This is a genomic window from Streptomyces sp. NPDC046915 (assembly GCF_040644935.1).
Taxonomy (GTDB): Bacteria; Actinomycetota; Actinomycetes; order Streptomycetales; family Streptomycetaceae; genus Streptomyces.
Genome location: NZ_JBEYXB010000002.1, coordinates 363,529 through 769,660, shown reverse-complemented (window position 1 = coordinate 769,660; position 406,132 = coordinate 363,529). Strand labels below are relative to the sequence as shown.

336 protein-coding genes, 7 tRNA genes and 5 pseudogenes (1 of these 348 cut by a window edge) are annotated in these 406,132 nt (G+C 71.5%); 162 read left to right on the top strand and 186 right to left on the bottom strand.

Features of this window, described 5'->3' with window-relative positions; translation table 11 throughout:
- Positions 1 to 91: 91 nt before the first annotated feature.
- Positions 92 to 1,051 (bottom strand): arabinan endo-1,5-alpha-L-arabinosidase, encoded by a 960-nt coding sequence (locus tag ABZ915_RS08145; protein ID WP_361797671.1) that lies wholly within the window; start codon positions 1,049 to 1,051, stop codon positions 92 to 94.
- A 254-nt stretch (positions 1,052 to 1,305) separates the two neighbouring features.
- Between ABZ915_RS08145 and ABZ915_RS08140 the strand changes: the two genes are divergently transcribed.
- Positions 1,306 to 2,094, top strand: coding sequence for an intradiol ring-cleavage dioxygenase (locus ABZ915_RS08140; protein WP_361797668.1), 789 nt, complete (start codon positions 1,306 to 1,308; stop codon positions 2,092 to 2,094).
- A gap of 61 nt (positions 2,095 to 2,155) precedes the next feature.
- On the opposite strand, the gene ABZ915_RS08135 is transcribed toward ABZ915_RS08140, so the two are convergent.
- Together ABZ915_RS08135 and ABZ915_RS08130 are read right to left on the bottom strand one after the other, a co-directional pair.
- Positions 2,156 to 2,800, bottom strand: a complete 645-nt coding sequence (locus ABZ915_RS08135) for a DUF4360 domain-containing protein (protein WP_361797665.1) — start codon at positions 2,798 to 2,800, stop codon at positions 2,156 to 2,158.
- 155 nt (positions 2,801 to 2,955) lie between these two features.
- Positions 2,956 to 3,414, bottom strand: a complete 459-nt coding sequence (locus ABZ915_RS08130; protein WP_361797662.1) for an Rrf2 family transcriptional regulator — start codon at positions 3,412 to 3,414, stop codon at positions 2,956 to 2,958.
- Between the two features lie 73 nt (positions 3,415 to 3,487).
- Here ABZ915_RS08130 and ABZ915_RS08125 point away from each other — a divergent pair, with 73 nt between their 5' ends.
- Positions 3,488 to 6,454 carry a beta-galactosidase gene (locus tag ABZ915_RS08125; RefSeq protein WP_361797659.1) on the top strand — a complete coding sequence of 989 codons (2,967 nt, stop codon included), beginning with the start codon at positions 3,488 to 3,490 and terminating at the stop codon, positions 6,452 to 6,454.
- A 9-nt stretch (positions 6,455 to 6,463) separates the two neighbouring features.
- On the opposite strand, the gene ABZ915_RS08120 is transcribed toward ABZ915_RS08125, so the two are convergent.
- The 4 genes from ABZ915_RS08120 to ABZ915_RS08105 form a co-directional block, all read right to left on the bottom strand.
- Entirely contained in the window at positions 6,464 to 7,984 is a 1,521-nt protein-coding gene (locus ABZ915_RS08120; RefSeq protein ID WP_361797656.1) for an alpha-N-arabinofuranosidase, read from the bottom strand.
- An 838-nt stretch (positions 7,985 to 8,822) separates the two neighbouring features.
- A complete protein-coding gene (locus ABZ915_RS08115; protein ID WP_361797653.1) occupies positions 8,823 to 9,686 on the bottom strand; it encodes a carbohydrate ABC transporter permease in 864 nt (287 codons plus the stop codon).
- Positions 9,683 to 10,621, bottom strand: coding sequence for a sugar ABC transporter permease (locus tag ABZ915_RS08110; RefSeq protein ID WP_361797650.1), 939 nt, complete (start codon positions 10,619 to 10,621; stop codon positions 9,683 to 9,685). Before ABZ915_RS08110 ends, ABZ915_RS08115 begins: the two co-directional genes overlap by 4 nt.
- Positions 10,618 to 11,973, bottom strand: a complete 1,356-nt coding sequence (locus ABZ915_RS08105) for an extracellular solute-binding protein (RefSeq protein ID WP_361797648.1) — start codon at positions 11,971 to 11,973, stop codon at positions 10,618 to 10,620. Before ABZ915_RS08105 ends, ABZ915_RS08110 begins: the two co-directional genes overlap by 4 nt.
- Positions 11,974 to 12,188: 215 nt before the next feature.
- Here ABZ915_RS08105 and ABZ915_RS08100 point away from each other — a divergent pair, with 215 nt between their 5' ends.
- Genes ABZ915_RS08100 through ABZ915_RS08090 form a run of 3 tightly spaced genes read left to right on the top strand, consistent with a single transcriptional unit; the run spans position 12,189 to position 15,371 of the window.
- Complete coding sequence (locus ABZ915_RS08100; RefSeq protein ID WP_361797645.1) at positions 12,189 to 12,764, top strand: toxin-antitoxin system, toxin component family protein; 576 nt, start codon at positions 12,189 to 12,191, stop codon at positions 12,762 to 12,764.
- Positions 12,761 to 13,990, top strand: a complete 1,230-nt coding sequence (locus tag ABZ915_RS08095; RefSeq protein ID WP_361797642.1) for an MAB_1171c family putative transporter — start codon at positions 12,761 to 12,763, stop codon at positions 13,988 to 13,990. The genes ABZ915_RS08100 and ABZ915_RS08095 overlap by 4 nt, the downstream gene beginning before the upstream one ends.
- On the top strand, positions 13,983 to 15,371 hold the full coding sequence (locus ABZ915_RS08090) for an FAD-dependent oxidoreductase (RefSeq protein ID WP_361797639.1): 1,389 nt from the start codon (positions 13,983 to 13,985) through the stop codon (positions 15,369 to 15,371). Before ABZ915_RS08095 ends, ABZ915_RS08090 begins: the two co-directional genes overlap by 8 nt.
- A gap of 42 nt (positions 15,372 to 15,413) precedes the next feature.
- Here ABZ915_RS08090 and ABZ915_RS08085 read toward each other — a convergent pair whose 3' ends face one another.
- Entirely contained in the window at positions 15,414 to 16,259 is an 846-nt protein-coding gene (locus ABZ915_RS08085; RefSeq protein WP_361797636.1) for an SMP-30/gluconolactonase/LRE family protein, read from the bottom strand.
- Positions 16,256 to 17,029 (bottom strand): IclR family transcriptional regulator, encoded by a 774-nt coding sequence (locus ABZ915_RS08080; RefSeq protein WP_361797633.1) that lies wholly within the window; start codon positions 17,027 to 17,029, stop codon positions 16,256 to 16,258. The genes ABZ915_RS08085 and ABZ915_RS08080 overlap by 4 nt, the downstream gene beginning before the upstream one ends.
- Before the next feature lie 133 nt (positions 17,030 to 17,162).
- Here ABZ915_RS08080 and ABZ915_RS08075 point away from each other — a divergent pair, with 133 nt between their 5' ends.
- A complete protein-coding gene (locus ABZ915_RS08075) occupies positions 17,163 to 17,729 on the top strand; it encodes a hypothetical protein (RefSeq protein ID WP_361797630.1) in 567 nt (188 codons plus the stop codon).
- Between the two features lie 17 nt (positions 17,730 to 17,746).
- Here ABZ915_RS08075 and ABZ915_RS08070 read toward each other — a convergent pair whose 3' ends face one another.
- Positions 17,747 to 18,577 carry an oxidoreductase gene (locus ABZ915_RS08070; RefSeq protein WP_361797627.1) on the bottom strand — a complete coding sequence of 277 codons (831 nt, stop codon included), beginning with the start codon at positions 18,575 to 18,577 and terminating at the stop codon, positions 17,747 to 17,749.
- A 121-nt stretch (positions 18,578 to 18,698) separates the two neighbouring features.
- Between ABZ915_RS08070 and ABZ915_RS08065 the strand changes: the two genes are divergently transcribed.
- The gene (locus ABZ915_RS08065; RefSeq protein ID WP_361797624.1) at positions 18,699 to 19,601 is read left to right on the top strand and encodes a LysR family transcriptional regulator; all 903 of its coding nucleotides are present in this window, start codon (positions 18,699 to 18,701) and stop codon (positions 19,599 to 19,601) included.
- On the opposite strand, the gene ABZ915_RS08060 is transcribed toward ABZ915_RS08065, so the two are convergent.
- Positions 19,598 to 20,494, bottom strand: coding sequence for a hypothetical protein (locus ABZ915_RS08060; RefSeq protein ID WP_361797621.1), 897 nt, complete (start codon positions 20,492 to 20,494; stop codon positions 19,598 to 19,600). The two genes, ABZ915_RS08065 and ABZ915_RS08060, sit on opposite strands and share 4 nt — an antisense overlap.
- Before the next feature lie 147 nt (positions 20,495 to 20,641).
- On the opposite strand from ABZ915_RS08060, the gene ABZ915_RS08055 reads away from it, so the two are divergent.
- From ABZ915_RS08055 to ABZ915_RS08020, 8 genes are all read left to right on the top strand, one after another.
- Complete coding sequence (locus ABZ915_RS08055) at positions 20,642 to 21,742, top strand: MerR family transcriptional regulator (protein WP_361797769.1); 1,101 nt, start codon at positions 20,642 to 20,644, stop codon at positions 21,740 to 21,742.
- A 70-nt stretch (positions 21,743 to 21,812) separates the two neighbouring features.
- Positions 21,813 to 23,294 carry an acyl-CoA synthetase gene (locus ABZ915_RS08050; RefSeq protein ID WP_361797618.1) on the top strand — a complete coding sequence of 494 codons (1,482 nt, stop codon included), beginning with the start codon at positions 21,813 to 21,815 and terminating at the stop codon, positions 23,292 to 23,294.
- Positions 23,287 to 24,714 (top strand): carboxyl transferase domain-containing protein, encoded by a 1,428-nt coding sequence (locus ABZ915_RS08045; protein ID WP_361797615.1) that lies wholly within the window; start codon positions 23,287 to 23,289, stop codon positions 24,712 to 24,714. Before ABZ915_RS08050 ends, ABZ915_RS08045 begins: the two co-directional genes overlap by 8 nt.
- A gap of 107 nt (positions 24,715 to 24,821) precedes the next feature.
- Positions 24,822 to 25,226, top strand: coding sequence for a CU044_2847 family protein (locus ABZ915_RS08040; RefSeq protein WP_361797612.1), 405 nt, complete (start codon positions 24,822 to 24,824; stop codon positions 25,224 to 25,226).
- Positions 25,223 to 26,890 carry a trypsin-like peptidase domain-containing protein gene (locus ABZ915_RS08035; RefSeq protein ID WP_361797609.1) on the top strand — a complete coding sequence of 556 codons (1,668 nt, stop codon included), beginning with the start codon at positions 25,223 to 25,225 and terminating at the stop codon, positions 26,888 to 26,890. The genes ABZ915_RS08040 and ABZ915_RS08035 overlap by 4 nt, the downstream gene beginning before the upstream one ends.
- 24 nt (positions 26,891 to 26,914) lie before the next feature.
- Positions 26,915 to 27,937, top strand: coding sequence for a MoxR family ATPase (locus ABZ915_RS08030; RefSeq protein WP_361797606.1), 1,023 nt, complete (start codon positions 26,915 to 26,917; stop codon positions 27,935 to 27,937).
- Positions 27,927 to 32,741, top strand: coding sequence for an SAV_2336 N-terminal domain-related protein (locus ABZ915_RS08025; RefSeq protein WP_361797603.1), 4,815 nt, complete (start codon positions 27,927 to 27,929; stop codon positions 32,739 to 32,741). Before ABZ915_RS08030 ends, ABZ915_RS08025 begins: the two co-directional genes overlap by 11 nt.
- A 105-nt stretch (positions 32,742 to 32,846) precedes the next feature.
- Positions 32,847 to 33,884: a rod shape-determining protein gene (locus tag ABZ915_RS08020; RefSeq protein WP_361797600.1), complete on the top strand. Its 1,038-nt coding sequence runs from the start codon at positions 32,847 to 32,849 to the stop codon at positions 33,882 to 33,884.
- Between the two features lie 21 nt (positions 33,885 to 33,905).
- Here ABZ915_RS08020 and ABZ915_RS08015 read toward each other — a convergent pair whose 3' ends face one another.
- On the bottom strand, positions 33,906 to 34,844 hold the full coding sequence (locus tag ABZ915_RS08015; protein WP_361797597.1) for an anti-sigma factor RsbA family regulatory protein: 939 nt from the start codon (positions 34,842 to 34,844) through the stop codon (positions 33,906 to 33,908).
- On the bottom strand, positions 34,841 to 35,152 hold the full coding sequence (locus ABZ915_RS08010) for an STAS domain-containing protein (RefSeq protein WP_361797766.1): 312 nt from the start codon (positions 35,150 to 35,152) through the stop codon (positions 34,841 to 34,843). Before ABZ915_RS08010 ends, ABZ915_RS08015 begins: the two co-directional genes overlap by 4 nt.
- A gap of 307 nt (positions 35,153 to 35,459) precedes the next feature.
- On the opposite strand from ABZ915_RS08010, the gene ABZ915_RS08005 reads away from it, so the two are divergent.
- Positions 35,460 to 36,146 carry an ANTAR domain-containing protein gene (locus ABZ915_RS08005; RefSeq protein ID WP_361797594.1) on the top strand — a complete coding sequence of 229 codons (687 nt, stop codon included), beginning with the start codon at positions 35,460 to 35,462 and terminating at the stop codon, positions 36,144 to 36,146.
- Between the two features lie 273 nt (positions 36,147 to 36,419).
- Here ABZ915_RS08005 and ABZ915_RS08000 read toward each other — a convergent pair whose 3' ends face one another.
- Together ABZ915_RS08000 and ABZ915_RS07995 are read right to left on the bottom strand one after the other, a co-directional pair.
- Entirely contained in the window at positions 36,420 to 36,911 is a 492-nt protein-coding gene (locus ABZ915_RS08000; protein WP_361797591.1) for a hypothetical protein, read from the bottom strand.
- Entirely contained in the window at positions 36,908 to 39,382 is a 2,475-nt protein-coding gene (locus tag ABZ915_RS07995) for a nitrate reductase (protein WP_361797588.1), read from the bottom strand. Before ABZ915_RS07995 ends, ABZ915_RS08000 begins: the two co-directional genes overlap by 4 nt.
- 174 nt (positions 39,383 to 39,556) lie before the next feature.
- Here ABZ915_RS07995 and ABZ915_RS07990 point away from each other — a divergent pair, with 174 nt between their 5' ends.
- Entirely contained in the window at positions 39,557 to 39,769 is a 213-nt protein-coding gene (locus tag ABZ915_RS07990) for a hypothetical protein (RefSeq protein WP_361797585.1), read from the top strand.
- 118 nt (positions 39,770 to 39,887) lie between these two features.
- Here ABZ915_RS07990 and ABZ915_RS07985 read toward each other — a convergent pair.
- From ABZ915_RS07985 to ABZ915_RS07975, 3 genes are all read right to left on the bottom strand, one after another.
- Positions 39,888 to 39,964, bottom strand: a tRNA-Ile gene (locus tag ABZ915_RS07985).
- Positions 39,965 to 40,142: 178 nt separating this feature from the next.
- Positions 40,143 to 40,215 (bottom strand) — tRNA-Asn (locus tag ABZ915_RS07980).
- 5 nt (positions 40,216 to 40,220) lie between these two features.
- Positions 40,221 to 40,293 (bottom strand) — tRNA-Asn (locus ABZ915_RS07975).
- A gap of 158 nt (positions 40,294 to 40,451) precedes the next feature.
- Here ABZ915_RS07975 and ABZ915_RS07970 point away from each other — a divergent pair.
- The 4 genes from ABZ915_RS07970 to ABZ915_RS07955 all read left to right on the top strand — a co-directional run bounded on the left by ABZ915_RS07970 (position 40,452) and on the right by ABZ915_RS07955 (position 46,189).
- Positions 40,452 to 40,760 carry a YtxH domain-containing protein gene (locus tag ABZ915_RS07970; RefSeq protein WP_361797763.1) on the top strand — a complete coding sequence of 103 codons (309 nt, stop codon included), beginning with the start codon at positions 40,452 to 40,454 and terminating at the stop codon, positions 40,758 to 40,760.
- A 173-nt stretch (positions 40,761 to 40,933) separates the two neighbouring features.
- Positions 40,934 to 42,388, top strand: coding sequence for an FGGY family carbohydrate kinase (locus ABZ915_RS07965; RefSeq protein WP_361797582.1), 1,455 nt, complete (start codon positions 40,934 to 40,936; stop codon positions 42,386 to 42,388).
- A gap of 139 nt (positions 42,389 to 42,527) precedes the next feature.
- A complete protein-coding gene (locus ABZ915_RS07960; RefSeq protein ID WP_361797579.1) occupies positions 42,528 to 44,261 on the top strand; it encodes an ABC transporter ATP-binding protein in 1,734 nt (577 codons plus the stop codon).
- Complete coding sequence (locus tag ABZ915_RS07955; RefSeq protein ID WP_361797576.1) at positions 44,261 to 46,189, top strand: ABC transporter ATP-binding protein; 1,929 nt, start codon at positions 44,261 to 44,263, stop codon at positions 46,187 to 46,189. Before ABZ915_RS07960 ends, ABZ915_RS07955 begins: the two co-directional genes overlap by 1 nt.
- 55 nt (positions 46,190 to 46,244) lie before the next feature.
- Here the strand turns inward: ABZ915_RS07955 and ABZ915_RS07950 are convergent.
- The 5 genes and pseudogenes from ABZ915_RS07950 to ABZ915_RS07930 form a co-directional block, all read right to left on the bottom strand.
- Positions 46,245 to 47,497 (bottom strand): annotated as a pseudogene (locus ABZ915_RS07950) (RNA polymerase sigma factor).
- Positions 47,498 to 47,601: 104 nt separating this feature from the next.
- A complete protein-coding gene (gene dnaG, locus ABZ915_RS07945; protein ID WP_361797573.1) occupies positions 47,602 to 49,506 on the bottom strand; it encodes a DNA primase in 1,905 nt (634 codons plus the stop codon).
- A 60-nt stretch (positions 49,507 to 49,566) separates the two neighbouring features.
- Entirely contained in the window at positions 49,567 to 50,832 is a 1,266-nt protein-coding gene (locus ABZ915_RS07940; RefSeq protein WP_361797570.1) for an FAD-dependent oxidoreductase, read from the bottom strand.
- A 104-nt stretch (positions 50,833 to 50,936) separates the two neighbouring features.
- Positions 50,937 to 52,229 (bottom strand): deoxyguanosinetriphosphate triphosphohydrolase, encoded by a 1,293-nt coding sequence (locus tag ABZ915_RS07935; RefSeq protein WP_361797567.1) that lies wholly within the window; start codon positions 52,227 to 52,229, stop codon positions 50,937 to 50,939.
- Between the two features lie 148 nt (positions 52,230 to 52,377).
- The gene (locus tag ABZ915_RS07930) at positions 52,378 to 53,214 is read right to left on the bottom strand and encodes a sirohydrochlorin chelatase (RefSeq protein ID WP_361797564.1); all 837 of its coding nucleotides are present in this window, start codon (positions 53,212 to 53,214) and stop codon (positions 52,378 to 52,380) included.
- Positions 53,215 to 53,384: 170 nt separating this feature from the next.
- Here ABZ915_RS07930 and ABZ915_RS07925 point away from each other — a divergent pair, with 170 nt between their 5' ends.
- Positions 53,385 to 54,062, top strand: coding sequence for an ElyC/SanA/YdcF family protein (locus ABZ915_RS07925; RefSeq protein WP_361797561.1), 678 nt, complete (start codon positions 53,385 to 53,387; stop codon positions 54,060 to 54,062).
- A gap of 63 nt (positions 54,063 to 54,125) precedes the next feature.
- On the opposite strand, the gene ABZ915_RS07920 is transcribed toward ABZ915_RS07925, so the two are convergent.
- From ABZ915_RS07920 to ABZ915_RS07910, 3 genes are read right to left on the bottom strand one after another with little or no spacing between them, the layout of a single operon-like run.
- A complete protein-coding gene (locus ABZ915_RS07920; protein WP_361797558.1) occupies positions 54,126 to 54,911 on the bottom strand; it encodes an enoyl-CoA hydratase-related protein in 786 nt (261 codons plus the stop codon).
- 15 nt (positions 54,912 to 54,926) lie between these two features.
- Positions 54,927 to 56,180, bottom strand: a complete 1,254-nt coding sequence (locus tag ABZ915_RS07915; protein ID WP_361797555.1) for a hypothetical protein — start codon at positions 56,178 to 56,180, stop codon at positions 54,927 to 54,929.
- Entirely contained in the window at positions 56,177 to 57,706 is a 1,530-nt protein-coding gene (locus tag ABZ915_RS07910) for an amino acid adenylation domain-containing protein (protein ID WP_361797552.1), read from the bottom strand. The genes ABZ915_RS07915 and ABZ915_RS07910 overlap by 4 nt, the downstream gene beginning before the upstream one ends.
- Before the next feature lie 348 nt (positions 57,707 to 58,054).
- Here ABZ915_RS07910 and ABZ915_RS07905 point away from each other — a divergent pair, with 348 nt between their 5' ends.
- Together ABZ915_RS07905 and ABZ915_RS07900 are read left to right on the top strand one after the other, a co-directional pair.
- The gene (locus ABZ915_RS07905) at positions 58,055 to 60,163 is read left to right on the top strand and encodes a molybdopterin oxidoreductase family protein (RefSeq protein ID WP_361797549.1); all 2,109 of its coding nucleotides are present in this window, start codon (positions 58,055 to 58,057) and stop codon (positions 60,161 to 60,163) included.
- A 23-nt stretch (positions 60,164 to 60,186) separates the two neighbouring features.
- On the top strand, positions 60,187 to 62,358 hold the full coding sequence (locus ABZ915_RS07900) for an alpha-galactosidase (RefSeq protein ID WP_361797546.1): 2,172 nt from the start codon (positions 60,187 to 60,189) through the stop codon (positions 62,356 to 62,358).
- Here the strand turns inward: ABZ915_RS07900 and ABZ915_RS07895 are convergent.
- Positions 62,248 to 62,718 carry a gamma-glutamylcyclotransferase family protein gene (locus ABZ915_RS07895; RefSeq protein ID WP_361797543.1) on the bottom strand — a complete coding sequence of 157 codons (471 nt, stop codon included), beginning with the start codon at positions 62,716 to 62,718 and terminating at the stop codon, positions 62,248 to 62,250. The genes ABZ915_RS07900 and ABZ915_RS07895 overlap by 111 nt on opposite strands.
- A 140-nt stretch (positions 62,719 to 62,858) precedes the next feature.
- Between ABZ915_RS07895 and ABZ915_RS07890 the strand changes: the two genes are divergently transcribed.
- A complete protein-coding gene (locus ABZ915_RS07890) occupies positions 62,859 to 64,502 on the top strand; it encodes a M4 family metallopeptidase (RefSeq protein ID WP_361797540.1) in 1,644 nt (547 codons plus the stop codon).
- A 135-nt stretch (positions 64,503 to 64,637) separates the two neighbouring features.
- Here ABZ915_RS07890 and ABZ915_RS07885 read toward each other — a convergent pair whose 3' ends face one another.
- The 3 genes and pseudogenes from ABZ915_RS07885 to ABZ915_RS07875 all read right to left on the bottom strand — a co-directional run.
- Complete coding sequence (locus tag ABZ915_RS07885) at positions 64,638 to 65,240, bottom strand: DUF4328 domain-containing protein (protein WP_361797537.1); 603 nt, start codon at positions 65,238 to 65,240, stop codon at positions 64,638 to 64,640.
- Between the two features lie 235 nt (positions 65,241 to 65,475).
- Positions 65,476 to 65,565, bottom strand: a pseudogene (locus ABZ915_RS07880) (NmrA family transcriptional regulator); the annotation flags it as partial.
- A gap of 52 nt (positions 65,566 to 65,617) precedes the next feature.
- Positions 65,618 to 65,728, bottom strand: a pseudogene (locus ABZ915_RS07875) (type II toxin-antitoxin system VapB family antitoxin); the annotation flags it as partial.
- A gap of 67 nt (positions 65,729 to 65,795) precedes the next feature.
- Between ABZ915_RS07875 and ABZ915_RS07870 the strand changes: the two are divergent.
- From ABZ915_RS07870 to ABZ915_RS07860, 3 genes are all read left to right on the top strand, one after another.
- Positions 65,796 to 66,992, top strand: coding sequence for a helix-turn-helix transcriptional regulator (locus ABZ915_RS07870; protein ID WP_361797534.1), 1,197 nt, complete (start codon positions 65,796 to 65,798; stop codon positions 66,990 to 66,992).
- A 138-nt stretch (positions 66,993 to 67,130) separates the two neighbouring features.
- Positions 67,131 to 67,442, top strand: coding sequence for a hypothetical protein (locus tag ABZ915_RS07865; RefSeq protein WP_361797531.1), 312 nt, complete (start codon positions 67,131 to 67,133; stop codon positions 67,440 to 67,442).
- Complete coding sequence (locus ABZ915_RS07860) at positions 67,436 to 67,795, top strand: hypothetical protein (RefSeq protein ID WP_361797528.1); 360 nt, start codon at positions 67,436 to 67,438, stop codon at positions 67,793 to 67,795. Before ABZ915_RS07865 ends, ABZ915_RS07860 begins: the two co-directional genes overlap by 7 nt.
- A gap of 107 nt (positions 67,796 to 67,902) precedes the next feature.
- Here ABZ915_RS07860 and ABZ915_RS07855 read toward each other — a convergent pair whose 3' ends face one another.
- Positions 67,903 to 68,403: a DUF4265 domain-containing protein gene (locus tag ABZ915_RS07855; protein WP_361797525.1), complete on the bottom strand. Its 501-nt coding sequence runs from the start codon at positions 68,401 to 68,403 to the stop codon at positions 67,903 to 67,905.
- Between the two features lie 67 nt (positions 68,404 to 68,470).
- Entirely contained in the window at positions 68,471 to 68,761 is a 291-nt protein-coding gene (locus ABZ915_RS07850) for an HNH endonuclease (RefSeq protein ID WP_361797522.1), read from the bottom strand.
- 270 nt (positions 68,762 to 69,031) lie between these two features.
- Between ABZ915_RS07850 and ABZ915_RS07845 the strand changes: the two genes are divergently transcribed.
- A complete protein-coding gene (locus ABZ915_RS07845) occupies positions 69,032 to 69,256 on the top strand; it encodes a hypothetical protein (RefSeq protein ID WP_361797519.1) in 225 nt (74 codons plus the stop codon).
- 40 nt (positions 69,257 to 69,296) lie between these two features.
- Here ABZ915_RS07845 and ABZ915_RS07840 read toward each other — a convergent pair whose 3' ends face one another.
- A complete protein-coding gene (locus ABZ915_RS07840; RefSeq protein ID WP_361797760.1) occupies positions 69,297 to 69,695 on the bottom strand; it encodes a hypothetical protein in 399 nt (132 codons plus the stop codon).
- 119 nt (positions 69,696 to 69,814) lie between these two features.
- Positions 69,815 to 70,228, bottom strand: a complete 414-nt coding sequence (locus tag ABZ915_RS07835; RefSeq protein WP_361797516.1) for an ATP-binding protein — start codon at positions 70,226 to 70,228, stop codon at positions 69,815 to 69,817.
- Between the two features lie 213 nt (positions 70,229 to 70,441).
- On the opposite strand from ABZ915_RS07835, the gene ABZ915_RS07830 reads away from it, so the two are divergent.
- From ABZ915_RS07830 to ABZ915_RS07770, 13 genes are all read left to right on the top strand, one after another.
- On the top strand, positions 70,442 to 70,756 hold the full coding sequence (locus tag ABZ915_RS07830) for an antibiotic biosynthesis monooxygenase (protein WP_361797513.1): 315 nt from the start codon (positions 70,442 to 70,444) through the stop codon (positions 70,754 to 70,756).
- Positions 70,737 to 71,975: a helix-turn-helix transcriptional regulator gene (locus tag ABZ915_RS07825; RefSeq protein WP_361797510.1), complete on the top strand. Its 1,239-nt coding sequence runs from the start codon at positions 70,737 to 70,739 to the stop codon at positions 71,973 to 71,975. Before ABZ915_RS07830 ends, ABZ915_RS07825 begins: the two co-directional genes overlap by 20 nt.
- Before the next feature lie 321 nt (positions 71,976 to 72,296).
- Positions 72,297 to 72,653 (top strand): hypothetical protein, encoded by a 357-nt coding sequence (locus ABZ915_RS07820; RefSeq protein ID WP_361797507.1) that lies wholly within the window; start codon positions 72,297 to 72,299, stop codon positions 72,651 to 72,653.
- Entirely contained in the window at positions 72,653 to 74,029 is a 1,377-nt protein-coding gene (locus ABZ915_RS07815) for an FtsK/SpoIIIE domain-containing protein (protein ID WP_361797504.1), read from the top strand. Before ABZ915_RS07820 ends, ABZ915_RS07815 begins: the two co-directional genes overlap by 1 nt.
- Before the next feature lie 86 nt (positions 74,030 to 74,115).
- On the top strand, positions 74,116 to 74,715 hold the full coding sequence (locus ABZ915_RS07810) for a DUF2637 domain-containing protein (RefSeq protein WP_361797501.1): 600 nt from the start codon (positions 74,116 to 74,118) through the stop codon (positions 74,713 to 74,715).
- Between the two features lie 19 nt (positions 74,716 to 74,734).
- On the top strand, positions 74,735 to 74,917 hold the full coding sequence (locus tag ABZ915_RS07805; protein WP_361797498.1) for a hypothetical protein: 183 nt from the start codon (positions 74,735 to 74,737) through the stop codon (positions 74,915 to 74,917).
- Positions 74,914 to 75,105 (top strand): mobile element transfer protein, encoded by a 192-nt coding sequence (locus tag ABZ915_RS07800; protein ID WP_361797757.1) that lies wholly within the window; start codon positions 74,914 to 74,916, stop codon positions 75,103 to 75,105. Before ABZ915_RS07805 ends, ABZ915_RS07800 begins: the two co-directional genes overlap by 4 nt.
- A 10-nt stretch (positions 75,106 to 75,115) precedes the next feature.
- Positions 75,116 to 75,310, top strand: a complete 195-nt coding sequence (locus tag ABZ915_RS07795; protein WP_361797495.1) for a hypothetical protein — start codon at positions 75,116 to 75,118, stop codon at positions 75,308 to 75,310.
- Positions 75,311 to 75,324: 14 nt separating this feature from the next.
- The gene (locus ABZ915_RS07790; protein WP_361797492.1) at positions 75,325 to 75,573 is read left to right on the top strand and encodes a SpdD protein; all 249 of its coding nucleotides are present in this window, start codon (positions 75,325 to 75,327) and stop codon (positions 75,571 to 75,573) included.
- 132 nt (positions 75,574 to 75,705) lie between these two features.
- Positions 75,706 to 77,010 carry a replication initiator gene (locus ABZ915_RS07785; RefSeq protein WP_361797489.1) on the top strand — a complete coding sequence of 435 codons (1,305 nt, stop codon included), beginning with the start codon at positions 75,706 to 75,708 and terminating at the stop codon, positions 77,008 to 77,010.
- Positions 77,003 to 77,185 carry a helix-turn-helix domain-containing protein gene (locus ABZ915_RS07780; protein ID WP_361797486.1) on the top strand — a complete coding sequence of 61 codons (183 nt, stop codon included), beginning with the start codon at positions 77,003 to 77,005 and terminating at the stop codon, positions 77,183 to 77,185. The genes ABZ915_RS07785 and ABZ915_RS07780 overlap by 8 nt, the downstream gene beginning before the upstream one ends.
- Complete coding sequence (locus ABZ915_RS07775) at positions 77,185 to 78,498, top strand: site-specific integrase (protein ID WP_361797483.1); 1,314 nt, start codon at positions 77,185 to 77,187, stop codon at positions 78,496 to 78,498. Before ABZ915_RS07780 ends, ABZ915_RS07775 begins: the two co-directional genes overlap by 1 nt.
- Before the next feature lie 180 nt (positions 78,499 to 78,678).
- Positions 78,679 to 78,993, top strand: a complete 315-nt coding sequence (locus tag ABZ915_RS07770) for a hypothetical protein (protein ID WP_361797480.1) — start codon at positions 78,679 to 78,681, stop codon at positions 78,991 to 78,993.
- 81 nt (positions 78,994 to 79,074) lie between these two features.
- Here the strand turns inward: ABZ915_RS07770 and ABZ915_RS07765 are convergent, their stop codons facing one another.
- A complete protein-coding gene (locus tag ABZ915_RS07765) occupies positions 79,075 to 87,291 on the bottom strand; it encodes a polymorphic toxin-type HINT domain-containing protein (protein WP_361797477.1) in 8,217 nt (2,738 codons plus the stop codon).
- A gap of 341 nt (positions 87,292 to 87,632) precedes the next feature.
- Here ABZ915_RS07765 and ABZ915_RS07760 point away from each other — a divergent pair, with 341 nt between their 5' ends.
- A complete protein-coding gene (locus tag ABZ915_RS07760) occupies positions 87,633 to 92,057 on the top strand; it encodes a LamG-like jellyroll fold domain-containing protein (RefSeq protein ID WP_361797475.1) in 4,425 nt (1,474 codons plus the stop codon).
- Positions 92,058 to 92,156: 99 nt separating this feature from the next.
- A pseudogene (locus ABZ915_RS07755) lies at positions 92,157 to 92,289 on the top strand (M4 family metallopeptidase); the annotation flags it as partial.
- Here the strand turns inward: ABZ915_RS07755 and ABZ915_RS07750 are convergent.
- Positions 92,282 to 92,407 carry a hypothetical protein gene (locus ABZ915_RS07750; RefSeq protein ID WP_361797472.1) on the bottom strand — a complete coding sequence of 42 codons (126 nt, stop codon included), beginning with the start codon at positions 92,405 to 92,407 and terminating at the stop codon, positions 92,282 to 92,284. The pseudogene ABZ915_RS07755 and the gene ABZ915_RS07750 sit on opposite strands and share 8 nt — an antisense overlap.
- Before the next feature lie 9 nt (positions 92,408 to 92,416).
- Complete coding sequence (locus ABZ915_RS07745) at positions 92,417 to 93,256, bottom strand: NAD(P)H-binding protein (protein ID WP_361797469.1); 840 nt, start codon at positions 93,254 to 93,256, stop codon at positions 92,417 to 92,419.
- Positions 93,257 to 93,348: 92 nt separating this feature from the next.
- Here ABZ915_RS07745 and ABZ915_RS07740 point away from each other — a divergent pair, with 92 nt between their 5' ends.
- The gene (locus tag ABZ915_RS07740) at positions 93,349 to 93,720 is read left to right on the top strand and encodes a helix-turn-helix domain-containing protein (RefSeq protein WP_361797466.1); all 372 of its coding nucleotides are present in this window, start codon (positions 93,349 to 93,351) and stop codon (positions 93,718 to 93,720) included.
- Positions 93,721 to 93,792: 72 nt separating this feature from the next.
- On the opposite strand, the gene ABZ915_RS07735 is transcribed toward ABZ915_RS07740, so the two are convergent.
- Positions 93,793 to 95,313: an MFS transporter gene (locus ABZ915_RS07735; protein WP_361797463.1), complete on the bottom strand. Its 1,521-nt coding sequence runs from the start codon at positions 95,311 to 95,313 to the stop codon at positions 93,793 to 93,795.
- Between the two features lie 196 nt (positions 95,314 to 95,509).
- On the opposite strand from ABZ915_RS07735, the gene ABZ915_RS07730 reads away from it, so the two are divergent.
- The 6 genes from ABZ915_RS07730 (at position 95,510) to nirD (ending at position 102,120) form a co-directional block, all read left to right on the top strand.
- Positions 95,510 to 96,253 (top strand): TetR/AcrR family transcriptional regulator, encoded by a 744-nt coding sequence (locus tag ABZ915_RS07730; protein WP_361797460.1) that lies wholly within the window; start codon positions 95,510 to 95,512, stop codon positions 96,251 to 96,253.
- Between the two features lie 219 nt (positions 96,254 to 96,472).
- Positions 96,473 to 97,039: a hypothetical protein gene (locus ABZ915_RS07725; protein WP_361797457.1), complete on the top strand. Its 567-nt coding sequence runs from the start codon at positions 96,473 to 96,475 to the stop codon at positions 97,037 to 97,039.
- 124 nt (positions 97,040 to 97,163) lie between these two features.
- Positions 97,164 to 97,784 carry a class F sortase gene (locus ABZ915_RS07720; protein WP_361797454.1) on the top strand — a complete coding sequence of 207 codons (621 nt, stop codon included), beginning with the start codon at positions 97,164 to 97,166 and terminating at the stop codon, positions 97,782 to 97,784.
- A gap of 156 nt (positions 97,785 to 97,940) precedes the next feature.
- On the top strand, positions 97,941 to 99,158 hold the full coding sequence (locus tag ABZ915_RS07715; protein ID WP_361797451.1) for an FAD-dependent oxidoreductase: 1,218 nt from the start codon (positions 97,941 to 97,943) through the stop codon (positions 99,156 to 99,158).
- Positions 99,158 to 101,764: a nitrite reductase large subunit NirB gene (gene nirB, locus ABZ915_RS07710; RefSeq protein WP_361797448.1), complete on the top strand. Its 2,607-nt coding sequence runs from the start codon at positions 99,158 to 99,160 to the stop codon at positions 101,762 to 101,764. Before ABZ915_RS07715 ends, nirB begins: the two co-directional genes overlap by 1 nt.
- The gene (nirD, locus tag ABZ915_RS07705; protein ID WP_361797445.1) at positions 101,761 to 102,120 is read left to right on the top strand and encodes a nitrite reductase small subunit NirD; all 360 of its coding nucleotides are present in this window, start codon (positions 101,761 to 101,763) and stop codon (positions 102,118 to 102,120) included. The genes nirB and nirD overlap by 4 nt, the downstream gene beginning before the upstream one ends.
- Before the next feature lie 20 nt (positions 102,121 to 102,140).
- On the opposite strand, the gene ABZ915_RS07700 is transcribed toward nirD, so the two are convergent.
- Positions 102,141 to 103,133: a DMT family transporter gene (locus ABZ915_RS07700; RefSeq protein WP_361797442.1), complete on the bottom strand. Its 993-nt coding sequence runs from the start codon at positions 103,131 to 103,133 to the stop codon at positions 102,141 to 102,143.
- Positions 103,134 to 103,231: 98 nt separating this feature from the next.
- Between ABZ915_RS07700 and ABZ915_RS07695 the strand changes: the two genes are divergently transcribed.
- The 3 genes from ABZ915_RS07695 (at position 103,232) to ABZ915_RS07685 (ending at position 105,596) form a co-directional block, all read left to right on the top strand.
- Positions 103,232 to 104,074 (top strand): AraC family transcriptional regulator, encoded by an 843-nt coding sequence (locus ABZ915_RS07695; protein ID WP_361797439.1) that lies wholly within the window; start codon positions 103,232 to 103,234, stop codon positions 104,072 to 104,074.
- Positions 104,075 to 104,121: 47 nt separating this feature from the next.
- Positions 104,122 to 104,706 carry a TetR/AcrR family transcriptional regulator gene (locus ABZ915_RS07690; protein ID WP_361797436.1) on the top strand — a complete coding sequence of 195 codons (585 nt, stop codon included), beginning with the start codon at positions 104,122 to 104,124 and terminating at the stop codon, positions 104,704 to 104,706.
- Positions 104,707 to 104,792: 86 nt separating this feature from the next.
- Positions 104,793 to 105,596, top strand: coding sequence for an SDR family oxidoreductase (locus ABZ915_RS07685; RefSeq protein WP_361797433.1), 804 nt, complete (start codon positions 104,793 to 104,795; stop codon positions 105,594 to 105,596).
- Positions 105,597 to 105,616: 20 nt separating this feature from the next.
- Here the strand turns inward: ABZ915_RS07685 and ABZ915_RS07680 are convergent, their stop codons facing one another.
- From ABZ915_RS07680 to ABZ915_RS07670, 3 genes are all read right to left on the bottom strand, one after another.
- Positions 105,617 to 106,543, bottom strand: a complete 927-nt coding sequence (locus tag ABZ915_RS07680) for an oxidoreductase (RefSeq protein WP_361797430.1) — start codon at positions 106,541 to 106,543, stop codon at positions 105,617 to 105,619.
- A gap of 84 nt (positions 106,544 to 106,627) precedes the next feature.
- Entirely contained in the window at positions 106,628 to 109,000 is a 2,373-nt protein-coding gene (locus ABZ915_RS07675; protein ID WP_361797427.1) for an FGLLP motif-containing membrane protein, read from the bottom strand.
- A 105-nt stretch (positions 109,001 to 109,105) separates the two neighbouring features.
- Positions 109,106 to 109,414: a tyrosine-type recombinase/integrase gene (locus tag ABZ915_RS07670; RefSeq protein WP_361797424.1), complete on the bottom strand. Its 309-nt coding sequence runs from the start codon at positions 109,412 to 109,414 to the stop codon at positions 109,106 to 109,108.
- A 174-nt stretch (positions 109,415 to 109,588) separates the two neighbouring features.
- Between ABZ915_RS07670 and ABZ915_RS07665 the strand changes: the two genes are divergently transcribed.
- Both ABZ915_RS07665 and ABZ915_RS07660 read left to right on the top strand, forming a co-directional pair.
- A complete protein-coding gene (locus tag ABZ915_RS07665; protein ID WP_361797421.1) occupies positions 109,589 to 109,846 on the top strand; it encodes a hypothetical protein in 258 nt (85 codons plus the stop codon).
- Positions 109,847 to 109,937: 91 nt separating this feature from the next.
- Positions 109,938 to 110,573 carry a DUF6313 family protein gene (locus ABZ915_RS07660; protein ID WP_361797418.1) on the top strand — a complete coding sequence of 212 codons (636 nt, stop codon included), beginning with the start codon at positions 109,938 to 109,940 and terminating at the stop codon, positions 110,571 to 110,573.
- 1,408 nt (positions 110,574 to 111,981) lie between these two features.
- Here the strand turns inward: ABZ915_RS07660 and ppdK are convergent.
- The gene (ppdK, locus tag ABZ915_RS07655; RefSeq protein ID WP_361797415.1) at positions 111,982 to 114,702 is read right to left on the bottom strand and encodes a pyruvate, phosphate dikinase; all 2,721 of its coding nucleotides are present in this window, start codon (positions 114,700 to 114,702) and stop codon (positions 111,982 to 111,984) included.
- Positions 114,703 to 115,142: 440 nt separating this feature from the next.
- The gene (locus tag ABZ915_RS07650; RefSeq protein ID WP_361797412.1) at positions 115,143 to 116,345 is read right to left on the bottom strand and encodes an ROK family protein; all 1,203 of its coding nucleotides are present in this window, start codon (positions 116,343 to 116,345) and stop codon (positions 115,143 to 115,145) included.
- A 120-nt stretch (positions 116,346 to 116,465) separates the two neighbouring features.
- Between ABZ915_RS07650 and ABZ915_RS07645 the strand changes: the two genes are divergently transcribed.
- The 3 genes from ABZ915_RS07645 to ABZ915_RS07635 all read left to right on the top strand — a co-directional run bounded on the left by ABZ915_RS07645 (position 116,466) and on the right by ABZ915_RS07635 (position 122,631).
- Complete coding sequence (locus ABZ915_RS07645; protein ID WP_361797409.1) at positions 116,466 to 117,941, top strand: hypothetical protein; 1,476 nt, start codon at positions 116,466 to 116,468, stop codon at positions 117,939 to 117,941.
- Positions 117,938 to 119,875 carry a glycogen debranching N-terminal domain-containing protein gene (locus ABZ915_RS07640; protein WP_361797406.1) on the top strand — a complete coding sequence of 646 codons (1,938 nt, stop codon included), beginning with the start codon at positions 117,938 to 117,940 and terminating at the stop codon, positions 119,873 to 119,875. The genes ABZ915_RS07645 and ABZ915_RS07640 overlap by 4 nt, the downstream gene beginning before the upstream one ends.
- A gap of 173 nt (positions 119,876 to 120,048) precedes the next feature.
- A complete protein-coding gene (locus ABZ915_RS07635) occupies positions 120,049 to 122,631 on the top strand; it encodes a CDP-alcohol phosphatidyltransferase (RefSeq protein WP_361797403.1) in 2,583 nt (860 codons plus the stop codon).
- A 278-nt stretch (positions 122,632 to 122,909) separates the two neighbouring features.
- Here the strand turns inward: ABZ915_RS07635 and ABZ915_RS07630 are convergent, their stop codons facing one another.
- Entirely contained in the window at positions 122,910 to 123,059 is a 150-nt protein-coding gene (locus tag ABZ915_RS07630) for a hypothetical protein (RefSeq protein ID WP_361797400.1), read from the bottom strand.
- 12 nt (positions 123,060 to 123,071) lie between these two features.
- Positions 123,072 to 124,214, bottom strand: coding sequence for a tRNA dihydrouridine synthase DusB (gene dusB / locus ABZ915_RS07625; RefSeq protein ID WP_361797397.1), 1,143 nt, complete (start codon positions 124,212 to 124,214; stop codon positions 123,072 to 123,074).
- A gap of 82 nt (positions 124,215 to 124,296) precedes the next feature.
- On the opposite strand from dusB, the gene ABZ915_RS07620 reads away from it, so the two are divergent.
- Positions 124,297 to 125,739, top strand: a complete 1,443-nt coding sequence (locus tag ABZ915_RS07620) for an MFS transporter (RefSeq protein ID WP_361797394.1) — start codon at positions 124,297 to 124,299, stop codon at positions 125,737 to 125,739.
- Between the two features lie 312 nt (positions 125,740 to 126,051).
- On the opposite strand, the gene ABZ915_RS07615 is transcribed toward ABZ915_RS07620, so the two are convergent.
- Positions 126,052 to 126,972, bottom strand: a complete 921-nt coding sequence (locus ABZ915_RS07615) for a helix-turn-helix transcriptional regulator (protein WP_361797391.1) — start codon at positions 126,970 to 126,972, stop codon at positions 126,052 to 126,054.
- A gap of 101 nt (positions 126,973 to 127,073) precedes the next feature.
- Between ABZ915_RS07615 and ABZ915_RS07610 the strand changes: the two genes are divergently transcribed.
- The 3 genes from ABZ915_RS07610 (at position 127,074) to ABZ915_RS07600 (ending at position 130,074) form a co-directional block, all read left to right on the top strand.
- Entirely contained in the window at positions 127,074 to 128,501 is a 1,428-nt protein-coding gene (locus ABZ915_RS07610) for an MFS transporter (protein WP_361797388.1), read from the top strand.
- A gap of 116 nt (positions 128,502 to 128,617) precedes the next feature.
- Positions 128,618 to 128,827, top strand: coding sequence for a hypothetical protein (locus ABZ915_RS07605; RefSeq protein WP_361797385.1), 210 nt, complete (start codon positions 128,618 to 128,620; stop codon positions 128,825 to 128,827).
- A 92-nt stretch (positions 128,828 to 128,919) separates the two neighbouring features.
- A complete protein-coding gene (locus ABZ915_RS07600) occupies positions 128,920 to 130,074 on the top strand; it encodes a serine hydrolase domain-containing protein (protein ID WP_361797382.1) in 1,155 nt (384 codons plus the stop codon).
- A gap of 16 nt (positions 130,075 to 130,090) precedes the next feature.
- Here the strand turns inward: ABZ915_RS07600 and ABZ915_RS07595 are convergent, their stop codons facing one another.
- Both ABZ915_RS07595 and ABZ915_RS07590 read right to left on the bottom strand, forming a co-directional pair.
- Complete coding sequence (locus ABZ915_RS07595; RefSeq protein WP_361797379.1) at positions 130,091 to 130,684, bottom strand: TetR family transcriptional regulator; 594 nt, start codon at positions 130,682 to 130,684, stop codon at positions 130,091 to 130,093.
- Between the two features lie 22 nt (positions 130,685 to 130,706).
- Entirely contained in the window at positions 130,707 to 131,714 is a 1,008-nt protein-coding gene (locus ABZ915_RS07590; RefSeq protein WP_361797376.1) for an aldo/keto reductase, read from the bottom strand.
- Positions 131,715 to 131,870: 156 nt separating this feature from the next.
- Here ABZ915_RS07590 and ABZ915_RS07585 point away from each other — a divergent pair, with 156 nt between their 5' ends.
- A complete protein-coding gene (locus ABZ915_RS07585; protein WP_361797373.1) occupies positions 131,871 to 132,923 on the top strand; it encodes a chitinase in 1,053 nt (350 codons plus the stop codon).
- A gap of 3 nt (positions 132,924 to 132,926) precedes the next feature.
- Here ABZ915_RS07585 and ABZ915_RS07580 read toward each other — a convergent pair whose 3' ends face one another.
- Both ABZ915_RS07580 and ABZ915_RS07575 read right to left on the bottom strand, forming a co-directional pair.
- Positions 132,927 to 133,538: a LysE family translocator gene (locus ABZ915_RS07580; RefSeq protein WP_361797370.1), complete on the bottom strand. Its 612-nt coding sequence runs from the start codon at positions 133,536 to 133,538 to the stop codon at positions 132,927 to 132,929.
- Between the two features lie 186 nt (positions 133,539 to 133,724).
- Positions 133,725 to 135,107 (bottom strand): glycine--tRNA ligase, encoded by a 1,383-nt coding sequence (locus ABZ915_RS07575; protein ID WP_361797367.1) that lies wholly within the window; start codon positions 135,105 to 135,107, stop codon positions 133,725 to 133,727.
- A gap of 149 nt (positions 135,108 to 135,256) precedes the next feature.
- Here ABZ915_RS07575 and ABZ915_RS07570 point away from each other — a divergent pair, with 149 nt between their 5' ends.
- The 4 genes from ABZ915_RS07570 to ABZ915_RS07555 all read left to right on the top strand — a co-directional run bounded on the left by ABZ915_RS07570 (position 135,257) and on the right by ABZ915_RS07555 (position 138,376).
- Positions 135,257 to 136,213, top strand: a complete 957-nt coding sequence (locus ABZ915_RS07570; protein ID WP_361797364.1) for a metal ABC transporter substrate-binding protein — start codon at positions 135,257 to 135,259, stop codon at positions 136,211 to 136,213.
- 20 nt (positions 136,214 to 136,233) lie between these two features.
- On the top strand, positions 136,234 to 137,001 hold the full coding sequence (locus tag ABZ915_RS07565; RefSeq protein ID WP_361797360.1) for a metal ABC transporter ATP-binding protein: 768 nt from the start codon (positions 136,234 to 136,236) through the stop codon (positions 136,999 to 137,001).
- Positions 137,001 to 137,903 (top strand): metal ABC transporter permease, encoded by a 903-nt coding sequence (locus ABZ915_RS07560; RefSeq protein WP_361797357.1) that lies wholly within the window; start codon positions 137,001 to 137,003, stop codon positions 137,901 to 137,903. Before ABZ915_RS07565 ends, ABZ915_RS07560 begins: the two co-directional genes overlap by 1 nt.
- A gap of 62 nt (positions 137,904 to 137,965) precedes the next feature.
- Positions 137,966 to 138,376 carry a transcriptional repressor gene (locus ABZ915_RS07555; protein WP_361797354.1) on the top strand — a complete coding sequence of 137 codons (411 nt, stop codon included), beginning with the start codon at positions 137,966 to 137,968 and terminating at the stop codon, positions 138,374 to 138,376.
- An 8-nt stretch (positions 138,377 to 138,384) separates the two neighbouring features.
- Here the strand turns inward: ABZ915_RS07555 and ABZ915_RS07550 are convergent, their stop codons facing one another.
- The 5 genes from ABZ915_RS07550 to ABZ915_RS07530 form a co-directional block, all read right to left on the bottom strand.
- Positions 138,385 to 139,194 (bottom strand): glycosyltransferase, encoded by an 810-nt coding sequence (locus ABZ915_RS07550; protein ID WP_361797351.1) that lies wholly within the window; start codon positions 139,192 to 139,194, stop codon positions 138,385 to 138,387.
- A 64-nt stretch (positions 139,195 to 139,258) separates the two neighbouring features.
- The gene (locus tag ABZ915_RS07545) at positions 139,259 to 140,602 is read right to left on the bottom strand and encodes a histidine-type phosphatase (RefSeq protein ID WP_361797348.1); all 1,344 of its coding nucleotides are present in this window, start codon (positions 140,600 to 140,602) and stop codon (positions 139,259 to 139,261) included.
- Positions 140,603 to 140,639: 37 nt separating this feature from the next.
- The gene (locus ABZ915_RS07540) at positions 140,640 to 141,491 is read right to left on the bottom strand and encodes an isoprenyl transferase (protein WP_361797345.1); all 852 of its coding nucleotides are present in this window, start codon (positions 141,489 to 141,491) and stop codon (positions 140,640 to 140,642) included.
- Positions 141,492 to 141,521: 30 nt separating this feature from the next.
- Complete coding sequence (gene recO, locus ABZ915_RS07535) at positions 141,522 to 142,268, bottom strand: DNA repair protein RecO (RefSeq protein WP_361797342.1); 747 nt, start codon at positions 142,266 to 142,268, stop codon at positions 141,522 to 141,524.
- Positions 142,269 to 142,335: 67 nt separating this feature from the next.
- The gene (locus ABZ915_RS07530) at positions 142,336 to 143,487 is read right to left on the bottom strand and encodes an abortive phage infection protein (protein WP_361797339.1); all 1,152 of its coding nucleotides are present in this window, start codon (positions 143,485 to 143,487) and stop codon (positions 142,336 to 142,338) included.
- 92 nt (positions 143,488 to 143,579) lie between these two features.
- Here ABZ915_RS07530 and ABZ915_RS07525 point away from each other — a divergent pair, with 92 nt between their 5' ends.
- The 8 genes from ABZ915_RS07525 (at position 143,580) to ABZ915_RS07490 (ending at position 152,740) form a co-directional block, all read left to right on the top strand.
- Positions 143,580 to 144,413 carry a class I SAM-dependent methyltransferase gene (locus ABZ915_RS07525; RefSeq protein ID WP_361797336.1) on the top strand — a complete coding sequence of 278 codons (834 nt, stop codon included), beginning with the start codon at positions 143,580 to 143,582 and terminating at the stop codon, positions 144,411 to 144,413.
- Positions 144,414 to 144,516: 103 nt separating this feature from the next.
- A complete protein-coding gene (locus ABZ915_RS07520; RefSeq protein ID WP_361797334.1) occupies positions 144,517 to 145,119 on the top strand; it encodes a SigE family RNA polymerase sigma factor in 603 nt (200 codons plus the stop codon).
- Positions 145,116 to 146,075, top strand: a complete 960-nt coding sequence (locus ABZ915_RS07515; RefSeq protein ID WP_361797331.1) for a hypothetical protein — start codon at positions 145,116 to 145,118, stop codon at positions 146,073 to 146,075. The genes ABZ915_RS07520 and ABZ915_RS07515 overlap by 4 nt, the downstream gene beginning before the upstream one ends.
- Positions 146,076 to 146,217: 142 nt before the next feature.
- Positions 146,218 to 147,855, top strand: coding sequence for an ABC transporter substrate-binding protein (locus ABZ915_RS07510; RefSeq protein ID WP_361797328.1), 1,638 nt, complete (start codon positions 146,218 to 146,220; stop codon positions 147,853 to 147,855).
- Positions 147,856 to 147,859: 4 nt separating this feature from the next.
- Complete coding sequence (locus ABZ915_RS07505; protein ID WP_361797325.1) at positions 147,860 to 148,816, top strand: ABC transporter permease; 957 nt, start codon at positions 147,860 to 147,862, stop codon at positions 148,814 to 148,816.
- Positions 148,816 to 150,792: a dipeptide/oligopeptide/nickel ABC transporter permease/ATP-binding protein gene (locus ABZ915_RS07500; RefSeq protein WP_361797322.1), complete on the top strand. Its 1,977-nt coding sequence runs from the start codon at positions 148,816 to 148,818 to the stop codon at positions 150,790 to 150,792. Before ABZ915_RS07505 ends, ABZ915_RS07500 begins: the two co-directional genes overlap by 1 nt.
- On the top strand, positions 150,789 to 151,808 hold the full coding sequence (locus tag ABZ915_RS07495; RefSeq protein ID WP_361797319.1) for an ABC transporter ATP-binding protein: 1,020 nt from the start codon (positions 150,789 to 150,791) through the stop codon (positions 151,806 to 151,808). Before ABZ915_RS07500 ends, ABZ915_RS07495 begins: the two co-directional genes overlap by 4 nt.
- Entirely contained in the window at positions 151,805 to 152,740 is a 936-nt protein-coding gene (locus ABZ915_RS07490) for a dihydrodipicolinate synthase family protein (protein ID WP_361797316.1), read from the top strand. The genes ABZ915_RS07495 and ABZ915_RS07490 overlap by 4 nt, the downstream gene beginning before the upstream one ends.
- Positions 152,741 to 152,752: 12 nt before the next feature.
- On the opposite strand, the gene ABZ915_RS07485 is transcribed toward ABZ915_RS07490, so the two are convergent.
- The 6 genes from ABZ915_RS07485 to leuA all read right to left on the bottom strand — a co-directional run bounded on the left by ABZ915_RS07485 (position 152,753) and on the right by leuA (position 160,659).
- Complete coding sequence (locus tag ABZ915_RS07485; protein WP_361797313.1) at positions 152,753 to 153,931, bottom strand: sialidase family protein; 1,179 nt, start codon at positions 153,929 to 153,931, stop codon at positions 152,753 to 152,755.
- Positions 153,928 to 154,593 carry a response regulator transcription factor gene (locus ABZ915_RS07480; RefSeq protein WP_361797310.1) on the bottom strand — a complete coding sequence of 222 codons (666 nt, stop codon included), beginning with the start codon at positions 154,591 to 154,593 and terminating at the stop codon, positions 153,928 to 153,930. Before ABZ915_RS07480 ends, ABZ915_RS07485 begins: the two co-directional genes overlap by 4 nt.
- On the bottom strand, positions 154,590 to 155,747 hold the full coding sequence (locus tag ABZ915_RS07475) for a histidine kinase (RefSeq protein WP_361797307.1): 1,158 nt from the start codon (positions 155,745 to 155,747) through the stop codon (positions 154,590 to 154,592). The genes ABZ915_RS07480 and ABZ915_RS07475 overlap by 4 nt, the downstream gene beginning before the upstream one ends.
- An 81-nt stretch (positions 155,748 to 155,828) precedes the next feature.
- On the bottom strand, positions 155,829 to 157,904 hold the full coding sequence (locus tag ABZ915_RS07470; RefSeq protein WP_361797304.1) for an MMPL family transporter: 2,076 nt from the start codon (positions 157,902 to 157,904) through the stop codon (positions 155,829 to 155,831).
- Between the two features lie 152 nt (positions 157,905 to 158,056).
- The gene (locus tag ABZ915_RS07465; RefSeq protein WP_361797301.1) at positions 158,057 to 158,752 is read right to left on the bottom strand and encodes a TerB family tellurite resistance protein; all 696 of its coding nucleotides are present in this window, start codon (positions 158,750 to 158,752) and stop codon (positions 158,057 to 158,059) included.
- Between the two features lie 185 nt (positions 158,753 to 158,937).
- Positions 158,938 to 160,659 (bottom strand): 2-isopropylmalate synthase, encoded by a 1,722-nt coding sequence (leuA, locus tag ABZ915_RS07460; RefSeq protein ID WP_361797298.1) that lies wholly within the window; start codon positions 160,657 to 160,659, stop codon positions 158,938 to 158,940.
- Between the two features lie 334 nt (positions 160,660 to 160,993).
- Here leuA and ABZ915_RS07455 point away from each other — a divergent pair, with 334 nt between their 5' ends.
- The 4 genes from ABZ915_RS07455 (at position 160,994) to ABZ915_RS07440 (ending at position 165,032) form a co-directional block, all read left to right on the top strand.
- Positions 160,994 to 162,064, top strand: coding sequence for a M4 family metallopeptidase (locus ABZ915_RS07455; protein ID WP_361797295.1), 1,071 nt, complete (start codon positions 160,994 to 160,996; stop codon positions 162,062 to 162,064).
- A 45-nt stretch (positions 162,065 to 162,109) separates the two neighbouring features.
- Positions 162,110 to 162,376 carry a protealysin inhibitor emfourin gene (locus ABZ915_RS07450; protein WP_361797292.1) on the top strand — a complete coding sequence of 89 codons (267 nt, stop codon included), beginning with the start codon at positions 162,110 to 162,112 and terminating at the stop codon, positions 162,374 to 162,376.
- A gap of 92 nt (positions 162,377 to 162,468) precedes the next feature.
- Complete coding sequence (locus ABZ915_RS07445) at positions 162,469 to 163,782, top strand: GH1 family beta-glucosidase (RefSeq protein ID WP_361797289.1); 1,314 nt, start codon at positions 162,469 to 162,471, stop codon at positions 163,780 to 163,782.
- Positions 163,779 to 165,032, top strand: coding sequence for an MFS transporter (locus ABZ915_RS07440; protein WP_361797286.1), 1,254 nt, complete (start codon positions 163,779 to 163,781; stop codon positions 165,030 to 165,032). Before ABZ915_RS07445 ends, ABZ915_RS07440 begins: the two co-directional genes overlap by 4 nt.
- Positions 165,033 to 165,045: 13 nt before the next feature.
- Here ABZ915_RS07440 and ABZ915_RS07435 read toward each other — a convergent pair whose 3' ends face one another.
- Positions 165,046 to 165,900 carry an NAD-dependent epimerase/dehydratase family protein gene (locus ABZ915_RS07435; RefSeq protein ID WP_361797283.1) on the bottom strand — a complete coding sequence of 285 codons (855 nt, stop codon included), beginning with the start codon at positions 165,898 to 165,900 and terminating at the stop codon, positions 165,046 to 165,048.
- Between the two features lie 136 nt (positions 165,901 to 166,036).
- Here ABZ915_RS07435 and ABZ915_RS07430 point away from each other — a divergent pair, with 136 nt between their 5' ends.
- The 4 genes from ABZ915_RS07430 (at position 166,037) to ABZ915_RS07415 (ending at position 170,192) form a co-directional block, all read left to right on the top strand.
- Positions 166,037 to 166,903 (top strand): helix-turn-helix transcriptional regulator, encoded by an 867-nt coding sequence (locus tag ABZ915_RS07430; RefSeq protein WP_361797280.1) that lies wholly within the window; start codon positions 166,037 to 166,039, stop codon positions 166,901 to 166,903.
- Between the two features lie 167 nt (positions 166,904 to 167,070).
- Complete coding sequence (locus tag ABZ915_RS07425) at positions 167,071 to 167,547, top strand: hypothetical protein (protein ID WP_361797277.1); 477 nt, start codon at positions 167,071 to 167,073, stop codon at positions 167,545 to 167,547.
- A 144-nt stretch (positions 167,548 to 167,691) separates the two neighbouring features.
- On the top strand, positions 167,692 to 169,020 hold the full coding sequence (locus ABZ915_RS07420) for a beta-xylosidase (RefSeq protein ID WP_361797274.1): 1,329 nt from the start codon (positions 167,692 to 167,694) through the stop codon (positions 169,018 to 169,020).
- A gap of 98 nt (positions 169,021 to 169,118) precedes the next feature.
- A complete protein-coding gene (locus ABZ915_RS07415; RefSeq protein ID WP_361797271.1) occupies positions 169,119 to 170,192 on the top strand; it encodes a DUF916 domain-containing protein in 1,074 nt (357 codons plus the stop codon).
- Here the strand turns inward: ABZ915_RS07415 and ABZ915_RS07410 are convergent.
- Entirely contained in the window at positions 170,086 to 170,424 is a 339-nt protein-coding gene (locus ABZ915_RS07410; RefSeq protein WP_361797268.1) for a P-II family nitrogen regulator, read from the bottom strand. The genes ABZ915_RS07415 and ABZ915_RS07410 overlap by 107 nt on opposite strands.
- On the bottom strand, positions 170,421 to 171,737 hold the full coding sequence (locus ABZ915_RS07405; RefSeq protein ID WP_361797265.1) for an ammonium transporter: 1,317 nt from the start codon (positions 171,735 to 171,737) through the stop codon (positions 170,421 to 170,423). Before ABZ915_RS07405 ends, ABZ915_RS07410 begins: the two co-directional genes overlap by 4 nt.
- A gap of 173 nt (positions 171,738 to 171,910) precedes the next feature.
- Here ABZ915_RS07405 and era point away from each other — a divergent pair, with 173 nt between their 5' ends.
- The gene (era, locus tag ABZ915_RS07400) at positions 171,911 to 172,864 is read left to right on the top strand and encodes a GTPase Era (protein ID WP_361797262.1); all 954 of its coding nucleotides are present in this window, start codon (positions 171,911 to 171,913) and stop codon (positions 172,862 to 172,864) included.
- Positions 172,865 to 172,886: 22 nt separating this feature from the next.
- Here the strand turns inward: era and ABZ915_RS07395 are convergent, their stop codons facing one another.
- From ABZ915_RS07395 to ABZ915_RS07360, 8 genes are all read right to left on the bottom strand, one after another.
- Positions 172,887 to 173,240, bottom strand: coding sequence for a cytidine deaminase (locus ABZ915_RS07395; protein ID WP_361797259.1), 354 nt, complete (start codon positions 173,238 to 173,240; stop codon positions 172,887 to 172,889).
- 17 nt (positions 173,241 to 173,257) lie between these two features.
- The gene (locus ABZ915_RS07390) at positions 173,258 to 173,617 is read right to left on the bottom strand and encodes an MmcQ/YjbR family DNA-binding protein (protein ID WP_361797256.1); all 360 of its coding nucleotides are present in this window, start codon (positions 173,615 to 173,617) and stop codon (positions 173,258 to 173,260) included.
- The gene (locus tag ABZ915_RS07385) at positions 173,614 to 174,924 is read right to left on the bottom strand and encodes a hemolysin family protein (RefSeq protein ID WP_361797253.1); all 1,311 of its coding nucleotides are present in this window, start codon (positions 174,922 to 174,924) and stop codon (positions 173,614 to 173,616) included. Before ABZ915_RS07385 ends, ABZ915_RS07390 begins: the two co-directional genes overlap by 4 nt.
- A gap of 9 nt (positions 174,925 to 174,933) precedes the next feature.
- Positions 174,934 to 175,431 carry an rRNA maturation RNase YbeY gene (gene ybeY / locus ABZ915_RS07380; protein ID WP_355931716.1) on the bottom strand — a complete coding sequence of 166 codons (498 nt, stop codon included), beginning with the start codon at positions 175,429 to 175,431 and terminating at the stop codon, positions 174,934 to 174,936.
- A gap of 12 nt (positions 175,432 to 175,443) precedes the next feature.
- Complete coding sequence (locus ABZ915_RS07375) at positions 175,444 to 176,523, bottom strand: PhoH family protein (RefSeq protein WP_361797250.1); 1,080 nt, start codon at positions 176,521 to 176,523, stop codon at positions 175,444 to 175,446.
- 159 nt (positions 176,524 to 176,682) lie between these two features.
- The gene (locus tag ABZ915_RS07370; RefSeq protein WP_361797754.1) at positions 176,683 to 177,735 is read right to left on the bottom strand and encodes a PfkB family carbohydrate kinase; all 1,053 of its coding nucleotides are present in this window, start codon (positions 177,733 to 177,735) and stop codon (positions 176,683 to 176,685) included.
- 197 nt (positions 177,736 to 177,932) lie between these two features.
- Positions 177,933 to 179,222 (bottom strand): glucarate dehydratase family protein, encoded by a 1,290-nt coding sequence (locus tag ABZ915_RS07365; RefSeq protein WP_361797247.1) that lies wholly within the window; start codon positions 179,220 to 179,222, stop codon positions 177,933 to 177,935.
- Positions 179,219 to 180,157, bottom strand: a complete 939-nt coding sequence (locus ABZ915_RS07360) for a 5-dehydro-4-deoxyglucarate dehydratase (RefSeq protein ID WP_361797244.1) — start codon at positions 180,155 to 180,157, stop codon at positions 179,219 to 179,221. The genes ABZ915_RS07365 and ABZ915_RS07360 overlap by 4 nt, the downstream gene beginning before the upstream one ends.
- Before the next feature lie 96 nt (positions 180,158 to 180,253).
- On the opposite strand from ABZ915_RS07360, the gene ABZ915_RS07355 reads away from it, so the two are divergent.
- A complete protein-coding gene (locus ABZ915_RS07355; RefSeq protein ID WP_361797241.1) occupies positions 180,254 to 181,033 on the top strand; it encodes an IclR family transcriptional regulator in 780 nt (259 codons plus the stop codon).
- A gap of 201 nt (positions 181,034 to 181,234) precedes the next feature.
- Positions 181,235 to 182,479 (top strand): MFS transporter, encoded by a 1,245-nt coding sequence (locus ABZ915_RS07350; protein WP_361797238.1) that lies wholly within the window; start codon positions 181,235 to 181,237, stop codon positions 182,477 to 182,479.
- Positions 182,480 to 182,523: 44 nt separating this feature from the next.
- Here ABZ915_RS07350 and ABZ915_RS07345 read toward each other — a convergent pair whose 3' ends face one another.
- From ABZ915_RS07345 to hrcA, 10 genes are all read right to left on the bottom strand, one after another.
- Positions 182,524 to 183,516 (bottom strand): adenosine deaminase, encoded by a 993-nt coding sequence (locus ABZ915_RS07345; RefSeq protein WP_361797235.1) that lies wholly within the window; start codon positions 183,514 to 183,516, stop codon positions 182,524 to 182,526.
- A gap of 20 nt (positions 183,517 to 183,536) precedes the next feature.
- On the bottom strand, positions 183,537 to 184,442 hold the full coding sequence (locus ABZ915_RS07340; protein ID WP_361797232.1) for a ribonuclease Z: 906 nt from the start codon (positions 184,440 to 184,442) through the stop codon (positions 183,537 to 183,539).
- Positions 184,443 to 184,448: 6 nt separating this feature from the next.
- Positions 184,449 to 184,814, bottom strand: a complete 366-nt coding sequence (locus ABZ915_RS07335; RefSeq protein WP_361797229.1) for a histidine triad nucleotide-binding protein — start codon at positions 184,812 to 184,814, stop codon at positions 184,449 to 184,451.
- Between the two features lie 57 nt (positions 184,815 to 184,871).
- Entirely contained in the window at positions 184,872 to 188,126 is a 3,255-nt protein-coding gene (locus ABZ915_RS07330; protein ID WP_361797226.1) for a S41 family peptidase, read from the bottom strand.
- Between the two features lie 46 nt (positions 188,127 to 188,172).
- Entirely contained in the window at positions 188,173 to 188,739 is a 567-nt protein-coding gene (locus ABZ915_RS07325; RefSeq protein WP_361797224.1) for a hypothetical protein, read from the bottom strand.
- Positions 188,740 to 188,829: 90 nt separating this feature from the next.
- A complete protein-coding gene (locus ABZ915_RS07320) occupies positions 188,830 to 189,222 on the bottom strand; it encodes a VOC family protein (protein WP_361797221.1) in 393 nt (130 codons plus the stop codon).
- Between the two features lie 16 nt (positions 189,223 to 189,238).
- Complete coding sequence (locus tag ABZ915_RS07315; protein ID WP_361797218.1) at positions 189,239 to 189,991, bottom strand: 16S rRNA (uracil(1498)-N(3))-methyltransferase; 753 nt, start codon at positions 189,989 to 189,991, stop codon at positions 189,239 to 189,241.
- Positions 189,988 to 191,061, bottom strand: a complete 1,074-nt coding sequence (locus tag ABZ915_RS07310; protein ID WP_361797215.1) for a nitronate monooxygenase — start codon at positions 191,059 to 191,061, stop codon at positions 189,988 to 189,990. The genes ABZ915_RS07315 and ABZ915_RS07310 overlap by 4 nt, the downstream gene beginning before the upstream one ends.
- Before the next feature lie 99 nt (positions 191,062 to 191,160).
- Positions 191,161 to 192,297 (bottom strand): molecular chaperone DnaJ, encoded by a 1,137-nt coding sequence (dnaJ, locus tag ABZ915_RS07305; RefSeq protein ID WP_361797212.1) that lies wholly within the window; start codon positions 192,295 to 192,297, stop codon positions 191,161 to 191,163.
- Positions 192,298 to 193,314, bottom strand: a complete 1,017-nt coding sequence (hrcA, locus tag ABZ915_RS07300) for a heat-inducible transcriptional repressor HrcA (protein ID WP_361797209.1) — start codon at positions 193,312 to 193,314, stop codon at positions 192,298 to 192,300. It abuts the gene before it with no gap.
- Positions 193,315 to 193,487: 173 nt separating this feature from the next.
- Here hrcA and ABZ915_RS07295 point away from each other — a divergent pair, with 173 nt between their 5' ends.
- Positions 193,488 to 194,225, top strand: coding sequence for an MBL fold metallo-hydrolase (locus ABZ915_RS07295; RefSeq protein ID WP_361797206.1), 738 nt, complete (start codon positions 193,488 to 193,490; stop codon positions 194,223 to 194,225).
- A 31-nt stretch (positions 194,226 to 194,256) separates the two neighbouring features.
- Positions 194,257 to 195,072, top strand: a complete 816-nt coding sequence (locus ABZ915_RS07290) for a DUF3097 domain-containing protein (RefSeq protein ID WP_361797203.1) — start codon at positions 194,257 to 194,259, stop codon at positions 195,070 to 195,072.
- A 19-nt stretch (positions 195,073 to 195,091) separates the two neighbouring features.
- Here ABZ915_RS07290 and hemW read toward each other — a convergent pair whose 3' ends face one another.
- On the bottom strand, positions 195,092 to 196,324 hold the full coding sequence (gene hemW / locus ABZ915_RS07285; protein ID WP_361797200.1) for a radical SAM family heme chaperone HemW: 1,233 nt from the start codon (positions 196,322 to 196,324) through the stop codon (positions 195,092 to 195,094).
- Between the two features lie 27 nt (positions 196,325 to 196,351).
- On the bottom strand, positions 196,352 to 198,247 hold the full coding sequence (locus ABZ915_RS07280; RefSeq protein WP_361797197.1) for a SpoIIE family protein phosphatase: 1,896 nt from the start codon (positions 198,245 to 198,247) through the stop codon (positions 196,352 to 196,354).
- A gap of 218 nt (positions 198,248 to 198,465) precedes the next feature.
- Here ABZ915_RS07280 and ABZ915_RS07275 point away from each other — a divergent pair, with 218 nt between their 5' ends.
- Both ABZ915_RS07275 and ABZ915_RS07270 read left to right on the top strand, forming a co-directional pair.
- On the top strand, positions 198,466 to 202,452 hold the full coding sequence (locus tag ABZ915_RS07275; protein WP_361797751.1) for a HAMP domain-containing protein: 3,987 nt from the start codon (positions 198,466 to 198,468) through the stop codon (positions 202,450 to 202,452).
- 8 nt (positions 202,453 to 202,460) lie between these two features.
- Entirely contained in the window at positions 202,461 to 203,039 is a 579-nt protein-coding gene (locus ABZ915_RS07270; RefSeq protein ID WP_361797194.1) for a response regulator, read from the top strand.
- Between the two features lie 17 nt (positions 203,040 to 203,056).
- On the opposite strand, the gene ABZ915_RS07265 is transcribed toward ABZ915_RS07270, so the two are convergent.
- Positions 203,057 to 203,374 carry a hypothetical protein gene (locus ABZ915_RS07265; protein ID WP_361797191.1) on the bottom strand — a complete coding sequence of 106 codons (318 nt, stop codon included), beginning with the start codon at positions 203,372 to 203,374 and terminating at the stop codon, positions 203,057 to 203,059.
- Between the two features lie 38 nt (positions 203,375 to 203,412).
- On the opposite strand from ABZ915_RS07265, the gene ABZ915_RS07260 reads away from it, so the two are divergent.
- Complete coding sequence (locus ABZ915_RS07260) at positions 203,413 to 204,342, top strand: hypothetical protein (RefSeq protein ID WP_361797188.1); 930 nt, start codon at positions 203,413 to 203,415, stop codon at positions 204,340 to 204,342.
- A gap of 290 nt (positions 204,343 to 204,632) precedes the next feature.
- On the opposite strand, the gene ABZ915_RS07255 is transcribed toward ABZ915_RS07260, so the two are convergent.
- Together ABZ915_RS07255 and lepA are read right to left on the bottom strand one after the other, a co-directional pair.
- On the bottom strand, positions 204,633 to 206,507 hold the full coding sequence (locus ABZ915_RS07255) for a long-chain fatty acid--CoA ligase (protein ID WP_361797185.1): 1,875 nt from the start codon (positions 206,505 to 206,507) through the stop codon (positions 204,633 to 204,635).
- Positions 206,508 to 206,769: 262 nt separating this feature from the next.
- Positions 206,770 to 208,638 carry a translation elongation factor 4 gene (gene lepA, locus ABZ915_RS07250; RefSeq protein WP_361797182.1) on the bottom strand — a complete coding sequence of 623 codons (1,869 nt, stop codon included), beginning with the start codon at positions 208,636 to 208,638 and terminating at the stop codon, positions 206,770 to 206,772.
- A gap of 220 nt (positions 208,639 to 208,858) precedes the next feature.
- Here lepA and rpsT point away from each other — a divergent pair, with 220 nt between their 5' ends.
- Positions 208,859 to 209,125, top strand: a complete 267-nt coding sequence (gene rpsT / locus ABZ915_RS07245; protein ID WP_361797179.1) for a 30S ribosomal protein S20 — start codon at positions 208,859 to 208,861, stop codon at positions 209,123 to 209,125.
- A gap of 216 nt (positions 209,126 to 209,341) precedes the next feature.
- Here rpsT and holA read toward each other — a convergent pair whose 3' ends face one another.
- From holA to leuS, 8 genes are all read right to left on the bottom strand, one after another.
- On the bottom strand, positions 209,342 to 210,331 hold the full coding sequence (gene holA, locus ABZ915_RS07240; protein WP_361797176.1) for a DNA polymerase III subunit delta: 990 nt from the start codon (positions 210,329 to 210,331) through the stop codon (positions 209,342 to 209,344).
- A 54-nt stretch (positions 210,332 to 210,385) separates the two neighbouring features.
- Positions 210,386 to 210,631 carry a hypothetical protein gene (locus ABZ915_RS07235; protein WP_361797173.1) on the bottom strand — a complete coding sequence of 82 codons (246 nt, stop codon included), beginning with the start codon at positions 210,629 to 210,631 and terminating at the stop codon, positions 210,386 to 210,388.
- Positions 210,632 to 210,635: 4 nt separating this feature from the next.
- Entirely contained in the window at positions 210,636 to 211,526 is an 891-nt protein-coding gene (locus ABZ915_RS07230) for an arylamine N-acetyltransferase (RefSeq protein WP_361797170.1), read from the bottom strand.
- Between the two features lie 4 nt (positions 211,527 to 211,530).
- Positions 211,531 to 214,041 (bottom strand): ComEC/Rec2 family competence protein, encoded by a 2,511-nt coding sequence (locus ABZ915_RS07225; protein WP_361797748.1) that lies wholly within the window; start codon positions 214,039 to 214,041, stop codon positions 211,531 to 211,533.
- A gap of 119 nt (positions 214,042 to 214,160) precedes the next feature.
- A complete protein-coding gene (locus ABZ915_RS07220) occupies positions 214,161 to 215,309 on the bottom strand; it encodes a ComEA family DNA-binding protein (protein ID WP_361797167.1) in 1,149 nt (382 codons plus the stop codon).
- 114 nt (positions 215,310 to 215,423) lie between these two features.
- The gene (locus tag ABZ915_RS07215) at positions 215,424 to 216,269 is read right to left on the bottom strand and encodes a DegV family protein (protein WP_361797164.1); all 846 of its coding nucleotides are present in this window, start codon (positions 216,267 to 216,269) and stop codon (positions 215,424 to 215,426) included.
- Positions 216,270 to 216,341: 72 nt separating this feature from the next.
- A complete protein-coding gene (locus ABZ915_RS07210; RefSeq protein ID WP_361797161.1) occupies positions 216,342 to 217,070 on the bottom strand; it encodes a hypothetical protein in 729 nt (242 codons plus the stop codon).
- A gap of 119 nt (positions 217,071 to 217,189) precedes the next feature.
- Entirely contained in the window at positions 217,190 to 220,078 is a 2,889-nt protein-coding gene (leuS, locus tag ABZ915_RS07205; protein ID WP_361797158.1) for a leucine--tRNA ligase, read from the bottom strand.
- A gap of 407 nt (positions 220,079 to 220,485) precedes the next feature.
- On the opposite strand from leuS, the gene ABZ915_RS07200 reads away from it, so the two are divergent.
- Entirely contained in the window at positions 220,486 to 221,817 is a 1,332-nt protein-coding gene (locus ABZ915_RS07200) for a cytochrome b/b6 domain-containing protein (RefSeq protein WP_361797155.1), read from the top strand.
- Entirely contained in the window at positions 221,814 to 223,427 is a 1,614-nt protein-coding gene (locus ABZ915_RS07195) for an NADH-ubiquinone oxidoreductase-F iron-sulfur binding region domain-containing protein (protein WP_361797152.1), read from the top strand. Before ABZ915_RS07200 ends, ABZ915_RS07195 begins: the two co-directional genes overlap by 4 nt.
- Positions 223,428 to 223,556: 129 nt before the next feature.
- Here the strand turns inward: ABZ915_RS07195 and ABZ915_RS07190 are convergent.
- Positions 223,557 to 223,629, bottom strand: a tRNA-Ala gene (locus tag ABZ915_RS07190).
- Between the two features lie 113 nt (positions 223,630 to 223,742).
- Here ABZ915_RS07190 and ABZ915_RS07185 point away from each other — a divergent pair.
- Positions 223,743 to 224,987: a glycosyltransferase 87 family protein gene (locus tag ABZ915_RS07185; protein WP_361797149.1), complete on the top strand. Its 1,245-nt coding sequence runs from the start codon at positions 223,743 to 223,745 to the stop codon at positions 224,985 to 224,987.
- On the opposite strand, the gene ABZ915_RS07180 is transcribed toward ABZ915_RS07185, so the two are convergent.
- The 3 genes from ABZ915_RS07180 to ABZ915_RS07170 form a co-directional block, all read right to left on the bottom strand.
- Positions 224,966 to 225,199, bottom strand: coding sequence for a hypothetical protein (locus tag ABZ915_RS07180; protein WP_019523121.1), 234 nt, complete (start codon positions 225,197 to 225,199; stop codon positions 224,966 to 224,968). The genes ABZ915_RS07185 and ABZ915_RS07180 overlap by 22 nt on opposite strands.
- Positions 225,200 to 225,202: 3 nt before the next feature.
- Entirely contained in the window at positions 225,203 to 225,376 is a 174-nt protein-coding gene (locus ABZ915_RS07175) for a hypothetical protein (protein WP_361797146.1), read from the bottom strand.
- A gap of 69 nt (positions 225,377 to 225,445) precedes the next feature.
- On the bottom strand, positions 225,446 to 226,807 hold the full coding sequence (locus ABZ915_RS07170) for an MFS transporter (RefSeq protein WP_361797143.1): 1,362 nt from the start codon (positions 226,805 to 226,807) through the stop codon (positions 225,446 to 225,448).
- A 223-nt stretch (positions 226,808 to 227,030) separates the two neighbouring features.
- Between ABZ915_RS07170 and ABZ915_RS07165 the strand changes: the two genes are divergently transcribed.
- Positions 227,031 to 227,942, top strand: coding sequence for a helix-turn-helix transcriptional regulator (locus tag ABZ915_RS07165; RefSeq protein WP_361797745.1), 912 nt, complete (start codon positions 227,031 to 227,033; stop codon positions 227,940 to 227,942).
- Between the two features lie 21 nt (positions 227,943 to 227,963).
- On the opposite strand, the gene ABZ915_RS07160 is transcribed toward ABZ915_RS07165, so the two are convergent.
- From ABZ915_RS07160 to ABZ915_RS07130, 7 genes are all read right to left on the bottom strand, one after another.
- Positions 227,964 to 228,036, bottom strand: a tRNA-Ala gene (locus tag ABZ915_RS07160).
- Between the two features lie 96 nt (positions 228,037 to 228,132).
- Positions 228,133 to 228,807 carry a histidine phosphatase family protein gene (locus tag ABZ915_RS07155; protein WP_361797140.1) on the bottom strand — a complete coding sequence of 225 codons (675 nt, stop codon included), beginning with the start codon at positions 228,805 to 228,807 and terminating at the stop codon, positions 228,133 to 228,135.
- The gene (rsfS, locus tag ABZ915_RS07150) at positions 228,798 to 229,253 is read right to left on the bottom strand and encodes a ribosome silencing factor (protein WP_361797137.1); all 456 of its coding nucleotides are present in this window, start codon (positions 229,251 to 229,253) and stop codon (positions 228,798 to 228,800) included. The genes ABZ915_RS07155 and rsfS overlap by 10 nt, the downstream gene beginning before the upstream one ends.
- A gap of 118 nt (positions 229,254 to 229,371) precedes the next feature.
- Entirely contained in the window at positions 229,372 to 231,093 is a 1,722-nt protein-coding gene (locus ABZ915_RS07145) for an LCP family protein (RefSeq protein ID WP_361797134.1), read from the bottom strand.
- Between the two features lie 16 nt (positions 231,094 to 231,109).
- On the bottom strand, positions 231,110 to 231,781 hold the full coding sequence (gene nadD / locus ABZ915_RS07140; protein WP_361797131.1) for a nicotinate-nucleotide adenylyltransferase: 672 nt from the start codon (positions 231,779 to 231,781) through the stop codon (positions 231,110 to 231,112).
- A gap of 100 nt (positions 231,782 to 231,881) precedes the next feature.
- Positions 231,882 to 232,046 (bottom strand): hypothetical protein, encoded by a 165-nt coding sequence (locus ABZ915_RS07135; protein WP_165955429.1) that lies wholly within the window; start codon positions 232,044 to 232,046, stop codon positions 231,882 to 231,884.
- Positions 232,047 to 232,212: 166 nt separating this feature from the next.
- Positions 232,213 to 232,374, bottom strand: coding sequence for a hypothetical protein (locus tag ABZ915_RS07130; protein WP_132851258.1), 162 nt, complete (start codon positions 232,372 to 232,374; stop codon positions 232,213 to 232,215).
- Positions 232,375 to 232,477: 103 nt separating this feature from the next.
- Here ABZ915_RS07130 and ABZ915_RS07125 point away from each other — a divergent pair, with 103 nt between their 5' ends.
- Complete coding sequence (locus tag ABZ915_RS07125; protein ID WP_361797127.1) at positions 232,478 to 233,611, top strand: M48 family metallopeptidase; 1,134 nt, start codon at positions 232,478 to 232,480, stop codon at positions 233,609 to 233,611.
- A 40-nt stretch (positions 233,612 to 233,651) separates the two neighbouring features.
- Here the strand turns inward: ABZ915_RS07125 and ABZ915_RS07120 are convergent, their stop codons facing one another.
- From ABZ915_RS07120 to proB, 5 genes are all read right to left on the bottom strand, one after another.
- Positions 233,652 to 234,722, bottom strand: coding sequence for a hypothetical protein (locus ABZ915_RS07120; protein WP_361797124.1), 1,071 nt, complete (start codon positions 234,720 to 234,722; stop codon positions 233,652 to 233,654).
- A gap of 89 nt (positions 234,723 to 234,811) precedes the next feature.
- On the bottom strand, positions 234,812 to 235,420 hold the full coding sequence (locus ABZ915_RS07115; protein ID WP_361797121.1) for a hypothetical protein: 609 nt from the start codon (positions 235,418 to 235,420) through the stop codon (positions 234,812 to 234,814).
- Between the two features lie 86 nt (positions 235,421 to 235,506).
- The gene (locus tag ABZ915_RS07110) at positions 235,507 to 236,793 is read right to left on the bottom strand and encodes a glutamate-5-semialdehyde dehydrogenase (RefSeq protein WP_361797118.1); all 1,287 of its coding nucleotides are present in this window, start codon (positions 236,791 to 236,793) and stop codon (positions 235,507 to 235,509) included.
- A gap of 61 nt (positions 236,794 to 236,854) precedes the next feature.
- Positions 236,855 to 237,283 (bottom strand): hypothetical protein, encoded by a 429-nt coding sequence (locus tag ABZ915_RS07105; RefSeq protein WP_361797115.1) that lies wholly within the window; start codon positions 237,281 to 237,283, stop codon positions 236,855 to 236,857.
- A gap of 138 nt (positions 237,284 to 237,421) precedes the next feature.
- Entirely contained in the window at positions 237,422 to 238,579 is a 1,158-nt protein-coding gene (gene proB, locus ABZ915_RS07100; protein WP_361797742.1) for a glutamate 5-kinase, read from the bottom strand.
- A 236-nt stretch (positions 238,580 to 238,815) separates the two neighbouring features.
- Between proB and ABZ915_RS07095 the strand changes: the two genes are divergently transcribed.
- Entirely contained in the window at positions 238,816 to 240,243 is a 1,428-nt protein-coding gene (locus tag ABZ915_RS07095; protein WP_361797112.1) for a polysaccharide pyruvyl transferase family protein, read from the top strand.
- 13 nt (positions 240,244 to 240,256) lie between these two features.
- On the opposite strand, the gene ABZ915_RS07090 is transcribed toward ABZ915_RS07095, so the two are convergent.
- The 13 genes from ABZ915_RS07090 to ABZ915_RS07030 form a co-directional block, all read right to left on the bottom strand.
- The gene (locus ABZ915_RS07090) at positions 240,257 to 241,459 is read right to left on the bottom strand and encodes a glycosyltransferase family 2 protein (RefSeq protein ID WP_361797109.1); all 1,203 of its coding nucleotides are present in this window, start codon (positions 241,457 to 241,459) and stop codon (positions 240,257 to 240,259) included.
- A 286-nt stretch (positions 241,460 to 241,745) separates the two neighbouring features.
- Positions 241,746 to 243,836, bottom strand: a complete 2,091-nt coding sequence (locus ABZ915_RS07085; protein ID WP_361797740.1) for a hypothetical protein — start codon at positions 243,834 to 243,836, stop codon at positions 241,746 to 241,748.
- Between the two features lie 189 nt (positions 243,837 to 244,025).
- Positions 244,026 to 245,522 carry a bifunctional cytidylyltransferase/SDR family oxidoreductase gene (locus ABZ915_RS07080; protein ID WP_361797106.1) on the bottom strand — a complete coding sequence of 499 codons (1,497 nt, stop codon included), beginning with the start codon at positions 245,520 to 245,522 and terminating at the stop codon, positions 244,026 to 244,028.
- Positions 245,523 to 245,717: 195 nt separating this feature from the next.
- Positions 245,718 to 246,905 carry a hypothetical protein gene (locus ABZ915_RS07075; protein ID WP_361797103.1) on the bottom strand — a complete coding sequence of 396 codons (1,188 nt, stop codon included), beginning with the start codon at positions 246,903 to 246,905 and terminating at the stop codon, positions 245,718 to 245,720.
- Positions 246,906 to 246,991: 86 nt separating this feature from the next.
- Positions 246,992 to 248,539, bottom strand: coding sequence for an alkaline phosphatase D family protein (locus tag ABZ915_RS07070; protein WP_361797100.1), 1,548 nt, complete (start codon positions 248,537 to 248,539; stop codon positions 246,992 to 246,994).
- A gap of 355 nt (positions 248,540 to 248,894) precedes the next feature.
- Entirely contained in the window at positions 248,895 to 250,343 is a 1,449-nt protein-coding gene (obgE, locus tag ABZ915_RS07065) for a GTPase ObgE (protein WP_361797097.1), read from the bottom strand.
- A gap of 117 nt (positions 250,344 to 250,460) precedes the next feature.
- Complete coding sequence (gene rpmA / locus ABZ915_RS07060) at positions 250,461 to 250,715, bottom strand: 50S ribosomal protein L27 (RefSeq protein WP_061922958.1); 255 nt, start codon at positions 250,713 to 250,715, stop codon at positions 250,461 to 250,463.
- 14 nt (positions 250,716 to 250,729) lie between these two features.
- The gene (rplU, locus tag ABZ915_RS07055; protein ID WP_007381993.1) at positions 250,730 to 251,050 is read right to left on the bottom strand and encodes a 50S ribosomal protein L21; all 321 of its coding nucleotides are present in this window, start codon (positions 251,048 to 251,050) and stop codon (positions 250,730 to 250,732) included.
- A 248-nt stretch (positions 251,051 to 251,298) separates the two neighbouring features.
- Positions 251,299 to 255,432 (bottom strand): Rne/Rng family ribonuclease, encoded by a 4,134-nt coding sequence (locus ABZ915_RS07050; RefSeq protein ID WP_361797092.1) that lies wholly within the window; start codon positions 255,430 to 255,432, stop codon positions 251,299 to 251,301.
- Between the two features lie 257 nt (positions 255,433 to 255,689).
- Positions 255,690 to 256,487 (bottom strand): TIGR03936 family radical SAM-associated protein, encoded by a 798-nt coding sequence (locus ABZ915_RS07045; protein ID WP_361797089.1) that lies wholly within the window; start codon positions 256,485 to 256,487, stop codon positions 255,690 to 255,692.
- A gap of 46 nt (positions 256,488 to 256,533) precedes the next feature.
- Positions 256,534 to 257,409, bottom strand: a complete 876-nt coding sequence (locus ABZ915_RS07040; protein ID WP_361797086.1) for a hypothetical protein — start codon at positions 257,407 to 257,409, stop codon at positions 256,534 to 256,536.
- Positions 257,409 to 257,960, bottom strand: a complete 552-nt coding sequence (locus tag ABZ915_RS07035; protein WP_361797083.1) for a hypothetical protein — start codon at positions 257,958 to 257,960, stop codon at positions 257,409 to 257,411. Before ABZ915_RS07035 ends, ABZ915_RS07040 begins: the two co-directional genes overlap by 1 nt.
- 90 nt (positions 257,961 to 258,050) lie before the next feature.
- Positions 258,051 to 258,794 carry an SDR family oxidoreductase gene (locus ABZ915_RS07030; protein ID WP_361797080.1) on the bottom strand — a complete coding sequence of 248 codons (744 nt, stop codon included), beginning with the start codon at positions 258,792 to 258,794 and terminating at the stop codon, positions 258,051 to 258,053.
- A 175-nt stretch (positions 258,795 to 258,969) separates the two neighbouring features.
- Here ABZ915_RS07030 and ABZ915_RS07025 point away from each other — a divergent pair, with 175 nt between their 5' ends.
- On the top strand, positions 258,970 to 259,392 hold the full coding sequence (locus tag ABZ915_RS07025) for a hypothetical protein (RefSeq protein ID WP_361797077.1): 423 nt from the start codon (positions 258,970 to 258,972) through the stop codon (positions 259,390 to 259,392).
- Positions 259,393 to 259,408: 16 nt separating this feature from the next.
- Complete coding sequence (locus ABZ915_RS07020) at positions 259,409 to 260,779, top strand: diacylglycerol kinase family protein (protein WP_361797074.1); 1,371 nt, start codon at positions 259,409 to 259,411, stop codon at positions 260,777 to 260,779.
- Positions 260,780 to 260,838: 59 nt separating this feature from the next.
- On the opposite strand, the gene ABZ915_RS07015 is transcribed toward ABZ915_RS07020, so the two are convergent.
- The 3 genes from ABZ915_RS07015 to ABZ915_RS07005 form a co-directional block, all read right to left on the bottom strand.
- Positions 260,839 to 263,568, bottom strand: coding sequence for an HAD-IC family P-type ATPase (locus tag ABZ915_RS07015; RefSeq protein ID WP_361797072.1), 2,730 nt, complete (start codon positions 263,566 to 263,568; stop codon positions 260,839 to 260,841).
- Positions 263,565 to 264,578 carry a polyphosphate kinase 2 family protein gene (locus ABZ915_RS07010; protein ID WP_361797069.1) on the bottom strand — a complete coding sequence of 338 codons (1,014 nt, stop codon included), beginning with the start codon at positions 264,576 to 264,578 and terminating at the stop codon, positions 263,565 to 263,567. The genes ABZ915_RS07015 and ABZ915_RS07010 overlap by 4 nt, the downstream gene beginning before the upstream one ends.
- A gap of 135 nt (positions 264,579 to 264,713) precedes the next feature.
- Positions 264,714 to 267,239, bottom strand: coding sequence for an amino acid permease (locus tag ABZ915_RS07005; protein ID WP_361797737.1), 2,526 nt, complete (start codon positions 267,237 to 267,239; stop codon positions 264,714 to 264,716).
- Between the two features lie 247 nt (positions 267,240 to 267,486).
- Between ABZ915_RS07005 and ABZ915_RS07000 the strand changes: the two genes are divergently transcribed.
- Positions 267,487 to 268,395 carry a YhjD/YihY/BrkB family envelope integrity protein gene (locus tag ABZ915_RS07000; RefSeq protein ID WP_361797066.1) on the top strand — a complete coding sequence of 303 codons (909 nt, stop codon included), beginning with the start codon at positions 267,487 to 267,489 and terminating at the stop codon, positions 268,393 to 268,395.
- A gap of 5 nt (positions 268,396 to 268,400) precedes the next feature.
- On the opposite strand, the gene ABZ915_RS06995 is transcribed toward ABZ915_RS07000, so the two are convergent.
- Complete coding sequence (locus ABZ915_RS06995; RefSeq protein ID WP_361797063.1) at positions 268,401 to 269,078, bottom strand: GAP family protein; 678 nt, start codon at positions 269,076 to 269,078, stop codon at positions 268,401 to 268,403.
- 259 nt (positions 269,079 to 269,337) lie between these two features.
- On the opposite strand from ABZ915_RS06995, the gene ABZ915_RS06990 reads away from it, so the two are divergent.
- The 4 genes from ABZ915_RS06990 to ABZ915_RS06975 all read left to right on the top strand — a co-directional run bounded on the left by ABZ915_RS06990 (position 269,338) and on the right by ABZ915_RS06975 (position 272,979).
- Positions 269,338 to 269,565 carry a ferredoxin gene (locus ABZ915_RS06990; RefSeq protein WP_361797060.1) on the top strand — a complete coding sequence of 76 codons (228 nt, stop codon included), beginning with the start codon at positions 269,338 to 269,340 and terminating at the stop codon, positions 269,563 to 269,565.
- Positions 269,562 to 270,956 (top strand): FAD/NAD(P)-binding oxidoreductase, encoded by a 1,395-nt coding sequence (locus tag ABZ915_RS06985; RefSeq protein ID WP_361797057.1) that lies wholly within the window; start codon positions 269,562 to 269,564, stop codon positions 270,954 to 270,956. The genes ABZ915_RS06990 and ABZ915_RS06985 overlap by 4 nt, the downstream gene beginning before the upstream one ends.
- Positions 270,957 to 270,969: 13 nt before the next feature.
- Entirely contained in the window at positions 270,970 to 272,190 is a 1,221-nt protein-coding gene (locus ABZ915_RS06980; protein WP_361797054.1) for a cytochrome P450, read from the top strand.
- Positions 272,191 to 272,283: 93 nt separating this feature from the next.
- The gene (locus tag ABZ915_RS06975; RefSeq protein WP_361797051.1) at positions 272,284 to 272,979 is read left to right on the top strand and encodes a DUF899 family protein; all 696 of its coding nucleotides are present in this window, start codon (positions 272,284 to 272,286) and stop codon (positions 272,977 to 272,979) included.
- Positions 272,980 to 272,996: 17 nt separating this feature from the next.
- Here ABZ915_RS06975 and ABZ915_RS06970 read toward each other — a convergent pair whose 3' ends face one another.
- Positions 272,997 to 275,537, bottom strand: coding sequence for a GH92 family glycosyl hydrolase (locus tag ABZ915_RS06970; protein ID WP_361797047.1), 2,541 nt, complete (start codon positions 275,535 to 275,537; stop codon positions 272,997 to 272,999).
- Positions 275,538 to 275,684: 147 nt separating this feature from the next.
- Positions 275,685 to 276,743: a zinc-dependent alcohol dehydrogenase family protein gene (locus ABZ915_RS06965; protein WP_361797044.1), complete on the bottom strand. Its 1,059-nt coding sequence runs from the start codon at positions 276,741 to 276,743 to the stop codon at positions 275,685 to 275,687.
- A 179-nt stretch (positions 276,744 to 276,922) separates the two neighbouring features.
- Here ABZ915_RS06965 and ABZ915_RS06960 point away from each other — a divergent pair, with 179 nt between their 5' ends.
- The 3 genes from ABZ915_RS06960 to ABZ915_RS06950 all read left to right on the top strand — a co-directional run bounded on the left by ABZ915_RS06960 (position 276,923) and on the right by ABZ915_RS06950 (position 280,783).
- The gene (locus ABZ915_RS06960) at positions 276,923 to 279,121 is read left to right on the top strand and encodes an FUSC family protein (RefSeq protein ID WP_361797041.1); all 2,199 of its coding nucleotides are present in this window, start codon (positions 276,923 to 276,925) and stop codon (positions 279,119 to 279,121) included.
- A gap of 101 nt (positions 279,122 to 279,222) precedes the next feature.
- Positions 279,223 to 279,735, top strand: coding sequence for a VOC family protein (locus ABZ915_RS06955; RefSeq protein ID WP_361797038.1), 513 nt, complete (start codon positions 279,223 to 279,225; stop codon positions 279,733 to 279,735).
- A 94-nt stretch (positions 279,736 to 279,829) separates the two neighbouring features.
- Positions 279,830 to 280,783: an NADP-dependent oxidoreductase gene (locus ABZ915_RS06950; RefSeq protein WP_361797035.1), complete on the top strand. Its 954-nt coding sequence runs from the start codon at positions 279,830 to 279,832 to the stop codon at positions 280,781 to 280,783.
- A 200-nt stretch (positions 280,784 to 280,983) separates the two neighbouring features.
- Here ABZ915_RS06950 and ABZ915_RS06945 read toward each other — a convergent pair whose 3' ends face one another.
- From ABZ915_RS06945 to ABZ915_RS06895, 11 genes are all read right to left on the bottom strand, one after another.
- The gene (locus ABZ915_RS06945; protein WP_361797032.1) at positions 280,984 to 282,945 is read right to left on the bottom strand and encodes a TIGR03960 family B12-binding radical SAM protein; all 1,962 of its coding nucleotides are present in this window, start codon (positions 282,943 to 282,945) and stop codon (positions 280,984 to 280,986) included.
- 65 nt (positions 282,946 to 283,010) lie between these two features.
- On the bottom strand, positions 283,011 to 284,534 hold the full coding sequence (locus ABZ915_RS06940; RefSeq protein ID WP_361797029.1) for a CYTH and CHAD domain-containing protein: 1,524 nt from the start codon (positions 284,532 to 284,534) through the stop codon (positions 283,011 to 283,013).
- Positions 284,535 to 284,587: 53 nt separating this feature from the next.
- Positions 284,588 to 285,784: a rod shape-determining protein RodA gene (gene rodA, locus ABZ915_RS06935; protein ID WP_361797026.1), complete on the bottom strand. Its 1,197-nt coding sequence runs from the start codon at positions 285,782 to 285,784 to the stop codon at positions 284,588 to 284,590.
- The gene (gene mrdA, locus ABZ915_RS06930; RefSeq protein WP_361797024.1) at positions 285,781 to 288,030 is read right to left on the bottom strand and encodes a penicillin-binding protein 2; all 2,250 of its coding nucleotides are present in this window, start codon (positions 288,028 to 288,030) and stop codon (positions 285,781 to 285,783) included. Before mrdA ends, rodA begins: the two co-directional genes overlap by 4 nt.
- Before the next feature lie 152 nt (positions 288,031 to 288,182).
- Positions 288,183 to 288,860 (bottom strand): rod shape-determining protein MreD, encoded by a 678-nt coding sequence (mreD, locus tag ABZ915_RS06925; protein ID WP_361797021.1) that lies wholly within the window; start codon positions 288,858 to 288,860, stop codon positions 288,183 to 288,185.
- Between the two features lie 17 nt (positions 288,861 to 288,877).
- Positions 288,878 to 289,816 (bottom strand): rod shape-determining protein MreC, encoded by a 939-nt coding sequence (gene mreC / locus ABZ915_RS06920; protein ID WP_361797018.1) that lies wholly within the window; start codon positions 289,814 to 289,816, stop codon positions 288,878 to 288,880.
- A gap of 128 nt (positions 289,817 to 289,944) precedes the next feature.
- Positions 289,945 to 290,964, bottom strand: coding sequence for a rod shape-determining protein (locus ABZ915_RS06915; RefSeq protein WP_266514304.1), 1,020 nt, complete (start codon positions 290,962 to 290,964; stop codon positions 289,945 to 289,947).
- 1,545 nt (positions 290,965 to 292,509) lie between these two features.
- Positions 292,510 to 292,923: a nucleoside-diphosphate kinase gene (gene ndk, locus ABZ915_RS06910; RefSeq protein WP_361797015.1), complete on the bottom strand. Its 414-nt coding sequence runs from the start codon at positions 292,921 to 292,923 to the stop codon at positions 292,510 to 292,512.
- A 63-nt stretch (positions 292,924 to 292,986) separates the two neighbouring features.
- Positions 292,987 to 293,346, bottom strand: coding sequence for a DUF4233 domain-containing protein (locus ABZ915_RS06905; protein ID WP_361797013.1), 360 nt, complete (start codon positions 293,344 to 293,346; stop codon positions 292,987 to 292,989).
- An 8-nt stretch (positions 293,347 to 293,354) separates the two neighbouring features.
- Positions 293,355 to 294,872, bottom strand: a complete 1,518-nt coding sequence (locus ABZ915_RS06900) for a folylpolyglutamate synthase/dihydrofolate synthase family protein (RefSeq protein WP_361797010.1) — start codon at positions 294,870 to 294,872, stop codon at positions 293,355 to 293,357.
- Between the two features lie 89 nt (positions 294,873 to 294,961).
- Complete coding sequence (locus ABZ915_RS06895; RefSeq protein WP_361797007.1) at positions 294,962 to 297,592, bottom strand: valine--tRNA ligase; 2,631 nt, start codon at positions 297,590 to 297,592, stop codon at positions 294,962 to 294,964.
- Positions 297,593 to 297,729: 137 nt separating this feature from the next.
- Between ABZ915_RS06895 and ABZ915_RS06890 the strand changes: the two genes are divergently transcribed.
- Positions 297,730 to 298,680 (top strand): hypothetical protein, encoded by a 951-nt coding sequence (locus tag ABZ915_RS06890; protein ID WP_361797004.1) that lies wholly within the window; start codon positions 297,730 to 297,732, stop codon positions 298,678 to 298,680.
- Between the two features lie 68 nt (positions 298,681 to 298,748).
- Here the strand turns inward: ABZ915_RS06890 and ABZ915_RS06885 are convergent, their stop codons facing one another.
- The 6 genes from ABZ915_RS06885 to ABZ915_RS06860 form a co-directional block, all read right to left on the bottom strand.
- The gene (locus ABZ915_RS06885; RefSeq protein ID WP_361797001.1) at positions 298,749 to 299,015 is read right to left on the bottom strand and encodes a hypothetical protein; all 267 of its coding nucleotides are present in this window, start codon (positions 299,013 to 299,015) and stop codon (positions 298,749 to 298,751) included.
- Between the two features lie 99 nt (positions 299,016 to 299,114).
- On the bottom strand, positions 299,115 to 300,401 hold the full coding sequence (clpX, locus tag ABZ915_RS06880; protein ID WP_361456725.1) for an ATP-dependent Clp protease ATP-binding subunit ClpX: 1,287 nt from the start codon (positions 300,399 to 300,401) through the stop codon (positions 299,115 to 299,117).
- Positions 300,402 to 300,593: 192 nt separating this feature from the next.
- On the bottom strand, positions 300,594 to 301,259 hold the full coding sequence (locus ABZ915_RS06875; protein ID WP_361796998.1) for an ATP-dependent Clp protease proteolytic subunit: 666 nt from the start codon (positions 301,257 to 301,259) through the stop codon (positions 300,594 to 300,596).
- Positions 301,260 to 301,329: 70 nt separating this feature from the next.
- The gene (locus ABZ915_RS06870) at positions 301,330 to 301,935 is read right to left on the bottom strand and encodes an ATP-dependent Clp protease proteolytic subunit (RefSeq protein ID WP_361797734.1); all 606 of its coding nucleotides are present in this window, start codon (positions 301,933 to 301,935) and stop codon (positions 301,330 to 301,332) included.
- Positions 301,936 to 302,228: 293 nt separating this feature from the next.
- On the bottom strand, positions 302,229 to 303,623 hold the full coding sequence (gene tig, locus ABZ915_RS06865) for a trigger factor (protein WP_361796995.1): 1,395 nt from the start codon (positions 303,621 to 303,623) through the stop codon (positions 302,229 to 302,231).
- A gap of 178 nt (positions 303,624 to 303,801) precedes the next feature.
- Positions 303,802 to 303,878: transfer RNA gene (locus tag ABZ915_RS06860), tRNA-Pro, on the bottom strand.
- Positions 303,879 to 304,042: 164 nt separating this feature from the next.
- Between ABZ915_RS06860 and ABZ915_RS06855 the strand changes: the two genes are divergently transcribed.
- Positions 304,043 to 304,116 (top strand) — tRNA-Gly (locus tag ABZ915_RS06855).
- Between the two features lie 310 nt (positions 304,117 to 304,426).
- Here the strand turns inward: ABZ915_RS06855 and ABZ915_RS06850 are convergent.
- Entirely contained in the window at positions 304,427 to 306,568 is a 2,142-nt protein-coding gene (locus tag ABZ915_RS06850; protein ID WP_361796992.1) for a PQQ-binding-like beta-propeller repeat protein, read from the bottom strand.
- A 102-nt stretch (positions 306,569 to 306,670) separates the two neighbouring features.
- Positions 306,671 to 306,865 (bottom strand): hypothetical protein, encoded by a 195-nt coding sequence (locus ABZ915_RS06845; RefSeq protein ID WP_361796989.1) that lies wholly within the window; start codon positions 306,863 to 306,865, stop codon positions 306,671 to 306,673.
- A gap of 504 nt (positions 306,866 to 307,369) precedes the next feature.
- Here ABZ915_RS06845 and ABZ915_RS06840 point away from each other — a divergent pair.
- Entirely contained in the window at positions 307,370 to 308,506 is a 1,137-nt protein-coding gene (locus tag ABZ915_RS06840) for an acyltransferase family protein (protein ID WP_361796986.1), read from the top strand.
- A 6-nt stretch (positions 308,507 to 308,512) separates the two neighbouring features.
- On the opposite strand, the gene ABZ915_RS06835 is transcribed toward ABZ915_RS06840, so the two are convergent.
- The 4 genes from ABZ915_RS06835 to ABZ915_RS06820 all read right to left on the bottom strand — a co-directional run bounded on the left by ABZ915_RS06835 (position 308,513) and on the right by ABZ915_RS06820 (position 313,555).
- Entirely contained in the window at positions 308,513 to 308,980 is a 468-nt protein-coding gene (locus tag ABZ915_RS06835; RefSeq protein WP_361796983.1) for an HD domain-containing protein, read from the bottom strand.
- On the bottom strand, positions 308,977 to 311,406 hold the full coding sequence (locus ABZ915_RS06830) for an FtsX-like permease family protein (RefSeq protein ID WP_361796980.1): 2,430 nt from the start codon (positions 311,404 to 311,406) through the stop codon (positions 308,977 to 308,979). The genes ABZ915_RS06835 and ABZ915_RS06830 overlap by 4 nt, the downstream gene beginning before the upstream one ends.
- Entirely contained in the window at positions 311,406 to 312,164 is a 759-nt protein-coding gene (locus tag ABZ915_RS06825; RefSeq protein ID WP_361796977.1) for an ABC transporter ATP-binding protein, read from the bottom strand. Before ABZ915_RS06825 ends, ABZ915_RS06830 begins: the two co-directional genes overlap by 1 nt.
- Before the next feature lie 212 nt (positions 312,165 to 312,376).
- Positions 312,377 to 313,555, bottom strand: coding sequence for a PP2C family protein-serine/threonine phosphatase (locus tag ABZ915_RS06820; RefSeq protein WP_361796974.1), 1,179 nt, complete (start codon positions 313,553 to 313,555; stop codon positions 312,377 to 312,379).
- A 162-nt stretch (positions 313,556 to 313,717) separates the two neighbouring features.
- Between ABZ915_RS06820 and ABZ915_RS06815 the strand changes: the two genes are divergently transcribed.
- On the top strand, positions 313,718 to 314,971 hold the full coding sequence (locus ABZ915_RS06815) for a GNAT family N-acetyltransferase (protein ID WP_361796971.1): 1,254 nt from the start codon (positions 313,718 to 313,720) through the stop codon (positions 314,969 to 314,971).
- 96 nt (positions 314,972 to 315,067) lie between these two features.
- On the opposite strand, the gene ABZ915_RS06810 is transcribed toward ABZ915_RS06815, so the two are convergent.
- Both ABZ915_RS06810 and ABZ915_RS06805 read right to left on the bottom strand, forming a co-directional pair.
- Entirely contained in the window at positions 315,068 to 315,886 is an 819-nt protein-coding gene (locus ABZ915_RS06810; protein WP_361796968.1) for a DNA-formamidopyrimidine glycosylase family protein, read from the bottom strand.
- Positions 315,887 to 316,189: 303 nt separating this feature from the next.
- Positions 316,190 to 316,678 carry a ribose-5-phosphate isomerase gene (locus ABZ915_RS06805; protein WP_361796965.1) on the bottom strand — a complete coding sequence of 163 codons (489 nt, stop codon included), beginning with the start codon at positions 316,676 to 316,678 and terminating at the stop codon, positions 316,190 to 316,192.
- Between the two features lie 224 nt (positions 316,679 to 316,902).
- Here ABZ915_RS06805 and ABZ915_RS06800 point away from each other — a divergent pair, with 224 nt between their 5' ends.
- Entirely contained in the window at positions 316,903 to 318,321 is a 1,419-nt protein-coding gene (locus ABZ915_RS06800) for an amino acid permease (protein ID WP_361796962.1), read from the top strand.
- Between the two features lie 52 nt (positions 318,322 to 318,373).
- On the opposite strand, the gene ABZ915_RS06795 is transcribed toward ABZ915_RS06800, so the two are convergent.
- Positions 318,374 to 320,230 (bottom strand): protein kinase, encoded by a 1,857-nt coding sequence (locus ABZ915_RS06795; RefSeq protein ID WP_361796959.1) that lies wholly within the window; start codon positions 320,228 to 320,230, stop codon positions 318,374 to 318,376.
- A gap of 207 nt (positions 320,231 to 320,437) precedes the next feature.
- Between ABZ915_RS06795 and ABZ915_RS06790 the strand changes: the two genes are divergently transcribed.
- Entirely contained in the window at positions 320,438 to 321,151 is a 714-nt protein-coding gene (locus ABZ915_RS06790) for a hypothetical protein (RefSeq protein ID WP_361796956.1), read from the top strand.
- A gap of 85 nt (positions 321,152 to 321,236) precedes the next feature.
- Here the strand turns inward: ABZ915_RS06790 and ABZ915_RS06785 are convergent, their stop codons facing one another.
- Complete coding sequence (locus ABZ915_RS06785; RefSeq protein ID WP_361796953.1) at positions 321,237 to 321,815, bottom strand: biotin transporter BioY; 579 nt, start codon at positions 321,813 to 321,815, stop codon at positions 321,237 to 321,239.
- A gap of 430 nt (positions 321,816 to 322,245) precedes the next feature.
- Between ABZ915_RS06785 and ABZ915_RS06780 the strand changes: the two genes are divergently transcribed.
- From ABZ915_RS06780 to ABZ915_RS06730, 11 genes and pseudogenes are all read left to right on the top strand, one after another.
- On the top strand, positions 322,246 to 323,499 hold the full coding sequence (locus tag ABZ915_RS06780) for an ROK family protein (protein ID WP_361796950.1): 1,254 nt from the start codon (positions 322,246 to 322,248) through the stop codon (positions 323,497 to 323,499).
- A gap of 204 nt (positions 323,500 to 323,703) precedes the next feature.
- Positions 323,704 to 324,771: an ABC transporter substrate-binding protein gene (locus ABZ915_RS06775; protein WP_361796947.1), complete on the top strand. Its 1,068-nt coding sequence runs from the start codon at positions 323,704 to 323,706 to the stop codon at positions 324,769 to 324,771.
- A 17-nt stretch (positions 324,772 to 324,788) separates the two neighbouring features.
- Positions 324,789 to 325,619 carry an ABC transporter permease gene (locus ABZ915_RS06770; protein WP_361797731.1) on the top strand — a complete coding sequence of 277 codons (831 nt, stop codon included), beginning with the start codon at positions 324,789 to 324,791 and terminating at the stop codon, positions 325,617 to 325,619.
- Positions 325,595 to 326,329: an ABC transporter ATP-binding protein gene (locus tag ABZ915_RS06765; RefSeq protein WP_361796944.1), complete on the top strand. Its 735-nt coding sequence runs from the start codon at positions 325,595 to 325,597 to the stop codon at positions 326,327 to 326,329. The genes ABZ915_RS06770 and ABZ915_RS06765 overlap by 25 nt, the downstream gene beginning before the upstream one ends.
- Complete coding sequence (locus tag ABZ915_RS06760; protein WP_361796941.1) at positions 326,326 to 327,660, top strand: LLM class flavin-dependent oxidoreductase; 1,335 nt, start codon at positions 326,326 to 326,328, stop codon at positions 327,658 to 327,660. Before ABZ915_RS06765 ends, ABZ915_RS06760 begins: the two co-directional genes overlap by 4 nt.
- A 28-nt stretch (positions 327,661 to 327,688) precedes the next feature.
- Positions 327,689 to 328,591, top strand: a complete 903-nt coding sequence (locus ABZ915_RS06755) for a TauD/TfdA family dioxygenase (protein WP_361796938.1) — start codon at positions 327,689 to 327,691, stop codon at positions 328,589 to 328,591.
- Positions 328,592 to 328,711: 120 nt separating this feature from the next.
- Complete coding sequence (locus ABZ915_RS06750) at positions 328,712 to 330,088, top strand: amino acid permease (protein ID WP_361796935.1); 1,377 nt, start codon at positions 328,712 to 328,714, stop codon at positions 330,086 to 330,088.
- A 343-nt stretch (positions 330,089 to 330,431) separates the two neighbouring features.
- Positions 330,432 to 330,778 (top strand): annotated as a pseudogene (locus tag ABZ915_RS06745) (Fe-Mn family superoxide dismutase); the annotation flags it as partial.
- Positions 330,779 to 330,968: 190 nt separating this feature from the next.
- Positions 330,969 to 333,149, top strand: a complete 2,181-nt coding sequence (locus tag ABZ915_RS06740; protein WP_361796932.1) for an MMPL family transporter — start codon at positions 330,969 to 330,971, stop codon at positions 333,147 to 333,149.
- A gap of 5 nt (positions 333,150 to 333,154) precedes the next feature.
- On the top strand, positions 333,155 to 334,348 hold the full coding sequence (locus ABZ915_RS06735) for a sensor histidine kinase (protein ID WP_361796929.1): 1,194 nt from the start codon (positions 333,155 to 333,157) through the stop codon (positions 334,346 to 334,348).
- On the top strand, positions 334,345 to 334,983 hold the full coding sequence (locus tag ABZ915_RS06730) for a response regulator transcription factor (RefSeq protein WP_361796926.1): 639 nt from the start codon (positions 334,345 to 334,347) through the stop codon (positions 334,981 to 334,983). The genes ABZ915_RS06735 and ABZ915_RS06730 overlap by 4 nt, the downstream gene beginning before the upstream one ends.
- Positions 334,984 to 334,995: 12 nt before the next feature.
- Here the strand turns inward: ABZ915_RS06730 and ABZ915_RS06725 are convergent, their stop codons facing one another.
- Positions 334,996 to 335,610, bottom strand: a complete 615-nt coding sequence (locus ABZ915_RS06725; protein WP_361796923.1) for a histidine phosphatase family protein — start codon at positions 335,608 to 335,610, stop codon at positions 334,996 to 334,998.
- Positions 335,607 to 337,052: an FGGY-family carbohydrate kinase gene (locus ABZ915_RS06720; protein ID WP_361796920.1), complete on the bottom strand. Its 1,446-nt coding sequence runs from the start codon at positions 337,050 to 337,052 to the stop codon at positions 335,607 to 335,609. Before ABZ915_RS06720 ends, ABZ915_RS06725 begins: the two co-directional genes overlap by 4 nt.
- Before the next feature lie 164 nt (positions 337,053 to 337,216).
- Here ABZ915_RS06720 and ABZ915_RS06715 point away from each other — a divergent pair, with 164 nt between their 5' ends.
- The 8 genes from ABZ915_RS06715 to ABZ915_RS06680 are packed head-to-tail and all read left to right on the top strand — an operon-like array spanning position 337,217 to position 345,842.
- The gene (locus ABZ915_RS06715; RefSeq protein WP_361796917.1) at positions 337,217 to 338,650 is read left to right on the top strand and encodes a sugar ABC transporter substrate-binding protein; all 1,434 of its coding nucleotides are present in this window, start codon (positions 337,217 to 337,219) and stop codon (positions 338,648 to 338,650) included.
- A 7-nt stretch (positions 338,651 to 338,657) separates the two neighbouring features.
- On the top strand, positions 338,658 to 339,539 hold the full coding sequence (locus ABZ915_RS06710) for a sugar ABC transporter permease (protein WP_361796914.1): 882 nt from the start codon (positions 338,658 to 338,660) through the stop codon (positions 339,537 to 339,539).
- Positions 339,536 to 340,366, top strand: a complete 831-nt coding sequence (locus ABZ915_RS06705) for a carbohydrate ABC transporter permease (protein WP_361796911.1) — start codon at positions 339,536 to 339,538, stop codon at positions 340,364 to 340,366. The genes ABZ915_RS06710 and ABZ915_RS06705 overlap by 4 nt, the downstream gene beginning before the upstream one ends.
- The gene (locus tag ABZ915_RS06700; RefSeq protein ID WP_361796908.1) at positions 340,363 to 341,457 is read left to right on the top strand and encodes an ABC transporter ATP-binding protein; all 1,095 of its coding nucleotides are present in this window, start codon (positions 340,363 to 340,365) and stop codon (positions 341,455 to 341,457) included. The genes ABZ915_RS06705 and ABZ915_RS06700 overlap by 4 nt, the downstream gene beginning before the upstream one ends.
- Positions 341,457 to 342,278, top strand: a complete 822-nt coding sequence (locus ABZ915_RS06695; RefSeq protein ID WP_361796905.1) for a DeoR/GlpR family DNA-binding transcription regulator — start codon at positions 341,457 to 341,459, stop codon at positions 342,276 to 342,278. The genes ABZ915_RS06700 and ABZ915_RS06695 overlap by 1 nt, the downstream gene beginning before the upstream one ends.
- Positions 342,256 to 343,338 carry an ABC transporter ATP-binding protein gene (locus ABZ915_RS06690; RefSeq protein WP_361796902.1) on the top strand — a complete coding sequence of 361 codons (1,083 nt, stop codon included), beginning with the start codon at positions 342,256 to 342,258 and terminating at the stop codon, positions 343,336 to 343,338. Before ABZ915_RS06695 ends, ABZ915_RS06690 begins: the two co-directional genes overlap by 23 nt.
- On the top strand, positions 343,335 to 344,363 hold the full coding sequence (locus ABZ915_RS06685; RefSeq protein WP_361796899.1) for a 2-hydroxyacid dehydrogenase: 1,029 nt from the start codon (positions 343,335 to 343,337) through the stop codon (positions 344,361 to 344,363). The genes ABZ915_RS06690 and ABZ915_RS06685 overlap by 4 nt, the downstream gene beginning before the upstream one ends.
- A gap of 51 nt (positions 344,364 to 344,414) precedes the next feature.
- Positions 344,415 to 345,842 carry an FGGY-family carbohydrate kinase gene (locus ABZ915_RS06680; protein WP_361796896.1) on the top strand — a complete coding sequence of 476 codons (1,428 nt, stop codon included), beginning with the start codon at positions 344,415 to 344,417 and terminating at the stop codon, positions 345,840 to 345,842.
- A 176-nt stretch (positions 345,843 to 346,018) separates the two neighbouring features.
- Here ABZ915_RS06680 and ABZ915_RS06675 read toward each other — a convergent pair whose 3' ends face one another.
- A complete protein-coding gene (locus ABZ915_RS06675; RefSeq protein WP_361796893.1) occupies positions 346,019 to 346,681 on the bottom strand; it encodes a DsbA family protein in 663 nt (220 codons plus the stop codon).
- Between the two features lie 137 nt (positions 346,682 to 346,818).
- Here ABZ915_RS06675 and pepN (ABZ915_RS06670) point away from each other — a divergent pair, with 137 nt between their 5' ends.
- Complete coding sequence (gene pepN / locus ABZ915_RS06670; RefSeq protein WP_361796890.1) at positions 346,819 to 349,398, top strand: aminopeptidase N; 2,580 nt, start codon at positions 346,819 to 346,821, stop codon at positions 349,396 to 349,398.
- A gap of 213 nt (positions 349,399 to 349,611) precedes the next feature.
- A complete protein-coding gene (locus ABZ915_RS06665) occupies positions 349,612 to 350,658 on the top strand; it encodes a hypothetical protein (protein WP_361796887.1) in 1,047 nt (348 codons plus the stop codon).
- 35 nt (positions 350,659 to 350,693) lie between these two features.
- Here ABZ915_RS06665 and ABZ915_RS06660 read toward each other — a convergent pair whose 3' ends face one another.
- Both ABZ915_RS06660 and ABZ915_RS06655 read right to left on the bottom strand, forming a co-directional pair.
- Complete coding sequence (locus tag ABZ915_RS06660; protein WP_361797728.1) at positions 350,694 to 351,911, bottom strand: glycosyltransferase; 1,218 nt, start codon at positions 351,909 to 351,911, stop codon at positions 350,694 to 350,696.
- 160 nt (positions 351,912 to 352,071) lie between these two features.
- Positions 352,072 to 352,899, bottom strand: coding sequence for an NAD(P)H-binding protein (locus tag ABZ915_RS06655; protein ID WP_361796884.1), 828 nt, complete (start codon positions 352,897 to 352,899; stop codon positions 352,072 to 352,074).
- Positions 352,900 to 353,051: 152 nt separating this feature from the next.
- Here ABZ915_RS06655 and ABZ915_RS06650 point away from each other — a divergent pair, with 152 nt between their 5' ends.
- Positions 353,052 to 353,597 (top strand): TetR/AcrR family transcriptional regulator, encoded by a 546-nt coding sequence (locus tag ABZ915_RS06650; RefSeq protein ID WP_361797725.1) that lies wholly within the window; start codon positions 353,052 to 353,054, stop codon positions 353,595 to 353,597.
- A 4-nt stretch (positions 353,598 to 353,601) separates the two neighbouring features.
- Here ABZ915_RS06650 and ABZ915_RS06645 read toward each other — a convergent pair whose 3' ends face one another.
- From ABZ915_RS06645 to ABZ915_RS06625, 5 genes are all read right to left on the bottom strand, one after another.
- On the bottom strand, positions 353,602 to 354,762 hold the full coding sequence (locus ABZ915_RS06645; RefSeq protein WP_361796880.1) for a serine hydrolase domain-containing protein: 1,161 nt from the start codon (positions 354,760 to 354,762) through the stop codon (positions 353,602 to 353,604).
- Between the two features lie 93 nt (positions 354,763 to 354,855).
- On the bottom strand, positions 354,856 to 356,613 hold the full coding sequence (locus ABZ915_RS06640; protein WP_361796877.1) for a TIGR03767 family metallophosphoesterase: 1,758 nt from the start codon (positions 356,611 to 356,613) through the stop codon (positions 354,856 to 354,858).
- A gap of 247 nt (positions 356,614 to 356,860) precedes the next feature.
- The gene (locus ABZ915_RS06635) at positions 356,861 to 357,331 is read right to left on the bottom strand and encodes an NUDIX hydrolase (protein WP_361796874.1); all 471 of its coding nucleotides are present in this window, start codon (positions 357,329 to 357,331) and stop codon (positions 356,861 to 356,863) included.
- A gap of 9 nt (positions 357,332 to 357,340) precedes the next feature.
- A complete protein-coding gene (locus tag ABZ915_RS06630) occupies positions 357,341 to 358,228 on the bottom strand; it encodes a pyridoxamine 5'-phosphate oxidase family protein (protein WP_361796871.1) in 888 nt (295 codons plus the stop codon).
- Positions 358,229 to 358,230: 2 nt separating this feature from the next.
- Positions 358,231 to 358,677 carry a VOC family protein gene (locus tag ABZ915_RS06625; RefSeq protein WP_361796868.1) on the bottom strand — a complete coding sequence of 149 codons (447 nt, stop codon included), beginning with the start codon at positions 358,675 to 358,677 and terminating at the stop codon, positions 358,231 to 358,233.
- A gap of 107 nt (positions 358,678 to 358,784) precedes the next feature.
- Here ABZ915_RS06625 and ABZ915_RS06620 point away from each other — a divergent pair, with 107 nt between their 5' ends.
- Positions 358,785 to 359,321: a CGNR zinc finger domain-containing protein gene (locus ABZ915_RS06620; RefSeq protein WP_361796865.1), complete on the top strand. Its 537-nt coding sequence runs from the start codon at positions 358,785 to 358,787 to the stop codon at positions 359,319 to 359,321.
- 52 nt (positions 359,322 to 359,373) lie between these two features.
- On the opposite strand, the gene ABZ915_RS06615 is transcribed toward ABZ915_RS06620, so the two are convergent.
- Positions 359,374 to 360,156: a hypothetical protein gene (locus ABZ915_RS06615; RefSeq protein ID WP_361796862.1), complete on the bottom strand. Its 783-nt coding sequence runs from the start codon at positions 360,154 to 360,156 to the stop codon at positions 359,374 to 359,376.
- A gap of 1 nt (position 360,157) precedes the next feature.
- Entirely contained in the window at positions 360,158 to 360,691 is a 534-nt protein-coding gene (locus ABZ915_RS06610) for a sigma-70 family RNA polymerase sigma factor (protein WP_361796859.1), read from the bottom strand.
- 155 nt (positions 360,692 to 360,846) lie between these two features.
- On the opposite strand from ABZ915_RS06610, the gene ABZ915_RS06605 reads away from it, so the two are divergent.
- The 3 genes from ABZ915_RS06605 (at position 360,847) to ABZ915_RS06595 (ending at position 366,116) form a co-directional block, all read left to right on the top strand.
- Entirely contained in the window at positions 360,847 to 362,904 is a 2,058-nt protein-coding gene (locus ABZ915_RS06605; RefSeq protein WP_361796856.1) for a TerD family protein, read from the top strand.
- 119 nt (positions 362,905 to 363,023) lie between these two features.
- Complete coding sequence (locus tag ABZ915_RS06600; RefSeq protein WP_361796853.1) at positions 363,024 to 364,064, top strand: aspartate-semialdehyde dehydrogenase; 1,041 nt, start codon at positions 363,024 to 363,026, stop codon at positions 364,062 to 364,064.
- A gap of 42 nt (positions 364,065 to 364,106) precedes the next feature.
- Positions 364,107 to 366,116 carry a TerD family protein gene (locus ABZ915_RS06595; RefSeq protein ID WP_361796850.1) on the top strand — a complete coding sequence of 670 codons (2,010 nt, stop codon included), beginning with the start codon at positions 364,107 to 364,109 and terminating at the stop codon, positions 366,114 to 366,116.
- Between the two features lie 18 nt (positions 366,117 to 366,134).
- Here ABZ915_RS06595 and ABZ915_RS06590 read toward each other — a convergent pair whose 3' ends face one another.
- Positions 366,135 to 366,620, bottom strand: a complete 486-nt coding sequence (locus tag ABZ915_RS06590) for a DUF1203 domain-containing protein (RefSeq protein WP_361796847.1) — start codon at positions 366,618 to 366,620, stop codon at positions 366,135 to 366,137.
- A gap of 112 nt (positions 366,621 to 366,732) precedes the next feature.
- Here ABZ915_RS06590 and pepN (ABZ915_RS06585) point away from each other — a divergent pair, with 112 nt between their 5' ends.
- Positions 366,733 to 369,309: an aminopeptidase N gene (gene pepN, locus ABZ915_RS06585; RefSeq protein ID WP_361796844.1), complete on the top strand. Its 2,577-nt coding sequence runs from the start codon at positions 366,733 to 366,735 to the stop codon at positions 369,307 to 369,309.
- Between the two features lie 63 nt (positions 369,310 to 369,372).
- Here the strand turns inward: pepN (ABZ915_RS06585) and ABZ915_RS06580 are convergent, their stop codons facing one another.
- Positions 369,373 to 370,845, bottom strand: a complete 1,473-nt coding sequence (locus ABZ915_RS06580; RefSeq protein ID WP_361796841.1) for an FAD-dependent monooxygenase — start codon at positions 370,843 to 370,845, stop codon at positions 369,373 to 369,375.
- Positions 370,846 to 370,960: 115 nt separating this feature from the next.
- Here ABZ915_RS06580 and ABZ915_RS06575 point away from each other — a divergent pair, with 115 nt between their 5' ends.
- Complete coding sequence (locus ABZ915_RS06575) at positions 370,961 to 371,533, top strand: TetR family transcriptional regulator (protein WP_361796838.1); 573 nt, start codon at positions 370,961 to 370,963, stop codon at positions 371,531 to 371,533.
- Between the two features lie 67 nt (positions 371,534 to 371,600).
- Here the strand turns inward: ABZ915_RS06575 and ABZ915_RS06570 are convergent, their stop codons facing one another.
- From ABZ915_RS06570 to ABZ915_RS06560, 3 genes are all read right to left on the bottom strand, one after another.
- Positions 371,601 to 371,861, bottom strand: coding sequence for a hypothetical protein (locus ABZ915_RS06570; RefSeq protein ID WP_361796835.1), 261 nt, complete (start codon positions 371,859 to 371,861; stop codon positions 371,601 to 371,603).
- 63 nt (positions 371,862 to 371,924) lie between these two features.
- A complete protein-coding gene (gene malQ, locus ABZ915_RS06565) occupies positions 371,925 to 374,000 on the bottom strand; it encodes a 4-alpha-glucanotransferase (protein ID WP_361796832.1) in 2,076 nt (691 codons plus the stop codon).
- Positions 374,001 to 374,246 carry a hypothetical protein gene (locus ABZ915_RS06560; RefSeq protein ID WP_361796829.1) on the bottom strand — a complete coding sequence of 82 codons (246 nt, stop codon included), beginning with the start codon at positions 374,244 to 374,246 and terminating at the stop codon, positions 374,001 to 374,003.
- A 183-nt stretch (positions 374,247 to 374,429) separates the two neighbouring features.
- Here ABZ915_RS06560 and ABZ915_RS06555 point away from each other — a divergent pair, with 183 nt between their 5' ends.
- From ABZ915_RS06555 to ABZ915_RS06545, 3 genes are read left to right on the top strand one after another with little or no spacing between them, the layout of a single operon-like run.
- On the top strand, positions 374,430 to 374,963 hold the full coding sequence (locus ABZ915_RS06555; protein WP_361796826.1) for a PadR family transcriptional regulator: 534 nt from the start codon (positions 374,430 to 374,432) through the stop codon (positions 374,961 to 374,963).
- Positions 374,960 to 375,658 carry an ABC transporter ATP-binding protein gene (locus ABZ915_RS06550; RefSeq protein ID WP_361796824.1) on the top strand — a complete coding sequence of 233 codons (699 nt, stop codon included), beginning with the start codon at positions 374,960 to 374,962 and terminating at the stop codon, positions 375,656 to 375,658. Before ABZ915_RS06555 ends, ABZ915_RS06550 begins: the two co-directional genes overlap by 4 nt.
- Positions 375,655 to 377,025 carry an FtsX-like permease family protein gene (locus ABZ915_RS06545; RefSeq protein ID WP_361796821.1) on the top strand — a complete coding sequence of 457 codons (1,371 nt, stop codon included), beginning with the start codon at positions 375,655 to 375,657 and terminating at the stop codon, positions 377,023 to 377,025. Before ABZ915_RS06550 ends, ABZ915_RS06545 begins: the two co-directional genes overlap by 4 nt.
- Positions 377,026 to 377,113: 88 nt before the next feature.
- On the opposite strand, the gene ABZ915_RS06540 is transcribed toward ABZ915_RS06545, so the two are convergent.
- Complete coding sequence (locus ABZ915_RS06540; RefSeq protein ID WP_361796818.1) at positions 377,114 to 377,650, bottom strand: HNH endonuclease; 537 nt, start codon at positions 377,648 to 377,650, stop codon at positions 377,114 to 377,116.
- A 310-nt stretch (positions 377,651 to 377,960) separates the two neighbouring features.
- Here ABZ915_RS06540 and ABZ915_RS06535 point away from each other — a divergent pair, with 310 nt between their 5' ends.
- The 14 genes from ABZ915_RS06535 to ABZ915_RS06470 all read left to right on the top strand — a co-directional run bounded on the left by ABZ915_RS06535 (position 377,961) and on the right by ABZ915_RS06470 (position 397,102).
- A complete protein-coding gene (locus ABZ915_RS06535; RefSeq protein WP_361796815.1) occupies positions 377,961 to 379,067 on the top strand; it encodes a mechanosensitive ion channel family protein in 1,107 nt (368 codons plus the stop codon).
- 242 nt (positions 379,068 to 379,309) lie between these two features.
- Positions 379,310 to 380,521 (top strand): ROK family transcriptional regulator, encoded by a 1,212-nt coding sequence (locus ABZ915_RS06530; RefSeq protein ID WP_361796812.1) that lies wholly within the window; start codon positions 379,310 to 379,312, stop codon positions 380,519 to 380,521.
- A 71-nt stretch (positions 380,522 to 380,592) separates the two neighbouring features.
- Complete coding sequence (locus tag ABZ915_RS06525) at positions 380,593 to 381,936, top strand: ABC transporter substrate-binding protein (RefSeq protein WP_361796809.1); 1,344 nt, start codon at positions 380,593 to 380,595, stop codon at positions 381,934 to 381,936.
- 2 nt (positions 381,937 to 381,938) lie between these two features.
- Positions 381,939 to 382,907: a sugar ABC transporter permease gene (locus ABZ915_RS06520; RefSeq protein WP_361796806.1), complete on the top strand. Its 969-nt coding sequence runs from the start codon at positions 381,939 to 381,941 to the stop codon at positions 382,905 to 382,907.
- 2 nt (positions 382,908 to 382,909) lie between these two features.
- Positions 382,910 to 383,803 carry a carbohydrate ABC transporter permease gene (locus tag ABZ915_RS06515; protein WP_361796803.1) on the top strand — a complete coding sequence of 298 codons (894 nt, stop codon included), beginning with the start codon at positions 382,910 to 382,912 and terminating at the stop codon, positions 383,801 to 383,803.
- A 114-nt stretch (positions 383,804 to 383,917) separates the two neighbouring features.
- A complete protein-coding gene (locus ABZ915_RS06510) occupies positions 383,918 to 385,183 on the top strand; it encodes a 6-phospho-beta-glucosidase (protein ID WP_361796800.1) in 1,266 nt (421 codons plus the stop codon).
- Entirely contained in the window at positions 385,174 to 386,145 is a 972-nt protein-coding gene (locus ABZ915_RS06505) for a BadF/BadG/BcrA/BcrD ATPase family protein (protein ID WP_361796797.1), read from the top strand. Before ABZ915_RS06510 ends, ABZ915_RS06505 begins: the two co-directional genes overlap by 10 nt.
- A gap of 136 nt (positions 386,146 to 386,281) precedes the next feature.
- Positions 386,282 to 387,733 (top strand): hypothetical protein, encoded by a 1,452-nt coding sequence (locus ABZ915_RS06500; RefSeq protein ID WP_361796794.1) that lies wholly within the window; start codon positions 386,282 to 386,284, stop codon positions 387,731 to 387,733.
- Positions 387,734 to 387,747: 14 nt separating this feature from the next.
- Complete coding sequence (locus tag ABZ915_RS06495) at positions 387,748 to 388,755, top strand: glutamate ABC transporter substrate-binding protein (RefSeq protein ID WP_361796791.1); 1,008 nt, start codon at positions 387,748 to 387,750, stop codon at positions 388,753 to 388,755.
- Between the two features lie 73 nt (positions 388,756 to 388,828).
- Positions 388,829 to 390,160, top strand: coding sequence for a hypothetical protein (locus ABZ915_RS06490; protein WP_361796788.1), 1,332 nt, complete (start codon positions 388,829 to 388,831; stop codon positions 390,158 to 390,160).
- The gene (locus tag ABZ915_RS06485; protein WP_361796785.1) at positions 390,157 to 392,667 is read left to right on the top strand and encodes a tetratricopeptide repeat protein; all 2,511 of its coding nucleotides are present in this window, start codon (positions 390,157 to 390,159) and stop codon (positions 392,665 to 392,667) included. Before ABZ915_RS06490 ends, ABZ915_RS06485 begins: the two co-directional genes overlap by 4 nt.
- Before the next feature lie 3 nt (positions 392,668 to 392,670).
- Positions 392,671 to 394,041 carry a protein phosphatase 2C domain-containing protein gene (locus ABZ915_RS06480; RefSeq protein ID WP_361796782.1) on the top strand — a complete coding sequence of 457 codons (1,371 nt, stop codon included), beginning with the start codon at positions 392,671 to 392,673 and terminating at the stop codon, positions 394,039 to 394,041.
- A gap of 100 nt (positions 394,042 to 394,141) precedes the next feature.
- Positions 394,142 to 395,524, top strand: coding sequence for a VWA domain-containing protein (locus ABZ915_RS06475; protein ID WP_361796779.1), 1,383 nt, complete (start codon positions 394,142 to 394,144; stop codon positions 395,522 to 395,524).
- Between the two features lie 69 nt (positions 395,525 to 395,593).
- Positions 395,594 to 397,102: an FHA domain-containing protein gene (locus ABZ915_RS06470; RefSeq protein WP_361796776.1), complete on the top strand. Its 1,509-nt coding sequence runs from the start codon at positions 395,594 to 395,596 to the stop codon at positions 397,100 to 397,102.
- 15 nt (positions 397,103 to 397,117) lie between these two features.
- On the opposite strand, the gene ABZ915_RS06465 is transcribed toward ABZ915_RS06470, so the two are convergent.
- Positions 397,118 to 398,107 carry a methyltransferase domain-containing protein gene (locus ABZ915_RS06465; protein ID WP_361796773.1) on the bottom strand — a complete coding sequence of 330 codons (990 nt, stop codon included), beginning with the start codon at positions 398,105 to 398,107 and terminating at the stop codon, positions 397,118 to 397,120.
- Between the two features lie 77 nt (positions 398,108 to 398,184).
- Between ABZ915_RS06465 and ABZ915_RS06460 the strand changes: the two genes are divergently transcribed.
- Positions 398,185 to 398,598, top strand: coding sequence for a globin (locus tag ABZ915_RS06460; protein ID WP_361796770.1), 414 nt, complete (start codon positions 398,185 to 398,187; stop codon positions 398,596 to 398,598).
- 27 nt (positions 398,599 to 398,625) lie between these two features.
- On the opposite strand, the gene ABZ915_RS06455 is transcribed toward ABZ915_RS06460, so the two are convergent.
- The 3 genes from ABZ915_RS06455 to ettA are packed head-to-tail and all read right to left on the bottom strand — an operon-like array spanning position 398,626 to position 401,378.
- Positions 398,626 to 399,300, bottom strand: a complete 675-nt coding sequence (locus ABZ915_RS06455; RefSeq protein WP_361796767.1) for a hypothetical protein — start codon at positions 399,298 to 399,300, stop codon at positions 398,626 to 398,628.
- Positions 399,297 to 399,707 carry a thioesterase family protein gene (locus tag ABZ915_RS06450; RefSeq protein WP_361796764.1) on the bottom strand — a complete coding sequence of 137 codons (411 nt, stop codon included), beginning with the start codon at positions 399,705 to 399,707 and terminating at the stop codon, positions 399,297 to 399,299. Before ABZ915_RS06450 ends, ABZ915_RS06455 begins: the two co-directional genes overlap by 4 nt.
- A 6-nt stretch (positions 399,708 to 399,713) precedes the next feature.
- Entirely contained in the window at positions 399,714 to 401,378 is a 1,665-nt protein-coding gene (ettA, locus tag ABZ915_RS06445) for an energy-dependent translational throttle protein EttA (protein ID WP_361796761.1), read from the bottom strand.
- Positions 401,379 to 401,710: 332 nt separating this feature from the next.
- Here ettA and ABZ915_RS06440 point away from each other — a divergent pair, with 332 nt between their 5' ends.
- Positions 401,711 to 402,064 (top strand): DUF190 domain-containing protein, encoded by a 354-nt coding sequence (locus ABZ915_RS06440; protein ID WP_361796758.1) that lies wholly within the window; start codon positions 401,711 to 401,713, stop codon positions 402,062 to 402,064.
- 1 nt (position 402,065) lies between these two features.
- Here the strand turns inward: ABZ915_RS06440 and crcB (ABZ915_RS06435) are convergent, their stop codons facing one another.
- The 6 genes from crcB (ABZ915_RS06435) to ABZ915_RS06410 form a co-directional block, all read right to left on the bottom strand.
- Positions 402,066 to 402,440 carry a fluoride efflux transporter CrcB gene (gene crcB, locus ABZ915_RS06435; protein ID WP_361796755.1) on the bottom strand — a complete coding sequence of 125 codons (375 nt, stop codon included), beginning with the start codon at positions 402,438 to 402,440 and terminating at the stop codon, positions 402,066 to 402,068.
- Positions 402,437 to 402,787, bottom strand: coding sequence for a DUF190 domain-containing protein (locus tag ABZ915_RS06430; RefSeq protein ID WP_361797722.1), 351 nt, complete (start codon positions 402,785 to 402,787; stop codon positions 402,437 to 402,439). The genes crcB (ABZ915_RS06435) and ABZ915_RS06430 overlap by 4 nt, the downstream gene beginning before the upstream one ends.
- Entirely contained in the window at positions 402,787 to 403,275 is a 489-nt protein-coding gene (gene crcB, locus ABZ915_RS06425; RefSeq protein ID WP_361796752.1) for a fluoride efflux transporter CrcB, read from the bottom strand. Before crcB (ABZ915_RS06425) ends, ABZ915_RS06430 begins: the two co-directional genes overlap by 1 nt.
- 69 nt (positions 403,276 to 403,344) lie before the next feature.
- Complete coding sequence (locus ABZ915_RS06420) at positions 403,345 to 404,727, bottom strand: Cys-Gln thioester bond-forming surface protein (RefSeq protein ID WP_361796749.1); 1,383 nt, start codon at positions 404,725 to 404,727, stop codon at positions 403,345 to 403,347.
- Positions 404,728 to 404,899: 172 nt separating this feature from the next.
- On the bottom strand, positions 404,900 to 405,343 hold the full coding sequence (locus ABZ915_RS06415; protein WP_361796746.1) for a single-stranded DNA-binding protein: 444 nt from the start codon (positions 405,341 to 405,343) through the stop codon (positions 404,900 to 404,902).
- Positions 405,344 to 405,548: 205 nt separating this feature from the next.
- Positions 405,549 to 406,132 carry the 3' portion of a YfjP family GTPase gene (locus tag ABZ915_RS06410; protein WP_361797719.1) on the bottom strand. 1,537 nt of this gene lie beyond the right edge of the window, so the window shows 584 of its 2,121 coding nt (coding positions 1,538-2,121); its start codon lies beyond the right edge, outside the window; it ends in the stop codon at positions 405,549 to 405,551.

The window sequence follows — 406,132 nt, the reverse complement described above, 5'->3', positions numbered from 1 at the left end:
AAGTACATCCAGTACGAGGGCTCGCACCCGGCACGCCGAGAGCACGCACCGGACGCCGCTCCTTGACGGGCAAACGTTGCCTGCCGCGGCACTAGTAGGCGACGGGCCAGCCGGTGCTCCAGTTCAGCAGGTTGATGCCGAGCTTGGGTGTGCCGTTGTCGTTGCCGTCGTAGTAGTGGTAGACGATGAGGTCACCGTCGGAGTCGTTCATGATGGACTGCCCGCCGGGCCCGATGACGCTGCCGTGCGACTCCAGCACGGCGGTGCCGCCGTTGCTGGTCATCGCGACGCCGCTCTTGTCGTAGTACGGCCCGGTGACACTGGTGGCCCGCCCCACCTTCACCTTGTACGTCGAGCTGGTGCCCTGGCAGCAGACGTCGTAGGACGCGAAGAGGTAGTAGTAACCGCCCCGTTTGACGACGTACGGGGCCTCCACGGCCTTGCTGCCGGTCGGCCGGGACGCGAGGGAGTGGCGGGTGGTGTCCCCCGCGTACTGCTTCCCGGTCGACGGGTCGATCCGGATCATCTTGATGCCCGTCCACCAACTGCCGAAGGACAGCCACCACCTGCCGTCGTCGTCGACGAAGAGGTTCGGGTCGATGGCGTTGTAGTCGCTGGAGGTGGTGGAGGTGTAGACGACGCCGTAGTCGGTCCAGGAGCCGGGCAGTCCGGTGGCGGAACCGGCCAGCCCTATCGCCGACTTGTTGGAGCCGAAGGTCGAGACGGCGTAGTACATCAGGTACTTGCCCCCGTGGTACGAGATGTCGGGGGCCCAGGCCTCCGTCGCGTACGACGACCACCAACCCGGCTTGGTACCGAAGGCGTCGCCGCCCGCGCTGAAGGCGGTCCGGTCGGTGGAGGTCTTGTAGCCGAGGCCGCCTCCGGTGGCGTACAGCAGGTACCGCCCGGACGAGGACCGGATCATCGTCGGGTCGTGCACGACGACGTCGCCGGTGACCTTGCCCGGATTGGGATAGGCGGACGCGGTCGTCGGGACGAGGGCGAGCAGGACGGCGGCGGGCAGGGCGAGAAGAGCGGTGCGGCGGCTCACGCGGGCTCCTGGGGGGTGGGGTGGTGCGCGAGAGTGGTTCGGGGTGTCGAACGGGGATCGGAACACCGGACGAGGCGGACCGTAGGTTCGGGCCCGGCCCACGTCAACGGCCCGCGCACCCACTCGAAACTCTTCGATAGTTGCGGCGCGATCCCGCCCCACCCGTGACCCTTGGCCAACCGGAGCCTTGACGTCCTGTTACTTTGCCGAACTGACAGGCTATGAACAGCATGCCTCCCTACGGTGCCGTGTCCATGACAGACACCCCACACACACAAGAGGCCGGCTCCGACGACCGCTCGGTCGGGCGCCGCACCGTGTTGATCGCCACCGGGACGACGGCAGCGGCCCTGGCCGTAGGTGCCGCTGTCGCCCCCGAGGCGGCCTTGGCCGCCACACAGACGCCGGACACCGCTCCGGCCGCCGCCGCGGCCGTCTGCACCCTCACGAAGGAGATGACCGAGGGCCCCTACTACCTCGACGGAGCGCTCGTCCGCGCCGACGTCACCGAAGGCAAGGCGGGCATCCCGCTCAAGCTCGCCCTGACCGTGGTCAACTCCGCCTGCACCCCCATCAGCAACGCCCTGGTGGAGATCTGGCACTGCGACGCGCTCGGCGAGTACTCCGGCTACGTCGGCAACAACGGCCACAGCGAGTCGGACGACGGCACCTTCCTGCGCGGCGGCGTGCTCACGAACTCCAGCGGCGTCGCCAACCTCACGACGATCTACCCCGGCTGGTACCGCGGCCGCTGCATCCACATCCACGTCAAGGTGCACACGGGCGTCACCCTGACCTCCGACGGATCGTTCACCGGCGGCACGACCGTGCACACCGGTCAGCTGTTCTGCAACGAGACGATCACGACCGCGGTGGCCAGGATCTCGCCGTACTCGACCAACACGGTCACCCGCACCACCCTCTCCCAGGACGGCATCTACGACGGCGGAGGCGCCTCGTCCGGCCTCCTCACCCTCACCGCCCTGGGCAGCTCGACCTCCTCCGGGTACACCGGCACGCTCACGCTCGGCGTCACGAGCTGAGCCTCTTCCATCCCGCGAAAAGGCCGGGCGACTCCCTCGGGGCCGCCCGGCCCTCACGCGGTCAGGAACCCGGGCACTGCTTCCACGCCATGTGGTACACCGTGCTGATGTCGCCGTCCGTGGAGTCCATGGTCATGAAGCTGACCTTGCCGGACGACCCCGGGGTGACCCGGAGCTCGGTGTTGATGTTGAAGTTGCGCAGCACCCCGCAGGGCGCCCACACCAGCTGCGCCCAGTCGGTGCTGTCGGTGGCCTGCCAGTCGTCGTTGTACGGACCGTTGAACGGGTGGTTCTTGAACGCGGTGTTGGACGAGCCCTGGAAGTAGTACGAGGCTCTCTGCGTGCCGCTCGCGCCGGACTGGAGCGAGGCGAAACCGCGGTAGTCGGCGCTGGCGATGGCGTACGTGAAGCCCTGCGGGACGTGGACGATCAGGTTGAGCTGGCAGTTCTTCCGGAACGCCGTGGGGTCGGAGTTGCCGCCGGCCTGGGCGAGGTAGTCGCTGTAGGTCACCGTGAAGGCCGTGTTGTCCGGGGAGACGGCGACGGCGGCCGTGCCCTGGGGACAGCCGGAGCCGTTCACCGTGGCGACGTCGATGACGATCTTGTCCGGGGGCGGGTCGGTGACGACCGGGGAGTCGGCGTGCGCGGGTATCGCGGAGGTGAGCAGCGCGGCTACCGCGCCGCTCAGGAGCAGGCCACGAGCCATGGGTTTCTCCCTGTTCTCGGGTGGGGGGTGGGTCGCCCCGGGCCTCAGGAGAAACTGTGTGAAACCTGTGAAGGCCGGAGGGCGTTCGCATCGTAGGAAGCGCCACCGGAGCCGGACAGGGTCAACTCAGGCCATTCACAACGGGGATTTCACGGTCACGGGTTCTCCCAGGCCGCCGGCTCCTCCGCCAGCCTGCGGACCGGCTCCGGCAGCGCGTCCGCCGCGAGGTCGGCGACCGTGACGCCCTCCAGGATTCGGCGCACATTGGCGCGCAGCGCGATCCACAGGGGCAGCAGCGGCTGGGCGGTGCCGGTGTAGGCGAGCCCGGTGGGCCGCTCGCCGCGGACCGACACGATCGGGCCGTCGACCGCGCGGATGAGGTCGGCCACGGTGATCGCCGAGGCCTCCCGGGCCAGCCGGTATCCGCCGCCCCCGCCACGCCGGCTCTCGACGATCCCGGCGCGCCGCAGGTCCCCGAGGATGCCCTCCAGGAACTTGTGCGGAATGTCCTGCACAGCGGCGATCTCCTCCGCCTTCACCGGGCCGTCACCCTGGCGTACGGCGAGCTCCAGTGCCGCCCGTACCGCGTAATCCGCCCGTGCCGAGATCCTCATGTGTCCATTGTGGGGCGTGGGTCCATGGAGAATGGCCGGACCCGGTCCCCGTAAGATCGCCCGGGAGGATCCCTTGGCGCTCAGCAGACGTACCTTCAGTGCCCTCGCCGGCTCCGCCGCGCTCGGCTTCGCCCTGGGCGGCAGTGGCGGCCCCGGGGCGCCCTCGGCGTACGCGGCACGCAGTGTGCCCACCGGCCCGGCGCCCGCGCCGCCCGGCGCGGACGGACGGCGGCACACCGTCGGCCACGACGCGTACTCGCTCGTCGTCGACGGCAGACGGCTGGTGCTGTGGTCCGGCGAGATGCACCCCTTCCGGCTGCCCAGCCCGTCCCTGTGGCGTGACGTGCTCCAGAAGATGCGGGCGCACGGCTACAACGCGGTCAGTGTCTACGTGGCGTGGAACTACCACTCCCCCGCTCCGGGGAAGTACGACTTCACGGGCGTCCGCGACCTGGACCTGTTCCTGCGCACGGCCACCGAGACCGGGCTGTACGTGATCCTGCGCCCGGGGCCGTACATCAACGCCGAGATCGACGGCGGCGGCTTCCCCGGCTGGCTGACGGCGACCGGGGGCACGGCCCGCACCGACGACCCGACGTATCTGGGGCACGTCGACCAGTGGCTGACCGCGGTGAACCGGATCGCGCGCCGGCATCTGTTCACGCGAGGCACCGGCACGGTCCTGCTGTACCAGATCGAGAACGAGTACGACGCCCACGTCGACGAGCCGGCGGGCCGGAACTACATGTCCCACCTGTACCGGAAGGTGCGGGCGGACGGGATCGACGTACCCCTCTTCCACAACGACAAGGGGCGCAACGGCTACTGGATCCCCGGCTCGTTCGACACCGGCGGTGAGAAGGGGCGGTGGCTGTACGGCTTCGACGGGTATCCGTCCCCGTCCCAGGTGCCACCGGACTGGGGGCACTTCGGTCCCGGCGGACTCAAGGGCGGGACCACCGCCAGTCCGCGTACGCCCGGGTTCGTGCCCGAGTTCGGGGGCGGCTGGTTCGATCCGTGGGGCGGGGCCTGGTTCGACGGCAAGGGGTACGCCGAGTCGCGGCGCACCCGGGACGCGGCGTACGAGCGGCGCTTCTACCTGACGAACCTCGCCAACGGCATCACCCTGCACAACGTGTACATGACCTTCGGGGGCACCTCCTGGGGCTGGCTGCCCGCGCCGGTGGTGTACACGTCGTACGACTACGGCGCCGCCCTCGACGAGGCCCGGAACGTCACCGGCAAGATCGTGCCGATGCACCAGCTCGGGCACATGCTCCAGCGCGTGCCCGACTTCGCCAAGCTGGACCGGGCGGCGGACGTCAAGGCGGCCGGGCTGAAGGTGTACCACCTCACCAACCCGGACACCGGCGCCCATGTGTACGTGGCCCGCAACGACGGTGCCGAGGAGGTCACCTCCACCCTGAAGACCGACGCGGGCGAGCTGAAGATCACCGTCCCGGCCCGGGACGCCCGGATGCTGACCACGGGGCTCTCCCTCGGGCACCGGAAGCTGAAGTTCTGCACCGCCCAGCCGATGCTGCGGCTGACCGCCGGACGGCAGGACATCGCCCTGTTCACGGGCCGCCACGGCGAGATGGCGCACCTGGTGCTGGAGTGCCCGAGCGAGCCGTACGTCACCCGGCTGGACGCCGAGGGGGCCTGGACGTACGACCAGGGCGAGCTGCACGTGACCGTGCCCCTCGGCATCGGCGGTCTGACCCGGGTGCTGGTGGAGCGCGGCGAGACCGAGACACCGCTGCTGCTGCTCTTCGCCGACGAGGCGTACTCGGTGCGCCTGTTCCCGTACGACACCCCGTCCGGCACCCTGCTGGTCTACGGCCCCGCGCTGCTGCGCCACGCCGAGCTGCGCGACTCCACCGTCCACCTCACCGGCGACACCATCCAGGAGACCGGTCTGGAGGTGTGGGGGCCGCGCGGGATCGAGAGCGTGACGTGGAACGGGCGGCCGGTGCCCACCCGGGCCGCGATGTCCGGGAGCCTGGTGGCCGAGACGGTGCTGCCCGGCGTGGCCGGGGTGCGGCTGCCCGAGCTGGGCGGCTGGCGGACGCGCACGGAGAACCCGGAGGCCGGTCCCACCTTCGACGACTCCGGGTGGCGGGCCGCCGACCTCACGAAGTCGTTCAGCACCACGCCGGTGCCGAAGGGGCAGCCGGTCCTCTTCGCCGACGACTACGGCTTCCACTACGGCGACGTCTGGTACCGCGGCACGTTCACGGACGCCACCGTCATCGAGAAGGTCTCGCTCGCCTACAGCACCGGCACGCAGGGCCTGCTGATGGCGTGGCTGGACGGGGAGCCGCTGGGCACGCACCGCATGCCGGTGCCGACCAGGGACACGGCCCGGCAGGGCAGCTGGGCGGACACGGCCGTCCTCCCCGTCCGGGAGGAGCTGCGCGGGCCGGGCCGGCACGTGCTGTCCGTGCTGGTGCGGCGCATGCAGCGCGACCAGGACGGCAAGGGGCTCGACACCCACAAGGTGGCGCGCGGTCTGACCGCGGTCACCTTCGAGGGGGGCGCCCCGAAGGTGAGCTGGCGGTTGCAGGGCGAGGCCGCGCCCGATCCGGTGCGCGGGCCGCAGAACAACGGCGGGCTGTTCGGGGAGCGGGAGGGCTGGCACCTGCCCGGCTTCGCCGACCGGGACTGGGAGCCGGTGAGGTTCCCGCGTGCCGAGCGGCGGCAGGGCGTGACCTGGTACCGGACCACGTTCCAGCTGGCCGTGCCCGCGGGCGTCGACGCCTCGGTGGGCCTGACCCTGGAGGACGACCCGTACCGGGCCTACCGCGCCCAGCTGTTCCTCAACGGCTGGAACATGGGCCAGTACATCAACAACGTGGGCCCGCAGCACACCTTCGTCCTGCCGAACGGCATCCTGCGCACCCGGGGCACCAACACCCTGGCCCTGGCCGTCCTGTCCGAGTTCACCTCGCTGTCGGGCCCGGGGAAGGTGCGGCTGAGCCTGCTGGGCAGCTCGGCCGGAGGAGTACCGGTGACACCGGTGGCCTCCCCCGGCCGCTGATCCCCTGCCCTACGCGAGCCGGATCACGTTCCAGGACAGCGGCTCCAGCACCGTGGTGAGGGTGCCGTCCTTCAGGGCGGTGCCCTCGGCCGGGTGCGGGGCGACCCGCTCGGGCGCGTCGAGCGTGTTGCGGGCGTCGGGGTCGGCGTCCGCGAGCACGCTGTGCTCGACGACCGAGGTCAGGTCCAGGCCGTTCAGGGCGACGTCGAGGGGCAGCGCCCGCGTGCGGTCGCGGTTGACGGCGAAGACGGTGACCGTGCCGTCGTCGGCGCGGACGGCGGTGGCGTGCAGCAGGTCCGTCTCGCCGTACTTCCGCGTCCCGTACGTCGGTGAGTCCACGCGGACGTCCAGGACCTGCCCACGCCCGTGCTTCGCGGCCTGCGCGAACGGGAAGAACGTCGTCTGCCGCCAGGCCGGGCCGCCCGGCTCGGTCATGATCGGGGCGATGACGTTGACCAGCTGGGCGAGGCAGGCGACGGTGACGCGGTCGGCGTGCCGGAGCAGCGCGATGAGCAGCGAGCCGAAGACGACCGCGTCCAGGACGCTGTAGTTGTCCTCCAGCAGACGGGGGGCTTCCGGCCACTCCCGCTGGTCGATGTTCCGGGCGTGCTCCTCCCAGCGGGAGAGGTACCAGACGTTCCACTCGTCGAAGGAGAGGTTGATCTTCTTCTTGGACTTCAGGCGGGCGCCGACGTGGTCGCAGGTGGCGACGACGTTCTCGATGAAGGACTCCATGTCGACGGCGGAGGCGAGGAAGGAGTCGATGTCGCCGTCGAGCGGCTCGTAGTAGGCGTGCAGGGAGATGTGGTCGACCAGGTCGTACGTCTCCTTCAGGACCGTCGCCTCCCACTCCGCGAAGGTGGGCATGGACTGGCCGGAGGAGCCGCAGGCGACGAGTTCGACGGAGGGGTCGATCTGGCGCATGGCGCGGGCCGTCTCGGCGGCGACGCGGCCGTACTCCTCGGCGGTCTTGTGGCCGGTCTGCCAGGGGCCGTCCATCTCGTTGCCCAGGCACCAGAGCTTGATCCCGAAGGGGTCCTTGTCGCCGTGGGCGGCACGCAGGTCGGACAGGGCGGTGCCCTCGGGGTGGTTGGCGTACTCCTGGAGTTCGAGCGCCTCGGCCACGCCCCGGGTGCCGAGGTTGACGGCCATCATGGGCTCGGCCTGCGGGCCGATCTTCCTCAGGAACGCGATGTACTCGGAGAGGCCGAAGTGGTTGGTCTCGGTGGAGTGCCAGGCCAGGTCCAGACGGCGGGGGCGGTCCTCGACCGGGCCCACCGAGTCCTCCCACTTGTATCCGGAGACGAAGTTGCCGCCCGGGTAGCGGATGGCGGTGACGCCGAGTTCACGGACGAGGTCGAGCACGTCCGTGCGGATGCCGTCGGCGTCGGCCGAGGGGTGTTCCGGTTCGTAGATGCCCGTGTAGACGCAGCGGCCGAGGTGTTCGACGAAGGATCCGAAGAGACGGGGGTCGACCTCGCCGACGGTGAAGGCGGGATCGAGGGTGAAGCGGGCGGTGCGGTTGCTCATGGGGTCCTTTCAGCGCGGTGCGTGGAGAGTGGTTGTGGTTCTTCGGCGGGTGCGGGTTGTCTGTGGTTCTCGCTCAGTTCCCCGCGCCCCTGGGCGGCGATCGGCCAGCCGTTTATTGTCCGGTACAGCCTGTTGAGCCCTGGCTTCGGCGTGCCTGAGTCGCCGGCGTCGTAGCAGTAGTGGTACGCCAGCCAGTCCTTGCCGTGGGTGCGGAACGGGGACTCGCCGCCGGGGCCGATGCAGCGGCCGTGGCGGACGGTGGACGCGCCCTCGACGGCGTACGGCGTCCGGGCGGGTGGCCAGGTGGCGGACCGTGGCGCCCGGGACGGCCTTGCCGGTCCTCCGGTCCAGCTCGACCATGCGGATGCCGGTCCAGTACGAGCCGAACGCCATCCACAGCCGTCCGCCGGCGGGGTCGATGGCGTTGAAGGTGCCGGCGGTCTCGGAGGTGAGGCTTTTACTCCGGCCGGTCCCGGTTCCGGGCCTGCCGACCGGGGATGTGGCCGCGTCGACGGCGGGGTGTTGGCGCCCCGGGAGGAGACGGCTGACTGAAGCTCTCTCCCGGACGGATCCGGGAGACTCTCCCCTGGGCCGCTCCGGGGAGTTCGACAGGTCAGGCCTGTCCGGCGACGGCCTTTCCGGACGCCGGAGCAAGTGCGGGACTCGCTCACGTTGTCGGGGACTTGGCTGTCGCCCCCGACCGTGCGCCGAGCGTGCCAGATCCATCACAGAGTGATACGGCGATGCTCCGCACCCGGCGAGGCTGGACAGGGCAGGGCCCGGGTCTCGCCTGTGGAGTTGCCAGGGGTGCCTCAACGGGGCGTCTCCTTACCGCGTTTCACTGGCCGGCCAGGCCGGTGTGGGCGACACCCGCCACGATCTGCCGTTGGAAGAAGACGAAGACGATGATCAGCGGCAGGCCCGCCATGAGGCCGCCGGCCATGAGCTGGGCCCACTGGATGCCGTAGGAGTTCATGACGGTCGCGATCCCGTTCGGCATGGTCATCAGATCGGGGTTGTTGGTCACCATGTAGGGCCACAGGAAGTTGTTCCACGAGGCGATGAAGGTGAAGATGCCGACCGCCGCGAGGGAGGGGCGGGAGAGCGGGAGCACGATGGTGAAGAAGACCCGCCAGCGGCCCGCCCCGTCGATGAAGGCCGCTTCCTCCAGCTCGCGCGGGATGCCCTGGAAGAACTTGTAGAGGATGTAGACCATCGCGGCGGGCGCGCACTGCGGCAGGATCATGCCCCAGTAGGTGTCGACCATGCCCATCTGCTGGACGGTGGTGAACAGGGGCACGCCGAGCACGGCGGGCGAGACCATCAGACCCGTCATGACGAGGCCCATCAGGAAGCCCTTGCCGCGGAACTCGGTGCGGGCGAAGCCGTATCCGGCGAGCGCGCCGACGAGCAGCACCACGGACGTCACGCACACCGAGACGACGAGGGAGTTGACGAACCAGTTCGTGATGTTGCCGCTGTCGAAGAGGGCCTTCCACGCCTGGCCCGTCCAGTCCTTCGGCAGCCAGTGCGGCGGCACCTCGACGGCCTCGGTCTCCGACTTGAGGGAGGTGAACAGGCCCCAGGCGAACGGGGCGAGGAACACGAAGGAGACCGCCGCGCCGAGGAGGGTGAGGATGATCTGGCTGGGCGTCCAGGACGATCTGCGGGGCTTGACGCGGACTTCCGCGGCGGTGGTCATCGGGCGGCCTCCTCACGGTTGCGCAGCAGCCACATCCGGGCGAGGGCGACGGCCGCGATGATCACGAAGAAGATGATGGAGATCGCGGAGGCGTACCCCACGCGGTAGCTGGTGAAGCCCTCTTCGAGCGTGTACTGGACGAAGGTGCGGGTCGAGCTCTCGGGGCCGGGACCGAAGTCCATCATCACGACGGCCTGGTCGAAGACCTGGAGCGAGGCCAGGATCTGGAGGGCGATGACGAGGCCGGTGATGTTGCGCAGCATCGGCAGGGTGATGTGGACCATGCGGTGCCAGGCGTTCGCCCCGTCCAGCTTCGCGGCCTCGTAGAGGTGGTCCGGGATGGCCTGGAGTGCGGCGAGGTAGAGCAGGAAGCTGAAGCCGACCGTCCACCACAGGGTCTCGATGACGATGGCGAGCATGGCGTACGACTTGTCGGTCAGCCAGGGGGTCTCGATGCCGAAGACGTGGTTGATCATGCCCGTGCCGGGGTTGAACAGCCACTGCCACAGGTTGCCCGCGACGGTGGAGGGCAGCAGGAACGGGGCGAAGAAGCACAGCCGCCACAGCCATGTGACGCGCTCGATGTGGTGGGCGAGCATCGCGAGGAGGAAGGCGAGGACCGTGATGCAGGGCACGACCAGCAGCGTGAACCAGGCGCTGTGGCCGAGCGCGTCCCACATCAGCGGATCCTTGAGGGCCTCGCGGTAGTTGTCGAGGCCGATGAAGCTCTCGCCGTCTCCGGTGATGTTGGCGTCGGTGAAGCTGAGGTAGACGCCGCGCAGCAGCGGCCAGATCACGAAGAGCGTGAACAGGACGAGGAACGGGGCGACGAACCAGCCGCCGTGCTGGAAGCCCTGCCCCCGGCGGAGGGTGGCGCTGTCGGCGGCGGTCCTCGCGCGTGCCGGGGCGAGGACGGTCTGGGCGCTGGTCGTCATGCGGACGCACCTCCCTGCGCGGCGGTCCTGCCGTCCATGGGGTTCTTCATCGCGAGCAGCGTGGTGAGTTCGCTCTTCATCCGGCGGGCGGCGGCGTCCGGCCCCGCTGAGCCCATGGTCGAGGAGACGACGATCGGGCCGACGCGCTGGGCGAGGATGCCGGTGGAGCCCGCGAACCACACCTTCGGCTCGTTGGCCTGGTGGTCCATGGCCGACACGTACTCGCTCTGCGGGTACAGCTTCTTGTACGCGGCCGTGGACAGGGTCGGCGTGTAGGCGGGGATGTGGCCGCCGGCGGCCCACTGGCGGGCGTGCGTGACGACGTAGGCGGCGAGTCGGTGGGCGGCCTCGTCGGTGGCACCGCCGCGGCCGGACTGGTGCGGCAGGACGAAGGTGTGCGACTCGGCGTGGGTGGCCTGCCTGCCGAAGACGGGCGGCAGCGGGATGGCGCCGTAGTCGAGCTTCGCGCCGGAGTAGACCGGCACCGACCAGTTGCCCTCCCAGGCGAACGGCGCGCCGTTGATGAACTGTTCGGAGCCGACGGAGCCCATGCCCGGGTCGGCGTACCCGTCGGTGACGTGCCGGCGCAGGAACTCCAGCACCTGGGTGGCCTTGTCGGTGTCGAAGGTGACCTCGGTCCTGGCGTCGTCGAACCAGGTGCCGCCGAGCTGGGTGTAGAAGGCGACGAAGAACCACCACTGGAAGTTCTGGTCGTTGATCCACAGACCGATGGTCTGAAGCCCCTTCCTGGTGGCCTTCTTGGCCTCCTTGAGCACGCCGAACCAGTCGTCGGTCGAGGTCACCGGGACGATCCGGCCGTCGTCGCCGAGCAGCCCCGCCTTCTTCAGCACGTCCTTGCGGTAGAAGCAGAGCTGGACGTGGACGTCGAGCGGGAGGGCGTAGAGCTTGCCGTCGATGACGCCGCGCTTCCACAGTGCGGGGTTGTAGTCCTGCTCCCGTACGCCGTACTTGGCGAGCAGGCCGACGTCCCAGGCGTCCAGGAGGCGGCCGGGCGAGAAGCCGGTGACGCGGCCCATGTGCATGACGCCGAGGTCCGGCGCACGGTTGCCGGCCGCCGCCATGGCGAGCTTGGTGTAGAAGGGGTTGCCCCACTGGAGGGTCGAGTCCTTCACGTCGATACCGGGGTTCGCCTTACGGAAGGCGTCCAGCATCGCGATCATGTTGTAGCCGTCGCCGCCGCTGAAGAGGTTCCAGTACCGCACCCGCGTACGGGAACCGGCCGCCAGGGCGTCCGCTCCCGTGCCGAGGGCCGCGAAGCCGAAGCTGCCCGCGACCGCCAAGCCGCCCGCGGCGGCGAGAAGTTGCCTGCGGTTCAGGCCAGGTTGTCCCATTCCCCGCCCTCACTGTTCGATATCCCGAATAACGCTCGTAACTTCGAACGGACCGTAAAATCGAAGCGCTTCCGCGTCAATGGGTTCGACAGGAACTCGCGGCGTTGACTTTCGATCGTTCCCGGTTGAACCACGGTCGCCCGAGCGCATGACGCGGACACATCCGAACGCGTAATCTCGGACAAGCCGTCGTCCGGCGGTGAGAAGGGGGAGCGATGGACATCGCGGGCGCACTCCGGCGCTTCCGGCCCGGTACGGCGATGCGTGGCCTCGCCGCCGACCTCGCCCGCGCCGTCCGCGACCGCCCCGACGCCCCTTCCGACGTGGGCGAGTTGTGCCGGGCGCTGTGCGAGGAGATGAGCGCGCGGCGCTCCGGGCGGCCCGTCGAGCTGCGCTTCGAACGCTTCCCCGACGAGATCGAAGTCACCGGCCTGTGGGTGGAGTTCCAGGACTTCGACCTGGTCATCGTGGAGGAGCGGGCCGAAGCCGTGCAGCAACTGGTCATCCTGGGCCATGAGTTGTGGCATCTGCACGCCGGCCACCGGCACCACCACCGGGTGGGGGCGGCGGCGGCCCGCGCGCTGGCCGACGGCCCCGGCTGGCGCGACCTCGCCCTCACGGTCGCGGCCCGCAACGGCTCCCGGCAGGCCGACGAGGCCGAGGCCGACGACTTCGGACACCGGCTGGCGACCCTGTTCCGGCCGTACGTCTCCGGCGACGGCCCGGACACCCCGCTCGACCCCGTCCAGCGCACCCTGGGCTACCGAGGGCGCGGGGGAACGGCCCGGTGACCCAGCCGGCGCTGGACCCCTCCGGACTCCTGGGGGAGCTGTACATCTCCTTCTGGATCCCCACCGCGGTGCTCACCGCCGCCCTGGTGATCAAACTGCCCACCATCATCCGGCTGTGGCGGGACCCGCTGCTGCGCGCGGTCGGCGGACTGCTGCTGCTCGCCTGCGCGGTGTTCGTGTTCTGCACACCGTCGACCATCGCCCGGGTCAACCGGCTGGTGGGCGTGGCCAACATCTCGGCGCCCTGGTGCTATTCGCTGATCACCGCGTTCTGCGGCTCCTGTCTGCTGCTGATCATCGCCTGGCGCAACGGGCTGTCCGACCGCTCGGCGGCCACGCGCCGCGCGATGCGCTGGGTCGTCTCCGTCTACTCGGGGGTGATCGTCACGCTGTGGGTCCTGTTCGCGCTCGCCGACGCGCCCGTGGAGCGGCTGCGGGACCTCGACACCTACTACGCCAACACCCCGTTCATGCGCGAGGAGATCCTGCTCTACCTCGTCGCGCACGCCGTGGCCTGCGTGATCACATCCCGGCTGATCTGGAACTGGGCCCGCACCGACGGTCTCGACGCCTGGCTGCGCTGGGGGCTGAGGTCGCTGGGCGCCGGCTATGTGACGAACCTGGTCTTCGACAGCTCCAAGCTGATCGCCGTCACCGCCCGCTGGACCGGTCACGACCTGGACTGGCTGAGCACCAACCTGGCCCCGCCCGTCGCCGCCCTGTCCGCCATCCTGATCGCGGTCGGCTTCATCCTGCCGCACGCCGGCCAGTACCTGCACGACCGCTGGCGGGTCCGGCTCGCCCACCGTGAACTGCGGCCGCTGTACCAGCTGATGCGGACCGTGAGCGGCGAGGGCGTGCCGTTCGTGCTCCGTGCCACGCCCGAGCTGCGGCTCACCCGCCGGGAGACGTACATCCGGGACGCGCTGCTGCCGCTGGCCCGGCGCGTCGACACCGACCTGGGCGGACGGTCGTACGACGCGGCGCTCGGCCTCGGGCACCCGCCGGACCGGGCGCGGGCGCTGGCCGCCGCGGTGGTCGTCCTGGACGCCGTCGAGGCCCGCGGCCGTACACCGGAGCCGACGGAGCCGACGGGCTCCCCCGACACGACGAATCTGCTCCAGGAGATCGGGGCCGTCTCCCGAGCCCTCCGCCATCCCGACGCCGTCGAGGCGGTCCGCGCGCACGCGGCCGCCCCAGCAGAGAGCGTGCCCGCACATGAGTGACCGCACCACCGCCGTCGTCCTCGGCGGCTCCCTGGCCGGCCTGCTCGCCGCCCGCGCGCTCACCGGCCTCGCCGGCCGGGTGGTCGTCGTCGAACGGGACGCGCTGCCGGACGGGCCCGTACCGCGCAAGGGACTGCCGCAGGCCCGGCACGTGCACCAGCTGTGGTCGGGCGGGGCGCGGGCGCTGGAGCAGCTGGTGCCCGGGGTGATCGGGCGGCTGCGGGCGGCCGGGGTGACACGGCTGCCGGTCACGACGGACATGGTGGCGCTGTCGCCGTACGGCTGGTTCCGGCGCTGGGGCGAGTCCGCGTTCATGCTGCCGTCCAGCCGGGACCTGCTGGACTGGGTGGTACGGCAGCAGGTGCTGGCCGACGACCGGATCGAGCTGGTGGAGCGGACGGAGGTGCTCGGGCTGCTCGGCTCGGACACGGCGGTGACCGGCGTACGGGTCCGCGCGGACGACGGCGCCGAGCGCACGATGCCGGCCGACCTGGTGGTCGACGCCACGGGACGCGGGTCCCGCGCCCCGCGGTGGCTCACCTCGCTCGGACTGCCCGCGCCCGAGCGGCGCGAGGTCAACTCCGGTGTCGTCTACGCGAGTCGGCTGTTCCTGGCACCGGACCAGGCGCGGGACGGCTTTCCCATCGTCCACGTCCAGGCGGACCCCGGCGACGGGCGGCCCGGTCGCGGCGGCGTCCTCATGCCCATCGAGGACGGCAGGTGGATGGTCACCCTGTACGGCAGCCGGGGCGGTGAACCCACCGCCGACGCCGGCGACTTCCTCCGGTACGCCCGCCAGGAACTGAGCCATCCGATCGTCGCCGACCTGCTGGTGAACGCGGAACCGCTGAGCGAGGTGGCGTTCACCAGGACGACCGCCAACCGCCGCTGGTTCTACGAACGGATGCCCGCCTGGCCGGAGGGTTTCGTGGTGCTCGGGGACGCGGTGTGCGCGCTGAACCCGGTGTACGGGCACGGCATGTCGGTGGCGGCGCAGTCGGCGGTGCTGCTGCGGGACCTGGTGCGGCGCCATGGGCTGGGGTCACCCGCTCTGTCCCGGCGGATCCAGAAGGCGGTCGGCCGGCCCGTCCGGGCCGCGTGGGACCTGTCGACCGGGGTGGACGTCTTCTATCCCGGGGCGACGGAGGGCGGACCCACGCTACGGGAGCGGGTGACGGCGGCGTACGTACGACGGCTGCTGCGCACCGCCACCGGGAACGGCCGGATCGCCCGCCGGGTGACCGATGTGACGGCGCTGGAACGGGGGGCGGAGGTGCTGCTGGCGCCGAGCGTGCTGCTGGCGGCGGCGGTGGGCCCGCTGCGACCGGCGCTGGGCGGCCCGCCGCTGACCACGGAGGAGCGGAAGGCGGCCGGGCTCTGAGGAGCCCGGCCGCCGCTGCGCCCACTCGGGCGGCAGCCCCGTTCAGCCGCTGAACGCCGGTTGCGCCAGCCCCTTCCCCGCCCCCGGCACCACCAGCACCGACCCCGACAGCGGATGCGGCGCCGCCAGCCCGGTCCGGGCGGTCGTGATGTAGAGGTCGGTCAGGTCGGCGCCGCCGAAGGCGCAGGCGGTCGTACGCGGAGCCGGCACCGGGATCACCCGGTCCAGCTCACCGCCCGGCGTGTACCGCCGTACCGCCCCGCCGTCCCACAGCGCCACCCACACGCACCCGTCGGCATCCACCGTGAGCCCGTCGGGAAAACCGGCGCCCTCCTCGATCTGCACGAGCGGACGCCGCCCGGACACCCGCTCCCCGTCGAAGTCGAAGACGTCGATCCGCCGCGTGGGGGTGTCGATGTAGTACATGAGGCCGCCGTCCGGGCTCCACCCCGTGCCGTTGCTCACGGTCACGTCCGGCAGCACGGTCGTCGCGGCGCCGTCCGCCGCGAACCGGGCCAGCGTGCCGCCGCCCGTGGCCTCGTCGTAGCGCATGGTCCCCGCCCAGAGGGATCCGTCGGGCGCGACCGCCGCGTCGTTGGCGCGCCGGCCGGGGACCGGCTCGTGGTGCAGCCAGCGGAAGGCGCCGTCGGGGTCGAGCAGACCCACGCCGTCCCGCAGGTTGAGGACCAGGCCGCCGCCCGCCCGGGGCTTGACCGCGCCGACGTGCTGGGGTGCCGTACGGACCGTGCGCCGGCCCGACGAGGGGTCGTAGGTGTGCACCCGGGACTGGAGGATGTCGATCCAGATCAGGCGGCCGGTGGCCGCGTCCCAGGTCGGCCCCTCGCCGAGCTCCGCCTCGGCCCGTATCGCGACCTCGTACGCCGTCATGCCACGCTCCGGTGTCCGAGCCGCTCCGACAGCTCCGCCGCGCCCTTCGCCGCGAGCTGCTCCAGCTCGTCCCGGCGGTCCTCGCTCCAGCGGATCATGGGCACGGAGATGGACAGGGCGGCCACCACCTGCCCGGTGCGGTCGCGCACCGGTGCGGCGACACAGGACACGTCCGGGTTGGACTCGCGGTTCTCCACCGCGATCCCCCGCTGCCGGATCTCGGCGAGAGTCTCGCGCAGGGCGCCCGGATCGGTGATGCTGTTGGGGGTCATCGCGGCCAGCTCGGTGCCGTCCGGGACCCGCAGGGCCAGCTCCGGCTCGGGCAGCGAGGCCAGCAGCATCTTGCCGACCGAGGTGCAGTGGGCGGGCAGCCGGCGCCCGGCCGCCGACACCATGCGCACCGCGTGCGTGGAGTCGACCTTGGCGATGTAGATGACGTCGGTGGCCTCGAGGATCGCCACGTGGACGGTCTCGTCGCAGGTCTCGGCGACCGAGCGGGCCACCTGCTGGCCCTCGGCGGCGAGGTCGAGCTGCTCGGCGTAGCGGCTGCCGAGCTGGTACGGGCGTACACCGAGCCGGTAGCGTCCGGGCTGGCCGGTCACGGGGACGATGTACTGCCGGGCGGCGAGCGTGGTGACCAGCTCGTGCACGGTGGTGCGCGGCAGCTGGAGCTTGCGCACGATGTCGGGGGCGGAGAGCGTCCCGTCCCCGTCGAGGAAGAGCTCGAGAATGTCGAGAGCCCGGGTCACGGCAGGTACGAGGCGTCCCATGTCCGGCCCCCTCCCTTGGGTCTCAGCGTCTGCGTTCGAGATTTCAACAGACGATCGGCATGACGAACACAGGCTAGTCATGGAGAGTTGCCTGGGCAATGGGCGGGAACAGTTACGCGGCACCATGGGTCCCATGCACCTCGACTTCCAGCTCGTGCTGCTGCGCCGTATGGCCGACCACAACCCGGACCTGGTGGAGGACGCCCGCCGGGAGCTCGGCGTCTCCGTCGCCCAGATGCGGGAGGCCAACAAGAGGTGGCAGGCGATGGTCCGCTCGCCCCGGTCCCGGGCGGCGGCCTCGCGCTACCGCTCCGTCCTCGGTCCCCCGGAGTCGGAGGGCAAGCGCACCATCGGGGACCTGGAGTGCCGGGTCTGGCAGTGGCCGCTCCCCCTCTGGCCCGGCCTGCGCTTCGAGGTGATGGTCTCGCCCGAGGGCGCCGTCTGGAACGAGTGGCTGGTCCGCGCCCCCGGAGCCGAGGGCCCCGCCCTGCGGACCGTCGAGGACCTCACCCCCTGGTCCTGCACGGTCGACGAGGCGGCCCGCGCCTTCCCGCCCGCCCGCCCCCTGGAGGGGAGCGCCCCGACCCGCTGGGGCCTCACCTTCACGGCCCCCGACGCGCGGGGCGTACCCAGGGAGGTGGTCGCCGAGTTCACCTGGGGACTGCTCCAGCGGACGGCGGTCGCCGGCCCGGACCGCTGAGCCGGAGCACGTGCGGGTCAGGCGTCGAACGCCGTCGCCCTGGCCTGCTTCTCCCAGGCGGTGACGTCCTCGCGGACCTGCTCCAGGTGCCCCAGGACGGCACTGACCGCGTCCTCGCCGAGCGGCAGCCGCAGCGGGGTGTGCTCGGCCTCCAGCGCGGCCAGCACGACGGTCGCCGCCTTGGCCGGGTCGCCGGGCTGCGTACCGTCACCGCCGGCGACGGCACCGCGGGTCTCGCTCACCCCGGCGTACACCCCGCTGTCCGCGCTCACCCCGGCCCGGCCGGTGCCGAACAGCGAGGTCCGGAACGCTCCCGGCTCCACGATCAGCACCTTGATGCCGAACTCCCGCACCTCGTCCGCGAGCGCCTCGGACATGCCCTCCAGCGCGAACTTGGTCCCGCTGTACGCCCCGAAGCCCGCGAAGGACATCTGGCCGCCCATGCTGCTCATCTGCACGATCGACCCCGAGCGCCGCTCCCGCATGTGCGGCAGCACCGCCCGCACCAGGGCCGCCGGACCGAAGACGTGCAGGTCGAACAGGTCGCGCAGCTCCTGGTCGGTGGTCTCCTCGACGGCCCCGACATGCGTGCGGCCCGCGTTGTTGACCAGTACGTCGATCCGCCCGTGCCGCGCCACCACATCCCGCACGGCCGTCTCGGCCGCGCCCGGCCCGGTCACATCCAGGCGCAGCGCCTCCACCTGGTCCGGATGAGCGTGCACCAGGTCGTCCAGCGCCTCCGGGCGCCGGACCGCGCCGACCACCACGTCACCAGCCGCGACCGCCGCCTCGGCGATCGCCCGCCCGAAGCCGCTGCTCGCCCCGGTCACCAGCCACACCTTGTTCACGGCCACTCCTCGTACGTCGTTGTCTTCGCACACGTCCCGGTCCGCAAGTCCGCACCGACACGGTCCAGCCTGCTGCCGCACCCGGTTGCCCGTCCAAGACCCACGGTGATAACCAATGGTTATGACGGTGGACGTGCACGCCCGGGACCTGCGCTACTTCGTCGCGGTCGCCGAGGAGCTGCACTTCACGCGCGCCGCGGAGCGGCTGTACGTCTCCCAGCCCGCGCTGAGCAAGCAGATCCGCGCACTGGAACGGCAGCTGGGGGCGGAGCTGTTCGTGCGCGGCCGGCACGGGGTGACGCCGACGGCCGCCGGCGAGGCGCTGTTGCCGCACGCCAGGCGGGTGCTGGCCGCCTGGGCGGAGGCCGCGGCCGCGGTGGAGGCGGCCAAGGCGGCGCAGCGCAGCACGCTCGTGGTGGGCATGAGCACGAGTCCGGGCCGGGGCGGGCTGCTGCCGGCCATCCGCTCCCGCTTCACCGCCGCGCACCCGGAGGCCACCACCCGGCTGCGTCAGGTGAGTTGGGAGGACCCGACGGCGGGACTGGCGGACGGCGCCGCGGACGTCGCCTTCGTGTGGCTGCCGCTGCCCGACGAGGAGCGCTACGGCTGGACGGTGGTCGCCGAGGAGCCCCGCCTGGTCGCCCTGCCCGACACCCATCCGCTGGCCGCCCGCGCCGAGATCGACTTCGCCGACCTGATGGACGAGCCGTTCCTCGCCCTGCCGGAGGACGCGGGCCCGCTGCGTGACCACTGGCTGGCCCTGGACGCCCGCGCGGGCCGTCCACCGCGTGTCGGCGCGGAGATCGCCGGGGTGGAGGAGACGTACGAGGCCCTGGTCGCGGGCCTCGGCGTGTGTCTGGTGGCCGCGGGCAACGCTCCGCTGATCAGCCTGGGCGGTGTCACCACCCGCCCCGTCCGGGGCATCGGCCCCAGCCGCTACGCCCTTGCCTGGCGCCGCGAGGACGAGCACCGGCCACTGGTCCGGGCGTACGCGGAGGCGTGCCGGGGCCCGGCCGCGGACTAGCGCCGCACGGAGTTCTCGCCGGCCGCCGTCAGGATCGTCTCGACCACCCTCGGCACGGATTCCGGGTGCAGGAACAGGAAGAGGTTCGGCTCGACCAGTTCCAGCTCCATCACCCGGGGTTCCCCGTCCGCCCCGTCGACGAGGTCCACGCGCGCGTACAGCAGCTCCGGGGCGTCCGGTACGGCGGCCAGGGCCCGCTCGGCGACGGAGAGTTCGGCCGGGGTCGGGGTCCACGGCTCCAGGTCGGGGTGGGCCACCTTGTCCGCGTCGTAGGCCGTGCCGGGTGCCAGCACCGCCCGCTTGCGGCTGGCGTGCAGCAGCCGGCCGCCGAAGAACTGGAGCGCCCGCTCGCCACTGACGTCGATGTGGGTCAGGTACGGCTGCACCATCGCCGTCAGCCCCTCCGCGTGCATCCGGGCGAGCTGCCGCAGGGCCGTCTCCCGTTCGGCGGGCGTGTACCGGGCGGCGAACCGGCCGCCCGCGCCGAAGGTGGGCTTCACCACGAAGTCCCGGTCGCCGGGGAAGCTGTCCGCGGTCACCGCGTCGCCGGGTGCGAGGTACCGGGTGGGGACCACGGGCACGCGGGCCGCCGCGAGGTCGCCGAGGTAGCGCTTGTCGGTGTTCCAGCGCACGACGGGGACCGGATTGGCCAGGCGGGTCACCTTCGCGCACCGCTCGGCCCAGGCCACGAACTCCTCGGTCCGCCAGCTGTAGTCCCACGTCGACCGTATGACGACCAGGTCGAAGCCGCTCCAGTCCGTGTCGGGGTCGTCCCAGGTCACGGCCACCGCGTCGGCCCCGGCCGCGCGCAGGGCCCGCACCAGCTCCGGCAGATCACGGTCCTTGCTCGGCTCCGCTCCGGGGTCGTAGGTGGCGAGGGCGATGCGGGGCACGGCGGGCTCCTTCGGGGCCGGAGGGACAGCGGCCCCCGCAGGCTAACAATCTTCGCCGCAACCGAAACAGGCCGTTGACCTTCCCCGTCGGTGAAGCCCCAGCATCGGTGGCGGGAACCGGAGGACCCGGAGAACTACGAGGTGCACATGGAGATGCTGACGATCGGCGCCTTCGCCAGGGCGTCCCGGCTGTCGCCCAAGGCGCTGCGGCTGTACGACGAGCTGGGGCTGCTGCGGCCCGCCCGGGTCGACCCCGGCACCGGCTACCGCTACTACGCGGCCGAACAGCTTGGGCGGGCCCGGCTCGTGGCCTGGCTGCGGCGGCTGGGGATGCCGCTGGCCGGGATCCGTGAGGTGTGCGCCCTGCCGCCGGCCGAGGCCGCGGGCGAGATCCGCGCGTACTGGGCCCGGGTCGAGGCGGAGACGGCGGTACGGCGGGATCTCGCCGCGTTCCTGGTCGACCATCTGTCGGTCGGCCTGTCGACGGAGTCGAGGAAGGACACCACCATGCTCGAACTGCGCTACAGCGCCCACACGGACACCGGTCACGTCCGGCCCGCCAACCAGGACACCGTGTACGCGGGCCGGCGGCTGCTCGCGGTGGCCGACGGCTACGGCCCGGCGGGCGGACCGGCGAGCGGCGCGGCCGTGGACGCGCTGAAGTTCCTGGAGGGCGCGGACCTGTCGGCGGGCGGGGTGCTGAACCTGCTGGAGGACGCGGTGCAGGGCGCGGGCCAGGCGCTCCAGGACCTGGCGGCGGGCAGCTCTCCGGGCGCGGCCGAGGAGGTCGGCACCACCCTCACCGCACTGCTGTGGACGGGCTCCCAGCTGGCCCTCGTACACATCGGCGACTCCCGCGCCTACCTGCTGCGGGACGCGGAGCTCTTCCGCATCACCCACGACCACAGCGTGGTCCAGACCCTGATCGACGAGGGCCGCCTGACCCCGGAGGAGGCCGCCAGCCACCCGCAGCGCGCCCTGCTCGCCAAGGCCCTGACCGGCACCGCGCCCCCGGCCGCCCCGGACCTCCGGCTGCACGACGCCCGGCCCGGCGACCGGTACCTGCTGTGCTCGGACGGCCTGTCCGGTGTCGTACCGGACGACGGCATCCGGCGCCTGCTGGCCGACGGCCCCGACCCGGACCGCGCCGTGCACGCCCTGATCGACGCGGCGAACGCCGCCGGCGGCCCGGACAACGTGAGCTGCGTGGTGGCCGACGTGGTCGAGGAGACGGGAAGCCTGGTGTAGGACGCGAGGAGCCTGGTGTAGGAAGGGGGTGTTGGTGCCGAGAGCCCCCGACTGTTAAGGAGTGCCCCGCGTGTCCTCCCTCTTTCCGGCCCTGGCGGGCGGTTCGGGCGAGCGTGTCGCCCTGCGGTTCGGCGACCGGTCGTTGACGTACGGGGAACTGGGTGCCGCGGCGGGCGCCGTGGCCGAGCGGGTCCGGGACGCGGGCCGCCGGGTCGCGGTCTGGGCGACGCCGGAACTGGAGACGGCGGTCGGGGTGGTGGGCGCGCTGCTCGCCGGGGTGGCCGCGGTGCCGCTGAACCCGAAGTCGGGTGAGAAGGAGCTCGCGCACATCCTCTCCGACAGCGCGCCCGCGCTCGTGCTGGCCGCGCCGGGCGCCGAACTCCCGGCCGCCGTCGCCGGCTTGGGGCGGGTGGACATCGACGTGCACGGCGTCGGGACCGTCCCCGAGGACCGTACGCCCGAGGGCGACCCGGCGCTGATCGTGTACACCTCCGGCACCACCGGCCCGCCCAAGGGCGCGGTCATCCCCCGCCGGGCCGTCGCCGCGACCCTGGACGCGCTGGCCGACGCCTGGCAGTGGACCGGGGACGACGTGCTGGTGCACGGGCTGCCGCTGTTCCATGTGCACGGGCTGGTGCTGGGCATCCTGGGCCCGCTCAGGCGCGGCGGCTCGGTACGGCACCTGGGCCGGTTCGGCACCGAGGGCGTGACCCGGGAGCTGAACGAGGGCGCGACCATGCTGTTCGGGGTGCCGACGATGTACCACCGCATCGCCGAGGCCCTCCCGGCCGACCCGGAGCTGGCCAAGGCGCTCGGCCGGGCCCGGCTGCTGGTGTCGGGCTCGGCCGCGCTGCCGGTGCACGACCACGAGCGCATCGCGGCGGCGACCGGGCGGCGGGTGATCGAGCGGTACGGCATGACGGAGACGCTCATGCTGTGCTCGTCCCGGTGGACACCCCCGGACCCCCGGCCCAGCGTGCGGGCCGACGGGGAGCCGCGCGCCGGGACGGTCGGCGTGCCGCTGCCGGGCGTGGAGCTGCGGCTGGTGGAGGAGGACGGCACGGAGGTGGGCGCGTACGACGGGGAGACCGTCGGCGAGATCCAGGTGCGCGGCCCGAACCTGTTCACCGAGTACCTGAACCGGCCCGACGCCACCGCCGGCGCCTTCACCGCGGACGGCTGGTTCCGCACCGGCGACGTCGCGGTGCGCGAGTCCGACGGGTACGTGCGGATCGTCGGCCGCAAGGCCACCGACCTGATCAAGAGCGGCGGTTACAAGATCGGCGCGGGCGAGATCGAGAACGCCCTGCTGGAGCATCCCGGGGTGCGCGAGGCGGCGGTCACCGGGGAGCCGGATCCGGACCTGGGCGAGCGGATCGTGGCCTGGATCGTCCCGACGGACCCGCAACAGCCGCCGTCCGCCGAGGAGTTGGCCGATCACGTGGCCCGCCGCCTGGCTCCGCACAAGCGTCCCCGGGTGGTCCGCCACCTGGACGCCCTGCCCCGCAACGACATGGGGAAGATCATGAAGCGGGCGCTGGGCGATGCCTGAACGCCTGTCGGCACGGGCGATGCTCGACCTGGTCACCGACGACGACACCTTCACCGAACTCCCGTCTCCGATACGGGAGTACACGCCGGACGGCCCCCTCTCCTGGCAGGGCTACGACGCCTCGCGCGCCCGCGCCGCCGCACGTACCGGCGAGCGGGAGTCCGTGGTGTGCGGCACCGGGAGCGTCGAGGGCACCCGGGCCGTGCTGATCGCGTTCGAGTTCGGCTTCCTCGGCGGCTCCCTGGGCGAGCGCACCGGCGACCGGCTGGAGGCGGCGTACACCCACGCCCGCGAGCACCGGCTCCCGGTCGTTCCGCTGGTCGCCACGGGCGGCAGCCGGATGCAGGAAGGCATGCTCGCCCTCACCCAGCTCCAGCGCGTGGCCCGCCAGTCGGTGCTCACCCGCGAGGCGGGTCTGCCGCAGATCGCGGTGCTGCGGGACCCGACCACCGGCGGCGGCTGGGCCACTCTCGGCGCCGGCGCCGACGTGATCCTCGCCCTGCCCGGCGCCCAGGTCGGCTTCGCCGGCTCCCGCGTCCGCCCACCCGACGCCGACCCGGCCGCGTACACGGCCGAGGCCCAGGTGACGGCGGGAGCGGCCGACGCGGTGGTGCCTCCGGCGGAGCTGCGGGGGGTGCTGGGACTGTGGCTGCGCCTGCTGGCCGGTGGGCCGGCGAGGCAGGGGACGCCACCCGGACCACCCCGACCACTCGGAGCCGCGGGCGAACCCGGTGCCCCGCAACCGCCGTCCCCGGCCGGCGTCGAACCGGCCCCCGTCCCCGCCGCGCTCGGGGCCACCGGCCTCCCCCGGACCGGCTGGGCCGCCGTCCAGCGTGCCCGTTCGCCCGAGCGCCCCCGCGCCCAGGCCTATCTGGACGCCTGCTTCACCCGCCGGGCCGCCCTCTCCGGCGACCGCTGCGGCGGCAGTGACCCCGACGGCATGCTGTGCGGCTTCGGGGAGCGGGACGGTCGTACCGTCGCCTACGCCGCCCAGACCGGCGCGGCCACCCGCCCCGCCGGATACCGCACGGCCGCCCGGCTGGTGCGGCTGGCGGACCGGCTGGGCATCCCGGTGCTGACGCTGGTGGACACGCCGGGCGCGGCGAACGACGCCGAGGCCGAGCGGCAGGGTGCGGGCGCGGCGATCGCGGACCTGTTCGGCGCGGTGGCCGCCGCCCGGGTCCCGGTCACCACCCTGGTCGTCGGCGAGGGCGGCTCGGGCGGTGCGCTCGCGCTGGCCGCGCCCGGCAACACCTGGGCCACACCCGACAGTTACTTCTCGGTCATCGCCCCGGAGCTGGCGGCCGCGATCCTCAAGCGCGCGCCGGAGGAGGTGGAGGCGACCGCCGAGCAGCTGCGCATCCGGCCGCAGGACCTGCTGGAGCTGGGGGTGATCCGGGGCATCGTGGATCATCCCTGACCCCCGCCGCGCCCGCGGGCGTGACGCGGAACCCGGGACACCGCCGGTCGGCTTCCGCCACAATGGAGTTGACGCGGGATCAGCATGACGGGGGAGCGAGCGGCGCCATGAACAGGCTGGTGGAGTTCAAGACCGAGGACGGCGCACTCGTCGTCGTGGAGACCGCGGAAGCGGCGACCGGATCCCGGCTCGTGTCCCGCGGCGAGGGACCGGCCGCGCAGACCGCCCGCACCTTCGAGAGCGCCCTGGACGGTGTGCGCGCGGCGGCCCAGTCCGCGCTGCGGGTCTTCCGGGACGGCGCGCTGCGGCCCGACTCCGTGGAACTGGAGTTCGGCGTGAAGCTGAGCGCGGAGGCCGGCGCGGTGATCGCCAAGGGCGCGGCGGAGGGCCAGCTGGTGGTCCGGCTGAGCTGGACGCCGGGCCCGGGACCAGAGGGATCACAGGGTTCACAGGGTTCAGCGGAGCGGACGGCCGCGGTGCCGTCGGCCTCGGAGCCCTCCAGCCGGTCATGAGCCGCGCTGCCTGGCATGTCCGGATCGAGTGCGGGGGCGAGGTCGGGGCGGGCTTCCTGGTGACCCGCAGCAAGGTGCTGACCTGCGCGCATGTCGTGCGGAACCGGGACTGGGCGCAGGTGACCGTCGTCTTCCCGCACCGCAGGGAGCTGGGCGAGGTGCCGGCGCAGGTGATCGTCCACGGCGGCTGGCGGGACGACAAGGACCCCGGCGACCTGGTCGTGCTCCAACTGGACCGGGAGGTACCCCTTCTCCCGGCCAGGTTCGCCCCGCCCTACGCGGCGCACGGCAGCCCCACACCGGAGCTCGAGGCCTACGGCTTCCCCGCGGGATACGACGAGGGCTCCATCGCCAAGTACCGCGCCGTGTCCGACACGCTGATCGCCGACCAGTGGGTGCAGCTGGAGGCCGCCCAGGCCCACGGGCAGCCGCTGGCGCCCGGTTTCAGCGGCGCGGCGGTGGCCCTCCCCGACGGCCGGGTGGTCGGCATGATCACGCAGAGCGCGGCCGAGCCGGACGTGCGGGTCGGCCGGATGCTGCCCACCGAGGTCATGGCCCGCTACTGGTACCACCTCGGCAAACTGGTCCCCCCGTCCCACACCGGCAGCCCGGACGCGACCCGCCGGCTCTACGAGCTGGTGGAGCGGGCGGAGGGCGCGGGCCTGGCCTGCGACCCGGCCCGGATCTATGTGGCCGCCGTGGGCCGGTTCGGCCCGAAGCCGCCCCCGGAGAGGTTCGCGTCGCTGCGGTCGGCGGCCCGGCACGTGCACTGGGAGGTCGACGACCCCGAGGCGGTGACGAGGTTCGCCGACCAGCTGGAGGAACTGCTGGACAGGCCGTCCGCCTCCCCGGCCTCCGTCTGGTCCCCGATCCTCGTCGAGCTGGAGCGCAGCGGCGAGGGCCACGACCGGGTGACCGTACGGGTGTCCGCGTACCGCGACGGGCTCCGCCACCCCGTGGGGACGGCCCGGATGCCCCGGGCGGAGGTGGAGGCCTACGTCCAGAAGGGCATAGACGACGCGTTCACCCACCTGGCCCCCGGCACCGACGAGTTGATCACTTTCGTACTGCCGCGTGAGTGGCTGAACGAACCGGTGGCGCACTGGGAGTGCGGCCCCGACGACTCCACTCCCCTCGGCTGCGCCCACCCCCTCGTCGTGGCGGACCGCCAGCGGTACGGCAGCGGCCGTATGCGCCACCAACTCACCAAGAAGTGGCAGGAGTTGCAGGCCTGCGGAGGAACGCTCGCCCTGCACCGCGTCGACTGCGGCAGCCAGGAACGCTCGCCCAGCCTGCGCAAACGGCTCCGCGCCGAGGAGGCGAACCTGGCGGGCTACGCCACCCCGCCCTCCGCCGCACCGGACGGCCGCTTCGCCGTAGGGCTCAACGCCCCCGTCCCGGTGCTCCTGTGGCGGCGCGAGGCGGGCTGCCCCGATGCCGCACACGACTCCCCCTGCCCGGGCACCGCCTTCCTCGACGCGCTCGCCGAGTACGTCGACGGCGTCCAGCCCGCCGAACTCCCCCGCCACATCCAGTGGTTGCGTGAGGAGGCCGACGCGGACGACGCTCCCGGCCGGCACTGGGCGAGAGACGTCCAGCTCCTGTGGGACGACCCGCGCTGCTTCCCCCAGCCCACGGCCAGCCTGCACTCCCCCGTCGCCTGAGCCGCCCCAACGGAGAAGGAACCCATGCCCCTGTGGCCCGTGTACACCGGCACCGAGGAGCCGCACGACGGCATCACCGAGCTGCCCGCTCCGCCGCCCTGGCGGGCCTTCGACGGCGGCCCCGAACTCGCGACGCCCGCCGAAACCGCCGACACCGCGGCCACCTCACCCGACCGCACCCACCGCGCCGAGACGTACCAGGCCACCACGCAGACCGTGCAACTGGTCAACGCGGCCCTCTACCTGCGCCGCCCGCTGCTGGTCACCGGCCCGCCCGGCACCGGCAAGTCCTCGCTGGCGTACGCGGTCGCCCGTGAGCTGAGGCTCGGCCCGGTGCTCCGCTGGAACATCACCAGCCGCAGCACCCTCCACGACGGCCTCTACCAGTACGACCCCCTCTCCCGCCTCTACGCGGCCCGCCAGGCCACCGCCCTCGACGCGGACGCCCCCGTCCCGGAGTCGGGCATCGAGGACCACCTGCGCCTGGGCCCCCTGGGCACCGCCCTGCTGCCCTACGCCCGTCCCCGCGCCCTGCTCATCGACGAGATCGACAAGAGCGACCTGGACCTGCCGAACGACCTGCTGAACGTCCTGGAGGAGGGCCAGTACGAGATCCCCGAACTGGTCCGCGCCTCCCGCCACTCGCCCACCGCCGAGGTCATGGTCGCCGGCACCCACGAACGCGTCCCCGTGGAACGCGGCCGGGTCCGCTGCCGCGCCTTCCCCTTCGTGGTCCTCACCAGCAACGGCGAGCGCGAGTTCCCGCCCGCCTTCCTGCGCCGCTGCGTCACCCTGCGGCTGCGCCAGCCCGACGACCAGCACCTCGCCGAGATCGTCCGCGCCCACCTGGGCGAACCGGACGCCGACGCCCAGGCCCTCATCACCCGCTTCCTCTCCCGGGTCGGCGGCGGCGACCTCGCCACCGACCAGCTCCTCAACGCCATCTACCTGGCCCGCTCCGCCGATCTGGCCCCGGAGTCCCTGAACGAGCTGGCCGAGCAGCTCATGCCCTACCTCGGTGGGGCCGGGCAGGCAGATGCCCTCTGATCCCTCCGCCGCCTCGGCGCCCCTGGCCCGCCTGGCCGACGTACTGGCCAGGGCGGCCGGCGGGGTGCGCCCGACACCGCTGGAGCTGGCGGAACTGCTGTGGCTGGCCCGGCAGCTGGAGCCGGCGGGCGGGGAGGACGGGCAGCCGGCTCCGGCCGCCCCGGAGTCCACGAGCACCGCGGACGCCGAGGAGGAACGGCCCGACGTCCCGGAACCCGCACCTCCGCGCCCCGAGCCGGAGCACCCCCCGACGGAGCCGGAGTCCCCCCGCGCCCCACTCCACCTGCCGGCCGCGGGCACGCCACCGGGCCCCTTCGCCTCCCTGCTGGCCCCGGCACCGCCGATGCTGCGCCACCCCCTGGCCCTCCAGCGCGCCCTGCGCCCCCTCAAGCGCCGTACCGACGCCCCGGTCGGCCACCGCCTCGACGAGCACGCGACCGCGGACCGCATCGCCCGCCTCGGCGCCGCCCCCGAGTGGTGGCTCCCGGTGCTCCGCCCCGCGCGGGAACGCTGGCTGCGGCTGAACCTGGTGTACGACACCGGTCCCACGATGCCCGTCTGGCGCCCCCTGATCCGCGAACTGCACACGGCGCTGGCCCAGTCGGGGGTGTTCCGCACGGTCGACGTGTACCGCGCGGCCCCCGACGGCACGGTCCGCGGCGACGGCGCGCAGGTCCCCGCCGACGGGCGCACGGTCACCCTCCTGGTCAGCGACTGCATGGGCCCGCAATGGCGGGCGGGCGAGGCGGCGAGGCTCTGGTACGGCACCCTGCGCCGCTGGGCCCACCGGGTGCCGCTGGCGGTCGTCCAGCCCCTGCCCGAACACCTGTGGCGCGACACGGCGTTGCCCGCCGCCCCCGGCCTGCTCTCCGCACCGTTCCCGGCGGCTCCTGCGGCGGCGCTGACGTTTTCGCCGTACGAGGAGACCGAGGAGACAGCGGCGGCCGACGGGGCCGTACCGCTGCCCGTGCTGGAGCCCGGACCGAGGTGGCTGGCGAACTGGGCCGGACTGGTGGCGTCCATGGGCGGCGCCCGATTCCCCGCCTCGGCGGCCCTGTTGGACGGCCCCCTGGGCCCGGACGACACCGAGGAGCGCACGGACGTCACCCGGCTCTCCGCCGAGGAACTGGTCCTCCGCTTCCGTGCCACGGCCTCCCCGGAGGCGTTCCGCCTGGCCGGCCACCTCGCCGTGGGCCGCCCCGATCTGCCCGTCATGCGGCTGGTGCAGCGCGCGGTCGAACCGGATCCGCGGCCACAGCATCTCGCCGAGGTGATCCTCAGCGGCATGCTGACCGCGACCGAGGGCTCGCCGGGGTCGTACGCCTTCCGTCCCGGGGTCCGTGAGCTGCTGCTGCGCGGACTGCCCCGGTCCGCACGGGGGCGGACCACGGAACTGCTGGCCCGGGTGGGCGAGTTGATCGAGGAGCGGGCGGGGGCGGCGCCCGGGGAGTTCCATGCGGTGACGCCGACGGAGAGCGGGGCGGACCCGGCGGGGGCCGAGGCGGACGGGGACGCGTTCGCGACCGTACGGCCCGAGAGCGTACGGCAGTTGTCCGGAGGTGCGGCGGGTGCTCCGGCGGTGCCGCGGGGGCTTCGGGCGCGGTACCGGCTGGTACGGCGCATCGGTTCCACCGGGTCCGTGTGGCAGGCCGAGGACACCGACGCGGACCGGATGGTGGTGCTGCGGCTACACGGGACGATCCCGGATGCCGCGGGGCGAAGGGCGTTCCTGCGCGACGCGGAGCGGCTGAAGGCCCTCGCGCACCCGAACGTCGTGGCCGTCCACGACTTCGGGATCGAGGAGGACGTGCCGTACGTCGTCATGGACCATCTGGAGGGCATCGCCCTGAACAAGCTGGCGGCCCCCAACGGCTACCGGCTCCAGGTGGCGCTGACCGTGCGTGTCGGACAGCAACTGGCGCTCGCCCTCAAGGCCGTCCACGACGCGGGCGTCACCCACGGCGACCTCGGGATGTCCCGGGTGATGCTCCTGCCCGACGGCGAGATCAGGATCAGCCTCTTCGCACCGGGCAGTACGTCGGGCCCGTCGGGACAGGCCGAGGACCTGCGGGCGCTGTGCGAGATCCTGTTGCTGCTGGCGTCGGGGACTTCACGGCCGACGGTGCCCCTGCGGCCGGAGCAGCTCGGCCATCTGCCGGCCAGTCCTGCCCGGACGTATGCCCGCGCCCTCGACCTGCTGATGTCACGACTGCTCCGGGAACAGCAGCGAGGCAGGGACATGCTCACCCATCGGATGTCCCGGTTCTCGCACCGGCCCGAGATCCACCGGTACCGCGTCCTGGGCCCTGTGCAGGTGGAATTCCACGACGAGATCCTGTACTTCTCCCCGCTCGTACGGGCCACGCTCGCCATCCTGCTGCTCAGGCACGGCCGGCTCGTCACTCACGACGAGCTCACCAGAGGGTTGTGGCGCCCGGGGGACGCGCCCCACGACGCGCCGGCCGCCCTGGCCCGGATCGTGTCCCGGTTGCGCGGCGCTCTGGGGCCGGGGGTGCTGGCCACGACCCTCGACGGCTGCGCCCTGCACACCAGCGTCGACGGTCTCGACCTGGTCACCTGCGAGGAACTGGAACGGCAGGCCACGACACTGGCCGAGCAGGGCGACCTCGCCGCCGCCCGCGAGCGCATCGACCGGGCACTGGCCCTGTGGGACGGCCCCGAGGCCCTCGCCGAGGTCCCCGGCCCCGCCGCCCGCACCGCCCGCACCCGTCTCCTCCAGCTCCGCCTGGCCCTGCACCGCAAGCTCGCCGAACTCGATCTGGACCTGGGCGAGTACGACCGCACGTCCACGCACCTCACCGAGCTGCTCCGGTCCTACCCCTCCCGGGAGGACTTCCGCCGGCTCCTGATACTCGCCCTGAGCCGCCAGGGCCGTGGCGAGGAGGCGCTGGAGGCGTTCGAGGAGTACGAGCTGTCCGGCGGCCGGAGCCCGGAGCTGCTGACCCTCGGACGGGAACTGCGCGAGGAGTACGGCGAACCGGAGGGCCCCGCCCCGGCCCATGAGCACGGCGACTCGGCTCCCGACGACTTCACCGCGGCGTTCGACGAGCACTCCGAGGGCCCTTTCCCCACCGAGGACGAGCTGCCGTCGATCTTCTCCGCGCAGGAGGACGCGGCGGCGGAGACCCCGCTGCCGCAGGACGACGTACCGGAGAGCCTGTTCGCCGAGTCCGTGTCCGACTACCGCACCATCGTCCACTACGACTTCGCGGACGGCCCCCGGGACCGGGAGACCCATGCCGCACTCGGCCGGGCGGTGGCGCGCTTGCTGACGGCGAGCCGGCTGGCGCTGGGGTACGAGTACGAGCTGGTCGCGAACGACCTCGGCTACTCGGTCATCGTCCCGGCGGGCGTGTCCGCGCGGCCCCTGCTCGTGGCCACCGTTCAGCAGCTGCCGCACCGGATGCACGAGCTGGACGGCGCCCGGCTGAAGGCCGTCTTCCAGTGCGTCTGGGCCGACGGATGGACCGAGGGGCCCGACGAGCAGCGGGTACGGCGCGCGCAGAACGCGGCGGACGGCATCATCGCGGTCCCTCCCCGGCTCCGGGACGAGCTGGCCGCGGCTCGCGGCAATGTCGGACCCAGCCCTCTGGCGGAGGACCCGGCCGACGGGTTCTACTGCCTGGTCCCCGTACCGCCCGAGTCTCCCGGGAGCGCCTTCCGGTCACCACTCCAGGGCCCCTTCCGGCTGCCTCCCCGCGCGCCGCTCCCCGAGCCCGCCGGGCGGACCAGGACGGTCGTCTACACCGGCCCGGACGACGCGCTCGGTCTCACCCGGTCCCCGGACGCCACCGGTTACTACGAGGTCGACCTCACCGAGCGGCGGCTGGAGCTCGCGGACAGCGCACCGGCCGCGGACGGCGTGACCGTCTTCGAGGTCACCGGCGAGGCGGTGTGGCGCGTCACCGACCCGCTCGAGGCCACCGCGCACGCCGACGGGATGACACCGCCCGTCGTCCTGCGGAACCGGCTGCGCTCGCGCCTGGCCCACGTCGTCCTCAACTACCCGCCCACCTGGATCGTCCATGCGGAGGACGAGCTCGGCGCCGGACCGGGCGAGGACGCCGTCCCCGGGTGCACGGTCCGCTGGCGGCTGTCCCTCACCACGAGCCGCCGTCCGCATCCTGCTCCACAGAAGTGGCGAGCGACGGACGAGCTCGTCGACGCACTCGGGAGGGCCGAAGCCGTCCTCTTCGGCTTCGACGGCACGCTGGCCCGCCTCTTTCCGGGGAGCAGCGCGACCGAGGCCGTGCGGGAACTGCTGCGCGGCCTCGATGTCCTGGACGCGCCCTCCATGTCCCACCCGCTCCAGCTGCTCCACGCGTACCAGCGGCACCCCGCGCAAAGAGAACTGCGCGAACGGCTGGCCGCGCTCGAAAGGGCGGCCACGCCGCATGCGGAGCCCGTGCCCGCCGCCGATCTGCTGATCCGCACCCTGGCCGATCGGGGGAAGACGGCGGCGGTGGTCACCGACTGCGACGGGAAGGCGGTGATGTCGTATCTGAACCGGCGTCGGCTCATGGCCTGCCTGCCCGGCGGGGTCCACGCACGCGACGACGGTGAGTCGCGGCTGATGCCCGACCCGCACGGCGTGCGCCGGGCCCTCGTACAGCTCGGTCTCACCGACCGCCGGAGCCTGATGATCGTCTCCAGCCGGGCCGCGGCGGAGGCGGCCCAGGCGGCACGGATCCCCTTCGTCCGGGTCGGCGGCGGACGAGCGATGGTGGGCGGCCTGGTCAGCGACGGCCTCCTCCCCCTCCTGCAAGCCGCCCAGCAGCTCTGAACCCCGTTCAGCCGCACCCCCCACCCGGCCCCCTTAAAAAGGCGCCCGCCCCCGACGCCCGCGCAGGATGCACAGAGGAAGCCCGCGCGCTCGGAAGGATGTGCCGTGACCGTCAGTCTGGAGCAGTTGCGCCGCTGCCATTTCGCCGTGGACATGGGGGCGGCCCGGACCCGTGTGTACGTCAAGGGCCCGGGGCTCGTCGTGGACGAGCCGTCCGTCGCCGCCGTGAACACCCGGAGCGGCTCCCTGATCGCCGTGGGCGAGTTCGCGCAGCAGATGACGGGGCGGACACCGGACTACATCCGGGTCGTACGGCCCGTCTCCGGCGGTACGGTCGTCGACATCGAGATGGCCCAGCGCATGCTGCGCCATCTGCTGGGCGACAAGATGCGCCGCAGTCTGCGCCGCAGGCCCCGGCTGCGGGCGGCGGCCTGCACCCCGCACGACGCCGATCCGCTGGCCCAGCGGGCGACGATCGAGACGCTGGTCGGGCTGGGTGCCCGGCGTGTGGAGCTGGTGGACACGCTGATCGCCGCGGCCGTGGGGTGCGGGCTGCCGGTGGAGCGGCCCGAGGCGACCATGATCATGGTGTGCGGGGCCGCGGCGACGCAGGTCGCCGTGCTCTCCCTGGGGTCGATCGTCACGGCCCAGCGGATCCCGGTGGGCGGTGAGGCCGTCGACCACGCGATCGTGCAGCACCTGCGGCACGCGCACGCGCTGATGCTGCCCAGCCAGTCCGTACGGCCGCTCCAGCTCGCCCTGTCCGGCAACGGCCTGACCGCGCACGGCCCGGCGTCCGCCGAGATCCACGGGCGGGACGTGGTCACGGGCCTCGCCCGCAGTGTGCGGGTCGACACCGCCGCCGTGCGCAACGCCATCCAGACCCCGCTGACCGCCGTGCTCGACGGCATCGGCAAGGTGCTGCGGAACTGCCCGCCCGACCTGGTCGCCGACCTGGCCGACCGCGGGATCATGATGGTCGGCGGCTCCGCGCTGCTCCCCGGCTTCGACCAGATGCTGATCGAGGCGACCGGCATGCCGGTGCAGATCGCCGAACGGCCCGAGATGTGCGCCATCCAGGGCATCGGCGCCATGCTGGAGGGCAGCATCGAGCCGCTGGTGCTGGATCCGCTGGCCGCCTGAGGGCCTCGCCGGGCGTGCCGCCTACCGCGCCAGCGCCAGGTAGCAGCGGATCGTGGTGCCGTCCTCCCCCGTGTGCAGCCGTACCAGGTCGGCCACCAGGTTGACCAGCAGCAGGCCGCGTCCGCCGCGCTGGTCGCGGCTCGCGGGCCGGCGGCCGGCCAGCGGGTCGGTCAGCAGGCCCTTGTCGCGTACCTCGCAGACGACGTACCCGCTCTCGGCCCAGACCCGCAGACGGCCCGAACCGCCGCCGTGCACCGCGCTGTTGGTGGTCAGCTCGGCCGTGATCAGCGCCAGGTCCTCCAGGCGGACGCCGGTGAGACCGAGCCGGGCGCCCTCGGCGGTGGCGGTGTGCCGGGCCTCGGAGAGGGTCTCCTCGCCGAAGTGGAAGGACAGCCCGTCGGGGGCGGCCGACAGCGGCTCGTTGTAGCGGGCGACGACGGCTTCGGGGGCGTACGCGTCGCTGTTCCGGCCGGCGGTGGCGCCGGCCGGGATGACGGTCGGGTGGGTGGCGTACGCGTCCGCGAGGACCTGTTCGTCGAGACCCACGGTGTCGTACGGGCACAGGATGGTGACCTCGCGGTCCTGGAACGCCGCGTTGATCAGCGCCTCGTGCTGGACGCAGGCGGGGTACTCGGTGGCGCTGCGGCCCGCCCAGATCGGCTCGCCGATGATCCGGACCCGCCGGCCGGGCGGCTGGGTGTCGGCGAACGCGCGCAGCACGCCGGGGATGATGCGGCCGGGGTTGCGGCCGGCCTCGCGCATGTCCAGGAACCGCACGGCCGCGGCGTCGGGGCCCAGTTCGTCCTCGATGAGCCGCAGGTTCTCGCCGGGGACGGCCACCGCGACCGGTTCGCCGCCGGCGAGCCCGTCCCGGATGAAGGGGACCGTGCCGGCGAGGTACTGCCGCTCGTCCGCGTAGAACAGCGCGGGATGCAGGAACGGTTCGGCCACAGCGGTCATGACGTCGACACCTCGATCGCCCGGAGGCCGGGCCAGAACAGTTCCAGCAGCCGCGGCAGGGCGGCCGGCGGCCGGTCGACGACGATCCGGCGGCCCTCGCGGAGCCGCTGGGCGGCGCCCGCGAGCGCGTCGACGCCCGCGACGTCCACGAACGTCACCGCGGAAAGTTCCAAGTAGTACACGTCCTCGTCCTCGTGAACAGCCTGCTCCAGCGCGTGTTCCCAGATCCCGCGCGTGGCCAGGCCGACCTCGCCCACCGCCTGTACGCCGATCCGGCCGGACAGCGGACGGACCCGCAGTCGCGGCACCTGTGCCGGTGGCGCGGCGCCGCCCGGCGGGGCGTGTCGCGCGGGCTCGGGGATGCTCACGCCGTCTCCTCGTCGGTCAGGGGCGCGGGTGCCCAGTATGGCGCCGTCGTCACCACCCCGATCCCACGGCCCGCCGGGAATCGCCGGTCCCCTTCGCATCTTCTCCTTCTTCACTCCGCACCGGGTGTGCCCCGCCGCACAAGGGGCACCCGCGACTTGAGTTGCGCCTCGACGCGGCGCACACGCGGTGCATCCACGCGAGCACTGTCCGGGAGACGAACAAGGGCGACGGAACAAGGACGGAGACATGACCTCAGCGGCACGCGCACCTCTTTCCCGGCGGCCGGCCACGCTGGTCATCGAGTCCTGTACGGAGCCGGACAGGGCACTGCTGACCCCCCACGGGGAGCTCGTCCGCGGCTGTGCCGACATCCTCGCCTCGACGCTGGCGGCCCTGCCGGCGGGTGTCTTCCGGGTGGAGCTGGACATGTCGGCGGTGGTCTTCATGGACACGGCCGGGCTGGAGTTCCTGGAGGTCCTGAACGGGTACGGCCGGCACCACGGCGTCCCGGTCTCGGCCACCGCCTGGAACGGGCAGCCGCGCCGGATCCTGGAACTGGCGGGGCTGGACACCGCGGACCCGCTGCACAGCCCCGCTCCGGAGCCGCCCGCCCCCGCTCCCGGTTCCTCGGTGGTGTCGCGTGAGCGTGCGGAGCGGATGCACGTCCTGGAGGCGGAGATAGACCAGCTGCGCCGGGCGATCGTGTCCCGTCCGCTGATCGACCAGGCCCGGGGCGTCCTGATGGCCACCCATGCCTGCACGTCCGACCAGGCGTGGGACATCCTGCGGGAGACCTCCCAGCTGTCCAACACCAAGCTGCACACCGTCGCGGCGGCGGTCACCGCCACCACCACGGCCGACGGCCCGCCGTTCCCGGAGGGCCTGCGCGAGGCCCTGCGCGCGGCGCTCACCCATCATCGCGCCGACCGGTGATCAGTACGGCAGGAGCCGTCCCGACGGCGTTCTGCGGTCGATCTCCTGGCCCCGGGGCGCTGCGGGCCGGCGGCTGACACGAACACGGATCCGGCGTTCCATGACGCCCTCCTGATGCCTCGTACTGCCTCGAACCTGCTGCCCCAAGCCTCGCCCTCGCGCCCGCCGGGCACATCGCCCGCACGGAGGCACCTGCCCTGGCCCCGGGGGATGAGCCGAGGACGGTCCGGCTACTCCCCGGGGAGGAGGCGGACACCCGGATCCGGGTCGCGCTCACGGGCTGGTGAGCAGTTGCGGTGACAGGGTCTTGATCATGTAGTCGGCCCAGCGGATCTGCCGCAGCGTCTGAGGGTGGCAGGCGGCCGTCAGTTCCAGGAGCCGGGTGTCCCTGGTGGCCTGTGCGGCCTGGGCGAGCATCTCCCAGTAGAGGGAGTTGCCGGAGGCGGTGAGGCAGAGGTCGTGCAGGTCGTGCAGGAGCAGCAGTCCGGTCTCGGGGCGGCGTGTGAGGGTGTCGGCGGCCACTTCGCGGAGGGTGGCCATGATGCCGTACGCCGGCTGGCCGGGTGAGTCCGACATGTCCAGGCCGTAGTGGTGGCCGGTCTCGGCGATCCGGGCCCGGTGCTGGTGGGACCAGTCGGCGAGGTCGATCGCGACGTGGTGGAACTCGTGTTCGGTGTGGTGCCGTTCGGCGGCGGCCAGCAGGTCCTTCTCCAGCTTGCGCTCGCCGTGGTGCAGGGCGCGCAGGGTGAGGGTGATGCCGTTCACGGGCGGTCCTCCCGCCGGTCCCCGGTATGGGTGACGTGTGCCTGGGGTCCGCCCTGGGCCGGCCGGACGCCGTCCGGGTGGGCCGGTGCGGAGGCGGTGGTGGTGGGGGCGGGTGCGGGGGTGCCGTCGCCGTGCGCGAACAGGCGGACGCGGGCGGCGGCGGTCTTGAACAGCGGCTGTTTGGAGACCGGGTCCCAGTCGGTGACCGTGGTCTCGTTGGCGGCCCGGCCGGTGACCCGGTCCGGCGGCCGGTGCCCCGCCGGGGTGTCCCAGTAGCCGTAGTGGAAGGGCAGGAACACCGTGCCGTCGCGGATGGCGGTGACGCGCAGCCGGGCGCGGACCGCGCCGCGGGGGGTGGTGACCTCCACCAGGTCGCCTTCCGCGAGCCCCCGGGCGGCTGCTTCCGCGGGGGACAGTTCGGCCCACATCTCGGGTGCGGCGGCGTTGAGCCGGGGGACGCGCCCGGTCTTGGTGCGGGTGTGGAAGTGGTAGAGCGTGCGTCCGGTGGTGAGCTGGAGCGGGAAGTCGTGCGTGGGGACCTCGTGCGGGGGGAGGTACTCGGCGGCCTTGAGGACCGCCTTGCCGTCGGGGTTGAGGGAGCGGTACTCCGCCGGTTCGGCGGCGGCTCCGGTGACCAGGTCCCTGCCGTAGCTCTCGCAGTGGTCGGGGTGGGCCCAGGTGATGCCGTCGGTGTAGAGGCGTTCGGTGCCGTCGGGGGTGTCGGGGGTGCAGGGCCACTGGATGCCGGACGTACCGCGGAGACGGTCGTAGCTCAGGCCGGTGTAGTCGCACGGCCGTCCGGCGCTGCACCGCTGCCAGGCCTCGAACGCCGACTCCGGGTCCTTCCAGGTGATCAGCGGGCCGCCGTCCTTGTCGCAAAAGCCCATCCTGGCGGCGTAGTCGAGGAGGATGTCCAGGTCGGGGCGGGCCTCGCCGGGCGGCTCGACCGCCTTCTCCGTGAGGTGCACGGTGCGGTCGGTGCTGGTGAAGGTGCCGGTCTTCTCGCCCCAGGTGGCGGCCGGCAGCACGACGTCGGCGAACTGGGCCGTCTCCGTGAGGTACAGGTCCTGTACGACGGTGAACAGGCGCTCCTGGTCGAGGACGGACCGGATGCGGGACAGGGTGGGCAGGGAGACGGCCGGGTTGGTGCCGGTGATCCACAGCATGCGGACGGAGCCCTGCTCGGCGTAACGGAAGATCTGCATGGCGTGGGTGGACGGGGCGTGGTGCGGGACGGTCTCGGGGGTGACGTTCCACAGCCGGGCGATCTCGGCGACGTGCTCGTCGTTCTGCCAGTTCCTGAAGCCCGGCAGGTCCCCGCCGGCACCGCACTCGCGGGTGTTCTGGGCGGTGGGCTGCCCGTTCATCTGGAGCAGGCCGGCGCCCGGGCGGCCCAGCATGCCGCGGATCAGGTGCAGGTTGTTGACCTGCACGGCCGCGGCGGTGGCCTGGTGGGACTGGTAGACGCCCTGGAGCACGGTGGACAGCAGCCGCTCGGCACCGCCGAGGATCTCGGCGGCCTCCTCGATCGCCGCGGCGGGTACGTCGCAGATCCGCGCGGCCCACCCGGGGGTGCAGTCCCGCACCCGGGCGGCGAGCTCCTCGTATCCGACGGTGTGGGCCCGTACGAAGTCGTGGTCGACCCGCCCGGTCCGGATGATCTCGTGCAGCAGGGCGTTGAACAGGGCGACGTTCGTCCCGAGCCGGGGCGCGAGGTGCACGGTGGCGCGGCGGGCCACGGGCGTGGGCCGCGGGTCCACGCAGATCAGCCGGGGCGGCTCGGGCCCGTCCAGCCGGTCCAGCATCCGCATCCACAGCACGGGCTGCGCCTCGGCCACGTTGTGCCCGAAGAGGGCGAGGACGTCGGCGTGGTCCACGTCGGAGTAGGACCCGGGCGGCCCGTCGCAGCCGAACGTCTCCTTCAGCGCCTCGGCGGCGGTCGCCGTGCACAGCCGGGTGTTGCCGTCGAGGTGCTGGGTACCGATGCCCGCCCGGGCGATGACGGCGAGGGTGTAGGACTCCTCCAGGAACAGCTGGCCGGTGGTGTAGAAGCCGATGGACCCCGGTCCGCGCGCTTCGAGCAGTTCCCTGCTGCGGCTCACGACCCGCCGCATGGCATGGTCCCAGTCGGTCTCCACCAGTCGCCCGCCCTCGCGGACCAGCGGCCGGGTGAGCCGGTCGCCAGAGGCGCCCGCCTGCCACCCGAAGAGGTCCACGGGCCCGAGCCGCCCTTTGTTGACCCGGTCCACGGCCCGCCCCCGCACCCCGACGATCCGCCCGTCGCGCACCGCGATGTCCATGGCGTCCCCGCCCGAGTGCAGCAGCGAGGCGGCCTGCACCCACCGCTCCACGTCGTCCTCGCCGACCCCGGCCGCCAGTTGTGTGTCGGTGCGCACCGGCCAGTCCGCGCCCCGCCCGTACGGCGTACGCGCACCCCAGGGCTCGGCGATCCGGTCCACGGACCCGTCCATCGCGCACCTCCGGCACCACCTGTAGGCGGCCCGAGTACCCGGCGGCCCGCGTCCGACCCGCCTCCCGTCCCTGTGCGAAACCACGGTCCCGTGACACGTGAATCACAGCGCCGCCTCCTAGCGTCGCCTGCCCATGAAGGGAAACGACACCCACGGAAGGACTGCCGTCCGCTCATGAGCAACCACAGGAAGCGCAAGGTCCGCCACGTCCTGGCCGTCTCGACCGCCGGTGTCTTGGTGCTGGCCGCGGGCGTCGTGGCCGCGGCGTCGGCGTCCGAGCCGGACGCGTCGGGTTCGAAGACGGCCGCCGCCTGCACCTACACGTCCGGTACCTCGGCCGAGGTCGGCGACAACCCCCGCCACGTCTTCACCGGCTCCTGCGACTGACGGCCCTTCAGGACCGACAGGGGGCCGACTGACGACCTTCGGCGTGTCGCTCCACGCGTCCGGCGCCCGGAAAGCGCAAAGTCGGCGCAGGTGAAAACGTTCCTGCGCCGACTCGCGGTGGTGGGGCGGGTGGGACTCGAACCCACGGCCGGCGGATTATGAGTCCGCTGCTCTAACCGGCTGAGCTACCGCCCCATAGCGGCGTGTCGCGTACATGTGTGCGCGCCGTCTGCCGCAGCATAGCCGCTCATACGATCTCCTGCTTCGGATGGTCGGCTTCCCGCGGCCCTTCATGACCTTGAGGACTCGGGCACGGGCACGGCGGTTCCCCCGGACATGAAAAAGGACCCCTGAGGGGCCCTCGTTCAGCATGCTCCCCCGACTGGACTCGAACCAGTAACCTGCCGGTTAACAGCCGGCTGCTCTGCCAATTGAGCTACGGAGGACCGAGCTCCCCCGACTGGACTCGAACCAGTAACCTGCCGGTTAACAGCCGGCTGCTCTGCCAATTGAGCTACGGAGGAATGCCTCGTTGCATCGAACGTACCTACCTGGGTATTCGCCAGGGGGCGCGCGCTCGCTGCGACACATACATTAGCGCAAGCAGGGGGGTGCTCCGCCAATCGGTACTCCCCGGCGCCGTCGCCGCACGAGAGAGCTACGCATGGGAAGGGTGGTCGTCATGCGCTACCGGCTGACGTTCGTCGTCGGGCTCGCCCTTGGTTACGTCCTGGGCACGAGGGCCGGACGGGAACGCTACGAGACGCTGAAGAAGTCCGCTCGGCAGATCGCCCAGAACCCGGCCGTCCGCAACACCGCCGAGACCGCCGCCCAGCAGGGGCGCCAGTTCGCGGGCAAGGCCCTGCACTCCGTGAGCGACAAGGTCGGCGACCGCGTCCCCGAGTCCATGGCCCAACGAGTCCGCTCCCTGCGCCACCACAACGGCCACACCACCCAGACAGAGGACGACTGGGGCACCAGCGAGACCTAGGGTCCTTCTGGACTCCGGGCGCGGTAACCCACCCAAGGGGCGCGGGACTGTGACATATGCGGCTCCGCCGCGTGGGCGCGACCAGCCACGAAGCACCCGCAGCCGAAGAAACACAGTCACCCCTAAGGCGCCCACGGCCAAAGCAAGCGCAGCGCTACGGCAGAATTTGAGGCATGGGGATAGTCGCCGGGTTGGACAGCTCGCCCGATTTCACTCGCATCGTGGTCTGCGACACGGACACGGGCGCCGTGCTGCGCCAGGGATACGCGCCGCATCCGCTCGACATGCCGGAAGGCGGGCCGCGGGCCAGCGACGTGGACCCGCAGGCCTGGCTGCTGTCCCTGGGGGAGGCGGCGGGCGGCGGGCTGCTCGAGGGCGTGCAGGCCATCGGCGTGTCCGCCCAGCAGAACGCGCTGGTCCCCCTGGACGCGCAGGGCACCACCGTGCGCCCGGCGATGGTCGGCGGCGACAAGCGGGCGCAGGTCGCGGCGGCCGACCTGATCGACGCACTGGGCGGCCGCGAGGCCTGGGCGCAGGCGGTGGGGTGCGTTCCGCAGGCCGCGCAGCCCGTCACCAAGCTGCGCTGGCTCGCCAAGAGCGAGCCGGAGAACGCGCGGCGGACCGCCATCCTGCTCCAGGCCCACGACTGGCTGGTGTGGCAGCTGCTCGGGCGGCCGGTGCGCCGGACCACCGATCGCGGCGGGGCCTCCGGCACCGGGTACTGGTCCGCGGCCACCGGCGGCTACCTGCCGGATCTGGTCGAGCTGGCGCTCGGTCACCAGGCGATGCTGCCCGAGGTGATCGGCCCGTCCGACGCGGCCGGCACGACACCGGAGGGGCTGCTGATCTCCGCCGGGACCGGCGAGACGATGGCCGCCGCCTTCGGTCTCGGGCTGGGGCTCGGGGACGCCGTGGTGTCCCTCGGGGCTTCGGGGTCGGTGATGGCCGTCCACCCGGAGGCGCTCGTCGACCAGACCGGGATGATCACCTCGCTCGCCGACGCCACCGGCATGCACCTGCCGGTCGTGACCACCCTGAACGCGGTCCGGACCCTGCGCGGAACCGCCGAACTCCTCGGCGTGTCGGACCTGGAGAGCCTGTCCGACCTGGCGATGAAGTCGACGCCGGGGTCCCACGGCCTGGTGCTCCTGCCCTATCTGGAGGGCGAGCGGACGCCCAGCCTCCCGCACACCGCCGGCACGCTGGCCGGGCTCAGGCGCGAGTCGATGAAGCCCGAGCACCTGGCGCGGGCCGCGTTCGAGGGCATGCTCTGCGGGCTCGCGGACGCCCTCGACGTACTGCGCGGCCGGGGCGTGGACGTACGGCGGGTGTTCCTGCTCGGCGGGGCCGCCGAACTGCCCGCCGTACAGGCCGCCGCGCCCTCGCTGTTCGGCGCGCAGGTCGTCGTGCCGCAGCCCGCCGACTACGCGGCGATCGGCGCCGCCCGGCAGGCCGCGTGGGCGCTCGGCGTGTCGCAGGGCACCCTCGATCCGCGTACCCCGCCGGCCTGGCAGGGCGCGGCGGCGCAAGTGCTGGACCCGGGCGAGGAACTGGCGGTGGGACAGGCCGTGCGGCAGCAGTTCGTGTCGGTACGGGAGCAGACCCACCCGGGGGCATTTCGCCCATAAGGGTTACAACACCCAAAATTTACAGGGTCGCTGGAACACTGCTCTTGGCTTAATCGGTTGAGGTAACGCGGGTGGAGTGTTCGACGATAGGGGCCAAGGGCAACCGAACGCCCCCTTCGCCGACTCCGAGAGACCTAGCGTGCTCATACGACTTCTTCGGGCCAGTCTCAGGCCTTACAAGAAACCCATAGCCGTGCTGGTGCTGCTCCAGTTCCTGCAGACCTGCGCCACCCTCTACCTGCCCACCCTGAACGCCGACATCATCGACAAGGGTGTCGTGAAGGGTGACACCGGTTACATCCTCTCCTTCGGCGCCCTGATGATCGGCATCTCGCTGGCGCAGGTCGTGTGCAACATCGGGGCCGTGTACTACGGTGCCCGGACCGCGGCGGCGCTCGGCCGGGACGTGCGGGCCGCCGTCTTCGACCGGGTGCAGTCGTTCTCCTCGCGTGAGGTGGGCCACTTCGGCGCGCCCTCCCTCATCACGCGTACGACCAATGACGTACAGCAGGTCCAGATGCTGGCCCTGATGACGTTCACCCTGATGGTGTCGGCGCCCATCATGTGTGTCGGCGGTATCGTGCTGGCGCTCGGGCTGGACGTGCCGCTGTCCGGGGTGCTGGTGGCGGTCGTGCCGGTGCTGGGCATCAGCGTCACGCTGATCGTGCGGCAGCTGCGCCCGCTGTTCCGGTCGATGCAGGTGCGTCTGGACACGGTGAACCGGGTGCTGCGCGAGCAGATCTCCGGCAACCGGGTCATCCGCGCCTTCGTCCGGGACGATTACGAGGCGGACCGCTTCAGCAAGGCGAACGGCGATCTCACCGAGATGCAGCTGGCCACCGGGCGGATGCTCGCGCTGATGTTCCCGATCGTGATGACGGTGGTGAACGTGTCGTCGATCGCGGTCGTGTGGTTCGGCGCGCACCGCATCGACAGCGGCCAGATGGCGATCGGTGACCTGACCGCGTTCCTCGCCTACCTGATGCAGATCGTCATGTCCGTGATGATGGCCACCTTCATGTTCATGATGGTGCCGCGCGCGGAGGTGTGCGCCGAGCGCATCCAGGAGATCCTCGACACCGACTCCAGCGTGGTGCCGCCGACGGCCCCCGTCGTGGAGCTGCGCCGGCACGGCCACCTGGAGGTCCGGGGGGCGGGCTTCCGCTACCCGGGTGCCGAGGAGCCGGTGCTCAAGGCGGTCGAGCTGGTGGCCCGGCCGGGCGAGATCACCGCCGTGATCGGCTCCACCGGCAGCGGCAAGTCGACGCTGCTCGGGCTGGTCCCGCGGCTGTTCGACGCGACCGAGGGCGAGGTGCTCGTCGACGGCGTCGACGTCCAGGAGGTCGAGCCCAGGCTGCTGGCGAAGACGGTGGGCCTGGTCCCGCAGAAGCCGTACCTGTTCGCGGGCACGGTGGCCACCAACCTGCGGTACGGCAACCCCGACGCCACCGACGAGGAACTGTGGCACGCGCTGGAGGTCGCGCAGGCCAAGGAGTTCGTGTCGAAGCTGGAGGGCGGGCTGAACGCGCCCATCGCACAGGGCGGTACGAACGTCTCCGGCGGCCAGCGCCAGCGGCTCGCCATCGCCCGTACGCTCGTCCAGCGCCCGGAGATCTACCTCTTCGACGACTCCTTCTCCGCGCTCGACTACGCCACCGACGCGGCCCTGCGCAAGGCGCTGGCCCGCGAGACCGCCGAGGCGACCGTCGTGATCGTCGCCCAGCGCGTGGCGACCATCCGGGAAGCCGACCGGATCGTGGTCCTGGACGAGGGCCGGGTGGTCGGCACGGGCCGGCACCACGAGCTCATGGCGGACAACGAGACCTACCGGGAGATCGTGCTCTCCCAGCTGACGGAAGCGGAGGCCGCCTGATGGCAGGGCCCATGGGACGCATGATGGCCGGGGGCGGCCCCGACCAGCGCTCGATGGACTTCAAGGGCTCGGGTAAACGGCTCGTCGCCCGGTTCGGGCCGGAACGGCTCACCATCTACGCGCTGCTGCTGTGCGTGGTCGTCAGCGTCGGCCTCAGCGTGATCGGCCCGAAGATCCTCGGCAAGGCCACCGACCTGGTCTTCTCGGGCATCATCGGGCGGCAGATGCCGGCCGGGGCCACCAAGGAGCAGGTGCTCGACTCCATGCGCGAGCGGGGTCAGGGCTCCGTCGCGGACATGCTGAAGAGCACCGACTTCACCCCGGGCAAGGGCATCGACTTCGATGCCGTCGGCGAGGTCCTGCTGCTCGCGCTCGGTACGTTCCTCGTGGCGGGTCTGCTGATGGCCGTGGCGACACGGCTGGTCAACCGGGCCGTCAACCGCACGATGTACCGGATGCGCGAGGACGTGCAGACGAAGCTGTCCCGGCTGCCGCTGTCGTACTTCGACAAGCGCCAGCGCGGCGAGGTGCTCTCCCGCGCCACCAACGACATCGACAACATCGGCCAGACGCTCCAGCAGTCGATGGGCCAGCTGATCAACTCGCTGCTGACCATCATCGGCGTGCTGGTGATGATGTTCTGGGTGTCCTGGCTGCTCGCCCTGGTCGCCCTGGTCACCGTGCCGCTGTCGTTCGTCGTCGCGACCCGGGTCGGCAAGCGGTCGCAGCCGCACTTCGTGCAGCAGTGGCGCACGACCGGCAAGCTGAACGCGCACATCGAGGAGATGTACACCGGGCACACCCTGGTGAAGGTGTTCGGGCGGCAGGACGAGTCGGCGAAGCAGTTCGCCGAGGAGAACGACGCGCTGTACGAGGCCTCGTTCAAGGCGCAGTTCAACAGCGGGGTCATGCAGCCGCTGATGATGTTCGTGTCGAACCTGAACTACGTGCTCGTGGCCGTGGTCGGCGGGCTGCGGGTGGCCTCCGGCGCACTGTCCATCGGTGACGTGCAGGCCTTCATCCAGTACTCCCGGCAGTTCTCGATGCCGCTGACCCAGGTCGCCTCGATGGCCAACCTGGTGCAGTCGGGCGTCGCCTCGGCCGAGCGGATCTTCGAACTCCTGGACGCGGAGGAGCAGGAGCCGGATCCGGTGGCGGCCGAGAGGCCCGAGGAACTGCGCGGGCGAGTGGCGCTGGAGCACGTGGCGTTCCGGTACGACCCCGAGAAGCCGCTGATCGAGGACCTGTCGCTGAAGGTGGAGCCGGGGCACACGGTCGCGATCGTCGGCCCGACCGGAGCGGGCAAGACCACCCTGGTCAACCTGCTCATGCGGTTCTACGACGTCACCGACGGGCGTATCACCCTCGACGGTGTGGACATCCGGAAGATGTCCCGGGACGAACTGCGCGCCGGGATCGGCATGGTGCTCCAGGACACCTGGCTGTTCGGCGGCACGATCGCGGAGAACATCGCGTACGGCGCCTCGCGCGAGGTCACCCGCGGGGAGATCGAGGAGGCGGCGCGGGCGGCCCACGCCGACCGGTTCGTGCGCACCCTCCCCGACGGCTACGACACCGTGATCGACGACGAGGGCACGGGGGTCAGCGCCGGTGAGAAGCAGCTCATCACCATCGCGCGGGCGTTCCTGTCGGACCCGGTGATCCTGGTGCTCGACGAGGCGACGAGCTCCGTCGACACCCGCACCGAGGTGCTGATCCAGAAGGCCATGGCCAAGCTGGCGCACGGCAGGACGTCCTTCGTGATCGCGCACCGGCTGTCGACGATCCGGGACGCGGACACGATCCTCGTCATGGAGAACGGCTCGATCGTCGAACAGGGCGCCCACGCGGAGCTGCTCGCCGCGGACGGTGCCTACGCGCGGCTGTACAAGGCGCAGTTCGCGGAGGCCGTGGCCGAGGTCGACTGAGCCGGAAGGGCACAGCACCACAGGGGGCCGCTCGCGTCGGGTGAGCGGCCCCCGCTCAGTCCAGGTAGCCGCGCAGCTGGTCGGCGAAGGCGTGGTCCCGCAGCTTGTTCAGGGTCTTGGACTCGATCTGCCGGATGCGCTCCCGGGTCACGCCGAAGATGCGCCCGATCTCCTCGAGGGTGCGGGGACGGCCGTCGGCAAGGCCGTAGCGCAGCTGTACGACCTTCCGCTCGCGCTCGCCGAGGGTGGACAGGACGGCCTCCAGGTGCTCCCTGAGCAGCAGGAACGCCGCCGACTCCACGGGTGAGGCCGCGTCGCCGTCCTCGATCAGGTCGCCGAGCGCCACATCGTCCTCCTCGCCGACCGGCGCGTGCAGCGACACCGGCTCCTGGGCGAGGCGGAGCACCTCTCCGACCCGCTCGGGCGCCAGGTCTAGGTGGGCGGCGACCTCTTCGGGGGTCGGCTCGTACCCGCGTTCCTGGAGCATCCGCCGCTGCACCCGCACGACCCGGTTGATGAGCTCGACGACGTGCACGGGGACGCGGATGGTGCGGGCCTGGTCGGCGAGGGCGCGGGACATGGCCTGGCGGATCCACCAGGTGGCGTACGTGGAGAACTTGTAGCCGCGGGCGTAGTCGAACTTCTCCACGGCCCGGATGAGCCCGAGGTTGCCCTCCTGGACCAGGTCCAGCATGGTCAGGCCGCGTCCGACGTACCGCTTGGCGACGGACACGACGAGCCGCAGGTTGGCCTCGATGAGCCGGCGCTTGGCCATGCGGCCCATCACGACGAGCCTGTCCAGGTCGAGGGCGAGCCGGTCGTCCAGGCCGGGGGTGCTGCCCAGCTTCTCCTCGGCGAACAGCCCGGCCTCGACCCGGCGGGCCAGCTCGACCTCCTCGGCCGCGGTGAGCAGCGGAATCCGGCCGATCTCGCGCAGGTACTGGCGGAACAGGTCCGAGGAGGGAGCGCCGGTGTCGGCGCGGGCGGGCACCGCCGGGGCTTCGGCGGGCTCCTCGGCGGGCTCATGGGCCAGCGCCTCGACGGGCGGCTCCGCCGGCTCGGCCGCGTCCTCCGGCTCCGGCTTCGTCTCCGTCTCCGGGTGGTGCGCGGCACGGCTCTGCGGCGGAACCACCGCGAAGACCTCGCTCTCGGCGTCCGGCTCGTCCGTCGCGGTGCTTTCGGTGCTGTCGGTCTGTGTGAGGGTCTGGGTCTGCACGGGGGCGACCTCCAGGTGATCGCTGCTGAGTGGAACCGCGGGGAGCGCGATCCGTGGGGGACGGATCGGTCGCGCTCCGAGGACTCAGGCACCGCACCCCAGTGTGGGGTAAGACACATCACCGCCACGAGGGGCGTGCGGTGACTTTTTGCGTTCGTGCCGTGACGGGGCGGTGACGGGAGGTACGCGGCATCGCTCAGAGAGCGGCGGCGCCCTGCACGCGGAGTGTCTGGCCGTACTGCTGGAGGACCCACAACTCGTTCTGCACGGCTGCCAGGTGGGCCGGGTCGCCGCCCGTGCCGAGGCGGGCGAGGGTGCTCTGGATGTCCTGGATGCGGCGGTCGACGGCGCGGCGGCGGACCCAGACGAGTTGTTCGCCGGCGTAGGGCTCGTCGACGGTGCGGCGCATGATCGCTTCCACGGCCAGCTCGGTCACCATCGCGCGGACCGTGTCGTCGGGGGCCGCCTCGCGGACGCGGACCAGGTACTCCTGGGAGTCCTGTGTGCCGTACTCGGCGCCGCCCGCGTCCATGATCGCCTGGCGTACGGCGGCGTAGGGCGGGGCGGTGAACTCGTCGATCCCGTAGGCGTCGAAGGCCGGGGAGACCAGCTCCGGCCGCTGGAGGGCGAGCTTCAGCAGCTCGCGTTCCGTGGCGTACACCGGGTTGCGGAGGTTCAGCGCGGGGCCCGAGGCCGTGGGGCGGGGGGCGGCCGCCTCGTACTGCTGCTGCGGCCCCCGGGCCGGCGCCGGGCCCCTGCCGCCGCGGTCGCGGGCCCAACGGGCAAGCTGGGCGACCCGCTTGACCACGAACTGCGTGTCGAGGATGCCGAGCATCCCGGCCAGCTCGACGGCGACCTCGTGCTGGGCGCCGCTGTTCTTGATGCGGGCCACGATCGGGGCCGCCTCGTCGAGGGCGGCGGCTCGGCCCGCGGGGGTGTTCAGGTCGTAGCGGCCGACGATCTGGCGGAGGGCGAACTCGAAGAGCGGGGTACGCGGTTCGGCCAGGTCGGCCACCGCCTCGTCACCCTTGGCCAGGCGCAGGTCGCAGGGGTCCATGCCGTCGGGAGCGATCGCGATGTACGTCTCGGCGGCGAACTTCTGGTCGTCCTCGAAGGCGCGCAGGGCCGCCTTCTGCCCGGCCGCGTCGCCGTCGAAGGTGAAGATCACGCGTGCGCTGCCGTTGTCCATCAGCAGCCGGCGCAGGATCTTGATGTGGTCGCCGCCGAAGGCCGTGCCGCAGGTCGCGATCGCCGTGGTCACCCCGGCCAGGTGGCAGGCCATGACGTCGGTGTAGCCCTCGACCACCACCGCGCGGGAGGCCTTGGCGATCTCCTTCTTCGCCAGGTCGATGCCGTACAGCACCTGGCTCTTCTTGTAGATCGCCGTGTCGGGCGTGTTGAGGTACTTGGGGCCGTTGTCCGCCTCGTACAGCTTGCGCGCGCCGAAGCCGACCACCTCGCCGCCGATGTCCCGGATGGGCCACATCAGACGGCCCCGGAAGCGGTCGATGGGGCCTCGGCGGCCCTCCTGGGAGAGGCCGGAGAGGAGCAGTTCCTTGTCGGTGAAGCCCTTGCCGCGCAGATAGCGGGTGAGGTGGTCCCAGCCCTGGGGGCTGTAGCCCACGCCGAAGTGGACGGCGGCGGCCTGGTCGAAGCCGCGGTCGGCCAGGAAGAGGCGGCCGGTCTCGGCCTCGGGGCTGGTGGCGAGCTGTTCCGCGTACCACTGCGCGGCGATCTTGTGGGCCTCGACCAGGCGGATCCGCTCGCCGCGCTGGTGGGACGGGTTGTACCCGCCCTCCTCGTAGCGCAGGGTGATGCCGGCCTGCGCGGCGAGGCGCTCGACCGCCTCGGAGAAGGAGAGGTGGTCGACCTTCATCACGAACGTGATGGTGTCGCCGCCCTCCTGGCAGCCGAAGCAGTGGAAGAGTCCCTTGCTCGGGCTGACCTGGAAGGACGGCGACTTCTCGTCATGGAACGGGCACAGGCCCTTGAGGTTGCCCCCGCCCGCGTTGCGCAGCTGGAGGTACTCGGACACGACGGAGTCGATCGGGACCGCGTCCCGTACCGCCTTCACGTCGTCGTCGTTGATCCGTCCTGCCACGCGTGAATTCTACGGGGCGGAAGTGACAGTCCCGGGCGCCCGGCCCGCCCCTTCGAGGAGTCAGGAGGCGAGGCTGTCGAGCGGTACGCGCGGGTCGGCCAGTGCCTCGGTGTCCACCGGGGCCGCGGAGCGGATCAGCTTCTGGATCGGCTCTGTGACATCCCACACATTCACGTTCATTCCGGCCAGCACCCGGCCCTCCTTCACCCAGAACGCGATGAACTCCCGCTTGCCCGCGTCCCCCCGGATCACCACCTGGTCGTACGACCCCGGCGGCGCCCAGCCGCTGTACTCCATGCCCAGGTCGTACTGGTCGGTGAAGAAGTAGGGGACGCGGTCGTAGCCGACGTCTGCGCCGAGCATCGCGCGGGCCGCCGCCGGTCCGCCGTTGAGGGCGTTGGCCCAGTGCTCGACCCGCAGCCGGGTGTCGAAGAGGGCGTGCGGGAAGGCGGCGACGTCGCCGGCCGCGAAGATGTCGGGGTCACAGGTGCGCAGCCGCTCGTCCACCACGACGCCGCCGCCGTGTGCGCGGTCGGCGATCTCCAGCCCCGCCGCCTCGGCCAGCCCGACGCGCGGAGCGGCGCCGATGGCCGCCAGGACGTCGTGCGCGGGGTGCTCCTCGCCGTCGTCGGTACGGGCGGCCAGCACCATGCCGTCCTGGCCGACGATCTCGGTGAGCCGGACCCCGAAGTGGAAGCGGACCCCGTGCTCGCGGTGCAGCTCGGCGAAGAGGGCGCCCAGCTCGGGGCCGAGGACGCCGTGCAGCGGGGTCGGGTTGTGCTCGATGACGGTGACCTCGGCGCCGTACTCCCGGGCCGCCGCCGCCACCTCCAGGCCGATCCAGCCCGCGCCCGCGATCACGATGTGCCCGTTGTCCCGGCCGAGCGAGCTCAGCACGCCCTTGAGCCGCTCGGCGTGGGCGAGGCGGCGCAGGTGGTGGACGCCCGCGAGGTCGGTGCCGGGGATGTCGAGGCGGCGGGGCTCCGCGCCGGTGGCGAGAAGCAGCTTGTCGTAGTGCACGAGGGTGCCGTCGTCACCGAACCGGACCGTCTTCGCCGTACGGTCGATGGCGTCGACGGTCTGGCCGAGGTGCAGCTCGATGTCGTTCTGCGCGTACCAGGCGAGTTCGTGCACGAAGACGCTGTCGCGTTCCTCCTTGCCCAGCAGGTAGCCCTTGGACAGCGGCGGGCGTTCGTAGGGGTGGTCGCGCTCGTCGCAGATCAGTATCACCCGGCCCGTGAAGCCCTCCGCCCGGAGCGTCTCGGCCGCCTTGGCGCCGGCCAGCCCTCCTCCGACGATGACGAACGTCTGGTCCGCGTCGACCACTTGATGCCTCCTCGTAAAGATGCCGCCACATGGGAGCCTCCCGCACTGAGCGTGATGCGGGAAGGGGGAGTGACCCGATCAGGCCACGGAGGGTCACATTCTTCTCACAGGCGCCCCGTCAGTCTCGCGTGCAACGAGCGGGCCGACGCGTCGGTCAGGGAAGCGATCTGATCGACGATCACCCGTTTACGGGCGTGATCGTCGTCCGCCGCGTCGAAGAGCGACCGGAACTGCGGGTCCAGGCCGTCGGGGGCGCGGGCGGTGAGCGCCTCGGCGAGTTCGGCGACGACGATCCGCTGGTCGGCGCGGAGCCGCTCCTGCTCGGCGCGCCGCATCACGTACTGGTCGGCGACCGCCTTGAGGACCGCGCACTCCATGCGTGCGGAGCGCGGCACGACGAGTTCCGCGCCGTACCGGGTGAGGCGGCCGTTGCCGTACGTCTGGCGCGTGGCGGCCTCGGCGGCCAGGCAGAAGCGGCCGATGAGCTGGCTGGTGGCGTCCTTCAGACGGGCCTGGGCGACCGCCGTGCCGTCGTAGCCGTGCGGCCACCATTCCTGGACCAGGAGGCGGTCGAGCGCCTCGGCGAGTTCGGCGGGGTCGGTGCCGGCGGGCACGTACCGGCCGATGGCGACCTCGAAGACCGCCTGCCGTTCCGGTTCGGCGCGCAGGGCGCCCGGGGCGATGTGGCCGGCGTGCAGGCCGTCCTCGACGTCGTGCACCGAGTACGCCACGTCGTCCGCCCAGTCCATGACCTGGGCCTCGAAGCAGGTACGCGTGCCCGGGGCGTCCTTGCGGACCCAGTCGAAGACCGGCCGGTCGTCCTCGTACACCCCGAACTTCCCCGAAGCCGGGTCGGTGGGGTGGGCGCCCCGCGGCCAGGGGTACTTGGTGGCGGCGTCGAGGGCGGCGCGGGTGAGGTTGAGGCCGACGGAGCCTTCGGGGGTGAAGCGCTTGGGCTCGATGCGGGTGAGGAGCCTGAGGGACTGGGCGTTGCCCTCGAAGCCGCCGCAGTCGTCGGCGAACTCGTTCAGCGCCTGTTCGCCGTTGTGGCCGAAGGGCGGGTGGCCCAGGTCGTGGGAGAGGCAGGCCGCCTCCACCAGGTCGGGATCGCAGCCGAGGGCCGCGCCGAGCTCGCGGCCGACCTGGGCGCACTCCAGGGAGTGGGTGAGACGGGTGCGGGGGCTGGCGTCCCAGGCCGGGTGGTTGGGCTCACCCGGAGTGACGACCTGGGTCTTGCCTGCCAGGCGCCGGAGCGCCGCGCTGTGCAGGATGCGGGCGCGGTCTCGCTGGAAGGCGGTGCGGCCGGGGCGCTTGTCGGGCTCGGGGGCCCAGCGGTCGGCTGACGCCGGGTCGTAGCCCGTCGGGGGTTCGGTGCCTTTACCTGCGGTGCCTTCCATGATTCGACAGTACGGGGCGGTGGTGACAATCGGGGGGTTCCGGGTGCCTATGCGTCTGCCGAGTCTTGTTGTATGGCGGGTGCGGGTGCGTTGTGGTTGTTCGCGCAGTTCCCCGCGCCCCTGAGCGGCGTTGTCCCCGCCCGGAGTTTCAAGCCGAGGCCAGTGTGGGTTCTGCGGCGGCCGGGGTGGACAGTGCCTGGTCGTAGCGGTGCAGGACCAGGCGGGCCATTGCCTCGTGGGCACCCAGGGGGGCCGAGGCGATCCAGGGGGCGGCTTCGGCGCACTGGGTGGCGAAGCGGCCGGGAGCCGTGAAGCAGGAGGCGATCGCCACTCGGTGGCGGCCCCGGGCGGTGAGGGCGCGTACGGCTGTGCGGACGGTCGGGGTCGCGGCGGAGGCGTAGGCGGGGACGACGGGTACGCCGAGGCGGTCGGCGAGGAGCCGGGCCGTGCGGCGGGTGTCGGCCGCGGAGTCGGGGTCGCGGGAACCGGCGGCGGCGAGTACGACACCGCTCGAACGACGGGTGGCGTCGTCGGGGCCGGTGGGCCAGCCGGCCTCCAGCAGGCGGTCGTACAGGGTCTCCACGAGGAGCGGGTGGGGGCCGAGCGGTGCGGCCACGCGCGTGCGTGCGGTAGCCGCGGCGGCCATCTCGGGGATGTCCCGCTTGACGTGGTAGCCGCGGCTGAGCAGCAGCGGTACGAGCACGGCCGGGGCGTCGCCCAGGGCGGCGAGGGTGTCGGGGAGCAGGGGCTCGTTCAGCTCGATGTGGCCGAGGCGCACGGGCAGGCCGGGGCGCAGCTCCCGTACCCGTTCCATGAGGGCGAGGACCGTGCGCAGCGCGCGCGGGTCGCGGCTGCCGTGTCCCACCAGGACGAGGGCGGGCGGGCCGGGGCGGCGCCTGCCGTCCAGGGTGACGAGGCTGAGCTGGCCGGCGAGCCGGCTGCTGATGCCCGCCATGATGTCCGCCGTGCTGTCGAGGTCCGTCATGGAACGATCCTGGCGGCCGGAGGTTGCGCCCTCGTTGCACGGCCGTCACGGGTATTTTCCGTGGGTTCACGGCGTGCGCCCGGACCGTGTGAGGCGAACCGGATCACCGTGCGGCGCGTCCTCCTCCTCGGAACGGAGAAGCCGGAGAAGAGGGAGAAGAGGGGGCCTGCGTGAAGATCCGTCGACCTCGCCTGCCGCGGACGCGTGCCGGACGGCGCCGGCTGGTGCAGGCCGTGATGGCCGGCTGTGTGCTGGCGCTGCTTCCGGTGACCTGGCTGTTCGTGTCGACGGCCGACCGGCTGCGCGGTACGGCGGACGTGCCGCGCACCGATGTCGCCGTCGTGTTCGGGGCGGGGCTGTGGGACGGGGAGCCGTCCCCGTACCTCGCGCACCGGCTGGACGCGGCGGTGAAGCTGTACCGCGCGGGGCGGGTGAAGGTGGTGCTGGTCACCGGTGACAACAGCCGGGAGGACTACGACGAGCCGGACGCCATGCGCGCGTACCTGACCGAGCGGGGTGTTCCCGGCTCCCGCGTGGTCAGCGACTACGCCGGTTTCGACACCTGGGACTCCTGCGTCCGCGCGAAGAAGATCTTCGGAGTCGACCGGGCCGTCCTGATCAGCCAGGGCTTCCACATCCGCCGCGCGGTCGCCCTCTGCGAGGCGGCGGGCATCGACTCCTACGGCGTCGGCGTCGACGCCAAGCACGACGTCACCTGGTACTACGGCGGCACCCGCGAGGTCTTCGCCGCGGGCAAGGCGGCCCTGGACGCGGTCTTCAAGCCGGATCCCCGCTTCCTGGGCCGGAAGGAGCCGGGGGTGGCCCGGGCGCTGGCGAGTGGGCGGTGAGGTGGCGGCGCCCGGATCACTCCGGGCGCCCCCTTGGCCGTACCCCGTCCCGCACGACGGGCTTCAGCGCCCCATGAAGTGCGGCGGACGTTTCTCCAGGAACGCCGTCATGCCCTCCTTCTGGTCCTCGGTGGCGAACAGGGCGTGGAACACGCGGCGTTCGAAGCGGATGCCGTCGCGCAGACCGGTCTCCAGGGCACGGTCGACGCAGTCTAGGGCCGCGGTGACCGCCGTGCGGGAGTACGAGGCGATGGTGGCGGCGGCCTCCAGGGCCTCGGTCAGGACCCGGTCGTCGGGGACCACGCGGGAGACCAGGCCGCAGCCCTCCGCCTCGCGGGCGTCCATCGAGCGGCCGGTGAGGACGAGGTCCATGGCCTTGGCGCGGCCGACCAGCCGGGTCAGGCGTTGGGTGCCGCCGATGCCCGGGATCACACCGAGCCTGATCTCCGGCTGGCCGAAGACGGCCGACTCCCCGGCGATCACCAGGTCGCACATCATCGCCAGCTCGCAACCGCCGCCCAGGGCCAGCCCGTTGACGGCCGCGATCTTCGGTGTACGGAGGTCCGCGAACTCCTCCCACGCCCCGAAGTAGTCCTCCGCGGCCAGTTCCACGGCCGTCCTCCCGGCCATCTCCCTGATGTCGGCACCCGCGCTGAACACCTCGCCCGAGCCGGTGAGGAGCACACAACCGACGGCCGGTTCCTTGTCCAACGGGCGCAGGACGCCCAGGAGTTCGGTGAGCAGTGCGGAGTTCAGCGCGTTGCGGACGTGCGGGCGGTGCAACCGTACGGTCACCACACGGCCGTCGTGTTCCACTTTCAGACTGTGTTCCACTTCCAGGCTGTCCATCTCCACCGGTCTCCTCTACGAGTCCCAGATCGCGCCGTACGCCGGAATCCCACGCCGCTCCAGACCGTGCACGACCTGCCAGGTGAGCTTCTTGTTCGAGATGCAGATCACGGCTTCGGCCCCGAAGTCCCGGTACGCCGCGTAGGCGAGCCGCACCATGTCGGGCTTGCCGTGCCGGGAGGTGTCCCAGACGAGCGCGTGCGGCTGGACGGCCAGGATCTCGTCGACGAGCGCGTCGCCGTAGGTCGCACGGGGATCGCGGGTCGCCCAGACCAGGCGGGACGGGACCTCGGCGGCCAGGAGGTGCGGCAGGCAGGGGCCGATGCCGCTGCCCGTGGCCACGTACACGACCTTCCTGAACAGCGTCTCGATGTTGGCGACCCCGGCCGTCGTGATGCCCTTCACCCATACCTGTGAGGGCCTGTCGTCGATGAAGGAGCCCGTCCAGTCGCCCGCGCGGGAGATGGTGAGCCGGAATCCGGGCTCTGCGGGGGACGGCACGTTGGCGAACGAGTGCCACTCCTTCAGCGGGCTGCGGCTGATCGCGGTGGAGGAGCCCGCGAAGGGTGTCTCACCGTGGTCGAAGCGAGCCAGTACGACGTGCGGGGAGGGGCGCTCGATCCGTACGTCGACCTTGCGCAGCCGCAGCCAGGGCAGGGCGACGCTGAAGGTGACCACGGCGAGCACCACCACGGGGACCGGTCCGGCACCGGACAGCAGGGTGTGCGCCCAGAACAGCAGCAGGGCGGTCCAGCCGCCGAAGCGGTGCACCTTCTCGAAGAGGTCGTGGTGCCGGGAGCGGAAGGCGGGCACGGCGGTGGCGACGACGAGGGCCAGCAGGCCGGTCAGGGCCAGGCCCACGGCCCGGCCGGGCCCGTCGGGCTCCGCGAGCACCGAGGCCAGGAACCACACCGCACCCGCCAGCGCCCCGCCCACGTGCAGCCCGCCGAAGTGGTAGACCTTGCCCAGCGTCCAGCGCACCTTCAGCGGCCAGCTGGTCGGAGGCCGGGTCGCCAGCCGGAACATGAGGTTGACGACGTACTGCTGGCGCACGAGGACGGCGAGCGCGAGGTTCGCCAGTGCCGCGTGACCGGGCGACGACGCGGGCAACGGCCACCGCGCGGCCGCCCAGACCAGGTTGACGGCGACGACGAGTGCCGCCAGCCGGTTGTAGTGCATCAGGAGCGGGTGCTTGAAGAGCCGCCTGGGTCCCGGGGTGACCGGCGGCAGCGGGACGTCCCGCACCCCGGCCGCGGGCGCCGTGGTCATCGGAGCACCCCCTGGTGCTCCTCGGCCAGCCGGAGCAGAGCCTGTTTGTCGATCTTGCCGCGGTCGGTCTCGGGCAGCGAGGCCAGCGGGAAGACGTCCGAGGGGACGCAGTAGTACGGGAGGGCGTCCGCCACCGCGCGCCGGGCTCGCTCGGGATCGATGCCGGCCGGGCAGACGAACGCCACCAGGCTGCGCGCGTCCCGCTTCAGCGTCACCGCCCGCAGACACCCCTCCACCGACTCCAGTACCGAGGAGACGGAGTCGAGCTCGACGCGGAAGCCGCGCACCTTGACCTGGTCGTCCGTGCGGCCGAGGTGTTCGAGCTCGCCGTCCGCGGTCCAGCGGCCGAGGTCCCGGGTGCGGAACATCCGTCCGCCCCCGCCGAGGAAGGGATCGGGGGCGTACCGCTCGGCGGTCAGCTCGTCGTTGCCGAGGTAGCCGGCCGAGACGCAGGTGCCGCCCGCCCACATCTCGCCCGCCTCGCCGATGGGGAGCGGTCTGCGGTCGGCGTCCAGGACGTACACGGTGTTGTTCGGGGTGGGGGTGCCGATGGTGAGCAGGGCGGCCGCCGGGTCGTGGCGGCGCACGGTGTTGACGATGGTCACCTCGGTGGGGCCGCAGCAGTTGTGGAAGGCGGCGCGGCCCGCCCACAGGTCGGCCAGGGGGCGCGGGCACGGCTCCCCGGCGACCGCGACCGTGCGCACCCGCGGGCAGGCCCCGGGGTCGATGCCGGCCAGCACGGTCGGCGTGGCGATCAGCACGTCGGCGGTGCGGGCCGCGGCGGCGATGTCCTTGCCGCGGATGACGAGGGTGCCACCGTGGGTGAGGCAGCCGAGGATCTCCCAGGCGGCCATGTCGAAGGCGATGTTGAGCAGTTGGGGGACCCGGTCGCCGGGGCGGACGCCGAGGCCGCCCGGCTCGGTGAGCAGGAGGTTGGCGACGTTGCGGTGGGTGACCCGCACGCCGTTGGGGCGTCCGGTGGTGCCGGAGGTGAACAGGACGTAGCAGCCGTCGTCGGGGGCGGGCGGGGCCGCGCGGACCACGGGTCCGGGTGCGCACGGCTGGGGTTCGTCCAGGGTGATCAGCCGGTGGCCGGGCGGCACGGGGACGCGGGAGGCGTGTTCCCGCTGGGTGAGGATCACCCGGGTCGCGGCGGTCCGGACGACGTGGGCGAGCTGGGGACGGGGGGTGAGGCCGATGTCCTGGGGGACGTAGGCGGCGCCCGCCTTCAGGGTGGCGAGCAGGCCGACGAGCATCGGGATGGAGCGGCGTACGAAGAGGCCGACGTGGTCGCCGGGACGTACGCCTTCGCGGACGAGACGGGCGGCGAGGGCGTCGGCGGCGCGGTCGAGCTCGCCGTAGGTGATGACCGCGCCCTGGTGTTCGGCGGCGGGGGCGTCGGGGCGGACGGCCGCCTGCCGTTCGACGGCGCGGTGGACGAGCGGGTCGGGGACGGGTGCGGCGGGGCCGCGGCCGTACTGCCAGAAGAGCTGCTGGTCGCGGGGGGTGAGGTGGCGCAGAGGCATGGCTCGGGAGACCTCCTGGCTGTTTCGAGGGGAGAGAGCCGGGTCCGGGTGGCGGCGGCAGCCTCGGAGCCGGCCCATGTGCCGAAAGCCGTGCGGGGTCGTGCGCAGGGGACGACTGTAGCCGCGATTCTTCAACTCTCAACCAGGTACGTTCGGCCAACTATGATACGTAATGCGACAGATGTGACGTCTTCTGTCACGACGGCAACTTCTGTACCGTCCGCGACGACTCAAGGGTGGGCGGGTGCGTGCCTCACGGCGGCCCGGCCGCGGCGGGGAGGTCGCCGTCCCGGCCGTGTAACAGGGAACCGTCACGGCACGTAACACGTGCGAAGCACGCTGGGCGGTATGGAGACCACCTCGACGCCCACCCACTGCCCGTACTGCGCCCTGCAGTGCGGGATGAATGTGACCCCCGCGCCGGGAGGGGGCGTCGAGGTGACCGAGCGGCCGGACTTCCCGGTGAACCGGGGGGCGCTGTGCGGCAAGGGGCGGACGGCCGCGGCGCTGCTGTCGCCCGGGGTGCGGCTGACCTCGCCGTTGGTGCGGTCCGGGGGTGAACTGGTGCCCGCCTCCTGGGAGGAGGCGCTGGACCGGATCGCCGCGGGTCTCGCCTCGGCGCGTACCGCGTACGGCCCCGACGCGTGCGGGGTGTTCGGCGGGGGCGGGCTGACCAACGAGAAGGCGTACGCGCTCGGCAAGTTCGCGCGGGTGGTGCTGGGCACCTCGCAGATCGACTACAACGGCCGCTTCTGCATGTCGTCGGCCGCCGCGGCGGGCACGAAGGCGTTCGGTCTCGACCGGGGGCTGCCGTTCCCGCTGGAGGACGTCCCGAAGACGGGCTGCGTGATCCTGGTCGGCTCCAACCTCGCGGAGACCATGCCGCCGTCACTGCGCTTCTTCAGCGAACTCCGCGACAACGGCGGCACGCTGATCGTCGTCGACCCGCGCCGCACGAAGACCGCCGAGCAGGCCGACCTGCACCTCGCGCCCCGCCCCGGCACCGATCTCGCGCTGGCCCTGGGCCTGCTGCACCTGGTGGTCGCCGAGGGCCGCACCGACGAGGAGTACATCCGGGAGCGCACGGCCGGCTGGGAGGAGGCGCGGGCCGCGGCGATGGCGCACTGGCCGGAGTACGTGGAACGGATCACGGGGGTATCCGTCCCACAACTCCGTGAAGCAGTAAGGCTGTTCTGCGAGCCGGAGACCGCGATGGTACTGACCGCGCGCGGGCCGGAGCAGCAGTCCAAGGGCACCGACACGGTGGGCGCCTGGATCAACCTGTGCCTGGCGACCGGACGCGCGGGCCGCCCGCTGTCCGGCTACGGCTGCCTCACCGGGCAGGGCAACGGGCAGGGCGGGCGCGAACACGGCCAGAAGGCCGACCAGTTGCCCGGCTACCGCAAGCTCACCGACCCGGCCGCGCGGCGGCACGTCGCCGAGGTGTGGGGCGTGGACCCCGACAGCCTGCCGGGACCGGGGCGCAGCGCGTACGAGATGCTGGACGCGCTGGGCACGGACATCAGGGCGCTGCTGCTGATGGGCTCCAACCCGGTGGTGTCCGCGCCGCGCGCCACGCACGTGGAGGAGCGGCTGCGGTCATTGGACTTCCTCGCGGTCGCGGACGTCGTACTGTCCGAAACGGCGGCGCTCGCGGACGTCGTACTTCCGGTCACCCAGTGGGCCGAGGAGACCGGCACGACCACCAGTCTGGAGGGCCGTGTGCTGCTGCGGCGGCAGGCGGTCACCCCGCCCGACGGGATCCGCAGCGACCTGGCGGTGCTGCACGGGCTCGCCACCCGGCTGGGCGTGGAGAAGGGCTTCCCGACCGACCCCGAGGAGGTCTTCGGGGAGCTGCGCCGGGCGAGCGCGGGCGGGCCCGCGGACTACTCGGGGATCACCTACCGGCGGCTGGCGGAGGAGAACGGGGTGTTCTGGCCGTGCCCGGAGGGGGCGGAGGGGGCCGTGGATCCCGCGGCGGAGCCCGCCGCGCACCCCGGCACCCCCCGCCTCTTCCTCGACCGGTTCGCCACCGAGGACGGCCGCGCGCGGTTCGTCGCCGTGACGCACCGGGCGGCGGGAGAGGAGCCGGACGACGAGTACCCGCTGCTGCTGACGACCGGCCGGGTGGTGTCCCAGTACCAGTCGGGCGCCCAGACCCGCCGGGTGCCCGAGCTGAACGCCGCCGCCCCCGGCCCGTTCGTGGAGCTGCACCCGCGGCTGGCGGCCCGGCTCGGGGCCGCCGAGGGCGACCCGGTGGCCGTGGTCTCGCGGCGCGGCCGTGCGGTGGCGCCGGCCCGCATCACCACCGGCATCCGCCCGGACACCGTGTTCATGCCCTTCCACTGGCCGGGCGAGGGCCGCGCCAACACCCTCACCAACCCCGCGCTGGACCCGACGTCACGGATGCCCGAGTTCAAGGCGTGCGCGGTGCGGGTGGAGGCGGTGCGTCCCTAGGGCCTGATGGGTAGGGGTCCGCCATGATCCATGGCGATGCCCTCCGCTGGGGCCACTCCGCGCTCACCGTCGACGTCGGCCTCGGCGCCGACCGCCCGCCCCGGCTGCTGCGCGTGGCGCGTCCGGGCGATCCGGAGGTCCCGGACGCCTCGTACGGGGGTCTGCCGCTCGCCGACGTGACGCTGCTGGGCGCGGGCACCGGCTGGTCCGGGCCGCGTTTCACGGGGACGGCGCCCGGCGCCCGGCTGCGTCACCGGGCGCACCACGCGACGTACCGCGACGACGGATGGCACCGCCTCACGGTCGAACTCCACGACCTGGAGAGCGGGTTGACCGTGTTCGCCGAGTACTCCTCCCCCGACGGCGTCCCGGTCCTGCGCTCCCGGACACGGCTGCGCAACGACGGCCGCGCGCCCGTCACCGTCCGCGCCGCCGGCAGCCTGCTGCTGGGCGGGCTGCCCTCCCCCGACGCACTCGACGCCCACCTGGCCCGCAACGACTGGCTCGCCGAGTGCCGCTGGTCCGCCGAACCGCTGCGGGCCGCCGTGCCCGACATCGGCCGGGCGGTGCACGGTCACGACGCCCGCGCGGCCCTGCGGCTGACCGGCCGGGGCAGCTGGCCCACCGACGGCCACCTGGCGATGGGCGCGCTCACCGAGCGTACGGACGGCCGGACCTGGCTGTGGCAGGTCGAGTCGGCGGCGGGCTGGTCCTGGGACGCCGGGGAGGCGGCCGGGCGGACGTACGTCGGGATGGGCGGCCCCTCGTACGACGACCACGGCTGGCGCCAGGTCCTCGCGCCCGGCGAGGAGTTCGCCTCCGAGTACGCCGCCCTGGCCCTCGGCGACGGCTTCGACGGGGCGCTGGCCGCGCTGACGTCGTACCGCCGCCGGATCCGCCGCCCGCACCCGGACCACGACCGCCTCCCGGTGATCTTCAACGACTACATGAACACGCTCATGGGCGACCCGACGACCGAGAAGCTGCTGCCGCTGGTCGACGCGGCGGCCGAGGCGGGTGCCGAGTACTTCTGCGTGGACGCCGGCTGGTACGACGACGAGGACGGCGGCTGGTGGGACAGCGTCGGGGCGTGGCAGGCGGCCCCGCGGCGCTTTCCCGGCGGGATCGAGGAGGTGCTGGGTCGGATCCGGGCGCGCGGGATGGTGCCGGGGCTGTGGCTGGAGCCGGAGGTGGTCGGGGTGCGCAGTCCGGTCGCCGCCGAACTGCCGGACGCGGCGTTCCTGCGCCACGACGACGGCACCCGGATCACCGAACAGGGCCGCCACCAGCTGGATCTGACCCACCCGGCGGCCCGCGCGCACCTGGACGGGACCGTGGACCGGATCGTCGGCGCGTGGGGCGTGGGCTACCTCAAACTCGACTACAACATCACCACCACGGCCCCGGCCCTGCTCGACCACACCCGTGCCTGGCGCGACTGGGTGTCCGCCCTCCTGACCCGCCACCCGGGCCTGGTCATCGAGAACTGCGCGTCCGGCGGTATGCGCATGGACGGCGCGTCCCTGTCCGTCACCCAGCTCCAGTCCACCTCCGACCAGCAGGACCCCCTCCGCTACCCACCGATCGCGGCCGCCGCGCCGACGGCGGTGCCGCCGGAACAGGGGGCGGTATGGGCGTACCCGCAGCCGGAGTTCACGGATGCGGAGATCGGCTTCACGGTGGGGACGGCGTTGCTGGGGCGGGTTCATCTGTCCGGTCACTTGGATGGCATGACAGCTCGTCAACTCGGCCTCGTGCGGGAAGCGGTGGCGGTCTACAAGGCCATCCGGGGTGATCTGCCGGGCGCGGTTCCTTTCTGGCCGCTGGGGTTGCCGGGGTGGGGGGACGGGTGGGTGGCGCTGGGGCTGCGGACTACGGGGGCGATGGGAGCGACGGGGGCGACGTACGTGTCGGTGTGGCGCAGGGGCGGGGCTGAGGAACTCACGCTGCCGCTGGGGCACTTGGCTGATGACGGCGCGCGGGTGGAGGTACTGCACGCGGCCGGGGCGGGCGCGTCGGCCGACTGGGACGGGGCGGGGCTGCGGGTGCGACTGCCGGAGGTGCCGGGGATGCTCCTGGCACGCCTAACGCCCGTTGCGGGTCAGCCAGTCCCCGCCCGCGATGAGCCGGCCGCGGGCGCGGAGGCGGGCGGCGACGGGGGGCGCAGCGAGGTAGACCCAGGCGCGGACGGTTGAGCCGTCGGCGCGTACGACGTCGCGGTCGACCCTTTCATAGAGGTTGCGCGGGTCGCCCGGTACGTACTCCTCCAGCCGGTCGAGTTCGAGGAGGAGCCGTCCGTACGCCGCGGGCAGCGCGGTGACGAGTTCGCCGCGGACCTCACCGCCCGGCTGCTCGACGACGTACGGGTAGCCGGGACCGTCGTACAGCACGGCGCCCGTGAGCCGGCCGGGCTCCTCGGAGCGGGTGCGGCCGCGCAGGAACAGGTCATGGTTGCCCTCGCCGGGCCGGAGGGTCCCGTAGACGAAGAACGGCAAGGACGGCGAGGACGACGAGGACGACGAGGACGACGAGGACGACGAGGACGGCAAGGTCACAGAAACGATTCTGTACCCCCTCCGACTCCCCCACACATCTCCGCGAATGCGCTATGGACATGACATGTCGGCGGCCCTTAAATCTCAGGGACACCCGCGCGCCACCCCCACGCCTTCCAGGCGCCTCCCCAAGGAGACCGATGAGTCGGACACGGCATCACCGAGGATCCCGTCTCGCCACGGCCGGCATCGCCGCCACGACCGCCACGCTGCTGGCCGCAGCACTCTCCCCCGCCGCGCACGCCGACGGCAGACCGACCCGGGCCACCGCGATCGAGAACGCGGCGTCGGCGCTCCTCGCCCACGCCACCGGCCTGGGACTCACCTCCACCCAGGACACCTCGGTCCGCGACGTGATCGTCGACAAGGACGGCACCCAGCACGTCCGCTACGACCGCACGTACCACCAACTCCCCGTCCTGGGTGGCGACTTCGTGGTCCACCTGGCCCCGAACGGCACATACAGCAGCGCCGACCGCGCCACGCGGAGCGCGATATCCCTCACCTCCATAACCCCGAAGGTCTCCGCCCCCAAGGCCGCCGACCTCGCGGTGAACGCCCTGCGCGCCGCCAACCTGGGTGAAACCCTGCGCCAGTTGAAGGCCAAGCCGCAACTGGTGGTCGACGCCCTGCACGGCACCCCCAAACTGGCCTGGCGCACCAACGCGGTCGGCAAGGACTCGCTCGGCAACCCGGTCGCCCGCACCGTCCTGACCGACGCCCTCACGGGCGCGCAGATCGACGCCTGGGACAGCATCGAGACGGCAACGGGCGACGGCCAGTCCCTCTACAGCGGTACGGTCCCGCTGGAGACGACGCAGTCCGGGTCCTCGTACGGGCTCAAGGACCCCACCCGCGGCAACACCTACACCGGCGACGCCGAGAACAAGACCGACCTGTGCCTCTTCGGCATCTGCTTCAGCCGCGCCCCCGCGACGCTGTACACGGACGCCGACAACCACTGGGGCACGGGAGCCACGAGCGACCGCTCCTCGGCGGCGGTGGACGCCCAGTACGGCACCAACGAGACCTGGGACTACTACAAGAACGTCCACGGCCGGAACGGCATAGCCGGCGACGGCAAGGGCTCGTACAACCGCGTCCACTACGGCAACAGCTACAACAACGCCTTTTGGGACGACAGTTGCTTTTGCATGACCTACGGCGACGGTGACGGGACGACCTTCGGCCCGCTGGTGGCCCTGGACGTCGCCGGCCACGAGATGACCCACGGCGTAACCTCCAAAACGGCCGCCCTGACCTACTCGGGCGAGTCCGGCGGCCTGAACGAGGCCACCTCCGACATCCTCGGCACGCTGGTCGAGTGGTACGCCAACAACCCCACCGACAAGGGCGACTACCTGATCGGCGAAAAGATCGTCAAGTCCGGCTTCGGCAAGGCGGCCCTCCGCTTCATGGACAAGCCCTCCAAGGACGGCAACTCCGCCGACTACTGGAGCTCGTCGGTCGGCAACCTCGACGTCCACTACTCCTCGGGCGTAGCCAACCACTTCGCCTACCTCCTCGCGGAGGGCAGCGGCGCCAAGACCATCAACGGCGTCAGCTACGACTCCCCCACCTCCAACGGCTCCACGGTCACCGGTATCGGCCGAGACAAACTCGGCAAGATCTGGTATCGCGCCCTGACCGTCTACATGACGTCCTCCACCAACTACGCGGGCGCCCGCACGGCAACCCTCAACGCGGCGAAGGACCTCTACGGCGCGGGCAGCACGGAGTACAACGCGGTGGCTGCGGCGTGGAGCGCGGTCAACGTCAACTGACCTCTCGCCCACCTGATTCTGCGGCCGTCCAGGTTGACCGAGACCGGGACGGCCGCACTGCCGCGCTCGTCCGCCCCTGCCGGATCCGCACCTCGGGCACCGGGATCCTCCGGGCGCACGGACTCGAGAACTGCCTCACGCCTGGGCGAGGGGTGCGACGGGAACGGTGGCACCGAGCGCGGCACTCTGTAGCGCCGTGACGCGCTCGATGACGAGCCCCACCAGCACGGCCGCAGCGATCATGAGGGCCTCCGCCACCACGAGGAAGGCCATCGACCCCTGGGCCACCCAGCCCGCCGCCGTGAGCACCAGCGCGTGCGCGATCCAGGCGGCCCACCACAGATTCACCAGGGTCGTATCTCGCTTCTCCTGCCACGACGCGGAGCTCGCGCGCCCGATGCCGAGGACCGACTGGCGAGGGACGAAGAAGTTGAGCACCGGTATGAACCACGCGCCGATCGTCCAGCCCCGGCTCGGGACCGAGGCTTGGGGGGACAGCTCCTGGGCGTTGCGCCGGGACCAGGCGAGCCACACGAGGAACAGCACGATCGCCAGAGTCATCAGATAGAGGAAGACCATGGAGATGAAGCCCGACTTGTGCAGGGACGCGTCCGTGGGGTGCAGGTAGTGGTCCCGGACTGCCGCCGCGCGCAACACGTCCGTCACGGCGGCCACCGCTATGGCCGCCTGCGCGCAGCGGGCAAGGGTCCGGGGAGCTTTGCGGACGGTACTCGTCATCGTCTTCGGCCTGTCTCGGAGGCGGGTGCGGCCGCAGCGGGTGCCGGGGCGGAGTGATCATAGGATCTGATCGCCGTTCCGATCAGGCGGAATGCGGTCGAAGTTGCCTCAGCCTGGCAGCAAGGAAGCGCAGGGCAGGGCAGGGGCGTGCCAACTCCCGTCAGCTTCCTCGACCATCAGCAATGGATCGCCGAGCACGAAGAGCAGTTCCAGCGGCCGACGACACTGACCAGTCTCAGCGGAACGCGGCGACATTGCGGTCGACCCAGTCGGCGAAGGGGCGCGGGGCGCGGCCGAGGACTCGCTGGACGTCCGGACTGACACGGCGCCGTCGCAGGCTCCTCGATGACCGAGAAGTCGATCTCGCCCTCTACGACCATCCGCCGCATCCGCTCCACGATCTCACTGAGCGCGGCGTTGACCGTGGCCTTCTTGGTGGTCGTGCCAAGGTGACGGGCGGCTTCAGCGAGCACCTCGTCGAGGTCGATCTGTTCAGCCGGTCCTGGGGGTGTGGTGGGGGTACCGTCTGAATGTCGCCGCAGAACGGAGATCGCCGTGCCGCAGAGGACTGAGGAGCACATCGGCGCGCGGGTCGCCCGCATCCGCAAGCAGCGCGGACTTACGCAGCAGGGGCTGGCGATGCGGGCTCACGTGTCGAAGTCGCTGTTGTCAAAGGTCGAGTGCGGGCAGAAGCCCGCGTCCCCGGCTCTTGTCGCTTCCTGTGCCCGCGCACTGGGTGTTTCCACCTCCGAATTGCTGGGGCAGCCGTACGCCGACGAGCTGCGCCGGGACCGCATGGATGCTTTGATCCAGCCCATTCGTGAGGGGATGGAGAACTGGGACATCCCTCTGGACTGGGAGACGGCTCCGCGTCCGGCCGCGTTGATCTGGACGGACGTCCAGCGGGCGCTGGAACAGCGCCGTCAGGCGCAGTACACGGACATGGTGCAAGCCCTGCCGGTACTGATCGACGAGTCGGTGCAGGCGATCCACACGAGCACCGGGGAGGAGCGGCGGCTCGCCTACGAGTGCCTGGCGGAGACGTTCCGGTGTGTGTTCACCGTGGCGTGGAAGCTCGGCTTCCTTGATCTCGCCACCGTCGCCTTGGACCGGCTGGCGTGGACCGCGCCGCGCGCCGACGAGCCGGGGCTGGCCGCCATGCATGCCTTCCTGCGTGCGCAGACCACGATGTCGTCGGGTAGGTACGACGTAGGTCTGCGGGTGGTGGACCGGGGTCTGCGGGACCTAGATGGCCAGCAGTCCCGTCGCCCTGCGGGCATTGAGGCGATGCGCGGCATGCTGCACTTGCGCGCCGCGACCATCGCCGGGCGCATGAAGGACCGGGCGCACGCCGACGCCCGCCTGACCGAGGCCCGCGCCCTTGCCCGGGCCACAGGCGAACTGCCCGACTTCGGCGTCACCTGGGGCCCGGTGAACGTCGGTGTACACACGGTGGCCATTGCCTCGGAGGCCGACGACTTCGGGCGTGCGATCGAACTCGCCGAGGATGTACGTATTCCGCGCGGCTGGACCCGTTCGAGGGCCGGGCACCACTGGATGGACCTCGGCCGGGCCCACGCCTGGGAGGGCCACCCGGAACAGGCACTGGACTGCCTGCACCAGGCGCGGCGTATCGCCCCGCAACAGACCCGCTACCACCCGACCGTGCGAGAGACCGTTCTCGCCCTCACGCGGCAGGAACGGACTCGCAGCCACTCGCTGGCACAGTACGCGGAGTGGGTCGGGATATAGCAGACACCAGGCAAGGGCAGTTGCACCGCTTGGTGCAACTGCCGCGCATCGCCAGTCGGCAGTCTGACGTCTCGTCAGGACCGCCGCGACCGGGCGAACCGCCCGAGAGCGTGTCCAACGCTGCCAAGGAGCGTCGACATGTCGCACTGTATCGCCCACATCTTCGAGCGGCTGCTACGGCCGCCTTTGCCCGCACCGGGCCGCCAGCGCGGACCAGATCAGCAATCCGCCGACCGCTGCGTGGAGGCGTCAATCGCGTGGCCGTCCCGCGCATTGACTTCTTCGGCACTTCAAGGTGACGAGATCAAGCTGGTCCGCCCGTACCTGGTCGCGCACGAACGCCGGGTGCAGCAACGCCGCCGGGCACGGCGCCGCGTGGTGCAGTTGGCCGTGGACGGCATCGACATCGATGCCCAGACGTTCAACGCAATGGGGATCCGAGCATGGTGAGCCCGACGAGTCAGCTGCGTCTGCTGCCTTGGGCCGGGCCGGAGGGCAAGCCGTGCTATCTCGCAAGTGAGGGGACCGGATACCTGTCCGGGCTCGCGGACACCATGGAGTCGACCCAGCTCGCGCTGGCGGGTGAACTCCTCCAGGAAGCGAGAGGTGTTCTAGACGGGCGTCAGTGGACGCAGGGTGAACTGCATCTGCTCGCGGTCCAGTTGGCCGAGGCGCTGAGCAACGTGCACAGAATCGCGGTCAGCCGGGGCGAACGCCTTCCTGCACCAGCGCATGAGAATCTCGACGCCAGCGACGACGATGACGACCAGATGGATGCCCCGCAACCCATCCAGCACGCCTGACCTGCACACCGCCACGCGTACGAGAGTCCCCAGAGGCTACAGCCACTCCGGGGACGTAATGCTGCAGAACTCGACTACCCCAAATCGGGGCTTCCGCCAGAACCCTTTCACGCAGGCATGAAGCCCTTGGAATCACTCCACTCCCAGAAGGCCGTTCCGCTCTTTATTTCCGGCTCAACAGAGTCGAAAATCGGCTGCATCACCGAAATGTCCGGGACGTCGATCGCTACATGACGATCACCATTCCACTCACTCAAGACACCAGCGGCGTCCACAGCCTCACGCAGCGGAGCTCGACTGTCGACCAGCGGACGAGGCTCAGCAAAGAGAACTCGAAGGACACGACGCCCCGATTTCTTGATCAAGTGGTCAACGGTGTCCGATTCACCCTTTCCCACCACATCGCCCAGCGCTAGACCGTAGGCATAGTAAGGGATACAACAAACCTCGTACACTTCTCCTTCGCCGGCCTCCCGCAACCAAAGCTGCTCAAGCATCCCACCAAGACCAAAAGGAGTCAGATCCACCATGGCCATATAGCTTTTTTCACACCTCCATGCAGGCGCCTCGTGACTGACGTACGTGATTCCGTCGATCGTAACCTGCAAGACACACTCCATCAATTAGCGGAAAATGGATTGCGGCGAGCCGCATTGGCGACCCGCCGCACTCGACCTATGGAATTGTTCTGGGGACTGGGACGGTCGCCTGCATATTTGGCGGCCACCACGGAGGGGGCCACTGACCACTGTAGTTTGGCGGCGGATTCAGTGGAGCAATCCTGTCACGCTTGGAGCTGTTACAGAACGTGCAAGCCGGCGTAGTGTTCGCATCCGTAAGGTCACCCCCACCGACTCGAGGCTCTACATGGTCAATAGCCTGTGCCGAATTAGTCCGGCAGTATGAACACAGCGGCTGGTTCAATGGGGGCTTCCATTGCTTTCCGACGCCGTAGTCCCGAAGCATACTAGCGGGAATGGACGCACCAGCTCCTGGCCCACCGCTCGAACCAGCAGGAATATCGTAAGTCGACTGACCTGGTGTGGAACAGGCCCTCGGGTTTGGGTTGTTGATGTTGTGTGCCAACACCGGCGTGTCACCGGCGAGTACATAGTACGTGTGAAAGCGGACCGCTCCCTACCTGGGTTTTTGCAGGTCGGCGCGGAACTACCCGTCCGTCGAGGTCCGTTGGAGTGCGCTGATGTCCGCCCTTGTTGCCGTCAGCGTTGCCGTCCCGTGCGTGTGCAGCGGCGCATCAGCGCGGTGGGCACCGTCATGGTCTGCCGACAGGTCGTCTCCCTCGGCCGCCCCTACGCAGGCCAGACGGTGACCGTGCACGTGTCGGACACGACGATCACCGTCCACCTGGACGGCCAGGTCCGCGTCATCCAGCGCACCACCGACATTCCCGTCCGTCATGTGAAGGCGAACAAGCCCCGTGAAGTTTCCGATGTTGTCTAGGCCCACCGTCAAGCATCAGCTGGGACCAGAACGTCAAACATCACCTGAGACTAGACACGGATGCCTGGGACTGGTGGGGTTTGAAGTCGTCTACGCAGGGTGGGAGTTCGGTGCCTTGGCGGTGGGCGAGTGGCAGGAAGAGAACTGGTCGGATCGTCCAGGTCACGCGGGTGCTGGCCTGTGTGATGGTCACCGTGCAGGGCTCCGCACGCAGCAGGGCTCGCCTCGTGTGGATGCGGCCCTCGTACAACCAGGCCCATGCCTCGTCTGAGGCGTCTGGGTCGAGTGCCGGTGAGACCGTGCGGAGTGCCACCGCGACCCATCTGTCGGCCTGGGGTGCCGAGTAGGCGTCCAAGGATGCAAGGAGTGCCGGCCGCTTTCCTGTGGTGAGATCTTGCGTCCAGCACTCGCACCAGTAGCCGCGGCGGGGTTTGTCCATCCGCGTGGGCGGTCTCCGAGGTGTGCGTTTGTAGTCGGTTCCGGGCCGGTGGGTGGCAGGGCTGGCCTCGCTGTGGGTCTTCTGGGGCTGGTCGGACTGGTGGTCGTCTTGGCCGGGGCTCACAGGCACGGTGCCGGCTCCTGGGAGTTTGCCCGGAGGCGGAGTTCGGCGGTGACTGTGCGTCCGGCGTTGTCGCCCTGTACTTCCACGCAGTCGGCCAGGGCGGCGACCATGCCGAGTCCTCGGCCGTGAGTTGCGTTGGGGGATGGGTGCTGGACCGCGGGGGTGCTCTTGGTATCGCCCGAGTCGCTGACCGCGACAGTGACGGCCGACTCGGAGATGGTGAGCGTGACGTGGAAGGTGCCGGTGGCGTCGCCGCTGGCGGTGTGCATGAGGGCGTTGGTGCCGAGTTCGGTGACGATCAACGCGGCGTCTTCGGAGTGGGGGTGCCCGTCGAGCGTGGCGCGAGTCCAGCTGCGCGCGGCGCGGAGTTGTTGTGGATCCCCGGGGAAGGTGCGTTGGTGCGTGGGCATGGCGTCCTCCGTGGCGGGTGACCTGCGGCTTCCTGTGCCAGCAAGGACGACTGGCTGACACGGACCATGCAGAGCCGTATAATTAGTACTAGCACCGTACCGAATGTGCGCGTATTGGGAGTGCGGGACCGTACTTTTCGTGCGGGCGGCTCGGCGCATAGCGTTCGTCACGGTCTGGTGCTGACCTGGATTCCGATGACGAGAGGACCTCACATGTTCGGTCTGTTTGTGCGCTTTACCTGCAAGGACGACGAGGCGGCAGCCGCGTTCGATGACCTCGTGGCGCGGACCGGTGAGCAAATCCGTGCGAACGAGCCCGGAACGGTGGTCTATGCCGTGCACCGTGTTGACGGTCGTCCGCTGGAGCGCGTGTTCTACGAGCTTTACCGGGACAAGGACGCCTTCGAGGAGCACGAGTCGAAGGACTACGTGCGGGCCTTCCTCTCCGAGCGGGACCAGTACCTCTCGGCCACGGAAGTCGATCGCTTGGACTTCGTGTCCGGCAAGGGTGTGGACGTTGAGCACTGAGTACCAAAAGGCGCTCGGTCGCAAGATCGCCTTCAACCGGAAGCGCCGAGGGCTGTCACAGAAGGAGTTCGCCGGCCTATTGGGTCGCTCGGAAGCCTGGGTGTCCCAGGTGGAGCGCGGCGTACGCCGCATCGACCGGATGACCGTGTTGGAGAAGGTCGCCGAGGTTCTTGAGGTTCCGGTAGCCGAGTTGGCGGCCGAGGCTCCTATCGTGGCGTCGGTTACCGAAGGTGAACCGCCCGGGGCGAGTCGGCTGCGGCTGGTGTTGAGCGCCGCCCACTCGCTGAAGGCGGTTCTCGGGCAGCAGAACGTCTCCCCTGATGTTCCGGCGCTGCGTGCCGAGGTCGATCGGGCCTGGTCGCTCACGCATCAGGGCAACTACGCCGACCTGGCCGAGTTGCTCGAAGGGCTGGTTCCCAAGCTGGAGTCGGCCACCCGCTCGGTTGCAGAGGTGGAACGCCCTGAACTGTTCCGGCTGATGGCGGTCATGTACCACACGTGCAGCGGCGCTCTCGCGAACATGGGGGAGCCCGAGGCGGCCTGGATCGCCGTCGACCGCGCCGTGGTTGCTGCCGAGCGGGCGAATGATCCGTTGCTGATGGCGGCCGGTGAGTTCCGCCTGTCGCTCGTCTTCCTCGGCGCCCGTCACTTCGAGCAGGCGGCGCAGGTGTCCGGGAGTGCGGCTGACGCGCTGCGCCCTCTGGCGGAGTCCGGGCAGATCGAGGCGGTGGCGCTGCGTGGTGCGCTGACACTGCAACGGGCGGTCGCCGCTGCTCGGTTGAACCAGGCCGAAGAGGCGTACGGGTATCTCCGCGACGCTCGCGGGATGGGCGAACAGGTCGGCGACGGGCGCAACGACTACAACACCGAGTTCGGGCCGACCAACGTCGGCTTGCACGAGGTGGCCGTCGCCGTCGACCTGGGAGATGCCGGAGTTGCACTGCGGGCCGCGCAGGCCGTCGACGAGACGGGGCTCTCCGCCGAACGGCAGACGCGCTTTCAGATCGACGTCGCTCGGGCCTACGCCCAGCGCCGGCAGGTCGCTGACGCGGTATCCGCCCTGGTGAAGGCCCGTCAGCTGTCGCCCGAGATGGTGCGGGCCCTGCCGATGGTCAAGCAGCTTGCGGCGGATCTACTGACCATGGCCCAGCCGCCCTCTGAGGAACTTCGAGCCTTGGCGGCGGAGTTGGGCGTACACGAAATACGGACTGGTACCTGAAGTACTAGACAGTACTTGGAGTACGGGTTACTGTGGATGATGTTGGCGTACCCCTTCGCCTCCAGCGGAGCGGGCGGCGCTGACACGCGAACGGGCCGGAGCAGGAAGGCAGACCTGCACCGGTGCGTAAGCGGAAGGGCCACAGAAAAGAGATGTGGCCTGAGCGGGAGGCAGACCCACTCAGGCCGGGTGCGTTTTTGGCATCAACGCTCCTGGAGCGTATCGCGCCCAGTCAGTATGAGGTCAACCTCCCGTTGCGTAGTCATTCGTCACTGAATGCGGCCGTACGCGTGTGCGGCCCGCGCAAGGGAGAGCATTTCTGTGCGTGTAATCCGTGTGGAGACTTCGGCGGCCACCATCCTGCTGACCGAAGCCCCGGAACCCAAGGTTCGGGACCGCCAGACCGGAGAGATAGCCAAGGACGCCGTCAGCGGCGAGTCGCTGATGACGCTCGGCGCGGTCTACATCGAGGACGGCGAGTCCTCTCTGATCAAGGTCACCGTTCCGGAAAGCGGCATCACTGAGGGCCTGGCGCTCGGTGCTCCGGTCTCGCTGCCGGGTCTGATCGCCCGGCCGTGGGAGACAGTTTTCAACGGCCAGCAGCGGCACGGCATCGCCTTTCGCGCTGCCGCTGTCACCCCGGCCGCCTTCCCGGCTTCGGCCGAGGCATCGGCCTGATGTCGGACTGGTTGACGCTACTGGAGGTAGGTGGCCCCCTCGCCGGTATCGGTGGCGGGGCCGCCTACACCCGGGCTCGTCACCCGGGCGTCTACTGGTCCACGGTCGGGCTGCCGATATCGACGGCCCGGCTCCTCGGCTCGTACGGCTCTGTCATGGAGGCGTGCGGCCTGACCGTCCAGCCTTCCCGGCTGCGGATGCTGGCAGTCAAAGCGACGACCCGCCGTGAGATACGGCCCGTCCCGCCTCGCCGCGGAATCATCCGGCCCACCTCGACCGGCCTGCGCCTCCGGCTGCGGCTGGCTCCCGGCCAGGAACCGGCCGACGTCGCCGCCTCGGCTGAACGGTTGCGGCATGCCTGGGGGGTTCACGCCGTGTACGTCACGGACGTGAAGCCCGGTGTCGTGGAGCTGCGGCTCGTCGGCTTCGACGTATTGCGCAACGTCCGGATGCCCAGGAAGACGGGTGGCGGGCATCTGAAGGTGCCGGTCGCGCTGCGGGAGGACGCGACGGCCTTCGTACGCGACTACCGGACCATCCCGCATCAACTCACCCTCGGCGCAACGCTGTCGGGCAAGTCCATGTACCAGCGGCACCTGGTCACGGGACTGGCACAGCAATTGGTCGCGCTGGTCGGGATCGACTGCAAGCGGGGCGTGGAGCTGGCGCCCTTCGCCCCGCGACTGTCGGCACTGGCGACCGATCCGCACCAGGCGGCCGAGCTGCTGCCGGTCCTCGTGAGGGAGATGGAAGACCGGTACGACCTGATCAAGGCTCGGCAGAGCATCGCGCCCGGCACCCGGGACGAGGAGATCACCTCCGACATCTGGGGCCTGCCGGGGCGCGAACGGCCGGTGCCGATCGTGCTGTTCGTCGACGAGGTGGCCGAACTCTTCCTCATCGCCACGAAGAAGGACGAGGAACGCCGCGACGAGATGGTCACCCAGCTCATCCGCCTCGCCCAGCTCGGCCGCGCCGCCGGCATCTACCTGGAGGTCTGCGGGCAGCGCTTCGGCGCCGAACTGGGTAAGGGAGCGACCATGCTCCGGGCCCAGCTGACCGGCCGGGTCTGCCATCGCGTCAACGACGAGGCATCCGCGAAGATGGCGCTCGGTGACATCGCCCCCGAAGTGGTCGACGCTGCCTGTGCCATCGCTCCCGAACGGCCCGGACTGGCTGTGGCCGGTGACACCTCCGGTGGCTGGTCCCGTATCCGCACCCCCTATCTGTCCCTCGGCGAGGCTGCCGAGATCTGCCGCGAGTCGGCACACCTGGTGCCGGACCTGCCCGCCCTCAAGCCCTTCCGGCCCGACGTCCCCGTACGGCCCGTTGAAGCCCCCATGTCGCTGGTCAAACCGCGACCGGTGACCGACTGATCTTCACCCCCACATCCGGTTGGCGTGACCGCCTCGCGCCACGTCCCTACCCCCACCCATGCCCGAAACGGAAAAGGAGCCGCAGCATGCGCGCCCACCTGGCCCGCGTCGACGCGGTACTCATCCAAGCGGTCATCGCCGCCGCGCTGTCCTTCGCCCACCTGCACGACATCGCCTCGGCCGCCGGACAGGACGGGTGGAAAGCGTGGGCCTACCCGATCAGCGTCGACCTGCTGCTGGTCGCCGCCTGGCGTCGGCTCCGGTCCGGTGATGCGAAAGCGGCCGGGTGGTCTTGGTTCGTCATCGCGCTGACCGCATCCCTCGGCGCGAACGTCGCCACCGCCGGACTGCTCGACGTGCACCAGGCGCCGGCATGGCTGCGCATCCTCGTCGCGGGCTGGCCCGCCATCGCCTTCCTCGGCGGCACCCTCCTCGCCCACACCGCACCCAAACCACACGCAACCACCAACGCCGGGGTCATCAAGGACGAGGCGGCCGTCGAGGCAGTGCCGGAACGCCCCGCACAACCCGCCGTGCCCGTCCCGGCCGCCCTCGTCGCGCACGCCCGCAAGGTCGCCGACGACCACCACACCCGCACCGGATTCCCCATCGACACCCCGACCCTGCGCGCCCGCCTCGGCGTCCCGGCTCCCATGGCCGAAGCCATCGCCGCCCAACTCACCTGACAGCAAGGAGGTTGACGTCATGCGTCCGTCCATCGAGTCCGCCCTGAAGCAGACAGCGGAACTGACCCGGCGCAACGAGTTCGTTCAGGCCGTGGCCATCGCCGAAGCCGCGATCAACCGGGCCACCGACGAGGAACACGCCGAGATCCGGCAGTGGCTCACCGACCACACCGCCGACTTCACAGGAGAGGACACCCGCTGATGACCAACCGCCGCTTCCGCCACGTCGTCCGTATCGGCCCCGTTCAGGTCGGCACGTACTACGACGGCCGGGGCCGTAAGAAGCACACCGCCGCCTGCACCGCCCCGCGTTGCGGCTTCTCCACGGACTACGACAGCCGCGCCGCCGCCGAACTGGCCGCCCGCACCCACCGCTGCCCCGCCCGCTGAGGAGACCCCGGTGACCGTCTCGCTCCCGCTGGTCTTCGTCCTGGGCATCATCGCCTGGGCCGCGATCAAGTTCCTCGGCATCCGCCTCTGGGTCGCCGTCGTGATCGCGCTGTTCGGCTTCTGGCTCTCGCACACCATCCTCGCCCCCGCCATCGAGTCCGGCACCCGCTCCGGGGTCGGCGTCGTCAACGGCACCCACCACTGACAAGGAGACCCGCCATGTTCCGCCCCAAGCTCCCCAACATCCCCACCCTGCCGACGACACCCGTCGTCCCGCAGCAGACGCAGGCCCCGATGCCCACCGCGCCGGTCCGGTCGCTCACCCCGTACGCGGGTGCGGTCGCCGCCGTGGTCGTCGTCGGCGTCGTCCTGACAGCGCTCTTGGCGGCCGTCGCCGTCACGGCCGTGTCCGTGGCCATCGCCGCCGTCGTCCTGCGCTCCCTGCTGAGCAGCGCCTCCAGGCGCTGACCGGCCGCCGGGGCGGCAACAAGCCGCCAAGCATCCCGCCGCCCCGGGGCCGACTCCTGCCAACCGTGGAAACAGCCGAAAGGAATCTCCATCATCACCCGGCAGACTCCGCCCCCGCTGGCGGAACTCTCCATGCTGGCCTCGCTCGGCAGCATGCCCGAGCTGGCCCACCAACTCTCCGGCCTGGGCGGCTGCACCCACCCCGTCCGCCTCGACGGCCACCGCACCGAATACGGCGTCGACACCACGACCGGCGAGATCGGCCGCGTCCTGCGTCACCTGGACTCCGCCACGCTTCCCGCCGGTCAGCTGCTGGTGCGCTGCAACAACCGCCGGGCGACGCGGTGTGCGGCCTGTGCCGAGACCTACCGTCGTGACACCTACCACCTGATCACCGCCGGACTTTGTGGCGGCAAGGGCACCTCGGAACGGGTTGGGGCTCACCCGCGTGTCTTCGCCACGTTCACCGCGCCGAGCTTCGGCCGGGTTCACAACCGGCCCTCGGGTGGCCGTAGCTGCCGCTGCGGCTTCCGCCACGACGAGCAGGATCCCGCCCTGGGCACGCCGCTCGATGCGGACACGTACGACTATGAGGCGGCCGTGCTGTGGAACGCGCACGCCGGTGCCCTGTGGCGGCGCTTCTCCATCTACCTGCGCCGGGAGGTCGCCAAGCGCGCCGGCCTCACCCAGCGCGCATTCCGGCACTACGCCCGGGTCTCCTTCGCGAAGGTGGCCGAGTACCAAAAGCGCGGTGCCGTCCACTTCCACGCCGTCATCCGCCTCGACGGCCCCGAGGGTGGAGACACCACACCCCCGGCCTGGGCCTCGGCCGAACTGCTCACCGACGCCATCCGGGCCGCTGCCACCGCCGCACGCGTCGACGGACCGAAGATCGACGGCCGACACCACCGGTTCGTGTTCGGCCGACAGCTCGACGTCCGCCCGATCCGCTCCGCCGACTTCGACGGCGACCAGGAACTGACCGAGCGAGCCGTCGCCGCCTACATCGCCAAATACGCCACCAAAGGCGCCGAGACCGCGACCGGCACCCTCGACCGCCCGATCCGCTTCCTCGCCGAGCTCGCGCAGGCCCGGATCAGCGACCACGCCCAGCGCATGATCCGAACCGCCTGGACCCTCGGCGCGCGCAAGGAACTGGAAGACCTCCGCCTTCGGGCCTGGGCCCACATGCTCGGCTTCCGCGGCCACTTCTCCACCAAGTCCCGCCGCTACTCCACCACCCTCGGCGCCCTCCGCGACGCACGCGCCGAATGGCGCCGCACCCAGACCACACCGCCCGCCACGCAGGACGGCGAAACCACGCTCGTCCTCGCCCACTGGGTGTTCGCCGGAACCGGCCTCAGCGGCGCCGAGACGTGGCTCGCCGCCTCACTCGAACCCGCCCCCGGAACGGAAGGAGAACCCACACATGCCTGACGACGAGCTGCTGACGGTCCCAGAGGTCATGCGACGGCTGAAGCTGGGCCGCTCCACGGTCTACGACCTGATCCGTTCCCGCCGACTGCATTCCCTCACGATCGGCCGCGCCCGCCGTATCCCGGCCTCCGCCCTCGACACATACATCCGTCATCACCTGGAAGAGGCAGCCTGATGCCCGTACCGCGCAAGAGGACTCGCGCCAACGGGGAGGGCACCGTCTACCAGCGCAAGGACGGCCGCTGGGAATCCGCGGCATACGTCCTCGGTCCCGGCAACACCCGCAAGCGCATCCGCGTCTACGGCGCCACCCGCAAAGAGGCCCTGGCGAAGCTGACCGAGAAGATCGCCGCCAGCAACCGGGGCGTCCCTGTCATCAGTGCCCAAGACAGCGTGGCCGCGTACCTGACCTACTGGCTGAACAACGTCGCCGTCCACCACCTCCGCGAGACCACCCACACCCGCTACACTGCCGTCGTCGAGCACTACCTCATCCCCGGCCTCGGCAGGAAGAGGCTCGCCAAGCTCACCGCCAAGGACGTCCGCACCTGGCTCAACGAACTGCGGACCGTCTGCCAGTGCTGTACACGCGGCATCGACGCCCGACGCAACCCAAACGCGCAGGCCAGCCGCCGTCCACGCTGTTGCGCGCTCGGCCAGTGCTGCCGCAAGCGCCTCTCCCCACTCACGCTCGCCTACATCCACTCCGTGCTCAAATCCGCCCTGGAGCACGCCGTACGCGAGGAGGAGATACCCCGCAACGTCGCCCGCAACGTCCGCACCGGCACACCCCGCCCCCGCCGCTTCAACCCCCTCACCGCCGACGAAGCCCGGCAATTCCTTGCCGCCGCCCAGGGCCATCGGCTCGCCGCGCTGTTCGAGCTGGCGCTCCGCACTGGTCTGCGCAAGGGCGAACTTCTCGGCTTGCGGTGGGAAGACCTCGACCTCGACGGCGGCACCGCCACCATCCGCCGGACCCTTCAGCGCACCACCAGCGGCGGCCTGGCCACCCTGCCGACCAAGACCATCAGCTCAGAGCGGCGCATCGCCCTGCCGGCTTCCTGCGTCACGTCCCTGCGCGGACACCGCGAGCTGCAAGCCGGTGAGAAGGAGCAGACAGGCTCAGCCTGGCAGGGCAGCGGCTATGTGTTCACGCGGCCTGACGGACATCCGATCGAGCCCGCCACTCTCAACCGGCACTTCAACACGCTGCTCCGCGACGCCCGCCTGCGGCCGATCCGGTTCCACGACCTGAGGCACTCGACGGCGACGCTCCTTTTGGAGCAGGGCGTCGAGCTCGTCGTCATCAAGGAACTGTTGGGCCATGCCCACATCGGGGTGACCGCGACGGTGTACGCACATGTCCGCCTCCGTCTCCAGCGTCAAGCCATCGACCTCCTCGGACACTCCCTCAGCAACCTCGAAGAGACGACGACCGAGCCCAACGATGGCGGCGATCCGCCAGCTTGCGCAGCACCCGTCCGCTGACGTTGCCGTCAACTACTGCCGTCAGGACCACAACGGCCCCACCGAAGACGTATCGGTGGGGCCGTTGCAATTGAGCACCGAGACCGCGTCAGCTCCCTCGTTGCGACTCCAGGCGCGCACTCTCTAAAGCCAGATAGCTATCTCGGAGTGTAGACGAAGCTACATCCCAATGAATCGCGGATGATATTCGGGTCGGCCGCAAGTGAGGATCCGCCGAAGCTCGCGAAGAAGATCAGCCATTTCGACTTCACCGGTCGCCACACGGAATTCATACTCATCATCCTGCAAGCGGAGGTCCCGAACAGCCCCTTCGGTGAAAATGACCCTGATTACATCCTCGCGAGCTTCGATTTCTCGCACGCAGCCAAATCGAGTGAATCCACCCTCATTGGACACGCAGTAGCTTTCGCCCTCCGGCCAGTTACTGCCTTCCTCGTACTCATTCCTCCGGAGGTCGCACTGAAAGTGGAAGGCACGGCCGCCGCCGTCTGCTGACTCAGCGAAACCCACCAGGACCAGGGGAGGATGCTCTTCGATACCAGCCGCTTGGGCGACAAACGAGATCACTGAAATCTCCTAACTACCCGGCCCTCGCCACCAGAATTGCCGGACTCCACTTTCATCCATCCAGGTGTAGACCCAGTTCGTTCCAGTGTTTCCGGCGGCCTCTTCCATTGCTACCTGACACCAGCTGCACGGGGGCAACTGGCCTTCAACATAGTACGTGTCGCCAGGCGTCGCCGGAGCCCGACCCAGTAGTGGATCATCACCGGTCTTCCAGTAGGGCCAGGGAGACCCAGCCGCACGAGTTGCACGCGCTTCGGTGTGGGTAGCCATCCCACCCTTCCACGGCCCTTGCGCCGCCTCCTCGGGCGTCCTATTTCCAGCCCAATATGTGGCCGGACCCTCTTCCCCGGGACTAGCGCCACGTGCAACTCCGTGGGAATCGTAAACCGTCACATCTGCAACGTGATTCGGACAGCCAGTGTTGTGCACCAAGATCGGCGTGCCGCCCGCCAGCACATAGTACGTGTGGAGCCGACTGACCGTGAGGTTGTACATGTCGCGATCGCCGGGCCGTTCGATGACGGCGGCGATGTAGACGTGCTGATCGGTAGCGGTGTTGAGGGCATGGCCCGGCTTGAGTTCGCCGGCGGGGACCCAGGTGTGGAGGGTGTCGTCCCAGAAGGGGTGTTTGGCCGTGGTGTGAAGAGTGGTGCTGACCCCGCTGGCCAGGCGGATGCGGAGATTGATGAGGTCATAGTCGTGGTTGATATAGGTGGCTGTGACGGTGTGCGAGCCTTGGTGCTTACCCGTCTTGGGGTCTGCCGCTTCGACCTTGTCGCCGGTTTTGATCTTGCCGATCGGTTTGGTCTTGCCCTTGGCCATCAGGACGGGTGTCTCGGGCGAGAAACTGCACTTGCTCGGCTTTCCGGCGGCGGCCGGCTCGGTCCCTGACGAACCAGTGTCCGGCTCGCTCGGCCGGGTTGCCGCCGCGTCCGCGTCCCTGGCCGCCTCCTCGACACGGGCCTTGGCGTTCGCCCGCTTAAGGTTGACCAAATCGCTGGCGTCGGCTGCGGCCTCCTCGAGGGCCCTGTCGGCGGCGCTCGACTTCGCCGCCGCGTTCGCGGCAGTTACGCGCGGAGCTTCCTCCCTCGCTTCGTCACTGGCCGATTCACCTTCTGCTCCGGGCCCGCAGTCACCGAGGAACGCTGTGCAGGCGGTGACAGCAGCTGTCGTAGCGGACTCGAAGCACTCCTGAGCCAGGATTCCGTCGGACTCCCCAGTACAGACAGTCGCGGCAGAGTAGACGGTGACTGCCACTGCGGCGGTGGCAACGTACGGTGCTGCCTTGTCGATGGCGTGGGTGATGCAGCCGAAAATGCTGTGGCAGCCACCCCCACCCCCGCCACCACCGGAGTGAGGCGAGGGCGGCGGCCCAGGCGAAGGGCTCGGGCTAGGCGAGGGGCTCGGAGTCGGGGCTGGAGTGGGGTGGCTGTGGGTGTGGGTTTCGGCGCAGCCGCTCGACTCGCCGGCGTATTCACACAGACCGCTCGGGTCGGAGCCGCTGGCGGGGTTGTCGCCGGCGTAGGCGTAGCCGCCCATCTGGTTGGGGTCGCCGGCCTCGAAGACCGGGTCGACGGTGAGGAAGCGGCCCAGGGTGGGGTCGTAGTTGCGGGCGCCCAGGAGGTTCAGGCCCGTCGTGGTGTCGTCCGGCTTGCCGAGGAAGCCGTGGTTCTCATCGGGTGCCACCCAGGTGGACGGAGTGGTGCCCCTCGGGTTGCCGTACGGGTCGTAGTAGCGGCGTGTGGCCGCCAGGGTCGAGGCGTCCACCGCCGTCGTGGCCGTGCCCTGCCCGTTCGCCACCTGGTAGGTGACGCTGCCAGAGCTGGAGCGGGTGATCGTCGTGCCGTCCGGGCTCGCGTAGTAGCGCAGGCCCGTGCAGGTCTTCGCCGCAACGTCCAACGTCAACTGCTCGGCGCCGCCGAAGAGGTACAGGACGCGGGTCTTGTCCGTGCTGCCCGCCGAAGCGGTCTGCTCCAACAGGTTGCCGTCGGCGTCGTACAGGTACTTGCTGGTGCGGTCGGTCGTGCCGGACGGCGTCGAGACTGTCGCGGTGCGGCCCTCGGCGTCGTACGTGAAGGTCTGCGTCTGACCGGAGGGGAGCGCACCCGCCTTGATCGTCGACCAGCTCTGGCCCTTGCCGCCACACGTGGTCAGGGTCAGCTGGGTGCCCTTGGTGGCGCTCGCGCTGGGGTCGGTCAGGCACAGGGTGCTCTTGGCCGCGTTGACGAGGGTGCCGGTCGCTGTCAGGCGCCACTTCTGGGTGGCGTCGGTGGAACAGGTGTCGGCGACGACACCCGTGCCGGAAGTGGTGGCGTTGCCCGCGGTGTCCAGGCAGAAGCCGCCCGCCTTCACCGTGCCGTCGGTCGCGACCGTCCACTTCTGAGCTGTGGCCGCCGAACAGGTGTTGACGTCGACCTTTGCGCCGGATCCCGTTTCCTCCACGCACAGTTTGCCGCCGCCGGTGAGGGTGAAGCCGGTGGTGATCGGTCCTGTCGTCTTCGTCGCACGGCTGACCGTGTTGCCGGCGTTCTTGCCGTTCGACTCCGTGTACGAGGGGGTCTGGGTGGCCGTCCCTGTGGCGGGGTTGCTGGTGGTGGTCGGGCCCGCCTGGTTCGGGTGGGTGGCTGACGTCGTGGCGTCCGTGCCCGGGTAGGTCGTGGCCTGCGTGGTGTCGGCCAGTGCGTTGCCGGTGATGTCGTGGTCGACCATGCCGGTGCGGTCGCCGAGCAGGTCGTAGGTGTACGTCTGCCAGTACGGTGCCGGGCCGCCGACCGTCTTCGTCTTGACCGGTGCCGCGCTCGTCTGTACTGACGATGTCGTGCAGCCGCCGACCGCGCCCACCGGAGCACTGCTGGAATCGGTGATGCCGGCCGTGTCCGTCCAGGCGGCGGTGAGGCGCTGGACGGAGTCGTAGCTGAAGCACTGGGTGTCATGGGTGGTGTTGTTCTGGAGGTCGTCGGTGGCGGTGAGTTCGCCTGCCTGGTTGTAGCGGTAGTTGACGACGTCCAGAGCGGTGGTGGAGGTCTGCACCATGCTGCTGGTCTGCGTGGTGCGGCCGGTAGTGGCGTCGTACTGGGCGAAGGTCACCAGTTCCTTGCCGACCGGGCCGTAGTTGGCCCGCAGGACCCGTCCGAAGGGGTCGTGGACCGTGCCGTCCAGGTAGTCGGGGGTGTTGGCAACGTTGATGGCACCGCCGAAGCCGTCCAGCACACCTTGGAGGGTGTAGCCGTAGCCGACGCGCTCGGCGGGCAGTCCGCCGTCCGCCTTGTAGTCGATGGTCGACAGCAGGCCCGTGGTCGGGGTGTAGGACGAGGCCAGGCTGTAGGTGACCGTGCCGCTGTCCTTGCCCGCGGTACCCGGGAAGCCGTCCGCGGCGGGGATGGTGAGCTTCGATCCCAGCGGCTGGTACGCCGTGTTGTAGTCGGTGACCTCCTCGGTGTACGCCTTGCCGCTCGCGCCACCCACGTAGCGTGTCGAAGAGGTCGGGTAACCCTTGGCGATGGTGTCGTAGAGCCGGGAGGTGAGCTGCTTCGCCGGGTCGGGGGTGGCCGACCATGGCGCGGCGTACTCAGCGGTGAGGCGGTTGTCCCAGTCGTAGGTGTACGACAGCACCTGGCCGCGCGGGTCGGTGGTCTGCTGGAGGTTGCCCAGGACGTCGTACTTGTCGAAGGTCGTCGTGCCCGCGTCGGGGTCGGACTGGGAGGTCTTCTCGCCGAGCAGGTCGTACTTGTAGGACCACGTGTTGCCGGCGCTGTCGCCGATCGTCTCCACGTGGCCGGCGGGCGTGTACGTGTAGCGGGTCGTGGCGTCCGCGGCCGGGGCCGCGCCTGCCGTGCCCTGCTTCCACGGCATCGCGCTGCCGTCGCTGCCGACGATCGCGATGGTGGAGTCGGCTCGGATCTGGAGGGTCGCGCCGGTGGTCGCGGCCAGGCCGGTGGACCACTTCGAGGTGCCGGACGCGGTGTAGACGGCGAGGTTGCCGTCCGTGCCGAACTGAGCGTAGGCGCCGGCGTTACCGCTCGTGCCACTGGACCAGAGGGTCTTGCCGCTGTTGAGCGCCGTGAGCACCAGATTGCCGTCGGCCTGCATCGTCAGGCGGACACTGCTGGAGGTCAGCGAGGTGCCGGACGGGATGACGCTGCCGCCCTTCAGGGTCACCGTGGCGTCGGTGTTCTTCACGACGGACTTCACCGTCTGCCCGAGGGCGTTGGTGAAGGTCGCGGTGGAGGAGCCGCCGGCGGGCGGGGTGCTGTCGGTCTCGTCGGCTCCCTTGTAGGCGGTGCTCGTGCTCCACTGCTTGACGGCCTGGTGCCACAGGGTGCTCGCGGTGGCGCGCCCCTGGCCGTCGTACGTCGTCGTGGTCTCGGCCGGGACCTCGTTCTCGTTGGCCGCGTACAGGGTGGTGGACGGGGCGTGGTCCGGCTCGGAGTACGGGGCGTAGGAGGCGGATGCCCAGCCGTGGGAATCGTAGAAGGTGTCGGAGATGATCCGGCCGGAGTCCGAGTCGCCGTCGGCGGTCGCCTGGGTCTGCCGGGGCTGGAGCATCCCGTCGTAGATGCTGATGGACGTCGAGTAGGAATCGTCCTCGCGCAGGGTGCGCGTGGTGACCGAGGTCGGGTCGCCGGGCTGGGTGATCGTGCCGCCGGGGGCGGGCACCGCGCCCGGGTTGATGGAGTACGCGAACTTCATGTTCGCGCTCTGGGTGGCCTTGTCGCGGCCGGGCAGCCAGACGGCGGTGCGGCGGCCGAGGGCGTCATAGGTGATGTCGGTGACGCGGTTGTTGGCGTCGACGTTCTCGGTGGTCAAGCCCCGCAGCGGGTCGAGGGTGGAGCTGACCTTCCACTTCTTCTGGTTGGTGGAGGCGATGCCGGTCGGGTTGGTGTTTCCGCCCGTCTTGCTCCACGGGGGCGTGTAGTCGGTGTGCGTTGCGCTGCCGGCGGCGTCGAGGGTGTCGGTGGCGCGGCCGGCGCCGTCGTAGGCGATGCCGCTGGTGGTGCGCCAGTTCTCGGCGCCGTCGCTGCCGTAGCCGGTGGCGATCTGGGTACCGGTGACGTGCGGAAGAGTGAGGGTGCCGTGGGCGCCGAGGGCGGTGATGGAGCCGTCGCCGTCGTAGTAGATCTTCTTGTCGGAGAGCAGCGTGTCGGTGCCGGGCTTGGTGCCGCACGGGCCGGAGACCGTGGTGATCCGGGAGGGGTAGGAGAGCAGCATGCTGTTGCCGGCCGAGGACGCCGGGGTCGCGTAGTCGGTGCTGGTGCACTTCTCCTGGGCGGGCACGGACACGTCCCCGTGGGCGTCGACCGAATCGACGCGGCCCTGGTCGTCGTAGGCCGCGTCGGTGCGGGTGTGCCGCCAGGTGCCGTCGGCGAGCAGTGCGTAGCCGTGGCTCTGGCCGGCCTGGATCCGGTGTGCGGTGAGGTCGGGCAGCGTGGAGGTGTCCGGCTTGCTGTCGCCCGGGTTGTCGTCTTGGGTCCAGCCGGTCCACGGGGTTCGGTCGGCGTGGGCGGTGGTGGTGAAGGTGAACGGGCCGTTGACGGTGGAGGCGTTCACCGTGCCGCCCGAGGCGGTGTAGGTGTCCGACTGCAATGCGGTGCCGGCGAGTTGGTCGGAGTCAGTGACCGTTTCCACGGTCTTGCCGCCGACGATGGCGTCGAGGTCGACCGAGCGGCGGGTGCCGTCCGCCTTGTAGTCGCCGTCCATGCCCTGGAGGTAGGTGGTGGTCTCCTGGGTGACCGGCTCGGGTGCCTTTCCGGTGCGGACGGTGACGGTGCGGAAGCCCCGGAACTGGTCCCAGGTCCGGTACTGGTCGTCGGTGTATTCGGAGTCGTCCCGGTGCCAGGCCGGGCCCGAGTAGGAGTACGTGGAGACCTGGGCTTCGGAGCCGGCCGGAATCTTGGAGGCGTCCGGGTTGTACTGGGCGGCGATCGTCAGGTCGGCGACGGTGACACTGTGCACGGTGGTCTTGTTGAACCAGTCCGCGATGGGCTTGGAGTCGCCGGGCACCGTCCAGTACGCGGGATAGCAGGAGTTGGTGTTGGAGTCGGCCTGCTTGATGTCGAGCTTCTTGCCCGCGCACGGGTTCTGGTTGTACTCGACGGTGATCGACTCGCCGGTCTCCGTCTGCACGTTGGAGATGCGGGGCCGGTAGAGCGGCGGCGCGGACGGATGGTCGTCGTCGACCCTGTTGTCGATCTCGGTTCCGGTGAAGGAGACCTGGTTCAGCTTGATGTCGCTGTTGCCGTTGTTGTAGGTGTCCTCGCCGGTGTGCCGAATGGACTGGAGCCACATCACGGCCTGGAGCGAGCCTGCGTCCTTGGGGTCGACGGTGGTGCCGGTGACGGGGTCGACGCTGCCGCCGGCGTCGGAGTAGACCTGGCCGAGGTCGTAGCCGTCGACGGGGACCAACTTGTCGGTGGAGCCGTCCTTGACGTGCACCTTGGTGGTGATGGAGTCCAGTCGGGTGGTGGACCAGAAGGTGGGTGAGGAGACGATGCAGACGTCCGTCGGCACCTTGGTCGCGTCGTCCGGCAGCTTGGTCTTGTCGGTCGAGTCGCAGTGCAGGTCCCATGGCACGTCCGGCCAGTGCGGGGCCGTGTTGTCGTCCAGGTTTCCGGCCGAGCAGTCGGTGAAGGTGGACGTGGTCTGGCAGCGCTGCTTGGAGGTGAACGCCACCTGGGCCGCCGGGGTGCGGCCGGCCTGCTCGTCGTCCAGGGTGTAGCCGTACGAGATCGAGGTGAGCGTGCCACCTCGGGTGTACGAGGTGAGGGTGCCGGTGTCGTCGGTGTCGCTGGTGGCGGCCGCCTGGCCGCCACCGAGGTCGTAGTAGCCGGTCTCGGTGGAGTAGTCGTAGCGCTGGACGAAGCCGGTCGGCGAGACGACGAAGTCGAGGTTCCAGCGCCAGCCCTCGGGCTTGTCACAGCGCGACTTCTTGCCGTCGCTGTCACTGTGGCAGGGGTCGGAGGAGCGGGGGTGCAGTACCGGCACGCCCCAGGCGGCACGGGTGGAGTCGTCGCCGGAGGTCGAGGAGGCCGTACCGGCGGTTCCGGGTGCGGTCGGGGCGTGGTCGGCGCCGAAGTAGGCGGCGGAGCCGTCGGTCGTGAGGACCCGGAAGTAGACACCGTCGTGCAGGCCGTTGGCGGCGCCGGAGAGCTCCTGCACCACCGTGCCGTTGTCGCCCTGGAGCCTGAACTCCTTTGTCTCGCCGGGCGCGCCGGAAGACGTGGTGGGCACGAGGCGGCCGGAGTGGGAGCCGAAGGAGACGAACGCGTTGTCGCCGCCCCAGCACTCGTCACCCGAGCCCTTGAGGACCTTCTTGCCGTCCGAGTCGAGGAGTGAGCCGCAGGGGCGGTACGCCCGCTCCACGAATCCCGGTTGGTAGCCCCAGCCGTCACCGATCCAGGAGGCCTGGGAGTTGCGGGCGGAGGTCTCGCCGTCCACGGATTGCGAGTCGTACGACAGCGCCACCGCGGGCCCGGTGTCGCCGACGGCTGCGGGTACGTCGATCGGGTACGAGTACGTGTACGCGCCTGTGCCGCTGGCCTGCCAAGTCCCCGCTGGGGTCAGCGAGGTCGCGGAGTAGTCACCCTGGGAGCCGCGACTGCCCGAGGTGACCGCTACCGCCGAGTCGGCACTGGTGGTGGCGGTCAGTTGGTCGGCGGTGGCCCGGTTGGTGGACTTGAGGGGGGTGCGGGTGCGGCAGGCAGGCAGCTGCGGGGAGGTGAGGGCGCAGGCGGGAAGGCGCGTGAGGGTGAGGCGGGAGCCGTAACCGCCACCGTAGGCCTTGGCGATCGAGGAGTAGTCGACGACGACGCGGACCTTGGCGGTGGGCGACTTCGTGCGACCGAGGCCGACCAGCAGCCCGGCGTCCGCTCCTGCGCGCAACGCTTGACTGCGGGAGGCCAGTTGCACCTTGATCCGCGCGGCCTTGTCCGTCTTGCCCTTACCGGACTTCTCTGCGGACGCCACCCACACGGGCAGGGATCCCGCCTTGACCGGCCTCGCCTCGAACCCCACCGTGCGGGAACCGGCCTGCGGCCCGCGCGGCTTGACCATGGGCTGGTAGTGGGTGAGGGCGCGGTATCCGCGGGGGCGGACTGCCTGAGGGGCTCGCAGGGGATGGTCGCCGACGGCTGGTGTGACGGGCAGGGGCTTCGGGTTCCAGAGATCTCCGTGGAACACGTGTGGACCGATGCCGTCCGCGGCGACCGCGCCGGTCACCAACAACGCCATGACGGCGACGAAAGCCGAGACAAGCGTCAGCGTTCTTCTCACACTCACGCGAGAAGTCCCCCCGTATGAAACGGATTTGATGATCCGTTGAATGAAAGGTCACGTGGTCGGCGTGATCCAGGACGGGAGGTTAGGAAGTACTTTGACCGACCCTCAAGACTTTTTGCCAATGCCATGACAATTATGTGATCGTTCTTGGCTTTTACTGTGTACGTTCTGTGCCGGGTGAGCGACCATCACCGTCGCACGTCGTCGCCGAGGCGTCCTGACCACCGCCCAGCGACCCGCTTCCTGCAATGCCTAGAAGTGTCTGTCGTGCCGTCGTGTGAAGGAGCTCTGCCGTGCTGCCCTCGTCCGTCCGCAGACTCACGCTGATGCCCGCGGCCGCCACGCTGCTGCTGACCGGGCTGGCTCTGCCAGCGGCCGGGCTGACCTCGGACGATCCGGTCGACACCTCCGACCCTTTGCTCGCGGCACAGGCGCAGGCCGTCGCCGACGGCACGACCGTTCCGGTGGACGCGCTGACCAGTGAGACCGACACGGTGACCGCCGAACCGGACGGCTCCTTCACCAGGACATCTTCCGTGCTGCCGGTGCGCGTTCGCGAGGACGGCACCTGGGTGCCGGTGGATGCCACACTCGCCGCCAACGCCGACGGCACCTACTCCCCCAAGGCCACTCCCAGCGGCGTGCGGCTGTCGGGGGGCGGCAACGGGCCGCTGGCGACACTCACCGACCCGGCGGGGCACAGCATGAGCCTGACGATGCCGTTCACCCTGCCGACTCCCCAGGTAAGCGGTGACACCGCGCTCTACGCCTCAGTACTGCCCGGCGTGGACCTGTCGGTGTCCGTGACGGACCAGGGCGGCTTCAGTGACGTACTGGTGGTCCACGACGCGAAAGCCGCTTCCGATCCACGCGTCCGCAGACTCGCCGTCGCGACGGACACCGACGGTCTGAGCCTGTCCGCCACCGCGGCAGGTGGCATGACGGCGACCGCGTCCGACGGCTCGCTGTCATACACCAGTCCACCGCCGCTGATGTGGGACTCGAGTACGACGGGCGCCGTACCGGCGAGCGTCAAGCACACAGCTCTCGCCCACGCCACAACCGACACCCCGGGCTCCTCGGGCGCCTCCTCCGTCACCGGTCCTGGTCCCGGCGCCCAGGTCGGCCAAGTACCCATGAACACCACCGCCGACAGCATCACCCTGGCGCCGGACACAACCCTGCTGGACGGGCCTGACACGCACTACCCCGTCTACATCGACCCCTTCGAGGACCCCGTCACCAGCAAGTCCGGTGCCTTCGACGAGGTGTACTCAAGCTCCACCTGTTCCGATACCCCTCAATACAACAAGCCGCAGACCAACGGTGAGGGTGTCGGCTACCAGCGGTGGGGCGGCGCCTGCAGCATCGGCCTGGAGCGCTCCTACTACGCGGTCAACACGAGCGGCCTGGACCCGTCCATGAAGGTGATCAAGGCCGAGGTCAAGGTCAAAACCACTTACGCGGCCAGCCTCGACTGCTCCCACGACCAGCCGATCACGCTGCACACCACCGGGTCCATCAACTCCGACACGGACTGGAAGCACCAGCCCGACACCCTCGACGACAACGGTTACCCCGCCGTGAAGACCACCGTGCCCAGCGGCGCGAACAGCAACTGCGGCAACAGCACGGCGAGCTTCCGCGTCGACGACCAGATCCAGAAGATCGCCGACGGCAACAAGGGCACCTGGACGATCGCGCTCTTCGGCAACGAGTCCAAGACCAGCTCGAACGAGGACTACCTGCGCATGTCACAGGTCCTCAGCCTCACCACGAACTTCGACATCCCGCCCGACACGCCCACGAAGCTGCACACCACGCCGAAAGCCCAGGGCGTGGACAGCGACTGCGTGACGGGCAGCGACGCGATCGGCTGGATCGGTGCGACGACGTACGACGACGCCGGCAGCAAAGTCCAGCTGCACTCCACCGTCATCACCCACATCTCCGGCGAGCATGCCCAGGCCCACTACCACGTCTGGGACCGCACCGACCTCGACGCCGACGGCAACGCCGTGGACAAGGGCACGCCGGACAGCGGCATGGTGGGCTCGGGCCAGGACGCCGACGCGCCCATCGGCTTCACCCTCAAGGACGGCCACGAGTACGGCTGGGACGTCTACGCCCAGGACAACTCCTCGCTGAAGATGAAGTCCCCGATCAGCGACCACTGCTGGTTCGACACCGACTTCACCCCACCCCAGACCCCCGCCATCGCCGACAACCCGCACTTCCCGCCCGTCGGTAGCGGTTCCGGCGACACCTACGCGGGCAGCGGCGTGACCACCGGTTTCCCCGTCTCCGCAGCCGATGGCACCCCGGCCGACACCTGTGACCCGGCCGGCTGCAAGTCCAGCGGCATCGACCACTTCCTGTGGCAGTTGGACAGCCAGCCGACCGCCACGACCGGCCACACCGCGAAGGTGGCCTCGACCAGCGGCAGCACCGCCTCCGGCACCGTCACCGTGCCGGTGACGAACTGGGGTGTGCACACCCTGTACGTCGCCGCCGTGGACAAGGCCGGCAACATCTCCCAGAGCCCCGCCGGCTACACCTTCACCGCGCCTTGGAACCCCAAAACCAAGCTCGCCCCCGGTGACCTCACCGGCGACGGCAGCCCCGACCTGCTCGCCACCACCAGCACCGGCGACCTGGAACTGGTCCCCGGTGACAGCGACCCGGCCCAGGCACCCGCCCCGGCGCAGGACGGCCCCGTCAGCGGCACCCCGCCCGCCATCACCGGCCCGGTCATCGTCTCCACCGCCGACGACGCGCCCCCCACCGACGACTCGCCCACACGAACCTGGAAGGACTACCTCGTCGCACACCGCGGCAACCTGCACGGCGACGCCCATGACGACCTGTTCGCGTACAACGTCAAGAGCCACAAGCTGTACGTGGTCAGGAACGATCTCGACCCCAAGGACGACGGCGCGGTCCCGCGCGACCCGTACTCCACCTTCCCCGGCTTCCTCGGCCGCCGGTTCGACGTCGTGCCCAAAGACCCCTGCGAGTCCACCACCACCGTTCCCACCGACCGCTGCGCGGACGCGGGCTACGACCCGAAAGCGCCCTGGGACATCTCCCAGTTGGTGGCCGCAGGCGACGTCTACGGCAACAGCGACCACCCCGCCGTGATCACGGTCGAACACGGCAAGCTGTGGATCTACCAGACCTACGGCACCGGCCGCATGGGATACCCGCGGCTGCTCGGCGACGGCGACTGGTCCGGCCTGACCCTGATCGCCCCGGGCCGCGTCGGTGGCACGTTCACCGTGGACGCCGACGGCAACGGCAAGGTCACCGGCGGAACCCCCACACTCTGGGCTCGCGACGACGCCTCCGGCACCGTCTACACCTTCCCGATCGACAGCGGCTCCCTCTCAGCCCCTCCCAAACTGCTGCACGCCCCCGTCCGCACCGCTCTCGTCTCCGCCCTCAAGACCGCGGCGGGCGGCAGCGTCTGCCTCGACGACACAAGCGCCCACACCGAAGACCACACCAAGATCCAGATCTACACTTGCAACGACTCCGCCGCCCAGAAGTGGGTCCTGCACGACGACGGCTCCCTGCGCGTCCTCGGCAAGTGCCTCGACGTCACCGACGGCGACACGGACAACGGCACGCTGCTCCAGCTGTACACCTGCAACGGCAGCGCCGCCCAGAGGTGGACGCCCGGAGCATCCGGCAGCCTGGTCAACCCGCAGTCCGGCAAATGCCTCGACGATCCGGGCGCGAGCACCACGAACGGCACCCAGGTACGTATCTACACCTGCAACAACAGTGCGGCCCAGAACTGGACGGGCAGCGCCGCCACAGGCTGGACCGCGCACCCTCCGACTGCCCTGCCCATGGTCCTGCGCAAGCATGACTACCCCACCGTCGCCTCCCCCGGTGACGTAAACAGCCCCACCGGCGGTCCTGACGGCAACCCGGACCTGTACGCCACCGACACCGCAGGACAGCTCACGGAACACCCCGGTGCAGCCCCGTCCAGTACCACGGCCGGCTTCGCCGACCCCGTGGGGCTGGGCATGGTCACTGACACTGCCACGCACCGCTGGAAGCTCGACGACGGCACCGGCACCACCGCGGCCGACTCCACGGGCGGCCTGCCGGCCACCCTGACCGGTGGGACCGCCTGGACCACCGATACCGACCGCGGCACGGTCCTCAGCCTCAACGGCACCTCCGCCTATGCGGCCACGAAGGCCCCGGGCGTCGACACCAGCGGAAGCTTCACCGTCTCGGCCTGGGTCAAGCTCAACTCCCTCTCCGGGGGCAACTCCACCTTCGTCTCACAGTCCGACGACCCAATCGTCGGTGCCGCCAACGGGTTCCAGCTCTACTACTCCTCCGCAGCCCAGGTCTGGGCCTTCGGCCGCCACAACGACGACAGCACCAGCACCGACTTCACCTCCGTCTACGGCGCGAAGGCCGTGGCCGGCAAATGGACCCACCTCGTCGGTGTCTATGACGCGGACGCCGGGCAACTCCAGCTCTACGTGAACGGCCGCCTGACGGCGACGAAGACGTACACCGGCAGCGCCTGGAACGCCGGCGGTCCCGTTCAGTTCGGGCGTCGGCTCTTTCAGGGCACCTATGGTGAATACGCGAGCGGCCGTCTCGGTGACGTCCGCCTCTACGCCACCGCGCTGCCTTCGGCGGACGCGGCAGCACCGGGCGGCAGCGGAATCCTGTTGCAACTCGGCTGAGTGCACGTGCGTGTGAAGGCCGGTGCCTGTTCAGGCGCCGGCCCTCACGTGATGTCCCGGTCAGGCAACCAGTTCCGGCTCCCGGCCCGGGGTTTCGGCGGGCCGCTCCGGGTCCACTACTCCTCAGGCGTCGCCAACCACTTCGCGTACCTCCGCGGAGGGCAGCGGCGCCAAGACCATCAACGGCGTCAACTACGACTCCCCCACCTCCAACGGCTCCACGGTCAGCGGCAGTTGACCACCGGCATGAACCACGCGCCGATCGTCCAGCCCCAGCTCGGGACGGAGGCCTGGGCGGCCTCGGCCATCAGCAATGGATCGCCGAGTACGAAGAGCAGTCCCAGCGACACCGACCAGTCTCAGCGGAACGCGGCGACATTGCGGTCGACCCAGTCGGCGAAGGGGCGCGGGGCGCGGCCGAGGATTCGCTGGACGTCCGGGCTGACGCGCAGTTCGGCCGGGTTCGGGGAACCAAGGATGTCCAGAGTGTCGTCGGCGAGCTCCGCAGGCATGCTCTGGGTCATGGCGGCCTTGGCCTCGTCGCGGGTGAGCTCGTGAAACCTCACCGGCGAGCCCAGCGCGGCGGCGATGGCCTCCGTCTGCCGGCGCGGAGTGATCACCTCCGGGCCGGTCAGCTCGTAGACGCCGCCGGTGTGTTGGTCATCGAGCAGGCAGGCCGCCGCGACCGCGGCGATGTCCGCCGGGTCGATGACCGGCACCCCGACGTCACCGAAGGGCGCGGCGACGACCCGTTGCGCGCGGACGGACTCGGCCCACCACAGAGCGTTGGAGGCGAAGCCGCCCGGCCGCAGGATGGCCCACTCCAGGCCGGACTCACGCAACATGTCCTCCAGCGCGCGCATCGCGATCCGCGTCGGGCCGAAGGGCCTGGTCGCCACGCCCAGCGTGGAGAGCAGGACGACCCGGCGGACCCCGCTGCCCGCGGCTTCGCCGATGATGTCGGCAGGGTCGGCTCCTGTGGCGTGCAGGTCGCCGGACAGCAGCAGGAACAGCGCCTTCGCCCCGGCCAGCGCGGGCTTGAGGCCGGCCGGCTCGGCCAGGTCGGCCGCCACGTGGCGAACGCCGTCCGGCACCGCTGCCGTGTGCCGTGACACCGCCGTCACCTGCTGGCCCTCCTCCGCCAGCGCCCGCGTCAACGGCCGGCCGATGTTCCCGGTAGCCCCGGTCACCACGATCATGATCAGCTCCTTGCCAGATGTCTTCTGTGGCCTTCACGTTAGGAGCAGTGGCTAACTTTCAGTAAGGGCATACCTTTAGGTAAGCTCATGACATGGTTGAAGGCGTGCAGCACAAGCAGGCCGACGCGGGGACGCGGTATGACGTGTTTCACACCGACTGCCCCGCGCGCGATGTGGTCGACCACGTGACCAGCAGGTGGGGCATCTGGGTGCTGATCTCCTTGCGGAGCAACGGCCTCCGGTTCTACGAACTGCGCGAGAGCATCCAGGGCATCAGCGAGAAGATGCTCGCCCAGACCCTGCGCGCGCTGGTCCAGGACGGCCTGGTCTGGCGGGAGGTCGAGCCGACGACGCCGCCCCGGGTCACCTACGGGCTGACCGAGTTCGGCCGCGAGGTCGGCGAGCCGCTGACGGAGCTGTTCGACCGGATCACACGACGGCTGTCGCCACGCAGTGCGGAATAGCCAACCCGCACACAGGAGTGGCGAGAGGGCCGGCGCCTGTTCAGGCGCCGGCCCTCTCGTGTGGTGTCCCGGTCAGGCGGCCAGTTCCGGCTCCCCCTGCGGGACTTCGGCCGGCTGCTCCGGCTTCGCGTCGCGCATCACCAGGGTGGCCAGGATCGCCGCCGCGAGGACGCCCGCCGCGCTGAGGGTGAAGGTGGTGGACATCGCCGAGGTGAAGGCCTCGCGGGCGGTGTGCAGGAGGGTCGGGTCGGTGCTGGTGAAGGCGCCGGCGATGGACTGGCGGGCCGCGGTGGGGGCGTTGGAGGGCATGCGGTCCGCGTAGCCGCTGGAGAGGAGGGAGCCGAGGATCGCGATGCCGAGGGCGGTGCCGGCCTGCTGGATGGTGTCGTTCAGGGCGGAGCCGACGCCCGCCTTGTCCGCCGGGATGGTGCCCATCAGCGCGCCGACCGCGGCCGGCATCGCCATGCCCGCGCCGAGGCCGAGGAGGCCGAGGGCGATCGCCGGGACGGTGAAGCCCGAGTCGGCGTCGACCGTGGTCAGCAGGGCGAAGCAGGCGACCATCACCAGCATGCCGGCGAGGATCACGAAGCGGTTGCCGATCCTGGCGGCGAGTTTGACGCCCCCCGTGTTACCGATCAGCGCGGTCACCGCCAGCGGCAGGAAGGCCAGGCCCGCCTTGATGGGCGAGTAGCCGAGGACGAACTGGAGGTACTGGGTGAAGACCAGCAGCAGCCCGCCGTTGCCGATCTGGACCAGAGCCAGGGAGAGCGAACCGCCGCTGAAGTTGCGGTGCTTGAAGAGGGCCAGGGGGACCATCGGGGCCTTGGCCACGTTCTGCCAGATCACGAAGCCGGTGAGGGCGACCACCGCGGTCGCGAGGGTGAGCAGGGAGCGGCCCGCGAACGCGCCGTGCTGCGGGATCTCGATGATCCACCAGACCAGGGCGGTCATCCCGGCGGCGGAGAGCACCGCGCCCAGCGGATCGGCCTTCTGCCAGGGCGCCTTGGACTCCGGCATGAGGAGCAGGCCCGCGGCGACGGCCAGGGCGACAACCGGGACGTTGAGGAAGAAGATCGAGTGCCAGGAGAAGTGGTCGATCAACACGCCGCCGAGGATCGGGCTGCCTACCAGGCCGAGCATCGACACCGAACCCCACGCGGCCATCGCCTTGCCGCGTTCCTCCTCGTCGAAGACGGTGATGAGGATCGACAGGGTGGAGGGCATGATCAGCGCACCGCCGACGCCCATCGCGACCCGCGCGGCGATCACTTCACCGGGGTTGGCGCAGAAGACCGCGGCCAGTGACGCCGCCCCGAACAACAGCAGGCCGATCAGCATCACCTTCCGGCGGCCGAAGCGGTCACCGAGGCTGCCCGAGGTGAGCAGCAGGCCGGCGAAGACCAGGATGTAGGAGTCGAGGATCCACTGGGTCTGCTGGGCGCTCGCCCCGAGGTCCTCGGTCATCGAGGGGACCGCGACGGTGAGCGCCATGCTGTCGATCACCAGGACCAGCGTGCTCAGGCACAGCACGACGAGGATCCACCAGCGGCGGGGATCGCGCGGCTGCCTCACGGTCTCCTTCAGGGCTTCCATCGGTCTTCCTCTCGGTTGGCGCACACGCTTATACGCGCACACTGTTCCCACCTTGCGAACACCGTTCCGGCGGCGTCTGCGAACACTGTACGCATCGCGGAACAGTGTGCGCAACCCCGATCGCTGTACGCTGGACGCGCACGATGTACGCAGACGAGCCCGTCGGCGACGGGCTCGCAAGCTGTGGAGGAGCCTCATGGCCGCCAAGGCGAAGACGACGCAACCGGACCCGGTCCCCTCCGTCTGGGCTCGGCAGCGCCGGGAGCCCGACCAGCCCGGCCTCAGCCGGGAGGCGATCGTCCGCGCGGCGATCGCGATGCTGGACGCCGACGGCGTCGAGGCGCTGAGCATGCGCAAGCTCGGCGCCCGGCTGAACGCCGGCGCGACCTCCCTCTACCGGCACGTGGCCACCAAGGACGAGCTGATGGAGCTCGCCGTGGACGAGGCCGCCGCCGAGATCCACGTGCCGCCCGCGGGCAGTCCCGACTGGCGGGCCGCCGTCACCGAGGCCGCGAACTCCTTCCGGGCGGCTGCGCTCAGGCACCCCTGGCTGTCCTCGGTCATCGGTCACGCCGGTCTGACCTACCTCGGCCCCAACCTGATGGCCTACTTCGAGCGGCTCGCCGCGCTGTTCGCCGCGATCGGCTTCCCCGAGCCGCGGGGCGCGATCGACGCGGTGCTGTCGTACACGCTCGGCATGAGCACCACGGAGGCGGCCTGGCTCACCACGGTCGCCCGCTCCGGGCACGGCGAGGCCGAATTCGTCGCCCGGCTGCTTCCCGCCGTCCAGCAGGCCTCGTCCGGCCACGACCTCTTCGAAGAGTCCTACACCGAGCTCTCCGCGGCGGCGGAGGACCCCGTGGGGGTGCGTGATGCCAAGTTCGCCTACGGCCTGGACGTCGTCCTGGACGGGCTGGCGCTGCGGTTGCCGCACGGCTAGGGGTCCACGACCAGACGTTCACCCATGGCGCCCGGCCGTTCGGGTGCTCTTGTCCGATGCCTCTCGTACGCCCATGACCTGCTGGAACGCCGCTCGGGAGGCCGGGCGGCGACACCCGTTCATCCCATCCCCCGGGCTCCGCTCGACAAGCGCGCGCGGCGAAGTGCCACTTACCTCGGAAGAGCACGTCGACGAGTCGGACGAGTTCGAGGGAGCACCATGGGTCGCACCGCCCGTCTGCTGACCGGTACCGCGCTCGCCGCCGCCACCGCCGGGCTGGCCAGCACGCCCGCGTACGCCGGGAACACCACCGGTCTCGACGTGTACCCGTCCACCGTGGCACCCGGCGACACGGTCACGGTGAACACGGCGGCCTGCGCAGGGCGCGGCGCGGCGGCCGGGGACGCCACCGCGGTGGGCGCCGGAACGTTCATGCTGGCGCCCAGTACGCACGAGGGCGAGGCGATCGGGCAGTTCCGGGTGCCGCCGAGCGCGCAGCAGGGGACGTACGAGATCGTCGCGCGGTGCGCCGAGGGCAGTACGGCCGGCAAGCCCGACAAGACCGACAAGGCCGAGGACGGCAAGCGGGTCACGGGCGACCTGGTGGTGACGCTGATGACGGCGCGCGACGAACAGTTGCAGCCGCACGGAAGTGTGAAGACGGGGGTCGGCGGCGCACTGGGCCCCGATCCCACGCATACCACGGCGGGCGTGGCGGCTCTGGCCGTCGCCGCCGCGGGCGGTACCTGGCTCCTGCATCGCCGGGCGAGAGGCGACGGGTTCTGACGGACACCCTCCGCTGTCCGTCAGCCGGTACCGCAACCCCCCTCCCCCTCCGGGTCCGATGCCCCTCGCGGCCCGGAGGGGGAAGGAGGCCCACCTACGGAAAGGAATCCGGGAAAGGAATCGCATGCGCAGGATCGGGGACACCGCGATAACCGCGGTCACCGTGGCCGCCCTGGGCTCCGGTGTGTGGCTGCTGGGCAGCGGCTACGGGACGCACGCCCCGCCCCAGCCGTCCGCCGTGGAGGGCCGCCCCGATCCGGCCGAGGAGCGGCTCGCGTCGCCGGCGCTGGCATCCTCGCCGCCCACCCGTATCCGCATCCCCGCGATCCGTGTGAACGCCCCGTTGATGGGGCTGGGTCTGACGAGTTCGGGCAGCCTGGACGTGCCGCCCGCGGGGAACAAGAACCTCGCCGGCTGGTACGAGGCCGGCACCAGCCCCGGCGAGCGGGGCACCGCGATCGTCGCCGGGCACGTCGACAACACCGAGGGTCCCGCCGTCTTCTACGGCCTCGGCGCCCTCAGGCGCGGCGCCGCGATCGAGATCGCCCGGCAGGACGGGAGCGTGGCCGTGTTCACCGTGGACGCGGTGGAGGTGTACTCGGCGCGGAACTTCCCCGACGAGAAGGTCTACGGCGCGGCGAAGCGCCCCGAGCTGCGGGTGATCACCTGCGGCGGGGGCTACTCGAAGACCACCGGCTATCAGGGGAACGTGGTCGTGTTCGCCCATCTGACGGGGAGCCGATAGCGGGGCCGATAGCAGGGGGCCGACAGCGCCTCACAGCAAGCCGCGGCGCACGTCCAGGCCCCTCACACCCCCTCCCCGCCCCCGCTGAGGGCAGCGTTCCCCGCGGGAAACAGATGTGATGCGGCCGGGTAACGTCCGCACCGCACGCTCGACGGCATGACCTCGAATACGCGTGTGGTGGTGATCGGCACCGGCCTCGCGGGCGTACGGCTCGCCCGGCGGCTCGGTGAGCTGGGCACGCCCGCGCTGCTCGTCGGCGAGGAGGAGCACCGCCCGTACAACCGGGTGCTGCTCGCCGAGGTGCTGGCCGGCCGTTACGCCCCCGAGGTGATCACGCTCCCGGCGCCCGAGGGCCTCGTACGCACCCGGGTCACCGGCATCGACCGCGCGGCACGTCGGGTGCGGTGCGCGGACGGCTCGGTGATCGCATACGACACGCTGGTGCTGGCCACCGGCTCCAACCCCGTGCTCCCACCGCTGCGCGGCCTGTTCACCCCCGACCACGAACTCCCCGAGGGCGTGCACGCGTTCCGCACCATGGACGACTGCCTGGGCCTTTCCAAGGCGGTCCGGCCGGGTGTGCGGGCGGTCGTCATCGGCGGCGGACTGCTCGGGGTGTCCGCGGCCCGGGCGCTCGCCGTGCGCGGCGCGCAGGTCGTCCTCGCCCAGCAGGGCGAGCGGCTGATGGAGCGGCAGCTCGACCCCGCCGCCTCGAAACTCGTCCGGCGCCACCTGGAGGACCTGGGTGCCGAGGTGCACACCGAGTGCCGGGTGCGGGACGTGCGCTGCGTGGCCGGCGCGGTCCGCTCGGTGGAGATGGCCGACGGTTACGCCCTCGACGCGGACCTCGTGGTCCTGGCCTGCGGGGTGCACCCGCGCACCGGTCTCGCCGAGGACGCCGGGCTCGCCGTCCACAAGGGCATCCTGGTCGACGACGAACTGCGCACCTCCGACCCGCACATCCACGCGATCGGCGACTGCGCCCAGCACGACGGCACGGTGTACGGCCTCGCCACCCCGGCCCTCGAACAGGCCGAGGCTCTGGCCGAGTTGCTCGCCGGACGCGCCAGCGCCCGCTACACCGGCACCCGTTCCCTGACCCGGCTCACCCTGACCGGGCAGGACTCCCCCTTCGACCTCGCCGCCTTCGGGGAGCCCGAGCCGCGCCCCGGCGACGACGTCGTGCAGCTCACCGACGCCACCCGGGGCACCTACCGCAAGGTCGTCGTCCGCGACGACCGCCTGGTCGGCGGCGTCCTGGTCGGCGAACTCGGCACCGTCGGCGCGCTCGCCCGCGCCTGGGAGGGAGCGGAGCCGCTCCCCACGGACGGCGGCCCCCTGCTCCACCTGCTCACCAACGATGGAGGCTCCTGATGACCGCCACCCTGGGGGCCACCCCCACGATCGTGCTCGTCGGCCACGGCATGGTCGGCCAGCGCTTCCTCGAAGCGCTCGCCGAGCGCGGCCTGACCGCCACGCACCGCGTGGTCGTGCTGTGCGAGGAGCCGCGTCCCGCCTACGACCGCGTGGCGCTCACCTCGTACTTCTCGGGCAGGACGCCCGAGGACCTGTCCATGACCGACATGGAGTTCATCGACACGCACGGCATCGAGCTGTACGTCGGCGACCCGGCGGAGACCATCGACCGCGAGGCGAGGAAGGTCACGGCCAGGTCGGGTCAGGTCTTCGAGTACGACACCCTCGTCCTCGCCACCGGCTCGTACCCCTTCGTGCCGCCGGTCCCGAACAAGGACGCCGAGGGCTGTTTCGTCTACCGCACGATCGAGGATCTGCTCGCGATCGAGGAGTACGCGAAGACGGCCCAGGTGGGCGCCGTGGTCGGCGGTGGCCTGCTCGGTCTCGAGGCGGCCGGTGCGCTGAAGGGTCTCGGACTCACCTCGCACATCGTGGAGTTCGCGCCGCGCCTGATGCCGGTGCAGGTCGACGACGGCGGCGGCGCCGCGCTGCTGCGCACCATCGAGGACATGGGCCTGACCGTGCACACCGGCGTGGGCACGCAGGAGGTCGTGGTCGACCCCGAGGGCGCCGTCACCGGTATGAAGCTGTCCGACGGCTCCGAACTGGCCACCGACCTGGTGGTGTTCTCCGCCGGTGTCCGCCCCCGCGACCAGCTCGCCCGCGACTGCGGCCTCACGGTCGGCGAGCGCGGCGGCATCACGGTCGACGCGCAGTGCCGCACGGTCACCGACCCGCACGTGTTCGCGATCGGCGAGTGCGCGCTGGCCTCCGACGGCCGCGTGTACGGGCTGGTGGCGCCCGGTTACGAGCAGGCGGAGACGGCCGCCGCGACCATCGCCCAGGACGAAGCGGCGTTCATCGGCGCCGACCTGTCCACCAAGCTCAAGCTGCTCGGCGTGGACGTGGCCTCCTTCGGCGACGCGCACGGCACGACCGAGGACTGCCTGGACGTCGTCTACTCCGACTCCCGCGCCGGCCTGTACAAGAAGCTGGTCATCGGCCGGGACGGCACGCTGCTCGGCGGCATCCTGGTCGGCGACGCGGACGCGTACGGCACCCTGCGCGCGCTGACCGGTTCGGTGCCCCCGATCTCCCCCGAGTCGCTCGTCCTGCCCGCCGGAGCCGGCTCGGGGGCCCAGCTCGGCCCGTCCGCCCTCCCGGACGAGGCGGTCATCTGCTCCTGCCACAACGTCAGCAAGGGCGCGATCCGGGGCGCGGTCACCGAGCACAGGTGCACCACCGTCCCCGAGGTGAAGAAGTGCACCAAGGCCGGTACCGGCTGCGGCAGTTGCGTGAAGGTGCTCGGCCAGCTGGTCACCGCCGAACTGGAGGCGAGCGGCGTCGAGGTCGACAAGGGCCTGTGCGGCTGCTTCTCCCAGACCCGCGAGGAGCTGTACGAGATCGTCCTCGCCCTGCGCGTCACCTCGTACCAGGACCTGCTGGACCGGTACGGCCGCGAGGGCGCCCGGGGCGGTGACGGCTGCGAGGTCTGCAAGCCGGCGGTGGCCTCGGTCATCGCCTCCCTCGCCCCGACGATCGGCGCGAGCGGCTACGTCCTGGACGGCGAGCAGGCGGCCCTCCAGGACAGCAACGACCACTTCCTCGCCAACCTCCAGAAGAACGGCTCCTATTCGGTCGTGCCGCGCATCCCCGGCGGTGAGATCGCCCCGGAGAAGCTGATCGTGATCGGCGAGATCGCCCGGGACTTCGGTCTCTACACGAAGATCACCGGCGGTCAGCGGATCGACATGTTCGGCGCCCGCGTGGAGCAGCTGCCGCTGATCTGGGCGCGGCTGGTGGACGCCGGCTTCGAGTCCGGGCACGCCTACGGCAAGTCGCTGCGCACGGTGAAGTCCTGCGTGGGCCAGACCTGGTGCCGCTACGGCGTGCAGGACTCCGTGCGGATGGCGATCGACCTGGAGCTGCGCTACCGGGGGCTGCGCTCCCCGCACAAGCTCAAGTCCGCGGTGTCCGGCTGCGCCCGGGAGTGCGCGGAGGCACAGTCGAAGGACTTCGGCGTGATCGCCACCGTAGGCGGCTGGAACCTGTATGTCGGCGGCAACGGCGGCGCGACCCCGCGCCACGCGGACCTGCTGGCCCAGGACCTGTCCGACGCCGAACTGATCCGTCTGATCGACCGGTTCCTGATGTTCTACATCCGCACCGCCGACCGGCTGGAGCGCACCTCCACCTGGCTGGAGCGGATCCCGGGCGGCCTGGACCACGTACGGGACGTGGTGGTGGAGGACTCGCTCGGCATCTGCGAGGAGTTGGAGGCGCTGATGGCGGCGCACGTCGGCGGCTACCGCGACGAGTGGGCCGAGACCATCAACGACCCCGAGAAGCTGGCCCGGTTCGTGTCCTTCGTGAACGCCCCGGACACCCCCGACCCCGTCGTCGGCTTCGTGCCCGAACGCGACCAGATGAAGCCCGACCTGCCGCTGCTGTCCATCGGCATGCGCCCCACCGAAGACATTCTGGAAGGAAGCGCCCAGCGATGACCCTGGCACCCGAGACCACCGACCTGAAGGTCCAGCTCCAGCTGGCCACCGAGGACGACGACTGGTTCACGGTCTGCGACCTCAGCGCCCTGGCCCCGGGCCGGGGCGTGGCCGCGCTGCTGCCGGACGGCCGCCAGGTCGCCCTGTTCCGCGACCGGAACGGCAGTCTCTACGGCATCGACAACCGCGATCCGTTCGGCGGCGCGGCGGTCCTCTCCCGCGGCCTGACCGGCACCCACCAGGGCCGCCCGTTCGTCGCCTCCCCGCTGCTGAAGCAGCGCTTCGACCTGGTCAGCGGGGAGTGCCTGGACGACGAGTCGGTGCGGGTCGCCGCGTACGAGGTGCGGGCCTCCTGACGCTCATGTCCGGCTGACGCTCAGGTCCGGCCGCCGCGCCGCCCGCGCGCGGCGGCCAGGACCGCTCCCGCCACCAGGATCCCGGCGCCCGCCGACTGGGTGCCCGTGAAGGACTCCCCGAGGAAGACGGCTGCGCACAGCGTGCCGATGGCGGGGACGAGGAACATCATCAGCGAGGCGGACGCCGGTCCCACCTCCTTCACGCCGCGGTAGTACAGCAGGTTGGCGAGCGCCGCCGGGCCGAGGGCCAGGAAGAGGACGTTCAGCCATACGCCGGTGCCCGCGCCCGACCAGTCGGTGCTGCCCCAGTCCGGGGCGGAGTACGCGCCGAGCAGCAGGGCGCCCGCCACGGTCGCGTAGGTGGTCGCCCGCAGCGGCTCGATGCCCGCCAGCACCCGCGGCCCCAGCAGCGTGAACGCCGCCCAGCAGGCCGCGGCCGCGAGGAACAGCAGGTCACCGGCGAGCCGGCCCCCTCCGCCGCCCGCCGCGCCGCCCGCGCCGCCCGCGCCGCCCGCGCCGCCCGCGCCGAGGAAGAACACCACCGCGCCCGCCAGCCCCAGCACGAGCCCGGCCACCCGTCCCACGGACGCCGTCTCCCGCCCGGCCAGCAGCACGAAGGCCGACGTCAGCACGGGGCTCAGCACCGGGATGATCAGGCTGCCGTCCATGGCGGGCGCCAGGGACAGGCCCCAGAAGAAGCAGACGTTGTAGACGAAGACGCCGAGCACCCCGGCCATCGCCGCCCGCCCGCGTTCCCGCCATCCCGGCCTCGTCCGCCGGTCGGCGGACAGCCTGAGCGCGACCAGCAGGGCCAGCGCGCCGCCGCCGAAGCGGAGGAACGCGGCGACGGAGTGCGGGACTTGGCCGACGACTTCCTTGGAGGATGCGAAGGCGCAGCCCCACAGCACCATGGTGACGGTGAGCAGGAGGTGCGCCGGAGGGCCTTCGGAGCCGGGCCGCGCCGCCCCGGAGGGTGCCGCCGTCGTGGACTCGTACTCGGACTCGGTGCTCATGGGCCGAGCCTGCCGCCGCACCGGACGGGGGTCTTGAACGCTCGTGCGGGCCCCGCACACGGCGCCGCACAATGGGCTCGGCGTCGCACAATGGGCGCATGCACGGCGAGGCCTGGACCCGGTACTGGCGTGATCCCGAGCGTCCGCTGGAGGCGATGCACGCCCACTTCTACGAGCACGTCTACGCCCCGCACCGCCACGACACGTACTCCTTCGGCTTCACCGAGGAGGGCGCCCAGCGCTTCCACTGCCGGGGCGCCTCGCACGTCAGCGGGGCGGGCATGGTGATGGCGTTCAACCCGGACGAGCCGCACGACGGGCAGTCCTCCTCCGACCTCGGCTACCAGTACCGGATCGTGCACCTCGGCCCCGACCTGGTCGGCGCGGTCCTCGCGGACGCGGCGGACGGCGCCAGGCACCCCGTGCCGCTGCCTCTCTTCGCCGAACCGGCCTTCCACGACCCGGTGCTCAGCCGTGCCCTGACCCGGTTGCACGCCGCCCTCACCGGCGGCGCGGAGGAGCTGGTGCGCGATGAACGGCTGACGGCCGCGGTCACGGCGATGGCCGCCCGGGGCGCGACCCGGCCGGCGCGCATCCGGCTGCTGTCCGCGGCGGGCGAGCAGACCCGGGCGGTGCGCCGGGCCCGGGACGTGCTGCGCGAACGCTTCGCCGAGCAGCTGTCCGCGCGGGACCTGGCGGACGCGGCGGGGGTGAGCCGTTTCGCGCTGTACCGGGCGTTCCGCGAGGAGTACGGCATGGCGCCCAGCGACTACCAGCGCCACCTGCGCCTCAGCCGGGCCCGGCAGCTGCTCGCGGCCGGCCGGCCGGCGGCCCTCGCGGCGGCGGAGACCGGCTTCGCGGACCAGAGCCACCTGCACCGCTGGTTCGTCCGCAGCTACGGGGTGACGCCAGGGGTGTTCCAGCGGGCGGCCGGGCCTTGACCGACTTTAATTGACCAGTCGTTCCGGAAAGCTGTAGCGTGCGGCGCATGGCCAGAACCAAGGAGTTCGACCCGGACGCCGCGCTCCAGTCGGCCCTGGAGCTGTTCTGGCGGCGGGGCTACGAGGCGACCTCGATGTCCGACCTGGTGGAACACCTGGGCATCGGCCGGGCCAGCCTCTACGCGACCTTCGGCAGCAAGCACGAGCTGTACCTGAAGGCGCTGGACCGCTACCAGCAGAGCTGTGACGGGCCGCTGCTGCGGGAACTGTCGCAGCCCGGCCCCGCCCTGCCGGCCGTGCGGGCCGTCGTGCGGCGTTTCGCGTCGGAGGCAGCCACCGGAGAACGGCGGCTGAGCGGTTGCCTCGTCACCAATACGGCCGCCGAGCTGGCCCCCCACGACCCGGCCGCGGCCCGCCGCGTCCAGCACAGCTGGGACCGTCTGGAGACCATGCTGCACTCGGCGCTGATCCGCGCGCAGGCCCAGGGCGAACTGGCCGCCGACCGCGATCCGCAGACCCTCGCGCGCATGCTCCTGGTGCTGCTACAGGGCCTGCGGGTCGTCGGCAAGGCGTCGCCGGACCCGGCCCGGGTACGGGACGCGGCGGAACAGGCACTGACCCTGCTCGACTGAGACACCCCGCCACCGGGGGCGTCTTTCATAACCTCATATTGAACCGATCGGTCAAGAAAAGTGCTCGGTCACGAAAAGGGGAGATCATGACCACCACCCGCTTCACCGGCAGAACCGCCCTCGTCACGGGCGCCGGATCCGGCATCGGCCGTGCCGTCGCGCTCGCGTTCGCCGCCGAAGGGGCACAGGTCGTCGTGGCCGGACGGCGGCGCGAGCCGCTCGACGAGACGGTCCGGCTGATCGAGGACCGGGGCGGCAAGGCGCTCGCGGTGACCGCCGACCTCTCGCGCGCCGAGGACGCCGAGGCCCTGGTCCGGGCGGCGGTGGACCTCCCCCGCTCTCGGCTTCGCTCGAGCGGGGGGACCCCCATCGGCTCGCTCGACGTCGCCGTCAACAACGCGGGCGTCTTCCGGGGCGGGCAGCCCCTCGCCGACCTCCCGGAGGACGACTGGCGCGAGCAGCTCGACGTCAACGCCACCGGCATGTTCCTGGCCCTGCGGGCCGAGATCCGCCAGATGCGGACCCAGCCGTCCGGCGGCGCCATCGTCAACATCTCCTCCACCTTCGGGGTACACGCGAGCCCGGCCGGGGCCGCCGCGTACTCCGCCACCAAGGCCGCCGTGACCGCGCTCAGCCGGGCCGCCGCCGTGGACCACATCCGGGACGGCGTCCGCATCAACGTGGTCAGTCCCGGCGCCACCGCCACGCCCATGTCCCTGCGCCCCGGCGAGACGGAGGCCGACCGGACCGAGCGCGCCAGGGCCACGCTGCCGCTCGGCCGGATCTCGGCCACCGAGGAGGTGGCCGCCGCCGTCCTCCACCTCGCCTCCGACGCCGCGGCGTCCACCGTCGGCACGGACCTGGTGGTGGACGGCGGCGGCTCGCTCTAGCGCGTCACGGTTTCGGCGCGTCACGGTTTCAGCGCGTCGAACGTGATGCCCGTCAGCCGCTCGGACTCCTCCCAAAGGCGCTTGCCCATCGCGTCGTTGACCGTCCACGGCGCCCGCCAGGACGGCGCCGGCGCGCCCCGCCACATGGCGAACGACGGGCCGAGGAACGCATCGGGCCGTACGTCGGGGGCGGTCGCCGCGTACAGCGGGGGCAGGGCGCCCGCCTCGGCCGGCTGGGCGACGACCCGGTTGCCGAGCTCCATGAGCCGCTCGGCGACCCGGCGCCCCTCGGCCCGGGGACCGGCGGTCTGGAGGTTGGTGGCCGCGTATCCGGGGTGAGCCGCGGCGGCCACGACGTCCGACCCGTGCGCCGCCAGCCTGCGCGCCAGCTCGTGCGTGAAGAGCAGGTTCGCGGTCTTGGAGCGGGCGTAGGCGACCCAACGCCGGTACCGGCGCGCGCTGTCGAGATCGGCCGGGTCGATGTTGGCCAGCGTGTGCATCATGCTGGACACGGTCACGATCCGGGCGCCGGGGACGGCGAGCAGCGCGGGCAGCAGCAGGCCGGTGAGGGCGAAGTGGCCCAGGTGGTTGACGCCGAACTGGGTCTCGAAGCCGTCGGCCGTCGTCCCGTACGGCAGCGCCATCACGCCGGCGTTGTTGACGAGCAGGTCGATCCGGTCGTACGGCAGCCGGTCCGCGAACTCCTGCACGGACGCCAGGTCTCCGAGGTCCAGCCGCGCGAACTCGGTGATGGCGTCCGGCACTTCGGCCATGATGCGATCGCCCGCCGCGATCCCCCGCACCTCACTTCGACAGGCGAGCACCACCCGGGCACCCCGGCGCGCCAACTCCCGTGCGGTCACGTACCCGAGGCCGCTGTTGGCGCCGGTGACCACGGCGATGCGGCCGGTCTGGTCGGGGATGTCGTGCACGGTCCAGCCGGGCATGGGCCTGGTCCTTCCGAGGGGGTTGCCATGGGATCACCGGCTCCAGGATGTCGTGAGCGCCGTCGATCGCAAAGGAAGCGTGCGTCAGGCCGGCGGAGCGCGCCGCTCGTCACGCGCCACGAGCCACCGCAGGGCCAGCGAGAAGGCCCAGGCGGCCAGGAACAGGGCGGTGGCTATGCCGAGGGTCCACCAGCGCAGGTCCTCGTCGACCGCGAGACGGTTGCCCACAGCCGGGTGGAGGCTGTTCAGCAGGACGTGGAAGAAGAAGGTCAGACCCGTCAGGTACAGGGCGTACCAGGCAGGCTTGTTCCACTCCTTCAGGGCGTGTCCGTCCATGCCGGACAGCGGGAGCAGGCCGAAGACCACCACCTCTATGCCGGCGACGACCGCCAGCCCCACGGCGTAGGCGAGCATGTAGGGGAGGCTGCCGGGTGGGGAGTGCTTGGCCTGGACGTGCTGGACCAAGGGCGCGCCCAGCACCCAGACGAGCACCGCGGCGGCCAGGACGCAGATCCCCCCGATCAGGATCGCCTGGCCCTTCGGCATGGCACTGCCGGGGTCATCTGGCCCGTCGCCGCGGGCGCTGAACACGATGTAGACGGCGATCAGACCGTAGACATACGGGACCGGGAACTCCAGGAGCCGGGACATCGCCGTCATCAGGGCCGCGAGCAGCAGCCCCACGGGGACCACCCGCAGCTCGGAGCGGACTCCGTTCCCGCGCGGGTGGGTCAGGGAATCCTTGGTCTTCTCGTAGGTGACCAGGACGATCAGCATCGACGCGGCGGCGCCGAGGGTCTTGCCCGCGGTCGGCGGACTCCAGTGGGTCCTGGCATCGGCCCAGACGGCCATGGAACCGCCGAGGAGCGAGTAGGCGCACATCCTGACCCAGCCGGGCAGCCGTGCCTCACGCTCCGTCCGCCCCTCCCGTCGCATCCGCTCCTCCCGCTTCTTCCGGAGACGGCGCCACCAGCGCGCTATCGCGTTGTCGGCTATCTGGTTGGGGAAGGCCCTCTCCAGGAGGAGGACCAGCAACATGAACCAGGCGGCCATGGCCGCCGACCCGGCCAGGTCCTTCAACGCCCACGAGACGTCGGCCGGGGTACGCAGGGCGTCGGCCAGGCCGGGCACGGGGTGGTGGCCGGTCCCGCCACCCGACCCGCTGCCGCCGCCGTTGCCACCACCCTTGCCACCACCGCCACCACCGCTATCGCCACCATCGCTCCCGCCCCCGTCGCTCCCGCCCCCGTCGGTGCCTCCCGAGGACGTCGGGGTGATCTCCCCGGTCTTGCCCTCCGGGTGCACGGTGGATCCGAGGGGCAGCTCGAAGACTGCCAGCGGGTCAGGTGACGGCAGGATGATCACCCCCGCCTTCTCACGGTCCCGGCCCGGGCAGTCCAGCTGTACGTCGTGACGCCCCTTCATCTCGCCCGGGAGGTGGGCGTGGAGGTCGATGAACTCCCAGAGCCCTGCCCCGGCGTCGCCCTCGGTCGAGCCGTCGTCCAGCCAGGTGTCCAGGCGACGGCCGCCGATGACGATGGCGCCCCGTGTGCACGCGGCCGGATAGTCGGTCAGGTGGATGGTGACGTCATGGGGATCGTCCGAGGGCCCGTCCGGCGGCCCGGTGACGGGCACGGTGTCCACGGTGAACGTCCTGGAGTCCTGAACCGCTTGCGGCGAGTCGCAGCTCGCCGTCACGTCATGCTCCCCTTCCGCGGCGGAGGACGGGACGGACAGCGCGACGGTGAAGTGCCCGTCCGCGTCGGGTGTGCCGCCGACGGCCGTCTCCCCGTCCCACAGGACATCCACTCCCGCTCCGTCGTCGCACAGGAATCCCTCGCCGGTGACGGTCAGTTGCCGCTCCGGCGGGCCGGAGTCGGCTGACAGGCTGATCTGCGGGTCGGGAGCGGGGTGGGACGGCTCGTTGGTGTCGTAGACCGTTTTGACGACGGGCGCACCGGGCACAGCCGTGCAGACCGCCGACATCCCGTACTGTCCGGGGGCGGCGTCCGTCGGCACGGTGACGGTGTACTCGAAGCCTCCGCTGTCGTCGACCGTCAGATTCACCGGTTGCTGCCCGTCCACGCTGAGGTTCAGCGGGCCCGCGAGCCCCTCGCCCTCGGAGCAGTCGAAGTCCGCGCCGGTCACCGTGAACGACTCGCCGGGTTCCACCGGTTCGCCGGGCGCCGTCAGCGAGGGATCGGCGGGTGGAGGCGGCGGAGGCGGGTCGTCCGTCACGGTGTCCGTCGGCTGGGGGTCGGGCTGTGGGTCGGGGTCCGTGGGGGACTCGGCCGGGGCCGACGGCCCCGGCGTGTCGTCCGCCCGCGCTCCGGTCACCGCCCGCGCGCCACCGCTCGCCACGGCCACGCTCGGTGTCACCGTCACCGCCACGAGCAGCATCGCCGCCACGACCGCCCGCCCCAGCCCCCGCCCACATGTTCGTCCGGCCCACCTCATGACCGTGCCCCCTCACGCCCCCGCGGCCCCCGCGCCGCGCCCCCTCGGCCTCCACCACGTCAGACGAACGGGCAGCCCCCAGCCGTTTCCGGCCACGGGGGCGCATCATGGCGCACCCCCAAAGCCGCAATCCCCGCACGCCCCCACCACACGCCTCCACGCCAGCTTCGCGCTCCGGTTCCGCGGGCACGTACTCGCGGGCACGCCGAAGGGGCGGGTGTAGACGTTCAGCGTGATCGACGGCTTAGCCTGACCAAGCCTCATCTGCACCTGCTTCGGCGTCGCCCCGTTCTTGATCAGCACTGAGGCGTAGAAGTGACGCAGATCGTGCAGCGCCGTGTCCTTGGGGACACAGAGTTTGCCGCCCGACTTCTTCAGATGGGTATTCGCCCGCTTGACGTTCCGGGCCCGCACATTCGCCCAGCTCCCGCGTCGAATCGCTCCTCCGGTCCCGCTGGTGTACAGCAACCGAGGATGGCGCCACAGGGGCTTCCCTGAGGTTCGTCCGATCCTCGATGTACACGACCTGCGACGGGACTCCTCGCGGTGCCGTGCGCCTCGTCTACGATCGCCTCCCGCCGTACCGGCATGCTCGCACCTGAAGCCGAAGTGGAAATCGCCGCAATCTCCCGGACCCTCGGGTGTTCCACTTCTTCCGACGGTGATATCAAACTCGTGTTACTTACCTTCATCCTGTGGGTGGTGGCCTTGGTCGCCGGGATAGCCGGGCCGACTGGGGCGTGGGGCGGCTTTGGCCATGCAGCGAATGACGCCGACGGCAGCACAGGTGACGATTTTGTCACAAACAACCGGCCACTTGCACGGATGGAGGATATTTCAGGCTAGCCTTCACGTAGAGCGTGTTAGGGGGGTCAGGTTGCCGATGACAGCCATCCCGGTTCCGGGACACTTGGGTTCGCCGCCGAAGCAGTCGCCCGTGAAGCGGATCAAGAGAATGCATCGTTCACGCAAAGCGCTTTCAGGGGCAAGTCAATGGATTATTGATTACGGCCTTCCCTTTCTTGTGCTTCTCGTGATTACTTGGGTTTTTGCTGCACGAGTCACTGACCCCAAGGACCCCAAGCATGGCAGGGAGGGGTTCGTTGGAGTATACAAGGCCTTTACGCTGATAGATCCACCACAACATTTTTGGCTCTGGGCTGCTTCGATTTTGGGTTGGCTCATAGTTCCAGCAATCATCGGTGGATTTGCCGGCCATGTGATTACCGCACGCATTGAGAGTGCGAGTCAGTTGTCGTCCAGCTACCTCTACCGCAGGAGGACGTTGGTCGATCGCCTGAGGCCTCCCGGCAAGATCGCGCTTTTGAGTGAATACATCAACAAGTCGATGCCTGATCAGCATTTTGTTGATGTCTTCGTGCGTATTGCTCATCGAAATTACTGGGAGCTGGCACAGGATCACTGGGAGATAATGGTTAGCGACACGATGTCCACTGTCGAATTCGCAGAACTTGATCGCCATGAAAGTCTTCGGCGGGCCGAGGATCAGAACAGGGTGACCGCCTCACTTGCTGCGGTGTTTGGTTTCTGTGCGGTGTGTGAGGCCCAGTGATTAAGGTCGTTCGGTCGAAAATGCGTCTGGGGGTTCAGGGCTGATGCGATCGCGAAGTGCTGTAGAAAATGCTCGCGCATCCTTGCTGCTAGCATTCCCGGGTGCGACCGAGGAAGGTCTCGATAGGGCGGCGCAGATGATTGTGCGATGGGCGGCGGAGGGGGTGGGAGCCACTCTCGATCCATCACTCAGCGCACTTTTGTATGAGGATCTCTGGTCTGTTACGGAGTCCCACGGCGAGCCGCCGCGACCTCAATTGAGCAATGATATTTGGGTCGCCGACGATGGAAGGCGCAGGACTTGGCGCCCCGTGAACCCACCCCCGGGTCCGCGGCGGTAGTCCTGAGTTTCGCCCCGAGGGTGAGTACATCGGCGCACGTTGGTGACGCTGCGCCCACCCGGCTTCCCCCAGGTGTCCCAGCGGGTCTCGTTCAGGCTGAACGACCTGGTGAGGTCCGTGTGGGCCAGCCCGCTGCAAAGCTGCCGCCGCATCATGGCGCCGACGTCCAGTGGGTCGTGGTCAGGTCAGTGCGCATGGCTTCCAACAGGCTCTGCTGGCAGACACGGAACCTCTCCCGTCGAGCCTCGCAGCTCTGTGTGTTCCAACGGCTCCCGGATGCGACCTCGTTCCGATAGTCGAGCAAGGCAGCGAGGGCTATTCGCCGTGGCCGCCGTGTTCCTGCGAGTGGACGCGCTCCGCGGCCATCGGCTCGCGGCGAAGATTTGCTCTCGTGCGCCGAACAGGGCAGTCAGGAACGCCGCGTAGAGAACTTCTTGGCGGTCTCGAGCTCGGGCCTGTTCCTCGCGATGCCAGCGCCTGCGATCTGTGAGATAGGTGGCAAAGACGGCGACCAGGCCGCCGATCACAGCGCTCACTGGTGCCGTCCAGTCCATGCGCCAAGTTTCCGTACCGGACTGCCCATGCGGTAGAGGACGTCAGTCTCCGGTGGTTCAACGGCAGTGCTCGCACTGGGCATGCGGTGGGCTGTCGGGGCACACCTTGATATCGCTTCGCCTGGGGCAGGCGTGGGGCGGAGATCCAGCTGTGCGGCTAGACAACAGCTAGGGGGATGTCTCCTGCGCGGTCTGTAAATCTGCCCGCTTCGCCTTCCCAGGTTCAAATCCTGGCGCCGCTGCACGGGCCCTACGCTGACGGACCGGGGACAGGACCCAGCCGCAGCCCGGAGGGCACAACGAGGGCACAACGGCTCTGGACTGGTCCAACGGCAACCAACGCCAACAAACGCCGTTTCGCCTGGTCAGCGACGCAGCTTGTCAGGCTCCGCGGATGATGCCCGAAGGGGCGGCACCCCCGCACAGGGTGCCGCCCCTTTTTTCGTGCACCGGAGCCGCCGCCGATCGGTTGAGGGTCGGGGACCGACGACGGCTCCGGGGTCTTGCGGGAGGGTCAGCGGTGGTCGCTGCCCTCCGACTGGGTGGCCGCGCGGCCGGCCTCCAGGCGGGCGACCGGGATGCGGAACGGGGAGCAGGAGACGTAGTCGAGCCCGGCCTCGTGGAAGAAGTGGACGGACTCGGGGTCGCCGCCGTGCTCACCGCAGACGCCGAGCTTGAGGTCGGGACGGGTCTCGCGGCCCGCCTTCGCCGCCGCCTTCACCAGGGAGCCGACGCCGTCCTTGTCGATCGTCTCGAAGGGCGACACCCCGAAGATGCCCTTCTCCAGGTAGGCGGTGAAGAAGCTGGCCTCGACGTCGTCCCGGCTGAAGCCCCACACGGTCTGGGTGAGGTCGTTGGTGCCGAAGGAGAAGAACTCCGCCGCCTCGGCGATCTGGCCGGCGGTGAGCGCGGCGCGCGGCAGTTCGATCATCGTGCCGATCGACAGCTTCAGCGACACGCCCGTCGTCGCCTCGACCTCGGCGACGACCCGGTCGGCCTCCTCGCGGACGATCTCCAGCTCCTGGACGGTGCCGACGAGCGGGATCATGATCTCGGCGCGCGGGTCGCCCTTGGCGTTCTTGCGCTCGGCCGCGGCCTCGGCGATGGCCCGGACCTGCATGGTGAACAGGCCGGGGATGACCAGGCCGAGGCGGACGCCGCGCAGGCCCAGCATCGGGTTCTGCTCGTGCAGCCGGTGCACGGCCTGGAGCAGGCGCAGCTCGTTCTCGTGCGGCTCCTGGCGGGACTCGGCGAGGGCCACGCGGACCGAGAGTTCCGTGATGTCGGGGAGGAACTCGTGCAGCGGCGGGTCCAGGAGACGGATCGTCACCGGCAGGCCGTCCATCGCGGAGAACAGCTCCACGAAGTCCTGCTTCTGCATCGGGAGCAGCGCCTTCAGGCTCTCCTCGCGCTCTTCCTCCGTGTCGGCCAGGATGAGGCGCTCGACCAGCTCCCGGCGGTCACCGAGGAACATGTGCTCCGTACGGCACAGGCCGATGCCCTGCGCGCCGAAGCGACGGGCGCGCAGCGCGTCCTCGGCGTTGTCCGCGTTGGCCCGCACCCGCAGCCGGCGCTTGCGGTCCGCGAAGGCCATGATCCGGTGCACGGCCTCGACGAGTTCGTCGGCGTCGTGGGCGCCCGCGTGCATCCGGCCCTCGAAGTACTCCACGACCGGGGAGGGGACCACCGGGACCTCGCCCAGGTAGACCTTGCCGCTCGACCCGTCGATCGAGATGACGTCGCCTTCCTCCACCACGTGCCCGCCCGGGACCGTCATCCGGCGCCGCTTGGTGTCGACCTCCAGCTCCTCGGCGCCGCAGACACAGGTCTTGCCCATGCCGCGCGCGACGACGGCCGCGTGGGAGGTCTTGCCGCCGCGGGAGGTGAGGATGCCTTCGGCCGCGATCATGCCGTCCAGGTCGTCGGGGTTGGTCTCGCGGCGGACCAGGATGACCTTCTCGCCGGAGCGGGACCACTTGACGGCGGTGTAGGAGTCGAAGACCGCCTTGCCGACCGCCGCGCCCGGCGAGGCCGCGATGCCCCGGCCGACCTGCTCGGCCTTGGCGTCCTCGTCGAAGCGGGGGAACATCAGCTGCGCGAGCTGGGCGCCGTTGACGCGCTGGAGCGCCTCGGTCTCGTCGATCAGGCCCTGGTCCACCAGCTGGGTCGCGATACGGAAGGCGGCACCGGCGGTGCGCTTGCCGACGCGGGTCTGGAGCATCCACAGCTGGCCGCGCTCGATGGTGAACTCGATGTCGCAGAGATCCTTGTAGTGGTTCTCCAGGGTCTCCATGATCTGCATGAGCTGGTCGTACGACTTCTTGTCGATGCTCTCCAGCTCGGCGAGCGGCACGGTGTTGCGGATGCCCGCGACCACGTCCTCGCCCTGGGCGTTCTGGAGGTAGTCGCCGTAGACGCCCTGGTGGCCGGAGGCGGGGTCGCGGGTGAAGGCGACGCCGGTGCCGGAGTCGGGGCCCAGGTTGCCGAAGACCATGGAGCAGACGTTGACGGCCGTGCCGAGGTCGTGCGGGATGCGCTCCTGGCGGCGGTAGAGCTTGGCCCGGTCGCCGTTCCAGGAGTCGAAGACCGCCTTGATGGCGAGGTCCATCTGCTCGCGCGGGTCCTGCGGGAAGTCCCGGCCGGCCTCCTTCTTGACGATCTTCTTGAAGGTGGTGACCAGCTTCTTCAGGTCCGCGGCCTCCAGCTCGGTGTCGACCGTGACCTTCTTGGCCTCCTTGGCCTTGTCGAGGGCTTCCTCGAAGAGGTCGCCGTCGACGCCGAGGACGGTCTTGCCGAACATCTGGATGAGGCGGCGGTAGGAGTCCCAGGCGAAGCGGTCGTCGCCGGCCTGCTTGGCCAGGCCCTGCACCGACTTGTCGGAGAGGCCGATGTTCAGGACGGTGTCCATCATGCCGGGCATGGAGAACTTGGCGCCGGAGCGGACGGAGACGAGGAGGGGGTCGTCGGCCTGGCCGAGCTTCTTGCCCATCTTCTGCTCGAGGGCGTCGAGGTGCGCACTCACCTCGTCACGCAGTGCCGCGGGCTCCTCGCCGCTGTCGAGGTAGACCTTGCAGGCCTCGGTGGTGATGGTGAAGCCGGGCGGCACCGGGAGACCCAGGTTGGTCATCTCGGCGAGGTTGGCGCCCTTGCCACCCAGAAGGTCCTTGAGGTCCTTGTTGCCCTCGGTGAAGTCGTAAACGAACTTCGCTACGTGGGGTTCTTTGTTTTCCGACACGGGTCTCGACTCCTTGAGGCCGCGGTGGCTGCCCTGACGGCGAGGAACATACCCAGATCGAAGGCGCCTGGGTACGTCCACTTGCGTGTCATGCGCCCGTAACCAGTCGTCCGCCAGCGGATCCAAAGTCAAAGCTTGGCAAGCGGTGACGGGCGAATGTTTTCACTTCTTGAACACACGGGTGCCCACAGGTGCGGTTTTTCGCTCAGATGAGCAGGGTGCCTGCACGTCTGATTTCGATCGATGAACGATCAAGGGATGGCACCGAGTGCCACCCCTTGGAGAAGTGCAGCCGTGCAAGATCCGCTCATCTGAGCGTAACCCTTATCAAGGGTGGCGAGAATCACGCTGCCACAGCAGGTCGGATTTCACCATGCGGACGTGTGTCCGGACGCGGCACGCTGACGGAAAACGGGCGGGAAACGGATGGAAAGCGGACGTCACACGCCCAGCGCCAGCAGCCGCTCCTCCACCCGCTCCGGCGCGTACAGATGCTCCACGACCAGCGCACCGGCCCCCACCAGCGCGGCCCGCTCCCCGAGCCGCGAGGTGACGACGTCCAGGTGAGCGGTGGAGCGTGGCAGGGCCCGCTGGTAGAGCAGTTCCCGTACGCCGGTGAGGAAGGAGGTCCCGGCCAGGTCGCCGGCGATCATCAGCACGCCGGGGTTGAGCAGCGTCACCACGGTCGCCAGGACGTCCCCGACCCGGCGCCCGGCCTCCCGGGCCAGCGCCGCCGCCTCGGGGTGCCCGGCCGCCAGCAGGTCCCGCACATCCGAGCCGCTGGCGGCCGGCACGCCCGTCTCGGCGAGCCTCCGGGCCACGGCGCCACCGCTGGCGACGGCGGCCAGACAGCCGTACGACCCGCACCGGCACAGTGCCTCGGCGCCCTCCGGCACCCGGATGTGCCCGATGTCCCCGGCGCCGCCGTCGATCCCGCGGTAGACGGAGCCGTCCACCACGACCCCGGCGCCGATCCCGGTCGACACCTTCACCAGCACGAACGCCGAGCAGTCCGGGTGTCCGGTGCGCTGTTCCCCGTACGCCATGAGATTGGCGTCGTTGTCGACGAGCACGGGGACGGGCGGGGCGCCCGTGCGCTCGGCGAGGGCTCGGGACAGGCGGCCTCTTATGTCGTAGCCGTCCCAGCCGGGCATGATCGGCGGCTGGACGACCCGGCCGGTCTCGCTGTCGACGGGCCCCGGTACGGCGAGCCCGATGCCGCAGACCTCCTCCGCCCGGTGGCCCGCCTTCTCCAACAGCTCGGCGAACCACCGGCCGAGCTCGCCGAGCACGGTGTCCGGGCCGTCCTCGACGGCCAGCGTGCCGGAGTGCTCGGCGAGCAGCTCGCCGGTCAGCGTGAGGACCGCCGCGCGCGCGTGCCGGGTGTCGAGGTCGGCGGCGAGGACGACGGCGTGGGCGTCGTCGAACTCCAGGGTGATCGAGGGTCGGCCGCCCAGCGGGGAGTCGACCGGGCCGCCGGCGCCCTCGCGCAGCCAGCCGGCCCGGAAGAGACGGTCGAGTCGCTGGCCGACGGTGGCCCGGGACAGCCCGGTGACCTGCTGGAGGGCACCGCGCGTGGTGGCACGCCCGGTGCGCACCAGTGCGAGCAGCTCGCCGGCGCTCGCCTGACTCCGACCGCTCATGCACACCCCCTTGTGTTTCTCAAGTCTGCATTACATATTGGGTTTTGCGTGTTAAATAGACGTAACCCTACGGTGGCCGTGGCCGAACCGCTCGGCCGGACGTCTTTCGGGGAGCCCCGAGTGGATCGCACTGCCCAGCTCAGCACCCACCGCACCGCGCGTGCGATCACATACGATCCGCCGGCCGCGACGGAGACTCCGGGCATGAGCGCCGCGCGCGTGCTGGAGGGCAACTGGACGGGCACGTCCACGGTCCCCTCGCGGAGCCTGTACCCGCACCAGTGGTCCTGGGACTCCGCGTTCATCGCGATCGGCCTGCGGCACCTCTCGCCGTTACGGGCACAGACGGAGCTGGAGACACTGCTGGCAGCCCAGTGGGGCGACGGGCGCGTCCCGCACATCGTCTTCAACCCCTCCGTACCGCTCGACGCGTACTTCCCGAGCCCCGACTTCTGGCGCTCCTCGACCGCGGGGCGCGCTGCGGGCGCCCCGCGCACCGTACAGACCTCCGGCATCGTGCAGCCACCGGTGCACGCGCTGGCGGCCTGGCTGGTGCACCTCGCCGACCCGGGCCTGTCCCGGGCCCGGGGCTTCCTGGCCGGGGTGTACCCGCGGCTGGCCGCCTGGCACCGCTATCTGCTGCACCGGCGGGACCTGGGCGGCGGCGGGCTGGCGTCCGTGGTGCACCCCTGGGAGCAGGGCATGGACAACAGCCCCTGCTGGGACGCCCCGCTCTCCCGCGTCACCCCGGCACCGGCCCGCTCCTTCCGCCGCGCCGACCTCGACCACGGCGCGGCTCAGGCCCGGCCGACGGACCTGGACTACGGGCGGTACGTGCGGCTGGCCACGGACTACCGGGACCGGGGCTACGCCGACGGCGCGGGACGGTTCGCGGTGGAGGACCCGGCCTTCAACGCCCTGCTCATCGCCTCCGAGCACGCGCTGGCCCGGATCGCGCAGGAACTGGGCGCGACCGGCACGGCCCGCCGCGCGCGCGCGGAACGCCTGACGGGGGCGCTGCTGGAGCGGCTGTGGGACCCGGCGCGGGGCATGTTCCTCTGCCGTGACGTACGCGGCGGCGGCCTGATCCCCGAGCGCGGCGTGTCCGGTCTCGTCCCGCTCCTCCTGCCCGGTCTGCCCCGCGAGATCGCCACCGCGCTGGTCGGCACGCTCACCGGCCCGCACTTCGGCCTGGGCGCGACGACCCGGCTGGTACCCAGCTACGACCTGCTCGGCGAGGCCTTCGACCCGCACCGCTACTGGCGCGGCCCGGCCTGGTTCAACACCGGCTGGCTGGTGGAGCGGGGCCTGCGCGCGCACGGCGAGCGGGACCGGGCCGACGCGCTGCGGGAGGCCGTCGTGCAGACCGCCGGGGCGACCGGGTTCGCCGAGTACGTCGACCCGTACACCGGCGAGGCCCGCGGCGCGCTCGGCTTCGGCTGGACCGCCGCGCTCACGCTCGACCTGCTTCACGAGTCCCCCGGGCACGGCGTGTCCCCCGAGGGCCTCGGCACGTTCGACAGGAGTGACTTCGACAGGAGTGACTTCCACAGGAGCGACTTCCACAGGAGCGACAAGGGAGGGGACCGGGGATGACGGACCGGCATCATCTGCTCGTGCACGGCGCGACCTTCGCCGCCGTGGGCGACCGGGGCGACATCAGCGGCGTCCGGGGCGGCGGCTCCCCGGACGGGTTATTCGTCCGCGACGCCCGGCACCTCAGCCGCTGGCAGCTCACCGTGGACGGCGCGGTGCCCGAGGTGCTCACGCCGGTCGCGGACGGCGACGGCGCGCGCTGCGTCCTGGTCCCGCGCGGCGGCCGGCAGGAGCCGCCCGCGCACACCCTGTTCCGTGAACAGGCGGTGGGCGACAGCTCGTTCGTGGAGTCGCTGCGGGTGACCAGCAACCGCCCGGTGCCCACCACGGTCCGCCTGGCGATCACCGCCGACGCCGACTTCACCGACCAGTTCGAGCTGCGCTCCGACCACCGCACCTATGCCAAGACCGGCGTCGTGCGCTCCCGCCAGGTCCTGGACGACGGCCTGGAGTTCACCTACCGCCGCGGCGAATGGCGGTCCGTCACGACCATCACGGCCGACCCCGCTCCCGACGGTGTGGAGGAGACCGGCACGGGGGCCCGCCGGCTCGTGTGGACCCTCGAACTGGAACCGCACGGCACGGCCGAGCTGGTGCTGCGCGTGATCGCCCGGCCGCACGGCGAGAAGCGGGCGCTGAGGGTGCCGCGCTCCCCCGCCGCGGTGAACGAGCAACTGCTCGCTCTCGAAGGCCAGTTCGTGGAGGGCGTGGCCTTCCCGACCGGCTGGCCGGAGCTGGCGGCCGCCTGTGCCCGGGGCCTGACCGACCTCGCCTCGCTCCAGGTCCCGGCGACCGGACCGGACGGGGAGGAACTGCGCGTACCGGCGGCGGGCGCGCCCTGGTTCCTCACGCTCCTCGGCCGCGACGCCCTGCTGACCTCGCTGTTCACCCTCCCCTACCGCCCTCGCCTGGCCGCCGCGACGCTCCCCGCGCTCGCCGCCACCCAGGCGACCCGGAGCGTCGCGGCCTCGGTCGCCCAGCCGGGCAAGATCGTGCACGAGGTGCGGCACGGCGAGCTGGCGCACTTCGGGCAGGTGCCGTACGGGCGGTACTACGGCTCGGTCGACGCCACCCCGCTGTTCCTCGTCCTGCTCGGCGCGTACGTGGAACAGACCGGGGACGCGGCCCTCGCCCGCCGCCTGGAACCGCATGCCCGCGCGGCGATCGGCTGGATGCTCGACCACGGCGGCCTGACCTCGCGCGGCTACCTGGTGTACCGCGCCGACCGGGGCGGCCTCGCCAACCAGAACTGGAAGGACTCCCCCGGCGCCATCTGCTCGGCCGACGGCACCCGCCCGCACGGGCCGGTGGTGGCGGCGGGCGCCCAGGGCTACGCCTATGACGCGCTGCGCCGCACGGCGTGGCTGGCGCGCACGGTGTGGGACGACGAGACGTACGCGGCCCTGCTGGAGCAGGCCGCCGCCGATCTGCGCGACCGCTTCCAGCGGGACTTCTGGATGCGGGAGCGCTCCTTCCCGGCGCTCGCGCTGGACGGGGAGGGCCGCCAGGTCGACGCGCTGGCCTCGGACGCGGGGCATCTGCTGTGGTCGGGGCTGCTGGACAAGGAGTACGGGGAGGTGGTCGGCCGCAGGCTCCTGGAACCGGACTTCTTCTCGGGCTGGGGCGTGCGCACGCTGGCGGCCGGGCAACCGGCGTACCACCCCCTCTCCTACCACCGCGGGTCGGTCTGGCCGCACGACAACGCGCTGCTCACCCTGGGTCTGGCCCGCTACGGCCTGCACGACGAGGCCCGCACGGTCGCCCACGCCCTGGTCGACGCGGCGACGGCCGCCGGGCACCGGCTGCCGGAGGTGCTCGCGGGGTACGGCCGTGACACCCACGCCGAGCCCGTGCCCTACCCGCACGCGTGCGTACGCGAATCCCGCTCGGCGGCGGCACCGTTGGCGCTGCTCACGGCGGTCGGGGGCGCCTAGGATCCGTTGGCACGGTCCCGTCCGGCGGAGTGTTGACGAGCCATTTGCCGGGTGTTTGCCCAGGGTCCTGAACAGGCCCCGAAGGCGAACCGTACGGGAGGACGGCGGGCCCCTGCCTCCCCGCGCGGCCCCGCCTCCGCCGTCCACGGGCCTCGCACGGAAGGACCTCCGGGTTGCCTCAGCACACGAGCATTCGCCAGTCACCGGAAACGGACGGCGCCGCCGTCCGGCCGGAATCCGAGGAACCCGGGGCCGAGACCGAGGGCGGTGTCTCCGCCGAGGCGGACACGGCGACCCGCCAGGCCACGGCCGCCACCGACGGCCTTTCCTCCGCCGAGGCCGGGTCGGGCGACGCCCGCGGAGCCGCCGCCGGGAAGGCCGCCGGGGACGGCACCGCGCAGCCCGCCGAGGCACGGCCCGCGCCCGACACCGCCGGACCGAAAACGGCCCCCGAGGCAAGCGCCCCGGAAGCCGCCGCCGACCCGGAGACCACCGCCCCGGACACCCCGGAAGAGCCCACCGCTCCGGAAGCCGCCGCGGAGGCCGCACCCGGAACCGCCGCTCCGGAAGCCGCGCCCGAGGGCACGACCTCCAAGGTCACCCCGAAGGACTCCCCCGAGGCAACCGCTCCCGAAGCCGCCGACGAGACATCCGCCCCGGAAGTCACACCCGAGGCGGCCTCCCCCGCGACCACCCCCGAAGCCGAGACCCCCGAAGCCGACGGCAAGGCCCCCGCCCCGGAAGCCGCCGCCCCCGGGGCCACGCCCGAGGCCGACACCCCGGCTGCCACACCCAAGGCCACCGCCGCCTCCCCGGCCACCCCGGATGCCACATCCGAGGAAGCCACCCCCGAAGCCACCGCCGAGGCCTCCGCCCCGGAAGCCGCGCTCGACGAGGCCGCCCCCGCGAGCACCCCCGGAACCGAGACCTCCGAGGCCGGCACCCCCGATGCCACCGCCGAGGCACCCGCCCCGGAAACCGCGCTCGAAGCGGCCGCCCCCACGACCACCCCCGAAGCCGCCGACCAGGCACCCGCCCAGCGCCCCGCGCGCGGTAGCCGGCCCGGTTGGCGTGGGCGGATCCGGATGCGGCAGGAGGCGTGGCGGGCGGCGCATCCGACGGCTGCCGCCGTGTTGTCGGTGACCGTGACCGTGCTGGCCGCCGCGCTGGTGCTGGCCGCGCTGATGCTGCCGAACACCGTGGTCGGGCTCAAGCCGATGAAGTTCGCGCGAATACCGGCGGAGGCGATCATCGGGGCCGCCGTGATGCTGGCGCTGCCGCGCCGCCCCCGGGTCGTGCTGGCGGCCGTCTCCGGCGTCGCGCTCGGTGCGATGACCGTACTGAACTTCCTCGACATGGGCTTCAACCAGTACCTCGGCCGGACCTTCAACCCGATCCTCGACTGGACCCTGCTCAGCGACGCGCAGTCGTACCTGAACGACTCCCTCGGCAAGACGGTCACGCTCGCCGCCACCGTCGGCCTCATCGTCCTCGTGCTGCTGCTGTTCCTCCTGCTGGCCCTGTCCACGGTCCGGCTGAGCAACCTGCTGGCCCGGAACACCGGCACGGCCACCCGGGGCACGCTGATCGCCGGCGTCGTCTGGATCACCTGCTCCTCCCTCGGCATCCAGATCTCCGGCGTGCCGATCGCCTCCGACCGCACCGCCGCCGCCCTGAAGATCCAGGCGCACAAGGTCGCGGCCACCCTGCACGACGAGGCGGAGTTCGAGAAGGTCGCCAAGGTCGACGCGTTCGGCGACACACCGGGCAACCAGCTGGTGCCGGACCTGCGCGGCAAGGACATGATCTTCACGTTCATCGAGAGCTACGGCCGCAGCGCGATCGAGGACCCGATCATGGCGCCCGGCGTGGACAAGACGTTGGACGTGCGGACCAAGGCCCTGGCCAAGGCCGGCTTCCACGCCAAGAGCGGCTGGCTGACCTCGGCGACGTACGGCGGCAGCAGCTGGCTCGGCCACTCCACCACCATGTCGGGCCTGTGGATCAGCAACCAGCAGCGCTACCGCACCGTGATGGCCAGCGACCACCTGAGCCTCACCGACGCCTTCAAGAAGACCGGCGCGTTCGACACGGTCGGCGTGATGCCGGGCATCCAGAAGGGCTGGCCGGAGCAGAAGTGGTACGGCCTCGACAAGGTCTACAACGCCTTCCAGCTGGGCTACAAGGGCCCGAAGTTCAGCTGGTCGACCATGCCGGACCAGTACGCGCTCCAGCAGTACCAGCAGCGGGTGCACAGCAAGAAGGTCGCCGACGGCAAGTCGCGGATGTCGCTGCTCATCCTGACCTCCAGCCACCAGCCCTGGGCGCCGATCCCGAAGATGGTCGACTGGGACCAGCTGGGCAACGGCTCGGTCTTCAAGGGCATCGAGGCGGCGGGCAACAAGCCGGAGGACGTCATCGCCGACACCACCAAGTCCCGCGAGGAGTACGGCAAGTCGATCCAGTACTCGGTGACCGCCCTCACCCAGTGGCTGGAGCGCTACGGCAACAAGGACACCGTCCTGGTCTTCCTCGGCGACCACCAGCCCATCGCCCGGGTCAGCGGCAACCACGCCAGCCGTGACGTCCCGGTCTCCATCGTCGCCAAGGACCCGAAGGTCCTGGACAAGATCGCCGACTGGAACTGGACGGACGGCCTGCGGCCCGCGCACGACGCGCCGGTGTGGAAGATGAGCTCCTTCCGCGACAGGTTCCTCACGGCGTACGGCTCGACCCCGCACCCGAAGAAGGGCTGACCCGCTCTCAGTACCCCTCCACGTAACCCTCCATCGCGGCGCGCGCCGCTTCGACGACTCGTTCCAGGGAGTTTCAGACAGGCCTCCCGGGTGCCGTCGAAGCGAGCGCGCGCTCCGTCTTCACCGAGGGAGACGTGCCAGAGGGACCGGCTGACCTCCGTCGCCGCGGCTGGCACGGCCTGCACCGCTCCGGCCGCCTCGGCGCCGTCCACGACCCGCCGGTACAGCTCGCCCATGACATGGGCCCGCTCCATCAGCTCCAGGTACGCGGCCCGCCGTTACTCCCGCACCTGTTGCCGGTGCTGGGCCCGCGCCGACCCCTCGACCTTCGTCCGGGCCGCCCGCACGTCCCCGAGGTTGGTCACCCAGCTCGCCGGCACCGCCGTACCGCCGGTGAATGCCGTGACCCACACCGCGCTGTCCCCCATGTCGGCCAGTGGTCAGCCGCCGGACGTGTCCAGCTCCGCGTCCTCGCTGATGCCCGCGCAGTCGTACGGGTCCTTCAGCCAGCCGTCCGGCAGGACCACGCGGTTGTTGCCGGAGGTACGGCCGCGGGGGCCGTCGGCGCCGGTGGGCCAGGGCTGGTCGAGGTCCAGTTCGTCCAGGCCGGAGCGGAGTTCCTCCAGGGAGGAGGTGATGGCGAGGCGCCCCCGCATCTCCGAGCCGACCGCGAAGCCCTTCAGGTACCAGGCGACGTGCTTGCGGAAGTCGATGACCCCGCGGGGCTCGTCGCCGATCCACTCGCCGAGGAGGGTGGCGTGGCGGACCATGACCTCGGCCACCTCGCGGAGCGTGGGGCGTGCGATGTCCGCCGTACGGCCCTCGAAGGCGGCCACCAGGTCCGCGAACAGCCAGGGCCGGCCCAGGCAGCCGCGTCCCACGACCACGCCGTCGCAGCCGGTCTCCCGGACCATCCGCAGCGCGTCCTCGGCGGACCAGATGTCGCCGTTGCCGAGCACGGGGATCTCGGGGACGTGCTCCTTCAGGCGGGCGATGGCGTCCCAGTCCGCGGTGCCGCCGTAGTGCTGGGCGGCGGTGCGGCCGTGCAGGGCGATGGCCGTGACGCCCTCCTCGACGGCGATGCGTCCGGCGTCGAGGTAGGTGATGTGGTCGTCGTCGATGCCCTTGCGCATCTTCATCGTGACCGGCAGGTCCCCGGCGCCCGACACGGCCTCGCGGAGGATCGCGCGCAGCAGGTTGCGCTTGTACGGCAGCGCGGAGCCGCCGCCCTTGCGCGTCACCTTGGGCACCGGGCAGCCGAAGTTCAGGTCGATGTGGTCGGCGAGGTCCTCCTCCGCGATCATGCGGACGGCCTTGCCGACGGTCGCCGGGTCGACGCCGTACAGCTGGATCGAGCGCGGCTTCTCGATCGCGTCGAAGTGGATCAGCTGCATGGTCTTCTCGTTGCGCTCGACCAGCGCCCGGGTCGTGATCATCTCGCTCACGAAAAGCCCCTTGCCCCCGCTGAACTCCCGGCACAGGGTGCGGAAGGGCGCGTTGGTGATGCCCGCCATGGGGGCGAGGACAACGGGCGGCCGGACGGTGTGCGGGCCGATCGGCAGGGGCGTCGTGGGCGTGGGCATTGCCCCATTGTCACCCATCCGGAATGATCATGTATCAGTCATTAGTTAGACGCACTATTGAAATCGGCGTACGATGGAACGCATGCCCGAGCTCAGCCATCGCCGACGTCTGCTCGTGCTCGCGATCTGCTGCATGAGCCTGCTGATCGTCAGCCTCGACGTCACCGCCCTCAACGTGGCCCTGCCGTCCATGCAGCGCGACCTGCACGCCACCACCTCCGGCCTCCAGTGGACGATCGACGCCTACACCCTGGTACTGGCCTCACTGCTGATGCTCGCGGGCTCCACGGCCGACCGGGTCGGCCGCAAGAGGGTCTTCATGACCGGCCTGATCGTGTTCGTGACCGGGTCACTGCTGTGCTCCCTCGCGCCCAGCCTCGAGGCGCTGGTCGTCTTCCGCATGATCCAGGCGGTCGGCGGCTCGATGCTCAACCCGGTCGCCATGTCGATCATCACCAACACCTTCACCGACGCGCGCGAGCGCGCCCGCGCGATCGGCGTGTGGGGCGCGGTCGTCGGCATATCCATGGCCGCCGGCCCCCTGGTCGGGGGCCTGCTGGTGGAGTCGGTCGGCTGGCGGTCCATCTTCTGGGTCAACCTGCCGGTCGGCCTGGCCGCGCTCCTGCTCACGCTGCGCTTCGTCCCCGAGTCCCGCGCGCCCAAGGCCCGCCGACCCGACCCGGTCGGCCAGCTGCTGGTGATCGCCCTGTTCGGCTCCCTCACGTACGCGATCATCGAGGCGCCGGACTCGGGCACCGGCAGGGTGCTGCCGTTCGCGCTGATCGCCTTCGCCGCCCTCCTCGGGCTGCTGTGGTACGAGCCCCGGCGCGCCGAACCCCTCATCGACCTGCGCTTCTTCCGGTCCGCGCCGTTCAGCGGGGCCACGGTGATCGCCATCAGCGCGTTCGCCTCGCTGGGCGGGTTCCTGTTCCTGTCGACGCTGTACCTCCAGAACGTGCGCGGGCTGGACGCCCTCCACGCCGGTCTGTGGATGCTGCCGATGGCCGTGCCGACGTTCCTGTGCGCCCCGCTGTCCGGACGGCTGGTCGGCAGCCGGGGGCCGCGGCTGCCGCTGCTGATCGCCGGGTTCGCCATGACCGTGAGCGGGGTGCTGTTCGCCGCGTTCGAGGCGGAGACGTCGAACGTCACGCTGGTCATCGGGTACGTGCTGTTCGGCATCGGGTTCGGCTTCGTGAACGCGCCGATCACCAACACGGCCGTGTCCGGGATGCCGCGGGCGCAGGCCGGGGTCGCCGCGGCCGTCGCCTCCACCAGCAGGCAGCTCGGGCAGACGCTGGGGGTCGCCGTGATCGGGGCGGTGCTGGCGTCCGGGGTCGACTCGTCGTCGTACCGGACCGCGTTCGTGTCGGCGGCCCGGCCGGCGTGGTGGATCCTCGCCGTCTGCGGCCTCGCGGTCCTCGTCCTCGGCGCGCTCACCAGCGGCCCCTGGGCCCGCCGCACGGCCGAGCACACCGCCCTGCGGCTTCAGTCCAACGAGGTCCGGGAAGCGGCCGGCGTCGGCTGAACCTGCCGACGGCCCCGTACCGGACGCAGTGCACGCCGGCCGCCCGGCCCGCACACCCTCGCCACCCGCGGCCTCACGGTCCTCACCCTCGGCGCGCTCACCAGCGACCCCTGGGCCCGCCGCACGGCCGAGCACACCGCCCTGCGGCTTCAGTCCAACGAGGTCCGGGAAGCGGCCGGCGTCGGCTGAACCTGCCGACGGCCTCGTACCGGACCCTGCTCTCACGCCGGACACCCGGCCCGCACACCCTCGCCACCCGCCGCCTCACGGTGCGCGCTCACCAGCGGCCCCTGGGCCCGCCGAACGCCGGCTTCAGGCCGGCGAGGTCTGGGAAGCGGCCGGGGTCGGCTGGGCCGTCTCCTGTTCGAGGACGAACGCGTAGAGCTTCTCCACCCGTTCCCGGCTCTCCTCGTTCGTGGGCACGTACGTGACCATCCGTGCCCCGGCCTCCGGGTTCAGCCACAGGTCCGTGTGGTCCAGGGTGAGGAGGCCGACGTACGGGTTCAGGAACTGCTTGATCCTGGAGCGGGTGGCGACGACCTCGTACCGGTCCCAGATCTCGCGGAACTCCGGGGACGCGCACTCCAGCCGCTTGAGCAGCATCTTCCAGGCGGGCTCGCCGAGGTGGCCGGCCATGGAGGCGCGCAGCTTCGCGGCCATCAGGCGCCTGGTCTCCTCCAGGTGCACGATCGCGGCCCGCCAGTCCTCGTTGGTGTAGACGAGGAGCATGCAGTTGCGGTCCTCGGGCGGGACCGCGTCCAGGTCGCCCATCAGACGGGCGTAGGTGCGGTTGTAGGCGAGGATGTCGTACCGGCTGTTCTGGATGCAGGCCGGGACCGGCTCCAGCCGGCGCAGCAGCTCGAACTGGGCCGGGGTGACCCCCGAGCAGCTGGAGGCGGGTGTCGGGTCGACCGAGCCGGCCAGCTGGAAGAGGTGGGCGCGCTCGCTCGCGTCCAGCATCAGGGTGCGGGCCAGGGCGTCGAGGACCTGCACGGAGACCTGGATGTCCCGGGCCTGCTCCAGCCAGGTGTACCAGGTGACGCCGACCGCGGAGAGCTGGGCGACCTCCTCGCGGCGCAGTCCGGGCGTGCGGCGGCGGACTCCCCGGGGCAGCCCCACCTGCTCCGGCGTGATGCGCTCGCGGCGGCTGCGCAGGAAGACGGCCAGCTCGTGGCGCCGGATGTCCGAACCCCTGTCCGGCCGGGTCGTGGTTTCCTGGGCCATGGTCGTCATGCCCCCAGCATGCCGTCTCGCGGACCCTATTGCCAGGTACTCCCGGTACCAGGACAAGAAGACTCTGGTACCAGTCTGGGAACGCGCGCAGGCTCGGGGTCATGACCGAAACCGTCACGACCCCCGCCGTCCGCTCACCGGCGGCGCCACCGGCGCTCGGCACGCTGGGGCTGTTCACCGTCCTGCTGGCCGCGTCCCTGCCCCTCATCGACTTCTTCATCGTCAACGTCGCCCTGCCCACCATCGGCGCCGACCTGCACGCGGGCGAGGCCGTCCTCGAACTCGTCGTCGCCGGCTACGGGGTGGCGTACGCCGTTCTCCTCGTCGTCGGCGGGCGGCTCGGCGATCTCTTCGGCCGCCGCCGGCTCTTCCTGGGCGGCATGGCCGCCTTCGGGCTGACCTCGCTGGCCTGCGGGCTCGCGCCGGGCGCCTGGAGCCTGGTCGCGGCGCGGGTCGCGCAGGGCGCGTCGGCGGCGGCGATGCTGCCGCAGGTGCTCGCCACCATCCAGGCGACCACGGCCGGCCCGCGCCGGGCCCGTGCCATGAGCCTGTACGGCGCCACCGCCGGCCTGTCCATGGTGGCGGGCCAGATCCTGGGCGGCGTCCTGGTCGCCGCCGACATCGCGGGCACCGGCTGGCGCTCGGTGTTCCTGGTAAACGTGCCCGTCGTGGTCATCGGGCTGGTGCTGGCCGCCCGCGCCGTCCCGGAGACCCGCTCCCAGCAGCCCGAGCCGGTCGACGGTCCCGGCACGGTGCTGCTCGCGCTCTCCCTGCTCACGCTGCTCGCCCCGCTCACCGAGGGCCGGGCGGCGGGCTGGCCGGTGTGGACGTGGCTGTCGCTGGCCGCGTTCCCGGGTGTCGCCGCGGCGTTCTACACGGTGGAGCGGCGGGCGGACCGGCAGGGCCGTACGCCCCTGGTGCCGCCGAGCCTGTTCGAGCTGACCTCGCTGCGCCGGGGGCTGGTGCTGATGGTGCCGTTCTCCATCGGCTTCAGCGGTTTCATGTTCGTCATCGCGGTGGCCCTCCAGCGCGGCGCGGGCCTCGGTCCGGTCCCGGCGGGCCTGGCGCTGGCCCCGATGGCGGTGGCGTTCCTGATCGTCTCGCTGGCCGGGCCGCGCCTGGTGGCCCGCTACGGCACGCGTGTCGTCACCGCCGGGGCGCTGGTCCAGGGCGTGGGCGTGGCGCTGATCGTGCTGGCCGCCTGGCGGGACTGGCCGGACCTGGGCTTCATCGAACTCCTGCCCGGCGCGGCGGTCGCCGGCGCGGGCCAGGCGCTGCAACTGCCCGTCGTCATGCGGATCGTGCTCTCCGAGGTGCCGCCCGCGCGGGCCGGTGTCGGCGGCGGTGTGATGGTCACCACCCAGCAGTCCGCCCTCGCCCTCGGCGTCGCCACCCTGGGCACCCTCTTCCTCTCCCTCGTCCCCGGCCACGGCATGCGGGACGCCCTGGTGACGACGCTGCTGGTGCAGCTGGCCGGGGTGGTCCTGACCGGGCTGCTCAGCCTGCGGCTGCCGCGGACGATCCGGTGACGACCGGGTGAGGCAGAACACAGCCCGGTGAAGTACCCGTCCGGGGCACCCTGTTGGCGTAGAACGTCAAGTGGCGTTGGTCGTCGGGGGCCGCGGGCGCCGGTACGGGAGGGCACATGTCGCGGGACAGCACGAGCGAGATCAGCCGCTGGGACCAGCACGGCCGGCGGCACGTCGTCAGAATGCGGCGCGCAGGCGTGCAGCGCACGATCAGTTGTGACACCTGCGGCTGGCGGAAGGGGGCGCCGTTCCTGTCCTGGGCGAGGGCCGCGGAGCACCTGGCCGAGGCGCACCAGGCGACGGTGGACCCGACCGCGGCGGCCTGAGCGGCCCGGCGGCCCGGCGGCCCGATGACTTTCCGCCGCGGGAGGAGTCGTACGTACGACCGCGACCGCGAGCGACGGAAGGCCTGGGGCCGATGAGCGAACGACAGGATCTGCACGAGCTGCTCCGGCGGTACGTCGACGACGGGACGGTCCCCGGAGCGGTGGGCCTGCTCGCCCGCGGGGACGACGTCGAGGCGGTGGCCGTCGGCTCCATGGACGCCGGCGGCTCCGCCCCGATGGCCCGGGACTCGATCTTCCGGCTCGCCTCGGTCACCAAGCCGGTCACCGCGGCGGCGCTGATGATGCTGGTGGAGGAGGGCCGGGTCGCGCTGGAGGACCCGGTGGACACCTGGCTGCCGGAGCTGGCGAAGCCGGTGGTGGTACGGACCCCTTCGAGCCCCCTCGACGACGTGGTCCCGGCGGCCCGCCCGGTCACCGTCGAGGACCTGCTCAGCTTCCGGGCCGGCTGGGGCCTCCACTCCGACTTCTCGCTCCCGGCCGTCCAGGCGCTGCTCGGGGTGCAGAAGATCGGCCACGCCATGGAGGAGCGGCCGGACCCCGACACCTGGCTGGCCTCGCTCGCCGCGGTGCCGCTGCTGTACCAGCCGGGCGAGGCATGGCTGTACGGCACCTGCTCCGACATCCAGGGCGTGCTGATCGCCCGGGTCTCCGGCAGCAGCCTGCCGGACTTCATGGCCGAGCGGATCTTCGAGCCGCTCGGCATGACGGACACCGGGTTCGAGGTGCCGGCGGGTGCGCGCGGACGCTTCACGACGGCCTACCGGCCCGGCGCCGACGGCACGCTGGAGGTCACGGGCACCCCGGACGGCGACTTCAGCGGCATCCCCGAGTTCCCCTCGGGCGGCAGCGGGCTCGTCTCCACGGCCGACGACTGGCTGGCCTTCGCCCGGATGCTGCTCGGCGGCGGCGAATGGCGGGGCCGCCCACTGCTGACCCCCACCTCGGTCAGCCGGATGACGGCCAACCATCTCTCGGCGGCCCAGCGCGAGATGGGCGCGCTCTTCCTGGAGGGCCAGGGCTGGGGCTACGGCGCGCAGGTGGACGTCACCCCGGCCGACCCCTGGAACGTCCCCGGCCGCTACGGCTGGGTCGGCGGCACCGGGACCACGGCCCATCTGGTCCCCACCACGGGTACGGTCGCCGTTCTGCTGACCCAGGTGTCCATGACGAGCCCGAAGCCGACCCCTGTGATGCGGGACTTCTGGCGGTGCGCGGCGGGCGCCTGACCGCGACCAACCGCGATCAACCGCGCCGGAGCCCGCGCACCAGCAGGTCCACCACCGCCGTGAACTCGTCCTCCACGCCCGACTGCCGCCACGCCGGGGCGTAGCACGGGTCGTGGTAGCGGCCGGTGGCCTGGAAGACGGCGCGGGCGGCGGTGGCGGGGTCGGCGGCGGTGAAGGCGCCCGTGCCGACGCCCGCCTCGATGATCCGGGTCAGCTGGCCGGTCAGGTCGGTGATGTGCTCGGCGACCGCCGGGCCGCTCTCGTCGACCAGCACCATGTACGTGGCGAACAGCTCGGGGTCGTCGCCCGCCTTGCGGCGCTTGGCGTCGAACAGGGCCTTGAGCCACTGGCGCAGCCGGAACTCGGGGTCGCGGTCCCCGTCGGCGGCGATCCCGGACAGGGTCGCCGACGTGCGGTCCAGCCACCGCTTGGTCACGGCCTCCCGCAGCGCCGCCTTGGTGCGGAAGTGGCGGTAGACGCTGCCGTGGCTGACGCCGAGCGCGCGGGCCACGTCCACCACGGTGGCCTTGGCCGGGCCGTGACGGCGCAGCACCTCCTCGGTGGCTTCGAGGATGCGCTCGGCGGTCAGGGCTTCGGTGGTCGGAGACATGTCGTGAACCGTACCCGGCGTGTCACTCGCTGCCGAGGTGGCCCATCTGGGCGGCCGGGTAGCGGTCGCCCGCCGCCGCGTCCGCCGGGACGGCCTCCTCGATCGCGGCGAGGTCGGCCGCGTCCAGCGTGACGTCCAGCGCGCCCAGCGACTCGGTGAGCCGCTCCCGGGTGCGGGCGCCGACCAGCGGCACGATGTCCTCGCCCCGGGAGAGCACCCAGGCGATGGCGGTCTGCGCGACGCTGACGCCCTTCTGCTCGGCGGTCTTCCGCAGCGCCTCGACGAGGCGGAGGTTGTGCTGGAGGTTCTCGCCCTGGAAGCGGGGCGAGTGGGCCCGGAAGTCGTTCGGGGCGAGCTGCCGGTCGGGGGTGAAGTGGCCGGAGATCAGACCGCGGGAGAGGACGCCGTACGCCGTGATGGCGATGCCCAGCTCGCGGGTGGTCGGCAGGACCTCCGCCTCGATGCCGCGGGAGATGAGCGAGTACTCGATCTGGAGGTCCGAGATCGGCGCGGTGGCGGCGGCCCGGCGGACGGTGTCGGCGCCGACCTCGCTCAGGCCGATGTGCCGGACGTACCCCTTCTCGACCAGCTCGGCGATCGCGCCGACGGTCTCCTCGATCGGTACGTCCGGGTCGGCCCGGGCGATCCGGTAGACGTCGATGTGGTCGGTGCCGAGGCGCTGGAGCGAGTAGGCGGCGAAGTTCTTCACGGCGGCCGGGCGGCCGTCGTAGCCGCTCCAGCCGCCGTCCGGGTCACGCAGCGCGCCGAACTTCACGCTGGTCAGCGCCTGTCCGCGCAGGGCGGCGGGGGCGGTGCGCAGGGCCTCGCCGATCAGCATCTCGTTGTGGCCCATGGCGTAGAAGTCGCCGGTGTCGAGCAGGGTGACGCCGGCCTCCAGGGCGGCGTGGATGGTGGCGATGGCCTCGGTCCGGTCCGCGTCCCCGTAGAGCGCGGACATGCCCATGCAGCCGAGGCCGAGGGCGGAGACCTGGGGGCCGGTGGTTCCGAGATCGCGTGTTCGCATCGTCATGCCCTCACCCTTCCATGACAACTGACAGATTTCAATATCTGTCAGTTGTCAATCCAAACGAGTGGGGTTTTGGTCCAGACCTATTGACGAAAGGTCTGGACCACGAGCACTGTCATGCCTACGACACCTCACCGCACCCCCACCGGGAGGCCTCGCATGATCCGCCGTACGCTGCGCCTGCTCACCGCCGCACTGACCGGGGCCGTCCTCGCCCCGCTCGCCCTCGCCACCGCGCCCACCGCCTCCGCCGCGGACACCTGCGCCGTGAAGTCCCGCCCGGCCGGCAAGGTCCTCCAGGGCTACTGGGAGAACTGGGACGGCGCCGGCAACGGGGTCCACCCGCCCTTCGGCTGGACCCCGATCACCGACTCCCGCATCGCCGCGCACGGCTACAACGTGATCAACGCGGCCTTCCCGGTCATCCGCTCCGACGGAACGGCCCTCTGGGAGGACGGCATGGACACGGGCGTGAAGGTCGCCACGCCCGCGGAGATGTGCGCGGCGAAGGCGTCCGGGCAGACGATCCTGCTGTCGATCGGCGGGGCGGCGGCCGGGATCGACCTCTCCTCCAGTGCCGTCGCCGACCGGTTCGTCGCGACGATCGTGCCGATCCTGAAGAAGTACGACTTCGACGGCATCGACATCGACATCGAGACCGGCCTGGTCGGCAGCGGCAGCATCACACAGCTCTCCACGTCCCAGGCCAACCTGATCCGCATCATCGACGGGGTGCTGGCGAAGATGCCGTCGGGCTTCGGCCTGACGATGGCCCCGGAGACGGCCTACGTCACCGGCGGCAGCATCACCTACGGCTCGATCTGGGGCGCGTACCTGCCGATCGTCAAGAAGTACGCCGACAACGGCCGCCTGTGGTGGCTGAACATGCAGTACTACAACGGCAGCATGTACGGCTGCTCCGGCGACTCCTACTCGGCGGGCACGGTCGCGGGCTTCACCGCCCAGACCGACTGTCTCAACAAGGGGCTGGTCGTGCAGGGTACGACCGTGAAGGTGCCCTACGACAAGCAGGTGCCGGGCCTGCCCGCGCAACCCGGCGCGGGCGGCGGCTACATGGCGCCCTCACTGGTCTCCCAGGCCTGGAAGCACTACGGCACCTCGCTCAAGGGCCTGATGACCTGGTCGGTCAACTGGGACGGCTCGAAGAACTGGACCTTCGGCGACAACGTGAAGTCGTTGCAAGGCCGTTGACCCTCACCGGGCGGTCAGCGCCAGCTTCGCGCCCAGCGCCACGAACGACCCCGCGAAGCTCCGCCGCAGCCAGGTCATCACACGCGGCCGTGAGGTGACGTGGCCGCGCACGGAGGCGGCGAGGACGCCGTACGCGGCGAAGACGACGAACGTCGCCAGCATGAACACCCCGCTCAGCCCCAGCATCCGGACGACCGCGTGCGGCTCGTCGGGGCTCACGAACTGCGGCAGGAACGCGAAGAAGAAGATGGTGAGCTTGGGGTTGAGCAGGTTGACCAGCACCGCCCGGCCGATCACCTGCGCCGCCGAACGCGGGGCGGCCTCGTCGTCCACGGCGATCGCCTCCTTGTCCCGCGCCGTCGCCCAGGCCATGTACAGGAGGTAGGCGACACCGGCGTACTTGAGGACCTGGAACGCCGCCGCGCTCGCGTTCAGCAGCGCGGCGACCCCGGTGACGGTGGCGAGCACGTGCGGCACGATCCCGAGCGTGCAGCCGAACGCGGCGACGACGCTCGCGCGACGCCCCTGGGAGAGCCCGGCGGCGAGGGTGTAGACGACGCCCGTGCCCGGAGTGGCGACGATGACGAGGGTGGTCAGCAGGAAGGCGAGGCTCATGCGGCCCACCCTGTCGGCGCCGCGGGCCGGGCGACAGGGCCAATCGCGGACGGCGCTGCCGGGCCAATCGCCGCCCTCGGACGCCCAGCGCGGCACCGGCACCGGCACCGGGAGACCCGCGAACGCACCGGTGCCGGGCCCCCGGAGGGACCCGGCACCGGTGGAGCCGATACGTCAGCGGATACGTCAGCTGCCGATCAGGCGGCCCGCGAGGTAGCCCTCGATCTGGTCCAGCGACACGCGCTCCTGCTTCATCGAGTCACGCTCGCGGACGGTGACCGCGTTGTCCTCGAGCGTGTCGAAGTCGACGGTGACGCAGTACGGCGTGCCGATCTCGTCCTGGCGGCGGTAGCGGCGGCCGATGGCGCCGGCGTCGTCGAACTCGATGTTCCAGTTCTGGCGCAGCGCCTGGGCGAGGCCCTTGGCCTTCGGGGACAGCTCCGGGTTGCGGGACAGCGGGAGCACCGCGACCTTCACCGGGGCCAGACGGTGGTCCAGGCGCAGCACCGTGCGCTTCTCCATCTTGCCCTTGGCGTTGGGCGCCTCGTCCTCGACATAGGCGTCGAGCAGGAAGGCCAGCATCGTGCGGCCGACACCGGCCGCGGGCTCGATGACGTACGGAGTCCAGCGCTCGCCGGCCTCCTGGTCGAAGTAGGAGAGGTCCTGGCCGGAGGCCTTGGCGTGGGCGCCGAGGTCGTAGTCGGTGCGGTTGGCGACACCCTCGAGCTCGCCCCACTCGCTGCCGCCGAACTGGAAGCGGTACTCGATGTCAGCGGTGCGCTTGGAGTAGTGGGAGAGCTTCTCCTTCGGGTGCTCGTACCACCGCATGTTCTCGGTGCGCAGGCCGAGACCGGTGTACCAGTTCCAGCGCTGCTCCATCCAGTACTCCTGCCACTTCTCGTCCTCGCCCGGCTTGACGAAGAACTCCATCTCCATCTGCTCGAACTCGCGGGTGCGGAAGATGAAGTTGCCGGGCGTGATCTCGTTGCGGAAGGACTTGCCCATCTGGGCGATGCCGAACGGCGGCTTGCGGCGCGAGGTGGTCTGCACCTGGGCGAAGTTGGTGAAGATGCCCTGGGCGGTCTCGGGGCGCAGGTAGGCGACGGAGCCGGAGTCCTGCGTGGGGCCGAGGTGCGTGGAGAGGAGACCCGAGAACTGCTTGGGCTCGGTGAACTGGCCCTTGTTGCCGCAGTTCGGGCAGTTGATGTCGGCCAGGCCGTTGGCCGGGGCGTGGCCCTTCTTCTCCTCGTACGCCTCTTCCAGGTGGTCGGCGCGGAACCGCTTGTGACACGCCGTGCACTCGGTCAGCGGGTCCGTGAAGGTGGCGACGTGGCCGGAGGCGACCCAGACCTCGGAGGCCAGGATGACGGACGAGTCGATACCGACCACGTCCTCGCGCGACGTCACCATGTAGCGCCACCACTGGCGCTTGATGTTCTCCTTGAGCTCGACACCCAGCGGTCCGTAGTCCCAGGCGGCGCGCTGTCCGCCGTAGATCTCACTGCACGGGAATACGAAGCCACGGCGCTTGCTCAGGTTGACGATGGTGTCGATCTTGTCGGCGGCCACGGTGCTCTCTTCATTACGACGACGGGCGACGAAGCGAGTTGCTTCCAGTGAATGCTTCAGGGTACCGGCGTGGCCTCCCCCTCAACCAAATCGGTAGGCCCTTCAACCGTTGTTGACAACGGTTTCCATGTTTGTTGAAAATGACTGTCATGAACGTACGACGACGCCTCATATCCGCGGTGGCGACGACCGCGGTCACCGCCCTCGGTCTCACCGCCCTCTCCGCCTGCTCCAGCGTGACCGCCGCGGGCAACACGAACAGGTTCGACGTCGTCGCGTCGTTCTACCCGATGGCCTTCCTCGCCGAGCGGATCGGCGGGAGCCACGTCCACGTCACCAGTCTCACCCTGCCCGGCCAGGAACCGCACGACCTGGAGATCAGCGCCAGGCAGACCGCGCAGCTCGAAGAGTCCGACGCGGTGCTCTACCTCAAGAACCTCCAGCCCACCGTCGACAAGGCGGTCGCCCAGTCCGAGGTGAAGACCAAGATCGACGCCGCCTCCCTCACCTCGCTGGAGAAGCACGGCAACGAGGTCGGCGGCCACGCGGCCGAGCACGACTCCTCCAAGAACGAGGAACTGGCCGGCCTCGACCCCCACATCTGGCTCGACCCGGTGCGCTACGCCCAGGTCGCCGAGGGCGTCGGCAAGGCCTTCGAGAAGGCCGACCCCAAGCACGCGGCCGACTACCGGAAGAACACCGCCGCCCTGGTCAAGCGGCTGGACGACCTGAACGCACAGTTCAAGAACGGCCTCGCGCACACGAGGACCAAGGTCTTCCTCACCACCCACGCCGCCTTCGGCTACCTCGCCGAGCGCTACGGCCTGACCGAGGAGGCCATCAACGGCCTCGACCCCGAGTCCGAGCCCAGCGCCGCCCACGTCAGGAACCTGGAGACGGTGGCGAAGGCCGACGGCGTGACGACCGTGTTCTACGAAACGCTCGTCAGCGACAAGACCGCGAAGACCGTCGCCGCCGACGCCGGGCTGCGGACGGACGTCCTCGACCCGATCGAGGGCATCACCTCCAGGTCCCGCGGCAAGGACTACTTCGCGGTCCAGGAGTCCAACCTCAAGGCCCTCCAGAAGGCCCTGGGGACCAAGTGACAGCCACGGAGGACGACGCCATGACCGAACCCGTCATACGTCTGCGCGGCGTACGCGCCGAGCTGGGCTCCCGCCCCGTGCTGCGCGGCATCGACCTCACCGTGCCCCGCGGCGAGGTCGTCGCGCTGCTCGGCGCGAACGGATCCGGCAAGTCGACCGCGATCCGCACGATCATCGGCCAGGTGCCGGTGAGCGCGGGCGAGATCGAGCTGTTCGGCACCCCGCGCCGCGGCTTTGGGGACTGGGCGCGGGTCGGCTACGTACCGCAGCGCACCACGGCCGCGGGCGGAGTCCCGGCCACCGTGACCGAGATCGTCTCCTCGGGCCGCCTCTCCCGCACCCGCTTCGGCCTCTTCCGCAAGACCGACCGGGAGGCCGTACGACGGGCCCTGGAGCTGGTCGGCATGGCCGACCGGGCCGGGGACTCCGTCACCGCCCTCTCCGGGGGCCAGCACCAGCGGGTGCTGATCGCCCGCGCCCTGGTCGCCGAACCCGAGCTGCTGATCATGGACGAGCCGATGGCGGGCGTCGACCTGGCCAGTCAGGAGGTGCTCGCGCGGACCCTGCGCGAGCAGGTCGAGACCGGTACGACGGTCCTCCTCGTCCTGCACGAACTGGGCCCCCTCGAGCCCCTGATCGACCGGGCGGTCGTCCTGCGCGACGGCTGCGTCACCCACGACGGCCCGCCCCCGCGCGCCCTGGGCCAGCACGCCCTGCCCGGCCACGACCACGTCCACCCGCACGAACCCGAGGGCACCCACCCCCTCCGCACAGGACTGCTGAGCTGATGGAACTCCTCGACTACGCCTTCATGCAGCGCGCGCTCCTCGCCGCCGTCCTGGTCGGCGTCACCGCCCCCGCGATCGGCATCTACCTCGTACAGCGCCGCCAGCCCCTCATGGGCGACGGCATCGGGCACGTGGCGATGACCGGGGTCGGCCTCGGCTTCCTCCTGAACACCTCGCCGGTGTGGATGGCGACCGCCGTCTCCGCGCTCGGCTCGGTGCTGATGGAGCTGATCCGCTGGTACGGAAGGACCCGCGGCGACATCGCCCTCGCCATGCTCTTCTACGGCGGCATGGCCGGCGGCGTGATGTTCGTCAACCTCGCGCCCGGCGGCTCCAACGCCAATCTGAACTCGTACCTCTTCGGCTCGTTGTCGACGGTCTCCCCGTCGGACGTGACCACCATCTCGCTGCTCGCCGGGTTCGTGGTCCTGGTGACCCTGGGGCTGCGCCGCCAGCTGTTCGCGGTCAGCCAGGACGAGGAGTTCGCCCGGGTCACGGGGCTTCCCGTCCGCGCCCTGAACCTGCTCACGGCGGTCACCGCGGCCGTCACGGTCACCGTCGCCATGCGGGTGGTCGGCCTGATCCTGGTCTCCGCGCTGATGGTGGTCCCGGTCGCCGCCGCGCAGCAGCTCACCCGGAGCTTCGCCGCCACCTTCGCGGTCGCCGTCGCGCTGGGCGTGACCGTGACCATCGGCGGTACGGTCACCTCGTACTACCAGGATGTCCCGCCCGGCGCCACGATCGTGCTGCTGACCATCGCGGCGTTCGTCGCCCTGACCGCCCTGGCCACTCCGCTGGCCCGCCGCCGCGCCCGGGCCGCCGCCGCCGCGCGGCCCTCCGGAGACCCGGCGGAGTGCTCGATTCCGGTCTCCCGGGGGGCCGCCGACGAGATCGGCGTCTGACCACGCACAGGCCAGGCTGGCACAATGGCCCGGGTTGGTGTGAGCCGAAGAAGGAGGAACCGGTGACGACCGCTGGACCGCCCGTGAAGGGCCGTGCCACCCGGCAGCGTGCCGCCGTGGCGGCAGCCCTCGACGAGGTCGACGAGTTCCGCAGCGCGCAGGATCTCCACGACATGCTCAAGCACAAGGGCGACTCGGTCGGCCTGACCACGGTCTACCGCACCCTCCAGTCCCTCGCCGACGCCGGCGAGGTCGACGTCCTGCGCACCTCCGACGGCGAGTCCGTCTACCGCCGCTGCTCCACCGGCGAACACCACCACCACCTCGTCTGCCGTGTCTGCGGCAAGGCCGTCGAGGTCGAGGGCCCCGCGGTCGAGAAGTGGGCGGACGCCATCGCGGCCGAGCACGGGTTCGTGAACGTGGCGCACACGGTGGAGATCTTCGGCACCTGCGCGGAGTGCGCCGCCGAGTAGGCCCGCCCTCAGACCCCGGACCGGCTGGGCATCGGCCTGCGGACGGTGCTGAACAGCCGGGCCAGCACGGCCGAGCGGCCCTGGTCCGCCGTGTTCGGGGCGATGGCGGCCACCCCCGCCCGGAGCCACTCGTCCCACTCCGGCCGGTCGGCCGGGTCCAGGCGCCCGTGGGCCTCGGCCAGGTCCAGGATCCTGGTGCCTATCTCGGTCGCCATCGAGCCCCCGTGGAAGCGGTAGCGGCTGCCGACGACACCGAGGTGACACACGTCCACCTGCCCGCCGGACAGGGCGACGGAGATGTTGAGGAAGGTCTCGACACCGAAGTCCGCCGGCAGCGGGGCGGCACGCAGAAGGCGGGTGCGGACGGCGCGGTAGCCCGTGAGGGCGTTCGCCCCGTGGAAGCCGACCTCCGGGAAGAACCGGCCGGTGAGCGGCTCGTAGATGGTGAACGTGGACGCCAGGATGGTGCCCGGGTGGTCGTACTCGTAGTCACCGACCACATGGTCCGCCGTGCCGCCGGCCGCGGCCTCGCGGAGCAGCGCGGCGACGTTGCGTTCCGACGTGACGAGGTCGGCGTCGAGGAAGCACGTCCACTCGCTGTCCACCGCCGACACGGCCAGTTGCATGGCCGCGCCCTTGCCGAGCGGGCCGCTGAGCACCTCCGCACCGGCCTCGCGGGCCCGCCGGGCCGTGTCGTCGGTCGAGCCGCTGTCCACGACCAGCACCCGGTCGCCGGGCCGCGCGGCCGCCAGGGCCTGGCCGACGATCGTGGCCACCGTGGCCTCTTCGTTGTGCGCGGGAATCACGAAAGCGAACAAGCGGAACCAACCCCCGTTGAGATCGAGCAGTCGCTCATGATCTTAAATCGCACACGTGCGCGGCCTATTCCCGCCCGAAGCAGCGCTCCAGTTCGTCCAGTTCGTAGAACTCGCTGCCCTTGGCGACCGGACGGCACCCGGCCTTGAAGGCGGTCGCCTTCTCGTTGTAGAGCATCCGGACCAGGTACCGGTCGCCCTTGCGGAACACGTCCCACTGGATGTTGACGCCCAGCGGGGCGACGTCCGCGCCCCGCCAGGGGTTGTCGGCGTAGGCGTACGGCTGTCCGGGCGTCGCGGGCCGGGTGCTCCCGGACAGACCCATCAGCGCGGCCAGCGGAATGATCTCCTCGGCGTGGGTGAAGCGGAGTTCGGCGCCGAGGTCGCTGGTGCCGTCCCGCTTGGCCTCGACCTGCTTGAAGAAGTCGTCGAGGACGACGCCGGCCATCTTGTAGGTGATGTCGCTGTCCGAGAAGCCGGGACCCTTCTCGTAGAAGTCCTCGGCGTCGCCCAGGTATCCGAACCAGGCGGCGTCGGAGCGCGAGATGTACCGCTCCATGCCCCAGCCCGCCCCGTCCGGGCTCTCCTCGCTCATGGCCGGGGCGATGGCGTAGAGGTTGTGGACGGCCTCGGCGGCGGACACCGCGTCGGCGTCGGCGATCCGCTCGACGAAGGCGTCCTTGAAGATCTTCCGCAGGACACCGCGGGCGGCCCGGTACGTCCTGGGCTGGTCGGTGATGCCCTTCAGCGTGCTCGCCAGGCGCTGGTCGTTCGCGATGTAGTCGCGGTACGCCGCCCCGCCCGCCGCCTTGTGGAAGTACAGCAGGTCCTTGTCCGTGCGGGTCGGGCCGATCAGCGGCCGCAGCGCCGGGTCGGCGTCGGCGAGGGCACCCACGTACTCGCCGGCGCTGTCGACGGCCCGCCCCTGCCCGGAGCTGACGACGTCGATCTTCTCGCCGTCGGCGGCGATCTTCGCGAACAGGGAAGGAAGCCGGCCGGCCATGCGCGTGGCCGTGTCCCGCATCTCCGCCCGGCCGCGCCCGCTGAGGTTGCCATACCCCACCTCGGCCATGGCGTCGAGCAGCGCTCGCACGGCCGGTCCGAACTCCTCGCCCTTGCGGGTGAGTTGGCCCTCCGCCGCGGCCCTGTCCCAGAGGGCGAGGATCAGGTCGCCGTCCTCGCTGTCGGTGGCGGAGCGTGAGCCGTGCCGGGAGACGTTCTCCGTGAAGACGGGGGTGAACCCGGCCGGCGGCCGCTGATAGGTGCGCGGGCTCTGCTGCGGGGAGTACGGCGCCTTGGTGCCGTAACTCTCGTGGCTGTCGTGGTGCGCGGGCTGCTGGCCGGCGGCCTGCGCGGGCAGGGCGGCGACCAGCAGGCCGCACAGGGCGAGGGCGGGGGCGACACGCTTCATGGCCGGATCGTCGGCGATCTCCGTGAACCCCCGGTGGCTACGAGGTGGCCGGGCGTCCCCGCATGTCCCGCTCCATTTCCAGCAGTTGCTCGTTGGGCACGGCCCCGCCGAACCGCCGGTCGCGGGAGGCGAACTCGAGGCACGCGCGCCACAGGTCACGGCGGTCGAAGTCCGGCCACAGCACGTCCTGGAAGACCATCTCGGCGTACGCGCTCTGCCAGAGCAGGTAGTTGGAGGTGCGCTGCTCGCCGCTGGGCCGCAGGAAGAGGTCCACGTCCGGCATGTCCGGGTAGTAGAGGTACTTCTGGACGGTCTTCTCGGTGACCTTGTCCGGGTCGAGACGGCCCGCCCGCACGTCCTCCGCCAGCGCCTTCGCCGCGTCCGCGAGCTCGGCCCGGCCGCCGTAGTTCATGCAGAAGTACAGCGTGAGCCGGTCGTTGCCCTTGGTCTGCTCCTGGGCGACCTGGAGCTCCTTGGCGACCGACTTCCACAGCTTGGGCATCCGCCCCACCCAGCGCACCCGGATGCCGAGTTCGTCGAGCTGGTCGCGGGTCTTGCGGATGAAGTCGCGGTTGAAGTTCATCAGGAAGCGGACCTCGTCGGGCGAGCGCTTCCAGTTCTCGGTGGAGAAGGCGTACAGGGAGATGCTCCCGACGCCGACCTCGATGGCGCCCTGGAGCACGTCCAGTACGCGCTCGGCCCCGACCTTGTGCCCTTCCGTCCTCGGCAGCCCGCGCTCCTTGGCCCAGCGGCCGTTGCCGTCCATGACGATCGCCACATGGTTCGGGACGAGCTCACCGGGGAGCTTGGGCGCACGGGCGCCGGACGGGTGCGGCTCCGGCGTCCTGTACTCGCGGCGCTGGCGCCCCAGGATTCCGCGTACCACCATGTGCTTCTCGTCTCCCTCGGTGTTGCCGGTCTACTTCTCTACGTACCTGAGCGAGCGCAGCCCGCGCTCCAGGTGCCAGTGCAGGTAGGCGGACACCAGTCCGCTGCCCTCCCGGACGTACCGCGGCTCGCACGCGTCCGCGGTCTCCCAGTCTCCCGTAAGCAGCGCGCCGAGCAGTTCGAGGGTCGCCGGCGACGGTACGACGCTGCCGGGCACCCGGCAGTCCACGCACAGGGAACCGCCCGAGGCCACCGAGAAGAACCGGTTCGGACCGGGCATCCCGCACTTCGCGCAGCCGCTGAAGCTCGGGGCGTACCCGTTGACGGCGAGCGAGCGCAGCAGGAAGGCGTCGAGCACGAGGTGTGGTGCGTGCTCGCCGCGGGCCAGCGTCCGCAGGGCGCCGACGAGCAGCAGATACTGCTGCACGGCCGGCTCGCCCTCGTGGTCGGTGAACCGCTCGGCGGTCTCCAGCATGGCCGTCCCGGCGGTGTAGCGGGCGTAGTCGCTGACGATGCCGCCACCGTACGGCGCGATGGTCTCGCTCTGCGTGCACAACGGCAGCCCGCGCCCGATCAGCTCGCTCCCCCGCGCGAAGAACTGCACGTCCACGTGCGAGAAGGGCTCGAGCCGCGCCCCGAACTTCGACTTGGTCCGCCGCACCCCCCGGGCCACCGCCCGCACCCGCCCATGCCCTCGCGTGAGCAACGTGATGATCCGGTCCGCTTCACCGAGCTTCTGGGTGCGCAGCACGATGCCGTCGTCGCGGAACAGACTCATGGGTCCATTGTCCCCTACGGCGCCCGTGGCCCGGACCGGATCGTGGAGGCGGATCACCCGCCGTGGCTCACGCCCCCGCGCACCGGCGGCCGTGTGCGTACCGGTGGGCCAGTGCGTGGAAGGCCTGCTTCGGCTCCCGGTGCCAGGGGGAACGGGGGTCGCCGGGGCGGTCCTGGATGGGCTTGGTGATGGCGTAGCTCGCGAGGTCGAGGTCGTGGCGGGGGTCACCGGGGCGGTGCGGGGCGTCCGGGGTGACGAACTCGAAGGCCATCGCCGCGTACAGTCCCATCGCCTCGAAGACGTCCACCAGGTCGACGAGGTAGGCGGCCTGGGTGCGTTCGCTGCGCACCGGGTGCCCCTTGATCTCCTCGGGCCGCTTGTCGTGGTCGACGATGTCCCAGGCCATGCCGCCCGCCTCGGGCGCGCCGACGTACGCGCACGTGCCGAACTCGGTGACGGCCAGCGGCTTGCCCCGGCGCATATGGCGGCGCAGCTCCCGGACGTGGTCGGCGCGGCGCGGGAAGTACCCGTAGTAGTCGATGCCGACGATGTCGAAGAGCCGCCAGTCGACCCGGTCGTCCTCCGCGGCGGCGTAGCTGAGACCGCCGCGGAAGACGGAGCGGCCGACCGCCGCGGCCTTCGCGGTGAAGCGGTCGAGCAGCCGCTGCGCCCGCACCGGGTCGAAGGTGCCGTCGAGGAGGTGCCTGACGCGTTCCAGGGCGTTGTCGCCCGGCACGATACCCGGCACGAACAGGATGAACTCGCACCCGACGCTGAGATCGACGCTCGCCCCCTGCCGGCGCAGCCGCTCCGCGAACCGGCCGCACTCGGCGAGGTGCTCCAGGATCTCCCGCTCGGGGACGTCCCCGAGGGTCGGCTGGAGCCAGACGTGCAGTCCGCGTTCGGCGGCCTCGGCGGCGGTGGCCGTGAGACGTTCGACGCCGTCGCCGGTGACGTCGACGGTGTCGGCGTGCAGGTCGTCGCGGATGGCCCGGATGTCCTCGCGCATCCGGGCGGCGCTCCACGCGGTGGCCGGGGTCTCGCCCTCCCCGACGGTGTAGACGACGCCCCGGTGGCGGAGCCCGCGCCGGTGCTCCGCGGTCGCCGCCGGTCCGGTCGCCGCGGCGGGGCGCGCGGGCAGCAGCGCCGCTCCGGCCCCGGCCGCCGCCGCACCGGCGAGGAAGCGTGCCCGGCTGATTGCTTCGGTCTTCTTCTCCATACGGTGACCGTGCCGGGCGTACCACCCGACGGGCCATCCACCGATGGTCTACGGCAGTGCGACGAAGGTACGAGTCGTTCGTTGAGCGGCACATGGACGAGCAGGCGGTACTGGTGGCCCTGTGGCGCGCTCTGCATCTGGAGGTGGACGCACCGCCGTACGTGTTCGTGGACGAGGTCGGGATCCGGCTCGCGGAGCCGGAACCGGGGTGGCGGAGCCGTCCGACGATGGACCCTCGGTTCACGGCCTCGGGCCGGGCAAGCATCGTGGCCCGGGCCCGGTTCGTGGAGGACCTGGTGGCGGAGCAGGCCGGCCGGGGCGTCACCCAGTACGTGGTGCTGGGCGCCGGGCTGGACACGTTCGCCCAGCGCAGGCCGCCGGGCGCCGAGCGGATCGACGTCTTCGAGGTGGACCTCCCGGCGCCCCAGGCGTGGAAGCGACGGCGCCTGCTCGACCTCGGCTACGGCGTCCCGGAGTGGCTGCACCTCGTGCCGGTGGACTTCGAGGCGGGCGAGGACTGGTGGGAGAACCTGTCGGCGGCCGGCTTCGACCGCGCGCGGCCGGCGGTCGTGGCGTCGACCGGCGTCAGCATCTACCTCACCCCGGAGGCGAACGCGGCGACGCTGCGCCGGGCCGCGGCTCTCGCCCCGGGTTCCTCGCTGGCCGTGTCGTTCATGCTGCCGACGGCGCTGGTCGGACCCGAGGAACGGGCGCTGGTGGAGTTGGCGGCCCGGGCGGGGGCGGCGGCCGGAACCCCCTTCCTCAGCTACTTCACCCCGCAGGCCCTCCTGTCCCTGGCCGAGGAGTCCGGCTTCCGCACCACCCGCCACATCTCGGCGCCGCACCTCACCGACCGCTACTTCGCAGGCCGCACGGACGGCTTCCGCCCCCTGGGAGCCGAGGAACTGGTGCTGGCGACCACATAGGGTCTGCGTCCGCGTTCTCCGCGACTCCGTCCGGACCAGGTCGCGCCGGCCGGGCAACCGAATGAGCCCGTTCGGTGGTCGTGGGGAGCGAGGAGGGTGCTTGATGCAGGCCGAACAAGAGGCCCAGTACGAGGAATTCGTCAGGGCGCGGTGGTCACGTCTGGTGCGCACGGCGTATCTGCTCACGGGTGACGCACACCATGCCGAGGATCTGACGCAGACCGCGCTGGCCAAGGCGTACCGGTCGTGGCGGCGCGTCTCGCGCAGCGACAACCCGGAGGCGTACGTCCGCCGGATGCTGGTCACGTGCAACAGCGACCGCTTCCGCAAGCGGCGCGTGACCGAGGCGCTGACCGCGGCGCCGCCGGAGACGACGCGGCGGGACGAGGCCGTCTCCCGGGTCGACGAGCGCGGTGCGCTGGTCGGCGCGCTGGCCCAACTGCCTCCGAGACAGCGGGCGGTGGTGGTCCTGCGCTACTGGGAGGACCTGTCCGAGGCGGAGGTGGCCGAGGCGCTCGGCTGCTCGCCGGGCACGGTCAAGAGCCAGGCGTCCAAGGCGCTGGCCAAACTGCGCAGACATCCGGGGCTCCTCCCGGCCGCGCAGGTCGAACAGGACGAGCGGGTCGAGCGGATCGAGCGGATCGAGCGGGTCAGCAGGGCGACGGCGCACAGCGGTACCGCGTGCGCACAGGGAGGCGAGAGGTGAGCGGGGAAACGCAACGGCAGGACGTCGAGGGGGAGTTCGAGGGGCGGCTGCGCGGGATGCTCAGCGAGACCGCGTACGCGATGGGGCCGCCGCCCGTGCCGTACGGGACGATCCGGCGGCGGGGCGTGGTGGAGCGGCGCCGGCGGGTGGCGGCGGTGGGGGCCGTGCTGGTGACCCTGGCCGCACTGCCGGCGGGTGCGTACGCGCTGGGCGACGGGCGGCACGGCAGGACCGGAACGGCGGCCCCGGCACCCTCCGCGAGCGTCCCGCGGGGCACCTCGGCGGCATCGAGCGGGTCGTCGAGCGGCTCGCCGAGCGCGTCGCCTTCGGGTCCCGGACGACCGGCCACGACAGGCCAGTTGATGGACGGGATCACGTTCGGGCAGGCGGTGAACGGACTGGAGAAATGCCTCGCCTACAACACGACGGGCAAACACCGCATGGGCTCCGTCGACCTGGGTGATGCCGCGGACTACCGGATCATCCTGGCCATGCACAGCACGGGCGACTCCAACGCGCCCGGAGACGGTGTCCACGTGGTCGCGGTGAAGAAGGACCCGGTGCCGAAGCCGGTCCGGCTGATCTGCACGATCGAGGACGGTGAGGCCCAGGGGCTCAACATCGCCATGGGCGACGATGCTCCGCCGGACGCCGGTGCGGTGTACCCGGACGCCAACAGCGGCGCGCTCTACCAGCAGTCGTTCATCGACAAGGGCCGCTGGAAGCTGCCGTTCCGCTGGGGGATCATCGGCACGGTGAAGCCGTCGGTGACCAAGCTGACCGTCTCCTACGGGGGCGGCAAGGGCGACACGGTCGTGGACCACGGCTGGTTCGTGGCGTACGGCACGCTGCACCAGCAGGTGACCAGGGCGCCGCACATCAAGGGCTACGACGCGGCGGGCAAGCTCGTGTACGACTCCGACCAGGACAAGTCGTACGCCAAGACGCTGCCGTAGCGGCACGGGAACCCGCCATTGGTCCGACCTCTGGCGGATACCGCCGTTCGTGTGCCATCCCTTGACCACCCCCACGGGCCCTCCTATGGTCACGCTGACCGATCGGACGTAGGACGTCGTATCTCCCCCCGCTGGAGGACCCGTGCGCGACGTGACCGACGACGTGCCGGCGCCGCACCGCCGGTCGTTCCTGAAGCACACCGGCGCGCTGGGCGCGGCCGCCGCTCTCACCTCGTCGTTACCGGCACTGACGTCCTGCTCCTCGGGCCCGGAGTCGACGAACGACACCGGCGGCGGGGGCGGCGGGGACCGCACGCTGACCGCGGTGATCGGCTACGGCAACGACGGCAGCTGGGATCCGACGCAGACGGCGTCGGCGTTCGCCATGGCCGCCAACAACCACATCTACGAGGGGCTCCTCGACACCGACCCGATCTCCCGCGAGCCGTACGCGGCGCTGGCCACCGAGGTGCCGGCGAACCCGAACGGCACCACCTGGAGGTTCACGCTGCGGGCGGGGGCCACCTTCCACGACGGGAAGCCGGTCACCGCCGACGACGTCGTCTTCGTCTTCGACCGGATCCTCGATCCGAAGACCCAGACCCTCGCCAAGGGCTTCTTCGCGAGCTGGCTGAAGGAGGTCCGGAAGGTCGACGCGCGAACCGTGGAGCTGGTGCTGAGGTTCCCCTTCCCGGACGGCGTCGCCCGGCTCACCCTGGCCAAGGTCATGCCGAAGCACGTGTTCTCCCGGCCCGGCGCCTGGGACGACGCGATCAAGGGCAAGGCGATCGGCTCGGGGCCGTACCGGCAGACCGCGCACCACCCGAAGTCCAACACCACCTTCGAGGCCTTCGACGGCTACAACGGGCCGCGCAGGGCCGCCTTCAAGAGGATGAACTGGCTGACGATCGTGGACGCGGCGCCGCGCGTGGCCAAGATCTCCGGGTCCGGCGCGGGCGCCCAGATCGCCGACAACATCCCGTACGCCAACATCGCCCGGCTGACGCAGGGCGGGCTCACGGTCGCGGGCGGCGCCGGGATGAACAACCTGTTCCTGATGTTCGACACGAAGCACAAGCCCTTCGACGACGTACGGGTGCGGCAGGCGCTGCACTACGCCATCGACACCGAGAAGATGGTGCGGGTGGCGCTGAAGGGGCACGGGAAGCCGTCCTCGTCCTTCCTCAACGAGGGCAACCCCGCCTACCGGCGGGCCAAGTCCGTCTACGACCACGACCCCGACAAGGCGAAGGCACTGCTGAAGGCCGCCGGGGTGACCGGGCTGAAGGTGGACATCCTGGCCGTCAACGTCAGCTGGATCGTCGACTGCCTGCCCACCATCAAGGCCTCCTGGGACGCGATCGGCGTCGAGACGACCCTCTCCCCGCAGGAGACCACGGCCGTCTTCACCAAGATGGACCAGAAGCAGGACTACCAGGTGGTCGCCGCCGCCTCGAACCCGAACCAGTTCGGCCTCGACGCCGACCTGATCATGCACTACAACTACGGCCCCGAGAACCTCTGGATGCGCTACACCCGATGGGTCGACGACCCCGTCGCCAAGCAGCTCTTCAAGGACATGGACCGGGCGACCCGGGAGCCGGACCCGGACCGGAAGAAGACGATGGTCCAGGACTACATCGACGTCGTCGCCGAGCAGGCCGTGCTCTACCCGGTCGTCCACAACGAGCTGATGACCGCCTGGGACCCGAAGAAGCTCACCGGGATAAGGCCCCAGCCGTACCCGGGCATCAACCTCCTCCAGGCCAAGTGGACCTGACGGCATGACGGCCGTCGTCCGGATCCTGCTCCGCCGCGTCGCCCTGCTCGTGCCGCTGATGCTCGGCATCGTGCTGTTCGTGTTCCTGGTGATGAGGTTCTCGGACGTCGACCCGGCGTCCGCGTTCTTCCAGGGCGCCAACCCGACACCCCGGCAGCTGCACGACTTCCGGGAGCGCAACGGCCTGCTCGACCCGCTGCCCGTGCGCTACGCCCACTTCGTCGGCGACCTGCTCCACGGCGACCTGGGCACCAGCGCGCTGACCCGGGCACCCGTCGTCGACCAGGTCACCACCGCGCTGCCGCTGACCCTCCAGCTGACCTTCCTCGGGCTCGGTATCGCGGTGGTGCTGGCGCTGGCCGGCGGGGTCACGGCCGCCGTCCACCGGGACCGGCTGCCGGACCAGGTGATCCGGGTCGTCTCCCTCGTCGGAGTCGCCGCGCCCGGTTTCTGGCTGGCGCTGCTGATGATCCAGTACCTGGCGGTGGACCGGGGCTGGTTCCCGACCGGCGGCTACATCAACCCGGCCGACTCCTTCACCGGCTGGCTGAGGACGATGGCCCTGCCCGCGTTCGCGCTGTCCCTGCCGGTGGCCGCCCAGCTGACCCGGATCGTGCGGACGTCGGTGGTGGAGGAACTGGACAAGGACTACGTACGCACGGCGATCGGCAGCGGGCTGCCGCCCCGGGTGGTCGTCGGCCGCAACGTGCTACGCAACGCCCTGGTCAATCCGCTCACCGTGCTCGGCCTGCGCGTCGGCTATCTGCTCGGCGGTGCCGTCGTCATCGAGACGATCTTCTCGCTGCCCGGCATGGGCAAGCTGATGATCGACGCCGTGCAGAACGGCGACCCGGCGGTGGTCCAGGGGGTCGTGCTGACCACGGCGACCGGGTTCGTCGTCGTCAACCTCGTCATCGACATCCTCTATCTGCTCGTCAACCCACGTCTGAGGGCGGCCTGATGCTCACCCGCGCCGAACTCACCGAGCGGCTCTCCCGGCCCGGCGCCCGGCTGCGCGGATGGCGCCGGCTGCCGCCGCCGTCGAGGGCCGCCGTCTGCTTCCTGGCGCTGGTCGTCCTGGTCGCCCTCCTCGCGCCGGTGCTCGCCCCGCACGATCCGCTCGACCAGCAGGACCCGGTCGACGGCACCGGACATCCGTCGGCGGCGCACTGGATGGGCCAGGACAGCCTCGGCCGGGACCTCCTCAGCCGGCTGATGTACGGGGCCCGCTGGTCGCTGGCGATCGGGCTCGGCGCGACCGCGCTCGCGCTGGTCGTCGGGGCGCTGCTCGGGGCGCTCGCGGCCACCTCCCGCAAGGCCGTGGACGAGACGCTGATGCGCTGCCTGGACGTCGTGATGGCGTTCCCGGGGATCGCGCTGGCGGCCGTGCTGGTCGCCGTCTTCGGCGGCGGGATCGGCGTACTGATCTGCGCGATCGCCTTCCTGTTCACGCCGCCGGTCGCGCGGGTGGTGCGGGCCAACGTGCTCGACCAGTACGGGGAGGACTACGTCACCGCGGAACGTGTGATCGGCGCCCGCACCCCGCACATCGTGCTGCGGCACGTGGCCGTCAACTGTGCCGCCCCGGTGCTGGTGTTCTGCACGGTCCAGGTCGCCGAGGCCATCGTCTTCGAGGCATCGCTGTCCTTCATCGGCGCGGGGGTGCGGCCCCCGGACCCGTCCTGGGGCAGTGTCATCGCCGACGGCAAGAACATGGTGCTGACCGGCGGCTGGTGGGCGACCGTCTTCCCCGGGCTGCTGATCCTGCTCACCGTGCTGTGCCTGAACATCCTCTCCGAGGGCGTCTCGGACGCCTGGGCGGCACCGGCGCCCCGGGAGGTGGCGGCGCCCGAGGACCACCTGGAGGCACCGGAACCCGGCACCGGCGAGGTGCTCCCGCTGCCCGGCCTCGCCGACGCGGCCCGGCGGCTGCGCGCGCGGGCCCGGCCCCGACCCGCGCCCGGCGGCCCGCCGGTGCTCGCGGTGGAGAACCTCGCCATCGGCTTCCCGGGCCGGCACCGGGGCGTGGACATCGTGGCCGGCGTCAGCTTCGAGGTGCGTCCGGGCGAGGTGCTGGGACTGGTCGGCGAGTCGGGCTGCGGCAAGTCGCTGACCGCGCTCACCGTCATGGGCCTCGAACCCGAGGGCGCCCGGGTACGCGGCCGGGTGCGCTTCCGTCAGCGGGACCTGCTCGCCGAACCGATGCGGGTACGGCGGCGGCTGCTCGGCCACGAGATGGCGATGGTCTACCAGGACGCCCTGTCCTCGCTGAACCCGGCGATGACCATCCGCGCCCAGCTGAAGCAACTCGTGCGCCGCGGTGGCCGCCGGAGCCCGGAGGAGCTGCTGTCGCTGGTCGGCCTCGACCCCGGCCGCACCCTGCGCAGCTACCCGCACGAGCTCTCCGGCGGTCAGCGCCAGCGCGTCCTGATCGCCATGGCCCTCTCCCGCGACCCCGCCCTGATCGTGGCCGACGAACCGACCACCGCCCTGGACGTCACCGTGCAGGCCCAGGTCATGGAACTGCTGCTGCGGCTGCGCGAGGAGCTGGGCTTCGCGCTGATCCTGGTCTCGCACGACCTGGCACTGGTCGCGGACGTCACCGACCGGGTGGTGGTGATGTACGGCGGGCAGATCGTGGAGACGGGCGTGACCGCCGACCTGGTTCAGGCACCGGCCCACCACTACACGCGCGGGCTGCTCGGCAGCGTGCTCTCGCTGGAGTCGGCCGAGGAACGGATGACGCAGATCAAGGGGGTCGTACCGGCCCCCGCCGACTTCCCGGCGGGCTGCCGCTTCGCCGGCCGCTGCCCGCTGGCCACCGAGGTCTGCCGTACGACGGCGCCCGGCCTACGAGGGGCGCCGACGCACACGGCCGCCTGCCACCACCCCGCGATCGATCTGACGACCGCAGAAGGCGAGGAGGCCCTCCGGTGACCGCTGTCGTGGAAGTCCGCGGCGCCCACGTCGTCCACAGGGCCCGCAGCGGCGGTCTGTTCGCCCGGGACCGGGTGTACGCCCTGACCGGCGCCGATCTCACCGTGGCGCCCGGCGAGACGGTCGGGGTGGTGGGCGAGTCGGGGTGCGGGAAGACGACGCTGGCGAAGGTGCTCGTGGGCATCCAGCGGCCGACCTCGGGGACGGTGTCGTACCGGGGCCGCGACCTGTGGTCGATGCCGCCCGCCGAACGCCGGTCGGCCGTCGGGGCGGGCACCGGCATGATCTTCCAGGACCCGTCGACGGCCCTGAACCGCCGGCTGACGGTACGCCGGGTCCTGCGCGACCCGCTGGACGTCCACGGGCGCGGGACGCGGGCCGAACGGGAGGACCGGGTACGGGAGCTGATGGCCCTGGTGGGCCTGCCCCGGGCGCTCGCCGACGTGCTGCCCGGACAGCTGTCCGGCGGGCAGCGGCAGCGGGTCGCCATCGCCCGCGCGCTCGCCCTGGACCCCGGCCTGGTGGTGGCGGACGAGCCGACCAGCGCCCTGGACGTCTCGGTCCGCGCGCAGATCCTCAACCTCCTGCTGGACCTGAAGGAACGCCTCGGGCTCGCCCTGGTCTTCGTCTCGCACGACATCCAGACGGTACGCCGGATGAGCGACCGCGTGATCACCATGTACCTGGGCCGGATCGTCGAGGAGACCCCCGCCGCCCGGGTCACCGACCGCTCCCGCCACCCGTACACCCGCGCCCTGTTCTCCGCGACCCCCGGCCTGCTGGACCCGATCGACCCGATCCCGCTGACCGGGCCGGTGCCGTCGGCGACCCGGCCGCCGAGCGGCTGCCCGTTCCGCACCCGCTGCTGGAAGGCGGACGAGGTGTGCGCGGCTCGGATGCCGGACTTCTCGGCCGCGTCGGACCCCGGGCACCGCTACCGCTGCCACCATCCTGTGGAAGAGGACCGTCCGACCCGCGACCTCGTACCCCAGAGCCGTCCCAGGGAGCCTTCATGACCTTGCCCGCCCCGCTCTCCGGTGTCGTACCGCCCGTCTGCACGCCCCTGACACCGGACGGCGAGGTGGACGTCCCCTCGCTCCTCAGGCTGGTCGACCACCTGGTCGCGGCCGGGGTGCACGGCCTGTTCGTCCTCGGTTCGACCTCCGAGGCGGCGTTCCTCACGGACCTCCAGCGCAGGCTGGTGGTGGAGGCCGTCGTGAGGCACGTCGGCGGCTCGCTCCCGGTGCTGGCCGGGGCGATCGACATGACCACGCCCCGGGTGCTGGACAACGTCCGCGAGGTCACCGCGGCGGGCGCCCAGGCGGTCGTCGTCACCGCCCCCTTCTACGCCCGGACCCATCCGGCGGAGATCGCCCGCCATTACCGGCGGGTCGCCGCCACCTGCCCGGTGCCGGTGTTCGCGTACGACATCCCGGTGGCCGTGCACACCAAGCTGCCCGCCGAGCTGGTGCTGGAGCTGGCCGCCGACGGCGTGCTGGCCGGGCTGAAGGACTCCAGCGGTGACCTGGGCGGCTTCCGGCAGGTCGTCACCGGCGTCCGCGGCGGCCGGGGCATCGGCGGCTTCAGCGTGCTCACCGGGTCCGAGCTCGTCGTCGACGCGGCCCTCGCCCTGGGCGCGGACGGGGCCGTGCCCGGCCTCGCCAACGTCGACCCGCACGGCTACGTCCGCCTCGACGAGCTGTGCCGGGCGGGCGACCGGGACGCGGCCCGCGCCGAACAGGAACGGCTGTGCGCCCTGTTCGGGATGGTGGGCGTGGGGGACCCCGCCCGGATGGGCGGGAACTCGTCGGCCATCGGCGCCTTCAAGGCGGCGCTGCACCTGCGGGGCGTGATCGACTGCCCGCTGACCGCCGAACCGCAGATCCCGCTGTCGGCGGAGGAGGTCGAACAGGTGGGCAAGTTCCTGGCGGCGGCGGGCCTGCTCTAGGAAGGATCTGCTCTAGGTGAGGTCCAGCCTGCGGAACTCGATCATCTCGTACGGCCCCGCCGTGCCCGTCTCGTACAGGATCCCGACGCTGTCGGGGCCGGTCTGCACGAGGTCGGAGTAGGCGGCCGGCTGATCGGACAGGGTCAGCGCCTTGCCGAAGGTCGCCCCGTCGTCCGTGCTGCGCCAGATCGCCATGGAGCGGCGGGCGGTGGGCAAGGACGGCGCCGAGAACAGCAGCGGGGCACCGGGCCCGCGCAGTTGGAGCACGCTGCCCTCGACCACCGGCACGTCGTCCAGGGTCGGCTGGACGCCGTAGGGCCGGTCCAGGGTCTCCCCGCCGTCACCGGAGTAGGTGTCGAGGCGGTTGCCGGGGCTGCTGCCGTTCTGGTCGCGGGAGCTGAAGTACAGACGTCCGTCGGGGAGTTGGGCGGCGGTGCTCTCGTTGGCGTTGTCCAGGCCGTCGTAGGAGTCGTCCACGAAGCCCAGCCGCCAGCCGCGCCCGCCGTCGTCGCTGTAGAGGGCGTGGGCGCCGTAGTACTTCGCCTCCTGGCCGGTGTCGGGGGAACCGGCGGGCGGGGCCGCCGAGTGGTTGGCGGGGACCACCAGCCGTCCCGCGTGCGGGCCGCGGGTGAGCGCCACCGCGTGCCCCGGTCCCGTCGCGTACCAGCGCCAGCCGGGCGGCTTCACCTCGCCCGTGATGTCCCGGGGGCGCGTGAAGTGCCGGCCGTCGTCCCGGCTGCGCTGCACGAACACCCGGCGGCCCTGCTCGGGGGTGACCTCGCCGCGCATGATCTGCGCCTCGGTCACGGCACCGCTGTTGTAGGAGGTGAGCAGCACGATCGCGCCGGTGCGCGGGTCCACCACCGGCGCCGGGTTGCCCCGGGTGTCCCCGTCCCCGGCGGCGACCACCCGCAGCGGGCCCCAGGTGCAGCCGCCGTCGGTGGAGCGGCGCAGGACGACGTCGATGTCACCGGTGTCGCCCGCACCGCTGTGCCGTCCTTCGGCGAAGGCCAGGAGGGTGCCCGCCCTCGTGGCGACCGTGGCCGGGATGCGGTACGTGTCGTAGCCGCCCTCGCCGGAGACGTACGGCACGGAGGACGCGCAGCCGGGTGTGGCGTGGGCGGCCTGGGTGCCGGTGAGCGGGGTGAGGAGCACGGCGGCGGCGAGGAGGGTGCGGCTCAGCGGGGTCACGTTCCCATGTTTCCCGGAGTCACCAGTCCCGACTCGTACGCCACGACGACCAGCTGGGCCCGGTCCCGCGCGCCCAGCTTGCCCATGATCCGGCTGACGTGGGTCTTCGCGGTGAGCGGGCTCAGCCCCAGCGACCCGGCGATCTCGGTGTTGTTCAGTCCGCGCGCGACCAGGGTGAGCACCTCCCGCTCCCGGTCGGAGAGACAGTCGGGGCCGCCCGTCGCCGGGGCGCTGGGGCTGCGCAGGAACCGTTCGATCAGCCGTGCCGTCGGCCCCGGCGAGAGCAGGGCGTCGCCCGCGACCACCGTGCGGATCGCGTCGAGGAGTTCGGCCGGGCGGGTGTCCTTCACCAGGAAGCCGGAGGCGCCGGCCCGCAGCGCCTCGACGATGTTCTCGCCGGTGTCGTAGGTGGTGAGGACGAGCACCTTCACCCCGGCCAGGTCCTCGTCGGCGGCGATCAACCGGGTGGCCTCGATGCCGTCGAGGTCGGGCATGCGGATGTCCATCATCACCAGGTCGGCCGGTTGGGTGCGGGCCAGCTCGACGGCCTCCCGGCCGGTGGCGGCCTGCCCGACCACCTCGATGTCCGGGGCCGACTCCACCAGCAGCGCGAAGGCGGCCCGCACGAGGGTCTGGTCGTCGGCGAGCAGCACGCGGATCATCGGGTCCCCTCCCCAGCGGTGGCGAACGGCAGTACCGCGGTGACCTCGAAGCCCCGCTCGGGCAGCGGCCCCGCGTCCAGTGTGCCGCCCACGCTACGCGCCCGCTCCCGCATGCCGACCAGCCCGAAGCCGGGCTCGCCCGCGCCCGCTCCCGTCCCGTCGTCGGTGACACGGACCCGGAGCGCGCGTCCCTCCTCGTACACCCGCACACGCACCGTCAGATCGTCCCGCCCGCCGTACCGCACCGCGTTCGTCAGGGCTTCCTGCACGATGCGGTAGGCGGCGGCGCCCACGGCGCCCGGGACGCCGTCGGCCCGGACGGACAACTCGACCTCGGCCCCCGCCGCGTGGGCGGTCCGCGCCAGGTCGGGCAGGCCGTGCAGGCCGGGCAGGGGGCCGCGGGTGTCCGGGGAGCCGTGGCCGTGGTCGCGGAGCACCTCCAGCGTCGTACGGAGTTCACCGCGGGCCGTACGGCAGGTGCCGGCGATGTCGTCGAGGGCCTTGGCGACCGCGGCCCGGTCGAGGCGGTCGGGGTCGGCGGCCAGGACATGGGCGGCCACCGAGGTCTGCACGCCGATCAGGGTGATGCTGTGGGCGAGCAGGTCGTGCAGGTCGCGGGCGATGCGCAGGCGCTCCTCGGCGACCCGGCGGCGGGCCTCCTCCTCGCGGGTGCGTTCGGCGCGTTCGGCGCGTTCGAGGGCGGCGGCCACGTTCTGGCGGTGGACGCGGAGGTAGCCGCCGAGCAGCAGGACGGAGACGATCCAGCCGGAGATGCGGAGGATCTCGACGATCTGGTGCGGGCTGACGACGGCGTTCAGCGTGACCGTGCCGCCGACGACGGTGACGCCCGTGAGCACGGTGCGGCGGGTGCTGCCGGTGACCGCGACGGTGTAGAGGGCGATCATGCCGGCCGGCACGGCGGCGCTGTGGTCGTAGTCGACGGCGTGGTACGGGGCGACGCAGAGCACCACGGCGACCAGGACCGCCACGGGCCGGCGGCGGCGCAGGACGAGCGGGACCTGGGCGGCCAGCAGGAGGGTCAAGCCGACGGCGTCCATCGGGCGGCTGCCGTCGTGCACGGTCAGCGCCAGGGCCACGGCGACTGCCGCGGACGCGGCGGCGACCCCGACGTCGGCCCCGAGACGGCTCCGCACGGCTCCCCCTCCCTTTCGTCCGAGCCCACCCATCCTGTATCAGCCGGGCGCCCCCGCGGCGGGCGGGGACGCCAGGCGCTCTCACTTCACCGGCTGCGGCTCGCGGACCGGCCGTACCGGGTCCGGCGTCCGGGACAGCGGCCCCGGCCACCACACCCGGCGCCCGAGGGCCACGCTCGCGCTGGTCACCAGGTAGGTGCGGACGAGGAAGGTGTCCAGGAGCACGCCGACCGCGATCACGAAGCCGAGTTCGACGAGCTGGACGAGGCCCATGTTGGTCAGCACCGCGAAGGTGGCCGCGAGGACCAGTCCGGCGGAGGCGATGACCCCGCCGGTCGTGCGCAGCGCGGTCAGCGCGGCGGCGGCCGGTTCCGCGCCGCTCAGCGACTCCTCCCGCATGCGGTGCATGAGGAAGATGCCGTAGTCGACGCCGAGGGCGACCAGGAACACGAAGGACAGCAGTCCGAGGCCGGGGTCGGTGCCGTGGAAGCCGAACAGCGGCCCGAACACCAGTCCGCCGATGCCGAGCGCCGCGCCCCACACCGCGATCACGGCGGCGGCCAGGATCAGTGGTGCGACGAGGGAGCGCAGCAGGGCGACGAGGATCAGCAGCACGGAGACGAGGACGATCGGGACGACCACGAGCCGGTCGCGGGCGTTGGTGTCCTCCAGGTCGATCTGCTGGGCGCTGGGCCCGCCGACGTAGGAGCCCTTCAGGGTGTGCCGGAGTTCCTTGATGGTGGCCGTCTCGCCGGTGGACTGGGGCGGGGCGGCGGCGAGCACGGAGATCTCCGTCCAGCCGTCGCCGCCCCGGGTCCGCCGGGCGCTCGCGACGCCGTGCGTGGCGCGGATCGCCGTGAGGGTCGCGTCGGTCCGGCCGGCCGGGGTGATGACGTCGATGGGCTGGGCGGAGCGTTCGGGGTAGGCGCGGGCGAGGGTCTCCATGGCGGCGACGGAATCGGGCCGGTCGACGAAGGAGTCCTGCTGCTTGACGGTGCCGGGCAGGTTCAGGGCGCCGAGCGCGAGGCCGCCGAGCAGGACGGCGCCGAGTGCGAGGACGGTTTTCGGCCGCCGTCCGGCGGAGCCGCCCATCGCGGCGAACAGGGACCGGCGGGCGGTGGGCGTGCTGCCGTAGGCGGGGACGAGCGGCCAGAAGACGCGGCGGCCGAGCAGGACGAGGACGGCCGGGAGCAGGGTGAGCATCGCGGCGAGGGCGCAGAGCACGCCGACCGTGCCGAGCGGGCCCATGCCCCGGCTGGAGTTGAGGTCGGCGGCGAGCAGGCAGAGCAGTCCGGCGGCGACCGTGCCGGACGAGGCGAGCACGGCGGGCCCGCAGCCGCGCAGGGCGGCCCGCATGGCCTCCGGCGGCCGCTCGTGGCGGCGCAGTTCCTCGCGGTACCGGGAGACGAGCAGCAGGGCGTAGTCGGTGCCGGCGCCGAAGACGAGGATGGTCATGACGCCGGAGCTCTGACCGGAGACGGTGGTGCCGAAGGCCTGGTGGAGACCGTAGGCGACGCCCATGGAGAGGAAGTCGGCGACGCCCGCGACGGCCAGTGGGACCAGCCAGAGCAGCGGGCTGCGGTAGATGAGGATCAGCAGGACGGCGACCACGGCGACGGTGGTGTAGAGCAGCGGTCCGCCGAGCGACTGGTAGACCTCGGAGGCGTCGGTGGCCAGGGCGCTGGGTCCGCCGACCCGGACGGTCAGCCCATCCTGGTCGTGGGCGATGTGGCGGACGTCGTCGACGAGGGCGTCCCGCTTCTTCTCGTCGGTGCCCGGCTCGTTGCTGGTGACCGGGTACACGAGCGTGGTGCCGTCCCTGGACGGGGTGCCCTTCGGCGTGCCCGTCAGCGCGTGCTGCCGGGCGACGGCCGCGACCTGCTGCCCGGCCGTGGTCCGGTCCGCGGGGGTGAGGCCGCCGTCGCGGTGGTAGACGAGGACCAGTTCGGTGTTCTCGCCGCCCGGCAGCCGGTCCTGGATCTTCGCCACCCGGGTGGAGTCCGCGCTCGCGGGCAGGTAGTCGGTGACGCGGTTGTGCTGTACGTCGGCGAGCTTCGACGCGAACGGCGAGACGATCGCCAGGACGCCGATCCACAGGGCGAGCGCCACCCAGGGGATGGCGCGTCGTCGTGTGCGTGTGTTCTCTCCGGCCCCCATGAGTGCGGGCCCTCCCTCCGGCGCGGCTGTCTGGATGCGTTCTCCAGGCTTCCGGCGCGGAGGGCGGTAATCGTCGGGCGGGAGGGCGAGTTCGGGCGTACTGCGCCGGGTGTCCGGACGGCCGGACTACTCCCCGGGGAGTATCGGGAGGCCTACGAGGGTGTCCGGGCCGCCGCCAGCAGTCTGGTCACGTCGTCGGCGCGGATGGTGAGCGCGGCGCCGACGGTGATCAGGGCGTCGCGTTCGGCCGGGGTGTAGGGGCCGTCGGCGAGGGCGACGCGGGCGGCCTGGAGGAGGATCGACTCGCGGCCGGCGGCGGCGAGGTGCGGGGCGAGCGGGTCGAGGGACTCGTGCAGTTCTATGGCCAGGCTCGCGCCGCCCGGCTGCTCGAAGACCCGGCCGGTGTCGGCGTGGAGGGCCTCGACGAGCGCGGCGAGCTGCTCCTCGGTGCAGTCCTGGAGGCCGGCGGCGCGTACTCCGCCGGCCGCCGTCTCCAGGGACGCGCGGGCGCAGGTGCCGCCCGCCGCCAGGACGGCGAGGGCGACGGTGTGCACGGCGTCGCGGAGCATGGCGGAGAAGCGGGAGGTGGTGGGGTGGTCGAGGACGTCGGTGCCGAAGTGGTGACGGCAGGACGCGCACTCCACGACCGGCCCGGTCACCCCGCGGGGCAGGACGGGCACGCCCAGGAGGGTGAAGCGGCGGCGGCCGGTGAGGCGCTCGTAGTTGCGGTCGCCTCCGCAGCCCGGACAGAAGAACTCGCCGTCGCCGACGGGTGTCCACGCGACGCGGGTACCCACAATGCGGACAAGCCTGGTGGCACGGTCGTCTCGTCCCCGTACTGGCAGCACGTCGCACCTCCGTAACGACGCGGCAACATCGCCGCGCTGGCGTGATGTTAGCCACATTGTTGAGGTGGAGTCAGTACCCCGTACGAGACCTGTCCGTGACCTTCACGAACAGATGGCCGATATACGACGGTGCCCTGACCGCCGTGAGAGGCGGCCAGGGCACCGAAAGCGCTGGTCGGAAGGGGTCAGCGGGTCGCTCGGTTCACTGCGGACACGACCGCCTTGAGTGACGCACGCGTCGTGTTCGCATCGATGCCGATGCCCCACAGGACCTTGCCGTCGATCGCGCATTCGATGTAGGAGGCGGCCTGCGCGGAGGCGCCCTCGCTCATCGTGTGCTCCTGGTAGTCCAGCAGGCGTACGTCGATGCCGATGGACTCCAGGGCGTCGAAGAAGGCGGAGATCGGACCGTTGCCGGAGCCGGTCAGGACGGTGTCCTCGCCGTCGACCGTGGCCTCGACGGTGAGGGCGTCCACGCCGTCGGTGTCGGTGGTCGACTGGCCGGTGCGGACCTGGATGCGGCCCCACGGGTTCTCCGGGTTCGGCAGGTACTCGTCCTGGAAGACCGCCCAGATGGCGCCGCCGGTGACCTCGCCGCCCTCGGCGTCCGTCTTCGCCTGGATGAGCTTCGAGAACTCGATCTGCATCCGGCGGGGCAGGTCCAGCTTGTGGTCGTTCTTCAGGACGTACGCGATACCGCCCTTGCCGGACTGCGAGTTGACGCGGATGACCGCCTCGTAGGAGCGGCCGACGTCCTTGGGGTCGATCGGCAGGTACGGGACCGCCCACTCGATGTCGTCGACGGTGACGCCCTTGGCGGCCGCGTCGGCCTCCATGGCGTCGAAGCCCTTCTTGATGGCGTCCTGGTGGGAGCCGGAGAAGGACGTGTAGACCAGGTCGCCCACGTACGGGTGGCGCGGGTGGACCTCCATCTGGTTGCAGTACTCCCACGTACGACGGATCTCGTCGATGTCGGAGAAGTCGATCTGCGGGTCGACGCCCTGGGAGAAGAGGTTCATGCCCAGGGTGACCAGGTCGACGTTGCCGGTGCGCTCGCCCTGCCCGAACAGGCAGCCCTCGACGCGGTCGGCACCGGCCATCAGGGCCAGCTCGGCGGCGGCGACGGCCGTGCCGCGGTCGTTGTGCGGGTGGATCGACAGGACGACGTGCTCGCGGCGGGACAGGTTGCGGCCCATCCACTCGAAGCGGTCGGCGTGCGTGGAGGGGGTCGAACGCTCCACCGTGGCGGGCAGGTTGAGGATGATCTCGCGGCCCGGTCCGGGCTGCCAGACGTCCATGACCGCCTCGCAGACCTCCAGCGCGAAGTCCAGCTCGGTGTCGGTGAAGATCTCCGGCGAGTACTGGTAGCCGAACTCGGTCTCCGGGCCCAGCAGCTTCTCGGCGTACTCCATCACCAGGCGGGTGCCGTCGACGGCGATCTGCTTGATGTCGTCCTTGGAGCCGCGGAAGACGACCCGGCGGAAGACCGGGGCGGTGGCGTTGTACAGGTGGACGTTGGCCCGCCTGGCGCCCTTCAGGGACTCCACGGTCCGCTCGATCAGGTCCTCGCGGGCCTGGGTCAGGACGGAGATCGTGACGTCCTCGGGGATCGCGCCCTCTTCCTCGATGATCGAGCGCACGAAGTCGAAGTCGGTCTGGCCGGAGGCGGGGAAGCCGACCTCGATCTCCTTGTAGCCCATCTTGACCAGCTGGTCGAACATCCGGCGCTTGCGCTCGGGCGACATGGGGTCGATCAGGGCCTGGTTGCCGTCACGCAGGTCGGTGGAGAGCCAGCGGGGGGCGTCGGTGATGCGCCGGCCGGGCCAGGTGCGGTCGGGGATGTCCACCTGCTCGTACCGGCCGTACTTGTGGATCGGCATGGAGGTGGGCTGCTGGCGGTTCGCCATGATTGCGTGGGCTCCTCGAGAAGTCCGGTGTGACCGGTGTCCGGAAGGACGGCCGACGACGCAACACCAAGCTCCGCGGGGAGGGAGTCGGCCTCTACAGGCCCTCGCCGCGGCAGCTAAGAAGAAGCAGCCCGAAACGCATGATGCTCCGCAGCCTAGCCGAGGCCCCGCCGAACGCGCGGGACCGTCCCAGTATGCGGGACCGTAAGGATGAACCGGACAAAAAGTGCGCCATACCACTCCGTGACGCTGCGCGACGCCGAATGTCGGCGTATTTCACCAATCATGGTTGCGAGTAGTGACACGGGAGTCACTCAGTGCAAGGGTGCCCGGCATGACGACCAACGGGGGCTTCCAGCCCGTCTTCTGCACGATCGTGCCGCCGCACGTCCTCGACAAGCTCGCGCAGGCCGAGGACTCCGCGCTCTCCGCACCCGCCCGCCGGTCCCTGGAGCACGACGCCTACCAGCGCACCAAGCGGCGCCTGACCACGGTCATCGGCGCGTCCACCGTCGCCCCGCCCGCCGGGGCCGCCGCCGACCAGCCGCACCGCACCATCTACGACGCCGGGCACACCGAGAACCTGCCCGGCGACAAGGTCCGCGCGGAGGGCTCCGACCCCGGCGGCGACGCCACCGTCAACCGCGCCTACGCGGGCCTCGGCGCCACGTTCGAGCTGTACCTCAAGGCGTACGGCCGCCACTCCATCGACGACAACGGGCTGCCGCTGGACGCCACCGTGCACTTCGGCGAGAACTACGACAACGCCTTCTGGAACGGCGAGCAGATGGTCTTCGGCGACGGGGACAACGAGATCTTCCTCGACTTCACCATCCCGGTCGACGTCATCGGCCACGAACTGACCCACGGCGTCACGCAGCACACCGCCAACCTGACCTACTTCGGCCAGCCCGGCGCGCTCAACGAGTCGCTCTCCGACGTCTTCGGCTCGCTGATCAAGCAGTACAGCCTCGGCCAGACCGCCGCCGAGGCCGACTGGCTGATCGGCGCCGGGCTGCTCGCCCCGCGCGTCACCGGCACCGCGCTGCGCTCGATGAAGGCCCCGGGCACGGCGTACGACGACGACGTCCTCGGCAAGGACCCGCAGCCCGCGACCATGGACCACTACGTCCGCACCGGCCGCGACAACGGCGGCGTCCACATCAACTCCGGCATCCCCAACCACGCCTTCTACCTGGCCGCCACCGCCCTCGGCGGCCACTCCTGGGAGAAGGCCGGCCAGGTCTGGTACGACGTGCTGACCGGCGGCGAGCTGCGGCAGGACGCCCTGTTCGCGGACTTCGCCACGCTGAGCGTGAAGGCCGCGCGCGAGCGGTACGGCGCCGGGGACGAGCTTCAGGCCGTGCAGAAGGCATGGGAACAGGTCGGGGTCCGGACGCTGTGACGCGGACGCTGTGCTTCCCGGCGGATCCGTACTAGACAGGGACCCATGCGGATTCGGGTGAGGCGCACGGGCGGGTTCGCGGGCATCGAGCGCCGCGCCGAGGTGGACACTTCGGCGCGGCCCGATGCCCACGAATGGCAGGCCCTGGCCGAGAAGGCACTGGCCGACGGCCGGGACACGCCCCCGACGGGGGTTCCGGACGGTTTCAGCTACACGATCACCGTGGACGGCAGAACGGTGTACGCCGCCGATCCCCGGCTGACCCGGGAGCAACGGGAACTGATCTCCCGCGTCCTCAAGGAGGGCGCCTAGCCGTCCCGGACACGGCCCGCTCCTCGTTGCCCAACGCGCAGTTCACTCCCGGGCGTTGACTTCCGTTACCGGCGGTAAGGATGATCGCGCCCATGGCGACTGATGCAGGCAACCCGATACCCCGGTTCCCGGCCGGCTTCCTGTGGGGCGTGTCGACCTCGGCCCACCAGATCGAGGGGGCCGCGGGCGAGCGCGAGGCCTCGGTGTGGGACGCGTTCACGGCCGGGCCGGGGCGGGTGAAGGACGGCTCGACGGCGGACGTGGCCTGCGACCACTACCACCGCTACCGGGAGGACGTGGCGCTCCTGGCCGGCCTGGGCGTCGACGCGTACCGCTTCTCCGTCTCCTGGCCCCGGGTGAACTCCCCCGGCGGCCTGGACTTCTACGACCGTCTGGTGGACGAGCTGTGCGCGGCGGGCGTGCGGCCCGTCCCGACCCTCTTCCACTGGGACCTCCCGGCCACGCTGGACTGGCTGGAGCGGGACACGGCGTCCCGGTTCGCCGAGTACGTGTCGGTGGTCGCCGAGCGGCTCGGCGACCGCGTGACCAAATGGATCACCCTCAACGAGCCGGCCGAGCACACCCTGCTCGGCCACGCCCTCGGCGTCCACGCGCCCGGCGGGAAGCTCCTGTTCGACGCGCTGCCGGTGGCCCACCACCAGCTGCTGGCCCACGGCCTCGCGGTACGGGCGCTGCGCGCGGCCGGCGCGACCGACATCGGGATCGCCAACTCGCACGGACCGACCTGGCCCGCCTCCGGGGACAGCGCCGACGCCGAGGCGGCGGACTTCTACGACCTGCTGCTGAACCGGCTCTTCGCGGAACCGCTGATCCTCGGCGAATACCCGGAAGGGCTTGGCGAGTTGATGCCCGGCGATGTCTCCGCCGACCTGAAGGTCATCTCCGAGCCGATCGACTGGTACGGCGTCAACTACTACGCCCCGACGAAGGTGGGCGCCCCGCAGGGCACCGAGATCGAGTTCGGCGGCATCACCATGCCCGCCGAACTGCCCTTCTCGGTACGGGACATCGAGGGCCGCCCGGTGACGGACTTCGGCTGGCCGATCGTGCCGGAGGGGCTGACGGAGCTGCTGACGGGTTTCCGCGACCGCTACGGCGACCGCCTCCCGCCGATCGTCATCACCGAGAACGGCTGCTCGTACGAGGGCGTCGACGACCAGGACCGGATCGCCTACCTGGACGGCCATGTACGGGCACTGCACAGGGCGCTGGAGGCCGGGGTGGACGTACGCGGCTACTTCGTCTGGTCGCTGCTGGACAACTTCGAGTGGGCGGAAGGGTACGCACGCCGCTTCGGGCTGGTCCACGTGGACTACTCGACTCTGGAGCGCACCCCGAAGGCGTCCTACGGCTGGTTCCGGGAGCTGCTGCGGGCACAGAGATGACGACCGTCCGCCCGCCGGGTGCGCTCACCGAGCCCGTCGAACGGGTCGGCCGGGGCTGGACGGCGTCCCTCTCGCTCGCCAACGGGGCTATCTGGGTGGGCTGGTACGGCCCCTTGCAGATCCTGCTCGCCTCGCAGGCCAAGGACTTCGCGCCCGGCTCCGGCATGTCGAAGGAGACGATGCTGGCCTGGGTGACGGGCGCCGGCGCGGTGGTGTCGCTGGTCGCGAACCCGCTCTTCGGCGCGCTGTCGGACCGTACGACGTCCCGCCGGGGCCGCCGCACCCCGTGGATCGTGGCCGGGACGGCGGGCGGCGCGCTGTCCCTGCTCCTCCTCGCGGGCGCGGGCGGGACGGCCACGATGACGCTGGGCTGGTGCCTGGTCCAGCTGACCCTCAACGCGGCCTTCGCCGCGGTGACGGCGGCCGTCCCCGACCGGGTGCCCCGGAGCCAGCGGGGCTCGGTCGGCGGCTGGCTGGGGGCGGCGCAGATCCTGGGCGTGGTCGGCGGGACGGGACTGGCGACGGCCGCCGGGGGCGTCGGGGCGGGCTATGTGGCCTGTGCGGTGTTCACTGCGGTGGGCGTGCTGCCGTACGTGTGGCGCTACGAGGATCTGCGGCTGGCCGCCGAGGACCGCCCGCCGTGGTCCCGGCGCGGCTTCCTCACGGGTTTCTGGCTGAGCCCGCGCCGGTATCCGGACCTGGGCTGGGCGTGGCTGACCCGCTTCCTGATCAACCTCAGCAACGCGCTGGTGCTGCTGTACCTCCTGTACTACCTGCGCGACCGCCTCCACTACGCCGATCCCGACGAGGGCGTGCTGATCCTGACCGCGGTGAACGGGCTGACCCTGCTGGCCACCGTGGTGGTCGGCGGGGTGTGGTCGGACCGGGTGGGCCGGCGCAAGCCGTTCGTGGTGTGGTCGGGCGTGCTGATGGCGGTGGCGACGGCGGCGCTCGCCGGCTGGCAGACCTGGCCCGGCGCGATCGTGGCGGCGGCCGTCCTGGGCATCGGTTTCGGCGTGTTCACCTCCGTCGACTTCGCGCTGATGACGGACGTCCTGCCGAAGGCGCTGGACCGCGGCAAGGACCTGGGCGTGATCAACGTCGCCAACGCCCTCCCGCAGGTCGCCGCGCCCGCCCTCGCCGCGCCGATCGTGACGTACCTGGGCGGCTACCGGGTGCTGTACCTGGTGGCGGCCGTGATCGGGCTGGCGGGGGCGGTGCTGGTGGGGCGGATCAGGGGCGTGGAGTGACGCCCGCCCGCTGCTACAGGGCGCCGGCGTCCCGGGCCGTCCAGACGCCCGGGTAGATGGGCCGGAAGCCGAGTTCCCGGCGGATCCGCTGGTTGGACATGATCCCGAACCACGGGTCGGGGTCCGTGTTCTCATGCAGCCCGGCGGGCACCTCGACGCCGTTGAGCCCGTACAGCTCGACCGTCGTGACGGGGGCGTCGTCGGCGATGTTGTAGATCCGGCCGGCGATGCCCGGCGCGTACAGCAGACGCGTCAGGCCCTGGGCGACGTCCGCGTGATGGGCCATCTGGAGGCGCTGGTGCGGGGCCCAGTTCGGGGCCCAGTGCAGGGCGTCGGAGAGGTGCGGGTCGCCCTCGCCGTAGACGAAGGGGAGCCGTCCGACACGTACGTCCAGGCCCTCCATCGCGAGCAGTTCGCGCTCGGCCTCGGCCTTGGACTCGGGGTAGGCGCCCCACATCGCGCCGCCGGGCCGGCTCTCGTCCTCCTCGGTCAGCGGGCGGCCCCGTCCGACGCCGTACACGTTGCCCGTGCTGACCTGCACGAACCGCTCCACGCCGGAGGCCTGCGCGGCGCGGCCCAGGGCCACCGCCGCGTCCCGGTTGACGGCCCACGCCTCCTCGTCGGGCACCCCGCGGAAGGAGGCGGCGACGTTCACGACCGCGTCCACCCCGGCGAGCGCCTTGCCGAGCGCCTCCTCGTCCCGCATGTCCCCCACGGCCACCTGGGCGCCCAGCTCCGCGAAGGGCTCGCCGCGGGCCGCGTCCCGCACCAGGACCCGTACCCGCTCACCCGGCTGCCGCTGGGCCAGCAGCCTCGGCACGAAGCGCCGCCCGACCTGTCCCGTCGTCCCGGTCACCAACGTCAGCATGATGTGCTCCTCACGCACTCGGTCGCCTGTCGTCGGTGACCAGCCTCGGCGGCCGGGACCGCGGGCGGGAGAGACCTCCTCATCAGGGGATCGGCAGTCCCTGGATAAGCCGGACGGCCTCCCGCACCCTGGAGAGGTGAACCGAGCCGAACTCGCCGACTTCCTGCGCCGTGGCCGGGCCCGCCTGGACCCCTCCGACGTGGGCCTCACGGCCGGCGCCCGCCGCCGTACACCGGGGCTGCGCCGGGAGGAGGTGGCGTCCCTGGCCGGCATGTCGGCCGACTACTACACCCGCCTGGAGCAGTCCCGTGGCCCCCGCCCGTCCCGCCAGATGCTCACCGCGCTGGCCCGCGCCCTGCGGCTCACGGAGGACGAACGCGACCACCTCTTCCACCTCTCCGGCGAGGAGCCGCCGCACCGGGAGGCGACCAGCACGCATGTGCGTCCGGGCCTGCTCCTGGTGCTGGACCGGCTGCACGACACCCCGGCGCTGGTGGTGACCGACTGCGGCGAGGTCCTGGCCCAGAACGCGATGTCGCGGGCGCTGAGCGGGGACGCCCTCGCCCGGCCGCCCCGCGAACGCAACATGCTCCGCCGCTTCTTCCTGGACCCGGCGGCCCAGGACCTCTTCCCGCCCGAGGACCGCCCGGAGCGGGCCCGCGAGCAGGTGGCGAGCCTGCGTGCGGTGGCGGCGGCCCGGCCCACGGACCCGGAGCCCGCCGCCCTGGTCGCCGAACTGCGTGCCGGGAGCGAGGAGTTCGCCCGCCTCTGGGACGAACACGAGGTGGCCGTCCGCCGCGTCTCGACCAAACGGTTCCGGCACCCCGTGATCGGCGTCCTCGAACTCGACTGCGAGGCCCTCGTCAACTCCGACCACAACCAGCAACTCATCATCCACACGGCCCGCCCGGGCACTGAGTCGTACGAGCGGTTGCGGTTGCTACGGGTGGTGGGCCTCCAGGACATGACCCCGACGGCGAACCTGGGTGATACCGGCCTGTGAATAGGCCGGAATTCAACCTTGCAAGCGCTTGCCCCGCGCGCATCAATGAAACCGTCACTTCCGACGGACCGTCAGATACGGCCGCCGTGCAGTTGACCGCACCCACCTGCCCAGCCCGACGGCCCGTCGACGCGTATCCACAGACGACGGGAAGGAAGCTCATGCCCATGAGAGGCAAGCGCGCAAGTACGGGTGCGGCGATACTGGTCGGGACCCTCGCGGTCACCGGACTGGCCTTCGCGCCCACCGCGGCCGCCGTCACGCCGACGTCGGCGACGATCAACGCCAGCTGCGGGCTGTTCGGCGGCGGGGCGGCGACGCTCACCGCCACGCAGAACGGCACCTCGGCCACGATGACCCTCACGTCCAGCGCCATCAAGACCCCGGTCGCGGTGGCGAAGGACTCGATCACGTCCAAGCTCACCATGGTGAAGAAGAGCGGTGGCACCACCGTCTTCTCCGGGACGAAGAATCCGGCCATGGCCGCCGGGGACCCCGTGACGGTCGGCCCGCTCAGCGGCACCGTGGCCTCCGGCGACAGCCTGGAGGCCTACGGAGGCTCGCTGGTGATGACCATCTTCGGGATCAACGTCACCTGTACGGCGACCGCGAAGCAGTCACCCGGCCCGTTCGTGTTCGACTGAGTCATCCGCTCCGGATGCCGCAGAACTGATGATCCGTCAGGTTTCTGCGGCATCTGCATTGACTTCTCACGCCGGCTCCTCATCAATGGCCCCCTGTCGGCGCAGCCGAACCGCTGCGCCCGCATCCCTCAGGAGGGGGCAAGCATGGGTCCGACACTCCGAAGACCGCGCCGGCGCCGCTGGGCGTCGCTGCTCGCGGTGACCACGGTCGCGGTCACCGCGGGCGGGGCGCTGGCCTGCCCGGCCGGCGCGGCGGGCACCAACGTGGACTTCGCGACGCACTGCATCCCGCCCGCCATCGCGGGCCTCCCGCCGATCGACGGCACCACCACCGGGAACATCTCGGTGGACAACACCAGCCCCAAGGTCGGCGACACGGTCACCGTGACGTACACCGTGGTCACCCCGGCCGCCAACAACCCCACCGACCTGGCCCTGCCCGCCGACATCATGACCCCGACCGGCAAGGTCACCCTCGGTGGCGCGCAGACGGGTGACGTGACGGTGGCGGGGCCGAAGAAGAACGACCCGGTGCCCGGCAAGGGCGTCTTCCCGTCGTTCTCCATGACCGGCACGTTCAAGGTCACCTCACCCGGCGCGATCAAGCTCTCGCCCGGCGACTACAACATCCACACCAGCTACATCCTGGAGCTGGACACCCCGTGCACGGTGACCAACCCGCCCGCGCCGGTCTCCGAGACCGTCACCGCGACGGACTCGACCCCGGTCAACAACCGTGCCATCACGCTGGGTTCGGCCTCCGGGAACGCCGGTGACAGCGTCACCGTCAACGGCACCGGCTTCACGGCGGGTGCGACCGTCACCCTGGCCGGACGCGCCGGGGACGCCCAGACCGCGGACACCGCGACCGTGACCGCCGGCACCGACGGCTCCTTCAGCGGCTCGCTCGCCGTCAACGACAGGACGACGACGGGGATCGTGGCGTACGAGGGCTCCTCCTGGAGCTCGGAGAAGGGCGCCCCGCCCGCCTCCTACGTCGTGAACGACACCACGCCCGTACCCGCCGGCAGCCAGAAGCTGACGACGACCGTGAAGGCGGGGACGCTGTCCATGTCCCAGGCCGGGGACGCCGTCTCGCTGTCGGCGGTCGACTTCGGCAAGGGCGGGGCGTCGACCGGCTCCCTCAACACGGTGACGGTCAAGGACTTCCGCGGCGGGCCCGCGGGCTGGTCCCTGACCGGCAAGGTCACCGACTTCACCGGTCCCGGCGCCAAGATCGACGCCGGAAAGCTCAGCTGGACCCCCGCCTGCGCCACCAAGGCGGGCAGCCCGAGCACCTGCAAGGCCGGTTCGGCGGGCACGGTGGGCACCTCGGGAGCGACCCTGGCGTCGACGCCCGACGGCACGCTCACCGGCGGCGAGTTCACCGTCGATGCCGGACTCTCCCTGGACGTACCGGCGTTCACGCCTCCGGGCGCGTACTCCGGCGTCCTCACCCTCACGCTCAGCTGAGCGTAAGCGTCACCTCGCCGGTGGCCGGGCGCCCGACCGCACCGGGGCCGCACCCGCCCGACCGCCGACCCGACTCATGCCTGCGGGGGTCCGCACCCATGCGCAAGCCGTACGTCCTCCTCCTGCACCGAGGCCTGCTCCGAGGCCTGCTCCCAGGCCTGTTCCTCGGCCTGCTCCTCGGCCTGTTCCTGGCCGCCGGAACGGTCCCCGCACACGCCGCCGACAACGGCAGCTGGTCCGTCTACCCCGTCTCCTCCCGCATCGCCGCCCGGCCGTACTTCTACCTCTCCGCCGACCCCGGTCAGACGATCACCGACAAGGTGGTCGTCGCCAACAAGACCGGCGAGCCCCTGACCTTCCGGCTGTACGCGGCCGACGCCTACAACACCGCCCGCGACGGCGGTTTCGCCGTGCGCACGGTCAAGGAGCGGATGCGGGGCGTCGGCGCGTGGGCGCGGCCCGCGAAGTCCCGGATCACCGTCCCCGGCCACAAGAAGATCACCGTCCCCTTCACGCTGCGCGTGCCCCAGGGTGCCGAACCGGGCGACCACCCGGGCGCGATCGTGGCGCTGGACGAGCGCGTCGAAAAGGGGGCCGCCAAGGGCGGCGGTTCCCTCGCGCTCGGTGTGCAGCGGGCCGTCGGCGCCCGCGTCTACCTGCGGGTCGGCGGGCCCACGCTGCCCGCCGTCGCCGTCGAGAACGTCCGCGTCACCCACCACCAGCCGCTCGTCCCCGGCCTCGGCGACAGCACGGCGACCGTCTCCTACACCCTGCACAACACCGGCAACGTCACCCTCGACCCGAAGGTGCGGCTGGAGGCGACGGGCATGTTCGGGCGCACGCTGCTGGCCCGCGACCTGACGAAGATCCCCTCCGAGCTGCTGCCCGGGCAGCGGGTGCGGCTCAGCGAACCCTGGCGGGGCGCGCCCCAGTTCGACTGGGGTGACGTGAGGCTGACGGCCAGCGCCACCGGCACCCGCGAGTCCGCGAGCGCCTCCTTCTTCGCGCTGCCCTGGCTGGTGGTGGCGGTGGTCTTCGCCGCCGGGGTGGCGGCCGGAGCCCTGCTCAGAGCGCGTCGGGGCCGCGCTCGCCCGTCCGCACCCGTACGACCGTCTCCACCGGCAGAGCCCACACCTTCCCGTCCCCGATCTTCCCCGTCTGCGCGGCCCTGACGATCGCGTCGATCACGTCGTCGGCGACGGCGTCCTCGACGACGACCTCGATACGGACCTTGGGCACCAGGTCGACCCGGTACTCGGCGCCGCGGTACACCTCGGTGTGGCCGCGCTGCCGGCCGTACCCACTGGCCTCGGTCACGGTCAGGCCGTGCACACCGAGCTCCTGGAGGGCGGTCTTGACCTCGTCGAGGCGGTACGGCTTGACGACGGCGGTGATGAGCTTCATGCCTGGGTGTCGACTTTCTTGGCGGCGGGGACGGACTGGGACACCGGGGCGCCGTGGCCCAGGACTCCGTGATCGTAAGCCGTCTCGGCGTGCACCGTAAGGTCCAGGCCGGTGTACTCCTGCTCCTCGCTCGCCCGGAAGCCCATCGTCCGGTCGAGCAGCTTGCCGATGCCGTACGTCATCCCGAAGGCGTACACGGCGACGACCACGACGGCGAGCAGCTGCTTGCCGAGCTGGCCGGCGCCACCGCCGTAGAAGAGACCCTCCGCGCCGCCGGTCATCGCCTTCTCGGCGAAGAGGCCGATGAGGAGGGTGCCGACGATTCCGCCGACCAGGTGGACGCCGACGACGTCGAGTGAGTCGTCGTAGTTCAGCTTGAACTTCCAGCTCACGGCGTAACTGCACAGGGCGCCGGCGGCGAGGCCGACCACCAGGGCGCCCAGCAGGGAGACGGAGCCGCAGGAGGGGGTGATGGCGACCAGACCGGCCACGGCGCCCGAGGCCGCGCCCAGGGTGGTGGGGTGGCCGTCGCGCTTCTGCTCGACGAAGAGCCAGCCGAGCAGGCCGGTGCAGCCCGCGGCGAGGGTGTTGAGGAAGGCCGCGGCGGCCAGGCCGTTCGCGCCGAGCGCGGAGCCCGCGTTGAACCCGAACCAGCCGAACCAGAGCAGGCCGGCGCCGAGGACGACCATGGGGAGGTTGTGCGGCCGCATGGCGTCCTTCTTGAACCCGAGCCGCGGCCCGAGGACCAGGCACAGCGCCAGTCCGGAGGCTCCCGAGGTGATCTCCACCGGCAGGCCGCCCGCGAAGTCGAGTGCCCCGAGCTTGTCCAGGATCCAGCCGCCCGGGCCCCACACCCAGTGGGCGACGGGAACGTATACGAGCAGCGCCCACACGGGGACGAAGACCAGCCACGCGGAGAATTTCGCCCGGTCGGCGATCGCACCGCTGACCAGGGCGGCCGTGACGATCGCGAACGTGAGCTGGAAGGTCGCGAAGAGCAGGGTGGGGACGGTCCCCTGCACGCTGTCCGGGCCGAGACCGGCCATTCCGGCGTGGTCGAGCCCGCCGACGAGCCCGCCGCCGATGTCGTCGCCGAAGGCGAGCGAGTAGCCCCCCGCCAGCCACACCACCGTCACCAGAGCGATCGACACGAAGCTCATCATCAGCATGTTGAGGACGCTCTTCGTGCGGACCATGCCACCGTAGAAGAGGGCGAGGCCCGGGGTCATCAGCAGGACGAGGGCGGTGGCGGCGAGCAGCCAGGCGGTGTCGCCGGTGTCGACGTGCGCGGCGTGTGCTGCGGCGAGGGTCACGGGTGTCTCCAACGATGTGGGGGCTCGTCAGAGGGTCACCGGCGTGCGTTTCCGGTTGCGTACGGGTGTGTTTCCGTGACGTTTCGTTGCGGGCGGGTTTCCGGAACCTCACGGGAGAGGCGGTCGTCCCCCGTTGTACGGCGGGGCCCTGTGGATCAGGGACAATGAACGCCATGAGCGTTCGTACCCAGTCATCCGAAGAGTCGGGCGGAACCGTCCACCGCGCCGGCTTCGCCTGCTTCGTGGGCCGCCCCAACGCGGGCAAGTCCACCCTCACGAACGCTCTGGTCGGGCAGAAGGTGGCGATCACCGCGAACCAGCCGCAGACGACGCGGCACACGGTACGCGGCATCGTGCACCGGCCGGACGCGCAGCTGATCCTGGTGGACACCCCGGGCCTCCACAAGCCGCGCACGCTGCTCGGCGAGCGGCTGAACGACGTGGTGCGCACCACCTGGGCCGAGGTCGACGTGATCGGCTTCTGCCTGCCCGCGAACGAGAAGATCGGCCCCGGTGACCGCTTCATCGCCAAGGAGCTGGCCGGGATCCGGAAGACCCCCAAGGTCGCCATCGTCACCAAGACCGACCTGGTCGACTCCAAGTCCCTCGCCGAGCAGCTGATCGCCATCGACCAGCTGGGCAAGGAGCTGGGCATCGAGTGGGCGGAGATCGTCCCGGTGTCGGCGGTGGGCGCGAAGCAGGTGGATCTGCTGGCGGACCTCCTGGTGCCGCTTCTCCCCGAGGGGCCGGCGCTGTACCCCGAGGGCGACCTCACGGACGAGCCCGAGCAGGTCATGATCGCGGAACTCATCCGTGAGGCGGCGCTGGAGGGTGTCCGCGACGAGCTGCCGCACTCCATCGCGGTGGTCGTGGAGGAGATGCTTCCTCGCGAGGACCGGCCCGCGGACCGTCCGCTGCTCGACATCCACGCCAACGTCTACATCGAGCGTCCCAGCCAGAAGGGCATCATCATCGGGCCCAAGGGCAAGCGTCTGAAGGAGGTCGGCATCAAGTCCCGCAAGCACATCGAGGCGCTGCTGGGTACGCCGGTCTTCCTCGACCTGCATGTGAAGGTGGCGAAGGACTGGCAGCGGGACCCGAAGCAGCTGCGCCGCCTGGGCTTCTGAGCGTTCCTCTGGCTGATCGGCCTCAGTCTGCCGAGACGGTCAGCCGAACCGTTCCATCGGGCGCAGCCACCAGCACCGGCGTCCCGGCCCCGCCAAGGTCCCGCACGGCGGCGAGATCCTCCCCTGAGGCCCCCTCGGCTTCCGTCACCACCGCCGCCGCCTCCAGGGACTTCGCCCCGGACGCCACCGCCATCGCGACCGCCGTCCGCAGGGCGCTCAGCTGAAGGGAGTCGAGGGCCACGGTCCCGGCGACGTAGGTGCGGCCGGTCTCGTCCCGCACCGCCGCACCCTCCGGCACACCGTTGCGGGCCCGTGCGGAACGGGCCAGGGTGACGATCTTGCGGTCCTCGGGGGCGAGCGCGCTGCTGTCGGTCATGCCCCGAGCATACGGAGTCAGGGGCGGTCGAGACGGAGGCGGTCGGCGCGGGGCAGCCCGGCGACGACCAGGTCGTACGAGTCCTCGATCAGCTCCCGGACCAGGCGGTCCGGGAGCTCGCCGTCGACGGTGACGGTGTTCCAGTGGCGCTTGTTCATGTGGTAGCCGGGAGCGATCAGGCCCTCGTGCTCGGTTCGGAGGCGTACCGCGTCGTCGGGGTCGCACTTGAGGTTGACCTTCAGCGGCCGGTCGTCCAGCCAGCTCAGTGCGAACATCTTGCCCAGCACCTTGAAGACCGAGATCTCCGGGTTGAACGGGAAGTCCTCCACCGCCGCGTTGAACGACAGGCAGAACGCGCGCAGCTCCTTGGGCGTCACTCCGGCTTCGTCTCCTCGTTCTCCGGCAGGTCCTCGGGGGCCACCGGCTCCACCAGCACCGTCACGATCTTGTTCCGTCGCCCGGCCGCCGCCTCCGCCGTCAGACGCAGCTTGCGCCCGTCGGGCAGTTCGACCTCGGCGGAGCCCCCGGCGATGGGCACCCGGCCCAGCGCCTTGGCCAGCAGGCCGCCGACGGTCTCCACGTCCTCGTCGTCGTACTCCTCCAGGCCGTACAGCTCGCCGAGGTCGGTGATGTCGAGGCGGGCGGTGACCCGGTGGCGGCCGTCGCCGAGGTCCTCGACGGGCGGGAGTTCACGGTCGTACTCGTCGGTGATCTCGCCGACGATCTCCTCGAGGATGTCCTCGATGGTGACGATGCCCGCGGTGCCGCCGTACTCGTCGACGGCGACGGCGACGTGGTTGCGCTGCTTCTGCATCTCGCGCAGCAGATCGCCGGCGTTCTTGGTGTCGGGCACGAAGAACGCGGGGCGCATCGCCGTGGACACCAGCTCGTTCTCGGCGTCGCGGCTGATGTGCGTCTTGCGGACCAGGTCCTTCAGGTAGACGATCCCGACGATGTCGTCCTCGTTCTCGCCGGTGACGGGGATGCGGGAGAAGCCGGACCTGAGGGCCAGGGTGAGGGCCTGGCGGATGGTCTTGTAGCGCTCGATGACGACCAGGTCGGTCCTGGGGACCATGACCTCGCGGACCAGGGTGTCGCCCAGTTCGAAGACGGAGTGCACCATGCGGCGCTCGTCGTCCTCGATCAGGGACTCCTGCTCGGCGAGGTCGACGAGCGCGCGCAGCTCCGCCTCGGAGGCGAAGGGGCCGCGGCGGAAGCCCTTGCCGGGGGTGAGCGCGTTGCCGATGAGGATCAGCAGGTACGGGATCGGGCCCATGATCCGCGCCAGCGGCAGCAGGACGTACGCCGCCGCGGTCGCCGTGTTCAGCGGATGCTGGCGGCCGATGGTGCGCGGGGAGACGCCGACGGCGACGTACGACACCAGGACCATGACGCCGATCGCGACGAGCAGGGCCTGGGCGGTGCCGTGGATCTCCTTCAGGCAGGCGTACGTGACCAGCGCGGCGGCCGCCATCTCGCAGGCGACGCGGACCAGCAGGGCCACGTTGAGGTAGCGGGTGGGGTCGGCGGCGACCTGGGCGAGCTTGGCGCTGCCGCGCCGCCCGGACTTCACCGCCTCCTCCGCCCGGAAGCTGGAGACGCGGGCGAGGCCCGCCTCCGCGCAGGCGGCGAGCCAGGCCACGACGACCAGGGCGATCGCGCCGAGGACGATCTGAGGACTCATGGGCCGCGCTTACGAGACCGTCGGCGCCGGCGACGGCCCGGTCAGGCCCTGCTCGGCGCGCCAGCCGTCCACGATCGCGGCCTGGAGCCCGAACATCTCGGCCTTCTCGTCGGGTTCCTCGTGGTCGTAGCCGAGCAGGTGCAGCACGCCGTGGACGGTGAGCAGCTGGAGCTCCTCGTCCATGGAGTGCTGCGTGGGCGCCTCCGCCCCCTGCTTGGCGGCGACCTCCGGGCAGAGCACGATGTCGCCGAGGAGCCCCTGCGGGGGCTCCTCGTCGTCCTTGCCGGGCGGCCGGAGCTCGTCCATCGGGAAGGACATGACATCGGTCGGTCCGGGCAGGTCCATCCACTGGATGTGCAGCTGCTCCATGGCGCCGGCGTCCACGACGATCACCGAGAGCTCGGAGAGCGGGTGGATGCGCATCCGAGCGAGTGCGTAGCGGGCGATGTCGAGGATCGCCTGCTCGTCGACCTCGGTTCCGGACTCGTTGTTGACGTCGATCGACATGGTCGTGCTGGTCTACTTCCCCTTGGTGGCCTTCGCTCCGGTCCTGGCCCGGCCGCCCTTGTGGGTGCCGTTCTCGGTGCCGTGCCTGCTGTCGTACTCCTCGTACGCGTCGACGATACGGCCCACCAGCTTGTGCCGTACGACATCGTGGGACGACAGCCGGGAGAAGTGGACGTCGTCGAGCCCCTCCAGGATGTCCTGCACCTGCCGCAGACCGGACTTGGTGCCGGTCGGCAGGTCGACCTGGGTCACGTCACCCGTGATCACGATCTTCGAGTCGAAGCCGAGGCGGGTGAGGAACATCTTCATCTGCTCGGGGCTCGTGTTCTGGGCCTCGTCCAGGATGATGAAGGCGTCGTTGAGTGTGCGACCGCGCATGTAGGCGAGCGGCGCGACCTCGATGGTCCCGGCGGCCATGAGCCTGGGGATCGAGTCCGGGTCGAGCATGTCGTGCAGCGCGTCGTAGAGCGGGCGCAGGTAGGGGTCGATCTTCTCGTAGAGCGTGCCGGGCAGGAAGCCCAGCCGCTCGCCGGCCTCGACCGCGGGGCGGGTCAGGATGATGCGGTTGACCTGCTTGGACTGGAGGGCCTGCACCGCCTTGGCCATGGCCAGGTAGGTCTTGCCGGTGCCGGCGGGGCCGATGCCGAAGACGATGGTGTGCTTGTCGATGGCGTCGACGTACCGCTTCTGGTTCAGCGTTTTGGGGCGGATCGTGCGGCCGCGCGAGGACAGGATGTTCTGCGTCAGTACCTGGGCCGGGGTCTCCTGCCCGTCGCTCGTCCCTGCCTCGCTCGCCTTCAGCATGGCGATCGAGCGTTCCACTGCGTCCTCCGTCATCGGCTGCCCGGTGCGGAGCACCAGCATCATCTCGTCGAACACGCGCTGGATGAGGGCGACTTCCGCCGCGTCGCCGACCGCGCTGATCTCATTGCCCCGGACGTGGATGTCGGCCGCCGGGAAGGCCTTCTCGATCACGCGCAGGAGGGAGTCGCCGGACCCCAGTACGGTGACCATGGGGTGCTGGGCGGGGACGGTGATCTGTGCTTTCGCCTGCTCCTGCGCGGGGGTGCGAGCTGTGGGTGTCTGAGTCATGGGCCGGCTCTTAAGGCCTGCGGTTCCTCCTCGTAACGGCCGCGTAGCTGAGGGCGGCCTCGCGCTATCAAGAGTACGACGGGGGGCTGACAAGACCGTAGGACTTTTCTCCGGGGGACTTGTCTCCGTGACCGTGAAGCCGGCCGGCACCGGACACCGTCAGGCCGACCGTCCGAACCCGATCGTCGGCACCGCCCTGCGCCGGGGCCACGCGGTGAGCGGCTCCTGGGGGGCCAGGCCGGCCAGGAACGCGTACCGGCGCAGGGCCGCGGGGTCCTGGCCGGCCACCGACTGGACGCGGCGCCACCACGCGCCGATCTCCGCCCACCCCGGGGCCGACAGGGAGCCGCCGAACTCCTGGACGGACAGCGCGGCGGTCAGCCCGGCGAAGGCGAGGCGGTCCGCCAGCGGCCAGCCCGCGAGGGTGCCGGTGACGAAACCGGCGACGAAGACGTCCCCGGCGCCGGTGGGGTCGAGGGCCTCGACGGCGATCGCGGGCACCTCGGCGCTCTCGCCGGTGCGCCGGTCCACCGCGTAGGCGCCCTCGGCGCCGAGGGTGACCACCGCCACCGGTACGTACTCGCAGAGGGCGCGGGCCGCCGCGCGCGGGCAGTCGGCGCCCGTGTAGCGCATGGCTTCCTCGGCGTTCGGCAGGAACGCCTCGCAGTGCTCCAGGTCGGCCAGTCCGGTCAGGTCCCAGGCGCCGGTGTCGTCCCAGCCCACGTCGGCGAAGATCCGGGTGCCCTCGCTCGCCGCCTGTGCGATCCAGCGCGCCCGCCGGCCCGGGGTCAGCGAGGCGACGGCCGCCCGCGCGCGGGGCGGGCAGTCGGGGGCGGGCTCCTCGGGGGGCGGTTCGTGGCCGTGGGAGACCATCGTGCGCTCGCCCTCGTAGGCCATGGAGACGGTCACCGGGGAGTGCCAGCCGGGGACGGTGCGGGAGGCGGAGAGGTCGATGCCCTCGCCCTGTTCGAGCGCGTCCCAGCAGTACTCGCCGTAGTGGTCGTCCCCGAAGGCCGCCGCGAGCGAGGTCCGCAGGCCCAGGCGGGCCAGTGCCGTGGCCATGTTGGCGACGCCGCCGGGGCTGGAGCCCATCCCGCGCGCCCAGGACTCGGTCCCGCGCACCGGGGCGGTGTCGAGGCCGGTGAAGACGATGTCCAGGAAGACGGTGCCGGTGAGGTAGACGTCCCAGGGCGGGTCGGCCGACGAGCGCACGGCGGAGAGCGGGTCGACGTGGGCGTGGGCGTGCGGGGCCTCTCCGAGGTGCTCCCGTTCCTCTCCGGCGAATCCGGCAAACGCGTTGGACGCGGTCACGATGGCGCTCCCTGCCGTGGTGCGGATCTGGCCAGTGTGCACCACTTCGCCCACCCGGCGGGGGGCGTGCCGCCGGGGTGGGCGGTGACCTCGGGGGCTTACCAGCGCGGCACGGACGGCGTGACCCACCGCGGGTCGGCGACGCGCATCGCCGCCGCGTCGTCGCGGTCCCGCAGCGAGCCGTCGTCCTGAGCCCAGCGGCGGTGCAGGAACGCCAGCTTCTCCTGGTCGAGTTCCACGCCGAGCCCGGGTGCGTCCGGCACGGCGAGCCGGCCGCCGGTGAAGGTCAGCCGCTCGGTGAGCACGTCCTCGGACTGCCAGGGGTAGTGCGAGTCGCAGGCGTGGTGGAGGTTGGGGACCGTGGACGCGACGTGGGTCATCGCGGCCAGGCTGATCCCCAGGTGGGTGTTGGAGTGCATGGACACCCCGACGCCGAAGGTGCGGCAGATCGCGGCGAGCTGCTGGGTGTTGCGCAGGCCGCCCCAGTAGTGGTGGTCGGACAGGACGACCTGGACGGCGTCCTTCGTGAACGCCTCCTTGATCTCGGCGAAGGTGGTCACGCACATGTTGGTGGCCAGCGGCACGTCGGTCCCGGCGGACACCTCGGCCATGGCGGGGGTGCCGAGCGCCGGGTCCTCCAGGTACTCCAGGACGTCCCCGAGCTCCTTCGCCACCTTCAGCGAGGTCTCCACGGACCAGGCGCCGTTGGGGTCAAGGCGCAGGGGGTGCCCGGGGAACGCAGCGGCCAGCGCCCGTACGGCCGCGATCTCCTCGTGCGGCGGGAAGACGCCGCCCTTGAGCTTGAAGGAGGTGAACCCGTACCGCTCCGTGAACTTCCGGGCCTGTTCGACGACTCCGGCCGGGTCGACGGCGGCACCCCAGTCGTCCTGCTCCGCCGGAACGCCTTCCGGGTGGCCGGCCCACTTGTAGAAGAGGTACGCGCTGTACTCGACCGTGTCCCGCACCTTGCCGCCGAGCAGCGCGTGCACCGGCAGGCCGAGGGCCTTGCCGAGGGCGTCGAGGCAGGCGACCTCGAAGCCGGAGACGACGGACAGCCGCAGCTTGTCGGCGGTCTGCACCCCGCGCAGCCCGCCGACGTCGACCTGGCCGGAGACCCGGGAGGCGTCCACGGACACCTCGTCCGCGAGGGTGAACAGGCCGTTGAGATCGCCGACCTGCCGGCCGACCAGCCCGTCGGCGAACGGGCGGGCGAGCTCCAGGTACTTGGTGTCGCCGTAGGTCTCGCCGACGCCCGTGATCCCGTCGGCCGTCACGACCTCCACGATGAGCCGGGGCGTGTACGGCTGGTGCACGCCCTGCGTGTTGAGCAGGGGCGGGTCGGCGACCAGGATCGGGGTGAGGCGGACGCTCTCGATGGTGAGGTTCACAGGGTGGCTCCTACGAGGTCGAGTCCGGAGGCGAGCAGGGTCTTCAGATCGGCCAGGTCGGCGGCCGACGGGTCGGTGAGCGGGGCGCGCACGGGACCCACCGGATGGCCGCGCAGCCGGGCCGCCGCCTTCACCAGCGACACGGCGTAGCCGGGCACCCGGTCGCGGAGTTCGACGAGCGGGACGTAGAAGTCGCGCAGCAGCTTGCCGGCCGTGCCGTCGTCGCCGCCCCTGAGCGCGGTGAAGAAGGCGTTCGCGATCTCGGGGGCGAAGGCGTGCACGGCGGAGGAGTAGGCGGGGACGCCGACGGTGGCGTAGGCGCGGGCCTGGATCTCGGCGGTGGCGGCTCCGTTGAAGAACAGGAAGCCCTCGGGGGCGGCCAGGGTGAGGCGCTGGAGGCGGTCGAGGTCGCTGTGGCCGTCCTTGAGGCCGATGACGCCGGGGATCTCCGTGATCCGCCGGAAGGCGTCCGTGCCGAAGGCGACCTGGCCGCGCTGGTAGGCGATGAGCGGGAGCCGGGTGCGGGCCGCGATGTGTTCCAGCTGGGCGACCAGTCCGTCCTGCGGGGCGGCGACGAGGTAGTGCGGCAGGACGAGGAGCGCGTCGGCGCCGGCCTCCTCGGCGATGCGCGCGAACCGTACGGCCTGCGCCCAGCCGTATCCGACGCCCGCCACGACGGGCACGCGGCCCGCCGCCTCCTGGACCGCGATGGAGACGACCTGGCGGTACTCGTCCTCGTCCAGTGAGAAGAACTCGCCCGTGCCGCAGGCGGGGAAGACGGCTCCCGGGGCGGTGGCGATCCGGTCCGCGACATGGGCGCGGAAGCCGTCGGGGTCGAGGGAGCCGTCCGCGTGGAAGCTCGTCAGCGGGAACGACAGCACACCGTTCGCCATCCCGGCCCGCAGCCGGTCCGTAGTGCCGTTCACCCTCAGCATCTCCCCATGTAGACGTAATCCACGTACGTAGATGAAGATTAGATACGCGAACGACGACCGTCAATGGTCCGACCCGTCCCGATTACGATCGGCCCCATGGAGACAGGGGGCGTCCGCGAGGTGAAGTCCGCGGCACGGACGGTCGAGCTGCTGGAGGTGCTCGCCGCGCGCGGGGACCGCCCGGCGCGGCTTCAGGAGCTGGCGGACGAGCTCGGCGTGCCGCGCAGTTCGATGTACGCGCTGCTCCAGACCCTCATCGGCAGGGGCTGGGTACGCACGGACGTCACCGGGTCCCTGTACGGCATCGGCATCCACGCGCTGCTCACCGGCACCGGCTACCTGGACTCCGACCCGCGGGTGCGCGCCGCACGCCCCTTCCTCGACGAGGCGTCCGAGACGCTCGGCGAGACCATCCATCTGGGGCGGCTGGACGGCCGGGACGTGGCGTACCTGGCGACGCGGGAGTCGCACGAATACCTGCGGACCATCAGCCGGGTGGGGCGGCGGCTGCCCGCGCACGCCGGCGCGCTCGGCAAGGCGCTCCTCGCGGAGCACCCGGACGCCGAGCTGCCCGAGGGGCCGTACACGGCGCTGACGCCCAACTCCCGCACGACCCGGGAGTCCTTGGCGGCCGACCTCGCCGAGACCCGGGCCCGCGGCTACTCGGTCGACCGCGAGGAGGGCGTCCTCGGCATCGTGGGCTTCGGCTTCGCCCTGCGCTACGACTCCCCCGCCCAGGACGCGATCAGCTGCTCGGTGCCGGTGGCCCGGCTGACACCGGGTCACGAGGAGCGGATCGTGGCGGTGATGCGGGAGATCAGGGCGAGGATCGAGACGACGGCGCCCGCTGCGGGCGGAGCGGTGCACTGGCGGTAACCCACCAGCGAAAGCCCGCTCGATTACCCGACTCCTCCAACCCCAAACACAATGTGACCTAGATCACGTTCTTCACGCGCTCTTCGCGCTTCTTCCGCAACCGCGTGCTTGATACAACTTGCTCGCGCGCTCCTGTCCGTCGACGGCCTGCGCCCTCTCCCTCTTCTTGAGCCGCTCCTTTCGCATGCCCTGGGAACGCCCGTGTCCTCCCCCCGCACCACGCCCTGGCCCCTCGTCGCCCTTTTCACGGCCGGGTACCTCGCCCCGTACCTCCTGCCCACCACCGTCGGCAGGCTCGACTCGGGGCTTCCCCTCTCCGCCACCCAGGCCGGGGCCATCGGCAGTGCGCTGCTGCTGAGTTCGGCCGCGGCGGGGTTCCTGCTGGCCTCCAGGGTCGAGCGGATCGGGGCCCGCGCGCTCGCCCGGATCGGGCTCACGCTGGCCGTCCTCGGCTACGGCGGCGCCGCGCTCACCGGCGCGGTACCGGCCGTCGTCGCGGGCGCGGTCCTCGGCGGGTTCGGCTCGGGCACGGTCACCGCGGTCGCCGCCACCGGTATCGCCGCCCGGCACGATCCGCACCGGGTCACCACGCTCGGCCTGCTCAGCGTCTCCGCCCTCGCGGGCGTCGTGTATCTGACGGTCCCGCACCTCGGTCCGGGCCACGGGCAGCCGCTGGCCGCCATCGCGCTCGCCGCGCTCGCGGTGTGGCCGCTCACCGGCCGCCTGTCCGCCCCTGCCGGCGCCGCCCGCGGCCATGTCGCACGGGGCCCCCTCCCGCACCTTCGCTCCGGCCTGCTCCTCGCCGCCGCGATGCCCTGCTGGTCCCTGGCCCAGAACGCCCTGTGGGGCGTCAGCGGCCGGATCGGCCTGGCCCAGGCGCACCTCACCGAGGTGACCGTCGGCGCGGTGTTCGCGGTCGCGCTCGGCGCCGGGCTGCTCGGGGTCGTCGGGGCGGGCGCGCTCGGGCCGCGGCTCGGCCGGGCGGTGCCGGTCGGGGCAGGTACGGCGCTCATCGCGGCCTGCATCGCGTTCAGCGCGTCGGCGAGGGACCTGCCGGCCTTCGCGGCGGGCGAGATCGCCTGGAACGCGCTCTACCCGATCGTGCTGTCGTACCTGATCGGCCTCGCCGTCTCCCTCGACCCGCGCGGCCGCTGGGCGGTCCTGGTCGGCTCCGCCGGCTCCCTGGGCACGGCGGCGGGTCCGCTGGCCGGCAGTGTGTTGTCCGCGCGGGCGGGCTTCCCCGTCATGGGCGAGGTCCTGGCCGTCGGGCTGCTGCTGATCGCGGCCCCGATGACGGCGGTGGCACTGCGCACGACCCGGCGTCCCGTGCCGGTCGCCGCCACGGTGGAGGTGGTGGAGGTCCCGGTGGACACCCCGGCCACCCCCACCCGCCAGGCCTACGACACGGCGTCCCCGAACTCGTACGCCGCCACTTCCGCGAACTAGCCGACGCGCCCCCCCCTCTCGACGCCCCGTGCTCGAACCGGCGGCTAGTCGAACTCGTACGCCTCGACCTCCGCCAGGTAACGGGCCCGGAGCTCCTCGTCGTCGTCCAGGAAGGACGCGAGGAAAGAGTTCCGGGCCAGTTCACGCAGGCGGTCGTCGGTCAGGCCCAGCGTCTCGCGGACGGCTCGGAAGTTGTCACCGGCGTAACCGCCGAAGTAGGCGGGGTCGTCGGAGTTGACCGTGCAGAGCAGGCCCGCGTCGAGCATGGCGGGCAGCGGGTGGTCGGCGAGGACGTCGACGGCGCGGAGCCGGACGTTGGACAGGGGGCACAGGGTCAGCGGGATCCGGTCGCGGACCAGCCGGGCGACCAGCGCCGGGTCCTCCACGCAGCGCAGGCCGTGGTCGACGCGCTCCACGCCGAGCACGTCCAGCGCCTCGGTGATGTACTCCGGTGGGCCCTCCTCACCGGCGTGCGCCACCCGGCGCAGTCCGAGCGCGGCGGCTGCCTCGTACACCTCGCGGAACTTCACCGGCGGGTGGCCGACCTCGGCCGAGTCCAGGCCGATGCCGGTGATCCGGTCGAGGTAGGGCCTGCCCGCCTCCAGGGTCTCCATGGCCGACTCGGCGGACTCGTCCCGCAGGAAGCACATGATCAGCTTGGTGGTGACGCCGTGGTTCTCCGCGCTGCGGCCGAGCGCCCGCCAGAGCCCCTCCACGACCGTGCCCATGCCGACGCCCCGGGAGATGTGCGCCTGCGGGTCGAAGAAGATCTCCGCGTGCCGCACGCCCTGGGCGGCGGCGCGGGCGAGGTAGGCGTCGGCCAGGTCGGCGAAGTCCTGCTCGGTGCGCAGGGCGGCCATCAGCTCGTAGTACAGGTTCAGGAAGGACTGGAGGTCCTCGAACTGGTACGCCTTGCGCAGCTCGTCGGTGTCCGCGTACGGCAGGGTGACGCCGTTGCGCTCGGCGAGCAGGAACGCCAGCTCGGGCTCGAGGGTGCCTTCGATGTGGAGGTGCAGTTCTGCTTTGGGGAGGGGCATCAAAGCATCGTACGGCCGCTTTACCGCCGTTTCGGAACCGGCACCCGCTGAAGATCGTGCGCCACGGTCAGCTCCCCCTCGAAACCCGCCGCCCGCGCCTGCCGCTCGAACTCGTCAGGTTCGGAGTAGCGCTGGCTGAAGTGGGTGAGGACGAGGTGGCGTACACCGCCGTCCCGGGCCACCCGCGCCGCCTGGCCGGCCGTCAGATGGCCGTGCTCGACGGCGAGGGCCTCGTCCTCGTCGAGGAAGGTGGACTCGATGACCAGCATGTCGCAGCCCTCGGCGAGCGCGTGCACCCCGTCGCACAGCCGGGTGTCCATGACGAACGCGAACCGCTGCCCGCGCCGCACCTCGCTGACGTCGTCCAGGGCGACACCGTCGAGCGTCCCCTCCCGCTGGATGCGGCCCACGTCCGGCCCCTTGATGCCGTGCGCGGCCAGCCGCTCGGGCAGCATGCGGCGCCCGTCGGGCTCGACCAGCCGGTAGCCGAAGGACTCCACGGGGTGGGAGAGCCTGCGGGCCTGGAGGGTGTACGAGGCGGTCACCGCGAGGTCCCCGTCGGCGTCGACCGGTGCCTCGGTGAGGGCGACCGTCTCCCGGTAGGCCGTCGCGTGCCGCAGCCGGTCGAAGAAGCGCTGCCCGGAGCGCGGGAAGTGCGCGGTGACCGGGTGCGGGACCTGGTCCAGGTTGATGCGCTGGATGACCCCGGCGAGCCCGAGGGAGTGGTCGCCGTGGAAGTGGGTGACGCAGATCCGGTTCAGGTCGTGCGCGGCGACCCCGGCGCGCAGCATCTGGCGCTGCGTGCCCTCGCCGGGGTCGAACAGGATGCCCTCGCCGTCCCAGCGCAGCAGATAGCCGTTGTGGTTGCGGTGCCGGGTCGGGACCTGGCTGGCGGTGCCGAGGACGACCAACTCGCGTACGGACATGGCTGCTTACCCGGGGGGCCACTGGAGGCCGCGGCCGCCCAGGACGTGGGCGTGCGCGTGCCACACCGTCTGGCCTGCGCCGCTGCCGGTGTTGAAGACGACGCGGTAGCTCTCCAGCTTCTCGTCGTCGGCGACCGCCTGGGTCTCGGCCAGGACGTCGGCGGCGAGCTGCGGTGCGCCGGCGGCGAGCGCGGCGGCGTCCCGGTAGTGCGCCTTGGGGATCACCAGCACGTGAGTGGGTGCCTGGGGGTTTATGTCGCGGAAGGCGACGGTCGTCTCGGTCTCACGGACGATCGTCGCCGGAACCTGCCCCGCGACGATCTTGCAGAACAGGCAGTCGTCCTGCGGCGTGCCGCCTTCTTGCCCTGCCATGCGTGTGCCTCCTCACGCCGGTGATCCAGTACGGGGGCATCGTATCGACCCGGGGTGTCAGTCCAGGCTCGGCGATGACGGCGGGGTCTTCGCCGGGTTGTCCTCCAGCGCGGCCAGCGCCATCCGCACCGCCTCGTCCAGCTGGACGTCCCGGCCGGCGGCCCAGTCCTGCGGGCGCTGGACCACCTCCACGTCCGGGTCGACCCCGTGGTTCTCCACGCTCCAGCCGTAACCCTCCAGCCAGAAGGCGTACTTGGGCTGGGTGATCAGCGTGCCGTCGACCAGGTGGTAGCGGCTGTCGATGCCGACGACCCCGCCCCAGGTGCGGGTGCCGACGACCGGACCGATGCCCAGCGCCTTGATCGCCGCGTTGACGATGTCGCCGTCGGAGCCGGAGAACTCGTTGGCGACCGCGACGACCGGGCCCCGGGGCGCGTCCTGCGGGTAGCTGTAGGGCCTGAGGCCGCGTGGCCGGACCCAGCCGACGATCCGCCGGGCCAGCTTCTCCACGACCAGCTGGGAGGTGTGGCCGCCGCGGTTCTCCCGGACGTCGACGACGAGCCCCTCGCGAGCCACCTCCACCCGCAGGTCGCGGTGGATCTGGGCCCAGCCGGGGGCCTGCATGTCGGGCACGTGGAGGTAGCCCAGCCGGCCGCCGGAGAGCTCGTGGACGTGGGCGCGCCGGTCGGCGACCCAGGCGTGGTAGCGCAGCGGCTCCTCGTCGGCGATCGGGACCACCACCGCGTGCCGCGGCTCGCCGCCGCCGGCGGGTGAGATGGTCAGCTCGGTCGCCTGGCCGGCCGTGCCGACGAGCAGCGGGCCCGGACCGGTCACCGGGTCGACGGGGTGCCCGGCGACGGCGACGATCGCGTCCCCGGCGCGCACCGCGACGCCGGGCGCGGCGAGCGGGGCGCGGGCGTCGGGGTCGGAGGTCTCCGCGGGCAGGATGCGGTCGATGCGCCAGCTGCCGTCCTCGTGGCGGGAGATGTCGGCGCCGAGGAGGCCCTGCCGGGGGCCGCCGCCGTGTGCGCCGTACTGCGTGACGTACGCGTGCGAGGTGCCGAGTTCGCCGTGCACCTCCCACAGCAGGTCGACGAGGTCGTCGCGGGTGGCGATGCGGTCCAGCACCGGGCGGTAGCGGTCGAGGACGCCGTCCCAGTCGACGCCGCCCAGGTCCGCCCGCCAGAAGTGGTCGCGCATGATGCGGCCGGTCTCGTCGTACATCTGGCGCCACTCGGCGGCCGGGTCGACGGTCTGCCTCACCCGCGCGAGGTCGACGGTGACGGAGGCGTCGCCGTCGTCGTCGGTGGAGGCGCGCCGGTCGCTGGGGACGACCCGGAGCCGGCCGTCGGTCCACAGCAGGACGCGTTTGCCGTCGCCGCTGACCTCGAAGTGGTCGGCGTCGGCGGCGAGGTGCTCGATGCGCTGCTGGGCGAGGTCGTAGCGCTCCAGTTCGGTCTTGGGGTCGGGGTCGTCGGGGGTGGCCCGGGAGGCGCCGAGGACGCCGCGCACCGGGTGGCGCAGCCACAGCACCCCGTCCTTGGCGGCGCGCAGGTTGGAGTAGCGGGCGGCCTCGGCCGGGAAGGGCACGATCCGGTCGGCGAGCCCCTCCAGGTCTATCCGGGTGGCCGGGGTGCCCTCGCTGTCGGGGGTCTCGTCCTTGTCGGGCGCGTCGAAGGGGCGGCCGTGCCGCTGCGGGCCGAACGGCGAGGGGGTGGTGGCGGCGAGGGTGATCAGGTAGGGGCGGGAGCCGACGACGAAGGCCAGGTCGAAGACGTGCTCGTCGTAGACCGGGTCGAAGGCGCGGGTGGAGAGGAAGGCGAGGTGCTTGCCGTCGAGGGTGAAGGCGGGCGCGTAGTCCTGGAAGCGCAGCGGGGTCGCGTCGGTGACCGACAGGTCGGTGGTGTGGGCGAGCCGCAGCTGGGACAGGGGGCGGGGGCCGGGGTGGGACCAGGCGAGCCAGGCCGAGTCGGGAGAGAAGACCAGCCCGGAGACCTCGCCGTCCTCGCTGCGGTCGACCTCGCGGACCTCGCCGGTCTCCCGCTCGACGAGCAGCAGCCGTCCGTCGTGCGCGGCGACGGCGGCCCGGCTGCCGTCGGGGGCCATGGTCAGCTCCAGGACCCGGCCGAGCTGTCCGGCGGCGAGCCGCCTGGGGGTGGCGCCGGGCGCGAGTCCGGTGGCGGGGGCGAACTCCAGGGCGTCGTCGCCCTCGGCGTCGGTCACCCACACCGCCCATTCCTCGCCGTCGGCGCGGAAGGCCCGGGGCAGCCGGGCCCGGACGCCGGGCCGCGCGGCGAGCGCGCGGGCGGGCCCGGAGCGGTGGGTGACCCAGTGGACGGCGCCGCGCACCTCGACGGCGCTGCCGCGCGCGGTGTGGTCGGGGGCGGCGGAGTCGAACCAGCGGCCGGCGTTCACCGGGTGCGACTGGAGGTCCAGGCGCGGCCCGCCGAGCCGGATGTCGAGCCGGCGGGGCTCGGCGCCGTCCAGGTCGTCCAGGAGCCACAGTTCACCGGCGGCGGTGTAGACGACGCGGGTGCCGTCGCCCGCGGCGTGCCGGGCGTAGAAGCTGTCGAGCGGGGTGTGCCGGCGCAGGTCGGAGCCGTCGGCGAGGGAGGAGTACAGCGCTCCGGTGCCCTCGTGGTCCGACAGGAAGGCTATGCGCTCCCCCGCCCACACCGGGTACTCGATGTTCCCGTCGAGTTCCTCGTGCAGCCGTACGAACTCGCCGGCTCCTCCTTCACCTCCGGCGGCTTCGCCTTCGGCGGCCCGGTCGATCCACAACTTGCCCGCCGTACCGCCCCGGTAGCGCTTCCACCAGGCGGCCTCGCGGCCCATCGGCGCGGACAGCAGCACGGTGGCCGGGCCGTACGCCACCTCCCCGACGGGCCCGTGCGGCAGGGTGGAGGCGGGTCCGCCGTCGAGCGGGACCGCGTGGGCCCAGCTGCGGCGCAGGCTGGCCTGGCCCTGGGTGCTGAGCGCCAGGACCTGTCCGCCGGGGGTCCAGCCCCGCACCTGGGTGCGCCAACTCCCCCAGTGCGTCAGCCGCTTCGCCGGGCCGCCGGTGACGGGGGCGATGTGCACCTCGGGGGCGCCGTCGCGGGTGGAGGTCCAGGCGACCGTCGTGCCGTCGGGCGAGATGCGCGGATGGGTCACCGGTACGTTGTCGGCGCTGACCCGCCAGGCCCGCCCGCCGTCGAGCGGGGCGAGCCACACGTCGTCCTCGGCGGTGAAGGCGACCAACTCGCCTCGCACGTGCGGGTATCGGAGGTATGCCGGGGTTGCCGCTGTCGTGGTGGATGCGCCCTGGGTCACCCGATCACCCTACGCAGCGGACGGCGTCCGCGGGTCCGGTTTCCGATCACTTGCCCTCGACGGGCCAGCAGGTCGGGTCGCCCTTGCACCAGATGGTCCTGGTGACCGTGACGGTGACGGTGGGGCGGGGCTGCCCGTTCGAGGGCCGGTAGGTGACGGGCGGGGTGTACGTGGGTCCGGGCTTGGCGTCGCAGTTGCCCAGCCCGTCCACGTGGAACCACTCCTTGCCGCCGACCTTCGCGGTGAGATCGCCGCGTACGCACGCGCCGTCGACGGCCTTGGTGACCTTGCCGGTGACGGTGATCTTCCGTCCGTCGTCCGTCTGTCCCTGGCAGTCGACGGTGACGACCGTGCTCTCGCTCGGCGACGGTGTCTTCCCCGGGGTGTAGCCCTTGCCGCCGTAGCTGCCCGTGCAGGTGAGCCACTGCACCTTCACGTGCTGCCGCTCCAGCTCCGCGGTCGCGGTCCTGTCCGTCGTGTACGCCACCGACGCCGAACTCAGATCGGTCGGCTCGCACGCCACGACGCCGCCCACGGCCACCGCCGCGAGCCCCGCCACTGCCGCCGCCCGCGCCCGGCGGGGCCGGTACCGAATGTGCCTGAAAGCCCCCATGCAGGGCAGCGTGCCACCGACGGGGACGGGGCGGTAGGGCGCATATGGCCACTCGAGTGTTCGGACGCCCCACCTTCGAGTGGCGCTCCGTCAGGTGCGCAGCAGCAGCCATTCCTGGAGTTCCACCACATTGCCCTCCGGGTCCTTGAGGTGGGCGACCCGCATGCGCTCGGTCATGGGGGCCGGGCCGTGCAGGAGGGTGGCGCCGCGGCCGGTGATCTCCGCGCAGTAGGAGTCGAGGTCGTCGACGCGCAGCACCACCAGGGAGCGGTGGCCTGTCGCGGTGTCGCCCAGCTCGTCCAGGACCTCGGCCATCATCGAGCGGTCCTGTATCGCGATTCCGGCGGAGCCGGTGGCGGGGCTGAACTTCTCGTACGGCCCCCCGGACGCGCCGGACTGCGGCTTCAGGCCGAGCACCTCGGCGTAGAACCGGTAGCAGGCGGCGAAGTCGCTGACCAGCAGCCGTACTTGGGCGAGTTCCACGGTCTTCCCCCAGCGGTCAGGACCAGCGGCCGGTACGGCCCAGGAGCAGGGCCACCGCGGCGGTCCCGGCGGTCGATGTACGCAGTACGGTACGCCCGAGCCGGTAGGCCTTCGCGCCCGCCTCCTCGAAGAGCGCCAACTCCTCCGGGGAGACACCTCCTTCGGGCCCTACCACCAGCACGATCTCGCCCTCGGCGGGGAGTTCGGCGGCGGCCAGCGACTCGCTCGGGTAGTCCCGGTCCTCGTGCAGGACGGCGGCGAAGTCGGCTTTGGCGAGAAGCTGGGCAACCTGCTTGCTCGTCGCCGCGTCCGCGACGTCCGGGAAGCGCAGCCGCCGGGACTGCTTGCCGGCCTCGCGGGCGGTGGCGCGCCACTTGCCGAGCGCCTTCAGACCGCGCTCGCCCTTCCACTGGGTGATGCAGCGGGACGCCGCCCAGGGCACGACCGCGTCGACGCCGGTCTCGGTCATCGTCTCCACGGCGAGCTCACCGCGGTCGCCCTTGGGCAGGGCCTGGACGACGGTGATCCGGGGGCTGGGTTCGGGTTCCACCGGGAACTCGAAGGGCTCGACGACCAGGTGGTCCTTGCCCTCCGCGCTGAGGACGACCCCGGCCGCCCCCCGGCCCTGCCCGTCGGTGACCACCACGGCCTCGCCGGGCTGAAGCCGCCGTACGGAGACCGCGTGCCGCCCTTCGGGGCCCGTCACGTCGATGACCGAGCCGGGGCCCACACCCTCCAGGGAGTCGACCACGAAGACGGGCGCGGTCATCGGGCACCGCCCTGGGACAACGCTGTCGTCGCCGCCTCGGCCTCGGCGGCCAGCACCTCGACCAGTTGCCCGGCCGGCAGGTCGCGCGCCATCCGGTGCCCCTGGCCCGCCCACAGCGCCATGCCCTGCGCGTCTCCGGCCTTGGCGGCGGCCCTGCGCAGCGGCAAGGTCAGGTGGTGGACCTCCGGGTAGGCGGCGGGGGCGTACGGGCCGTGCTCGCGCAGGAACCGGTTGACCAGGCCGCGGGCCGGGCGGCCGGAGAAGGCGCGGGTCAGCTCGGTGCGGGCGAACAGCGGGTTGGTCAGCGCCTGCTTGTGCAGGGCGTTCGCGCCGGACTCGGGGGTGGCGAGGAACGCGGTGCCCAGCTGGGCCGCGCTCGCGCCGGCCGCCCTGGCCGCGGCGATCTGGCTGCCGCGCATGATGCCGCCGGCGGCGACGATCGGGATGCTCACGGTCTCGCGGACCTGGGCGATCAGTGAGAGGAGGCCCATGCCGGAGCGGTCGTTCTCCTGGATGTCCCGGTGGGCGCCCTGGTGGCCGCCGGCCTCCACGCCCTGCGCGATGACCGCGTCGGCCCCGGCCCGCTCCACCGCGAGGGCCTCCTCGGCGGTGGTCGCGGTGACCAGGGTGACGGTGCCGGCCCGGCGCAGCGAGTCGAGCGCGTCCCGGCTCGGCACGCCGAAGTGGAACGAGACCGCCGGCACCGGGTTGTCCAGCAGCACGGCGAGCTTGGCGTCGTAGCCGTCGTCCCGGCCGCTGTCCGGGTCGCCGAGCTCGGTCTCGTACCAGGCGGCCTCGCCGGCCAGCTGGTGGGCGTAGACCTCGACCGCACCGGACTCGGCGTACTCCGGCTGCGGCATGAAGAGGTTCACGCCGAAGGGGCGGCCGGTCAGGCTCCGCAGCTGCTTGATCTCCTGGTACATGCCGTCGGCGGTCTTGTACCCGGCGGCGAGGAACCCGAGCCCGCCCGCCTCGGAGACGGCGGCGGCGAGCTGCGGCACGGAGACACCGCCCGCCATGGGGGCCTGCACGATCGGATAAGTGAAGAGATCGGTCAGTGCGGAGGACATGACGGCATGTTGTCACGTCCTCCGAACAAGTCCGAATCCGGCCTTCCCCTGACATATGCCAGCGGCATTATCAGCGGTCAGGGACCGTAAAACGGGACCTCAGCGCCCGTTGAACGCGTCCTTCAACCGCGAGAACAACCCCTGCTGCCCAGGCTGGAACTGCCCCTGCGGGCGTTCCTCGCCGCGCAGCTTGGCCAGCTCGCGCAGCAGGCGTTCCTGTTCGGGGTCGAGCTTGGTCGGGGTCTGGACCTCGACGTGGACGATGAGGTCGCCCCGGCCGCCGCCGCGCAGATGCGTGACGCCCCGGCCGTGCAGCGGGATCGACTGACCGGACTGGGTGCCCGGACGGATGTCGACCTCCTCCATGCCGTCCAGCGTCTCCAGCGGCACCTTGGTGCCGAGGCACGCCGCGGTCATCGGGATGGTGACCGTGCAGTGCAGGTCGTCGCCGCGCCGCTGGAAGGTGGAGTGCGGCAGCTCGTGGATCTCGACGTACAGGTCACCGGCGGGACCACCGCCCGGCCCGACCTCGCCCTCACCGGCGAGCTGGATGCGGGTGCCGTTGTCGACACCGGCCGGGATCTTCACGGTCAGGGTCCGCCGGGAGCGTACGCGGCCGTCGCCGGCGCACTCCGGGCACGGCGTCGGCACCACCGTGCCGAAGCCCTGGCACTGCGGGCAGGGGCGCGAGGTCATGACCTGGCCCAGGAAGGACCGGGTGACCTGGGACACCTCACCGCGGCCGCGGCACATGTCGCACGTCTGGGCGGTCGTGCCCGGCGCGGCGCCCTCGCCGTTGCAGGTGTTGCAGACGATCGCCGTGTCGACCTGGATGTCCTTGGTCGTCCCGAAGGCCGCCTCGTCCAGCTCGACCTCGATGCGGATCATCGCGTCCTGGCCGCGCCTGGTCCGCGAGCGCGGGCCGCGCTGGGACGCCGTACCGAAGAAGGCGTCCATGATGTCGGAGAAGTTGCCGAAGCCACCGGCCCCGAAACCGCCCGCGCCGGCGCCGCCGGCCTGCGAGAGCGGATCGCCGCCGAGGTCGTAGACCTGCTTCTTCTGCGGGTCCGACAGCACTTCGTAAGCGGCGTTGATCTCCTTGAACCGCTCCTGCGTCTTCGGATCAGGATTGACGTCCGGATGCAGCTCGCGAGCGAGCCGGCGGAAGGCCTTCTTGATCTCTTCCTGCGACGCGTCGCGGCGCACGCCGAGAACGGCGTAGTAGTCCGTGGCCACTTACGACTCCGCCAGGATCTGTCCGACGTACCGTGCCACTGCGCGTACCGCTCCCATCGTTCCCGGGTAGTCCATGCGGGTCGGTCCGACCACGCCGAGCTTGGCAACAGCCTCGCCGCCCGAACCGTAGCCGACCGACACCACCGACGTGGAGTTGAGTCCCTCATGGGCGTTCTCGTGGCCGATGCGCACGGTCATGCCCGAATCCTTCGCCTCGCCCAGCAACTTGAGCAGGACGACCTGCTCCTCCAGTGCTTCGAGCACCGGCCTGATGGTGAGGGGAAAGTCATGTCCGAAACGGGTGAGATTGGCGGTACCGCCGATCATCAGCCGCTCCTCGTTCTCCTCGACGAGTGTCTCCAGAAGAGTGGAGAGCACGGTCGAGACCGTACCGCGATCTTCTATGTCGAAGCCCTCCGGGAGGTCCTCGACCAGCCTCGGCACGTCCGTGAACCGGCGGCCCGCGACCCGGCTGTTGAGCCGCGCGCGCAGGTCCGCCAGGGACATCTCGCCGAACGGGACCGGGCAGTCGATCATCCGCTGCTCGACCCGGCCGGTGTCCGTGATCAGCACGAGCATCACGCGCGCGGGGGCGAGCGAGAGCAGCTCCACGTGCCGCACGGTCGAGCGGGTCAGCGAGGGGTACTGCACGACCGCGACCTGCCGGGTCAGCTGCGCGAGCAGCCGCACCGTGCGGGCCACGACGTCGTCGAGGTCGACGGCGCCGTCGAGGAAGTTCTGGATCGCCCGCCGCTCGGGGGCGGTCATCGGCTTGACGCCCGCGAGCTTGTCGACGAAGAGCCGGTAGCCCTTGTCGGTGGGGATGCGCCCGGCGCTGGTGTGCGGCTGGGCGATGTACCCCTCGTCCTCCAGGGCCGCCATGTCGTTGCGGACGGTGGCCGGGGAGACGCCGAGGCTGTGCCGCTCGGTGAGCGCTTTCGAGCCGACGGGCTCCTCGGTGCCGACGTAGTCCTGGACGATGGCGCGCAGCACCTGAAGCCTGCGTTCACTCAGCATCCGCGCACACCTCCAGAAAGTCGTCCCCTGCGGCCCTCGGGCCCTTCGCCTGGCACTCTGTGCGTGCGAGTGCCAGCGTTCCCCGGCCCAGTGTACGGCCGTGGGGTACACCCCGGGCAAGGCCGGATCGTGCCGCCGTGCCGGGGCGCGGTCGTACCCGATAGCGTCGCGGTATGACGGTGACTTGGGAAGAGCTGGGGTGGGAGCGGGTGGCCGCCGGGGTGGGACGGGTCCGGCTGCCGCACTGGGACTGCACGACGGGACTGGTCGTCGGCGAGGGTACGGCGCTCGTGGTGGACGCCGGGTCGAGTCTCGCCGAAGGCGCGCTCCTGCGCACTCAGGCGCAGGAGCTGGCCGGGTGCCGTGTGACCCATCTCGCGCTCACCCACCCCCATTTCGACCATGTCCTCGGTGCGGCGGCCTTCGCGGGCGCGGAGATGTTCGCGGCGGTGGGCATGGACGCGCTGTTCACGCACGAGCGCGCGGAGCTCCGCCTGGACGCCGTGCGGCAGGGCCTGCCGGTGGCGGAGGCGGACGAGGCGGTGGACGCTCTTCCCGTGCCCCGCCATCTGGTCTCGGGCGAGTGGACCCTCGACCTCGGCGACGGCCGCCAGGCGCTGCTGGCCAACGTGGGCCCGGGGCACAGCGCCCACGACCTCGTGGTCCTCGTCCCCGGCTCGGTTCCCGGCGAGCCCGAGGTGGTGTTCTGCGGCGACCTGGTCGAGGAGTCCGGCGAACCCCAGGCCGGCCCCGACGCCGTACCGTCCCAGTGGCCCGCCGCCCTCGACCGGCTGCTGGACCTCGGCGGCGAGGACGCGCTGTACGTGCCCGGTCACGGAGCGGTGGTGGACGCGGCGTTCGTGCGGCGGCAGCGCGACGAGTTGGCGGCGCGTTTCGGCGTGTCGCCCTGATGGCGGTACCGCTTCTCCTATCGTCAGCCGAATGCGCCAGTACTCCGCCGACCTGACCCCTCCCTGGAAGAAGCCGAAGCCCGTCCCGGAGGTCCCGGCGGAGGCCGGTCTGGTGGTGGAGGAGCCCGGCACCGGCTTCTGCGGCGCGGTGATCCGCTGCGAGGCGGGCACGGTCACCCTGGAGGACCGCTTCGGCAAGCACCGGGTGTTTCCGCTGGAGCCTCGCGGGTTCCTGCTCGAGGGCAGGGTCGTCACGCTGGTGCGGCCGTCGTCCTCGGCTCCGGTACGCCCCACCCGCGCCGCCTCCGGTTCGGTCGCCGTCCCCGGCGCACGCGCGCGCGTGGCCCGCGCCGGGCGCATCTACGTCGAGGGCCGGCACGACGCGGAACTGGTCGAGAAGGTGTGGGGCGACGACCTGCGCGTCGAGGGCGTGGTCGTGGAGTACCTGGAGGGCGTGGACGACCTGCCCGCCATCGTGGCCGAGTTCGGCCCGGGGCCGGACGCGCGGCTGGGTGTCCTGGTGGACCACCTGCTCCCGGGCACGAAGGAATGGCGCATCGCCGAGTCGGTGACCAGCGAACACGCCCTGGTGGTCGGCCACCCGTACATCGACATCTGGGAGGCCGTGAAGCCGTCGGCCCTGGGGATTCCGGGCTGGCCGCGGGTGCCGCACGGCCAGGACTGGAAGACGGGGGTCTGCCGGGCGCTGGGCTGGCCGTCGGAGAACACCGGGGCGGTGTGGCAGGCGATCCTCAAGCGGGTGGGGTCCTACAGGGACCTGGAGCCGGAGCTCCTGGGCCGGGTGGAGGAACTGATCGACTTCGTCACGGCCAGCGGTGGGGCCTGACGCCCTGGTGGGCGCCGAATCAGTCCACCAGGTCCCGCACCACCGCGTCCGCCAGCAACCGCCCCCGCAGCGTCAGCACCGCCCGCCCCTCCTCGTACGGCTCCGCCTCAAGCAGCCCCTCCCCCAGCGCTCGCCGGGAGGCCGCCAGGCCCTCCTCCTTCAGCAGGGACAGCGGCGCACCCTCCCGCAGGCGCAGCTCCAGCAGGATGCGCTCCACCCGCCGGTCCTCGTCGGACAGGAGCTCCCGCCCGGCGCCCGGTGAGCGACCCGACGCCAGGGCCGCCGCGTACGCCCCCGGGTGCTTCACGTTCCACCAGCGGACGCCCCCCACGTGCGAGTGCGCCCCCGGCCCCGCGCCCCACCAGTCGGCGCCCCGCCAGTACAGCTCGTTGTGCTGGCAGCGGCCCGACTCGGAGGTGGCCCAGTTGGAGACCTCGTACCAGTCGAAGCCGGCCGCCGACAGCCGCTCCTCCGCGATCAGGTAGCGGTCGGCGTGGACGTCGTCGTCCGTCATGGGGACCTCGCCCCGGCGGATGCGGCGGGCGAGCTGGGTGCCCTCCTCGACGATCAGGGCGTAGGCCGAGATGTGGTCCGGCCCGGCGCCGAGGGCCGCGTCGAGCGAGGCCCGCCAGTCGTCGTCGGACTCTCCCGGGGTGCCGTAGATCAGGTCCAGGTTCACATGCTCGAAGCCCGCCGCGCGTGCCTCCGCCACGCAGGCCTCCGGGCGGCCCGGGGTGTGCGTCCGGTCGAGCACGCGCAGCACGTGCTGCCGCGCGCTCTGCATGCCGAAGGAGATCCGGTTGAAGCCGCCCTCCCGCAGCCGCGCGAGGTACGCCGGGTCCACGGACTCCGGGTTCGCCTCGGTGGTGACCTCCGCGTCCGCCGCCAGGCCGAACTCGTCCCGGATCGTCCCCAGCATCCGTACCAGGTCGTCGGCGGCCAGCAGCGTGGGCGTACCGCCGCCGACGAACACCGTGCGGACCTCGCGCGGGTCGTCGCCGAGCACCTTGCGGGCCAGGCGGATCTCGTCCGTCAGGGTGTCCGCGTAGTTCTCGCGGGAGGCGAGCACGCCGCCGGTGCCGCGCAGCTCGGTGGCGGTGTAGGTGTTGAAGTCGCAGTAGCCGCAGCGGGTCGCGCAGTACGGGACGTGCAGGTAGAAGCCGAGGGGCCAGCCGGCGGCCCCGGCGAGCGCGGGCGCGGGCAGGGCACCGTCGGCGGGGACGGGCTCGCCGTCGGGGAGTGCGGAGGGCATGCCCTCCATTGTCCCGTACCGGCGGGATTACTCCGCCCGCAGCACCAGCAGCGCCAGGTCGTCCTCGGGCAGGCCGCCGCCGAACTCGTGCACCAGCCGGCGGATGCGCTCCGCGATCAGCTCGGCGCTCAGCCCCGCGCAGCCCGCGAGCGCCCGCGCGAGCCCGTCTCCGTCGTCGAACTGGCGGGAGCCGGAGCGCCGCTCGGTCACCCCGTCCGTGACGCACAGCAGGGTGTCTCCGGGGCGCAGCTCGAAGGTCTCGCTGGTGTACGTCTCGTCCTCGATGACCCCGAGGAGCGTTTGCGGCTTCGCGACCGTACGGACCCGGGCGTCGGGTCCGAGGAGCAGCGGCAGGGGGTGCCCGGCGGAGGCGAGGGTGCAGCGGACACCGCCGTCGAAGGGGGCGAGCTCGCCGTACAGCAGGGAGAGGAAGCGGGTCTGCGGGCCGTCGCCGGGGCGGCCGCCGGCGGCGACCAGGGCGCGGGCGGCGGCGTCGGCGGCCTCGGTGGCGTCGTCGAGGAGGAGCTGGTTGAGGCGGTCGAGGACGTCGGCGACGCGGTAGCCCTCACGGGCGAGGAGCCGCAGCCAGGGGCGGGCGAGCCCGATCACCACGGCGGCCTCCGGCCCCTTTCCCTGTACGTCGCCGACCGCGAAGCACCAGCGGCCGTCGCCCGCCGGGAACAGGTCGTAGAAGTCGCCGCTGGGGCCGCCCTTGTCGCACGGCTCGTAGACGAGTGCGCTGCTCACGCCGGGGATCTCGGCGACCGCGCCGGGCAGCAGCCCGCGCTGGAGGACGGCGCTGATGGTGGCCTGGCGGGCGTACTGACGGGCCGCGCCGATGGCCAGCGCCACCCGGCGGCCGAGGTCCTCGACCAGGCCGGTGATCTCGTCGGGGAAGGCCGTCGGTCCGCACCGCCCGATCACCAGCGTGCCCAGCGGACGGCCGCCCGCGATCAGCCGGTACGCCAGCGCGGAGCCGTCCGTGCCGTGCGGGCCGAGCGCCTCGCCGGGCCAGGGGTAGGGCTCGGGGCCGGACCGTAAGCCGTCCCGGGGGCACGGCGGGTCCTTCTCCAGGGCCCGGCGCAGTTCCTCTATGCGGTTCTCGCTGCCGTGCCACACCCGCGCCAGCCGGGGCCCGGCCGTCCCGGTCACGGTCGACTCGTCCTCCAGCCACACCGCGCACCAGTCGGCGAGCCGGGGCACGAGCAGCTGTCCGGTGAGCGCGGCGACGAGGTTCTCGTCGAGTTGTCCGGCGAGCAGGTCGGAGGCCTCGGCGAGGAAGGACAGGGCGCCGCGGCCGAGCCATTCGCGATCGCGTTCGGCGCGGTGGGGGTCGCCCCGATCGAGTGCGGTGGAGAGCGGGGGCGGGTCGAAGGCGAGGATCCCGGCGACCTCCAGCCCGCGGTCGGCGGCGTAGGCCTCGGGCTCCTGGGCGGCCGGCCTGTCCTCGGCGGGCAGGCGCGCCCAGACCGTCTTGGCGCCGGTGCGGTAGGTGACGCCCCAGGCCTCGGCGAGGGTGGCGACCAGGCGCAGGCCGCGGCCGTACTCGGGGGGCTCGTGCGGCGTCTCGGTGCCGCCGCGGCGCGGGGCGCGGGAGGGGTGGTGGTCGCAGGCCTCGACGACGAGCGCGCCGGTCTCCTCCAGGCGGCAGATCAGCTCGACGTCGGTGCCCGCGTGCACGACGGCGTTGGTGACGAGTTCGCTGACGACCACCAGGGCGTCGTCGGCGAGCCGCTGGGAGGGCGCGAGGCCGAGGTCGTGCCACTCGGCGAGCGCCGCGCGCAGCAGTGCGCGGGCGGATCCGGGTGCGAGGGGGCTTCCGGGAAGGGTCGCGCATATCTCCGTACGCTCCCCCGCGCCCCCGTGCGCGGGCACATCAGAGGCACGGGAGACGGTCTCCCGTTGCGTCGGTATGGCGCCCATGGCCGACTCCCCGAGCAGATCGGACGAACTTCAGACGAATGCGTCTCGGTGACTGCGGACAGAGTGACAGACTGGCTGCGCCCATAAGCGCCGAGTTACCGAAGTGGGCCGCCATGAGTGAGAACACTGGCACGCGTGTGCTCGAAGACGGACAGAAAACGGAACAAGTCCGAGCATCCGAACTCCGAGCGTCCGAACTGGGCCCGCTGCTCGCCGCGATGACCGCCGCCCGGGACGGCGACTTCACGAAGGTACCGGAGACGGGTCACGGGATCGTCGCCGAACTCATCGCGGTCTACAACCAGGTGATGGACCGCAGTGTGCACTTCAACTCGGAGGTCCGGCGGGTGAAGCGGGAGCTGGTGCGGCACGGCCGGCTCGACGAGCGGGTCTCGGCGAGCCCGGGGCAGGGCGCCTGGACATCCCGGGTGAACGACGTGAACCAGATCCTGGACGCCCTGGTGGCCCCGGCGGCCAACGCCACGCGCGTGCTGGACGCGGTGGCCGGCGGCGACCTGACCCAGCGGGTCGACCTGCACGACGGCAGCCGTCAGTTACGGGGCGATCTGCGGCGGCTCGGCCGGGCGGTGAACACGATGGTCGACCAGCTGTCCCTGTTCACCGGCGAGGTGACCCGGGTGGCGCGCGAGGTGGGCACCGAGGGGCGGCTCGGCGGGCGGGCGAAGGTGCGGGGACTGTCGGGCAGTTGGCGGGACGTGACCGAGGCGGTCAACACGATGGCGGCCCGGCTGACCGCGCAGGTCCGCGACATCGCCCTGGTGACCACGGCGGTGGCACGCGGCGATCTGACCCGGACGGTGACGGTGGAGGCGACCGGCGAGCTGCTGGAGCTGAAGCTCACCGTGAACACGATGGTGGACCAGCTGTCCGCCTTCGCCGACGAGGTCACCCGGGTCGCCCGCGAGGTCGGCACCGAGGGCCGGCTGGGCGGCCGGGCGCAGGTACGGGGTGTGTCCGGGGTCTGGAAGGACCTCACCGACAACGTCAACTTCATGGCGTCGAACCTGACCTCGCAGGTCCGCAACATCGCCCAGGTCACCACCGCCGTCGCCAACGGCGACCTGAGCCAGAAGATCACGGTCGACGCGCAGGGCGAGATCCTGGAGCTGAAGTCCACGATCAACACCATGGTCGACCAGCTCTCCGCCTTCGCCGACGAGGTCACGCGCGTGGCCCGTGAGGTCGGCACCGAGGGCAATCTGGGCGGGCGGGCGCAGGTGCGCGGGGTGTCCGGGGTGTGGAAGGACCTGACGGAGAACGTCAACTTCATGGCGGACAACCTGACCTCCCAGGTCCGCAACATCGCGCTCGTCTCGACCGCCGTCGCGCAGGGCGACCTCGGCAAGAAGATCACGGTGGAGGCGAAGGGCGAGATCCTGGAGCTGAAGTCCACGATCAACACCATGGTCGACCAGCTCTCCGCCTTCGCCGACGAGGTCACCCGGGTCGCCCGCGAGGTCGGCACCGAGGGCAACCTCGGCGGCCAGGCGCAGGTCCGGGGCGTCTCGGGGGTGTGGAAGGACCTCACGGACAACGTCAACTTCATGGCGCTGAACCTGACCTCGCAGGTCCGCAACATCGCCCAGGTCACCACCGCCGTCGCCAACGGCGACCTGTCCAAGAAGATCACCGTCGACGCGCGCGGCGAGATCCTCGAACTCAAGGACACGGTCAACACGATGGTGGAGCAGCTGCGCGCCTTCGCCGACGAGGTGACCCGCGTGGCCCGCGAGGTGGGCACCGACGGCCGGCTGGGCGGCCGGGCCCAGGTGCTGGGCGTCCTGGGGGTCTGGCGGGACCTGACCGACAACGTCAACTCCATGGCGGACAACCTCACTTCGCAGGTCCGCAACATCGCGCAGGTCACCACGGCCGTCGCCAACGGCGATCTGTCCAAGAAGATCGACGTGGACGCCCGGGGCGAGATCCTGGAGCTGAAGACCGCCATCAACACCATGGTCGACACGCTGTCCTCCTTCTCCTCGGAGGTCACCCGCGTGGCCCGCGAGGTCGGCAGCGACGGCCGGCTCGGCGGTCAGGCGCGGGTGGAGGGCGTGTACGGCACCTGGAAGCGCCTGACGACGAACGTGAACGAGCTCGCGTCGAACCTGACCACCCAGGTCCGCGCCATCGCCGAGGTCGCCTCCGCCGTCGCCCAGGGCGACATGTCGCGGTCGATCACCGTGGAGGCGCGCGGCGAGGTCGCCGAGCTGAAGGACAACATCAACCTGATGGTGGCCAACCTGCGCGAGACCACCCGGGCCAAGGACTGGCTGGAGTCCAACCTGGCCCGGCTGGCCGCGCTGATGCAGGGCCACCGGGACCTGATGGAGGTCGCCGACCTGATCCTGCGGGAGCTGACCCCGCTGGTGAACGCCCAGTACGGCGCCTTCTACCTGGCGAACCCGGAGGAGGACCCGGCGGTCCGCAGCGCCGTGCCCGCGAAGGGGCTGGCGTTCATCGCCGGGTACGGGTCGGCGGAGGGCGCGACCGTCGAGACCGGCGGTCTCCCGGTGCACGGCCTGGTCCGTCAGGCGGCCCGGGAGAAGAAGCGGATCCTGGTGGAGGAGGCCCCGCCGGACTACATCAAGATCAACAGCGGTCTGGGCGAGGCGGCCCCCACGACCATCGTCATCATCCCGATCCTGTTCGAGGACAAGCTCCTCGGCGTGATCGAACTCGCCTCCTTCTCCCGCTTCTCCGATGTGCACCTGGCCTTCTTCGACCAGTTCGTGAACACCATCGGCGTCGCCATCAACACGATCATCGCCAACTCCCGTACGGAGTCCCTCCTCGGCCAGTCCCAGCGGCTGGCGATGCAGCTCCAGGAGCGCTCCGACGAACTCCAGGAACAGCAGGCTGAGTTGCAGCGCTCCAACGCGGAACTGGAGGAGAAGGCCGCGCTGCTGGCGACGTCGTCGCAGTACAAGTCGGAGTTCCTCGCCAACATGTCGCACGAGCTGCGCACCCCGCTGAACTCGCTGCTGATCCTGGCCCGGCTGCTGTCCGACAACCCGGACGGCCATCTCTCCGACCAGGAGGTCCAGTTCGCGACGACGATCCACCGCTCCGGCTCCGACCTGCTCCAGCTGATCAACGACATCCTGGACCTGTCGAAGATCGAGGCGGGCCGCATGGACGTCCGCCCGAAGCGGCTGCCGCTGATCAAGCTGCTGGACTACGTCCACGCCACCTTCCGCCCGCTCACCATCGACCGGGGGCTCGCGTTCGAGGTCGCGGTCGGCGAGGCCGTACCCCGGGACATGTACTCGGACGAGCAGCGCCTCCAGCAGATCCTGCGCAACCTGTTGTCCAACGCGATCAAGTTCACCGCGACGGGCCGGGTCGAGCTGAGGGTGAGCCGGACGCAGGACCCGGACCACCGCTACGTCCGCGACGGCGACGAGGTGATCGCGTTCGCCGTCACCGACACCGGCATCGGGATCGCCCCGGAGAAGCTCGCGGTGATCTTCGAGGCGTTCCAGCAGGCCGACGGCACGACGAACCGCAAGTACGGCGGCACGGGACTCGGGCTGTCCATCAGCCGGGAGATCGCGGGCCTGCTCGGCGGCCGGATCGTCGCGGAGAGCGAACCCGGCAAGGGGTCCACCTTCACGCTGTACGTCCCCGTCGTCAGCCCCGGTCACACGGTGGCCGGCCCGACCGCGGACGACCGGGCGCCGGAGCCGTCGGCGGAGCCTTGCGCGGCGGACGACTCCTGGCCCACGCCCGCCAAGCTGGCGGCGTGGCAGACGGGCCGCGCCGGCCGGGTGCTGCCTGGCCGGCGGGTGCTGATCGTCGACGACGACATCCGCAACGTCTTCGCGCTCACCCACGTCCTGGGCCGGGTCGGCATGCCCGTGCTGTACGCGGAGAACGGCCGGGAGGGCATCGAGACCCTCGAACGCAACCCGGACGTCGAACTGGTCCTGATGGACATCATGATGCCGGAGATGGACGGCTACGAGACGATCGCCGCCGTCCGCCGTACCCCCCGCTGGGCGGGCCTGCCCATCGTCGCCCTGACCGCGAAGGCCATGCCGGGCGACCGGGAGAAGTCCATCGCGCGCGGCGCCAACGACTACGTACCCAAGCCGGTGGACGTCGACCGGCTGCTCACCGTGGTCTGCGCGCTGCTGGACCCGGAGAGGAGCGCCGACACCGAGGAGCCGACGGGTGAGTGAGACGACCGGTGCATGAGACAGGGACCGGCGAGCGTGCCGGCATCCTCCTGGTCGACGACATGGAGGACAACCTGATAGCCCTGGAGGCCGTCCTGGGCTCCCTCAACGAGCCGCTGGTCCGCGCCCGGTCCGGCGAGGAGGCGATGAAGGCGCTGCTGCGGCAGCGGTTCGCCCTCGTCCTGCTGGACGTGCGGATGCCGGGCATGGACGGTTTCGAGACGGCCGCCAACATCAAGCGGCTCGACCAGACCAAGGACGTCCCGATCATCTTCCTGACCGGCGCGGAGGAGGACTCCGGCTACGCCTTCCGCGGCTACGCGACGGGCGCGGCGGACTACCTGACCAAGCCGTTCGACCCGTGGGTGCTCAGGGCGAAGGTCAGCGTGTTCCTGGACCTGTACCGCAAGAACCGGCAGTTGGAGCGGCTGCTCGGCCGCGAGCGGGAGCGGTTCGGGGAACTCACGTCCCATCTGGCGGAGATGGACGCCCTGGTCCGGGAAGACGGCTCGGCGGTCGCCGGAGCGCTGCGCCACCGCATACGGCTGGTGGAGGAGTTGCTGACGGAGATGCGCCACGAGCGGCAATGACCGGCCGCTCGCGGACGTCACACCGGGTCGGGGTCGGCCTCGCCGACTTCGTCGTCCGCCGGGGCGGCCCCGTCGCCGAAACGGTTGTGGGAGGCGTGGGAACCGGCGACTCGGTTCTGGTTGCCGTGCACACGGACGCCGCCGGCAGTCGTGGAGGGCGCGCCGGGTGCGGGGGGCGTGGAGGGCGTGCCGGTCCGGGGCTCGGCGGCGGGCGGGAGCCGGTCACCGAAGTCGTTGTGGTGCGCCCCGGTCCCGGCGACGCGGTTGCCGTCGCCGACCACGGTCGTCGCACCGGCGGCGTCCTGACGGAAGGCCACCCCGACCGCCGTCGCCACGACGGTGGCGAACGCGGCGCAGAACGCCCAGCGGACTCATGCTCGGCGTGGCCGTCCTCGCCTTCGCCCAGGCGGAGCCGGGGACGCGCTTGCCCAGCGGGGACTACCGCAAGGCGCTGTTCGGGCTCTACGTCCACCAGATGCTCCGCAGGGTGCGGGCACTGCGGGCCACGGCCGACCAAGCCGGTGGGCCGGCCGCCTTCGGGCCCGAGAACACCTACTTCCACCTGGTGTGGCTGGCCCGGCTGATGTCGCGCCAGGGACAGACGATCTTCTACCCGGACCTGCTGACCCCCGCCTGGCTCCCCGACCGACGCCCTCCGTGGCCCCTGACACCAGGACGCGGCCCACGGGCCCGGATCGCCCGGTGGCTCGGCTGGGACCACACCAGCACCGGACTGGTCGGCGGCCGACTGTGCGCACTGGCCGGGGCCCTGACGGGAGCTCCGCTCGGGGCGCCGGTGCACGCGGTCACGGGCGCGTTGCCGGCGGCACTCTGCGGGGCCCTGGTGCTGGGCGGCGGGGTGGCCCTGCTGTTCGGGGTGGTGTTCCAGTCGCGTCGGGCCGAACTGCTGGGCTCACCGGTGGTCGGCCGTGACACCTACGACATCTATGCCGCGACCAGCTGGGCCTGGTCGGTGAACGGGGTCCTGCGCGGGCTGATGAGCTGCGTGCTCTTCGCCTTGCTGGTCGGTTCCGTCCTGATCACGACCGGGGCCACGGTCGGTGAGTGCCTGGCCGTGACGGCCGTCCTCGGCTGCGGGGGCGTGCTCGCCGGAGGCAACACGCCCGACCACGACAAACCCCCGGCCGTCCGGGGCGGTGCACTACAGGCCTCCCTGGGACGACTCGCCCGCCTCCTCCTCGTCCTCATCACCTCGTCCTGGCCGGAGCGGTCGTCACGGCCTGGCTGGACGGGCCGTGGGACGCGATCCTCGCCGCGCTGCCCATCACCATGGCGCTCATGATGACCGCCGGACCGGGACGTGCCTGGCTGCGGCACCGCGCGGCCTACTACGGCGCCCGGGCCTCCGGGCTGCTGCCCCCGACCTGGACCGGCTGCTGCGCTCCGGCGAGGACAGGGTGCTGCTCCAGAGGGTCGGCGGCGGATACACGTTCCTCCACCGCGACCTTCAGCACTACCTGGAAGGCTGCCGCCCGGAACGCCCGGTCGTGTCGCTGCTGTCGACTCCGTAACCGTCCGTCGGGACGCCGGCACGGGCGGACCCCCCGCGGGGCACCGCCCGTGCCGCCGGGCTCACGCCTCCCGCGACCCCGCGTACATCTCGTCGATGAGGTGCTTGTACTCCCGCTCCACCACCGGCCGCTTCAGCTTCAGGCTCGGGGTGATCTCGCCGTGCTCCACGTCGAGGTCGCGCGGCAGGAGGCGGAACTTCTTGATGGTCTGCCAGCGCTGGAGGCCGGTGTTGAGCTGCCGGACGTAGCCGTCGACCATCTCGACGGTGACCGGCGCGGCGACCACCTCGGCGTACGACTTGCCCGCCAGCCCGTTCTCCTTGGCCCACTCGAGGATCGACGGCTCGTCGAGGGCGATGAGGGCGGTGCAGAAGTTCCGGTCGGCGCCGTGCACGAGGATGTTGGAGACGTACGGGCACACGGCCTTGAACTGGCCCTCGACCTCGGCGGGCGCGATGTACTTGCCGCCCGAGGTCTTGATCAGGTCCTTCTTGCGGTCGGTGATGCGCAGATAGCCGTCGGGCGACAGCTCGCCGATGTCGCCGGTGTGGAACCAGCCGTCCGACTCCAGGACCTCGGCGGTCTTCTCGGGGAGCTGGTGGTAGCCCTGCATGATGCCGGGGCCCCGCAGGAGGATCTCGCCGTCTTCCGCGATGCGCACCTCGGTGCCGGGCAGCGGCTTGCCGACCGTGCCGGTGCGGTAGGCCTCGCCGGGGTTGACGAAGGAGGCGGCCGAGGACTCCGTGAGGCCGTAGCCCTCCAGGATGTGGATGCCGGCGCCGGCGAAGAAGTAGCCGATCTCGGGGGCCAGGGCGGCCGACCCGGACACACACGCCCGCAGCCGGCCTCCGAAGGCCTCGCGGATCTTGGCGAAGACGAGCGCGTCGGCGGCCTTGTGCTTGGCGCCGAGGCCGAAGGGCACGGAGTGGGTGCCGGTGCGGCGGAAGTTGTCCTGCGAGACCTTGGCGTACTCGCGGGAGACCTCGGCGGCCCACTGGAAGATCTTGTACTTGGCGGGTCCGCCGGCGCGGGCCTTGGCGGCGACGCCGTTGTAGACCTTCTCGAAGATGCGCGGGACGGCCGCCATGTAGGTCGGCTGCACCACCGGCAGATTCTCGATGATCTTGTCGACGCGGCCGTCGACGGCGGTGACGTGCCCGACCGCGATCTGCCCGGAGGTGAGCACCTTGCCGAAGACGTGCGCGAGCGGCAGCCACAGGTACTGCACGTCCTCGGCGCTGATCAGCCCGGTCGCGGCAGTCGCCTTCGCCATGTACGACCAGTTGTCGTGCGGGAGGCGGACGCCCTTGGGGCGGCCGGTGGTGCCGGAGGTGTAGATCAGCGTCGCCAGCTGGTCCTTGGTGATGGCCCCGACCCGCTCCTTGATCAGCTCGGGGTGCTTCTCCAGGTACGCGGCACCGCGCTGCTCGAGCTCGGCGAGGGTGAGCACCCAGTCGCCGGTCTCGACGCCGGCCGGGTCGATGACCACCACGTGGTGCAGCTCGGGCAGCTCGGAGCGCTTCTCGACCGCCTTGGCGAGCTGGTCGGCGTTCTCCGCGATCAGCACCCGGCTCTCGGAGTCGGAGAGGATGAAGGCCGACTCCTCGGCGTTGGTCTGCGGGTAGATCGTGGTCGTGGCCGCACCCGCGCACATGATGCCCAGGTCGGCGAGGATCCACTCGACCCGGGTCGAGGAGGCCAGCGCCACCCGCTGCTCCGGCCGCACGCCCAGCTCGATGAGACCGGCCGCGATCGCGTGGACGCGCTCGGCCGTCTGTCCCCAGCTCAGCGACTTCCAGTCGTCGGGGCCCTGCCCGGACGCCGGCGGTACGGGGTAGCGGTACGCCTCGGCGTCCGGTGTGGCGTCGACGCGTTCCAGGAAGAGGGTCGCGACGGACGGCGGACGGTTCTCGATCAGTGTCTGTGTGTCGCTCACGACATCCTCCGGGGCCCGCGGCGGTGCGGCTGTCAGTTGCGGCTTGGGTGACTCACGGGCAGTGGTTCGGCCAGTTGTTTAACTCGCGAGTAACTATCGAGCAGGGGATCAGACTAAAGCGCTACGGGCCGACGCGTAAGGGGCGGCGGCATGTCACTTCATACAGAGAGCGACGCTACGCGCGCGTAGGGGCCCGCCGCACTTTCGCACGACGAGCCCCTGTTGCACCCGATTTGCGGACGCCACTCCGTATTACCGGCGGTTACTTCTTGCCCTTGGCCGACCCCGCGCTGTCATCGCTGGAGAGGACCGCGATGAAGGCCTCCTGCGGAACCTCCACGGAACCCACCATCTTCATCCGCTTCTTGCCTTCCTTCTGCTTCTCCAGCAGCTTCCGCTTGCGGGAGATGTCACCGCCGTAGCACTTGGCGAGGACGTCCTTGCGGATGGCGCGGATGGTCTCGCGGGCGATCACCCGGGAGCCGATGGCGGCCTGGACGGGGACCTCGAAGGCCTGCCGCGGGATCAGCTCCTTGAGCTTGGCCACGAGCCGCACGCCGTACGCGTACGCCTGGTCGCGGTGCGTGATCGCGGAGAAGGCGTCCACCTTGTCGCCGTGCAGCAGGATGTCGACCTTGACCAGGGAACTGGTCTGTTCGCCGGTGGGCTCGTAGTCGAGGGAGGCGTAGCCGCGCGTCTTGGACTTCAGCTGGTCGAAGAAGTCGAAGACGATCTCGGCGAGCGGGAGCGTGTAGCGGATCTCGACCCGGTCCTCGGAGAGGTAGTCCATGCCGAGGAGGGTGCCGCGCCGGGTCTGGCACAGCTCCATGATCGACCCGATGAACTCGCTCGGCGCCAGGATGGTGGCACGCACGACCGGCTCGTACACCTCGCCGATCTTCCCCTCGGGGAACTCGCTCGGGTTGGTGACGGTGTGCTCGCTGCCGTCCTCCATGAGCACGCGGTAGACGACGTTCGGCGCGGTGGCGATCAGGTCGAGGCCGAACTCGCGCTCCAGGCGCTCGCGGATCACGTCGAGGTGCAGCAGGCCCAGGAAGCCGACGCGGAAGCCGAAGCCGAGGGCGGCGGAGGTCTCCGGCTCGTAGACGAGCGCGGCGTCGTTGAGCTGGAGCTTGTCGAGGGCCTCGCGCAGCTCGGGGTAGTCGGAGCCGTCCAGCGGATACAGACCGGAGAAGACCATCGGCTTGGGGTCCTTGTAGCCGCCGAGCGGCTCCGTGGCGCCCTTGGCCTGGCTGGTGACGGTGTCACCGACCTTGGACTGGCGGACGTCCTTCACACCGGTGATCAGATAGCCCACCTCGCCGACGCCGAGGCCGTCCGCCGGGAGCATCTCGGGCGAGTTGGTGCCGATCTCCAGCAGCTCGTGGGTGGCGCCGGTGGACATCATCCTGATGCGCTCGCGCTTGTTGAGCTGCCCGTCGATGACTCGTACGTACGTCACGACGCCGCGGTAGGAGTCGTAGACCGAGTCGAAGATCATGGCGCGCGCGGGGGCGTCCTTGACGCCGACCGGGGCGGGGATCTCGGCGACGACCTTGTCGAGCAGTGCCTCCACGCCGAGGCCGGTCTTGGCGGAGACCTTGAGCACGTCGTCGGGGTCGCAGCCGACGAGGTTGGCGAGCTCCTCGGCGAACTTCTCCGGCTGGGCGGCCGGCAGGTCGATCTTGTTGAGCACCGGGATGATGGCGAGGTCGTTCTCCATCGCCAGATACAGGTTGGCGAGGGTCTGCGCCTCGATGCCCTGGGCGGCGTCCACGAGGAGGACGGTCCCCTCGCAGGCGGCGAGCGACCGAGAGACCTCGTAGGTGAAGTCGACGTGCCCCGGGGTGTCGATCATGTTGAGGATGTGCGTGTTGCCGGGGTCGTGGGTGGGAGCCCACGGCAGGCGCACCGCCTGGGACTTGATCGTGATACCGCGCTCACGCTCGATGTCCATCCGGTCGAGGTACTGAGCACGCATCTGCCGCTGCTCGACCACACCGGTCAGCTGGAGCATCCGGTCGGCGAGTGTGGACTTGCCGTGGTCGATGTGCGCGATGATGCAGAAATTGCGGATCAGCGCCGGGTCGGTACGGCTCGGCTCGGGCACATGGTTAGGGGTCGCGGGCACGCAGGGTCCTGTCTCTTGAGGCGCCTTATGCCTCGGGTCGGATCGATACGTAGTCTCCATGGTCCCACGGGTGGGGACCGACGACGGGTTTGGGCCACTCGATGAGCCGCTGGTAGGCTGGGTGGCTGTGTCTCATGCCCTCTCTGCACGAGGCACGACCCAAGAAATCACCGGTACGGGACCCGTGCGGCCCCGTGCCAGAACCTGAGAAGGCTCATTCGTGGCGAACATCAAGTCCCAGATCAAGCGGATCAAGACCAACGAGAAGGCCCGGCTGCGCAACAAGGCCGTCAAGTCTTCGCTGAAGACCGCGATCCGCAAGGCCCGTGAGGCCGCTGCCGCGGGTGACGTCGAGAAGGCCACCGAGTACCAGCGCGCTGCCGCGCGTCAGCTCGACAAGGCCGTCTCGAAGGGCGTCATCCACAAGAACCAGGCCGCCAACAAGAAGTCGGCGCTGGCCAACAAGGTCGCGTCCCTCAAGGGCTGAACCTCTTTCTTGATCTGATCGCCGGAAGGACCCAGGGCGGGCCCTCTCTCATCCGCTCCCGACCGGCACCCCAGGATCCGCGCGCGGCCTGCGTTCGCCACGCGGGCGCGGATCCGACAGCCTGAACCGAAGGCCCCACTGCTCTCCCTTCCCCAGGGCGCGCGGCGGGGCCTTCGGCGTGTCCTGTGCCGGTCCTACGACCGGAGGCCGTGGCCGCTACCCACGGCCCCGGGACCGGGCCGCCCGTGCGATCGTCACGACCGCCTTCTCCAGGGCGTACTCCGGATCGTCCCCGCCGCCCTTCACCCCCGCGTCCGCCTCGGCCACGGCCCGCAGGGCGACCGCCACCCCGTCCGGCGTCCACCCCCGCATCTGCTGCCGCACCCGGTCGATCTTCCAGGGCGGCATGCCCAGCTCACGGGCGAGGTCGGCGGGGCGGCCACCGCGCGCCGACGACAGCTTCCCGATGGCCCGTACGCCCTGGGCCAGCGCGCTGGTGATCAGCACCGGCGCCACCCCGGTCGCCAGCGACCATCTGAGCGCCTCCAGGGCTTCCGCCGTGCGCCCCTCGACCGCCCGGTCCGCGACCGTGAAGCTGGAGGCCTCGGCCCGTCCGGTGTAGTACCGCCCGACGACGGCCTCGTCGATCGTCCCCTCGACGTCGGCGACCAGCTGCGACACCGCCGACGCCAGCTCCCGCAGATCGCTCCCGATCGCGTCCACCAGCGCCTGGCACGCCTCGGGCGTGGCCGACCGCCCCAACCCGCGGAACTCCCCGCGCACGAACGCCAGCCGGTCCGCCGGCTTGGTCATCTTCGGACACGCCACCTCGCGCGCCCCGGCCTTGCGCGCGGCGTCGAGCAGTCCCTTGCCCTTGGCGCCGCCCGCGTGCAGCAGCACGAGGGTGATCTCCTCCGCGGGCGATCCGAGATACGCCTTCACGTCCTTGACCGTGTCGGCCGACAGATCCTGCGCGTTGCGTACGACCACGACCTTGCGCTCCGCGAAGAGCGACGGGCTGGTCAGCTCGGCGAGCGTGCCGGGCTGCAACTGGTCCGGGGTCAGGTCCCGTACGTCCGTGTCGGCGTCGGCGGCCCTGGCGGCGGCCACCACCTCCTGCACGGCACGGTCGAGCAGGAGGTCCTCCTGGCCCACGGCAAGGGTCACCGGGGCGAGAGGGTCGTCATTCGCAGTCTTCCTGGCCATCGCGACAAGCATCCCACGCGCCACTGACAACGCCCCGGCGCCTGCCCCGCGGGCCTACGGCTCCTCGCGCCAGCCGTCCCACTCGCCGGCCAGCGCGTCCAGTTCCTCCGCTCCCAGCCGCCGCTGCTCGTCCCGCAGGACCACGAGCCACTGCGCGTCCTCGGCGTCGTCCTCACCGGCCAGCGCGTCCCGCACCAGCTGCGGCTCCTCCTTGATTCCGAACCGCTCCCCGAGCGCCTCCGCCACCTCTTCCGCGGCGTCACGGTCGGGCAGCACCAGCACATGTCTCACATCGCTCACGGCGTCATTCTCCGCGACCCGCCGCCGGAGCCTTCACGGCGGGCACTCCCACGGCGGGCACTTCCCCGGCCGGCACTCCCACGGCCGGCACGGTGGCCCGCTCGATCCCGAACCGCTCCCGGTACACCGCAAGCACCTCCTCGTCCGAGTCCAGTTCCCGCACCTCACGCGTCCCGTCGGGGGCCGTCACCGTCCACTTGCGACCGCTCAGGGTGATCCTCCCTCCGTCCTCCGTGATCCGTGAGCAGACCAGCGACCGCGTGAAGTGCGACAGCGGCGAGGTGCTGTGCCACCAGGCACCGGAGGCGAAGTCGCCGAGCGCCCGGGGCCGCGTCTCCAGGCGGTACTGGGGCGCGCCGTCCCGCACGACGTCCAGGTCCACCGCCTCACCCTGGCCGCCGCCTCCGCGCGCCCCGGCCTGGTCCGGGCCGGCCGCCGCGATCCGGAAGGTCCCGCCGGGGTCCGGCTGCCCGCCCCGCTCCCCCAGCTTCAGCGGATAGTGGCTGTGCGCCCCGAACCCGACGTCGGCGAGCCATTCACCGCCGTCCACCGTCCGCACCCGCAGCGCCAGATGGTCGTACGGGATCCCCAGCCGGCCCTCGTCCCCGTACACCCGCCCCGCGAGCAGGTCGACGTCGAAGCCCAGCGCGGTGAGCAACGCCCCGAAGGCCCCGTTCAGTTCGTAACAGAACCCGCCCCGCCGCGCGCCCACCAGCTTGTCCACGAGCCGTTCCTCCTCCAGCACGATCTCCTCGCCGAGGTGCACCGACAGGTTCTCGAAGGGCACGGTCCGAAGATGGGCGAGATGCAGTTCGCGCAGTGCTTCGGCGGTGGGCAGCGCCGGGTGCGCGACCCCCAGGCGGCGGAGGTAGGCGTCGGCCTGTGCGGAGTTCATGCCCTCAGTCTCTCGCCACCCGCAGCTCCCCGTCCGCCCCGCCCGTCCCTCCGACCGCCAGCGCCCCGTCCCGGTCCGTGCGCAGCACCACCGCGCCCTCGTCCCGCAGCGCCTGTACGGTGCTGGGCGCCGGGTGGCCGTACGGGTTGTCCGCGCCGCACGAGATGAGCGCGACGCGCGGGGCCACCAGGCGTATCAGGTCCGGGTCCTGGTAGGCCGAACCGTGGTGGGCGACCTTGAGGACGTCGACGCGGCCCAGCCCGGCCGCCGTCGGCGATCTCGACAGCGCCTGCTGGGACGGGGGTTCGAGGTCCCCGAGGAGCAGCAGTCGCAGCCCGGCCGACCGGACGAGCAGCGCCACACTGGCGTCGTTGGGCCCGTCCGGCTCCCAAACGGCCGGGCCGGGCGGCGGCCAGAGCACCTGCCAGGACAGCGGTCCCGTCCGCCGCCGCTCCCCGGCGACCGCGTGGGCGAGGGGGATGTTCCGTGCGGCCGCCTCCCGCCGTACGAACTCGGCCTGCTCGGCGGGCTCTTCGTAGCCCGTGGTCTCGATCCCGCCGACCGACCGCCCACGCAGCACCCCGGGCAGTCCCGCGACGTGGTCGGCGTGGAAGTGCGTCAGCACGACCAGGGGGATCCGGGTGATGCCCAGCTCCCGCAGGCAGTGGTCCACCAGCGCCGGATCGGGACCCGCGTCCACCACCACCCCGGTGCCGCCGCCCGCCGCGAGCACCGTCGCGTCGCCCTGCCCCACATCGCACATCGCCAGCCGCCAGCCGGGTGGCGGCCAGCCGGTGATCACCCTGGTCAGCGGCGCCGGGCGCACCACGGCGAGCAGGAGCAGCAGCCCGCAGACACCGCACCACCACGGGTGCCGCACCAGCCGCCGTCCGAGGAGCACGACGGCCACCGTGGCGACGGCGAGCAGCAGCGCCCCGGCCCAGCTGCCCGGCCAGTCGACTCCCCCGCCGGGCAGCCCGGCCCCGCCCCGGGCCACGCCCGCGATCCATCCGGCCGGCCAACTCGCCAGCCGGGCCAGGGCCTTGGCGACGGGCATCGCCACCGGCGCGGTCGCCAGCGCCGCGAAGCCCAGGACCGTGGCCGGGGCGACCGCGAACTCCGCGAGGAGATTGCACGGCACCGCCACGAGGCTCACCCGCGCCGACAACACGGCGACGACCGGCGCGCACACGGCCTGTGCGGCGGCAGCGGCGGCCAGCGCCTCGGCGAGCCGCGGCGGCACCCGGCGTCGCAGCAGTGCCGCGGCGAAGCGGGGCGCGAGTGTCAACAGGGCACCGGTGGCCAGCACGGAGAGCAGGAAGCCGTAGCTGCGGGCCAGCCACGGGTCGTACAGGACCAGCAGCAGGACGGCCGTCGCCAGCGCCGGCACCAGCGATCTGCGGCGTCCGGTCGCCAGCGCGAGCAGGGCGACGGCGCCGCAGGCCGCGGCCCGCAGCACGCTCGGGTCCGGCCGGCACACGACGACGAAGCCGAGCGTGAGCGCCGCCGCGAGCAGTGCGGTCGCCCGCAGGGAGAGGCCGAGGCGCCGCGCCGCTCCACGGCGTTCGGCGCGCTGGGCCAGCCCGGGTGGCCCGATGAACAGGGCGAGCAGGATGGTCAGGTTGCTGCCGGAGACCGCGAGGGTGTGCGCCAGGTCCGTCTCCTTGAAGGCCTCGTCCAGCTCGGGCGTGATCCGGGAGGTGTCCCCGACGACCAGCCCGGGCAGCAGCGCCCGTGCGTCGGCCGACAGCCCGTCGGTCGCTTCGCGCAGCCCGGCCCGCAGCCGCCCCGCCAGGCGTTGCGGCCCGTTCGGCCTTCCCACGACCTCCGGCGCCTGCCCGGCCCGCACCCGCAGCACGGCCGCGCTCCGGTCACCTCCCGTCGGCTCCGGTGCCAGTCGGCCGTTGACCCGGAGCCGTGTCGAGGGCAGCAGGCCGAGCCAGGCCGCCCGCGTGCCCGTCGCGCGCTCCTCGGGAACTCCGCGCGGGCCCGGTGTGCCCGCGTCGACGACCACCAGCACGGGGGTCCGGGTCGCCGCCACCGTCCCGTCGGCCTCCTCGACGCGCCGCACCTCCGCTCGGACCAGCACGGCGACCGGGGCCGCGTGATCGCCCGTGACCCGGGGTCTGCTGAGCCAGGGATCGGAGCCGACCTCGACCTCGGCGGTCACCGTGGCGTGCTGCCGGGCCAGCGCGGGCACCGGCCCGCGGCGCAGGTCCGCCCCGTGCAGCCCGGCGGAGGCGGCGGACGCGGCGACGCAGAGGAGTGCCGCGGCGACCGTGACGCGCGGCCGGGCGATCGACGGGGGCGGGGCTTGTGTCCACCGCCCGTACAGCAGGATCGCCGCCGTGATCAGGCAGCCGATCACGAGGCCGGCGGTCCGGCCCGGCGGGATGTCCAGCGTGAGCGCCGCCGTCCCCCAGGCCGCGAGCGCGGGTGGGACCAGACGCAGGTCCGTCGGTCCCTCCTGCCGGGGGTGTGCGGCGCCCAGTCGCTTCCCGGAGGCGGCGTGCACGGCGCGGCGGGCGGCGGGACGCTCCGGGTGGCCGCTGTCGGGCGACGGGGCCTCCCTCGGCTCCCGCCCCCGCGTGGCCGGGAGCGCGCGGGAGTGCGTCGGCCGGTCGGGTGCCCGGCTCATGGCCGCACCAGGTTCCGCAGGTCGGCGAAGCGCCGGGCGCCGATGCCGTTGACCTGGCGCAGTTCGTCGACCGAGCGGAAGCCGCCGTGCCGGGTGCGGTAGTCGATGATGTGCTGGGCGAGCACCGGGCCGACGCCGGGCAGGGCGTCGAACTGGTCCGCGGTGGCCGTGTTCAGGGAGATCGGTGCCGAGGGTCCGGCTCCCGCCGTCGTGCCTGCCGCACCTGAACCCGTCCCGGTGCCCGGAGCGGGCCCCGGTGCGGGACCTGGTGGCGGTGCGGGGCCGCCCACGACGACCTGCTCGCCGTCCACGAGGAAGCGGGCCCGGTTGAGTCCCTCGGTGCTGGTGCCCGGGCGTACCCCGCCCGCCGCACGCAGCGCGTCGGCGACCCGTGAACCGGCCGGCAGACGGTGGATTCCGGGGTCCCGTACCTTGCCGCTGACGTCCACCACGATCTCGGTCCCGGTGCCCGGGGCGGCGCCGGCGGTGCTTCCGGGAGCGGTCCGCGTCTCCCGCGCGTGGCCGCCGCGCTCTCCCCCTTCCGTCTCCTTCTGATTCGCGTACGGGGTCTCGGCCCGCACCACCTGCGGTGCGCTGACGGACTCGGTGCGGCCGGCCCAGAAGTGCTGCACGGCGAACAGCGCGGCGACGGCCAGCGGTACCGTGAGCGCGATCACGCCGCGCCGCTGAAGACCGCAGCGCGCCTGCAACCACACCGGCATCCGCTCCCGCAGCGCGAACCCGGCCCGCTCCCGCCAGTCGGGGCTCACCGACCCGTCGTCCGGGCCGGTCTCCACGGCGTCCGTGGACGCGGCGAACGGCACGGTGCTCATCCGCGACGCGGTGCTCATCCGCGGCGTCGTGCTGATCCCCGGCGCCGTGCCCACCCCGCTCGCCGTACCCGCTCGTGGCTGTCCCGGTGGGGGTCCGTGTCCCGACTCCTTCGGCCGGTGGGCGCTTTCGGCGAAGAGCAGTTCCGCTCGGCGGCGCAGTTCTTCGGCCGGTGCGTGGCGGTGCCGGGCGGGGCGGCGGGCGGCTGGACGACGGGTGGCTGGACGGCGGTGCCGGCTGCGGCTGTCGGAAGCGGGGGCGCGGCCGGGGCCGCTGGTCGCGGGTGCTGTGCGCGAACGTGATCGAAGTGCCATGCGACGAGGATCCGACATCCCGTCACTTCGCGATGATCTTGCTCGATTTCCGTGGAGGACGGGCCGGTTGTGGAAAACCGCGCCACCCGCACGAGTGATGCGGCTGACAGCGGGTCAGCGCGGCGAGACCACGGCTCCCAGCAGCCCCGGGCCGGTGTGCGCCCCGATCACCGCGCCGATCTCGCTCACGTGGAGGTCGGCCAGCCCCGGCACCCGCGCCCGGAGCCGGTCCGCGAGGGCCGCGGCGCGGTCGGGGGCGGCGAGGTGGTGCACGGCGATGTCGACCTCGGCGCCGCCCGCCCGTTCGGCCGCGATCTCCTCGAGGCGGGCGATCGCCTTCGACGCCGTCCGTACCTTCTCGAGGAGTTCGATACGACCGCCGTCCAGTTCCAGCAACGGCTTGACTGCGAGGGCGGAGCCCAGCAGTGCCTGCGCGGCGCCGATCCGGCCGCCCCGGCGCAGATAGTCGAGCGTGTCGACGTAGAAGTAGGCGGAGGTGCCCGCGGCTCGTTTCTCCGCCGCGGTGACGGCCTCGTCCACCGTGCCGCCCGCTTCCGCCGTCTCGGCCGCGGCGAGGGCGCAGAAACCGAGGGCCATCGCGACCATGCCGGTGTCCAGCACCCTTACCGGCACGGGCGCCTCGCGTGCCGCGACGACCGCGGCGTCGTACGTGCCCGACAGTTCGGCGGAGAGGTGGAGGGAGACGATGCCGGTCGCGCCGGACTCGGCGACCTTGCGGTAGGTCTCCGCGAACACCTGGGGGCTGGGACGCGAGGTGGTGACGGGGCGCCGCTTCTGGAGGGCTTGGGCCAGGGAGCGGGTGGAGATGTCGGTGCCTTCTTCGAGCGCCTGGTCGCCGAGGACCACGGTCAGGGGTACCGCGGTGATGCCGTGGCGCTCCATCGTCCGCTGCGGCAGGTAGGCCGTTGAATCGGTGACGATAGCGACATGGCAGGACATGAGCTGGAGGTTACCTGTCGTAGCGCCTGGACGGCAGCCCGGCCCCGGTGACCTGGGCCGGGGCCGGCCGGATCAAGTGGTGCTCTCCGGGCGGGCCTTCTTCTGCCATGCGTATGTCTGGCGTCGGCCGGGCGGGGTGAGGGACGGCCGGGCCGGTTCTTCGGCGGCGTCGGGCCGAGGGGGCTCCGGCCAGGTCTGCTGTGCGGTCCGCTGGTCGTCGGCCGGGGCGTCGGGCCACGGCTGCGGCGTGGGCTCCGCATGCGTCCAGTGCCGCAGCGCGCCGGTCTCGACGTCGATCTGGGCGCTCAGTGTGTCGAGGTCGTCCTCGGCGAAGCGGTGGGCCCGGTCGCGGGCGGCCCAGCGCAGGGAGTCGGCGGACCGGGTGATGCGCTCGGTGCGGGTGCGCAGCTCGGGCAGCCGCTCGGCGAGCGTGGCACGGTCGGGCTCGGACTCCAGGCGCCTGAGTTCGTCGTCCAGTTCGTGCCCGTGCACGCTGAGCCGCTCGAAGAGGCCGAGGGACTCCCGCAGCGACTCGTCCTCGACGGCTCCCGCCTGCAACGCGTCCTGGGTGGCGCGCATCGAGGTGCGCAGGCTCAGCCGGAGCTGCGCTATCTCGCCGGCCGGGCCGGGCTGGACGACGGACTTGGCGCGCAGCGTGTGGTCCTCGACCGTGCGGCGGGCCTGGGTGATCGTACGGTCGACACCGCGTTTGGCGGCGCCGATCACCTTGACCGTGGCGTAGGCGCCCAGGACGACGAACAGCAGGAAGAGCAGGGCGAAGACTGCGACGACTGCTTCCACGGCGCTCCTCCTCCGGACTGGCGCGGCGCGCACCGCGCTGCTCTCCACGGTAAACGCTACGGGCAGGCCCGGGGTTCCTGAAAAACCCCGAACCTGCCCGTAGGGGACTACCCCGAGCGTTACGCCGGAACGATGTTCACCAGCTTCGGCGCCCGCACGATCACCTTGCGGATCCCGGCACCGTCCAGCGCGGCGACGACCTTCTCGTCGGCCAGCGCCGCCTTCTCCAGCTCCTCCTCGGAGATGGACGGCGGGACCTCCAGGCGGGCCTTGACCTTGCCCTTGATCTGCACGACGCAGGTCACGGTCTCGTCCACGACGTAAGTCGGGTCGGCGACCGGGAAGTCCTGGTGGACGACCGAGCCGGTGTGGCCCAGCCGGCCCCACAGCTCCTCGGCGACGTGCGGGGCCAGCGGCGCGACCAGCAGCACCAGCGGCTCCGCGACCGAGCGAGGCAGGGCACCGCCCGCCTTGGTCAGGTGGTTGTTCAGCTCGGTGACCTTGGCGATGGCGGTGTTGAAGCGCAGGCCCTCCAGGTCCTGGCGCACGCCGTCGATCGCCTTGTGCAGGGCGCGCAGCGTCTCCTCGTCGGGCGCGGCGTCGGTGACGGTGACCTCACCGGTGGCCTCGTCGACGATGTTGCGCCACAGCCGCTGCAGCAGCCGGAACTGGCCGACCACCGCGCGCGTGTCCCACGGCCGGGAGACGTCCAGCGGGCCCATCGCCATCTCGTACAGGCGCAGCGTGTCGGCACCGTACTCGGCGCAGATCTCGTCCGGAGTGACCGCGTTCTTCAGGGACTTGCCCATCTTGCCCAGCAGCCGGGAGACCTTCTCTCCCTGGTGGTAGTACGCGTCGTCGCGCTCCTCCACCTCGGCGGCCGGCACGGCGATGCCACGGCTGTCGCGGTAGACGTAGGCCTGGATCATGCCCTGGTTGAACAGCTTGTGGAACGGCTCCGCGGAGGAGACGTGGCCCAGGTCGTACAGCACCTTGGACCAGAAGCGGGCGTACAGCAGGTGCAGCACGGCGTGCTCGGCGCCGCCGACGTACAGGTCGACACCGCCGTGCGGCTGGCCCTCGCGCGGGCCCATCCAGTACTGCTCGATCTCGGGGTCGACCAGCTGCCGCTCGTTGTGCGGGTCCAGGTAGCGCAGCTCGTACCAGCAGGAACCGGCCCAGTTGGGCATGGTGTTGGTCTCACGCCGGTACTTCTTCGGTCCGTCGCCCAGGTCCAGGGTGACGTTGACCCACTCCTCGTTGCGGGACAGCGGCGTCTCGGGCCGGGTGTCGGCGTCGTCCGGGTCGAAGGTGCGCGGGCTGTAGTCCTCGACCTCGGGCAGCTCCAGCGGCAGCATCGACTCGGGCAGGGAGTGGGCGATGCCCTCCTCGTCGTAGACGATCGGGAAGGGCTCGCCCCAGTAGCGCTGGCGGCTGAACAGCCAGTCGCGCAGCCGGAAGTTGACGGTGCCCTCGCCGGTGCCCTTGCGCTCCAGCCATTCGGTGACGCGCGCCTTGGCGTCGACGACGCTCAGGCCGTCCAGCGAGATCTCGTCGTTCGACGAGTTGATGATCTTCGCGTCGTACGACCCGAAGGCGTTCTCCCAGGTCGAGGTGTCGGTGCCGCGGCCGTCGGTCGGCTCGACGATGCAGTGGATCGGCAGCTCGAAGGCGCGCGCGAACTCGAAGTCGCGCTGGTCGCCCGCCGGGACGGCCATGATCGCGCCGGTGCCGTAGCCCATCAGGACGTAGTCGGCGATGAAGACGGGGACCTTCTCGCCGTTGACCGGGTTGGTGGCGTACGCGCCGATGAAGACGCCGGTCTTGTCCTTGGCCTCGGCCTGCCGCTCGACGTCCGACTTCGAGGCGGCCTGCGCGCGGTACGCGGCGACGGCCTCGGCCGGGGTCGCGTGGCCGCCGGTCCACACCTGGTGGGTGCCCTCGGGCCAGGCCGCGGGGGTGAACTTCTCGACCAGCGGGTGCTCGGGGGCCAGCACCATGTAGGTCGCGCCGAACAGCGTGTCGGGGCGCGTGGTGAAGACCGTGATGTGCTCGCCGTCGATCGGGAAGTCGACGCGGGCGCCCTCGGACCGGCCGATCCAGTTGCGCTGCTGCAGCTTGATGGCCTCGGGCCAGTCCAGCTCGTCCAGGTCCTCCAGCAGCCGGTCGGCGTAGGCGGTGATCCGCATGTTCCACTGGCGCAGCTTGGCCTTGAAGACCGGGAAGTTGCCGCGCTCGGAGCGGCCGTCGGCGGTGACCTCCTCGTTGGCCAGCACGGTGCCCAGGCCGGGACACCAGTTGACGGGCGACTCGGAGGCGTAGGCCAGGCGGAACCCGCCCAGGACGTCGGCGCGCTCCGCGGCGGTCAGCCGGTCCCAGGAGCGCCCGCCGGGGACCGCGCGCTCACCGGACTCGAACTGGGCGATCAGCTGGGTGATCGGGCGGGCCTTGCCGGCCTCGTCGTCGTACCAGGAGTTGAAGATCTGCAGGAAGATCCACTGGGTCCACTTGTAGTAGTCCGGGTCGATCGTGGCGAACGACCGGCGCTTGTCGTGGCCCAGGCCCAGCCGGCGCAGCTGGGACTTCATGTTCTCGATGTTGGCCTCGGTGGACACGCGCGGGTGCGTACCGGTCTGCACGGCGTACTGCTCGGCGGGCAGACCGAAGGCGTCGAAGCCCAGGGTGTGCAGGACGTTGTGGCCGGTCATCCGCTGGAAGCGGGCATATACATCGGTGGCGATGTATCCCAGGGGGTGGCCGACATGCAGGCCCGCACCGGAGGGGTACGGGAACATGTCCATGATGAACTTCTTGGGCCGCGCCACCACCTCGGGGTCGCCGGCCAGGTCACCCTTCGGGTTCGGCGCGGCGTACGTGCCCTCGGCGTCCCAGACGTCCTGCCAGCGTGCCTCGATCTCGGCCGCCAGGGCTGCCGTGTACCGGTGCGGTGCGGCCTCCGCCGACACGGCAGCGGCGGTAGCGGCGGCAGCGGGGTTCGTCTCGCTCATGATCCTCAAAGCTCCATCGATCGTCTCTGCCTGCGGCTGCGACATTCAAAGAAACGAAAAATCCCCTCACACAGGAGGGGACGCCGCGCCGATGCCGACCACCCGGCTCTCGCCGCCGGTCGGGACTGATCAGCGCGGCCCGCTAAGCAGAAGGCGTACGGCACGCATGGCGTTAGGGTACCGCAGGCCCTGAGCAAGCCGCGACGCGCTTCCGTATACATAGGTGACAACGACAGCCACTGAACCAAGGTCAAGGATTACTTCGCGTAACACCCACTAAGGGACATCGCAACGGTCAGATAGTCCTTTGATAACAACGCAATAACTCAAACCTCGTACTGATCGGTATGGCGCCATTTACAGTTCGGCAGCGGGACCGCTTTCCCGAACCGCTCGGAGTTGCCCCCATGAACGCTCGTGTTAGTACCACTTCGCTCCCCAAACCAGGCCGGTCGGCCTACGGGGTGGCGACGGCTGTCGTCCTGCTGCTCATACCCGTGGTGGTGTTGTACGGAGGCCGCTGGCTCCAGGACTTCCTGAACTTCGGCGCGGGCGTCCTGTCGCTCGTCAGCCTCACCTGCTCGGTGATCTGGGGCCTGGTGACCCAGGACCGGATCTTCCTGAACACACGCCAGCGGATCGTCTCCCAGGCCATCCACCGGGTGCTCGCCATCGCCTCGATCGCGTTCCTCCTGGTGCACATCACCATCAAGCTGGCGCTGTCGCACACCGTCCTGATCGCCGCGCTGATCCCCTTCAGCCTGGGTGTGACGGGCAGCTCCGGGCTCATCGGCCTCGGTTCCCTGGCCGGCCTGCTCATGATCTTCGTGGGCATCACCGGCGCGCTGCGCAACCAGTTCGCCGCCCCCGCGCCGGTCGCGGCACGCTGGCGCGCGATGCACATGCTGGCCTACCCGGCCCTGTGCGCGGCACTGATCCACGGCCTGTTCGCGGGACGCGCGGCGAAGCCGTTCTTCATGATCTCGTACGAGCTGTGCCTGCTCGGCATCATGGCGGCCCTGGCCCTGCGCGCCGCGCCGCGCTCGTTCAAGCGCAAGGTCGCCGACCAGCTCGTCGGGATCCTGGGCAGCTCGGAGCGGCCGGAGCTCGACGACCTGGACGCCAGCCGGGCCAGGATGACGGAGACGGGATCCTTCGGGACGGGCTCGTCCCCGCTTCCGGGCTTCGGGAAGCAGGCGGGGGCGGGGTTCAGCGACACCGGCGCCTTCCCGCGCGCGGGGGCGCCCTCGGCACCGATGTACGACACGGGGGCGCAGCCCATGGCCCAGGAGCCCGCGTCCGGTTTCGCGGCCGCCTACCGGGCGGTCTCGACGCCCGGCCAGCCCCAGCAGCCGTTCGCGGCCGGCCAGACCGCACGCATGGACATGCCGATGGACATGCAGGCGACGGAGGCGTTCCCGCGCGTGGACGGCCCGTCCAGCACCTCGGGCAGCTGGCCGGTCCCGTCCCCGCCGCCGGTCGGCGAGGCACCCCCGTCGGCGTACGACCCGCTCGCGGACACCGGGTACAACAACATCCCGGCCTATAACAATTCGGGCGCCGGCGGGTACGGCGGAAGTGATGTGTACGACACCGGTGAGACGAACGCCCGCTACGGCACGTACAACTCGAACGACACGTACAACAGCGGTCCCGCCAACGAACCAGCACCCGGTGCGTCCTTCGACTCGCCGGGATCGGGCGAACCTTGGAACACGCCTTCCGGAGGCTATAGGTGAACGAGGCCCTGCCCGACGTACCAGAAGTCCGCGTGGTCGGGCTTCCTCAACTCACGTCGGGTTTCGACCTTGTCGAAAGGCTTGACCTGCCCATGCACCTGAAGGTGCATGGGCCGCTCGAGCCGTTGGGCGGCGAGCAGCTCGCGCAGCTCTCCGAAGCCATCAATCTCAAGGGCCGCGGCGGCGCGGGCTTCCCCTTCCACAAGAAGCTGCGCTCGGTCGCCGAATCGGCGATCAAGCGCGGCGTCCGGCCGGTCGTCGTCGTCAACGGCAGCGAGGACGAACCGGCCTGCCGCAAGGACACGGTGCTCATCAACCGTGCCCCGCACCTGATCCTGGACGGCGCCCTGCTGTGCGCGGAGGCACTGGGCGCCCGCACGCTCGTGATCGGGGTCACCCGTGAGTCCACGCAGCGCTCCATGGAGGCCGCGCTCGACGAACGCGGCCTGAACAACGGCCGCCGTTCGGCACTGAAGGCGTTCGTACAGCGCAACCCGATCCGCATGGTCACCGGCGCCGCCGCGTCGCTGATCCGCTCCATCGACGGCGGCCCGGCGATCCCGCCCGGCCGCAAGACCAGCGCCTCGCAGAACGGCGTCGGCGGCGCGCCCACGCTGCTGTCGAACGCCGAGACGTTCGCCCAGCTGGCGATCGCCGCCCGCATCGGCCCGGAGCGTTACGGCAACACCGGCCTGTACGACGAGCCGGGCACCGTCATGCTCACGGTCTCCGGCGCGGTCGCCCGCCCCATGGTGATCGAGGTCCCCACCGGCGTGCCGCTGCGCTACGTCCTTCAGCTGGCCGGTGCCCCGCCGGTCCCGCAGGGCGTGCTGACCGGCGGCTACCACGGCAAGTGGATCGACGCGGCGACGGTCAACGAGGCGGTCGTCTCCCGCAACTCCCTGGACGCGGTGGGCGGTGCGCTCGGCGCCGGCGCGATCCTGCCGATCAGTCAGGACACCTGCCCGCTGGGCGAGTCGCTGCGGGTGGCGCAGTGGCTGGCGGAGGAGAGCGCGGGACAGTGCGGTCCCTGCTACCTCGGTCTGCCCGCCGCCGCGCGCGGCATGGAGGACATCCTCAACGGCGGCGGCCCGGCGGCCCTGGAGGCCCTCAAGCAGGTCGCGAAGAACGTGAAGCGGCGCGGCGCGTGCTCGCACCCGGACGGCTCCGCGATGTTCCTGGAGTCGACGATCAAAGCGTTCACCGACGACCTGGCGGCGCACGTCCTCGGAAACGGCTGCGGACGGCGCGTGGAGGGCGTTCTGCCGCTCTTCGAGGACGGCAAGATGCCTGTGGGCATCCCGGGCGGCGGAGAGCCCGAGGACAACAGTCCCGGCAGCCGTCAGAAAATCTTCGTCGACTGGACGCTGTGCCGGGGCCACGGGCTGTGTGCGGACATCCTCCCGGAGGTCTTCGAACTGGGCGCGGACGGCTTCCCGACGGTGGCGCAGGCGAAGGTGCCGCGCTACGCCGAGGCGAAGGCCCTACGCGCGGTGCGCCGCTGCCCGGCGCTCGCCCTGCGCATCGAGGAGGACACCCGCGCGCAGGCCCCGGCCCGCAACCTGCCGGTCCTCTCCCAGGGCCGCGGACGCCGCGCTCTGGGCCGCTGAGCAGACGTACGGCGGGCCGCCCGGATCACGGGCGGCCGGCCGTAGGCGTTCCGTCGCGCACCGCTCCGCCACAACGCGGCAAACGCCGAAGGCGGACCACTCGATCGAGTGATCCGCCTTCGATTTCTGTGGAGCTAAGGAGAATTGAACTCCTGACCTCCTGCATGCCATGCAGGCGCTCTACCAACTGAGCTATAGCCCCGTGTTCTGGTCCGCCTGGTTTCCCTGGCGGCGACGCCAACATTACACGGTCGACGGGGTGCAGCACCAAATCATTTCCGTTCTGAGCCGGTACGGGGGCTAATGTCGGCCTTCGTGACTGTGCTCGCGTCCACCCGAACCCGCCGTCGTGCCCCGACCGCCCTGGCGGCGTGCCTGTTGTCCTTCACGGCGTTCTGGATCGCGCAGCGGGCCGCGCACGTGTCGATGATCGACCTGATGGTGTACCGCGCGGAGGGGGCGGCCGTCCGCGCGGGCGGCGACCTGTACGCGCTGCGGGTGACCGCCGCGCATCTGCCCACCACCTACCCGCCGTTCGCGGCCCTGCTCTTCACGCCGCTGACATTCCTGGACACCGGGCTCCTGCGCACGCTGGCGACGGCCGGGAACCTCGCGCTGCTGGTGGTGTTCGTACGGCTGTCGCTGCGACTCGTGGGCCACACGCGCGTGGAGGCGGCCTGGTGGGTCGCGGCGGGCGCCGTGTGGTGCGAGCCGGTGTGGACGACGCTGCGCTACGGGCAGGTCAATCTGCTGCTCGCCGTCCTGGTGCTGTGGGACCTGTCACGCCGCCCCGGGGTCCGCTGGGCGGGGGCGGGCGTGGGGCTGGCCACGGCGGTGAAGCTGACGCCCGCGCTGTTCGCGGTGTTCCTGCTGGCCGCCGGTGCCGTGGCACGGCTCAGAGGCGACTGCGGAGCGCCCTGGCTGCGGCACGCGCGCGGGGCGGCCACGGTGTTCGCCGGCGCCACGCTGCTGGCGGCGGCCGTCCTGCCGGGCGACTCCTGGCGGTTCTGGACCCGCATGGTGTTCCGCACGAGCCGGGTGGGCCACGCCGAGGAGACCGCGAACCAGGCCCTGCGCGGCGTTCTGGCGCGGCTACTGCACACACCGGCCCCGGGAGCCGTCTGGGTGGCCACCGCGGCCCTGGCGGCCCTGCTGGGGCTGGCGGTGGCGGTCTCGGCGGAACTGCGCGGCCGACGCGCGTGGGCGGTGGCCGCGTGCGCGGTGACCGCGCTGCTGATCAGCCCCGTGTCGTGGTCGCACCACTGGGTGTGGTGCGTGCCGCTCGGGCTGCTGCTGTGGACGCACGGACACCGCGCGGCCGCCGCGGCCACCGCGCTGGTCTTCTGCTCGTACGCGCTGTGGTGGGTGCCGCACGGGCCGGGGCGGCCCGAATTGCACCAGGGGTGCCCGGAGTTGGTGCTGTCGGCCCTCTACGCCGGGGCCGGTCTGGGCTTCCTGGTGCTCACCGGGCATCGTTGCCGGGGCCGGTCTGGGCTTCCTGGTGCTCACCGGGCATCGTTGCCGGGGCCCGGCGGGGATCAGGCCGTGACGAACGAATAGAACCGCTTGAGCGTGCAGTGCTCCTCGAGGAGCCGGCCGTAGATCGGCTCGCCCTCGAGTTCACGGTACGTCTCGATCGGGTCGCCTTTTATGATCAGCGCCCGCGCGCATTCCTCGCACCAGTACTGGTAGTCGGGATTGAGCGGCTCCATGTCGCGGACGATGGGGGTACCGCTCCCGCACCAGTCGCACTTCCGCCTGTGTGCACCCATCGATCAGCTCCAGCTGTGGCCGCAGGCCGTGCACACGTAGGAAACCCCGCCGTTGTCGCCGAGGACTTGGGCCACATGGCCGGAACCGCAGGAAGGGCAGCGTAGCCGGGTCGCCGTGTCCCGTATCACCGCTGCTTCGAGGAGGTGGTCGACCTCCTCGAGGATGCTCGCAGGCATCGCTACTCCCTCCCGTCGGGCCGCGCCCCCTTCCGGCCGTTTGATTCTGCCACGGCCGGACCAATACGGTCAGCGACGCCTCAGTACCAGTCCGGACACAGCCCCCACCGCGGCCGTGCCGGCCAGCGCCCACGCGCACACCGAAAGCGCCTCCGCAGAGGTATACGCCTCCGGGGCCCCAAGTGACTCAAGCCGGTTCAGGAACAGTGTGCCGAACGCCGCGACACCGATCAGCTGGCCGAGCTGCGCGACCGTCGCCAGCAGGCCACTGGCGTCCGCCGCGTCCTCGGGCCGCACGGTGGCCAGCGCCTTCGTCAGGGTCGGGCTGAAGCCCAGCGCGAGGCCCACGCCCACTCCGGCGTACGCGACGTAGAGCAGGGGCCCGCCGTCGCCGCCGCCGTGGAACGCCAGTCCGACGCCGGCCACGGACAGCGCGAGGAGCGCGAATCCGGCCGGGGTCAGCAAGCGCTGACAGGAGGCGGGCCACTTCCGCCAGGTCAGCCCGACCAGGCCGAAGACGACCGCGGTCGGCGCGAAGGTGAGACCCGCCCGCAGCGCGCTGTCGCCGAGGCCGCCCTGGATGTGCAGGGTGACCGCGAACAGGAAGCCGCCGTTGACGGCCATGACGGCCAGGATGCGGAAGACGGACAGTCCCATGCCCGGGTGGCGCAGCACCCGGGGCGCGATCAGCGGGGCGCCGCCGCGCCGGGCGAGCCCGGTCTCGTAGCGGCAGAACAGCCCGAACAGCACCGCGGCCGCGGCCACGGACAGCCAGGACCACAGCGGCCAGTCCTCCTCCTGCCCGAGCACCAGCGGCACCGTCAGCAGCGAGACGGCCCCGCCGAGCAGCACCAGACCGGGCAGGTCGAGCCCGCGCGCCGCCTCCCGGCCGGTACCGCCCCGCGGCAGGACCCGCCTGCCCACGGCGAGGAGGACGACGCCCACGGGGACGTTGACGAGGAACACCGGCCGCCAGCCGGTGCCGAAGAGATCGGCGCTCACCAGCACCCCGCCGACGATCTGCCCGGCCGCCGCACCGACGGCGATGACCGCCGAGTACGCGCCGAGGGCCCGCACCCTGGCCTCACCGGTGAAGGTGCGCTGGATCAGGCTCAGCACCTGCGGGATCATCACCGCCGAGCCCGCGCCCTGGACCAGCCGGAAGACGATCAGCTCGGTGGCGCCCTGCGCCAGGCCGCAGGCGAGTGACGCGGCGGTGAAGAGGGCGAGTCCCGCGAGGTGGACCCGGCCGTGCCCCAGCCGGTCACCGAGGCGCGCGCCGGTGATGAGGAGCACCGAGTACGTGATGGCGTATCCGGCGATCACCAGTTGCAGGTCGGCGCCCGACGCCCGGAGTTCGGAGCCGATGGTGGGCGCGGCGACGTTGACGATGAACACGTCGAGCAGGGCCATGAACTGGGCCGCGAGCACGACCGCGAGCAACTGCCGGGGCCGGTTGTCAGTGCCGGGCGCTTTACTGTGCGCAGGATCTGGAAGCGGGCTCACGGGAGCGCGGCCCGGTCCCGTCCGGGGTGTCGGTGTCATGCCGTCGAGCCTGGCGAGGCCGCGGTACGGGTGCCGAGTGCCCGCCGATGCTGGTACCGACAGCACCTGGCAGCGGACAAGCCGGGCATCGACGATGGGGGACGTGACGATGACGGGGACGACACAGCGCCGCCGGCACGAGCTGGCCGTCTTTCTGCGCAGCCGGCGCGCCCGGGTGACTCCGGCCGACGTGGGGATGCCTCCCGGCCTGCGCCGCCGTACACCGGGGCTGCGCCGCGAGGAGGTCGCCCAGCTCTCGGGCGTGGGCGTCACCTGGTACACCTGGCTGGAGCAGGGCCGGCCGATCAACGCGTCCCCGCAGGTGCTGGACGCGGTGGCCCGGACGTTACGGCTGGACCAGCCGGAGCGGGAGCATCTGTACCGGCTGGCGGAGGTGCCCTTCGACCCGAGCCCGGAGCAGCCGGCACAGACGGTCGGGCCGCAGGTCCAGGCCCTCATCGACGCCCTCGATCCGCTCCCGGCGGCGGTCTACAACTCGCGGTACGACATCCTCGCCACCAACCCGGCCTACCGCGACCTCTTCGTCGTGCCGGACGCGCTCGGGCTCGCCGTGCCGAACGTGCTGTGGACGATGTTCGTCCTGCCCGAGGAGGCCTGCCCCGTGGTCCAGCGCGAGCGTGAGCTGCCGATGATGGTGGCGACGCTGCGCTCCTCGTACGGCAGACATGTGGGGGAACCGGCCTGGGAGGACTTCATACGCGGGCTGTCGGCGGCCAGCCCGCGCTTCGCCGAGCTGTGGGCGAACGGCGAGGTGATACAGCCGGGGCCGCGGGTGAAGACGTTCCGTCACGAGGCGGTGGGCGAGCTGAGGATGACGTCGCAGTCACTGTCGATCGACGGAATGCCGGAGTGCCGGATCGTGACGTACACCCCGGAGAGCGAGGAGGCGCGGACGAAAGTCGCCCTGCTCAGGGAGCGCAGGGAGCGGCTGTGGCCGTCTTCGGACGAGGAGGCCGCGCAGGTCATCCGTATGTGGAGCACAGAAAATCCCGCCCCTTGACGGGACGGGATCTTCGAACTGTGGAGCTAAGGAGAATTGAACTCCTGACCTCCTGCATGCCATGCAGGCGCTCTACCAACTGAGCTATAGCCCCTTGTTCTCGCTCCGCTCAGCGGGGCGAACAAGAAGAACTTTAGCCTGCGACCTGCCAGAAAGTGAAATCCGCGCTCGGCCGTCGCCCGGTCGTCGCTCAGTCGTCGTCGCCGAGGACGGGCTCCGGGAGGGTGCCCGCGTTGTGCTCCAGCAGCCGCCAGCCACGCAGGCCCTCGCCGAGGACGGACCAGCAGCAGTTGGAGAGGCCGCCCAGCCCCTCCCAGTGGTGCGCCTCCAGGCCGAGGAGGCGGCCTATGGTGGTGCGGATGGTGCCGCCGTGGCTGACCACCACGAGGGTGCCGTCCTCGGGCAGTTTGTCGGCGTGCCGCAGCACGACGGGCGCGGCGCGGTCGGCGACCTCGGTCTCCAGTTCGCCGCCGCCGCGGCGGACCGGTTCGCCGCGCTTCCAGGCCGCGTACTCCTCGCCGTACCGGGCGATGATCTCCTCGTGCGTCAGCCCCTGCCACACGCCCGCGTAGGTCTCGCGCAGGGCCTCGTCGCGGGTGATCTCCAGGCCGGTGAGGGCGGCGAGCTCGGCGGCGGTGAGCGCGGCCCGCCTGAGGTCCGAGGAGACGATCGCGTCGGGTCTCAGGGAGGCGAGCAGCCGCGCCGCGCGCCGGGCCTGGCCGACGCCGGCCTCGGTCAGCTCCACGTCCGTGGTGCCCTGGAAGCGGCGCTCCACGTTCCAGGCGGTCTGGCCGTGCCGCCACAGGATGACGCGGCGACCGCGGCCCTTGCGGTCGGTCACCTCACCGGTGGCGCTCACCGCCACTCCCCGCCCAGCTGCTCGGCGTCCTCGGCGTCCTCGGAGGCCTGAAGCCTGGCGTGCTCCTCGGCCTTGCCGCGGGTGGCCTTGGCGTCGGCGGGCAGTTCGAGCTCGGGGCAGTCCTTCCACAGCCGCTCCAGCGCGTAGAAGACGCGCTCCTCGCTGTGCTGGACGTGGACGACGATGTCGACGTAGTCGAGCAGGATCCAGCGGGCCTCGCGGTCGCCCTCACGGCGCACCGGTTTGGCGCCGAGTTCCTTCTGGAGCCGCTCCTCGATCTCGTCGACGATCGACTTGACCTGGCGGTCGTTGGGCGCGGAGGCCAGCAGGAAGGCGTCCGTGATCGAGAGCACGTCGCTGACGTCGTAGGCGATGACGTCGTGGGCGAGCTTGTCTGCGGCCGCCTGGGCGGCGGTGTTGATGAGCTCGAGAGAACGGTCGGTGGCGGTCACTACTTGGCTTTCCGTCGGTGGTCACTTGACATCAAGGATCTCATGAGCCGCCGGGGCACCCCACGTGATTACGAGCTCACGTGGGGCGCGACTGCCGGATGGCGGTGCGCGGGGCGTCCTAGGAGGACGTCGGCTTGTAGTCCTGGCCGAGGATCACCGAGACGTCCGCGTTGGAGCTGACCGTGCCCTTCTTCACCGAGCCGGAGGGCAGGCCCAGGGTCTTGGCGACCTCGGTGGCGTTCTCCTTGTCGGCGGCGTCGGCGTAGAGCACTTCGGAGGTGGCCCGGGGGGCGGACGCCGTGCCGGCCTCCAGGAAGGTGAAGCCGCCGTTGACGATCACCACGCGTGCCTTCTCGGTGTAGTCCTTGACGCCGCTGGCGTTCTGGACGGAGACCCGGACGGCGGAGCCGGCCTCGGGGCTCTTGGCGGTGCCGCCGAGAATGTCCTTCACCACGCTGTCGCTGGTCTGCGCGCTCAGCGTGCCGTCGGACTGGACCGGCAGGAGCGCGGTCTTGTAGTCGCCGCCCTTGGCGAGGTCGGCGAGCTTGGCGAGGAAGACACCCAGGTCCTTGTCGGTCAGCGAGGGGTCCAGGATCTGCGCCAGCGTCTGCACGGTGGTCGTCGCCGCGGTCGGGTCGGAGGACATCTTGCGCAGCACGCCCTGCATGACCTGGCCGAACCGCTCGAGCTGGGCGTTCTGGGACTCGCCGGAGGCGCGGTAGGTGGCGTAGGCGACGGCCATCTTGCCGCTGAGGGTCTGGTCCTGGCCCTTGTGGACCAGGAGCGAGGAGCCCTTCTTCTTGGCGGCCGGGTCGGGCACGTCGGCGTCGGTGTCGATGTCGATGTTGCCGACGAGCTCGACGAGGTTCTGGAGGTAGGGGGTGTCGAGGCGCCAGGTGCCCTCGATGTTCGTGCCGAGGACGGTGTCGAGCTGGTCGAGGGTGCCGGAGGAGCCGTCGTCGTCGACCGACTTGGCGAGGGTCGTGGCGGAGCCGTCGTCCCCGCTCATGGCGAGCGAGTTGGGCAGCAGCACCGTGGTGCCCCGCTTGGTGGTGGTGTTGTCGACGAGCAGCGCCGTGGAGGTGCCGCCCTTGCCGGTGTTGTGCAGGTGGACGACTATCACGTCGCGCTTCTGGGCGCCCGCGGCCGTGGTGGTGCCCGACTTCGAGCCGGAGGAGGACAGGCCGGGCAGTTTCCCGGCGTACCAGAGGTAGCCGACGCCGCCGGCCGCGACCAGCGCGAGGACGACGACGAGGGCGACGACCCGGCTGCGGGCGCGGCGGCGGGCCTCCTCGCGGCGCTCGGTGCGGTTCTCCGTGAACTTCAGCCAGTCGATGACGTCCTCGGAGTCGCCGTCCGGCTGCTCGACGAAGGCGAACTGCTCCGTGTGGTAATCCCGTTCGCCGGTGGCGGGGGCGTCCGTCTCCTCGGCCTCGGAGGGTCCGGTCTGCTGCGGGATGTAGGCGGTCTGCTCGGCGACCCGGGCCTGCCGGCCGTCGGCCGCCGCCTGTCCGTACGGGTCGTACCCCCGCTGGGGGCCGCCCCCGCCGTGCGTCGCGGTGCCGTACTGGCCGGTGGAGTCGTAGGCGTCGTGGGAGGCGGCCGATGGCTGCTGACCGGTGTCATAGGGGTCGTACGACGGCCCGGACTGCTGCGGCATGGACTGCTGCTGTCCGGTCGCGTACGGGTCGTAGCCGTATCCCTGCTGTGAGTACTGGTCGTAGGCCTGGGGTGGCGTGTGCTGGGCGGGGACCTGCCGGTAGACAGGCTGCCCGTACTCGTCGTAGCCGACCAGTTCGTACTGGTCCTGCCCGTACCCCGGGTCGTATCGGTCGTTCACCAGTGCCCCTCTCGGCTCACTCGCCGCGGTACAGCTCGCGCTTGTCGATATAGCGCACGACTCCGTCCGGGACCATGTACCAGATGGGGTCGCCCTTGGCGACTCTCGCACGGCAGTCCGTCGAGGAGATGGCGAGCGCGGGAACCTCGACGAGCGTGACTCCGCCCTCCGGAAGGCCGTGGTCGGTCAGATGATGGCCGGGGCGGGTGACCCCGATGAAGTGCGCGAGGGAGAACAGCTCCTCGCTGTCGCGCCAGGTCAGGAGCTGGGCGAGAGCGTCGGCGCCGGTGATGAAGAAGAGGTCGGAGTCGGGGTTGAGCGCACGCAGGTCGCGCAGGGTGTCGACGGTGTAGGTGGGGCCGCCGCGGTCGATGTCGATGCGGCTCACCGAGAACTGGGGGTTCTCGGCGGTCGCGATGACCGTCATCAGGTAGCGGTCCTCGGCCGGGGAGACCTTGCGGTGGGACTTCTGCCACGGCTGGCCGGTGGGCACGAACACCACCTCGTCCAGCTGGAACTGCGCGGCGACCTCGCTGGCCGCCACGAGGTGCCCGTGGTGGATCGGGTCGAACGTTCCGCCCATCACACCCAGGCGTCGCTTGCCCGTGTGCGCGAGGCCGTGGCCCGGCCGGTACTCGGGGGCCTTCACCGTGTCGTCGGACGTGTCGTTCGCCGGACCGGTAGGCATGTCCTGCTCTCCCATGCGTGCAGACCCTACCGGCCCGGCCTGAGAGCCCCGGCCGCCAGATCCCCGGCGCACGCCGGATCCCCGGCAACGGCCTGCCGGTTCAGCGGTCGCGGTTGAAGCGGGTGGTGATCCACAGCAGGAGCAGCAGGATGAGGAACGCGCTGCCACCGGTGACGTAGGGGCTGAGGCTCTCGTGGTTTCCGCCGTGCTCCTCGCCCTCGGCGGCGAGGGTGACCAACTGGGCAGCGGTGCTGTGGAAGCTCATCTCGGCAGACCTATCCGATGGGGGTCCCCCCGCTCGAGCGAAGTCGAGAGTGGGGGAGGGCGGGATAAAGATGTCGGCTCATCGTATGCGGGCGGTCCGGAGCCGATCACGCCGACTCCGCCGACCGGGAAGCCGGGGGTGGACTGCGGGGAACTTCGCGGGCCGCTCAGTCGTCCTTCTGTTTGTACCCGCGCAGCAGGAACCAGGCGGTCAGCGCGCAGCCCAGGACCATCACGACCAGTACGATCCGCAGCAGATTCCCCGCACCGTGCTGGGGGGCGGCGCTCGCGGCCTCGGTCAGCCAGGCGGCTGCGGGGATGTGCTCCATGACGGGACTCCTTCGGCTGTACTGCCCGTCCACGGTATCTCCGCCTAGGCTGGGGCCTGCCTCGGGGGCACATGGGGCACTTCAGACGCGCATGGGGGAAGACATGTCCGACGACGGCCACGTACACAACGGGCAGGGGAACGGGAGCGTGCCGAGCAGGCAGCGCAGGCGTTTCCCGGGGATCTCCTCCCGTGCGTACGAGCACCCGGCCGACCGCTCGGCCCTGGTGGCCCTGCGGAAGCTGAGCGGTTTCGACACGGTGTTCAAGGCGCTCAGCGGGCTGCTGCCGGAGCGGAGCCTCAGACTGCTGTTCCTGTCCGACTCGGTGCGCGTCTCGGACCAGCAGTTCGCCCACCTCAACGACATGCTGCGGGACGCCTGCTACATCCTGGACCTGGAGAAGGTCCCGCCGATGTACGTCACCCAGGATCCGCAGCCGAACGCGATGTGCATCGGTCTGGACGAGCCGATCATCGTCGTCAGCACGGGGCTCGTCGAGCTGCTCGACGAGGAGGAGATGCGGGCGGTCGTGGGCCACGAGGTGGGGCACGCGCTGTCCGGCCACGCGGTGTACCGCACGATCCTGCTGTTCCTGACCAACCTCGCCCTGAAGGTCGCCTGGATCCCGCTGGGCAATCTCGCGGTCCTGGCGATCGTGACGGCGCTGCGGGAGTGGTTCCGCAAGTCGGAGCTCTCGGCCGACCGGGCCGGCCTCCTCGTGGGCCAGGACCTGCGGGCCTCGATGCGCGGCCTGATGAAGATAGCCGGCGGCAACCACCTGCACGAGATGAACGTGGACGCGTTCCTCCAGCAGGCCGAGGAGTACGAGGCCGGGGGCGACCTGCGCGACTCCGTGCTGAAGATCCTCAACGTGCTGCCCCGCTCCCACCCCTTCACCACGGTCCGGGCGGCCGAGCTGAAGAAGTGGGCCGAGTCGCGGGACCACCAGCGGATCATGGACGGGCACTACCCGCGGCGCGACGAGGACAAGGACACCTCGGTCAGCGACTCGTTCCGCGAGTCGGCGACGCACTACGCCGACCATGTGAAGAGCTCCAAGGACCCGCTGATGAAGCTGGTCACCGATCTGGCCGGTGGAGCCGGGGGCCTCGGCGGCCGGGTGCGGCGCGGCTTCGACGGTTTCACGAGCCCGCCCCCGCCGAAGGACCAGTCCCCGACGGACCAGCCCCCGACCGACCAGCCGCCGACGGACGCTCCGCCGCGGGACGAGGAGTAACGGGCCGCTCACCCCTCGGGGCGCTCACCCCTCGGGCCGCTCACACCTTCGGCTGGGCGCCCGCGGCCAGCGTGCCGCACAGGGCGGTCGCGCCGCCCGTCGCGTAGGGGTCCGTGCCCGCCGGGCCGCCCGCCTTGGCGGTCTGGCCGGCCAGCAGGGGACGCAGGTGGTTGGTGGCGTCCTCGGCGCAGGACAGGGGGCCCGCCTGGACGTAGGAGACGACCAGCTGGACCTGGTGCGTGCGCAGGTCGTCGCGGTCGAAGCGGAAGGTCAGCTCGCGGCGGACGGTGAGCAGGGACACCGGGGCCCTGGCACCGGCGCCGGTCTGCCGCAGCGCGTAGACGAAGGTGTGGTCCGCGGTCACTTCGAGCGTGGCGGAGTCGGTCTCGGCGGCCTGGAGGCTGCCCTGGACGCGGACCTTACGGTCGGCCAGTTCGGCGCGGGTGGGGTCGAAGCGGACCAGCCATCCGGTCGGGGCGTGCCGGCCGTCGGCGGCGGGGTGTTCGAAGCTCTGGTCGAACTGGTCGAGTTGTCCGGGGTCGACGAGGGACCGGGCGGGCTGGACATCGCTGCTGTCGAGGACCTCGGGGTAGAGCGAGGAGCGGACGATGTAGTCCTTGGCCGCGGAGAGCGCGGCCACGACCTGGCTGTCGGAGAAGTGCGCGGTGCTCCGGGAGGCGGGCAGCGGTATGCCCTCGGCGCCGACCGCGAACTGGGCGGCGGGGCTGTGCGCGTACAGGTACTCGGCGTCCACCGCCCCGGGCACCTTGCCCTGGGGGGCCAGTGGGATGACGGTCATGCGCAGGGGGTCGACGGTCCGCCGGGCCTGGGCGGATCCGTAGGGGTGGCGTACGCCCATGTAGATGGCGGTGCCGAAGGCGACGGCTATCAGCAGGACGAGGATCAGCACCTGCCGGGACAGCCCGCGGTGCAGGGACGGGCGGCGGCGGACGGCCGGCGCGTGGTCCGCCATGCGCTCCTGTGCGGAGTACTCCTGGAGGCGGGCAGCGCGGACGAACGACTCGTCGAACACGACGGATCGGTACTCGTCCTCTCCACCACCGGGGCCGCCCTCGGGTGTCCCCTCAGGTGGGTCTCCAGGCCCGCCCATACTTTCAGAGTAGGTCCCGGGAGCCTCAGGTAAACGCCCCGCTGCACGACAACTTCTGACAGGTTCTCACCACGCGCGTCCCGGGCCGCTCAGGGAGAGCGCGGGATCGCGGAGGCCGCGGGCTGGGCGGGCTGGGAGAACTCGGCGGACGCGGTGGGGGCCGCGGCGGTGCCCTGTTCCAGGCCGGTGGGGGCGTGCGACGGAACCTGGTCCCGGCCGCCCGAGGAGGAGTCGCGGTAGACCGCGGCGAAGGCCAGCGCCACCATGCCGACGCCCATCACGAGGGCGAGCAGCCAGGCGACGGGGCGGTGCCAGCGGACCTGTTTGCCGTAGGGCCCGGGGGCGCCGTACCGGTCGGCCAGGACGTCGGGGTCGTCCAGGTCGTCCAAGTCGGGGTCATGGCCGAGATCGGTGCCGTCGGGGCTGTACCGCTCGTCGTACCGCTCGCCTCTGGCATGGGCTCGGCGGGCCTCCGCCTCGGAGGCCTCGGCTCTCGCCTGGGCGGCGGCCAGGAGGCGTTCGACGGCGGTCGGCTCGTGCACCACGGCCGCCTGTACGAAGGCCTCGTCGAAGACCACGGAGGCGAACTCATCGTCCGACACCCCGTGGTCGTGGTCGTCGTCGGGCTCCCAGCCGTCAGGGAACGGCGTGCCCCCCACGTCCTCCGGCACGGGTCCAGAGTAGTCCTGGGGGGTCAATTTGGGCAGACGGTATGGAAATTCATCCGCCTGATGAGACGTCTCTCACGCGCCCCGCCGGACGGCGGGGGCGAGACGGCCCGCGCTCAGCGGCGTACGTGTCCGTCACCGGTGACGATGTACTTGGTGCTGGTCAGCTCGGGCAGGCCCATCGGGCCGCGCGCGTGCAGCTTCTGCGTGGAGATGCCGATCTCGGCTCCGAAGCCGAACTGGCCGCCGTCGGTGAAGCGGGTGGAGGCGTTCACCGCGACCGTGGTCGAGTCGACCAGCTGGGTGAAGCGGCGGGCGGCCTGCTGGGAGGTGGTGACGATGGCCTCGGTGTGGCCGGAACTCCACAGCCGGATGTGGGCGACGGCCCGGTCGAGGGAGTCGACGACGGCGGCGGCGATGTCGTGGGAGAGGTACTCGGTGTCCCAGTCGTCCGGCGTGGCCTCCACCACGGTGGCCCGGGAGTCCTTGGCGTACGCCAGCACGCGCTCGTCGGCGTGCACGGTCACCCCGGCCTCGGCGAGGGCGTCCAGGGCGCGCGGCAGGAACTCGGGCGCGATGTCCTGGTGGACCAGGAGGGTCTCGGCGGCGTTGCAGACGCTGACCCGCTGGGCCTTCGAGTTGATCAGGATCTCGACGGCCATGTCGAGGTCGGCCTCGGCGTCGACGTAGACGTGGCAGTTGCCGGTGCCGGTCTCGATGACGGGGACGGTGGACTCGGCGACGACGGTCTGGATCAGGGAGGCGCCGCCGCGCGGGATCAGCACGTCGACGAGCCCGCGGGCGCGCATCAGCTCCCGCACGCTCTCCCGGCCCTCCCCCGGCACCAGCTGCACGGCGTCGGCGGGCAGCCCGGCCCCGCCGACGGCGTCCCGGATCACCCGGACGAGGGCGGTGTTCGACTCGTAGGCGGAGGCGGAGCCGCGCAGCAGCACGGCGTTGCCGGACTTCAGGCAGAGAGCGGCGGCGTCGACGGTGACGTTCGGCCGGGCCTCGTAGATGATGCCGACCACGCCGAGCGGGACGCGGACCTGGCGCAGGTCGATGCCGTTGGGCAGGGTGGAGCCGCGGACGACCTCGCCGACCGGGTCGGGCAGCTTCGCGACGTCGCGGACGTCGGCGGCGATGGCTCGGACCCGCTCGGGGGTGAGGGTGAGCCGGTCGACGATGGCCTCGCTGGTGCCGTTCTCCCGGGCCTTGGCCACGTCCTTGGCGTTGGCCTCGACGATCTCGCTCGTCCGGACCTCCAGGGCGTCCGCGATGGCGAGCAGCGCGTCGTCCTTCACGGCGCGCGGCAGCGGCGCGAGGTCGGCGGCGGCGGACTTGGCCCGGTAGGCGGCCTGGGTGACCGGGGACATCGAGTCGTACGGCGAGAGCGTGGTCATGAAGGAAGGGTAGTGCGCCCCGGAGCACTGTTCACGGCCTGTTCCACACCCCGAGATGGGATCAAAACGGGTGAACACCCACCGGAGTCGCCGGCGGTGGTCCGTAGCCCTCGGCGACGCGCTGGTGGTAGGTCTCGCGGTCGATGACCTCCAGGCCGACGATCTCCCAGGGCGGCAGGCCGGCGGTCTGCCGGTGCTCGCCCCACAGGCGCAGGGCCACGGCGGCGGCGTCGTGCAGGTCGCGGGCCTCTTCCCAGTAGCGGATCTCCGCGTGGTCGTTCGCGTACCTGCTGGTCAGCAGGAAGGGGTGGTCGTGGGCCAGCTGCTCCAGGGCGCGCCTGAGGTCTCCCAGGGGGACTTCCTGCCCGGAGACGCTGAGGGTGACGTGCCACAGGCGGGGCAGGTCCCTCGGCTCCTCGTAGGCGTCACCGACCGCGACGCTCGTCAGAGCACCGCGGGACGCCGCCGCACCGGGGCGCACTCGTCTCACGACGGCCTCCTTCACGCTGTGCCCGTGGTGGGGGCGTGCGCCTGAAACACGCCCCTCAGCAAAGTTGAGCAGGCCGCAAGGCTTCGTGTGGCGGTTTTACGGAACGTCCCCCACCGGGGTCGGTCGGTACGTCCCGTTTTACGAGTGCAGAACCACCAGGTCGTCCCTGTGTACGACCTCGCGTTCGTACTCCGGGCCGAGTTCCCGCGCCAGTTCCCGGGTCGAGCGCCCGATCAGCCGGGGGATCTCCTTGGCGTCGAAGTTGACCAGCCCGCGGGCCACCGCGTGCCCGGTGCCGTCGCGCAGCTCGACCGGGTCGCCGGCGTTGAACTCGCCGTCGACGGCGGCGATCCCGGCGGGCAGCAGCGACTTGCGGCGCTCCACGACGGCCCGTACGGCACCGTCGTCCAGGGTCAGGGACCCCTGCGGGGTGGAGGCGTGCTGGAGCCACAGCAGCCGGTCGGCGGAGCGCTTGCCGGTGGGGTGGAAGTAGGTGCCCGTGTCGCCGCCGCTCAGCGCCTCGGCGGCGTGGATCGCGCTGGTGAGGACGACGGGGATGCCCGCGGCGGCGGCGATCCGGGCGGCCTCCACCTTGGTGACCATGCCGCCGGTGCCGACGCCCGCCTTGCCGGAGCTGCCGATCTCGATGCCGTCGAGGTCGTCGGGCCCCCGTACCTCCGCTATCCGCGAGGTGCCGGGCTTGCCGGGGTCGCCGTCGTACACACCGTCCACGTCGGAGAGCAGGACCAGCAGGTCGGCGTGGACGAGGTGGGCGACGAGGGCGGCGAGGCGGTCGTTGTCGCCGAAGCGGATCTCGTCGGTGGCGACGGTGTCGTTCTCGTTGACGATCGGGAAGGCGCCCATGGCGAGCAGCTTGTCGAGGGTGCGGGACGCGTTGCGGTGGTGGGCGCGGCGGCTCATGTCGTCGGAGGTGAGCAACACCTGGCCGACGCGGACGCCGTAGCGGGCGAAGGAGGCGGTGTAGCGGGCCACGAGCAGTCCCTGGCCGACGCTGGCGGCGGCCTGCTGACGGGCGAGGTCCCTGGGCCGGCGGCGCAGGCCCAGCGGCGCGAGACCGGCGGCGATGGCACCGGAGGAGACCAGCACGATCTCCCGCTCCCCACCGCCCTCCCGTCTCCCACCACCCTCAACCGAGGCCCTTCGGACCGCCCCCTCGTTTCGGCTCTTGGCGAGGACGTCGACGAGCGCGTCGACCCGGTCGGCGTCCAGGCCGCCCGAGGCGGTGGTCAGCGACGAGGAGCCCACCTTGACGACGATCCTGCGGGCCTCGCCCACGGCCTGCCTTGCCCTTGCCACTTGCCCGGTGTCCCCTCGCGCGTAGATGCGGCTGCCCTGTCCGGCAATCTACGCGAAGGAGATCGGCCTCCGCCCGTCGATTCCAGCCTCCGGACAGGCGCTGCGTGATCGTTCGATCACGTCCCGCGTATGGCAAAAAGGTTGCACTGGTTGCTTATAGAAATTAAAGCCTGCACAAACTTAATTTGAACGTTGTGTCACCTACAGTTCGCCGCGTGAAGCGCATACTCCTCCGCTCGGGGAAGAGCCCCTACGACGTCGTCCCCCTGGAGGAAGCCCTCCACAGAGACGTCATCGCCACCAACTCCGGCAACCTGATCTTCAGCGATGCCGCCCACAAGATCCTGGAGACACCCGGTACCGAGGTGGTCTCCAACGGGATGCGCACCGAGGTGGCCGCGGCGGCACGGATCAACGAGGAGTACGACGCCTTCGTCGTCCCGCTCGCCAACGCCTTCCGGCCGTCCTTCGAGGCCGGGCTCAACCGCCTGACCCGGCTCATCAGCCGGCTGCGGATCCCCGTGGTGGTGCTGGGCGTCGGCGCGCAGTCCGGGGTGAGCTACAACCCGGAGCGGCTGAAGCGGATGGAGCCGGCCGTGCGCGAGTTCTGCGCGGCGGTGCTCGACCGCAGCGCGTCGATCGGGGTGCGCGGCGAGTTCACCGAGCGGTACCTGAACGAGATGGGCTTCCGGGACGTCGAGGTGATCGGCTGCCCGTCGCTGTTCATGTACGGACGCGAACTCGATGTGCGCAAGCGGGCGCCGGAGCTGACGGCCGGGTCGCGGATCGCGGTCAACGGCTCGCACAGCGCGGTGCGCAAGCAGAACCTGGACCGGATCATCGCAAGCGCCCACGAGCGCTATCCGCACCTGCGTTTCGTCGGCCAGAACCTCAGCGACGCACGGCAGTTGCACTGGCGGGACCTGTCGGACCCGAACGCCGAGGTGACCGCGATACCGACGCACCCGGACCACCCGATGTACCGGGAGGACAAGGTCCGCGTCTACATCGACCCCGTCACCTGGATCGACGACCTGCGCGGCTTCGACTTCTCCTTCGGCTCCCGGATCCACGGCAACATCGCGGCCCTGCTCGCCGGCACGCCCGCGACGGTGCTGTGCGGGGACTCGCGGACGCTGGAGCTGTGCCGTTACTTCGACATCCCGCACCGGCTGCTCGACACGATCGTGAAGACCCCCGAGGCCGCCGACCCCGCGCGGCTGTACGAGGAGGCCGACTTCGGCGCGCTGGTCGGCGGGCACGCGGAGCGCTTCGAGCGGTTCACCTCGTTCCTGGACAAGAACGGGCTGGAGAACACCTTCACCCATGGCGACGGCGGCGCGGCCTACGAGGAGCGGATGCGGTCACTGTCGTTCCCGCCCGGCATCCGCCCGTGGAACGACGCGGACATCTCGTCGCTGACCACGCGGTTCGGCTGGTTGCAGAGCCGGATCACCGAACTCTCCCTGGACAACGCGCAGCTGCGGAAGGAGCTGGCGAGGTCGGGGGCGAAGGCCAAGGCCAAGGCGACCGTCGGCGCCGCCAAGGTGGCCCCGGCCGCCCCCGCCACCAGCGTCTACCGCCGCGCCCGGCGCGTGGTGGGCCGCCCCATCAGGCGGGCCCTCCAGGCCGGGCGCCAGTAGCTCCCGGGCCGGGTCAGGCCGCCGCCGCGAAGCCCCCCTTGGGCAGCGAGCGCCGCACCTTGCGCAGGGCGCGGCGCAGGAAGGAGTTGGCGGCGGCCTTCCGGTACCCCTCGAAGGCCCGGGCCTCCCGGGCCTCGGCGAGGTACACCCAGTCGGGTATGCCGGCCTGCTTGGAGCGGAAGTGCGGGTAGACCAGGTAGACCTCGGTGCCCCGCTTCTCCAGCACCGCGGCGGCCTGCTTCTTCGCCCTGACGAACTCCACGACGTCCTTCAGGAGTTCGGGCCGCTGCATGGCCACCAGCTGGAGCCGCAGCCGCTCGTGGACCTTCAGGCGCCGGGCGGCCCCGGGGGTCCAGTGGGCGTCCATCAGCGGCTTGGCCAGCTCGAGCTTGTGCTGCCGCACCTCTTCGCTGTCCTTGAGGTACTTGGGTCCGAACTGCGGCAGCAGGGTGACCAGGAGGGGCCGGACCATCAGCGTGTCGCGCTTGGCGCCGGCCGGGACCATCCGCGCGATCAGGTCCATCAGGGCGCGCGCGGAGTCGAAGCGCAGGGTGTAGCCGCCGGACTTGGTGACGTGCTTGCCGTCGTCGCGGCCGACCAGGTAGTAGCAGGTGTGGTCGGCGACGACCGAGACGCCGTCGGCCCGCAGATAGGCCTCCATCGTGAACAGCGCGTCCTCGCCGGTCCACAGGGACTCGTCGAAGCGCATGCCGTGCCGTTCCAGCAGCTCGCGGCGGAACAGCTTCTGCGCGCTGAGCGTGAACTTGATGTTGGACGAGAAGACGTCGGTGCGGTCGAGGTTCTTGCCCCACATCGACTTCGGCGCCGAGCGGTTGACCCCCTCGACCCGGCCCAGCACCACGTCGGTGCCGTTCTTGTCGGCCGCGGCGACCATGCGCTCCAGGGCCTCGGGGCCGAGCCGGTCGTCGGCGTCCAGGAAGAACACGTACCGCCCCGAGGCCCTGCCGAGACCGACGTTGCGCGGGCCGCTGGGACCGCCGGAGTTCTTCTGCCGGATGACGGTGACCGACAGGGCGGCGCGGGCCGCGAACTCCTCCAGGTACTCCCCCGTCCCGTCGGTCGAGCCGTCGTCCACCGCGATGACCTCGATGCGTGCCGGGTCGATGGTCTGCGCCTCCACGGACGCCAGGCACTCGACCAGGTACGGCATCGCCTCGTACGCCCCGATGATCACAGTCACATCAGGCTGCGTCACGACGGTCACATTTCCCCCTCTTTCACACTTTCCCCATGGTCAATGGAGCGTTTCCCCCGAATCACATCATTAGCAATCTGTTAGACGGGTTGACGGGGGAAGCGGTTGCCCCGACGACCGGGATCAGTGGTGTACATCACACGGCTCTACGACAGCCGACACTTCACGGCGGACGGCACCGGACAGTACGCAGGACCGGTAAGAGCTGCTCAGAGGGCGGTAAGAGCCGGACAAGAGGACGGCCCCCGAGGAGTGGATCCTCGGGGGCCGTCCGGAGCGGGCGGGGTCAGCCGGCGGTCACGCCGTCCGTCTCACCGGTGGACGACAGCCGCTGGCCGGGCAGGGCGGTCGTCAGCTCGGCCGCCTCGGCGGGGTCGACGTTGGCGCCGGTCACACGGGACTCCTGACCGACGTTGCGGGCCTCGGACTTGAGGGCGAGATCGGCCACCGCGGTGTTGAACTGGTCGATGGACTTCGGCTCGTCCGGACCGAGCAGGTACTGCTTGAGCTCCGTGCGGTCGGCGGCCAGCGGGTCGGCGGCCGGGTCGCGCACGGCGTCCAGCAGCCCGTCCAGCTCGGCCGCGCTGTTGGCGAGGATCACGGCGGCGCGCACCGCGGTGTTCTGCCGCTTGAACTCCTCCACGCCCAGCTCGGCCGAGTCCGTCACCGCGTACGGCTTGCCGCTGGCGATGAAGTCGGAGACCACGCTGGAGATGTCCGAGACCATCGCGTCGGAGACGTTGAAGCAGTCGTACAGGCGCGGCTCGGCGCCCGTGACGACCCGGTGCTCCCAGGTGGGGAAGGAGCGCCAGTGGGCGTCGTTCCACTCGCCGCGCAGCCGGGCGACCTCTTCGTGCTTCTTGACGTCGGCCACGCCGTCGCGGGTGGCCTCGGCCTCGTCGCCCTTCTCGCCGCCCGTGCCGGACAGTTCGGCGAGGCGGGCCTCGATCCGGGCCAGCTCGGCCTTGGCGCGGTCCTGGACGGCGGTGTCGACGGTGAAGCGCGCGTCGGCGGCGCGTTCGACGGCGCCCTTCTCGACCAGCGCGGTGATCCGCCGGTGCGCGGCGCCGGCCTCCTTGCTGACCGTGCCGGTGAAGGGGTGCGGCTTGTACAGGACGCGGACCGGCGGGTCGGCCTTCACCAGCTTGTTCACGATGTTCTCACCGGCGAGCACGATCGAGGTGTTGCCGGGGTTGCCGTCCCAGCCCTCCCAGGTGGGGGCGTACAGAACCGTGGGGATACGGGCCTCGGGCACGCCCTGCCAGGTCTGGATCGGCGCCAGCTGCGGGCGGCCGACCTCGACGATGTCGTCGTCGCGGACGCCGACGTCGGCGATGGCGTAGCGGTCGCGGCCCGCCCGGCCGGCGGTCCACACCTCGTCGTACACCTTGCTGAACGGGTTGACGCTGGCCAGCTTGTCGCTGTCGCCGTGGCCGATGAAGACGTGCTTCATGGTGGGGACGCGCAGCAGGTGGATGTTCTTGCCGACGTTCGCCGCGTAGAGCGCGACGCGCACCGTGGTCAGGTCCATGTTCATCAGGTGCACCCCTCCGGGCACGCAGACGACGGGGACCGTGGTGGGCGCCAGGTTGTTCAGGATGACCCGCTCGCGCAGGATGATCAGCGGCCGGGTGTCCAGCTGCTCCATCGTCTCCAGCCACATGTTGACCTGGTACGCGGAGTCCTTGGAGCCGGAGAAGTACAGCACCGTCTCGGGCTTGTAGACGGCCAGCCAGTCGTCGACGGCGGCCAGCACACTCTCGGCCTTCGGCGGGATCTTGCTGCCGCGCACGTACGGCATCAGCGACAGCACGTACAGGCAGCCCAGGCCGATGGTGAGGCCGATGCCGGCGAAGCCGGCGACGGCCGAGTCCATGACGCCGGAGACCAGCAGACCGGCGACGGCCGCGAGGTCGAGGTGCAGCATCTTCTCCGCGGAGCGGTGCAGCAGGCGGCGCGGCGGGGCGTCCGGGATGCGGACGCGCGACTTCAGGTCGATGTTGCGGGTGGCGACCGGCATCCGGCGGCGGTTGCGGATCAGCGTGACCAGCGCGCCGTGCGGGGCCTGGAGACCGTAGAAGGCGATGAAGCAGGCGATGGCACTGTAGAAGATCAGGTTGTCCGACAGGGACAGCCGGGCCAGCAGCAGGACCAGCAGCAGCTGCCGGATCAGGAAGCGGATCGACAGACCGGCCCGCACCTTGCTGAGGCGGTTGATCAGATAGCTGCCCTTGCGGTGCAGATAGTGGTCCGCCAGATACGTCACGGCGGCCGCGGCCGCGAAGGCGGGAACGCTCGGGACGAGCGCGGCCAGCATGAGCGCCGGGAAGCCCAGGATCATGAGGGCCGCCGCGGCCAGCTCGGCCGCGCTGCCCACCCGGGCGACGCGAATAGCGGTGGATATCACTGAGGAAACCTGCTCTGGGAGGGGGAGTGCCGGTTTTGTGCGGAAATGCTGGGGTTTTACGGAGGATTCGCCAGGTTTACGGATTCAGGCCCCCGCGAACGCCCGGTGAACGGGTGCCCGCAGAGGCCTGAATTCCTAAACGCTAATTGGCGCCAATTATTACACGCCGTCCTGGCGGTCCAGCACCGAGGCCAACGCCTGTTCAAAGCCGGAGGCCTTGGCGGCACCCGCCGTCGGGTCCTGCTGGCGGACGTCGATGACGTGCCCGTTCAGCTCCGACAGCAGCACGTCCAGCGAGGTACGGGCCACCGCCTCGGAGGAGAGCAGACTGCCCGGGGCCTCCTGGCCGAAGGCCTTGGTCCGCATCGGGGTGGCGGTGCGCTCGGGGTTGATGCAGTTGACGCGGATGCCGTCGCCCGCCCACTCGTCGGACAGCGCCTGGGTGAGGTTCACCATGGCGGCCTTGGTGGAGGAGTACAGGCTGTACTCGGCGCGGCCGCGGGTGTAGCTGCTGGAGGTGTAGAGCAGCAGCTGGCCCTTGGTCTCGGCCAGGTACTTGTACGAGGACCGCGCGATCTGCACCGGGGCGAGGTAGTTGACCTTCAGCGCCTCCTCGATGGTGGCGTTGTCGGTCTCGGCGAGCTTGCCTATGCGCAGCACGCCCGCGGTGTTGACGACGTAGTCGATCCGGCCGGTCTCCGCGTACGCCTTGGACAGCGCGTCGTCGACCTCCTCCGGGTTCTCCACGTGCGTGCCGGTGGTGGAGCGGCCCAGCGCGTAGACCTTGGCGCCGTAGGACTCGGCGAGTTCGGAGATGTCCTTGCCGATGCCGTACGAGCCGCCGAAGACGACGACGGTCTTGCCGGTGAGCAGCGCGCGGTAGGCCCCGTCGCCGTTCTGCTCGGGGGCGGCGGTGGAGGCGAGCTGGAAGAGCTTGTCGGCGATGAAGACGTCGACCGGCTGGGTCACCTTCATGTTGTACTCGTCACCCGCGACGACGTGGATCGGCACGTCCGGCAGGTACTTGAGCACGACGGAGCAGTCGTCGGTGGCCTGGAAGTTGGGGTCGTCGGCCGCGACCTGGTAGGCCCGGCGGATCGTGGACAGCTTGAAGGCCTGCGGGGTCTGGCCGCGGCGCAGCCGGGAGCGGTCCGGGATCTCGGTGATGAACTCGCCGTCCTGGCCGTGGGTGCGCGTGACGATGATGGTGTCCGCGGACGGGATGGCCACGTCCACGGCCTCGAAACGCTCCAGCGCGGCCACGCAGTCGTCGATGACGCGCTGCGACAGCAGGGGACGGACGGCGTCGTGGAAGAGGACGTTGAGGTCCTCGCCCTCGGCCAGGCCCTCGCCGAGGGCGTCGATGGCGCGCTCGGTGGTCTCGTTCCGCGTCGAGCCGCCCTCGATGATCTTCTTGACCTTGGTGAAACCGGCCTTGGCGACGATCTTCTCGATGTCGGGGACGTAGCCCGGCGCCATCAGCACGATGATGTCGTCGATCGAGTCGGCCTTCTCGAAGGTGGTCAGGGTGTGCTCGATGACTGCCTTGCCGGCGATCTTCAGCAGCTGCTTGGGGATCGACAGACCCACCCGCTGACCGGTGCCACCGGCCAGGATCACTGCGGTGGTACGGGGCTTGGCTATGTGCTGGGACACAAGTGACCTACCTTGGGGCGACAGGGAACGTCGAAATGCTCCCACTTCGGGTAACCGCAGTGCAAGGTGAGTGACCGCCATCGCATATGTGCACGCAACCTCTCATTCACCTTGCACTGCTGGTGACGGGCGATGCCCTCTTTGCCAGTTCCGCGGAATTGCTGTGAGTAACTCCACAGGTGTCGCGGGACTCGTTCAGCGCCGGCGAAGCCGCTTCAGGCAGCGGTGTCCGAGCACGCGGACGAGCTCCCTCGACGACGTCTGGTGAACGCCGCGCGCCTGAGCGGGCCGAGCGGGCACGGAGGCCGCCGCGGCGAGCGCGCCGTACAGCGCCTGAGCGGCCACCTCGGGAGCGATACGGGCCCCGTCGGGCACCAACCCGGCCTTTGCCGGCACGGCCTGTTCCGGCTCGGCCTGTTCCGGCACGGCGGACAGCAGTGCCGGATCGCCGAGGAGGCGGACGCCCATCCCCTCGATCCGCTCCGCCGCTTCGGCACCGATCGCGGCGGCGGCCTCGAGGGCCCACCGGGGCGTGGCGATCCTCACGTCCCGGGCGGTGGGACTGCACGCGTTCTTCATATGCATGACCGCGCCGTTGCGGACGAGCCTGGAATACAGCTCGTCGGGCAGTCCATTGCCCCGGAATTCGACATTAAGATTCCGCAGCATTTCGGTCTCGGCGAGGGTAAGGGACCGATTCGCGGTGTCCGGAACCGGCCGCAGCAGACCGGCGGGCAGGCTCAGCAGCGACTCGAAGGTGCGCAGCAGTCCGCCCCGGTCCCGGTCGTCCACCACGACGACGGTGACCCGCTCCGGCCCGACCGCCCGGGACCAGCGCTCCACGAGCCGGTCGTGCCGGTGCCGGTGCCAGAAGCTGGGGTTGGGCTGCTCGTACGGGGCCTTGCGGAGCATGTGCTCCAGCCAGTCCTCGTAGCCCATGCGCAGCCCGTTCTGCACGTACTGCTGCCACTGCGACGGCATGACCTTCGCCAACGGGCGCACGGTGACGAGGATGTGCACCCGGTCGCCGCCGAGCTGCCCGACGATCCGCTCGACGGTGGCGCCGTCGGGGGCGTCGGCGAAGAACTCGCTGCTCACCACGGAGGTGTGCCCGCCGGTGGCACGGACCTGTTTCAGCAGCCGGGCCCAGTGCCTGTCGGTGGGCGCGGTGTCGCCCATCATCGCGGGCCGGGCGCAGGCGGCGAGCGCGGCCTCCATGGGGTGCCGGCTGTGCGCGGGGAACTCGGCGCCGTACCGCGGCAGCGTCTCCTTCGCGGCGAACAGGGCGCCCTGGATGGCGGTGGTGCCGGTCTTGTGCGGGCCGATGTGCAGCAGGCGGGTGCCGTTCGGCAGTGGCCCGGGGGTCGTACAGTCCGTCTCCATGGTCAGAGGAAGGTAAGAGACTTACCTGAGACTTACCTGAGAGCACCGTGGGACTCCGGTGAGTCCCACGGTGCTCCGGCGAACCGTCAGACCACCTGGACGCCCGGTTCGTCCGATTCCACCCGCAGCGTGGCCAGCGTGCTCGCGGTCGCCTGCTGCTTGAGCACCGTGTCCACGACCCGGACCCGCGCGTCGATGCCGTCGCGGCGGATGTCGAAGAGGTGGTAGCCGCGGTGGGCGTCGATGACCTTCCAGTGCGGGTTGTCCGCCATCAGCGGGTCCCACTGGGCGTGGAAGGCGGCCTGGTCCTGGTCGCCGCTGCTGGAGATGGAGGTGCCGACGAACTCGGCGCCGACGGCGTCGGAGCCGGGGTCGGCGAAGTCCTCCTTGAGGTCGCTGATCATCGTCAGGTGCCGGTCGCCGCTGAGCACGACCGGGTTGCGGATGTCGGCGAAGTCCTTCAGGAGTGCGTTGCGTTCGGCCTGGTAGCCGTCCCAGGCGTCGTAGTACCAGAGCTTGCCCTCGCCGACCTGGAGATCGGTCTCGGCCATCATGATCTGCGAGGCGATGATGTTCCAGCGCGCCGGGGAGTCCCGGAGCCCGTCGAGGAGCCACTCCTTCTGGTCCGCGCCGAGCATGGTCATCGACGGGTCCTGGGCGCCGGCCTGGCTGGTGGCCTGGTCGCTGCGGAACTGCCGGGTGTCCAGCACGTTGAGCCGGGCCAGGCGGCCGAACTCCAGGCGCCGGTACATCTGGATGTGCGGGCCGTCGGGGATCGCGGTGGCGCGGACCGGCATGTGCTCGTAGTACGCCTGGAAGGCCGCGGCCAGCCGGGCCACGAACGCGTCGTGCGACTGCTTGTCGGGGTCCTGCGGGATCTCCCCGGCCCAGTCGTTGTCGACCTCGTGGTCGTCGAAGGTGACCACCCAGGGGGCGTTCGCGTGCATCGCGGCGAGGTCGGGGTCGCTGCGGTACTGGGCGTAGCGGTTGCGGTACTGCTCGAGGGTGTACGGCTCGCCCTTGCCCTCGTGCTTGCGCACGGCGGTCGAGGAGGGTGAGGACTCGTAGATGTAGTCGCCGACGAAGAGCACGAAGTCGGGGTCCTGGGCGAGCATGTCGGCGTACGGGGTGAAGTAGCCGTGCTGCCAGTTCTGGCAGGAGGCCAGCGCGACGCGCAGCGAGCCGCCCTTGCGGTGCGGGTGGGGCGCGGTGCGGGTGCGGCCGGTGGGCGAGATCTGGCCGCCGGTGCGGAAGCGGTACCAGTACGTGCGGTCGGGGTGCAGACCGCGTACGTCCACGTGAACGCTGTGCCCGTACTCGGGCCGGGCCTGGGCGACGCCCCGCCGCGCGGTCTTTCTGAAGCGTTCGTCCTCGGCGAGTTCCCACTCCACCGGAACCACGCTGTCGGGCATGCCACCGCCGTTCAGCGGGTCGGGGGCGAGCCGGGTCCACAGCACGATGCCGTCCGGCAGCGGGTCGCCGGAGGTGACGCCGAGGCTGAACACGCCGTCGGGCAGCTTGGTCTCGGCCGCGCGCGCGGTGGCCGGCAGCCAGAGTTGGGCGGAGGCAGCGGCGCCGAGGACGGCGGCACCGGCGGTCAGAAAGCGGCGTCGGTCGGGCGTTGCTCCGGTCATGTGCGCTAACTCCCTTGCCACAGTGGCCTCTTGAACACTCGGAAGCTCCCACGGCCGGACGGTCCGCCCGCTGAACGAGAGCCTTCGCGTGCATGACAAATGGGCAGACAACAGAAGACCCGTTGCGGCACGGGAACCACTTGACGAACGTGATCTTGCCGCAACGGGTCTTACCGAGGGTCAACCCGTCTTACTGGGTGTCCTACTGGGTGTCAGGAGACATTCTGGGGCGAGTTGTTCAATAGGTGAAGCCTGATCCAGGCCGTGCTCCGGAGGCCACGGTGCCGGCCGAACGCCTTCGCGCCGCTGCCCGCGGCCCCGCTGTGCGGGACCGCGGGCAGCAGGGCCGCGTGGCTCACTCGAACGGGTTGAACTCGCCGAACTCCTGGAGGGACTCGTCGCGCTCCGCCTGCCGGTCGCGGCGGCGCTGGACCGCGGGGCGCTGCTCCTCGAACCGGTGGTCCTCGCCACGCCGGCCGAGCATCTCCGCGCCCGCCATGACCGTCGGCTCCCAGTCGAAGACGACCGCGTTCTCCTCCGGGCCGATGGCCACGCCGTCGCCGGAGCGGGCGCCCGCCTTCATCAACTCGTTCTCGACACCGAGGCGGTTGAGCCGGTCGGCGAGGTAGCCGACGGCCTCGTCGTTGTTGAAGTCGGTCTGTCGGACCCAGCGTTCGGGCTTCTCGCCGCGCACCCGGAACACGAGCTCCCCGCCGGTCTCCTCGCGGGTGACCGTGAAGCCCGCGTCGTCCACGGCCTTCGGCCGGATCACGATCCGGGTCGCCTCTTCCTTCGGCTTCGCGGCCCGCGCCCTGCCGACCAGCTCACCGAGCGCGTACGACAGCTCCTTCAGGCCGATGTGCGCCACCGCCGACACCTCGAAGACGCGGTAACCGCGCGCCTCCAGATCCGGCCGCACCATCTCGCCGAGGTCCTTGCCGTCGGGCACGTCGACCTTGTTCAGGACGACGATCCGGGGACGGTTGTCGAGCCCGCCGTACTCGCGCAGCTCCGCCTCGATGATGTCGAGGTCGGACAGCGGGTCGCGGTCGGACTCCAGGGTCGCCGTGTCCAGCACGTGCACCAGCACGCTGCACCGCTCCACGTGCCGCAGGAACTCCAGGCCCAGGCCCTTGCCCTGGCTGGCCCCCGGGATCAGGCCGGGCACGTCGGCGATGGTGTACACGGTCGAACCGGCCGTGACGACACCCAGGTTGGGCACGAGGGTGGTGAACGGATAGTCGGCGATCTTCGGCTTGGCCGCGCTCAGCACCGAGATCAGCGAGGACTTGCCCGCGCTCGGGTAGCCGACCAGCGCCACGTCGGCGACCGTCTTCAGCTCCAGGACGATGTCCTGGAGGTCGCCCGGCACGCCGAGCAGCGCGAACCCGGGCGCCTTGCGGCGGGCGCTCGCCAGAGCCGCGTTGCCGAGACCGCCGCGACCGCCCTGGGCGGCGACGTACGACGTGCCGTTTCCGACCAGGTCGGCGAGGACGTTGCCCGCCTTGTCGAGGACGACCGTGCCGTCCGGCACCGGCAGGACGAGGTCCTGCCCGTCCTTGCCGGAGCGGTTGCCGCCCTCGCCGGGCTTGCCGTTGGTGGCCTTGCGGTGCGGGGAGTGGTGGTACTCGAGGAGAGTCGTCACCGACTGGTCGACGGTCAGGATGACGTCGCCGCCCCGACCGCCGTTGCCACCGTCGGGGCCGCCGAGCGGCTTGAACTTCTCACGGTGGACGGAGGCACAGCCGTGACCTCCGTTACCCGCGGCGACATGCAGTTCGACGCGGTCCACGAAGGTGGTCATGGTTCGTGCCTCCAGATACATACGGGGTATTGCCTATGTCAACACGCGAAAGGCGGACCCGCCTTCCCGACCGGGAAGTGAGGTCCGCCTCGCGAAACGTTCGGTCTAAGCCGTAGCTCAGGCGACCGGAACGATGTTCACGACCTTGCGGCCACGGTGGCTGCCGAACTCCACCGCACCGGCCTGGAGCGCGAACAGCGTGTCGTCGCCGCCACGGCCGACGCCGGCGCCCGGGTGGAAGTGGGTGCCGCGCTGGCGGACCAGGATCTCACCCGCGTTGACGACCTGACCGCCGAAGCGCTTCACGCCGAGCCGCTGGGCATTGGAGTCGCGACCGTTCCGGGTGGACGATGCGCCCTTCTTGTGTGCCATCTGTTCTCAGTCCCTTACTTCGCAGCCGCGGGGATCTCAGTGACCTTGATCGCCGTGTACTGCTGGCGGTGGCCCTGACGACGGCGGTAGCCGGTCTTGTTCTTGTAGCGAAGGATGTCGATCTTGACGCCCTTGTGGTGGTCCACGACCTCGGCCTGGACCTTGATGCCGGCCAGCACCCACGGGTCGCTGGTCACAGCGTCGCCGTCGACAACGAGCAGGGTCGAGAGCTCGACCGTGTCGCCAACCTTGGCGGTGGAAATCTTGTCAACCTCAACGATGTCGCCGACAGCAACCTTGTGCTGGCGACCACCGCTGCGCACGATGGCGTACACGCGGATCTCACTCTCTCGCTCGGGGAACGGCACCCCCGCAGTCCAGCCGCCCGGCACGCGAGCGGCCTCTCCGGAGCACCCAATGCTCCGGAGGAAGAGGTTTACGGGGATGTGGCGCGTCCATATCCACGGAACACGCCGAGGGTCAAGGTTACGGGGCCACGGTCGAAGGGGTCAAACCGGGCCGGGCCCCGCCGCTGTGCGGCCGGTCACGTGGACCGGCCGCACGGCGTGCCGACCTTGCCGGGTCAGCCCTCGTCGGTGGCGGCGGAGACCGCGGTCTTCTTCGCCGTCGACTTGGCGGCGGCCGTCTTGGCGGTCTTCGCCGCCTTCTTGGCCGTCGTCTTCTTGGCGGCCGTCTTCTTGGCCGCGGTCTTCTTCGCCGTGGTCGCCTTGGTGGCGGCCTTCTTCGCGGTGGCCTTCTTGGCGGCCTTGCGGGCCGTCTTCTTGGCCGGAGCGGCCTCCTCGGCGACTGCCGGAGCCTCGGTGACCGCTGCGGCCTCGGCGGGTGCCTCCGCCGACGGGACGACCACGACGGCCGTCTCCTCGGACGCGGTGGGCGCGGTGGCCTTGCGCACGGCACGGCGGCGCGGACGGGCCGGGGCGGCGCTCTCGACGGGCGCCTCCTCGGCCGGGGCCGCGGCCTCGGGCTGTGCCACCGGCGCCTCGGGCTCCGCCACCGGGGTCTCGGCGGCGGGCGCCACCGGCTCGGTGATCGTCACCACGGCCGCGTCGGTCCCCGCGGGGGAACCGGCCGGCGCCGACACCTTGCGGGTCGCCCGGCGGCGCGTACGTCCCTTGGGCGCGGTCTCCTCGACGGCCGGGGCGGGAGCCTCGGCCTGCGCCACCGGCACGACCGGGTCCTCGACGGCGACGGGCTCGGCCTGCGCCTCGGCGGCCGGCTCCGGCAGCACCGGACGCTCGGTCTCCGCCACGGCGGAGACGTCCTGGGCGGTCGGGACCTCGGCCGCCTCGACGACCTCGGCCTCCGCCTTGGGAGCCTCCCGCTTCCGGGCCTCGGCCCTGGGCGCGCCGGCCGGAGCCGACGCCCGCCGGCTCGCCCGGCGCCGCGAACGGCCACGGGTGGCGGCGGCCTCGGCCTCGGCGACGCTGCTGTACAGCTCCTCGTCCGGCGCGAAGTCGGGAGCGGGCAGGGCGACCGGCTCGGCGATCTCCGCCGCGACCTCCGCCACGGCCTCGGTCTCGGCCTCCTCCTCGACGGTCCCGGCGCCCCCCGAGGCCACGGACACGGTCTCCTGCTCGGTCACCTGACCGTCGCCGCCGCGCCCGCGCTTCTTGCGCTTGCCGCCGCCCCCGGTGGAGGTCGGCTGCTCCATGTGCACGATGACACCGCGGCCGTTGCAGTGGACGCAGGTCTCGGAGAAGGACTCCAGCAGGCCCTGGCCGACCCGCTTACGGGTCATCTGGACCAGGCCCAGCGAGGTGACCTCGGCGACCTGGTGCTTCGTACGGTCCCGGCCCAGGCACTCCAGCAGGCGCCGCAGCACCAGGTCCCGGTTGGACTCCAGCACCATGTCGATGAAGTCGATGACGATGATGCCGCCGAGGTCGCGCAGCCTGAGCTGGCGGACGATCTCCTCGGCCGCCTCCAGGTTGTTCCTGGTGACCGTCTCCTCGAGGTTGCCGCCCTGACCGGTGAACTTGCCGGTGTTGACGTCGACGACGACCATCGCCTCGGTCCGGTCGATCACCAGCGAACCGCCGCTGGGCAGCCAGACCTTGCGGTCCAGCGCCTTGGAGAGCTGCTCGTCGATCCGGTACGTGGCGAAGACGTCGACCTCGGAGGTCCACTTCGACAGCCGCTCGGCCAGGTCGGGGGCGACGTGCGAGACGTAGCCGTGGATGGTCTCCCAGGCGTCCTCGCCGCTGACGACGACCTTCGAGAAGTCCTCGTTGAAGATGTCGCGGACGACCCGGACCGTCATGTCCGGCTCGCCGTACAGCAGCGTCGGGGCGTTGCCGTTCTTGGCCTTCTTCTGGATGTCCTCCCACTGCGCCTGGAGCCGCTCGACGTCCCGGCGCAGCTCGTCCTCGCTCGCGCCCTCGGCGGCGGTGCGCACGATGACGCCCGCGTCCTCGGGGACGATCTTCTTGAGGATGGTCTTCAGCCGCGCCCGCTCGGTGTCGGGCAGCTTGCGGCTGATGCCGGTCATCGAGCCCTCGGGGACGTACACGAGGTAGCGGCCCGGGAGGGAGACCTGGCTGGTCAGGCGGGCGCCCTTGTGGCCGATCGGGTCCTTCGTCACCTGGACGAGGACCGACTGGCCGGACTTGAGGGCGGATTCGATGCGGCGCGGGCCGTTCGCCATGCCCAGCGCCTCGAAGTTGACCTCACCGGCGTAGAGGACCGCGTTGCGGCCCTTGCCGATGTCGATGAAGGCGGCCTCCATCGACGGCAGCACGTTCTGGACCTTGCCCAGGTAGACGTTGCCGACGTACGAGGTCGACTGCTCCTTGTTGACGTAGTGCTCGACGAGCACGCCGTCCTCCAGGACGCCGATCTGCGTGCGGTCGCCGTTCTGGCGGACGACCATCACGCGCTCGACGGCCTCGCGGCGGGCCAGGAACTCGGCCTCGGTGATGATCGGGACGCGGCGGCGGCCCTGCTCGCGGCCTTCCCGGCGGCGCTGCTTCTTGGCCTCCAGACGGGTCGAGCCCTTGATGGACTGCACCTCGTCGGACGGCTCGGCGGCCTTGCGGGGCTCGCGGACCTTGACGACCGTGCGCTCCGGGTCGCCCTCGCCGGGCTCGCCGTCGACCGCGGTGTCACCGGCGCGCCGACGACGCCGGCGGCGGCGACGGCTGGAGCTGGAGCCGCCGGAGTCCTCGGAACGAACGTCCTCGGCGTCCTCTTCCTCCTGCTCGGCGGTGTCCTCGGCGTCCTGCTCCGCCTGCTCGGCGGCGAACTCCTCGGACTCGGCGTCCGCGCCCGCCTCGCCGTCGGCGGCGTCACCGCGACGGCGGCGACGGCCACCACGACGGCGACGGCGGCGGGAACCGGTCTCCTCGTTGTCGTCGGCCTCGTCGGCCTCCTCGCCCTCGGCGAGGTCCTCGGCCGGCTCCGCCGGTTCCTCGGCCTCGGCGGCGGTGGTCTCCTCGGCCCGGGTCTCGGCCTCCTCGCCGTCCCCGGCACCCCGGCGGCGCCGGCGGCGGCGCGAGCCGGTCTGCTCCTCGGGGAACTCCTCGACCGCCTCGACCGCCTCAGCCTCGTCGGGCTCGGCCGCCTCGGCGGCCGCTTCGGCGGCGGCGCGCTGCGGGGTCTGGAACTGCGGCTCGGTGAACACCGGCGCCTGGAACACGGCCACGGCGGGCCGGGCCGGGCGACGCGGCGTCTCGGCCTCCGCCTCCGCCTCCGCGGCCTGCGGGGCGGCCGTCTGCGCGGGCTCGGCGAACCCGGTCGCGGCCTGCCGCACGACCCGACGGCGGCGCCGCGGGGCTTCGGCGGCGGGGGTCTCGGCAGGCTCGGTGGGCTGCGCGGGCTCGGCGGCGGCTGCGGGGGCCTCCTCGGCCACCGCGGCAGTCTTTTCGGTCTTTTCGGTCTCTTCGGTCACAGCGGCTTCTTCCGTCACCGCGGTACCGGCGGGCGCGGTCACGCGGCGCGTGGCACGGCGGCGAGTACGGCGCGGAGCGGCCTCCTCCGCGGTCTCCTCGGCCGCGGCGGCGGGTGCCTCGGGAGCCGCTACGGCAGTTTCGGCGGCGGCGGGGGCGGCTTCCGGGGCCGGAGCGGTCCCGGTGGTCTCCTCGGCCGCGCTCGGCGCACCGGTGGGCGCGGAGGCCCGGCGGGTCGCACGGCGACGCGGGCGGGCGGCGGGCTCGGGCTCCTCCACGGCGGCCGGAGCCTCGGCGGCGGGCGCCTCGGCGACCTCCGTCTCGGCGGTCACCGTCTCGGCGGCCTCCTCCGACGAGGGCGCGGCCGCGGGGGCGGTCACGCGGCGCGTGGCACGGCGGCGGGTACGGGGCGGCGCGGCCTCCTCCACGGCCTCCTCGGCCGCGACGGCGAGCGTCTCGGCCTCGGCGGGGGCCGGGGCGGCGGCGGCCGGTACGACCGTCTCGGCGGCCTCCGTGGACACCGGGGAACCGGTGGGCGCGGACGCCCGACGGGTCGCACGGCGACGCGGGCGAGCGGCGGGCTCCTCCACGGCGGCCGGAGCCTCCGCGGTCTCCGCCTCGGCGGCCACCTTCTCCTCGACCTCGTCGACGTCGGCGGCCGGTATGGCCGGCGCGGTGACCTCGGCAGAGGTCTCGGCCCCGGCGGGCGGACCCGCGGGGCGGGAAGCGGCACGGCGCCGACGACGCGGCGGCAGGGTGTCGCTGGGGGTGTTGAGTTCGGAACCCTCAGTGGGTTCGGTCGGCTCGAGCATGCGGGCGTTTCTCCCGTCAGGCCCCCGGGCGCCGCGCCTGGTCCGGCGTCGATCTCGTCGACCGCCGTTGACGTCCGCGGCTCGCGCGGTGCGCGGTGCCGCCGTTCGCGGCGCGGTCGCCGCACGGGAGCTCTTCGTGTCCTGTCTCGCCGGTTCCGTACGCCTTGTTTTGTACGGCCTGGCGAAAGTCTTGTGGTCGGTGCGCTGCCCGACCCAGGTGGCTCCCGAGTACGAGGGCGGCGCTACGACGTCCGTCCTTACGCGGAACCTTCCATCGCCGACGCCGTCGCGGCGGCAGCGGGAACGGCCGTTGTGAGGGCCTCCGCCGCCTCGCGGTCGGGCGCGAGCGGGTCGGTCACCGTGCCGGTCTCTTCATCGAGCAGCCCCTGCGCCAGCCTGGTCACCGCTGCGGGGACCGGCGGCGTCAGGTCGGCCACGGCGCGGAGACCGGACAGGACGTCGTCGGGTCGTACGGCAGGCGTCACGTGCCGAACAACCAGCCGCAGTATCGCACAGGGCTGGTCGGTCGGCCTATCAGCCTGCTGACTCTGTGTTGTCACTCTCTCCTGGCTCTCCAGGCTCACGACCGCGGGTCGAGCGTCGAAGGTGCGGACGCCGTTCTTGGTCATGCGCTGGACCTCGACGGCGCCGGCCCCGTTGAAGGCCGCCACCGCCCGCTCGGCGTCGGCCGGGTCGACACCGTCCAGCCTGAGCTCCCACACGGAAGCCGTCAGCCGGTCGGCGAGTCCCGACGTCCGCGCCTCGACCGCGTCGACGATGTCGAGCCCGAGGGGCAGCGACTCGTCGAGGAGGACGCGCAGCGGCTCCGGGTCGCGGTGCGCGGTGAGCGCGATCTCCAGGTACTCCGCCTCACTGCCCGTGCCGGTGGGTGCGGCATTGGCGTACGACACCTTGGGGTGCGGCGTGAACCCCGCCGAGTACGCCATGGGCACCTCGGCACGGCGCAGCGCACGCTCGAAGGCGCGCTGGAAGTCACGGTGGCTGGTGAACCGGAGGCGGCCGCGCTTGGTGTAGCGCAGTCGGATGCGCTGCACCGCGGGTGCGGGCGGCGGGCCTTCGGGCTGTCGCTTGCCCAGTGTCCTAGTCCTTCGTGAGTGCGGTGGTACTGCTACCAAGAGTACGTGTCTCCGGCGCCGTGAGTTCCCGCCGGTCCGCCGGTTCGCCCCGCCGGGGCTCGCCGAACAGCGCCCGGCGGACGTCGGCACGCACCTGGCGGACGGTCTCCCGGGCGGCGGCCAGCGCCTGCCGCCCGGCCCGTCCCACGGCCCGCGCGGCCTCGGCGACGGGCCGCAGCAGCAGGTCCCGTACGACGTGCCCGACCGGGGTGAGGAGGGTCCGGTACACCCATCGCGCCGGCTCCACGAGGATCCACCGGAAGAGGGTCCCGAGGACCCTCCCGACGGCGCGCGAGACGTGCCCGGCGATCCGCCAGGCGTGCCCGAGCGCCGCCCCGATCTCCCGCCCGACGACGGCGAGGACCCGGCCGACCGGCACGAGCACCCGGCGCCACAGGACGAGCGCGGGCAGGACCAGCAGGACGCGGGCGATCCAGTACAGGACGGTGCCGACTCCGGTGGCGATCGTGCGCAGCACCCGGGCCATGGCCCGCCCGACCGGCCTGAGCACCCACATCAGGGCGTGCCCGACGGGCGTGAGCACGCGCGCGTAGACCCACGCCAGGGCGTGTCCCACAGGCGTGAGGAGATACCGGTACAGCCATCCCAGCGGCACCACGACCAGGCCGTACAGCAGCCACCCGAACGCCCTGCCGGCCGGCGCCAGTGCGTACCGCCACAGGAACCGCCCGATCGCCACCAGCGCGTCCCAGGCCATCCGCACCGGCACGACCAGCACGAGCACGACGATCCGCAGCGGCATCCGCAGCGCGACGACGAGGCAGCCCTCGGCGTGCTCGGGCGGGGGCGGCGGCTTGCGCGGGTCCGTACCGCCGGCCATCAGCCGACGACCTGGACGGTCGTCCCCTTCGTGGCGAAGTCCCACATCGCCTTGCCGTCCTCCGCGCGCTCTCGTACGGCGCCGGTGCGCAGGCTGGGGTTCGGCGACGGCGAGGAGCCGTCCACCGCGTTGGAGAAGGCGTTGGAGGTTCCGAAGTACACGGCGTTCTCTATCTGCACGCCGTCGCTGCCGACCCCGGTCTCACGCCGGAACGTCACGGGAAACGCCCCCTTGGCCGGCGTCACCGTCCCCGGCCAGACGGCGAACGTCCGCTGGGACTTCCCGTCGGCCCCGACCAGCCAGACGCGCTTCTGCCCCAGCGAGTACACCACCCGGCGCCCCGTCCCGGAGCCGGCGGGCACCTTGTACTGCGGGGGCTTGGGCGCCTCGGAGTGGGACGCCTTCGCACTCGGCTTCGGAGCGGCACCGCCGGCCAGCCCCCCGTCCGGAATCCCCTTCCGCGCCTGGAGGGACAGCACGAACACTATGGCCAGTGCCCCCACCAACAGCCCGGTTATCCAGGCACCCGCGGGCACTTTACGCCTCGACACTGGACCAGTCTCCCCACACGCCCCTTGCGGACCTCCCCGACGTCGGCCCTCCGTGTCGGTAGATTATCCGTGCGATGTCGGTGGGAGATGTCAGCGGGAGACGAACTGCTGACCGCCGTCGATGTCGTACGTCCCACCGGTGAGCGCGGTGTTGCACATGATGTGCACGGCCAGAGCGGCGACATCGCCGGGCTCGACGACCCGCCCGATGGGCAGCGTGGCCCGCAGTTCCTCGCGCCGGGCGGCGAGCCGGTCACCCAGGAGCGCGGCCGACAAGGGCGTGTCCACGAATCCGGCGGCGATGAGATTGACCCGGATCGGCGCGAGTTCGACCGCCAGGCCGGCGATGAGGGCGGGCAGTGCCGCGGTGAGGGCGGCGACGACCGCCATGCCGGCGCCGGGGCGCCGGCCTCCGGTGCCGCCCATGAACAGCAGCGTGCCGCCGGCTCGCACCTTGTCACGGCTGTGGAGGGCGACCGCGAGTGTCGTGGCGAGGCGTTCGCCGAACTCACGGGGGGCCCGCGCGAGGTCCACGTCGGCCAGGGGGGTGTAGGAGGGGCTGCCGGCCGTGACCATTACATGGTCGACCGGCCCCGGCAGATCCTGGAAGAACTCCCGGAGCCGGTCGGTGTCGCCGGCGTCGAACGACGCCGTGCCGATGGGCTCGACCTCGAGCGCGGCCCGCTCCAGCCGTTCGGGGTTCCGGCCGACCAGGACCACCTGGCCGCCGTCGGCGCGCACCTGGCGGGCGGTCTCCAGCCCGATGCCCGCGCTGCCACCGATCACCACGACGGTCCGGCCGGCCAGGCCGGCCTGTCGGCCGCTCCCCGTCATCCGCTCCTCCGTACGTCGACCCCTGCCCTCTGCCCCAATTGTCGCGTCCTGGGCGGTTTTCCGCTCGGCCGCCGTCATCGCCCCGGAGCGACCGGCCGCCTCACCCGTGCCGGGTGAGGCGGCCCGGCACTTGACGTGCGCAAGCTAGGACGAAGGAGGAGTAAGGAGACAGATCATGACCGCGACACCGCATGCACGCCCCGAACCGGCCAAGCAGCACTGGGCGGTCGGTCTGATGATGTTCGCCGCCGTCATGCTGGCGATCGTCGGCGTGCTCGACATCTTCCGGGGCATCATGGGCATCGCCCACGACAACGTCTTCCTGACGACGTCCGGATACGTCTTCCAGTACGACCTCACCGGCTGGGGCTGGGTCCACCTCATTCTCGGCGCGGTCGCCTTCGTGGTCAGCCTGGGCCTGTTCCAGGTGGCGACCTGGGCGCGGGTCGCCGGTGTGGTGATCGCCGGCTTCCTCATCATCGCCAACTTCCTCTCCCTGCCGTACTACCCGGTGTGGTCCGTCCTGGCGATCGCGATCTCCGGATTCGTCATCTGGGCGCTGTGCGTGGTGCGGGACGAGCGGCGCCCGGCCGTGTGACGGGAGCCGGTTCGCCGTGCGACGGGAGCGGCGCGCGGGCACGCCCGCGGCCTGGGCCCGGCTGGGGCTCCTCGCCCTGCTGGGCAGCGTGCTCGTGCTGCTCGTCACCGCCGGGCTGCGCAGCCTCCTCTGGGTGCTGATCGCCGTGGTGGGGGTGGCCCTGACGGCCGCCGGGCTCTGGTGGGTCCTCGCTCACTCGGGAATCGTCCGGGCCGTCGGGATCCTCCTGGTGGTGCTGGTTCCGCTCGCGGTCCTGGCCCTGTTCGCCGCGCACGACATGCTCTGGCCGGCCTGCCTCTCCCTGGGCCTGTGGCTGGTGGCGCTGGCGGCCGCCCGGATCGCGATGACCCCCACGGACCGTGCCCCCGGGCGCGGCGGTGAACCCAGGCCGGTGGCGGCCCCGAGGCAGCCGTGGGTCGTGATGAACCCGCGCTCCGGCGGGGGCAAGGTCGGCCGCTTCCACCTGGCCGAGAAGGCGACGGCGGCGGGCGCCCACGTCGTCCTGCTGGATCCCGGGCACCACCAGGACGTGGCGGACCTGGCGCGGCGTGCGGTGGCCGACGGAGCCGATCTGCTGGCCGTGGCCGGCGGGGACGGCACCCAGGCACTGGTCGCCGAGGTCGCGGCCGCGCACGACGTGCCCTTCATGGTGATCCCGGCAGGGACGCGCAACCACTTCGCACTCGACCTGGGGCTCGACCGCGACGACCCGTCAGCCGCCCTCGAGGCGTTCACCGACGCCGTCGAGTTCCGCGTCGACCTGGGGTTCGCCGCCGACCGGGTGTTCGTCAACAACGCTTCCTTCGGAACCTACGCGGTCGTGGTGAGCGATCCCGGCTACCGGGACGCGAAACTGCGCATGACGCTCCAGGCGCTGCCCGGCCTCCTCACCGGCCCGGAGGCGCCACGCCTGCGGATGCGTGCCGGACAGACCCGCGCCGAGGGCCTTCAGGCCGTGCTGGTCAGCAACAACCCCTACCGGCCTGTCGTCGACTCGGCGCGTCCCGGACTGCGGGAGAGCCTCGACTCCGGACGGCTGGGTGTGCTGGGTGTTCGCGTCGACAGCTCCGTCCAGGCGGCCCGGCTCCCCGCCCGGCTGCTGGGGAGGGCCCGGCTGCTGGGGAGGGCCCGGCGGTCACCGGCCGTGACACGGCTGACGGCCCGCGAAGTGGTCGTCGAGTCCGACGGGGCCACCGTCGCGGCCGGCATCGACGGAGAGTCCGTCGTACTGCCCGCTCCGGTGGTCTGCCGGGTGACCCCCGGAGCGCTGCGGGTCCGTGTCCCGCGCCATCGGCCGGGAACACCGCCGAACAGGCCCCGGGCCGACTGGCGACAAGTGACGCGCCTGGCACTGGCCCGGCCCGACCGGCCGCGGATTCACCTCTGACCAGGCAGTTCGCCGGGCGGTCGCCGGACGGGCGTCACCTGCGCACTCGCCTGACGGCGTCACCTGCGCACGGCCGGTCCGCCGTTCCAGCGGGCGAGGAACTTCCCGAGCTCCCACAGCACCAGCAGCGCCAGCGCCGGCACCAGCGTCCAGGCGAACTCCCGCAGGTTCAGCTCGGTCGTTCCGAGCAGCCTGCGGAAGGCGTCCAGCTGGGTGACCAGGACCGCGAGGACGAACTCGAAGAGCATGGCCCGGTTCATCTGCTTGCTGTCGAAGCTGGCGGTGGTGAGCACGGTGTCCGTCTCGCTGCGGCACTCCAGCGCGGCCACGATGAGGCAGAGCGCGAAGGACGTGAACGCCATCGACTGGCCGACGGCGACGCTGCCGAAGTGCGACTCCCCCAGCTTGATCAGCAAGAGCAGCCCGATGGTGATCACCAGTCCGGAGAGCCCGACCGTGAGCACCACTCCCCTGCTCAGCACGGGCATGCCGCGTGGCCGCGGCCGGCGTTCCATGAGGCCGGGGCTCTGCCGGTCGAAGCCGAGCGCGAAGCCGAAGGCCGCGTTGACGAAGAAGTGGATCCACAGGACCTGTGCCGGGGTGAAGGGCTCGCCGGCGGCGATGTCGAACAGCGCCGCGCCGAGGAACGTCAGCACGAAGACGACGAGAAGGACGAGGACGAACCGGATGTACTTGGTGAGGTTGTCGTAGATCTTGCGGCCCTGCTCGACGGCGAAGACGATCGTGGCGAAGTTGTCGTCGGCCAGCACCATGCGCCCGGCGTTCTTGGCGACCTCGGTGCCGGATCCCATGGCGATCCCGACGTCGGCCGCCTTGATCGCCGGGGCGTCGTTGACGCCGTCGCCGGTCATGGCGACCACGTGCCCCTTCTTCCTGAGGGTGTCGGCGAGCAGCACCTTGTGCTCGGGGGCGACCCGGCCGACGACCCCGATGCCCTCGATCCGGTCGAGCCGCTCGTTCTCCGGCAGCGCGGCGAAGTCCGCGCCGAGCATGGCCTCGCCCTCGATCCCGAGCTGCTGGGCGATGGCGGCGCCGGTGACGACGTCGTCACCGGTCACCATGCGCACCCTGACGTGAGCGGCCTGCGCGTCCGCCACCGCGGTGCGCGACTCGGGCCGCGGCGGGTCGACCATCCCGACCAGGCTCGTCATCCGGAGTTCGGTGACGTAGCCGAGCAGGTCACCGGCGGCGTCGAAGGTCGCGGGGTCGAGGTCGCGCTGTGCGGCGGCCATCACCCGCAGGCCCTCCCTGCCCATGCGCTCGACATGCTCCTGAGCCCGGCCCCGCAGGCCGGCGTCCCACGGGACGGCGGTACCCCGCGACAGTGCGGTGGCGGCCCGCGCCATCATGGCGGGCGCCGCCCCCTTCACGAAGCAGCGCACGACGGGGCGGCCCGCGGCGTCCGTGGCCGCGTTGAAGGTGGCCATCAGCTTGTACGAGGGGTCGAAGGGCAGGGTGGCCAGGCGCGGCAGCCGGTCCCGGGTGGCGTCGATGTCCACTCCGGCCTTGTGGCCGAGCACCAGGAGCGCGCCCTCCGTGGGATCGCCGACGACCTCGCCGTCGACCAGCCGCGCGTCGTTGGCCACGAGGTAGGGCAGGATCGCGCTCTCCATGTCCGGTGAGCTGCCGACGGCGTGGTGGACCTTGCCCTGAAGGCCGTACCCGGTGCCGGAGACGGTGTAGCGGTCACCGGGGTCCACCACCTCCACGGCCGTCATCTGGTTCATGGTGAGCGTGCCGGTCTTGTCGGAGTTGATGGCCGAGGTGAATCCCAGCGCCTCCACCGACGGCAGGTCCTTCACGATCGCCTCGCGCCGGGCCAGGTCGACGGCGCCGATGGACAGGATCGTCTGCGTCACGGTGGGCAGGGCCTCCGGGATGGCGGCGATGGCCAGCGAGACGGCACTCACGAACAGCGCGTCCCACGCCGTACCCCGGCTGCGTCCCAGGACGAACATCACGATCATCGTCAGCCCGGCCGTCCCCGTGATCCACAGGGTGAGCCGGTCCATCTCCTGGGCCAGCGGCGAGGCCTCGCGCGGCGTGGCCGACAGCATCCCGGAGATGCGGCCGAGTTCGGTACCGGAGCCGGTGGCCGTGACGATCACCGTTCCGCTGCCGTGGGTGACCGGCGTGTTCATGAACGCCATGTTCCGGCGGTCCCCGGGCGCCAGGTCGGTCCCGGTCAGCGCCCCGGACTCCTTCGCCGCCGGCACGCTCTCACCGGTCAGCGCCGACTCGTCGATCTGGAGGGCGTTGGCCGCGACGATCCGGCCGTCGGCCGGCACCTCGTCCCCCGCCGCGAGCAGCACCACATCGCCGGCGACGACCTCCTCGGCCGGGATCTCGGACTCCGTCCCGTCCCTGCGCACCCGGGCCGTCGCCTTCATCATCGACTTGAGCGCGTTCATGGCGCTCTCCGCCTTGCCCTCCTGCCGCATCCCGACGACCGCGTTGAGGACCGTCAGTACGAGCAGCAGCACCCCGGTGCTCCACTCCTTGATCACCAGGGAGACCACGGCGGCGCTCACCAGGACCAGCTGCATGTAGCTGCGGTACTGGGCCAGGTAGCGGCGCCAGCCCGGCACGGGCTTCTCCTCGGGCAGCGCGTTCGGCCCGTCCGCCCGGAGCCGCTCCGCCGCCCGCGCCGCAGGCAGCCCACCGGCCGGGTCCACCCCGAACGCGGCGGCCACGTCCTCGGACGAAAGCGCGTACCACACCCGACCGTCCGTCGCCCGCTCCCGCGGGGTGTCTGTCGGCGCGGTCATGGCTTGTTCTTCTTGTTCTTCTTGTTCTTCTTGTTCTTGCTCTTCTTGCTCTTCTTCTCCTTCGCGGATTCCGCGACCGACGCCGCATACGGATCCGCCGGCGCCCCCTCGGGTGCCTCGCGTTCCAGGTCTCGTCTGACCTCGGCCAGTTCATGGCGGGTCTGGTCACTGACCTGCGGGTACTGGGGGTCGATGTCGATCAGCGTGTGCGCCAGTACCGCGGCCGCGCACAGCCGGGCGAACCATTTGCGGTCGGCGGGTATCACGTACCAGGGCGCCCACTCGGTGCTGGTGGCCGACAGCATCTGCGAGAACGCCCGCTGGTAGTCGTCCCACCGGGCGCGCTCGCGGACGTCGGCCGGCGAGAACTTCCAGTTCCGCTCGGGAACGTCTATGCGCTTGAGGAAACGGACCCGCTGTTCTTCCTTCGACAGGTTCAGGAACAGCTTCACGATCCTGAAACCGTTGTCGGTCAGATAGCGCTCCCAGTCGTTGATCTCCCGGTAGCGCCGCTCCCATACGTCCGGACCGCGCGCCGCGAGGGGCAGCTTCTGGCGCCGGAGGTTCTCGGGGTGCACCCGCACCACCAGCACCTCTTCGTAATGAGACCGGTTGAAGATGCCGATCTCGCCACGCCGGGGCAGCTCACGGGAGTAGCGCCACAGGTAGTCGTGGTCGAGTTCCTCCTGCGAGGGCACCTTGAAGCCGGCCACCCGCACTCCCTGCGGATTGACCCCGCTCATCACATGACGGATGGTCCCGTCCTTGCCGCCGGCGTCCAGGGCCTGGAGGCACACCAGCACCCCGTACACGTCCTGCGCGGCCAGCCGCCGCTGGTAGTCGGCCAGCAGCTCGATACCGCTGCGCAGCAACTCGACGCCGTCCTTCTTCTTGCTGATGCCCGCCTTGTGCGCGGGGTCGAAGTCCTCCGGCAGCCGCACCTCGGTTCCGGGCCCGACTCTCAGCGGGCTGACGAACTCCGCTATCCGCTCGGCTCTCTCGTCGGCCATCGCCTGCTCGTCCCTTCGTCGCCCCCGGCCCGCCCCGGCCCGCCCCCGGCACCACCGTCACGCTTCGTTCCAAGGTTCGGCCTGGTCAGCGGGGGCGGCATCACCCTCCGCGGGTGGTTCGCGCCGTGCCGGCCGCTACGGCAGCAGGTCCTGCTCGGTCCAGATCGTCTTGCCGGTGGGGGTGTAGCGCGTGCCCCAGTGGTGGGTCATCTGGGCGATGATGAACAGGCCCCGGCCGCCCTCGTCGTCGCTCGCGGCGTGCCGCAGATTGGGTGTGGTGTGGCCGGTGTCGGAGACCTCACAGATCAGGTTCCGGTCGCGGATCAGGCGTACCTGGATCGGGCCGCCGACGTAGCGGATGGCATTGGTGACCAGTTCGCTGACGATGAGTTCGCTGGTGAACGCCAGGTCGTCCAGCTCCCAGTCGCCGAGCTGCTTGCTGACGGCGCCGCGGATGGTGGCCACCGCGGCCGGGTCCGGGGACAGTTCCCACTGGGCGAACTGGTCGCGGTTGAGCAGGCGGGTGCGGGCCACGAGCAGCGTCGCGTCCTCGTCCACCGGTCCCGGCAGCAGGGTGGTCACCGCCCGGTCGCACAGTTCTTCAAGGGAGCTCCGCTCGCCGGCGAGGACGTCCGACAGCTGCGCGAGCCCGGCTTCGCGGCCGTCGGTCGCCTGGAGGAGGCCACCCGTGAAGAGCGCGACGAGACTGCCCGGCGGGAGCTGGAGTTCGGTGCTCTGGTAGGGCGCGCCCCCGACTCCCAGCGGCGGTCCGGGCGGCAGCTCCGGATACTCGACGACGCCCGTGTGCGGTTCGACGACCGCCAGCACCGACTCCCCGGCCCGCGCCAGGCTGCACTTGCCCGACACGGGGTCGTACACCGCGTACAGACAGGTCACGTCGACGGTCGCGGCGCGCCGCGACCTCAGGGGGCCGTGGCCGTTCCCGCGCTCGTGCGCGGTCTGCTCGACCAGGTCGTCCAGGCGGGACAGGAGCTCGTCCGGGCTCAGGTCCAGCCGGGCCAGGACACGCACACCCGTACGCAGGCTCCCCATGGTGGCCGCGGCACGCAGCCCGTGACCGAGCACGTCCCCGACGACCAGGCCGACCCGGGTGCCCGACAGCGGGATGACGTCGTACCAGTCGCCGCCCACCCCGGACCCGCTGTCGGCGGGCAGGTAGCGGCTCGCCGAGTCGAGGGCGGTGTGCCGCGGCAGGCGGCGCGGAAGCAGGCCCCGCTGGAGTTTGAGTGCCACGGTGTGGCCACGGGTGACCACCGGCAGCAGCAGGAGACCGAGCAGCAGCGCGCCGAGGCCTATGACGGTGACCCCGCCGGTCGGGCCGATCAGCGGCAGGTCGACGCTGGTCGCGCCGTACCCGGGGGCCGCGTAGACGAAGGCGGCGTAGAGGAACAGGCAGAACATGATCAGCGCGCCCACCCCGGGCAGCACACCCTTGAAGACGAGGTCCTTGGTGCTGTGGGTGAGGATCTTGCGGTGGTACCAGAGGCAGGCGAACCCGGTCAGCCCGTACTGGAAGGTGATCGCGAGACCGACCGAGTCGATCGAGTCGGCCAGCACGTTCCCGCTGAAGGAGGTCAACAGGACGAGGAAGGCGATCGAGACCGCTCCCATGCCGACGGTCGACCAGGTCGGTGTGAGGAACCTGCGGTGGACCCTGGCGAACCGGGAGGGCACGGCCTTGTGCACCGCCATGGAGAAGACGGTCCTGGCCAGGGGAAGGATGGTGGTCTGGGTGGAGGCCAGCGCCGAGGTGAGCACCATCAGGATCAGCAGTCTCGACAGGACGAGCCCCGTGTCGTGGCTCCCGAAGACGGCCTCGCCCAGTCCGGAGAACACATCGTCGGAGTGGGCGGTGTTGCCCAGCCCGATGCCCGAGGGGCCGGTCCCGGCGAAGGCCTGCGCCGAGGTGGCCACCAGCGCGTACATGATCAGGAGCAGCACGGTGGACATGACCGCGGCACGCCCGGGGATGCGTGTGCTGTCGACGGTTTCCTCGTTGATCGAGACGGCGGTGTCCCAGCCCCAGTAGATGAAGACTCCTGCCAGGAGGCCCGACGTGAGGCCCTTCGTGGAGGACACCTCGAAGGGGTTGAACCAGGAGGCGGAGACATGGATCGCCGTCGGCGGAGGGTCGGTGTAGACCCTGACCAGCGCGGCGACGGCGAACAGGACCAGCATCCCCACTTCCAGGCACAGCAGCCAGCGCTGGACGGCGGCGGAGAACTCGATGCCGACGTAGCAGACCGTGGTCATCACGGCGATCCAGACGATGCCCGCCACGGTGGTCCACAGCCGGTTCTCCGCCAGTCCGTCCAGGCCCACCAGCCGAAAGCTGTACGTACCGGCGATCTCGGCGAGGCTCGCCATGACGATGACGTTGGCGACGATGATGCCCCAGCCGCCCATCCAGCCGGTGCGGGGACCGAAGGCGCGGGTCGCCCAGGTGAAGGTGGTTCCGCAGTCGGCGTTGCTCGCGTTGAGCTCCCGGAAGGCGTACGCGATCAGCAGCATCGGCACGAACGACAGCATGGTGACGATCGGGGCCTGGAGGCCGACCGCCGCCACGATGAGCCCCAGCGTCGCGGCGAGACTGTAGGCCGGGGCGGTGGACGCTATCCCGATGACCACCGAGGAGAACATGCCGAGGGCGTCGTTCTTGAGCCCCTTCCGGCCGGCCCCCGTCCCGGGAGCGGGGCGGCCGGCGGACACGACGCCGCCAAAGTGCCTCACACTTGATTCCAACGCCGGGCCGCTCCCCTCCGCAACAGAAGCGCCGGCCGCCACGGGGCCGGGAGCCCGTACCGCCGTCGCCGCCGGAGCCGCGGCTCCGAGCGCCGGTGCCCTTGCCTGACGTGCTGCGGAGCGCCGGGTCCCCCACTCTGGGGACATGCTCCATTCGCATCACCGGGCCGTCGGCGCGTCCCGTCGGCGGGGATCGGCACGTCGGCTGGCCGCCGCCGCCCGGTCCGCGCACGCACGGGCGGCGGCCCGGTTTCCGGTGCTCACCCACCTCGCGGACCGCTTGGTGTCGGTGAACATCTTCGACTCCGCCACGCGCCTGGCGGCGCAGTGCTTCCTGACCGCGGTCCCGCTGCTCTTCGTGGTCGGGGCGTACGCGCCCCCTGCGGTACGGCAGCAGCTCATCACGTCCGTGCGCACCGTCTTCGGGGTCACGGGTGCCGCGAACGCCCAGCTCGTACACGCGCTCACCCCCACGACGGGCGATCTGCGGCAGGCGACCGGTGTGGTGGGCGGACTGATGGCGCTGCTCTCGGCCACCGCGGTCAGCAGGGCGATGCAACGGCTGTGCAAACGGGCCTGGGAGATCCCCCGGGCGGGAACCAGGATCGCCCCCTGGCGTTGGCTGGCCTGGCTCGTACTGTGGCTGGGGGCACTGCTGGTCCAAGGCCCGATGCGCGACGGGTTCGGCGTCGGGGCCTGGCTGGGGATCCCGGTCACACTGGTGGGTCTGACGGGGCTGTGGTGGTGGACCCAGCACCTGCTGCTCGGAGGCCTGATCGGCTGGAAGCCGCTGCTGCCCGGTGCGGTGATCACGGCGGTCGCCCTCACCACGCTGAGCGTGACCGCACGGCTGTATCTGCCGCGGGCGCTCAACCACGCCCTCGCCGAGTACGGCTCCCTCGGCTCGGTGTTCATCATGCTGTCGTGGCTGATCGTGGTCTGTGTCGCCGTCGCGATCAGCATCAGCGCGGGCGCCGTGGCGGCCCAGGAACCGCCGCTGGCCGACCGCCTCGGAAGCCCGCCTGCGGTGCGGGACCGGAACGCGCGTCCGTGACACGGTCAGGAATTCAGCACGTCGATTCCGTCCCCCAGCAGTTTCAGCCCGAACACGAAGAACAGAACCGCCATGACGGCCGTGTTGTGCCGCGCCGCCCATTCCTTCCAGTTGCCCAGCGTGTTCTTCGCCCGCTCACCCATGACCAGGAATACCCCCAGCGGAATCAGCAGCCCCAGGGAGGCGACGAGGACGAAGATCGCGAGCGCGCCGATCTGCTCGCCGACGGGCAGTCCCGACGAGCTGATGGACGCTGCCGCGGCAATGGTCAGCGGGGCGTTCTTCAGGTTTCCGGCGGACAGCACGAGGGCGAGGAGGAAGGTCTTCACGGGTGTGAAGCGGTCGATCGTGGCCATCCATTGAGGCAACTGTGCCTGGGTGACATCGGCAGGGCGATGACGCCACAGCCGCAGGGCGAGAAGAAGCAGTGCCACCCCCAGCGCGAGCTTGAGGGCCCCCACCCAGTCGGCCGGCTGCCCGTGGGCCCCGGCACCCCCCTTGCCGCCGATGACCAGCATCACCGCGCCCAAGGCCGACAGGCCCACCACCCAGCCGGTGGCGAACACCAATCCGTTCACGCGTCCCCGAGGCGTCGCCAGCACGATGATGATGGCGATGACCGGAAGCGGACTGACGGCGACACCGGCCGCCAGGCCCAGTACGTCACCCAGCACTTGACCCATGCGGCAAGCATCGACGACAGCGCGCGGTCTTTGCCGCATGGACGCGGCGGGCGGGTGAACGACGGTCCCGGCCGCGCTGTTTCCCCGGGTGCGGGTGATGTTCGCGCGGGATACGCTTTTGACGTCGAGGTCAGGTTCTATGGGCGGTATTTCCGGGCGTTATTGCAGACGCCGGTCGCCCAGTTCGCGACGATCAATTATTCCTGCGGAGACCCGACGTTTTCAGGGTCCGCAGCTCGCAGTCCCTGTGGAGGTCGGGATGAGAGTTGTCGTTGATCTTTCCCGATGTGAAGGCTACGCGCAGTGCGCGTTCCTGGCTCCGGACGCGTTCCGGATGCACGGCGAAGAAGCGCTGATGTACGACCCGAACCCCGACGACGCCCAGCGCGACCGGGTACTGCGCGCCGCGGCGGCCTGCCCGGTCCAGGCGATTCTGGTCGACCAACTGGAGGGACGGGGCGTACCGGTGGAGGCGTCGACGTCATGACCAGCGCCGACACGCTGCGAGCGTTCAAGCGCGACGGCCGCATCGTGGTCGTCGGGGCGTCACTGGCGGGACTCCGGGCCGCGGAGGCCCTGCGCAATGAGGGTTTCACCGGGTCGCTGACCATGATCGGTGACGAGTCGGGCGAACCCTACGACCGGCCTCCCCTGTCCAAGCAGGTCCTGACCGGGTGGGTCCCGGCCGGCGGCACCATGCTGCCGCGACGCCGTGACATCGACGCGGAGTGGCTGCTGGGCGTGCCCGCCGCCGGGCTGGACCTGGCGGCCAACAACGTGCGTCTCGCCGACGGACGCGAGGTTCCCTTCGACCGGGTGCTGATCTCCACCGGGGTACGGGCCCGGCCCTGGTTCGTCGAGTCCGAGGCGGCCCTGGACGGCGTATTCGTCGTCCGTACGCGCGAACACGCCGAGAGCCTTCAGCGAGCCCTCGCCGCCGGGCCCTCCCGCGTGCTGGTCATCGGTGCGGGATTCACCGGGTCCGAGATCGCCTCCATCTGCCGCGAGCGGGACATCCCGGTGACCGTCGCCGAACTCGCGCCGGCCCCGCTGGTCGGGGCGCTAGGCGCCATGATCGGTGAGATCGCGGCGGACATGCAGCGCGCTCACGGCGTCGACCTGCGCTGCGGCGTCAAGGTCACCCGGCTGGAGGGCGACGCGCAGGGGCACTTCCGCCGGGCCCACTTCGACGACGGCAGCACGGTCGACGCCGACGTGGCGGTGGTGGCGCTCGGAGGCATCCGCAACACCGAATGGCTGCGGGGCTCGGGACTGGCGGCGGGTGTCTGGGGCATCGCCTGCGACACGGGCTGCCGCGCCCTCACCCTCGACGGCCTGGTCACCGACGACGTCTTCGTCGCCGGGGACGTGGCGCGCTGCCCGAACCCGGTCTACGAGTACCGGCTCATCTCGCTGGAGCACTGGGCCAACGCCGTGGAGCAGGCCGAGGTCGCCGCGCACAACATGGTCAGCGGCCAGGCGGACCGCTGGCCCCACCTGTCCATCCCCCTGTTCTGGTCGATCCAGTTCGGCGTCAACATCAAGTCCGTCGGGGTGCCGACCTTCGCCGACGAGGTGGTCGTCAGCCAGGGGTCGGTGTCCGACCGCCGTTTCGTCGCCGCGTACGGCTATCAGGGCCGTGTCACCGCGGCGGTGAGCTTCAACAACGCGAAGTGGCTGGACCACTACCGGCGGCTGATCGAGACGGCCGCACCCTTCCCGCCGCCCTGCCCCACGCCCGACCAGCCCGTCGACATGAAGCCGGTGCCCGTCGACTTCCCCGGCCCCGTCCTGCTCGCCCAGGGCGCCACCGTGGTCGTCACCGGGCACGACCCGGGTGAGCGGCGGGTCACGGCCGCGCAGCAGCACCACCGGTAGGAGGGAAATCGAGATGACCACGACCCAGACACCCGACACCCTCCACCGGATCCTCGACTACTCCTCCCGGCCCGACCCGTACCCGCTGTACGCCGAGTTGCGCGAGACGCCGGTGGCCCGGCAGGAGGACGGCAGCTACGTCGTCAGCACCTACCGCGAGCTCGCGGACCTGCTGCACGACCCGCACCTGAGCTCCGACGTCCGCAATCTGGCGCATCCGATGCCCTCGCACGAGGGGGAGAGCACGCCGGCGTTCATCAACCTCGACCCGCCCGAGCACGACCGCCTGCGACGCATGGCGATGCGCCACTTCGGCCCCCCGCACACCCCGGGGCTGGTGGCCGGCATGGACGACGACCTGACCGCCGTCGTCAACAGCCTGATCGACGGCCTCGCGGGCAAGGAGCAGATCGACATCGTCGACGACTTCGCCTACCCGTTCCCCGTCACGGTGATCTGCCACCTGCTCGGCGTGCCGCGCGAGGACGAACCGCGGTTCCATCTGTGGGTGGACGCCCTCGTCAACGCGATCGACTACAACCCCAAGACCGACCCGAAGGAGAAACTGGAGAGCGGGCTACAGGCCCGCAAGGACCTGCGGCAGTACCTCGGCGGACTGCTGGAGCAACGCCACGGCCGACCGGGCGAGGACCTGCTGACCAGGCTGGCCAACGACGACGGGCCGGACGGGCGGATGACCGACGACGAGATCATCGCCACCGCCAACCTGCTGCTGGTCGCCGGCCACGAGACCACCGTCAACCTCATCACCAACGGCATGCTGACGCTGCTGCGCAACCCGCAGGTGCTCCAGCGGCTGCGCGACGAACCGGGCCTGGCCGTCCCGCTGGTGGAGGAACTGCTGCGCTACGAGCCCCCCGTGCACATCATTCCCTGGCGGGCGGCGTACAGCGACATCACCGTCGCCGACACCGTCATCCCCAAGGGCTCGCAGATCATGCTGATGCTGGCCTCGGGCAGCCGTGATCCCGACCGCTTCCACGATCCCGACCGCTTCGACCCCGACCGGCGCGACAACCAGCACCTCGGCTTCGGCAGCGGCATCCATCTGTGCTTCGGCGGCCCCCTGGCCCGGCGGGAGACCCAGATCGCCCTGACCGAGCTGGTACGCCGCCTCGACCGACCCCGGCTGGTCACCGACCCGCCGCCGTACCGGCGCAGCCCCGTCCTTCGCGGTCCGATCCATCTGCACATCGAGCAGAACACCGGTTGACGCGACAGGGACCGATGAGTTCCGGAACCCCGTGGGGTCTACCTCCGCAGAAGCGAAAGCCGCGCAGCCGCGCCCGAGCTCTGTGAGGGGACCATGACCACCCACGCACTGCCACCCGTCGTCGACGCAGCGACCTGGAACCGCCGGCTCGAGGCACTCCGTGCCCGGGAGAAGGCCGTCACGCGGGAACTCGACGCCGTGGCCGCCGAGCGTCGTCGCCTGCCGATGGTCGAGATGCCCGAGTACACCCTCGAAGGTGAGGACGGCCCCGTCCGGCTGGCGGACGTCTTCGAAGGCAAGAGGCAACTGATCGTCTACAACCACATGTGGTTCGCCGGCAAGGAATGGCAGTGCCCCGGCTGCACGGGGTTCACCTCGCAGTTCACCCGCCTGGAGTTCCTGGACGACTACGACGCACGGTTCGTCGTCGTCACCCAGGGCCCGATCGAGGAGGCACTCGCCTACAAGCGGCGGGTCGGCAACCGGATGGCGTGGTACTCGACCGCCGACAGCTCGTTCGGGGCCGACGTCGGCGCACCGCCCGACGGAGGATTCGCGGTCAACGTGTTCCTGCGCGACGGCGACACCGTCCATCGCACCTGGCACACCAACGGCCGGGGTACCGAGCAGCTCAGTCACACCTTCGCGCTGATCGACGTCCTGCCGTACGGACGGCAGGAGGAATGGCAGGACTCACCCGAGGACTGGCCCCAGTCGCCCACCTACAGCCGCTGGGCGACGTCCAAGGACATCGCCGCGCTCTACGGCCCGGGCTCCGACGGCAGCTGAGGCAGTGTGCGCGGCGCTCAGCCCGAAGACGGCATCCATCGGGCACGCTCGCGCCGACGGTGGCTGTGCGCGTGGCACCTGCTGGGATGGTGGGGTCGGCATCGGCTGGGGTGACGGTGGCATCGTCCGGCGTGGCAGCCTCGCGGTGCACAGTGGTGTCGGGGCTGCGAAGTGACCGTTGGCCGCCGGGTGCCGGAGCGGAGCGGAGTCCGGCCAGGGTGTGGGCTGGTGGGGGACGACGTCGGCCCACCCTGGAAGGACGGCGGGGCGTCACTTCGCGCGGCGCCCCATGTCGTATCGGGGGTGTCGCCGAGCGTGTAGTCGAGGGTGCCGCCATGACGTACGAACGACTCCGGGAGCCAGGCCCTGGAGGATGTGACGCCGTCGACCTTCAAGCCATGCACATAGAGTGTGTCCGCGTCCGCACCGGGCGCGTTGATCCTCATCGACCGGCCGCCGTCACGGTGCACGGTGACGGCCGGGAACAGGGGGCTGGCCAGCACCAGTTCGGCCCGGCCCGGCACCTGTGGATACATGCCGAGTGCCGACCAGACGTACCAGGACGACAGGGTGCCCAGGTCGTCGTTGCCCACCTCGCCGTCGGGGCCGGGGCCCCACAGGGTGTTGACGGCGCGGCGGACCACGTTCTGGGTGCGGTAGGGGGCGCCCGCGTAGACGTACGTCCAGGGAGAGTTCAGGGACGGTTCGTTGCCGAGGAAGGCGTGCGGCGCGTCCGGCCCGGCGTCGAGTTCGGTGAAGAACTCGTCGAGTCGCGGGATCACCTTGCCGTTGCCGCCCATCGCCGTGAACAGCCCGGCGAGGTCGTACGGCACCATCCACTGGTACTGGGCGGCGTTGCCCTCGACGTAACCGTTGCCGTCGGCCGGGTCGAACGGCGACCTGAAGGAGCCGTCGCGGCCACGTGGCTGGATCCAGGAGGTGGCGGGGTTGAACAGGTTCCGCCAGTGCTGTGCCCGCTTCATGAACGTCGTCCGGGTCCCGGTGTCGCCGAGCCGTCCGGCCAGTGCCGCTATCCCGAAGTCGGCGGTGGTGTACTCCAGGGTGGTCGACACATCGTCGGGCAGGTATCCGAGTGACAGGTAGTCGGCGAGACCGGGCCGCTCGACGTAACGGGCGCCGGCCTTCTGGATGGTGGTCGCGCCCTTGACCATGGACGCCAGGGCTGCCTGGGCGTCGAAGTCGGTGGCGCCGAAGGCGTACACGCCGGCGAGGATCGAGTGGTACGGGTCGCCGTTCATGACGCCCGTGAAGTCGTTGTCGACCGACCACCGGTCCCACACGTCGCCGGCCTGGTGCGCCTGGTTGTACATGGACTGGGCGATGTCCGAGGCCACGTCCGGTGCGAGGAGGGCGAGCAGCTGCGCCTCGGAGCGGTATATGTCCCAGCCGGAGAAGTCGGCGTACTGGTGGTGGCCCTCGCGGACCTTGTGGATCCGGCCGTCGAAGCCGATGTACCGGCCGGTCACGTCGTCGAAGACGGTGGGCTGGAGGAGTGAGTGGTAGAGGGCCGTGTAGAAGGTTGTCCGCTGGGTGTCGGTGCCGCCGGCGACCTCGATCTGGTGCAGCCGGGCGTTCCACTGCGTCCGGGTCTTCTCAGCGACGGTGTCGAACGACGCCGAGCCCTGCTCCCGCGCCGCGTTCTCGGCGGCGCCGGCGATGCTCACATACGACAGGCCGACCTTGACGCCCACGGTCCGTGACCGGGCGGTGTCGAAGGTGACGTAGGCCCCTGAGCCGGCCCCTGAGACACGGCTCCTGCCACCGGTGCCACCGGGCGAGACGGTGGCGTTGTGCCATGTGCCGACAGAGGCGAAGGGCCGGTCGAAGGTGGCCGAGAAGTACACGCGGTAACGGTTGTGGCTACCGCAGAAGCCGCCACTGGTGACATAGCCGGTGATGGTGCGGCGGGCCTTGTCCACGGTCGCTCGGGCGTCGGACGCGCCACCCGTGGAGCCGGAGACATCGACGAGGAGGGATGCCGTACGGCCGGCGGGGTAGGTGAAGCGGCCGGCGCCGGACCGCTGGGTCGCGGTCAGTTCGACCTTCGTACCGGAGGCGAGCGTGACACCGTAGGAGCCGGGCCGGGCCGACTCGGCGTCGTGCGAGAAGCCGTCCAGATAGGTGTCGGGCGCGATGGCCGGCGACTTGGTCACCGCGCCCACATGGGGCATGAAGGGCAGGTCCTGCGCGGCTGCGCAGCCGGCGCCGGAAAGGTGGGTCAGGCTGAAGCCACGGATCTCATGATCGGTGTAGGCGTAGCCGCCGGGCTGGGGAGTGTGGGTGTCCGGGCTCCACTGGACCATGCCGAAGGGGGCGTCGGCACCAGGGAAGGTGTTGCCTCCGTCGTAGCCGGTGCGGCCGGTCTTCTTCGTGCCGACGAACGGGTTGACGTACTGGGTGAGGTCCTGCGGGATGCCGCCGGCACCGTCTTCGGTCGCAGCCCGGACGGGGGCCGTGGCAGCGGTCGGTATTCCGGCGGTGACGGCTATGACCAGGAGTAACCGGCTCCATCGCCACGACTTCGTCAGCAGTGGCATAGGAAGCCTCCTTCACCGGCTCAGCCCATCGGCCACCCCGTCACCAGGAGTATCCATCGGGTGAGCTGTGAGTGAGCAGGTGAATGAGGCAAACGAGGCATGGGGCTTGGGGTGAGTGGGAGAGCCGGCGGTCAGCGGGACCGCTTCCTACCGGTCGTCCTTGTCCCGGCCGTCTTCGAAGACGAAGAGCGGCTTGGCGTCACGTGCGGGTGTCTCGGCGAGCGCGATGGCCTCGGGGAAGCGTTCGAGCGGGAACGGCCGGCCCCGGGGGATGCTCAGTACTTCGTCGGCGACGAGCCTGCGGACCTGGGACAGCGCGTGCAGCGCATCCTCAGGTGAGGTGGTGCCGAACCAGCGGTTCAGCCAGAAGCCACGGACCACCTTGGTCTCGTAGATCACCGAGCGTGCCTGAAGCGGGATCGTCAGCGCCGCCGGATCAGTCTGCCGATGGGTGGAGAGCGCGCCGTAGACCACGAGCTCTCCCCCCGGAGCCAATGCCTGGGACACCTGGGCACCCACGGGTCCCGCGACACAGTCGATGGCCTTGCGCACGCCGGCCGGTCCCGCTGTCTCGGCCACACGCCGCAACAGGTCCTCGTCCTCGGTGCAGACGACCTCGTCACCACCGAGCGCCTTGATCTCCTCGACGGCACCACGTCGCCGCACGACATTGATCGTGCGCATACCCAGATGCCTGGACAGCTGGATGACGAGCCGGCCGACGGTGGAGCCCGCCGCCGTCTGCAACAGCCATTCACCCGGCTGTACGTCGAGTTCGCGCGTCACCAGGAGCAGCGCGGTCAACGGGTTGACGGCGAGTTGACAGGCGCTGGAGTCGCTCAGCCGGTCGGGAACCGGCAGAAGCCTTCGCGTGTCGGCGACGAGGTACTCCTGCCAGGTGCCGGCCACAGCGGGCCCGGGTACCGCCGGGATCGCGGCGGCCACCACGCGCTCGCCGACCTTCGGTCCCTCGGTGTCCGGGCCCAGGGCCTCGACACGGCCCACGCATTCCATGTGCCCCCCGACAGCGGGAAACCCGGGGGAGAAACCGTAGCGGCCGCGCAGCACGTGCAGATCACTGGCGTGGATCGGAGTCGCCTTCACACGGATCAACGCCTGACCGGCTTCCGGCGTGGGAACGGGCCGGGATTCCAGCCGCAGGACATCGGTCGGCTCGCCGACCTTCCCGGCTACGAGCGCGCGCATGGATCGAGGCATGAGTGACCTTCGCCCAGGGAGATGCCATCGCCCTCTCCACCCACATTGCCCCTGCGTACACCGCCTCGCATCCGGTGGCCGGGCTTACCCGCCCGGCCTAGCGTGAGCGGGAGGCGGACGATTCTCCGCGCGATCGACTCTCCGCACGATCGACGAGGAGGCCGCGGGTGCCCCGTCGCGGTGGGCTGGAATGGCTGCGGGCCCGTGATCCGGGCCTGCGGGCGGTGCGGCGTGCGGCGCGGGTGGCGCTCGTGGCGTGCACGGGGTTCTACGCGGCGCGCTACGGCCTGGGGAACCATGTCGCGGCGATCTACGCGCTGTTCGGCGCGATCGCCACCGGCGGCATGTCCTTCGTCCCGGGTACGCCGCGTGAGCGCGCCCGCACGCTGCTGGCGGTGCTGCCGGTAGCGGCCGCGCTGGTCGCCCTGGGCACCATGCTCGGGGTGCACTCGTGGACGGCGGCCCTCGGAATGTTCGGGGTGGGCTTCCTGGTGACGTACGCGGGGGTGGGCGCGCCCCGACTGGGTGGGCTGGCGGGCGGCCTCCAGGCGTTCTACATCCTGGCGTGCTTCCCGCCGTACGCCCCCGCGACGCTGGGGTCGCGCCTGGCCGGGCTGGCGACCGGGATCGTGCTGATGGCGGCGGCGGAGATGTGGCTGCTGCCGGATCCCCCGCCCGGACGGTACACGGACCGGCTGGCGCGCGCCGCGGCGCTGGCGTCCAGGGCGCTGCGGGCGCTCGCGGCCGAGCCGCGGTCACCACCGTCCGCCGGCCCGGAGCAACTGACAGCGGCGTCGCAGGAGCTACGGCTGAGCCGGGTGCCGGACGACGAGCGCCCGACGTCGGCGTCGGCGCGGGACCGGGCGCTGTGCCAAGGCGCCGCCTACATGGTTCATCTGCTGGGCCAGACCCGGCAGTTGACGCAGGACGCCCGCGACACCCCCGGCACCCGCGACCCCGCGGCGGCCCGGCTGCTGCAAGCGTCGGCCACGGCATGCCACGACATCGCACTCGGGCTGTCCGGCCGGGGCCCGGCGCCTTCCGACGCCCCGTACACGTCCGCCGCGGCGGACTTCGAGGCCCGCCGCGTCCGCCTGCCGACGTGGTCCCCCAACAGCGCGGCCGTGGTGCGCGGCGGCGCGATCGCCCTGGACATCGCGCACACCGGAACCTTCCTCATCACGGCGGTACGCATCGCGCTCGGCGCCCCCGTCCCCGCGGACACCACGCCGCCCGCGCAGCGGCCGGGCCCCTTCTGGTACGCGGGGCGTCCCACGCTCTCGCTCTACGCGAGCCGCCTGCGGGCCCACCTCACGCCCCGGTCGGTGTACTTCCAGAACGCCGTCCGGATCGCGCTGGCCCTAACAGCCGCCCGGCTGATCGTGGGCGAGCTCGACCTGACCCACGGCCTGTGGGCACTGCTGGCCACCATCACCGTGATGGGGACCAGCGCCACGGGCACCCGTACCGCGCTGTGGCCGGCATTCAGCGGCACCCTCGCGGGCGCCGCCGTGGTGGCCGTGATGCTGTACTCCGTGGCCGACCACGTGGTGGTGTACGCGGTCGTGTTGCCGCCCCTGTATCTCCTGGCGTTCTCCGCGGGGACCGTGCTCGGCATGGGCTGGGGCCAGGCCTTCTCCACGATCGCGGCGGCCGCCGCCTTCGCCCAGCTCGGTCCCGCCATGCCGGGGCTGGCCGCCGTCCGGTTCACGGACGTCGTGATCGGCGGCCTCACCGGCGCCCTGGCCGGGCTGCTGGCCTGGCCGCAGGGCGGCGCCGGGGAGCTGCGGCGGGCCTGCTCGCGGCAGCTGGACCAGAGCACCCGGGCCGTCACCGAGATCATCGGCACCATCACCGGAGCCGGTACGGCCGGCGACGCGCTGGCCCGGACCCGCCGCGCCCAGGTGGCCGCGGAGGCGAGCTACGCGCAGTACGCCACCGAGCGCGGTGACCCGGACCCGGCGCACCCCGCCGACGAGGACTGGATGGCGATCCTGCTCGCCGGGAACCGGGTGATCACCATGGGGCAGAGCCTGGCCGACCACTGCTCCCCGGGCGCGCTGGCGGCCTGGCCGCCCAGCGCCGCGCACCTGCGCGACGCCGCCCACCGCCTCCGGCTGACCGCGCTGCCGCTGATGTACGACCTGCGCTCCAGGAAGCCACGCCCCACGCCCGCCGAGCCCCCGGCCCCGAACGCGCCGACGGACCGCACCGTCATCGCCGACGTGTTCGCCGCCTCGGGCACCCGGGCGCCCGACCCACTGCTGTACTACGCCGTCGACGCCGCCATCTGGCTGACAGGCCTGCAAGGCGTGATCACAGCGATCCGCCGCACCACGGACGCCCGGACAGCGGCGCCGGGTTGACCACCGCCAGGAGTGCCTGGCCGGGATCCATCGATGAGTTCCGCCGGCTGGGCCGGTCCACCAGGAGGTACGCCATCGAGCCACCGACTGGAGACCCCGCCATGACCAATCCCGCACACCCCGGCCGCATGCTGTTCGTGAACATCCCCGTGGCGGACCTCGAGCGCAGCAAGGCGTTCTTCGCCAAGCTCGGGTTCAGCTTCAACCCGATGTTCACCGACGAGACCGCCACCTGCATGCTGGTCGGCGAGCACGCCTTCGTCATGCTGCTCAGCCGCGAGAAGTTCGCGGAGTTCGCGAAACTGCCGATGGCCGATCCCACCACGCACACGCTGGCGCTGTACTGCTTCAGCGTGTCGTCCCGCGACGAGGTCGACACGGTCAGCGCCGCCGCGCTCGCGGCGGGCGGCTCCGAGGCGGATGACGCCGAGGACCACGGCTTCATGTACTCACGCAGCTTCTTCGACCTCGACGGCCACGGCTGGCAGGTCATGTGGATGGACCCGGCGGCGGCGCAGCAGGGCCCCGAGGCGTTCGCGGCCTCCACGCAGGACGCCGACGGGACGGCTGAGCAGCATCCCGACCGGCGGAGTGCGGCGGCAAAGATCCCTTGAACGGGCGATGATCGGCATTCGTCGTACCTGTGATGCTGGACGCGACGGCCTGGCCACCGGCAGGACACCGCCCATCATCAGGAGTGATCGCCTCATGAACACGATGCGCGCAGTCCGCGGACACCGGCGCGGGGGCCCCGAACAGCTGGTCCACGAGACCGCGGCGCGTCCCGAGCCCGGCTCCGGCGACGTCGTCGTCGCGGTACTGGCCGCCTCCATCACCACCGGAGAACTCTCTTGGGACGCCACCTGGACCGACAGCTTCGACGGATCCGGGCAGGACCGGACGCCCGTCATCCCCGCACACGAGGTGTCCGGCGTCGTGGTCGAACAGGGGGCGGGCGTCACGGCTCCCGCCGTGGGTGCCGAGGTGTACGGACTCATCCCGTTTCTGCGTGACGGAGCCGCCGCCGAGTACGTCGCCGCGCCGGCCCGAATCCTCGCCGCCAAGCCGGACGGGCTGGACCACCAGAGCGCGGCGGCCGTCCCCCTGGCGGCGCTCACGGCATGGCAGGGACTGGTCGACCAGGCCCACCTGGAGCCAGGCCAGCATGTCCTCGTCCACGGCGGCGCCGGAGGCGTCGGCTCGTTCGCCGTACAGATCGCCGCCGCGCTGGGCGCGACGGTCACCGCGACCGCCGCGGCCCGCGACACCGAGTTCGTCGCGGGCCTCGGCGCCCAGAACGTCATCGACTACGCGGGCGGCCGGTTCGACGACCAGGTGAACGACGTGGACGTCGTGTTCGACACGGTGGGCGGCGACACCCAGACCCGCTCCTGGGGCGTTCTGCGCCCGGCCGGCGTCCTTGTCAGCATCGTCGCACCCCCCGACCCCGGCGCGGCCCAGGACCCTGCCACACACGGAGTGTTCTTCGTCGTCGAGCCGGACCGCGACGGACTCGACTCCATCAGCGAGCTGATCACGAGCGGACGGCTGAGCCCGCAGATCGACCGGGTCGTTCCCCTCGAGCAGACCCGCGCCGCGTACGAGGCGCTTGAGCAGGAGCACCGGCGCGGCAAGATCGTCATCCACGTCGCGGACGGATAGCCGACCGCGGCCCCGCAGCCATACACCGTGGCGCCGTGGAGCGGCCTTTCTGACCGTAGCCCTGCCGCGCCATCGAACACCAAAGCCGGCGGCGCCGACGGACGAGAGCTCGAAGCACCGGCCGCGGACAACGCCGCAGCCACCTCCTCCGCACTCACCCCGCCGGCGCCTCAACCACCCGATCGAGTGCCCCGCTCACCTCAGTGCGCGTGACCACTCGAAGCCGGCGTCGGACCAGCGTTCTTGACCGTCAGAGGCAGCAACTTCTTGCCGGTCGGGCCGATTTGAATGGACGTGTCCATCTGCGGGCAGACCCCGCAGTCGAAGCACGGTGTCCAGCGGCAGTCCTCGACCTCGGTTTCGTCGAGGGAGTCCTGCCAGTCCTCCCAGAGCCAGTCCTTGTCGAGGCCGGAGTCGAGGTGGTCCCAGGGGAGGACCTCTTCGTAGGTGCGCTCGCGGGTGGTGTACCAGTCGACGTCCACGCCGTAGGGGGCGAGGGCCTTGTCGGCGCAGGCCATCCAGCGGTCGTAGGAGAAGTGCTCGCGCCAGCCGTCGAAGCGGCCGCCGTCGTCGTAGACGGCGCGGATGACGGCGCCGATGCGGCGGTCGCCGCGGGACAGGAGGCCCTCGATGATGCCGGGCTTGCCGTCGTGGTAGCGGAAACCGATCGAGCGGCCGTACTTCTTGTCGCCGCGGATCTTGTCGCGGAGCTTTTCGAGGCGGGCGTCAGTCTCCTCGGCGGAGAGCTGCGGGGCCCACTGGAAGGGGGTGTGGGGCTTGGGGACGAAGCCGCCGATCGAGACCGTGCAGCGGATGTCGTTCGAGCGCGAGACCTCGCGGCCCTTCGCGATGACCTTCGTCGCCATGTCGGCGATCTGGAGGACGTCGTCGTCGGTCTCCGTGGGCAGGCCGCACATGAAGTACAGCTTCACCTGGCGCCAGCCGTTGCCGTAGGCCGTGGAGACCGTGCGGATGAGGTCGTCCTCCGAGACCATCTTGTTGATGACCTTGCGGATGCGTTCCGAGCCGCCCTCGGGGGCGAAGGTGAGGCCCGAGCGGCGGCCGTTGCGGGTCAGCTCGTTCGCCAGGTCGATGTTGAAGGCGTCCACGCGGGTGGAGGGGAGGGAGAGGCCGATCTTGTCTTCCTCGTAGCGGTCGGCCAGGCCCTTGGCGATGTCACCGATCTCCGAGTGGTCCGCGGAGGACAGGGAGAGGAGGCCCACCTCCTCGAAGCCCGTCGCCTTCAGCCCCTTGTCGACCATGTCGCCGATGCCGGTGATCGAGCGCTCGCGCACCGGGCGGGTGATCATGCCCGCCTGGCAGAAGCGGCAGCCACGCGTGCAGCCGCGGAAGATCTCCACCGACATGCGCTCGTGGACCGTCTCCGCGAGCGGGACGAGGGGCTGCTTGGGGTACGGCCACTCGTCCAGGTCCATGACCGTGTGCTTCGAGACGCGCCACGGCACGCCCGACTTGTTGGGCACCACTCGGGCGATACGGCCGTCGGGGAGGTACTCGACGTCGTAGAACGCCGGGATGTACACCCCGCCGGTCTTCGCCAGGCGGAAGAGGACCTCCTCGCGGCCGCCGGGGCGGCCCTCCGCCTTCCACTCCTTGATGATCCGCGTCATGTCGAGCACGGCCTGCTCGCCGTCGCCGATGACCGCCGCGTCGATGAAGTCAGCGATGGGCTCCGGGTTGAAGGCCGCGTGGCCGCCGGCCAGGACGATCGGGTCGTCGATCGTGCGGTCCTTGGACTCCAGGGGGATCCCGGCCAGGTCCAGGGCCGTGAGCATGTTGGTGTAGCCCAGCTCCGTGGAGAAGCTGAGGCCGAAGACGTCGAAGGCCTTCACCGGGCGGTGGCCGTCCACCGTGAACTGCGGGACGCCGTGCTCCCGCATCAGCGCCTCCAGGTCCGGCCACACGCTGTACGTGCGCTCGGCGAGGACGCCCTCCTGCTCGTTGAGCACCTCGTAGAGGATCATGACGCCCTGGTTGGGCAGACCGACCTCGTACGCGTCCGGGTACATGAGCGCCCAGCGGACGTCACAGCTGTCCCACGGCTTGACGGTCGAGTTGAGCTCGCCGCCTACGTACTGGATCGGCTTCTGCACATGCGGGAGCAGGGCCTCGAGCTGTGGGAAGACCGACTCGACAGACATCGCGGGGGTTACCTTCGTGAGCTGACAGGGGTGACCATCAAGCGTAACCCGGTTGGAGGCCTCCCTCAGACGAACATCCGCGACCGCGCCTTCTTCCACACCCGCGGCAGCTCCGCCTCCACCGCCGCCGCCCGCTGCTCCTCCCGCCCGTACAGCAGTCCGTAGGTGAACGTGTCCTCCCCCGCCGCGTGCGCCACGGCGGAGAGCTCGCGCAGGGCCAGGCGGGCCATGACGCTGTCCTGGTGGTCGCCGAGCAGCTGGGTCAGGGACTTCATGGCCTTGGTGAGGGCGGCGGCCGGGTGGCCGAGGGCCGGGGTGGCCGCCTCCGCCGTGTAGCGGGTGCGCTTGGCCTTCTTGCGGGCCTCGTGCACGGCTACGTCGCGGTCCTGACCGGGCGGCGTGTCGATCGCCTGCTCGATGAGCCCCGAGACGCGGCGGGACTCCTTGCGGACGGCCTTGGCGATCACCTTGGACGGCTTGCCGCCGGCCGCCTTCCGCAGCGGCGGGTCGGTGATCAGGGCGTCCAGGGTGTCGAGCAGCGCGAGATACCGCACGGAGTCCAGGATGCCGATCACATGCGGCCGGGACCCGCCGCGCCGCCCCTCCGACCAGGCGTGCAGCCGGTCGGCGACCGGGCCGTGGACCAGCGTGTCCTCAAGCGCGTCGAGGTCCGCGGTCAGCCGCTCGGCCAGCACCTCCCGGTCGCGGTCCACGCCCAGCTCGCCCGCCAGCCATTTCAGCTCCGCGCCGATCGACTCGGTGACGGCCCGGTCGAACAGCGAGCGGTAGGCACGCAGGGCGCTGCGGGTGCGGCGGGTGGCGACCCGCATCTGGTGGACGGAGTCCTCGACGTCCCTGCGTACGGCCGGGTCGAGCTCGACGATCACGTCGCGCTGGGCGCGGACGTAGGCGAGGACGTGGTCGCCGGCGGTGACGGGCTGGGCGGCCTCCCGCCGGCGCTGCCCCTTCTTCCCCTTCGCCGCGGTCCCCTTCGGCGCGGTCTCCGTGAGCGCCCGGGCCAGCTTCGACGGTGCCTTGGACGGGCGTACGTCGGCCTTGCGCAGCCGCTTGTCCACCAGGTCGAGGAAGGCCGGGTCCCCGCCGTCGGCGAGCTCCACCTCGATCTCGGTCCACTGGGCCAGACCGCCCTCGCCGGTGAGCCGCTCCGCGGTCACGGCGTCCACGCTGGCCTCGGCGAGCAGCCGGCCGTCGGCGTCGACGAGGTGGCGTACGTCGCGGACGGAGCGGAGCCGGACCACGGGGCGCAGTTCGGCGTCGCGGACGCGGGAGCGGAGCAGGGCGATGAGGTCGTCCGGGACCGTGTCGGACAGGGGCGCCCGGATCTCGTCGCGCACGCCCGGGGCGACCGGGAGTTTGAGGTGCCAGCCCGCGTCGGAGCCGCCGGTGCGGCGGCGCAGGGTGACACCGGTGGCGGCGAGGCGCTCGTCGGGGGTGTCGTAGTAGGTGGCGTCCAGTTCCACGACGCCCTTGTCGAGGACGCCCGTCACCCCGCCGACGCCGGTCAGGTCGGGCAGGCCGCTCTCGTCGGACTCGTACTTTCGCTCTATCTCCCGCTTCGTATCCGCCATGAACCGAATCTAGCCCTGATTCGACCGGGTACGCCCTCCCGCAGGGAGACCGGCTACGCGGACATCGGCCGCTGCACCCTGATCGACTGGAGGAGCCCCACCGCCACCCACACCGCGAACATCGACGATCCGCCGTAGGAGACGAACGGCAGCGGCAGACCGGTGACCGGCATGATGCCCAGGGTCATGCCGATGTTCTCGAAGGCCTGGAAGGCGAACCAGGCCACGATCCCGGCGGCGACGATGGTGCCGTACAGCTCGGTCGTCTCGCGGGCGATGCGGCAGGCGCGCCAGAGCACGACGCCCAGCAGCAGGATGATCAGGCCGGCGCCGACGAAGCCCAGTTCCTCCCCCGCGACGGTGAAGACGAAGTCGGTCTGCTGCTCGGGCACGAACTGGCCGGTGGTCTGCGAGCCGTGGAAGAGGCCCGCGCCGGTCAGGCCGCCGGAGCCGATCGCGATGCGGGCCTGGTTGGTGTTGTAGCCGACGCCCGCCGGGTCGAGGTCGGGGTTGGCGAAGGCCGCGAAGCGGTTGATCTGGTACTCGTCCAGGATGTGCAGCTGCCAGACCGCGATCGCGCCCAGCGCGCCCGCGCCGATCAGGCCGAACACCCAGCGGTTGGAGGCTCCGGAGGCGAGCAGGATGCCCAGGATGATGATCACCATGACCATGACCGAGCCGAGGTCGGGCATGAGCAGCACGATCAGGATCGGTACGGCGGCCAGGCCGAGGGCCTGCATCACGGTGCGGTGGTCGGGGTACTTCTTGTCGCCGGCGTCGACGCGGGCCGCGAGCAGCATCGCCATGCCGAGGATGATCGTGATCTTCACGAACTCCGAGGGCTGGAGGGAGAAGCCGCCGCCGAGCACGATCCAGGAGTGGGCGCCGTTGACGGTGGAGCCGAGCGGGGTGAGCACCAGCAGGATGCCGAAGACGGAGAGGCCGTAGAGGATCGGCACGAAGTTGCGCAGGGTGCGGTGGCCGAGCCAGATCGTGCCGATCATCAGGGCGAGCCCGATGCCGGTGTTCATCAGGTGCCGGAGCAGGAAGTAGTACGGGTCGCCCTGGTTGATCTCGGTGCGGTTGCGGGTCGCGGAGTAGACCAGCAGCGAGCCGAGCCCCGACAGGGCGAGGCACGCGAGCAGTATCGGCCAGTCCAGTCGGCGGGCGATGGAGTCACGGGCGAGGAGCCGGGTCCAGCCGGCCCGTTCGGGGCCGTACCCGGAGACGGAGAAGCTGTTGCCGGTCATGCGGGCATCCTCCGGCTTCCCCTCTTGCGAGGTCGCCTGCGGGTGTTGCGGTTGCCGGTCCCGGGCGAGTTGGTGGTCGCCGGGGGCTGGGAATCGTCCGGGGCGGGCGAGCCGGACGGGGTGGCCTGGATGTCCTTGGCGGGGTCGCGGGAGACCTTCCCGGCCGCGATCGTGCCGTCCGTGCGGACCTTGGGCAGGCCCTTCTGCGGGGTGGGCAGCAGCGCCTTCTTCTTGTCGATGGAGCCGTCGGACTGGACGCCGTAGAGCGCGCTGTAGATGTTGCGCACGGCCTCACCGGAGGCGCCGGAACCCGTACCGGCCTGGGCGATGGTCATGATGACCGTGTAGTCCTTGGAGTAGGTGGCCAGCCAGGACGTGGTCTGCTTGCCGTAGACCTCTGCGGTACCGGTCTTGGCGTGCAGCGCGATCTTGTCCTGCGGCCAGCCGCCGAACTTCCAGGCGGCGGTACCGCGGGTGATGACGCCGGCGAAGGCGTCGTTCATGCCCTTGAGGGTGGCCTGGCTGACCGGCAGCTTTCCGGTCCTCTTCGGCTTGATCTCCTGGACGGACTTGCCGTCGGGGCTGATGACGGCCTTGCCGATGGTCGGCTGGTACATGGTGCCGCCGTTGGCGACGGCGCCGTACATCACGGCCTCCTGGATCGGGGTGACGAGGGTGTCGCCCTGACCGATGGAGTAGTTGATCTCGTCACCCTCGCGCATCTTGTTGCCTTCGAGGCAGTTCTCGTACGCGATCCTCTCCACGTACGAGCCGTCCTTCTTGCCGGTCTTGCACCAGGCGTCCTTGTTGGCCTTCCAGTAGTTCAGCTTCCACTGGCGGTCGGGGACGCGGCCGGTGACCTCGTTGGGCAGGTCGACGCCGGTCTCCTTGCCGAGGCCGAACTGGTGGGCGGTCTTGAAGAAGTAGTCCTTGGGCTCGCCCTTCTTGGGGTTGATGCCGCCGTCCTTCTTCCACTCCCGGTCGGCGAGGCCGTAGAAGACGGTGTCGCAGGAGACCTCGAGGGCGCGGCCGAGCGAGATCGGGCCGAAGTTCTCGCCCTCGAAGTTCTTGAAGACCTGGCCGCCCACCGAGTACGAGCTGGTGCACGGGTAGCCGCCGTCCCAGACGTAGCCGGCCTGGACCGCGGCGGCCGTGGAGACCACCTTGAAGGTCGAACCGGGTGCGGCCTGACCCTGTATGGCCCTGTTGAGCAGCGGGTAGTCGGAGTTCTTGCCGGTGAGGGCCTTGTAGTCCTTGGCGGAGATGCCGCCGACCCAGACGTTGGGGTCGTAGGTCGGGGCGGACGACATGGCGACGATCCGGCCGGTCTTGGCCTCCATCACGACGACGGCGCCGGAGTCGGCCTTGTAGTTCTCGCCGGTGATCTTGTCGTACTGCTGGCGGGCGACCTTCATGGCGTGGTCCAGCTCGTACTCGGCGACGCGCTGGACGCGGGAGTCGATGCTGGTGACGAGGTTGGCGCCGGGCTCGGCGGCGTCGGCCTGGGCCTTGCCGATGACGCGGCCGAGGTTGTCGACCTCGTAGCGGGTGACGCCGGCCTTGCCGCGCAGCGCCTTGTCGTACTGGCGCTCCAGGCCGCTGCGGCCGACCATGTCGGACCGGAGGTAGGGCGAGTCGGTGTCCTTGGCCTGCTGGATCTCGTTGTCGGTGACCGGTGAGAGGTAGCCGAGGACCTGCGCGGTGTTCGACTTGCCGGGGGCACCGTAGCGGCGCACGGCCTCGGGCTCGGCGGTGATGCCGGGGAAGTCCTCGGCGCGCTCACGGATCTGGAGGGCCTGCTTGGCGGTGGCCTTGTCGGTGATCGGGATCGGCTGGTACGGGGAGCCGTTCCAGCACGGCTGCGGGGTCTTGGCGTCGCACAGCCGGACCTTCAGCATGACCTCCTTGGGGTCGATGCCGAGGACGCCGGCCAGCTTGGTGAGGACCGCCTTGCCGTCGTCCTTCTGCTTCAGCAGGTCGGTGCGGGAGGCGGAGACCACCAGCCGGGTCTCGTTGTCGGCGAGCGCGACGCCCCGCGCGTCCAGGATCGAGCCGCGTACGGCGGGCTGGACGACCTGCTGGACGTGGTTGCCGGAGGCTTCCTTCTGGTACTCGGCGCCCTCGCGGATCTGGAGGTACCACAGACGGCCGCCGAGGGTGCCGAGCAGGGAGAGGACGAGGATCTGGATCACGATGAGCCGGATCTGGACCCGTGGGGTCCGTCCGGTCTCGGGAATGTTGGTCACTGCGGCTGCCTCCCCCTCTCAGTGCGTGTATGTGTCATATACGACGAAGCTGTGCGCGTCCGGGCGCGGCCCCCGCGTATGTCCTGGACGCCGCCCCCGCGTCGGTTCCGGGCGCGGCCCCCGCGTCTGTACAGCCGTCAACTGTTCGCCGGTCACAGCCGCTTGACCCCCTTGATGCGGCTCACCCGCGCGGCGCGGGTACGGGTCTTGGCCTTCAGGCCGCCGAGGCCGCCGCGCTGGCTGCCGATGCGCAGCCCGGTGCCGGAGGAGAGCCAGCCGGAGGAGATGTCGGTGGCCTTGGCCGCGGAACCGGTCTCCGCGAGCGGGTCGTTCTCGGCGCGGCGGGCCAGGGCGATGATTCCGGGGACGACGAACGGCGCGAGGAGCAGGTCGTACACGGCGGCCGAGCTCAGCAGGCCGACGAGGCCCACATGGCGGGCGGCGGTGTCACCGACGAGGGCGCCGACCCCGGCGTACAGCAGCGTCGAGCCGATCGCGGCGGCGACCACGACGACCATCGGGCCGGTGGCGGATTTCAGGCGGCCGTTCTCGGGCTTGATGAGTCCGGCGAAGTAGCCGATGACGCACAGCACCAGCGCGTAGCGGCCGGCGGCGTGGTCGGCGGGCGGGGCGAGGTCGGCGAGGAGTCCCGCGCCGAAGCCGACGAGGGCGCCGCCGACATGGCCGTACACGATCGCCAGGCCCAGCACGGTGAGCAGCAGCAGATCGGGCACCGCGCCCGGGAGGTGGAGGCGGGCGAGGACACTGACCTGGATGACCAGGGCGACGACGACCAGCGCGGTGGAGAGCAGGATCCGGTTGAGGCGCATGGGACTTCGAGCTCCTACTACTGCTGCTGGTCGTTGGCGGTCGCGTCGGACGACGGGGTGACCGTCACGGTCACCGTCGGCGTCGGGGTCGGCTTCGGCTTGGCCGGCAGCACCTCGTCACGCGGGTCCTTCTTCGGGGCCTCGACGACGACACCCACGATGTCCAGCTTGCTGAAGCCGACGAACGGGGTGACGTAGAGGGTGCGGGTCAGGCCGCCGCCGGAGGGATCGATGCGGGAGACGACACCCACCGGGACACCGGGCACGAACGGCTTGTCGGCCTGGGAGCCAAAGGTGACGAGCCGGTCGCCCTTCTTCACCTCGGCCTTGCCGTTGAGGAGTTCGACGCGCAGCGGGCGGTCGCCCTGCCCGGAGGCGAAGCCGAGTTCGTCGCTGCCCTCCATGCGGGTGCCGACGGTGAAGTCGGGGTCGTTGGCGAGCAGCACGGTGGAGGTGTCCGGGCCGACGGTGGTGACGCGTCCGACCAGGCCGTCGCCGTTGAGCACGGTCATGTCCCGCTTGATGCCGTCGTTGGCGCCGACGTCGATGGTGACGGTCCAGGAGAAACCCTGCGCCGAGCCTATGGCGATGACTTCGGCGCCCTTGATGCCGTACTGGCCCTCGCCGGCGATCTTCAGCATCTTGTCGAGCTGCCCCAGGCGGCTGCGGTTGCGGTCGCTGCTGCCGAGCTTGGCCTTGAGAGCCGCGTTCTCCTTCTCCAGCCGCGCGAGCCGGTCGTGTCGCTCACCGGAGTCACGGACCGCGGAGACGGCGTTGCCGACCGGGTCGACCGCCGACGACACCCCGTCCTCGATCGGGCCGAAGACCGCGGCCGCGGCCTGCCGGGCACCGTCTACGGGAGAGTTCTGGCCGCCGCGGATGTCCACCGTGATCAGTGCGAACGCGATGGCGATCAGCAGCACCAGGAGCAGCCGGCTCTCTTTCGTGTCCCTCACGTGCGGCGGCCGTGCCCTTCCTCATTGGAATGCGATTGGGGAATGAACTTGTCGGAGCTTATGCCTCTATATCAACGATCCGCCGTACGAGAGGAGATCATCTCGTACGGCGGAATCGAAGAGTTACGTCATCTGCGCGGCTGGGCGTCAAGTACCTGCTGGAGCGCCTCGAACTCCTCGACGCACTTGCCGGAGCCGAGCGCCACGCTGTCCAGCGGGTCCTCGGCGATGTGGATGGGCATACCGGTCTCGCGGCGCAGCCGCTCGTCGAGGCCGCGCAGCAGGGCGCCGCCGCCGGTGAGCACGATGCCCCGGTCCATGATGTCGCCGGACAGCTCCGGCGGGCACTTGTCCAGAGTGGTCTTCACGGCGTCGACGATCGCGTTGACGGGCTCCTCGATCGCCTTGCGTACTTCGGCGGCGGAGATGACGACGGTCTTGGGCAGTCCGGAGACGAGGTCCCGGCCGCGGATCTCGGTGTGCTCGTCGGCGTCGAGTTCGTACGCCGACCCGATCGTGATCTTGATCTGCTCGGCCGTCCGCTCACCGAGGAGGAGGCTGTACTCCTTCTTGATGTGCTGGATGATCGCGTTGTCCAGTTCGTCGCCCGCGACGCGGATGGACTGGGCGGTGACGATGCCGCCGAGCGAGATGACCGCGACCTCGGTGGTGCCGCCGCCGATGTCCACCACCATGTTGCCGGTGGCCTCGTGGACCGGCAGGCCGGAGCCGATGGCCGCCGCCATGGGTTCCTCGATGATGTGCACCTGGCGGGCACCCGCCTGGGACGACGCCTCGATGACGGCGCGGCGCTCGACTCCCGTGATACCGGAGGGCACACAGACGACGACACGCGGCCGGGCGAGGTACCTCCGCTTGTGGATCTTCAGGATGAAGTAGCGGAGCATGCGCTCGGTGATCTCGAAGTCGGCGATGACGCCGTCCTTCAGCGGACGTACGGCGACGATGTTGCCCGGGGTCCGCCCGATCATCTTCTTCGCTTCGGCCCCGACCGCGAGGATGCCACCGGTGTTCGTGTTGATCGCGACGACGGACGGCTCGTTGAGTACGATCCCGCGACCCCTGACGTACACCAGCGTGTTGGCGGTCCCGAGGTCGACAGCCATGTCACGGCCGATGAACGACATTGAGTTCCCCATGAGGATTCGTCTGGCCTTCCCACGAGCTTTTGAGGGCTTTTCAGGTAGGCGAGGTGGGTGCTGTGACGTGAAGGCCTCCATGGTAAACGGGCCTGCACGAACACTGCGCGAGGGTCTTCGCCATTGTCAGCAGATGGGCGAGTGCCTCGCTTGTGGAGACGGCCCAACAGGGGCACGCGTTCCCCCGATCGGCACGCATATGCCAAGCGATGGTCGAAAAGGTACCGGCGCCGCAGCTCAGCGGGCGCGTCGAGGTGACGCCCCCTCAGAAAAATCCCCGGAAAATTCCCTCCAGGAACCCCGCCGCCGGCACCGACCCGGCGGACACACGACACGGCCACCGCTGCCCGAAGCTCGGCCGAGCCGGCTTGCAGGCCGGCGACGCGTGCCGCTGCGCGGGCCTCGGCGAGAGGGTTTACGGGCGGCTCGCCCCGACCCGGCGGACACACGACACGGACGCCCGCTGCGCGGGGCCTGGCCGAGCGGACTTACGGGCGGGCCACCGCTGAGCGGGCCTCGGCGAGCGGGATCCACGTGCCGCCCACGCCGACCCGGCGGGCACGCGACGCGAACGCCGCTGCCGGAGCTTGGCCGAGCGGACTTGCGGGCCGACCGCCCCGTCCGGCGGACGCGAGGTGCGCCGCCGCGCGGCCCCGGCCGAGCAGCCTGACGGACCGCCCGCCCCGATCCGAGGGCCACCACTGCCGAGCCTCGGCAAGCGAGGTTCACAGGCCGCCCGCGCCGACCCGGCGGACACACGATACGGACGCCGCCGCACGGCCCGGCTGAGTCGGATGGGCACGAGCGGGGGCGGCGCTACGCGAGCAGGTCCGCCCAGGGGGCAGCGCGCGGCCTCCGGTGCCCGAACGGCTCGCCCGAGCACGGGTACGAACCCGCCCGCGAGCGCGACGACACCGACACGGCCCGGCCCGACACCCTCGCCCCCCTGACACCGCTGTGGCAGCACGACCCGGCAGGAGCCGCGGGGATCAGGTGAGGCCCGGCCGACCCGGCGGGCATGGCGCCGGCCGAGACAGCCCGCCTCCGGCCCCCGGCGCCCGGCGAACACCCTCCCCGCACAACCCCCGGAGGGATCCAGCGCGGCCCGGAGCCTGACACGCCTGGACGGGGGCCGGACACCCGGCCCGGCGGGACGGTGTGGACGCCGCGACGCGGGTCCTGCCCTGGGCTGCCCGCTCATAGCCCCCGGCACCCAGTCCCGGCGGGCCCTCGCCGCGCAACCCCCGGCAGGGGCCGGCAGCAATCAGGCATGGCCCCGGGAACCTGACCCGTCCGGACGCGGGCCGGCCACCCGCCCCTGGCCGGCAGGCATGGGACCCCGCGGGGGGAGACATGGGACGCGGTACGCCCCCCGGCAGCGCGGCGGGACGGGGCGGGCGCAGATGCGCGGGGACCTGTCGAGGCAGCCCGTCTCCGGTCCCCGGCGTCCGGCCCGGTGGGCAGCCCATCATGCGTCCCCGGAGGACCCGGCTCGGGCTGTCCGGACCCGGCCCGCTCAGCCCCCGGCAGGGATCAGGCGTGGGTGGGGAAGAAGATCTTGACCTCGCGGCTGGCCGATTCCTCGGAGTCGGAGGCGTGGATCAGGTTCTCGCGGACGATGACGCCGTAGTCGCCGCGGATGGAGCCGGGAGGCGCGGCGACCGGGTCGGTGGGGCCGGCCAGGGCGCGCAGGCCCTCGATGACCCGCTCACCCTCGACGATCATGGCCACGACCGGGCCGGAGGCCATGAACTCCACCAGCGGCTCGTAGAAGGGCTTGCCCTTGTGCTCGCCGTAGTGCTGCTCCAGCGTGTCCTGGTCCAGCGTGCGCAGCTCCAGCGCGGTGATCTGCCAGCCGGCCTTGCGCTCGATGCGGCTGATGATCTCGCCGGTCAGGCCGCGACGGACGGCGTCGGGCTTGAGCAGGACGAGGGTGCGCTGGGTCACGGGGGGCTCCTTCTGACTGACATATGCGGTGGCACGAGATTACAGGGCGTGTCCGGGCGCCTCTTACGCAGCGTCAGCCGTGGTCGAGCTCTCCGCCTGCGCCGCGAATCTCGCCTTCGCCTCGTCCACCTTCCGCCCGAAATGCACCGACGCCCACCACAGCGCCGCGAACACCGCACCCAGGATGAACATCATCGGGACGAAGAACCCGGAGGCGACCAGCGCGATCTGGAGGGCCCAGCCGAGGGCCACGCCCCCGGGCCGGGTCACCATGCCGCACAGCGCCACGCTCAGGAACATGGCGAGGCCGCACACCGTCCACACCGTCGACGCGGACAGGTCCTGGTCCTTCATCGCCACCAGCCCCGCGAAGCCGATGATGAAGAACTCCCCGATCAAGGTCGAGGAACAGAGCGTACGCATGGCAGCCCTCAGCCCCTTCCCAGCAGCAGCCGGGCCTCGCCGACCGTGATGACGGAACCCGTGACGAGCACACCGCCGCCGGCGAACTCGCCCTCCTCCTCGGCCAGCGTGATCGCCGCCTCCAGCGCGTCCGGCAGCCGCGGCTCGACCTGCACCCGCTCCTCGCCGAACACCTCGACGGCGACCGCGGCCAGCTCGTCGGCGTCCATCGCCCGGTGGCTGGAGTTCTGCGTGACGACGATCTCCGCGAACAGCGGCTCGAAGGCCTCGAGCAGCCCGCGCACGTTCTTGTCGCCGCTGGCCCCGACCACACCGATCAGCCGGCTGAAGTCGAACGCCTCCCCCACGGCATCCGCGGTCGCCCGCGCGCCCGCCGGGTTGTGCGCCGCGTCCAGCACGACGGTGGGCGACCGCCGTACGACCTCCAGCCGGCCCGGCGAGGAGACCGCCGCGAAGGCCTTGCGGACGGCGTCGATGTCCAGCCGCTCCGCCCGCTGCGCGCCGACCCCGAAGAACGCCTCGACGGCGGCGAGCGCCACGGCCGCGTTGTGCGCCTGGTAGGCACCGTGCAGCGGGAGGTAGACCTCCTCGTACTCGCCGCCCAGCCCGCGCAGCGTCAGCAGCTGCCCGCCGACCGCGACCTGCCGCGCCACGACGCCGAACTCCAGCCCTTCCCGGGCCACGGTCGCGTCGACGTCCACCGCCTTCTTCAGCAGCACCTGCGCCGCGTCCACCGGCTGCTGGGCCAGGATCACGGTCGCGTCCTGCTTGATGATCCCGGACTTCTCGCCGGCGATCTCGGCGTGCGTCTCCCCGAGCCGGTCGGTGTGGTCGAGGTCGATGGGGGTGACGACGGCGACGTCCCCGTCGATGACGTTGGTGGCGTCCCAGGAGCCGCCCATGCCCACCTCGACGACGGCCACGTCCACGGGCGCGTCCGCGAAGGCCGCGTACGCCATGCCGGTGAGCACCTCGAAGAAGGAGAGCCGGAACTCCTGCTGCCCGTCGACCATCTCCACGTACGGCTTGATGTCCTGGTACGTCTCGATGAACCGCTCGGCGGTGATCGGGGTGCCGTCCAGGCTGATCCGCTCGGTGATCGACTGCACGTGCGGCGAGGTGTAGCGGCCGGTGCGCAGCTCGAAGGCGCCGAGCAGCGCCTCGATCATGCGGGCCGTGGAGGTCTTGCCGTTGGTTCCCGTGATGTGGATCGAGGGGTACGAGCGCTGCGGCTCGCCCAGGACGTCCATCAGCGCGGAGATCCGGCTGACGGAGGGCTCCAGCTTGGTCTCGCCCCAGCGTGTCGCCAGCTCTCCCTCGACCTCGCGCAGCGCCTTGTCGACCTCGGGGTCCTCGGGCCGCGTGGGGACGTCAGCCTCCGGCGGCCCGCCCTGCGTGCGCAGGGTACGGCTGCCGGCCTCGATCACGGCGAGGTCGGGGTCGCGGTCGGTCTCGGCCGCGACGATCTCGTCGAAGGAGTCGAGGGGGTCGGGCTGGTCGCTGTCGTGCGGGGGGAGGTCGCTCACGGGATCCAGTCTACGGAGCCCCGGTGACAGAGACGGGCGAAGGCCCCCGGAACCTGACAGTCCGGGGGCCTTCGCCCGTGTACCGCTGCCTACGCCTGCGGCAACCGCTCCAGCTGCGCGGCGATCCGCGCGATGTCCTCGTCCGCCTTCGCCAGCCGCGTGCGGATCTTCTCCACCACGTTGTCCGGCGCCTTCGCCAGGAACGCCTCGTTGCCGAGCTTGGCCGTGGCCTGGGCCTTCTCCTTCTCCGCGGCCGCCAGGTCCTTGGCCAGGCGCTTGCGCTCCGCCGCCACGTCGATCGTGCCGGAGAGGTCGAGGGCGACCTCGGCACCCGCGACGGGAAGGGTCGCGGTCGCGGTGAAGGAGTCACCCTCCGGCTGGAGGCGCAGCAGCTGGCGGATGGCGGCCTCGTGCGGGGCGAGCGCCGTGCCGTCGAGGGCCAGGCGGGCCGGGACCCGCTGCCCCGGCTGGAGGCCCTGGTCGGCGCGGAAGCGGCGGACCTCGGTGATGACGGACTGGAGGCTCTCGATCTCCTTCTCCGCCGCCGCGTCCCTGAAGCCGCTGTCCGTCGGCCAGTCGGCGATGACGACCGACTCACCGCCCGTGAGGGTGGTCCACAGGGTCTCCGTGACGAACGGGACCACCGGGTGCAGCAGCTTCAGCGTGACGTCGAGGACCTCGCCGAGGACCCGCTTGCTGACCTCGGCCGGCTCGCCGCCCGCCTGGAACGTCGTCTTGGACAGCTCGACGTACCAGTCGAAGACCTCGTCCCACGCGAAGTGGAAGAGGGCGTCGGAGAGCTTGGCGAACTGGAAGTCGTCGTAGAACGCGTCGACTTCGGCAATGACGGAGTTGAGCCGGGAGAGGATCCAGCGGTCCGTCGCCGACATCGCGGACGGGGCCGGCAGGGGCCCGTCCACCGTCGCGCCGTTCATCAGCGCGAAGCGCGTCGCGTTCCAGATCTTGTTGGCGAAGTTGCGGGAGCCCTGGACCCAGTCCTCGCCGATGGGGACGTCGACACCCGGGTTCGCGCCACGGGCCAGAGTGAACCTGAGCGCATCGCTGCCGTACTTGTCCATCCAGTCCAGCGGGTTGACCGCGTTGCCGAAGGACTTCGACATCTTCTTGCCGAACTGGTCGCGGACCATGCCGTGCAGGGCGATGGTGTGGAACGGCGGGGTGCCGTCCATCGCGTACAGGCCGAACATCATCATCCGGGCGACCCAGAAGAAGAGGATGTCGTAGCCGGTGACCAGGACGGAGTTCGGGTAGAACTTCGCGAGCGACTCGGTCTGTTCGGGCCAGCCCAGCGTGGAGAACGGCCACAGGCCGGAGGAGAACCAGGTGTCGAGGACGTCGGTGTCCTGCTTCCAGCCCTCCGCCTCGGTGCCGGGCGGCTCCTCGTCGGGGCCGACGCAGACGACCTCGCCGTTCGGGCCGTACCAGACCGGAATCCGGTGACCCCACCACAACTGACGGGAAATGCACCAGTCGTGGAGGTTGTCGACCCAGTCGAAGTACCGCTTCTCCATCTCCTGCGGATGGATCTTGACCTTGCCCTCGCGGACGGCGTCACCGGCCGCCTTCGCCAGCGGGCCGACCTTGACCCACCACTGCATGGACAGCCGCGGCTCGATGGTGGTCTTGCAGCGCGAGCAGTGGCCGACGCTGTGGACGTACGGCCGCTTCTCGGCGACGATCCGGCCCTCGGCGCGCAGCGCGGCGACGATCGCCGAGCGGGCCTCCAGCCGGTCCAGGCCCTGGAAGGGGCCGTGGGCGGTGATGACGGCGTGCTCGTCCATGACGGTCAGGGACGGCAGGTTGTGGCGCTGGCCGATCTCGAAGTCGTTCGGGTCGTGGGCCGGGGTGACCTTGACGGCGCCGGTGCCGAACTCGGGGTCGACGTGCTCGTCCGCGACGACCGGGATGGAGCGGTCGGTCAGCGGCAGCCTGATGAGCTTGCCGACCAGGTGCTTGTACCGCTCGTCCTCGGGGTGGACGGCGACGGCGGTGTCACCGAGCATCGTCTCGGCACGGGTGGTGGCGACGACGATGGTGTCGTCCCCCTCGCCGTACTTCATCGAGACGAGCTCGCCGTCGTCGTCCTGGTACTCGACCTCGATGTCCGAGATGGCCGTCAGGCACCGGGGGCACCAGTTGATGATGCGCTCGGCGCGGTAGATCAGCTCGTCGTCGTAGAGGCGCTTGAAGATGGTCTGGACGGCCTGGGACAGCCCCTCGTCCATGGTGAACCGCTCACGGGACCAGGCGACGCCGTCGCCGAGGCGCCGCATCTGCCCGCCGATCTGCCCGCCGGACTCGGCCTTCCACTGCCAGACGCGCTCGACGAAGGCTTCCCGGCCCAGGTCGTGCCGGGACTTGCCCTCCTTGCCGAGCTCCCGTTCCACGACGTTCTGCGTGGCGATGCCGGCGTGGTCCATGCCCGGCTGCCACAGCGTCTCGTACCCCTGCATGCGCTTACGTCGCGTGAGGGCGTCGATGAGCGTGTGCTCGAAGGCGTGCCCGAGGTGCAGGCTGCCGGTGACGTTCGGCGGTGGGATGACGATCGTGTACGGAGGCTTGTCGCTCTTCGCGTCGGCCTCGAAGTAACCGCGCTCTACCCAGCGCTCGTACAGCGGCCCCTCTACATCGGCCGGCGCGTACTGGGTCGGCAGTTCGGTGTCGGGCGCTGGTGGCTGCTGCTGAGCGTTCTCGGTCACGGGGTCAGTTTAGAGGTGTCACGGCGTGGTCCCGAAACGCCTTTGTTCTGTAACGGTGAGACCCCCGATGCCGTGCGGCTTCTGCGCCTGGGCCAGGATGTCAGGAACACATAAGCAGTCTGGAGGGGAACCCAGAAATGAGTCACAACCAGCCGGGCCCGTACGGCCAGCAGCCCCAGCAGCCTGGACCGTACGGCCAGCCGGGCCCGTACGGCCAGCAGCCGCCGCAGGCTCCGCAGCCCGGCTACGGCTACCCCCAGCAGACGCCTCCGGCCCCGCCGCAGCCCGGGTACGGCTACCCGCAGCAGGGCGCCCCCCAGCAGCCGAACCCGTACGGCCAGCAGCCGCCGTACGGCCAGCAGCCCTACCCCACCGTCCCCCAGCCGCCCGTGCCCGACGGCGGCAAGAAGAAGACGGGCCTGATCATCGGCGCCGTGGCGGTCGTGGCGGCGGTCGCGGTGGGGGTCTTCTTCGTGATCGGCAAGGGCAACAGCGGCGCCGGCGGCGTCACGGACGACGGTGCGCACAAGCTGACCGCGCCCGCGCAGGTGATCAACGGGACGTACAAGAAGTCGGACAGCGCCGGCTCCACTGACAGCATGACCGCCGACGACAAGGCGGACTTCGAGAAGTGGGGCGTGAAGAACCCGACGGACGTCAGCGCGGGCTACAAGCAGGGCACGGGCCTGAGCCAGAAGAACCTCTCCTTCAGCGGTGTCTACGGGACCATCGACGACCCCGAGGCCGTTGTCGACTCCATGTTCGCCAAGGTCAAGTCGGAGTCCGAGAAGGACAAGGAGTCCCAGGGCACGATGATCGGCAGCCCCGAGGCGGTACACCCGACGGGCTTCTCGAACGGCATCATGAAGTGCCAGGTGGCCCAGTTCAAGAACGACAGTTCCTCGAGCACGGGCGCCGGCGCGGCGAAGACCGTCAAGATGCCCATGTGCATCTGGGGTGACCACAGCACGGTCGCGGTCGTCACGTCCTTCGGCCTCGCCCAACTCGCCAGCGGCGACGGCGGCTCGGTCGACGACGTGTCAGCCCTCGCGGCCAAGCTCCGCAACGACGTGCGCGTCAAGGCCTGACGCAGGGAGACACCAACGGGGCGCCCAGCGGTTACCGCGGGCGCCCCGTCCCGTATTGGCGACTCGACTCAGGCAAGTCTGCAAGCGTGCTGCGCCGTGGTGCTGTCCACCTGGATGGTGATCAAGCCGGTCAGACACAGCGGGTTGGCCCCGACCGGGAGATGCTCGTGACCGCAGGCCGCCTTCACCTTCGTGCCGGCGAAGTACCCATGGCTGGCCACGTAGTTGCTGCACGCGCTCTGCGTGGCGCTCGCCGGTGAGGCCACGAGGATCGGCAGGGCACCTGCCGCCGCCACCACACCGGCCGCCATGCGCTTCGCCCTCTGGAAAGCCATTGGTCCCGCCGGAACGATGACTCGATCCGATCGTCCCTGTCCGACACGCCAACGGGCAGGCACCCACCACAGGGTGCCTGCCCGTCGACGCCGAGATGCTTACGCCGTCTTCTGCTCGCCAGAGCCCCGCCCCCGCGCGTCCCGCGGGATCAGGGTCGGGTTGACGTTGGAGTGGACGACGTCCGCCGTGATGACGACCCTCGCCACGTCCTTCCGCGAGGGGACCTCGTACATCACCGACATCAGGACCTCCTCCATGATGGCGCGCAGGCCTCGCGCGCCGGTCTGGCGGAGGATGGCCTGGTCGGCGATGGCTTCGAGGGCCTCGCGCTCGAAGTCCAGTTCCACGCCGTCGAGTTCGAAGAGGCGCTGGTACTGCTTGACCAGCGCGTTGCGGGGCTCGACCAGGATCTGGAGCAGGGCCTCGCGGTCCAGGTTGTGGACCGAGGTGATCACCGGGAGGCGGCCGATGAACTCGGGGATCATGCCGAACTTGACCAGGTCCTCCGGCATGACGTCCTCGAAGACGTCCTTGGACTCCAGCTCGCGCTTGGAGCGGATCGTCGCGCCGAAGCCGATGCCCTTCGCACCGGCCCGCGACTCGATGATCTTGTCCAGGCCCGCGAAGGCACCGCCCACGATGAACAGGACGTTCGTCGTGTCGATCTGGATGAACTCCTGGTGCGGGTGCTTGCGGCCGCCCTGCGGCGGGACGGAGGCGGTCGTGCCCTCCAGGATCTTCAGAAGGGCCTGCTGCACGCCCTCGCCCGAGACGTCCCGGGTGATCGACGGGTTTTCGCTCTTTCGGGCTACCTTGTCGATCTCGTCGATGTAGATGATCCCGGTCTCGGCCTTCTTGACGTCGTAGTCCGCCGCCTGGATCAGCTTCAGCAGGATGTTCTCGACGTCCTCGCCGACGTACCCCGCCTCCGTGAGCGCCGTCGCGTCGGCGATCGCGAACGGCACGTTCAGCATGCGGGCCAGGGTCTGGGCGAGGAGCGTCTTGCCCGAACCCGTGGGGCCCAGCAGGAGGATGTTGGACTTCGCCAACTCGATGGCGTCGTCCCGGCCCTGGGCCCCGCCGTTCTCGCCGGCCTGGACCCGCTTGTAGTGGTTGTACACCGCGACTGAGAGCGCCTTCTTGGCTGCCTCTTGCCCGACTACATAGCCTTCGAGGAACTCGTAGATCTCGCGGGGCTTGGGAAGTTCCTCCCAGCGCACCTCGCTCGTCTCCGCGAGCTCCTCCTCGATGATCTCGTTGCAGAGATCGATGCACTCGTCGCAGATGTACACACCGGGCCCTGCGATGAGCTTCTTGACCTGCTTCTGGCTCTTGCCGCAGAACGAGCACTTGAGCAGATCGCCGCCGTCACCGATGCGTGCCACGGTGTGCTTCCCCTTCGCCTGGGAGACGCCTGGACGCTACGAGTCCAGCGGCTCCTGGTGCTGCCTTATTCCGACGGTACCTTGCCGGGCCCCCCGTTCGGGCCCCCCTTGGCACGGTTCACTTTGACGTGCACCTTTCCGCGCACCGGGTCAAATCATGCCAAGGGTGGCAGACGACAACATCACCCCGCGTCAGCGGACGGATTCGTTGTTCATCTTCCGGGTCGAGATGATCTGGTCGACGATGCCGTACTCCAGCGCTTCCTCGGCCGTGAGGATCTTGTCCCGCTCGATGTCCTCGCGGACCTGCTCGATCGGCCGGTTGGAGTGCTTGGCCAGCATGTTCTCCAGCTGCTCACGCATCCGCGTGAACTCGTTGGCGATGATCTCCAGGTCGGAGAGCTGTCCGCGGCCGGTGCTGCCGGCCGGCTGGTGGATCAGCACGCGGGAGTTCGGCAGTGCCATGCGCTTGCCGGGCGTACCCGCGGCGAGCAGGATGGCCGCGGCGGAGGCCGCCTGGCCCATGCAGACCGTCTGGATGTCCGGCTTCACGAACTGCATCGTGTCGTAGATCGCCGTGAGGGCGGTCATGTCGCCGCCGGGGCTGTTGATGTAGATCGAGATGTCCCGGTCGGGGTCCATCGACTCCAGGCACAGCAGCTGCGCCATGACGTCGTTGGCGGAGGCGTCGTCGATCTGGACGCCGAGGAAGATCACACGCTCCTCGAAGAGCTTCGCGTAAGGGTCGTACTCGCGGATGCCCTGGGAGGTGCGCTCGACGAAGCGCGGGATGACGTAGCGGCTGTCGGGGCGCGGCCCCTCGTACAGGCCGCTGGCGGCGCCGGGGAAGTCGTTCATGTGCGTATTCACCGTCCTGGTGGCGTTCTGGGGAGTGGAGTCTCGGCGGTGCGGAGCGAAGCCGGGCCGGTCAGGCACCGGTGCCGCCGCCTCCCGGAACACCGGAGGCAAGCGTGATGATCTCGTCGATGAGACCGTACTCCTTGGCCTCCTCCGGGGTGAACCAGCGGTCACGGTCGCCGTCGCGGATGATCGTCTCGACGGTCTGGCCGGAGTGCAGCGCGGTCAGCTCGGACATGGTCTTCTTGGTGCGCAGCAGGTACTGGGCCTGGATCTTGATGTCCGAGACCGTACCGCCGAGGCCCGCGGAGCCCTGGTGCATCATGATGTCCGTGTGCGGCAGGGCGAAACGCTTGCCGGCGGTGCCGCCGGTGAGCAGGAACTGACCCATCGAGGCCGCCATGCCCATGCCGATCGTGACCACGTCGTTCGGGATGTACTGCATGGTGTCGTAGATCGCCATGCCGGCCGTCACCGAGCCGCCGGGGCTGTTGATGTAGAGGTAGATGTCCTTGTCCGGGTCGGCGGCAAGGAGCAGCAGCTGTGCAGTGATCTTGTTGGCGATGTCGTCGTCAACCTGCTGGCCGAGGAAGATGATCCGCTCGTTGAGCAGCCGGTTGTAGACCTGGTCGCCGAGGCCACCGCCGAGGGAAGGCTCGCCGGCGGCTGAGGGCATCAGATTCGTCACGTATCCACCTGCTCGTCTTACGACGGCGCCGGGCCGTCTCACGTGTTCCCTGCCAGGGGCTGGGGTTCGGGGACTCCCCTGCCCCCGTATTCATGGACCCTAACGCGCGGGCCCCTTCGGGGAATCCCGTGGAAGGGGGTGTTCGCCGGGGGCGTAGCGGTGACCTCCGGTGGATCGGCGGTCGCGGTTCGTAGGAGGGCGGTGCGTTCAGGTAGGCAGACGGGCCCCGGGGAGCAATGTCCCCGGGGCCCGCCCTGAGTGCTTCAGAGGCGCCGTAGGGCTCAGCCCTCGGTCTTCTCCTCGGCGGCCTCGGCAGCCTCGGCGGCCGGAGCCTCGGCCTCGGCCTCGGCGGCCTCGGTCTCCTCCTCGTCGTCCAGGTCGACGATCTCGCCGTTGGTGTCCTTCACCGTGGCGGCCTCGACCACGACGGCCAGGGCCTTGCCGCGGGCGACCTCGCCGACGAGGAGGGGCACCTGGCCGCCCTCGACGACGGCCTGGGCGAACTGGTCGGGGGACATGCCGGAGGAGGCGGCGCGCCGCATGAGGTGCTCGGTGAGCTCCTCCTGGTTGACGTTGAGCTTCTCCAGCTTGACCAGCTCGTCGAGGACGAACTGGGTCTTGATGCCCTTGACCGCGGCCTCGCGGGTCTCGGTCTCGAACTCCTCGGCGGTCTTGCCCTGGAGCTCCAGGTACTTGTCGAGGTCGAGGCCCATCTGGCCGAGCTGGTGGTGCTCGAGGTTGTGCTTACGGGTGTTGATCTCGTCCTCGAGCAGCTTCTCGGGGACGGGCACCTCGACGAGCTCCAGCAGCTTGTCCAGGACGCGCTCCTGGGCCTGCGTGGCCTGGTCGTACTGCTTCATGTTGGCCAGCCGCTTGCGACTGTCGGCCTTGAGCTCCTCGAGCGTGTCGAACTCGGAGGCGAGCTGCGCGAAGTCGTCGTCCAGCTCGGGCAGTTCGCGGGCGGCGACCTGGGTGACCTTGACGGTGACCTCGGCCTCCTGGCCCGCGGCGGAGCCGCCCTTGAGCTCGGAGGCGAAGGTGGCCTCCTCGTCGGCGGACAGGCCCTTCACGGCGTCGTCGATGCCGTCCAGCAGCTCACCGGAGCCGATCGTGTACGAGACGCCCTCGGCGACGCCGTCCTCGAGGACCTCGCCGTCGACCTTGGCCTGGAGGTCGATGGTCACGACGTCGCCGTCCTCGGCGGCACGCTCGACCGGGGAGGTGGAGGCGAAGCGCTCGCGCAGCTGCTCGACCGACTTCTCCACGTCCTCGTCGCTGACCTCGACGGCGTCGACCTCGACCTCGATGCCGGAGTAGTCCGGGATCTCGATGGCCGGGCGGATGTCGACCTCGGCGGTGAAGTTCAGCGTCTCGCCGTCCTTCAGCTCGGTGATGTCGACCTCGGGCTGGCCCAGCGGGCTGAGCTCGGCCTCGTTGACCGCCTCGGTGTAGAACTTCGGGAGCGCGTCGTTGACGGCCTCTTCCAGCACCGCACCGCGACCGAACCGCTGGTCGATGACCCGGGCCGGGATCTTGCCCTTGCGGAAGCCCTTCACCGTGACCTGCTGGTTGATCTTCTTGTACGCCGCGTCGAGGCTGTCCTTGAGCTCCTCGAAGGGCACCTCGACAGTGAGCCGAACCCGGGTCGGGTTCAGGGTCTCCACGGCGCTCTTCACGGTTCGGTCTCCTTGTGGCTGACTTCTTGGTTTCTGCCGAGCCAGACAGGTCCGGCGGATTTCGCCGCCCGGAGGAGTTCGTAGGCCGAGTGGGCCGGGACACACGGGCGCGCAGCTTGCATAGTAACCGCAGCCGCTCAGCGCCCCAAAAGGCGATCATCACGGTGACGTGAGTCTGTGGTCGGGGTGGCGGGATTTGAACCCACGGCCTTCCGCTCCCAAAGCGGACGCGCTACCAAGCTGCGCCACACCCCGTGCTGGTGCGACACGTAGGGTACATGCCCGCACCGGTCACGTCGGCCGCTTTCCCGCACGACCGCCCCCACGGAATCCCCGCAGACCAACGCGTTGGCCTGTGTGGCATGCGACCCGCTACGATGCCTCCTGTGCCGCGGTCCTGGGATCTGCGGCGCACACGTGCGGGCGTAGCTCAATGGTAGAGCCCTAGTCTTCCAAACTAGCTACGCGGGTTCGATTCCCGTCGCCCGCTCCATAGGGCTCAGGGCCAGGTCAGAGGATCATTCCTCCGCCTGGCCCTGAGTGTTTCCGGGAGCTCCGATCAGTCCGCCGTGTCCCCCGCGTGCCCCTCGGGCTCTGGATCTTGCTTCTCATCGCCCGTCCGGGTCTTCCTGCGCCCGTTGGCGACCGCTCAGAGGATCGGCGATCAGCCGGTCACGGTCGGCACTGGCCCGGCCGCCCACACCCGGCTCAGCGAATCGCTCGCAGGTTCGATTCTCATCGCCCGCTCTGTACGGCCCTGGGGCCCGGTTTCCGTTTCGGCGGGGCCGGGCCCCTGGTGGTTTCTACAGGTGGCGGATGTCCGCGGAATAGACGGCGCGGATGCCGTACGGGACGTAGACGGCGTCACCGTGGACGAGGGGGGTCGAGCCCACGTACACGAAGACCGGGTCCGTGCGGGCGTCGCGGCCGGGGAGGCTGTGGAGTTCCCTGCCGGTGCGGCGGTCCAGGGCGGCCAGGCGGCCGCCGGGGGAGACGACGAAGACGTAGGCGTCGCTGACGGCGGGCGGGCCGGGGCGTTCGACGGAGGAGTGGGTGTCCCACACGGTGCGGCCGGTGGCCGGGGTGACGGCGCGGACCTCGCCGCTGTTGAGCGTGAAGTAGAGGGTGCCGCGGACCACGGTGGGCATGGAGCCGGACGGCACGGCGTGGGCCAGCGGGACGACGTGCGGGGAGCGGTCGCTCACGTCGAGCAGGGTGATGCGGCGGTAGGCGGGGCCCGAGGCGTCGTCGGGGGCGTTCGGGGACGTGAGGAGGACCAGACGGCCCGCGGACCGGCCGGCCAGGGTGAGGGCGCCCTGCACCGTGGCGGTCCACCGGGGCTTGCCGTCGGCCGGGCCGATCTCGGCGATCCGGGTGTGCTTGCCCTTGGGGTCGACGCACAGCAGGTAGCCGTGGCCCGCCGCGGTGCGGACCTCGCAGGTGTCCTCGGCGGGCACGGTGCGCTTCCAGCGGGGTCTGCCGGTGCCGGTGTCCAGCAGGGAGTACGTCCTTCCGTCCGGGCCGTAGGTGATGATCGGCCCGTCGGCCGTGACGGCCGTGCTGCCGTCCACCGCGGACAGCTCCCGGTCGCCGACGGGCATGTTCCAGCGCACCTTGCCGGTGCGGGCGTCGAGGGCCTGGAAGACGTAGTCGCCGACGTCGGCCGACCGGGCCTTGGTGTCGGCGACCACGTAGACGTCGTGGCCGTGGGTACCGAACACTCCGCTGTCGGGGATGGATCCGCTGCTGCCGTTCGGGTCGGGGTGGTCGGCCACCGGGTGGCTCCATTCGACCTTGCCGGTGGCGAGCGAGAAGCGCACGGCCTTGACGCTGTCACCGGCGCAGATGAGTCCGCCGTCGAGCGCGGTGCAGGACGGGAACGCCGCGCTGGGGCTGGTCGCCTTGTCGAGGTCCTTCGCCTGCCAGGCCCGCCAGCCCGCCGGCAGCTCGCCGTGCGTGCCGCCCCCGCCCCCGCCGCCCGTCAGCGAGAGCGCGGTGAAGGAGCCGGCCACCGCGAGCACCAGGGCGCCCGCGACCGACGCGATCCAGAGCCTTCGGCGCCGGCCGCGCGGGCGCTGCGGCACGGTGTCGTCCCGCGTGTCCTCCCGGGTGGGCTCCGGGCGCGGGTCCGGCAGGCTCCCGTCGCGCAGGAGGCGGAGGAGGTCGTCGGGGGTGGGGCGGGACTTCGGGTGCTTCTCCAGGCAGAGGCGGACGAAGGGGAGCAGTTCGGCGGGGACTCCGTCGAGCTCCGGCTCGCCCTCGACGACCCGGGTCGCCGTCTCGTAGGGGCTCGGGCTGTCGAACGGGCCGCGCCGGGTCGCGGCGTACACCACGACCGCGCCGAGGGAGAAGATGTCGGCGGCCGGGCCGACGTCGTGCGGGGAGGAGAACTGCTCGGGGGACATGAAGGGCGGGGTGCCCATGACGCGGCCGGTCTGGGTGAGCACGTCGCCGGCGGCCGACTCGGCGGCGCGGGAGATGCCGAAGTCGATGACGCGGGGGCCGTCCTCGGCGAGCATCACGTTGGCCGGCTTGAGGTCGCGGTGGACCACGCCGGCGCGGTGGATGTCGCGCAGCGCCTCGGTGAGGCCGGCGGCGAGTTCACGCAGCCGGGGCGGGGGCAGCGGGCCGTGCCGGCGGACGTGGGTGCCGAGGTCCTCGCCCGGGATGTAGAGCGTGGCCATCCAGGGGCGCGGGGCGTCGGCGCCGGCGTCCACCACGGGCGCCGTGAAGGCGCCGCTGACCTGGCGGGCGGCGGCCACCTCGCGGCGGAAACGGGTGCGGAACTCGTCGTCGTCGGCGTACTGGCCGTGGACGACCTTGACGGCCAGGCGGCGGCCGGAGGCGGAGCGGGCGAGGTAGACCACGCCCATGCCGCCGCTGCCGAGGCGGTCCTCGATCCGGTAGCCGCCCACCTCCGCCGGGTCCGAGTCGCGCAGCGCCATCGCCGTACGTTCCCCCGTTGTTCCCTTGTGCGCCGGTCCGCCCGTGCGTCGGGGCCGCCCGTACACCGGGGACGCCCGTACGCCGGGTCCGCCGACCGCGGGTCAGAAGTTGATGGAGTTGATCGAATCCGCTATCGAGTTCAGGAACCGCTGGATGGACGGAGCCATCCCGGTCGAGGCCAGGAAGAAGCCGAAGAGCACCGCGACGATGGCGGGGCCGGCCTTGATGTTCCCCCCTCTGATCAGCACCACAAGGATGATCGCCAACAGCAGCACCACGGACAGTGAAATGGCCACAACTGATCACACCCTCGGTCGGTCCGCACTCCCGGAACCATCGTGCCACCAACCGGGCCGTCCTATGCGGCACGTGACGCAACGTCGGACACGTCGGCTTCAAGTCCGGTGCCCCGCACAGTAATTCGAGGCTCCACTCGCGCAGGCATCCACCGGGAACCCACAGGGAATTACACGACTTCGTTTCCCTGTCCACACATCTCGTGCGTGGGTAATTCGAATTGTTGGCACAGAGACGCTGTTATGCACCAATTAGTCGGGATGAATCGGGACATCGGGGTCATCTGGCGTCCCCTTGCGGCCTATTGATGTGCTCACCGTCACGTGGACAGACAGGCCGACTTTGTTGAATCCGGGGTACCCGCAGCCTGATAACCAGGAATGACGCACGGGGTTTTACGAAATCCCACAGCCGACGCTAGGGTGCCTGAGATGTTTGACGCCGCCTCGTCCCCCGGCCAGCACCGAAGGCCACTCCCCCCGGCACAGTCGCCGACGGAGGGAGTGCCCAGTCCGCGTACCCAGACGGGGCCGCAGCAGTCACGGCAGCAGTCGACGCAGCCGACACAAGGGGACAGACCGGGCAAACAGCGCGACGCGTTCTTCGACAACGCCAAGTACCTGGCGATCGTGCTGGTCGCCATGGGGCACGCGTGGGAGCCCCTCAAGGGTGACAGCCGGATCGTCGAGGGCCTGTACTCGGTCGTGTACAGCTTCCACATGCCGGCGTTCATCATCATCTCCGGCTTCTTCTCGCGCAGTTTCGACATGCGCCCCGACCGGCTGAAGCGGCTGATCACCGGCGTGGCCGTGCCGTACGTCGTGTTCGAGACCGCCTACCCCCTCTTCAAGCGGTTCGTCGACCACTCCCCCGGCGAGGAGATCAGCCTCCTCGACCCCTGGTACCTGACCTGGTTCCTGTGCGCGCTGTTCGTCTGGCGGCTGACCACGCCCATCTGGAAGCTGGTCCGTCAACCGCTCCCGGTCGCGCTCGGCATCGCCATGCTGGCCTCCGTCACCCCGAGCATCGGTGACGACCTGGACCTCCAGCGCGTCCTTCAGTTCCTGCCGTACTTCGTGCTGGGCCTGTGCATGAAGCCCGAGCACTTCCAGCTGGTGCGCCGCCCCTGGGTGCGGGCCGCCTCCGTACCGGTGTTCGCGGCCGCGCTGGCGGTCGGCTGGTGGGCGGTGCCCCGCATGAACACGGCCTGGTTCTACCACCGGGACTCGGCCCAGGAACTGGGCGCGCCGTGGTGGGCGGGTCCGGTCATGGTGGTCGCGATGTTCGGCTGCTCGCTGCTGCTGACCGCCTGCTTCTTCGCCTGGGTGCCGGGCCGGAGGATGTGGTTCACCTCGCTGGGCGCGGGCACGCTGTACGGCTACCTGCTGCACGGCTTCCTGGTGAAGTTCGCCGACTACCGGGGCTGGTTCGACCACCCGGCCCTGCACCACCCGCTCGGCGAGATCCTGGTGACCGTCCTCGCGGCCGCCGTCGTCACCCTCCTGTGCACCAGCCCCGTACGCCGCGTGTTCCGCTTCGCCATGGAGCCGCAGATGAACTGGGCGTTCAAGCAGGACGCCGCCGAACTCGCCCGCGAACGCCGCCGGCGGGAACCCGAGCGCGAGAAGGTCAACGCGTAGCGTTCGTCATTCCCCGGGCGTCCCGAGGCCGAGAAGTGCGCGCATCCGTGTGTACTTCTCGGTCAGTCGTCTCCGGGTCGCCTCGTCCAGTACGGCCAGCCGGTCCGGGTCCGCGTTGTGGGCGAGGTCGGCCTCCTTCACCAGCGGCGCGCCGGGCGTGGCGAGGATGCGCCGCGCATACGCCTCCGGTTCCTCCCCCGCCCGCTTGGTGAGCGCCAGCACGATGTCCTTCGTACGGCGGCTCAGCGCGGCCCCCGCCAGCCACTCCTCGGAGAGGGCGTCGTCCTCGACCGCGTCGTGCAGCCAGCCCGCCGCGATCTGCGCCTCGTCGCCGCCCCGGGCCCGCACGCCCTCCGCGACGGCCCGCAGGTGCCCGGCGTACGGCCGCCCCGCCTTGTCGGTCTGCCCGGCGTGGGCGGCGCACGCCAGGGTCTCCACCTCGGCCAGGGTCAGCGGGGAGCGCGTCTCGGTCATTGCCCCAGTGTCTCCCGGCGCAGGGCCGCCCGGGCCGGAAGGGCCGCCGCGGCCATGCCGAGCACCACGACACCGCCCGCGAACGCCCCGTACACCAGCGGCGGTATGTACGGCCCCTGTCCCGTCAGTCCCTTCATCATCGGCACCAGCGTGGCCAGCGCGATCGCCGTGCCCAGGCCGATGCCGGTCAGGGCGACCAGCAGCGCCTCCCAGCGGATCATGCGCAGGATCTGCCGGCGGGTGGAGCCGATGAGCCGGAGCGTGCCGAGCTCCCGCCGCCGGTCGAGGACGGTCATCACCAGCGTGTTCACGGCGGCCACGGCGGCGAACCCGCCGAGCACGCTCGCCATCACGGCGTTGGCCCAGGCGTTCAGCTCCCGGTCCAGCGACCGGGCGGCGGTGTACCCGCCCCGGTCCAGCACCGTCCCCAGGGGCGCCAGCGCCCGTGCCGTGCCGCCCTTCGCCCACAGCTCGGTGTCGAAGGACGAGCTGACGTGACCGTCCAGCGCGGCGCGGCCGAGGGTGACCTGTGAGAGTCCCATGCCGCGCGCGTACGTCGCCACGACCAGCGGCGTGGTCCTGGTCCCGTCGGGCAGGTACAGGCGCAGCCGGTCGCCGACCCCGACGTGTGTGTTCTGGGCGAGGGAGGCGTCCAGCGCCACCTCGCCGGGCCGCAGCGACAGCCGTCCGCGCCGCATCCCCAGGTCCTGTACGGCGGCCAGGTCCCGCACGGTCCCCGTGACCCCCTGTGCGCTCGCCGACTCCAGCGACCCGGAGACCGACACGAGCACCGAGGTCCGCAACAGGCCCACGGCGGCGGTGACTCCGGGGGTGTCCTGGGCTCGCCGCACGGCGTCCGGGGCGAGCCCAGGATCGGCGGTGACGATGTGGTCGGCGGTGACACCCGCACGCTGCTGCTCGCCGGTCACCTTCTCCTCGCTGGTGTGCATGAACACCAGTACCGAGGAGAACGCCATGGCGAGCACGATCGGCGTGATCGCCGAGGCCAGACGGCGGGCGTTGGTACGGGAGTTGGCGGCGGCGAGCGCCCCGGGCGCCCCCGCGCCCCGCAGCACCGGCCCGAACAGGGCCGCGAACGCGCGGGCGAGCAGCGGCCCGAGCAGCGCCACGGCCAGCATGAACAGCATGACGATGCTGAGGGAGGCGTTGGCCGCGTCCTCCCCGTCGAGCGAGGAGGCCAGCCCGGCGCAGACGAACCCGCCGGCGGCCGCGGTGATCCCGAGCGGCGTACGGATCCAGCCGACCCGCAGCCGCTCCACGGACGCCTCGCCGAGCGCCTGCCCCGGCTTGATCCGGGAGCTGCGGCGGGCGGCCATGTACCCGGCGCACAGGGCGGTGAGCAGGACCGTGCCGACGGCGGAGACCAGCGGGATCCAGCCCACGGCCAGGTCGACGGCCTCCGGAATCGCCCCCTTGTCCTTCAGCTGCCCGAACCACCACCGGGCCAGGACGATCCCCGGCAGGCAGCCGGCCGCGCCCGCGAGCGGGGCGACGAGGAGGGCCTCGGTGGCGATCGTGCGGCGGATCTGCCGCGGGGTGGTGCCGATCGCCCGCAACAGGGCGAACTCCCGGGCGCGTTGCCCGACGGCCAGCGCGACGGTCCCGGCCGCCGTGAACACCGCGACCATGGTGGCGACACCGCCGAAGGAGCCCCCGAGCCCGGTGAGGAGCTCACGGGCCTCGGCGAGCGAGGGGTCCTCGACGGCACCGCGGCCGGCACCGGTGTGCACCTGGGCCCGGTGCCCGAGGGCCCGCGCGACCTGGGACTTGAGGGTGGCCGGGGTGACGCCGGGCTTCGGCAGCACGACGACGGCGTCGACGCGGCCGGGGTGGCCGCAGACGCGGAGGGCCTCGGGGTCGGCGAACCAGGCGGTCGCCGCCGGAGCCCGGGTGAGGCCGGAGACGCGGTAGGTGCGGGGACCGTCCGGGGTGGTGAGGGTGACGTGGTCACCGACGGTGCCGTGGCTCAGGACGACCTCCCCGGGGCCGGGCGCGCCGCCGCCGGTGAGGTGCTCGCCGGTGAAGGCGGTGGAACCCCAGTTGTGGGCGGTGAGCCGGTCGGCGTGCGGGCCGCGCACGGGGAAGGTGAGGTCGGCGACGGCCGTGCGGGCGCCCGGTGCGGAGGCGGCCCGCGCGACCAGGCCGGCGTCCAGGCGGGCGCGGTCCGGGACCGGCACGGCGTCGCTGTCGTCCCCGTGGTCGGGATGGGCGCGCTGGTCGGCGGCGGCGACGACGGGGGCGTGGGCGTAGCGGACCGGCGGGACCGTGGCCCGTATGCCCGTCTCCAGCAGGATCCCGCAGGCCACGACGATCAGCGCGGCCAGTGCGAGGGCGACGAAGGTGCCCGCGAACGCGGCGGGACGGAAGCGGACGGCGGCGCGGGCGAGGCCGTTGGGAACGGACATCAGGCGGCCGTTCCCGCGCGGGAGGGGCGGGCGGTGAGCTCGGCCATGCGGGCGGCGATACGGGCGGCCGGGGCCCGTTCGAGGTGGTCGACGATCTCGCCGTCCGCCAGGAACAGCACGCGGTCCGCCCAGGCGGCGGCCGACGGGTCGTGGGTGACCATCACGACCGTGGCGCCCTGGGCGTCGACGGCGTCCCGCAGGAGGGCGAGGATCTCGGCGGCGGTGGTGGTGTCCAGGGCGCCGGTCGGCTCGTCGGCGAAGACCACGTCCGGGCGGGTGACGAGCGCCCGTGCGATGGCCACGCGCTGCTGCTGGCCGCCGGAGAGCTGGCCGGGGCGGCGGCGGGCCTTGTCGGCGAGGCCGACCTGGGCGAGGACCTCGGCGGCGCGGCGGCGGTCGGGGCGGTGGCCCGCGAGACGCGTCGGCAGGACGATGTTCTGCTCGACCGTGAGGGAGGGCAGCAGGTTGAAGGCCTGGAAGACGAAGCCGAGGCGGGTGCGGCGCAGCGCGGTGAGCTTGTTCTCGCTCATGTCCGTGATGTCCGTGCCGCCGAGGAGCACCTTCCCGCTGGTGGGGCGGTCCAGGCCGGCCGCGCACTGGAGGAACGTCGACTTTCCCGAGCCGGAGGGTCCCATCACCGCGGTGAAGGTGCCGGGCGGGAGGGCGAGGTCGATGCCGCGGAGGGCGTGGACGGCGGAGCCGCCCCGGCCGTAGTGCCGGGCCACTCCGTGCAGTTCTACGGCCCACTGGCTTGACATGGGTGTCCTTCCCGTCCGTTCGTCGAAGGGCGGCATCGCGGGGTGGTGTCGCGCGGTGGTGTCCCGCGGGTCGCGTCTGCCGGTTTCTCGAACGTACGGAAACGGGGGGTGTCCGGGCCATGAGGGCGGCTGGCGGATGGGGGCGGGGGAAAACCCCACCGTGAGGACCGCAGTCAGGACCACCGTCAGGACCGCCGTCCTGACGGCACGTGTCAGCGGGCCTGCTGGGCGGACGCGCCTTCCCGGCAGATCAGCAGCAGCGCCCGGTCGTCGTTGACGTCCTTCGCCACGGCCTCGATCAGGTGCCAGGCCGCTCCGTGGAAGCCGCCCGCGACATAGCGGTCGGCCTCGCCGGTGAGGCGGTCGATGCCCTCGACGATGTCCCGGTCGGACGTCTCCACCAGGCCGTCCGTGAACAGCATCAGCACGTCTCCCGGCCGCAGCGAGCCCTTCACGGGGTCGAACTGGGCACCGTCGTACACACCGAGGAGCGGGCCCTCCGCGGCCTTCTCCTCCCAGCGTCCGCTGCCCGCGCTGAGTTGCAGGCCCGGCGGATGCCCCGCCGAGTACAACTCGTAGTCCCCGGAGTCGAGATCGAGCACCAGATGGATCGAGGTCGCGAAACCCTCGTCCCAGTCCTGGCGCAGCAGATAGCCGTTCGCCGCCGGAAGGAAGGCGTGCGGCGGCAGCGAGCCCAGCAGTCCCCCGAACGCCCCCGACAGCAGCAGCGCCCGCGATCCCGCGTCCATGCCCTTGCCGGACACGTCGGTGAGCACGGCCTCCAGCGTGCGCCCGCCGTTGGTACGGGCCGCCACCACGAAGTCGCCGGAGAAGGACTGCCCGCCCGCGGGCCGCAGCGCCATCTCCCGGTGCCAGCCCTGCGGCAGCTTCGGCAGCTTGCTCTGCACCCGGATCCGCTCGCGCAGGTCGAACAGCATGGTGCCGCCGCGCCGCCACGGCACGCCGACCCGGCTGCGGAACTGCGCGGTGAGCAGCCCGAAGAACCCACAGGCTGCGACCACGAGCACCACACCCGGCGTGACCCTGGAGGGCCCCTCGGTGTACGGGCCGAGCCGCACCGATTCCACGATCAGCGCGGTGGCCGCCGCCGCGTACAGCCCGAGCAGGCTCGCGGGCCGCAGCAGCAGGCCGCCCGCGACGATCGGCAGCACCAGCGTGGCGGGCGAGCACCACACCGAGTTGGCGAGGGTCATCGACGCGAGCACCGGGATGGTCAGCAGCAGTCCGGCCAGCGCGATCCAGTCCGAGCCGTTGCCGCGGAAGTAGTCCACCGCGCTTCTGCGCAGCCCGACGCGGGCCCGGTGCCACTGCATCTTCCACCGGGCCGTGAACGTCTCGGCCTTCGAGCGCCGCTCTCGTCCTGCTGCCATTAGTTCGGGACCCTATCCATCGGACCAGGTACTTGGCACGGGAGGTCCGACTTATCCCCCGTCCGAGGTTCAACGTCACAGTGAACTTCACCGGGCGACGTCCCGCCGCGCACCGGCGGAAATTCGTTCGCCCGCCCCGCGACGCGCTGGTACGCATGGTCCATGGGAACAGACCTCGGGCGTAGCCCTTCGACGGAACTGCGGGTGCTGCGGGCGGACGACTGGGACCGGTGGTACGACAGCCTGCTGAGGGCCTTCGGCGGTGTTCCGGAGGCGCCCGAGGAGCGGGAGCTGTGGAACTCGCTGACCGAGACCGAGCGTTCGATCGGAGCCTGGGACGGTGACGCGGTCGTCGGTACGGCGTCGGCCTTCGATTTCCGGCTGACGGTGCCCGGTGGGGCGTCGGTGCCGGCCGCGGGAGTCACCATGGTCAGCGTGGCCGCCACGCACCGGCGGCGCGGTGTGCTGACCTCGATGATGCGGCGGCAGTTGGACGACGTACGGTCCTGGGGCCGGCCGCTGGCGGTGCTGACGGCGTCGGAACCGGCCATCTACGGGCGGTTCGGGTACGCGGCGGCGACGTACCACGTCAACGCGCGGATCGACACCACCCGGGTACGGCTGACGGTGCCGCCCGGCACCGACGACGTACGGCTGCGGTACGCCGAGCCGGCCGACGTCCTCGACGCCTGCGAGGCGCTGTGCGCCCGGCAGGTGCCGCTGCGGCCGGGGATGGTGGCGCGGTCCCCCGGCTGGGAGCGGCTGATGCTGCTCGATCCGGCGGGTGAGCGGGACGGGGCGTCGCCGTTGCAGTGCGTGGTCGCCGAGCGGGGCGGGGAGTTGGTGGGGTACGCCCGCTTCCGGGTCAAGCCGGACTGGGAGCCGGCCGGGCCCAAGGGGACGGTGGTGCTGGAGAACACGGAGGCGCTCGACCCGGCGGCGCACGCCGCTCTGTGGCGGTTCCTGTTCGGGATCGACCTGACCACGGTGATCGACGCGCGGCGGCGGCCGGTGGACGAGCCGTGGCAGTACCTGGTGTCGGACGTCCGGCGGTGCGAGCTGCTGGTGCGGGACTCGCTGCACGTGCGGCTGGTGGACGTCGGCGCGGCGCTCGGGGCGCGCACCTATCAGGCGCCGGTGGACGTCGTGTTCGAGGTCGAGGACTCCTTCTGCCCCTGGAACGCGGGGCGTTGGCGACTGACTGGCGACACGAAGGGCGCGTCCTGCGAGCGCACCGAGGAGGCGGCCGATCTCGCGCTGTCCGTCCGGGAGTTGGGGGCGGCGTACCTGGGCGGTGTCTCGCTCACCGTGCCAGCGGCGGCGGGGCTGGTGCGGGAACTGCGGGAGGGGGCGCTGGCGGAGGCGTCGGTGGGGTTCGGGTCGGCGGTGGCGCCGTGGCTGCCGCACGGGTTCTGACCGGTTCTTCACCGGTTCTCGCGGGTTCTCGCGGGTTCTCGCGGGTTCGCGCGGGTTCTCGCGGGTTCTAGGGGTGGCCGCCGCGGTTCGGTGCCCTCAGGGCTGCTGGCAGGTCGGGCACCAGAAGAGGTTGCGGGCGGCGAGGTCGGCGGTGCGGATGCCGGTGGCGCAGATGTGGCAGGGCAGGGTGGCCCGGCGGTAGACGTACACCTCGCCGCCGTGGTCGTCCACGCGGGGCGGGCGGCCCATCGCCTCGGGGGTGTGCTCGGGGCGGACGGTGTCGATGCGGTTGTTGCGGACGCCCTCGCGCATGAGCTCGACGAGGTCGGCCCAGATCGCGTCCCACTCGGCGGGAGTGATGTCGCGGCCCGCGCGGTACGGGTCGATGCGGTGCCGGAAGAGGACCTCGGCGCGGTAGACGTTGCCTACGCCGGCGATGACCTTCTGGTCCATGAGGAGCGCGGCGATCGTCGTACGGCTGCGGGAGACGCGGCGGTACGCGGCTCGCGGGTCGGCGTCCGTGCGGAGGGGGTCGGGGCCGAGGCGGTCGTGTATCGCCTGCTTCTCGGTGTCCGTGATCAGGGCGCAGGTGGTGGGGCCGCGGAGGTCGACGTACGAGGTGGCGTCGGCGAGGCGGAGGCGGACGGTGTCCGTGGGCGGGGGCGCGGGGGCGTCGCCGAAGGTGACCTTGCCGAAGAGGCCGAGGTGGATGTGGATCCAGTCGGTGTCCTCGGGGTCCCGGAAGCCGAGGAAGAGGTGCTTGCCGTGGGCTTCGGTGTGGGTGAGTTCCGTACCGGTGAGGAGTTCGGCGGCGTCGGAGAACTTGCCCTGGGGGCTGGTCACTCGGGGGGTCGTGCCGGCGAATCGGGCGCCGTAGTCCTGCGCCAGCCGGTGAATCGTGTGCCCCTCTGGCACGGTGCGGTCCCCTTTCTCGGCCGTTTGTTTCCCACCCACCCACCCGTGACGGTCGGCTGAGAGGTTGCCCCACCCTGGGGCTCCGCCCCAGACCCCGGGGGTTTCCCACCCACCCACCCATGACGGCCAACTGGGAGGTCACCGCACCCTGGGGCTCCGCCCCAGACCCCGGCGGGGACTGCGTCCCCTGCACCCCTCGCGGGGCTCCGCCCCAGCACCCCGGCGGGGGCTCCGCCCCCTGCTCCCCCTGCGGGGCTCCGCCCCCGCCCGTGCCCCGGCTTCCTCTCAACCCGGGGGGGGCGGTCAGTCCTGCTGGGGGTGGTGGGCCGGGATGGGAGGCAGCTCGCCCGTCGTCTCGTAGGTCGACAGCATGTCGATGCGGCGGATGTGACGCTCGTCTCCGGAGAACGGCGTACCCAGGAACATCTCGACGAACTTGGTCGCCTCCTCCTGGGTGTGCATGCGCGCGCCCACCGCCACGACGTTGGCGTTGTTGTGCTGGCGGCCGAGGGAGGCCGTCTCCTCGCTCCAGGCGAGGGCCGCACGGACGCCCTTGATCTTGTTCGCGGCGATCTGCTCACCGTTGCCGGAGCCGCCGATCACGATGCCGAGGGAGTCGGGGTCCGCGGCCGTGCGCTCCGCTGCGCGGAGGCAGAAGGGCGGGTAGTCGTCCTGGGCGTCGTAGATGTGCGGGCCGCAGTCGACGGGGTCGTGACCCGCCGCCTTGAGCCACTCGACGAGGTGGTTCTTGAGTTCGAAGCCCGCATGGTCGGAGCCGAGATACACGCGCATGGAATGAGTGTGTCACGGGTGTTTCGGGGCAGCAGCCTCGGGTGCCGCAAGGTGAAAGTGTGAGTCACACCATAGAAGCTCAAGGGAACCTCAAGTAACAATCCGGATTCAAAGGTTCCCGAATTCATTCACCTCGGATTCACTGGACCGACTCGTACAAGGCCGCACAACGGCATCCCCCCTCGTACGGGAATCCGCTCCACCGGCGCAAAGGAAATCCGTCCATGACCCCTGGTTCCGGACTTCAGGCAGGACTCAAGAACCGGCATCTGACCATGATCGCCATCGGCGGCGTGATCGGTGCCGGACTGTTCGTCGGCTCCAGCTCCGGTATCGCCACCGCAGGGCCCGGCATCCTTCTCTCCTACGCCCTCGTCGGCACGCTCGTCGTGCTGGTGATGCGCATGCTGGGTGAGATGTCCGCCGCGAATCCCACCTCCGGCTCCTTCTCCGCTCACGCCGATCGGGCGCTGGGCCGCTGGGCCGGGTTCTCCATCGGCTGGCTGTACTGGTTCTTCTGGGTGGTGGTGCTGGCCGTGGAGGCCACCGCCGGCGCCACGATCCTCGAGGGATGGGTCCCCGCCGTCCCGCAGTGGGGCTGGGCACTCATCGTGATGGCCGTGCTGACCGCGACCAACCTGGTCTCCGTCGGCTCCTACGGCGAGTTCGAGTTCTGGTTCGCCGGCATCAAGGTCGTGGCGATCGGCGCGTTCATCGTCATCGGCGCGCTGGCCGTCTTCGGTGTGCTGCCGGGCGTGCACGCCGACAAGGCGAGCTTCGGCAACCTGAGCTCCCACGGCGGCTTCCTGCCGCACGGCCCCGGCTCGATCCTCACCGGTGTGCTCCTGGTCGTCTTCTCCTTCATGGGCAGCGAGATCGCGACCCTCGCGGCCGGCGAGTCCGAGGACCCTCAGCGGGCGGTGACCAAGTCGACGAACAGCATCATCTGGCGTATCGGCGTCTTCTACCTGGGCTCGATCCTCATCGTCGTCTCCCTCATCCCCTGGGACGACCCGTCGATCAAGGACAAGGGCTCCTACGTCGCCGCCCTGGACTCCCTCGGCATCGCGCACGCCGGCGAGATCATGAACTTCATCGTGCTGACCTCGGTGCTGTCCTGTCTCAACTCCGGTCTGTACACGGCCTCCCGCATGGCGTTCTCGCTCGGCCAGCGCGGTGACGCGCCCAAGGCGTTCGCCCGTACGACCTCCCGTGGCGTACCGATGGCCGCGATCGTCGCGTCCGTCGTCTTCGGCTTCGTCGCCGTCTTCTTCAACTACAAGTTCCCGGACTCGGTCTTCCTCTTCCTGGTCAACTCCAGTGGCGCGGTCGCCCTGTTCGTGTGGCTGGTCATCTGCTTCTCGCAGCTGCGCATGCGGCGGATCATCCAGCAGGAGGCGCCGGAGAAGCTCGTCGTGAAGATGTGGCTGTACCCGTACCTGACCTGGGCGACGGCCGCGCTGATCGTGTTCGTCCTCGGCTACATGCTGACCGACACCGAGCACGACGGCCGCGAGACCGTGCTGCTGTCGCTGCTGGTCGCGGCGCTCGTGATCGTGGTCGCGGTGGTGAAGGAGAAGTTCTTCGCGAACCGCGGGCCGGTGGCGGCCGTCGAGACGGAAGCCGACAAGGTGTCCGTCTGACCTCCACCGCTCCAGGGGAGGGAAGCCTGCGGGCTTCCCTCCCCTCGTGCGTTCACAGCACCGTGAAGCTCTGCTTGACCTTGTCGTACGTCTCCAGCGCCCGCACCTCGATCTCCGGCTGGTACCAGGTACTGACCTGGTACGACTTGCCGTTCGCGTCGAAGCCGAGCAACTGGGCGTGCCAGGGGACGCCCTTGAGCGTGAAGGTGTACTCCCAGACCACCGCCGGGTGGCCGCGGAAGGTCGTCTCCGCCAGGCGGATCTTCGCGTAGCCCTCGCCCTGCCGGGCGTTGCGCTCCGAGGCGCTCCAGGTGTCCATGAGGTCGCCGTGGGCCAGGGAGGACTTGGCGACCAGCTCCTGGCGGCCGTCGGGCGAGGTGTAGTGCACCTCGGCTCCGGTCTTCACGTCCCGCCGCCAGCCGTCCGGCGTCCGCCAGGCGTACCCGCCCGCCTCCCGGTGCGCGCCCGGCGGCAGGCTCTGCGGCCGGGAGGTGCCCTCCACGGTGGGCGACGGGCTGCTCCGGGCGGTGGTGGCAGCGGCCGAGGCCGAGGCTGAGGTGACGGGCGAGCCGTTCGCCCGCGCGCTGCCGCCGTCCGGGCCGCCGAGCGACGTGACGAGCAGGATCCCCGCCACCGCGGCGACCGCCACCGCGCCGATGGCGGCGAGCAGCGCGGTGCGGTGGCGGGCTTGGCCCGGGGTGGCCACGGATCGTTCGCCGGGGGAACGGCCCGCGGTACGGGTGCCCTGCGGGCCCTGTGGACCGGCGAGCGGACGGCACTGGGTCTCCGCTTCGGACGGTACGGCGCCGAGGGTGGGCTCGGTCGCGGGACCTGGCTCGGTCGCAGGAGAGGGCTCGGTCGCAGGAGAGGGCTCGGTCGCGGCAGTCGGTTCGGCCTGTGGCAGCGTCTCCTCGCTCGACGGCGGCGCATCCCGCACCGGTTCGGGCTCGGAGGCGGGCTCGGGGGCGGCCTCCGGTTCCGGCACGCGGGGGTCCCGGGCCGGGGGCAACCCCGCCACCGCCAGGAACGCCAGTGTGGGCCGTTCTCCGGGGGCCTCGGCCCCGGACGCCCCGGGTCCCTCCCTCACCTGGAGCGTCGGTGTCGGCGCCGGGTCCGAAGACGCCACCGCGCGCAGGGCCGCCTCGATCTCGGTCAGTTCCGGCCTGGTCGAGGGTTCCTTTTCCAGGAGGGCGGCCAGGATGTCGCGCAGCGGGCCGGCTTCGGGCGGTAGTTCGGGTTCCTCGTAGAGGACGGCGTGCAGGGTGGCGAGGGTCGTGTCGCGAGAGAAGGGGGAGCGGCCGGCCAGGGCCGCGCAGAGGGTGGCGCCCAGGGACCACACGTCGGAGGGCGGCCCCTGACGGCGGCCGGAGATGCGCTCGGGCGCCATGTAGTCGGGGGAGCCGACCAGCATGCCGACCATGGTGAGCGCCTTGGCGTCCTGGATGGCCGCGATGCCGAAGTCGGTCAGGACGACCCGGTTGCTGGCCGCCTCGACCAGGACGTTGCCCGGTTTGATGTCCCGGTGCAGCACGCCCCCGGCGTGCACCTGCCGCAGCGCCGCCACCAGCCCCAGCCCGATCCGCGCCGCCTCGGGCGGGCCGAGCCGTCCCTCGGCCACCATGATCTGTTCCAGCGAGCGTCCGGCGATCAATTCCATGACGATCCACAGGCGTTCACCCTCGTCGACGACGTCGTAGACGCGTACGACGTTGGGGTGGTCGATCCGGGCCGTGGCCCGCGCCTCGCGCAGTGTGCGTTCGCGGCGGGTCCGGGCGTCCTCCGCGTCGAGTCCGTCGATCCGCATTTCCTTGACCGCGACCTGCCGGTCGAGGATTTCGTCGGCGGCCCGCCACACCCGCCCCATTCCCCCCTGACCGATGCTCTCGACCAGCCGATAACGCCCCGTCACCAATAACCCGGGAGCACCACCGCTCCCCGCATTTCCCGTATTTCCCGTATTCCCCGGCAATCCGCTGCACCCCCCTCAACGACCGCCCCAGCTGAAACACAATGGTCACACTTCGTGCCGTACCAGCATAGTGCGGAGAAATCTTGTGGTACCTCTTCAAGTACTGCGAATTCAGGCGCAGTCCAGGGGGTCACAAGGGGGACGAACATGAGTTCTCGTCGGATGGCGGCCATCACGGGATCGCTGCTCACGGCATCTTTTTCGGCCGTGCTGCTGCTTCCGCACTCGGCCGTCGCGGACGATCAGGGACCGGCAAGCAGCAAGGGGGGAAAGGCCGTTGACGAGGCGCCGGCGGGTGTGAAGCTCAGCACCACGCTGCCGTCGCGGATCTCCGTCGACAACAGCTCGCAAAAGACGGCGATCACCGCCACGGTGAAGAACGACGGAAGCAAGGACAGCGGAGACATCCAGCTTTTGGTGGTCGGTTTCGACGGCCTGAAGGTCGACGACGTCAAGGGCTGCTCGGCGATCGCGAAAAAGGACCTGCCGGAAGGTTCGAACAGCGGTTTCAGCTGCCCGGTCGGCTCGCTCGCCGCCGGCAGGTCGAAGTCGTACGCGGTCGACGCCACGTACGACCTGGGCAAGGCGGGGAAGATCTGCCTGCCGGTGAAGTCGGCCGACGGGAAGAAGACCTTCTGGCAGCAGGGACCGGTGCCGTTCGGGACGACCAACCCGTCGCCGAACGCCCCGGCGACCCCGCTGCTGCTCGGCACCGACAACAAGCCGGTGGGCCCGTCCGGCGACCAGTTGCCCAGGACCGGGGCGGGCCGTGACGTGCTGCCGCTCGGCGCGGCCGGCGGCGCCCTGATCGCGGCCGGGGCGGCCGGGATGTGGTGGACGCGGCGCCGGCCGCAGGGCTGAGCCGGAAATCGCGCAGAGCGGCCGCATCACCTGACTGGACGTCGGATGATGCGGTCGCCCTGTGTCGTACGGCTGTTCCGCGGCCTCAGCGCTTGACGAGCTTCCAGGCGGTGGGCAGCAGGCCCATCGCCAGGGCGGCCTTCAGGGCGTCGCCGATCAGGAACGGGGTGAGGCCGGCGGCGATCGCGGCGGACGCGGAGATACCGGCGGCGTAGGCCAGGTAGGGCACACCGACGGCGTAGATGACGGCCTCGCCCAGGATCATCGTGCCCGCCATGCGCCAGGCGTTGCGGTCGGCGCCGCGCCGGGCCAGCGCGCCGACGAGCGCGGAGGCGAGCAGCATGCCGAGGACGTAGCCGAAGGACACCGCGCCGGAGCCGGAGGAGCCGCCCGCGAACCAGGGCACGCCGGCCACACCCGCGAGCGCGTACAGCGCGAGGGAGAGGAAGCCGCGGCGGGCGCCGAGGGTGGTGCCGACCAGCAGGGCGGCGAAGGTCTGGCCGGTCACCGGCACCGGGGAACCGGGCACCGGGACGGACAGCTGGGCCGCGAGGCCGGTGAGCGCGGCGCCGCCCAGCACGAGCGCGACGTCGCGGACGCGCGACGCGGGCAGGAGGTCGGCGAGGACTGCGCCGGGGCGAGCGATGGCGGTGGCGGTGCTCATGGGGACTCCGCGAGAGGTGTGGGCAGGTGGGAACACCGTGACGCTATACCGGCGCCCTCGAGTCGATCACCGTCAGCGCTCGACAAAGGGTGGAACGTGAGCTTGGTGGGCTCCTGACAAAAGGTGCCGGTTACACGGGGCGTGGCGTGACAACGGTCACTGAGGCAGGGATGTTTCGGTCACCCGGCAGGTCGACGCCAGGACTGTAGGGTTTCACCAAATGAATCCTAGTGGTCTGGTCGGATTCACCGTTCCTGCCCTACGCTTCCACCATGGTTGCCCAGGCCCGGTACTTCACGTCGCGTCGCTATGTCGACCTGCGACGCCAGGGCACGGCCACCTGTCGCCGCCCGGTGTGAGGCGGGCGGAGCGGACTCGGCCCGCCTCGATCCCGAGACGTGTCGGCCCCGTTCCTCAAGGACGGTTTCCCATGCCCCGTACCGCGGCATCCACCCTTGCCTCTCCCATGCACCCTGCCTCCCCCACCCGCTCCGTCTCCCCCACCCCCTCCGTCTCCTCCGTCCCCCGCGCCGCCGACAGCGACCGCCGGCGCACCAGTGCCAGCGTCGTGCTGCGGTCCGTGCTGGAGCACGGGCCGGTGGCCCGCAGCACCATCGCCCGGCTGACCGGGCTGTCCCCGGCCTCCGTGACCGACTACTGCGCCCGCTTCACCGAACTCGGGCTGATCCGCGAGGCCGCCGTGCCCCGCCGGTCGAACGGGGTCGGCAGGCCCCATGTACCCGTCGATCTGGACGACTCGCGGTTCGTGGTCGGCGGGGTGCACATCGCCGTGCCGTACACCACGGTCGCCCTGCTGGACCTGCGCGGGCGGGTGCTGGCCCGCCGGGAGCTGAAACACGAACACGTCGACCCCGGCCGGGTGCTGGCGCGGGCCGCCGACGGGCTGGCGGCGCTGTTCGCCGGGATGCCGGGCGCCAGGCCCCTGGGGGTCGGGGTGGCCGCCGGGGGCTGGGTGGACCGGGACTCCGGGACCATCGTGGAGCACCCGCTGCTGGGCTGGCGGGACGTGCCGGTGCGGGAGGTGCTCGGCGCGCGCACCGGGCTGCCCGTCCATGTCGACGGGCACGCGCGGGCGTTGGTCAACGGGGAGCGGCTGTTCGGGCGGGCGCGGGGCAGCGCGAGCGTGCTGCACCTGTTCGTCGGCAATGTGGTCGACGCGGCCTTCGCCACCCATGACGCGGTGCATTACGGGCCGCGTTCGCAGGCGGGCGCGATCGCCCATCTGCCGGTGCCGGGCGGCACGGAGCCCTGCGCGTGCGGGCGCACCGGCTGCCTCCAGGTCGAGCTGAGCGAGCGGACGTTGTGCCGGCGGGCCCGGGAGGCCGGGGTCGTCGACGGGGTGAACCCGATGCATGTGGTCGGTGCGGCGGCCGCCGGGAACGCGGTGGCCGTGCGGCTGCTCACGGAGCGGGCCACGATGATCGGGCGGGCCGCGCGGCTGCTGCTGGACGTGCTCAACCCGGAGACGGTGGTGGTGACCGAGGTGGGTGTCATGCACCGCGAGGACTGCCTGAACGCATTGCGCGGGGCGGTCGGGGCGGATCGTGCCGGGGATGTTTTCGCGACGGGATTCGCCGACAGCGTGCTGGCCGTGGCGGGCGGATCCGTGGTTCTCGACGTGCTCTATCGGGATCCGCTGAGCGCGTCACCTGAAGCCAGTTAATTCAGAAACTCCGAATGTTGACAGGGGGCGCTCATGACCGGGAACATCCTGGTCATGACCTGTCGCACCCTTTGTTGCTGACGTGTTGACGCGCCGTGAAGCGCGTATCTCCCCTGCGTGAATTCCCCTTCTCCGGCCTTCTGTCGCCCGGAATTCCGCATGCTTTCCCATCTGTCTGCGCATAACAACTCAGGGAGCACTCCCATGTCTTCTCCGCCCGTTTCCGGCTTTGACCGCCGGCTGTTTCTCACCTCTCTGCTGGGTGCCACCGCGGCGGCGGCCGGTCTGAGCGGCTGCGCGGGCGGCAGTGCCGCCGCCGAGAGCGAGGGCGTCTCCACCAAGCCGCTCGCCGACAGGGTTCCGGCCGGCACCAGCCTGAAGATCGCCTCGTACCAGAACGTCCAGCAGTTGCAGTTCAAGCTGGCGAAGCTGCCCAGGCTGCCGTTCACGGTGTCGAGCTGGGTGAACATCGGGGCCGGCCCGGACGTCATCAACGCCTTCCGCGCCAAGTCCCTGGACGTCTCCAACAACGCGGGCATCCCGCCGATCCAGGCGCACTACCAGGGCTTCGACGCGAAGATCGTGGCGATCGACCTGACCCGCAAGCCCAACTACCTCTTCGCCACCAAGCCCGGCAGCGACATCCACACCGTCGAGGACTTCCGTGGCAAGCGGCTCGCCTTCTCGCAGGGCCAGGCCCAAGGGGTCGTGCTGCTGCGGGCGTTGAAGAAGGCGGGCCTGAAGTACGACGACGTGGAGCTGGTCCCGCTGACCAGCAACCAGTTCCTCACCGCCCTTCAGTCCGGGCAGGTGGACATCGCCCCGCTCGCCAACAGCCAGGCCCCCGCCTATCTCAAGCAGTACGGCGGGAAGGGTGCCCGTGTCGTCAAGACCGACGTCGTCGACCTGCTCAACCTGCTGTGGGCGCCGCAGTCCGTGCTGAACGACCCCGCGAAGGCCGCCGCGATCGCCGCGTACATCCCGCAGTGGGCCAAGGGCCAGGTGTGGCAGTACGAGCACCCGGACGTCTGGAACCGGGAGTTCTACGTCAAGACGCAGAACCTGACCCTCGACCAGGCCAAGTCGATCAGCGACCTCGCCAACAAGCCGCTGTTCCCGGCCGGCTGGGACGAGGCGATCAAGTGGGAGCAGGAGACCGCCGATCTGCTCGCCGAGGGCGGCTTCGTGAAGAAGTTCGACGTCTCCACGCTCTTCGACCACCGCTTCGAGGGCATCGCGGCCAAGGCCGTACCGGCGGAGTACCGGAGGTGAGCGCCGTGACCACCACAGTGCACGCGACCACCGTCGCCGCCGCCCGGGACGGGGCCCACCGGGTACGCCGGCGCCGTCGGCTCGCCCCTGGCAAGAGCCTCCCCGCCGCCCGGCTGATCGGCCCCGCCGTCCTCGTCGCCCTCTGGGCCATCGCCTCCGCCGCCGGAACCCTCGACACCAACGCGATCCCGGCGCCCTGGACGGTCCTGAGGACCACCGGCCACCTGTGGACCGACGGCACCCTCCCCACCGACGTGCTGACCTCCCTGCGGCGGGCCGGGTACGGCTTCGCGATCGGCCTCACCGCCGGTGTCGCCCTCGCGCTCGCTTCGGGACTCAGCCGGGTCGGGGAAGCCCTGATCGACGGAACCGTGCAGCTCAACCGGGCGATACCGACCCTCGGTCTGATCCCGCTGTTCATCCTCTGGCTGGGCATCGGCGAGACCTTCAAGATCGCCATCATCGCGATCGTCGTCTACATACCGATCTACCTCAACACGCATGCCGCGCTCTCCGGCATCGACAGCCGGTTCGTCGAACTCGCCGAGGTGCAGGGCCTGTCGAGGCTCGCGTTCATCCGGCAGATCGTGATCCCCGGGGCGCTGCCCGGATTCTTCGTGGGACTCCGGCTCGGCGTCACCGGATCCTGGCTCGGCCTGGTGGTGCTGGAGCAGATCAACGCCACCAGCGGCCTCGGCTACATGATGTTCCAGGCCCAGAACTACGGCCAGACCGACGTCATCCTCGTCGGCCTGCTGATCTACGGCGTCTTCGGCCTGGTCTCCGACAGCGTGGTCCGCCTCGTCGAACGGAGGGTGCTGTCGTGGCGACGCACACTGAGCAGCTGACCCGTCCCGCCGTCCAGCTGCGGGGCCTGACCAGGTCCTTCGCGGGCCGTACGGTCCTCGACGGCATCGACCTCGACCTGCCCGCCGGGCAGTTCACCGCCCTGCTCGGGCACAGCGGCTCGGGCAAGTCGACGCTGCTGCGGGCGGTCGCGGGCCTGGACCACGGCGTCGAGGGCAGCGGGCAGCTCACCGCACCCGAGCGGGTGTCCGTGGTCTTCCAGGACTCACGGCTGCTGCCGTGGCGCCGGGTCCTGGACAACGTACTCCTCGGCGCCGAGGGCAAGGACGCCGGCGAGCGCGGCCGGGCCGCCCTCGAAGAGGTGGGACTCAAGGGCCGCGAGCGGGCCTGGCCCGGCGAGCTGTCCGGCGGCGAGGCCCAGCGCGCGGCCCTCGCCCGCTCCCTGGTCCGCGAGCCCGAACTCCTCCTCGCCGACGAGCCGTTCGGGGCGCTGGACGCGCTCACCCGGATCAGGATGCACAACCTGCTGCGCGAGCTGTGGAAGCGCCACCGGCCCTCCGTACTGCTCGTCACCCACGACGTGGACGAGGCGATCGTGCTCGCCGACCGGGTCCTCGTCCTGGACCAGGGCCGCATCGGCCTCGACCTGACCATCGACCGGCCCCACCCGCGCTCCTACCGGGAACCGGTGCTCGGCGAATACCGCGAGCGGCTGCTGGCCGCGCTGGGCGTGACGGAGGACCACGCATGACCAGACAGCTCCACCTCAACGCGTTCCTGATGAACACCGGCCACCACGAGGCGTCCTGGCGGCTTCCCGAGAGCGACCCGTACGCCCACGTGGAGCTGAGCCACTACGTCGAGCTGGCCCGGATCGCCGAACGCGGCACCTTCGACTCCCTCTTCCTCGCCGACAGCCCCCAGCTGTGGGGCGACCTGGCCCAGCGCCCCGCCGGCGCCCTGGAACCGCTCACCCTGCTCACCGCGCTGGCGACGGCCACCGAGCACCTCGGCCTGATCGCCACCGCCTCCACCTCCTACAACTCCCCCTACAACCTGGCTCGCAAGTTCGCCTCGCTCGACATCATCAGCGGCGGCCGGGCCGGCTGGAACATCGTCACCACCGCCGGCGCCGAGGCCGCCCGCAACTTCGGCCTCGACGCCGAGCCCGCGCACGCCGAGCGGTACGCCCGTGCCGCCGAGTTCCTCGACGTCGCCCTCAAGCTCTGGGACAGCTGGGAGGACGACGCGATCGTCGCCGACAAGGCGGCCGGCGTCTGGGGCGACGACGCCAAGGTCCACCCGCCCCGGCACAAGGGCACGTACTTCAGCGTCGAGGGGGCCCTCAACGTCCCCCGCTCCCCGCAGGGTTACCCGGTCCTCGTGCAGGCGGGGTCGAGCGAGGACGGCAAGGCCTTCGCCGCCCGGTACGCGGAGGCGGTGTTCACCGCCCAGCAGACCATCGAGGACGCGCGGGCCTTCTACGCCGACCTGAAGTCCCGTACCGCGCAGGCCGGCAGGGACCCCGAGCACATCAAGGTGCTGCCGGGCATCGTCCCCGTACTCGGGTCGACCGAGGCGGAGGCACGGGCGAACGAGCGGGTCCTGGAGGACCACATCGTGTACGACCACGGCACGGCCCGCCTGGAGAACCTGCTGCAACTGGAGCCCGGCACCCTGGAACTGGACGAGCCGCTGCCCGCCGACCTGCCTCCCGAGTCCGCGATCGAGGGCGCCAAGAGCCGCTACACGCTCGTGGTGGAGCTGGCCCGGCGCGAGCGGCTCACCGTCCGGCAGCTCATCGGGCGGCTCGGCGGCGGGCGCGGGCATCTCACCTTCGCCGGTACGCCCGAGCAGGTCGCGGACCAGATCGGGACCTGGTTCACCCAGGGCGCCGCCGACGGCTTCAACATCATGCCGGCCGCGCTGCCCTCCGGCCTGGCGGCGTTCGTCGAGCACGTCGTCCCGATCCTGCGCGCCAGAGGCCTGCACCGCGGCGAGTACGGCCCCCGCCGGACCCTGCGGGAGCGCTACGGCCTCCCCCGCCCCGCCAACCAGTACCTGTCCCCCGCGTTCGCCTGAGCCTGAAATCCGCCCGGAAGGAATCCTCATGTCCATCGAGATCACCAAGGTCACCGCACGCATCGGCGCCAAGGTCTCCGGCGCCGACATCTCCCGGCCGCTCGCCCCGGAGGAGGTCGCCGCGATCCGCGAGGCCCTCGACGTCCACAAGGCGCTGGTCTTCGACGACGTGCACCTCGACGACGCCGGCCAGCAGGCCTTCGCCCGCCACTTCGGCGACCTGACCACCGCCCACCCGACGGTCGGCGCGGTCGACGGCGCCCCGAACGTGCTGCCCGTGGACAGCGAGCGGGGCCGCGCCAACCACTGGCACACCGACGTCACCTTCGTCCTCAACCCGCCGCAGGCCAGCACCCTGCGCTCCATCACGATCCCGCCGTACGGCGGCGAGACCCTGATCGCCAGCTCGGCCGCCGCCTACCGCGACCTGCCCGAGCCGCTGCGCCGGCTGGCCGACACCCTGTGGGCGGAGCACACCAACGACTACGACTACGCGGTACCCGACGAGGCCGTCGACGAGGAGAAGGCCGCCCAGCGCGCCCAGTTCACGTCGATCAAGTACCGCACCGCCCACCCGGTGGTCCGCGTGCACCCGCTGACCGGCGAACGCGGACTGTTCATCGGCGGGTTCGCACAGCGGATCGTCGGTCTCTCGACCGGCGAGTCCCGCAAGATCCTCGACCTGCTCCAGTCGTACGTCACCCGACCCGAGAACGTGCTGCGCTGGCGCTGGTCGCCGAACCAGCTGGTCCTCTTCGACAACCGGATCACCCAGCACTACGCCATCGACAACTACGACGGGCAGCCGCGCCGGCTGCACCGGGTGACCGTCGCCGGTGACGTGCCGGTCGGCATCGAGGGCAAGGAGAGCTACTCCATCGAGGGCGACGCCTCGCACTACACGCCCGTACTCACACCGGCCGCCGCGTAACCGTACGTTCACCGCCCGTGCCGCGGGCGTCCGGATGGTGGGCGGCTTCTCCGCGTGAGCGGAGGGGCCGCCCACACTGTGGGCGTTTTTGCCCATCTATTGCACGGGACGAGCCGCGCCATGCCCAGCACCACCGTCAAGGCTCCACCAGAGTCGGACGCCTCCCTCTCCCACGGTCTCAAGCAGCGCCATCTGTCGATGATCGCCCTCGGCGGCGTGATCGGCGCGGGCCTGTTCGTCGGCTCCGGCGCGGGGATCGCCGCCGCCGGACCGTCGATCGTGATCGCCTACGCCCTCTCCGGCCTCCTGGTGATGCTGGTGATGCGGATGCTCGGCGAGATGTCGGCCGCGTACCCGTCCTCGGGGTCCTTCTCCGCGCACGCCGAGCGGGCGATCGGCCCGTGGGCGGGCTTCGCCGCGGGCTGGTCCTTCTGGGTGCTGCTGTGCACGGCGGTCGGCCTGGAGGGCATCGGCGCCGCGCACATCGTCACCGGCTGGCTGCCGGGCACGCCCGAGTGGGCGTGGGTGGCGCTGTTCATGGTGGTGTTCTGCGGCACGAACCTGGCCGCCGTGAAGAACTTCGGCGAGTTCGAGTTCTGGTTCGCCGCGCTGAAGGTCGGCGCGATCAGCCTCTTCCTGGTCCTGGGCGTACTGGCCATCACGGGCGTGCTGCCCGGCACGGACTCCCCCGGCGCCTCGAACCTCACCGACTTCCTCCCGAACGGCGGCGAGGGCCTGGTCATCGGCCTGCTCGCCTCCGTCTTCGCGTACGGCGGCCTGGAGACGGTCACCATCGCGGCGGCCGAGTCGGAGAACCCGGTGCGGGGTGTGGCGAGCGCCGTCCGCACGGCCATGTGGCGCATCGCGCTGTTCTACATCGGCTCGATGGCCGTGGTCGTCACCCTCGTCCCCTGGGACTCGAAGGCGGTCGTGGAGAAGGGCCCGTACGTCGCCGCCCTCGACCACCTGGGCATCCCGGGCGCCGGTCAGCTCATGAACGTGGTCGTCCTGGTGGCCCTGCTCTCCGCCATGAACGCCAACATCTACGGCTCCTCCCGCATCGCCTACTCCCTCGTCGAGCGCGGCCAGGGCCCGAAGGTGCTGGCGAAGCTCTCCGGCGGGGTGCCGCGCATCGCCGTGCTGACCTCCTGCGTCTTCGGCTTCGTCTGCGTACTGCTGAGCTACTGGCGCCCGGACGACGTCTTCCCGTGGCTGCTGAACATGATCGGCGCGGTGATTCTGATCGTCTGGATCTTCATCGCCGTCTCCCAGCTGCTGCTCCGCCGCCGCGTGGAGCGGGAGGCCCCGGAGAAGCTGGTCGTACGGATGTGGGCGTTCCCGGTGCTCACCTGGGTGGCGCTGGCGGGCATGGCGGCGATCTTCGTCCTGATGGCCCGGGAGCCGGACACGCGGGTGCAGCTGTACTCGTCCGGCGGCATGACGCTGTTCCTGGCGGCGGTCGGCTACGCCTGGCAGCGCAGGCGCGCCACGTCCTGACCCTCCTCCCCCTTCGCAAAACGCCCCCGCGACAACCCCGCGGGGGCTTTTTGTTGCTAGCGTGTAGTTGCAAGCTATGTGCAATAAACTGCTTCGAGGGGACCCGCCCATGCCCGTCTACACGCTGCCCGACCTGCCCTACGACTACTCCGCGCTCGCCCACTCGCATGGGTGATGCGCGCCCATGCTCACACCCGCACCAAGCTCCAGCCGCGTAACGTCGGGCAAGGCGGATCAGCGACCCGCCCGGCGGCCGGGAGGGTGGTCGTTGGACGGACCTGAGCGCCGTCAAACTCCCCGGAGCGATCCAGGGGAGAATCTCCGGCCTCAGCGCAGGAGAGAACTCCAATGGCAGAACATGACCGGAAACGGGACGAGCCGAAGCACCTAGAGTCCTTCGGCTCATTCGTCTTGCCTTGAGGGTCGGACTCCTGCTGGGGCGTCCTCGCCCACGAACCGCTCAGCGGCCGGCTGGTCGTCGAGCAGGTCTACGACCACCAGGGCAACATCGGCCAGGGCTCGGTCCCGATCCTGGTCTTCGACGCCCGGGAGCACGCCTTCTACCTCCAGTACAAGAACCAGAAGGCCGACTTCGTCGAGGCCATGTGGCAGGTCGTCAACTGGCAGGACGTGGCCCGCCGGTACGAGGCCGCCAAGTCCCGGGCGGACGTCCTGCTCCTGACGCCCTGACGGCGCCCCGATCGTCCCGCCTCGTGATCGTCTTCTCACCCTTCACGGCGGCGGGCGGAAAGAAGGAAACCCCCGTGAGGACGTGACTCACGGGGGTTTTCCCCTCCTTCCGGGTCCACCGATCGGTGGACGCCAGGTTCAACCGGGTACCCGTGTCGCCCAACTGCCCCACACAGCAAGGCTTTGGGGCATGAAATCACCGACTGTGCGCATAGCGAGCTGGAGTGCGCGGCATCCCTGGAAGGCGGTCCTGGGCTGGCTGCTGTTCGTGGCGTTGTGCCTGGGCGTCGGCGGTGCCGTCGGCACGCACGAGGCGACGACGGCGGACTACCGGGTCGGCGAGGCGGGCCGGGCGGAGGCCATGGCGGCCGAGGGGCACCTGGAGCGGCTGTCCACCGAGCAGGTGCTGATCTCGGCGCGCTCGGGCGGCCTGGACGAGCGGGCCGACTCCGCCGCGCGGGACCTCGGCGCCCGGATGAAGCGGCTGCCCGAGGTCGCGTCCGTGGCCGCCCCGGTACGGTCCTCCGACGGCCGCGTCCTGATGGTCGAGGTGTCCGTCAAGGGCGCGGAACGGGACGCGAAGGACAAGGTCGGCGCCCTGGTCGCGCAGACCGAGGCCGTACAGCGGGCCCATCCCGGGCTGTTGCTCCAGGAGACCGGAAGTCCCTCCATCAGCAAGGGAGTCGACCAGCAGCGCGGCGACGACCTCGCCCTCTCCGAGAAGATCACGCTGCCGGTCACCCTGCTCACCCTGCTGGTCGCCTTCGGATCCCTCACCATGGCCGCCGTACCGCTGCTGCTCGCGCTGTCGTCGATCGCGGCGGCCGTCGGGCTGGCGATGGTCGCCTCGCACGTCTCGCCCGACGCGGGGGTCGGCACGAACGTGATCCTGATGATCGGGCTGGCGGTCGGCGTCGACTACACGCTGTTCTACCTCAAGCGGGAACGTGAGGAACGGGCCCGCTCGGGCGGCCGGCTGGGCAGCGAGGCGCTGGTGGAGCTGGCGGCGGCCACCTCCGGACGGGCGGTCGTGGTCTCCGGGCTCGCGGTCGTCGCCTCCACCGCCACGCTGTACCTGGCCTCGGACGTCATCTTCTCCTCGCTGGCCACGGGCACGGTCGTGGTCGTGCTGGTCGCGGTGGCCAGCTCCCTCACGGCACTGCCCGCCCTGCTGGTCCTGCTCGGCAGGCGCGCCGAGCGCAGGGCGCTGCGGCGGGCCGGGCGCGGAAAGCCCGCCCGGCGGCTGCGGGGCGAGGGCGGCGGCCGGTTCTGGTCCGCCCTGCTCAGGCCCGCCGCCCGGCATCCGCTGGCCGCGCTGTGCGTCCCGGTCCTGGCGCTGCTCGCCCTCGCCGCCCCGCTGAGCGGCCTGAAGATCACCGAGATGAGCCGGGACACGCACTCCCGGGAGATCCCCGCGATGCGCGTGTACGACCGCCTCAACGCCGCGTTCGCGGAGCACCGGGTCACCCACCAGGTCGTCGTACGGGCCGCCGCCGCACAGGAGGATGACGTCGCCTCCGCCCTGCGCGCCCTCGCCCGCCGCGCCGCCGGCGACCCGCTGTTCACCGGCGCGTCCCGGCTCCGCACCTCCGCCGACCACCGCACCAGCACCCTCGAACTACGGGTGCCGTACCTCGGCAACTCCCCGCAGGCGTACGACTCCCTGGACCATCTGCGCCACACCTACCTGCCCGCCACCGTCGGCCGGATCAGCGGCGCCGAGTACGGCGTGACCGGTGACGTCGCCCGCTACACCGACTATCCGGACCACCAGGACGGCAAGCTGCCCCTCGTTCTCAGCGCGTTGCTGCTCGTCACCTTCGCGATGACCGTGTACGCGTTCCGTTCCGTCGTCCTCGGCCTGATCGGCGTCGCCCTCAACCTGCTGTCCGCGGCGGCGGCGCTCGGTCTGCTCGTCCTCGTCTTCCAGCACACCTGGGCCGAGGGGCTGCTCGGCTTCCGCTCCACCGGGTCGATCGGCTCCCGCGTGCCGCTGTTCCTGTTCGTCATCCTCTTCGGACTGTCCATGGACTACCAGGTGTTCGTGGTGAGCCGGATCCGGGAGGCGGTCCTCGCCGGCACCCCGACCCGGCAGGCGGTGCTCGACGGGATCCGGCGGTCGGCGAGCGTGGTGACCAGCGCGGCCGTGGTGATGACGACGGTCTTCGTGAGCTTCGTCTTCCTGCACATCATCGAGATGAAGCAGATCGGCTTCGTCCTGGCGGCGGCCGTCCTGCTGGACGCCTTCGTCGTACGGATCCTGATCCTGCCCGCGGCACTGCTGCTGCTCGGCGAGCGCAGCTGGTGGCCGTCGCGACCGGCCGCGCGTCCGCAACCCGCGCCCGGCAACGCGCTGGTCGACGTACGTTGATCGGTATGACCGCTCTCGCCGCGCCCTCCGCCGACGCCTTCTGGGCCGTGTCGCTGCGCCGGTGGAACGCGGTGTGCTGGGTGCTGTTCGCCGCGATGGCCGTCGGCGTCGCGGCGCTCGGCGGGTCCGACCGGGACACCTTCGCGGCCCTCGCCCTGCTGGCCTGCGTGGCGGTGAGCTTCGCGGTGCTGCACCGCTTCCCGGGCAATCCCCTCGTACGGCCGCACGGCTACCTCGGGGTGCTGGTGGCCGCGCTCGGCGGCCTGGCCTACCTGGGGTCCAGCTACGCGGCGCTGTTCATGGTGACGTTGCCGCACTACTGGATGTTCGGGCGGACCCGGCGGGCGTCGATGGGGTTCCTGGGGCTGGCCACCGCCGGCACGCTCGCGGGCAGCTGGGTGCGGCAGGGCTGGTCGGCGGAGTTCTTCGGCGAGACCGCGGTGTCCACGCTGATCGTGGTCGCGGTGGGCGTGCTGATCGGGCTGTGGGCGCACTCGGTGGTCGAGCAGAGCACCGAACGGGCCCGGCTGATCGTGGAGTTGGAGCGCACCCAGGCCGAGCTGTCGGCGGCGCACCAGCGGCAGGGCGCGGCGGACGAGCGGGAGCGGATGGCCCGCGAGATCCACGACACGCTCGCCCAGGGCTTCGCGTCCATCGTGGTCCTCGCGGAGGCCGCGCGGGCGGGGCTCGTCACCGATCCCGACCAGACGGCCCGGCAACTGCGGTCCATCGAGTCCACCGCGCGGGAGAACCTCGCCGAGGCCCGGGAGCTGGTCGGCTCGGGCAGGGGGCCGGGAGGTGCGGCGGCCGGATCCGTGACCGACACCCTGCGCCGGATCCTGGACCGGTTCGCGGAGGACACCGGGCTCACCGTGGAAGCCCAGCTCACCGACCTCGACTGCGACCAGCAGACCCGGATCGCCCTGCTGCGCTGCACCCAGGAGTCGCTGGCCAACGTGCGCAAGCATGCCCGCGCCTCCACGGTGGGCGTGGTGCTGGCTCAGCGGCCGTACGGGGTGGAACTGGAGGTCACCGACGACGGCACCGGGTTCGTGGTGGAGGCGTCGACGGGGTTCGGTCTCGACGGTATGCGCAAGCGGCTCGCGGAGCTGGGCGGCCGGTTGACGGTGACCAGTTCGGTCGGGGACGGGACACGGATCCTGGCGGTGCTGCCGTCGGGCTGGGAGGGGGCCGCGTGAGCGGGGACAGGCTGCGGGTCGTCGTGGTGGACGACCACACCGTGATGCGGGCGGGGGTGATCGCTCTGCTCGACGGCGAGGAGGGCATCGAGATCGTCGGTGAGGCGGGCGACGGCCGTGCGGCCCTCGACCTCGTGGCCCGCCATGACCCCGACGTCGCCCTGGTCGACCTGCGGATGCCGAAGCTGGACGGCGTCGCCACGACTACCGAGATCGTCGCCCGCCACCCGCGCACCAGGGTGCTGATCCTCACGACGTACGACACGGACGCCGACATCGAACGGGGCGTCGAGGCCGGCGCCATCGGTTACCTCCTGAAGGACACCACCCGGGAGCAGCTCGCCGAGGCGATCCGCTCGGCGGCGCGCGGGGAGACGGTTCTGGCGCCCCGGGTGGCGGAGAAGCTGGTCGCGCGGCTGCGGCGCCCGGTGCAGGAGCCGCTGACGGCCCGGGAGACCGATGTCCTGAGCGCGGTCGCGGACGGGCTGACCAACGCCGAGATCGGCCGCCGCCTCGTCATCTCGGAGGCCACCGTGAAGACGCATCTGCTGCGCCTGTTCGCGAAGCTGGACGTGAACGACCGGACGCGGGCGGTGGTGGTGGCGATGGAGCGGGGGCTGCTGCGGCGGCCCTGAGCCCACCGGTGGCTACGACAGCTCGCAGGGCACGTTGAGCGACAGCAGCGAGGTGATGTCCCCGTCGATGCGGACCTCGCTCACGGCGGCGTTCCGAAACCGCGGGAACACGCGGCGGTATTCACCGAGCGGGATGTCCAGCAGCGAGCACAGCACCAGCCGGAACAGGGTGTTGTGGGCGACGACGAGGACCCGGCCACCGGAGTGGGCGGCGGCGGTGCGGCGCAGGGCGGCCGTGCCCCGGGCGGTGGCGGCGAGGGGGTCCTCGGCGCCGGGAAACGGATGGACCACCGGGTCGGCACGGTAGGCGTCCGCCGCGTCGGGGTTCTCGGCCGCGAACTCGGCCAGCGTGCGGCCCTCCAGCACCCCGAAGTCGCATTCCCGCAGGCCGGGTTCGCGGTGCGGGGTGAGGCCGAGGGCGCGGCAGGCGGGGTCGGCGGTGACGACGGCCCGGGAGAGCGGCGAGGTGACGATCGCGTCGACCGGGTGCGCGGCGGCCCACCGGCCGAGCGCCTCGGCCTGGGCGCGGCCGGTGTCGGTGAGGGCGATGTCGCTCACCCCGGCGTAGCGGTTCTCGGCGTGCCAGACGGTCTGCCCGTGCCGGGCCAGGAGGAGGGCGGTGCTCATGAACCGGCAGTATTCCCTTCGAGGCGGGCGCGTGCGTGGGCGGCGACCGGGCCGGGCAGCCAGCCTCGTGCCTGGAGGCCGTCGAGGAGGCGGGCGTACGGCTCGGTGAAGCGGGCGGTGCGGTCGGGGCGGGGGTCGAGGACCGTGCGGACGTGGACCATGCGGTCGGCGGCGTCGGCGAGGGTGGGGGCGGCGCCGGTGCCGTGGGCGGCCAGCGCGGCCATGCCGAGGGCCGGTTCGGTCTGCCGCGGTACGCGGGCCGGGCGGCCCAGGATGTCGGCGCGGAGCTGGTTCCAGTAGGCGCTGCGGGCGGCTCCGCCGGTGAAGGTGAGGGGGCCGTCGAGGGGGGCGCCGAGGTGGTGGAGGTAGTCCAGGCAGAGGCGCTCCACGAAGCCCACGCCCTGGAGCAGGGCGGCCCACAGGTCGGCGTCGGACACCGGGTCGCCGAGCAGCAGGGCGGTGGCGTCCGGGCGGCGGAACGGGAAGCGCTCGCCCGGTGAGACGAGCGGGTAGGCGACCGCGTTCGACGGCTCGAAGGCGGCGGCACGGGCGTCCAGCGCGGCCGGGTCGGCGCCCGGGAACCGCGCGGCCAGCACCCCCGCGCCGGCGCTGGAGGCACCGCCCGGCAGCCAGCCCCCGTCCGGCGCACGGTGGTTGTAGACCACTCCGGCGGGATCATGGACCGGCTCGGCGGCGGCGCCCTTGAGCACGAGGGTCGTCCCCAGCACCGAGTTCCAGGCGCCCGGACGCAGCGCCCCGGAGGCGATCTGTGCCGCGCACCCGTCGGTCATGCCCGCGATGACGGGCGTACCGGCGGGAATGCCGGTGGCCTCGGCGGCGGCCGGGCAGACCTCGCCGAGCCGGGTGCCGGGGCGTACGACATCGGGGAGCGCGTCCGCCGGAACTCCGGGGATCTCCGGCCAGGCGTCGCGCCCTAGGTCGTACGCCGTCTTGAGGGCGTGGCTGGAATCGGTGGGGACCGGGTGGCCGGCGAGCCGGGCGTTGATCACGTCGGGCTGGTGGGTGACCTTTCCGCCGCCGTTCGCGAGCAGCCACAGCACCTTGGGCAGCGCCCAGCTGTCCTGGACCGCGAGCCCGTCCTCCCGCAGGCCCGCCGCCTCGGCCCCGGCCCGCCCGTCGTCGTACATCAGCGCGGGCCCGAGCGGCTTCCCGGCCGGGTCCGTCAGCAGCACGGTCCCGGAGGTCCCGCACACCGCGAGCCCGCTCACCCGGCACCCGGCCGGCAGCGCCTGCCGGGCGGCGGCGCACACCGCCTCCCACCACTCCCCCGGCTCCTGCTCGTGCCGCGCCCCCTCCCGCCGCCCGTGGCGCAGCGGGGCCGAGCCGCTGCCCACGACCGTGCCGTCCACCGTCGCGAGCAGCGCGCGCACGCCCTGCGTCCCCAGGTCGATCCCCAGCCATGCCTCGGCCCCGGATCTCATCCGGACCTCCCACACTTCGCGACCTGTTCTGTGAACTTCCCACTCTGCACTGAGATTTCATCCCGCACGAGGGATTGACGGCCTTCTTTCTGCGTTACACCCTCTGTTATCGAGTCGACTCGACGTGTTAACCCGACCGGCCCCGACCCCCACGGAGGTCACGGATGGACAGGCACGCGCACGACCGCCGACGCTTCCTCGCCCTCACCGGAGGCCTCACCGCCGCCACCGTCGCGGCCCCGCTGCTCACGGCCTGCGGCGCGGGCTTCGGCGGGAACGACGACAAGGGCGGCGGCTCGGCCGCGGACGACGTCACGGGCTCCTTCGACTGGAGGCGGGAGAAGGGCACCACCGTCAAGGCGCTGCTGAACAAGCACCCGTACACGGACGCCCTCATCGCCGACCTGAAGTCCTTCACCGCGAAGACCGGCATCAAGGTGGAGTACGACGTCTTCCCCGAGGACAACTACTTCGACAAGCTCACCGTGGACCTCTCCAGCGGGCGTGCCTCGTACGACGTCTTCATGCTGGGCGCCTACATGGTGTGGCAGTACGGGCCGCCGGGCTGGCTGGAGGACCTCGGGCCCTGGATGCGCAACTCCTCCGCCACCGGCGCCGAATGGGACCAGGCGGACTTCTTCCCCAACCTCCTCCAGGCCGACCAGTGGTCCCTGAAGGCGGGCGCGCCGCTCGGGCAGGGCGGCCAGTACGCGCTGCCGTGGGGCTGGGAGACGAACGTCGTCGCCTACAACACCGAGGTGTTCGGCAAGCTGGGCCTGAAGCCCGCCGAGACCTTCGACGAGCTGCGCGAACTCGCCGGGGTGATCAAGAAGAAGGCGCCCGGCGCGGGCTTCGACGGCATGTACGGGATCGCGGTCCGCGGCTCGCGCAGCTGGGCCACCATCCACCCCGGCTTCATGACGATGTACGCCCGTAACGGGCTGCACGACTTCACGGTCAAGGGCGGGAAGCTCACACCCGCCATGAACACCCCCGAGGCCGTCGCGTTCACCCGCAACTGGGCGGGCATGGTCAAGCAGGGCGGGCCGCCCTCGTGGACGTCGTACACCTGGTACCAGTGCTCCAGCGATCTCGGCGCGAAGAAGGCGGGCATGCTCTTCGACGCGGACACGGCCGCCTACTTCCAGGCCGTGAAGGGCGCCTCGCCCGCCTCCGGGAAGATCGCCTTCCATCCGGGGCCGAAGGGCCCGGACGGCTCCCTGGCCACCAACATGTGGATCTGGTCGCTCGGCATGAACGCCAAGAGCAAGAGGAAGAGCGCCGGCTGGCTGTTCCTCCAGTGGGCCACGGGCAAGGAGCACCTGCGCAGGGCCGCGATCACCAACAACCACATCGACCCGGTGCGGAAGTCGGTCAGCCAGGACGCCGCCTACAAGGACAAGATGAGGCACCTCCCCGGCTTCATCGAGACCTTCGAGACGGTCGTCGACCAGACGAAGATCCAGTTCACCCCGCAGGCCCAGTTCTTCGACGCCACCACCAGCTGGGCGGCGGCCCTCCAGGAGATATACGGCGGCAAGGACGCGGGATCCGTGCTCGACGGGCTGGCGAGCGACCTCAAGTCCAAGGTGGGGTGAGGCACGGATGGGCTGGCGGCTCACTCTCCGGCCGTACTTCCTGATCGTTCCGGCACTGCTGCTGACCTGCGGGATCCTCTACCCGTTCGGACTCGGGCTGTACTACACGCTGTTCGACTTCTCGGCGAGCAAGCCGCGGCCGGACATGGTCCGCCTGCACAACTACGAGACCGTCTTCACGCAGGACGCCTTCTGGAACTCGGCCTGGGTGACGGTGCTGTACGCGGTCGGCGCCGCCGCCATGGAGACCGTGCTCGGGGTGACGGTCGCCCTGCTGCTGCACCGGTCCTCGCTGGTCGGCCGGATCCTGGAGAAGATCCTGATCCTGCCCCTGATGATCGCCCCGGTGATCGCGGCGATCATGTGGAAGCTGATGCTCCAGCCGTCCGTGGGGGTCGTCAACCACCTGCTGAAACCCTTCGGGCTGGGGGGAGTTCAGTGGACGGACACCCCGACGGGGGCGCTGCTGTCGTCCATCGCGGTGGACGTGTGGGTCTACACCCCGTTCGTGGCGATCCTCGCCCTGGCCGGGCTGCGGTCCCTGCCCGTCTCCCCGTTCGAGGCGGCGGCCGTCGACGGCGCCCGCTGGTGGTACACCTTCCGGCGGCTGACCCTGCCGATGCTGTGGCCGTACGTACTGGTCGCGGTGATCTTCCGGTTCATGGACTCGCTGAAGGTGTTCGACATCATCTACGCCCTGACGGAGGGCGGGCCGGGCGACTCGACGGTGGTCCTCCAGATCCGGGCGTACCTGGAGGCGATCCGCTTCCAGCGGTACAGCTTCGGGATCAGCTACACGATCGTGCTGTGGGCCGTGGTGTATCTGGCCGCGATGGTGCTGGTGCGGCATCTGGGGCGGATCCAGCGGAGGGCGGCCGAGGTGAAATGACGTACAAGAAGCGCCTGTTGGGGTGGCTGGCGGACGCCGCCCTCGTCCTCTACTTCGTCTTCGCGCTGTTCCCGATCGCCTGGATGGTGATCCTCTCCCTGAAACCCGCGAACCAGCTCTTCAGCACCTACTTCTCCTTCTCGCCGACGCTGGACGGCTACCGGACCGTCCTCGGCGACAGCGAGGGCATCCCGTTCACGCGGTTCTTCGTCAACAGCCTGGTGGTCTCGGTGGGCGCGGTCGCGCTGTCGCTCGTCGTCGGCCTCCCGGCGGCGTACGCCTCGGCGCGCTGGCGGTTCAAGGGCTCGGAGAACCTGATGTTCACGCTGCTGTCGTTCCGGTTCGCCCCCGAACTGACCGTGATCATCCCGCTGTTCGTGCTGTACCAGAAGCTCGGGCTGTTCGACACGTACGTCGGCATGGTGTGGGTGCTGCAACTGGTCACCCTGCCGCTGATCGTTTGGATCATGCGGTCGTACTTCGCCGATCTGACCCCCGAGCTGGAGCAGGCGGCCCTGCTCGACGGGTACACGCGCAAGCAGGCGTTCTTCCGTGTCGCCCTTCCGCTGGTCAAGCCGGGGATCGCGGCCGTGTCGCTGCTGGCGTTCATCTTCGCCTGGAACAACTTCGTCTTCCCGCTCATCCTCACCTCCAACGAGGCGCAGACGGTGACCGTGGGCGCGCTGTCCTTCCTCGGCGGCGACCGGCCCAAGTACAACCTCACGGCCGCCGCCGCGCTGGTGTCCGTCGTACCGCCGCTGCTGCTGGCGCTGACCATCCAGCGGTACCTGGTGCGCGGGCTGTCCTTCGGGGCGGTGAAGTCATGATCGGGCTGCACGGCATCCACAAGGCCTACGGGCGGACCATCGCCCTCGACGGCCTCGAACTGGACGTCGAGGAAGGGGAGTTCTTCTGCCTCCTCGGCCCCTCCGGGGCGGGCAAGACGACGACCCTGAAGACCGTCGCCGGTCTCGAACAGCCCGACTCGGGCACGGTCGAGATCGACGGCAAGGACATGCGCGCGGTGGAGCCCTACGACCGGGGCGTGGCCATGTGCTTCGAGAGCTACGCCCTCTACCCGCACCGCTCGGTGTACGACAACCTCGTCTCCCCGCTGCGCTCCCCCCGGCACCGGCTGCCCGCCGCCGAGGCCCGCGACCGGGTCGGCGCCATCGCCGAACTGCTGGGCATCAGCGCCCTGCTGGACCGCCCGGTGGGCCGGCTGTCCAACGGGCAGCGGCAGCGCGTGGCCCTCGGCCGGGTGCTGGTCCGGCCCGCCCGCGCCTTCCTCCTCGACGAGCCCCTCTCCCATCTGGACGCCAAGCTGCGCCAGCAGATGCGGGCCGAGCTGAAGGCGATCGGGGCGGTGCGGCGCACGACCACCCTGTACGTCACCCACGACTCGGTGGAGGCGCTGGCGCTGGGCGACCGGATCGGGGTCATCCGGGACGGGCGGATCGTGCAGACGGGCACCCGGGAGGACATCTGGTACCGGCCCTGCGACACGGAGGTGGCGCGGGCGTTCGGGCGGCCCCGGATCAATCTGCTGCCGGGGGTCGTGACGGAGAGCGGGGTGCGGTCGGAGGGCGGGACCGAACTGCCGGTCCGGGCGAAGGCGTCCCCGGGGACCGAGGTCCTGGTCGGCGTACGCCCCCGCGACCTCACGCTGGGCGGCGACGGCCACGAGCTCACCGGCACCGTGTACGTCACCGAGGTGCTGGGCCGGTCCGTCGAGGTCACCGTCCGGCTCGGCGAAGGCGAAGGCGAGCCGCACGTGTCGCTGGTCGCCCCGCGCGGCGACGCGGCGCGGCTGCGCCCCGACGATCCGGTGCGGCTGACCGTGCGGCCTGAGAACCTGCTGCTGTTCGAGGCCGACCGGCCGGAGCGCCCAGGACGACGGATCGGGAAGAGCACGTGATGAGCAGCAGTGGTGCACAGCAGGGTCCCGCGGCCCGCCAGGCCGCCATGGCCGAGCGGGTGCTGGCCGACGGCTCGGCGACCGCGGCGGAGCTGGCCGAGCGGTTCGGGGTGAGCCTGATGACCATCCACCGGGACCTCGACGAGCTCGAACGGCAGGGGATCGTACGGAAGTTCAGGGGCGGGGTGACCGCACAGCCGTCGGGTGTCTTCGAGTCGAACGTCCAGTACCGGCTGAAGACCATGCGCGCGCAGAAGGCCGCCGTCGCCGAGCAGGCCCTGAAGCACATAGAGCCCGGCATGGCGATCCTGCTGGACGACTCCACCTCCACCCTGGAGATAGCCCGCCGGCTCCGGCTCGGCGACATCACCCCGCTCACGGTCGTCACCAACTTCCTGGAGGCGATCAACCTGTTGTCGGACCAGCGGGGCATCCACCTGATGGCGCTGGGCGGCGACTACGACCCGCTGCACTCGTCCTTCCTGGGGGTGTCCTGCGTGGAGGCGGTCGGACAGCTGCGGGTGGACGTCTGCTTCGCGTCCACGTCGGCCGTGCACGGGGGTTACGCCTACCACCAGGAGCAGCACATCGTGTCCGTGAAGCGGGCGATGCTCGACGCGGCCGCCCGGAACGTCCTGCTGGTCGACCACACCAAGCTGGGCCGGGTCGCCCTGCACCGGGTCGTCCCGCTCTCCCGCTTCGACCTGCTCCTCGTCGACGACGGGGCGTCGCAGGAGGCGCTGCGGGACCTGGACGAGCACAAGGTCCGTTACGAGGTCTGCGTGACGAAGGGCGGCCATGACGGCACTGGAGCTACGTGAACTGCGCAAGACCTACCGGGCGCGGGGCCGGCCGGCGGTGGACGCCGTGCGCGGCATCGACCTGGGTCTCCGCTCCGGGGAACTGCTCGGGCTGCTCGGCCCGTCCGGGTGCGGCAAGTCGACGACCCTGCGGATGATCGCCGGTCTGGAGCCGGTGACCGGCGGGGACATCCTGGTCGGGGGTGCGTCGGTGGTGCGCCGGCCCGCGCAGGAACGGAACATCGGGGTGGCGTTCGAGAACTACGCGTTGTATCCGCCGCTGACGGTCGCGGAGAACCTGGCGTTCGGGCTGCGGGCCCGCCGGCGGGCTGCCCGGGGTTCCTCGGCGGACGTCGCCCGCAAGGTCACCGAGATCGCCGAACGGGTCGGGCTCACCGGCATCCTCGACGCCCGCCCGGCCGGGCTGTCCAGCGGGCAGAAGCAGCGGGTGTCGCTGGCCCGCGCCCTGATCCGCGAGCCGGACGTGCTGCTCCTCGACGAGCCGCTCTCCCATCTGGACGCCGCCCAGCGCGACACCACACGCCGCGAACTCAAGCGCATCCAGCGGGACCTGGGGCACACCACGATCCTGGTCACCCACGACCAGGAGGAGGCCCTCTCCCTCGCCGACCGGATCGCGGTGATGAAGGACGGCGCGATCCAGCAGCTCGGCACGCCGTTCGAGATCTACGACAGTCCCGCCACCACCTTCGTCGCGGACTTCGTCGGCGAGCCCGCGATCAACCTGCTGCCCGGCATCGCCACGGCCGACGGCCACGCCCGCCTCTCGGCCACCGTGCGGACCGCACTGCCGGTACCGGTGGCCGAGGGCCGCGCGGTGGTCGTCGGGATCCGCCCGGAGGACCTCGAACTGACGGGCACGGACGGCATCCCCGCCCGGGTGGTGGCGCACGAGCCGCTCCTCGAATCGGGCATCGCCACCCTCGCCCTCGACGGGGTGGAACACCCCCTCGTCGTCCTCACCGGCCCCGAGGTGCGCCTCGCGCACGACGACCGGGTCCGGGTGGCACCCGGCCTCACCCATGTCTTCGACGCCGAGACAGGAGACTCCCTTCGATGACCTCCGCCAGCAGTGTGCGTGTCGTGGCCGCCGGCGACCACTTCGTCCTGCCGTCGCTCATCACGGAGGCGCTCGCCCACGAAGCGCTTTGTGAGGTCGCTGAGTTGACCCTCGGCTGGCCACTCGAACCGTTCGGCCCGGTCGCCGAGGTACGCGAGGCGAGCGACGCCGAGGACGAGCTGATCGACGCGCTCGCGGACGCGGAGGTGCTGGTGACCCAGATGGGTCCCGTCACCGCGCGCGTCCTCGACGCCTGCCCCCGGCTGCGGCTGGTCGTGGTCTGCCGGGGCGGCCCGGTCAACGTCAACCTGGACGCGGCCAGGACGCACGACGTCCGGGTGTGCTTCGCGCCCGGCCGCAACGCCGCCGCCACCGCCGAGTTCACCGTCGGACTGCTCCTCGCCGCCCTGCGCCGCATCCCGCAGGCCCACGACCTGCTGGCCCGGCAGGGCAGTTGGGCGGGGGCGGCCTACTACACCTACGAGCACAGCGGCCTGGAGCTGGAGGACCTGCCCGTCGGCCTGGTCGGGTACGGGGCGGTGGGCAGCCGGGTCGCGCGGGTGCTGTGCGCCTTCGGGGCGCGGGTGATGGTGTACGACCCGTATGTCCGCGGGGAGGTCCACGGCCTGCGGCTGGACTCCCTGGACGAGCTGCTGCGCCGCTCCCGGGTGATCACCCTGCACGCCCGGCTCACCGACGAGACGCGCGGGCTGATCGGCGCCCGCGAGCTGGCGCTGCTGCCGCCCGGCGCGGTCGTGGTGAACGCGGCGCGCGGCCCGCTCCTCGACGAGGACGCGCTGTGCGACGCGCTGGAGAGCGGGCGGCTGTCGGCGGCGGCCCTCGACACGTACGCGGTCGAGCCGTTGCCGGCGGACGCGCGGCTGACGGGGCTGGCGGAGCGCGTCGTGCTGACCCCGCACCTGGGCGGGTCCGGCCGGGCCGTGGCGGAGAAGGCCGCACGGATCGCGGCGGCGGAGGTGGGGCGCTGGGTGCGCGGGGAGCCGCTGGCTCACTGTCTGACTTGATGGTCGTACCGGGAATGGTCGAATCCGGGAATGGTCGTACCGGGAGGGGACATGTACGTCGGGATCGATGTGGGCACGTCCATGGTGAAGGCCGCCGCGTTCGACGCGACGGGACGCCAACTGGCCGTCGAGGCCCGCCCGGTGGGCCTCGATCTGCGCGAGGGGCGCGTGGAGCAGGACATGGCGGAGGTGTACGGGGCGGTCGTCGACGTGCTCGGCGCGCTGACCGCACGGGTACCGGACGGGGTGGAGCTGGCCGGGCTGACCGGGCAGGGCGACGGGGTGTGGCTGGTCGACGCCGAGGGGCGGCCGGTGCGGCCCGCGGCGTCCTGGATGGACGGCCGGGCGCACGAACTGCTCGACCAGTGGCTGGCGGACGGGACCTTCGAGACGGTGTTCCGGCGCACGGGCAGCGCGATGTTCCCGGGGTGCCCGGGGCCGCTGCTTGCCTGGTTCGACCGGTACGAACCGGGGTCGCTGGACGCGGCGACGGCGGCCGTCTACTGCAAGGACATGGTCTTCCAGCGGCTGACGGGCGCGGCCAGGGCGGCGACGGACGTGTCGGACGCGTCGATGCCGTTCCTCGACCCGCGGACCCGGTCCTACGACAACCGGGTCGTCGAGCTGCTGGGGCTCACCCACCGCAGAGGCCTGCTCGCCCCGGTCAGCGACCCGGTGGCGGCCGGCGAGGCGCACGGCGAGGGGCTGCCGCCCGGCACACCGCTCGCGAACGGCCCGTACGACCTGCCGGCCTGCGCGCTCGGCGCCGGGGTCACCCGGCCCGGCGACGGCCTGCTGATCGTCGGCACCTGTCTGGCCGCCCTGGTCGCCACCTCCGAGCTGGACCTGACGGGTGAACCGGCCGGCCTGTACATCTCCACCGACCGCCCGGACCACCGGCTGCGCGCGATGCCCGCGATGGTCGGCACGGCGGCCCTGGACTGGGTGCTGTCCACGACGGGTGTGCGCCACGACGAGGTCGACGCCCTGCTGGCCGAGACCCCGCCCGGCGCCCACGGCGTCCGCGTCCTGCCCTACTTCGCGCCCTCCGGCGAGCGCGCCCCCTTCGTCGAGCCCCGGCTGCGGGCCGAACTCACCGGGATCTGCCTGGAGTCCACCCCCGCCGACCTGATCCGCGCGACCTGCGAGGGCATCGGCTACGCGGCCCGGCACTGTCTGGCGGCGGCGGGTCTGACGGGGACCCTGGCGGTGTGCGGCGGCGGCACCCGCAGCCCCGCCTGGACGCGGCTGCTGGCCGATGTGCTGGGCCGGCCGTTGCGCGTGGTCGAGGGCGAGGTGGGCGCGCGGGGCGCGGTACTGGCGGCCGCCGAACGGTACGGGGTGGCCCTGGACGCGGACGCCTGGACCCGGCCGACGCTGGTGGTGGAGCCGGACGCGGACCGGGCGGCGTACTACGCCAAGGGCTACGAGGAGCACCTGGAGAGGCTGGCGGAGGCCAGGGCCCGGGCGCGGCGGTGACCGCGCCCGTCCCGGCACCGCGTTCCGCCCTCCCACCGAGAAGGAGGAGTACGTCCGCAAGGAGAAGCCGGACCACACGTCCGAGGCCTACGTGCGCCCCCGGAGGATGCCGCCGGTACCAGCACACCAAGATCTGGACCGACGGCGTGTGGTTCCCCCTCAGAGGAGGCGTGAGGTCAGAGGTTGCTGAAGTCCGGCCCCTTGGTCCGGGTCCGCTTGATCTCGTAGAAGCCGGGGACCGAGGCGACCGCGAGGGTGCCGTCCCAGAGGCGGGCGGCTTCCTCGCCCTTGGGGGCGGGGGTGACGACGGGGCCGAAGAAGGCGATCTGCTCGCCGTCGGGGCCCGGCACCGCGATGACCGGGGTGCCGACGTCCTGGCCGACCTTCTCGATGCCCTCCTTGTGGGAGGCGCGCAGCTCGGCGTCGAACTCGAAGTCCTTCTGCTCGGCGTACTCGATGAGGTCGGCGGGCAGGCCGGTGTCCGCGAGGGCGGCCGCGATGGCTTCGAGGGTCGGGCCCTCGCCGTTGTTGTGGAAGCGGGTGCCGAGCGCGGTGTAGAGGGGGCCGAGGACGTCGGCGCCGTGCTTCTGCCAGGCCGCGGTCACCACCCGTACCGGCTGCCACGCCTTGGTGGCGAGCATCTCGCGGTACTGCTCGGGCAGCTCGTCCAGCCGGTTCTCGTTCAGCACGGCCAGGCTCATGATGTGCCAGCGGACCTCGATGTCCCGGACCTTCTCCACTTCCAGCACCCATCGGGAGGTCATCCAGGCCCAGGGGCACAGCGGGTCGAACCAGAAGTCGACGGGGGTCTTGCCGGAGGCGGTCGTGGTCTCGGACATGGCTCTCCTCGGGAAACGGGTCGTTTCCCCGGGCAACACCAGGATCACCGGACCCATTCCCGCTGTCCGGTGTCAGGGGCGCATGGCAGGATCGGTCCTGTTCAGCCATGCCCCCGACGATGAGGGAGTTGCCGCCCGTGCCCGGTGAGAATCTGTCCCGCGACGAGGCCCGGGAGCGGGCCGCCCTGCTGTCCGTCGACGGGTACGAGGTGTCCCTGGACCTGCGCTCCGCGGTCGGTGAGGGCAACGGCGAGCCGCGCACCTTCCGCTCGGTCACCACCATCCGGTTCCGCTGCAACGAACCGGGCGCCTCCAGCTTCGCCGACCTGATCGCGCCGAGTGTGACCGCCGTCACGCTCAACGGGAAGGACCTGGACCCGGGCGAGGTCTTCGACGGCTCACGGATCGCCCTGGAGGACCTGGCCGCCGAGAACGAGCTGACCGTCGACGCCCGGTGCGCGTACTCCCGCACCGGCGAGGGCATGCACCGCTTCGTCGACCCCGAGGACGGCGAGGTCTACCTCTACACCCAGTACGAGCCGGCCGACTCCCGCCGCGTCTTCGCGAACTTCGAGCAGCCCGACCTCAAGGCCCCCTTCCGCTTCGAGGTGCGGGCGCCTCAGGGCTGGACGGTGTGGGGCAACGGCGCCGGCGAACTCACCGACGGCGTCTGGCGGTTCGCGGAGACGAAGCCGATCTCGACCTACATCACGTGCGTCGTCGCGGGCCCGTACCACTACGTCACGGATTCCTACGCGCGCACCTTCGAGGACGGCTCCCGGCTGGAGATCCCGCTCGGCGCCATGTGCCGCAAGGGCCTCGCGCCCTATTTCGAGGCCGACGACATCTTCCTGATCACCAAGCAGGGCCTGGACTTCTTCCACGACCACTTCGACTACCCGTACCCGTTCGGGAAGTACGACCAGGCGTTCGTGCCCGAGTACAACCTCGGCGCGATGGAGAACCCCGGGCTGGTGACCTTCCGCGAGGAGTACATCTTCCGCGGGAAGGTCACGCAGGCGTCGTACGAGAGCCGGGCCAACGTCATCCTGCACGAGATGGCCCACATGTGGTTCGGTGACCTGGTCACCATGGAGTGGTGGGACGACCTGTGGCTCAAGGAGTCCTTCGCGGACTTCATGGGCACGTTCGCGAACGTCGGCGCGACCCGCTTCACCGACGCGTGGATCACCTTCGCCAACCGCCGCAAGGCCTGGGCCTACCGCGCCGACCAGCTGCCCTCCACCCATCCCGTCACCGCCGACATCCGCGACCTCCAGGACGCCAAGCTCAACTTCGACGGCATCACCTACGCCAAGGGCGCCTCCGTCCTGAAGCAGCTGGTGGCGTACGTCGGCCAGGACGCCTTCCTGGAAGGCGCCCGCCGCTACTTCAAGCGCAACGCCTACGGCAACACACGTCTCGGCGACCTGCTGTCGGTCCTGGAAGAGACCAGCGGCCGGGACCTGACCGCCTGGGCGCGCTCCTGGCTCCAGACGGCCGGGGTCAACTCGCTGACCCCGCAGGTGCTGCTGGACGAGGAGGGCCGGATCGCCGAGCTGGCCGTGCTCCAGGAGGCCCCCGAGTCGCACGCGGAGCTGCGCCCGCACCGGGTGGCGGTGGGCCTGTACCGACGTACGCCCGAGGGGGCGCTGGAGCGGTACGCACGTGTGGAGGCGGACGTCGAGGGGCCGCGGACGGTGATCGCGGAGCTGGCGGGGGCCGAGACACCGGAGCTCGTCCTCGTCAACGACGACGACCTCACGTACTGCAAGATCCGCTTCGACGAGACCTCGCTGGCCGCCCTGCGGGAGCACCTGGGCGCGATCACCGACCCGCTGGCCCGCGCCCTGTGCTGGTCGGCCCTGTGGAACCTGACCCGGGACGCGCTGCTCCCGGCCCGGGACTTCGTGGACCTGGTGCTGCGCTTCGCGGGCCGGGAGTCCGAGATCGGCGTGGTGCAGATGCTGCACGCCTGGGCCGAGTCGGCGCTGGTGCACTACGTGGCCCCGGACTGGCGGGCGACCGGCGAGCGGCTGCTCGCCGAGGGCGCCCTGCGGGAGCTGCGGCAGGCCGAGGCGGGCAGCGAGCACCAGCTGGCGTGGGCGCGTTTCTTCGCGTCGGCGGCCACCGGCGAGGACGATCTGGCGCTGCTGAAGGACCTGCTGGACGGCACCGACGTGATCGAGGGGCTGGAGGTGGACCAGGAGCTGCGCTGGGCGTTCCTGGAGCCGCTCGCGGCGCACGGGGTCGCGGACGAGGGCGTGCTGGCGGCCGAACTGGCCCGCGACGACACGGCGTCCGGCAAGCGCCACCAGGTCCGCTGCCTGGCCGCCCGTCCGTCGGCGGCCGTGAAGGCGCAGGCGTGGGCCCAGGTCGTGGAGTCCGACGCGCTCTCCAACGCGTTGGTGGAGGCCACCATCTCGGGCTTCGCGCAGGCCTCGCAGCGGGAGCTGACGGCGCCGTACACGCCGAAGTACTTCGAGGCGATCGAGCGGGTGTGGGCCGAGCGGTCCATCCAGATCGGCATGGACGTGGTCCGGGGCCTGTTCCCCGCCTTCCAGGACTCGCCGGAGACGCTGGCGGCGGCGGACGCCTGGCTGGCGGCGCACCCGGACGCGGCGCCCGCGCTGCGCCGGCTGGTGCTGGAGGCGCGGGACGATCTGGCGCGGGGGCTGCGGGGACAGGCGTGCGACGCACGGGAGGCCGTGGCCTGAGCCGAAGCTTTGGCCTGAGATCGGCCGGTCTGTGACCGTTACGGAATTCAGGCAATAGGAGCCGTAACCCCTGGTCCGCACCCGAACGGACCAGGGGTTTTCCTTGCCTACTCGGCACCCGAACATCCGTCCTTTAGTCCCGGCTTGTCCGCATTTATCGACGAGCTTGTAACAGCGGTTAGAGGAGGGATCGGACCCGGGAATCGGGTCGGCATGACGCACAACACCCCGCTCTCCCCCCGCCCCCTCCGCCACCTCTCCGAGGTGCACCGCCGTGTGATGACCGCGGCCCAGCTCCGCTCCCACGGCGTCACCCCCGCCGAACTGCACGACCAGTGCCGCCCCGGCGGCCCCTGGCAGCAGCTGCTGCCCGGCGTCACCCTGCTCCACCCCGGCCCGCCGACCAGCGAGGAGCGCCTGCACGCTGCCCTGATGTACGCGGCGAAGGAGCCGGCGGCCGGGGCGCCCGGGGTGCCCGAGCAGCCCAGCGCGGAGACCCCGCACCGCCCGGCGTACGCGGACGCGATGATCACGGGCCTGGCCGCCCTGACGCTGCACGGCTTCACGTCGACCCCTCCCCTGCCGTCCCTGGAGCACATCGACGTCCTGGTCCCGCGACTGCGCCGGCTGCGTTCCGTGAGCTACGTCCACGTCGTCCGCGCGGCCGGCCTGCCCGCTCCGCGCCAGGTGACGGGCGTGCCGGTGGCACCGGTGCCGCGGGCGCTCGCGGACGCGGTGGCCGGGCTGACGGACGCGACGGCGGTCCGTCGGCTGCTGACCGAGGCGGTACGCGCGGGCCACTGCGAACCGGCCGCCGTCGTACGGGAGCTGACCCAGGCGAAGCTCCTGACCCGCCCGCACGTGGTGGACGCCGTGGACTCGCTGCTGGCGGAGGGCCGGGCCGTCGCGGAGGGCCGCCTGTACCGGATGGTGCACAAGTACGGCCTCCCCGACCCGGTCTGGAACGTCGACCTCCGCCTCCCCGGCGGCCCCCACCTCGGCGGCCTGGACGCCTACTGGCCCGACCAGGCGGTCGCGGTGGAACTGGACACGCGGGCCCCGCGGCAGGAGGAGGACGCGATGTGGTCCGAGTACGCCCGCAAGCGGGAGCACCTGGAGCGGCTGGGCATCACGGTCGTCCACATCACCCCGAGGAAGCTCCGGGACGCGATGGAACAGCAGGCGACGATCATCCGCACGGCCCTGATGGCGTCGGCGGACCGCGACCCGGCCGCGTATGTCGTGGTCCTGCCCCGGTAGTGGGGTGGAGCGCCCGCTGTCCCCACCCCACCTCACTACCGCTCCCAGGCACCCCCGAGCAGGTCCGGACGGAGTCCGTCGGCCGGCTCGCCGGTGTGGGAGGAGTGGACCCGCTCGAGCAGTGCGGCGTACGCCGCGATCATCCGGGTGCGGCTGAAGCGCTCGCGGCTCCGCAGCAGGGCCGGGGCGAAGCCGGCCCGGCCGGCGACCGCGCCCGACCAGGCCAGGGCGATGGCGTCGGGGTCGGGCGGGGTGACGACGCCGTGGCCGGCGACCAGGGCCGCGCTGTCGCCGATGTCGGTCGTCACGGGGACGGCCCCGCACATCATGCCCTCGATGAGGCAGAGCGGTGCCGCCTCCCCGGAGGAGGAGGTGAGGGCGACCACGTCGGCGGACGCGTACACCGCTTCCATGTCACCGCGCACCCCCAGCAGGCGCACCCGGTCGGTGAGGGACGCGCCCCGCTCCCCGAAGGCGGCCTCGATGTCGGCCGCCAGAGCCGGGTTCCCGGGCGTCATCCCCGCCCCGCACATCAGCACCTGGCCCCCGCCCTCGCGCCCCAGCCAGGCCCGCGCCGCCCGCAGGAAGAGCGGGACGTTCTTCATGGCGGCGTACCGGGCGGCGAAGACGACGACCGGCGCCGTGTCGGGTATGCCGAGTGCCGTGCGCAGGGCCAGCCGCCGGGCCGGGTCCGGCCGGAACCGGAACAGGTCCACCCCGTTGGGGATGACGTGCAGCAGCTCGGCGGGGATCCCGGCGTCCCGGTACGCGGCCCGCGTCGACTCCGCGCAGCACACGCACGCCAAAACCGTGCCGTCGGCGATGGCGGCCTTCAGCTCGTCCAGGGCGCTTCCCTGGTTCTCGGGGTCGGAGCGGTGCAGACAGACCACGACCGGACGGCGGGGCAGCCCGGCCTGGTTCAGGAGCGCCAGCGGCTGCTCCTTGAGGGAGAGGATCACGTCGGCCGCCGCCATCGCCCGAGCCGTATCGGCCAGTTCGAGCCCGCCGAAAACAGCCGGACGATCCTCCGAACCGGTATGACCGCGCCCGAGGGTGCCGACCTCCACCCCGGCCGCCGTCAGCGACCGGTAGCAGGCGTCGTCCTGCATCCGCTGCCGGGTCGCCTCCCGGTGCACCTCGCCATGGATGCTGAGTACCCGGTGGTCCTGGCCGCCTTCCGCCAGCCCCAGCACGACATCGCTGTGCACGATCCGGGCCCCTCCGGAGAAGAAGCCCTCGTAGACCGACAGCACTCGCAGTCCGTGTCCCGTACGCATGCGATCACCCGCCTTGCACATAAATCGAGCCAAACCCGTGAACAGCGGGTCAGCCGATATGAGGCGGTACGGACGTTTCGTACGGATGAACTGGACGTCTCGTAACGAAGTCGGCTCAGTTACACCCCCTCACCGCTCACCGGAACGCCCCGACGTTCCGCGCCGCCCACTGGGCGAAGGTGCGCGGGGCCCGCCCCAGGACTCGCTCCACATCCGGGCTGACCTGCTGCTCCTCCGGCATGGGGGCGCCGAGCAGGGCCAGTGTGCCCGTCACCACCGGCAGTGGCATGAACGCGGCCATCTGCGCCTCGGCCTCCTCCCGCGTCTGCTCCACGAACCGGATCGGCTCGCCGAGCGCCGCCGCGAGGGCATCCGCCCGCTCGCGCGGGGTCGTGGGCGCGGGACCGGTGAGGGTGTAGGTCGCCCCGGCGTGGCCGGGACCCTCCCCGCGGAGGACCGCCGCACCCACCGCCGCCACGTCGTCAGGGTCGACGAAGGGCAGGCCCACATCCCCGAAGGGCGCCGCGGCGGTGCGATGGACGCGTACCGGCTCGGCCCAGGCGAAGGCGTTCGACGCCAGGCCGCCGGAGCGCAGGATCGTCCACTCCAGGCCCGATTCCCGCACGGCCGCCTCGAAGCCGGCCGCGTGCCCGTACACCTGCGGGCGGGTGCCGGCCCCCTGACTGGAGAGCAGCACCAGCCTCCGCACCCCCGCCGCCTTGGCCGCACCCACGATGCCCTGCGGGTCCTCCCCCGCCACCAGCAGGAACACGGCCTCGGCGCCTTCCAGGGCGGGGCGCAGGCCCTCGGCCTCCCCCAGGTCGGCGGCGACCGCCCGCACGCCCGGCGGTACGTCCGCCTCGGTGATCCGGCGGGCCACCCCGGTCACCCGCTCCCCGGCCCCCGACAGCAGCCGCACCAGCGTCCGGCCGACATTGCCCGTCGCACCCGTAACGACGATCATCTGATCCCCCAGCAAGTTAGTTAGCTGACTGACTTATTTCGATGTGATGAACGTAGCACAGACCGCCGCCTAAAGTTAGTCGGGTGACTGACTCACAGAGCGCGGGGCAGAACCCGAGAGTGAAGGCCGCCGGGGCCAAGCGGCGGCGGCTGATGGCCGCCGCGGCCGAGGTGGTGCACCGGCAGGGTGTCGAGCGGACCACGATCGCCGACATCGCCCGCGCCGCCGACGTGCCGACCGGGAACGTCTACTACTACTTCAAGACCAAGGACGACCTCGTCGCGGCCGCGCTCGCCGAGCAGTCCCGCCAACTCGATGTCCTGGTCGACGAGTTGGAGCGACTCCCCGGTCCCCGCGAGCGCCTCGTGGCGCTGGTGCGCGGCTGGGTGGAGCAGCGTGAGCTCGCGGCCCGCTTCGGCTGCCCGACCGGGACGCTGGCCGCGGAACTGGACAAGCGGGCGGAGGGCGGCCTCGACGCCGAGGCCGGGAAGGTCATGCGGCGGCTCCTCGACTGGGTGGCGGGGCAGTTCGGGGAGATGGGCCTGCCCGACCCGGACGGGCTCGCGCTGACGCTGGTGGGCGCGTACCAGGGCATGTCACTGCTGGCCAACGCCCTGCGCGACCCGGAGGTCATGACGAAGGAAGGAGCCCGGCTGATCGACTGGCTGAGCTCCCTCCCCGGCGGAGAAGAGGGCTAGCGGCTCACTTGCCGCAGTACTCCGCGTCGACCACCGCGTCGCTGTCGCCCGTCCAGTCGCCGTTGAAGTTGAAGGCCAGCGAGTGGCGGCCGTCCGCCGTCGTGGACGCCCAGGACGAGGAGCCGTGGATGCCGCCGTCGTGGCCCCAGACGTGTACGCCGCAGGAGAGGGTGGTGTCCATGAGGCCGAGGCCGTAGCGGATGTTGGGGGCTTGGGCGATCTTCACCGTCGTCTTCATCTCCTTCAGCTGCTGAGGCGGGAGGAGGTTGCCGCGCAGGAGGACGCGGTAGAAGCGGGTGAGGTCGGTGGAGTCGGAGATGATCTCGCCCGCGGAGGAGGCGATGGAGGGGTTGAGGCGGGTCACGTCGTACGTGGGGCCCGTCGCCGTCTGCGCCAGCTTGCCGTAGGCGCGGCTGCTCGGCCGCGGCAGGGTGACCCGCGTGCCGGGGACCGACGTGCCCGTCAGCTTGAGCGGGTCGATGATGCGGTGGGTGATCTCCTGGGCGTACGAGTGACCCGTGACGCTCTTGATCACCATGCCGGCCAGGACGTAGTTGGTGTTGGAGTAGTTCCAGGAGGTGCCCGGCGCGAAGTCCGGCTTGTGGCGCATGGCGATGGCCACCAGCTGGCGCGCGGTGAGGGTGTCGTAGCGGTGCTTGAAGAAGCCGTCCTTGAGGAAGTAGGTGCGGCCGAAGTCCTCGTCGGCGGTGTAGTTGAAGATGCCGCTGGTGTGGTTGAGGAGCTGGCGGACGGTGATCGCCCTGCCGTCGTGGCCGTTGCCGTGCACCACGCCCGGCAGCCACTTCTCCACCTTGTCGTCCAGGGACAGGCGGCCCTCCGCCTCCAGCTGGAGCAGGACGGTGGAGACGAAGGTCTTGGTGATGCTGCCGACGCGGTAGCGGTCGTCCGCCGAACGCGGGGCGCCCGTGCGGAGGTTGCCGGTCCCGGCCGTGGTGGACCAGGTGCCGTGGGCGTCCTTCGCCGTGAGGGTCACGCCGGGGACGCCGGCCTCGACCGCCGCCTCGACAGCCTTGCGGGTGGCCGGGTGGCCGGCGGAGCGGCCTGCGGCTTCCCCGGTGGGAGCGGCCGCCAGGGCCGGTCCCGCCAGGGTCGCCGACAGGGCCAGGACGGCCGCCGCTGCGACCAGTACCTTGCGTGCACGCATGTCTTCCCCCATCTGTGCCGTCGAGCTCGGTCGCCGGGAGGGACACTACGCCGCGTGCGGAGGTTGATTCGGGATGGGCCGGTTGAGTGAGTTTCAGCCCTTCCTCAGCACCAGCTCCGTGTTCCGGTCGGCCGGGTCGCCCGCGAGCGTCTTGTTGGCGCCGGGGGCGTTGTAGGAGAGCTCGCGGTAGAGAGCGGCGAGGCCCGTCTGGGAGAGGTCGGTGAAGTCCGTGCGGTGGGGGGCGGCGGACTCGATGAGGGTGGTGAAGACCGAGATCGTGCCGTCCTTGTTGTCCACCAGCTCGATCACGCGGGCCAGCTGGGGGTGGTCGACGTGCGAGGCGGTGGAGATCTCCCAGAAGGAGCGGCCCCCGGACGCGGCGTGCGGGGTGATGACGTTCTTGTGGATGTGCCCGTTCACCCAGGCCAGCACGTTGGTGTGGCTCGCGAGGAGGGAGACGACCTCGGCCCCGTTGTGGCGGCGCTCGCCCGGGTGGGCCGGGTCGGGGCGGGTGTTGGTCATCGTCTTGCTGGTGTGGTGGCTGAAGACGACGGCGTACGAGTCCTTGTTGTCCTTCAGCGTCTTGTCGAGCCACTTCAGCTGGGCGGTGCCGATGGAGCCCTCGTAGTGACCGCCCGCGTCGGTGGTGTCGAGGCTGATGCCGATCACGTCGTCGGAGATGCGGAAGGCGTAGTACTGGGTGCCCGCGTCCACGTTGGCCGAGGAGTAGCCGTGGCCCAGCGGGCCGATGCCCTGGTAGGCCGGGTCCAGGTGGGCCTTGAGGTAGTCGGCCGGGGTGTAGGGGGCGCGCTTCTCGTCCGGGGTGACCGAGCGCATGGACCGGGCGTGGGCCTTGAGGAAGTCCCGGTACTGCACGCCCTTGGGGTCCTTGGCGTTCTTGATGGCGTCCTGGAGCTTCTTGGCGTCCGCGGCGGACACGCTCAGCAGCTTCTTGCCGCCGATGGCCGCCTCGGCGAGGTAGGAGTCGCCGTGCGAGCCGTAGCAGCCGAGCGGCAGGGAGTCGTGGTTGCCGACGGTGGAGTACCAGGGCAGGTTGAGGCCGGGGCTGCGGGCCTCGCGGACGGCGGCGGCCAAGTAGCCCTTGAGGTGCGGGAAGCCGAGTGACTTGTCGTTGTCGCGGAGGGTGGAGTCGGGCTGCCAGTACAGCTTCATACCGCTGTTCTGGGCGCCCTCGTAGTGCCTGGGATCACCGGAGTTGGGGGTGATCCGGCCGCCGGACATCACCTTCATGAACCACTCCAGTTCGGAGTGGGCGTTGTTGTCGGTGTTGTCGCCGGTGGTCATGACGAAGTGGAGCGGGGCGCCGGTGACGGGGGCGCCCCGCAGCGCGTTGACCCGCTCGACGAGCGAGATGGCGCCCTGCACGGTCAGCGCCTCGTGCGGGCGCCAGGCGTGCACGTCGGTGGAGCGCAGGAACTCCAGGCGCAGCGGGTGCTGGACGTCCATCAGGTGCAGGTCGGTGAACTGCACGAACGCCGCGAGCGCCGTACGGCGGTCCGCGCGCCCGGACTTGGGCGTGGCCAGGTCGCCTCTCACGACGCGCTTCCAGCCGGCGCCGTCGCCGAGGCGGCGGTAGCCGGAGCTGTTGCGCGGGGCGGCGACGCTCGCGACGGTCGTCCCCTTGGTGTACGGGGCGAGCGGCGGGGCAGGCGCCTTGCGGGAGTGGGCGACCGGCGCCTGTTCGGACGTCGTGGTGGTGGCGGCCTGGCTGTCGGTCGGGCGCAGGGCGTATCCCACGCCCGCGGACAGCGTCACCGCCCCGGCGGTGGCCAGGACGGTACGGCGGTTGACCCCCAGCGCGGTGCTGGCGACAGAGCGTATGCGCGACATGGCGCGATCTCCCCGAGTGCGAACTGCGTCGGCAGTGGTCGCGGGCGGTCGCTGTAGCGAACATCCCGCTCGCTCTGGATCGTTGGCACCGGGGATGACCTGCGCGTGAACGAGACGGCAACGCGCAGCGCCGATCACCGTACGTGGATCATGGTGTATCTGGCATGGCCACGAAGCGGTCCGCGGGTGGCCGGAGGGCGGTCACTCCGCGTTCATCTGGCGGGGTAGGGGACAGGCCCCGGGGCCGTTACCCGGGCTCCTCCGCCCCGCTCGGCACCCGGCCCGCCGCCGGGCGTTCGCGCCACAGGCGCAGGGCGACGTCGACCAGGCGGACCCGGGTGAGGCCGGGTACCGCGTCCAGGTCCTGCCATGCGGCCAGGTCGGTGGAGCCGTTCACCTCGTTGCGCAGTTCGCCGCCGGCGACGCGGCCCTCGTAGACGATCCGGACGCCGTGGTGGTCGGTCGGGCGGCGCAGGGTCCGGCGGCGGAGGACATGGCGGGAGGAGTCCACGCCGAGGAGGCCGGTCACCTCGATCCGGTAGCCGGTCTCCTCGGTCAGCTCACGGCGGACGGTGTCGTACGGGTCCTCGCCGTGCTCCATGCCGCCGCCGGGCAGGACCCATTCGGGCGTGCCGTCGGGGGCCGGTGAACGGGCGAGCAGGATCTGTCCGTCGCGGACGCACACGGCGTAGGCCGCCACTCTCAACTTTCGGCGCATGACAGGACGTTAGCCTGCCGGGTCCGGGTTGGCCGGTGAGTATTCCGGCGGTGACCAGCGCAGGGGCAGCGCGGACTCGGTCTCCACGGCCTCCGTGAGGGTGAAGCGGACCCGGCGTTCGCCGTCCGTGCCGTGCTCGGTGCGGGCCTCGCCGGTGAGCTGGAGGGTGGTGCCCGTCGTCCAGTCCATCAGGAGCAGGCCGGCCCGGGGGTCGGTGAGGAGGTTGCCGAGGGTGAGGAACATGGAGTTGCCCGGGTAGTCCCGCCAGGTCAGTTCGCGGGACGACGTGGTGCGGACGAAGCCGGGGTTGCCGCCGCGGTGGCTGGTGTCGGCGCCGTGGGGGTGGACGGTGGCGAGGAAGAAGGTGTCGGCCGTCTCGACGAACCGCGCCTGGGCGGTGGACAGTTCGGCGGACCGGCGGGGTGGTCCCGGGACGCGGTCGGGCACGGTCTCGTAGGTCTGCCTCTTCTGGAGGTACTTGGGGCAGTTGGCGAACACCTGGTCCGCCTCGACCGCGAACCCCCGTTCCGTGGGACACAGGCGGCCGTTGAGGCGCATGCGGCGGCGGGTGCGGGGGTCCAGGGCGATGGTGCCGACGGGGGTGCCGGGGGTGGTGAGGGCCGCGGCGAGCGGGTCGGCCGGGGGTGGCCCGCCCGCGACGGACATCCGGTGCGGGCCCGTCGCCCGCACGAAGCCGGGGGTGCCCGCCAGGGGTGTGGCCCAGACCCTGCCGGTCCCCGGGTCCGCCGCGCCCACGATCAGCAGCGGCTGGAGTTCCAGGAAGGCGGCGGCGACCGGTTTGATGCCGGTGCCCATGGCGCGGCCCACGTGGTCGGCGAGCTCGCGGACGCCGACGCGGTCCTGCACGGCTCGGGAGCCCTGGTGGTAGACGGCCATGGCTAGAAGAAACCGCAGGTCGGCGCGGAGGTGTGCGGGGCGGGGGCGCCTTCGAGGCCATGCGGTACGGAGATCTCCAGGCGGGTGCCGTCGGGGTCGTGGAAGAAGATGCCGCCCGAGGCCGCGCCTTCGCGGTGGGCGACCACGCCCTCGTAGGCGAAGTCGACGCCGTGGGCGCTCAGCGCCTGCTGGTACTCCTCGACCCGGGCGAAGGAGTCGGCGGTGAACGCGAGGTGGTGCAGGCCGGCGCGGGCGCGGTCGTACGGGCCCTCGGCCTGCTGCCAGAGGGTGAGGACGGGACTGTCGCCGCCGTCGCCGAGGAACGCGTACCGCCGGCCGTCCTCCTTGCCCTCGGCGAGCAGCGTGAAGCCGAGGACGTCCCGGTAGAAGGCGAGCGAGCGGTCGAGGTCGGTGACGTTCAGGCCGGTGTGGCCGGTGCGCAGGGTCATGGCTGGTCCCCTCAGTCGATCTAACCTGTATAAGGAGATTAAGCAGTTAGAATCGTGTACGTCAACCGGTCACGTACCCTTGAGTGGTTAGCGAAGAAGGAGTGCCGATGCCCGCCGCCCGCGACCCCCGTCCCCTCACCGGTGAGCCCCTCGCGCTCGACCTGCTCAACACGCGCTGGAACCGGGAGGGCGTCACGCAGGACCTGCTCACCGACACCGACGGGCTCGCGGTGTGGCTGGCGGGCAACGGGCTGGAGTACGAGCCCGACGCGCGTACGCTGCGGCACCTCCTCCAGGCCCGGGACGCCCTCAGGGCGGTCGTGGACGGGTCGCCGCAGGAGGGGGCGCCGCTCGTCGACGCCGTGCTGGAACACGGGCGGATCCGGGCCGGGCTCAGCGCGGAGGGGCCGGCCGAGCGGGCCGAGTTCAGGGACGTCTCCTGGGCGCCCGCCTGGCTCGCCGCCCGGAACTACCTGGAACTGCTGACCACCGCGCCGGACCGGATCCGGACCTGCGCGCACGAGACGTGCGTCCTGCACTTCTTCGACACCTCGCGCAACGGCACCCGCCGCTGGTGCTCGATGGCCGCGTGCGGCAACCGCGCGAAGGCGTCCCGTCACTACGCCCGCTCGAAGGAGAGCTGAGCCGCTCAAGCCGAACCGCGGGGCGGGCGTCCTGAGGGCGCCCGCCCGTTCGTCATTCGCAGGCGACGGCGCCGGACGCGGGCAGTGCCTCGGTGATGGCGGCGCGCTCCCGGGCGATCCCGGCGGGATCGGTGATCCACAGGTCCGGGTTCGTGGCCTCCTTCTGGATTCCCGCGAGGACGTGCTGCCCCGGCCGGGAGTCGGGGACGACCGCCCGCTCCACCCGGAAGCTCACCTCTCCCTTGCCCTTCGCGGGGATGTAGGAGCGGGTCACGCGCAGGGTGACGCGGTCCTCGGCGGTGCCGCGGACCGGCTGCACCTTCGTGATGTCGCCCTCGACAAGGAGGCGGGCGCAGGCGAGGTGGGCGGGGCCGCGGGCGCTGCTGCCGGACGGCGCCGACTTGTCGCTCGCGGAGCCGCCCGAGTTCTCGCTGACGCCGTTGTTCGCCGCGACGAGCCAGCCCAGGCCCAGCACGGCGGAGGCGACGGCGGCGGTGACGAGCGCGCCGAAGGAGAGGGTCCGCACGCCGGGGTGGCGGTACCAGCGCTCTCTGGGCGGGGCGGGTGCCGGTGCCGGGCGGGGGTGGGGGTGGGGCGTCGGGCCGGCCAGCGTGTCACCGATGATCCCCAACTGCTTCCGCAGCAGGGCCACATCGGCCGCCGCGGCCCGGTGTTCGGCCATGAAGGCGGCGTCCGCGCGGGCCTCGTCGGGCAGCGGCTCGTCGGCGAGCACGGCCAGCAACGCGTCCAGCTCGTCGCGGCCGTCAGAGCCGTCAGAGCCCTCGTAGCCGTCGCGGCCGTCGTAGCCGTCGTAGCCGTCGTGTTCGGCGGTCACGTCACACCACCTCGTCCTCGTGCAGGCGGGCGCGCAGGGCGCGTACCGCCGTGTGCAGCCTGCTCTTGACCGTGCCCTCGGGGATGCCGAGTTCCTCGGCGATCCCGCGCACCGGCAGGTCGGCGTAGAAGCGCAGGACGAGGATCTGGCGCTGGGCGTCGGGCAGTTCGTCCAGGCCCCGGGCGACGGCGAGGGAGAGCAGGCTGGTGTCCTCGCCGGAGGGGTGGTCGGCCTGCCGGAGCGCGGCCAGGCGCTCGCCGAGCCGTTCCTGGCGGCGCTTGGCTCTGTGCCAGTCCATGGCGAGGTTGGAGGCGACCACCGCCGCCCACGCGGACACGTCGCGCGGCGCCTCCTGCCCGCCCGCGGCCCGCTCCAGCAGCCGCAGGCGGACCTGCTGCACCCCGTCCGGCAGGTCCGCCTGCGGTACCCCGCCCAGCGCGAGCACCGCCCGCACCCGGCGTTCCTGTGCCGCGTCCAGCGGGTCGCTCCCTGCGTGGTCCGCCCCCTGGCCGCGGCGGGCCTTTCTGCGCAGCACAGCCGCTCCTCCCCTCGCCGCGTTTCCCCTATGACGCCGGAGCGGTGGGAAACGTTCGGCGCTCCGGCCGGCGATTTCCGGCGCTCTCCGGAGCCCACCCGTCCACTTGATCGACCCATCGACTTCACGCCGCCTCCGCTGTCACGATGAGCGCCATGACGCACATCACCAAAGGAGCGAACACCCCTGTCCCGGCAGCCCCGCTGCGGGTCACGGTCTGCCGCCGGAACGTCCCCGGGGCTCCGGTCGTGGACGCCTCGGCGCTGCTGCTCGACGCGGCGGGCAAGGTCCGCGGCGACGCCGACCTGGTCTTCTACAACCAGCCCGCGCACCCGTCGGGGGCGGTACGGCACACGGGGGCGGCCGAGGGCGGCGGGATGCTCGCCGAATGGCTGGAGGTGGACCTGCCGCGCGTCGAGCCCGGAATCCAGCGGGTGCTGATCGCCGGTTCCTGCGACGGCGGGGTGTTCGGGCAGGTGCCGGGGCTGTACGTGCGGGCGCTGGCCGCGGACGGCACGGTGGTGGCGCACTACGAGGTGACCGACGCGTCGAGTGAGACCGCGTTCGTGCTCGGGGAGTTCTACCGGCGCGACGGGCAGTGGAAGTTCCGGGCGGTCGGGCAGGGGTACGCCTCCGGGCTCGCCGGGCTGGCGACGGACTTCGGGATCGCGGTGGAGGAACCGGCGCCGCCGCCGGCGGCGGTCGTGCAGGACGCGGTGCGGGACGCCGTACCGGTCGTACAGGACGCCGTACCGGTCGTACGCGACGCCGTGCCGGACGTACAGGACGCCGTCCCGTACTCCTTCGGGCCCGACTTCCAGCCCTACGTCCAGCGCGGGCGCGGCAACGGCGTGGTCTCCGTGGACGTGCCCCTCCCGCCGGGCCCGGTGATCGTCGAGGCCCGTCACGAGGGCGAGGGCTACTTCTGCACCCACACCCTCGACCGGCGCAACAAGGAAGACGACCTCCTCTTCAACACCACCCTGCCCGGCTTCCACGGCCGGGCCCTCGTCCGGCCCCCGGAGGGCCGGGCACTGCGGCTGAAGGTCGAGGCCGACAACGGCTGGACGGTGCTGGTGCAGCCGCTGTCGGTGGCCCGCCGGCTCGGTACCGCTCCGCTCGACGGCCGCGGCCCCGAGGTCGTCGTCTACGCCGGCACCGCGGCCGACCTCGACGTGGAGTTCGCGGGCGACGCGGACGGCGGCGGCTACTTCGGGATCACCTCCCACGAAGCGGCGAGCCTCGCCGATCCGGACGCCTACGACCTGCTCGTCAACGACACCGGCCGGCTCCGCCAGACCGCCCCGCTGCCCGACGGCCCCCTGCTGCTCCTGCTGGAGGCCGACGGCGACTGGCGGCTGACCGCCCGGCCCCTGCCCGTCCAGGACCAGGCCGCCGCGCAGGCCGCCGGCCTGTGGACGGGCCGCGGGACGAAAACCGTCACCCTCGTCAATCCCTCCCCGGGGCGGCCCGCGCTGCTGGAGTACGCGATCAGCGGTGACGGCGGGCTGTTCGGGGCCGAGGTGAAACTGGTCGACGAGTACGACGACGAGGAGGACTTCCTCAAGGGCAGCCAGCACGGCGAGCACGGTCGCACCCTGCTGTTCCGCAAGGGCGAGGGCGAGGTGCGGCTGCGGCTGGAGCGCGCGGGCGACTGGAGCCTCAGGCTGCTGCCGGTCGAGGAGGCGCCCGCGCTGACCGGCCCGGCGGAGGGCACCGGCAGCGCGGTCCTCCGGTACGACGGCCCGCCCGCGCTGCTCGGACTGCGCCGCACCACCGGCGACGACGGCAGCCTGTTCGCCCGTACCGTCCAGACCGACGGCCGGACGGCGTTCTGCGCCGACACACGGGGGCGGCGACGCCCGGTGACCGGCTCGTTGTGGGTGTCCGAGGCGGGCTACTGCTACGTGCAGATCCTCGCCGCCGACCGCACCGGCTGGCGGATCGAACCGGCCGGCCTCGCCACCGTGCCGGTGCTCGGGAAGCGCGCCGAGGGCCAGGGGTGTGGAGTCGTACGTCACACCGGGCCCGAAACCGAGGTGATGGTCACGTACGAGTCGAGCGGCACACTCGACCTGCCGGTGCTGTGGGAACTGGACGAACGGCTGGAGCCCGTGCGCCGGATCAGCACGGCTTCCGGTCTTCAGCCGCTTCCGAGAGGATTTCTCCAGATCAGGGGAGGTGGCCGGTGGACCCTGGAACCGAGGGGCTGATCCGGTGTGCCGTCTCGTAACCCGGGCAAAGGATTGGACATGCGGGCCGGGGTGCCCCGCATGATGGAAAGGTCCCGGCCACACAGGGGACGCACGCCAGCCACGGAGAAGGAGTCGCAGTGAGGGTCGGAATCGTCGGAGCCACCGGTCAGGTCGGCACGGTCATGCGCAGGATCCTCGCGGAGCGTGACTTCCCCGTCACCGAGCTGCGGCTGTTCGCCTCGGCCCGCTCGGCCGGGACCGTGCTGGACGGGGTGACGGTGGAGGACGCGGCGACCGCCGACTACACCGGGCTCGACATCGTGCTGTTCTCCGCGGGCGGCGCGACCTCCCGGGCACTGGCCGAGAAGGTCGCCGCCCAGGGCGCCGTGGTGATCGACAACTCCTCGGCGTGGCGCAAGGACCCCGAGGTGCCGCTGGTGGTGTCCGAGGTGAACCCGCACGCGGCCGTGAACCGGCCCAAGGGGATCATCGCCAACCCGAACTGCACCACGATGGCCGCCATGCCGGTGCTGAAGCCGCTGCACGAGGAGGCGGGCCTCGAAGCGCTGGTCGTCGCCACCTACCAGGCGGTGTCCGGTTCGGGCCTCGCGGGCGTGGCGGAGCTGCACGGGCAGGCGCAGAAGGTGGCCGCCGACGCGGACAAGCTCACCCACGACGGCGAGGCGCTCGACTTCCCCGAGCCGCAGGTCTACAAGCGCCCCATCGCGTTCAACGTGCTGCCGCTGGCCGGCAACCTGGTCGACGACGGCCTGAACGAGACCGACGAGGAGCAGAAGCTCCGCAACGAGTCCCGCAAGATCCTGGAGATCCCCGCGCTGAAGGTCTCCGGCACCTGTGTGCGCGTCCCGGTCTTCTCCGGCCACTCCCTCCAGGTCAACGCCCGCTTCGCCCGCCCGATCAGCGTCGAGCGCGCGACCGAGCTGCTGGCCGGCGCCCCGGGTGTCGCCCTCACCGACATCCCGACGCCGCTCGAGGCGGCCGGCAAGGACGCGTCGTACGTCGGCCGCATCCGCGGCGACGAGACGGTGGAGAACGGCCTGGCCCTGTTCGTCTCCAACGACAACCTCCGCAAGGGCGCGGCCCTGAACGCCGTGCAGATCGCGGAGCTGGTGGCGGCGGAGCTGTCCTCCGCCAAGAAGGACGTGGCACCCGAGTAGGACATCCCGCCCGCTCAGCGTGTACGTGACACGCTGACCGGTATGACGCGGACAGCCAAGGGTGCCAACCTGCCCGTACCCGCCGAGCCGGTGCGGATCGCCGTGTGCCGGCGCAACGCCCCCGGCGTGCCGGTGGTCGACGTCTCCGCCCTCCTGCTCGACGCGGGCGGGCGGGTGCGCGGCGACACCGACCTGGTCTTCTACAACCAGCCCGCCCACCCCAGCGGTGCCGTGCGCCACCTGGGCGCCTCGGCGGACGACGGCGGGCCGGTGCGCGCCGACTGGCTGTGGCTGGATCTGGCGGCCGTGGAGCCGGCGGTGGACCGCGTGGTGATCGCCGCCTCCGCGGACGGCGGCACGTTCGGTCAGGTGCCGGGGCTGGAGATCCGGGTCACGCTGATGTCCGAGGCGCCGGTGGCGTACTACGCGGTGGCCGACGCGTCGGCCGAGACGGCGTTCGTGCTCGGCGAGTTCTACCGGCGCGACGGCGGATGGAAGTTCCGCGCGGTGGGCCAGGGGTACGCCTCCGGGCTGGCCGGGCTGGCCACGGACTTCGGGATCGAGGTCGAACCGGAGGGCGAGGGCGAGGGGCACGGCTCGGGTCAACCGGATCCCGGGCCGGACGGTCCGGCGGTGTACGGCCCGGCGGTGTACGGCCCGTCCGGCTTCCGGCCGTACGAGACCAAGGGCAGCGGCGCGCGGACCCTCACGGTGCCCGACCGGGTGCCGCCGGGTCCGGTGCTGCTGGAGGTGGGGCGCGAGGACCGGGACGGATACGTCGAGGTGGGCCTGGAGGACGGGCCGCCGCTGTGGCGTTCGGAGCGGCCGATGCTCCGGGGCCGGTTCGTGGTCCGCGTGCCCGAGGGGCGGCGGCTGCGCCTCGCCGTGAAGGGGACGGGCCGCTGGACGCTGAGCGTGCTCCCGCTGGGCGCGGCCGAGCCGCTGACCGGCCGGGCGAGCGGCCACGGCCCCGACGTGCTGCGCTACGAGGGCCCGGCGGGTGAGCTGCGCTACCGGCTCGACGCGAGCCGGCAGGCCGACCGGGACTTCTCGCTCGCGGCCGCCTTCCCGGGGGACGACCCGCTCGCGCCCCGGCAGGCCCCCGCGCCGACGCCGGCGCCGGCCGGAGACGCCGGGGACACAGCTCAGGGCTCGGTGGCCGCCCCGGGTCCGTGCCTGCTCCAGGTCCGGGCGGCGGCCTTCTGGTCGCTCACCTCGCCCTCGTCCGACGAGGTCCTGGCGGAGTACTGGTCCACCGTCCGGACCCGCCGCGCCCCGCTGGAGGTGGTGAACCCGACGCCCGGCGCGCCGGTGGTCCTGGAGTACGACCTCGTGCCGAACTCCCCCGTCGGCTGGTTCGAGGCGTACGAGAGCGACGCCGGCGGTGCCGAGCGCCCGCTGCCGCTCCCGCCCGGCTCCGGGGCCCGCGGCCGTGCCCTGCTCTTCGCCGACGGCAGGGCCGCGACCCGGATCCGGTTCAAGGGCCTGGCCCGCTGGTCGCTGCGGCTGCTGCCGCTGTCCTCGGCGCGGGTCCTCGCCGACGGCGTCGAGGGCCGGGGCACGGAGGTCCTGGCGCACCGGGGGGACCCCGTCCTGCTCGCCCTCACCTCCCCGGCGCGCCGGGCCGGCTTCCACCAGGTGCAGGCGGGCCCCCTCGACGCGCTGTCCCCGGCCGTGGTGCTGGCCCAGACGGGTGGCGAGGGCGGCCGGGGCCCCGTCCAGGCCCGCCCCGGAGCGGTCACCTGGGTCAGTGTCGGCACCCGCGACGGCCAGCCGTGGGTGCTGGGAGTGACCGGCGTGGACGAGGCACGCGCCTTTGACTCCGAGATCGCGGGCGAGGGCCACGACGTGATCCACTACACCGGCCGTCCCGGCGACGCCCGCCTGGAGTGCGGCGAGGAGGCGGCCGGGGAGTCGGTCGACCTGTGGCTCCTCGACAAGAACCTGGCCCCGGACCGCCGCCTCGCCTCCGGGCGCGGCCGTCACCCCCTCGAACCGGGCCTGATCCAGGTACGCGGCCGCTCCCGCTGGACCCTGACCGTGGGCGGCTGACGGCGCGGACGAGGGCCCTCAGGGCCGGCGCACCTCGTACAGGAAGCACCCGTACTCCACCGCCCGCACATGGACGAGGGCCACCGCGGGGTCGGCGAAGGCCTCCGCGAAGGCCGCGTCGAACCCCTCGGGGCCCGCGGGGTCCTCGACGAGCCGTCCGCCCAGGATGTGCCCGTCGGCGGAGTAGCGGCGCACCGTGCGGCGGGCGTTGGCGAAGGGGTGGCCGTCGCCGTCCGGGCCGGGGCATTCATCCGCGTGGACGAAGACCGGGCCCTGTTCGTCGTAGGCGCCCGGGTCGGCGCCGTGCTCCGCGGCCCAGCGGCGCAGGGGCGCGTAGGAGACGAGCGCGATCCGTTCGCCGGGGGTGCTGCGGCGCAGGCAGCAGCGCAGCGGGGAGCCACCCTCCTCGTCGGTCACGGGAACCGTTCGCCGCCCGGCGTCGTCGGCACCGCGGAGCTCCTTCAGGGCCCGCGGGTCGACGGGGCGTGCCGTGTAGGTCGTCATGGGCCCAGGCTGGCGCGATTCCGCGCCACCCACCGGCGGGATCCGGACATCGCGTTCGGCGCGGGTCACGTGGAAGGATGGCGCAACCGACACATAACGAGGAGATGACCGCGTGCCTGGCACAAACCTGACTCGCGAAGAGGCGCAGCAGCGGGCGAAGCTGCTCACCGTTGACTCGTACGAGATCGATCTCGACCTCTCCGGCGCGCAGGAGGGCGGTACCTACCGGTCCGTGACCACGGTGCGCTTCGACGTGGCGGAGAACGGCGCCGAGTCGTTCATCGACCTGGTGGCCCCGGCCGTGCACGAGGTGACGCTGAACGGCGATCCCCTCGACCCCGCCGAGCTCTTCGAGGACTCGCGGATCGCCCTTCCCGGGCTGCTGGAGGGCCGCAACATCCTCCGCGTGGTCGCCGACTGCGCGTACACCAACACCGGCGAGGGCCTGCACCGCTTCGTCGACCCGGTCGACGACCAGGCCTATCTCTACACCCAGTTCGAGGTGCCGGACGCCCGCCGGGTCTTCGCCTCCTTCGAGCAGCCCGACCTGAAGGCGACCTTCCAGTTCACCGTGACGGCGCCGACGGGCTGGACCGTCGTGTCCAACTCGCCGACGCCCGAGCCCAAGGACGACGTCTGGGTCTTCGAGCCGACCCCGCGGATCTCGACGTACATCACCGCGCTGATCGTCGGGCCGTACCACTCGGTGCACAGCGTGTACGAGAAGGACGGGCAGTCCGTGCCGCTCGGCATCTACTGCCGGCCCTCGCTGGCCGAGTTCCTCGACTCGGACGCGATCTTCGAGGTGACCCGGCAGGGCTTCGACTGGTTCCAGGAGAAGTTCGACTACGCGTACCCGTTCCAGAAGTACGACCAGCTCTTCGTGCCGGAGTTCAACGCGGGCGCGATGGAGAACGCGGGTGCCGTGACCATCCGCGACCAGTACGTCTTCCGGTCGAAGGTGACGGACGCGGCGTACGAGGTGCGCGCGGAGACCATCCTGCACGAGCTGGCCCACATGTGGTTCGGCGACCTGGTCACCATGGAGTGGTGGAACGACCTGTGGCTGAACGAGTCGTTCGCCACCTACACCTCCATCGCCTGCCAGGCCGCCGCGCCGGGCTCGAAGTGGCCGCACTCGTGGACCACGTTCGCCAACTCGATGAAGACCTGGGCGTACCGGCAGGACCAGCTGCCGTCCACCCACCCGATCATGGCGGACATCCGCGACCTGGACGACGTGCTGGTCAACTTCGACGGCATCACCTACGCCAAGGGCGCCTCCGTCCTGAAGCAGCTGGTGGCGTACGTCGGCCAGGACGAGTTCTTCCGGGGCGTGCAGGCCTACTTCAAGCAGCACGCGTTCGGGAACACCCGCCTGTCCGACCTGCTCGGCGCGCTGGAGGAGACCTCCGGCCGGGATCTGAAGACCTGGTCGAAGAAGTGGCTGGAGACGGCGGGCATCAACGTGCTGCGGCCGGAGATCGAGACGGACGCCGAGGGGATCGTCACCTCCTTCGCGATCCGCCAGGAGGCCCCGGCGCTGCCCGCCGGCGCGAAGGGTGAGCCCATTCTGCGCCCGCACCGCATCGCCGTGGGTCTGTACGACCTCGACGAGGTGACGGGCAAGCTGCTGCGCGGTGAGCGCGTGGAGCTGGACGTCGACGGCGAGCTGACGGCCGTACCGCAGCTGGTGGGCAAGCGCCGTCCGGCGGTGGTCCTGCTCAACGACGACGACCTGTCGTACGCCAAGGTCCGGCTGGACGAGGAGTCGCTGAGGGTCGTCACCGAGCACCTCGGCGACTTCCAGGAGTCCCTGCCGCGCGCCCTGTGCTGGGCGTCGGCCTGGGACATGACCCGGGACGCCGAGCTGGCCACCCGGGACTACCTCTCCCTCGTGCTGTCCGGCATCGCCAAGGAGTCGGACATCGGTGTGGTGCAGTCGCTCCAGCGGCAGGTGAAGCTGGCGATCGAGATGTACGCCGACCCGGCCGCCCGTGAGGCGCTGCTGACCCGCTGGACGGACGCCACGCTGGCCCATCTGCGGGCGGCGGAGCCGGAGAGCGACCACCAGCTGGCGTGGGCGCGGGCGTTCGCGGCGACGGCCCGTACGCCGGAGCAGCTGGACCTGCTGGAGGCGCTGCTGGAGGGCACCCAGACGGTCGAGGGCCTGGCCGTCGACACCGAGCTGCGGTGGGCGTTCGTGGAGCGGCTCGCGGCGGTCGGCCGGTTCGACGACGCGGAGATCGCGGGCGAGTACGAGCGGGACAGGACGGCCGCCGGTGAGCGGCACGCGGCGACCGCGCGGGCGGCCCGGCCGACGGTGGAGGCCAAGGCGGAGGCCTGGGCGTCGGTCATCGAGTCGGACAAGCTGCCGAACGCCGTGCAGGAGGCCGTCATCAGCGGCTTCGTGCAGACCGGTCAGCGGGAGCTGATGTCGGCGTACACGGAGCCGTACTTCGAGGTCCTGAAGGACGTCTGGGACTCCCGTTCGCACGAGATCGCCCAGCAGATCGCGATCGGTCTCTACCCGGCGCTCCAGGTCTCGCAGGACACCCTCGCCCGGACGGACGCCTGGCTGGCCTCCGCCGAGCCGGGTGCGGCCCTGCGCCGGCTGGTCTCGGAGTCCCGCGCGGGCATCGAGCGCGCGCTGAGGGCGCAGGCGGCGGACGCGGCGGCGGCCGGCTAGTCCTTCGCGGTCAGGTACGCGCAAGGGGCGCCCGGCAGCACGCCGGGCGCCCCTTTCCGTGGCTCACCCCACGTGGGCGGCGAGGGCCGCCCCGATCGCCGCCGCACCGGCCGCGTCGGCGGCCCAGGCCACGTATCCGTCGGGGCGGACCAGCACGGTCGTACGGCGGTCGGCCGCCCAGCGCGCCACGGCCAGCCGGTCCGCGCGCCCGGACCCGTCCTCGTACGCCTCCGGCTGCGTCTGCGGGGTGATCAGCACGAACCGGCCGCCGCGCAGCGCCTCGTACAGGCGGCCCCCGCCGGACAGGCGGACGTCCGGGACGCGGGTGCCGGTGAGGCGGTGGGCGCCCTTCGGCGCGCCGTAGTCGTAGCCGATGCCGGTGACCTGGGCGGCGACCTTGCGGCGGGCCGGGCCGACCGCGTCGAGGAACGTGGTGAGGGCGGCCCGCAGCGCCAGCTCCCAGGGGCGCTTGGCCATGGCGAGGCGGACGATGCCGCCACTGCTGCGCAGCACCGACCTGCCGACGGGGTGGCGCTCGGCCTGGTAGGTGTCGAGCAGGGCCTCGGGGGCGTGGCCGCACACGACCTGGGCGAGCTTCCAGCCGAGGTTGGCGGCGTCCTGGAGGCCGGTGTTCATGCCCTGCCCGCCGGCGGGGGTGTGCACATGGGCGGCGTCGCCGGCCAGGAAGACCCGGCCCACCCGGTAGGCGGGCGCCTGGCGCTCGTCGCTGTGGAAGCGGGACATCCAGCGGGCGTCGTGCATCCCGAAGTCATGGCCGAGGGCGAGCCGGGTGATCTCCTTGACCTCCGCCAGCTCCAGGGGCTCGTGGTCCGGGACGTCGCGGCCCCGGTGCCAGCCGATCACGCGGTGGTAGCCGTCGCCGAAGGGGGCGATGAAGGCGAAGGCGTCGCCGACGGCGTTGACGGTGAGCAGGCTCTCCGGCTTCTCCGCGAGCAGCACGTCGGCGAGGACGACGGAGCGGATCACCGACTTGCCGGGGAACGGCAGCCCGATCGCTTCCCGCACGGCGCTGCGCATGCCGTCGGCGCCGACGACGTAGGCGGCCCGCAGTGTCCCGGTGCCGCCGTCCGGGCCCTCGACCTGGACCGTGACGCCGTCCGCGTCCTGGGTCAGGCCGGTCAGCTCGGTCTCGTACCGGAAGTCGACGCCCGCCTCGGCCGCGCGTCGCTCCAGCACCTTCTCCACCTCGTACTGCGGGAGGACGAGCAGGTGGTTGAAGCGGGAGGGGAGGGTGTCGAGGCGGACGGTGAGGCGGCCGAAGAGGCGGAGCCGGTCGAGGGGGCGGCCGACCGCCTCCAGGTCGTCGGCGAGGCCGCGGGCGTCGAGCTGTTCGAGGGCGCGGGCGTGCAGGACGAAGGCGCGGGAGAGGTTGCTGATCCGGTGCGGGCGCTTCTCGACGAGGGTGACGGGAACGCCGGCGGCGGCGAGATCGCCGGCGAGGAGGAGGCCGGTGGGACCGGAGCCCACGACGAGGACGCGGTGGGCGGTGCGGGTGGTGCCAGTCGTGCCGTTCATGAGGGCCCCCTGGGATGCCAACGCTTGTTGGTCAACGCTTGTTGGCAAGCCTAGGGCCGCGCACAGAAGGCGTCAACACTTGTTGGCCTACAGTTGTTGACCTACGCTCTACGGCATGAACGCCAGCACGGGCCCCCGCCGCTCCGACGCCACCCGCAACGCGATCCTCGCCGCCGCCCGGGAGCGCTTCGCCACCGACGGATACGAGCGGGCCACCATCCGCGCGATCGCCGGGGACGCGCACATCGATCCGTCGATGGTGATGCGGTACTACGGCAACAAGGAGGGTCTGTTCGCGGCGGCCGTGGCGATCGACCTGCGCCTGCCGGACCTGGACGCACTGCCGCACGAGGAGATCGGGCGGGCGCTGGTGACCCACTTCCTCGGGATGTGGGAGGACAACGAGGAGCTGACCGCCGTACTGCGGGTCGGCGTCACCAACCAGGCCGGGGCCGAGCGCATGCGGGGCATCTTCCGGGACCAGCTGCTGCCGGTGGCCCGGCAGGCCTGCCCGGACCCCGGTCAGGCCCCGGTACGGGCCGCCCTGTGCGCCTCGCAGCTGCTGGGGCTGGCGCTCACCCGCCATGTGCTGCGCGTCGAGCCGGCCGCGGCCCTGACCCTCGATGAGATCGTGGCGTGGCTCGCGCCGACCGTGCAGCGCTATCTGACGGCGCCCGATCCCGCCTGATCCGGGGCGCCGGGAAACACGTCGAGGGCGCCGGCGTCACCGGCGCCCTCGACGGGAGTTGCGAAGGTCAGGCCTTGGCCTTGGCCTTGGTGTTGACGAGCTTCGCCTTGTCGGACTTGTCCAGCACCATGACCAGGCCGGCGATGATCCCGAAGATCACGAGGGGCAGCACGACATAGAGACCCAGCGTCGCGCCCATGCTCAGCGGCTGGCCGGGGTCGTCACCGTCGTCGCGGGTCACCGCGAGCGCGGGGGACGACATGAGCAGCATCATCAGCGTCGTACCGGCGGCCAGGGCGCCGGCGCGCAGGGCGTTCTTCTTGTCCACGTTGCCAAAGTATCGAACGCCGGAATGGGCCGCGCGTCCGGGGTGGACTATGAACGCCACGGCTCAGCCCTCCCCCAGCACCGCGAGCAGCGCCCGCACCCTCGGCGACCCCGTCAGTTCCTCCAGCGTCACCGGGCGCCCCGCCGCGTCGGCGATCGGCAGGCGCCAGTTCGGATACTGGTCCCAGGTGCCGGGGAGGTTCTGCGGGCGCCGGTCGCCGATGCCGTCCGGGAGCCAGACGCCGATCATGCGGGCCGGGGTGCGCAGCAGGAAGCGGTGGACGGCCTGGATCTCGGCCTCCTCCGTGGCGGCGGTCTCCTCCCCGGCCGGGGTAGCGGTTCCGAGCAGACCGAGCCGGTCGAGGACGGCCAGCCACTCCCGGGCGTCGGCGGCCGCCTCCGCCCGCTCCTCGGTCAGGGGGCGGGTGAGCAGGCCGAGGGAGTCGCGGAGTTCGACGTGCTCGCCGGTGAGGCGGGCGGCGGTGGGCGGCAGGTCGTGGGTGGTGGCGGTGGCCAGGCAGTCGGCGCGCCAGCTCTCCGGCGGCAGCGGCCGGCCGTCGCCCTCCCAGTCCCGTTCGAACCACAGCACCGACGTGCCGAGCACCCCGCGCCGCTGGAGCGTCTCGCGTACCCCGGGCTCCACCGTGCCCAGATCCTCGCCGATGACCACGGCCCCCGCCCGGGAGGCCTCCAGCGCCAGCAGGGCGAGCATGGCCTCGGCGTCGTACCGGACGTACGTGCCCTCCGTCGGCGGCCCGCCCTGCGGCACCCACCACAGCCGGAACAGCCCCATGACGTGGTCGATGCGCAGGGCGCCCGCGTAGCGGAACAGGGCGCGCAGCAGGCGGCGGTAGGGGGCGTGGCCGGAGGCGGCCAGGCGGTCGGGGCGCCAGGGCGGCAGGCCCCAGTCCTGGCCGCGGGCGTTGAAGGCGTCGGGCGGGGCGCCGACGGACATGCCGGCGGCGAAGTGGTCCTGCTGCGCCCAGGCGTCGGCGCCGCCGGGATGCACGCCGACGGCGAGGTCGTGGACGATGCCGACCCGCATGCCCGCCTCGCGGGCGGCGCGCTGGGCGGCGGTGAGCTGCTCGTCGGTGAGCCAGGCGAGCCAGGAGTGGAAGCCGACGCGGTCGGCGAGCTCGGCGCGGGCGCGGGCGGTCTCGGGCGAGCGGGGGTCGCGCAGCCCGGCGGGCCAGGCCTGCCAGTCGGAGCCGTGCACCTCGGCGAGCGCGTACCAGGTGGTGTGGTCCTCCAGGGCCTGGCCCTGTCCGGCGCGGAAGGCGGCGTAGTCGGCCTGCCGGCCCGGCCCGAGCGGGACCGCGCGCACGGCCTCCAGCGCCTCCCGCTTCAGCTCCCACACCGCGTCCCGGTCGATCAGCGCGCCCTTGTCGAGTACGCCGGCACGCAGCCGGGCGGCCCGCTCCAGGACGGCCTGGAGCTGTTCGCGGTCCTCGGCGTAGGCGTACTCGGGGACGTCCTCGACCCGCAGGTGCACCGGGTCGGGGAAGCGGCGGGAGGAGGGCCGGTAGGGCGAGGGGTCGGTGGGGGCGCCCGGTACGGCCGCGTGCAGCGGGTTGACCTGCACGAATCCGGCGCCCGCCGTGCGCCCGGCCCAGGCGGCCAGCTCGGCGAGGTCACCGAGGTCGCCCATGCCCCAGGAGCGGGCGGAGAGCAGGGAGTAGAGCTGGACGAGGAGTCCGCAGGAGCGTCCGGTGGGTGTGGGCAGCCGGGGCGGCGCGACGATCAGGTGGGCCTCTGCCGTGCGCCCGTCGGGGGCGGCGGCGGTCACGCGGTGGACGCCCGGCGGGAGTCCCTCGGCGGCGGCCCGGGTCTCGCCCTGCTCGGTCTCGACGCTCAGCCGGGTGCCCGCGGGCAGGGCGGCGAGGGCGGCGGGACCGGCTCCGGCGTCGGTCCAGTGGACCAGGCTCGGCGGCAGCAGGCGCTCGCGCAGCTCCCGTTCCCTCTCGGCGAGGGCGTCGCGGGTGGCCTCGGGGGTGGCCGCGTCGACACCGAGGGCGGCCAGGACGGCGACGACGGCGTCGGCGGAGGCCGCGACCGTGCGGTCCGGGGACGGGCTGTAGGAGGTGGCGACGCCATGCAGCTCCGCGAGCCGGGACAGCTCCTCGTCGAGGGGTGCGGCCATCTACAGCCCCGGGCCGAAGGAGTCCGGGGTCGCGTCGGACTCGCTGGTCAGCGGGGCGGCGTCGGAGAGCGGCGGTTCACTTGTCAGGGGCTCGGCGTCGGGCAGCGGCGGTTCACTCGTCAGCGGCGCCTCGACATAGCTTCCCTCGGCGCTGAAGGCGCAGGCGTACAGCTCCTGGGTGTCGGCGGAAGGCTCCGCCCCGGGTTTGGACGGGGCCGGGAGCAGGGGGTGTGCCAGTGCGGCCACGGGGGCCTCCTTGTCGTTGCGATCGGTACGGCGGTAGGTGGCGGGATATCGCAGGCCTACCCAGTGGACGCGATGGCAGACGTATGAGGGGTAACTACGTGAGGGATACGACATCCCGGTCGGCCCGTCCTCGCGCCCCACCACTATTCACTCAGTACATGTAGCTAGTGCATACTGATGTCCATGAGCACCCGGCACATTCTTCTGGGGCTGCTCGCGGCGGGGCCGAGCCATGGCTACGACCTCAAGCGACGCCACGACGAACGGTTCCCACAGGCCCGGCCACTGGCCTACGGGCAGGTCTACACCACATTGCAGCGCCTGGTCCGTGACGGTCTCGCGGAGGTCGACGGCACGGACGCGGACGGCGGACCGGAGCGGACCCTGTACCGCTCGACGGACAACGGTTCGCACGAACTGACCCGCTGGGCGGCCGAGATCGCCCCGCCGGCGCCGTTCGTGACGAACGAGATCTTCGCCAAGGTCGTCGTGTCGATCCTCTCGGGCGGCGAGCCGGCCGCCTACCTCGGCGCCCAGCGTGCCGCCCACATGAAGCGGATGCGGGAGCTGACGGCCCTCAAGACCGCCGCGGACACCGATCTGGCGACCGTGCTCTCGGCGGACTACGCCCTCAACCACCTCGACGCCGACCTCCGCTGGATGAACACCACGGCGGCCCGGCTGATCACTCTGACCGCGGAGGTCGACGCAGCATGAACAGCAAGGGGGACCCCTCGGTACCGCTCCTCGCGGGCCGGGACCTCGTCAAGGCGCACGGCAGGACGCAGGCGCTGCGCGGCGCCTCGGTCGACCTGCACGCCGGCGAGATCCTCGCCGTCACCGGGGCCAGTGGCAGCGGCAAGTCCACGCTGCTGCACTGCCTCGCGGGCATCGCCCGCCCGGACGAGGGCTCGGTGGCGTACGACGGGCAGCGGCTCGACCGGCTGCCGGAAAAGCGGCTGAGCGAGCTGCGCCGCTCCGACTTCGGCGTGGTCTTCCAGTTCGGGCAGCTGATCCCGGAGCTGACCGCCGGGGACAACGTGGCGCTGCCGCTGATGCTGGCCGGAACCGCTCGCGCGGGGGCGCGGGAGCGGGCGGGCGAGTGGCTGGAGCGGTTCGGGGTGCGCGGGCAGGAGGAGCTGCGGCCGGGCGAGCTGAGCGGCGGCCAGGCACAGCGGGTCGCCCTGGCCCGGGCGCTGGTGACCGGCCCGCGGGTGGTCTTCGCGGACGAGCCGACGGGGGCGCTGGACTCGCTGGCGAGCGAGCAGGTGATGACGGCGCTGGTGCACACGGTCCGCGAGTCCGGCACGGCGGTGCTGCTGATCACGCACGACGCGCAGGTCGCGGCGTACGCGGACCGCGAGGTGCGGATGGGCGACGGGGCCGTGCTGCCGGCGGAGGTGACGGCATGAGGGCCGATCTGCGGCTCGCCTGGCTGCTGACCCGGGGGTCGGACCGGCGGGAAGGGTGGCGGGTCCTGCTGACGGCGGTCGGGGCCGGGCTCGCGACCGGGATCGCGATGGTGGTCGCCGTGCTCATGCCGATGGACGGGCACCATCACATCGGCGTCGGCGGCGGGCTGCTGGACGAGGAGGGGACCCGGGGCGGCGTGGTCTTCGCGCTGACGTTGCTGCTCATCCCGGTGTACGGGTTCCTCGGGCAGAGCGCGCGGATCGGTGCCGTGCACCGTGACCGGCGGCTGGCCGCGCTGCGGCTGGCGGGGGCCGGGCCCGCGCAGGTGCGGCGGATCGCGGCGCTGGAGTCGGGGCTCGCCTGCCTGGCCGGTTCCGCCGTGGCCACGACGGTCTCGGTACCGGTCCTGCTCCGCCTGTGGCCCCACCCCGTTCCCCTGGCCTGGGCCGGCCTGGCCGCGGTGGCGCTGCTGGTGCCGGCGGCCGGCGCGGCGGTGAGCGCGCTGTCGCTGCGCCGCGTGGTGACGTCGCCCCTGGGCGTCGTACGGCGGGTGCGGCCGGTGGGCCCGGGGCGGCTGTTCCTGGTCGCGACCGTGCTGCTGGGCGTGTCCGCGCTGTTCGTGGCGGCGGCCGCGTTCGTGGGCGACCCCTTCTCGCTCCCCCTGTTCGGACTCGCCGTCGGCCCGCTCGCGGTCTTCGCCCTGTTCCTGCTGGTGGGCGCCGCCGCGGTGTGGCTGGCCGGCTGGTCGTCCCACCGGCTGGGCAAGGCGCTCGCCGCCCGTGCGCGGGGCGCGACGGTGCTGATCGCGGCGGAGCGGCTGCGCGACGACCCGTGGGCGGCGGCCCGGACGCACGCGGCCGTGCTGCTGGTGACGGTCGTCGGCACGGGCTTCGTGGGGGTGCGGCAGGTGCTTCTCGCCGATCTGCGCGCGTCCCGGCGCGAGGGTCGTCTCGGGATGGGCATGTCCTACTACACCAACGGTCTCGACCTGACCGCCGCCGCGATCCTCGTCGCCCTGGCGATCGTCCTGTCCGCTCTCGCCGTCGGGACCGCCGAGTCCGTGGCCACCCGGCGCCGGGCGCTGGCCGCCCAGACCGCCGCCGGGGTGCCGCAGGCGGTGCTGGCCCGGGCGCTGCTCCTGGAGACCGCCCTGCCGCTCGTCCCCGCGGTCACGGTGGCGGGTGTGGGCGGCATGGGGATCGGAGTCTGGTACGCCTCGCTCGTCAGGGAGCACACCACGCCGGGCATGCTGTACGCGGCGCTGCTGGTCCCGGTGGTCGTGTACGCGTGCTGCCTGCTTGCCGCGGCCACCTCGCTGCCCCTGCTGCGCCGCTCGGCGCACCCGGCGGAGCTGCGCTACGCGTGAGCGCCGGGTGAGTGTCCGGCCCCGGGGGCACGGGGGACCCCCGGGGCCGCGGCACGCGCGTGCCCCGGGTACGCGAAGGCCCGGATCGTCAGGCGGAGATTCCGTCGATCCGGGCCAAGGCGTCGTCCGCGCCGTACGGCTGCAAGTACGGCAACCAGCGCGGGTCCCTATGGCCGGTCCCGATGATGCGCCAGGCCAGACCGGTGGGCGGGGCGGGTTTGTGGCGCAGCCGCCAGCCGATCTCGACGAGATGCCGGTCGGCCTTCACGTGGTTGCAGCGGCGGCAGGACGCCACCACGTTGTCCCATACGTGCTTGCCCCCGCGGCTGCGCGGGATGACGTGGTCGACGCTGGTTGCGACGCCACCGCAGTACATGCACCGGCCCCCGTCGCGCGCGAAGAGCGCACGCCTTGTCAGAGGAACGGGCCCCCGGTAGGGAACCCGTACGAATCGCTTGAGCCGGACCACGCTGGGTGCGGGGACTGTGACGGTCGCGCTGTGCATGTAGGCGCCGGATTCCTCGAGGGAGACGGCCTTGTTCTCCAGTACGAGGATGAGCGCGCGGCGGAGCGGTACGACGCCGAGCGGCTCGTACGACGCGTTGAGGACCAGGACGTGCGGCACGGGTGCCTCCTTGGGCGTCGGCGGCGCGTGGCTCGCGCCGGGACGATCTGTAGTCAGTCTCCCCTCAGGGCTGGTGGAAGCGCCACCATCTCCTGGTAACGGGCTGGGAGTGTTTTCGACCACATCGCATTCATCCCCCGGATCATGGCCTGTTCAAGCGCAGGTGAGCGCGGTCTCTCCTTCACGGATCCGGCACGGGCACACACAATGCCCCGTTAGTGTGGTGGTTCTGCCCGTCCGGTGACCTTTCCGTGACCTGAGCGACATTGACGTCGCACCGGACGGGTGCTTGCGCCTGGAGGTACCTGCCGTGTCCTTGCCCGCCGTCCTACTGGCCGCCGGTGCGTCGCCGTCCCCCTCGCCGTCCCCCTCGGGGACGACGGCCACCGTGCCGTCGCTCCAGGACGCCCAGGAGAGCGCGACGAACGCCGCCAGCTGGGTGGAGCAGAACTGGTCGACCTGGCTCGCCATGGGCCTTCAGATCCTGCTGGTCCTGGTCGTGGCGATCGCGCTCAGAGCGGCGGTCCGGCGGGCGATCACCAAGCTCATCGACCGGATGACCCGGACCGTGCAGGCGGTGGACGGCTCCGCGCTGGGCGGGCTGCTGGTGAACGTCGAGCGGCGCCGGCAGCGGGCGGCGGCGATCGGCTCGGTGCTGCGGTCGGTGGCGAGCTTCCTGATCCTCGGCACCGCCGCGCTGATGATCCTGTCCACGTTCAGGATCAACCTGGCCCCGCTGCTGGCGTCCGCCGGTGTGGCCGGTGTGGCGATCGGTTTCGGCGCCCGCAACCTGGTCACCGACTTCCTCTCCGGCGTGTTCATGATCCTCGAGGACCAGTACGGCGTCGGCGACGTGATCGACGCGGGCATCGCCTCCGGCGAGGTGATCGAGGTCGGGCTGCGCGTGACCAAGCTGCGCGGCGACAACGGCGAGATCTGGTACGTCCGCAACGGCGAGGTCAAGCGCATCGGCAACCTCTCCCAGGGCTGGGCGACGGCGGGCGTGGACGTCACGGTCAAGGCGAACGAGGACCTCGACCGGGTGAAGGCCACCCTCGACGAGGTCGCCGAGAAGATGAGCAAGGAAGAGCCCTGGAACGAGCTCCTGTGGAGCCCGATCGAGGTGCTCGGCCTGGACAGCGTGCTGCTGGACTCGATGGTGGTGCGGGTCTCCGCCAGGACGATGCCCGGCAAGGCCCTGACGGTGGAACGCGAGCTGCGCTGGCGCATCAAGCGCGCCTTCGACGCGGCGAGCATCCGCATCGTGGGCGGCGCGACGGCCGTCCTGGAAGAGGCCGAGATCCCCGACCCGACGGCGGCGGTGGCGGCACCCTCGGTGTACTCCAACGCGGACTCCCCCCAGGTGGCGGCCACGACACCGATAGCCGCACAGCGGGCCACGCCTCCGGGGAAGTAGGGGAACGGGCCCGCTGCCGCGCGGACCTGGTCACAACTGAATCGACCGGAGGCCACCCGCCCCCGAGGTAACGACTCCGTTGCCTCGGGGGCGGTGTCTATTGACGCCCGCTTCGTCCTGGGCATACCTTCCTCCCACCCAATAGGAAACTTTCCTAACAGTGATCGATCAGTGATCACCGGGTGGACGTGATCCCCAGGTCACTGGGAAGCTGGGCAGTTGGAAAGGCAGGTGTCGAACCCATGGCAGGATCCGCCGGTACGCCGGGCACCCCGCGCGTCCTGCGCGCCATGAACGACCGCGCCGCCCTCGATCTCCTCCTGGAGCACGGGCCGCTGTCCCGCACGCGGATCGGCAAGCTCACCGGCCTGTCCAAGCCGACCGCCTCCCAGCTCCTGGCCCGCCTGGAGGCGGCGGGCCTGGTCCTGGCCACCGGCACCAGCGAGGGCCGCCCGGGACCCAACGCGCAGCTCTACGCGGTCAACCCCGCCGCCGCGCACGCCGCGGGGCTCGACGTCACCCCGGGCCGGATCCGCGCCGCCGTCGCCGACATCACCGGCCGCACGGTGGGCGAGTACGAACTGCTCACCCCCGGCAGGCGCCCGGAGCAGCCCGTCGTCCGGCAGGTCACCGACGCCCTCGACGGCGCGGTCAAGGCCGCGGGACTGGCCCGGGACGACGTCCACCGGCTGGTCATCGGCACCCCGGGCGCCTTCGACCCGGGCACCGGCCGGCTCCGCTACGCCTCCCACCTGCCCGGCTGGCACTCCCCGACGCTGCTCGACGAACTCGCCCACGCGCTGCCGATGCCGGTCGAGTACGAGAACGACGTCAACCTCGTCGCGATAGCGGAGCAGCGGCTCGGCGCGGCCCGCGGCCACGCCGACTTCGTCCTGCTGTGGAACCAGGAGGGCCTCGGCGCCGCCCTGGTCCTCGGCGGGCGGCTGCACCGCGGCTGGACCGGCGGCGCCGGCGAGGTCGGCTTCCTGCCGGTGCCGGGCACCCCCCTGGTCCGCCAGGTGACCAAGGCCAACAGCGGCGGTTACCAGGAACTGGCGGGTTCGCAGGCCATTCCGAAGCTGGCCCGTGAACTCGGCATCGGCGACCTGCCGACGGGCCCGTACGCCGAGGTGGCCGCCGACCTGGTGGCCCGCGCCGCCGATCACGCGGGCGGACCGCACCGGCAGCTGCTCCAGACCTACGCGACCCGGCTCGCCACCGGTCTCGCCTCCCTCGTCTCCGTCCTCGACCCCGAACTCGTCGTCCTCAGCGGCGCCTCCCTCACCGCCGGCGGCGAGGTGCTGCGCGCACTCGTCCAGGCCGAACTGGAGGAGCTGGCGGCCCCGCGCCCGCACCTGGTCGTGGGCGACGTCCGTGAACATCCCGTCCTGCGCGGCGCGCTGGAGAGCGCGCTGGCGACCACCCGCGACGAGGTCTTCGACACCTCGCGCTGATCCTCCCGCACCCCCCTCTTCCCGCACGGCCCCTTCCCTCATCGCCCCGTCCGCCCCAGGGAGACCCCGTCATGCCCGAAGCCATACCCACAGCTGTCCGAAAGACGGCTTTTGCCCTTACTGCCTCGCTGGCGTTGCTCACCACCGCCTGTACCGGCCAGACCGGAGCGACCGCCTCCGACGACGCCTCGAAGGACACCACCATCAACTTCTGGCACGCCTGGAGCGCGCCGAACGAGGTGGCGGGGGTCAAGGCGCTGATCGCCGGCTTCGAGAAGGCGCACCCCAACATCCACGTCAACGTCGTCGGCAACATGACCGACGACAAGATGAACCAGGCGCTGCGCACCGGCGGGGACAAGGCGCCGGACGTCATCTCCTCCTTCACCACCAACAGCGTGGGCAAGTTCTGCTCCTCGGGCGCGCTGGTCGACCTCAACCCGTTCTTCAAGAAGTCGAGGATCGACCCGGAGACGACGTTCCCGAAGGCGATGAACGAGTACACCCAGTTCGACGGCGACCGCTGCTCGGTGCCGCTGCTCGGTGACGCGTACGGGCTCTACTACAACAAGACGGCGTTCAAGAAGGCCGGCATCACCAGTCCGCCCAAAACCTGGTCCGAATTCAGGGCCGACGCGCAGAAACTGACGATCGCTCAGGGCGGCGGCTACAAGCAGCTCGGATTCATGCCGGACTACCACGGCTGGGAGACCACGACCGAGCACTATCTCGGGCAGTTCTCCCCGACGTACTTCGACGGCAAGGGCAAGTCGAACGTCGCCAAGGACCCGGCCTTCGCAAAGGCCTTCACGCTCCAGAAGAACCTCGTGGACGAACTCGGCGGATATCAGAAGCTGGAGAAGTTCCGCGCCACGCTCGGCGACGAATGGGGCCCCAAGCACCCCTTCCAGACCGGCCAGGTCGCCATGCAGCTCGACGGTGAGTGGCGCCTCGGCATGGCCCTGGCCGCCAAGCCGAAGTTCGAGATAGGCGTCGCCCCGCTGCCCGTGAACGACGACCAGGCGGCCCAGTACGGCAAGGGCTACATCACCGGCACCATCGCGGGCATCGCCGCCACCAGCAAGAAGCAGAACGCGGCCTGGGAGTTCGTCAAGTACATCACCACGGACACGGACGCGGTGGTGAACTTCTCCAACGCCATCCACAACGTGCCGTCCACCCTCGCGGCCCTCAAGTCCCCGAAGCTGAAGTACGACCCGCGGTTCAAGACGTTCCTGGACATCGCGGCGAACCCGGAATCCACCACGGCTCCCGCCTCGCTCAACGGCGGTGTGTACCTGACGACGGTCCAGGAGCTCGGTTACGACTACGAGAGCGGAAAGGTCACCGACCTGAAGGCGGGCCTGAAGAAGGCCGCCGCGCAGATCGACACGGACATCGCGCAGGCCAAGTAGCGATGAGCACGATCACCCTCGCGTCGAAGCGCCGCCGGGCTGGCCTCGCTGCGAAGCAGCGGAAGAAGGCACTGCGTACGGCCGCCTTCATGTCACCCTGGCTGATCGGATTCGCGGTCTTCTTCGCGTATCCGCTGATCTCCACGGTCTATTTCTCGTTCATGCACTACGACGGCTTCAGACCGCCGACGTGGAGCGGCACGAAGAACTGGACGTACGTCTTCGAGCACTATCCCTTCTTCTGGCCGGCGATGCGCAACACCCTGTGGCTGGTCGTGGTGATGGTCAGTCTGCGGGTCGTCTTCGGCCTCGGCGTCGGACTGCTCATCACGAAGATCAAGACGGGCACGGGCGTCTTCCGCACCCTCTTCTACCTGCCCTACCTCGCTCCGCCGGTCGCCGCGACCATGGCCTTCGCCTTCCTCCTCAACCCCGGCACCGGCCCGGTGAACTCGCTCCTGGAGAAGGTGGGCATCCCGGCCCCGGGCTGGTTCAACGACCCGGCCTGGTCCAAGCCCGCCCTGACCCTGCTGGCCCTGTGGGGCGTCGGCGACCTGATGGTCATCTTCATGGCCGCGCTGCTGGACGTACCGAAGGAGCAGTACGAGGCGGCGGAGCTGGACGGGGCGTCGGCCTGGCAGCGGTTCCGGTACGTGACGCTGCCGAACATCTCGCCGATCGTCATGTTCGCCGTGGTCACCGGCGTGATCCAGAGCATGCAGTACTACACGCAGCCGCTGATCGCCGGGAAGGTCGCCTCGGGCGTGATCCAGGGCGCGGGCACCCAGTTCGAGCCCGGCTACCCGGAGAAGTCCACCCTGACCCTCCCCCAACTGGTCTACAACCTCGGCTTCCAGCGCTTCGACTACGGCTCCGCGTGTGTCGTCGCCCTGGTCCTCTTCGCCCTGTCGATGGTGTTCACCGCGTTCCTGATGCGGCGCCGGGGCGGTCTCATCCAGGCAGGTGAATGACGATGGCCCAAGTGCTGGACAAGCCGGTCGAGTTGAAGGCCCCGGCCTCCCCCGCCGAGCGCACCGCCCGCCGCAGGGCGCTCCTGGAGTGGGTCGCTGTCCACTCCCTCGGCGTGGCGGCCGCCCTCTTCTTCACGCTCCCGTTCGTCTTCGTCTTCCTGACCTCGCTGATGAGCGACAGCCAGGCGCTCAGCCGGGACCTGATCCCGCACACCTGGGAGTGGGGCAACTACCGCAAGGTGTTCGACACCCCGGGCTTCCTGACCTGGTGGAAGAACACGCTGATCTACGCCGGCCTGGGCACCGTCCTGACCGTGGTGTCCTCGATCCCCGTCGCGTACGCGCTCGCCAAGTTCCGCTTCCGGGGCCGCAATCTGTCCCTCATGCTGGTGATCTCGATGATGATGCTGCCCCCGCAGGTGGTCATCATCCCGATGTACCTGTTCTGGGCGAAGCAGCTGGACCTGTCCGGCACGCTGTGGCCGCTGATCATCCCGATGGCGTTCGGCGACGCGTTCTCCATCTTCCTGCTGCGGCAGTTCCTGACGACGATCCCGAACGAGTACCTGGACGCGGCGAAGGTGGACGGCTGCGGCGACCTGCGGACCCTGCTGAAGGTCGTGCTGCCGATGGCGAAGCCCGGGATCGCGGCCGTCGCGCTCTTCCAGTTCTTCTACGCCTGGAACGACTACTTCGGGCCCCAGATCTACGCCTCCGAAAATCCGGGCGCCTGGACCCTGAGTTACGGCCTGGAGTCCTTCAAGGGCGCGCACCACACCGACTGGAACCTCACCATGGCCGCCACCGTACTGGTCATGGCCCCCGTGATCCTCGTGTTCTTCTTCGCCCAGAAGGCGTTCGTCGAGGGCGTCACGCTCACCGGAGTGAAGGGTTGATCCACGCATGCTGTGCTCACCCGGGGGCCGCCGTGCCCCGTTGCCGCTGCGCGGCGGGCCGGACCCCCGGCCGATGACCGTCGTCCCCGGCGCCTGGAAGCGAGGGAATCTTCAGTGAAACTCACCGTGGTCGGCGGAGGCTCGACCTACACGCCCGAACTCATCGACGGCTTCGCCCGCCTCAGGGACACCCTGCCCATCGAGGAACTGGTGCTCGTCGATCCGGCCGCCGACCGCCTGGAGCTGGTGGGCGGCCTGGCCCGCCGGATCTTCGCCAAGCAGGGCCACGCCGGCCGGATCGTCACCACCGCCGACCTGGACGCCGCCGTCGAGGGCGCGGACGCGGTGCTGCTGCAACTGCGGGTCGGCGGACAGGCGGCCCGCGAGCAGGACGAGACCTGGCCGCTGGAGTGCGGCTGCGTCGGGCAGGAGACGACCGGTGCGGGCGGCCTGGCCAAGGCGCTGCGGACGGTCCCGGTGGTCCTCGGCATCGCCGAGCGGGTCCGCCGTGCCAACCCGCGCGCGTGGATCATCGACTTCACCAACCCCGTCGGCATCGTCACCCGTGCGCTGCTCCAGGCCGGGCACAAGGCCGTCGGGCTGTGCAACGTGGCGATCGGCTTCCAGCGGAAGTTCGCCGGCCTGCTCGGCGTGACACCCGCCGACATCCACCTCGACCACGTCGGCCTCAACCACCTCACCTGGGAGACCGGCGTCCGCCTCGGCGGCCCCGAGGGCGAGGACGTCCTGCCCAAGCTGCTGACCGAACACGGCGAGGCCATCGCCGGCGACCTGCGGCTGCCCCGCCCGCTCCTGGACCGCCTGGGCGTGGTCCCGTCGTACTACCTGCGGTACTACTACGCGCACGACGCGGTGGTGCGGGAGCTGCGCACCAAGCCGTCCCGGGCGGCCGAAGTGGCCGCGATGGAGAAGGAGTTGCTCGCGATGTACGGCGATCCGGCCCTGGACGAGAAGCCGGAGCTGCTGGCCAGACGCGGCGGCGCCTACTACTCGGAGGCGGCGGTGGACCTGGCGGCGGCCCTGCTGGGCGGCACGGGCAGCCCGTACCAGGTGGTGAACACCCTCAACCGGGGCACCCTGCCCTTCCTGCCCGACGACGCCGTGATCGAGGTGCAGGCGGCGGTCGGGCCGACAGGTCCCGTCCCGCTGCCCGTGCCGGAGGTCGACCCGCTGTACGCGGGGCTGGTGGCGAACGTGACGGCGTACGAGGAGCTGGCGCTGGAGGCGGCGCTGCGCGGGGGGCGGGACCGGGTGTTCCGGGCCCTGCTGTCCCATCCTCTGATCGGCCAGTACGAGTACGCCGAAGCCCTCACCGACCAGCTGATCGCGCACAACCGGGAGCACCTCGCGTGGGCCTGACCGCAAGTGTCCTCGCCATCGACGCGGGCAACAGCAAGACCGACGTCGCGGTGCTGGCGGCGGACGGCCGCGTCCTGGCCACGGCCCGCGGCGGCGGGTTCCGTCCGCCGACGGTGGGCGTGCCCGCGGCGGTGGACGAGCTGGCGCGGGCGGTGCACCGGGCCTTCGGAGCGGCCGGCGTGGACTCCGTCTCCCATGTCTCCGCCTGCCTCGCCAACGCCGATCTGCCGGTGGAGGAGGAACAGCTGGCGGCGGCGCTGCACGCGCGCGCGTGGGGGGCGACGGTGGAGGTCCGCAACGACACCTTCGCGATCCTGCGGGCGGGCGTGGCCGAGCCCCGGGGCGTCGCGGTGGTCTGCGGCGCGGGCATCAACTGCGTCGGCATGCGCCCCGACGGGCGCACCGCCCGCTTCCCCGCCCTGGGCCGCATCTCCGGTGACTGGGGCGGCGGCTGGGGCCTGGCGGAGGAGGCCCTGTGGTTCGCCGCCCGCGCGGAGGACGGCCGGGGCGAGCCCACCGAGCTGGCGCGCACGCTCCCGGCCCACTTCGGGCTGGATTCCATGTACGCCCTCATCGAAGCCCTGCACCTGGCACGCGTCGAACATCTGCGGCGGCACGAGCTGACACCGGTGCTGTTCGCGACGGCGGCGGACGGCGACGCGGTGGCACGGGCCGTGGTGGACCGGCTGGCCGAGGAGGTGGTGACCATGGCCTCGGTGGCGCTGGCCCGGCTGGACCTGCTGGACGAGGAGACGCCGGTGCTGCTCGGCGGCGGGGTCCTCACGGCCGGGCACGCCCAGCTCGACGACCGGATCGGGGAACTGCTGGCCGTGCGGGCACCGAAGGCGGTGGCCCGGGTGGTGACGGCGAGCCCGGTCCTCGGGGCGGCGCTGCTGGGCCTGGACCGGTTGGGAGCGGCGGCCGAGGCGGGGGAACGGGCGCGGAGCCACTGGGAAGCCTGAGGGCGCCCGCGAGGACCCCTCCCGTGGAACCGAACAGAATCCCGACGCGTATTCATGGGCACGGGGAGGTGACAAAGCCGCCCCCCGCTGCCCAATGTCGTACCCGGCGGTGATACTGGTCGGCAAGCAGATGACCATGGGGGAGGTCAACGTGACACAACCGCCGACGAGCAGCGCGGCGCCACCACCTCCGGTGCCGGCACAGGCACCGGTTCCGGCCCGGACACCGGCGTCCGTCCCTGCACCCGTCCCTGCACCCGTCCCGGCGCCGCCCCGGCGCACCGCGTTCGCCGAGGGCGTCGACCGGCTGCGCGGCGCGGCGACCACGGAACCGGGCCGGCTGCGCATCATCGGCGCCGTACTGGCCCTGCTGGTCGTCGTGTTCGGCGCGGTCACCGCATGGCAGGAGAGCGACCGGGCCGCCGCCGCCGACGACGTGCTGCACAGCAGCCAGCCGCTCAGCTCGGGCGCGGCCGACATCTACCGCTCCCTGGCGGACGCCAACACGGCCGCGTCCAGCGGGTTCCTGGCGGGCGGTCAGGAGACCTCGGCCTCCCGCGACCGGTACGAGAACGACATCCGTACCGCCGCGGCGGGGCTCGTCACGGCCGCCGCCGCCTCCGATCCGGGCTCCCCCTCGGAGACGACCGTCGCCAAGCTGAACAAGCTGCTCCCGGAGTACAAGGGCCTGATCGAGCGTGCCCGCACGTACAACCGGCAGGGCTATCCGGTGGGCGGCGCGTATCTGCGGTACGCCAACGAGAAGATGCAGAAGGAGATGCTCCCGGCGGCCGAGGAGCTCTACAAGAAGGAGAACCAGCGGCTGAGCGCGGACTACGCGGGCGCCACGCCCTATCCGTGGGCCGCGATGGCGCTCGGGGTTCTCGCGCTGGCCGGGCTCGCCTGGGCCCAGCACCGCGAGTACCGGCGCACCAACCGGGTCCTGAACCACGGCCTGGTCGCGGCGACGGCCGCTGCCACGGTGGTCCTGCTCTGGCTGGTCGTCGGCCACTCCGTCGCCCGCGCGGGCCTCGACGGCTCCTACGAGCACGGCGTCCGCTCGCTGAACGTGCTGCACGACGCCCGCATCGCCTCCCTGAAGGCGCGCGGCAACGAGAACCTCAGCCTGGTGGCGCGCGGCGCCGAGACCGTCCAGGTCGGCGACAAGACCTACGACGCCTACTACTACGACTTCGACAAGGACATCAAGGACCTCGGCCAGGGCCTGTCCAAAGCGGCCGGCCTCGCCGACGACCAGGCGGGCACCAAGCCGGTCCAGGCGGCCGAGGGCAACATGGCCGCGTGGAAGAAGCGCCACACGTCGGCCCGTTCCGAGGACGAGAACGGCAACTACGAGCAGGCCCTCGACCTGGTGATCGGCGCGAAGGGCGCGACCGGCGAGTGCTTCGACGCCGTGGACCGGAACCTGAAGGACGCGCTCGCGCACGAGCAGGCCGAGTTCCAGCAGTCGGCCGGCGACGGCCGCGACGCGATGACGGGCCTCCCGGCCGGCGCCGCCGCCCTCGCCGTCCTCGGCGCGGCCGGCGCCCTGTTCGGCATCGGCCGCAGGCTTTCGGAGTACCGGTGACAGGGGGCATGAGGATGCACGCACAGCGAGTGCGGGCCGCGTTGCGGGGCTGGGGCGGGGTGGGCGCGATGGCGGTCGTCTGCGCGCTGGCGCTGGGCTTCGTGCTGTTGCTGCCGCTGAGCCAGTCGCACGGAAGCGGTGGGCCGGGCCTCGGCGGGCAAGGGGTTGCCGACGGGCGTCAGGCGCGGGCCGAGACGTGCAAGGACCCCGAGAAGCAGACGCTGTCGCCGTCGGGCGCGGACGGTCCCACGATCGACAAGATCAAGGCCCGTCAGGGCGACAAGCGCAAGATCGTCGTGGGCGTCGACCAGAACAGCTACCGCTGGGGCTACCGCAACCCCAACACCAAGGGCGCGGAGCTCGAGGGCTTCGACATCGACCTCGCGCACCAGATCGCCAAGGACATCCTGGGCGACCCGGACGCCGTCCAGTTCAAGGCCATCCCCACCAGCCAGCGCACCGAGGCCGTCAAGAGCGGCCGCGTCGACATGGTCGTCCGCACGATGACCATCACCTGCGAACGCCTGGGCGAAGTCGCCTTCTCCGCGCCGTACTTCAAGACCGGCCAGCAGGTGCTCGCGCCCAAGTCGTCGCCGATCAAGGGGTACGGCCCCACGCTGGCGCACCAACGGGTGTGCGCGGCCGCCGGTTCGACCGCCTACGCCCGGCTGGCCCACGACAAGATGGCCGGCAAGCTGGTCGCCGTCCCCAACCAGCTCGACTGCCTGGTACGACTCCAGCTCGGCGAGGTCGACGCCGTCGTCACCGACGCCGCCCTGGCCGCCAGCCAGGCCGCCCAGGACCCGACGGTCGAACTGAAGGGCGCCCCCTTCACCACCGACTACTACGGCGTGGCGATGAACAAGGACGCGACGGATCTGGTACGCCGGGTCAATCAGATCCTGGTGCAGTACCGCGCGAGCGGCTGGCAGGCCTCGTACGACAAGTGGCTGTCGGCGACACTGGGGGCGGACTCCGGGCCGTCGAAGCCACCCACCCCGGACTATCTGCGCAAGAGCTGACCGGGGCGTCGCGCGGGCGATCTTCGGGCATGAACTCCAGCAGACTTGAGGCGACGAGAGCGAGAGGTGATCGATGGGCGTCACGGACCCCGCCGGGCCGGTGATGGACCGGGACGAGGTGGACCGTGCGCTGGCGCGGCTCGGCGCGGAGCACGAGGCGATCGAGACCTCGCTGCTCGCCCTTCAGGACCACGCGGGCCGCAGACTCCTCGAAGGCGCCGAACTGACCGGCGTCACCCAGGAGCGCTGGACGGCCACGGAGGCGTCGATCACGCTGCTGTGGACGTACTTCGACGCGTACACGGCCGCGCTGCGCGGCGCCCGGGAGATCCGCGCCCGGCGCCGCTGGTCCAGCCGCGAGGATCTGGTGGAGCTGACCGAGCTGCTGCGCGGCGAGTCCGTCACGGTCGCGGGCAGCGCCACGGCGACCGCGAACGCGCCGACGCTGCTGTCCGCCCCGGGCCGGCTCAGCGAGCGGTTCTCGCTGGCCGGTCTGGTGGACCGGATGAACGAGCTGTACGCCCGCTCACTGGACATGGTCGTCACCGCCGACGCCGTGTGGTCGGCGCTGCCCGCCCGGATCGATTTACTGGCCGCGGAGCTCCAGCGCACACGCAAGCTGGCGCACTCCGTCGGCGTGCGCCCCGGTGAGCATCCGGCGGGCGACGACCTGGAGCGCATCACGCGCACGCTGACCCGGCTGCGCGAGCAGGTGGTCTCCGACCCGCTCGCCTTCTGGGTACCGGCCGAGGGCAGTTCGGCGCCGGGCGGCGGCAGGCCGGACACCACCGTGTACGACCGTGAGGCACGCGCCCTGGAGGACGTGCGGCGGGAGATCGACGCCGTACTGACGGTCCGCCAGGACGCCGAGCAGCGGCTGGTGAAGCTGCGGGACGTGCTCTCCCGCGCGGACCGTACGCTCGCCGAGGCCCGCAGCGCGCGCGGCGAGGTGCTGGCGAAGATCGCCGCGACGGAGGTGCCGGTGGTCAGCGGCCCGCCGACCGTGCTCCAGGAGCAGCTGGCGGCGGCCGCCGAGTACCGCAGACAGGCCCAGTGGCACCGGCTCTCCCCGCTCCTGGAGTCGCTGGAGCAGAAGGCGGAGGACGAACTGCTGCGCGCCCGCGAGTCCCTGACCGCGGTGACCGCGCCGCTGGCGGTCCGCGCCGAACTGCGCGGTCGTCTGGACGCGTACAAGGCGAAGGTCGCCCGGCACGGGCTCGCCGAGGACCCGTTCCTCGTCGAGCGTTACGACGCGGCGCGCCGCATGCTGTGGAGCGCGCCCTGCGACCTGCGGGTCGCCGAACAGGCCGTGCTGCGCTACCAGCACGCGGCGGCCGAACTGATCGGCGCGCCGCGCGTGCCGCAGCAGGGCGGGCCCGAGGACCGTAGGGGGGAACAGACGTGAGTCAGGCACAGCAGACGTGTCAGCGGCCGGGCTGCGAGGGCAGTTACGAGGACGTGGGCGGCGGCGAGCTGTACTGCGACACCTGCGGTCTCGCCCCGGTCGTCAGCGCAAGCGGCATGGTGGGCTCGCCGCCCACCGGGGTCACCGGCGGCGGCAAGGGCTCCTCCGGCAGCTCCAGCTCGCGTTCCAGCAGCCGCAGTTCGCGGACCTCGACGCACTCCTCGCACTCCTCGAAGTCCCGCCGTTCGGTGTCCGGGCGGCTCTCCCGGTCCGTGTCGGGCAAGGCGACGGGCCGCTCGGTGTCGGTGCGCAGCTCCGGTTCCAGCGCCGGGTCGTCGGGGCGCAGCAGGCTGGGCGCCGGGCTGGTGGCGGTGCCGCAGGTGCCACGGCCCGACCCGCGCGCGATGGTCCTGGAGAACCCGGAGGTACCCGAGCGCAAGCGGTTCTGCTCGCGCTCGGACTGCGGGGTGCCGGTCGGCCGCGCGCGCGGGGAGCGCCCCGGGCGCACGGAGGGCTTCTGCACCAAGTGCGGCCACCCGTACTCCTTCGTGCCCAAGCTGAAGGCCGGGGACATCGTGCACGGCCAGTACGAGGTCGTGGGCTGCCTGGCGCACGGCGGCCTGGGCTGGATCTACCTGGCGGTGGACCGGGCGGTCTCCGACCGGTGGGTGGTGCTCAAGGGCCTGCTGGACACCGGCGACCAGGACGCGATGGCCGCGGCGATCTCCGAGCGGCGCTTCCTCGCGGAGATCGAGCACGCCAACATCGTGCGGATCTACAACTTCGTGGAGCACCTCGACCAGCGCACCGGCTCCCTCGACGGCTACATCGTCATGGAGTACGTCGGCGGCAAGTCCCTGAAGGAGATCGCCAACGCCCGCCGCGGCGCGAACGGCAGACGGGACCCGCTGCCGGTGGAGCAGGCGTGCGCGTACGGCATCGAGGCGCTGGAGGCGCTCGGTCATCTGCACAGCCGCAACCTGCTGTACTGCGACTTCAAGGTCGACAACGCCATCCAGACCGAGGACCAGCTCAAGCTGATCGACATGGGCGCGGTGCGCCGCATGGACGACGACGAGTCGGCGATCTACGGCACGGTGGGCTACCAGTCGCCGGAGGTCGCCGAGGTCGGCCCGTCGGTGGCGTCCGACCTGTACACGGTGGGCCGTACGCTCGCGGTCCTCACCTTCGACTTCCAGGGCTACACGAACGTCTTCGTGGACTCCCTGCCCGACCCGGACAACATCGAGGTCTTCCGCCAGTACGAGTCCTTCTACCGGCTGCTGGTCCGCGCCACCGACCCCGACCCGGCCCGCCGGTTCGCCTCCGCGCAGGAGATGTCCGAGCAGCTGACGGGCGTCCTGCGGGAGGTCGTGTCCCTCCAGACGGGACGGCCCCGGCCCGCGCTGTCGACGCTGTTCGGGCCCGAGGTGAAGGTCACGGACACGGAGTTGTTCCCCGAACTGGACGGGGACGTGTCGCTGCTGGGGACGAGAGCGGTGCAGGTGAAGGGCTCAGCCACGCCCGCCGCCCTGCCCGCGGTCCCGGGGAGCTGCCCCGCAGGCCTCGTCAGGCCCGTCCACACGCCCTCCGCCGCCTTCGCCCTGCCCGTGCCGCACGTCGACCCGGGCGACCCCAACGCGGGCTTCCTGGCGGGCCTGATGGCCTCCGCGCCGGGTGAGCTGATCGGTGCGCTGGCGGCGGCGCCGCAGCAGACCGTGGAGACGCGGCTGAGGCAGATCCGCGCCCGGCTGGAGCACGGCGACGCCGGGGCCGCGCTGACCTCCCTGGCGCAGCTGGAGGAGGAACGGCCCGACGACTGGCGGGTGGTGTGGTACCGGGGCGTGGCCGCGCTGGTGACCGGGGACTTCGAGGGCGCCGCGCTCTCCTTCGACGCGATCTACGACGCCTTCCCCGGCGAGAGCGCCCCCAAGCTGGCGCTCGGCCTGTGCGCGGAGGTGCTCGGGCAGCTCGACAACGCCGCGGAGTACTACCGCCTGGTGTGGTCGACCGACCCGAGCCATGTCAGCGCCGCGTTCGGCCTGGCCCGCGTCCAGCTCGCGGCCGGGGACCGGCGGGATGCCGTACGGACGCTGGAGTCGGTGCCGGAGTCCTCCATCCACTACACGGCGGCGCGCGTGGCCGCCGTGCGGGCGCGGCTGAGGCAGCGCACGGCGACGGCCGCCGACACGCCGTTCCTGGAGGACCTGACCGCCGCCGCGGCCCAGGTCGAGGCGCTCCAGGCGTACGGTCTGGACCCGGCGCGCCGCGAGCAGTTGTCGGCGGAAGTGCTCGGCAGCGCGCTCGACTGGATACTCTCCGGGGGCGAGGGCACCCAGCCCGCCGCCGGCGGCCGGGTGCTGCTCGGCAGCGGTCTGGACGAGCGGGGCCTCCGCTTCGGCCTGGAACGCGCCTACCGCACGCTGGCCCGGCTGGCGCCCGGCGGTGAGGAGAGGATCGACCTGGTGGAACGGGCCAACCGTTACCGCCCCCGGACGTGGGTGTAGTTGATGTCGCAGATGCCCCAGCAGGCCGCGCTGTCGCAGTGCCCGAACTGCGCGGAGCCGCTCGAATCGGATGACCGTTTCTGCGGTGTGTGCGGGTACGACCTGTCGACGGCGCCCGCGCCGCCGCAGGACCACCCGACGCTCACCATGAACGGCTCGGACGGTCCCGGCCGGATCCCCGGCCAGGGCACCCCCTGGCCCGGCGTGCCGACCCCGGAGGGAGGCTCCGGCACCCCCTCGGCGGCACACCTGCCGGCGGACCTCCCCGGCACCGGCTCCGGCGGCTCATCGCTGCCACCGGACACGCCCGTGCCCGGGGCGGTCCCCGCGCAGGCCCCGGGCTCCCCCGTGTCCCCGGTCTCCGGCGTCCGCTTCGACCGGCCCCCGCAGCCCGACGACTACCCGCTCCAGGCGCCCGACCCGCGGGCCGCCGCCGGCGCCGCGAGCGCGGCCGAGGAGGCCAAGGTGTGTGTGGCGTGCCGGGCGGGCCGGGTGGACAGCGACGGCTACTGCGAGAACTGCGGGCACGCCCAGCCCCGCGAACGCGACCACATGGAGCAGGAGTCCGGTCCGGTCGCCGCCGTCAGCGACCGCGGTCTGCGCCACCACCGCAACGAGGACGCCTTCGCCGTCGGCCACGCCGCGCTGCCCGACGGCTCGCCCGTGAACCTGGCGGTCGTCTGCGACGGCGTCTCCTCCGCGACCCGCCCCGACGACGCCTCGATGGCCGCGACCCGGGCGGCGGGCGAGTCGCTGCTGGCCGCCCTGACGCACGGCACCCACCCGCAGCAGGCCATGCACGACGCGATCGTGGTCGCCTCGCACGCGGTCAACGCCCTCGCGGACGAGCCCACGGGAGCCCGCGAGCACGCCGTGCACCAGAACGCCCCCGCCTGCACGATCGTCGGCGCGGTGGTCACCTCCGGCCTGCTCGTCGTCGGCTGGGTCGGCGACAGCCGCGCCTACTGGGTGCCGCTGGACCGCGCCGCGCCCCCGGCCCGGCTCACCGAGGACGACTCCTGGGCCGCGCAGATGGTCGCCGCGGGCCTGATGAGCGAGGCGGAGGCGTACGCCGACGAGCGGGCCCACGCCATCACCGGCTGGCTCGGCGCGGACGCCTACGAACTGGAGCCGCACACCGCGTCCTTCAAGCCGGACCGGCCGGGCGTCGTGGTGGTGTGCACGGACGGGCTGTGGAACTACGCGGAGACGGCCGGGGAGATGGCCGAGGCCATCCCGCTCGACGCCGCCACCCGCCCGCTGCACGCCGCCCGGGTCCTGGTCGGCCACGCCCTGGACGGCGGGGGCCACGACAACGTAACAGTGGCCGTCCTGCCGTTCCCGGCCCCGCCGCAAGGGGCAGGATCGGCCTGAGGGGCCGCACACGGGGAGGCCCCGGCGGACCGGAGGGGACCGGTCCGCATAAAGTCATCGCCCACGGCACCGTGGGTTCGGAGGGGGATTCAGAGAGATCATGGCCAATTTCTCGAAGTCGAACGTGCCGCAGTTCTCGGTGGACGTGTACCAGAACGAGTACCTGCCGGAGAGCGGCCGCGAGGTCAACGCGATCGTCACGGTGACCGCGACCGGGGGCGGGACGATCGGGAGTGCGGTGGCGGCTCCCCACCTCTACACCGCCGGCCAGGGCCCGTCCGCCGCCGTGGCGATCATGGTCGACTGTTCGGGGTCGATGGACTACCCGCCGACCAAGATGCGCAACGCCCGCGACGCCACGGCCGCGGCGATCGACACCCTGCGCGACGGCACGCACTTCGCGGTGGTCGGCGGCACACACGTGGCCAAGGAGGTCTACCCGGGCGGCGGCCGGCTCGCCGTGGCCGACGCCACCACCCGGGAACAGGCCAAGCAGGCGCTGCGCCGGCTCAGCGCGGGCGGCGGTACGGCCATCGGCACCTGGCTGCGGCTCGCCGACCGCCTGCTGTCCTCGGCGGACGTCGCCATCCGGCACGGCATCCTGCTCACCGACGGCCGCAACGAGCACGAGTCGCCGGAGGATCTGCGGGCCGCCCTCGACGCGTGCGCAGGACGCTTCACCTGTGACGCGCGGGGCGTGGGCACCGACTGGGAAGTGAAAGAAGTCACAGGGATCGCCTCCGCGCTGCTCGGCACCGCCGACATCGTCGCCGACCCGGCCGGTCTCGCCGCCGACTTCACGCGGATGATGGAGACGGCGATGGGCAAGGAGGTCGCCGACGTCGCCCTGCGGCTGTGGACACCGGTCGGCACCACCATCCGGTTCGTCAAGCAAGTTGCTCCGACGGTCGAGGAGCTGACCGACCGCCGCACCGAGGCGGGCCCGCGCGCCGGGGACTACCCCACCGGCTCCTGGGGAGACGAGTCGCGTGACTACCACGTATGCGTCGAGGTCCCCACGGCCGGCATCGGCCAGGAGATGCTGGCCGCGCGGGTCTCGCTGGTCGTTCCGCAGCCTGGGGGCACCTCCCGCTCGAGCGAAGCCGAGAGTGGGGGAGGCACGGTGCAGAAACTGGGCGCCCAGGGCCTCGTACGGGCCGTGTGGACCGACGACATGACCGCCTCGACCTCGATCAACCCGCAGGTCGCGCACTACACCGGCCAGGCCGAACTGGCACAGGCCATCCAGCAGGGGCTCGACCTTCGCAAAGCGGGCGATTTCGATGGAGCAACGGCCAAACTGGGCCGTGCGGTTCAGCTCGCGAGTGCCTCCGGGAACGCGGATACTGCGAAACTGCTTGCGAAGGTGGTGGACGTGGTCGACGCCGCGACAGGTACTGTGCGACTGAAGGCGAAGGTCGCGGAGGCCGACGAGATGACTCTCGAGACACGGTCCACAAAGACTGTTCGTGTAAAGAAGTGACGTAGGACAACCCGGGAACAACCCCGGACCGACCCAGCAGGACCCTGCGAGAGAGGGGGACGCGCCGACATGCCGACCTGCCCGAACGGACACCAGTCGGGTTCCGACGACTGGTGCGAGGTCTGCGGTCACCGCATGGCCGGTGCCGTACCTCCGCCCCCTCCCCCGCCGCCGCCCGCCGGCGGTGGCTACGGGTTCCCGCCGCCGCCTCCCGGTCAGGGCGGCCAGCCCGGCGGACGCCATCTGTCCTCCGTGCCGAACCACGAACCGGAGCTCTGCCCGCAGTGCCGCACGCCCCGTGAGGGCGGTGCGCCGTTCTGCGAGGAGTGCCGCTGGAACTTCCTGACCAACACGGCCACCTCCTACACCCCGGCCGCCCCGCGCCCGCCGGCGTCGGGCCCGGCCGCCCCCCGCTTCCAGCCGCCCGGCCCGTCCTACGGCGGCGGCGACTCGTTCGAGTACCAGGGCTCCCGCCCGTCGCAGATGAACCGGCCGGCCGAGCCGCTCCCGCCGAACCCCTTCGGCAGCGAGCCGTCCGGCCCGACGCCGTTCGGCGGCGAGCGCGGCCAGGGCGGTCCCGGTCAAGGTCCTGGTCAGGGCCCCGGCCCCCAGGGCTACGGCGGCGAGCGCGGCCCGGGCGGTCCCGGTCAAGGCCCTGGCCAGGGCCCCGGCCAGGGTGGTCGCGGTGGTCCCGGCCCGTCCGGCTTCGGTGGCGGTCAGGGGCCGGCCGGTCCCCCGCCGTTCGGCCGTGAGCCGTCGGGCCCCGGCGGTCACCCCGGCCCGCCCACCGCTCCCGGCCCCGGCGGCCAGGGTGGCCCCGGTGGATTCGGTGGCCCGGGTGGACCCGGCCCCGGCCCCGGCCCCGGTGGCTTCGGCGGCGACCCGTCGCGGCCGGTTCCGCCGCCGCCCGGCCCCGGTGCCACGGCCGGCGGTGCGCCGTCCGGGTTCCAGCAGGCCGGTCCGCCCGCCCCGCCCGCCTTCCCGCAGGAGACCCGCCGTCCGCCGGCCGGCGGTCCGTCCTTCGGCGGCGGTGAGGACGACTGGGTGATCTCCCCGCCGTCGTCCGCGAACCCCTCCGGCCCCGGCGGGGGCTACGGCTACCCGCAGCCCGGCGCCACCCAGGCCCCCCAGGCCCCGTCCGGCTACGGCTACCCGCAGGCTCCGCAGGGCCCGGCCACCTGGACGGCGACCATCGGCCCGGACCGCGAGTACTTCATGGCGATGATGCACCGCTCCGGCCCCGAGGCCACGGGCCTGAACCTGCCCGCGTACTCGCCCGAGCAGCAGCGCACGCTCACCGGCAACCAGGTGACCATCGGCCGCCGCCGCCACTCCACCGGCGACACACCGGACATCGACCTGTCGGTGCCGCCGGAGGACCCGGGCGTCTCGCACCAGCACGCGGTGCTGGTCCAGCAGCCGGACGGCAGCTGGGCGGTCGTCGACCAGAACTCGACCAACGGCACGACGGTCAACGGCGGGGAGGAGCCGATCCAGCCCTTCGTGCCGGTGCCGCTCCAGGACGGCGACCGGGTCCACGTGGGCGCCTGGACGACGATCACCATCCGGCGCGGCTAGCCGCCGGGGCACGGATCACGGGAGGGGCCAGGTGTGCGGCCCCTCCGGGTCGTCCAGCCAGGCCCACTCGCGGTCGCCGTCGACCGTGATGCCGTACCGCTCGCGCGGGGGCATGCCCTCGCGCTCCCACAGCGCGTACGCCTCCTGAGGGGTGAGCCTGCCGCCGGTGAGCGCGAGCAGGAAGCGGAACAGCTCCTGCCGGCGGGCCCGAGAGGGCAGCCCCTCCAGGGACACCGGCTCCCGCTCGGGCCGGTGCTCGCCGCGCAGCGGGACGAAGAACGCCGGAGTGGCGAGGAAGTGACCCTCGGCGTGCCCGGCGTCCCGTACGGTCAGCGCCGCCAGGCCGGTGGCGAGCGGCGTCAGGACGCGCGCGCCGGGGCGGCACTGGGCGAGCCAGGCGCGCGGCACCGACGGCAGGGCGCAGGTCGCGATGATCCGGTCGAAGGGGGCGCGTTCCGGGACTCCGCGGGCCCCGTCCCCGGTGACCACGACCGGGTGGTACCCGGCGGCGGCCAGGTGCTGCCGGGCCGACTCGGTGATCTCCGGCTCCAGGTCGACGGTGGTGACCGGATCGTCGTCGCCGAGCCGGTGGGCGAGCAGGGCGGCGTTGTAGCCGGTGCCCGCGCCGATCTCCAGCACCCGGTCGCCGTCCCGCACCAGCAGCTCGGCGAGCATCTGGGCCATCAGCGAGGGCTGGCTGCTGGAGGAGAGCAGTTCCCCGTCACGCAGCCGGGTGGCCAGCGGGACATCGGCGTAGGCACCGCTCAGCCAGCGCTCCCGCGCCTCGGCGTCCGGGCTCTCGCCCCATCTGCGCTCGTAGCCGCCCGCGGTGCCGACGTAGTAGTACGGCACGAAGAGGTGCCGCGGCACCGCCGCGAAGACCTCCCGCCACACCGGATCGGCGTTCCAGGCCCCGCTCGCGTCGATCTCCCGCACCAGCGCGGCCCGCGCGGAGGCGGCGAGTTCGGCGAGCTCCTTGTCGTCGTCGAGAGCGTACGAGCCCATGCGTCCACTGTGCGGCGCCGAGCGGCCGGAGGCGAGTGGTCCTAGGGCATCGGTCCTCGGCCGGGCGGTCTGAGACCATGGGGTACGTGAACGAGATCCGGCGCGGCACGCTTCAGGAGAAGACCTTCTACGAGCAGGTGGGCGGGGAGGAGACCTTCCGCCGGCTGGTCCACCTCTTCTACCAGGGGGTCGCCGAGGACCCGCTGCTCAGGCCGATGTATCCGGAGGAGGACCTGGGCCCGGCCGAGGAACGGCTGACGCTCTTCCTCATCCAGTACTGGGGCGGCCCGACGACGTACAGCGACAACCGCGGCCACCCCCGCCTGCGCATGCGCCACGCCCCCTTCACCGTCGACCGGGCGGCGCACGACGCCTGGCTGCGGCACATGCGGGCGGCCGTCGACGAGCTGGGCCTGTCCGAGGAGCACGAGCGCCAGTTGTGGAACTACCTGACGTACGCGGCGGCCTCGATGATCAACACCGCCGAGTGACGGGGGCGGGCCGAGTCCCGGACGGGGTCAGCGCACGCTGAAGCCCAGGGTTCCGAGTCCGGCCGTGCGCACGGCGACGGACCCGTACGGCGTGCGCAGCCTGAGCCACGCGCCCGACGAGAACAGCCCCAGGCCGCCCTGGCCGCCAGGTCGCAGGAACCCCAGCGACTGGGCCGCGTGCACGGCCCGCACCGGAAGGCCGGTGTCGGTGACGGTCCGGGACCAGATCTCCCGCCCGATCCGGTCGAGCTCGGTACGGTTGCGCAGCTCGGGCGCCAGCTCCTGCGTACGGGTCCGGAACTCGGCGACGGCGGCGCTGACCATGGTCCGCAGGGCGTCGGGCGCCGGCAGCCCCGGCTCCGCCCGCCAGCCGCCGCGCGGCGGAAGGACCCCCGCCCACGGCGGCCCGGTCACCGCGCCCGGCACGACGGCCGTGGCCGCCGTCTCGTCGACGGACTCGAGGAACTCACCCGCGGACACGGTCACGTCCAACGTGACGTCCAGCCCGTCCTCGTACGGCTTCTCGAGCCGCACCGCACGGATCGCCAGCACCTCGAAGGACGGCGGCCGCCCGAACACGGCGAGCGCGGTCCCCGCGGCCTTGAGGCGCACGGCGGCCCCGCGGTCGTAGTGGAGCAGCCGACCGAGGAAGGCGGCGAGATCGGCCGCCTCCCCCTCGTCGGCGAGATGGAGCACCGTCATGCGGCGACGGCCCCCTCCTTGTCGTCCGTGTACTCCTGGAGGAACTCCCGCTCCTCCCCGGTGAGCCGGCGCGGCCGCTGGGACTCGAAGTCGAACGGCACGACCACCGTCGACGCCCGTACGTAGACCAGGTCGTCGTCCTTCACCTCGTAGGTGATGGTGAAGGACGCGGCCCTGATCTCGGAGACCCACAGCTCGATGTCCACCGGGTGGTGGCGGTGGACGAGCTGCCGCTTGTAGTCGATCTCATGGCGCGCCACCACGGACCCCTGCTTGAAATCCTTTTCCGGGCGGAACAGGAAGTTGATACGGGCCTCTTCCAGGTAGCGGATGAAGACCGCGTTGTTGACGTGCCCGTACGCGTCCATGTCCGACCAGCGGAGCGGGCAGCGGTAGATGTGGCGCAAGACCGATCAGCCCCGGGTCAGCTTCTTGTAGGTGGCGCGGTGCGGACGCGCGGCGTCCGGGCCGAGCCGCTCGATCTTGTTCTTCTCGTACGACTCGAAGTTGCCCTCGAACCAGAACCACTTGGAGTCACCCTCGTAGGCGAGGATGTGGGTGGCGACGCGGTCGAGGAACCACCGGTCGTGGGAGACGACGACGGCGCAGCCGGGGAACTCGAGCAGCGCGTTCTCCAGGCTCGACAGGGTCTCGACGTCGAGGTCGTTGGTCGGCTCGTCGAGGAGCAGCAGGTTGCCGCCCTGCTTGAGGGTCAGCGCGAGGTTGAGCCGGTTGCGCTCACCGCCGGAGAGGACCCCGGCGGGCTTCTGCTGGTCCGGACCCTTGAAGCCGAACGCGGAGACGTACGCACGGCTCGGCATCTCGACCTGGCCGACGTTGATGTAGTCGAGCTCGTCGGAGACGACGGCCCACAGCGTCTTCTTCGGGTCGATGTTCTCGCGGCTCTGGTCGACGTACGAGATCTTGACCGTCTCGCCGACCTTGATGTCGCCGGAGTCCGGCGTCTCCAGCCCCTGGATCATCTTGAAGAGGGTGGTCTTGCCGGCGCCGTTCGGGCCGATGACCCCGACGATGCCGTTGCGCGGCAGCGTGAAGGACAGGTTGTCGATCAGCACCTTCTCGCCGAAGGCCTTGTTGAGCTTGTCGACCTCGACGACGACGCTGCCCAGCCGCGGACCCGGCGGGATCTGGATCTCCTCGAAGTCCAGCTTCCGCATCTTCTCGGCCTCGGCGGCCATCTCCTCGTAACGCGCCAGACGCGCCTTGGACTTGGCCTGCCGCCCCTTGGCGTTGGACCGCACCCACTCCAGCTCTTCCTTGAGCCGCTTCTGCCGCTTGGCGTCCTTCGCGCCCTCGACCTTGAGGCGGGTCGCCTTGGTCTCCAGGTACTTGGAGTAGTTGCCCTCGTAGCCGTGCAGGCGGCCGCGGTCGACCTCGCAGATCCAGCCGGCGACGTTGTCGAGGAAGTACCGGTCGTGGGTGACGGCCACGACGGTGCCCTCGTACTTGGCGAGGTGCTGCTCCAGCCAGTTCACGGACTCGGCGTCCAGGTGGTTGGTGGGCTCGTCGAGGAGCAGCAGGTCGGGCGCTTCGAGCAGCAGCTTGCACAGGGCGACGCGGCGCTTCTCACCACCGGAGAGGGTGGTGACGGGCCAGTCGCCGGGCGGGCAGCCCAGCGCGTCCATGGCCTGCTCGAGCTGGGCGTCGAGGTCCCAGGCGTTGGCGTGGTCCAGGTCCTCCTGGAGCTTGCCCATCTCGTCGAGCAGCGCGTCCGAGTAGTCGGTCGCCATCAGCTCGGCGATCTCGTTGAACCGGTCGAGCTTGCCCTTGATCCCGGCGACACCCTCCTGGATGTTCTCCAGGACGGTCTTCTCCTCGGTCAGGGCGGGCTCCTGCATCAGGATGCCGACGCTGTAACCGGGCGTGAGGAAGGCGTCACCGTTGGACGGCTGCTCCAGCCCCGCCATGATCTTCAGCACGGTCGACTTGCCGGCGCCGTTCGGACCGACGACGCCGATCTTCGCCCCCGGCAGGAAGTTCAGGGTGACGTCATCGAGGATCACCTTGTCGCCGTGCGCTTTGCGCGCCTTGCGCATGGTGTAAATGAACTCAGCCAAGAGAAACCGTCCGGCAGCTTGAAATCTGGCAGTGGGCAGATACACCCCATCTTGCCGTACGGCTACCCCTGGGCGGAAACGCGTATGTGCGGGCGGCTCTGACCTGGGGCTTCGCGTCGGCGGTGGTGGGGGTTCCGGGGGTGGCGGTCACCGTTGAGTGCCGTGCCGATCGGCGCTACCTTGGTGATGTGGCCGAAGTCGTTCTCCGGCGGTGGTCACGCGGCGGTGGGGCTCGCCGTACCCGAACCGTGGCATCCGGTGCCACCAACAGTCCCTACTCGTGAAGTGATCTCGGCCTGTCTGTCGGCCCGCGCGAGTAGGAGGGTCACGGAATGAACGACATGGGAACGGCCCTGCAGCTGACGATCTTCGTCGAGGAAAGCGACACCTGGCATCACAGGCCCCTGTCCGCCGAGATCGTGCACCGCGCCCATGAGGCGGGGCTGGCGGGCGCGACGGTCCTCCGTGGGGTCGAGGGATTCGGGGCGTCATCGGTGATACACGGCCCCCGGTTCCTCTCGCTCAAGCAGGACCTGCCGCTGGCGATCATCATCGTCGACGACGAGGAACGCGTACGCCGCTTCGTGCCGGTACTGCGCGAGCTGATCGACGAAGGGCTCGTGATCGTCGAGCGGATCGAGGTCGTCCAGGGCGCGGAGCGGGATCCCGTTCAGGTGCATGCCTAGGTCAGCCGAAGGCCGCCTGGGCGAAGGTCATGCCGATGAAGACGGCTCCCAGGCCGGCCACGACCGAGGCCACCACGTTGGCCGCGGCGAGGAAGCGCGCTCCGGCCTCGGCCAGGCTGAGCGTCTCGTAGGAGAACGTCGAGTACGTGGTCAGGGCCCCGCACAGGCCCGTGCCCAGGAGGAGCTGGATGCTCTGCGAGCCGGCTCCGGCGAGGGCCGCTCCCGCCAGCGTGCCCAGGATCATGGATCCGGTGACATTGGCCGCGAAGGTTCCCCAGGGGAACGTACTGTCGTGGTGCGCCTGGACGGTCCGGTCGATCAGATACCGCAGGGGGGCGCCGACGGCTCCGCCGAGGATGACCAGCAGATACCTCATGAGGCCGCGGTCTCCCGGCCCTTGTAGTGGACCACCTCCACCTCCTGCACGGTGATGAGGCCGCTCACGGGCAGTTCTTCGAGCTCGGACATGAACGCCCGGATGCGGTCTTCCTCGTCGACGATGACGACGGCCGTCGGCAGGTCGTCGGCCATGGACAGCAGCCGCGTGGTGTGCACGACCGAAGTCGCGCCAAAACCCTCCACGCCCCGGAAGACCGTCGCCCCCGCCAGACCGGAGGCATGGGCGCGGTGCACGATTTCCGTGAACAGGGGCTTGTGGTGCCAGGTGTCGGTGTCGTCGACGATGATCGTCAGGCGCAGTGCGCGTCCGTGGAGTCTCATGATCACGGTCCTCTCGTCACCAGGATGCGCCGGATGGCGACCATGCCGGTCTTCGCGGCGGCCAGTGCGATGACCACGGTCGCCGCCAGGTAGGCCAGGGCGATACCGGCCCGGTCCGCACGCACCAGACGTTCGATGTCGACGCAGTACGTCGAGAAGGTCGTGAAGCCGCCCAGCACCCCCGTGCCGAAGAACGGGCGCAGCAACGGGTGCACCGTGAGGACTTCCGTGATCAGCACCATGAACATGCCGATGACCAGGCACCCCACCGCGTTGACCCCCAGCGTCGTCCAGGGGAACCCGGCCTTGCCCGTCGGCCAGAGCAGTGCCGCTTCGTAGCGGGCGGTGGCGCCCAGGGATCCGCCCACCGCGACGACTGCCAGTACCTGGAGGAACCTGCGGCGGGCGTCCCGGCGCGCCCCTGCCTGTGCCGCCGCGGAATCCTTCACCGCGGCGGTCGCAACCGAGTGCTGCCCACGCTCATCGCTCACGTCGCCTCGCCCCACATACTCCGAGGCCATCCAGCTCAAGGCGAACCTTTAAACCAACCCTAAGCGTTTCTAGGACTCCCGTCGCCGGAGCACCACCAGCACCCCGCCCCCGATGACCACCAGCCCGATCGCCACGCCCGCGATCAGCGGGGTGATGGCGGAGCCGCCCGTCGCGGCCAGGTTCGTGTCGGTGGTCGTGCCGCCCACCGACGCGGGGCTCGGCTCGCTGAGGGTCTGGACGGCGTTGCCTGTCGCGGCGGGCTGGGTGTGGCAGTCCAGGACACCGGTGAAGCGCTGCTGGAAGCCGTTCGGGCCGGTGATGGTGAAGTCGTAGGCCTGGTCCTCCTGAAGGGGGACCGTCACCGTGCGGGTGGCGCCCACGGGGATGGTGTACTCGGTTTCCATCAGCGAGAAGGTGAACGGCTTGTCGCCCGTGTTGGCGCCGGTGATGTCGAGGGCGCCCTTGGCGCAGTTCTTGGCGGCCGACAGCGCCGGTATCGCGCCCTTGGCCGCCCAGCCGGCGCTCGCGGTGGCGGAGACCGTCGACTCGCTGGAGCCGGCCAGGATCTGGGTCTGGCTGCGGCTGTCGGAGGTGAAGGCGCGGCCGACCGGGACGCTGGTCGATGCCTGCACCGTCAGCTGGGCCGCCCCGTCGGCCGCGTCCTCGGGGACATCGAAGAAGAGGCGGCTGCCGTCCGCGGCGGACGTGACCGGCTTGCCGGCCTTGTCGACTATGCGGACGCCGGTGATCGCCGCGTCTGCCGGCGGTGTCACCGTCACGCTGCGCGCGTTGGTGTGCACGGTCACCGGGCCGAGCAGTCCGCCGGGCCGGCCGGAGACCGCGGGCGGGTCGAGGGTGAGGGAGGCGGCGGGCTCCGCCATGGAACGGGCGCTCTTCTCCAGGTAGTCCGCGAGCTTCTCGGCCTGCGGGTCGACCGCGTCCACGTGGGCGCCGTCCGACCAGCGCCAGATGGCGACCTGCGTGCCCGCCGCGGCGTCCTGCTCGGTGAGGCCGCGGACACCCGCCCGGCCGGCCAGCGCGGCGAGGTCGTTGACCTGGGGGTAGGAGTTCTGAAGGATCCAACGGATCCTGCCCGCGTTCTTGTTGGTGCCGAGCGAGGTCTGGCTCCAGGGGGTCTCCTGGTACTTGGCGTCCTTCTGCGTGGGGTTGCGCAGGTCGACGCAGTACGTCTGCAGGGTGCCGCCGCCCTCGACGGACATCTCGAACAGGCCCGCGGACACCCGCTGGTCGCCGCCGTTCTCGTGGATCACGGCCTCGCCGTACGTCTTCAGGCCGCCGATGGTGGCGGTCGCGCCGCCCTGGTGCTGCGACGTACCGTCGGCGGCGGCCGCACCGGCCCCGGTCAGCAGGCCGGCGGCCACCAGCCCGGTGACCAGGGCCGCGGCGGCGACGCGGGTCGGCCCCGAAAACCCCGAGAACGCAGAAAGCACTAAATTCCCCTTCGAGCAGGACCCGTTGATGTGGGGGGAACGGTCCCACCAGCAGAATCAGCAGCCCCGAGAGCTACGCCCGGCATCTTATGGATCAAGCGCGCCGCGCTCGGCGGTCATATCGTCGGATGGCCGATCCGACTCGGAATCGTTATCGCGGCTGTGGCTGACGTCACGTCACCGCGGCCGGTTCCGGCTGCTGTTCCGCGGGCGGAGTCTCCCAGGCGGGTTCCGGCCGGCGCGGGAGCGCCGTCTCGGGCCGGGACGTGCGCAGGAAGGCCGATGTGCCGCGCGCCATGTCGTGGCCGATCGCCGCGGCGTCGATGTCCGCGGAGACCCACTTCTGCCCGTCGCGCGTCTCCTCACGCACCTTCAGCCTGCCGTGGACGACGACGGGATCGCCCAGATTCAGCGAGGCCGCCACGTTGGCGGCGAGCTGACGGTTGGCCCACACCGTGAAGTAGTTCGTGCTGCCGTCCGTCCAGACGTTCTTCTCTCGGTCCCAGTAGCGCGGCGTGGCCGCCAGCCGGAACCGCACCGACGGGCCCGAGGCCAGATCGCGGTACGTCAGCTTCGTCGCCACGTTGCCCACCACGCACACCATCGTCTCGTTCATCACGGATCCCTCCCTCACGCGCACGGGCCCGTCCCGTACGGCTGCGTTCCGGTGCGTCGATCGCGTACCGCCACGTCGTGCGTCGCGATCGCCGTGGGACCAGACTGCCGCCGTCGGGACGGGCCCGCCGAGCGCTGTGGACCACCAGCCGGCTGTGGACAACTCCCTCACCCGGACGAGTGGTTCACCTCCCCGATGTCAGGGATCACCCCACTGTCGCCCCCGCTCTCGTCACCCGCCCGTACTGCTCCCGCACCTCCCGGTACCGCAGCAGCTCCGCGGCCACCGGGTCGAGCACCCGGGCCCGGCCGCAGCCCGCCGCGGCCTCCCGTAGCCGGCGTTCCGCCTCCAGGCCGTAGCGCCGTGCCGGGCCCCGTGCCGCCATCCTGCAGCCCCATTCGACGAGCGGCCCGCCGACGATGCCGGACACCATCAGCAGCACCGGTACGCCCAGATCGGGCGCCACGACGCCGACGATCTGCCCCAGCAGCCACAGGCCGCCCACGATCTGAAGCAGGGTCATCGCCGCCTGGGCCAGCACGGCCACCGGCCACCAGCCCGGCCGCGGCGGGCGCCCGGTCGGCATTCCGGCCCGCGCCGCCAGCCCGTCCAGCGTCTCGGACAGCCCCTGGGAGCCGCGTACGGCCGCCTCGCGCACCGCCTGCGCCCAGGGCGTGGGCAGCCCCGCCGAGGCCCGGTCGGCGACCGTGCGGACCGCCTGCTCGACGCGCTGCCGGGCGGTGGCCTCCTCGTCCGCCGGGGGCCCCACGGGAAGCCGCCCCGTGATGG

Coding starts and splice junctions, on each gene's coding strand:
- ABZ915_RS08140 (WP_361797668.1), top strand. CDS start 1,306: ATGACAGACACCCCACACACACAAGAGGCCGGCTCCGACGACCGCTCG.
- ABZ915_RS08135 (WP_361797665.1), bottom strand. CDS start 2,800: ATGGCTCGTGGCCTGCTCCTGAGCGGCGCGGTAGCCGCGCTGCTCACC.
- ABZ915_RS08130 (WP_361797662.1), bottom strand. CDS start 3,414: ATGAGGATCTCGGCACGGGCGGATTACGCGGTACGGGCGGCACTGGAG.
- ABZ915_RS08120 (WP_361797656.1), bottom strand. CDS start 7,984: ATGAGCAACCGCACCGCCCGCTTCACCCTCGATCCCGCCTTCACCGTC.
- ABZ915_RS08115 (WP_361797653.1), bottom strand. CDS start 9,686: ATGACCACCGCCGCGGAAGTCCGCGTCAAGCCCCGCAGATCGTCCTGG.
- ABZ915_RS08110 (WP_361797650.1), bottom strand. CDS start 10,621: ATGACGACCAGCGCCCAGACCGTCCTCGCCCCGGCACGCGCGAGGACC.
- ABZ915_RS08105 (WP_361797648.1), bottom strand. CDS start 11,973: ATGGGACAACCTGGCCTGAACCGCAGGCAACTTCTCGCCGCCGCGGGC.
- ABZ915_RS08100 (WP_361797645.1), top strand. CDS start 12,189: ATGGACATCGCGGGCGCACTCCGGCGCTTCCGGCCCGGTACGGCGATG.
- ABZ915_RS08090 (WP_361797639.1), top strand. CDS start 13,983: ATGAGTGACCGCACCACCGCCGTCGTCCTCGGCGGCTCCCTGGCCGGC.
- ABZ915_RS08085 (WP_361797636.1), bottom strand. CDS start 16,259: ATGACGGCGTACGAGGTCGCGATACGGGCCGAGGCGGAGCTCGGCGAG.
- ABZ915_RS08080 (WP_361797633.1), bottom strand. CDS start 17,029: ATGGGACGCCTCGTACCTGCCGTGACCCGGGCTCTCGACATTCTCGAG.
- ABZ915_RS08075 (WP_361797630.1), top strand. CDS start 17,163: ATGCACCTCGACTTCCAGCTCGTGCTGCTGCGCCGTATGGCCGACCAC.
- ABZ915_RS08065 (WP_361797624.1), top strand. CDS start 18,699: ATGACGGTGGACGTGCACGCCCGGGACCTGCGCTACTTCGTCGCGGTC.
- ABZ915_RS08055 (WP_361797769.1), top strand. CDS start 20,642: ATGGAGATGCTGACGATCGGCGCCTTCGCCAGGGCGTCCCGGCTGTCG.
- ABZ915_RS08045 (WP_361797615.1), top strand. CDS start 23,287: ATGCCTGAACGCCTGTCGGCACGGGCGATGCTCGACCTGGTCACCGAC.
- ABZ915_RS08040 (WP_361797612.1), top strand. CDS start 24,822: ATGAACAGGCTGGTGGAGTTCAAGACCGAGGACGGCGCACTCGTCGTC.
- ABZ915_RS08035 (WP_361797609.1), top strand. CDS start 25,223: ATGAGCCGCGCTGCCTGGCATGTCCGGATCGAGTGCGGGGGCGAGGTC.
- ABZ915_RS08030 (WP_361797606.1), top strand. CDS start 26,915: ATGCCCCTGTGGCCCGTGTACACCGGCACCGAGGAGCCGCACGACGGC.
- ABZ915_RS08025 (WP_361797603.1), top strand. CDS start 27,927: ATGCCCTCTGATCCCTCCGCCGCCTCGGCGCCCCTGGCCCGCCTGGCC.
- ABZ915_RS08015 (WP_361797597.1), bottom strand. CDS start 34,844: ATGACCGCTGTGGCCGAACCGTTCCTGCATCCCGCGCTGTTCTACGCG.
- ABZ915_RS08005 (WP_361797594.1), top strand. CDS start 35,460: ATGACCTCAGCGGCACGCGCACCTCTTTCCCGGCGGCCGGCCACGCTG.
- ABZ915_RS07995 (WP_361797588.1), bottom strand. CDS start 39,382: ATGGACGGGTCCGTGGACCGGATCGCCGAGCCCTGGGGTGCGCGTACG.
- ABZ915_RS07990 (WP_361797585.1), top strand. CDS start 39,557: ATGAGCAACCACAGGAAGCGCAAGGTCCGCCACGTCCTGGCCGTCTCG.
- ABZ915_RS07970 (WP_361797763.1), top strand. CDS start 40,452: ATGCGCTACCGGCTGACGTTCGTCGTCGGGCTCGCCCTTGGTTACGTC.
- ABZ915_RS07965 (WP_361797582.1), top strand. CDS start 40,934: ATGGGGATAGTCGCCGGGTTGGACAGCTCGCCCGATTTCACTCGCATC.
- ABZ915_RS07955 (WP_361797576.1), top strand. CDS start 44,261: ATGGCAGGGCCCATGGGACGCATGATGGCCGGGGGCGGCCCCGACCAG.
- ABZ915_RS07935 (WP_361797567.1), bottom strand. CDS start 52,229: ATGGAAGGCACCGCAGGTAAAGGCACCGAACCCCCGACGGGCTACGAC.
- ABZ915_RS07930 (WP_361797564.1), bottom strand. CDS start 53,214: ATGACGGACCTCGACAGCACGGCGGACATCATGGCGGGCATCAGCAGC.
- ABZ915_RS07920 (WP_361797558.1), bottom strand. CDS start 54,911: ATGGACAGCCTGGAAGTGGAACACAGTCTGAAAGTGGAACACGACGGC.
- ABZ915_RS07915 (WP_361797555.1), bottom strand. CDS start 56,180: ATGACCACGGCGCCCGCGGCCGGGGTGCGGGACGTCCCGCTGCCGCCG.
- ABZ915_RS07910 (WP_361797552.1), bottom strand. CDS start 57,706: ATGCCTCTGCGCCACCTCACCCCCCGCGACCAGCAGCTCTTCTGGCAG.
- ABZ915_RS07905 (WP_361797549.1), top strand. CDS start 58,055: ATGGAGACCACCTCGACGCCCACCCACTGCCCGTACTGCGCCCTGCAG.
- ABZ915_RS07900 (WP_361797546.1), top strand. CDS start 60,187: ATGATCCATGGCGATGCCCTCCGCTGGGGCCACTCCGCGCTCACCGTC.
- ABZ915_RS07890 (WP_361797540.1), top strand. CDS start 62,859: ATGAGTCGGACACGGCATCACCGAGGATCCCGTCTCGCCACGGCCGGC.
- ABZ915_RS07885 (WP_361797537.1), bottom strand. CDS start 65,240: ATGACGAGTACCGTCCGCAAAGCTCCCCGGACCCTTGCCCGCTGCGCG.
- ABZ915_RS07865 (WP_361797531.1), top strand. CDS start 67,131: ATGTCGCACTGTATCGCCCACATCTTCGAGCGGCTGCTACGGCCGCCT.
- ABZ915_RS07860 (WP_361797528.1), top strand. CDS start 67,436: ATGGTGAGCCCGACGAGTCAGCTGCGTCTGCTGCCTTGGGCCGGGCCG.
- ABZ915_RS07850 (WP_361797522.1), bottom strand. CDS start 68,761: ATGCTTCGGGACTACGGCGTCGGAAAGCAATGGAAGCCCCCATTGAAC.
- ABZ915_RS07840 (WP_361797760.1), bottom strand. CDS start 69,695: ATGGACAAACCCCGCCGCGGCTACTGGTGCGAGTGCTGGACGCAAGAT.
- ABZ915_RS07835 (WP_361797516.1), bottom strand. CDS start 70,228: ATGCCCACGCACCAACGCACCTTCCCCGGGGATCCACAACAACTCCGC.
- ABZ915_RS07830 (WP_361797513.1), top strand. CDS start 70,442: ATGTTCGGTCTGTTTGTGCGCTTTACCTGCAAGGACGACGAGGCGGCA.
- ABZ915_RS07815 (WP_361797504.1), top strand. CDS start 72,653: ATGTCGGACTGGTTGACGCTACTGGAGGTAGGTGGCCCCCTCGCCGGT.
- ABZ915_RS07810 (WP_361797501.1), top strand. CDS start 74,116: ATGCGCGCCCACCTGGCCCGCGTCGACGCGGTACTCATCCAAGCGGTC.
- ABZ915_RS07805 (WP_361797498.1), top strand. CDS start 74,735: ATGCGTCCGTCCATCGAGTCCGCCCTGAAGCAGACAGCGGAACTGACC.
- ABZ915_RS07790 (WP_361797492.1), top strand. CDS start 75,325: ATGTTCCGCCCCAAGCTCCCCAACATCCCCACCCTGCCGACGACACCC.
- ABZ915_RS07785 (WP_361797489.1), top strand. CDS start 75,706: ATGCTGGCCTCGCTCGGCAGCATGCCCGAGCTGGCCCACCAACTCTCC.
- ABZ915_RS07780 (WP_361797486.1), top strand. CDS start 77,003: ATGCCTGACGACGAGCTGCTGACGGTCCCAGAGGTCATGCGACGGCTG.
- ABZ915_RS07775 (WP_361797483.1), top strand. CDS start 77,185: ATGCCCGTACCGCGCAAGAGGACTCGCGCCAACGGGGAGGGCACCGTC.
- ABZ915_RS07770 (WP_361797480.1), top strand. CDS start 78,679: ATGATATTCGGGTCGGCCGCAAGTGAGGATCCGCCGAAGCTCGCGAAG.
- ABZ915_RS07765 (WP_361797477.1), bottom strand. CDS start 87,291: ATGGCGTTGTTGGTGACCGGCGCGGTCGCCGCGGACGGCATCGGTCCA.
- ABZ915_RS07745 (WP_361797469.1), bottom strand. CDS start 93,256: ATGATCGTGGTGACCGGGGCTACCGGGAACATCGGCCGGCCGTTGACG.
- ABZ915_RS07740 (WP_361797466.1), top strand. CDS start 93,349: ATGGTTGAAGGCGTGCAGCACAAGCAGGCCGACGCGGGGACGCGGTAT.
- ABZ915_RS07735 (WP_361797463.1), bottom strand. CDS start 95,313: ATGGAAGCCCTGAAGGAGACCGTGAGGCAGCCGCGCGATCCCCGCCGC.
- ABZ915_RS07730 (WP_361797460.1), top strand. CDS start 95,510: ATGGCCGCCAAGGCGAAGACGACGCAACCGGACCCGGTCCCCTCCGTC.
- ABZ915_RS07725 (WP_361797457.1), top strand. CDS start 96,473: ATGGGTCGCACCGCCCGTCTGCTGACCGGTACCGCGCTCGCCGCCGCC.
- ABZ915_RS07720 (WP_361797454.1), top strand. CDS start 97,164: ATGCGCAGGATCGGGGACACCGCGATAACCGCGGTCACCGTGGCCGCC.
- ABZ915_RS07715 (WP_361797451.1), top strand. CDS start 97,941: ATGACCTCGAATACGCGTGTGGTGGTGATCGGCACCGGCCTCGCGGGC.
- nirB (WP_361797448.1), top strand. CDS start 99,158: ATGACCGCCACCCTGGGGGCCACCCCCACGATCGTGCTCGTCGGCCAC.
- nirD (WP_361797445.1), top strand. CDS start 101,761: ATGACCCTGGCACCCGAGACCACCGACCTGAAGGTCCAGCTCCAGCTG.
- ABZ915_RS07700 (WP_361797442.1), bottom strand. CDS start 103,133: ATGAGCACCGAGTCCGAGTACGAGTCCACGACGGCGGCACCCTCCGGG.
- ABZ915_RS07695 (WP_361797439.1), top strand. CDS start 103,232: ATGCACGGCGAGGCCTGGACCCGGTACTGGCGTGATCCCGAGCGTCCG.
- ABZ915_RS07690 (WP_361797436.1), top strand. CDS start 104,122: ATGGCCAGAACCAAGGAGTTCGACCCGGACGCCGCGCTCCAGTCGGCC.
- ABZ915_RS07685 (WP_361797433.1), top strand. CDS start 104,793: ATGACCACCACCCGCTTCACCGGCAGAACCGCCCTCGTCACGGGCGCC.
- ABZ915_RS07680 (WP_361797430.1), bottom strand. CDS start 106,543: ATGCCCGGCTGGACCGTGCACGACATCCCCGACCAGACCGGCCGCATC.
- ABZ915_RS07675 (WP_361797427.1), bottom strand. CDS start 109,000: ATGAGGTGGGCCGGACGAACATGTGGGCGGGGGCTGGGGCGGGCGGTC.
- ABZ915_RS07665 (WP_361797421.1), top strand. CDS start 109,589: ATGCTCGCACCTGAAGCCGAAGTGGAAATCGCCGCAATCTCCCGGACC.
- ABZ915_RS07650 (WP_361797412.1), bottom strand. CDS start 116,345: ATGAGCGGTCGGAGTCAGGCGAGCGCCGGCGAGCTGCTCGCACTGGTG.
- ABZ915_RS07640 (WP_361797406.1), top strand. CDS start 117,938: ATGACGGACCGGCATCATCTGCTCGTGCACGGCGCGACCTTCGCCGCC.
- ABZ915_RS07630 (WP_361797400.1), bottom strand. CDS start 123,059: ATGGGGGACAGCGCGGTGTGGGTCACGGCATTCACCGGCGGTACGGCG.
- dusB (WP_361797397.1), bottom strand. CDS start 124,214: ATGCCCACGCCCACGACGCCCCTGCCGATCGGCCCGCACACCGTCCGG.
- ABZ915_RS07620 (WP_361797394.1), top strand. CDS start 124,297: ATGCCCGAGCTCAGCCATCGCCGACGTCTGCTCGTGCTCGCGATCTGC.
- ABZ915_RS07615 (WP_361797391.1), bottom strand. CDS start 126,972: ATGACGACCATGGCCCAGGAAACCACGACCCGGCCGGACAGGGGTTCG.
- ABZ915_RS07610 (WP_361797388.1), top strand. CDS start 127,074: ATGACCGAAACCGTCACGACCCCCGCCGTCCGCTCACCGGCGGCGCCA.
- ABZ915_RS07605 (WP_361797385.1), top strand. CDS start 128,618: ATGTCGCGGGACAGCACGAGCGAGATCAGCCGCTGGGACCAGCACGGC.
- ABZ915_RS07600 (WP_361797382.1), top strand. CDS start 128,920: ATGAGCGAACGACAGGATCTGCACGAGCTGCTCCGGCGGTACGTCGAC.
- ABZ915_RS07595 (WP_361797379.1), bottom strand. CDS start 130,684: ATGTCTCCGACCACCGAAGCCCTGACCGCCGAGCGCATCCTCGAAGCC.
- ABZ915_RS07590 (WP_361797376.1), bottom strand. CDS start 131,714: ATGACGATGCGAACACGCGATCTCGGAACCACCGGCCCCCAGGTCTCC.
- ABZ915_RS07585 (WP_361797373.1), top strand. CDS start 131,871: ATGATCCGCCGTACGCTGCGCCTGCTCACCGCCGCACTGACCGGGGCC.
- ABZ915_RS07580 (WP_361797370.1), bottom strand. CDS start 133,538: ATGAGCCTCGCCTTCCTGCTGACCACCCTCGTCATCGTCGCCACTCCG.
- ABZ915_RS07570 (WP_361797364.1), top strand. CDS start 135,257: ATGAACGTACGACGACGCCTCATATCCGCGGTGGCGACGACCGCGGTC.
- ABZ915_RS07565 (WP_361797360.1), top strand. CDS start 136,234: ATGACCGAACCCGTCATACGTCTGCGCGGCGTACGCGCCGAGCTGGGC.
- ABZ915_RS07560 (WP_361797357.1), top strand. CDS start 137,001: ATGGAACTCCTCGACTACGCCTTCATGCAGCGCGCGCTCCTCGCCGCC.
- ABZ915_RS07545 (WP_361797348.1), bottom strand. CDS start 140,602: ATGAAGCGTGTCGCCCCCGCCCTCGCCCTGTGCGGCCTGCTGGTCGCC.
- ABZ915_RS07540 (WP_361797345.1), bottom strand. CDS start 141,491: ATGGTGGTACGCGGAATCCTGGGGCGCCAGCGCCGCGAGTACAGGACG.
- recO (WP_361797342.1), bottom strand. CDS start 142,268: ATGAGTCTGTTCCGCGACGACGGCATCGTGCTGCGCACCCAGAAGCTC.
- ABZ915_RS07530 (WP_361797339.1), bottom strand. CDS start 143,487: ATGGAGAAGAAGACCGAAGCAATCAGCCGGGCACGCTTCCTCGCCGGT.
- ABZ915_RS07525 (WP_361797336.1), top strand. CDS start 143,580: ATGGACGAGCAGGCGGTACTGGTGGCCCTGTGGCGCGCTCTGCATCTG.
- ABZ915_RS07520 (WP_361797334.1), top strand. CDS start 144,517: ATGCAGGCCGAACAAGAGGCCCAGTACGAGGAATTCGTCAGGGCGCGG.
- ABZ915_RS07505 (WP_361797325.1), top strand. CDS start 147,860: ATGACGGCCGTCGTCCGGATCCTGCTCCGCCGCGTCGCCCTGCTCGTG.
- ABZ915_RS07500 (WP_361797322.1), top strand. CDS start 148,816: ATGCTCACCCGCGCCGAACTCACCGAGCGGCTCTCCCGGCCCGGCGCC.
- ABZ915_RS07490 (WP_361797316.1), top strand. CDS start 151,805: ATGACCTTGCCCGCCCCGCTCTCCGGTGTCGTACCGCCCGTCTGCACG.
- ABZ915_RS07480 (WP_361797310.1), bottom strand. CDS start 154,593: ATGATCCGCGTGCTGCTCGCCGACGACCAGACCCTCGTGCGGGCCGCC.
- ABZ915_RS07470 (WP_361797304.1), bottom strand. CDS start 157,904: ATGGGGGCCGGAGAGAACACACGCACACGACGACGCGCCATCCCCTGG.
- leuA (WP_361797298.1), bottom strand. CDS start 160,659: ATGGCGAACCGCCAGCAGCCCACCTCCATGCCGATCCACAAGTACGGC.
- ABZ915_RS07455 (WP_361797295.1), top strand. CDS start 160,994: ATGACGACCAACGGGGGCTTCCAGCCCGTCTTCTGCACGATCGTGCCG.
- ABZ915_RS07450 (WP_361797292.1), top strand. CDS start 162,110: ATGCGGATTCGGGTGAGGCGCACGGGCGGGTTCGCGGGCATCGAGCGC.
- ABZ915_RS07445 (WP_361797289.1), top strand. CDS start 162,469: ATGGCGACTGATGCAGGCAACCCGATACCCCGGTTCCCGGCCGGCTTC.
- ABZ915_RS07440 (WP_361797286.1), top strand. CDS start 163,779: ATGACGACCGTCCGCCCGCCGGGTGCGCTCACCGAGCCCGTCGAACGG.
- ABZ915_RS07435 (WP_361797283.1), bottom strand. CDS start 165,900: ATGCTGACGTTGGTGACCGGGACGACGGGACAGGTCGGGCGGCGCTTC.
- ABZ915_RS07425 (WP_361797277.1), top strand. CDS start 167,071: ATGAGAGGCAAGCGCGCAAGTACGGGTGCGGCGATACTGGTCGGGACC.
- ABZ915_RS07420 (WP_361797274.1), top strand. CDS start 167,692: ATGGGTCCGACACTCCGAAGACCGCGCCGGCGCCGCTGGGCGTCGCTG.
- ABZ915_RS07415 (WP_361797271.1), top strand. CDS start 169,119: ATGCGCAAGCCGTACGTCCTCCTCCTGCACCGAGGCCTGCTCCGAGGC.
- ABZ915_RS07410 (WP_361797268.1), bottom strand. CDS start 170,424: ATGAAGCTCATCACCGCCGTCGTCAAGCCGTACCGCCTCGACGAGGTC.
- era (WP_361797262.1), top strand. CDS start 171,911: ATGAGCGTTCGTACCCAGTCATCCGAAGAGTCGGGCGGAACCGTCCAC.
- ABZ915_RS07395 (WP_361797259.1), bottom strand. CDS start 173,240: ATGACCGACAGCAGCGCGCTCGCCCCCGAGGACCGCAAGATCGTCACC.
- ABZ915_RS07385 (WP_361797253.1), bottom strand. CDS start 174,924: ATGAGTCCTCAGATCGTCCTCGGCGCGATCGCCCTGGTCGTCGTGGCC.
- ybeY (WP_355931716.1), bottom strand. CDS start 175,431: ATGTCGATCGACGTCAACAACGAGTCCGGAACCGAGGTCGACGAGCAG.
- ABZ915_RS07375 (WP_361797250.1), bottom strand. CDS start 176,523: ATGACTCAGACACCCACAGCTCGCACCCCCGCGCAGGAGCAGGCGAAA.
- ABZ915_RS07360 (WP_361797244.1), bottom strand. CDS start 180,157: ATGCTGAGGGTGAACGGCACTACGGACCGGCTGCGGGCCGGGATGGCG.
- ABZ915_RS07355 (WP_361797241.1), top strand. CDS start 180,254: ATGGAGACAGGGGGCGTCCGCGAGGTGAAGTCCGCGGCACGGACGGTC.
- ABZ915_RS07345 (WP_361797235.1), bottom strand. CDS start 183,516: ATGCCCCTCCCCAAAGCAGAACTGCACCTCCACATCGAAGGCACCCTC.
- ABZ915_RS07340 (WP_361797232.1), bottom strand. CDS start 184,442: ATGTCCGTACGCGAGTTGGTCGTCCTCGGCACCGCCAGCCAGGTCCCG.
- ABZ915_RS07335 (WP_361797229.1), bottom strand. CDS start 184,814: ATGGCAGGGCAAGAAGGCGGCACGCCGCAGGACGACTGCCTGTTCTGC.
- ABZ915_RS07325 (WP_361797224.1), bottom strand. CDS start 188,739: ATGGGGGCTTTCAGGCACATTCGGTACCGGCCCCGCCGGGCGCGGGCG.
- ABZ915_RS07315 (WP_361797218.1), bottom strand. CDS start 189,991: ATGACCGCGCCCGTCTTCGTGGTCGACTCCCTGGAGGGTGTGGGCCCC.
- ABZ915_RS07310 (WP_361797215.1), bottom strand. CDS start 191,061: ATGTCCTCCGCACTGACCGATCTCTTCACTTATCCGATCGTGCAGGCC.
- hrcA (WP_361797209.1), bottom strand. CDS start 193,314: ATGCTGAGTGAACGCAGGCTTCAGGTGCTGCGCGCCATCGTCCAGGAC.
- ABZ915_RS07295 (WP_361797206.1), top strand. CDS start 193,488: ATGACGGTGACTTGGGAAGAGCTGGGGTGGGAGCGGGTGGCCGCCGGG.
- ABZ915_RS07290 (WP_361797203.1), top strand. CDS start 194,257: ATGCGCCAGTACTCCGCCGACCTGACCCCTCCCTGGAAGAAGCCGAAG.
- hemW (WP_361797200.1), bottom strand. CDS start 196,324: ATGCCCTCCGCACTCCCCGACGGCGAGCCCGTCCCCGCCGACGGTGCC.
- ABZ915_RS07280 (WP_361797197.1), bottom strand. CDS start 198,247: ATGGGCGCCATACCGACGCAACGGGAGACCGTCTCCCGTGCCTCTGAT.
- ABZ915_RS07275 (WP_361797751.1), top strand. CDS start 198,466: ATGACCGCCGCCCGGGACGGCGACTTCACGAAGGTACCGGAGACGGGT.
- ABZ915_RS07260 (WP_361797188.1), top strand. CDS start 203,413: ATGCTCGGCGTGGCCGTCCTCGCCTTCGCCCAGGCGGAGCCGGGGACG.
- holA (WP_361797176.1), bottom strand. CDS start 210,331: ATGGCCAGGAAGACTGCGAATGACGACCCTCTCGCCCCGGTGACCCTT.
- ABZ915_RS07230 (WP_361797170.1), bottom strand. CDS start 211,526: ATGAACTCCGCACAGGCCGACGCCTACCTCCGCCGCCTGGGGGTCGCG.
- ABZ915_RS07220 (WP_361797167.1), bottom strand. CDS start 215,309: ATGGCACTTCGATCACGTTCGCGCACAGCACCCGCGACCAGCGGCCCC.
- ABZ915_RS07215 (WP_361797164.1), bottom strand. CDS start 216,269: ATGTCCTGCCATGTCGCTATCGTCACCGATTCAACGGCCTACCTGCCG.
- leuS (WP_361797158.1), bottom strand. CDS start 220,078: ATGAGCGAGACGAACCCCGCTGCCGCCGCTACCGCCGCTGCCGTGTCG.
- ABZ915_RS07200 (WP_361797155.1), top strand. CDS start 220,486: ATGAACGCTCGTGTTAGTACCACTTCGCTCCCCAAACCAGGCCGGTCG.
- ABZ915_RS07180 (WP_019523121.1), bottom strand. CDS start 225,199: ATGGGTGCACACAGGCGGAAGTGCGACTGGTGCGGGAGCGGTACCCCC.
- ABZ915_RS07175 (WP_361797146.1), bottom strand. CDS start 225,376: ATGCCTGCGAGCATCCTCGAGGAGGTCGACCACCTCCTCGAAGCAGCG.
- ABZ915_RS07165 (WP_361797745.1), top strand. CDS start 227,031: ATGACGGGGACGACACAGCGCCGCCGGCACGAGCTGGCCGTCTTTCTG.
- nadD (WP_361797131.1), bottom strand. CDS start 231,781: ATGCCTACCGGTCCGGCGAACGACACGTCCGACGACACGGTGAAGGCC.
- ABZ915_RS07135 (WP_165955429.1), bottom strand. CDS start 232,046: ATGAGCTTCCACAGCACCGCTGCCCAGTTGGTCACCCTCGCCGCCGAG.
- ABZ915_RS07130 (WP_132851258.1), bottom strand. CDS start 232,374: ATGGAGCACATCCCCGCAGCCGCCTGGCTGACCGAGGCCGCGAGCGCC.
- ABZ915_RS07125 (WP_361797127.1), top strand. CDS start 232,478: ATGTCCGACGACGGCCACGTACACAACGGGCAGGGGAACGGGAGCGTG.
- ABZ915_RS07120 (WP_361797124.1), bottom strand. CDS start 234,722: ATGGGCGGGCCTGGAGACCCACCTGAGGGGACACCCGAGGGCGGCCCC.
- ABZ915_RS07110 (WP_361797118.1), bottom strand. CDS start 236,793: ATGACCACGCTCTCGCCGTACGACTCGATGTCCCCGGTCACCCAGGCC.
- ABZ915_RS07075 (WP_361797103.1), bottom strand. CDS start 246,905: ATGGAGACGGACTGTACGACCCCCGGGCCACTGCCGAACGGCACCCGC.
- ABZ915_RS07070 (WP_361797100.1), bottom strand. CDS start 248,539: ATGACCGGAGCAACGCCCGACCGACGCCGCTTTCTGACCGCCGGTGCC.
- obgE (WP_361797097.1), bottom strand. CDS start 250,343: ATGACCACCTTCGTGGACCGCGTCGAACTGCATGTCGCCGCGGGTAAC.
- rpmA (WP_061922958.1), bottom strand. CDS start 250,715: ATGGCACACAAGAAGGGCGCATCGTCCACCCGGAACGGTCGCGACTCC.
- ABZ915_RS07050 (WP_361797092.1), bottom strand. CDS start 255,432: ATGCTCGAGCCGACCGAACCCACTGAGGGTTCCGAACTCAACACCCCC.
- ABZ915_RS07040 (WP_361797086.1), bottom strand. CDS start 257,409: ATGGCCGGCGGTACGGACCCGCGCAAGCCGCCGCCCCCGCCCGAGCAC.
- ABZ915_RS07030 (WP_361797080.1), bottom strand. CDS start 258,794: ATGACGGGGAGCGGCCGACAGGCCGGCCTGGCCGGCCGGACCGTCGTG.
- ABZ915_RS07025 (WP_361797077.1), top strand. CDS start 258,970: ATGACCGCGACACCGCATGCACGCCCCGAACCGGCCAAGCAGCACTGG.
- ABZ915_RS07015 (WP_361797072.1), bottom strand. CDS start 263,568: ATGACCGCGCCGACAGACACCCCGCGGGAGCGGGCGACGGACGGTCGG.
- ABZ915_RS07010 (WP_361797069.1), bottom strand. CDS start 264,578: ATGGCCGACGAGAGAGCCGAGCGGATAGCGGAGTTCGTCAGCCCGCTG.
- ABZ915_RS07005 (WP_361797737.1), bottom strand. CDS start 267,239: ATGTTCTCCTCGGTGGTCATCGGGATAGCGTCCACCGCCCCGGCCTAC.
- ABZ915_RS07000 (WP_361797066.1), top strand. CDS start 267,487: ATGCTCCATTCGCATCACCGGGCCGTCGGCGCGTCCCGTCGGCGGGGA.
- ABZ915_RS06995 (WP_361797063.1), bottom strand. CDS start 269,078: ATGGGTCAAGTGCTGGGTGACGTACTGGGCCTGGCGGCCGGTGTCGCC.
- ABZ915_RS06990 (WP_361797060.1), top strand. CDS start 269,338: ATGAGAGTTGTCGTTGATCTTTCCCGATGTGAAGGCTACGCGCAGTGC.
- ABZ915_RS06985 (WP_361797057.1), top strand. CDS start 269,562: ATGACCAGCGCCGACACGCTGCGAGCGTTCAAGCGCGACGGCCGCATC.
- ABZ915_RS06980 (WP_361797054.1), top strand. CDS start 270,970: ATGACCACGACCCAGACACCCGACACCCTCCACCGGATCCTCGACTAC.
- ABZ915_RS06975 (WP_361797051.1), top strand. CDS start 272,284: ATGACCACCCACGCACTGCCACCCGTCGTCGACGCAGCGACCTGGAAC.
- ABZ915_RS06970 (WP_361797047.1), bottom strand. CDS start 275,537: ATGCCACTGCTGACGAAGTCGTGGCGATGGAGCCGGTTACTCCTGGTC.
- ABZ915_RS06965 (WP_361797044.1), bottom strand. CDS start 276,743: ATGCGCGCGCTCGTAGCCGGGAAGGTCGGCGAGCCGACCGATGTCCTG.
- ABZ915_RS06955 (WP_361797038.1), top strand. CDS start 279,223: ATGACCAATCCCGCACACCCCGGCCGCATGCTGTTCGTGAACATCCCC.
- ABZ915_RS06950 (WP_361797035.1), top strand. CDS start 279,830: ATGAACACGATGCGCGCAGTCCGCGGACACCGGCGCGGGGGCCCCGAA.
- ABZ915_RS06945 (WP_361797032.1), bottom strand. CDS start 282,945: ATGTCTGTCGAGTCGGTCTTCCCACAGCTCGAGGCCCTGCTCCCGCAT.
- ABZ915_RS06940 (WP_361797029.1), bottom strand. CDS start 284,534: ATGGCGGATACGAAGCGGGAGATAGAGCGAAAGTACGAGTCCGACGAG.
- rodA (WP_361797026.1), bottom strand. CDS start 285,784: ATGACCGGCAACAGCTTCTCCGTCTCCGGGTACGGCCCCGAACGGGCC.
- mreD (WP_361797021.1), bottom strand. CDS start 288,860: ATGCGCCTCAACCGGATCCTGCTCTCCACCGCGCTGGTCGTCGTCGCC.
- ABZ915_RS06915 (WP_266514304.1), bottom strand. CDS start 290,964: ATGTCGTTCATCGGCCGTGACATGGCTGTCGACCTCGGGACCGCCAAC.
- ABZ915_RS06905 (WP_361797013.1), bottom strand. CDS start 293,346: ATGCGTACGCTCTGTTCCTCGACCTTGATCGGGGAGTTCTTCATCATC.
- ABZ915_RS06890 (WP_361797004.1), top strand. CDS start 297,730: ATGAGTCACAACCAGCCGGGCCCGTACGGCCAGCAGCCCCAGCAGCCT.
- ABZ915_RS06885 (WP_361797001.1), bottom strand. CDS start 299,015: ATGGCTTTCCAGAGGGCGAAGCGCATGGCGGCCGGTGTGGTGGCGGCG.
- ABZ915_RS06875 (WP_361796998.1), bottom strand. CDS start 301,259: ATGAACGACTTCCCCGGCGCCGCCAGCGGCCTGTACGAGGGGCCGCGC.
- ABZ915_RS06870 (WP_361797734.1), bottom strand. CDS start 301,935: ATGCCCTCAGCCGCCGGCGAGCCTTCCCTCGGCGGTGGCCTCGGCGAC.
- ABZ915_RS06850 (WP_361796992.1), bottom strand. CDS start 306,568: ATGGCGCTGCGCGACTCGGACCCGGCGGAGGTGGGCGGCTACCGGATC.
- ABZ915_RS06835 (WP_361796983.1), bottom strand. CDS start 308,980: ATGACCGAGACGCGCTCCCCGCTGACCCTGGCCGAGGTGGAGACCCTG.
- ABZ915_RS06830 (WP_361796980.1), bottom strand. CDS start 311,406: ATGTCCGTTCCCAACGGCCTCGCCCGCGCCGCCGTCCGCTTCCGTCCC.
- ABZ915_RS06825 (WP_361796977.1), bottom strand. CDS start 312,164: ATGTCAAGCCAGTGGGCCGTAGAACTGCACGGAGTGGCCCGGCACTAC.
- ABZ915_RS06820 (WP_361796974.1), bottom strand. CDS start 313,555: ATGGCAGCAGGACGAGAGCGGCGCTCGAAGGCCGAGACGTTCACGGCC.
- ABZ915_RS06815 (WP_361796971.1), top strand. CDS start 313,718: ATGGGAACAGACCTCGGGCGTAGCCCTTCGACGGAACTGCGGGTGCTG.
- ABZ915_RS06805 (WP_361796965.1), bottom strand. CDS start 316,678: ATGCGCGTGTATCTCGGCTCCGACCATGCGGGCTTCGAACTCAAGAAC.
- ABZ915_RS06800 (WP_361796962.1), top strand. CDS start 316,903: ATGACCCCTGGTTCCGGACTTCAGGCAGGACTCAAGAACCGGCATCTG.
- ABZ915_RS06790 (WP_361796956.1), top strand. CDS start 320,438: ATGAGTTCTCGTCGGATGGCGGCCATCACGGGATCGCTGCTCACGGCA.
- ABZ915_RS06785 (WP_361796953.1), bottom strand. CDS start 321,815: ATGAGCACCGCCACCGCCATCGCTCGCCCCGGCGCAGTCCTCGCCGAC.
- ABZ915_RS06780 (WP_361796950.1), top strand. CDS start 322,246: ATGCCCCGTACCGCGGCATCCACCCTTGCCTCTCCCATGCACCCTGCC.
- ABZ915_RS06775 (WP_361796947.1), top strand. CDS start 323,704: ATGTCTTCTCCGCCCGTTTCCGGCTTTGACCGCCGGCTGTTTCTCACC.
- ABZ915_RS06760 (WP_361796941.1), top strand. CDS start 326,326: ATGACCAGACAGCTCCACCTCAACGCGTTCCTGATGAACACCGGCCAC.
- ABZ915_RS06755 (WP_361796938.1), top strand. CDS start 327,689: ATGTCCATCGAGATCACCAAGGTCACCGCACGCATCGGCGCCAAGGTC.
- ABZ915_RS06750 (WP_361796935.1), top strand. CDS start 328,712: ATGCCCAGCACCACCGTCAAGGCTCCACCAGAGTCGGACGCCTCCCTC.
- ABZ915_RS06740 (WP_361796932.1), top strand. CDS start 330,969: ATGAAATCACCGACTGTGCGCATAGCGAGCTGGAGTGCGCGGCATCCC.
- ABZ915_RS06735 (WP_361796929.1), top strand. CDS start 333,155: ATGACCGCTCTCGCCGCGCCCTCCGCCGACGCCTTCTGGGCCGTGTCG.
- ABZ915_RS06725 (WP_361796923.1), bottom strand. CDS start 335,610: ATGAGCACCGCCCTCCTCCTGGCCCGGCACGGGCAGACCGTCTGGCAC.
- ABZ915_RS06720 (WP_361796920.1), bottom strand. CDS start 337,052: ATGAGATCCGGGGCCGAGGCATGGCTGGGGATCGACCTGGGGACGCAG.
- ABZ915_RS06715 (WP_361796917.1), top strand. CDS start 337,217: ATGGACAGGCACGCGCACGACCGCCGACGCTTCCTCGCCCTCACCGGA.
- ABZ915_RS06710 (WP_361796914.1), top strand. CDS start 338,658: ATGGGCTGGCGGCTCACTCTCCGGCCGTACTTCCTGATCGTTCCGGCA.
- ABZ915_RS06705 (WP_361796911.1), top strand. CDS start 339,536: ATGACGTACAAGAAGCGCCTGTTGGGGTGGCTGGCGGACGCCGCCCTC.
- ABZ915_RS06700 (WP_361796908.1), top strand. CDS start 340,363: ATGATCGGGCTGCACGGCATCCACAAGGCCTACGGGCGGACCATCGCC.
- ABZ915_RS06695 (WP_361796905.1), top strand. CDS start 341,457: ATGAGCAGCAGTGGTGCACAGCAGGGTCCCGCGGCCCGCCAGGCCGCC.
- ABZ915_RS06690 (WP_361796902.1), top strand. CDS start 342,256: ATGACGGCACTGGAGCTACGTGAACTGCGCAAGACCTACCGGGCGCGG.
- ABZ915_RS06685 (WP_361796899.1), top strand. CDS start 343,335: ATGACCTCCGCCAGCAGTGTGCGTGTCGTGGCCGCCGGCGACCACTTC.
- ABZ915_RS06680 (WP_361796896.1), top strand. CDS start 344,415: ATGTACGTCGGGATCGATGTGGGCACGTCCATGGTGAAGGCCGCCGCG.
- ABZ915_RS06675 (WP_361796893.1), bottom strand. CDS start 346,681: ATGTCCGAGACCACGACCGCCTCCGGCAAGACCCCCGTCGACTTCTGG.
- ABZ915_RS06665 (WP_361796887.1), top strand. CDS start 349,612: ATGACGCACAACACCCCGCTCTCCCCCCGCCCCCTCCGCCACCTCTCC.
- ABZ915_RS06655 (WP_361796884.1), bottom strand. CDS start 352,899: ATGATCGTCGTTACGGGTGCGACGGGCAATGTCGGCCGGACGCTGGTG.
- ABZ915_RS06650 (WP_361797725.1), top strand. CDS start 353,052: ATGGCCGCCGCGGCCGAGGTGGTGCACCGGCAGGGTGTCGAGCGGACC.
- ABZ915_RS06645 (WP_361796880.1), bottom strand. CDS start 354,762: ATGCGTGCACGCAAGGTACTGGTCGCAGCGGCGGCCGTCCTGGCCCTG.
- ABZ915_RS06640 (WP_361796877.1), bottom strand. CDS start 356,613: ATGTCGCGCATACGCTCTGTCGCCAGCACCGCGCTGGGGGTCAACCGC.
- ABZ915_RS06635 (WP_361796874.1), bottom strand. CDS start 357,331: ATGCGCCGAAAGTTGAGAGTGGCGGCCTACGCCGTGTGCGTCCGCGAC.
- ABZ915_RS06630 (WP_361796871.1), bottom strand. CDS start 358,228: ATGGCCGTCTACCACCAGGGCTCCCGAGCCGTGCAGGACCGCGTCGGC.
- ABZ915_RS06625 (WP_361796868.1), bottom strand. CDS start 358,677: ATGACCCTGCGCACCGGCCACACCGGCCTGAACGTCACCGACCTCGAC.
- ABZ915_RS06620 (WP_361796865.1), top strand. CDS start 358,785: ATGCCCGCCGCCCGCGACCCCCGTCCCCTCACCGGTGAGCCCCTCGCG.
- ABZ915_RS06605 (WP_361796856.1), top strand. CDS start 360,847: ATGACGCACATCACCAAAGGAGCGAACACCCCTGTCCCGGCAGCCCCG.
- ABZ915_RS06595 (WP_361796850.1), top strand. CDS start 364,107: ATGACGCGGACAGCCAAGGGTGCCAACCTGCCCGTACCCGCCGAGCCG.
- ABZ915_RS06590 (WP_361796847.1), bottom strand. CDS start 366,620: ATGACGACCTACACGGCACGCCCCGTCGACCCGCGGGCCCTGAAGGAG.
- ABZ915_RS06580 (WP_361796841.1), bottom strand. CDS start 370,845: ATGAACGGCACGACTGGCACCACCCGCACCGCCCACCGCGTCCTCGTC.
- ABZ915_RS06575 (WP_361796838.1), top strand. CDS start 370,961: ATGAACGCCAGCACGGGCCCCCGCCGCTCCGACGCCACCCGCAACGCG.
- malQ (WP_361796832.1), bottom strand. CDS start 374,000: ATGGCCGCACCCCTCGACGAGGAGCTGTCCCGGCTCGCGGAGCTGCAT.
- ABZ915_RS06555 (WP_361796826.1), top strand. CDS start 374,430: ATGAGCACCCGGCACATTCTTCTGGGGCTGCTCGCGGCGGGGCCGAGC.
- ABZ915_RS06550 (WP_361796824.1), top strand. CDS start 374,960: ATGAACAGCAAGGGGGACCCCTCGGTACCGCTCCTCGCGGGCCGGGAC.
- ABZ915_RS06545 (WP_361796821.1), top strand. CDS start 375,655: ATGAGGGCCGATCTGCGGCTCGCCTGGCTGCTGACCCGGGGGTCGGAC.
- ABZ915_RS06530 (WP_361796812.1), top strand. CDS start 379,310: ATGGCAGGATCCGCCGGTACGCCGGGCACCCCGCGCGTCCTGCGCGCC.
- ABZ915_RS06525 (WP_361796809.1), top strand. CDS start 380,593: ATGCCCGAAGCCATACCCACAGCTGTCCGAAAGACGGCTTTTGCCCTT.
- ABZ915_RS06520 (WP_361796806.1), top strand. CDS start 381,939: ATGAGCACGATCACCCTCGCGTCGAAGCGCCGCCGGGCTGGCCTCGCT.
- ABZ915_RS06515 (WP_361796803.1), top strand. CDS start 382,910: ATGGCCCAAGTGCTGGACAAGCCGGTCGAGTTGAAGGCCCCGGCCTCC.
- ABZ915_RS06500 (WP_361796794.1), top strand. CDS start 386,282: ATGGGGGAGGTCAACGTGACACAACCGCCGACGAGCAGCGCGGCGCCA.
- ABZ915_RS06495 (WP_361796791.1), top strand. CDS start 387,748: ATGCACGCACAGCGAGTGCGGGCCGCGTTGCGGGGCTGGGGCGGGGTG.
- ABZ915_RS06490 (WP_361796788.1), top strand. CDS start 388,829: ATGGGCGTCACGGACCCCGCCGGGCCGGTGATGGACCGGGACGAGGTG.
- ABZ915_RS06480 (WP_361796782.1), top strand. CDS start 392,671: ATGTCGCAGATGCCCCAGCAGGCCGCGCTGTCGCAGTGCCCGAACTGC.
- ABZ915_RS06475 (WP_361796779.1), top strand. CDS start 394,142: ATGGCCAATTTCTCGAAGTCGAACGTGCCGCAGTTCTCGGTGGACGTG.
- ABZ915_RS06470 (WP_361796776.1), top strand. CDS start 395,594: ATGCCGACCTGCCCGAACGGACACCAGTCGGGTTCCGACGACTGGTGC.
- ABZ915_RS06465 (WP_361796773.1), bottom strand. CDS start 398,107: ATGGGCTCGTACGCTCTCGACGACGACAAGGAGCTCGCCGAACTCGCC.
- ABZ915_RS06460 (WP_361796770.1), top strand. CDS start 398,185: ATGGGGTACGTGAACGAGATCCGGCGCGGCACGCTTCAGGAGAAGACC.
- ABZ915_RS06455 (WP_361796767.1), bottom strand. CDS start 399,300: ATGACGGTGCTCCATCTCGCCGACGAGGGGGAGGCGGCCGATCTCGCC.
- ABZ915_RS06440 (WP_361796758.1), top strand. CDS start 401,711: ATGAACGACATGGGAACGGCCCTGCAGCTGACGATCTTCGTCGAGGAA.
- crcB (WP_361796755.1), bottom strand. CDS start 402,440: ATGAGGTATCTGCTGGTCATCCTCGGCGGAGCCGTCGGCGCCCCCCTG.
- ABZ915_RS06415 (WP_361796746.1), bottom strand. CDS start 405,343: ATGAACGAGACGATGGTGTGCGTGGTGGGCAACGTGGCGACGAAGCTG.